411 protein-coding genes, 1 tRNA gene, 2 pseudogenes and 2 riboswitches (2 of these 416 cut by a window edge) are annotated in these 461,373 nt (G+C 70.2%); of the genes and pseudogenes, 182 read left to right on the top strand and 232 right to left on the bottom strand.

What is annotated here, in order from left to right:
- Positions 1-998, top strand: partial view of a ribosome small subunit-dependent GTPase A gene (gene rsgA / locus P8R59_RS10800; RefSeq protein ID WP_278101064.1) — the 3' portion only. It extends 64 nt beyond the left edge of the window; only the last 998 of its 1,062 coding nucleotides appear in the window; the start codon falls outside the window, past its left edge; it ends in the stop codon at positions 996-998.
- A complete protein-coding gene (gene bcp, locus P8R59_RS10795; RefSeq protein WP_278101063.1) occupies positions 995-1,468 on the top strand; it encodes a thioredoxin-dependent thiol peroxidase in 474 nt (157 codons plus the stop codon). Before rsgA ends, bcp begins: the two co-directional genes overlap by 4 nt.
- Positions 1,469-1,494: 26 nt before the next feature.
- Here the strand turns inward: bcp and P8R59_RS10790 are convergent, their stop codons facing one another.
- Positions 1,495-1,875, bottom strand: a complete 381-nt coding sequence (locus tag P8R59_RS10790) for a histidine kinase (RefSeq protein ID WP_278101062.1) — start codon at positions 1,873-1,875, stop codon at positions 1,495-1,497.
- A gap of 217 nt (positions 1,876-2,092) precedes the next feature.
- Here P8R59_RS10790 and P8R59_RS10785 point away from each other — a divergent pair, with 217 nt between their 5' ends.
- On the top strand, positions 2,093-2,341 hold the full coding sequence (locus P8R59_RS10785; RefSeq protein ID WP_013583608.1) for a WhiB family transcriptional regulator: 249 nt from the start codon (positions 2,093-2,095) through the stop codon (positions 2,339-2,341).
- Between the two features lie 169 nt (positions 2,342-2,510).
- On the opposite strand, the gene P8R59_RS10780 is transcribed toward P8R59_RS10785, so the two are convergent.
- The 3 genes from P8R59_RS10780 to P8R59_RS10770 form a co-directional block, all read right to left on the bottom strand.
- Positions 2,511-4,007 (bottom strand): sensor histidine kinase, encoded by a 1,497-nt coding sequence (locus tag P8R59_RS10780; RefSeq protein WP_077050400.1) that lies wholly within the window; start codon positions 4,005-4,007, stop codon positions 2,511-2,513.
- Between the two features lie 80 nt (positions 4,008-4,087).
- Complete coding sequence (locus P8R59_RS10775) at positions 4,088-4,516, bottom strand: hypothetical protein (RefSeq protein WP_278101061.1); 429 nt, start codon at positions 4,514-4,516, stop codon at positions 4,088-4,090.
- Positions 4,517-4,562: 46 nt separating this feature from the next.
- The gene (locus tag P8R59_RS10770) at positions 4,563-9,824 is read right to left on the bottom strand and encodes an ExeM/NucH family extracellular endonuclease (protein WP_278101060.1); all 5,262 of its coding nucleotides are present in this window, start codon (positions 9,822-9,824) and stop codon (positions 4,563-4,565) included.
- A gap of 446 nt (positions 9,825-10,270) precedes the next feature.
- Here P8R59_RS10770 and P8R59_RS10765 point away from each other — a divergent pair, with 446 nt between their 5' ends.
- Positions 10,271-10,702, top strand: a complete 432-nt coding sequence (locus tag P8R59_RS10765) for an Rv3235 family protein (RefSeq protein WP_278101059.1) — start codon at positions 10,271-10,273, stop codon at positions 10,700-10,702.
- A gap of 7 nt (positions 10,703-10,709) precedes the next feature.
- On the opposite strand, the gene P8R59_RS10760 is transcribed toward P8R59_RS10765, so the two are convergent.
- Both P8R59_RS10760 and secA read right to left on the bottom strand, forming a co-directional pair.
- Positions 10,710-11,936, bottom strand: coding sequence for a pyridoxal phosphate-dependent aminotransferase (locus P8R59_RS10760; protein ID WP_077050404.1), 1,227 nt, complete (start codon positions 11,934-11,936; stop codon positions 10,710-10,712).
- A 113-nt stretch (positions 11,937-12,049) separates the two neighbouring features.
- A complete protein-coding gene (gene secA, locus P8R59_RS10755) occupies positions 12,050-14,851 on the bottom strand; it encodes a preprotein translocase subunit SecA (protein WP_278101058.1) in 2,802 nt (933 codons plus the stop codon).
- A gap of 181 nt (positions 14,852-15,032) precedes the next feature.
- Between secA and P8R59_RS10750 the strand changes: the two genes are divergently transcribed.
- A complete protein-coding gene (locus P8R59_RS10750) occupies positions 15,033-16,343 on the top strand; it encodes a hypothetical protein (protein WP_278101057.1) in 1,311 nt (436 codons plus the stop codon).
- A 60-nt stretch (positions 16,344-16,403) separates the two neighbouring features.
- Here the strand turns inward: P8R59_RS10750 and hpf are convergent, their stop codons facing one another.
- From hpf to mtrA, 5 genes are all read right to left on the bottom strand, one after another.
- Positions 16,404-17,066, bottom strand: a complete 663-nt coding sequence (gene hpf, locus P8R59_RS10745) for a ribosome hibernation-promoting factor, HPF/YfiA family (protein WP_077050407.1) — start codon at positions 17,064-17,066, stop codon at positions 16,404-16,406.
- A 93-nt stretch (positions 17,067-17,159) separates the two neighbouring features.
- On the bottom strand, positions 17,160-17,843 hold the full coding sequence (locus P8R59_RS10740; protein ID WP_278101056.1) for a ComF family protein: 684 nt from the start codon (positions 17,841-17,843) through the stop codon (positions 17,160-17,162).
- Between the two features lie 92 nt (positions 17,844-17,935).
- On the bottom strand, positions 17,936-19,594 hold the full coding sequence (locus tag P8R59_RS10735; protein ID WP_278101055.1) for an LpqB family beta-propeller domain-containing protein: 1,659 nt from the start codon (positions 19,592-19,594) through the stop codon (positions 17,936-17,938).
- The gene (gene mtrB / locus P8R59_RS10730; protein WP_278101054.1) at positions 19,591-21,276 is read right to left on the bottom strand and encodes an MtrAB system histidine kinase MtrB; all 1,686 of its coding nucleotides are present in this window, start codon (positions 21,274-21,276) and stop codon (positions 19,591-19,593) included. Before mtrB ends, P8R59_RS10735 begins: the two co-directional genes overlap by 4 nt.
- A gap of 7 nt (positions 21,277-21,283) precedes the next feature.
- Positions 21,284-21,964, bottom strand: a complete 681-nt coding sequence (mtrA, locus tag P8R59_RS10725) for an MtrAB system response regulator MtrA (RefSeq protein ID WP_077050411.1) — start codon at positions 21,962-21,964, stop codon at positions 21,284-21,286.
- Positions 21,965-22,124: 160 nt separating this feature from the next.
- Between mtrA and P8R59_RS10720 the strand changes: the two genes are divergently transcribed.
- From P8R59_RS10720 to P8R59_RS10685, 8 genes are all read left to right on the top strand, one after another.
- A complete protein-coding gene (locus tag P8R59_RS10720) occupies positions 22,125-23,423 on the top strand; it encodes a glycerophosphoryl diester phosphodiesterase membrane domain-containing protein (protein ID WP_278101053.1) in 1,299 nt (432 codons plus the stop codon).
- The gene (locus P8R59_RS10715) at positions 23,420-24,091 is read left to right on the top strand and encodes a DUF4129 domain-containing protein (protein WP_278101052.1); all 672 of its coding nucleotides are present in this window, start codon (positions 23,420-23,422) and stop codon (positions 24,089-24,091) included. The genes P8R59_RS10720 and P8R59_RS10715 overlap by 4 nt, the downstream gene beginning before the upstream one ends.
- Positions 24,088-25,254, top strand: coding sequence for a DUF4350 domain-containing protein (locus P8R59_RS10710; protein WP_278101051.1), 1,167 nt, complete (start codon positions 24,088-24,090; stop codon positions 25,252-25,254). The genes P8R59_RS10715 and P8R59_RS10710 overlap by 4 nt, the downstream gene beginning before the upstream one ends.
- Positions 25,251-26,282: an AAA family ATPase gene (locus tag P8R59_RS10705; protein WP_431606854.1), complete on the top strand. Its 1,032-nt coding sequence runs from the start codon at positions 25,251-25,253 to the stop codon at positions 26,280-26,282. Before P8R59_RS10710 ends, P8R59_RS10705 begins: the two co-directional genes overlap by 4 nt.
- Positions 26,282-27,583 (top strand): DUF58 domain-containing protein, encoded by a 1,302-nt coding sequence (locus P8R59_RS10700; protein WP_278101050.1) that lies wholly within the window; start codon positions 26,282-26,284, stop codon positions 27,581-27,583. Before P8R59_RS10705 ends, P8R59_RS10700 begins: the two co-directional genes overlap by 1 nt.
- Positions 27,584-27,803: 220 nt before the next feature.
- Positions 27,804-28,826 (top strand): 3-oxoacyl-ACP synthase III, encoded by a 1,023-nt coding sequence (locus P8R59_RS10695; protein WP_278101049.1) that lies wholly within the window; start codon positions 27,804-27,806, stop codon positions 28,824-28,826.
- The gene (locus P8R59_RS10690) at positions 28,823-31,471 is read left to right on the top strand and encodes an alpha/beta fold hydrolase (RefSeq protein WP_278101048.1); all 2,649 of its coding nucleotides are present in this window, start codon (positions 28,823-28,825) and stop codon (positions 31,469-31,471) included. The genes P8R59_RS10695 and P8R59_RS10690 overlap by 4 nt, the downstream gene beginning before the upstream one ends.
- Positions 31,468-32,427: an NAD-dependent epimerase/dehydratase family protein gene (locus P8R59_RS10685; protein ID WP_278101047.1), complete on the top strand. Its 960-nt coding sequence runs from the start codon at positions 31,468-31,470 to the stop codon at positions 32,425-32,427. Before P8R59_RS10690 ends, P8R59_RS10685 begins: the two co-directional genes overlap by 4 nt.
- Before the next feature lie 242 nt (positions 32,428-32,669).
- Here the strand turns inward: P8R59_RS10685 and katG are convergent, their stop codons facing one another.
- The 3 genes from katG to P8R59_RS10670 form a co-directional block, all read right to left on the bottom strand.
- Positions 32,670-34,928, bottom strand: a complete 2,259-nt coding sequence (gene katG / locus P8R59_RS10680; protein ID WP_278101046.1) for a catalase/peroxidase HPI — start codon at positions 34,926-34,928, stop codon at positions 32,670-32,672.
- On the bottom strand, positions 34,925-35,386 hold the full coding sequence (locus P8R59_RS10675; RefSeq protein WP_278101045.1) for a Fur family transcriptional regulator: 462 nt from the start codon (positions 35,384-35,386) through the stop codon (positions 34,925-34,927). Before P8R59_RS10675 ends, katG begins: the two co-directional genes overlap by 4 nt.
- Positions 35,387-35,456: 70 nt before the next feature.
- Positions 35,457-36,452, bottom strand: a complete 996-nt coding sequence (locus tag P8R59_RS10670) for a stage II sporulation protein M (protein WP_278101044.1) — start codon at positions 36,450-36,452, stop codon at positions 35,457-35,459.
- A 16-nt stretch (positions 36,453-36,468) separates the two neighbouring features.
- On the opposite strand from P8R59_RS10670, the gene P8R59_RS10665 reads away from it, so the two are divergent.
- On the top strand, positions 36,469-37,302 hold the full coding sequence (locus P8R59_RS10665) for an RDD family protein (RefSeq protein WP_278101043.1): 834 nt from the start codon (positions 36,469-36,471) through the stop codon (positions 37,300-37,302).
- Positions 37,303-37,372: 70 nt separating this feature from the next.
- On the opposite strand, the gene P8R59_RS10660 is transcribed toward P8R59_RS10665, so the two are convergent.
- Positions 37,373-37,579: a DUF3499 family protein gene (locus tag P8R59_RS10660; RefSeq protein ID WP_022878762.1), complete on the bottom strand. Its 207-nt coding sequence runs from the start codon at positions 37,577-37,579 to the stop codon at positions 37,373-37,375.
- Between the two features lie 118 nt (positions 37,580-37,697).
- On the opposite strand from P8R59_RS10660, the gene P8R59_RS10655 reads away from it, so the two are divergent.
- The gene (locus P8R59_RS10655; protein ID WP_278101042.1) at positions 37,698-38,129 is read left to right on the top strand and encodes a hypothetical protein; all 432 of its coding nucleotides are present in this window, start codon (positions 37,698-37,700) and stop codon (positions 38,127-38,129) included.
- Between the two features lie 16 nt (positions 38,130-38,145).
- On the opposite strand, the gene P8R59_RS10650 is transcribed toward P8R59_RS10655, so the two are convergent.
- From P8R59_RS10650 to manA, 4 genes are all read right to left on the bottom strand, one after another.
- Positions 38,146-39,543 carry a DUF5719 family protein gene (locus tag P8R59_RS10650; RefSeq protein WP_278101041.1) on the bottom strand — a complete coding sequence of 466 codons (1,398 nt, stop codon included), beginning with the start codon at positions 39,541-39,543 and terminating at the stop codon, positions 38,146-38,148.
- Entirely contained in the window at positions 39,540-42,377 is a 2,838-nt protein-coding gene (locus P8R59_RS10645; RefSeq protein ID WP_278101040.1) for a glycosyltransferase, read from the bottom strand. Before P8R59_RS10645 ends, P8R59_RS10650 begins: the two co-directional genes overlap by 4 nt.
- A 93-nt stretch (positions 42,378-42,470) precedes the next feature.
- Positions 42,471-42,794, bottom strand: coding sequence for a WhiB family transcriptional regulator (locus P8R59_RS10640; protein ID WP_077050422.1), 324 nt, complete (start codon positions 42,792-42,794; stop codon positions 42,471-42,473).
- Between the two features lie 139 nt (positions 42,795-42,933).
- Positions 42,934-44,094, bottom strand: coding sequence for a mannose-6-phosphate isomerase, class I (gene manA, locus P8R59_RS10635; protein WP_278101039.1), 1,161 nt, complete (start codon positions 44,092-44,094; stop codon positions 42,934-42,936).
- Between the two features lie 63 nt (positions 44,095-44,157).
- Here manA and P8R59_RS10630 point away from each other — a divergent pair, with 63 nt between their 5' ends.
- The 4 genes from P8R59_RS10630 to P8R59_RS10615 are packed head-to-tail and all read left to right on the top strand — an operon-like array spanning position 44,158 to position 49,813.
- Positions 44,158-45,558 (top strand): O-antigen ligase family protein, encoded by a 1,401-nt coding sequence (locus P8R59_RS10630; RefSeq protein WP_278101038.1) that lies wholly within the window; start codon positions 44,158-44,160, stop codon positions 45,556-45,558.
- Entirely contained in the window at positions 45,555-46,886 is a 1,332-nt protein-coding gene (locus P8R59_RS10625; RefSeq protein WP_278101037.1) for an O-antigen ligase family protein, read from the top strand. Before P8R59_RS10630 ends, P8R59_RS10625 begins: the two co-directional genes overlap by 4 nt.
- 48 nt (positions 46,887-46,934) lie before the next feature.
- Positions 46,935-48,845, top strand: a complete 1,911-nt coding sequence (locus P8R59_RS10620; protein ID WP_278101036.1) for a glycosyltransferase — start codon at positions 46,935-46,937, stop codon at positions 48,843-48,845.
- 2 nt (positions 48,846-48,847) lie between these two features.
- Positions 48,848-49,813, top strand: a complete 966-nt coding sequence (locus P8R59_RS10615; RefSeq protein ID WP_278103809.1) for a glycosyltransferase family 2 protein — start codon at positions 48,848-48,850, stop codon at positions 49,811-49,813.
- Between the two features lie 39 nt (positions 49,814-49,852).
- On the opposite strand, the gene P8R59_RS10610 is transcribed toward P8R59_RS10615, so the two are convergent.
- From P8R59_RS10610 to glf, 6 genes are all read right to left on the bottom strand, one after another.
- The gene (locus tag P8R59_RS10610; protein WP_278101035.1) at positions 49,853-50,977 is read right to left on the bottom strand and encodes a glycosyltransferase; all 1,125 of its coding nucleotides are present in this window, start codon (positions 50,975-50,977) and stop codon (positions 49,853-49,855) included.
- 95 nt (positions 50,978-51,072) lie between these two features.
- Positions 51,073-52,047, bottom strand: a complete 975-nt coding sequence (locus P8R59_RS10605) for a glycosyltransferase domain-containing protein (protein ID WP_278101034.1) — start codon at positions 52,045-52,047, stop codon at positions 51,073-51,075.
- Positions 52,048-52,165: 118 nt separating this feature from the next.
- Positions 52,166-52,906: an ABC transporter ATP-binding protein gene (locus P8R59_RS10600; RefSeq protein WP_278101033.1), complete on the bottom strand. Its 741-nt coding sequence runs from the start codon at positions 52,904-52,906 to the stop codon at positions 52,166-52,168.
- Positions 52,906-53,697 (bottom strand): ABC transporter permease, encoded by a 792-nt coding sequence (locus P8R59_RS10595; RefSeq protein WP_278101032.1) that lies wholly within the window; start codon positions 53,695-53,697, stop codon positions 52,906-52,908. Before P8R59_RS10595 ends, P8R59_RS10600 begins: the two co-directional genes overlap by 1 nt.
- Positions 53,698-53,720: 23 nt before the next feature.
- Positions 53,721-55,421: an acyltransferase family protein gene (locus P8R59_RS10590; RefSeq protein WP_278101031.1), complete on the bottom strand. Its 1,701-nt coding sequence runs from the start codon at positions 55,419-55,421 to the stop codon at positions 53,721-53,723.
- A 340-nt stretch (positions 55,422-55,761) separates the two neighbouring features.
- Positions 55,762-56,898 carry a UDP-galactopyranose mutase gene (glf, locus tag P8R59_RS10585; RefSeq protein ID WP_278101030.1) on the bottom strand — a complete coding sequence of 379 codons (1,137 nt, stop codon included), beginning with the start codon at positions 56,896-56,898 and terminating at the stop codon, positions 55,762-55,764.
- 149 nt (positions 56,899-57,047) lie between these two features.
- Here glf and P8R59_RS10580 point away from each other — a divergent pair, with 149 nt between their 5' ends.
- From P8R59_RS10580 to P8R59_RS10555, 6 genes are all read left to right on the top strand, one after another.
- Entirely contained in the window at positions 57,048-58,973 is a 1,926-nt protein-coding gene (locus P8R59_RS10580; RefSeq protein WP_278101029.1) for a DUF6541 family protein, read from the top strand.
- Between the two features lie 2 nt (positions 58,974-58,975).
- The gene (locus P8R59_RS10575; RefSeq protein ID WP_278101028.1) at positions 58,976-60,175 is read left to right on the top strand and encodes a glycosyltransferase family 4 protein; all 1,200 of its coding nucleotides are present in this window, start codon (positions 58,976-58,978) and stop codon (positions 60,173-60,175) included.
- Entirely contained in the window at positions 60,172-61,371 is a 1,200-nt protein-coding gene (locus tag P8R59_RS10570; protein WP_278101027.1) for a glycosyltransferase family 2 protein, read from the top strand. Before P8R59_RS10575 ends, P8R59_RS10570 begins: the two co-directional genes overlap by 4 nt.
- Positions 61,372-61,493: 122 nt before the next feature.
- Positions 61,494-62,678, top strand: a complete 1,185-nt coding sequence (locus P8R59_RS10565) for a hypothetical protein (RefSeq protein WP_278101026.1) — start codon at positions 61,494-61,496, stop codon at positions 62,676-62,678.
- The gene (locus P8R59_RS10560) at positions 62,675-63,754 is read left to right on the top strand and encodes a glycosyltransferase family 4 protein (protein WP_278101025.1); all 1,080 of its coding nucleotides are present in this window, start codon (positions 62,675-62,677) and stop codon (positions 63,752-63,754) included. Before P8R59_RS10565 ends, P8R59_RS10560 begins: the two co-directional genes overlap by 4 nt.
- A gap of 8 nt (positions 63,755-63,762) precedes the next feature.
- Entirely contained in the window at positions 63,763-65,976 is a 2,214-nt protein-coding gene (locus P8R59_RS10555; RefSeq protein WP_278101024.1) for a glycosyltransferase family protein, read from the top strand.
- Between the two features lie 23 nt (positions 65,977-65,999).
- Here P8R59_RS10555 and P8R59_RS10550 read toward each other — a convergent pair whose 3' ends face one another.
- The 5 genes from P8R59_RS10550 to rfbA are packed head-to-tail and all read right to left on the bottom strand — an operon-like array spanning position 66,000 to position 72,919.
- Positions 66,000-67,208 (bottom strand): ABC transporter ATP-binding protein, encoded by a 1,209-nt coding sequence (locus tag P8R59_RS10550; RefSeq protein ID WP_278101023.1) that lies wholly within the window; start codon positions 67,206-67,208, stop codon positions 66,000-66,002.
- Between the two features lie 5 nt (positions 67,209-67,213).
- Positions 67,214-68,134, bottom strand: a complete 921-nt coding sequence (locus P8R59_RS10545) for an ABC transporter permease (protein WP_278101022.1) — start codon at positions 68,132-68,134, stop codon at positions 67,214-67,216.
- A 42-nt stretch (positions 68,135-68,176) separates the two neighbouring features.
- Positions 68,177-70,105 carry a rhamnan synthesis F family protein gene (locus P8R59_RS10540; RefSeq protein WP_278101021.1) on the bottom strand — a complete coding sequence of 643 codons (1,929 nt, stop codon included), beginning with the start codon at positions 70,103-70,105 and terminating at the stop codon, positions 68,177-68,179.
- On the bottom strand, positions 70,102-72,021 hold the full coding sequence (locus P8R59_RS10535; RefSeq protein WP_278101020.1) for a rhamnan synthesis F family protein: 1,920 nt from the start codon (positions 72,019-72,021) through the stop codon (positions 70,102-70,104). The genes P8R59_RS10540 and P8R59_RS10535 overlap by 4 nt, the downstream gene beginning before the upstream one ends.
- Before the next feature lie 22 nt (positions 72,022-72,043).
- Positions 72,044-72,919: a glucose-1-phosphate thymidylyltransferase RfbA gene (gene rfbA / locus P8R59_RS10530; RefSeq protein WP_278101019.1), complete on the bottom strand. Its 876-nt coding sequence runs from the start codon at positions 72,917-72,919 to the stop codon at positions 72,044-72,046.
- A gap of 79 nt (positions 72,920-72,998) precedes the next feature.
- Between rfbA and rfbB the strand changes: the two genes are divergently transcribed.
- From rfbB to P8R59_RS10510, 4 genes are read left to right on the top strand one after another with little or no spacing between them, the layout of a single operon-like run.
- Positions 72,999-73,997, top strand: a complete 999-nt coding sequence (gene rfbB, locus P8R59_RS10525) for a dTDP-glucose 4,6-dehydratase (protein ID WP_278101018.1) — start codon at positions 72,999-73,001, stop codon at positions 73,995-73,997.
- Positions 73,998-73,999: 2 nt separating this feature from the next.
- Positions 74,000-75,418, top strand: a complete 1,419-nt coding sequence (locus tag P8R59_RS10520; protein ID WP_278101017.1) for a bifunctional dTDP-4-dehydrorhamnose 3,5-epimerase family protein/NAD(P)-dependent oxidoreductase — start codon at positions 74,000-74,002, stop codon at positions 75,416-75,418.
- Entirely contained in the window at positions 75,415-76,746 is a 1,332-nt protein-coding gene (locus P8R59_RS10515; protein ID WP_278101016.1) for a hypothetical protein, read from the top strand. The genes P8R59_RS10520 and P8R59_RS10515 overlap by 4 nt, the downstream gene beginning before the upstream one ends.
- Positions 76,743-78,050 (top strand): hypothetical protein, encoded by a 1,308-nt coding sequence (locus P8R59_RS10510; RefSeq protein WP_278101015.1) that lies wholly within the window; start codon positions 76,743-76,745, stop codon positions 78,048-78,050. Before P8R59_RS10515 ends, P8R59_RS10510 begins: the two co-directional genes overlap by 4 nt.
- 25 nt (positions 78,051-78,075) lie before the next feature.
- On the opposite strand, the gene P8R59_RS10505 is transcribed toward P8R59_RS10510, so the two are convergent.
- The 9 genes from P8R59_RS10505 to P8R59_RS10465 form a co-directional block, all read right to left on the bottom strand.
- Entirely contained in the window at positions 78,076-80,196 is a 2,121-nt protein-coding gene (locus tag P8R59_RS10505; RefSeq protein WP_278101014.1) for a hypothetical protein, read from the bottom strand.
- Positions 80,193-80,645 carry a hypothetical protein gene (locus tag P8R59_RS10500; RefSeq protein ID WP_278101013.1) on the bottom strand — a complete coding sequence of 151 codons (453 nt, stop codon included), beginning with the start codon at positions 80,643-80,645 and terminating at the stop codon, positions 80,193-80,195. Before P8R59_RS10500 ends, P8R59_RS10505 begins: the two co-directional genes overlap by 4 nt.
- Before the next feature lie 114 nt (positions 80,646-80,759).
- Entirely contained in the window at positions 80,760-81,695 is a 936-nt protein-coding gene (locus tag P8R59_RS10495; protein ID WP_278101012.1) for a glycosyltransferase, read from the bottom strand.
- Between the two features lie 21 nt (positions 81,696-81,716).
- The gene (locus P8R59_RS10490) at positions 81,717-82,817 is read right to left on the bottom strand and encodes a glycosyltransferase (protein WP_278101011.1); all 1,101 of its coding nucleotides are present in this window, start codon (positions 82,815-82,817) and stop codon (positions 81,717-81,719) included.
- Positions 82,814-84,280: an LCP family protein gene (locus P8R59_RS10485; protein ID WP_278101010.1), complete on the bottom strand. Its 1,467-nt coding sequence runs from the start codon at positions 84,278-84,280 to the stop codon at positions 82,814-82,816. Before P8R59_RS10485 ends, P8R59_RS10490 begins: the two co-directional genes overlap by 4 nt.
- A complete protein-coding gene (gene purE, locus P8R59_RS10480; RefSeq protein WP_278103808.1) occupies positions 84,277-84,744 on the bottom strand; it encodes a 5-(carboxyamino)imidazole ribonucleotide mutase in 468 nt (155 codons plus the stop codon). The genes P8R59_RS10485 and purE overlap by 4 nt, the downstream gene beginning before the upstream one ends.
- 94 nt (positions 84,745-84,838) lie before the next feature.
- The gene (locus tag P8R59_RS10475; protein ID WP_278101009.1) at positions 84,839-85,972 is read right to left on the bottom strand and encodes a 5-(carboxyamino)imidazole ribonucleotide synthase; all 1,134 of its coding nucleotides are present in this window, start codon (positions 85,970-85,972) and stop codon (positions 84,839-84,841) included.
- Between the two features lie 176 nt (positions 85,973-86,148).
- On the bottom strand, positions 86,149-86,703 hold the full coding sequence (locus P8R59_RS10470) for a PH domain-containing protein (RefSeq protein WP_278101008.1): 555 nt from the start codon (positions 86,701-86,703) through the stop codon (positions 86,149-86,151).
- Between the two features lie 59 nt (positions 86,704-86,762).
- Positions 86,763-87,545 (bottom strand): biotin--[acetyl-CoA-carboxylase] ligase, encoded by a 783-nt coding sequence (locus tag P8R59_RS10465; RefSeq protein WP_278101007.1) that lies wholly within the window; start codon positions 87,543-87,545, stop codon positions 86,763-86,765.
- A gap of 157 nt (positions 87,546-87,702) precedes the next feature.
- Here P8R59_RS10465 and P8R59_RS10460 point away from each other — a divergent pair, with 157 nt between their 5' ends.
- Both P8R59_RS10460 and P8R59_RS10455 read left to right on the top strand, forming a co-directional pair.
- On the top strand, positions 87,703-89,292 hold the full coding sequence (locus P8R59_RS10460) for an acyl-CoA carboxylase subunit beta (RefSeq protein ID WP_431606853.1): 1,590 nt from the start codon (positions 87,703-87,705) through the stop codon (positions 89,290-89,292).
- Positions 89,289-89,519 carry an acyl-CoA carboxylase subunit epsilon gene (locus P8R59_RS10455; RefSeq protein WP_278101005.1) on the top strand — a complete coding sequence of 77 codons (231 nt, stop codon included), beginning with the start codon at positions 89,289-89,291 and terminating at the stop codon, positions 89,517-89,519. The genes P8R59_RS10460 and P8R59_RS10455 overlap by 4 nt, the downstream gene beginning before the upstream one ends.
- Positions 89,520-89,802: 283 nt before the next feature.
- On the opposite strand, the gene P8R59_RS10450 is transcribed toward P8R59_RS10455, so the two are convergent.
- From P8R59_RS10450 to P8R59_RS10435, 4 genes are all read right to left on the bottom strand, one after another.
- Complete coding sequence (locus P8R59_RS10450; RefSeq protein ID WP_278101004.1) at positions 89,803-90,843, bottom strand: hypothetical protein; 1,041 nt, start codon at positions 90,841-90,843, stop codon at positions 89,803-89,805.
- A complete protein-coding gene (locus P8R59_RS10445; protein WP_278101003.1) occupies positions 90,840-92,099 on the bottom strand; it encodes a sensor histidine kinase in 1,260 nt (419 codons plus the stop codon). Before P8R59_RS10445 ends, P8R59_RS10450 begins: the two co-directional genes overlap by 4 nt.
- A complete protein-coding gene (locus P8R59_RS10440) occupies positions 92,092-92,757 on the bottom strand; it encodes a response regulator transcription factor (protein WP_077050456.1) in 666 nt (221 codons plus the stop codon). Before P8R59_RS10440 ends, P8R59_RS10445 begins: the two co-directional genes overlap by 8 nt.
- Before the next feature lie 61 nt (positions 92,758-92,818).
- Positions 92,819-94,066, bottom strand: a complete 1,248-nt coding sequence (locus P8R59_RS10435; RefSeq protein ID WP_278101002.1) for a class I SAM-dependent RNA methyltransferase — start codon at positions 94,064-94,066, stop codon at positions 92,819-92,821.
- A 57-nt stretch (positions 94,067-94,123) separates the two neighbouring features.
- Between P8R59_RS10435 and P8R59_RS10430 the strand changes: the two genes are divergently transcribed.
- Positions 94,124-94,771 (top strand): Maf family protein, encoded by a 648-nt coding sequence (locus P8R59_RS10430; protein ID WP_278101001.1) that lies wholly within the window; start codon positions 94,124-94,126, stop codon positions 94,769-94,771.
- 77 nt (positions 94,772-94,848) lie between these two features.
- Positions 94,849-96,615: a biotin carboxylase N-terminal domain-containing protein gene (locus P8R59_RS10425; RefSeq protein WP_278101000.1), complete on the top strand. Its 1,767-nt coding sequence runs from the start codon at positions 94,849-94,851 to the stop codon at positions 96,613-96,615.
- A gap of 289 nt (positions 96,616-96,904) precedes the next feature.
- Here P8R59_RS10425 and P8R59_RS10420 read toward each other — a convergent pair whose 3' ends face one another.
- Complete coding sequence (locus tag P8R59_RS10420) at positions 96,905-98,365, bottom strand: NAD(P)H-quinone dehydrogenase (protein ID WP_278100999.1); 1,461 nt, start codon at positions 98,363-98,365, stop codon at positions 96,905-96,907.
- Positions 98,366-98,432: 67 nt separating this feature from the next.
- Between P8R59_RS10420 and P8R59_RS10415 the strand changes: the two genes are divergently transcribed.
- The 3 genes from P8R59_RS10415 to P8R59_RS10405 all read left to right on the top strand — a co-directional run bounded on the left by P8R59_RS10415 (position 98,433) and on the right by P8R59_RS10405 (position 102,090).
- Positions 98,433-99,266 (top strand): purine-nucleoside phosphorylase, encoded by an 834-nt coding sequence (locus tag P8R59_RS10415; RefSeq protein WP_260024071.1) that lies wholly within the window; start codon positions 98,433-98,435, stop codon positions 99,264-99,266.
- A complete protein-coding gene (locus P8R59_RS10410) occupies positions 99,263-100,921 on the top strand; it encodes a phospho-sugar mutase (RefSeq protein ID WP_278100998.1) in 1,659 nt (552 codons plus the stop codon). Before P8R59_RS10415 ends, P8R59_RS10410 begins: the two co-directional genes overlap by 4 nt.
- 203 nt (positions 100,922-101,124) lie before the next feature.
- Positions 101,125-102,090, top strand: a complete 966-nt coding sequence (locus tag P8R59_RS10405) for a type IV toxin-antitoxin system AbiEi family antitoxin domain-containing protein (RefSeq protein ID WP_278100997.1) — start codon at positions 101,125-101,127, stop codon at positions 102,088-102,090.
- 104 nt (positions 102,091-102,194) lie between these two features.
- Here the strand turns inward: P8R59_RS10405 and P8R59_RS10400 are convergent, their stop codons facing one another.
- Positions 102,195-104,168 (bottom strand): BglG family transcription antiterminator, encoded by a 1,974-nt coding sequence (locus tag P8R59_RS10400; RefSeq protein WP_278100996.1) that lies wholly within the window; start codon positions 104,166-104,168, stop codon positions 102,195-102,197.
- Between the two features lie 121 nt (positions 104,169-104,289).
- Between P8R59_RS10400 and P8R59_RS10395 the strand changes: the two genes are divergently transcribed.
- The 8 genes from P8R59_RS10395 (at position 104,290) to P8R59_RS10360 (ending at position 111,905) form a co-directional block, all read left to right on the top strand.
- Entirely contained in the window at positions 104,290-104,616 is a 327-nt protein-coding gene (locus P8R59_RS10395; protein ID WP_077050464.1) for a PTS sugar transporter subunit IIB, read from the top strand.
- Positions 104,617-104,639: 23 nt separating this feature from the next.
- Positions 104,640-104,915 (top strand): HPr family phosphocarrier protein, encoded by a 276-nt coding sequence (locus P8R59_RS10390; protein WP_077050465.1) that lies wholly within the window; start codon positions 104,640-104,642, stop codon positions 104,913-104,915.
- 15 nt (positions 104,916-104,930) lie between these two features.
- Positions 104,931-106,613: a phosphoenolpyruvate--protein phosphotransferase gene (gene ptsP, locus P8R59_RS10385; protein ID WP_278100995.1), complete on the top strand. Its 1,683-nt coding sequence runs from the start codon at positions 104,931-104,933 to the stop codon at positions 106,611-106,613.
- A 52-nt stretch (positions 106,614-106,665) separates the two neighbouring features.
- Positions 106,666-108,324, top strand: a complete 1,659-nt coding sequence (locus P8R59_RS10380) for a PTS mannitol transporter subunit IICB (protein WP_278100994.1) — start codon at positions 106,666-106,668, stop codon at positions 108,322-108,324.
- A gap of 102 nt (positions 108,325-108,426) precedes the next feature.
- A complete protein-coding gene (locus tag P8R59_RS10375) occupies positions 108,427-108,864 on the top strand; it encodes a PTS sugar transporter subunit IIA (protein ID WP_278100993.1) in 438 nt (145 codons plus the stop codon).
- Positions 108,861-110,012, top strand: a complete 1,152-nt coding sequence (locus tag P8R59_RS10370) for a mannitol-1-phosphate 5-dehydrogenase (protein WP_278100992.1) — start codon at positions 108,861-108,863, stop codon at positions 110,010-110,012. Before P8R59_RS10375 ends, P8R59_RS10370 begins: the two co-directional genes overlap by 4 nt.
- Before the next feature lies 1 nt (position 110,013).
- Complete coding sequence (locus tag P8R59_RS10365) at positions 110,014-110,793, top strand: alpha/beta hydrolase (RefSeq protein WP_278100991.1); 780 nt, start codon at positions 110,014-110,016, stop codon at positions 110,791-110,793.
- A gap of 263 nt (positions 110,794-111,056) precedes the next feature.
- Complete coding sequence (locus P8R59_RS10360; protein WP_278100990.1) at positions 111,057-111,905, top strand: type IV toxin-antitoxin system AbiEi family antitoxin domain-containing protein; 849 nt, start codon at positions 111,057-111,059, stop codon at positions 111,903-111,905.
- Between the two features lie 310 nt (positions 111,906-112,215).
- Here P8R59_RS10360 and P8R59_RS10355 read toward each other — a convergent pair whose 3' ends face one another.
- The 8 genes from P8R59_RS10355 to P8R59_RS10320 form a co-directional block, all read right to left on the bottom strand.
- Entirely contained in the window at positions 112,216-113,322 is a 1,107-nt protein-coding gene (locus tag P8R59_RS10355) for an adenosine deaminase (protein ID WP_278100989.1), read from the bottom strand.
- Between the two features lie 23 nt (positions 113,323-113,345).
- Positions 113,346-114,635: a thymidine phosphorylase gene (locus P8R59_RS10350; protein ID WP_278100988.1), complete on the bottom strand. Its 1,290-nt coding sequence runs from the start codon at positions 114,633-114,635 to the stop codon at positions 113,346-113,348.
- Complete coding sequence (locus P8R59_RS10345) at positions 114,632-115,033, bottom strand: cytidine deaminase (RefSeq protein ID WP_058595516.1); 402 nt, start codon at positions 115,031-115,033, stop codon at positions 114,632-114,634. Before P8R59_RS10345 ends, P8R59_RS10350 begins: the two co-directional genes overlap by 4 nt.
- A 43-nt stretch (positions 115,034-115,076) precedes the next feature.
- Positions 115,077-116,375: an ABC transporter permease gene (locus P8R59_RS10340; RefSeq protein WP_278100987.1), complete on the bottom strand. Its 1,299-nt coding sequence runs from the start codon at positions 116,373-116,375 to the stop codon at positions 115,077-115,079.
- Positions 116,372-117,736, bottom strand: a complete 1,365-nt coding sequence (locus P8R59_RS10335; RefSeq protein WP_431606852.1) for an ABC transporter permease — start codon at positions 117,734-117,736, stop codon at positions 116,372-116,374. The genes P8R59_RS10340 and P8R59_RS10335 overlap by 4 nt, the downstream gene beginning before the upstream one ends.
- On the bottom strand, positions 117,733-119,253 hold the full coding sequence (locus tag P8R59_RS10330) for an ABC transporter ATP-binding protein (RefSeq protein ID WP_278100986.1): 1,521 nt from the start codon (positions 119,251-119,253) through the stop codon (positions 117,733-117,735). The genes P8R59_RS10335 and P8R59_RS10330 overlap by 4 nt, the downstream gene beginning before the upstream one ends.
- A gap of 158 nt (positions 119,254-119,411) precedes the next feature.
- A complete protein-coding gene (locus P8R59_RS10325) occupies positions 119,412-120,512 on the bottom strand; it encodes a BMP family lipoprotein (protein ID WP_278100985.1) in 1,101 nt (366 codons plus the stop codon).
- Between the two features lie 195 nt (positions 120,513-120,707).
- On the bottom strand, positions 120,708-121,826 hold the full coding sequence (locus P8R59_RS10320; RefSeq protein WP_278100984.1) for a mannose-1-phosphate guanylyltransferase: 1,119 nt from the start codon (positions 121,824-121,826) through the stop codon (positions 120,708-120,710).
- 222 nt (positions 121,827-122,048) lie between these two features.
- Here P8R59_RS10320 and sdhC point away from each other — a divergent pair, with 222 nt between their 5' ends.
- The 16 genes from sdhC (at position 122,049) to P8R59_RS10240 (ending at position 138,318) form a co-directional block, all read left to right on the top strand.
- Positions 122,049-122,483, top strand: a complete 435-nt coding sequence (sdhC, locus tag P8R59_RS10315) for a succinate dehydrogenase, cytochrome b556 subunit (protein ID WP_077050476.1) — start codon at positions 122,049-122,051, stop codon at positions 122,481-122,483.
- Entirely contained in the window at positions 122,483-122,938 is a 456-nt protein-coding gene (locus tag P8R59_RS10310) for a succinate dehydrogenase hydrophobic membrane anchor subunit (RefSeq protein ID WP_077050477.1), read from the top strand. Before sdhC ends, P8R59_RS10310 begins: the two co-directional genes overlap by 1 nt.
- 47 nt (positions 122,939-122,985) lie before the next feature.
- The gene (gene sdhA, locus P8R59_RS10305) at positions 122,986-124,815 is read left to right on the top strand and encodes a succinate dehydrogenase flavoprotein subunit (RefSeq protein WP_077050478.1); all 1,830 of its coding nucleotides are present in this window, start codon (positions 122,986-122,988) and stop codon (positions 124,813-124,815) included.
- A 1-nt stretch (position 124,816) separates the two neighbouring features.
- Positions 124,817-125,599, top strand: a complete 783-nt coding sequence (locus P8R59_RS10300) for a succinate dehydrogenase iron-sulfur subunit (protein ID WP_278100983.1) — start codon at positions 124,817-124,819, stop codon at positions 125,597-125,599.
- A gap of 138 nt (positions 125,600-125,737) precedes the next feature.
- Entirely contained in the window at positions 125,738-126,937 is a 1,200-nt protein-coding gene (locus P8R59_RS10295) for a YihY/virulence factor BrkB family protein (RefSeq protein ID WP_278100982.1), read from the top strand.
- Between the two features lie 74 nt (positions 126,938-127,011).
- The gene (locus tag P8R59_RS10290; RefSeq protein ID WP_278100981.1) at positions 127,012-127,860 is read left to right on the top strand and encodes an exodeoxyribonuclease III; all 849 of its coding nucleotides are present in this window, start codon (positions 127,012-127,014) and stop codon (positions 127,858-127,860) included.
- 54 nt (positions 127,861-127,914) lie between these two features.
- Positions 127,915-128,919, top strand: a complete 1,005-nt coding sequence (gene trpS / locus P8R59_RS10285; protein ID WP_278100980.1) for a tryptophan--tRNA ligase — start codon at positions 127,915-127,917, stop codon at positions 128,917-128,919.
- Between the two features lie 34 nt (positions 128,920-128,953).
- Positions 128,954-129,517, top strand: coding sequence for a GNAT family N-acetyltransferase (locus P8R59_RS10280; protein ID WP_278100979.1), 564 nt, complete (start codon positions 128,954-128,956; stop codon positions 129,515-129,517).
- A gap of 143 nt (positions 129,518-129,660) precedes the next feature.
- On the top strand, positions 129,661-130,524 hold the full coding sequence (locus P8R59_RS10275; RefSeq protein WP_278100978.1) for an Fpg/Nei family DNA glycosylase: 864 nt from the start codon (positions 129,661-129,663) through the stop codon (positions 130,522-130,524).
- Between the two features lie 69 nt (positions 130,525-130,593).
- Positions 130,594-130,742: riboswitch (FMN riboswitch) on the top strand.
- 61 nt (positions 130,743-130,803) lie between these two features.
- Positions 130,804-131,835: a bifunctional diaminohydroxyphosphoribosylaminopyrimidine deaminase/5-amino-6-(5-phosphoribosylamino)uracil reductase RibD gene (gene ribD, locus P8R59_RS10270; protein WP_278100977.1), complete on the top strand. Its 1,032-nt coding sequence runs from the start codon at positions 130,804-130,806 to the stop codon at positions 131,833-131,835.
- Positions 131,835-132,491, top strand: a complete 657-nt coding sequence (locus P8R59_RS10265; RefSeq protein ID WP_278100976.1) for a riboflavin synthase — start codon at positions 131,835-131,837, stop codon at positions 132,489-132,491. The genes ribD and P8R59_RS10265 overlap by 1 nt, the downstream gene beginning before the upstream one ends.
- On the top strand, positions 132,488-133,756 hold the full coding sequence (ribA, locus tag P8R59_RS10260; RefSeq protein WP_278100975.1) for a GTP cyclohydrolase II: 1,269 nt from the start codon (positions 132,488-132,490) through the stop codon (positions 133,754-133,756). The genes P8R59_RS10265 and ribA overlap by 4 nt, the downstream gene beginning before the upstream one ends.
- The gene (gene ribH / locus P8R59_RS10255) at positions 133,756-134,229 is read left to right on the top strand and encodes a 6,7-dimethyl-8-ribityllumazine synthase (RefSeq protein ID WP_077050487.1); all 474 of its coding nucleotides are present in this window, start codon (positions 133,756-133,758) and stop codon (positions 134,227-134,229) included. The genes ribA and ribH overlap by 1 nt, the downstream gene beginning before the upstream one ends.
- An 83-nt stretch (positions 134,230-134,312) precedes the next feature.
- A complete protein-coding gene (locus P8R59_RS10250) occupies positions 134,313-134,666 on the top strand; it encodes a Fe-S protein (RefSeq protein ID WP_278100974.1) in 354 nt (117 codons plus the stop codon).
- 181 nt (positions 134,667-134,847) lie between these two features.
- Positions 134,848-136,299, top strand: coding sequence for an MFS transporter (locus P8R59_RS10245; protein WP_278100973.1), 1,452 nt, complete (start codon positions 134,848-134,850; stop codon positions 136,297-136,299).
- A gap of 138 nt (positions 136,300-136,437) precedes the next feature.
- On the top strand, positions 136,438-138,318 hold the full coding sequence (locus P8R59_RS10240; protein WP_278100972.1) for an ABC transporter ATP-binding protein: 1,881 nt from the start codon (positions 136,438-136,440) through the stop codon (positions 138,316-138,318).
- Positions 138,319-138,554: 236 nt separating this feature from the next.
- Here the strand turns inward: P8R59_RS10240 and P8R59_RS10235 are convergent, their stop codons facing one another.
- Positions 138,555-140,441 (bottom strand): phosphoenolpyruvate carboxykinase (GTP), encoded by a 1,887-nt coding sequence (locus P8R59_RS10235; protein ID WP_278100971.1) that lies wholly within the window; start codon positions 140,439-140,441, stop codon positions 138,555-138,557.
- A 118-nt stretch (positions 140,442-140,559) separates the two neighbouring features.
- Between P8R59_RS10235 and P8R59_RS10230 the strand changes: the two genes are divergently transcribed.
- A complete protein-coding gene (locus P8R59_RS10230; protein WP_278100970.1) occupies positions 140,560-142,008 on the top strand; it encodes an XRE family transcriptional regulator in 1,449 nt (482 codons plus the stop codon).
- 141 nt (positions 142,009-142,149) lie between these two features.
- Here the strand turns inward: P8R59_RS10230 and P8R59_RS10225 are convergent, their stop codons facing one another.
- The gene (locus tag P8R59_RS10225) at positions 142,150-143,622 is read right to left on the bottom strand and encodes an NAD-dependent succinate-semialdehyde dehydrogenase (protein WP_278100969.1); all 1,473 of its coding nucleotides are present in this window, start codon (positions 143,620-143,622) and stop codon (positions 142,150-142,152) included.
- A 213-nt stretch (positions 143,623-143,835) separates the two neighbouring features.
- Positions 143,836-145,812 (bottom strand): FAD-dependent monooxygenase, encoded by a 1,977-nt coding sequence (locus P8R59_RS10220; protein WP_278100968.1) that lies wholly within the window; start codon positions 145,810-145,812, stop codon positions 143,836-143,838.
- Between the two features lie 117 nt (positions 145,813-145,929).
- Here P8R59_RS10220 and P8R59_RS10215 point away from each other — a divergent pair, with 117 nt between their 5' ends.
- Positions 145,930-146,634: an IclR family transcriptional regulator gene (locus P8R59_RS10215; RefSeq protein ID WP_278100967.1), complete on the top strand. Its 705-nt coding sequence runs from the start codon at positions 145,930-145,932 to the stop codon at positions 146,632-146,634.
- 9 nt (positions 146,635-146,643) lie between these two features.
- On the opposite strand, the gene P8R59_RS10210 is transcribed toward P8R59_RS10215, so the two are convergent.
- Entirely contained in the window at positions 146,644-147,816 is a 1,173-nt protein-coding gene (locus P8R59_RS10210) for an ROK family transcriptional regulator (RefSeq protein WP_278100966.1), read from the bottom strand.
- Positions 147,817-148,008: 192 nt separating this feature from the next.
- On the opposite strand from P8R59_RS10210, the gene P8R59_RS10205 reads away from it, so the two are divergent.
- The 5 genes from P8R59_RS10205 to P8R59_RS10185 all read left to right on the top strand — a co-directional run bounded on the left by P8R59_RS10205 (position 148,009) and on the right by P8R59_RS10185 (position 153,639).
- The gene (locus P8R59_RS10205; protein ID WP_278100965.1) at positions 148,009-148,785 is read left to right on the top strand and encodes an ATP-binding cassette domain-containing protein; all 777 of its coding nucleotides are present in this window, start codon (positions 148,009-148,011) and stop codon (positions 148,783-148,785) included.
- 71 nt (positions 148,786-148,856) lie between these two features.
- Complete coding sequence (locus P8R59_RS10200) at positions 148,857-149,840, top strand: sugar ABC transporter substrate-binding protein (protein ID WP_278100964.1); 984 nt, start codon at positions 148,857-148,859, stop codon at positions 149,838-149,840.
- A gap of 55 nt (positions 149,841-149,895) precedes the next feature.
- Entirely contained in the window at positions 149,896-150,861 is a 966-nt protein-coding gene (locus P8R59_RS10195; RefSeq protein ID WP_278100963.1) for an ABC transporter permease, read from the top strand.
- Between the two features lie 34 nt (positions 150,862-150,895).
- On the top strand, positions 150,896-151,759 hold the full coding sequence (locus P8R59_RS10190; protein WP_278100962.1) for an SGNH/GDSL hydrolase family protein: 864 nt from the start codon (positions 150,896-150,898) through the stop codon (positions 151,757-151,759).
- A gap of 230 nt (positions 151,760-151,989) precedes the next feature.
- Complete coding sequence (locus P8R59_RS10185) at positions 151,990-153,639, top strand: thiamine pyrophosphate-binding protein (RefSeq protein ID WP_278100961.1); 1,650 nt, start codon at positions 151,990-151,992, stop codon at positions 153,637-153,639.
- A gap of 216 nt (positions 153,640-153,855) precedes the next feature.
- Here the strand turns inward: P8R59_RS10185 and P8R59_RS10180 are convergent, their stop codons facing one another.
- A complete protein-coding gene (locus P8R59_RS10180; protein WP_278100960.1) occupies positions 153,856-155,238 on the bottom strand; it encodes an MFS transporter in 1,383 nt (460 codons plus the stop codon).
- A gap of 117 nt (positions 155,239-155,355) precedes the next feature.
- Between P8R59_RS10180 and P8R59_RS10175 the strand changes: the two genes are divergently transcribed.
- From P8R59_RS10175 to P8R59_RS10150, 6 genes are all read left to right on the top strand, one after another.
- On the top strand, positions 155,356-156,903 hold the full coding sequence (locus P8R59_RS10175; protein ID WP_278100959.1) for a fumarylacetoacetate hydrolase family protein: 1,548 nt from the start codon (positions 155,356-155,358) through the stop codon (positions 156,901-156,903).
- Positions 156,903-157,622 (top strand): GntR family transcriptional regulator, encoded by a 720-nt coding sequence (locus P8R59_RS10170; RefSeq protein ID WP_278100958.1) that lies wholly within the window; start codon positions 156,903-156,905, stop codon positions 157,620-157,622. Before P8R59_RS10175 ends, P8R59_RS10170 begins: the two co-directional genes overlap by 1 nt.
- A 44-nt stretch (positions 157,623-157,666) precedes the next feature.
- The gene (gene hpaE / locus P8R59_RS10165; protein ID WP_278100957.1) at positions 157,667-159,163 is read left to right on the top strand and encodes a 5-carboxymethyl-2-hydroxymuconate semialdehyde dehydrogenase; all 1,497 of its coding nucleotides are present in this window, start codon (positions 157,667-157,669) and stop codon (positions 159,161-159,163) included.
- Between the two features lies 1 nt (position 159,164).
- Positions 159,165-160,325, top strand: a complete 1,161-nt coding sequence (gene hpaD, locus P8R59_RS10160) for a 3,4-dihydroxyphenylacetate 2,3-dioxygenase (RefSeq protein WP_278100956.1) — start codon at positions 159,165-159,167, stop codon at positions 160,323-160,325.
- 94 nt (positions 160,326-160,419) lie between these two features.
- On the top strand, positions 160,420-161,205 hold the full coding sequence (locus P8R59_RS10155; protein WP_278100955.1) for a 2-keto-4-pentenoate hydratase: 786 nt from the start codon (positions 160,420-160,422) through the stop codon (positions 161,203-161,205).
- On the top strand, positions 161,190-161,990 hold the full coding sequence (locus P8R59_RS10150; protein WP_278100954.1) for an HpcH/HpaI aldolase family protein: 801 nt from the start codon (positions 161,190-161,192) through the stop codon (positions 161,988-161,990). The genes P8R59_RS10155 and P8R59_RS10150 overlap by 16 nt, the downstream gene beginning before the upstream one ends.
- Before the next feature lie 50 nt (positions 161,991-162,040).
- On the opposite strand, the gene P8R59_RS10145 is transcribed toward P8R59_RS10150, so the two are convergent.
- The 3 genes from P8R59_RS10145 to glyA all read right to left on the bottom strand — a co-directional run bounded on the left by P8R59_RS10145 (position 162,041) and on the right by glyA (position 165,053).
- A complete protein-coding gene (locus P8R59_RS10145) occupies positions 162,041-162,529 on the bottom strand; it encodes a cytochrome C5 (protein WP_278100953.1) in 489 nt (162 codons plus the stop codon).
- 135 nt (positions 162,530-162,664) lie between these two features.
- Positions 162,665-163,549 carry a bifunctional methylenetetrahydrofolate dehydrogenase/methenyltetrahydrofolate cyclohydrolase gene (locus P8R59_RS10140; RefSeq protein WP_278100952.1) on the bottom strand — a complete coding sequence of 295 codons (885 nt, stop codon included), beginning with the start codon at positions 163,547-163,549 and terminating at the stop codon, positions 162,665-162,667.
- Positions 163,550-163,778: 229 nt separating this feature from the next.
- Positions 163,779-165,053 (bottom strand): serine hydroxymethyltransferase, encoded by a 1,275-nt coding sequence (gene glyA / locus P8R59_RS10135; protein ID WP_278100951.1) that lies wholly within the window; start codon positions 165,051-165,053, stop codon positions 163,779-163,781.
- Positions 165,054-165,111: 58 nt separating this feature from the next.
- Positions 165,112-165,197, bottom strand: a riboswitch (ZMP/ZTP riboswitch).
- A gap of 94 nt (positions 165,198-165,291) precedes the next feature.
- Between glyA and P8R59_RS10130 the strand changes: the two genes are divergently transcribed.
- The 3 genes from P8R59_RS10130 to P8R59_RS10120 all read left to right on the top strand — a co-directional run bounded on the left by P8R59_RS10130 (position 165,292) and on the right by P8R59_RS10120 (position 168,539).
- A complete protein-coding gene (locus tag P8R59_RS10130; RefSeq protein WP_278100950.1) occupies positions 165,292-165,678 on the top strand; it encodes a YrdB family protein in 387 nt (128 codons plus the stop codon).
- A complete protein-coding gene (locus P8R59_RS10125) occupies positions 165,675-167,039 on the top strand; it encodes an FAD-binding oxidoreductase (protein WP_278100949.1) in 1,365 nt (454 codons plus the stop codon). The genes P8R59_RS10130 and P8R59_RS10125 overlap by 4 nt, the downstream gene beginning before the upstream one ends.
- 99 nt (positions 167,040-167,138) lie before the next feature.
- The gene (locus P8R59_RS10120; protein WP_278100948.1) at positions 167,139-168,539 is read left to right on the top strand and encodes a L,D-transpeptidase family protein; all 1,401 of its coding nucleotides are present in this window, start codon (positions 167,139-167,141) and stop codon (positions 168,537-168,539) included.
- Positions 168,540-168,840: 301 nt separating this feature from the next.
- On the opposite strand, the gene P8R59_RS10115 is transcribed toward P8R59_RS10120, so the two are convergent.
- Positions 168,841-171,060, bottom strand: a complete 2,220-nt coding sequence (locus P8R59_RS10115) for an NADP-dependent isocitrate dehydrogenase (RefSeq protein ID WP_278100947.1) — start codon at positions 171,058-171,060, stop codon at positions 168,841-168,843.
- Between the two features lie 231 nt (positions 171,061-171,291).
- On the opposite strand from P8R59_RS10115, the gene P8R59_RS10110 reads away from it, so the two are divergent.
- Positions 171,292-171,744, top strand: a complete 453-nt coding sequence (locus P8R59_RS10110) for a GNAT family N-acetyltransferase (protein ID WP_278100946.1) — start codon at positions 171,292-171,294, stop codon at positions 171,742-171,744.
- Between the two features lie 328 nt (positions 171,745-172,072).
- Here the strand turns inward: P8R59_RS10110 and P8R59_RS10105 are convergent, their stop codons facing one another.
- The 5 genes from P8R59_RS10105 to P8R59_RS10085 form a co-directional block, all read right to left on the bottom strand.
- Complete coding sequence (locus P8R59_RS10105) at positions 172,073-173,890, bottom strand: ABC transporter ATP-binding protein (RefSeq protein WP_278100945.1); 1,818 nt, start codon at positions 173,888-173,890, stop codon at positions 172,073-172,075.
- Entirely contained in the window at positions 173,887-175,776 is a 1,890-nt protein-coding gene (locus tag P8R59_RS10100; protein ID WP_278100944.1) for an ABC transporter ATP-binding protein, read from the bottom strand. The genes P8R59_RS10105 and P8R59_RS10100 overlap by 4 nt, the downstream gene beginning before the upstream one ends.
- 418 nt (positions 175,777-176,194) lie before the next feature.
- A complete protein-coding gene (locus P8R59_RS10095) occupies positions 176,195-176,692 on the bottom strand; it encodes a methylated-DNA--[protein]-cysteine S-methyltransferase (protein WP_278100943.1) in 498 nt (165 codons plus the stop codon).
- Positions 176,689-178,206 carry a DNA-3-methyladenine glycosylase 2 family protein gene (locus P8R59_RS10090; RefSeq protein ID WP_278100942.1) on the bottom strand — a complete coding sequence of 506 codons (1,518 nt, stop codon included), beginning with the start codon at positions 178,204-178,206 and terminating at the stop codon, positions 176,689-176,691. The genes P8R59_RS10095 and P8R59_RS10090 overlap by 4 nt, the downstream gene beginning before the upstream one ends.
- Positions 178,207-178,402: 196 nt before the next feature.
- Complete coding sequence (locus P8R59_RS10085; RefSeq protein WP_278100941.1) at positions 178,403-179,635, bottom strand: MFS transporter; 1,233 nt, start codon at positions 179,633-179,635, stop codon at positions 178,403-178,405.
- Positions 179,636-179,716: 81 nt separating this feature from the next.
- On the opposite strand from P8R59_RS10085, the gene P8R59_RS10080 reads away from it, so the two are divergent.
- Positions 179,717-180,589 carry a LysR family transcriptional regulator gene (locus P8R59_RS10080; RefSeq protein ID WP_278100940.1) on the top strand — a complete coding sequence of 291 codons (873 nt, stop codon included), beginning with the start codon at positions 179,717-179,719 and terminating at the stop codon, positions 180,587-180,589.
- A 130-nt stretch (positions 180,590-180,719) separates the two neighbouring features.
- On the opposite strand, the gene P8R59_RS10075 is transcribed toward P8R59_RS10080, so the two are convergent.
- The 6 genes from P8R59_RS10075 to P8R59_RS10050 form a co-directional block, all read right to left on the bottom strand.
- Positions 180,720-182,732 carry a hypothetical protein gene (locus P8R59_RS10075; RefSeq protein ID WP_278100939.1) on the bottom strand — a complete coding sequence of 671 codons (2,013 nt, stop codon included), beginning with the start codon at positions 182,730-182,732 and terminating at the stop codon, positions 180,720-180,722.
- Between the two features lie 181 nt (positions 182,733-182,913).
- Entirely contained in the window at positions 182,914-183,981 is a 1,068-nt protein-coding gene (locus P8R59_RS10070; RefSeq protein WP_278100938.1) for a glycoside hydrolase family 130 protein, read from the bottom strand.
- Positions 183,982-183,983: 2 nt separating this feature from the next.
- Complete coding sequence (locus tag P8R59_RS10065; protein ID WP_278100937.1) at positions 183,984-184,811, bottom strand: carbohydrate ABC transporter permease; 828 nt, start codon at positions 184,809-184,811, stop codon at positions 183,984-183,986.
- The gene (locus P8R59_RS10060; RefSeq protein WP_278100936.1) at positions 184,808-185,782 is read right to left on the bottom strand and encodes a carbohydrate ABC transporter permease; all 975 of its coding nucleotides are present in this window, start codon (positions 185,780-185,782) and stop codon (positions 184,808-184,810) included. The genes P8R59_RS10065 and P8R59_RS10060 overlap by 4 nt, the downstream gene beginning before the upstream one ends.
- 1 nt (position 185,783) lies before the next feature.
- Entirely contained in the window at positions 185,784-187,067 is a 1,284-nt protein-coding gene (locus P8R59_RS10055) for an extracellular solute-binding protein (RefSeq protein ID WP_278100935.1), read from the bottom strand.
- A 38-nt stretch (positions 187,068-187,105) separates the two neighbouring features.
- Positions 187,106-188,131: a LacI family DNA-binding transcriptional regulator gene (locus P8R59_RS10050; RefSeq protein ID WP_278100934.1), complete on the bottom strand. Its 1,026-nt coding sequence runs from the start codon at positions 188,129-188,131 to the stop codon at positions 187,106-187,108.
- A 252-nt stretch (positions 188,132-188,383) separates the two neighbouring features.
- On the opposite strand from P8R59_RS10050, the gene P8R59_RS10045 reads away from it, so the two are divergent.
- The gene (locus tag P8R59_RS10045; protein WP_278100933.1) at positions 188,384-189,811 is read left to right on the top strand and encodes a dihydrolipoyl dehydrogenase family protein; all 1,428 of its coding nucleotides are present in this window, start codon (positions 188,384-188,386) and stop codon (positions 189,809-189,811) included.
- Between the two features lie 93 nt (positions 189,812-189,904).
- The gene (locus tag P8R59_RS10040) at positions 189,905-190,420 is read left to right on the top strand and encodes a DUF1697 domain-containing protein (RefSeq protein WP_278100932.1); all 516 of its coding nucleotides are present in this window, start codon (positions 189,905-189,907) and stop codon (positions 190,418-190,420) included.
- 479 nt (positions 190,421-190,899) lie between these two features.
- Here the strand turns inward: P8R59_RS10040 and purH are convergent, their stop codons facing one another.
- The 4 genes from purH to P8R59_RS10020 form a co-directional block, all read right to left on the bottom strand.
- A complete protein-coding gene (purH, locus tag P8R59_RS10035) occupies positions 190,900-192,510 on the bottom strand; it encodes a bifunctional phosphoribosylaminoimidazolecarboxamide formyltransferase/IMP cyclohydrolase (RefSeq protein ID WP_278100931.1) in 1,611 nt (536 codons plus the stop codon).
- Positions 192,511-192,566: 56 nt separating this feature from the next.
- Entirely contained in the window at positions 192,567-193,166 is a 600-nt protein-coding gene (gene purN, locus P8R59_RS10030; protein WP_278100930.1) for a phosphoribosylglycinamide formyltransferase, read from the bottom strand.
- A 5-nt stretch (positions 193,167-193,171) separates the two neighbouring features.
- Positions 193,172-194,662, bottom strand: coding sequence for a cell division protein PerM (locus tag P8R59_RS10025; RefSeq protein WP_278100929.1), 1,491 nt, complete (start codon positions 194,660-194,662; stop codon positions 193,172-193,174).
- A gap of 125 nt (positions 194,663-194,787) precedes the next feature.
- Positions 194,788-195,231 (bottom strand): nitroreductase family deazaflavin-dependent oxidoreductase, encoded by a 444-nt coding sequence (locus P8R59_RS10020; protein WP_278100928.1) that lies wholly within the window; start codon positions 195,229-195,231, stop codon positions 194,788-194,790.
- Positions 195,232-195,294: 63 nt separating this feature from the next.
- Here P8R59_RS10020 and P8R59_RS10015 point away from each other — a divergent pair, with 63 nt between their 5' ends.
- Positions 195,295-196,746 carry an NCS2 family permease gene (locus P8R59_RS10015; RefSeq protein ID WP_278100927.1) on the top strand — a complete coding sequence of 484 codons (1,452 nt, stop codon included), beginning with the start codon at positions 195,295-195,297 and terminating at the stop codon, positions 196,744-196,746.
- 428 nt (positions 196,747-197,174) lie between these two features.
- Positions 197,175-197,765, top strand: a complete 591-nt coding sequence (locus P8R59_RS10010) for a hypothetical protein (protein WP_278100926.1) — start codon at positions 197,175-197,177, stop codon at positions 197,763-197,765.
- A 143-nt stretch (positions 197,766-197,908) separates the two neighbouring features.
- Here the strand turns inward: P8R59_RS10010 and sucD are convergent, their stop codons facing one another.
- From sucD to P8R59_RS09955, 11 genes are all read right to left on the bottom strand, one after another.
- Positions 197,909-198,811 (bottom strand): succinate--CoA ligase subunit alpha, encoded by a 903-nt coding sequence (gene sucD, locus P8R59_RS10005; protein WP_278100925.1) that lies wholly within the window; start codon positions 198,809-198,811, stop codon positions 197,909-197,911.
- 17 nt (positions 198,812-198,828) lie between these two features.
- The gene (sucC, locus tag P8R59_RS10000) at positions 198,829-199,992 is read right to left on the bottom strand and encodes an ADP-forming succinate--CoA ligase subunit beta (RefSeq protein ID WP_077050528.1); all 1,164 of its coding nucleotides are present in this window, start codon (positions 199,990-199,992) and stop codon (positions 198,829-198,831) included.
- Between the two features lie 84 nt (positions 199,993-200,076).
- Positions 200,077-201,075, bottom strand: a complete 999-nt coding sequence (locus P8R59_RS09995; protein WP_278100924.1) for an endonuclease/exonuclease/phosphatase family protein — start codon at positions 201,073-201,075, stop codon at positions 200,077-200,079.
- Positions 201,072-201,437 (bottom strand): response regulator, encoded by a 366-nt coding sequence (locus P8R59_RS09990; protein WP_278100923.1) that lies wholly within the window; start codon positions 201,435-201,437, stop codon positions 201,072-201,074. Before P8R59_RS09990 ends, P8R59_RS09995 begins: the two co-directional genes overlap by 4 nt.
- Entirely contained in the window at positions 201,434-201,802 is a 369-nt protein-coding gene (locus P8R59_RS09985) for an STAS domain-containing protein (RefSeq protein ID WP_278100922.1), read from the bottom strand. The genes P8R59_RS09990 and P8R59_RS09985 overlap by 4 nt, the downstream gene beginning before the upstream one ends.
- Positions 201,789-202,220 (bottom strand): ATP-binding protein, encoded by a 432-nt coding sequence (locus P8R59_RS09980; RefSeq protein ID WP_278100921.1) that lies wholly within the window; start codon positions 202,218-202,220, stop codon positions 201,789-201,791. The genes P8R59_RS09985 and P8R59_RS09980 overlap by 14 nt, the downstream gene beginning before the upstream one ends.
- On the bottom strand, positions 202,217-203,596 hold the full coding sequence (locus P8R59_RS09975) for a PP2C family protein-serine/threonine phosphatase (RefSeq protein WP_278100920.1): 1,380 nt from the start codon (positions 203,594-203,596) through the stop codon (positions 202,217-202,219). The genes P8R59_RS09980 and P8R59_RS09975 overlap by 4 nt, the downstream gene beginning before the upstream one ends.
- Entirely contained in the window at positions 203,593-203,916 is a 324-nt protein-coding gene (locus tag P8R59_RS09970; RefSeq protein WP_077050534.1) for an STAS domain-containing protein, read from the bottom strand. Before P8R59_RS09970 ends, P8R59_RS09975 begins: the two co-directional genes overlap by 4 nt.
- Complete coding sequence (locus P8R59_RS09965; protein WP_278100919.1) at positions 203,913-204,749, bottom strand: dolichyl-phosphate beta-glucosyltransferase; 837 nt, start codon at positions 204,747-204,749, stop codon at positions 203,913-203,915. The genes P8R59_RS09970 and P8R59_RS09965 overlap by 4 nt, the downstream gene beginning before the upstream one ends.
- Positions 204,746-206,038: an oligosaccharide flippase family protein gene (locus P8R59_RS09960; RefSeq protein WP_278100918.1), complete on the bottom strand. Its 1,293-nt coding sequence runs from the start codon at positions 206,036-206,038 to the stop codon at positions 204,746-204,748. The genes P8R59_RS09965 and P8R59_RS09960 overlap by 4 nt, the downstream gene beginning before the upstream one ends.
- Entirely contained in the window at positions 206,035-207,231 is a 1,197-nt protein-coding gene (locus P8R59_RS09955) for a glycosyltransferase (protein WP_202400983.1), read from the bottom strand. The genes P8R59_RS09960 and P8R59_RS09955 overlap by 4 nt, the downstream gene beginning before the upstream one ends.
- 181 nt (positions 207,232-207,412) lie before the next feature.
- On the opposite strand from P8R59_RS09955, the gene P8R59_RS09950 reads away from it, so the two are divergent.
- From P8R59_RS09950 to P8R59_RS09940, 3 genes are read left to right on the top strand one after another with little or no spacing between them, the layout of a single operon-like run.
- Positions 207,413-209,998 carry an ATP-binding protein gene (locus tag P8R59_RS09950; RefSeq protein ID WP_278100917.1) on the top strand — a complete coding sequence of 862 codons (2,586 nt, stop codon included), beginning with the start codon at positions 207,413-207,415 and terminating at the stop codon, positions 209,996-209,998.
- The gene (locus tag P8R59_RS09945) at positions 209,979-213,320 is read left to right on the top strand and encodes a hypothetical protein (protein WP_278100916.1); all 3,342 of its coding nucleotides are present in this window, start codon (positions 209,979-209,981) and stop codon (positions 213,318-213,320) included. The genes P8R59_RS09950 and P8R59_RS09945 overlap by 20 nt, the downstream gene beginning before the upstream one ends.
- On the top strand, positions 213,317-214,468 hold the full coding sequence (locus tag P8R59_RS09940; RefSeq protein WP_278100915.1) for a polysaccharide pyruvyl transferase family protein: 1,152 nt from the start codon (positions 213,317-213,319) through the stop codon (positions 214,466-214,468). Before P8R59_RS09945 ends, P8R59_RS09940 begins: the two co-directional genes overlap by 4 nt.
- A gap of 87 nt (positions 214,469-214,555) precedes the next feature.
- Here the strand turns inward: P8R59_RS09940 and P8R59_RS09935 are convergent, their stop codons facing one another.
- The 4 genes from P8R59_RS09935 to P8R59_RS09920 are packed head-to-tail and all read right to left on the bottom strand — an operon-like array spanning position 214,556 to position 216,644.
- On the bottom strand, positions 214,556-215,407 hold the full coding sequence (locus P8R59_RS09935; protein ID WP_278100914.1) for a hypothetical protein: 852 nt from the start codon (positions 215,405-215,407) through the stop codon (positions 214,556-214,558).
- Positions 215,404-215,733 carry a putative quinol monooxygenase gene (locus P8R59_RS09930; protein ID WP_278100913.1) on the bottom strand — a complete coding sequence of 110 codons (330 nt, stop codon included), beginning with the start codon at positions 215,731-215,733 and terminating at the stop codon, positions 215,404-215,406. The genes P8R59_RS09935 and P8R59_RS09930 overlap by 4 nt, the downstream gene beginning before the upstream one ends.
- Positions 215,730-216,215, bottom strand: coding sequence for a nucleoside deaminase (locus P8R59_RS09925; protein ID WP_278100912.1), 486 nt, complete (start codon positions 216,213-216,215; stop codon positions 215,730-215,732). The genes P8R59_RS09930 and P8R59_RS09925 overlap by 4 nt, the downstream gene beginning before the upstream one ends.
- A 60-nt stretch (positions 216,216-216,275) precedes the next feature.
- Positions 216,276-216,644 (bottom strand): hypothetical protein, encoded by a 369-nt coding sequence (locus tag P8R59_RS09920; RefSeq protein WP_278100911.1) that lies wholly within the window; start codon positions 216,642-216,644, stop codon positions 216,276-216,278.
- A 184-nt stretch (positions 216,645-216,828) separates the two neighbouring features.
- On the opposite strand from P8R59_RS09920, the gene P8R59_RS09915 reads away from it, so the two are divergent.
- Complete coding sequence (locus tag P8R59_RS09915) at positions 216,829-217,545, top strand: alpha/beta hydrolase (RefSeq protein WP_278100910.1); 717 nt, start codon at positions 216,829-216,831, stop codon at positions 217,543-217,545.
- A 27-nt stretch (positions 217,546-217,572) separates the two neighbouring features.
- Positions 217,573-217,818, top strand: a complete 246-nt coding sequence (locus tag P8R59_RS09910; protein WP_278100909.1) for a hypothetical protein — start codon at positions 217,573-217,575, stop codon at positions 217,816-217,818.
- 80 nt (positions 217,819-217,898) lie between these two features.
- Here P8R59_RS09910 and P8R59_RS09905 read toward each other — a convergent pair whose 3' ends face one another.
- The 4 genes and pseudogenes from P8R59_RS09905 to P8R59_RS09890 all read right to left on the bottom strand — a co-directional run bounded on the left by P8R59_RS09905 (position 217,899) and on the right by P8R59_RS09890 (position 221,315).
- Positions 217,899-218,792, bottom strand: a complete 894-nt coding sequence (locus P8R59_RS09905) for an alpha/beta hydrolase (RefSeq protein ID WP_278100908.1) — start codon at positions 218,790-218,792, stop codon at positions 217,899-217,901.
- Between the two features lie 50 nt (positions 218,793-218,842).
- The gene (locus tag P8R59_RS09900) at positions 218,843-219,484 is read right to left on the bottom strand and encodes a GyrI-like domain-containing protein (RefSeq protein ID WP_278100907.1); all 642 of its coding nucleotides are present in this window, start codon (positions 219,482-219,484) and stop codon (positions 218,843-218,845) included.
- Positions 219,485-219,556: 72 nt separating this feature from the next.
- Positions 219,557-220,158: pseudogene (locus P8R59_RS09895) on the bottom strand (response regulator transcription factor).
- Positions 220,155-221,315: a sensor histidine kinase gene (locus P8R59_RS09890; RefSeq protein ID WP_278100906.1), complete on the bottom strand. Its 1,161-nt coding sequence runs from the start codon at positions 221,313-221,315 to the stop codon at positions 220,155-220,157. The pseudogene P8R59_RS09895 and the gene P8R59_RS09890 overlap by 4 nt, the downstream one beginning before the upstream one ends.
- A gap of 138 nt (positions 221,316-221,453) precedes the next feature.
- Between P8R59_RS09890 and P8R59_RS09885 the strand changes: the two genes are divergently transcribed.
- The 13 genes and pseudogenes from P8R59_RS09885 (at position 221,454) to P8R59_RS09825 (ending at position 237,033) form a co-directional block, all read left to right on the top strand.
- Positions 221,454-222,098: a hypothetical protein gene (locus P8R59_RS09885; protein ID WP_278100905.1), complete on the top strand. Its 645-nt coding sequence runs from the start codon at positions 221,454-221,456 to the stop codon at positions 222,096-222,098.
- A complete protein-coding gene (locus tag P8R59_RS09880; protein ID WP_278100904.1) occupies positions 222,095-222,757 on the top strand; it encodes a hypothetical protein in 663 nt (220 codons plus the stop codon). Before P8R59_RS09885 ends, P8R59_RS09880 begins: the two co-directional genes overlap by 4 nt.
- A gap of 145 nt (positions 222,758-222,902) precedes the next feature.
- Positions 222,903-223,403, top strand: coding sequence for a small multidrug efflux protein (locus P8R59_RS09875; RefSeq protein ID WP_278100903.1), 501 nt, complete (start codon positions 222,903-222,905; stop codon positions 223,401-223,403).
- 78 nt (positions 223,404-223,481) lie between these two features.
- On the top strand, positions 223,482-223,691 hold the full coding sequence (locus P8R59_RS09870; RefSeq protein WP_278100902.1) for a DUF1653 domain-containing protein: 210 nt from the start codon (positions 223,482-223,484) through the stop codon (positions 223,689-223,691).
- A 252-nt stretch (positions 223,692-223,943) separates the two neighbouring features.
- The gene (locus tag P8R59_RS09865) at positions 223,944-224,936 is read left to right on the top strand and encodes a restriction endonuclease (protein WP_431606851.1); all 993 of its coding nucleotides are present in this window, start codon (positions 223,944-223,946) and stop codon (positions 224,934-224,936) included.
- Between the two features lie 476 nt (positions 224,937-225,412).
- The gene (locus tag P8R59_RS09860) at positions 225,413-226,003 is read left to right on the top strand and encodes a DUF5663 domain-containing protein (RefSeq protein WP_278100901.1); all 591 of its coding nucleotides are present in this window, start codon (positions 225,413-225,415) and stop codon (positions 226,001-226,003) included.
- Positions 226,004-226,341: 338 nt separating this feature from the next.
- Positions 226,342-228,333, top strand: coding sequence for a hypothetical protein (locus tag P8R59_RS09855; protein ID WP_278100900.1), 1,992 nt, complete (start codon positions 226,342-226,344; stop codon positions 228,331-228,333).
- A gap of 808 nt (positions 228,334-229,141) precedes the next feature.
- On the top strand, positions 229,142-230,857 hold the full coding sequence (locus P8R59_RS09850) for a hypothetical protein (protein ID WP_431606890.1): 1,716 nt from the start codon (positions 229,142-229,144) through the stop codon (positions 230,855-230,857).
- A gap of 597 nt (positions 230,858-231,454) precedes the next feature.
- Positions 231,455-232,356 (top strand): annotated as a pseudogene (locus P8R59_RS09845) (MFS transporter); the annotation flags it as partial.
- A 323-nt stretch (positions 232,357-232,679) separates the two neighbouring features.
- Positions 232,680-233,348, top strand: a complete 669-nt coding sequence (locus P8R59_RS09840; protein WP_077050550.1) for a TetR/AcrR family transcriptional regulator — start codon at positions 232,680-232,682, stop codon at positions 233,346-233,348.
- Positions 233,349-233,475: 127 nt separating this feature from the next.
- Complete coding sequence (locus P8R59_RS09835) at positions 233,476-234,717, top strand: acyl-CoA dehydrogenase family protein (protein ID WP_278100898.1); 1,242 nt, start codon at positions 233,476-233,478, stop codon at positions 234,715-234,717.
- A 90-nt stretch (positions 234,718-234,807) separates the two neighbouring features.
- A complete protein-coding gene (locus P8R59_RS09830; protein ID WP_278100897.1) occupies positions 234,808-235,986 on the top strand; it encodes an AI-2E family transporter in 1,179 nt (392 codons plus the stop codon).
- A 3-nt stretch (positions 235,987-235,989) separates the two neighbouring features.
- Complete coding sequence (locus P8R59_RS09825; protein WP_278100896.1) at positions 235,990-237,033, top strand: ATP-dependent DNA ligase; 1,044 nt, start codon at positions 235,990-235,992, stop codon at positions 237,031-237,033.
- 172 nt (positions 237,034-237,205) lie between these two features.
- Here the strand turns inward: P8R59_RS09825 and ligD (P8R59_RS09820) are convergent, their stop codons facing one another.
- The 3 genes from ligD (P8R59_RS09820) to P8R59_RS09810 form a co-directional block, all read right to left on the bottom strand.
- Positions 237,206-238,231, bottom strand: coding sequence for a non-homologous end-joining DNA ligase (gene ligD / locus P8R59_RS09820; RefSeq protein WP_278100895.1), 1,026 nt, complete (start codon positions 238,229-238,231; stop codon positions 237,206-237,208).
- Between the two features lie 131 nt (positions 238,232-238,362).
- A complete protein-coding gene (locus P8R59_RS09815) occupies positions 238,363-240,237 on the bottom strand; it encodes an O-antigen ligase family protein (protein WP_278100894.1) in 1,875 nt (624 codons plus the stop codon).
- Positions 240,234-243,716 (bottom strand): carboxypeptidase regulatory-like domain-containing protein, encoded by a 3,483-nt coding sequence (locus tag P8R59_RS09810; RefSeq protein ID WP_278100893.1) that lies wholly within the window; start codon positions 243,714-243,716, stop codon positions 240,234-240,236. The genes P8R59_RS09815 and P8R59_RS09810 overlap by 4 nt, the downstream gene beginning before the upstream one ends.
- A 213-nt stretch (positions 243,717-243,929) precedes the next feature.
- Between P8R59_RS09810 and P8R59_RS09805 the strand changes: the two genes are divergently transcribed.
- Both P8R59_RS09805 and P8R59_RS09800 read left to right on the top strand, forming a co-directional pair.
- Positions 243,930-244,850, top strand: coding sequence for a D-alanyl-D-alanine carboxypeptidase family protein (locus P8R59_RS09805; RefSeq protein ID WP_278100892.1), 921 nt, complete (start codon positions 243,930-243,932; stop codon positions 244,848-244,850).
- An 18-nt stretch (positions 244,851-244,868) separates the two neighbouring features.
- Positions 244,869-245,495 carry a DUF1684 domain-containing protein gene (locus P8R59_RS09800; RefSeq protein WP_278100891.1) on the top strand — a complete coding sequence of 209 codons (627 nt, stop codon included), beginning with the start codon at positions 244,869-244,871 and terminating at the stop codon, positions 245,493-245,495.
- Between the two features lie 3 nt (positions 245,496-245,498).
- Here P8R59_RS09800 and P8R59_RS09795 read toward each other — a convergent pair whose 3' ends face one another.
- From P8R59_RS09795 to P8R59_RS09785, 3 genes are all read right to left on the bottom strand, one after another.
- Positions 245,499-246,563 (bottom strand): SseB family protein, encoded by a 1,065-nt coding sequence (locus tag P8R59_RS09795; protein ID WP_278100890.1) that lies wholly within the window; start codon positions 246,561-246,563, stop codon positions 245,499-245,501.
- Positions 246,564-246,613: 50 nt separating this feature from the next.
- On the bottom strand, positions 246,614-249,049 hold the full coding sequence (locus P8R59_RS09790) for an ATP-dependent helicase (protein WP_278100889.1): 2,436 nt from the start codon (positions 249,047-249,049) through the stop codon (positions 246,614-246,616).
- An 80-nt stretch (positions 249,050-249,129) separates the two neighbouring features.
- A complete protein-coding gene (locus tag P8R59_RS09785) occupies positions 249,130-252,459 on the bottom strand; it encodes a lamin tail domain-containing protein (protein WP_278100888.1) in 3,330 nt (1,109 codons plus the stop codon).
- Positions 252,460-252,605: 146 nt separating this feature from the next.
- Between P8R59_RS09785 and P8R59_RS09780 the strand changes: the two genes are divergently transcribed.
- Positions 252,606-253,013, top strand: coding sequence for a YccF domain-containing protein (locus tag P8R59_RS09780; protein WP_278100887.1), 408 nt, complete (start codon positions 252,606-252,608; stop codon positions 253,011-253,013).
- Positions 253,014-253,016: 3 nt separating this feature from the next.
- Here P8R59_RS09780 and P8R59_RS09775 read toward each other — a convergent pair whose 3' ends face one another.
- A complete protein-coding gene (locus P8R59_RS09775) occupies positions 253,017-253,967 on the bottom strand; it encodes a hypothetical protein (RefSeq protein ID WP_278100886.1) in 951 nt (316 codons plus the stop codon).
- A 138-nt stretch (positions 253,968-254,105) separates the two neighbouring features.
- On the opposite strand from P8R59_RS09775, the gene P8R59_RS09770 reads away from it, so the two are divergent.
- The 3 genes from P8R59_RS09770 to P8R59_RS09760 all read left to right on the top strand — a co-directional run bounded on the left by P8R59_RS09770 (position 254,106) and on the right by P8R59_RS09760 (position 255,839).
- A complete protein-coding gene (locus P8R59_RS09770; RefSeq protein WP_278103773.1) occupies positions 254,106-255,011 on the top strand; it encodes a DMT family transporter in 906 nt (301 codons plus the stop codon).
- 7 nt (positions 255,012-255,018) lie between these two features.
- Positions 255,019-255,693, top strand: a complete 675-nt coding sequence (locus P8R59_RS09765; protein ID WP_278103772.1) for a GntR family transcriptional regulator — start codon at positions 255,019-255,021, stop codon at positions 255,691-255,693.
- A 70-nt stretch (positions 255,694-255,763) separates the two neighbouring features.
- Positions 255,764-255,839 (top strand) — tRNA-Met (locus tag P8R59_RS09760).
- 55 nt (positions 255,840-255,894) lie between these two features.
- Here P8R59_RS09760 and P8R59_RS09755 read toward each other — a convergent pair.
- From P8R59_RS09755 to P8R59_RS09745, 3 genes are all read right to left on the bottom strand, one after another.
- A complete protein-coding gene (locus P8R59_RS09755) occupies positions 255,895-256,830 on the bottom strand; it encodes a hypothetical protein (protein WP_278103771.1) in 936 nt (311 codons plus the stop codon).
- Positions 256,831-256,963: 133 nt separating this feature from the next.
- Entirely contained in the window at positions 256,964-257,317 is a 354-nt protein-coding gene (locus tag P8R59_RS09750) for a hypothetical protein (RefSeq protein WP_278103770.1), read from the bottom strand.
- On the bottom strand, positions 257,314-258,294 hold the full coding sequence (locus P8R59_RS09745; protein WP_278103769.1) for a CotH kinase family protein: 981 nt from the start codon (positions 258,292-258,294) through the stop codon (positions 257,314-257,316). The genes P8R59_RS09750 and P8R59_RS09745 overlap by 4 nt, the downstream gene beginning before the upstream one ends.
- Before the next feature lie 64 nt (positions 258,295-258,358).
- Here P8R59_RS09745 and P8R59_RS09740 point away from each other — a divergent pair, with 64 nt between their 5' ends.
- The gene (locus P8R59_RS09740; RefSeq protein WP_278103768.1) at positions 258,359-258,874 is read left to right on the top strand and encodes a DUF1697 domain-containing protein; all 516 of its coding nucleotides are present in this window, start codon (positions 258,359-258,361) and stop codon (positions 258,872-258,874) included.
- A 61-nt stretch (positions 258,875-258,935) separates the two neighbouring features.
- On the opposite strand, the gene P8R59_RS09735 is transcribed toward P8R59_RS09740, so the two are convergent.
- From P8R59_RS09735 to ykgO, 3 genes are all read right to left on the bottom strand, one after another.
- Positions 258,936-259,232 (bottom strand): hypothetical protein, encoded by a 297-nt coding sequence (locus P8R59_RS09735; RefSeq protein ID WP_077050570.1) that lies wholly within the window; start codon positions 259,230-259,232, stop codon positions 258,936-258,938.
- A complete protein-coding gene (locus tag P8R59_RS09730) occupies positions 259,229-259,537 on the bottom strand; it encodes an ArsR/SmtB family transcription factor (RefSeq protein ID WP_160897490.1) in 309 nt (102 codons plus the stop codon). The genes P8R59_RS09735 and P8R59_RS09730 overlap by 4 nt, the downstream gene beginning before the upstream one ends.
- Positions 259,538-259,607: 70 nt before the next feature.
- Positions 259,608-259,730 carry a type B 50S ribosomal protein L36 gene (gene ykgO / locus P8R59_RS09725; protein WP_278103767.1) on the bottom strand — a complete coding sequence of 41 codons (123 nt, stop codon included), beginning with the start codon at positions 259,728-259,730 and terminating at the stop codon, positions 259,608-259,610.
- Positions 259,731-259,808: 78 nt separating this feature from the next.
- On the opposite strand from ykgO, the gene P8R59_RS09720 reads away from it, so the two are divergent.
- Together P8R59_RS09720 and P8R59_RS09715 are read left to right on the top strand one after the other, a co-directional pair.
- On the top strand, positions 259,809-260,801 hold the full coding sequence (locus tag P8R59_RS09720) for a GTP-binding protein (RefSeq protein WP_278103766.1): 993 nt from the start codon (positions 259,809-259,811) through the stop codon (positions 260,799-260,801).
- Between the two features lie 57 nt (positions 260,802-260,858).
- Positions 260,859-261,056: a hypothetical protein gene (locus P8R59_RS09715; RefSeq protein WP_278103765.1), complete on the top strand. Its 198-nt coding sequence runs from the start codon at positions 260,859-260,861 to the stop codon at positions 261,054-261,056.
- Between the two features lie 37 nt (positions 261,057-261,093).
- Here P8R59_RS09715 and P8R59_RS09710 read toward each other — a convergent pair whose 3' ends face one another.
- From P8R59_RS09710 to P8R59_RS09695, 4 genes are all read right to left on the bottom strand, one after another.
- Positions 261,094-262,173, bottom strand: coding sequence for an ABC transporter permease (locus P8R59_RS09710; protein ID WP_278103764.1), 1,080 nt, complete (start codon positions 262,171-262,173; stop codon positions 261,094-261,096).
- Complete coding sequence (locus tag P8R59_RS09705) at positions 262,170-263,135, bottom strand: ABC transporter ATP-binding protein (protein WP_278103763.1); 966 nt, start codon at positions 263,133-263,135, stop codon at positions 262,170-262,172. Before P8R59_RS09705 ends, P8R59_RS09710 begins: the two co-directional genes overlap by 4 nt.
- A 238-nt stretch (positions 263,136-263,373) precedes the next feature.
- On the bottom strand, positions 263,374-264,303 hold the full coding sequence (locus P8R59_RS09700) for an NAD(P)/FAD-dependent oxidoreductase (protein WP_278103762.1): 930 nt from the start codon (positions 264,301-264,303) through the stop codon (positions 263,374-263,376).
- A 46-nt stretch (positions 264,304-264,349) separates the two neighbouring features.
- A complete protein-coding gene (locus P8R59_RS09695; RefSeq protein ID WP_278103761.1) occupies positions 264,350-265,339 on the bottom strand; it encodes a glycerophosphodiester phosphodiesterase family protein in 990 nt (329 codons plus the stop codon).
- Between the two features lie 144 nt (positions 265,340-265,483).
- Here P8R59_RS09695 and P8R59_RS09690 point away from each other — a divergent pair, with 144 nt between their 5' ends.
- Positions 265,484-266,371: a Bax inhibitor-1/YccA family protein gene (locus P8R59_RS09690; protein WP_278103760.1), complete on the top strand. Its 888-nt coding sequence runs from the start codon at positions 265,484-265,486 to the stop codon at positions 266,369-266,371.
- A gap of 365 nt (positions 266,372-266,736) precedes the next feature.
- A complete protein-coding gene (gene ligD, locus P8R59_RS09685) occupies positions 266,737-267,960 on the top strand; it encodes a non-homologous end-joining DNA ligase (protein WP_278103759.1) in 1,224 nt (407 codons plus the stop codon).
- 96 nt (positions 267,961-268,056) lie between these two features.
- On the opposite strand, the gene P8R59_RS09680 is transcribed toward ligD (P8R59_RS09685), so the two are convergent.
- The 8 genes from P8R59_RS09680 to P8R59_RS09645 form a co-directional block, all read right to left on the bottom strand.
- Positions 268,057-269,409, bottom strand: a complete 1,353-nt coding sequence (locus P8R59_RS09680) for a glycosyltransferase (protein ID WP_278103758.1) — start codon at positions 269,407-269,409, stop codon at positions 268,057-268,059.
- Positions 269,406-269,858 (bottom strand): nitroreductase family deazaflavin-dependent oxidoreductase, encoded by a 453-nt coding sequence (locus tag P8R59_RS09675; RefSeq protein ID WP_278103757.1) that lies wholly within the window; start codon positions 269,856-269,858, stop codon positions 269,406-269,408. Before P8R59_RS09675 ends, P8R59_RS09680 begins: the two co-directional genes overlap by 4 nt.
- A 14-nt stretch (positions 269,859-269,872) precedes the next feature.
- The gene (locus P8R59_RS09670) at positions 269,873-271,099 is read right to left on the bottom strand and encodes an MFS transporter (protein WP_278103756.1); all 1,227 of its coding nucleotides are present in this window, start codon (positions 271,097-271,099) and stop codon (positions 269,873-269,875) included.
- 226 nt (positions 271,100-271,325) lie between these two features.
- Complete coding sequence (gene guaA, locus P8R59_RS09665; protein ID WP_278103755.1) at positions 271,326-272,906, bottom strand: glutamine-hydrolyzing GMP synthase; 1,581 nt, start codon at positions 272,904-272,906, stop codon at positions 271,326-271,328.
- Positions 272,903-273,424, bottom strand: coding sequence for a DUF3817 domain-containing protein (locus P8R59_RS09660; protein ID WP_160897493.1), 522 nt, complete (start codon positions 273,422-273,424; stop codon positions 272,903-272,905). The genes guaA and P8R59_RS09660 overlap by 4 nt, the downstream gene beginning before the upstream one ends.
- 10 nt (positions 273,425-273,434) lie before the next feature.
- Positions 273,435-274,238 (bottom strand): SURF1 family protein, encoded by an 804-nt coding sequence (locus P8R59_RS09655; RefSeq protein ID WP_431606889.1) that lies wholly within the window; start codon positions 274,236-274,238, stop codon positions 273,435-273,437.
- 79 nt (positions 274,239-274,317) lie between these two features.
- Positions 274,318-275,433 carry a GuaB3 family IMP dehydrogenase-related protein gene (locus P8R59_RS09650; RefSeq protein WP_278103806.1) on the bottom strand — a complete coding sequence of 372 codons (1,116 nt, stop codon included), beginning with the start codon at positions 275,431-275,433 and terminating at the stop codon, positions 274,318-274,320.
- Between the two features lie 46 nt (positions 275,434-275,479).
- Positions 275,480-276,094 (bottom strand): TetR/AcrR family transcriptional regulator, encoded by a 615-nt coding sequence (locus P8R59_RS09645; RefSeq protein WP_278103753.1) that lies wholly within the window; start codon positions 276,092-276,094, stop codon positions 275,480-275,482.
- A 72-nt stretch (positions 276,095-276,166) separates the two neighbouring features.
- On the opposite strand from P8R59_RS09645, the gene P8R59_RS09640 reads away from it, so the two are divergent.
- On the top strand, positions 276,167-277,597 hold the full coding sequence (locus tag P8R59_RS09640) for a DHA2 family efflux MFS transporter permease subunit (protein ID WP_278103752.1): 1,431 nt from the start codon (positions 276,167-276,169) through the stop codon (positions 277,595-277,597).
- A gap of 22 nt (positions 277,598-277,619) precedes the next feature.
- On the opposite strand, the gene P8R59_RS09635 is transcribed toward P8R59_RS09640, so the two are convergent.
- Both P8R59_RS09635 and guaB read right to left on the bottom strand, forming a co-directional pair.
- On the bottom strand, positions 277,620-278,303 hold the full coding sequence (locus tag P8R59_RS09635) for a TMEM175 family protein (protein ID WP_278103751.1): 684 nt from the start codon (positions 278,301-278,303) through the stop codon (positions 277,620-277,622).
- Positions 278,304-278,376: 73 nt separating this feature from the next.
- Positions 278,377-279,879, bottom strand: coding sequence for an IMP dehydrogenase (guaB, locus tag P8R59_RS09630; RefSeq protein WP_077050589.1), 1,503 nt, complete (start codon positions 279,877-279,879; stop codon positions 278,377-278,379).
- 252 nt (positions 279,880-280,131) lie between these two features.
- On the opposite strand from guaB, the gene P8R59_RS09625 reads away from it, so the two are divergent.
- From P8R59_RS09625 to P8R59_RS09605, 5 genes are read left to right on the top strand one after another with little or no spacing between them, the layout of a single operon-like run.
- Positions 280,132-281,481 (top strand): ABC transporter permease subunit, encoded by a 1,350-nt coding sequence (locus tag P8R59_RS09625; RefSeq protein WP_278103750.1) that lies wholly within the window; start codon positions 280,132-280,134, stop codon positions 281,479-281,481.
- Between the two features lie 11 nt (positions 281,482-281,492).
- Positions 281,493-282,473 carry a branched-chain amino acid ABC transporter permease gene (locus tag P8R59_RS09620; protein ID WP_278103749.1) on the top strand — a complete coding sequence of 327 codons (981 nt, stop codon included), beginning with the start codon at positions 281,493-281,495 and terminating at the stop codon, positions 282,471-282,473.
- Positions 282,466-283,398 (top strand): ABC transporter ATP-binding protein, encoded by a 933-nt coding sequence (locus tag P8R59_RS09615; protein ID WP_077050592.1) that lies wholly within the window; start codon positions 282,466-282,468, stop codon positions 283,396-283,398. The genes P8R59_RS09620 and P8R59_RS09615 overlap by 8 nt, the downstream gene beginning before the upstream one ends.
- Positions 283,398-284,180, top strand: a complete 783-nt coding sequence (locus P8R59_RS09610; RefSeq protein ID WP_278103748.1) for an ABC transporter ATP-binding protein — start codon at positions 283,398-283,400, stop codon at positions 284,178-284,180. The genes P8R59_RS09615 and P8R59_RS09610 overlap by 1 nt, the downstream gene beginning before the upstream one ends.
- A 35-nt stretch (positions 284,181-284,215) precedes the next feature.
- A complete protein-coding gene (locus P8R59_RS09605) occupies positions 284,216-285,022 on the top strand; it encodes a hypothetical protein (protein WP_278103747.1) in 807 nt (268 codons plus the stop codon).
- A gap of 138 nt (positions 285,023-285,160) precedes the next feature.
- Here P8R59_RS09605 and P8R59_RS09600 read toward each other — a convergent pair whose 3' ends face one another.
- The 3 genes from P8R59_RS09600 to groES form a co-directional block, all read right to left on the bottom strand.
- Entirely contained in the window at positions 285,161-286,441 is a 1,281-nt protein-coding gene (locus tag P8R59_RS09600; protein ID WP_278103746.1) for an ABC transporter substrate-binding protein, read from the bottom strand.
- Between the two features lie 138 nt (positions 286,442-286,579).
- Positions 286,580-287,518 carry an EamA family transporter RarD gene (rarD, locus tag P8R59_RS09595; protein WP_278103745.1) on the bottom strand — a complete coding sequence of 313 codons (939 nt, stop codon included), beginning with the start codon at positions 287,516-287,518 and terminating at the stop codon, positions 286,580-286,582.
- A 115-nt stretch (positions 287,519-287,633) separates the two neighbouring features.
- The gene (groES, locus tag P8R59_RS09590; RefSeq protein ID WP_076491199.1) at positions 287,634-287,930 is read right to left on the bottom strand and encodes a co-chaperone GroES; all 297 of its coding nucleotides are present in this window, start codon (positions 287,928-287,930) and stop codon (positions 287,634-287,636) included.
- A gap of 131 nt (positions 287,931-288,061) precedes the next feature.
- Here groES and P8R59_RS09585 point away from each other — a divergent pair, with 131 nt between their 5' ends.
- Complete coding sequence (locus tag P8R59_RS09585; RefSeq protein WP_278103744.1) at positions 288,062-289,252, top strand: class I SAM-dependent methyltransferase; 1,191 nt, start codon at positions 288,062-288,064, stop codon at positions 289,250-289,252.
- A 12-nt stretch (positions 289,253-289,264) separates the two neighbouring features.
- Here P8R59_RS09585 and P8R59_RS09580 read toward each other — a convergent pair whose 3' ends face one another.
- Genes P8R59_RS09580 through tsaB form a run of 4 tightly spaced genes read right to left on the bottom strand, consistent with a single transcriptional unit; the run spans position 289,265 to position 291,922 of the window.
- Complete coding sequence (locus P8R59_RS09580) at positions 289,265-289,687, bottom strand: hypothetical protein (protein ID WP_278103743.1); 423 nt, start codon at positions 289,685-289,687, stop codon at positions 289,265-289,267.
- Positions 289,684-290,787 carry a tRNA (adenosine(37)-N6)-threonylcarbamoyltransferase complex transferase subunit TsaD gene (gene tsaD / locus P8R59_RS09575; protein WP_077050660.1) on the bottom strand — a complete coding sequence of 368 codons (1,104 nt, stop codon included), beginning with the start codon at positions 290,785-290,787 and terminating at the stop codon, positions 289,684-289,686. The genes P8R59_RS09580 and tsaD overlap by 4 nt, the downstream gene beginning before the upstream one ends.
- Positions 290,787-291,248, bottom strand: a complete 462-nt coding sequence (rimI, locus tag P8R59_RS09570) for a ribosomal protein S18-alanine N-acetyltransferase (RefSeq protein WP_202401054.1) — start codon at positions 291,246-291,248, stop codon at positions 290,787-290,789. Before rimI ends, tsaD begins: the two co-directional genes overlap by 1 nt.
- A gap of 38 nt (positions 291,249-291,286) precedes the next feature.
- Positions 291,287-291,922 carry a tRNA (adenosine(37)-N6)-threonylcarbamoyltransferase complex dimerization subunit type 1 TsaB gene (gene tsaB, locus P8R59_RS09565; protein ID WP_278103805.1) on the bottom strand — a complete coding sequence of 212 codons (636 nt, stop codon included), beginning with the start codon at positions 291,920-291,922 and terminating at the stop codon, positions 291,287-291,289.
- A gap of 254 nt (positions 291,923-292,176) precedes the next feature.
- Here tsaB and P8R59_RS09560 point away from each other — a divergent pair, with 254 nt between their 5' ends.
- Positions 292,177-293,094, top strand: a complete 918-nt coding sequence (locus P8R59_RS09560) for an alpha/beta fold hydrolase (RefSeq protein ID WP_278103742.1) — start codon at positions 292,177-292,179, stop codon at positions 293,092-293,094.
- Positions 293,095-293,098: 4 nt separating this feature from the next.
- Here P8R59_RS09560 and tsaE read toward each other — a convergent pair whose 3' ends face one another.
- The 9 genes from tsaE to coaA all read right to left on the bottom strand — a co-directional run bounded on the left by tsaE (position 293,099) and on the right by coaA (position 302,244).
- Positions 293,099-293,602: a tRNA (adenosine(37)-N6)-threonylcarbamoyltransferase complex ATPase subunit type 1 TsaE gene (gene tsaE / locus P8R59_RS09555; RefSeq protein WP_278103741.1), complete on the bottom strand. Its 504-nt coding sequence runs from the start codon at positions 293,600-293,602 to the stop codon at positions 293,099-293,101.
- Positions 293,599-294,720: an alanine racemase gene (alr, locus tag P8R59_RS09550; protein WP_278103740.1), complete on the bottom strand. Its 1,122-nt coding sequence runs from the start codon at positions 294,718-294,720 to the stop codon at positions 293,599-293,601. Before alr ends, tsaE begins: the two co-directional genes overlap by 4 nt.
- On the bottom strand, positions 294,717-295,121 hold the full coding sequence (locus P8R59_RS09545) for a holo-ACP synthase (RefSeq protein ID WP_077050604.1): 405 nt from the start codon (positions 295,119-295,121) through the stop codon (positions 294,717-294,719). The genes alr and P8R59_RS09545 overlap by 4 nt, the downstream gene beginning before the upstream one ends.
- Before the next feature lie 75 nt (positions 295,122-295,196).
- Complete coding sequence (locus P8R59_RS09540; protein ID WP_278103739.1) at positions 295,197-295,724, bottom strand: hypothetical protein; 528 nt, start codon at positions 295,722-295,724, stop codon at positions 295,197-295,199.
- Between the two features lie 6 nt (positions 295,725-295,730).
- Complete coding sequence (locus P8R59_RS09535) at positions 295,731-296,261, bottom strand: hypothetical protein (protein ID WP_278103738.1); 531 nt, start codon at positions 296,259-296,261, stop codon at positions 295,731-295,733.
- 6 nt (positions 296,262-296,267) lie between these two features.
- A complete protein-coding gene (locus P8R59_RS09530; protein ID WP_278103737.1) occupies positions 296,268-296,753 on the bottom strand; it encodes a hypothetical protein in 486 nt (161 codons plus the stop codon).
- A gap of 55 nt (positions 296,754-296,808) precedes the next feature.
- Entirely contained in the window at positions 296,809-299,199 is a 2,391-nt protein-coding gene (locus tag P8R59_RS09525; protein ID WP_278103736.1) for a hypothetical protein, read from the bottom strand.
- Positions 299,200-299,385: 186 nt separating this feature from the next.
- The gene (glmS, locus tag P8R59_RS09520; protein ID WP_278103735.1) at positions 299,386-301,236 is read right to left on the bottom strand and encodes a glutamine--fructose-6-phosphate transaminase (isomerizing); all 1,851 of its coding nucleotides are present in this window, start codon (positions 301,234-301,236) and stop codon (positions 299,386-299,388) included.
- Positions 301,237-301,290: 54 nt separating this feature from the next.
- Positions 301,291-302,244 (bottom strand): type I pantothenate kinase, encoded by a 954-nt coding sequence (gene coaA, locus P8R59_RS09515; protein WP_278103734.1) that lies wholly within the window; start codon positions 302,242-302,244, stop codon positions 301,291-301,293.
- A 39-nt stretch (positions 302,245-302,283) separates the two neighbouring features.
- Here coaA and P8R59_RS09510 point away from each other — a divergent pair, with 39 nt between their 5' ends.
- Complete coding sequence (locus P8R59_RS09510; protein WP_278103733.1) at positions 302,284-303,213, top strand: Ppx/GppA phosphatase family protein; 930 nt, start codon at positions 302,284-302,286, stop codon at positions 303,211-303,213.
- A gap of 74 nt (positions 303,214-303,287) precedes the next feature.
- Here P8R59_RS09510 and glmM read toward each other — a convergent pair whose 3' ends face one another.
- The 4 genes from glmM to P8R59_RS09490 form a co-directional block, all read right to left on the bottom strand.
- Entirely contained in the window at positions 303,288-304,643 is a 1,356-nt protein-coding gene (glmM, locus tag P8R59_RS09505) for a phosphoglucosamine mutase (RefSeq protein WP_077049506.1), read from the bottom strand.
- Positions 304,644-304,657: 14 nt separating this feature from the next.
- On the bottom strand, positions 304,658-305,128 hold the full coding sequence (gene rpsI / locus P8R59_RS09500) for a 30S ribosomal protein S9 (RefSeq protein WP_077049507.1): 471 nt from the start codon (positions 305,126-305,128) through the stop codon (positions 304,658-304,660).
- 24 nt (positions 305,129-305,152) lie between these two features.
- A complete protein-coding gene (gene rplM, locus P8R59_RS09495; RefSeq protein WP_076491214.1) occupies positions 305,153-305,599 on the bottom strand; it encodes a 50S ribosomal protein L13 in 447 nt (148 codons plus the stop codon).
- Positions 305,600-305,905: 306 nt separating this feature from the next.
- Positions 305,906-306,742 carry an alpha/beta fold hydrolase gene (locus P8R59_RS09490; RefSeq protein ID WP_278103732.1) on the bottom strand — a complete coding sequence of 279 codons (837 nt, stop codon included), beginning with the start codon at positions 306,740-306,742 and terminating at the stop codon, positions 305,906-305,908.
- A 145-nt stretch (positions 306,743-306,887) separates the two neighbouring features.
- Between P8R59_RS09490 and P8R59_RS09485 the strand changes: the two genes are divergently transcribed.
- A complete protein-coding gene (locus P8R59_RS09485) occupies positions 306,888-307,376 on the top strand; it encodes a hypothetical protein (RefSeq protein WP_278103731.1) in 489 nt (162 codons plus the stop codon).
- Between the two features lie 11 nt (positions 307,377-307,387).
- On the opposite strand, the gene P8R59_RS09480 is transcribed toward P8R59_RS09485, so the two are convergent.
- Positions 307,388-307,525, bottom strand: coding sequence for a hypothetical protein (locus tag P8R59_RS09480; RefSeq protein WP_278103730.1), 138 nt, complete (start codon positions 307,523-307,525; stop codon positions 307,388-307,390).
- Positions 307,526-307,629: 104 nt separating this feature from the next.
- Here P8R59_RS09480 and P8R59_RS09475 point away from each other — a divergent pair, with 104 nt between their 5' ends.
- The 4 genes from P8R59_RS09475 (at position 307,630) to P8R59_RS09460 (ending at position 310,470) form a co-directional block, all read left to right on the top strand.
- The gene (locus tag P8R59_RS09475; protein WP_278103728.1) at positions 307,630-308,106 is read left to right on the top strand and encodes a MarR family winged helix-turn-helix transcriptional regulator; all 477 of its coding nucleotides are present in this window, start codon (positions 307,630-307,632) and stop codon (positions 308,104-308,106) included.
- A 78-nt stretch (positions 308,107-308,184) separates the two neighbouring features.
- On the top strand, positions 308,185-308,604 hold the full coding sequence (locus P8R59_RS09470; protein WP_076491217.1) for an organic hydroperoxide resistance protein: 420 nt from the start codon (positions 308,185-308,187) through the stop codon (positions 308,602-308,604).
- Between the two features lie 91 nt (positions 308,605-308,695).
- Positions 308,696-309,343 carry a response regulator gene (locus tag P8R59_RS09465; protein WP_278103727.1) on the top strand — a complete coding sequence of 216 codons (648 nt, stop codon included), beginning with the start codon at positions 308,696-308,698 and terminating at the stop codon, positions 309,341-309,343.
- The gene (locus P8R59_RS09460) at positions 309,340-310,470 is read left to right on the top strand and encodes a sensor histidine kinase (RefSeq protein ID WP_278103726.1); all 1,131 of its coding nucleotides are present in this window, start codon (positions 309,340-309,342) and stop codon (positions 310,468-310,470) included. The genes P8R59_RS09465 and P8R59_RS09460 overlap by 4 nt, the downstream gene beginning before the upstream one ends.
- A gap of 6 nt (positions 310,471-310,476) precedes the next feature.
- Here P8R59_RS09460 and P8R59_RS09455 read toward each other — a convergent pair whose 3' ends face one another.
- Positions 310,477-311,460 (bottom strand): PIG-L family deacetylase, encoded by a 984-nt coding sequence (locus P8R59_RS09455; protein ID WP_278103725.1) that lies wholly within the window; start codon positions 311,458-311,460, stop codon positions 310,477-310,479.
- 324 nt (positions 311,461-311,784) lie between these two features.
- On the opposite strand from P8R59_RS09455, the gene P8R59_RS09450 reads away from it, so the two are divergent.
- A complete protein-coding gene (locus P8R59_RS09450) occupies positions 311,785-312,072 on the top strand; it encodes a hypothetical protein (RefSeq protein ID WP_278103724.1) in 288 nt (95 codons plus the stop codon).
- 73 nt (positions 312,073-312,145) lie between these two features.
- A complete protein-coding gene (locus P8R59_RS09445) occupies positions 312,146-312,670 on the top strand; it encodes a YbhB/YbcL family Raf kinase inhibitor-like protein (RefSeq protein ID WP_278103723.1) in 525 nt (174 codons plus the stop codon).
- A 1-nt stretch (position 312,671) separates the two neighbouring features.
- Here P8R59_RS09445 and P8R59_RS09440 read toward each other — a convergent pair whose 3' ends face one another.
- Positions 312,672-313,757, bottom strand: coding sequence for a PIG-L family deacetylase (locus tag P8R59_RS09440; RefSeq protein ID WP_278103722.1), 1,086 nt, complete (start codon positions 313,755-313,757; stop codon positions 312,672-312,674).
- A 415-nt stretch (positions 313,758-314,172) separates the two neighbouring features.
- Here P8R59_RS09440 and P8R59_RS09435 point away from each other — a divergent pair, with 415 nt between their 5' ends.
- The 3 genes from P8R59_RS09435 to P8R59_RS09425 all read left to right on the top strand — a co-directional run bounded on the left by P8R59_RS09435 (position 314,173) and on the right by P8R59_RS09425 (position 318,184).
- A complete protein-coding gene (locus tag P8R59_RS09435) occupies positions 314,173-315,660 on the top strand; it encodes a sugar transferase (RefSeq protein WP_431606888.1) in 1,488 nt (495 codons plus the stop codon).
- A 73-nt stretch (positions 315,661-315,733) separates the two neighbouring features.
- Positions 315,734-317,059, top strand: coding sequence for a UDP-glucose dehydrogenase family protein (locus P8R59_RS09430; protein WP_278103720.1), 1,326 nt, complete (start codon positions 315,734-315,736; stop codon positions 317,057-317,059).
- A gap of 150 nt (positions 317,060-317,209) precedes the next feature.
- Complete coding sequence (locus P8R59_RS09425) at positions 317,210-318,184, top strand: LacI family DNA-binding transcriptional regulator (protein WP_278103719.1); 975 nt, start codon at positions 317,210-317,212, stop codon at positions 318,182-318,184.
- A 39-nt stretch (positions 318,185-318,223) separates the two neighbouring features.
- On the opposite strand, the gene P8R59_RS09420 is transcribed toward P8R59_RS09425, so the two are convergent.
- From P8R59_RS09420 to P8R59_RS09410, 3 genes are read right to left on the bottom strand one after another with little or no spacing between them, the layout of a single operon-like run.
- Complete coding sequence (locus tag P8R59_RS09420; protein ID WP_278103718.1) at positions 318,224-319,864, bottom strand: glycoside hydrolase family 32 protein; 1,641 nt, start codon at positions 319,862-319,864, stop codon at positions 318,224-318,226.
- Positions 319,861-320,997 (bottom strand): hypothetical protein, encoded by a 1,137-nt coding sequence (locus P8R59_RS09415; RefSeq protein WP_278103717.1) that lies wholly within the window; start codon positions 320,995-320,997, stop codon positions 319,861-319,863. The genes P8R59_RS09420 and P8R59_RS09415 overlap by 4 nt, the downstream gene beginning before the upstream one ends.
- A complete protein-coding gene (locus tag P8R59_RS09410) occupies positions 320,994-322,112 on the bottom strand; it encodes a choice-of-anchor L domain-containing protein (RefSeq protein WP_278103716.1) in 1,119 nt (372 codons plus the stop codon). The genes P8R59_RS09415 and P8R59_RS09410 overlap by 4 nt, the downstream gene beginning before the upstream one ends.
- Positions 322,113-322,379: 267 nt before the next feature.
- Between P8R59_RS09410 and P8R59_RS09405 the strand changes: the two genes are divergently transcribed.
- The 18 genes from P8R59_RS09405 (at position 322,380) to P8R59_RS09320 (ending at position 340,496) form a co-directional block, all read left to right on the top strand.
- A complete protein-coding gene (locus tag P8R59_RS09405; RefSeq protein ID WP_278103715.1) occupies positions 322,380-323,987 on the top strand; it encodes a glycoside hydrolase family 68 protein in 1,608 nt (535 codons plus the stop codon).
- A 122-nt stretch (positions 323,988-324,109) separates the two neighbouring features.
- On the top strand, positions 324,110-325,999 hold the full coding sequence (locus P8R59_RS09400) for a glucose PTS transporter subunit IIA (protein WP_278103714.1): 1,890 nt from the start codon (positions 324,110-324,112) through the stop codon (positions 325,997-325,999).
- A 101-nt stretch (positions 326,000-326,100) separates the two neighbouring features.
- Entirely contained in the window at positions 326,101-327,567 is a 1,467-nt protein-coding gene (locus tag P8R59_RS09395; protein ID WP_278103713.1) for a family 43 glycosylhydrolase, read from the top strand.
- A 49-nt stretch (positions 327,568-327,616) separates the two neighbouring features.
- Positions 327,617-328,954: an ABC transporter substrate-binding protein gene (locus P8R59_RS09390; protein WP_278103712.1), complete on the top strand. Its 1,338-nt coding sequence runs from the start codon at positions 327,617-327,619 to the stop codon at positions 328,952-328,954.
- Positions 328,955-329,030: 76 nt separating this feature from the next.
- Complete coding sequence (locus P8R59_RS09385; protein ID WP_077049603.1) at positions 329,031-329,909, top strand: carbohydrate ABC transporter permease; 879 nt, start codon at positions 329,031-329,033, stop codon at positions 329,907-329,909.
- Positions 329,909-330,820, top strand: coding sequence for a carbohydrate ABC transporter permease (locus P8R59_RS09380; RefSeq protein ID WP_278103711.1), 912 nt, complete (start codon positions 329,909-329,911; stop codon positions 330,818-330,820). The genes P8R59_RS09385 and P8R59_RS09380 overlap by 1 nt, the downstream gene beginning before the upstream one ends.
- Complete coding sequence (locus tag P8R59_RS09375) at positions 330,817-331,806, top strand: LacI family DNA-binding transcriptional regulator (RefSeq protein WP_278103710.1); 990 nt, start codon at positions 330,817-330,819, stop codon at positions 331,804-331,806. The genes P8R59_RS09380 and P8R59_RS09375 overlap by 4 nt, the downstream gene beginning before the upstream one ends.
- On the top strand, positions 331,803-333,182 hold the full coding sequence (locus tag P8R59_RS09370) for a glycoside hydrolase family 32 protein (protein ID WP_278103709.1): 1,380 nt from the start codon (positions 331,803-331,805) through the stop codon (positions 333,180-333,182). The genes P8R59_RS09375 and P8R59_RS09370 overlap by 4 nt, the downstream gene beginning before the upstream one ends.
- Positions 333,183-333,255: 73 nt before the next feature.
- A complete protein-coding gene (locus tag P8R59_RS09365) occupies positions 333,256-334,815 on the top strand; it encodes a glycoside hydrolase family 32 protein (RefSeq protein WP_278103708.1) in 1,560 nt (519 codons plus the stop codon).
- Between the two features lie 134 nt (positions 334,816-334,949).
- Entirely contained in the window at positions 334,950-335,423 is a 474-nt protein-coding gene (locus P8R59_RS09360; protein WP_278103707.1) for an Asp23/Gls24 family envelope stress response protein, read from the top strand.
- A complete protein-coding gene (locus P8R59_RS09355; protein ID WP_077049528.1) occupies positions 335,420-335,608 on the top strand; it encodes a DUF2273 domain-containing protein in 189 nt (62 codons plus the stop codon). The genes P8R59_RS09360 and P8R59_RS09355 overlap by 4 nt, the downstream gene beginning before the upstream one ends.
- Positions 335,605-335,994: a hypothetical protein gene (locus P8R59_RS09350; protein WP_083734909.1), complete on the top strand. Its 390-nt coding sequence runs from the start codon at positions 335,605-335,607 to the stop codon at positions 335,992-335,994. The genes P8R59_RS09355 and P8R59_RS09350 overlap by 4 nt, the downstream gene beginning before the upstream one ends.
- Positions 335,991-336,581, top strand: coding sequence for a DNA/RNA endonuclease G (locus tag P8R59_RS09345; RefSeq protein WP_278103706.1), 591 nt, complete (start codon positions 335,991-335,993; stop codon positions 336,579-336,581). Before P8R59_RS09350 ends, P8R59_RS09345 begins: the two co-directional genes overlap by 4 nt.
- Positions 336,578-337,165, top strand: coding sequence for a hypothetical protein (locus P8R59_RS09340; RefSeq protein WP_278103705.1), 588 nt, complete (start codon positions 336,578-336,580; stop codon positions 337,163-337,165). The genes P8R59_RS09345 and P8R59_RS09340 overlap by 4 nt, the downstream gene beginning before the upstream one ends.
- A gap of 11 nt (positions 337,166-337,176) precedes the next feature.
- Positions 337,177-337,389, top strand: coding sequence for a hypothetical protein (locus P8R59_RS09335; RefSeq protein ID WP_278103704.1), 213 nt, complete (start codon positions 337,177-337,179; stop codon positions 337,387-337,389).
- Positions 337,390-337,734: 345 nt separating this feature from the next.
- Positions 337,735-339,741 (top strand): ABC1 kinase family protein, encoded by a 2,007-nt coding sequence (locus P8R59_RS09330; protein WP_278103703.1) that lies wholly within the window; start codon positions 337,735-337,737, stop codon positions 339,739-339,741.
- A 109-nt stretch (positions 339,742-339,850) separates the two neighbouring features.
- Positions 339,851-340,018, top strand: a complete 168-nt coding sequence (locus tag P8R59_RS09325; RefSeq protein ID WP_278103702.1) for a hypothetical protein — start codon at positions 339,851-339,853, stop codon at positions 340,016-340,018.
- A 52-nt stretch (positions 340,019-340,070) separates the two neighbouring features.
- Positions 340,071-340,496 (top strand): VanZ family protein, encoded by a 426-nt coding sequence (locus tag P8R59_RS09320; RefSeq protein WP_278103701.1) that lies wholly within the window; start codon positions 340,071-340,073, stop codon positions 340,494-340,496.
- Here P8R59_RS09320 and P8R59_RS09315 read toward each other — a convergent pair.
- The 3 genes from P8R59_RS09315 to P8R59_RS09305 form a co-directional block, all read right to left on the bottom strand.
- Positions 340,471-341,178, bottom strand: coding sequence for a hypothetical protein (locus P8R59_RS09315; protein ID WP_278103700.1), 708 nt, complete (start codon positions 341,176-341,178; stop codon positions 340,471-340,473). The two genes, P8R59_RS09320 and P8R59_RS09315, sit on opposite strands and share 26 nt — an antisense overlap.
- A gap of 159 nt (positions 341,179-341,337) precedes the next feature.
- A complete protein-coding gene (locus P8R59_RS09310; RefSeq protein WP_278103699.1) occupies positions 341,338-341,670 on the bottom strand; it encodes a hypothetical protein in 333 nt (110 codons plus the stop codon).
- A gap of 91 nt (positions 341,671-341,761) precedes the next feature.
- Entirely contained in the window at positions 341,762-342,037 is a 276-nt protein-coding gene (locus tag P8R59_RS09305; RefSeq protein ID WP_278103698.1) for a helix-turn-helix domain-containing protein, read from the bottom strand.
- A gap of 340 nt (positions 342,038-342,377) precedes the next feature.
- Here P8R59_RS09305 and P8R59_RS09300 point away from each other — a divergent pair, with 340 nt between their 5' ends.
- Positions 342,378-343,850: a sugar transferase gene (locus P8R59_RS09300; protein ID WP_278103697.1), complete on the top strand. Its 1,473-nt coding sequence runs from the start codon at positions 342,378-342,380 to the stop codon at positions 343,848-343,850.
- A 66-nt stretch (positions 343,851-343,916) separates the two neighbouring features.
- On the opposite strand, the gene P8R59_RS09295 is transcribed toward P8R59_RS09300, so the two are convergent.
- Positions 343,917-345,566: a polysaccharide biosynthesis tyrosine autokinase gene (locus P8R59_RS09295; protein ID WP_278103804.1), complete on the bottom strand. Its 1,650-nt coding sequence runs from the start codon at positions 345,564-345,566 to the stop codon at positions 343,917-343,919.
- Between the two features lie 343 nt (positions 345,567-345,909).
- On the opposite strand from P8R59_RS09295, the gene P8R59_RS09290 reads away from it, so the two are divergent.
- Complete coding sequence (locus P8R59_RS09290) at positions 345,910-348,381, top strand: helix-turn-helix transcriptional regulator (RefSeq protein WP_278103696.1); 2,472 nt, start codon at positions 345,910-345,912, stop codon at positions 348,379-348,381.
- A 16-nt stretch (positions 348,382-348,397) separates the two neighbouring features.
- On the opposite strand, the gene P8R59_RS09285 is transcribed toward P8R59_RS09290, so the two are convergent.
- Together P8R59_RS09285 and P8R59_RS09280 are read right to left on the bottom strand one after the other, a co-directional pair.
- Positions 348,398-348,589, bottom strand: a complete 192-nt coding sequence (locus tag P8R59_RS09285) for a hypothetical protein (RefSeq protein WP_139340560.1) — start codon at positions 348,587-348,589, stop codon at positions 348,398-348,400.
- A complete protein-coding gene (locus P8R59_RS09280; protein ID WP_278103695.1) occupies positions 348,586-349,281 on the bottom strand; it encodes a DUF998 domain-containing protein in 696 nt (231 codons plus the stop codon). Before P8R59_RS09280 ends, P8R59_RS09285 begins: the two co-directional genes overlap by 4 nt.
- 350 nt (positions 349,282-349,631) lie before the next feature.
- Here P8R59_RS09280 and P8R59_RS09275 point away from each other — a divergent pair, with 350 nt between their 5' ends.
- The 3 genes from P8R59_RS09275 to P8R59_RS09265 are packed head-to-tail and all read left to right on the top strand — an operon-like array spanning position 349,632 to position 352,178.
- Positions 349,632-350,954 carry a cell division initiation protein gene (locus P8R59_RS09275; RefSeq protein WP_278103694.1) on the top strand — a complete coding sequence of 441 codons (1,323 nt, stop codon included), beginning with the start codon at positions 349,632-349,634 and terminating at the stop codon, positions 350,952-350,954.
- Positions 350,955-350,988: 34 nt separating this feature from the next.
- A complete protein-coding gene (locus P8R59_RS09270; protein ID WP_278103693.1) occupies positions 350,989-351,924 on the top strand; it encodes an aldo/keto reductase in 936 nt (311 codons plus the stop codon).
- A gap of 35 nt (positions 351,925-351,959) precedes the next feature.
- Entirely contained in the window at positions 351,960-352,178 is a 219-nt protein-coding gene (locus P8R59_RS09265) for a hypothetical protein (protein WP_278103692.1), read from the top strand.
- A 96-nt stretch (positions 352,179-352,274) separates the two neighbouring features.
- Here P8R59_RS09265 and P8R59_RS09260 read toward each other — a convergent pair whose 3' ends face one another.
- The gene (locus tag P8R59_RS09260; RefSeq protein ID WP_278103691.1) at positions 352,275-352,661 is read right to left on the bottom strand and encodes a hypothetical protein; all 387 of its coding nucleotides are present in this window, start codon (positions 352,659-352,661) and stop codon (positions 352,275-352,277) included.
- A gap of 94 nt (positions 352,662-352,755) precedes the next feature.
- Here P8R59_RS09260 and P8R59_RS09255 point away from each other — a divergent pair, with 94 nt between their 5' ends.
- Complete coding sequence (locus P8R59_RS09255) at positions 352,756-353,316, top strand: MarR family winged helix-turn-helix transcriptional regulator (RefSeq protein WP_278103690.1); 561 nt, start codon at positions 352,756-352,758, stop codon at positions 353,314-353,316.
- Positions 353,317-353,410: 94 nt separating this feature from the next.
- The gene (locus P8R59_RS09250; protein WP_278103689.1) at positions 353,411-355,261 is read left to right on the top strand and encodes a DUF2207 domain-containing protein; all 1,851 of its coding nucleotides are present in this window, start codon (positions 353,411-353,413) and stop codon (positions 355,259-355,261) included.
- A 15-nt stretch (positions 355,262-355,276) separates the two neighbouring features.
- Here the strand turns inward: P8R59_RS09250 and P8R59_RS09245 are convergent, their stop codons facing one another.
- Positions 355,277-356,059: an esterase/lipase family protein gene (locus tag P8R59_RS09245; protein WP_278103688.1), complete on the bottom strand. Its 783-nt coding sequence runs from the start codon at positions 356,057-356,059 to the stop codon at positions 355,277-355,279.
- 72 nt (positions 356,060-356,131) lie between these two features.
- Here P8R59_RS09245 and P8R59_RS09240 point away from each other — a divergent pair, with 72 nt between their 5' ends.
- Entirely contained in the window at positions 356,132-357,568 is a 1,437-nt protein-coding gene (locus P8R59_RS09240) for a glycosyltransferase (protein WP_278103687.1), read from the top strand.
- Between the two features lie 144 nt (positions 357,569-357,712).
- Here the strand turns inward: P8R59_RS09240 and P8R59_RS09235 are convergent, their stop codons facing one another.
- A complete protein-coding gene (locus P8R59_RS09235) occupies positions 357,713-357,898 on the bottom strand; it encodes a hypothetical protein (protein ID WP_278103686.1) in 186 nt (61 codons plus the stop codon).
- 279 nt (positions 357,899-358,177) lie between these two features.
- Here P8R59_RS09235 and P8R59_RS09230 point away from each other — a divergent pair, with 279 nt between their 5' ends.
- Together P8R59_RS09230 and P8R59_RS09225 are read left to right on the top strand one after the other, a co-directional pair.
- Positions 358,178-359,200: a TerC family protein gene (locus P8R59_RS09230; RefSeq protein WP_278103685.1), complete on the top strand. Its 1,023-nt coding sequence runs from the start codon at positions 358,178-358,180 to the stop codon at positions 359,198-359,200.
- Positions 359,201-359,310: 110 nt separating this feature from the next.
- Entirely contained in the window at positions 359,311-360,276 is a 966-nt protein-coding gene (locus tag P8R59_RS09225; RefSeq protein ID WP_278103684.1) for an LLM class F420-dependent oxidoreductase, read from the top strand.
- 34 nt (positions 360,277-360,310) lie between these two features.
- On the opposite strand, the gene P8R59_RS09220 is transcribed toward P8R59_RS09225, so the two are convergent.
- The 4 genes from P8R59_RS09220 to P8R59_RS09205 form a co-directional block, all read right to left on the bottom strand.
- Complete coding sequence (locus P8R59_RS09220) at positions 360,311-361,144, bottom strand: helix-turn-helix domain-containing protein (RefSeq protein WP_278103683.1); 834 nt, start codon at positions 361,142-361,144, stop codon at positions 360,311-360,313.
- Positions 361,141-363,270: a right-handed parallel beta-helix repeat-containing protein gene (locus P8R59_RS09215; protein ID WP_278103682.1), complete on the bottom strand. Its 2,130-nt coding sequence runs from the start codon at positions 363,268-363,270 to the stop codon at positions 361,141-361,143. Before P8R59_RS09215 ends, P8R59_RS09220 begins: the two co-directional genes overlap by 4 nt.
- The gene (locus tag P8R59_RS09210; protein ID WP_278103681.1) at positions 363,263-364,543 is read right to left on the bottom strand and encodes a glycosyltransferase; all 1,281 of its coding nucleotides are present in this window, start codon (positions 364,541-364,543) and stop codon (positions 363,263-363,265) included. The genes P8R59_RS09215 and P8R59_RS09210 overlap by 8 nt, the downstream gene beginning before the upstream one ends.
- 73 nt (positions 364,544-364,616) lie before the next feature.
- Complete coding sequence (locus tag P8R59_RS09205; RefSeq protein WP_278103680.1) at positions 364,617-365,597, bottom strand: right-handed parallel beta-helix repeat-containing protein; 981 nt, start codon at positions 365,595-365,597, stop codon at positions 364,617-364,619.
- A 40-nt stretch (positions 365,598-365,637) separates the two neighbouring features.
- On the opposite strand from P8R59_RS09205, the gene P8R59_RS09200 reads away from it, so the two are divergent.
- Positions 365,638-366,459: an endo alpha-1,4 polygalactosaminidase gene (locus P8R59_RS09200; RefSeq protein WP_278103679.1), complete on the top strand. Its 822-nt coding sequence runs from the start codon at positions 365,638-365,640 to the stop codon at positions 366,457-366,459.
- A 75-nt stretch (positions 366,460-366,534) separates the two neighbouring features.
- Here the strand turns inward: P8R59_RS09200 and P8R59_RS09195 are convergent, their stop codons facing one another.
- The 4 genes from P8R59_RS09195 to P8R59_RS09180 form a co-directional block, all read right to left on the bottom strand.
- Positions 366,535-367,023, bottom strand: a complete 489-nt coding sequence (locus P8R59_RS09195; protein WP_077049553.1) for an FBP domain-containing protein — start codon at positions 367,021-367,023, stop codon at positions 366,535-366,537.
- A gap of 260 nt (positions 367,024-367,283) precedes the next feature.
- Complete coding sequence (locus P8R59_RS09190) at positions 367,284-367,661, bottom strand: PPOX class F420-dependent oxidoreductase (protein ID WP_083734914.1); 378 nt, start codon at positions 367,659-367,661, stop codon at positions 367,284-367,286.
- A complete protein-coding gene (locus P8R59_RS09185) occupies positions 367,655-368,197 on the bottom strand; it encodes a 2'-5' RNA ligase family protein (protein WP_278103678.1) in 543 nt (180 codons plus the stop codon). Before P8R59_RS09185 ends, P8R59_RS09190 begins: the two co-directional genes overlap by 7 nt.
- 7 nt (positions 368,198-368,204) lie before the next feature.
- Positions 368,205-368,582, bottom strand: a complete 378-nt coding sequence (locus P8R59_RS09180) for a DoxX family protein (RefSeq protein WP_278103677.1) — start codon at positions 368,580-368,582, stop codon at positions 368,205-368,207.
- 171 nt (positions 368,583-368,753) lie between these two features.
- Here P8R59_RS09180 and P8R59_RS09175 point away from each other — a divergent pair, with 171 nt between their 5' ends.
- A complete protein-coding gene (locus tag P8R59_RS09175; RefSeq protein WP_077049556.1) occupies positions 368,754-369,047 on the top strand; it encodes a hypothetical protein in 294 nt (97 codons plus the stop codon).
- A 36-nt stretch (positions 369,048-369,083) separates the two neighbouring features.
- Here the strand turns inward: P8R59_RS09175 and P8R59_RS09170 are convergent, their stop codons facing one another.
- Positions 369,084-369,422 carry a hypothetical protein gene (locus P8R59_RS09170; RefSeq protein ID WP_278103676.1) on the bottom strand — a complete coding sequence of 113 codons (339 nt, stop codon included), beginning with the start codon at positions 369,420-369,422 and terminating at the stop codon, positions 369,084-369,086.
- Positions 369,423-369,623: 201 nt separating this feature from the next.
- On the opposite strand from P8R59_RS09170, the gene P8R59_RS09165 reads away from it, so the two are divergent.
- Positions 369,624-370,079: a MarR family winged helix-turn-helix transcriptional regulator gene (locus P8R59_RS09165; protein ID WP_077049558.1), complete on the top strand. Its 456-nt coding sequence runs from the start codon at positions 369,624-369,626 to the stop codon at positions 370,077-370,079.
- Between the two features lie 6 nt (positions 370,080-370,085).
- On the opposite strand, the gene P8R59_RS09160 is transcribed toward P8R59_RS09165, so the two are convergent.
- The gene (locus P8R59_RS09160) at positions 370,086-370,406 is read right to left on the bottom strand and encodes an ATP-dependent DNA ligase (protein WP_278103675.1); all 321 of its coding nucleotides are present in this window, start codon (positions 370,404-370,406) and stop codon (positions 370,086-370,088) included.
- 150 nt (positions 370,407-370,556) lie between these two features.
- Here P8R59_RS09160 and P8R59_RS09155 point away from each other — a divergent pair, with 150 nt between their 5' ends.
- Positions 370,557-371,579: a glycoside hydrolase family 6 protein gene (locus tag P8R59_RS09155; protein ID WP_278103674.1), complete on the top strand. Its 1,023-nt coding sequence runs from the start codon at positions 370,557-370,559 to the stop codon at positions 371,577-371,579.
- A gap of 136 nt (positions 371,580-371,715) precedes the next feature.
- Positions 371,716-372,699 (top strand): response regulator transcription factor, encoded by a 984-nt coding sequence (locus tag P8R59_RS09150; protein WP_278103673.1) that lies wholly within the window; start codon positions 371,716-371,718, stop codon positions 372,697-372,699.
- Positions 372,700-372,779: 80 nt separating this feature from the next.
- On the opposite strand, the gene P8R59_RS09145 is transcribed toward P8R59_RS09150, so the two are convergent.
- On the bottom strand, positions 372,780-374,255 hold the full coding sequence (locus tag P8R59_RS09145; RefSeq protein ID WP_077049560.1) for a glycosyltransferase family 2 protein: 1,476 nt from the start codon (positions 374,253-374,255) through the stop codon (positions 372,780-372,782).
- Between the two features lie 148 nt (positions 374,256-374,403).
- On the opposite strand from P8R59_RS09145, the gene P8R59_RS09140 reads away from it, so the two are divergent.
- Positions 374,404-375,483: a hypothetical protein gene (locus P8R59_RS09140; RefSeq protein WP_278103672.1), complete on the top strand. Its 1,080-nt coding sequence runs from the start codon at positions 374,404-374,406 to the stop codon at positions 375,481-375,483.
- A 19-nt stretch (positions 375,484-375,502) separates the two neighbouring features.
- Here the strand turns inward: P8R59_RS09140 and P8R59_RS09135 are convergent, their stop codons facing one another.
- The gene (locus tag P8R59_RS09135; RefSeq protein WP_278103671.1) at positions 375,503-376,312 is read right to left on the bottom strand and encodes a fructose 1,6-bisphosphatase; all 810 of its coding nucleotides are present in this window, start codon (positions 376,310-376,312) and stop codon (positions 375,503-375,505) included.
- Positions 376,313-376,489: 177 nt separating this feature from the next.
- On the opposite strand from P8R59_RS09135, the gene P8R59_RS09130 reads away from it, so the two are divergent.
- Both P8R59_RS09130 and P8R59_RS09125 read left to right on the top strand, forming a co-directional pair.
- Positions 376,490-378,157, top strand: a complete 1,668-nt coding sequence (locus tag P8R59_RS09130; RefSeq protein WP_278103670.1) for a sensor histidine kinase — start codon at positions 376,490-376,492, stop codon at positions 378,155-378,157.
- Positions 378,154-379,272: a hypothetical protein gene (locus P8R59_RS09125; protein WP_278103669.1), complete on the top strand. Its 1,119-nt coding sequence runs from the start codon at positions 378,154-378,156 to the stop codon at positions 379,270-379,272. The genes P8R59_RS09130 and P8R59_RS09125 overlap by 4 nt, the downstream gene beginning before the upstream one ends.
- Here the strand turns inward: P8R59_RS09125 and P8R59_RS09120 are convergent, their stop codons facing one another.
- Positions 379,273-379,911 (bottom strand): hypothetical protein, encoded by a 639-nt coding sequence (locus tag P8R59_RS09120; protein ID WP_278103668.1) that lies wholly within the window; start codon positions 379,909-379,911, stop codon positions 379,273-379,275.
- A gap of 275 nt (positions 379,912-380,186) precedes the next feature.
- Here P8R59_RS09120 and P8R59_RS09115 point away from each other — a divergent pair, with 275 nt between their 5' ends.
- Positions 380,187-380,441 (top strand): hypothetical protein, encoded by a 255-nt coding sequence (locus P8R59_RS09115; RefSeq protein ID WP_278103667.1) that lies wholly within the window; start codon positions 380,187-380,189, stop codon positions 380,439-380,441.
- Between the two features lie 38 nt (positions 380,442-380,479).
- On the opposite strand, the gene P8R59_RS09110 is transcribed toward P8R59_RS09115, so the two are convergent.
- The 37 genes from P8R59_RS09110 to P8R59_RS08930 form a co-directional block, all read right to left on the bottom strand.
- The gene (locus P8R59_RS09110) at positions 380,480-381,172 is read right to left on the bottom strand and encodes an endonuclease/exonuclease/phosphatase family protein (RefSeq protein ID WP_077049566.1); all 693 of its coding nucleotides are present in this window, start codon (positions 381,170-381,172) and stop codon (positions 380,480-380,482) included.
- 54 nt (positions 381,173-381,226) lie between these two features.
- Positions 381,227-382,084: a tRNA pseudouridine(38-40) synthase TruA gene (gene truA / locus P8R59_RS09105; RefSeq protein WP_278103666.1), complete on the bottom strand. Its 858-nt coding sequence runs from the start codon at positions 382,082-382,084 to the stop codon at positions 381,227-381,229.
- 78 nt (positions 382,085-382,162) lie between these two features.
- Positions 382,163-382,726: a 50S ribosomal protein L17 gene (gene rplQ / locus P8R59_RS09100; protein ID WP_278103665.1), complete on the bottom strand. Its 564-nt coding sequence runs from the start codon at positions 382,724-382,726 to the stop codon at positions 382,163-382,165.
- A gap of 42 nt (positions 382,727-382,768) precedes the next feature.
- On the bottom strand, positions 382,769-383,758 hold the full coding sequence (locus P8R59_RS09095) for a DNA-directed RNA polymerase subunit alpha (RefSeq protein WP_022879045.1): 990 nt from the start codon (positions 383,756-383,758) through the stop codon (positions 382,769-382,771).
- A 173-nt stretch (positions 383,759-383,931) separates the two neighbouring features.
- Complete coding sequence (gene rpsK / locus P8R59_RS09090) at positions 383,932-384,330, bottom strand: 30S ribosomal protein S11 (RefSeq protein ID WP_013583990.1); 399 nt, start codon at positions 384,328-384,330, stop codon at positions 383,932-383,934.
- 34 nt (positions 384,331-384,364) lie between these two features.
- Positions 384,365-384,739, bottom strand: a complete 375-nt coding sequence (rpsM, locus tag P8R59_RS09085; RefSeq protein WP_063256596.1) for a 30S ribosomal protein S13 — start codon at positions 384,737-384,739, stop codon at positions 384,365-384,367.
- Between the two features lie 157 nt (positions 384,740-384,896).
- Positions 384,897-385,013: a 50S ribosomal protein L36 gene (gene rpmJ / locus P8R59_RS09080; protein WP_005050492.1), complete on the bottom strand. Its 117-nt coding sequence runs from the start codon at positions 385,011-385,013 to the stop codon at positions 384,897-384,899.
- A 61-nt stretch (positions 385,014-385,074) separates the two neighbouring features.
- Positions 385,075-385,296: a translation initiation factor IF-1 gene (infA, locus tag P8R59_RS09075; protein WP_013583992.1), complete on the bottom strand. Its 222-nt coding sequence runs from the start codon at positions 385,294-385,296 to the stop codon at positions 385,075-385,077.
- Positions 385,297-385,434: 138 nt separating this feature from the next.
- Positions 385,435-386,136 carry a DsbA family protein gene (locus P8R59_RS09070; protein ID WP_175627533.1) on the bottom strand — a complete coding sequence of 234 codons (702 nt, stop codon included), beginning with the start codon at positions 386,134-386,136 and terminating at the stop codon, positions 385,435-385,437.
- The gene (map, locus tag P8R59_RS09065; RefSeq protein WP_278103664.1) at positions 386,136-386,975 is read right to left on the bottom strand and encodes a type I methionyl aminopeptidase; all 840 of its coding nucleotides are present in this window, start codon (positions 386,973-386,975) and stop codon (positions 386,136-386,138) included. The genes P8R59_RS09070 and map overlap by 1 nt, the downstream gene beginning before the upstream one ends.
- A gap of 1 nt (position 386,976) precedes the next feature.
- Complete coding sequence (locus tag P8R59_RS09060) at positions 386,977-387,567, bottom strand: adenylate kinase (protein WP_077049570.1); 591 nt, start codon at positions 387,565-387,567, stop codon at positions 386,977-386,979.
- The gene (secY, locus tag P8R59_RS09055; protein WP_077049571.1) at positions 387,564-388,886 is read right to left on the bottom strand and encodes a preprotein translocase subunit SecY; all 1,323 of its coding nucleotides are present in this window, start codon (positions 388,884-388,886) and stop codon (positions 387,564-387,566) included. The genes P8R59_RS09060 and secY overlap by 4 nt, the downstream gene beginning before the upstream one ends.
- 108 nt (positions 388,887-388,994) lie before the next feature.
- Complete coding sequence (rplO, locus tag P8R59_RS09050; RefSeq protein WP_278103663.1) at positions 388,995-389,531, bottom strand: 50S ribosomal protein L15; 537 nt, start codon at positions 389,529-389,531, stop codon at positions 388,995-388,997.
- Positions 389,531-389,716 (bottom strand): 50S ribosomal protein L30, encoded by a 186-nt coding sequence (gene rpmD, locus P8R59_RS09045; RefSeq protein WP_013583998.1) that lies wholly within the window; start codon positions 389,714-389,716, stop codon positions 389,531-389,533. The genes rplO and rpmD overlap by 1 nt, the downstream gene beginning before the upstream one ends.
- Positions 389,716-390,396: a 30S ribosomal protein S5 gene (rpsE, locus tag P8R59_RS09040; protein WP_022877829.1), complete on the bottom strand. Its 681-nt coding sequence runs from the start codon at positions 390,394-390,396 to the stop codon at positions 389,716-389,718. Before rpsE ends, rpmD begins: the two co-directional genes overlap by 1 nt.
- Entirely contained in the window at positions 390,393-390,752 is a 360-nt protein-coding gene (gene rplR, locus P8R59_RS09035; RefSeq protein ID WP_022877830.1) for a 50S ribosomal protein L18, read from the bottom strand. Before rplR ends, rpsE begins: the two co-directional genes overlap by 4 nt.
- 2 nt (positions 390,753-390,754) lie before the next feature.
- Positions 390,755-391,291 carry a 50S ribosomal protein L6 gene (rplF, locus tag P8R59_RS09030; RefSeq protein ID WP_077049573.1) on the bottom strand — a complete coding sequence of 179 codons (537 nt, stop codon included), beginning with the start codon at positions 391,289-391,291 and terminating at the stop codon, positions 390,755-390,757.
- Between the two features lie 6 nt (positions 391,292-391,297).
- Positions 391,298-391,696: a 30S ribosomal protein S8 gene (gene rpsH / locus P8R59_RS09025; protein ID WP_138174671.1), complete on the bottom strand. Its 399-nt coding sequence runs from the start codon at positions 391,694-391,696 to the stop codon at positions 391,298-391,300.
- A 91-nt stretch (positions 391,697-391,787) separates the two neighbouring features.
- A complete protein-coding gene (gene rplE, locus P8R59_RS09020; protein WP_077049575.1) occupies positions 391,788-392,378 on the bottom strand; it encodes a 50S ribosomal protein L5 in 591 nt (196 codons plus the stop codon).
- A gap of 2 nt (positions 392,379-392,380) precedes the next feature.
- Entirely contained in the window at positions 392,381-392,740 is a 360-nt protein-coding gene (gene rplX, locus P8R59_RS09015) for a 50S ribosomal protein L24 (protein ID WP_077049576.1), read from the bottom strand.
- 2 nt (positions 392,741-392,742) lie between these two features.
- A complete protein-coding gene (gene rplN / locus P8R59_RS09010) occupies positions 392,743-393,111 on the bottom strand; it encodes a 50S ribosomal protein L14 (protein WP_013584005.1) in 369 nt (122 codons plus the stop codon).
- Positions 393,112-393,146: 35 nt separating this feature from the next.
- Positions 393,147-393,479, bottom strand: coding sequence for a 30S ribosomal protein S17 (gene rpsQ / locus P8R59_RS09005; protein WP_278103661.1), 333 nt, complete (start codon positions 393,477-393,479; stop codon positions 393,147-393,149).
- Positions 393,479-393,790, bottom strand: coding sequence for a 50S ribosomal protein L29 (gene rpmC, locus P8R59_RS09000; protein WP_013584007.1), 312 nt, complete (start codon positions 393,788-393,790; stop codon positions 393,479-393,481). Before rpmC ends, rpsQ begins: the two co-directional genes overlap by 1 nt.
- Positions 393,790-394,209 carry a 50S ribosomal protein L16 gene (gene rplP, locus P8R59_RS08995; RefSeq protein ID WP_013584008.1) on the bottom strand — a complete coding sequence of 140 codons (420 nt, stop codon included), beginning with the start codon at positions 394,207-394,209 and terminating at the stop codon, positions 393,790-393,792. Before rplP ends, rpmC begins: the two co-directional genes overlap by 1 nt.
- Entirely contained in the window at positions 394,209-394,967 is a 759-nt protein-coding gene (gene rpsC / locus P8R59_RS08990; RefSeq protein ID WP_278103660.1) for a 30S ribosomal protein S3, read from the bottom strand. Before rpsC ends, rplP begins: the two co-directional genes overlap by 1 nt.
- A complete protein-coding gene (gene rplV / locus P8R59_RS08985) occupies positions 394,967-395,365 on the bottom strand; it encodes a 50S ribosomal protein L22 (protein ID WP_058623970.1) in 399 nt (132 codons plus the stop codon). Before rplV ends, rpsC begins: the two co-directional genes overlap by 1 nt.
- Before the next feature lie 22 nt (positions 395,366-395,387).
- Complete coding sequence (gene rpsS / locus P8R59_RS08980; RefSeq protein WP_013584011.1) at positions 395,388-395,669, bottom strand: 30S ribosomal protein S19; 282 nt, start codon at positions 395,667-395,669, stop codon at positions 395,388-395,390.
- Between the two features lie 12 nt (positions 395,670-395,681).
- Positions 395,682-396,521 carry a 50S ribosomal protein L2 gene (gene rplB / locus P8R59_RS08975; protein WP_076491316.1) on the bottom strand — a complete coding sequence of 280 codons (840 nt, stop codon included), beginning with the start codon at positions 396,519-396,521 and terminating at the stop codon, positions 395,682-395,684.
- A 24-nt stretch (positions 396,522-396,545) separates the two neighbouring features.
- Positions 396,546-396,845 carry a 50S ribosomal protein L23 gene (gene rplW / locus P8R59_RS08970; protein ID WP_022878259.1) on the bottom strand — a complete coding sequence of 100 codons (300 nt, stop codon included), beginning with the start codon at positions 396,843-396,845 and terminating at the stop codon, positions 396,546-396,548.
- A complete protein-coding gene (gene rplD, locus P8R59_RS08965; protein WP_077049579.1) occupies positions 396,842-397,504 on the bottom strand; it encodes a 50S ribosomal protein L4 in 663 nt (220 codons plus the stop codon). The genes rplW and rplD overlap by 4 nt, the downstream gene beginning before the upstream one ends.
- 4 nt (positions 397,505-397,508) lie before the next feature.
- The gene (gene rplC / locus P8R59_RS08960) at positions 397,509-398,168 is read right to left on the bottom strand and encodes a 50S ribosomal protein L3 (RefSeq protein WP_022878261.1); all 660 of its coding nucleotides are present in this window, start codon (positions 398,166-398,168) and stop codon (positions 397,509-397,511) included.
- 8 nt (positions 398,169-398,176) lie between these two features.
- On the bottom strand, positions 398,177-398,485 hold the full coding sequence (gene rpsJ / locus P8R59_RS08955; protein ID WP_013584016.1) for a 30S ribosomal protein S10: 309 nt from the start codon (positions 398,483-398,485) through the stop codon (positions 398,177-398,179).
- Between the two features lie 439 nt (positions 398,486-398,924).
- On the bottom strand, positions 398,925-399,140 hold the full coding sequence (locus P8R59_RS08950) for a hypothetical protein (protein WP_278103659.1): 216 nt from the start codon (positions 399,138-399,140) through the stop codon (positions 398,925-398,927).
- Positions 399,141-399,247: 107 nt separating this feature from the next.
- Positions 399,248-400,171, bottom strand: coding sequence for an NAD-dependent epimerase/dehydratase family protein (locus tag P8R59_RS08945; RefSeq protein ID WP_278103658.1), 924 nt, complete (start codon positions 400,169-400,171; stop codon positions 399,248-399,250).
- Complete coding sequence (locus tag P8R59_RS08940; protein WP_278103657.1) at positions 400,168-401,169, bottom strand: GDP-mannose 4,6-dehydratase; 1,002 nt, start codon at positions 401,167-401,169, stop codon at positions 400,168-400,170. The genes P8R59_RS08945 and P8R59_RS08940 overlap by 4 nt, the downstream gene beginning before the upstream one ends.
- 127 nt (positions 401,170-401,296) lie before the next feature.
- A complete protein-coding gene (locus P8R59_RS08935) occupies positions 401,297-402,193 on the bottom strand; it encodes a helix-turn-helix domain-containing protein (protein ID WP_278103656.1) in 897 nt (298 codons plus the stop codon).
- Positions 402,194-402,330: 137 nt separating this feature from the next.
- Positions 402,331-403,488, bottom strand: a complete 1,158-nt coding sequence (locus P8R59_RS08930) for a hypothetical protein (protein WP_278103655.1) — start codon at positions 403,486-403,488, stop codon at positions 402,331-402,333.
- Between the two features lie 102 nt (positions 403,489-403,590).
- Here P8R59_RS08930 and P8R59_RS08925 point away from each other — a divergent pair, with 102 nt between their 5' ends.
- Positions 403,591-405,063, top strand: a complete 1,473-nt coding sequence (locus P8R59_RS08925) for a polysaccharide biosynthesis tyrosine autokinase (protein WP_341210480.1) — start codon at positions 403,591-403,593, stop codon at positions 405,061-405,063.
- Between the two features lie 17 nt (positions 405,064-405,080).
- Positions 405,081-405,656, top strand: a complete 576-nt coding sequence (locus tag P8R59_RS08920) for a low molecular weight phosphatase family protein (protein ID WP_278103653.1) — start codon at positions 405,081-405,083, stop codon at positions 405,654-405,656.
- A 69-nt stretch (positions 405,657-405,725) separates the two neighbouring features.
- Here the strand turns inward: P8R59_RS08920 and P8R59_RS08915 are convergent, their stop codons facing one another.
- Together P8R59_RS08915 and P8R59_RS08910 are read right to left on the bottom strand one after the other, a co-directional pair.
- Positions 405,726-406,316: a hypothetical protein gene (locus tag P8R59_RS08915; protein WP_278103652.1), complete on the bottom strand. Its 591-nt coding sequence runs from the start codon at positions 406,314-406,316 to the stop codon at positions 405,726-405,728.
- A 191-nt stretch (positions 406,317-406,507) separates the two neighbouring features.
- Entirely contained in the window at positions 406,508-408,070 is a 1,563-nt protein-coding gene (locus P8R59_RS08910; protein ID WP_278103651.1) for a polysaccharide biosynthesis tyrosine autokinase, read from the bottom strand.
- A 173-nt stretch (positions 408,071-408,243) separates the two neighbouring features.
- Between P8R59_RS08910 and P8R59_RS08905 the strand changes: the two genes are divergently transcribed.
- Positions 408,244-411,930 carry a fibronectin type III domain-containing protein gene (locus tag P8R59_RS08905; RefSeq protein WP_278103650.1) on the top strand — a complete coding sequence of 1,229 codons (3,687 nt, stop codon included), beginning with the start codon at positions 408,244-408,246 and terminating at the stop codon, positions 411,928-411,930.
- A gap of 4 nt (positions 411,931-411,934) precedes the next feature.
- On the opposite strand, the gene P8R59_RS08900 is transcribed toward P8R59_RS08905, so the two are convergent.
- Positions 411,935-414,169 (bottom strand): acyltransferase family protein, encoded by a 2,235-nt coding sequence (locus tag P8R59_RS08900; RefSeq protein WP_278103649.1) that lies wholly within the window; start codon positions 414,167-414,169, stop codon positions 411,935-411,937.
- A 194-nt stretch (positions 414,170-414,363) separates the two neighbouring features.
- Here P8R59_RS08900 and P8R59_RS08895 point away from each other — a divergent pair, with 194 nt between their 5' ends.
- A complete protein-coding gene (locus P8R59_RS08895; RefSeq protein ID WP_278103648.1) occupies positions 414,364-416,451 on the top strand; it encodes an acyltransferase family protein in 2,088 nt (695 codons plus the stop codon).
- A 91-nt stretch (positions 416,452-416,542) separates the two neighbouring features.
- Here the strand turns inward: P8R59_RS08895 and P8R59_RS08890 are convergent, their stop codons facing one another.
- On the bottom strand, positions 416,543-417,055 hold the full coding sequence (locus P8R59_RS08890) for an acyltransferase (protein ID WP_278103647.1): 513 nt from the start codon (positions 417,053-417,055) through the stop codon (positions 416,543-416,545).
- A 210-nt stretch (positions 417,056-417,265) separates the two neighbouring features.
- Here P8R59_RS08890 and P8R59_RS08885 point away from each other — a divergent pair, with 210 nt between their 5' ends.
- From P8R59_RS08885 to P8R59_RS08860, 6 genes are read left to right on the top strand one after another with little or no spacing between them, the layout of a single operon-like run.
- Complete coding sequence (locus tag P8R59_RS08885; protein WP_278103646.1) at positions 417,266-418,219, top strand: NAD-dependent epimerase/dehydratase family protein; 954 nt, start codon at positions 417,266-417,268, stop codon at positions 418,217-418,219.
- A 17-nt stretch (positions 418,220-418,236) separates the two neighbouring features.
- On the top strand, positions 418,237-419,307 hold the full coding sequence (locus P8R59_RS08880; protein WP_278103645.1) for a glycosyltransferase: 1,071 nt from the start codon (positions 418,237-418,239) through the stop codon (positions 419,305-419,307).
- Positions 419,304-420,914, top strand: a complete 1,611-nt coding sequence (gene murJ / locus P8R59_RS08875; RefSeq protein WP_278103644.1) for a murein biosynthesis integral membrane protein MurJ — start codon at positions 419,304-419,306, stop codon at positions 420,912-420,914. The genes P8R59_RS08880 and murJ overlap by 4 nt, the downstream gene beginning before the upstream one ends.
- A gap of 15 nt (positions 420,915-420,929) precedes the next feature.
- Positions 420,930-422,033 (top strand): glycosyltransferase family 4 protein, encoded by a 1,104-nt coding sequence (locus tag P8R59_RS08870; RefSeq protein WP_278103643.1) that lies wholly within the window; start codon positions 420,930-420,932, stop codon positions 422,031-422,033.
- A gap of 8 nt (positions 422,034-422,041) precedes the next feature.
- Positions 422,042-423,097, top strand: a complete 1,056-nt coding sequence (locus P8R59_RS08865) for a polysaccharide pyruvyl transferase family protein (RefSeq protein WP_278103642.1) — start codon at positions 422,042-422,044, stop codon at positions 423,095-423,097.
- Entirely contained in the window at positions 423,094-424,047 is a 954-nt protein-coding gene (locus P8R59_RS08860; RefSeq protein WP_278103641.1) for a glycosyltransferase, read from the top strand. Before P8R59_RS08865 ends, P8R59_RS08860 begins: the two co-directional genes overlap by 4 nt.
- Before the next feature lie 45 nt (positions 424,048-424,092).
- Here P8R59_RS08860 and P8R59_RS08855 read toward each other — a convergent pair whose 3' ends face one another.
- Positions 424,093-425,388 carry an O-antigen ligase family protein gene (locus P8R59_RS08855; RefSeq protein WP_278103640.1) on the bottom strand — a complete coding sequence of 432 codons (1,296 nt, stop codon included), beginning with the start codon at positions 425,386-425,388 and terminating at the stop codon, positions 424,093-424,095.
- A gap of 167 nt (positions 425,389-425,555) precedes the next feature.
- Here P8R59_RS08855 and P8R59_RS08850 point away from each other — a divergent pair, with 167 nt between their 5' ends.
- Genes P8R59_RS08850 through P8R59_RS08835 form a run of 4 tightly spaced genes read left to right on the top strand, consistent with a single transcriptional unit; the run spans position 425,556 to position 428,607 of the window.
- The gene (locus P8R59_RS08850; protein ID WP_278103639.1) at positions 425,556-426,662 is read left to right on the top strand and encodes a hypothetical protein; all 1,107 of its coding nucleotides are present in this window, start codon (positions 425,556-425,558) and stop codon (positions 426,660-426,662) included.
- A complete protein-coding gene (gene lepB, locus P8R59_RS08845; protein ID WP_278103638.1) occupies positions 426,652-427,371 on the top strand; it encodes a signal peptidase I in 720 nt (239 codons plus the stop codon). Before P8R59_RS08850 ends, lepB begins: the two co-directional genes overlap by 11 nt.
- Before the next feature lie 11 nt (positions 427,372-427,382).
- Complete coding sequence (locus P8R59_RS08840) at positions 427,383-427,679, top strand: hypothetical protein (RefSeq protein ID WP_278103637.1); 297 nt, start codon at positions 427,383-427,385, stop codon at positions 427,677-427,679.
- Positions 427,672-428,607: a nucleotidyltransferase family protein gene (locus tag P8R59_RS08835; RefSeq protein WP_278103636.1), complete on the top strand. Its 936-nt coding sequence runs from the start codon at positions 427,672-427,674 to the stop codon at positions 428,605-428,607. The genes P8R59_RS08840 and P8R59_RS08835 overlap by 8 nt, the downstream gene beginning before the upstream one ends.
- 5 nt (positions 428,608-428,612) lie before the next feature.
- Here the strand turns inward: P8R59_RS08835 and P8R59_RS08830 are convergent, their stop codons facing one another.
- The 16 genes from P8R59_RS08830 to P8R59_RS08755 all read right to left on the bottom strand — a co-directional run bounded on the left by P8R59_RS08830 (position 428,613) and on the right by P8R59_RS08755 (position 452,445).
- Complete coding sequence (locus tag P8R59_RS08830) at positions 428,613-430,523, bottom strand: DUF4012 domain-containing protein (RefSeq protein WP_278103635.1); 1,911 nt, start codon at positions 430,521-430,523, stop codon at positions 428,613-428,615.
- A 72-nt stretch (positions 430,524-430,595) separates the two neighbouring features.
- Positions 430,596-430,880, bottom strand: a complete 285-nt coding sequence (locus P8R59_RS08825; RefSeq protein ID WP_077050667.1) for a hypothetical protein — start codon at positions 430,878-430,880, stop codon at positions 430,596-430,598.
- Between the two features lie 88 nt (positions 430,881-430,968).
- A complete protein-coding gene (tuf, locus tag P8R59_RS08820) occupies positions 430,969-432,162 on the bottom strand; it encodes an elongation factor Tu (protein WP_077050668.1) in 1,194 nt (397 codons plus the stop codon).
- A 160-nt stretch (positions 432,163-432,322) separates the two neighbouring features.
- Complete coding sequence (gene fusA / locus P8R59_RS08815) at positions 432,323-434,437, bottom strand: elongation factor G (RefSeq protein ID WP_077050669.1); 2,115 nt, start codon at positions 434,435-434,437, stop codon at positions 432,323-432,325.
- An 87-nt stretch (positions 434,438-434,524) separates the two neighbouring features.
- The gene (rpsG, locus tag P8R59_RS08810) at positions 434,525-434,995 is read right to left on the bottom strand and encodes a 30S ribosomal protein S7 (RefSeq protein ID WP_022878284.1); all 471 of its coding nucleotides are present in this window, start codon (positions 434,993-434,995) and stop codon (positions 434,525-434,527) included.
- 5 nt (positions 434,996-435,000) lie between these two features.
- The gene (gene rpsL / locus P8R59_RS08805; RefSeq protein ID WP_013584051.1) at positions 435,001-435,369 is read right to left on the bottom strand and encodes a 30S ribosomal protein S12; all 369 of its coding nucleotides are present in this window, start codon (positions 435,367-435,369) and stop codon (positions 435,001-435,003) included.
- Positions 435,370-435,664: 295 nt separating this feature from the next.
- The gene (locus P8R59_RS08800) at positions 435,665-436,504 is read right to left on the bottom strand and encodes a hypothetical protein (RefSeq protein ID WP_278103634.1); all 840 of its coding nucleotides are present in this window, start codon (positions 436,502-436,504) and stop codon (positions 435,665-435,667) included.
- Positions 436,501-438,075, bottom strand: a complete 1,575-nt coding sequence (locus tag P8R59_RS08795) for a DUF5684 domain-containing protein (protein WP_278103633.1) — start codon at positions 438,073-438,075, stop codon at positions 436,501-436,503. The genes P8R59_RS08800 and P8R59_RS08795 overlap by 4 nt, the downstream gene beginning before the upstream one ends.
- Positions 438,072-440,567: a transglutaminase domain-containing protein gene (locus P8R59_RS08790; protein ID WP_278103631.1), complete on the bottom strand. Its 2,496-nt coding sequence runs from the start codon at positions 440,565-440,567 to the stop codon at positions 438,072-438,074. Before P8R59_RS08790 ends, P8R59_RS08795 begins: the two co-directional genes overlap by 4 nt.
- Entirely contained in the window at positions 440,564-441,940 is a 1,377-nt protein-coding gene (locus P8R59_RS08785) for a DUF58 domain-containing protein (RefSeq protein ID WP_278103630.1), read from the bottom strand. The genes P8R59_RS08790 and P8R59_RS08785 overlap by 4 nt, the downstream gene beginning before the upstream one ends.
- A gap of 44 nt (positions 441,941-441,984) precedes the next feature.
- The gene (locus P8R59_RS08780) at positions 441,985-442,950 is read right to left on the bottom strand and encodes an AAA family ATPase (protein ID WP_077050673.1); all 966 of its coding nucleotides are present in this window, start codon (positions 442,948-442,950) and stop codon (positions 441,985-441,987) included.
- 35 nt (positions 442,951-442,985) lie between these two features.
- The gene (locus P8R59_RS08775) at positions 442,986-448,955 is read right to left on the bottom strand and encodes an Ig-like domain-containing protein (protein ID WP_278103629.1); all 5,970 of its coding nucleotides are present in this window, start codon (positions 448,953-448,955) and stop codon (positions 442,986-442,988) included.
- Positions 448,952-450,088: a serine/threonine-protein kinase gene (locus P8R59_RS08770; RefSeq protein WP_278103628.1), complete on the bottom strand. Its 1,137-nt coding sequence runs from the start codon at positions 450,086-450,088 to the stop codon at positions 448,952-448,954. The genes P8R59_RS08775 and P8R59_RS08770 overlap by 4 nt, the downstream gene beginning before the upstream one ends.
- A gap of 100 nt (positions 450,089-450,188) precedes the next feature.
- A complete protein-coding gene (locus P8R59_RS08765; protein ID WP_077050676.1) occupies positions 450,189-450,851 on the bottom strand; it encodes a spermidine/putrescine ABC transporter substrate-binding protein in 663 nt (220 codons plus the stop codon).
- A 53-nt stretch (positions 450,852-450,904) separates the two neighbouring features.
- Positions 450,905-451,390, bottom strand: a complete 486-nt coding sequence (locus P8R59_RS08760; protein ID WP_278103627.1) for a hypothetical protein — start codon at positions 451,388-451,390, stop codon at positions 450,905-450,907.
- An 11-nt stretch (positions 451,391-451,401) separates the two neighbouring features.
- Complete coding sequence (locus tag P8R59_RS08755; RefSeq protein WP_278103626.1) at positions 451,402-452,445, bottom strand: ABC transporter; 1,044 nt, start codon at positions 452,443-452,445, stop codon at positions 451,402-451,404.
- Between the two features lie 127 nt (positions 452,446-452,572).
- On the opposite strand from P8R59_RS08755, the gene P8R59_RS08750 reads away from it, so the two are divergent.
- Positions 452,573-453,169: a hypothetical protein gene (locus tag P8R59_RS08750; RefSeq protein ID WP_278103625.1), complete on the top strand. Its 597-nt coding sequence runs from the start codon at positions 452,573-452,575 to the stop codon at positions 453,167-453,169.
- Positions 453,170-453,350: 181 nt separating this feature from the next.
- On the opposite strand, the gene P8R59_RS08745 is transcribed toward P8R59_RS08750, so the two are convergent.
- The 3 genes from P8R59_RS08745 to rpoB all read right to left on the bottom strand — a co-directional run.
- On the bottom strand, positions 453,351-453,950 hold the full coding sequence (locus P8R59_RS08745; protein WP_278103624.1) for a hypothetical protein: 600 nt from the start codon (positions 453,948-453,950) through the stop codon (positions 453,351-453,353).
- A gap of 174 nt (positions 453,951-454,124) precedes the next feature.
- Positions 454,125-458,000 (bottom strand): DNA-directed RNA polymerase subunit beta', encoded by a 3,876-nt coding sequence (rpoC, locus tag P8R59_RS08740; protein ID WP_278103623.1) that lies wholly within the window; start codon positions 457,998-458,000, stop codon positions 454,125-454,127.
- Positions 458,001-458,041: 41 nt separating this feature from the next.
- Positions 458,042-461,373, bottom strand: partial view of a DNA-directed RNA polymerase subunit beta gene (gene rpoB, locus P8R59_RS08735; protein WP_278103622.1) — the 3' portion only. The gene runs 163 nt beyond the window's last position; 3,332 of the gene's 3,495 nt are visible here — the last part of the coding sequence; the start codon falls outside the window, past its right edge — the gene reads right to left on this strand; it ends in the stop codon at positions 458,042-458,044.

The following is a 461,373-nucleotide window of genomic DNA, read 5'->3' as shown; positions in this document are numbered from 1 at the left end:
TCCGCCCGAACCCCAAGGCGAACCGACCGCGGACCAAGCGTCGCCCCGCGCACGCCGACGCGCAGATCGCGCGCGTGCTGGGCGTGGACCGCGGACGCTACACGGTGCTCGTCGACGAGGACGGTCCCGACGAACGCCGCGTCCTCGCGACCCGCGCGCGCGAACTGCGCAAGCAGGCCATCGTCAACGGCGACCGCGCCCGGGTCGTCGGCGACCTCTCCGGCGACGACGGGACGCTCGCGCGCATCATCGGGATCGAGGAGCGCACGTCGCTGCTGCGCCGCAGCGCCGACGACACCGACCAGGTCGAACGCGTCATCGTGGCCAACGCCGACCAGATGCTCATCGTCGTCGCCGCCGCCGACCCCGAGCCGCGCGAACGCCTCGTCGACCGCTACCTCGTCGCGGCCCTGGATGCCGGCATCCGTCCGTTGCTCGTGGTGACCAAGACCGACCTGGCCGACCCGAGCGAGTTCCTCTCGCACTTCGACGGCGTCGACCTCCGCGTGTTCACCAGCGGGCAGGACGCCATGCCGCTCGAGCGCATCGGCGAGGCCCTCGTCGGGCACTCGACGGTGTTCGTCGGGCACTCCGGCGTCGGCAAGTCCACGCTCGTGAACGCGCTGACGGGCTCGGTGCGCGCGACGGGTCACGTCAACGAGGTGACGGGGCGGGGGCGCCATACCTCGTCGTCGACGGTCTCGCTGCGCTACCGCGGCCCGGCCGGGTCGGGGTGGGTCATCGACACCCCGGGCGTGCGCTCGTTCGGCCTGGGGCACGTCAACCCCGCGAACGTCCTCGCCGCCTTCACCGACCTCGCCGAAGTGGCCGAGGAGTGCCCGCGCGGCTGCACGCACCTGCCCGACGCCCCCGACTGCGCGATCATCGAGGCCGTGGCATCCGGTCGCCTGGGTCCGGGAGCGGCGGCACGACTGGACTCGCTGCAGCGGCTCCTCACGACGTTCCAGTCGATCGAGCGTTCTAGGCTGGAGGGGTGACGACCCTCGAAGCCGGCCAGGCCGCTCCCGATTTCACCCTGCTCGACCAGGACGAGCACCCCGTCTCGCTCAGCGACTTCCGCGGTCGCCGGGTGATCGTGTACTTCTATCCCGCGGCGCAGACGCCCGGGTGCACGACGCAGGCGTGCGACTTCCGCGACAGCCTCGCCTCGCTCCAGGGCGCGGGGTACACCGTCCTCGGCGTCTCTCGCGACACCCCCGAGAAGCTGCGGGCGTTCCGCGACAGCGACGGACTCACCTTCCCGCTGCTGAGCGACCCCGACCACGCGGTGCACGAGGCGTACGGTGCGTGGGGCGAGAAGCAGAACTACGGCAAGACCATCACCGGCGTGCTCCGCTCCACCTTCGTCGTCGACGAAGAGGGCCGCATCGTCGAGGCGCAGTACAACGTCAAGGCCACCGGCCACGTCGCGCGCCTGCGCAAGGCTCTCGGCCTCGCCACCGCCTGATCCGGTCCGCGCGCCCGCGACGGCGCTCAGTCGTCGTCGCGGCGACGCGGTGCGGCCGCGCGGACGGCGAGGACGAGCAGGATCAGCCCCACGACGGCCGGCGCCGCGATGAGGAGGGCGATCCCGGGGGCCGCCCACTCCCCCGTCACCGCGCCGATCGCCACCGACAGGATCAGCAGCTGGGTGACGATGCCACCCGATCGACCGGCGGAGACGTCCCGGGCGGTCGCGACGGCGAACGCTCCGATGATCGCCGCGCCGATCACGGTGAGCACGATGAGGGCGACCGAGCTGACGACCGAGTCGGTGTCTCCCCCGATGAGGGCGACGACCTGCCATCCGGCGAGCGCCAGCACTCCGATCGCCTCGAGCCCGACGACGAGCGCGGCCAGAAGACGAACCGGCATGACCCGCGATCCTTCCCGACGCATGTTTCCCCGGCGTTGCAACCTGGAAACCTGCCGGTTACCTCTTGATCGGCCGGAAGCGCTGTGGGAGCATGGAAAAAGCCGTGTGCTCCCACAGCGAAGTGGGGCGAGCAATCGCTCGCGTATCCCACCAGGGTACCGGACCCGAACCCCGGTGCCCGCCAACGTATATTTTTCTGCAACAAGGAGCACCCCTATGGATTGGCGCGACAAAGCAGCCTGCCTGACCGTCGACCCCGAACTGTTCTTCCCCGTGGGCAACACCGGCCCCGCGGTCGACCAGATCGAGAAGGCCAAGTCGGTCTGCGCACGTTGCACCGTCACCGAGGTCTGCCTGCAGTACGCCCTCGAGTCCGGCCAGGATTCGGGCGTGTGGGGCGGCCTCTCCGAGGATGAGCGCCGCGCCCTCAAGCGCCGCGCTGCGCGCGCCCGCCGCGCGTCCTGACGCTGCAGCGACGTCGAGGAGCCCACCCCTTCCGGGGGTGGGCTCCTTCCGTTTCCGGGCGCAGGCGCGCGCGCCCCGCGATCCGCGCCGGCTCAGTGATCCGCGTCGAATCAGCGCGCAGCCGCCGAGAATGGCTGAAGGTGCGCGGATCGCTGACGTTGCGCGGCGGTCAGGCGGTGACGCGGTCGATGTAGCGCAGCGGGATCTCGATCGTGACCTCGGTACCGCTGCCCATCAGGGTGTGCCAGTCGATGGTTCCGCCCAGTTCGCCCTGGATGAGCGTGCGCACGATCTGCGTGCCCAGGCCCCGGCCCACCTGTCCCTCGGGGAGGCCGACGCCGGTGTCGCGCACCCGCACCTCGAGCATCTCGTCGCCGCGTTCAGCGGCGATCTCCACGTCGCCCTCCTGACCCGCGAGGCCGTGCTCGACGGCGTTGGTGACGAGCTCGGTCAGCGCGAGCGCGAGGGGCGTGGCGTATTCGCTCGGAAGGGTGCCGAACCGCCCGGTGCTGCGGGTGCGCGCCCGGGTGTTGGGGGCGGCGGCGACCTCGGCGACGAGCTTCAGCACGCGCGCGAACACGTCGTCGAAGTCGACGTTCTGGGCCAGCCCCTCGGACAGCGTGTCGTGGACCACCGCGATCGCCGAGACGCGCCGCATGGCCTGGGTCAAGGCATCCCGGGCTTCGTCGGAGTGCGTGCGCCGCGCCTGGATGCGGAGGAGGGAGGCCACGGTCTGCAGGTTGTTCTTGACCCGGTGGTGGATCTCGCGGATCGTGGCGTCCTTGGTGATGAGCTCCTGCTCCTGGTGGCGGATCTCGGTGACGTCGCGGCTGAGCACGATCGCGCCGATGCGCGTCCCCCGGTCGCGGAGCGGGATGGTCCGCAGCGACACCTGCACACCGCGCGCCTCGATGTCGGCCCGCCACGGAGCGCGCCCCGTCACCACGATGGGCAGCGACTCGTCGACGTCCTGACGCTTGGCGGGGAGGATGCGCTCGGTGACCTCGGCGAGGGACTCCCCCTCGAGCTCGTCGTCGAAGCCCATGCGGTTGAAGGCCGACAGCGCGTTCGGGCTCGCGAAGGTCGTGATGCCGTCGACATCGAGACGGATGAGGCCGTCCGAAGCGCGCGGAGCGCCGCGGCGCGGGGAGGTCGGGGCCTTCAGGTCGGGGAATTCGCCCGAGGAGATCATGCCGAACAGATCGTCGGCGCAGTCGTTGAACGTGATCTGCTGACGCGAGGGCGTGCGCGTCTCGCCCAGGTTGGTGTGGCGGGTGAGCACGCCCACCGTCGTCACGGCGTGGCCGTCGCGCGAGAGCTCGCGGACGATGGGCACCGCGCGCACGCGCGTCGGCGTCTCCTCGAACCAGTCGGGGGATGCCGAGTCGACGATGCGTCCGCTCTGGAACGCCTCGCGCACCTGCGTGCGCCACTGGGGCCGCACACGGTCGCCGACGATGTCGCGGTAGAACAGGGTCGCCGCTCCCCCGGGACGCGTGTGCGCGACGGCGACGAACGAGTCGTCCGGGGTCGGCACCCAGATCACGATGTCGGCGAAGGCCAGGTCGGCGAGCAGCTGGCCGTCGCCGGCGAGCCGGTGCAGCCACTCGACGTCGGCCTCGCTGGAGCGGCCTTGGGCGTAGACGAGTTCGCTGAGTGTCGACACCCTCTCACCCTACGGGCACCGAGTCCGTCGGGAACGCTGTCGCCCCGGGTGCCTGCACCCGGGGCGACAGCGTTCGGATCTCAGGCCTGCGTCACGCCCACCACGTAACTGACCTGCGAGGAGCGGTACGCGACGGCGCCGGTGGTCGTGCCGAAGGCACGCACCAGCACGATCGCGTTGGCCACCCCGCCGATGATCGGCACGCTGGCGATCGTCGAGGTGACGAAGCCGTCCGCGTCGGGATCGAATTCGAGCACGGCGTTGTCGGTGAGGCTCACCGTGACGACCGTGCCGTCGGCCAGCGGCTTGCCTCCTTCCGCGACGTCGATCGACAGCGGGAAGGAGTCACCCGCTTCGACGTCGGAGATGTCGTAGGCACTGGCCGAGAGAGCTCCGGACGCGGATGCCGCGGGGGCGGCGACCGCGACCGCGATCACCGGAACGCTCCATGCGGCGGCCCTGGTGAACGAACGTCGCGTGACGCCGTGTGCAGGAGTGAGGTTGTCCATGATCAGCTGTTCCGTTCTGAGAGAGAGTCGATACCGGTGACGACGGTCATCGCGTCGCCGTGTAGGGCAGCTCGACGGTGTTCGCCCCCGAGGCGCCGGTGATCTCGACCGTCGCCGAACCCGCGGGGAGCGAGGTCAGCGCCGTCTTGAAGACGGCCTCGGTCGAGGCTCCGGGAGCCAGCGTCGCGACGGTCTTCGAGCCGTAGACGGTCTTGATCTTGATGGCGACGGTCTCGGTCGCGGTGTTCGTGACGCGGACCGTGAGGCGCGCCTTGCCGCTGACGATGCTCGTCGTGGCCGTACCGTCGATCGTCAGCGCGGGCGCCTTGGCCACCACCGTGATCGCGGGGAGCGACACCTTGGTGGCGAGCGGAGCACTGGCCGTGACCTTCACCGCACCCGCCGCCGAGGTCGTCACCGACGGTGCGGTAGCGAGTCCCAGTGCGTCGGAGACGACACGCACGCTCGTCTTGCCACCGGCGAAGGTGGCGGGACCCGAGACCTTGAACGTCACCGCGACCCCCGACAGTGCGGAACCGCTCGCATCCGCGACGGACACCGAGCCCGGCGCGACGGAGTCGCCCACGGTGACGGTGCGAGCCGTGCCGCGCGCGGTCAGGACCGGCGTCTGCGTGGTGTCGACCGACGCCAGCGACGTCGAAGCGACCGTCGAGACGTTGCCGGCCTTGTCGGTGGCGCGGGCCTCGACCGTGTGCGCCTTGTCGTCGAGCACCAGGGCGGCGGAGTAGGCCGTCCAGACACCCCCGTCCAGGCGGTATTCGACCGAGGCGACACCCGCACCGGCGTCGGTGGCCGAGACGGTGACGGTGCGGCCGCTCACCGAGAGGCTGACGCGGGGAGCGTCGTGATCGACCGCGACCGTCACCGGGATGCGCACGATCGTCCCGCTCGGCTGCGCCCGCACGACGATCTCGCTGGCGGCCACGGCATCCGTGGGCACCGTCAGGGAGAGGCTCGCCGAACCGCCCGACACCGTCACCGGCGCGAACGACGCCGAGCTGCCGGTCCACTCGACCGACGCCGTGGTGTTGGCGGGGCTGCCGAGCGACGTCAGGTCGAGACCCGAGACCGTGAGCGCGAGCGAGGAGGTGGCCGTGACGGGCGTCGACGGGACGCCCGTGACCTGGGCCGACCGTCGGGCGAAGTCGGGCGCGAGGCCCGGGTTCGCCTTGAGGTAGTCGATCCAGGCGTCGCGGTCGATCAGACCCGAGTCCTTCGTGCCCGTGCCCTGCGTGAAGACGCGGAAGTTGTCGCCGCCCTGCACGAGGAAGCTGAACGAACCGATCCGGTACGACGCGGTGGGGTTGATCGCGACGCCGTCGACCGTGATCGAGGTGATCCGGTCACCGGCCGCGCGGCTCGCGTCGAACGTGTACGCGACGTTCTTCGACAGGCCGAGCTTGAGGAACGGACGCGACGGCACGGTGCCGTCGGCGTTGGTCTGCCACTGCTGCTCGAGAAGCGTCTTGAACTGCGCGCCCGTGAGCGAGGTCGTCCAGAGGTTGTTCACGAAGGGCAGGACCGCGTTGGCCTCGGAGTAGGACACGACACCGTCGGGGGCGTAGAACAGCTCGGCGCGCAGACCGCCCGGGTTCACGACACCGATCTGCGCCCCACCGCGGTCCACTGCGCCGAGGCTGGTCACGAGCGAGTCCGCGACGAGGTTGCCGAGGGTCGACTCCTTCGAGCGGTCGTCGCGCGACCCACCGGTGTACACGCCGTTGGTGTAGGAGCCACCCGCGTACGCCGTGGTGATGTCCTTGGTCACCGATCCGACCGGCTGGTTGCCGATCTGAGCTGCGGCGGCCAGGGCGGCATCCGTGATGCTCTTGACCTGCGCGACGCGGGGGTAGGTGGCGACCAGGGTGTTCGTCGCGGTCTTGGTGCGCGCGACGTTGGCGCCCGTGTAGGACAGCACGTCACCGGTGGTGTCGGAGACCGTCAGGACGACGTTGCCGATGTTCTCGCCGTAGTTGCCCGTCTGGATGACGGGGCGCGTGCGGCCGTCGGTGGCGCCGGGGACGGGGGCGTCCCACGCGTAGGTCTTGTGCGTGTGACCGGTGAAGATCGCGTCGACCTTCGCCGAGGTCTGCGTCACGATCTTGGCGAACGGTCCGCCCGCGGCGATCTCCTGAGCGAGCGTCGCGCCGTCGGGAGTTCCGGCGCCCGCGCCCTCGTGGTAGGCCGCGACGATGACATCCGCTTCACCGTTGGCGGGGTCGCCGTCGGTGAGCTGGGCGGCCACGCGGTTGGTCGCCTCGACGGGGTCGCCGAAGTCCACGCCGCTCACACCGCCGGGCGAGACGAGCGCCGGGGTCTCCTGCGTGACGGTGCCGATGACGCCGACCCGCAGTCCCGCCACCGTGGTGATGGCGTACTCGGGCAGGGCGGGGGTCGTCGTGCCCTTGCGGTACACGTTGGCGCCGAGGTAGGCGAACTTCGCGTTGGGACCGGTGCCGACCACGCGGTTCACGAGGTCGTCGAAGCCCTTGTCGAGCTCGTGGTTTCCGATGGCCGACGCCTTCAGGTCGAGCGCGTTGAGCACGTCGATCGTGGGCTGGTCGTTCTGCGACGCCGACGCGAACGGCGAGGCGCCGATGTTGTCACCGCTGGAGAGGAACAGCGTGTTGGCCTCCCCGTACTGCGCGCGCAGCTGCTCGATCGTTCCCGCGAACTGCGGGGTGTTGGCGTCGATACGACCGTGGAAGTCGTTGATGTCGACCAGGTTCACCGTCGCCGTGGGGGTGAGGTCCAGGCCGACGAGCACGGGGTCGTGGTCGCTGGAGCGGAACGCCGAGGTGTCGTAGAAGTTCGTCGCGTTGTAGTTGTAGCGGCTGTACTCCAGGGCGATGGACTCGCCGGAGTTGATGTTCCAGATGTCGGCACCGCGCACGCGCTGGTCCGCGGCGGACGACGCGAAGACGTGGTCGAGCGAGCCGCTCTGACCGCTGAACGAGTACGAGTACTTGCCCGACTTGGAACCCTGGTCGATGTACCCCGCGTCGGTGAGGACCTTGATGGGGTCCTCCTTCGAGTAGGCGTTGAAGTCGCCCATGAGGAACACCCGGTCGGTTCCCCACTCGCTCTTCAGCCCATTGGCGAACGACACCAGGTCGCCGGCCTGGGCGACGCGCGACGCGTTCGAGGCGCCCTGCCCGTCACCCTGGTCGGCGTTGGCACCGGTGCCCGATCCCTTCGACTTGAAGTGGTTGGCGATCGCGATGAACGTGGAGTCGTCGCCCTTGCCCACGAGGCCGAACTTCTGAGCCAGCGGGCGGCGGGCGTTGTCGAAGGCCGAACCGGTCGTCAGGATGCGCGAGTCGCCCTCGGTGCGCACGGTCGCCTTCTTGTAGATGAAGGCGGTGCGGATGACGTCCTCGGACGCCGGCAGGGTCGACGGGGATGCCACGAAGGCCCACACGTCACTGCCGGCGGCGGTGTTCAGCGCAGCGGTGAGGGTGCTGAGCGCGGAGTCGCGGTTCTTGCCGAAGACGGCCGAGTTCTCGATCTCCTCGAGGCTCACCACGTCCGCGCCCAGGGTGGTGATCGCCGTGACGATCTTGTCCTGCTGACGCTGGAGGCTCGTGGCGTTGGCGGCTCCGCGGGCGTCGCAGCCGGTGTTGACCGTGATGGGGGTGCCGGCGCGGTCGGTGTAGAAGGAGCAGCCGGTGAGGGTGTCACCGGTCGTGGTGAAGTAGTTCAGGACGTTGAACGTCGCGACCTTGATGTCGCCGCCGACGGCGGCGGGCGCCGCCTGACGGACGTTCGAGAACGTGGCGGGCGCGACCTGTGCGTCGTTGTCCGCGGTCAGCTGCGCGGTGGGCTGGAGCTTCCACGTGTTGTTGCGGTAGTCCAGCACGACGGGGCGCGTGAAGGTGGCCGCGGCGCCGACGGAGACCGTGGTCTTGGTCAGGTACGGCAGCGGGATGGCCTTGTTGGTGGCGCTGCCGAGGAAGTTGATCGAGGCGCCGTCGTCGAGCGTGATCCCGCGCGCGGCGTTGTCGGCGACCGCGGCGGTGTACTCGGCCGTGCCGGGGCGCGCGATCTCGGTCGGGGTGATCAGCGGCGTGGTGCCGGTGGCCAGGCCGATCTCGGCGTACTGGTTGGTCGAGTAGGTGTTGCTGACCGTGTACGCACCCTGCGGGGCGACCAGCATGCCCTCGAGCGACTCGCGCTGGGCGGCGTCACGCGGAACCGCGACGGTCGCGGGGGTGATGCTGCCGGTCCCCACCTTCGTCACGCCGCCCGAGGCCACGGTGAGCTGGGTCAGGCCGAAGTACTCGCCGACGGTTCCGGTGACCTGGACGACGTCGCCGACGGCGACCTGGCCGACGGTGCTGGGCGAGTAGACGAACAGGCCGTCCGACGCGGTGTGGGAGGCGAAGTCGATCGCGCCGCCGGTGTTCTCGGTCTGCACGTAGTAGCCGGCGAAGCCCCCCGAGGGGTACGCGGCGGTGACCACACCGCGCGTGGTGGCGGTCTGGCCGTTCAGGGGCGACGCGTCGCCGGTTCCCTGGATCGCCGCGATGGCCGTGACGGATGCCGCGGGCGTCGTCGGCGACGGGCTCGGCGACGCCGTGGGCGAGTTGGTCGGCGAGGCCGTGGGCGACGGGGAGGGCGACGGCGACGACGACGCGGAGTTCTGCGGCGTGATGGAGGCCGGGTGCGTGAAGTCGGTGCGGTTGTCGTCGGTGTCGGAGAAGCCCGTCCGTGCCAGCGAGTTCGGGGTGTCGTTCGCCCCGGTGACCGGCACCACACGACCCTCGTAGGTGTTCGATGCGCCGTACCCGAGCAGGTCGGCGATGTTCTGGTTGCCCGTGACACTGCCGGTCGGCGAAGTGATCGCGCTCGTGGTCTTGGCGAGGATGAGCGTGCCCGTCGTGCCCGACGGCGTCACCTTGCCGGCGAGGTCGAGGTCGGGGGTGGGAAGCGCCGCGCCGGTCGAGCCGTTGCCGTTGAGCTGCACGAGGAAGTACGAGTGGGCCTTGATCGTCCCGCTGAGGGCGCCGACGCCGTTGGAGGCGCTCGTGCCGGTCGCCGACCGGTACTGCAGCGACCACGTGGACAGGTCGACGTCGGTGCCGCCCTGGTTGTAGAGCTCGACGAACTTCTTCGAGTACGGGGCGTTCGCGCTTCCGCCCTTCAGGTACGCCTCGTTGATGATCACGCCGGTGCCGGCGGTGTCGGCCTGGGCCGGTGCGACCGCCGCAAGAGGGATCAGGGCGCCGACGATCACGGCGGCGAGGGCGCTGGACAGCGCCGACATGGACAACGGGCGCGCAGACATACGGATCTCCTTGGTAGACATGAGGAATCACCTGGGAACGTACGCATCCCCCGCCACTTCCCGCGGAGCGCGAGGTTAGCGAGGGGGAAACGGAGCGGCTCACGTCGATGTCCTCGCCGGCGCGTCGTCCCCCTCGGGCGCGACCACGCGACGGGGGGGGGGTCTGCGGGTGAAGAAGGCGGGTGAACCGCCCACCCCGGCAACTCGGGGGACATGATGATCGCCCGCTCTGGGCACCGTCACCCCCTGACCGGTTCGTCCGCCGTCCTCCCCCGCACGGATGCCAGGGGGCGGCGGCACGGTCGTCGTGACGGGCAATGCGATGGACCCGCGTCTCACCCCCGCGACGCCCGGTCTCCGGGGCGACGCGCGGTTCGCTTCACCGCCTGTGCCGTCCTAGCGTCGTGCCACAGTCCCCCGGCACACACGAAACACGGAAGTCCCCCATGCCCGCTCCCCTCCTCCGCGGCTCGGAGCACGCCTCCGCCGCCGTCCGCACCGACGCGTTCTTCGCCCCGCAGCGCACCTCGACCGCGCACCTCCCCTCGGCGGAGGTCTTCACCCGCAACGTCGTCCGGGGTGTGCTCGAGGTCTTCGCGGGCGTTCGCGAGGCGGAGCAGCTCGCACGGTGGACGACGGAGGACGTCTACCGCGCCGTCGTCGTCCGCGCGGGCCTCGCCGCACGGGCCCGCAGCGCCCGACGCATGCCGGCACCGCGCGACGTGCACGAGATCCGGTCGGTGCACCTCTCCTCGCCCGCCGACGGCGTCGTCGAGGCCACGGTGATCGCCGCGGCGCGGACGCGCACGCGCGCCATCGCCCTCCGCATCGAGGGCCTCGACGGCCGGTGGCGCGTCACCGCCCTGGCGCTGCTGTGACGCCCTCTCAGGGTCGCCAGGACGCCAGGAAGTTGCCCAGCCGCTCCACGGCATCCGAGATCACCCGGGCCTCGGGGAGCGTCACGATGCGCACGTGGTCGGTGGCGGGCCAGTTGAAACCCGATCCCTGGACGATGAGCACGTGCTCGGCGATCAGGAAGTCGTGCACGAACTTGGCGTCGTCGGGGATCTCGTAGACCTCGGGGTCGAACCGCGGGAAGGCGTACAACGCACCGCGCGGCAGCACGCACGAGACCCCCGGGATCGCTTCGAGACCCTTCCACGCGGCATCCCGCTGCTCGTGGAGACGCCCCGTCGGCGCGACGAGCGCGTTGATGGACTGCACCCCCGACAACGCCGCCTGGACGGCGAACTGCGCCGGCACGTTCGGGCACAGGCGGGTGGATGCCAGCAGCGTGATGCCGTGCAGGAAGCCCTCGGCGTGATCCTTGGGCCCCGTGATCACGAGCCACCCCGACCGGTACCCCGCCACGCGATACGTCTTGGACAGGCCGTTGAACGTCAGCACGAGCAGATCGGGCGCGACCGTGGCCATCGGGATGTGCACCGCGTCGTCGAACAGGATGCGGTCGTAGATCTCGTCCGACAGCACGAGCAGCGAGTGCTCGCGGGCGATGTCGGCGATGCCCTCGAGCACCTCGCGCGAGTACACCGCGCCGGTCGGGTTGTTCGGGTTGATCACGACGATCGCCTTGGTGCGCGGCGTGATCTTCGCCCGGATGTCCTCGAGGTCGGGCTGCCACTCGCGCGACTCGTCGCAGAGGTAGTGCACCGGGGTGCCGCCCCCCAGGCTCGTCATCGCCGTCCACAGCGGGTAGTCCGGGGCCGGGATGAGGACCTCGTCGCCTTCGTCGAGCAGCGCCTGCATCGTCATGGTGATCAGCTCGGACACCCCGTTGCCGAGGTACACGTGGTCGGGGTCGACGTGCGGGAAGCCGGGCTCCTGCTCGTAGCGCGACACGACCGCGCGGCGGGCCGACAGGATGCCGCGACTGTCGCTGTACCCGTGCGCGTGGGGCACCGACGCGATCATGTCGCGGACGATCTGGTGCGGCGCCTCGAAGCCGAACGTCGCCGGGTTGCCCGTGTTGAGCTTGAGGATCGAGTGCCCCTCGGCCTCGAGTCGATCGGCCTCGACGAGGGCCTCCCCGCGGATCTCGTAGAGGACGTCCTTCAGCTTCGACGACTGATCGAGGGGGCGCAGCGGGCTCATCGCCTCAGGATATCCCCGGGCCGAACCGGCCAATCGACCACCCGTGGCCTGTCCCGACGCACGGATGCCGTGCTCCCGCGCATCTGCGGGGGCACGGCATCCGTGAGGCGGGGTTACTTCTTCTTGCCGGCGGCGCGACGATCGGCGCGGTTGTTCGCCGCGGGCTCGGGGGCCGCTGTCCGCTGCCCGAAGGCGCCGCGGGGGCCCGAGGGGGCGGCTTCGGCCGCGGGGGCCGTCGCCTGGCCCGCCTGGCGCAGACGGTTCGTCGCGGCCTGCTGCACCTGGCCCCGGTCGTTGCGCACCTCGACCTCGCCGGCGTCGTTCGCGGCGGAGTACTCCAGGCGCTGACCCTCGACGGCCGCGGGGGCGAGGCCCTTCGCCTCGACCTGAGCGCCCTCGTCGCCGTCGCCCTTACGGACCTCGACCTCGAGGTTGTAGAGGAAGCCGGCCGACTCCTCCTTGATCTGCCCCATCATCGACTGGAACATCTGGTAGCCCTCGCGCTGGTACTCGATCAGCGGGTCGCGCTGGGCCATCGCGCGCAGGCCGATGCCGTCCTTGAGGTAGTCCATCTCGTACAGGTGCTCGCGCCAGCGGCGATCGAGCACCTGCAGCACGACGCGACGCTCGAGTTCGCGCAGCGCCGGGGCACCGAGCGTCTGCTCGCGGTTCTCGTAAGCGATGCGGGCGTCGGAGATGATCTCGCGCTTCAGGCCCTCGGGGGTGATGCGACCCTTGTTCCCCCCGGCCTCGGCGACGACCTCGTCGATCGTGACGCTCACCGGGTAGAGGGTCTTCAGCTCGGTCCACAGCGCGTCGAAGTCCCACGACTCGGTGTGACCGCTGCCGGTGTGGTCGTCGATGATGGCCGTGATGGCATCCTCGATGAAATGCTGCACGCGGTCGGCGATGTCGTCGCCCTGGAGCATGTGCCGACGGTCGGCGTAGATCGCCTCGCGCTGGCGGTTGAGGACGTCGTCGTACTTGAGGACGTTCTTGCGCATCTCGGCGTTGCGGGCCTCGACCTGCGACTGCGCGCTCTTGATCGCGCGCGACACGAGGCCCGACTCGATCGCGACGTCGTCGGGGAAGTTCGTGCGGGCCAGGATCGCCTCGGCGGCCCCCGACTGGAACAGTCGCATGAGGTCGTCGGTGAGCGAGAGGTAGAAGCGGCTCTCGCCCGGGTCGCCCTGACGGCCGGAGCGACCGCGCAGCTGGTTGTCGATACGACGCGACTCGTGGCGCTCGGTGCCGAGCACGTACAGTCCGCCGGCCTCGGTGACCTTCGCCGCCTCTTCGGCGACCGTGTCGCGGACGGCCTGGTAGACCGAGTCCCACTCGGACTCGTAGGCGTCGGGCGTCTCGACGGGGTCGAGGCCCTTCGCCTTCATCTCGGACACGGCGAGGAACTCGGCGTTCCCGCCGAGCATGATGTCGGTACCGCGACCGGCCATGTTCGTGGCGACCGTGACAGCGCCCAGGCGACCCGCGCGGGCGACGATCTCGGCCTCGCGCGCGTGGTTCTTGGCGTTGAGGACCTCGTGGCGGACGCCCTTCTTCGACAGCAGCCGCGACAGGTACTCGCTCTTCTCGACGCTGGTCGTTCCGACGAGGACGGGCTGCCCCTTCTCGTGCCGCTCGGCGATGTCCTCCACGACCTGCGCGAACTTCGCCGTCTCGTTCTTGTACACGAGGTCGGGCTGGTCCTTGCGGATCATCGGCTTGTTCGTGGGGATGGGCACCACGCCGAGCTTGTAGGTCGACATGAACTCGGCCGCCTCGGTCTCGGCGGTACCGGTCATGCCCGAGAGCTTCTCGTACAGGCGGAAGTAGTTCTGCAGGGTGACCGTGGCGAGGGTCTGGTTCTCGGCCTTGACCGGGACCCCCTCCTTCGCCTCGATCGCCTGGTGGATGCCTTCGTTGTAGCGGCGTCCGACGAGGATGCGGCCGGTGTGCTCGTCGACGATCATGACCTCGTCGTTCATGACGACGTAGTCGGTGTCGCGCTTGAAGAGCGCGATCGCCTTGATCGAGTTGTTGAGGAACGAGATGAGCGGGGTGTTGGCCGACTCGTACAGGTTGTCGATGCCGAGGTAGTCCTCGACCTTCTCGATGCCGGGCTCGAGCACACCGATCGTGCGCTTCTTCTCGTCGACCTCGTAGTCGACGCCCGCCTCGAGGGTGCGCGCCAGCTTCGCGAACTCGGTGAACCAGCGGTTCGCCTCGCCCGAGGCGGGGCCCGAGATGATGAGCGGGGTGCGCGCCTCGTCGATGAGGATCGAGTCGACCTCGTCCACGATGGCGAAGAAGTGACCGCGCTGGACGAGGTCCTCCTTGCGCCAGGCCATGTTGTCGCGCAGGTAGTCGAAGCCGAACTCGTTGTTCGTGCCGTAGCTGATGTCGGCCTCGTACTGCTCGCGGCGCACCTCGGGCGTCTGGCCCGAGACGACGGTGCCCGTCGTCATGCCGAGCGCGCGGTACACGCGGCCCATGAGTTCGGACTGGTAGCTCGCGAGGAAGTCGTTGACCGTGATGACGTGGACGCCCTTGCCCGCGATCGCGTTGAGGTAGGCCGGGAGCGCCGCGGTCAGGGTCTTGCCCTCACCGGTCTTCATCTCGGCGATGTTGCCGAGGTGGAGGGCCGCGCCGCCCATGATCTGCACGTCGTACGGCCGCTGGCCGAGCGTGCGCTTGGCGGCCTCGCGGACGGCGGCGAAGGCCTCGGGCATGAGCTGGTCGAGGGTCTCGCCGGCTTCGTACCGCGCGCGCAGTTCGACGGTCTCGTTGCGCAGCTCTTCGTCGGTGAGCTGCTCGTAGTCCTCTTCGAGGGCACCGGTCGCCTTCACGACGCCCTGCAGTCGGCGGAGGATGCGCCCCTCTCCGGCGCGCAGCAGTTTCTCGAGCGGATTGGCCACGAAGCATCTCCATCTATCGGGTGCGGCGCCCTCGTGGACGCCGGCCTGCGTACAGGCATACACGGTCATGCTATCCGTGTTATCCGTTCGTGACCTGCGAGCCCGCTGGCTTTCGTGCTCACCGTGCGCGCCCGTAGCGAACACCCGGCCCGCTCCGAACAGCCCCGCTTAGGATCGAGCCATGGCCGGTTTCTGGGGTAAGAGGAAGCGCGAAGAGCAGGATGCCGCGGATGCCGATCTGGCGCGCCGCGCCGAACTCGCCATCGTCGCCGCCGACGAGCGCGTGCGGCTCACCTCCGACGAACTGGACTTCGCCCGCGCCGAGCTCGGCGACAAGGCCACGGAAGACCTCGCGGCCGCCCTGGACTCGGTGAAGGTGCACCTCGCCGAGGCGTTCCAGCTGCACCAGCTGAACCACGACGAGATCCCCGACACCAAAGAAGAGCTGCGGACGCGGAACGCGCGCATCATCCAACTCTCGAAGTGGGCCGAGGACCTCCTCGAGGAGCGCACGCTCGTCCTGCAGCCCAAGATCGACGCGGTGCGCCGGGCGCCCGAGACGCTGGCCCGCGTCCGCGCCGATCGCGACCGGCTGGCCGAAAGGGTCCCGCACGCCCGCGAGATCGTCGAGCGTCTCGCCCAGCGCTACAGCCCGTCGGCGCTCCAGCAGGTCTCGGGGAACCCCGACGAAATCCAGCAGCTCCTCGACTTCGCCGTCCACACCGCCGGGGTCTCCGAGCGCCGTCGCGAGGCCGGTCAGCGCGAGCAGGCGTCGGTGGCGCTGGAAGCGGCGACCGAGGCCGTGCGCCGCGCCGAATCGCTCCTGGATGCCGTCGACACCTTCGAGATCGAGGCCCTGCGCGCCGAATCGACCCTCGCGGCCGTCATCGACGACTCCCGCGGCGATCTGGTGGACGCACGGCGGGGCGCGCAGACACCGGCCGTGCTCCAGGCCATGGCGACGCTCGAGCGAGAGCTCCACGCGCTGCCCGCCGCGGGCGCCCGCACCGACCCGTTCAGCGCGCTCTCCTCGCTCCGTCAGGCCAACGCCGACCTGGATCTCGCTCGCGAGCGCGCGGCGCGGCCCGTGCCCTCGCAGGAACAGATCGAGCACGCCATCGACGACGCCGACCGTCAGCTCGCCGTCGCCCGCGGGCTCATCACGGGCCACCGCGGCTGGATCGGCGCCGACGCGCGCACGCGGTTCGTCGAGGCCGAGCGGCTGCGCGCCGGACTCCCCCTGGGCCCCATCGCGGAGGATCAGCGCGAGACGGCGCTCGCCACGGCACGACGCGCCGGCGGCCTGGCATCCGAGTCCCTCCAGCTGGCCCAGCGCGACATCGAGCAGTCGCGCCCCGACGACTGGGGCGGCAACGGCTACGGCCGCGGCGGTTACGGTCGCGGGGGCGGGATGGGCGGCGGGAACATGGTGGGCGGCATGCTCGGCGGCCTCGTCATCGGCTCACTGCTGGGCGACATCTTCGACGGCTGAGTCGTCGGCTAACGAAAGCGGGGCCCCGTCCGACGGACGGGGCCCCGCTTTCGTCGACGGTCAGGAAGCGACCGCGACCTCGGGCGAAGCCTGGGTGCCCAGGGCGATGACGCCGTAGTCCCAGCCCTTGCGGCGGTAGACGACACTCGGGTGGTCGGTGCGCGCGTCGATGAACAGGAAGAAGTCATGGCCGACCAGTTCCATCCGGTCGACGGCGTCTTCCACCGTCATCCACTCGGCGCCGAACTCCTTCTGCCGGATGACGACCGGGCAGTACTCCTCTTCTTCGGCGGCCTCCGCCTGCACGGGCACGGAACCCGTCGCCACCGCGCGGAGGACGTCCACCGAGGCGGGTTCGACGTCGATGCCGGCGAGCTCGCCGGTTCCCTTCTCGAACTTGGCACCGCGCGGGTGGTTGCGGGCGTCCACGCGCTTCTGCTTCGCGCGGCGCACCTGCTCCGAGATCTTGTCGACCGCCAGGTCGAGGGCGGCGAACTTGTCGGTGTCGGTCGCCTCCGCGCGGACCACGGGACCCTTCCCGTCGAGGGTGAGCTCGACCGTATCGTCCTCCATCCGGCCGTTGCGATAGGAGCGATGCGTAACCTTGACTTCGAGCGTGTTCGCGCGGGGCGCGAGGTGCTCGATCCGGCTGACCTTCTCTTCGACCACCGAGCGGAAACGGTCGGTGATACCGACTCCCACGCCCACGATGCTGGTGTCCATCCGTGACCTCCTTGTTCCGGGTTCCGCCGGTCTAAGGGCGGAACAGCCGTCGCCTTCAGTCCCCCTCACGGTAGTCGGGTGGACACCCCGATGTCACGTAATAATCACCTCCGATTCGCGTGTGGATCCGCCGCGTCTCGGCGTGTACGCGAGCGTGACGGCGACGATGCGGTCGACCCCCGCGTCCCGGAGCGCCGACACCGCATCCCGGAGGGTGGCGCCGGTGGTGACGACGTCGTCCACCACGACGACGGAGCCCGCGAGCGGGGCGCGCGCGGCGAAGAGACCCGCGACGTTGGCCCGGCGCGCGGCGCGGCCGAGACCACGCTGATCGGCGGAGGCGCGACGCATCCGCAGCAGCGGAACGCTCCGGGCCCCAGCCCGGCGCACGAGGAGGTCGACGGGACGGTAGCCGCGGCGCCGGTCGGCCGCGCGCGAGGCCGGGATGGTCGTGACGGTCGCCCCGGCCGGAGCGGCGGCGAGCGCCGCGGCGAGCGCCGGCCCCAGGGCGCCGGCGAGGCCCGTCCGGCCGTCGGACTTCATCGCGCGGATGACACGCGCGGCGACGCCGTCGAACTCGAGCGCGCTGATCACCTCGACATCGGGGAGCAGAGGGCGCCGGACGACCCGCGGAGTCAGGGCGGCGCGGCATCCCTCGCATACGTCGACGTCGAGCGCGCCGCACCCCGCGCACGCCACCGGGAACCAGAACGCCAGCGCGTCGACCACGGCCTCGCGGACGGCGCGCGTCCACACCGCCGGAAGAGGAGAACCCATGTCGGCAGGATGGCGCGGCACCGCGTGCCCCCGCGGGCGCGGCGACGCCTTCCGGGGAGGGATCCGTTCGGACCCCGCCCGGGGAGGACGGGTCAGGACGTGGTGCCCTGCTGCACCGCGAGGACGCGGATGTCACTGGCGACGAGGGTCCACGAGCTACCGCGGCGGCTGAAGAGGCGACCGGAGTCGTCGAGGATGCGCACGGTCGCACTGCCTCCGGCGATCGCCTTCGCGCTCTCGGGGACGGGCCCCACGGTGCCCCGTCCCCCGACGTTGAGTTCGTCGAGCCGCGCCGCGCCGTCGACCGACGTCAACACGCCGACGACGGTGTCGTCCAGCCACGCGAGATCGAACGCGCCCGGTTCCGAGAACGACAGCACGTGCGGCGGGCCGAGGCTGACCGCGTTCCCCTCGCGCACGATGCCCGCCAGCCACACCTCCCGGACCCCCGCGACGGTCACGATCGCCGCGATGCGCGTGCCGTCGCGCGAGATCTGGAAGGACACCACCTCGGAGGCATCCGGCCAGGCGTTGCCGATGTCGCGCGGAACCCCCTGCGGTGTGTACGCGCGCAGCTGCGAGGGAGCGGACCGCGGCACGCTCCAGATCTCGCCCGTCGCGTCGATGGACGGGGGCAGCAGGCCCGCGCGGTCGTCGAGGAGGAACGTGCCGCCGTCGGCGAGCGCGCTCGCGACCGCCCCCTGCTGCGTGAGCACGGCGGCGAGGCTCCGGTCGGCCTCGAGTTCGACGCTCGTCGGGGCGAGCGACTCCACCGCGTCGGAGAGGGTGGGGATCGTCTCGACCGTCTCGCCGCTGAGCACCCCGAACGTCCCGTCCGTGGTCAGCACGGCCGGCGACGGGTCGACCCGGGTGACCTTCACCGGCAGCTCGGTCGCGGCGATCGGCGTCCCGTCGACCGTCATCTGCACCTCGCTGATCCCGGCCGTCGCGAGACTGCGGGTCAACTGCGTCTGCATGCGGTCGAGGGTGGTGCGATCCAGACTCAACGCCGCCTGGGGCAGTTGCACCTGCGCGACGCCGCTCGAGGAGAGCGTCACCGAACGCCCCACCAGGGACAGCCCATCGGGGAAGGCGTTCTTCACGGCGCCCGAGAGCCAGGCGCTGGGCTGCCCGTCGACCAGGGCGGTCGTGACCCGGCTGGCCACGAGCGGGCGCGGGAACCACCGGACGTCGGGGACGATGAAACTCCACGTGGGGTCGAAGTACGCCACCGATGCCGCCTGATAGACGGTCGGGAAGACCTCCTCGTAGAGCACGACGCCGTCGGGAGCCGACGTGATCCGCCACTGGTCGTCGACACGCGCGAGGGTGAACGACAGGGTCTCGGTGGCCCCGCTCACCGCCGGAGAGTAGGCGCCGTCGGCATCCACGCCGGCGATCGCCGAGAGTTGCACGCCCACGGAGGTCCCGTCCGGAACGGCCGTCGCACGACGGTCGGCGAGGCGGTCGATCGTCACCCGGGCGCGCGGGTCCCACTGGGTGCCGGGCGCGAGGAAGAGCTTGGCCGTGGCCCAGTCGTCGGCGGGGCCGGACCCCGCGCGCAGGAAGCCCTCGACGATCTCGGCGGGCGAGGCGTCTTCGAGGGGGCCGTCCGGGACGAAGGCGAACTGCTGCGTCTGGTCGCCCTCCGGTCCGCGACCCGGGTTGACGTATCCCGTCGTGGGCAGGCCGGTGCAGGCGGAGAGGACCAGGACGAGCAGCAGGCTCAGGCCCGCGAATGCGCGCTTCATGAAGGCGTCCTCCCCGTCCGTCCGAGCGAGATCGGCTGCGTCAGTCCGAGCGCTTCGAGCGCGCCGCCCTGCTCGTCGTCCGGGACCAGGGGCAGCGGCGACCCCCCGAGCGGACGCCCGTCGCGCGGGAGTGTGAGCAGGAAGTTCGAGCCGTGGCCGAGTTCCGACCAGACCGACAGCGTGCCGCCGTGGAGCCGCGCGTCGCCCAGGGCGATGGAGAGCCCGAGACCCGTCCCGCCGATCGTCCGCACGCGCGAGGGGTCCGCGCGCCAGAAGCGGTCGAACACGCGTTCCACGTCGTCGGCCCGCATGCCGAGGCCGAAATCGCGGACGCTGAGGGCGACGGCATCCCGGTCGCTGTCGACGGAGACGACGATCGGACGCCCCTCCCCGTGCTCGATCGCGTTGCCGAGGAGGTTGCGCACGATCCTCCGCACCCGCCTTCCGTCCATGTCGATGGGGGTGTAGCCGCCGGGGGCGACCAGGCGGACGTCGCTGCCGTGCTGGTGGGCGAGCTGCTCCATCGACGCGATGACGTCCTCCGCCAGGTGGGCCATGCTCGTGGGCTCGAGTTCGAGCTGCACCGATCCGGCGTCGTAGCGACTGATCTCGAGGAGATCGGTCAGGAGCACCTCGAAGCGCTGCACCTGCGCGTGCAGCAGCTCGGCGGCACGGGCCGTGGTGGGCTCGAACTCCGCGCGCTGGTCGTTGATCATGTCGGCGGCGAGGCGGATCGTCGTCAGGGGCGTCCGCAGCTCGTGCGACACGTCCGAGACGAACCTCTGCTGCACGAGCGAGAGGTCGGCCAGCTCCTTGATCTGGGATTCGATGCTGTCGGCCATCGCGTTGAACGAGCGGTTCAGAGTGGCCAGCTCGTCCTCGCCGCGGACGGGCAGACGGACCCCCAGGTCGCCCGCCGCGAGCTTGGCGCTGGTCTCGGCGGCATCCGCGATCGGAGTCGTCACCGATCGGAGCACGACCCAGGCGATGGCCCCGATGAGCACGACGAGCACCAACCCGACCACCCACAGCAGCACCTGGACGAACGCGAGCGTCTGAGAGGCACTGGAGAGGTCGTACCCCATGTAGAGCTCGTAGTAGTCGACCCCGTCCTGGGCGGGGAAACGCAACTGGTGACCGACCAGGATGCCGGGCACCTCGCGCCCGGTGTCGGAGGGCAACGCCACCGACTGCCACCACTGCAGGTCGGGGTTGGACTGCACCTGGGTCCGCAGGGCGTCGGTGACGATCCCCGAGTCGAACGCCGGCGAGATGAACGGTTGCGGCGCCAGAGGAGAGGCGGGACCGATGCGGTACAGGGCGATCAGGTCGCTCGAGGACTGCTGCGACAAGCGCGTGGCGATGCCGTTCATCAGCGTCTGCGCCGCCGCCGGGTCGGTCGAGTCCACTGCGGCATCCAGCGTCGCCTGGGCCGCCGCCGTCGCGCGCTGGGCCTCGAGGAGCACCTGGTCCTTCCGGGCGGTGAAGAGCTCGTTCTGGATGACGAGCGCCATCGCCACGCAGGTGACGAGGATCGTCGCGGCCGTCAGCGCGACGGTGATGACGATCGTGCGGAACCGCAGCGATCGACGCCAGAGGGTCGCCAGACGGTCGCGGATGCCACGCCAGTCGATGGGCCGCCTCACCCGGGAGATCGGGATCGTGCGCACCGCGCCCGTCATGAGGGTCTCAAGCCACCGCGCCGGCGCGATAGCCCACCCCGCGCACGGTGGTCACGATGCGGGGGTTGTCGGGGTCGGCCTCGACCTTTGCGCGCAGGCGCTGGACGTGCACGTTGACCAGGCGCGTGTCGGCCTTGTAGTGGTATCCCCACACCTGTTCGAGCAGCATCTCGCGCGAGAAGACCTGCTGCGGTTTCTCGGCGAGGGCCACGAGGAGCTCGAACTCGAGCGGGGTCAGCGCGATCGGGCTCTCGCCGCGGCGGACCTCGTGCGCGGCGACGTCGACGACGAGGTCGCCGATCCGCAGGGTCTCGTCGACCGCCGCCGCGGCCGGACGCAGGCGCGTGCGGATGCGGGCGACGAGCTCTTTGGGGTTGAACGGCTTGACGATGTAGTCGTCGGCCCCGGATTCCAACCCCTTCACGACGTCGGCGGTGTCGGTGCGGGCGGTGAGCATGATGATCGGGATGCCGGACTCCGCGCGCACGCGGGTGCAGATCTCGATGCCGTCGACGCCGGGCAGCATGAGGTCGAGGAGGATCAGATCGGGACGCTCGGTGCGCCACGCGTCGACCGCCTGCGCGCCGTCCGCGCAGAACACGGTCTCGAATCCCTCGGTGCGCAGCACGATGCCGATCATCTCGGCGAGCGCGGTGTCGTCGTCGACAACCAGGATCCGTGAAGTCATCGGGTGTACGTCTTCCGTCTCGGCCCCGTTCGGGAACGGGTAACGCGCCGCGGGTGGGGCGCATCACCCCGAGCGTAGTCGACGTGTCCGGGATGAGGCCGAGCGTGTCCGGGGTGTGTGACACGATGAGGACACAGCCGACCGCCGAGGAGGCGTCATCGTGACCGCGTACCCCGCCTGGACGCCGGCCTCGCGCGCCGGGATCGTTCCGCTGCATCCGTACGGGTTCGGCACCATCCTCGGCCGCTCGTTCGTGGCGCTGCGCCACAATCCGCGCGTGCTGCTGGGCTTCGCCCTCGTCGTGCAGACCGTCGCGTACGTGATCGTCACGGCGGCCATCGCCGGGGTGGCGGTCGCGAGCTTCTCGCGCCTGGACACCCTCGTCGAGGGCAGCGACGCGTTCGATGCCGTCCTGACCGGGTCCATCGCCCTGACGGGCGTCGCCGCCCTGGTGCTCGGTGCTCTCGCCGGCGCTCTCGGCATCCTCGTCCAGGCCGTCGTCGTCACCGAGGTCGCCTCCGCGGTCGTCGCCGAGAAGCCGACGCTGCGCGAGGCGTGGGTGCGGGTGCGCCCCGTCTTCTTCCGCCTCCTCGGCTACGCCCTGCTGACCCTCCTGGCCTCGGTCATCGTCCTCGCGGTCCTCGGCGGGATCGCGGTCCTCGCGGGCTTGGCGGTCCTCCCGCTCGGGATCGTGCTGGGCGTCCTGTTCGCCCTCGGGCTCATCCCCCTCTACGCCTGGCTGTCGACCAAACTCTTCCTCGTCCCCTCCGCGATGATCCTCGAGGGCGTCGGCATCCGACGCGCCATCGCCCGGTCCTGGGTGCTGACGCGACGGCGCTTCTGGTCGACGTTCGGCGTGATCGTCGTCATCTCCCTCGCCTTCGGCTTCGTCGCACAGGTCATCTCGATCCCGCTGAGCCTGCTCTCGGGTGGGATCTCCGCGATCATCGCTCCGACCGAAGCCGAGAACCCCAGCGCGATCGTGGCGTTCGTGGTGATCCAGTTCGTCGGACAGATCGGCATCCTGCTGGTCCAGTGCATCGCGGTCGTGGTCCAGTCGACCTCGGCGGTCCTGGTGTACGTGGACGCGCGGATGCGCGTCGAGGGTCTCGACCACGACCTCTCCGTCTACGTCGAGGCGCGCGACGCGGGGGCGGCCGCACTGCCCGACCCCTACCGCGCCGGTATCGGCCGCACGATCGCGCCCGCTCCGGCGTGGGGGACGCCGCCTGCTCCGGGGTGGCCCGCGCCACCCGCCGGGTTCGGCGCGGCCTGGCCCGCACCGACCACGGCGACGGCGGCGCCGCCGAGCGCGCCGCCTGCACCGCCCGCGGCCGCACCCGCACCCCCCGCGGCCGCACCGCCCGCGGCCGCACCGCCGCAGCCGCCGCACCCGCCCCTTCCGCCGTCCGACCCGACCGCATGGGCGGCCCCCGGCGGTCCGCCCGCGGGTTCGTGATCGCGGCCCTCCGGGCGCTGGTGAGCGCCGTCCCGCTGCTCCCCGACCCGGACGAGGCCCGGGAGTGGGCCGAGCGCGAGCTCGCCGACCCGGTCTACCGTGCCGCCGAGCCGACGCCCTTCGACCGGGCGGCGCGGGCGGTCCTGGACTTCCTGGAGCGGCTGTTCACCGCCCCGGTGTCGGGCGACTGGGGTCCGTGGGCGTTCGTCGTGCTGGCCGTCCTCGTCATCGCCGCGATCATCGTGGCGCTGCTGATCTGGGGCCGGCCGCGCGTCACCGTCCGGGCCCGCCCGGCCGCGCGCGCCCTCTTCGACGAGGACGACGGACGTTCCGCCGACGAGCTGCGCGCCGACGCCGCGGCCGGGGCCCAGCGCGACGACTGGGACGCCGCGATCGTGCTCCGGTTCCGCGCGTTCGCACGCGGACTCACCGAGCGCGGCATCGTGGACCCGCCGCCCGGCGCCACGGCGCGCGCGTTCGCCCGGTCCGCCGGCGACGCGCTTCCCGCGCTCGGGTCATCCGGCCTCGCCGCGGCGTCGGTGTTCGACGACGTGCGGTATCTCGGACGCCCCGGCACGGCCGACGCCTACGCCCTCGTCCGTCGCCTCGACGAGACCGCCGTGGCATCCCGCGTCGGGATCCCGGATGCCGGGGCGGTCGCGCCGTGACGTCTGTCGCCGCAGCTCCGATCCGGCGTCGCCGAACGGCAATCGGGTGGATCGCGCTCGTCGCCGTCCTGGCCGCCGTCGGACTCTTCGGCACGACCCTGGTGTTCGGCGGGTGGATGCAGCGCGACGCGCTCGACCCCGAATCCCCGGCGCCCGACGGCACCCGCGCCGTCGTGCGCCTCCTCGAGCAGCAGGGCGTCTCGGTCACCGTCGTCCGCGACCTCGCCGCCGCCGAACGCGCGCTCGACGCCGCGCCGAGCACGCTCGTGATGCGCGATGCCCCGATGCTCAGCGACGCGGCATTGCGCCGCCTCACCACAGAAGCGGGCGACGTCGTGCTCGTCGAACCGCGCTCCCGCAGCCTGGACGTCCTGCTGAGCGGTTCCGCGCTCGGAGACGTCGTCGAGGATCGTTCGACCCCTCCGGCGTGCGACGTTCCCGCCGCCCAGGCCGCGGGCTCGGCGCACGTGGGCGAGCTGTATCTGCCCGGCGAGGGCGTGATCGGCTGCTACCCGATGGAGGGCGGGTTCGGCGTCCTCGTCCACGACGAGGGAGACAGGACGGTCACGGCGGTGGACGGACTGTCCGTCCTCACCAACCGGGCCCTCCCCCTCGACGGCGACGCCGCCCTCGCGCTCGGTCTCCTCGGGCGCGCGCCCGCGCTCGTCTGGTACGTGCCCTCCCTCGCCGACGCCGACACCGGCACCGCCGTCCCCACGATCGGCGAGCTCACCCCCGAGTGGGTGACGCCGGCGATGGTGCTGCTGCTGATCGCCGGGCTCACGGCCGCGGTGTGGCGCGGACGCCGGTTCGGGCCGCTCGTGACCGAGCGCCTGCCGGTGACCGTCCGGGCGAACGAGACGACCGAGGGACGAGCCCGGCTCTACGCCGCCTCCGGGGATGCCGCCCACGCCCTCGACGAACTGCGCCGTGCCGCCCGTCGCCGACTGGTGCGACTGCTCGGCCTGTCGGCCCGGACGCCCGCGGAACAACTCGCGGACGCGGTGGCCGAGCGGCTCGGGACCGACCGTGCGATCGTGCGCGGCATCCTGATCGACGACCTCCCCCGCACCGACCGCGAACTCGTCGCGGCCAGCGACCGACTGCGCGATCTCGAGACGAGCGTCCGCGCGACACTCCGAACGGAAAGGACCCCCCGATGACCGACAGTCCTCTCGGCTCCCCCGACCACGCCGCCGCCCCGGCACCCGCGTCGGACGCGCCGCGAACGGTGGCCGACGACGCGGCCCTGCGTCAGGCGATGCACCGCGTGCGCACCGAGGTCGGCAAGGCCGTCGTCGGCCAGGACGGCACGATCACCGGACTGCTCATCGCGCTCCTCTCGCGCGGCCACGTGCTCCTCGAGGGCGTGCCGGGCGTCGCCAAGACCCTGCTGGTGCGGTCCTTCAGCCGGGCGCTCGGCCTCGACACGCGACGCGTGCAGTTCACCCCCGACCTCATGCCCGGAGACGTCACCGGTTCGCTCGTCTACGACGCCCGCTCGGGGGAGTTCGAATTCCGCGCCGGACCCGTGTTCACGCACGTGCTCCTCGCCGACGAGATCAACCGCACGCCCCCGAAGACGCAGGCGGCCCTGCTGGAGGCGATGGAGGAACGCCAGGTCTCGTCCGACGGCGTCAGCCGTCCGCTTCCCGACCCGTTCCTGGTCGCCGCGACCCAGAACCCGGTCGAGCACGAGGGCACCTACACGCTCCCCGAGGCTCAACTCGACCGCTTCCTCCTCAAGCTCGTGGTCGATCTGCCGGATCGGGATGCCGAGGTCGACGTCCTCCGCCGCCACGCGGGCGGGTTCGATCCGCGGCGCCTGGGCGAGGCCGGAGTGGATGCCGTCGTCACGGCGCCGGAGATCCTCGCGGCGCAGCGCGCGGCGGCATCCGTCGCCGTCGCCGACGACGTGCTCGGTTACGTCGTCGACCTCGCCCGGGCCACGCGGCAGAGCCCGTCCGTGCTGCTCGGCGTGAGTCCGCGCGCGTCGACCGGACTCCTCGCCGCGGCGAAGGCGTGGGCGTGGCTCGGGGGCTACCCCGCCATCACGCCCGACCACGTGCAGACGATGCTCGTGCCCGTGTGGCGCCACCGGATCCGGCTGCGACCCGAAGCCGAGATCGAGGGCGTGTCGGTGGATGCCGTCCTCGCCTCGGTCCTGCAGCAGACGCGCGTTCCGCTCTGATGCACGTCACCGGTCGTCTGGCCCTGCTCGTCGCCCTCGGCGTCCTCCCACTGATCCTGCTCACCTCCGCGGGGGCCGGACCCTGGACCGTCGTCGGTGGCTGGCTCGCGCTGTGCGCGGGGTTGACGGCGGCCGACGTCCTGCTCGCCGCGAGCCCCCGCGCGATCGAGATCACCCGGCGGCTCCCCGAACGCGCTCTGCGGGATGAACCGGTCGCGGGAGAAGTGCGGGTCCGCAACCTGGGCCGCCGGATGCTGCGCGCCCGCGTGCGCGACGCGTGGCAGCCCACGGCAGGGGCCCCACCCGAGCGGCTGCGATTCGTCGTGCCGCCGGGCGAACGTCGAGGTGCCCCGCTGCCGCTCCTTCCCCGGCGTCGCGGCGAGCTACGGAGCGAGTTCGTCGTCGTGCGGTCGGACGGGCCGTTGCGCCTGGCCGGGCGGCAGGCGACGATCCCGGCACCGGCGAGGCTGCGCGTTCTCCCGCCCTTCACGTCGCGGCGGCATCTGCCCTCGCGTCTGGCGCGTCTGCGCGAGCTCGACGGCAACACGACCCTCCAGGTGCGCGGTGCCGGGACGGAGTTCGACAGCCTGCGCGAGTACGTCCGCGGCGACGACGTGCGCTCGATCGACTGGCGCGCCACGGCACGCGCGGGAACGACGATGCTGCGCACCTGGCGGCCGGAGCGCGACCGGCACGTCGTGATCGTCATCGACACCGGTCGGACGGCCGCGGCGCGGGTGGGCGACGGCACCCGGCTCGACGCCGCGATGGAGGCGGCACTGCTCCTCTCCGCCCTCGCGGTGCGGGCGGGCGACCACGTGCACCTGCTGATGTTCGACCGGGTGACCCGGGCCCGCGTCACCCGCGTGGACGGCTCGGGACTGCTCCCCGCACTCGTGGACGCGATGGCGCCCGTCGAACCGCAGCTCATCGACACCGACTGGGATGCCGCCTTCACCCAGGTGCGCGGTCTCACGCAGCGCCCGGCTCTCGTCGTGCTGGTGACCGCCGCCGACGATCCGGAGGCGGCGCGCGCGTTCCTCGCGTCCCTCCCCGCCGTGGCGGCGCGGTCGCGCCTGCTCGTGGCGACGGCCACCGACGGCCCCGGCGAGGCACCCGAGCTCGACGACGCCGCCGCCGTCTATGCCGCTGCGGCGGTGGAGCGTGCGCGGTCCGACGCCGATCGCGTGCGCGAGGCCGTCGTGAGGGCGGGCGGCGATGCCGTCTCGGCCTCGGCCGACGACCTGCCCCCGCTCGTGGCCGACCGGTATCTCGCACTCAAGGCGGCCGGGCGACTCTGACGACGCCGGTTCACCGCCGCGGGTCGAGCCGCGCTAAGCGCCGCGACACCATGACGGCACCGTCGGGACGGCGACGAACTCGGCATCCGCTGGCGTAGCACACACTCCCCATGCAGCCGGTCGCATACGTCGCGGCTTATCCTGGGGGGTACCCTTCCAGCCGCCGGCGTGTCCCTCCGCGCGCGGCTCGGCCGTCTACGCACAGGATGCGGGAGCTCTCTTGCCAGGAAACGCCACCACTCGCTTCGACGATGTGGCCCTCGTCTCGGTGGCCAGCGTGCTGCCCAGCCGCGTGACCACCTCCGACGACATCGAAGAGAGGCTGGCGCCGGCCCTGTCGCGACTGAAGCTCAAGCCCGGACTGCTGCGACGCGTCGCGGGAGTGGTGGAGCGGCGCAACTGGGCCGAGGGAGAGTCGTCCGACGAGGCGACGATCGCCGCGGGCAAGCAGGCGCTCGCCGAGGCGGGAGTCGATCCGAGCGAGATCGGCCTCATCATCAACACCTCGGTCACCCGCAAGCACCTCGAGCCGTCGGTGGCGGTGCGACTGCACCACGGGCTCGGGCTGCCGAGCTCGGCGATCAACTTCGACGTCGCCAACGCCTGCCTCGGATTCATCAACGGGATGAGCCTGGCCGCCGGGATGATCCAGTCCGGCCAGGTCAAGTACGCCCTCATCGTCAACGGCGAGGATGCCGACGAGATCCAGGTCAACACGATCAACCGCCTCGTGCGGGAGGACCTCGACCGGGATGCGTTCATGCAGGAGTTCGCGTCGTTGACGCTCGGCTCCGGCGCGGCCGCCGCGGTACTCGGCCGCGCGAGCGACCACCCCGAGGGCCACCGGATCGTCGGGGGCGTGACGCGCGCCGCGACCCAGTTCTACGACCTCTGCGTCGGCAGCGTCGACGGCATGTTCACCGACGCGAAGGCTCTGCTCAAGGGCGGTCTCGACCTCGTCGTCTCGGCATGGAAGGAAGCCCGGGGAGAGTTCTCCTGGACGGGCATGGACCGGTACATCACCCATCAGGTGTCGTCGGTGCACACCTCCGCGATCGTCCGGGCCGCCAAGCTCGACCGTGGCCGCGTCCCCGTCACCTACCCGCACCTGGGGAACGTGGGGCCCGCCTCCATCCCGATCACCCTGGCCGAGGAGCAGAAGACCCTGCGCCGCGGCGACCGCGTGCTGCTGATGGGAGTGGGCTCCGGGCTGAACACCGGGATGCTGGAGCTGGCCTGGTGACGGTCACCGGCCTGTCCGCGACCCTTCCCCCGGCCGGGCTCCCCGGCCTCGATCCCGCCCTGTCGCGCCTGGTCGAAGTGGAGGGCACCGCGGCCGACGCCGGCCACCGTCGTACGTGGCACATCCTCGACACCGGCGACGCGCTCGCCGATCGCGGGATCGTCGCCCAGGGAACGATCGTCGCGGTGCACGGCAACCCGACCTGGTCGTACCTGTGGCGCGCGCTCGTGAACGCGTCCCTCGCGCGGGCCGAGGCGGGGGCTCCCGCGTGGCGCGTCGTCGCCGTGGACCAGCTGGAGATGGGCTTCTCCGACCGGACCGACCTGCGTCGTACGCTCGCTCAGCGCATCGCCGACCTCTCCGGCCTGATCGAGGCCCTCGGCATCCCGGGTCCGATCGTGACCATCGGCCACGACTGGGGCGGGCCGGTGTCGCTCGGCTGGGCCGTGCGCAATCCCGCGCGCCTGGCCGCCGTCATCGCGCTCAACACCGCCGTGCACCACGCGGAGGACGCGCCGCTGCCGTTCCCGCTGCGCGTCGCGACCGCGCGCGGCGTGCTCGCTGCGGGCACGACGGGGACGACGGCGTTCCTCGACACGACGCTCGCGCTCGCCGACCTCGACCCCGCGGTGCGCGCGGCGTTCCGCGCACCGTACGCCACCGTGGCGCGCCGACGAGGCGTCGGGGGATTCGTCGCCGACATCCCGGCCACCGCGGACGACGAGAGCACCCCGGCGCTGCGGAGCCTCTCCGCAGGGCTGCGCGACCTCGACGTCCCCGCCCTTCTGCTCCGCGGCCCGAAGGACCCGGTGTTCCTCGAGGCTCACCTCGACGACCTCGTCGACCGTCTGCCGCACGCCGACGTCCACCGCTTCGAGGGCGCGGGGCACCTGCTGGCCGAGGAGCGTCCGTACGCCGACGCGGTGCTGGACTGGCTCGATCACCGCGTCTCGGCCGGCGCGGATGCCGCGTCCCCGACGCACGTCGACGACACCCCGGCGCCCGCGCCCCTGTGGGAGGCCCTCGAGGCGCGCCGCGCGGACGACGACGTCGCGGTCATCGACATGGCCAGCGGCTCCGCCGACGCCCCGCTGCGGGTGAGCTGGCGACAGCTCGCCGCCCGCGTGGACGAGCTCGCCGCGGGTCTCGACGTCCTCGGCGTCCGCGCGGGCGACCGCGTCTCGCTGCTCGTCCCCCCGGGCCCCACGCTCACCGCCGTGCTGTACGCGTGCCTGCGCATCGGCGCCGTCGTCGTCGTGGCCGACCGGGGTCTCGGCATCCGGGGGCTGTCCCGCGCCGTCCGCGGGGCCGTGCCCGACGTCGTCATCGGCGAGCTCGCGGGGCTCGCCGCCGCGCGCGCGCTCGGCTGGCCGGGACGCCGCATCGCGGCCGCGGCCCTCCCCGCCGCCGCGATGCGCGCCCTCGGGGTCGAGGCGAGTCTCGCCGAGATCGCCCGGGCGGGCCGCGGTCGGGCGCTCCCCGTCCCGCCGGACGCCGACGCGGATGCCGCGATCCTCTTCACGTCCGGGTCCACGGGACCCGCGAAGGGCGCCGTGTACACGCATCGCCAGCTCTCGTCGCTGCGGAACGCCCTCGCGGAGCACTTCGACGTCGGCCCCGACACCGGACTCGTGACGGGCTTCGCCCCCTTCGCGCTGTTGGGCCCGGCCCTCGGCACGCGTTCGGCGACCCCCGACATGGACGTGTCCGCGCCGCGCACGCTCACGGCATCCGCGGTCGCCGCCGCCGTCCGAGCCTCGGACGCGGGCATCGTCTTCCTCTCCCCCGCCGCCGTCCGCAACGTGGTTGCCAGCGCCGACGCGCTGGGGTCCGAGGAACGGGCGGCGCTCGAGCGCGTGCGCACGTTCCTGTCCACCGGGGCGCCCGTCGGGACCCCCCTGCTGCGCCAGGCGCAGCGCCTCATGCCGAACGCGACCGCCCACACGCCGTACGGGATGACGGAGTGCCTGCTCGTCGCGGACGTCACGCTGCCCGAGATCGAGGAGGCCGACGCCTCCGCCGATCGCGGCGTGTGCGTGGGGGCGCCCATCGGTCGGGGCCGCGTCCGCATCGCGGCGCTCGACGCCCGGGGGCGCGCCACCGGAACCCCCACGACCGACGCCGGGGTCACGGGCGAGGTCGTGATCAGCGCGCCGCACCTCAAGCGCGGCTACTTCCGGCTCCACCTCACCGACCGCGAGGCGACGCGCGATCTCGACGACCTCCGGGGCCGGTGGCATCGCACCGGCGACGTCGGCCACCTCGACACGGCCGGACGGCTCTGGATCGAGGGGCGGCTCCCCCACGTCATCACGACCTCCGAAGGCCCGGTCACGCCGGTCGGCATCGAGCAGGACGTCGAGGCGGCACCCGGTGTCGTCCGCGCCGCCGCCGTCGGGGTCGGTCCGGTCGGACGCCAGGTGATCGCCGTGGTGATCGAACGGGACCCGGCCGTGCGGCGCCCGGGCGTGGCATCCGCGGGTCTGACCGAGGTCGTGCGGGCCGCGACCGCGCTGCCGATCGCGGCCGTGCTCGTCGTGCCCGCGCTGCCGACGGACATCCGCCACAACTCCAAGATCGACCGCTCGCGCCTCGCGCGGTGGGCCGAGCGCGTGCTCGCCGGCGAGAAGCCGACGGCGCCGTGAGAGTCCTCGCCACCGGCGCGTCCGGCTTCCTCGGTCGCGCCGTCGTCCGCGCGCTGCAGGACGCCGGCCACGTGGTCCGGACACTGCAGCGGCGCCCGTCGGGGGTGCCCGGCGCCGAGGACCACCTCGGCTCGGTGACCGACCCGGATGCCACGGCCGCCGCCGTAGACGGGGTCGACGCCGTCGTCCACCTGGCCGCGAAGGTGTCTCTCGCGGGCGACCCGGGCGAGTTCCACGCCGTCAACGTCGAGGGGACGCGGACGCTCCTCGACGCCGCCGCAGCCGCCGGGGTCACGCGCATCGTGCACGTCTCGTCGCCGTCCGTCGCCCACGCCGGGCACGCGCTGGCCGGGGTGGGCGCCGAACCCGCCGACCCGCTCGGCGCCCGCGGCGAGTACGCCCGCACCAAGGCCCAGGCCGAGCTGCTCGCCCTCTCGCGCGCCGGCGACTCGGCATCCCTCGTCGCGATCCGCCCGCACCTCGTCTGGGGTCCCGGCGACACGCAGCTCATCGCGCGCGTCGTCGACCGCGCCCGTCGCGGTCGGCTGCCGCTGCTCAACGGCGGCACGGCCCTGATCGACTCCACCTACGTCGACAACGCCGCGTCCGGGATCGTCGCGGCCCTCGAGCACGTCGACGACGTCAGCGGACGCGCGTACGTGCTGACCAACGGCGAACCGCGGCCCGTGGGCGACCTGCTCGCCGGGATCTGTCTCGCCTCCGGCGTGCGGCCGCCGCGGTTCAGCATCCCCGCCGGGCTGGCGCGCGCGGCCGGCGGTCTCGTCGAGCGCGTGTGGGCCGTCCGCCCCGGCGCCGATGAACCGCCGATGACCCGTTTCCTCGCCGAGCAGCTCTCCACGGCGCACTGGTTCGATCAGACCGAGATCCGCCGCGACCTCCGGTGGAAGCCTGCCGTCTCGATCGACGAGGGCCTGCGCCGTCTCGCCCGCGCGTAGCCTCCCTGCGCGCCGCACTCTGCTGCGCGCCGCACCCCCCTCTCCCCGATAAACGCGATCCACGACGAGAAACGCCACGGCATCCCGTTTCTCGCCGCCAATCGCGTTTATCGCGCTGGTGCGGCGTCGCTCCGGCAACGGCAGCACCGGAACAGCGGCCGAGACAACGGCGGAAGGCCCGCCCCACGGGGGGACGGGCCTTCCGGCGGATGCCGCGGGCACAGGGCCGCGCGGCGCGGGACTCAGACCAGGTCGAACCGGTCGAGCTCGGTGACCTTGCGCCACGCGGCGACGAAGTCGTGCACGAACTTCACCTTCGCGTCGTCGGAGGCGTAGACCTCGGCGAGCGCACGGAGCTCCGAGTTCGAGCCGAACACGAGGTCGACGCGCGTGCCGATGCCGACCTTCTCGCCCGAGCCGTCCTTCGTGCCCTCGAACGCGTGCTTGCCGGAGTCCAGCGGCTTCCACGTCGTGCCGAGGTCGAGGAGGTTGACGAACACGTCGTTGGTCAGCGCGCCGGGGGTCGCGGTGAACACGCCCCAGTCCGAGCCGTCCCAGTTCGCGCCGATCGCGCGGAGGCCGCCGACGAGCACCGTCGTCTCGGGCGCCGTGAGCGTCAGCAGGTTCGCCTTGTCGAGCAGCAGGTACTCGGCGGGGAGCCGCGTCTCGCGCGAGGCGTAGTTGCGGAAGCCGTCGGCGATCGGCTCGAGCCAGCGGAACGAGTCGACGTCGGTCTGCTCCTGCGTCGCGTCGGTGCGGCCCGGGGTGAAGGGCACCTCGACCTCGACGCCACCGGCCCGCGCGGCCTGCTCGACGCCGGCGTTGCCGGCGAGCACGATCAGGTCGGCGATCGAGACCTTCTTACCGTCCGCCGCCTGCGCGTCGAACTCGGCCTTGACGTTCTCCAGGACCGAGAGCACGGATGCCAGCTGCTCGGGGTTGTTGACCGTCCAGCTCTTCTGCGGCTCGAGGCGGATGCGCGCGCCGTTGACGCCGCCGCGCTTGTCGCTGCCGCGGAAGGTCGAGGCCGCCGCCCACGTCGTGGTCACGAGCTGCGCCACCGACAGGCCGCTGTCGAGGATCCGCTGCTTCAGCGCCGCGGCGTCGGCCGCGTCGATGAGCGGGTGGTCGACCGCGGGCACGGGGTCCTGCCAGTCGAGCACCTCGGCCGGGACCTCGGACCCGAGGTACCGGGCGCGGGGTCCCATGTCGCGATGGGTCAGCTTGAACCACGCGCGGGCGAAGGCATCCTGGAACGCCGCCGGGTCCTCGGCGAAGCGACGCGAGATCTTCTCGTACGCCGGGTCGACGCGCAGCGCGAGGTCGCTCGTGAGCATGCGCGGCTCGCGGCGGCCCTCGGAGTGGGCCAGAGGAACGAGGCCCTCGCCCCCGCCGTTGACGGGACGCCACTGGTGCGCGCCGGCGGGGCTCTGGAAGAGCTCCCACTCGTAGGCGAACAGGATGTGGAAGAACTCGTTGTCCCAGCGGGTGGGGTGGTAGGTCCACGTGACCTCGAGTCCACTCGAGATCGTGTCGTCGCCCTTGCCGGAACCGAAGTCGCTCTTCCAGCCGAAGCCCTGGTCCTCGATGTCACCGGCCTCGGGGTTGGGGCCGACGTGGCTGTCGCTGGCCGCACCGTGCGTCTTGCCGAAGGTGTGACCGCCGGCGATGAGGGCGACCGTCTCCTCGTCGTTCATGGCCATGCGACCGAACGTCTCGCGGATGTCGTGCGCCGAGAGCTGCGGGTCGGGGGTGCCGTTGGGGCCCTCGGGGTTGACGTAGATGAGACCCATCTGCACCGCGGCGAGAGGCTTCTCGAGGTCGCGGTTCCCGGTGTAGCGCTCGTCGCCGAGCCAGGTGGTCTCGGGACCCCAGTACACGTCGTCGTCGGGCTCCCAGACGTCGGCGCGTCCGCCGGCGAAGCCGAAGGTCGGGAAGCCCATGTCCTCCAGCGCGACGTTGCCGGCGAGGATCATGAGGTCGGCCCACGAGATCGACTGCCCGTACTTCTTCTTGATGGGCCAGAGGAGGCGGCGGGCCTTGTCGAGGTTGACGTTGTCGGGCCAGCTGTTCAGCGGCGCGAACCGCTGCATGCCGGCACCGGCACCGCCGCGGCCGTCGGTGACGCGGTACGTGCCGGCGCTGTGCCACGCCATGCGGATGATGAGGGGGCCGTAGTGACCGAAGTCGGCGGGCCACCAGTCCTGCGACGTCGTGAGCGCCTGCTGGATGTCCTTCTTCACGGCATCCAGGTCAAGGGCTTCGAACGCGGCGGCGTAGTCGAAGTCGGCCCCCAGCGGGTCGCGCTTCTCGTTGTTCTTCGCGAGGATCTTCACGTTCAGGCTGTCGGGCCACCACACGCGGTTGGCCGACCCGCGGGTCGGGTGGGGCAGGGCGCCGGCCGGCTCGCTGTCGGCGGGGGCTTCGCCCACCGGCAGCCGGTTGTCGTCGGGGGCGGCACCGTCGGGGAAGACGGGGCACCCGTTCAGAGCGTCGCTCATCGGGATCCTCTCGGTTTTTCGGCTTCGTTCGATGCTCGACAGTCGGGACAGACGCCCCAGAACGTCACCTCGGCGGTCTCGATGAGGAAACCGCTCCCCTCCGGCACGTGCAGGCACGGTGCGGCGCCCACGACGCAGTCCACGTCGTCGACCCGGCCGCAGCCGGTGCACACGACGTGGTGGTGGTTGTCCCCGACCCGCAGCTCGAACATGCCGGGGTGTCCGGCGGGCTCGATGCGCCGCGCCAACCCCGCATCGGCGAAGTCGCCGAGGGCGTTGTAGACCGACTGCATGCTGGTTCCGGGCAGGGTCTCCCGGATGGTGTCGAAGACGTCGTCGGCGGTGGCGTGCGGGCGGGAGCGCAAAGCCCCCAGGACCGCGACGCGCGTCGCGGTGACCCGCAGCCCCGCGCCGCGCAGCAGCGCGTCCGCGGGGGTATCCGTCCGATCGTCGAGCATGGTTCCACCCTACGTAGTTTTGAGTGAATCAAAAATGACGCGCCGGGGAACGACGAGAATCGCGGATGCCTCAGCCCGACGTCAGCGTCGGTGTGCCGGCCTCGTACTCGGTGACGTCGCCCGTCTCGCCCGCACGGTGAGCCCGGCGCCCGAGCACGAGCATGTAGGCGAGGAACACGCCGAGCGCGGCGGCACCGATCGCGATCTTCACCTGCCACGGCAGCGTGGACGGCGTCACGAACCCCTCGACCAGCCCCGAGAGTCCGAGCGCGAACACGAGCCCCACCGCCACGGTCGCCAACGACCGGCCACCCGCGGCGAGCGCCGCGGATCGCGTCCGGCGACCCGGGGCGACCCAGGCCCAGAAGATGTGGAGACCCGCCGCGCCGGCGACGAAGATCGCCGTCAGCTCGAGCAGACCGTGCGGGAGGATGAACTGGAAGAACACGTCCGCCCGGTCGAAGGCGATCATGACGGCCGCCGACGACCCCACCCCGACGGCGTTCTGCATCAGCACCATCAACGGCCAGAACCCGGTCACCCCGAACAGCACGCACTGCGCCGCGATCCACGCGTTGTTCGTCCACACCGTGCCGGCGAAGATCGCGTTCGGATTCTCGCGGTAGTACTGCACGAACTGTTCGTCGGCGTAGTTCTGCAGCTCGCTGCGCGCGCCGAGGGCGGCGACCGCGCGGGGATCGGACGAGATCCACAACCCGATCAGCGTCGCCACCACCACGAAGGCCACCGCGACGGCGAGCGTCGTCCACCGGACGCGGTACAGCGCCGCGGGGAGCTGCAGGAGGAAGAACCGCGGCGCCTGTCGCAGCACGTTCTCGCGGACACCGGTGAGCCGCAGCCGGGTGCGGGCGAGCAGGATCGAGACGTAGTCGCCCTGCGGCGTGCGACCCGCGGACGTCTTGATGTCGGCGAGGTCCGCCGATGCCGCACGATAGCGGGTGACGAGCTCGTCCACCTCCGGGCCCGTCAGTCGCCGCGTGCGACCCAGTTCGTCGAGCCGAGCCCACTCCTCCCGTCGCGCGGCCGTGAGGGCGTCGAGGTCCATGTGGTCAACTGTACGCATGGCCTCCCCCGCGACCCCCTCCTCCCCCGGGGTCTCGCGCGCGCACATCGACGCGGACGAGACGCTGACCGGAGAAGCCGTCGCGTTGGACGTCCAGCCGCTCGGTTTCTTCCTGCGGGCGGTCGGATGCCTCATCGACATGGTCGCGGGGATCATCCTGCTGATCGCGGGGTCGGTGTTCCTGTCCGTGCTCGTCGCCGGCGGCACCATTCCCGACAGCGCCTTCCGCATCGGCCTGATCACGCTCCTCGTCGTCGTCATGGTCGTGATCCCGACGGCCGTCGAGACGCTTTCGCGGGGGCGGAGCCTCGGCCGGTGGGCGGTCGGTGGACGCATCGTGCGCGTCGACGGCGGTGCGGCCGGTTTCCGGCATGCCTTCATCCGCGCGTTGGTGGGCGTGCTCGAACTGTGGTTCACGCTCGGCGGGATCGCCGCGATCGTCGGCATGTTCACTCCGCGCGCCCAGCGCCTGGGCGACCTGCTGGCCGGGACCGCGTCCGAGCGGACCCGCACCCGTCCGCTCCCCGCGGCGGCACCCGGCGTCCCACCGGGGATGGAGGACTGGGCCGCGGTCGCCGACGTCTCGCGCCTGCCCGATCGTCTTGCAGCGCGCATGGCGCAGTTCGTCCGCGGCGCCGACGCCCTGGAGCCGGGCGCGCGGGCGCGCGTGGCCGCGGGACTCGCGGAGGCGGTGGCGCCCTACGTGGCGCCGATCCCGGCCGTCGACCCCGAGACCCTGGTGCGCGCGGCTGCGGCGGTGCGTCGCGAGCGCGAGTACCGCGCGTTGATGCTCGAGAACGAGCGCGCGGCCTCCCTCACCGAACGCGCGTGAGTCGCCGGGATGTGTCGCCTCGCTCCGGGATCAGGCGACAGATCGTGGCGACTCGCGCTTCTCGGCCGAGTCAGGCGCGCAGCGTCTCGTGGCGCACGACGACCCACCCGCGCGGAACCGACAGGCGGTCGGCGTGCAGCGCGCACAGATCGTGGGCGTGCGGGTCGCCCGCACGGCCGAGGGGTCCGAGGGCGGCCATCTGGTCGCCGTAGTCGTAGGTGAGGGTGCTCATCGCCTCGCGGGCGCATCCCACCTTCGAGCAGAGTCTGTCGCGCATCGCGGGTCAGCCTAGGCCGATGCCGGCGCCGGCCGGCGACGCCGCGCCGCGCGGCGCAGGGTGCGACGAGGGGATACCACGGCAGACCCGGCACGCGGGCCGAACGTAGGATGGGCGCATGCGTCGTCGAACCCGTGAGGCCCGTCCGGTCGCGCGCCCCTCGCGCCACGGCCGTCACGGCCGAGAGAACCGCAGTCCCGTGGTCCGACCGCCGCTCCCGCCGCTGGACACGCGCATCGAGCGCTTCGACATCGCGGTGAGCACCGCTGCGGAGTTCCTGCGCTCGGCCTGGAGCGATCTGCGCGACGTGTCGTTCGAGATCGGCATCATGCCGCCCGCGGCCACCGGCGCGATCCCCCGGTGGCAGGTGCTGCGGGAGCAGAAGCGCATCATCCTCTACCGCGTGCCCATCGAACGTCTCGGACACCCTCACGTCGACGACGACCTGCACCGCCGCATGATGATCGAAGGGGCCGTGTTCCGCGCGGCCGCCGAGTATCTCGACCGCGATCCGTGGGATCTCGGCCCCGAGCGCTTCCGGTTCCTCTGAGCCCCGGTCGCGCGACTCAGGGCAGGACCGTGATCGCTCCCGCGGCGGCATCGGCCGGCCACAGCGGGTAGCCGGCGAGCGCGCCCGGCGCCGAGTAGGAGACCGCGGCGGTGACGGGGCGGTCCGGGCTCAGCTCGTAGACACCCGCGTCGACCGGGACGGCCGCGGACCCGCCCGCCGGCACCGACACGGTCACCGGGTCGCCGCCGGCCTGCGGCGTCAGCGTCACCGCGGCGGGTTCTCCGTCGGCATCCGCCGCCACCACGAGGGTCGCCCCCGATCCGGGCGCGACCGCCACGAGACCGGATGCCGCGAAGGTCGGCGCGGGTGAATACCAGGCGAAGTCCGCGCCCTCGCCGAATCCGGTCGTCGACCACGCGCCCCCGACGACGGGTTGGGTGGCGGCGATCGAGACGGTGTAGGCCCCGGGCGTCAGGTTCGAAAGGTCGAGGGACGTGGGGGTTCCGGCGGGAAGCTCCAGGGTCCGCGGATCCTCCGCGGGCGTGCCGCTCCCCACCGCGGTGATGGTCACGGTCGCGGACGCGGTCGTCCCGGGCGCGAGCAGACGGAGGACCGTACCGGCATCCCCGCCCGATCCGGTGACGACCTGGATGCCGGGGATCACGAGCGACGTCGACGCTTGCGCGAGCGGCGCGGCCTGGTCGCTCCCGCCGGGCAGGAGCACGCGCGTGAGGCTCGCCTGCAGCGACGCCCGCACGGGAGCACCCGTGGCGACCACGCGGACCACCGGGCTCTCTTCGCCCAGGAGCAGTCCGGCGAGGGGGATGACGCGCTGGCCGCCGGCGGGGACGACGATGCCGGTGCCCGAGGCGGGCGTGACCACGCCCTGTGCGCCGTACACCGACAACTGCACGGTCGCGGCGACGTCGCCCGGGTTGCCGAGGACCACGAGGTCGTTCGCGCCGGTCGTGCTCGCGCCGGCCACGAGCCAGGACTCGGCGAGCGGCGGTCGGCAGGCCGAGGCGCTGAAGCCGATCAGGTCGGGCGACGCGGCGGTCGCCGACCCGGCGGCGGCGTACGGGGCGGCGGTGCGGTCGGCCGGTTGCGCGCGGAACACCGTGGCATCCCCCGATCCGTCGGTGGTCGCGCCGGAGAGCGTCGACGTCTCCGCCTCGGTGGAGTCCGGACCGGAAACGGTGGTCTGGGGGGCGGCGACGCTCAGCGCGCCGGCCGATTCGGCGGTGCGGCCGAGCGCGAAGACCGGCCCGTCGCACGCGAGCACGGTGTCGGAGGGCGCGGGCGTGACCTCCACGCGGACCGGCTCGGCGACGAGACTCGGCCACGGGGCGGCGATCCCGGCGACGGCGCCGACGACGACCGCCGCGGCCACGGCACCCCCCACGAGGACGCGGGCGCCGGTGGTGGCCACGCGGACCAGACGACGATCGCTCATCGGTTACCTCCCCGGACGAAGCCGACGGTGCGCGGGGTGCGCCGGGCGACGCGTCGCGACGCGGCCGTCGGGACGGCCAGGAGCAGCGCGATGACGAGCACCGCGATCCATGCGGCCGCCACGAGTTGCTGCAGGCGGGTCTGGTTGGCGTCCAGCGCCGCGCGGGGCTCGACGCCGGACGTGACGCGCCACAGGTCGCCGCGGGCGGTGGCCCCCACGGCGTCGAGCGAGTCGCGCTGGTCGAGCGACGTCGCCGCCGTCAGTCGGGCTCCGCGGATCACGTCGTCCTCTCCTCCGGGGCCGGGCTCCAGCAGGACGAAGCCGATGCCGCGCGCCGCGAGGGCGGCCACGGCATCCTCCGACGACGGCGTGACGAGGTCGGCGGCGAGGGCTGCCAGCTCCTGGTCGGCGGGTCGCGCCTGTGTTCGCGTGGCATCGAGGGTGCTCTGTCCGCCGAGCGTCGCACTCCCGCCCCACACGACGTCGACGCGGAGGCCGTCCGCGCGGGGGTCGAGCACGATCGTCCCGACGGAGGTCGAGCCCCGCCCCTCCGCGGCGACGAAGGCGGGAAGGGTCGACACGGGGCCGTTGGTGAGCTCGGCGCGCGAGGGGTCGGACGTCGTCGCGGTGAGCGAGGGGGCCACGGCGACCGCGAGGGCCGCGAGGGTCAGCACGGCGGCGATCGGGCGCAGCACGCGGACGCGCTCGACGATCCCGGAGTCCAGCGCGGTGACGGCCGCCCCGACCACACCGAGCCACGCCAGGCTCAGCCCGGCCCCGGGCCAGAGGGGCACGGGTGTCGCATGGTCGAACGAGACGGCGACGCCGACGGCCGCGAACGCCGTGGCCAGGCCCGTCGCGGCGATGAGGAGCAGCCCGGTCGCGGTGAGCCATCGCGGCGTGAGGACGGCGAGCAGCGCCAGGACCGCGAGCGGCGCAGCGAGCAGGGCGATCCACCACACCGGTCCCCCGGTGAGCGCCGCCCATCCCCCGGGGTCGGACGTGGGGAAGCCGGCCGCGAGGAGGGCGCGACCGAGCGGGTCGGCGGTGGCTTCGTCCCCCGCGAACGGGACGCCCGGGTCGGCCAGGAGTCCCCACGGATTGCCGAGTCTCACCTGCGTCCAGACAAGCGGTGCGAACACCACGATCGAGGGAACCAGGAGCCACACGACCCGGGCGATCCCCCGCGGCGCGACCAGTGCCACCACGACGAGCGCGGCCGACCACAGCACCACGACCGCCGGGGCGAGGGACGGGGCGCACGCGAGGACGGCGACGAGGAGGATGGATGCCGCCCCGGCGGGCGCCCATGACCGGTGCGCGACGCTCGCAGCGAAGAAGAGCCAGGGCAGCAGCAGATGCAGGAGGAGCGGCGCGGGACGCCCCTCGACGAGGGCGGCGAGGAAAGTGGGCGCCAGCGCCCAGGCGAGCGCCGCGGTGATGCGCAGCAGGGAGGACTCGGTCACGCGCGTCGCCGCGAACCACCCGCCCAGCACCGCGAGCGGCAGCGCCAGGATCCACAGCACGACGAGCGCGCGGGACGGTTCGGCCGGAGACAGCGAGCCGATGAGGGCGATCAGGGCCGAGAACGGGTCGGCGGGTCCCACGACGTCGAGACCGAGGGGACGGGCGCCCCACGCGGCGTCCTGCCACAGGCCCGCGACGGTCGCCCGCAGGGGCGCGAGGCCACCGCCTCCGAGCACCGGCCACGCGAGCAGCGGCGCGAACAGCAGCGCCGAGACCGCCAGCGCACCGAGGACCGCCCAGGCCCCGCCGCCGACGAAGAAGCGCAACTCCGACCGGACCGGGGCGTCGCTCTCGGCCGCGTCGCCCTCCCACCGCAGCCGCATCTCCGATCGGGAGACGCGCAGCGGCGCGATGCGGGACCATCCCACCGAGCGGACCGCCCGGATGCGGCGCCGCGCACGGGCGACCGCCGCCATCCGCGCCATCACCAGGAGGGTCGCGCCCCACTCGGGGGCGACCTTGTGCGGGACCTTCCCCACGAGGTGGACGATGGTGCGCCACAGCGCCAGCGGCAGGAACGAGAGCCAGTGCAGGACGACCGCGGCGGCCGGCGCGTACGCCAGACGGCGATGCAGCTGCGCGGTGCGCTCGGCGAAAGCGCGGCGCCGTGCGCGCTTGCGCCCGCGGGCCATGGCGGCCACGCCGTCGCCGGCGACGGCGACGCGGGCCGCGGGGACGAGCGACACGCGGTCGGCGGCGAGGCGGGCGCGGACGGCGAGGTCGAGCCCCTCGTCGGCACCCCCGAGCGCCGGGTCGAGGCCGCCGAGCGCCCGCCAGGAGTCCCGGTGGACGAGCATGCCGCGGACGTCGGCGCCCAGCACGTCCGCGTCCCCGTCTCGCTGACCCTGGTCCAGTTCGCCGGCGGCGAGCTCGACGGTGCGGCCGTACCGGGTCATGCTGACGCCGAGCGAGACGATCTCGGCCGGGTCGTCCCACGCGACGAGCTTGGGGGCCGCCACGGCGAGCGAGGACGAGAGTTCGAGCGCGCCGGCGAGACGCAGGAGGGCGTCGGGATCGGGAGCGGTGTCCTGCGCGAGGAGCCAGACCGCGTCTCCGGTCAGCCGGGGGGTCGCCAGGGCCGTGGCCGCGGCGAAGGTCGTGCCGGCGGAGGCCGTGATGACGCCCTCGGCACCGGATGCCGCGGCGATGCGCGTCAGTGCGGGGTCGTTCCCGCACAGCACGATCGTGAGCGCGTCCACGGGGCGCGTCTGAGCAGCCAACGCTTCGAGGGTGCGCGTGAGGTGGGGGGCGGCGGGGATGCGGCCCTCGGGGCGGACCACGAGGACGGCGTGTACACGGGCGGGCATGGCGTGGTCAGCCTAGGCGGGGCGCTCCGCGTTCGCGGACGCCGCGCCGATTCGCAGCGGATCCCTCAGGAAGCGGACCGCGGATGCCGGAGGTCAGGCGCGACGCTTGAGCTTGCGGCGCTCGCGCTCGCTGAGACCGCCCCAGATTCCGAAGCGCTCGTCGTTCTGCAGGGCGTACTCGAGGCACTCGGACTTCACGTCGCACGAGGTGCAGATGCGCTTGGCGTCGCGGGTCGAGCCGCCCTTCTCCGGGAAGAAGGCCTCGGGGTCCGTCTGGGAGCACAGAGCGTCGGTCTGCCAGGCGAGGGTGTTCTCTTCGACGGAGTCGATGTCGCGTCGGACACCCGGGACCCCCAGGTCGACCGGATCGACGAACCAGTTGTCCGGGACACCGGACCGGTACTGCGATGTCGCCATCTCGCCCTCCCCCTCGTTCGATCCCCTGACGCTGGCGCGTACCAGTAATTACACCCGTGTCATTCGGATTGGTCAAGTCGCGGATCGTAAACCCTCAACGGCGAGGTGAACCTTCACGACGCTCCGTCGGCGTGTCGCGTCACTCCCCGGGCATCGCGACGAAGACCTCGCCGTTCTCGACCGACAGGGGCGACTCGTCGGGCGTGATCACCGCAGCGTGTCCCGGGCTCAGAGTCACGCTCGCCCCGGAGGCACCGGTGACGACGGCCTCTCCCCCCACCGCGAGGGCGATCGAGACGCCCGCGAGGGACACCGTGCCCGACGTGTCGCCGGGCACGTGGGCGAGGGCGAAATCGGGGATGCCGGGGGCGAAGAGCTCCGTGCCCGCCTCGCCGGGGCGGGGAGCGAGCACGGGGGGAGCGGCGGGACGGAAGTCGACGAGCCCGAGGAGCTCCGGCACGTCGATGTGCTTGGGCGTCAGCCCCCCGCGCAGCACGTTGTCGCTGGCGGCCATGATCTCCACACCGAGGCCGGCGACGTACGCGTGCAGCACTCCCGCGGGGACGAAGATCGCCTCGCCGCGGCGCAGCTCGACGAGGTTCATCAGCAGGGCGACGACGATGCCCGGGTCCCCGGGGTAGGCGGCATCCAGCTCACGGACGAGGCGGAGCTCCCCCGCGAACTCCCCGGACTCCACGGAAGCCGCGGCCGAGACGATCTGCTCGATCGCCGCGGCGTCGGCCTCACCGAGCGCCCACGCGATCGCCGCGCGGAGGGCGGCGGCCGGGTCGTCGGCATCCAACAACCCGCCGAGGGTCCGCACACCGTCGCCCGTCCCGAGCGCGGCGACCAGACGTCGCGTCGCGTCGATGTCGCGCAGCCCCGCGAGCGCGGTGAACGTGTCGCTCAGGGCGACGATGACCTCGGGCTTGTGGTTGTCGTCCTTGTAGTTGCGGTGACCCGCATCGCGCGGCACGCCCGCTGCCTCTTCGCGGGCGAAGCCCTCGACGGCCTGGTCCTTCGACGGGTGCACCTGGATCGACAGCGGCGCCCCCGCCGCCAGGAGCTTCAGCAGATACGGCAGCCGCGCCGGCACGCCCGCGGCGCCCGCGTGGGCGCCCAGCCACGCATCGAGGGTCCGATCGGAGCCGTCGTGCACGAGCGCCGGCGACCCGGGGTGGTCGCCGAACCACACTTCGGCCTCCGGGGAGCCGGACGGCGCCCGCCCCTCGAGGCCGGCGATGAGCGTGGAGCTGCCCCAGGCGTAGTCGCGGGGGGTGTTCGAGATCTCGATCAGCACGGGCGTCAGCCTAGCGTCGGCACCCTGGGCGCCCGTATCCGCGGACGGTAGCCTGAGGGCACCATGGCGATGTACACCAGTCACCCGGTCTCGGCCCTGCCGACGGCTCCGCCGCGCGAGACCACCGGGCACCTCCTCCTCCGCGCCTGGTGCGTCTTCGTGCTCTTCCTCGCCCTCGGCGGAGTCGGCGTGATCAACGCCGTCGGCCCGACCGTGGCGGGCGTCGTCGTGGTCGCGTCGGCGCTGGTGTCGGCTGTCGTCTGGGGCGTCGTCCGTCCCCCGGTCGCCGTGCGGCGCCTGCCGTTCCTCGCGTTCGGGTACGTCGCGTGGGCCGGGCTCTCGATCCTGTGGAGCGCGTGGCCGGCGGCATCCGTGCTCACCTGGCTGCTGCTCGCCGTCACCACGTTCCAGGGCCTCTTCGTCGGCGCCGTCCTGACCTGGCGCGATGTGGTGGGGGCGGTGGCCTCGGCCGCCAAGTGGGTCGTGGGGCTCTCGCTGCTGTTCGAGCTGGCCGTGTCGATCTTCGTCCAGGGCCCGATGCTGCCCGGTTTCGTGCGGCCCGAAGGCCGGATGGACCCCATCGTCTACTGGTCGCGCGACAACCTCTTCGACGGCGGTCGCATCCAGGGCATCTTCGGCAACGCCAACCTGCTGGGCGCGGCGATGCTCCTCGCGATCATCGTCTTCGCCATCCGCTACGCCGCGCGGGCCCCCCGCCGGTCGCTGCTGTGGGGCTGGATCGCGATCGCCGCATTCCTGCTCGTCCGGGCCGGCTCCGCCACGACCGTCGTCGCCGCGGCGTTCGTCGTGCTGGTGCTCGCGACGGTCCTGGTCATGCGCACGGCACGCCGCCCCGGCGAGCGCACGCGGTGGTACGTGCTCTACGCGCTCGTGGGCGTCGGCGGCGGGGCGGCTCTGTGGTTCGGTCGCGACAGCGTGTTCGGCGCGCTCGGGCGGGATGCCGATCTCACCGGGCGTGAAGGGATCTGGGCCGACGTGCTGGCGCGGGCCGATCAGCATCCGTTCATCGGGTGGGGGTTCTCCACGCCCTGGATCTCGTCCGAACCGCTCATCGACGGGTGGATCGTGGATCACGGGCAGACCGTGGTCCAGGCGCACAGCATGTGGCTCGACGCGTACTTCCAACTGGGCGGGGTCGGCGTCGTGCTCCTGGCTCTGGTGTTCCTCGCCTATGTGTGGAGATCGTGGTTCTTCGCGATCGACCGCCCCCGCTGGGATCTGCGCGCCGACCGGCCCTACTCCCCCCTCACCCTGCTCCCGACGCTCGTCGGCGCCCTCCTGGTCGTCCAGGGCCTCACTGAGTCGACCCCGCTGCTGTTGTGGGGCTGGATGCTGGTGGTGCTCTTCGGGTCGAAGATCAAGCAGTCGCCCCTGCTGGGCGTCGGACCTGCCGAGCAGAGCATCGCGATCGAACGCGGCGAACCCCAGAGATCGGGGACGTGAGCGACGCACGGCCCGCGATGCGTCCGGACCCCCGGACCCTCCTGGCCTCGGCGGAGCTCGCACGGGCGTTCACCCTCACGGTGTTCGCCGCGACGTTCGGCGCCCCGGCGATCCGCGGCGCCGCGGGCGACGTCACGTACGCGACGATCCTCGCGGCCCTCTGTCTGCTGGGCGGCGCGATGCTCGTCACCCGACGCCGCGAGATCGAGGTGCTCCATCTGGCACCGACCACGCTCGTGCTCCTCGTCCTCTGGGCCGGCGCGAGCGTCCTGTGGAGCACCGACGCGCTCCGCAGCATCGCCGGCTGGGCAGCGCTCCTGGGCGTCTCGTTCCTCGGCGTCGTCGTGGGGCACGTGCGCGACGCGCACCAGAGCGTGCGGGCGCTGGGCGACGTGCTGCGCTGGCTGCTCGCGGCCTCCCTGGTGCTCGAGGTGCTCAGCGGCATCCTGTGGGACACCCCCATCCCGTTCCTCGGCATCCAGGGCGACATCGCCGAGCTCGGCCCCGTGCAGGGGCTCTTCGGCAGCCGCAACGATCTGGGCGTCGTGACCGTCGTGGCGCTGCTGACCTTCCTGGTGGAGTGGCGCACGCGTTCGGTCCGCCCCGCGACGGCGGTGTCCTCGGTGATCCTCGCGGCGCTGCTGGCCGTGTTGAGCGGCTCACCGACCGTCATCGTCGTCGCTGCGGCGACGGCGCTCGCCGCCGCGGCCCTCACGTCCGTCCGCGCGCTCCCCGCGCGCCGGCGCCGGGCGGTGCAGATCGGCCTCGGACTCGCACTCGTCGTCCTGTCCGCCCTCGCCTGGGCGCAGCGCTTCGCGATCGCCTCCGCGCTGAACGGCCGCGCCGATCTGTCCCTGCGCACCGACCTGTGGGGCGAGATCCTCCGCCTCTCCGACGATCGGCCCGTGGTGGGTTTCGGCTGGTTCGGCCCGTGGGACCCCGCCGACGCTCCCTTCAGCACCCTCAACTTCACCCTCGGCCAGCAGCACGCTTCGGCATTGAACGCCTTCCTCGACGTCCTCCTGCAGCTGGGGTGGGTCGGCCTCCTCGTCTTCCTCGTCCTGTGCGCCCTCGCTCTCGCGCGGAGCTGGCTCGTCGCCGGCGAGCGGCGCTCGGTGGTCCACACGTGGGCACCGCTGACCCTCGTGGTCCTGCTGACGGTGTCCGTGTTCGAGAGCTCGGTGCTCTCGGGCGCGGGGCTGCTGCTGCTCGTCCTGTGCGCCGTCCGCGCCGGTCAGTCGCGCTCGTGGCGCGAGCGTCTGGAGCGCGTCCCCGAACCCCCGGACGGCCCGGCCCGCACTCAGGGGGGCCGGGAGAGCGCCGGGTAGACTGCGGGCTGGCCGCGACGGCCTGCGCCTCCGACGAAAGATCCCTTCGTGACGTACACCCTGCAGAACGCGGTGCTTCCGCTCGACCGCGATCCCGATCTCCTCCCCCTGTACGTCGACCCCGAGACGTGGTCGACCATCGACGAGGAGCCGGTCCGGGTCACCAACGTCGCGCAGCTGAGCAACGTGCTCGACCGCCACCGCGCCCGCATCGTCGCGGGCCGACGCGTCTCGTTCGGCACCTACTTCAACGCCTTCCCCGCGTCGTACTGGCAGCACTGGACGGCCGTGCGCGATGTACGCCTGACCGTTCGCACGTCGGGGGATGCCACGATCCTGGTGTACCGCTCCAACGGAGCGGGCACGAAGCAGCGGATCGAGACCCGCGAGGTCCGCGGCGAGGCTGCGACGTCGTTCGATCTCGTGCTCGACCAGTACAGCGACGGCGGGTGGATCTGGTTCGACGTGGCAGCCGACCGCACGGACGCGATGTTCGAGGGCGCGGAGTGGACCACCGAGCAGGAGCCCGTCCGCGCGGGCAAGGCCAGCATCGGGATCACCACGTACAACAAGCCCGACTACTGCGTCACGACGCTCGCGGCCCTCGCCGACGCGCCGGACGTCCTCGACGTGGTCGATCGCGTCTTCCTGATCGACCAGGGCACCGACCTCGTCACCGACCAGGCCGCGTATCCCGAGGTCGCGGAGCGGCTGGGCGAGACCCTGCAGATCGTGCGGCAGCCCAACCTCGGCGGGTCCGGCGGATTCGCCCGCGCGATGGTCGAGACCCTCGCACGCCCCGAGAGCGATTTCGTCCAGCTCCTCGACGACGACGTGCGCATCGAGCCCGAGTCGATCCGCCGCTCGGTCGTGTTCGGTCGCTACGCGTCGGTCCCCACGATCGTTGGCGCGCACATGTTCGACCTGCTCGACCGCCCCAAGCTCCACGCGTGGGCCGAGGTCGTCGACGACGAGCCGTTCATGTGGCGCGCCCTGTTCCAGGAGCGCCTGCCCCACGACTTCAGCGTCGCGAACCTGCGGCAGTCGCCGACGCTCCACATGCGCCTGGACGCCGACTACAACGGCTGGTGGATGTGCCTCATCCCGACCAGCATCCTGCGCGAGATCGGCCTGTCGCTCCCGGCGTTCATCAAGTGGGACGACGCCGAGTTCTGCCTCCGGGCTCGGGATGCCGGCTACCCGACGATCTCCATGCCCGGTGTCGCCCTGTGGCACGTCTCGTGGGTCGGCAAGGACGACTCGATCGACTGGCAGGCCTACTTCCACGCCCGCAACCGCATCGTCGCGGCGCTCCTGCACTCGCGGTCCCCGCTCGGCGGCAGCCTGATCCGCCACAGTCGACGGGTCGACCTCAAGCACCTGATGATGATGCAGTACTACCCCGTCGAACTGCGCCACCGGGCGCTGCGCGACGTGCTGTCCGGCCCCGCCCACATGCGCGAGACCCTCGCCCGCGCCATGCCCGAAGCCCGGCTCATCGCCCAGAAGCACCCCGAGACGCGCATCCACAAGGATTCGGGCGTCCCGCTGCGCTCGCGCCGCGGACGCCAGGTCTTCAAACGGTTGAAGAAGAACCAGTTCGACAGCCCCACGGGCCTGGCCCTGCGCACCTTCACGCTGCGCACCCTCGTGTCGCACTGGTTCCACACCCCGCGTCCCGAGAACGTCGCGCAGCCCGAGGTGGAGTTCGGCAAGGGCGACGCCCACTGGTGGCGCGTCCCGCTGTACGACAGCGCCCTCGTCAGCGCCGCCGACGGCTCCGGCAAGAACATCTACACGCGCGACCGCGCGCAGTTCCGCCGCATGCTGGTGGACTCCGTGCGCCTGCACCGACGTCTCCAGCGGGAGTGGCCGCGCCTGTCGCGCCAGTACCGTGACGCGCTGCCCGATCTCGCGTCCGAGGCGCAGTGGCGCGCGACCTTCGAGGAGCGTGCGTGAGCGTGGCATCCTTCGATCCGGCGTCCGCGACCATCGTCGTCGTCACCTACAACCGCACCCCGCTGCTGACCCGACTGCTCGAGAGCATCGAGCGGATGTCCCCCGCACCGGGACACCTCGTCATCGTCGACAACGCCTCGACGGATGACACCACCGCGGTCGTCGAGTCGTTCCGCGACCGGCTCCCCACCGAGCTCGTGTATCGCCGGCTCGAGACGAACACCGGCGGCTCGGGCGGCTTCAGCGAGGGCATGCGCGTGGCGTACGAACTGGGTTCCGAGTGGATCTGGCTCATGGACGACGACGTGGAAGTGGTCTCCGACGGTCTTTCGCGCATGGGCCGCTGGGCCCCGCGGTTCCAGAGCATCCAGGGACGCCGCTACGACTACGACGGCAGCGAGTTCTACTGGCAATACCGCGTGGCCGAGTCGATGGCGATCCCGATCCCCTTCGCCCCGGCGAGCTTCGACGATTCCGGCTTCAAGCCGATGAACTCCGGATGCTTCGAGGGCATGTTCATCCACCGCGATGTCGTGGCGAAGATCGGCCTCCCCGATCCCCGGTTCTTCATCTATTGGGACGACCAGCTCTACGGGTGGCTCGCCTCGCGCGTGACGGACTCCGTCATCGTGAACGAGTTCGTCCTGCGCCGTACCCGCGAGATCAAGCAGTGGGACATGGGCATCCGGCATATGAACGCCTCCAGCGACGCCTACCGGTTCTACATCATGCGCAATCGGGCATATCTCGCGAAGTACTACCGCGAACTCGGCGTCTACCGCCCGCTGCCGTTCACCGCCGGTACCGCGTTGACGTTCGTGAAGGAGCTCATCCGCCTGGTCGTCGTCGAGCGGAAGCTGCGCGGCACGAGCCACCTGTTCCGTGGGCTGCGCGAAGGTCGGAAGATCTCGCGCGACGCGTCGTGGCGGCCCATGCCGCCGCTCGCGCCCGCTCAGCCCGTCGCGTAGCGCCGGGGCCGACCGGGGGTTGCCTGGTCGCGGGTGGGGTCAGGCGGCGAGTTCGTCTTCGAGGGTCTCGGGGAGGGGCATCTGCGCGAGGCGGGTGCGCTTGGGGGCGTAGACGACCAGCGCGTGGTACACGAACCGGACCACGAACGCCGCGATCAGCGTGAGGGCGGTGGCGATGACGACGTGCAGGTGCGCGGCGCTGACCAGCAGCCACAGCAGCGGGATGCGCACGAGCGCTTCGATGCCGTTGAAGGTGAACGACTTCAGGAACCGGTGGCGCATCAGCCCGGACTCGGCGCGCATGTCGGCGAACACGAGGTATTCCAGGGCGAGGAAGTTGCCGACGATGGTGAGCACGCTCGCGATGACGGACGCGATCAGGTACTGCACGCCCAGGCCCGTCAGCGCCCACGTGATGAGGAGGTTCGCGACCGCACCGATCCCGCCGACGACCGCGAACGCGGACATCCGCCCGAACCGTAGCATCGTGAGCTGGGTCAGGAACCGCAGGCCCTGACTGAACGACGCCTTCGACTCCCCCGCGAAGCGAGCCGCGAACGAGAACGGCACCTCGGCCACCCGCATCTGCTTACGGGCGAGGATCTCCAGCAGGATCTTGAACCCGCGCGGGCGCAGCCCCTCGACATCCAACGCGCGACGATCCACGAGGAAGAACCCCGTCATCGGGTCGGAGCAGTTGTGCAGCTTCCGCGGGAACATCGCCTTGGTCAGCATCGTCGATCCCCGCGAGACCAGCGTGCGCACCGCGTTGGCCAGCCCCTCGGACGTCCCACCCGCGATGTACCGGGACGCCACGACGACATCGGCGTCGCCGACCTCGGCACGGGCGAGGAGCTCGGCGATGACCTCCGGCGGGTGCTGCAGGTCACCATCCATCACGACACAGAAATCGGACTGCGCGGCCCGGATGCCATCGACCACCGCACCCCCGAGACCCCCCACGGGCTCGTCGCGGTGCAGCAACCGCACCGGAACCGAAGCCTCACCGGCCACGGCACGGATCACATCCGGGGTGTCATCGGTCGAATCGTCCACGAAGATGATCTCGACCGAACGACCCGGAACCGCAGCCGTCGTTCGACGGACAAGTTCGGCGACGTTCGGACCCTCATTGAAGGTCGGAACGATGACGGAAAGGTCCATGAATGCTCGCGTTCTGCAGGTGGATCGACACTCCATGGTAGGGGACCGCATCTGAACGAACGGCGAAAGGCCCGCGCAGGGGCGCGTTCGCGTCCTTACGACTCTCCCCCGCGTGCGGCACGCGAGATCGCCGCGGTGAGGCGGCGCACGCGTCCGCGTCGCGCTTCGAGGTGACGAACACGCTCGGATGCCACGACCGCCTCCCTCGTCTTGTGATCCAGTCGTTGCTCGAGGCGCACCCGCTCCCGGAAGCCGTCCTCGATCTGCGCGCGGAGATCCGCGATCTCGGCATGCAGCTCGGCGACCCGCTCGGGATCCAACGCTCGAACCTGCTCTTCGAGTTCCGCGATCGTCCGCTGCGACCGCTGCACCTCTGCCACCATCGGCCCGATCGGGAGGTTCGGCGCCTTCCCCTTCGCGATCCGGCGCCCGCTGATGGCGGGCCATTCGTGGAAGCGGGATTCGAAGTTGTCGACCTCGACCCCCGAGTACTCGACGCCGGCATCCAGCGCCAGCATGATCGAGAGCTGGTCGCGTCGCGAATATCGCAGGACGTGGTCCGCCCAGACGCGCATCGCGCGACGTACCGCGTCATTCGGTCTGCGGATGAGCATCGCCGTCCAGTGCGGACGGGCGGAGAGGACGTGCGGCGCCGTCTCGGCGTAATCGGCGAGTTGTTCGTAGACTCGCGCCCGGTCGTCGTAGTTGAGGCGGATCACCTCGTCGAACTCGTCGACGAGATGATCACGGTAGCTGTGGAGCGGCAACGCCATGTCGGCGCCCTCCGGGAGCCACTCGCTCACGAGGACTTCGGGTGTCTCCCGCAACAGGACCGAGGCGTCGATGTAGACGCTCACGTCGAACTCGAAATCGACGTGCGGCCCGAGGATCTTGTGGAGCCGTGCACTGCGGACGGAATCCGCGGCGAAAGCCGGTTCGACGACCCGGATCTCCCAGGTGTCGCTGGTGAGGTCGGGATCATCGGTGAAGCAGATGAATCGAGCATCGCTGCGGGCGGAGACGGGCTGGTCGAGGAGCGCGTCGTAGCGACCGAAGATCGCCGTGAACACGCAGAGCCGAGGAGCGGGATGAAGGCCGCGCGGGGCCCGGTCTGGATCGGGTTCCATTCAGCAAACGTATAGGAAACGCATGCGAAAGGCCCGGGGAGTCTCGTCGGCAGGCGGACTCTCAACCCGTCGCGTAGTCGGCGTTGTAGTGATCCAGGACCTGGGCGATCGGGGCGTCGAGTTTCAGCGCGCCCCCGTCGAGGTAGAGCCCGCGGGTGCAGAAGCGCCGAAGGTCCTTCTCGTTGTGGCTGACGAAGAAGAGCGTCCGACCGTCGGCGAGGAGTTCGTCGATCCGGCGGTAGCACTTCTCACGGAAGGAGCGATCGCCGACGGCGAGCACTTCGTCCACGAGGAGGATGGGCTCGTCCAGCTGCGACACGACCGAGAAGGCCAGACGCACCTTCATGCCGTTCGACAGGTGCTTGTACGGGGTGTCGACGAAGTCGCCGATCTCCGCGAAGTCGATCATGTCGTCGAATCGGCGTGTGACCTCGGCGCGCGGCATCCCGTGCAATCCCGCCGTCAGCCGGACGTTCTCGCGCACCGTGAGGTCGCCGACGAACCCGCCCGTGATCTCGATGAGCGGCGCGACGCCCCCGTCGACTGCGACCCGACCCTCGTCGGGCAGCAGCACGCCCGCGACGAGCTTGAGGAGCGTGGACTTGCCCTGACCGTTGCGTCCGACGACCCCGATCGCCTCCCCCGGCCGCACCGAGAAGGACACGCCCCGCAACGCCCAGAACTCGTCGGGCCGTGTCCGGCGGGCAGCGCCCCCGAAGAGGTCCTTGAGGGAGCGTCCGCCGCGGCGGTTGCGGCGGAACCGGACCCCGAGGTCGTCCACCTCGATCGCAGCGCGCTCCATCACAGCTCCTTCAGGACCGGACGCTCGAGCCGCGGGAACACCACGACGCCGATCACGAGGATGCCGACGCTCAGCACCGCCCCCACGAGGACCGTGAGCGCGTCCCACTGATCGGGGAAGAACCCCACCCGGTAGAGCGTGATGATGCCGGCGAGCGGGTTGAAAGCGGCGAGGTCCGCGAACACACCGGGGAGGTTGCCGACCCCGTAGATGATCGGCGAGGCGTAGAACAGGGCGCGCAGCACGAGGCGCGTGGTGCGCTCGAGGTCGCCGAACATCACGCACAGCGGCGCCACGATGAGCCCGAGGCCGACCAGCAGCGCGCTCTGCAGGAGGACGGCGACGGGGAACAGCAGCAGGCCCCAGGACACCTGCGCGCCCCCGAAGACCGCGAAGAGCACCAGCACGGGGACCGAGAAGAGGAACTCGATGCCTTTGCTCAGCACGATGCGCGTGACCCAGATGGTGCGCGGGATCGACGTCGATCGCACCAGGCGCGCATCCTTCTTGAACGCTCTCGTGAAGTCGGTCACGGCCGAGTTGAACCACACCCAGGGCAGGAGTGCCGTGATGAGGAACACGATGTACGGTTCCTCGCCGACCGAGCGGTGGAACACCTGCGTGAAGACGAACCAGTAGATGCCGCTCATCACCAGCGGATCGAGCACCGACCACAGGTATCCCAGCGCGCTCGTGGAGTACCGGACGCGCAGGTCGCGTGCCGACAGCAGCCACAGCGAGTGGAGGGAGCGCCGCACCGATCCGGGGGCGCCGACGGCGGCGGGGGTCACCGGAGAATCCTATGCGCCCGCCCTCAGCCGAGGCTGGGGGGCAGCTGCTCGGCGAGCGAGGGGGCGAGCGTCGTGGCGTAGGTGCGGGAGAGGTGGTTGTCGTCGCGGTAGACGGCGACGTTCCCGACGACACCGGGGCAGAAGTCCTCGGGGCAGATCCAGGGGGTGAGATCGACGAGGCGCACCCCCGGGCCGGCGAGTTCGCGCGCGGGGTTGACGTCGGCGAGGGAACTCGATCGCGGCACGGCGCAGTCGAGCGGGTTCTCGGTGTCCACGACGCACCCGAACATGTCGAACGCGAACCGCGGGTTGTCCCGCACGGCGATGACGTCCAGGTCGGCATCGGCCATGCGCTGGAGGAACCCCTCGATGCCGGGGCGCAGCGCCTCGTCGTCCTCGCCGGGATCGGAACGGGTGACGACCGTCATCACCGCCGCCGGCGCCAGACGCTCGGCGTGGGCGATCGCGGCCTCGCGCCACTCGGGGCAGGAGGGATCCATGCCGGGCTCCTCGAGCCCCATCGAGCAACCGCCCTTGATGAGGAACACGACGCCCCAGCCGTTCTGCGCGGCGACCGGCAGGAGTGCTCCGGTCATCTGCTGGGCGTGCGAGTCGCCGATCACGACGATGGTCTGGTCGGCCCGCGGGGTGCCGCGCGTCTCGGAGCACGTGCCCTGGAGGATCTCGACCGCAACGGCCCGGTCCCCCGAGCAGTCCTGGTCGAGGTACACCCACTCGTCCTCGAGCTGCGTGGGCAGCGGGAGGAGCACGGCATCCGCGGGAGGTTCGGGGAGCGCCGGATCACGGAGCACGGCCGCGCCGGGGTTGTCGAGCAGAGCCCGGGCCTCGAGCTCGCGGTCCTGGATGGCGCTGGACACCTGCCACCCGGCGAGCGGGGTGACGACGACGGCGGTGGCCACCACGAGCACCGCGACGGGAACGAGGGGCGAGGGGTCGGATCTCCGCCACGCGCGCACCGGTGCGTCCACCAGGGCCGTCAGACCCCGAGCCAGCACCAGAGAGGCGGCGATGACCAAGGCTCCCCCGACCAGGCCGGCATCCGATCGCCCGGTCACCACCAGCAGGGTGATCAGGATCGGCCAGTGCACGAGGTAGAGCGCGTAGGCGTCGCGCCCGAGTGCTCCCAGGGGCCGGGATGCCAGCAGCCGGGCGGGTCCGACCGGGCGCGGCCCCGAGCCGGAGACGACCACGGCGGCGGCGCAGAGGATCGGCCAGAGCGCCAGGAAGCCGGGGAAGCCGCCCTGGACGTCCACGAGCATGCCGAGCGCGAGAAGCCCCACCAGGCCCGCCCACCCGAGCAGGGCGCGCACCCTCTCCCCCGCACGGACGGAGGGCAGGACGACGACCAGGAGCGAGCCGGCGGCGAACTCCCACAGTCGCGCGCCCGTGTCGAAGTAGGCGGCCCGCTGGTCGGCGGCGGTGAGGATGACCGAGTACACGAAGGAGATCGCGAAGACCGCGCCGAACGCGACGCCCACGACACGGTCGGGAGACCAGCCGCGTCGGCGGACCAGGATCTGGCAGATCGCCAGGATCACCACCCACAGCAGGAACGCCTGCCCCTGAACCGAGAGGGACCAGAAGTGCTGCAGCGGGCTGGGCGTCTCCGTGCGCGCGTAGTAGTCGACGGCATCCGCGGCCAGGATCCGGTTCTGGACGTACAGCAGGGACGCCCACGTCTGCTCCCAGACCGAGTTCCACACACCGTCGGCGGATACACCGTGCGCACGAGCGCGAGCACGGCGACGAGGGTGATCGCCGCGGCCGGCAGGAGTCGGCGGAAGATGCCCAGCAGGTGCCGGAGCGGGCGCACCGGGTGCGGCCCCGGCATGCGCCGGACGAACCCGCGCGTCAGGAAGAACGCAGACAGCATGAGGAAGACGTCGACGCCGCCCGACACCCGCCCGAACCACACGTGGTACGTCACCACCAGCAGGACGGCGACGGCACGGAGCCCGTCGATGTCCGCCCGATACTCCCAGCGAGCCTCGTCCACCCCACCGGCGGAGGGCCGTGGGGTGCGGGACGCGGGGAGGGTCGCTCTCACGCCAGCTGGTTGTTCCACATGGACAGGGCAGAACCGATCGCCATGTGCATGTCGAGGTACTGGTAGGTCCCGAGACGCCCGCCGAAGAGGACGTCCTTCTCCCCCTTGGCCAGCTCGCGGTAGGCCAGCAGGCCCGCACGGTCATCCGCGGTGTTCACGGGGTAGTACGGCTCGTCCGCCCGGGTCGCGAACCGCGAGTACTCGCGCACGACGACGGTCTTGTCGGTCGGGTACCGGTCCGCCCGCTCGGGGTGGAAGTGCTTGAACTCGTGGATGCGCGTGTAGGGGACGTCGGCGTCGGCGTAGTTCATCACGCTGGTGCCCTGGAAGTCGCCGATCGGCAGGACCTCCTGCTCGAAGTCGAGCGTGCGCCAGGACAGCTCGCCCTCGGCGTAGTCGAAGTAGCGGTCGACAGGGCCGGTGTAGACGACCGGCACCTGTCCGACGGTCGACTTCCGGTTCAGCGGCTGCGACTCGTCGAAGTAGTCGGTCGACAGCTTCACCTCGATGTTCGGGTGGTCGGCCATACGCTCCAGCCACGCGGTGTACCCGTCGACGGGCAGACCCTCCCACGTGTCGTTGAAGTACCGGTTGTCGTAGGTGTAGCGGACGGGCAGGCGCGAGATGACCTCGGCGGGCAGATCCTTCGGGTCGGTCTGCCACTGCTTGGCGGTGTAGTCGCGGATGAACGCCTCGTAGAGGGGCCGCCCGATCAGGGCGATCCCCTTCTCCTCGAGATTCGCGGCATCCTTCGCGTCGAACTCGCCCGCGAGCTCGTGCACGAGCGCCTTCGCCTGGTCGGGCGTGTACGCCGCCTGGAAGAACTGGTTGATCGTGCCGAGGTTGATCGGCAGCGGGAAGACCACGCCCTTGTGCGTCGTGTAGACGCGGTGGACGTACGACGTGAAGTCGGTGAAGCGGTTGACGTACTCCCACACCGTCGGGTTGGAGGTGTGGAAGAGGTGCGCTCCGTACTGGTGCACCTCGATGCCCGTCTCGGGCTCGTTCGCGGAATACGCGTTGCCGCCGATGTGATGACGACGGTCGATGACCGTCACCTTCCGACCCGACGCAGCCGCGCGCTCCGCGATCGTGAGACCGAAGAAGCCCGAGCCGACGATGAGAAGATCCATGGAGAAGAAGCGTCTTTCGTGTCGACGGACGCACGGGCCTCGCCCCGCGCCCCACCAGTCTATGCGGGCACTCCGCCGCCGCCCTCAGGGGCGGATCAGGTGCGGTCCGTTAGCATGACTGACTGTCGTCGAGCGAGAAATGGGAGTGCATGAGCGATTCCTGGTCGGTGATCGTGATGCCTCTGATCGTCTCGATCCTCGCGTTGACCGTCCCCGGAATCGCCGTGATCGCAGCCGGGTGGGGCGTGCGGCGGCTGCAGCTGCTGGCGCTCGCTCCGGTGGTGTCGATCGCCGTCCTGGGCGTTTCCGCGACCCTCGCGCCGATGGTCGGGCTGGGATGGTCCCCTCTCCCGATCGCGATCGTCACCGTCCTGACCGCCGCCGCCGCCTTCGGCCTGCGCCGCTGGGTCGGACCCGAGCACGGGGATCGCACCCCGCGAGCGAACGCCCTCTGGGGCGCGCTCGCCCTGATCGTGGCCGCCGTGATCGTCGGGCTGCAGCTCGCCTTCGTCTTCGGCGGTCCCAGTCACATCTCGCAGACCTTCGACGCGATCGTGCATCTGAACACGGTGGCCTTCGCCGTCGACACGCACAACGCCTCGGCCTTCCACATCGGCGCCACCTCCGACATCGGGTTCTACCCGAACGGCTGGCACACGGTGGCCGCTCTGGCCGCGGAGGTCACCGGGGTGTCGGTCCCGGTCGCGGTGAACGCCGCGAACATCGCCCTCGGCGCCGTCGCGTGGCCCGTCTCGGTCGTCGCACTCAGCGCCGCTCTGCTGTCGGAGCGGAAGGCCGTCCTCGTCAGCGCTGCCGCGCTCTCGACGGGCTTCGGGGCGTTCCCGATCCTCCTGATGTACTTCGGCGTCCTGTGGCCCAATGCGATGGCGTACGCCGTGCTCCCGGGCGGGCTCGCGGTCGTCGTGCATCTCCTGCGGACGACCGGCGTGCGCGCCCGGCTCCGCGCCGTGTTCCTCCTCCTCGTCGCCTCCGCGGGGGTGGGCCTGGCGCACCCGAACGCGTTCCTCGCGATGGTGGCGATGGGTGCGGGCGTCACCGTCGTCGAACTCGTGTCCTCCGCGTGGCGCCGGGCCTCCCGGCGGTACTGGTATCTCGTCGCGGCGATCCTCGCCGCCCTCGCCATCGTCATCGTCGGGCTGTGGCGGTTCTCCCGCACCGGCGCGGGCATGTCGCAGTGGGCGCCCTGGCAGACGACGGCGCAGGCCATCGGCGAGGCGCTGCTGCTCTCTCCGCACGGCTACACCCTGACGGTGACGATCTCGGCCCTCATCCTCATCGGTCTGATCAGGGTCGTGCGGCAGCCGCGTTTCCTCGTGGTCGCGGCGCCGATGGCGGTGGCTTCTCTCCTGTTCGTCCTCGTGTCCGGAACGGCCGGGGGCAACATCGTCCGCGACATGTTCACCAACCCCTGGTACAACGACTCGTACCGCCTGGCGGCGCTCCTCCCCGCCGCCGGCATCCCGGTCGCCGTCCTCGGCGCGGTGACCGTCGTCGACCTCGCCACGCGCGGACTGCTGCGCATCGACGCCGCCCGCGGCTGGCGGATCGCGGTCGCCGTCGTCGGGGTCATCGCGATCTTCTCGGTGGGTGCGAGCCCGAACGTCCTGCGGGCCGTCTCCGAAGCGCGGGGGGCGTACGCGTTGGGGCCGACCTCCCCCCTCCTCACCAGCGACGAGGAGGCACTGCTGGAAAGACTCCCCGAGACGACCCCGGCGGATGCCGTCATCGCCGGCAGTGCGTGGACCGGAACCTCGCTCGCCTACGCGATCGGTGATCGCGAAGTGCTTCGCAAGCACGTGTTCGGCACCATCGGTCCGGATGAGGAGTACATCGGCAACCACCTGAAGGACATCGAGTCCGACCCGAAGGTCTGCCAGGCCGTGGACCGCCTCGGCGTCGACTACGTGCTCGACTTCGGCGCGCAGAACGTCTGGAACAACCCGGGCGTCGGTCTCGAACGCCAGGGGCTCTACGGTCTGACGCCGTCCGAGCACCTGGTCCTCGTGGACTCGCAGGGACCCGCCGCGCGCCTCTTCCGCATCGAAGGGTGCTGACCGTGGCCGCGCCGGCGACCGTGGCGGTCGCGTACGACTGCCTGTTCCCGTACTCCACCGGGGGCGGGGAGCGGCAGTACCGCGCGTTCGCCGACGAGATCGGGGCGCGGGGGCTCGACGTCGACTACCTCACGTCCGTCCAGTGGGACGGAGCGGTGCCGTCGGAGGAGAACTTCCGGATCGTCCCGGTCAGCGGACGCCTGTCGCTGTACTCCGCCGACGGAGTCCGCCGCATCCCCGCCGCCCTCGCCTACGCCGCCGGCCTGTTCCGGGCGTTGCTGCGCAGCCGCGGCCGGTACGACGCCCTCATCGTGAGCGGTCTTCCGATCTTCAACGTCTTCGCCGCGCGTCTCGCGCTCCTCGGCACTCGGACGCGCGTCGTGGTCGACTACCTCGAGGTCTGGCACCGCCGCCAGTGGGTGGAGTATTCCGGTGCGGTCACCGGCACGATCGCGTGGCTGCTGCAGCGGTGCGCGATCGCCGTCACCCCTCTCGCGACGTGCCATTCGCAGCTGAGCGCCACGCGCCTCCGCCGAGAAGGGCTGCGCCGCGCGCCGCTCGTGAGCCCCGGACTCATCGACGGTGCCGTGGATGCCGCCCCGACCTCATCGGCATCCCAGCCCCCGTACGTCCTCTACGCGGGGCGGCACATCCCCGACAAGCGCGTCGAGGCGCTCCCCGCCGCGGTCGCGGAGGCCCGCGCCTTCATCCCCGATCTGCGGCTGGTCGTGCTCGGTTCAGGTCCCAGCTCGGCTCGGATCCGCGGCGAGGTCGACCGGGTCGGCGGCAGGGACTGGACCGACTTCCCGGGTTTCGTCGACGACGACGAACTCGACTCCCTCATGCACGGCGCGCTGGCCCTGATCAACCCGTCCCGCCGCGAGGGCTACGGACTCGTCGTGGTCGAGGCGAACGCCCACGGCACGCCCGTCGTCCTCGTCGCCGACGAGGGCAACGCCGCCACCGAGCTGATCGACGAGGGCGTCAACGGCGTCGTCGCGCCCCGCACCTCCCCCACCGACCTCGCCCGGGCGATCCGGGCCGTCGCCGACGGCGGTGACGACCTGCGCCGCTCCGCGCGCGCCTGGTACGACACCGCCGTGGGCACCCGTACCATCCGACGCACCGTGGAGGGGATCCTGTCGGCGCTGCAGCTGCCGACAGCCCCCGCACCGCGGAACACGAAAGAAGACACGCCGTGACCTCTCCTTCCCCGAACGACGCCGTCGAACTGACGATCCTCATGCCCTGTCTCAACGAGGCGGAGACCCTCGAGGTGTGCATCCGCAAGGCGCAGGGCTTCCTCCAGCGCAGCGGCATCCGCGGTGAGGTCCTCATCTCCGACAACGGCAGCACCGACGGCTCGCAGGCGATCGCCGAGCGTCTCGGCGCCCGCGTCTCGCACGCCCCGCGCCGTGGCTACGGCGCCGCGCTCATCAACGGCATCGACCAGGCCCGCGGCGAGTACGTGATCATGGCGGATGCCGACGACAGCTACGACTTCGAGAACCTCGAGCCCTTCGTCGAGCGGCTCCGGGCCGGGGCCGACCTCGTCATGGGCAACCGCTTCAAGGGCGGGATCGCCCCCGGCGCCATGCCGCCGCTGCACAAGTACCTGGGCAACCCGGTGCTGTCCTTCATCGGAGAGCTGTTCTTCCGCCCCGGCATCCGCGACTTCCACTGCGGACTCCGCGGCTTCAACCGCGCCCGCATCCGCGAGCTCGACCTGCAGACGACGGGCATGGAGTTCGCCTCCGAGATGGTGGTGCGCGCCTCGCTCGCCCGCTACCGGATCGAAGAGGTCCCCACGACGCTCAAGAAGGACGGCCGCTCGCGCCCGCCGCACCTGCGCAGCTGGCACGACGGCTGGCGCCACCTGCGCTTCCTCCTGCTGTTCGCGCCCCGGTGGCTCTTCGTCTACCCCGGGCTCGTGGCGTTCTTCCTGGGGGCGATCACGGTGGGCGTCCTCGCCTTCGGCGGGGTCAACATCGGCGGCGTCGGCTTCGACGTCACCACGATGGTGTACGCCAGCGCCCTCTGCGTCATCGGCTTCCAATCGCTGCTCTTCTTCTGGCTGACCAAGCTCTACGCGACGCAGGAGGGCTTCCTCCCCACGAGCGAGAGATACCGGCGGATCGTGGCGAAGTGGTCGGCCGAACGCGGTCTGCTGATCGGTGTCGGGCTGTTCCTTCTCGGCGTCATCATCGGCATCGTGCAGGTCGCGATCTGGGGCAGCACCGACTTCGGCGCGCAGAACGCCGCCCAGGCGGTGCGCATCGCGGTCCCCAGCGCGCTGCTGATCATCCTGGGCTTCCAGACCGCCATGATGAGCTTCTTCTCGGGCGTGCTCACCACGCCCCGGCGCGAGCAGCGCCCCGAAGCCGTCATCGAGAGCTAGGACCGGCCATCGCCGAGTCCACGCCCGACAGCCGCGCCACGCGCCGGAGGCTCCTGGGCTTCACGGTCCTTCCCGCCCTGGCCGCCGTCTCGCCCCTCGTCGTCCTACCGTTCGTCTCGCGGGTGTCGGGGCCGAGCGGATGGTCGAGCGCGCTCGCGGGCGAGGCCGTCGGGACGTTCGCGGCGATCGCCCTGGCTTTCGGATGGACGACGGTGGGGCCCGCCCTGGTGTCGGTGGCATCCGAGGCCCGCCGGGGGCGGATCTATCGGGAAGCCCTCATCGTCCGCTCCCTCACCGCACTGATCGCCCTGCCAATCACGGCCGTGATCAGCGCCTCCCTCGCCTCCGAGGAGTATGTGCTGCTGGCGGTGCTGATGGGGCTGCAGGGCGCCCTCATCTCGCTGTCGTACACGTGGTTCGCCGTGGGTCTCGGCGATCCGTGGTCCATCGCCCTCTACGACGCGGTCCCCCGCGTGATCGCGGCCGTGTGCGTCGCCGCCGCGATCGGTCTCCTCGGCGCCCCGGTCGAGCTGTACCCGCTCTCCGGCATCGCCGTGACGGTGATCGGCACGACGCTCTACACCGTTCGGATCCTCCGGCGCTTCCCCGCGGCGTGGCCCGCGCGGCGGGAGGTTCCGGGACTGTTCCGCATCACCGCACCGGTCGCCGTGAACGAGGGCGCTCTCGGGCTGTACTCGTCCGTCCCCGTGCCGCTGGTGCAGGTCGCCGCGCCCGCCGAGGCGGCCGGGTACGCGTCGGGCGACAAGATGCTCAAGCTGGGGCAGTTCCTCCCGATCACGCTCGCCAACGCCCTCCAATACTGGACGGCCGAGGTGAGCGGCGAGGCGCGCGCGCGACGGCTGAGGCGGGCGCTCGGCCTGCACATCGCGATGGGTCTCCTCGGCTGGGCCGCCCTCGGATCCCTGGGGTCGTTCGTGAGCCTCGTGCTGTTCGGCGAGAGCACGGTCGCCCCGGTCGGCGTGGTGGTCGTGCTCGGTTTCGCGTTCGCGTGCTACTCGACGCGGATGTCGATGATCCGGCACTTCCTCTTCCCGGCGCACGCCGCCACGACGGTCATGGTCGCCACCCTCGTCGCCAGCGCCGTCGGCCTTCCGCTCATGATCGCCCTCACCTACGCCATCGGCCCCGTCGGCACCGCGATCGGCTACGGCGCGACCGAACTGATCGCGACCGTCTGGATGATCCGCCGCACCCGGCGCGCCTACCGCGAGCTCGTCGCGGCGCCGGCCGCGACGGACGTCCCGGCCCGAGGCTTCATCGACCCCGACGATAGGATCGTTCCGTGACCCGTGTACTCGTCGATCTGCTGTTCTTCACGGGCAAGCAGGGCGGCACCGAGACCGTGGCGCGTCAGGTCTACTCGCGGCTCGCGGAGCGACCCGGCTGGGAGTTCGTGGGCTATGCGAGCAGCGAACTCGTCGCCGCCGGTGCGGAGTGGTTCCCTGGTCGCCTCATCGACTCGGGACTCCAGTGCGACAAGCGACCGCAGTGGGCGTGGGGAGAAGTGTTCGGGGTGTCCCGGGCAGCACGGTCGGTCGGCGCCGACCTCATCCACTCCCCCGCGAACTTCGGTCCGCCGCGTCCCGGCGTGCCCCTCGTCCTCACCCTGCACGACATGCTGGCGTTCAAGCGCCCCGAGTTCCTGCCCAGCAAGGCTGGTGTGCTGCCGACGAAGCTCCTGATCTCCGGCGCCGCCCGCGCCGCATCCCACATCGTCACGGACTCCGAGGCCGCGCGGGCCGACATCCTCGAGATCACCGGCCGGGATGCCGCGGATGTCACCGTCGTCTTCCCCGGCGGATCGGGCGTCCGTCGCGACGTCGCCGAGCAGCCGCGTTCCGGGCTGTTCAGCCTCGGCAACCGCATGCCGCACAAGAACTTCCCCCGCCTTCTGGAGGCGCTCGCCCTCCTCCCCGAAGCGAGTCGTCCGGTCCTGACGATCTCCGGCAGCCACGGCGACGACCCGCTGCGCGCGGTCGCGGCCGACCTCGGTATCGAGAAGTGGGTGGATCTCCGCGGCTGGCTCACCCAAGACGAGGTCGAGAACCTCTACCGCACGTCCGCCGCGGTCGTGTTCCCCACGCTCTTCGAAGGCTTCGGGCTGCCCGTGCTGGAAGGCATGGAGCGCGGCTGCCCCGTCATCTGCTCGGACATCCCCGTGCTCCGCGAGGTCGGCGGCGACGCGGTGCGCTACTTCGACCCGCTCGATCCGGCCGACATCGCCCGCCAGATCGAGCGGACGCTCGCCGACCCCGCCGCTCGGGCGACCATGGTGGAAGACGGCCGCGAGCGCGCCGGGCTGTTCACCTGGGATGCCACGGCCGAGGGCATGCTCGAGGCGTTCGGGCGCGTCACGCGCTGAGGCGAGGCATGATCGGCACCCTGCGATCCCTGTGGCGGTCGGCGCGCGATCGGCCCGCGTTCCGCCCGCTCGTGGCGCGTCTGGACCGACTCTGGTGGGCCCGCGCGATCGCTCACGCCGACATCGTCGACCTCGACTACGTGCGCGCGCAGACGGGGCGCGCGCTGAGCGCGAACGCGGCGATCCGGCGCTACGTCTCGGGCGGCTACCGCGACGGGTTCCGACTGAACCCGCTCTTCGTCGATACGGCCGTGGGCGATCACCTCCCCGAGGCGTGGCGCGTCCCGGCGCTGTACGCCTACCTCGTCGCCAACCCCCGCGGACTCCAGGTGAGCCCGCTCTGGGACGCCGTCGCGTACGGCGAGCGGCATCCGCAGTCGTGGGACGAGGCGGGCGGCCCAGTGGCTCACGCCTGGCATCGACGCGGGGAGCATTCGCTTCCCTTCGGCCCGGACGCCCTGCCCTCGCCCGTGCCGTGGCCGGAGCTGTCGCGCGTGATCACGGATGCCGCGCACCGCGCGCGGGTCGGTGGTGAAGTGCCCGCGCAGCCGGGGGTCACCCCCCTCGCCCGCGAGCTGATCATCGCCCTCGGCCCGCAGGAGTGGGATTTCGACGAGTCCCTGGCCGAGGCCGTGGCCTTCGCCGCCGTTCCCGGCCAGGGCGCCGCGATCGCCGTGCTCGACGAGCGGTGCGAGGACTGGGTGCTGGCGCGCGTCGCCGCCGCCTCCACGGAGCGCATCCGGGTGGCGCGCCGACGACACGACGACGCCGCGGCCGCCCTGGAGGAGTTGCGCACGTCATCCGTCGCCGATGTCCTCGTCGTGCGGGGACCGAACCAGACCCTGAGCGCCGCGGATGCGACCGTCCTCGCCGGTCGCGTGGAGCGGATGACGCCCGGGGGGTTCCTCGCCCCCGTGTGGCTCGACGCCGATGGGACGATCGCCGCTGCCGGCGCCTCGTCGGAGGGCCGGTTCCTGGCCGGGCACCCCGTGGAGGACCTCACGGTGCTGGCGCGCGGCGAGGAGGCTCTGGAGGTCCCCGCCCTCGCCGGGTCGACTTTCGCCGCGCGGCGCCTCGACATCGTCACGCCGCTGGCCGGACCCGACGCCGCGGCGTCCGTGGCGAGGGGAGGGACCGCTGTCCTGGCCCTCGACGTCTTCACGCGCACACGCTCCGCCGTCGCCGCCGCACAGCTCCCCGCGCTCCCCTCCGACGCGGATGCGCTTCTTCGTCGCGCCGGATGGGAGCGCACCGCGGCGGGGCCCGCGCCGCGGTTGCGCCGACCGTCTCGCGAGACCGTGCTTGCCGACGGCACGCGTGCGCCGGTGCTGCGATGGGCCCTGCGGACCGCCATCCCCGTGGGGCCGCGCGCCGAAGGCTGGGGGGACACCCACTTCGCGCGCGCCCTGGCCGCCGCCCTCCGCCGTCTCGGGCAGGAGGTCGTCATCGATGCCTACGCCGCGCGCGATCGGGCCACGCGCCACCTCGACGACGTCACTGTCGCCCTCCGCGGACCCGAGCCGCTCGCGGCCTCCCCCTTCGGCGTATCGATCCTGTGGATCATCAGCCACCCCGATCAGATCGGCCCCGACGACGTCGAGGGCTTCGACGCCGTCTTCGCGGCGTCCGAACCCTGGGCGCGGCGCGCGACGCGCGAGCTCGGGGTGAGTATCCGTCCGCTCCTGCAATGCACCGACGTCACGCGGTTCCACCCGTCCGGGGCGACGCGAGGCGATGACATCCTCTTCGTCGGCACCGCTCGCGGCATCCTCCGCCCATCCGTCGTCGAACCCATCCGGGCGGGGATCCCGGTGACCGTCATCGGGCCGGACTGGCGCGGATGGATCCCCGCCGACCGCATCGCCGCGACGGGCGTGAGCAACGACGCCCTCCCGCACCTCTACGAAAGCGCTGGAGTGGTGCTCAACGACCACTGGCCGGCGATGCAGAAGCAGGGTTTCATCGGCAACCGGCTGTTCGACGTCATCGCCGCCGGAGGGCGCGCGATCAGCGACCGCGTCGAGGGGATCGATGAGCTGTTCGGCGGCGCGGTGCGCGTGTACGACGAGATCCCCGAGCTGATCGCCCTGCTCTCGGGCGACCTGGATGCCGCCTTCCCCGCCGCGGCGGAACTCGGGCGGATCGGCGAGGACGTGCGCACCGCCCATTCGTTCGATGCGCGAGCCCGATCGTTGCTGGACGCGGCCCTCCGCGCGAGATGACGCCGTCGGCCTCGAGGCCGACGTCAGTGGAAGCGGACCGCCGCGGGAACGGATCCGAGCGAGTCGCTTCGCCCGTGGATCGTGAACTCGGCGCCCTGCATGAGCGCGTGCGAGGTGGATTCGCTGATGCCGTGCAGGTTGGCGTTGACCCAGTAGCTGCCCGGATTGAAGCGCGCCCCGTCGACGTCGACCTCGACGGTCACGGTCTCGCCCGCGTGCAGCGGCGGCACCGACGCACCGAGCATGCTCGTGTTGGATGCCAGTGCGAGCACGCCCGATGACGTGTCGATGCTGAAGCCGAGCGCCCACTGATCGAGGGAGCGCAGACCCCGTACCGTGATGGCGACGCGGAAGGAGTCGCCGCTGTCGAAGTCGTTGGCGCGGTCCCCGTCGGCCCGGCGCATCTCGACGGACACGATCTCGGCGGCACGCGTGATCTGGTCGGGCCGCGCGGCGACCTTTCCCGACCCCTCCTCGAGCAGTTCGCGGAAGCGCTCCACCGCGGCGTCGGCCAGACCGTCGAAAGCCACACGGCCCTTGTCCATCAGGATGACGCGATCGCAGAGTTCCTCGATCTGATCCAGAGCGTGCGACACGATGATGATCGTGCGTCCTTCGCGCTGGAACTCCTTGATCTTGTTGAGGCACTTGCGCTGGAACTGCTCATCGCCGACGGCGAGCACCTCGTCCACGAGCAGGATGTCGGGATCGGTGTGCACCGCGATCGCGAACGCGAGACGCACGAACATCCCCGAGGAGTAGAACTTCACCTGCGTGTCGATGAAGTCGCCGACGCCCGAGAAGTCGAGGATGTCGTCGAAGCTCGCGCGCGTCTCCTCGCGGCTCAGACCGAGGACCGAGGCGTTGAGGTAGACGTTCTCACGACCGGTGAGGTCGGGATGGAATCCGGCCCCGAGCTCGATCAGCGCGGCGACACGGCCGCGCTGGCGCACGTCTCCGGAGGTCGGCTGGATGATGCCGCCGATGACCTTGAGCAGCGTGCTCTTCCCGGAGCCGTTGTGCCCGATGAGACCGATGGTGTTCCCCGCCCGGATGTCCAGGCTCACGTCGCTGAGCGCCCAGAAATCCTGACGGTGTCGACGCCCGGCCCGACCGAGCGTGACGAGGCGCTCCTTGATCGAGGTGTCCTTGCGCACCACGAAGCGCTTGGACACGTCGGTGAGCACGACGACCTCGGGGCGCGCCGAGACGGGAGCCACGTCAAACGACATATCGATCACAGTTCCTGGGCGAAGTTGCCCTGTAGACGCACGAAGACCCGGTGGCTGAGCACGAGGAGGACGAGTCCGATCAGCAGGGCGACAGCCATGCGGAGAACGAGATGCGCGGGCTGTTCGAGCCCGTCGCCGGCCAGCCAGAACGCCCGTTGGAATCCGAGGACGGCCAGGGTCAACGGGTTGTTCGTGTAGATCTCCAACAGCGTCGGGCTGGTGATGATCTCCTTCGCCAGATGCCAGGCGTACAGAACGGGCGAGAGCCACATGAGCAGCATCGTCATGACCTCGACGAGGTACTGCACGTCGCGGAGGTACACGTTGACCGCGGAGAAGAAGAGCGCGAACGCGACGCCGTAGACGAGGATCAGCAGAAGCGACGGGATGACGTAGACGATCTGCCAGTGCAGCGGGGGCTTGCCCGCGATGAGCGTCGCGACCAGGAGCACGCCCATCTGGATGAGGAAGTTGAACAGGGCGGACCCGGTGGCCGCGAGCGGGAAGATCTCGCGCGGCATGTACACCTTCTTCACCACACCGCCGTTGGCGATGATCGATCCGGTGCCGCCCACGGCGATCTCCTGGAACAGGCTCATCGCCGTCAGACCGGTGAAGATGAAGATCGCGAAATCCGGGATACCCCGCGCCGCGCCCAGGAACTGGCCGAGAACCACGAAGTAGATGGCCAGCAGGATGAGCGGCCGGATCAGCGCCCAGACGAAACCGAGGGCGGAGTCCTTGTACCTCGCCTTGATGTCGCGCTTGACGAGAAGGTCGAGCATCTCGCGCCGCGCGAAGATGTCGCGCAGCGTCGTCCACAGCGACGCCAGCCCGAGACCCGGGGTGACGCCGACCGAACGCATCGGCATCTCCGCGAGCCGTGCGAAGCGCGCGTTATCCCCGGAGGGTGAAGAGGTGGGCATGGCGTTCGATTCTAGTGGGGAGTTCCTGCGCGGCGTCTGTGCTCAACGCCGTCGCAGCCGCTGTCGCGCGCGCCAGAGGCGCCCGCGCGCCGTCTCGGTCCGGGAGAAGATCCGATCGATCCGTTCCCGGGCTTCCGGGCGGTGCAATCGCACCCACATGTCGACGAAGTCCCGGAACGTTCCCCAGCCGATGTACCCCGCGCGACGCAGGAACTCGATCTGATGCTGCGTGTCCTCGGGCATGGTCGCGGACATCTGGTCGAGGTTGTAATCGAAGGCCGTGTAGCTCTTCGCCAGATACTGCGGCGTGGCGATGGTCATGCTGTGGTAGCCGAGCTCGCCGGCCGCGTACACGGGCATCCGCTCGAGCACGTGCGCGAGCCCGCCGTCGACGTAGGCTTCGGCCCCGCCGAACTCCTCGTACGTCCACTCGCGTTCCACGAGCAGGCGCAGCGCCTGCGGCCGCGCGAAGAACATCGACCCGAAGGGCGCCAACGGCGAGATCTCGTCCAGGGGCACGCGGATGCCGAGCTCGCGGCACAACTCCGCGACCCCCGGCCGGTTCGCCCACCAGCCGTGACCCATCGTCGGATGGCCCAGATGCACGGTCGGCGGGAAGGCGAGGCCGAGACCGGGCTGCTTCTGGAAGAGCGCGACCACGTTCGCGGCCTCGTGGGGACCGCCGAGGAGGTTCTCGAACTGGTGCCGGCGGAAATGCCGGCCGACGTTCGCGCCGCCCTGCGGTGTCTTCTTGGAGTGCATCTTCACGACGAGGTCGTACTCGTCGGAGAGCAGGATGTCGCGGCATCCGATCAGGAAGGCGGCCTGATCGCGGCCGTTGTTCGACGCAACCACCCGCACCTCGGTGCGGCCCGCCGGCGCGCGCGCGGCGATGATCTCCTCGATGGCCCGTGCCCGGTCGGCATCCGGCGTCGTGACGATGATGTCGGTCGTCCCCGGAAGGTAGCCCGCCCGATCGAGGATCTCGTCGGTCATCTCCACGTAGAAGATGTGGGCGAAGACCGCGGTGCGCAGGGGCCTGGACGGATCGTAGTCGTCGCCGGTGGGCGAGAGCACCCGCAGGAGGGCGGCGTCGGCGTTGAGGACCCGGGGCTCGACGTTGCGCGCGAGGTCGTCGAAGATGAGCTCGACGGGATAGCCGTGACGCTCGACCGCCTCCAGGGTCCACTTGCCCACCACCGCGACGCGGTCCAGGAACACCGGCCATTGGAAGAACGGGCGACGCTTCAGCGTCGGACACCCCGCCTCGATCAGCTGCTCGGCGTAGAGCACCGCGTGGTTCTCGATCTTGTCGGTGAGCGTGGGGAAGGCCACCTCGCCGGAGAAACCCCGCTGAGTGAAGTGCTCGGTGAAGACGCCCTCGTGCTTCGTGACGGCATCCGAGTACGACGTCATCTGCGGGAGGTCGCGCCAGTACGCCTCCCACTCGGGCGAGAGGAACATCTGACGGCGCACCGCCACCCAGTACGACTGGAGGTGATACGGCAGGTAGCCCTCGTGGGTGAAGGGATGAGGTTCCACGCGCAGGTGATCGGTCATGCCCCAGAAGTGCAGGGGATGGGAGTTCATGCGCTCGAACAGGGGGGCGAAGGGCCGGATCGGACCGAACCAGGTGTCGTTGACCAGGAGCAGTTCGTCGAACTCGTCGAGGCGGTCCGCCATGGCATCCAGGCCGTGCTTGTACCCCCAGATGTCGAAGCCCTCGTTGGGGCGTTCGAGCACGAGATCCCCGAGCGCCTCCAGCCGCTCGCGACCGCCGGTCGTCAACGGACCGTTCGAGACGACGACGATGGTGTCGCAGAACTCGCGCATCCGTTCCAGCGCGTACACGACGAAATCGCCCACCTCGCCGCGACGGTCGAAGACGACGTAGACGAGCAGGCGCTTACCGTCCTCGGGGAAGGTGTCGGCCGGACGCGTCCAGTCGCCGATCAATTCAGCGGTCTTCACGATGACGCCTCCCGTGCTTTCTCGCCGCGTTCGCGGCGCAGGCGCGATGCGACGCGACCACCCACCGCCAGGACCCGATGCCCGCGCAGCGCCAGGCGGTACAGCGGACGGATCGCATCGACGACGCGCGGGTGGTTCACCCGCAGGTACATGCGGGCCAGGGCGACGGAGCCGCCGTACCCGGTGTATCCCGCACGGTGGAGGAAGCGGATCTGCTCGACCGGCCATCCCCGCGTGGTGGAGAACATCTGGTCCACCTTGTACTCCAGCGCCGTGTGACTGATCTCGGCGTGGGCGAAGTTCATCACCGTGCGGCAGGAGTACCCCGCCTGTCCCGCTCCCGCGCTGATCAGCCGTTCCTGCAGGTGCGCGAGGTGCCCGAATCGACGCTCGTACTTCTCGCCGTAGTCCGCGAACGTCCATCGCCTCTTCATCAGCGTCCGGAACGCCGCCGGACGCGCGATCCACATGCCCCCGTAGGGAGCGAGGGGGGAGATCACGTCGAGCGGCACGCGGATGCCGAGACGCCGGGCGAGACGCTCGGCGTGGGGCTCGAGGAGGGCCCAGCCGCGCCCCATCGTCGCGTATCCGATGTGGATCATCGGGGGGAACACGACGCCCAGCTCCGGCTCGCGCTCGAACAGGGCCAGCACGTTGCGCACGTACCCCGGGCTGCTGAGGAGGTTGTCGAGCTGATACCGGCGGAAGTAGCGCAGCCGGTTCATGGTCTTCCACGGCGCACGGCGCATGTGCAGCTTGACGACGAGGTCGTACGCGTCGGACTGGATGACGTCGCGGCATCCCACGAAGAAGTCGGCCATGTCGCGACCCGGGGTCTGGGGGGTCACGCGCAGCTCGTACGAGTGGTCGTTCGTCGCCGCCCACGCCTCGAGCAGGCGCTCGAGGCGCGCCGCCGTGACACCCTCGGTGGTCGTGACGAAGACGGAGGCACCCGGCGGCAGGAAGTGCAGGCGTCGCAGGATCTCGTCGATCTCGTCGACGTCGCCGACGTGCACCACCACCGCGATGGACAGGGATGACCCGCTGTCGGGATCGACCGCCTCCTCGGGGAGCACCGAGAGAAGGCCGAGGATGGAATTCAGCGCCTTCGGAGGGACGCAGGAGGAGAGGCTCGAGCGGAGCACGCCCAGGGGGTACCCCCGCTCCCCCATCATCTCGGCGATCTCGCTCCCGATGATGGCGAACCGGTCGAGGAACGGCGGGTAGCTCGTGAAGACCGCGCGGTCGACGAACGGCACCTCGAGATCGAGAAGATCCTCGGGGGCGAAGAGCGCGGGGTCGTGAGGGTGCAGGTGCGCGGTGTCGAACGCGCGGGCATGAGCGAAGCCGTTGCGCTCCGCCCACTCGACCACGCGCCGCTCGCGCTCACCCGGGGGCACGCTCTCCGCCCACCAGCGGGCCCAGGCGTCGCTGTCGAACAGCCGTCGGCGCACCGCGACGAAGAACCACGGCCGATCGACGATCGCGGGGAATCCCTCCTCGGGGAACGCCTCGCGCGGTGCGGCTGGAGGAACCACGTCCCAGATATCGGCGGAGCCGGCCCCCATCCGGTCCATCAGGCCGCCGAGATCGGCGACGGGCCCGAACCAGGAGTCACCGGTCAGCACGATCTCACGGACGTCGGCGCGCACGCGCCGCACCTCGTCGACCGCGCCCAGGTAGGACGCCGACGAGAACTGTTCGCCGTCCGTCTCCACGACCCGGTCGACGAGGCCGTCGACGGCGGCGCGCGATTCCGGGGAGAGGCTGCCCGGGTGGAGGAGGACGACCGTCTCGGCGATCTCCCGAAGCGCGCGCAGCGCGACCACGGACGTCTCCTCGAGGCGCCCCCGCGCCCGCACGCCGAACACCACGGCGCGGTCGCGACGCGCGACGGACTCCTGGGAGGAGCCCATGTCGCCCGTCGGCCGCCCCGCGTCAGCGGTCGCGGCCATTGTCCAGGGCGCTGAGGAGGTAACGGCCGTAACCGCTCTTGACGAGGGGTTCGGCGCGCTCGCGGAGTTCTTCGTCGGTGAGGAAGCCCATCCGCCAGGCCACCTCTTCGGGGCAGCCGATCGACAGGCCCTGCCGCTTCTCCACCGTCCGGATGAATTCCGTGGCTTCGCTCAGGGAGTCGAAGGTCCCCGTGTCCAGCCAGGCGGTGCCGCGGGGCAGCAACTCGACCCGGAGGCGACCCTGCTCGAGGTAGGTGCGGTTGACGTCGGTGATCTCGAGCTCACCGCGGGGCGAGGGTGTGAGGCCGCGGGCGATCTCGATCACGTCGTTGTCGTAGAAGTAGAGCCCGGGCACGGCGTAGCTGCTCTTGGGGCGCTCGGGCTTCTCCTCCAGGGACACCACCCGGCCGTCGGCGTCGAATTCGACCACGCCGTAGGCGGTGGGGTCGGCGACCTGGTAGCCGAACACGACTCCGCCGTCGAGGTCGGTGTACTGACGCAGGCGCGTGCCCATGCCCTGCCCGTAGAAGATGTTGTCTCCCAGGACGAGGGCGACGGACTCCTGCCCGATGTGCTCCTCGCCGAGGAGGAACGCCTGGGCCAGTCCGTCGGGCGAGGGCTGGACCTTGTAGGTCAGCGAGATGCCGAAGCGCGACCCGTCGCCGAGCAGGCGCTGGAACTGCTCGGAGTCCTGCGGGGTCGTGATGATGAGGATGTCGCGGATGCCGGCGAGGATCAGCGTGGACAGCGGGTAGTAGATCATCGGCTTGTCGTAGACGGGCACGAGCTGCTTCGAGATGCCCTGAGTGATGGGGTGCAATCGGGAGCCCGTGCCGCCCGCCAGAATGATTCCGCGCATGGCTCAAGTTTCCCTCATCCTGTGCCGGGCACCAATCCGGCTGCCCGCCGGGGTGACGGTGCCCCGGTAGCCTGGCGGTATGAGTCGTCTTCTCGTGACCGGTGGTGCCGGGTTCATCGGTTCGAATTTCGTCCACCACGTGATCGCGCACACGGATCACTCGGTGACGGTGCTGGACAAGCTCACGTACGCCGGCAACCGTGCGTCGTTGGCGGGGCTGCCGGAGGATCGTGTGCGACTGGTCGTGGGCGACATCGCCGACGCCGCTGTGGTCGACCCGCTCGTGGCCGAGGCCGACGCGGTCGTCCATTACGCCGCCGAATCGCACAACGACAACTCGCTGCACGACCCGCGGCCGTTCCTGGACACCAACATCATCGGCACGTACACGCTGCTCGAGGCCGCGCGGAAGCACGACGTGAGGTTCCACCACATCTCCACCGACGAGGTCTACGGCGACCTCGAGCTCGACGACCCGGCCCGATTCACCGAGTCCACCCCCTACAACCCCTCCTCGCCGTACTCCTCGACGAAGGCCGGATCCGACCTGCTCGTGCGCGCGTGGGTGCGCTCCTTCGGGGTGCGCGCGACGATCAGCAACTGCTCGAACAACTACGGCCCGTACCAGCACGTGGAGAAGTTCATCCCCCGTCAGATCACCAACGTGATCCGCGGCATCCGCCCCAAGCTCTACGGCACCGGCGAGAACGTGCGCGACTGGATCCACGCGGACGACCACTCCTCCGCCGTGCTGACGATCCTGGACAAGGGCGAGATCGGGCAGACCTACCTCATCGGCGCGGACGGCGAGAAGGACAACAAGACCGTGGTCGAGTTGATCCTGCAGACCATGGGAGAGCCCGCCGACGCCTACGACCTGGTCACCGACCGCCCCGGCCACGACCTGCGGTACGCGATCGATTCCACCAAGCTGCGCACCGAGCTCGGATGGACCCCCACGTACGGCGACTTCGAGTCGGGCCTCGCCGCGACCATCGACTGGTACCGGCGGAACGAGGCCTGGTGGGCACCGGCGAAGGACGGCGTCGAAGCGTTCTACGCCAGCAAGGGACAGTGACCATGGCGACGGAGTTCGGTAAGAACCTCACCGTCACGACCACCCCGATCCCCGGGCTGATCGTGCTGGACCTGCCCGTGCACGGCGACTCCCGTGGCTGGTTCAAGGAGAACTGGCAACGGCAGAAGATGACGGCCACGGGAATCGATCTCCCCGACTTCGGCCCGGTGCAGAACAACATCTCCTTCAACGACGCAGTCGGCACCACCCGCGGCATCCACGCCGAACCCTGGGACAAGTACGTCTCCGTCGCCACCGGACGCATCTTCGGCGCCTGGGTCGACCTCCGCGAAGGCGACACCTTCGGCGCCGTCTACACCACCGAGATCGACGCGTCCAAAGCGATCTTCGTCCCCCGCGGCGTCGGCAACTCCTACCAGACCCTCGAACCCGACACCGCCTACACCTACCTCGTCAACGACCACTGGTCCCCCGCCGCGACCTACACCTTCCTCAACCTCGCCGACGAGACCGCGGCCATCGACTGGCCCATCCCTCTGGACACCGTCGAGATCAGCGAGAAGGACAAGAACCACCCGCGCCTGGCCGACGTCACCCCCATGGCACCCCGGAAGATCCTCGTCACCGGCGCCAACGGGCAGCTCGGCCGCGCCCTGCGCGAAGAGTTCGGCGACCACCCCTGGATCGACTACACCACCCGCGACGACCTCGACCTGACCTCCCCCGACCTCCCGGCCGCCCGCCGCTGGCGCGACTACGGCACCATCATCAACGCCGCCGCATACACCAAGGTCGACACCGCCGAAACACCCGACGGCCGCACCGACGCCTGGGCCGCAAACGTCACCGCCGTCGCCGCCCTCGCCCGCATCGCCACCGAGAACGGCATCACCCTCGTCCACGTCTCCAGCGACTACGTCTTCGACGGCACCAAGGACGGCGCCTACACCCCGCGCGACGCCCTCGCCCCCCTCGGCGTGTACGGCCAGACCAAAGCCGCCGGCGACGCGATCGTCTCCGCCGTGCCCCACCACTACATCCTCCGCACCAGCTGGGTCATCGGCGACGGCAACAACTTCGTCCGCACCATGGCCTCCCTCGCCGAGCGCGGCATCGACCCCCAGGTCGTCGACGACCAGACCGGACGACTCACCTTCACCACCGACATCGCCACCACCATCCGCACCCTCCTCGACACCCACGCCCCCCACGGCACCTACAACGTCACCAGCGACGGAGAGCCGCAGACCTGGTACGACATCGCCCGCGACGTCTACCGCCTCACCGGACACGACCCCGACCGCGTCACCGGCGTCAGCACTGACGACTACTTCGCCAACGCCACCGGACCCGTCGCCCCCCGCCCCCGCAACAGCGTGCTCGACCTGACGGACGTCCGCGAAGCCGGCGCGACGCTGCGCGACGGAGCCGACGCGCTCGCGGAATACCTGCGCGCGTGACCGCAGCGTCGATCCGCGACGGCGATGCCCGGACGTGGGAGCCACCGCACCGGGGCGCGCGACGCGAGGTCGCGCTCGCCCTGGTCGTCGCGCTGACGGCCACGGCCCTCGCCTGGTTCCGGATGAGCAGCGTGGCCCGAGGCACCATGTGGGCCGAGGACGGCCCGGTGTTCTCCGCCCGGTCGCTGGACCCGTCGACGCAGACCGCCTGGATCTTCACGCCCTACGACGGGTACACCCACGCGCTGTCGCAACTGATCTCGGACCTCGTCTGGGCCGTCGTCCCCGTCGCCGATGTCGCCGCCGCCTTCGCTCTCGCGTCGTGCCTGGTGGCCGGGTGCGTGGCCGGGCTGGTCTTCGCCCTCACCGGGCCGTGGCGACTCCACATCGCGGGCCGGCTGATCCTCGCCGCCGTGACGGTGGCGGTGCCGAACGCCACCTTCGAAGTCCTCGGCAACCTCGCCAACCTGCACTGGTTCCTGCTGTGGCTGGCCCCGTTCCTCTTCGTGTTCCGGCCGCGCACCTGGACCGCCTCGGCCTTCACGGCCGTCGGCGTACTCCTGGTCGTCACGAGCGAGATCCAATCCCTGCTCTTCGCACCGCTGATCCTGCTGGGCATACGGGATCGACGGAAGATCCCGCCGGCCGCCGCGCTGGCCATCGGCGCCGTCGTCCAGCTCCTCGCCTTCTCGCAGGGGAGCCGAACCCGGGGAACGCCACCGGACTGGCTGGCCGTTATCGACGGCTACTTCCTGCACGCCCCGCTCACCGGCCTCACGGGTGTCGGGCAGGGCTCCTCCGCACTCGTCGCCTACGTCGGGTGGGACATCGCCTACGCAGCGATCCTGCCGTTCCTGGCGTGCGCCCTGTGGTACGCGTGGGGTTCGCGCCGCCGGGCCCTCACCGTGGCCGCCATCGGCGCGGCCTCGGTCATCCTGTGGGTGGCGGGCTTCGCGATCAACTACGACGTGAGCTTCGACTATCCCGACTTCACCGACGGCGATCTCACCCGGGGCGTCGCGCAGCTGCGCTACGCGATCGTCCCGACGATGCTCCTGTTCGCCTTCGTCGGTCTCGCGGTCGGTCGCGGAATGCTCCACCGCACCGCGCGGCGCGCCGCGATCGCCGTCACCGTGCTCTGCGCGGCGGTCCTTCTCGCCGGTTTCCACGTCGCGGACGGCGGGGTCCGCGGGAACGGCCCCGGATGGGCTGCCGGGATCGAATCGGCCCGCGCCGAGTGCCAGGGCGCCCCGGACGGGCAGGTGGACATCGCGTTGTCCCCGTCTCCGTGGAAGCTCACCGTCCCCTGCGAAAGGATCCTGGGATGACGACACCGACGATGCGACGCACGTTCCCCGTGATCGCTCGGACACCGGCGATCGCCGTCGGATTCTTCGTCGCCCTCTTCTTCCTGGCGTGGTTCCGCCTTTCGGGGGCGGAGCGGGGAACGATGTGGGCCGAGGACGCCTCGATCTTCTCCGCCCGCGCCCTCGATCCCTCGCAGCTGACCCTCGGCATCTTCACGCCCTACGCCGGCTACACCCACGCCGTGCCCCAGGCGATCGCGAGCTTCGTGTGGTGGGCCATCCCCACCTCGGACGTCGCGGTCGCCTTCACGGCGGCCTCCTGCGCCGTCGCGGCCGGGGTCGGAGTCCTGATCTACTTCCTGACGGGCCATTGGCGACTGCACCCCGCCGCTCGGGTGGCGCTGGGCTCGGTGAGCGTGCTGGCGCCGGGGCTGGCCTACGAGGTCTTGGGGAATCTCGCCAACATCCATTGGCTCCTGCTGTGGCTGACGCCGTTCCTGTTCCTCGCCCGCCCCCGCTCCTGGGTCTCGTCGGTGCTGCTCGGGATCGTGGCCTTCTTCACCGTCGCCACCGAGATCCAGAGCGCCGTGTTCTCTCCCCTGCTGATCTGGCGACTGCGCGATCGTCGGCGGTGGCCGATCATCGTCGGCGCCGCGGCGGGGGCGGCCTTCCAGGCTTCGGCCTACCTGCAGTCCACGGGCGGGCGCGGTGCGGGGCATCCGTCGTTGTCGACGCTCGTCGACGGCTACTTCCTCCAGGCGCCGTTGGTCGCTCTGACCGGTACGGGGCAGGGAGCCTCCGCACTCGTCGGCTACTCGGGATGGGACATCGCCTATCTGTCCATCGTCCCCTTCGTCATCGGCGCCGTCTGGTTCATCCTCAACCGACGTCGACCGGCCGCGCTCGTGGTCGTGGCGCTGTTCGGCGCCTCCGTCGCCATCTGGGCCGCCGGGTTCTGGCTGAACTTCTTCCCCCAGTTCGACTTCTCCACCATGGACCCCGGGACCCTCAAAGGCGGAGTCCCTCTTCTGCGGTACTCGATCGTGCCGATCATGCTCCTGTGGGCTCTGATCGCCCTGGGCGCGGGCTCGGCGCGCGATCGCCGACTGGGAGCCAAGGGCATCGCGACCCTGCTGCTGATGGCATCCGTCTTCGCGTTCTCCTACCGGGTCGACGACCACTCCGCCCGCGAGATGGGCCCCACCTGGAGCCCGGAGATCGGCCGCGCCGAGGTTCAGTGCGACATCGGGACGACGGAGGACGTCGTCATTCCGGTCGCTCCCGCGACGTGGTCGGTCGAGGTCCCCTGCGACGAAGTGGAGTGACGGCAGGACCGCACGGTGACGCGGCTCAGGGAGCCGTGGTCACCGTGCGGCAGCCGAGGGAGGTGTTCGCGCCTCCGGCGTCGTCGATCGCGTAGACGCACACGCTGTGGCGACCGGCGGAGACCGGAATCGTCGTGTCGAATCCACGGGACGCGCTGTAGGCCGGATACACCTGCTGGACGTCCGGGCGCGGGTTGCCCGCGTCGAGCACGTAGCCGACGCCGTCCACGTACGCGTGGACGGCGATCTTCCCGGCCACGTCGGGGTCGAGAGCCCACCCCGCGACGCGGAGGGAGCGCCCCGCATCCGCCGACGCGACGACGTCGAGGCTGCCCAGCGGCTGCCGTTCCAGCGCCGCGGGGGCGAGGGCCGCCTGCACCGAACGGCATCCGAGCTGGACGTTGTCACCCGCGGTGTTGATGGCGTACGCGCACACGGTCACGCCGTTGGACCGGAGCGGGACCGTCACGCTGAACCCGTGGGCTTTACCGTAGAGCGGATAGACCGCCGCGACATCGTCGCGCGGGCGGTTGGCCGTCGTCGCGGTTCCCTCCCCGGACACGTAGACGTGGACCGGGATCGGCTTCGCCGTGTCCGGATCGAGAGCCCAGCCGGCGGCGGTGACCTTCTGCCCCTCGACGGCGACCGTGTCCAGGCTCCCGATGGGCTGACGTCCCATGTCGGTGTCGCCCGGCACCATCACGGTCGAACAGGTCACGACCTGGTTGTCGCCCACGCCGACGTTGATCGCGTAGACGCACACCGAATGGTCGCCGGCCGTCAGGGGGATCGACACGGAGAAACCGTGGCCCGTGCCGTAGGCCGGGTAGTGCGGCGCCAGATCCGGCCGGTCGCGATCGGCCACGACCCGTCGCCCGACCCCGTCCACGTACACGTGCAGATCGACCGGCGCGGTGGTGTCGGGGTCGATGGTCCACCCCTGGAGCGTCATGGCCGACGTGGTGAGTTTCTGCGCGTCGATCTGGACGACGGGTGAGCCCGCCATCGAGGTGAGCGTGCGACAGCCGAGCAGCGTGTTGGAGCCGGCCCCGGAGTTGATGGCCCACACGCAGATCTGCGATTGACCCGTTTCCGTGGCGGGGAAGGTCTGATCGAACCCGTGCGCCGATCCCTGATCGGGGTAGGCGGCCCCGACGTCCGGACGCGAACGATCGGCGCGGACCGCCGTACCGACGCTTCCGACGTAGACGTGCACGTCGATCGGGGCGTTCGTGTCGGGGTCCACGGCCCATCCGGCGACCCGGAATCGACCGGGGGACGCCTCCGTGACGTCGATGCTCCCGAAGGGACGATGAGCGGCGTCCGACTTCGTCGACCCGAACCAGTCCGTGTAGATGCGCCAGAAGTTGCGGTTGCCGTACGCCGAGCAACTGTCACCCTCGCCGTAGAGATTGCGGAGCGCCGCCGCGTTCGGCACGTACGGCGTGTAGATGTACAGCCCCGCCGTGGCGGCGTTCTCGATGTAGACGCGTTGCGTGCCGCAGCTGGTCGTGGGGTTGTAGAGGATGTTGTTCCAGCGCCCCGCCTGGTAGCCCCACCACGTCGGGTTCAGCCGGTAGATCTCGAACTGTCGCGCGGCGTAGTAGACCTGATAGAAGAACCCGGCCGTGGACGCATCGCACGGCGCGGTGTCGGGGCATCCCTGGCCGGTGGCGGCCCGGTACTGGAAGTCCTCGGGCCACGTCGAGGAGACCAGCCGCTGCTCCTTCTCGAGCAGCACCAGCATCGCCTTCTGGCTGATCCCGCAGGAAAGGCCCACCTTGGCGATGATCGTCGCGGCGCTCTCATTCGCCGCGCCGGCGTATCCGTTGCAGTACTTGTCGGCCGGTCGGTCGTCGGTGTTCTGCCGGTAGTCCTTGAGGCAGGTGTACCCGCTCCGGCAGTTCGGCACCTGCTTCTGCAGGAAGGCCTGGATGTCCCCCGCGCTCAGCGCCGAGCCGTCGTAGAACAACGCGTCGTCGATGATGTTGCCGGGGTTCCAGTCGGCCGCATTCGCCGCGGACGCGGAGGCCACCGGCGCCACCGTGGCGGGGAGTGCCACCGGCAGCGCGACCAGGAGGGCTGCCGCGCACACCCAGGCGGCCAGGACGGCGAGGGCGGTGCGAGGACGGGACCGTGCGGTCACGGCGCCGGCTCGACCGTGGAGACGGCCGACTCGGCGCGCGTGGAGGGAGATTCGTACCGCACCCGGAACTGCGGTGCGGTCGACGAATCGTCGACGGGGATCGACATGACTCCGCAGTAGGTCACGTCCTTGCCCTCGGTGCCGGTCACCGAGACCGTGCGGTCGGTGCCCACGAGCTCGAGCGTGCAGGTGCCGTCGTCTTCCGAGACCTTCGGCACCATCGCCGTGACTTCGAGGTTGCCACCGACGATCTCGGAGGTGATGACGAGAACGTCTCCCGAGAACGGGGTGACGGAGGGCGTCGGCACCGCGGTCGGTGTCGACGAGGCGCTCGGCTCCGGCGTCGACGAGATGGATGCCGACGGGGTGGGCGTCCCGGTGGACACCGCGCCTCCGACGGGTGTCGCGCAGCCGGCGAGGGCGAGAAGCGCGGCGACGGCGACGGGCACGGCCCAGCGGCGACTCCTCTTCCCTGAGGGGGACGTCCGGGGGTGGTTCACGGGGATCACGCGATCATTGTGCGGGCTGCGCGCCGCGAACGGCGGCTGCCACGCCGCGGGCGGTCAGCCGCGGCCGACCCGGCGCCGGAGGCGTCGCAGGCGCGACCACAGCGGCTGATGCGCATCGATCTCGCGTCGCAGGTCGTCGCGGATCTCGGCGCGCAGCCGCTCCGACTGCCGCGTCGACAGCTCTTCGAGGTGGGCGATGAGCTGCTGCTGCTGGGCGGCGAGGTAGAGCGGCAGCCCGTCTCCCTCCCGTCGCGTCCACTGCTCGAGCGCCCGATCGCGCACCAGCGCATCGTCGCGAGCGTGCGCGTCGGCGAGCGCGAACATGCTGTTGGCGGCGATGCCCGTGGCATCCGGTCGCTGTGTCCAGTAGGCGAGGGGCTCGCCCGCGACGAAGCCGAATCCGGCCCGGGCGAGCACGCGGAGATAGAAGTCCCAGTCCTCCACGGCCTCCAGCGACTCGTCATACCAGCCCGCTTCTTCGTGGACCGCCGCCCGATAGAGGACGGAGATGGGCACCGCACGATTGACGCTGAGCATCTCGCCCAGCGAGATCCGCTGCATCCCCGCCCAGAACGGGGCGCGACCGACCTCGACCCACCGCCCCTCGCGCTCCTCTTCGTAGACGATCTCGGTGCTCACCGACACCGCGGCATCCCCGGAGTGCGTATCGAGCCACTCCACGGTGCGGGCGAGGAAGTCCGGATGCCACCGGTCGTCGTCGTCGTGGAGGACCACCAGCTCAGTCGCCGCCGCGCGCACGCCGGCGTTCGCGGCGATGCACCGCCCACCCTCCCCCGGCGGGATGTGCAGGACGTCGGCGGTGCCCCCCGCCTCTGCCACGACCGACTCGACCTCGGCCGGATCGCCCCCGTCGTTCACGACGACGACGCCCCGGTCGGAGTACGACTGGGCGGCGATGTCGGCCAGGGCCCGACGGAGGAAGTCGGGACGTCGTCGGGTGCGGACGACGATTCCGACGCGCGCGGTCATGGGTTCGAGCATAGGTCCCGCCTAGAGTTCGGCGTGCAGAGCCCAGACGCGGTCGGCGGACGCCGCCCACGCGAAGCCCTTCGCGCGATCACCGGCGAGCACGCGCAGACGCTCGGCATCCTCTCCGAGAGCGCGCGCGACGGCGGCGCCGAGTCCGCTCTCCGTGGCGAAGGCGGCCGCGTCGGCGAGTACTTCGCGGTGGACCGCGGTGTCGCGCGCGACGATCGGGACGGAGAGGGCGAGCGCGTCCACGGCCCGCCACGGCCAGTCGGTCCGGGTGCTCGCCGCGATGAACGCGACCGCGTGGGAGAGCACCGCGGCGCGGTCCCACTGGTCCAGAGCACCGCGCGCGTGGACGCGCGCCTCGGGCACCCCCGCGGCGGACGCGAGCTCGACGACGGCCGGCTCCTCCCCCTCCGGGACGTCCAGCACCACGACGTCGCCGTCCCACTCCGACGCCAGGGCCGCGAAGGCGTCCGCGAGGCCGTCCGAGGCGGCGGCGCCGCCGGCCAGGGCAACGAACGAGGAGGGCAGGTCGAGCGCGCGGAGACGGCCGACGGCATCAGAGGGCGCACGGAACCCGGCCGCCGGTGCCCCGCCGATCACGCGCACCTTCGCGACGAGCTTGGCCTTGGCCACCTCCGCCAGGCGCTCGGCCATGGCGTGCGAGGGCACGACGACGGCATCGGCGTGCTTGCCGATGCGCGACAGCAGCGCTCGGGTGCCGAGGACCTCGGCCCGGGGCAGCTCGTCCGGCGTCTCCCACGCGCGGAGGTCCCACAGCGTGACGACGATCTGGTGCGTCTCGTTGACACGGTCGTGCCGGACGAGCGGGGCGAGCGCGGTCGGCGAGTGGATGAGCCCGCGACCGATGCCGGGCGCCACCCCGAGCTGCCAGGATGCCGCCAGTTCGCGTCGACGCATCGACAGGCGCGTCTCGGCGCTCAGACCCGTGACGCCCGCGTCGTCGGGGAGACCCGGCGCGGGGGTGATGGCCGCGACGTCGCAGCCGCGCGGGGCGGTGTCGACGAGGGCCTGGGCGAGTGACGCCGAGGCTTCCGCGAGATCGCGGGAGGTCGGCGCGACGAGCTGGTCGAGGACGACGCGAAGGGTGACGGTCACGGCGCGGGGCTCTCCGTTTCGGTCGGGGGGTGGAGCTTGTCGCGCACGATCTGCTGCACCTGCGCGTAGTCCGGGTCGAACTCGTCGACGCCGCCCTCGGGGGTCAGTTCGATCGTCGTGACCGGCTGTCCCTTGGCCTTCAGCGCGAGGTCGACCAGCGTCGGGGCGATGAGACCCTGCGGAAGGTCGGTCTCGAGGATGTTCGTCCCCGCGGCGGCCACCTGCTGGAAGTGCTGGAGGACGTTCTGCGGGGTGAACTGCGCGAGGATCGCCTCCTGCAACTCGCGCTGGCGACGCATGCGGTCGAAATCGCTCGTGGTGTACCGCGAACGGGCGTACCACTGGGCGGTGTCTCCGTCCATGTGCTGCTGACCGGGCTCGATCCAGCCGAAGGCCCAGTCGTCCACCGGCTGGCCGTCGTACGCGGGCCCGCCCTTGGGCAGGCGCTCCTGGACGTTGATGTCGACGCCGCCGAGCGCGTCGACGACGTCGGCGAAGCCCTTCATGTCGATCAGCACGTAATACGGGATCTGGATGCCGAGGATGCCCTCGGCGGCATCCTTGGTCGCCTCGATGCCCGGTTCGGAGCCGTTGGCCTCGGCGTCGGGGTAGAGGGCGTTGCCGTCCTGGCACACCTCGACCTCGGTGCGGAGCTGGTTGATGCCACTGCCCCAGCCGCAGGTCGGGTCGTACTTGCCCTGGTGTCCGTCCGGGTACTTGTCCTGCATGGGCCCGGGGGCGAAGGGGAAGTTCGGCATGTCGCGCGGGATGCCGGTGATGGTCACCGCTCCCGTGGAGGCGTTGATCGAGACCACGGAGATGGAGTCGAACCGCATCGAGTCGCGTCCCTCACCCGAGTCGGCACCCAGGAGGAGGATGTTGTAATAGCCGTCGGACGGCGGGACGACGGGCGCCGATTCGGCGAAGATCGTCGCGAAGGCATCCCTCGTCGTCCCGGCGGCCTGGGCGGCCCACGCGGCACCCGAGCCGGTGAGGACGAGCAGCCCCACCGACACGACCGTCATGATCCACCGGGCCACGGGCCCCGTCCGCACGAGTCGCACCAGCCGCAGGGTGTCGATCGTGAGCACGATCCACAGGACGATGTAGCCGACGAGGACGACCTGCACCAGGGTGAGCGGAACCCACCGGAACCATGACAGGAAGTCGGGGATGAACGAGCCCGTCGCGAGGGCGAAGAGACCGCTCGGCCAGAGCAGCGCCGCCACCGCCGTGAGGACGAGGGCCGTCCAGAGGAAGAGCGTGGCGCCCAGGCCGAATCGGCCCAGGCGACGGTTGCCCGCGAGGATCTGCGCCGACCCGGGGATGAGCACGTTGAGCACGACGAGCCACCACCCGCGCCGCGTCATGACCTCGCGCGACGACGCGTCCGGGTGACGCAGGGGCCGGGACTCCGTCAGCGATGGGCGGGCGCGCGGCCGCGGCGGGGCGGCGACGCTCACAACGACTCCTTGAGGCGGCGGTTCTTCTCCTCCACCTGGGATTCGAGATCGGCGGCGTAGCCCTCGACGCGGTCGCCGAGGGCGACGTCGGCGGCACCGAGGATGCGCGCGGCGAGGAGCCCTGCGTTCTTCGCGCCGTTGATCGACACCGTCGCGACGGGGATCCCGGCGGGCATCTGCACGATGCTGAGCAGCGAGTCGAGACCGTCGAGCGTGGCCAGCTGGACGGGGACGCCGATGACCGGGAGCGCAGTGACGGAGGCGAGCATCCCCGGGAGGTGGGCGGCGCCACCCGCGCCGGCGATGATCGCGCGCAGCCCGCGCTCCCGCGCCTCGCGGCCGTAGCGGATGAGCTTGTCGGGCGTGCGGTGAGCCGAGACGACCTCCACCTCGTGGGGGATGCCGAATTCGGTGAGCACCTGCGAGGCGTCGCTCATCACGCGCCAGTCGGAGTCGGAGCCCATGACGACGCCGACCAGCGGCGTCTCGGAGGAATGCAGCGGCCGGGTCACCGGTCCAGGCTAGGGCGGGTCGCTGGAAGATCCCGGAACGGCACGCTCAGTCGAAGAATGCCGCCGCCGCGCGGCCCTCGTAGACGACGTCGTCCAGGTCGTCGCCGGCGACATTGACGTGCCCGACCTTGCGCCCCGGACGCGGGTCCTTGCCGTACGTGTGGATCTTCGCGGTCGTGTGCGCGGCCATCGCGGGTGCGAAGCGCTCGGTCAGCCCGCCCTCGGCGGGCCCGCCGAGGATGTTGACCATGACGGTCCACGGAGCCGTGGCATCCGTCGATCCGAGCGGAAGGTCGAGCACGGCGCGCAGATGCTGCTCGAACTGGCTGGTGACGGCACCGTCCTGCGTCCAGTGGCCGCTGTTGTGGGGCCGCATGGCGAGTTCGTTGATGAGGACGCGCTCGTCGGTGGTCTCGAACAGCTCGACGGCGAGCATGCCGGTCACCCCGAGCCCTTCGGCGACGGCGACGCCGATCGCGGCGGCCGCGCGCTCGAGCCGCTCCCCCGCACGCGGAGCGGGCGCGATCACCTCGGCGCACACGCCGTCGCGCTGCGTCGTCGCCACGAGGGGATACGCCCGCACCTCGCCCGACGGACGACGCGCGACCTGCTGCGCGAGTTCGCGCGTGAAGTCGACGAGCTCTTCGGCCAGGAGCGCCCCGCCGTGGGCGTCCTCGGCGAGCGCGGCGAACCAATCGTCGGCCTCGATCGCGGCCGAGACCACGCGCACGCCCTTGCCGTCGTACCCGCCGCGGGGGGTCTTCACGACGGCGCGTCCGCCGTGGGCGTCGAGGAAGTCCTGGAGCTGCGCGGCATCCGAGACGGCGGCCCAGTCGGGCTGCGGCATCCCGAGCTCGGCCATGCGCGCGCGCATGACGAGCTTGTCCTGCGCGACGGCCAGCGGGGCGGGGCCCGGGTGGACCGCGACGCCGGCGTCCACGAGGGCGGCCAGCACGTCCTGCGGCACGTGCTCGTGGTCGAAGGTGAGCACGTCCACCTCACGCGCGAAGCGGAGCACGGTCTCGGCGTCGCGGTAGTCGCCCACGGCGGTGGCGGCGAGCCCCGCCGACATGCCCTCGGTCTCGGCGAGGACACGGATGTCGATCCCGAGCTCCTCGGCCGGCGCGATCATCATCCGCGCCAGCTGTCCGCCACCGACCACTCCGACTCGCAGCGCCATGCCGCTCCTTCCGTCCCGTCCATTGTGCTCCACACCGCCGCCGCACCCCCTCCCCTCTCGCGATAAACGGCATCCGCGCGGAGAAACGGCGCGACAGCGCGTTTCCCGCCGTGGATGCCGTTCATCGACGGGGCGTGCGGCCCGGCAGAACCCGACGGGGCGTGAGCGGGTGGGCGTCAGAACTCGACGGCGCCGGAGCCGTGCGCCTGCGAGTCGCGATGCGCGAGGATCTGGTTCACCTCGACCTGGTCGACCAGCGTTTCGTGCACGAGGACCGCGTGGGGGACGTTCTTCAGACGCAGGGGAGGTTCCACGCCGTTGGACAGCGTGAGGGTCCCCGCTCCCCACAGTCGTTGGAGGATGCCGCGCCTCATCTGGATCGCGTACCCGCGCACGTGCGAGATCTCGCGGCTGCTCGACCCGAAGAAGCCCGAGCGCTCGATGACGCGGCGGGTGGTGATCGTCCACGACCGGGAGAGCCACACGAAGTACGGCACGACCACCAGCAGCACCAGCGCGGCACCGGCCGCGGTCACCAGCATCCAGTTCTCGAACGGAGCCGGGAGATTGTCGTAGTAGTACGCGGTCGCACCGGCCACGGCGATCAGCACGAGGGCCGACCAGAACAACCGCCGGGCGTGACCGCGCAGGCGCGCGATGCGGCGCTCGGGCGCAGCCGCGCCAGGGGCCGGCGTGCGGGGACGGCCTCCGTAGGTGTCGGGCGGGGTCACGTATTCATTCTGGGGGCGGGAGCCTCCGGCGTCGCCCGCACACGCGGGACGGGCGCGGGTCAGCGTACGTGGACGACGTCCCCGGCGGCGACCACCGTCTGGATCGTGCCCGATTCGACCACCAGGCGCCCCTCGGCGTCGAGCCGTTCCGCCCGACCCTGGACGGTGGTGCCGTCGGGGAGCGACACCGACACCTCGCGGCCCACGGTCGAACACAGCTTCTCGACATCGCGGTGCACGCGGGCGACATCGCCTTCCGAGAGCGCGGCGAGCAGCGCGGCGAGGGACTCGAGGTAGTCGGCGAGCAGGCGATCCTCGTCGACCTCGACGCCGAGGGCGGCGAACGAGGTGGCCGTCGACACCGGCAGATCCGCCCGGGTCATGCGCGTGTTGATCCCCGATCCGATCACGACCGTGTCGAGGGTGCCCGGAACGACCTCGGCGAGGATGCCGCAGATCTTCCCCCCGTCCACGAGCACGTCGTTCGGCCACTTCAGCTGCGCGCTCGGGCCGTGACCGGCCAGGCGCGAAGCGACGGCGCGCGTCATGGCCGCACCCGCGGCGAGGGGGATCCACCCGCGCATCCCCATCGGGATGCGCCCGGCGTCCACGACGACCGACACGGCGAGGGCGGTCCCGGCCGGGGCGGTCCACGTGCGGTCGAGTCGGCCCCGCCCGGCGCGCTGGTCGTCCGTGACGAGCAACGACAGATGCGGCCATCCGGCGGGGTCCGCGGCGACGGCGGCGACGACGTCGGCGTTGGTGGAGTCGGTGGTCTCGACGACCTGGAGGCGCGGGCTGAGCGCGGCGGTGAGCGGGTATCCGGCAGCGGGGATCGGCATGTGCACACCCTAGGCACGACCCGGGGGAATCGGCATCCCCGGGCCGTCGCCCGCCCCGCGCTCCCGTCCCCGGATGGATGGATGCCACAGCGTCCCGACGAGGTGCTTGTGCGCACCCTCCAACATCGGCGTCGAACCGGTCGATAGGGTGGAAAGCGTGACCGACCAGCCCGATCTCTTCACCACCGCCGGCAAGATCGCGGACCTGCGCGCCAGGTTCCAGGACGCGGTCGTTGACGCCGAAGCCGCCGCGCGCACGAAACAGCACGCGAAGGGCAAGCTCACCGCCCGCGAGCGCATCGAGATGCTGGTCGACCCCGGCTCGTTCGTCGAGCTCGACGAGTACGTCCGCCACCGCACCACGGCGTTCGGCATGGACAAATCGCGCCCCTACGGCGACTCCGTCGTCACGGGCACGGGCACGATCCACGGGCGCACGGTCGCCGTCTACGCGCAGGACTTCTCCACCTTCGGCGGCTCGCTCGGCGAGGTCGCCGGCGACAAGATCATCAAGGTCATGGAGCTGGCACTTCGCAGCGGCATCCCGATCATCGGCATGCTCGACTCGGGGGGCGCGCGCATCCAGGAGGGTGTCGTCGCGCTCGGAAAGTACGGCGAGATCTTCCGCCTGAACACCGCCGCCTCGGGGGTCATCCCGCAGATCTCGATCATCATGGGACCCGCCGCCGGCGGCGCCGTCTACTCGCCCGCGCTCACCGACTTCGTCATCATGGTCGACAAGACGAGCCAGATGTTCGTCACCGGCCCCGACGTCATCAAGACCGTCACCGGCGAGGACGTCGGCATGGAGGATCTCGGCGGCGCCCACACCCACAACACCCGGTCGGGCGTGGCGCACTACCTCGCCGAGGACGAGGATGACGCGCTCGACTACGCCCGCACGCTCGTCGGATTCCTCCCCGACAACAACCTCGCCGAGCTCCCGCTCTACGAGACGCCGTTCGAATTCGAGACGACGGATGCCGATCGGGCGCTCAACACCGTCATCCCCGACTCGCCGAACCAGCCCTACGACATCCACACCGTGATCGACGGCATCGTGGACGGGGCCGACTTCCTCGAGGTCCAGCCGCTGTTCGCCCCGAACATCGTCATCGGCTTCGGCCGTATCGAGGGCCGGACCGTCGGCATCATCGCCAACCAGCCCTCGCAGATGGCCGGCACGCTGAACATCGACGCGGGAGAGAAGGCCTCCCGCTTCGTACGGTTCTGCGACGCGTTCTCCGTGCCGATCGTGACGCTCGTCGACGTGCCCGGCTACCTGCCCGGCACCGACCAGGAGTGGACCGGTGTCATCCGTCGCGGCGCGAAGCTCCTCTACGCCTACGCCGAGGCCACCGTGCCGCTGGTGACGGTGATCCTGCGCAAGGCCTACGGCGGCGCCTACATCGTGATGGGGTCGAAGCAGCTCGGTGCCGACATCAACCTCGCCTGGCCGACCGCCGAGATCGCCGTGATGGGCGGTCAGGGCGCGGTGAACATCCTCTACCGCGGTGAGATCAAGCGCGCCGAGGAAGCGGGCGAGGACGTCGCGGCGGTGCGCACCCGCCTCGCGAACGAGTACACCTACAACGTGGCATCCCCGTTCCTCGCGGCCGAGCGCGGCGAGCTCGACGGCATCATCGAGCCCGCGCAGACGCGCGTGTCGATCGCGAAGGCGCTGCGGGCGCTGCGCAACAAGCGGGCGAGCCTGCCGGCGAAGAAGCACGGGAACATCCCGCTGTGAGCGAGACCGGTGGCGAATCGCCCGAGACCGTCGGACGCATCGTGCGCGGCACCCCCACGCCTGAGGAACTCGCCGCGGCGATCGTCGTCGTGAGCGAGGCGTACGCCCGGGAGTCCGCCGATGCCACGGCACCGGAGACGTCGGCGCGCTCGCGCTGGGAGTTGTCCGCTCGTGGACTGCGGGCCCCGCTCGATCGCGACGCCGGCTGGAACGGATTCACGGGCTGACTGTCCCCCGAAATACCTACAGACGCCGCGAGAACGTTCGCGAATACTGGAGGAGCTGGAACGCATCACGCGTTCGGTCGGGCCGCTCCATCGAGCCGGTTCCGGCCACCGCGGACGGTTTTCGGGTAGCCGTTCGCATGGGTGAGGGGCAGGCGACATCGCCGCCCCTCACCCCTCATTTTTCGCACTCTTCCCCGGATGCAGATACCCGTTCAGGCCCCCGTCGGCGTTCGCGCCACGGGGGCCATTCCTTCGCGTCAGCGCGGGCGGCGCATCCTTCGCGTCAGTGCGGGCGGCGGATCTCGCGCCAGAGATCGACGTCGTCGTCGTCGGCCCCGGCGCCCGCAGCCGCCGTGCGACCCACGACGGTGACCGCCACCTCGTGGTGGGGCGAGGTCCGGATGATCAGGCGCTCGGACGCGGCCTCCTCGACGATGCCCGCCAGCTCGGACCGAATGTCGCGCAACGCCGACGCCGGCAGGTCTTCCAGGCCCCCCTCGTCGAAGAGCATGACGATCGTTCCGCGACGACGCGCCGCATCGATCTGTGCGCGCACCGCCTCATCGAGGAGACGGGGACTGCGCAACTCGTCGCGCAGGCTCTGCTCGGCGAGGCGCGCCGCGTTCTTCTCGCTCGGACGCAGGTTCCCGCCCGTCTCGATCGTGCGACCGAGCACCGGACCGGCGACGTGGAGCGCCCGCTGCACGTGCAGCCGACGCTCGCGCTGACGCCCGCTCTGCGAGGCCTGCCAGGCGGATGCCGCCTGCTGCAGCTCCGACAGTTGCTCCGCATCGCGGGCGACCCGGTCCAGAGCGGTGGTGATGAGCTGGGCCACGGCCACCCAGACGAGCGAACCCACGAGCCCCAGGCTGAGCGCGGCGAGCGGGCCCAGCCAGGCCGCCGCCGACACGGCCAGGAGGCCCGTGCCGATCCAGGCGATGACGGGTCGCCGCCGCACCATGACGACGGTCATGAGGGCGCCGATTCCGCCGATGACCCACGTGACGAAGGGCTGCGACCGCCCGGCCTCGTTCACCGCAGCGAAAGCGGCGTTCGGGACGACCGCAGCGGCCACCAGCGCGAGGCCGACGGCCCATCGCGAAGGCGCGAGCCGCGTGTCCGTGTCCGCGTCGTCCGGAGCCGCGACGCGGCGACGCGTCGGCAGGAGGATCCAGAGCCAGGCGATCGGGAGGTACAGCACGAGCGCGGCGATCAGCAGCCAGCCGCGTTCGACCGTGTCGGGCAGCGTCCACAGGAGGCTGCGCGCCGAGAGGTAGGCCGTGAAAGCCAGGCCGATGCCCGAGAGGATGGAGCGGACGGTCACCAGCGGTCCCCGCTCTCCCACTCGAGGGTCACCGTCGTGCCCGCGGGCGAGGAGTCCAGGGTCGAGCGTCCACCGACGGCCGTGACGCGCGCGATGATGGAGCCCCGGATGCCGAGCCGATCGGCGGGGATCGCATTCACGTCGAAGCCGCGACCGGCATCCCGCACCCGGATCGTCACTCCCCCGGGCTCGGCGGAGCCGGTGACCTCGACGGTCAGGGCCCGCGCTTCGGCATGCTGCACCGCGTTGGCGACGGCCTGCATCGCGGCGAGCACGAGCGCCCGGGCCACCCGCCCCGGAACGCGGGGCGTGCCCTCCTGCACCCGTCGCGTCACGGCCAGTTCCACCCCGAAGTCGCGGGCCGAAGTCTCGATGTCGTCGGCGAGGGCCGCGGCATCCATCGGCTCGTCGCTGCCCTCGAGGGCGTCCTTCTCGGCGTTCGCCAGCCGCGTGAGGGCCTCGCGCGCCATGCTCACGGCGAGGGTGCGCTCCCGCGGGGTCGAGGCGCGTTCCGCCGCCAGCAGGGCGCCCAGGACGCTGTCGTGCATGAGGGCCGCGACGGCGACCCGCTCGTGCTCGGTCGCGGCGGTAGCCGCAGCCTGCGCGTAGCTGGCGACGGCCCGGGCGCGCGTCTCGTCGACGTTCGCCGCGATCGAGCGGTACATCCACGTGAGCGTCACCAGGACCGCGCCCAGCATCAGGGCGAACGAGACGTCGAGCGCGACGGGCAGCAGGAACTCCGACCGTCCGCCCGCCTGGATGAGACGGACCACACCGAACAGCAGCGGTGCGGCCACCGTCCAGGCGATCTGGAGAGACAGGGGGAAGGCCACGACCGTGGCCACCGTGGCCACGTTGATGAGGTAGAAGATCCAGGGGTTCTGGGTGGGCGACGGGGACTGTTCTCCGCCGACGGTGGCGATGGGCCAGAGGGCGAGGGCGACCATGAACAGCACCGCGAACAAGCCCGAGAACACCCGCGCGAACCGGTTGACGGCGCACGCCACAATCATCGCCACGAGCGGGACGAAGACACCGATGACGAGGGGCAGATGCCACCCCGGGGCTTCGTCGCTCGGCCCGAAGGCGGCGACGAAGGCCTGCACCCCGAGGACGAGACAGGCCGGCCCGACCAGCAGGGTGATGACGCGCTCGATGCGCTTCTGCGTGAACGAACCGGGGTCGTCGCTCGTCTCACGCGTGTGCGGGATCCGCCCCCACGCCTCGTCGAGGACCGACCGATCGACGTCAGGCATCTCGGGGCGTCTCGGGCGTCTCGTGGAGGATGCCGTCCTCCATCGCCCGTCGCAGCAGATCGACCTTGGTCGGGGCGGGGCGCCCCACCTCGACGTACTTCACGCGGACGCGCGTGATGTTCTCCTTGGCCGTGGAGTAGGCCACGCCGAGGCGCTCGGCGACGGCCTTGAGGGGGAGTCCGGCGGCGTACAGCCGCAGCACTTCGCGCTCGCGCGCGGACAGCTGCGCATCGGCGAACTCGCGGTCGCCCTCGACCGCGCTGGCCCACTCGACGTTGTCGAGCAGCTCACCGCGGGCGACGGTCCCGATGGCCGCGAGGACCTCGTGCGTGGGCGACGACTTGCTCACGATGCCCGCGGCCCCGGCGGCGAGCGCCTCGCGCACGGCGGCCGGACGGTCGGCGACGCTGTGAATGATGACGCTGGAGCCGTCCCGCACGACACGGTCGACGTTCTCGGAGACGGTGGTGCCGTCACCGAGCGTGAGGTCGAGGACCACGACATCGGCCGGGGCCTCGCCCGCGGTGCGGCGCCAATCGAGGTAGGCGGCGACGTTCGCGCCCGACAGGACCACCTGGAACGACTCGGTCTGCGCCAACGCCGCCTCGAGGCCGAGTCGGACCGATTCATGGTCATCGATGAGGGCGACGCGCGTCATCCCCATATCGTATCGGCGCGACCCCTCCCCCGCCGGGAGTGCACACCCGCCGATCGGCGGGTCATCGCCGGAGGGCGACGACCGCCTCGACGTGATGGGAGTGGGGGAAGAGGTCGAGACCGTGCACGCCGCCCTCGACGCGGTACCCGTGCACGGCGAACGTCGCCAGGTCTCGCGCGAGCGCGACGGGGTCGCAGGCCACGTAGATGACGACCCGGGGATCGAGCCCCGCGATCCCCTCCACGACCTCCCGTCCCGCGCCCGAGCGCGGAGGATCGAGGACGACGACGCCGCGGGACAGGCGCTCGCGCTCGCGCGCGGAGGCGTCCGCCCGCAGCCGCGCGACGTACCGGTCGACCCGCGCCGTCTCGGCGCGGGCACCGACCCATTCGGCGAGGTTCTCCCCCGCGTGCTCGGTCGCGCGGGCGTCGCTCTCGACGCTGACGACCCGGGTGGATGCGCCGCCGATGTCGGCCAGCGTCGCGGCGAAGAGGCCCACTCCTCCGTAGAGGTCGAGGTGGACGGCATCCGGGTCCAGGTCGCCCGCGGCCTCACGGACGAGATCGCCGACCGCCTCCGTCAGGGCTTCGGCCGCGAGGCGGTGCACCTGCCAGAAGCCGCCCGCGTCGACGCGGAACACGCGGTCGCCGACGCGTTCCTCGACGACTTCGGCCGTCCCGGTCGCGCGGGATCCGTCGGGACGCGGGAGGACGCGCACCCGCCCGTCGGCCGGCTGGACGAGGTCGATCCGGCCGGGAGCCGCGCCGCGCAGCTCCGCGGCCGCACGGGCGATCGCGTCCGTCGCGAGCGGGAGATCGGGGGTCTCGATCACGCGGTGCGAGCGCGGCGCGAACGGACCCACACGTCCGGCCTCGTCCACGTGCAGGCTCACGCGCGTCCGCCAGCGCGTGCCGTCCGGTGTCTCGTCGACCCCGGCCGGACCCACCGAAACGGGCAGTTCGAGACGTCCGACGCGCTCGAGCGACTCGCGGATCACCCGCTCCTTGAGCGCCCGCTGATGACCGAGCTCGATGTGACCGAACTCGGCTCCGCCCACGCGCTCGTCGGGCGAACGGTCGATCGAGGCCGAGGGCCACACGTGCGCGCGCCGCTCGGGCGCCGCTTCGAGGACCTCGACGGCTTCGGCGCGCCAGAACGCCTTCTTCCGCGTGTCGGTGAGCCGCACGCGCACGCGCTCCCCGGGGAGGGTGTCCGGGACGAAGACCACGCGGCCCTCGTGCCGCCCGACGAAGATGCCGCCGTGGGCGACTCCGGTGATGTCGAGATCGATGAGGTCGCCGTTCTGCATCCCCCGAGCCTGTCACACGGCGGTCCCGGCGGGTCGCGTCGTCGGTAGCGTGGACGCATGCGCGTGTGCCTGGCATCCACTTCCCCCGCTCGACTCATGCTGCTGCGGCAGGCCGGAATCGAGCCCGAGGCCCGGGCCCCCCGGGTCGACGAGGAGGCGGTGATCGCCGAGGTCGAGGCGGCGGAGGGGCGCACGCTGCCGGCGCCGGAGCACGTCCTCCTGCTCGCGCGGCGGAAGGCCGAAGACGTGGCGCTCCGCCTGGCCTCCGACGGGTCCGGGTTCGACGGATACGTGATCGGCGGCGACTCGATGTTCGCGCTCGGCGACGAGATCCTCGGCAAGCCCTACACCCCCGAGGCGGCGACCGCGCGCTGGCGCGACATGCGCGGGCGCACGGGCGTGCTGCACTCCGGGCACAGCGTCTTCCGGGTCGCCCCCGGCCACGAGCCCCGGGAGGCGTTCGCCGTGGCCGAGGCATCGGTGACCTTCGCCGCCGACGTCGCCGATGAGGAGATCGCGGCCTACGTCGCCAGCGGTGAACCGCTCCTGGTCGCGGGCGCGTTCACCGTCGATTCCCTGGGCGGCGCGTTCATCGAGCGCGTCGAGGGCGATCCCTCCACGGTGGTGGGGATGTCGCTGTCGACCGTGCGGCGCCTCGTCCGCGATCTCGGCGGATCGTGGACCGACCTGTGGAATCGTTCGTAGACTCCCCCACACGTTTTTCGGCGTTTCTTGTGGAGGAGGGTCAAAAGACCCGCACGACCCCTCGCTAGGCTGGGAGGATGCCGAAGATCGCCAAGGTACTCGTCGCCAACCGCGGCGAGATCGCCGTCCGTGTCATCCGCGCCGCACGCGATTCGGGCAAAGCCTCCGTCGCGGTCTACGCCGACCAGGACCGGGACGCCCTGCACACCCGCCTCGCCGACGAGGCGTACGCGCTCGACGGCGCCACCAGCGCCGACACCTACCTCTCGATCGAGAAGATCCTCTCGGTCGCCCGCCGTTCCGGCGCGGACGCCGTCCACCCCGGATACGGATTCCTCGCCGAGAACGCCGACTTCGCCCGCGCCGTCATCGACGCGGGCCTCGTCTGGATCGGCCCGTCGCCCGCGGCGATCGAAGCGCTCGGCGACAAGGTCACCGCGCGCCACGTCGCCGAGAAGGTCGGGGCCCCCCTCGCCCCCGGAACCCCCGGGCCGGTGGCCGGCGCCGACGAGGTCATCGCCTTCGCCGAGCATGTGGGCCTCCCCATCGCGATCAAGGCGGCGTACGGCGGCGGCGGACGCGGCCTCAAGGTCGCGCGCGAATTCGACGAGGTCGCCGAGATGTTCGAGTCGGCGACCCGCGAGGCCGTCGCAGCCTTCGGTCGCGGCGAGTGCTTCGTGGAGAAGTACCTCGACAAGCCCCGCCACGTCGAGACCCAGTGCCTGGCGGATGCCGCGGGCAACGTCGTCGTCGTCTCCACGCGCGACTGCTCTCTGCAGCGCCGTCACCAGAAGCTCGTCGAGGAGGCCCCCGCGCCGTTCCTCAGCGACGAGCAGAACGCGATCCTCTACTCGGCATCCAAGGCCATCCTCCGCGAGGTCGGCTACGTCGGTGCCGGGACGTGCGAATTCCTCATCGGCGCCGACGGCACGATCTCGTTCCTCGAGGTCAACACCCGCCTGCAGGTGGAGCACCCGGTGTCGGAAGAGGTCACCGGAATCGACCTGGTGCGCGAGCAGTTCCGCATCGCCGAGGGCGAGGAGCTCGGCTACGACGACCCCGCGCCCACCGGCCACTCGATCGAGTTCCGCATCAACGGCGAAGACCCCGGCCGGAACTTCCTCCCGCAGCCGGGCCCGATCCACGTCTTCAAGACTTTCGGCGGCCCGGGGCTGCGCCTCGACTCCGGCGTGACGGCGGGCGACAGCGTCTCCGGCGCCTTCGACTCGCTGCTGGCGAAGATCATCGTGACCGGGCGCGACCGCGCCGAGGCTCTGGAGCGTTCGCGCCGCGCGCTCGACGAGTTCGAGGTCGCCGGGCTCCCCACCGTTCTCCCGTTCCACCGCAAGGTCGTCCGCGACCCCGCGTTCACGGCCGAGGACGGCACGTTCGGCGTCTACACCCGCTGGATCGAGACCGAGTTCGTCAACGACATCCCCGCGTGGGACGGCGAGCTCGAGCCCCCCGTCGAGGCGCCCGGTCGACACACGGTCGTGGTCGAGGTCGGCGGCAAGCGACTCGAGGTGAGCCTCCCCGACCGCATCGCCGCCCCCGCAGCGAAGCCGGGCCGCCCGGCCGTCGCACCGCCGTCGCGTCGGTCGCACGCCGCATCGCCGACCGCCGGGGCCACCGGTGACGCGGTGAAGTCGCCGATGCAGGCCACGGTCGTCAAGATCGCCGTCGAGGAGGGCCAGCAGGTCGTCAAGGGCGACCTCGTCGTCGTGCTCGAGGCCATGAAGATGGAGCAGCCCATCCAGGCGCACAAGGACGGCACCGTCGCCGGCATCGACGCCAGCCCCGGCACCACCGTCTCGGCGGGTCACCAGCTGCTGCTGATCAGCTGAGGCATCCTCCGCGCATCCGACGCCGCGTCCCTCCGGGGGCGCGGCGTCGTCGCATTGCAGCGTTCCCGCCTTGCGCACTTGCGCGACGCGCAGTTGTGCGGCACGCAGCTGTGCGACGCGCAGTTGTGCGATAAACGGCATCCACGAGGGGAAACGCCACGACAAGGCGTTTCTCGCCGCGGATCGCGTTTATCGGCACGGTGTGCGACGCCGCCCTCCGCGGAGCGACGCTGCGCGTCCGAGGCGCCGGGCGTCGTGCGCACGGCGCGCGGTCGGCTCGGCCCGAAGCTCAGTCCTCGCCGGGATCGTCGCGGTCGACGATGTGCATCGCGCGCGCGGCATCCGTGATGCTCGACGTGAGCGACGGGTACACCGCGAACACGCGGGCGACCTGATCGACGGTGAGGCGGCGCTCGACGGCGATCGCGATCGGGTAGATGAGTTCCGAGGCGCGGGGAGCGACGATCACGCCACCCATGACGGTTCCACTGCCCTGACGGGCGATGAGCTTGACGAAGCCGTCGGTGATGCCCTGCATCTTGGCGCGCGGATTGGCCGACAGCGGCAGCTTCTTCACGACGCCGGCGATCTTGCCGTCCGTGATGTCCTGCTCGCTGAAACCGACGGTGGCGATCTCGGGCGCGGTGAAGATGTTCGCGGTGATCCGGCGGGTCTCCAGCGGGATCACGACGTCGCCCAGCGCGTGGAAGACGGCCTGACGGCCCTGCATGGATGCCACGGAAGCCAGCGGGAAGAAGTTCGTGCAGTCGCCTGCGGCGTAGATGTTCGGCACCGACGTGCGGGCGACGCGGTTCACGCGGATGTGGCCCGACGGCGTCATCTGCACGCCCGCCTGCTCCAGGCCGATCCCGGCCGTGTTGGGGATGGACCCCACCGCCATGAGGCAGTGGCTGCCCTCGATCGTGCGTCCGTCGGCGAGCGTCACCACGACGCCCTCTCCGGTGTTCACGACGGAGTCGGCGCGCGCCTTCGACAGCAGCGTCATCCCGCCGCGCTGGAAGACGCGCTCGAGGACGGCCGCGGCATCCTGGTCTTCGCCCGGGAGGACCTGGTCTCGGCTGGAGACCAGCGTGACCTTCGCGCCGAGGTTCATGTACGCCGAGGCGAACTCCGCGCCGGTGACACCCGAGCCGACGACGACGAGGTGCTGCGGCACGGACTTCATGTTGTACAGCTGCGTCCAGGTGAGGATGCGCTCGCCGTCGGGCTGCGCGGACGGCAGCTCCCGCGGCGACGCGCCGACGGAGACGACGAGCGTCTCGGCCTCGATGCGGTCGAAGTCGGTGCCGCCCGCCTCGGTCGAGACGACCACGGCGCCGGAACCGTCGAGGCGACCGTGGCCGGAGATGATGCGGACGCCCGCGTCGAGGAGCGACGAGCGCATGTCGTCGGACTGCTGCCGCGCGAGCGAGAGGAGCCGCTGATTCACCGCGGCGAGGTTGATCGCGACCTCGGGGGTCAGCGGCTTGCCGCGGTCGTCCTTGGCGAACAGCTGCACACCCAGCTCGCTGGCGCTGCGGATCGCCACGGCCGCGTCGGCGGTCGCGATGAGCGTCTTCGAGGGCACGACGTCGGTGATGACGGCCGAGCCGCCCACGCCCGCCCGCTCCACGAGCGTCACGTCGGCGCCCAGCTGGGCGGCGGAGAGAGCCGCTTCGTAGCCGCCGGGTCCACCGCCGACGATCGCGACGGACTGCTTGCGCTCGAAGCTCTGCACCATGGCATCCATTCTTCCCTAGTGCGACGCGCGGCCCGTGCGCCTGGCCCCGGATGCCGCGGCTTTCTAGAGTGGGTTCATGGCACACAGCAACTCTCACCCGCTCGACGACCCGGCGGCCGACCCGTTCGAGATCGCCGCGGCGGCGGCCTCCGACATCGCGCGCCTGTCCGGTGTCGAGCGTCACGACATCGCGGTCACCCTCGGCAGCGGCTGGGGCCGCGCCGCCGAGCTCATCGGCGAGGAGACCGCGTCATTCCCCGCGACCGAGGTCACCGGCTTCTCCAAGCCCGCCCTCGAGGGGCACGTCGGAACCCTTCGCAGCGTCCGCACCCCCGGCGGCAAGAACGTCCTCGTGATCGGCGCGCGCACGCACTACTACGAAGGCCACGGCGTCCGCCGGGTCGTGCACAGCGTCCGCACCGCCGCGGCCACCGGCGCGACCACGATGATCCTCACCAACGGCGCGGGCGGCATCCGCGAGACGTGGAAGCCCGGCCAGCCCGTCCTCATCAGCGACCACATCAACCTCACCGCCGACTCGCCCCTCGAGGGCGCGACCTTCATCGACCTCACCGACCTGTACTCGCAGCGCCTGCGCGACCTCGCCCGGTCGATCGATCCGACCCTCGATGAGGGCGTGTACACGCAGTTCCGCGGTCCGCACTACGAGACCCCGGCCGAGGTGCAGATGGCCAAGACCATCGGCGGCCACATCGTGGGCATGTCCACCGCGCTGGAGGCCATCGCCGCCCGGCAGGCCGGCATGGAGATCCTCGGCTTCTCGCTCATCACGAACCTGGCCGCCGGCATCCAGAAGACGCCGCTCAGCCACGCCGAGGTGCTCGAGGCCGGGCGCGAGGCCGAGCCGGTGATCTCCGCACTGCTGGCCCGTGTGATCGGCGCGCTGTGAGCGAGTACGTCGCCGCCGCGCGCGCCTGGCTCGCCCAGGACCCGGATGCCACGACCCGCGAAGAGCTCGCGTCGCTCATCGAACGCGTCGAGGACGGGGATGCCGAGGCGGCCGCCGACCTGGAAGACCGTTTCGCCACCCGTCTCGCCTTCGGTACCGCGGGGCTCCGCGGCACACTCGGGGCCGGGTCGAACCGCATGAACCGAGTGCTCGTGGCGCAGGCCGCGGCGGGTTTCGCCGCGTACCTGCGCGAGAAGCAGCCCGACGGGACGCCGACGGTGGTCGTCGGGTACGACGGACGTCGCAACTCCGACGTCTTCGCGCGCGACTCGGTCGAGATCTTCGCCGGGGCGGGGCTGCGCGCCATCCTGCTGCCGCGGATGCTGCCCACGCCCGTGCTCGCCTTCGCGGTGCGGCACCTCGGCGCCGACGCGGGCGTCATGGTCACCGCGAGCCACAACCCGCCGGACGACAACGGGTACAAGGTCTACCTCGGCGGCGCCGACGACGGCGCGCAGATCGTCTCGCCGGCGGATGCCGAGATCGCCGCGCACATCCAGCGCGTGGCCGACGCGGGTGACGTCACCGTCCTCCCCCGCTCCGTCGGGTTCGAGAACGCCCCCGAGGCGCTCGTCGAGGCGTACGTCGCCGCGACCGCCGCCGTGGCCCCCGCGCCTGCCTGCGCCGACGGGCTACGGTGGGTCTACACCGCGATGCACGGCGTCGGGTGGGAGACGGTGTCCCGCGTGCTCACCGAAGCCGGGTATCCCGCGCCGACGGTCGTCGAGGCGCAGATCCATCCGGACGGACGGTTCCCCACGGTGGCGTTCCCCAACCCGGAGGAGCCGGGGGCGATGGACCTCGCCTTCGAGACCGCCCGTTCCGCCGACGCCGAGCTCGTCATCGCCAACGATCCGGATGCCGACCGCCTCGCCGTCGCGATCCCCGACCCCGAGGTCGAGGGCGGCTGGCGTCGCCTGACCGGCAACGAGATCGGCCTGCTCCTCGGCTGGCGCGCCGCGCGCACGGCATCCGGGGGCTCCCTCGCCTGCTCACTGGTGTCGTCGCCCGGGCTGCAGGCCGTGGCCGAGCACTACGGCCTGGACTTCCACGCGACCCTCACGGGCTTCAAGTGGATCTCCCGCGCGCCGGGCATCGTCTACGGCTTCGAGGAGGCCTTGGGCTACCTCGTGAACCCCGAGACCGTGCGCGACAAGGACGGGATCTCCGCCGCCGTCGCGTTCCTCGGGCTCGCCACCGCCGCGCGCGCCGAGGGCCGCACCGTGGCCGACCTGCTGCAGGAGTTCCGCGACACCTTCGGCGCGTTCGCGAGCGACCAGATCTCGGTGCGCGTCACCGACCTGAGCGAGATCGGCGCCATCATGGCATCCCTCCGCGCCCAACCGCCGTCCGCGGTGGGCGAGGTCGCGGTGTCGAGGATCGACGATCTGCTCCAGGGCGTCGACGGGCTGCCCCCGGGCGACGTGCTCCGGATCTGGCTCGAGGACGGCTCGCGCCTCATCATTCGCCCGAGCGGCACCGAGCCGAAGCTGAAGCTGTACCTCGACGTGCGCGGCTCGTCGGCGAAGAAGGCGCGTCGCCGCCTCGAGGCGCTGCGCGCGGGCGCCGAGGAACTGCTCGCGACCGTGCGCTGACGCGGCGCCGGGGCGCCGGGGTTTGGGGCGGACTCTTCCGTTTGGGGCGTGGAATTCTCCGCCCCGACCGGAAGGGGCCGCCCCAAACCGTGGCTCGGTGCGTCGCTGGGTCCGCTCCTCCCCAGACCGAGGATCCGACCCGGACTCCACCGATCGGGCCAGACCCGCCACGGGGAGAGGGCGCTGCGCACCACAGTGAGGGGGTGGATGCCAGCCTGTCGATACCGCTCCGACGTCGAGGCGACCTCGCCGCCGACGGGGTCGATCGACATCGGCTGGACGCGCTCCTGCGCTCGGGACTTTTCCGGCGGATCCGTCCCGGGGTATATGCCGAGACCGCCGACACCACCGGCCTCTCCCTGGAGGGGTGGATTGTCGTCCGGGCGCGAGCGCTCGCGCTCGTCAGCGCGGAACCTCCCTTGTTCTCCCACCTGACGGCCGCGGCACTGCACGGCTGGCCGACCATCGCCGCGGATTCGGAGCGGGTACACGTCATCCTTGACGAGCGACGGCGCGGAGCCGTGGCATCCGCGGTCCGGCATCGCGGCGAAGTCCCCGCAGACGACATCGTGGAGCGACACGGCCTGCGGTGCACGAGCATCCCGCGGACGATGGCGGACGTCGCACGCACCTGCGCCTTCGATACCGCCGTCTGCGTTCTGGACGCTGCGCTGCGAGGTGTGGCGCATACACGTGTCGCGCCATACGACGCCGAGAGGGCTGAGGAGATGCGCGCCCGCGCGCTGACGATCGCTCTTCGTTCGGCACATGGTCGCTCTCGGGCGTACCGGGCTCTGGCCTTCGCCGATGGGAAGGCGCAGTTGCCGGGCGAAAGCATCAGCCGGATCCGGCTCGCGCAGCTGGGATTCGAGCCGCCCCGCCTTCAAGTCCCCGTCGCGGGGCCGTCCGGAACGAACTACTACGTCGACTTCGGGCTCGACGACGTGCAGGCATGGGGAGAGTTCGACGGGACGGGCAAGTACCTCGACGACGCCCTCCGGTCGGGGCGAACGACCGACGAAGTCGTTCTGCGAGAGAAGCAGAGGGAAGACTGGATCCGCGGGGTGACGCGGCGCCCCGTGGTGCGGTGGGGATGGTCGCATCTCCGCACCGCCGACACCCTCGGCCGGCGTCTCGCGGCGTTCCATCTCACCCCGCGCACCTCGTGATCTCCCGCGATCGGGGCGCAAAATGCCACTTGGGGCGGCGCATTCCGCGCCCCAAGCGGACGAATCCGCCCCAAAGCACGGGACGGGCGCCTGCCCACGGAGCCTCAGCCGTCGATCACCGCGACCAACTCATCGAGGAACGCCGCGAAGTCCGTGCCACGCCGGACGATGCGCTGCACGCTGTCGCGCTCGCTGAACACCTCGACGAACTGCTCGAACACGGTCTGGAACGCCTCGCGGTCGGTCTCGCTGAACGCCACGAGCGCCACCACCTGCACGCGCCCCTCGCCCCACGCGATCGAGGGATCGGCGATGCCGATCGCGATGCGGGTCTGCGTCGCGGTCATGCCCATCGCGTGCGGCACGGCGAGCGCGTCGGTGAACGCCGTGGACGAGATCGCCTCGCGCTCCACCGCGCGAACGACGTAGTCGTCGTCGATGACGCCCTCGGCCACCAGCAGCCCGCCGAGGCGCCGGATGACACCGGCCTCGCCGCCGTCGGCATCCAGCCCGCGTACGAACGCGTCGGGCGAGAAGTACGTCTCGAGTTCGGCGCGCAGCCGCGCGAGGCGCCGCCCGCGACGCACCCGCGACGCCGCGGCCTGAACGCGCTCGACGTCGGCGTCGGTCAGGAACGGCTGGATGCGGACGAACCGGTCGCCGGGACGCGGCGGGTCGATGGTGGTGAGCACGAGGTCGGTGTCGATCGAGTCCCACGCCGGATCGATGCGCGTCTCGACGCCGACGACCTCGATGGCTTGACCCAGGGACCGGTCGACGCTCGAGCGCAGGAGCTCGTGCAGCTCGTAGTACCCCGGGCACACGATCGTCGCGGTCAGCAGCTGGTCGGAGCGTCGGCTGCGCTCGAGCCGGCCGCCGACGTGCATCGCGATGTAGGCGATCTCGTCGTCGAGGATCGGGATGCCGAGGGCGTCCTGCAGACCGCTGGCGATGTACACGGCGACCTCGAAGATCATCGGGTACGTCGACTTGAGCGAGCGGGTCAGCGGGTTGCGGGACCACGCCTGCTCGCGCGAGCGATGCAGCAGGTTCTGCACGTGGAGGGCCAGGCGCAGGACGAAGTCGTCGTGCGCGATGTCCACCAGATACTGGGATGCCGCAGCCTCCACGACCGCGCGCACCGCCGCCTCGACCGCGGGGTCGAGGCGCGAGCGCACGTCGTCGGCTGCGGGCGCACCGGGGGCGACGATGCGGGTGAGGACGAGGGTGGCGAGGTGGCGGAGGTCGCCCGCACCCAACTGCACTCCGATGTGCTTGAGGGTCAGACGGTCCAGCAGCTCGGCGACGGCGTCCGCGGCCTCCGAGGACTCCCCCGCGGCAGCACCGAGGCCCCGGTCGCGCGTGACCCGGTCCGCGGCGATCGCGATGTGCATGACCACGTCGCCGATGCCGATCTCGTTGACGAAGTAGCCGAGCGCCCCGAGTTCGGCGACGAGCTCTGCCTTGAACGGTCCGAATGCGCGCGCCCCGACCGACCTCTCGCCGAGCGTGCGCCGGAGTGCGTCGAGGTCGAACATCCCGGCATCCATCTCGTCGTGCGCGAGCTTGGACAGCAGCCTCCGCTGAGCGACCTCGGTTCCGCGGAGGCGGGCGGTGGATGCCGAGCGCTCCAGGGTCAGTTCGGTCCCGCCGAGCAGCCCGCGCACGCGCGCGAGGTCGGCTTCGAGGGTCGCGGCGCTGACGTGCAGCGAGTCAGCGGTCTCGTAGACGTCGATGCCGTCGGCCGCGTCGAGGAGCCGCCGCACGAGCGTGTGCAGGCGATCGCGCGGGGTGCCGGTGTCGGCCGGCGAACCGGCGCGCAGCGCGAGGGCCGCGTCCGTGCCCGCGCGGTAGCCGAGCGGGCCGGACTCGATCGCCCCGCCGCCGGCGACGCGGGCGTTCACCGCAGTGACGTACGAACGCACGCTGCGGGGGGTCACGCCCAGCGCATCCGCCAGCGACGCGGCCGTGGACCACTCCGCGTCCCGCAGCAGCAGGGCCAGCAGGCGGTCTTGGCGAGCTTTCGTCGTCACGATCCGTCCTCCGCGCCGCCCCCGGAATGGCAGCGCTCCCTCCATCCAACCACGCGCTTCCGCCCACGGCGTCGGGGCGCGGCATCCGCGTTCCGGGGGGTGGGAAACGAACCTGGTTGTCCGCTGTGAACGCGGTGCCGAGAATCGAGGAGAAGGAGGCGGGTCGATGAGGATCCTCGTGGTGTGCGGCGCTGGTGCGTCCAGCACGTTCGTCGCACAGCGTGTTCAACGCGCCGCCCATGATCGCGGCCTCCCCTACTCCGCTTCGGCGGGGACCGCGAGGTCGCTCCCGATCGACCTCGATCAGGCCGACGTCGTGCTCGTCGGCCCGCACCTGGCCCCCGACCTGGAGCGGATCCGACAGGATGCCGCGACACGGGGAGTGCGAGTCGCGCTGCTGCCCGAGGACGTCTTCACCGACCTGACCGGAACCCGCACCCTCGCTCTCGTGGAAGAGGCGATGGGTGCGCGGGAATCCGCGGACACCGTCTGACCCGCCGCCGGAAAGGAACACCCATGCCCCAGATCACCCGGACGGTCCGTATCGGCTCGTCGCACGGCCTCCACGCCCGCCCCGCGAAGCTCTTCGCCCAGGCGGCGAAGGAGTCCGGCATCCCGGTCACCATCGCCAAGGACGCCGGCAGCCCGGTGAACGCCGCGAGCATCCTGGGGATCATCGCCCTCGGCCTGGAGCAGGGCGACTACGTCACCCTCACCGCCGACGGCGACAACGCCGAGGCGACGCTGGAGCGCCTCGCCGAGCTTCTGACCACCGACCACGACGCCGAGTAAAGGAATCACAGGAACATGACGGAACTTCGCGGAGTCGGAATCGGACTGGGCGTCGCCCAGGGACCCATCGCGCGCATGGCCGAGCCCCTGCCCGCTCCGAAGGACACGCCGAGCGACCGGTCGGTCGAGGACGAGACGGCCCGCGTGCGCGAGGCCGTATCGGCCGTCGCCCGCGAGCTCGAGGCGCGCGGGGCTCAGGCCGGCGGCGCCGCCCGCGACGTGCTCGAAGCCCAGGCGATGATCGCCGAGGACCCGACCCTCGAGGCCGAGGTGGACTCCCGCCTGGCCGCCGGCAAGAACGGCGAGTTCGCCGTCCACGACGCCTTCGCGTCGTTCCGCGAGCAGCTCGTCGCCCTCGGCGGCTACCTCGGCGAACGCGCCGCCGACCTCGACGACGTCGCCCAGCGTGTGATCGCGCGTCTCCGGGGCGTCGCCGCCCCCGGCATCCCCGACCCCGGTCACCCGTTCGTGCTGGTCGCGAAGGACCTCGCCCCCGCCGACACCGCGCTGCTCGACCTGGACAAGGTCCTCGCGCTGGTCACCACCGAGGGCGGCCCGACGTCGCACACCGCGATCCTCGCGCGGGAGAAGTCGATCGTCGCCGTCGTCGGCGCGAGCGGAGCGAAGGACCTCGTCGACGGTCAGACGGTGATCGTGGATGCCGCCGCCGGCGTCGTCACGGTCGACCCGAGCGACGACGACCTGGCGCGGGCTAAGAACCGCGCCGATGCGCGCGCGGCGGCCTCGTCCGCCCCCATCACCGACGGCGCCCTGTCGGACGGCACGAAGGTTCCGCTGCTGGCCAACCTCGGCAAGCCCGGCGGCGCCGCCGAGGCCGTCGAGCTCGGCGCCGAGGGCGTCGGCCTCTTCCGCACCGAGTTCCTCTTCCTCAGCTCCAGCTCCGCCCCCACGGTCGAGGAGCAGCGCGCCGCCTACATCGAGCTGCTCAGCGCCTTCCCCGGCAAGAAGGTCGTCGTGCGCGTGCTCGACGCCGGCGCCGACAAGCCGCTCCCCTTCCTCAACGACGCGCACGAGGAGAACCCCGCGCTGGGTCTCCGGGGCCTGCGTGCCCTTCGCGCGAGCGAGGACATCCTGCGCGAACAGCTCACGGCCCTCGCCGAGGCGGATGCCGCGACACGGAAGTCCGAAGCCGGCCCCGCCGATCTCTGGGTGATGGCACCCATGGTGTCGACCGTCGAGGAGACGCGGTACTTCACCGCCCTGGCCAAGGACTACGGACTGAAGACCACGGGCGTCATGGTGGAGGTGCCCTCCTCGGCACTCCTCGCCGATCGCATCCTGCAGATCGCGGACTTCGCGTCCATCGGGACGAACGACCTGACGCAGTACACGCTCGCCGCCGACCGGCTGCTCGGTTCGGTCGCGTCGTTCCAGGACCCGTGGCATCCGGCCGTCCTGCGCCTCATCCGCGAGGTCGGTGCGGCCGGCCGGGCGAACGGAAAGCCCGTCGGCATCTGCGGCGAGGCCGCCGCCGACCCGCTCCTCGCGATCGTCCTCGTCGGACTCGGCGCGACCACGCTGTCGATGGCGCCCACCGCACTCGCGGACGTCCGCGCCTCGCTCCTGACCCACTCTCTCGACGATGCCCGCCGCATCGCCGAGGCAGCCCTGGCCGCGGACGACGCGGCCTCCGCCCGAGAGGCCGCCCAGGCGGCCTCCGCCACCACCGCGGCCTGAGCCGCGCGACACCCCGCGGCCCCGGTCGCATCCACAACAAGGAGACACAGCAATGACGACGGCGTCTACAGCCAAGAAGCCGGGAGGTGCACGGGTCGCGGTCCAGCGGTTCGGCACATTCCTCTCCGGCATGATCATGCCCAACATCGCGGCGTTCATCGCGTGGGGCTTCATCACCATGCTCTTCATCCCCGCCGGCTTCTTCGGCGCGAAGAGCCCCTTCGGGTGGCACTGGGCCCCTGTGGCCGAAATCATCGGCGGCGGCGGCGACGCGGCCACGATCGGGTGGCCGGGGGCCGCGACGGCGCTCACCGCCAACGCGGACGGCAGCACCTACCAGGGCTACGTCGGTCTGGTCAGCGTCATGATCACCTACCTCCTGCCCCTCCTCATCGCCAACACCGGCGGCCGCATGGTCTACGGCGCGCGCGGTGGCGTGGTGGCGACCATCGCCGTGATGGGTGTCATCGTCGGCACCAACATCCCGATGTTCCTCGGTGCGATGATCATGGGTCCGCTCGCGGCCTGGATCACCAAGCAGATGGACCGCATCTGGGACGGCAAGATCCGCCCCGGCTTCGAGATGCTGGTCAACAACTTCTCCGCCGGCATCCTCGGCATGATCCTCGCGATCGTCGGCTTCTTCGCCTTCGGTCCCGTCTTCCTCGGCATCAGCGCGGTCCTCGGCAGCATCGTCGCGTTCCTCGTGCAGTTCAACCTGCTGCCGGTGCTGTCGATCATCGTCGAGCCGGCGAAGGTGCTGTTCCTCAACAACGCCATCAACCACGGCGTCTTCACCCCGCTCGGCATCGAGCAGGCTGCGGAATCGGGCAAGTCGATCCTGTTCCTCATCGAGGCCAACCCCGGCCCCGGCCTGGGTCTGCTCCTCGCCTTCACCTTCTTCGGTGTCGGCGCGGCGAAGGCCTCGGCGCCCGGCGCCATCGTCATCCAGTTCCTCGGTGGCATCCACGAGATCTACTTCCCGTACGCGCTCGCCAAGCCCATGACGATCCTCGCGCTCATCGCCGGTGGCGCCGCGGGCGTCACGACGAACATGATCTTCAGCGGCGGCCTGGTGTTCCCGGCGGCCCCCGGCAGCATCATCGCCGTCACCGCCGCCGCGATCGGCGCCGGCCCCGGCAACCTCCTGGTCGTGTACCTCTCGGTGGCCGTCGCCGCCGTGGTCACGTTCCTGATCGCCGGTGTGATCCTGCGTGCCTCGCGCAAGCGCGACCTCGCGGCCGAGGGCGGCGACGACGCGTTCGCCGCGGCGATCGACCAGACCGAGGCCAACAAGGGCAAGGAGTCCTCGGCCCTGGGCGGCCTGCGCTCGCGCACGTCGAGCGACGTGACCGCGTCCGCCGACCACGACGTCGAGGGTGCCCTCGGCGGCCTCGGGGGCGCCGTCGCCACGAAGCAGCTGAACAACATCGTGTTCGCCTGCGACGCCGGCATGGGCTCCTCGGCGATGGGCGCGAGCGTCCTGCGCAACAAGATCAAGAAGGCCGGCATCGAGGGGGTCACGGTCACCAACCAGGCGATCGCGAACCTCGACGGCACCGCCGACCTGGTCATCACGCAGAACCAGCTGACCGACCGCGCGAAGGCGCAGAACCCCGACGCGATCCACGTGTCGGTGGACAACTTCATGAACTCGCCGAAGTACGACGAGGTCGTGGAGATGGTCCGCAGCCAGCACGAGGCGAAGTAACCCCCGCACGCCAGGGGCTGGGGCACAACCCCGGCCCCTGGCGTCTTCCCGTTCGGCCCGCGTTTTGCAAGGCTGGACAGCACGACGAGAAAGGCGAGAACCATGTCGGACGTCCTCCGCATCGAATCCGTTCGCATCCACCCCGGAAGCGCCACCCGCGAGGAGGCGATGAAGGAAGCCGCCGATCTGCTCCAAGCCGCCGGCTCCGTCACCGGCGAGTACTTCGCCGCCATGCAGCAGCGCGAGGAGACCGTGTCCACCTACATGGGCAACGAGCTCGCCATCCCGCACGGCACCAACGAGACCAAGCAGGCCATCCTCACCTCCGGCCTGTCGGTCGTCCGCTACGACGGGGGCGTCGACTGGGGCGGGGAGCCCGTCACCTTCGTCATCGGCATCGCCGGCAAGGGCGATGAGCACCTCGAGATCCTGTCGCAGATCGCCATCCTCTTCTCCGAGGAGGACGACGTCGCCCGCCTGAAGGCCGCCTCCTCCCCCGAGGAGCTCTTCGAGGCCCTGTCGGGCTCCGTCAACGCATGAAGGCCGTCCATTTCGGCGCCGGCAACATCGGTCGCGGCTTCGTCGGTCTGCTGCTCCACGAGGGCGGCTACGAGCTCGTCTTCTCGGACGTGTCCGCTCCGCTCGTCGCGGCGATCAACGCGGCATCCGAGTACACCGTCCACGAGGTGGGCGAAGGCGGCGTCGACAAGACGGTGACCGGTTTCCGCGCCATCGACAGCTCGACGGATGCCGAGACCCTTGTCGACGAGATCGCGACCGCCGACGTGGTGACCACCGCCGTGGGCCCCACGATCCTGAAGTTCGTCGCGCCGCACATCGTCGCGGGCCTCGCGCTGCGCGACCCCTCGCTCGCGCCCCTGCAGATCATGGCGTGCGAGAACGCGATCGGAGCGACTGACCAACTGCGCGAGCACGTGGTCGACATCGCCGGCGATTCCTGGGACGCCCTCGAAGCGCGCGCCGTCTTCGCGAACACCGCCGTCGACCGGATCGTCCCGGCCCAGGCCGCCGGCGGCGTCGACGTCACGGTCGAACCGTTCTACGAGTGGGCGATCGAGCGGGGGCCGTTCGGCGACGCCCCGCCGCACATCCCGGGCGCGCACTTCGTCGACGACCTCGAGCCGTACATCGAGCGCAAACTCTTCACGGTCAACACCGGGCACGCCACCACGGCGTACTTCGGTGCGCAGGCCGGCATCGAGCGCATCTCCGACGCGCTGGCCGATCCGGCGATCGCGGCGAAGGTCGAGGCGGCGCTGCAGGAGACGAGCGCCCTCCTCGTGCAGAAGCACGAACTCGACGCCGAGGTGCAGGGTCAGTACCGCGAGACGATCCTGCGGCGCTTCCGCAACCCCGCGCTCCCCGACACCGTGTGGCGCGTCGGGCGCCAGCCGCTGCGCAAGCTCTCCCGTCACGAGCGCTTCGTCGGCCCCGCCGCCGAGGCGATCGAGCGGGGCCTGCCCGTCGACGCGCTCGTGGCCGCGATGGCCGCCGCCCTGGAGTTCCAGGATGCCGAGGACGCCCAGGCCGTGGAGTTGCAGCGGCTCCTCGGCGAACTGGATGCCACGGCCTTCACGGCGCAGGTGACCGGCCTCGAGCCGGAGCACCCGCTGTTCGCGCCGATCGTGGAGATCGTCTCCGCACGTCAGGCCGCATTACGCTCGTGAGGTGACCGACACCAGCCCGTCCGCCGACGGGGCGCCCCGTGCGCCCCGTCGGCGTTTTCGTGTCCTGCGCTGGATCCTCGCGGCCCTCGGCGCCCTCGTGCTGCTCCTCGTCGCCGGCATCCTGATCTACAGCCAGGTCGGGGTCATGGGTGCCGAACCCGACCCGCTCGCCGAGGCACGCGCGAATCCCGGGCTCACCATCACCGAGGACTCCACCGCCGTGATCCTGACGCCGGTCGCCGGTGACACCGGCCGCGGCCTGGTGTTCATCCCGGGCGCGAAGGTCGACGCCCTCGGCTACGTCGCGACGTTCGAAGACACCGTGGTCGACGACGGGGTGACGGTGGTGATCACCCGGCCGTGGCTGAACCTCGCGTTCTTCGACCCGCGCCCCCTCTCGACCTTCACCGACCTCGCACCGGATGTCTCGGCGTGGGCCGTCGGCGGACACTCGCTGGGCGGCGTCCGCGCCTGCCAGCTCGCCGGCGACGCCGACGCCCTCGTGCTGTTCGCGTCGTACTGCGCGAACGACCTCTCCGGGTCGGGGCTGCCGGTGCTGAGCCTGTCGGGCTCCGAGGACGGCCTGTCCACACCGCAGAAGATCGCCGACGCGGCGAAGGAGCTCCCCGCCGACGCGGTGTTCGTCGAGATCCCCGGCGCCTCGCACGCATCTTTCGGCGCCTACGGTCCGCAGGCCGGCGACGGCACCCCGACCGCCGATCCCGCCGAGGTCGACCGCGTCATCGCCGAGCAGCTCGCGGCGTTCCTGCCGACGCCCTGAGGGGGCAGCCGCCCGCGCCCGCCTACCGCCGGCCGGGTGGGGCCGTGTCCCGCGCGCGGCCGGGTTCGGTGTCCCCGCGGGCGAAACTCCTGAGAAACCGGCCTGATCTGCGTCGCCACTGCCGCAGATCGGTGATGCGGCGCCAGAATTCAGGAGTTTCGCCCACGGCGGTCCGGGAAGACCTCCCCCTGCCCTCCCGCCGTTATCCACAGCTCGGGTGCCCGTGACCACGCGACGCCCTGCGAAGCGGCCAGGGTGTGCCCATGGCATCCCCAGACCTTCGCCCCGACGACGACCACGAGGTGGTGTGGGCGACGCGCGACCTCCATGCGGCGGGGTGGTCGCGTCGTGCTCTCGCCCGCGCCGTTGCCGACGGTGCCCTCTTGCGCGTGCGCCAAGGCAGGTTCGTCGTAGCAGGCACACCCGGCGACATCGTCGCGGCGGCGCGTCTGGGCGGGCGGCTCGACTGCATCAGCCTTCTGGCGCTGTACGGCGTGTTCATCCACCACCACACGGACCGCCACGTGCAGCAGGATCCCCTGGCCAGCCGACGCCCACCGGCACCCCGCGGCATCGCGTACCACTGGAGACGGACCGCTGCACCGCGAGACCGATCCGTGGTCCACGTCGTTGAAGCCCTCGCGCAGGCGACCCGTTGCCAACCGCCGCGATCAGCTGTTGCGACGCTCGACAGCGCCTGGCACCTCGGCCTCGTGGACGAGGCCGACATCGGCGAGGTCTTCGCCCGCGTGCCGCGTCGCTTCCAGGTGCTGCGAGTGCTGCTGGATCCGCGTGCCGAGGCGGGGACCGAGACGCTCGTCCGACTCCTCCTGCGACATCTCGGCTGCCGGGTCGAAGTGCAGGTACGCATCGACGGCGTCGGGCGCGTCGATCTGCTGGTGAACGGCTGGCTCATCGTCGAGTGCGACAGTGCGCAGTTCCACGGCACCTGGCACGTCCACAAGAACGACCGGCGCCGTGACATGGCCGCTCTCGAGCGCGGGTACGCGACGCTCCGTCTGCTCGCCGAGGACATCCTCTACCGCCCCGACCGCGTCCGCGCCGCACTCCAGCGCGTCCTGGCGCACGGCGCACCCGGGCCGAACTCCTGAAATCCCGTTCCGCCGCGCCCGTCACGCCGACCCGCGCCGCCCTGAGGGCCGAGATCTCAGGAGTTTCGCACGCCCGTGCGCCCTCGCCGGCCCACCCGCCCGGGGGCGCCGCCGGTCGAGCGGCCACCGGCTGGACAGCAGGTCGGCAACGGCCCGGGCGTGAGGGCGGGCGAAACTCCTGAGGAACGGGGCGCGCGCGGCCGGAAACGGGGCCGCGCGGACGACTGGAGCACAGATCTCAGGAGTTTCGCACGCGCGGGGCGCGTCCCCTCGAGAGCGGAATCGTCGCCCCGCGCGCCCGTGCGGCGCGTCAGCGCTGGAAGCCCTCGGCGATGATCTCGATGAGCTCCTCGCGTTCCTCGACCGGCAGGAACGCACCGGCCGCGGCGTTGAGCTGGAAGGCCTCGAGGTCGTCGAGGTCGTAGTCGAACGCCTGCGCCAGCAGCCCGAGTTCGCGGGTCAGCGTCGTGCGACTCATGAGGCGGTTGTCGACGTTCACCGTGACGGAGAAGCCCAGCTGGTACAGCAGATCGAACGGGTGGGCGTCCATCGTGTCGCCCCAGGCCGTGACCGCGCCGCTCTGCAGGTTCGACGTCGGCGACAGCTCGAGCGTGATCTCGCGGTCGCGCACCCAGCGCGCCATGTCGCCGAAGGTGACGAGCACCTCCTCGCCCTCGCGCGACACGACGTCGAGGTCGTTCGCGATCCGCACGCCGTGACCGAGGCGCACGGCCCGGCCGTCGATGAGAGCGGAGCGGATGGATGCCAGCCCCGCGCCCTCACCGGCGTGCACCGTCGTGGGGAAGAACTGCTCGGCCAGGTAGTCGAACGCCGCGCGATGGTTCGACGGAGGGAAGCCGTCCTCGGGACCGGCCAGGTCGAATCCGACCACGCCGCGCCCGCGCCACGAGACGGCGAGCTCGGCGATCTCCCGGGAGCGCGACCCCTGGCGCATGGCCGTGAGCAGCTGCCCCACCCGGATGTCCTTGCCGCGGGCGTCCGCGGCATCCTCGCCCTCTTCGATGCCCTCCTGCACGGCATCCACGACGTCGTCCAGGCTCAGGCCGCGCGTGAGGTGCTGCTCGGGAGCCCACCGCACCTCGGCGTACACGACACCGTCGTCGGCGAGGTCCTCGACGAACTCCTTCGCCACGCGCAAGAGCCCCTCGCGCGTCTGCATCACGCCGATCGTCGCGTCGAACTTCTCGAGGTAGTCCTCGAGCGAGCCGCCGTCGATGTGGTCCGAGAACCACGCCTCGAGACTCTTCGCGTCATCGGCGGGCAGGTCGAGATCGATCTCGTCGGCCAGTTCCAGGACGGTCTGCGGACGGAGCCCGCCGTCGAGGTGGTCGTGCAACGACACCTTCGGCAGATTCTTCAGCTTCTTGCCCTGGATGCGGACGTCGTCGGTGGCCATGGTGCTCCTCGGGTCGGATGCCATCACGCGGTGATGCGCTCGCGCACGAGCGGGGTGCGCGCGGGAGCGCTGTCGCCGATCTCCCACGCACCCTCGACCGCGGCGAGGGCGCGATCGAAGCGCGTCTCATCATCGGCCGAGAGGGTGAACAGCGGCTGACCGGCCGCGACGGAGTCGCCGACGGTGACGTGCAGGTCGATTCCCGCGGCGTGCACCACGGCGTCCTCGGCACGAGCGCGTCCGGCGCCCAGGCGCCACGCCCCGATGCCGAAGGGCAGTGCCTCGACGCGGGTGACGTCGCCGGAGCGATCCGCGACGACCGTGTGGGTCTCGCGCGGGGTCGGGAGCGCGGCATCCGGGTCGCCGTCCTGCGCGCGGATCATGCGCTTCCATACGTCCATCGCACGGCCGTCGGCCAGGGCGGCCTCGACGTCGGCATCGGGGCGACCCGCGAGGGTGAGCATCTCGCGGGCGAGCGCGACGGTCAGCTCGACGACGTCGGCCGGGCCGCCGCCGGCGAGGACTTCGACGGACTCGCGCACCTCGTTGGCGTTGCCGATCGCGCGCCCGAGCGGGGTGTTCATGTCGGTCAGGAGCGCCGTGGTGTTCACGCCGGAGTCGGTGCCGAGGGCGACCATCGTCTCGGCGAGTTCACGCGCGCGGTCGATGTCCTGCATGAAGGCGCCGGAGCCGAACTTCACGTCGAGCACGAGCGAGTCGGTGCCCTCCGCGATCTTCTTCGACATGATGCTCGAGGCGATCAGCGGGATCGCCTCGACGGTGCCGGTGACGTCGCGGAGCGCGTAGAGCTTCTTGTCGGCCGGGGCCAGGCCCGTTCCCGCCGCGCAGATCACGGCGCCGACGTCGGCGAGCTGCGCGAGGATCTCGTCGTTGGACAGCGCGGCCCGCCACCCCGGGATCGACTCGAGCTTGTCCAGCGTGCCTCCGGTGTGCCCGAGACCGCGGCCGGAGAGCTGCGGAACGGCGACCCCGAATGCGGCGACCAGCGGCGCCAGTGGCAGCGTGATCTTGTCGCCCACCCCACCGGTGGAGTGCTTGTCGACGGTGGGCTTGTCGAGCGACGAGAAGTCCATGCGCTCGCCGGAGGCGATCATGGCGTCCGTCAGCACCCGGATCTGGTCGCGGCCGAGACCGTTCAGCAGGACCGCCATCGTGAACGCCGACATCTGCGCGTCCATCACGTAGCCGCGCGTGTAGGCGTCGACCAACCAGCGGATCTCGCCCTCGGAGATGGCCCGACCGTCTCGCTGCGCGCGGATGATGTCGACCGCGTCGTACTGCTCGGTGCTCACCGGGCCGCCTCCTCGAGGTCGCGCGGACCGAAGGCGTCCGGGAGGACCTCGTCGATCGTGCGGATGCCGCTGACGGTCTCGAGCAGCATGCCCGGGATCGCGTGCTCGAAGAGCAGCTGACGGCACCGGCCGCAGGGCATGAGCGTACGGCCCTCCCCGTCGACGCACACGAAGGCCACGAGCTGACCACCGCCGCTCATGTGGAGTTCCGAGACCAGCCCGCACTCGGCGCACAGCGTCACGCCGTAGGAGGCGTTCTCGACGTTGCACCCCGAGACGATGCGTCCGTCGGCGACGAGCGCCGCAGCGCCCACCTTGAAGCGGGAGTACGGGGCGTAGGCGCGATGCATGGCCTCGGTGGCGGCGGAACGGAGTTCGTCCCAGTCGATGTCGGTCATCGTGGAGCGGAGGGTCCTCTCGTGAAGGGGGAAACGGGCCGGGTCAGCCCTTGACGTACGGTTTGCCGGCGGCCGCGGGGCCGCGGACCTTCCCGACGAGACCGGCAACGGCGAAGATCGTCACGACGTACGGCAGCATGAGCATGAACTCGCTGGGCACGGGCGAGCCGATGACGCCGAGGGTGTTCTGCAGGTTCGAGGCGAAGCCGAACAGCAGGGCGGCGAGGGTCGCGCGGATCGGGTCCCACTGACCGAAGATGACCGCCGCGAGGGCGATGTATCCCGCGCCCGCCGTCATCTCCTTGTTGAAGGCGCCGACCGAACCCAGCGTGAAGAACGCACCACCCAGACCCGCGATCGCACCGCCCAGCGAGACGTTCCAGAACCGGGTGCGGGCGATGTTGATACCCACGGTGTCGGCCGCCTGCGGGTGCTCGCCGACGGCACGCAGCCGGAGGCCCCAGCGGGTGTGGAACAGGCCCAGGTAGACGGCGATCACCGTGACGTACATGAGGTAGACGATCACGGTCTGGTTGAACAGCATGGGCCCGATGATCGGGATGTCGGCCAGCACCGGGATCGGCAGACGCGGGAACCGCGGGGGCGAGTTCAGCGTGTCGGCGTGCGGCGAGAGGAGCTGCGAGAACAGGAAGCTCGTCAGGCCCACCACGAGCACGTTGAGGACGACGCCGACGATCACCTGGTCGACGAAGTACTTGATCGCGAAGGCGGCGAGGACGAAGGACACCAGGACACCGGCCACCGCGGCGGCGAGCAGACCGATGAAGGGGTTGCCCGTCACCGTCGCGACGATCGCCGAGGTGAACGCACCGGCCAGCAGCTGTCCCTCGATCGCGATGTTGACCACGCCGACGCGCTCGCTGAGGACGCCGCACATGGCGCCGAAGATCAGCGGCACCGAGAGGCTCAGTCCGCCCGCGAGGAGACCCGTGAGCGGGATGACCGAGGTCGTCGCGCCGGCGGCGGCCCAGGTGAGGAATCCGACCATGAACACGACGGCGAAGATCACGGCCAGCCAGATCGGGGGCCGGCGGTGCGCTCGCACCATCAGCACGCTCGCGACCGTGACGAGCGCCAGCAGGATCGTGCAGACCGCGCCGGTCACGGCGCCGCCCAGCACGACCTCGGGCAACTGGATGAATTCACCCGGGCTCGAGATGCCGAAGACGGCGTCGCCGTCCTGGCGTGCCACGACGAAGAGCACGGCGGCGAGCACCGTGATGACGCCGTAGACGATCGGGGCCTTCCAGCTCACGACGACGGCCTTGTCGAGGGCCTCGACGGCGGGCGCGGCCTCGGGGTGTGCGGCGGTGGTGCTCACCGGGCCGCCTCCTTCTTCTTGGCGGCGCGCACCTTGGGCTGGCGCGCTCCGGGGGTCGGCAGGCGGAAGATCGCGCGCACCAGGGGCGGGGCGGCGATGAACAGCACGATGAGCGACTGCACGACCAAGACGATGTCGATGGGCACGCCGTTGGCGGCCTGCATGGCGAAGCCGCCGGCCTTGAACGCGCCGAACAGGATGCCGGCCACCAGGACGCCCACGGGAGTGGAGCGGCCCAGGAGCGCGACGGTGATCGCGTCGAACCCGATGCCGGCGTCGATGCCGCTGGAGAAGCCGGTCGTCACGGTTCCGAGGACCTGGTCCACGCCGGCGAGACCGATGAGACCACCGGAGATGAGCATCGCGTAGACGTACATCGACTTGACGTTGATGCCCGCGACGCGGGCCGCGTTCGGGTTCAGACCGACCGCGCGGAAGCGGAAGCCGAGCGAGGACCGTTCGAGGATCCACCACACCAGCACCACCGCGAGGATGGACAGGACGAACCCGAAATGCAGGTTGTAGCCCGAGCCGAAGAGGTCGGGGAAGACCGCGGTGTCCTTCATCGGCGGGGTCGTCGGGTTGCTCGAGCCCGGCGCCTGGAGGAGCCCCGGGGTGCGCAGCATGTAGTACACGAGGTAGTACGCCACGTAGTTGAGCATGATCGTCACGATCACCTCGTGCGCACCGGTGCGAGCCTTCAGGACTCCCGCGATGCCGGCCCAGATCGCACCGGCGACGACGCCGGCGACCAGGGCGATGACCATGTGGACGCCCCACGGCAGGTCGAACGAGAAGGCGACCCAGCCCGCGGCCGCCGCGGCGACGAGCATCTGACCGCGACCGCCGATGTTGAACATGCCGACGCGGAACGCGAGGGCCACGCCGAGGCCGGCCGCGATCAGGGGTGTCGCGAACGTCAACGTCTCGGTGAGCGGCTTGATCCCCGTGGCGAACTCGGGGCGGCGGAAGTTGTAGATCGCCCCCTGGAAGAAGGAGGCGTACGCCCCCGAGACCGACTCCCAGATGGCGGCGAGCGTGTCGCCCGGCCGCGCGAAGAAGTACGCCGATGTCGCCTGGACGTTCTCATCGGTGGCGGCGATCATGATCGCGCCCACGAGCAGGGCGAGGATGACCGCGAGCACCGAGATGATGGCGTTGCCGGTGGCGATCTCGCGCAGGGCGCGGCTCCAGCGGTTCTCCTCGGGCGCGGGCGGCGGAGTCACGACGCGGGCTCCCGCCACGGTGTCGACCGCGACGCTCCCCTCGAGGGCGACGTCGGCGTCGGTCGCCGCGGCGACCTCGGCGGCGCGATCGGCGCGCGCGGCGGTCGGGTCGTGCGGGCTGTGCGAATCGCTCACGCGGCGACTCCTTCGTTCTGGGGCGCTTCGCCGGCCATCATCAGGCCGAGCACATCGCGCGAGGTGTCGCCCGGGACGATGCCGACGACGCGGCCCCGGTACATGACCATGATGCGGTCGGCGAGGGCGGTGACCTCGTCGAGCTCGGTGGAGACGACGATCACGGGCACGCCGCTGTCGCGGGTCTCGATGACGCGCTTGTGGATGAATTCGATCGAGCCGACGTCCACGCCACGGGTGGGCTGGGCGGCGACGAAGAGGCGGAGGTCGCGGCTGAGCTCGCGTGCGAGGACGACCTTCTGCTGGTTGCCGCCGGAGAGGCGCCCGACGGGTGTCTCGATCGAGGGCGTCCGCACGTCGAACTCGCTCACCTTCTCGCGCGCGAAATCGGCGAGCGTGGAGAGTTGGAGCGCGCCGCCCTTGACGAACGGGGCACCGTCGGCCCGGTCGAGCATGAGGTTCTCCGCGATCGAGAACTCCCCCACCAGACCGTCTTCCTTGCGGTCCTCGGGAACGAACCCGACGCCCGACTCGAGCACCGCGCGGACGCTCTGGCCGAGGAGCTCCGTGCCGTCCAGCACGATCGAGCCCTCGACGCGATCCTGCAGCCCCAGGAGGGCCTCGGTGAGCTCGGTCTGGCCGTTGCCCTGGACGCCGGCGATCGCGAGGACCTCGCCCCGGCGGACGTCGAAGCTGACGTCGTTGACGACGAGCTGGCCGATCGCGTCGACGACGGTGAGCCCGGATACGGAGAGCCCCACCTCGCCGAGCGTCGGCGCCTCCTTCTGAACCGTCAGCTCGACGGCGCGACCGACCATCAGCGACGCCAGTTCCGCGTTGGACGCGCGCGGGTCAGCCTCGCCGACCACCTTACCCAGGCGGATCACCGTGATCCGGTCGGCGACCTCGCGGACCTCGCGGAGCTTGTGGGTGATGAAGACGATCGAGGTGCCGGAGGACTTCAGCTGACGCATGATCGCCATCAGTTCGTCGGTCTCCTGCGGCGTGAGGACGGCCGTGGGCTCGTCGAACACGAGGACCTTGGCATCCCGGGAGAGGGCCTTGATGATCTCGACGCGCTGCTGCACCCCCACGGGCAGATCGTCGACGAGGGCGTCGGGGTCGACGTCGAAGCCGAAGCGGTCGGAGATCTCCGTGACCTTCGCACGCGCCGCGGCGAGGTCGAGCCGCCCGCCGAACTTCGTCGGCTCGTGGCCGAGCATGACGTTCTCGGCGACGGTGAAGACCGGGATGAGCATGAAGTGCTGATGCACCATGCCGATGCCGGCCCGCATCGCGTCGCCGGGTCCGGCGAAGTGCTGGACGTCGTCGTCCAGCAGGATCTCTCCCCCGTCGGCCTGGTAGAGACCGTAGAGGACGTTCATCAGGGTGGACTTGCCGGCACCGTTCTCGCCGAGCAGGCAGTGGATCTCTCCGGCCTCGACAGTGAGGTCGATGTGATCGTTCGCCACCAGGGATCCGAAGGTTTTCGTGATCCCGCGGAGTTCGAGCTTCATGTTCCCGATCCTAAGTTCTGTGGCGCCGCACACGGGGTGCGACGGGGAGGATCCGCCTCGTGAGCGGATCGGTTCCGATCGCCGGGGCCAAGGCCCGCGGCTCCCATAAGGGAGGGGAGGCCGGCACGGAGCCGACCTCCCCCAGGAGAGTGGATCTCTCAGCCGGCCAGGTAGGACTCGACCGTGATCTTGCCGCTGATGATGTCGGCCTTGAGCGCGTCCACCTTGCTGGTCAGGTCAGCGGGCACGCGGTCCGACCAGTCGTGGTACGGCGCGATTCCGACACCGTCGTTCTCGAGGGTGCCGACGAACGGCGTGGTGTCGAACTCGCCCTTTCCGGCGGACACGATCGCGTCCTTGGTTCCCACGTCGATGCCCTTGAGGATCGAGGTCAGGAGCAGGCTGCCGACCGAGGGGTCGGTCTCGAACACGTCGGCGTCGACGCCGACCATGGCGATCTCGCGGCCCGAGTCCTGGATGGCGACGGCGGCCGACTGGTAGATCGGGCCACCGACGGGCAGGAGCACGTCGACGTTCTGGTCGATGATCGCCTGCGCGGTCTGACGCGCGGTGTCGTTGGCCTCGAAGCCACCGGTGAACGAGCCGTCCTTGGCGGTGCGGTCCCAGCCGACGACGCGGACCGAGGTGCCGTTGTCGGTGTTGTACTTCTCGACGCCCTGGGCGAAACCGTCCATGAAGATCGTGACGGTCGGGATGTTCATGCCACCGAAGGTGCCGACGACGCCGGTCTTGGAGACACCCGCGGCGAGGTAGCCCGCGAGGTAGGCGGCCTGAGCGGTGTCGAAGATGATCGGCTTGATGTTCGGCGCGTCCGTCGTGCCGTCGAAGTTCTGGTCGACGGTGTCGTCGATCGAGACGTACTGCAGGTCGGGGTTGGCCGTGGCCGACTCGAGCGCGGCCGGCGCCAGAAGGAAGCCGACCGTGATGATCGTGTTGCAGCCCTGGTCGACGAGGCTGGAGAGGTTGGAGGCGAAGTCGGTCTCGGCCTGCGACTGGACCTCGATCGGCTTCTTCGAGCCGAGCTCCGCGGCGGCCTGGTCCAGGCCTTCCTTGCCCAGCTGGTTGAACGACTTGTCGTCGAACCCACCCGAGTCCGACACCATGCAGGGCAGGTAGTCGCTGGCACCGGCAGCGGCCGACGAGCCGGTGCTCTCGGGCGCGGCACCGCAACCGGCGAGCAGCACGGCCGCGCCGATCATCGCGAGGCCGCTGACGACGGCCTTCTTCGTGGTCTTCACGAATGGTCCTCCAAGACGGGGGCCCCCAACGGGTTCGGGGGACGATGGAGTCACGTTACCCACTGTGACGAATCGCTTGCGCGCCCGAACGGGCCCCGCGCGGCAATGGTTACAAAGACGCAATCTCGCGTGATGCGCGCGCCACACGGCGACGGCACCGACGAGACCGGATGCCGCGTGCTACGGCATCCGGTATCAGAGGACGTCGCCGCGACCGGTGAGCTTGAGCGCGTCCACGACGCCCTTGACGCGCTGGGCGTTCTCGCTCGTGGTCACCAGGAGCGCGTCGGGGGTGTCGACCACGACGATGTCGCGCACGCCGATGAGGCTGATGACGCGCTTCGTCTGGGACACGACGATCCCGCTGGAGGCATCGGACAGCACGCGCGCGTCCTCACCCAGGATCGCGAGCTCGTTGCGCCCGCCCGAGGAGTTCAACTTCGAGAGGCTGGCGAAGTCGCCCACGTCGTCCCAGTCGAAGTGACCCGGGATGACCGCGAGACGCCCCTTCTCGGCGGCCGGTTCGGCGACGGAGTAGTCGATCGCGATCTTCTTCAGGCCCGGCCAGATGCGGTCGACGGCGGGACCGCGGAGGGCGCGGTCGTCCCACGCCTCGGCCAGTTCGAGCAGGCCCGCGTGCAGCTCCGGCTCGTTGACGGCGAGCTCGGCGAGGAGCACGTCGGCGCGGGTGATGAACATGCCGGCGTTCCAGAGGTACGCCCGATCCAAGAAGTACGCCTTGGCGGTGTCGAGATCGGGCTTCTCGACGAACCGCTCCACGGTGTAGGCCTCGGGCGCCCCGTCGACGATGAGCTCGTCCGCCTGCTTGACGTACCCGAAGCCGACGGAGGGTTCGCTCGGCTGGATGCCGATCGTGCAGATGTATCCGGCACGGGCGACGGCCACCGCCTGTCGCACGGCGAAGTCGAACTGGCGCGTCTGGCGGATGACGTGGTCGGCGGCGAACGAACCGATGATGACGTCGGGCTCGCGCCGGACGAGGATCGCGGCGGCGAGACCGATGGCGGCGCTGGAGTCCCGCGGCTCGGACTCGAGGAAGACGTTGTGGTCCGGCACGCCCGGAAGCTCGCGCTCGACGGCGGCGCGGTGCGCACGGCCGGTGACGACCGCGATGCGATCCTCGCCGGACAGCGGCGCGAGACGGTCCCAGGTATCGCGCAGGAGCGTCTGACCGGACCCGGTGAGGTCGTGGAGGAACTTGGGTGCGTCCGCCCGGGACAGCGGCCACAGGCGGCTGCCGATCCCACCGGCGGGGATCACGGCGTAGAAGTCGTCGATAGCAGGTTCGGCCATGGCATCGACCCTAATGGGAAAGGCCTCGGCGGACCCGCGCGAGGCCAGTCGCCGCCCGGCGGGGAGCCATCCCCGGACCCCTCGATTTATCTCGACATCGAGAGAGTGTTAGGCGACCCTCATCCCCCCGATTCATAGCCCGGCCGTAGTATTCAGTGGCGCCCGTGTGACGCTCGGGGCCCACGCGGGCCCCCACACCGTGTTCGATCAGGGAGGACGACCGTGTCAGCACCAGCACGTGCCACGCCGTCGGTGAAAGAGACCACCTCGAAGAGGCCGCGCGGAACCCTCTACCGTGGCCGCGAAGGAATGTGGTCGTGGGTCCTGCACCGGATCACGGGCGTGGCGATCTTCTTCTTCCTTCTCGTCCACATCCTCGACACCGCCCTCATCCGCGTCTCCCCCGAGGCGTACGACGCTGTGATCGGCACCTACAAGAACCCGATCATGGGTCTGGGCGAAGTCGCCCTCGTCGGCGCCATCGCGTACCACGCCTACAACGGCCTGCGCATCATCGCCGTCGACTTCTGGCCGTGGGCGACCCGCCACCAGCGTCAGCTGTGGTGGGGAGTGCTGGGCCTCTGGGTCGTCACGATGCTCGGATTCACCCCGCGTCACCTCATCAACGTCTTCAGCGCCGTCACGGGGAGCCACTGATGTCCGTCGCCCAGGAAGCAAGCACGATCCCCGCCCCCCGCACGCCCGCCGTGCGGAAGAAGGGCTCCAACCTCGAGAAGTGGGGATGGATCTACATGCGCGCCTCCGGCGTGCTGCTGGTCGTCCTCATCTTCGGTCACCTCTTCGTCAACCTCATGACGGGCGAGGGCATCCACCAGATCGACTTCGCGTTCGTCGCCGGCAAGCTGGCCTCGCCGTTCTGGCAGTGGTGGGACGTCCTGATGCTGTGGCTGGCACTCATCCACGGTGCCAACGGCATGCGCACGATCGTGAACGACTACGTCACGACGCCCTCCGTGCGTCGCGTCCTGGTCTGGGCGATCGGGCTGTCGGCGGCCTTCCTGATCCTCCTCGGCACGCTCGTGGTCTTCACCTTCGACCCCTGCCTCGGCGTCACCGAGAGCAGCTCCCTGTGGGAGATCTGCCAGGCGTGAGCCGCGGCATCCTCCCTTTCGACTGAGACAGCAGAGGCATTGCACACGTGAGCACTCAGAACAGCGCGGACACGATCGTCAAGGACGGCGTGCACTACCACCAGTTCGACATCGTGATCGTCGGCGCCGGCGGCGCCGGCATGCGCGCAGCCATCGAGGCCGGCCCCGGCGCGAAGACCGCCGTCATCTCGAAGCTGTACCCCACCCGCTCCCACACCGGAGCGGCGCAGGGAGGCATGGCCGCGGCCCTCGCCAACGTCGAAGAGGACTCCTGGGAGTGGCACACCTTCGACACGATCAAGGGCGGCGACTACCTCGTCGACCAGGATGCCGCGGAGATCCTCGCCAAGGAGGCCATCGACGCCGTCATCGACCTCGAGAACATGGGTCTGCCGTTCAACCGCACCCCCGAGGGCAAGATCGACCAGCGTCGCTTCGGCGGGCACACCGCCGATCATGGCAAGACTCCGGTCCGCCGTGCGTGCTACGCGGCCGACCGCACGGGTCACATGATCCTGCAGACGCTGTTCCAGAACTGCGTGAAGCTCGGCATCAACTTCTTCAACGAGTTCTACGTACTCGACCTTGTCACCGTGAAGGACGACGCGGGGAACACGCAGGTCGCGGGCGTCGTCGCCTACGAACTCGCCACCGGCGACCTGCACGTCTTCCAGTCGAAGGCCGTCGTCTTCGCCACGGGCGGCTTCGGGAAGATCTTCAAGACCACCTCCAACGCCCACACCCTCACCGGTGACGGCGTCGGCATCGTCTGGCGCAAGGGCCTGCCGCTGGAGGACATGGAGTTCTTCCAGTTCCACCCGACCGGTCTCGCCGGTCTCGGCATCCTGCTGACCGAGGGCGCGCGAGGCGAGGGCGCGATCCTCCGCAACGCCAGCGGCGAACGGTTCATGGAACGCTACGCGCCGACCATCAAGGACCTGGCACCGCGCGACATCGTCGCCCGCTGCATGGTGCAGGAGGTCGCCGAGGGTCGCGGCGCCGGACCCCACCGCGACTACGTGCTCCTGGACTGCACCCACCTGGGTGCCGAGGTCCTCGAGACGAAGCTCCCCGACATCACCGAGTTCGCGCGCACCTACCTGGGCGTCGACCCCGTCGTCGAGCCCGTCCCGGTCATGCCGACCGCGCACTACGCGATGGGCGGCATCCCGACCAACATCAAGGCCGAGGTGCTGTCGGACAACGACACGGTGGTCCCCGGTCTCTACGCCGCCGGCGAGTGCGCGTGCGTCTCGGTGCACGGATCCAACCGCCTCGGCACCAACTCGCTGCTCGACATCAACGTCTTCGGCAAGCGCGCCGGCCGCAACGCCGTCGAGTACGTCCAGACCGCCGACTTCGTGCCCCTCCCCGAGGACCCGGCGAAGGAGGTCCGCGAGATGATCGAGGGCCTGCGCGCCAACTCGGGCACCGAGCGCATCGCGGTCCTGCGCAAGACGCTGCAGGACGAGATGGACAAGGGTGCCCAGGTGTTCCGCACCCACGACTCCCTCGCCGAGGTGCTCGACATCATCGCCGACCTGCGCGAGCGCTACAAGAACGTCCACGTCGACGACAAGGGCAAGCGGTACAACACCGACCTGCTCGAGGCCGTCGAGCTCGGGTTCCTGCTCGACCTCGCCGAGGTCGTCGTCTACTCCGCGCAGAACCGCGAGGAGAGCCGCGGCGGTCACATGCGCGACGACTTCCCGACGCGCGACGACGAGAACTACATGCAGCACACCATGGCGTACCTGACCGGCGACCCGCATTCGTCGCACCCCGCCGACCACATCGAACTCGGGTGGAAGCCCGTGGTCTTCACGAAGAACGATGCCGGCGAACTGCGCTACCCGCCCCTCGAGAGGAAGTACTGAGATGGCATCCACCGTCATCGAGACCGTCGACACCTCCGACGAGGTCGAGCAGACCCCCAAGGACACGGGGATCCAGTCGTTCATGGTCACGTTCAACATCCGCCGGTTCGACCCCGAGGTCGACGACGAGCCCCGCTGGGTCGACTACGACGTGGAGCTGTACTCCACCGATCGCGTGCTCGACGCCCTGCACAAGATCAAGTGGGAGGAGGACGGTTCGCTGTCGTTCCGCCGCTCGTGCGCGCACGGCATCTGCGGATCGGATGCCATGCGCATCAACGGCCGCAACCGCCTGGCCTGCAAGACGCTGATCAAGGATCTCGACATCTCGCAGCCGATCTACGTCGAGGCGATCAAGGGCCTGCCGCTCGAGAAGGACCTCATCGTCGACATGGAGCCGTTCTTCGCCTCCTACCGCGAGGTGCAGCCCTTCCTCATCGCGAACAGCACGCCGACCCCCGGCAAGGAGCGCATCCAGTCGATCGTCGACCGCGAGGTCTTCGACGACACGACGAAGTGCATCCTGTGCGCCGCGTGCACCTCGTCGTGCCCCGTGTTCTGGACCGACGGCCAGTACTTCGGACCGGCCGCGATCGTCAACGCGCACCGCTTCATCTTCGACTCGCGCGACGACGCCGGCGACGTGCGTCTCGACATCCTCAACGACAAGGAAGGCGTGTGGCGCTGCCGTACGACCTTCAACTGCACCGAGGCGTGCCCCCGCGGTATCGAGGTCACCAAGGCCATCGCCGAGGTCAAGCAGGCGGTCCTCCGCGGCCGCTGAGCCTCGCTCTTCGAACGGCGGGTGCGCTTCGGCGCCCCGCCGTTCGGCGTCTCGCGCGGGGGTCACGGCGTCACGGGGCGCAAACTGCTCGCCGGCCACGGCCGAGAGCGACCGGCATCCATTCACTAGGCTCGAACGGTGACCGACAGCCGCCACGACCCCCGACCGCTGCCCGGTGCGGCGTCGGAGGACACCTCGTTGCGCGACCGGTTCGATGCAGCCCAGGCGGCCGTGCGCGAGCGTCTGGATGAACCCCTCGCCCGCGCGGCGAAGATCGCGCAGCTGTTCCCGGTGCGGGTGTGGCGTCATTTCCTCCGGCACAACGGATTCCTGCTCGCGGCCGGCATGAGCTATCAGGGCTTGTTCGCGGTGTTCTCCGCGCTCTACCTCGCCTTCGCCAGCGTCGGCATCTGGCTGGGCGGAAGCAAGGAGGCGATCGACGGACTCATCCGCATCGTCAACAGCTACATTCCCGGGATCATCAGCGACACCGGCCTGATCAAGCCCGAGCAGGTCGAGGCCGTCGCGCAGGACAGCGGCAGGCTTCTCGGTGTCACCGGCGGCTTCGCCGGCGTGGTCGTCATCTGGACCACCATCGGGTTCGTCACCTTCACCCGGCGCGCGGTACGCGACACCTTCGGGCTGCCGTTCGACCTGCGGAACTACGTGCTGCTGAAGGCCCGGGATTTCGTCGCGTCGCTGTTGTTCGGCGTCTCCCTGCTCGTGGGTGCGCTTCTGGGTTCGATAACCACGGGTGCCGTCGACCTCGTCTTCGGGTGGATCGGGTGGACGCGCGAGACCGAGTGGTGGTCGCTCGGGGCGCGAGGGGTGTCGCTCGTGGTCGCCTTCGGCGTGAATACCCTCGCGCTCGGGTCGCTGTTCCGGTTCCTCACGGGCACCGTGCTGCCCTGGCGGCGGATCTGGCCGGGCGCCCTGGTGGGTTCGGCGGGGCTCGTGCTCCTTCAGGTGGGGGCGGGCTTCCTGTTCGTCTACACGCCCTCCAATCCGTTGCTCGCGACCTTCACGGTGCTGATCGGTTTCCTCCTGTGGTTCCGCCTCGTCGGGATCGTGATCCTCGTCGCCGCGGCGTGGATCGCCGTCGCCGCGCAGGATCGCGACGTACCGCTGCGCTCTCCCGAGGACCGTCGCGCCATGGAGCAGACCGCCCTGGTCATCGCCGCCCAGGTCGCGGTGCGAACGGCAGAGGAGACCGCAGCTCTCTCCCGGTGGCCCCGCCGATGGATCGCCCGGCGCCGGCTGCGCGCCGCCCGGGCGCACCTGGCACGGCTGGAGGCGGAGCTTCCCGCTCCGCGTCGGCAGACACTGCTGCTGGACTGAGCGTCCGGGTCGCCGCGGGCGGGCCCACGACCGCCGTCCGGTCCCGTGTCGGAGGCCCGGGCTACGCTCGACGGGTGGCTCGTTCCGTACGCATCGTCTCCGTCAACGTCAATGGCATCCGTGCCGCCGTCCGCAAAGGCATGATCGAGTGGCTCGACGCCTCGGGCGCCGACATCCTCGCTCTTCAGGAGGTGCGCGCGACGGCCGACCAGCTCGCCGAGGCCCTCCCGGGGTGGCAGATCGTGAACGACGAGGCGCTGCAGAAGGGCCGCGCCGGCGTCGCGATCGTCAGCCGGCTCCCCGGCGTCGAGACCCGCACCCACCTCGGACCCGAGCCGCTGGACGCCTCGGGACGCTGGATCGAGACCGACTTCGACATCGACGGCGAGACCCTGACCGTCGTGAGCGCGTACGTGCACAGCGGAGAGGTCGACACCCCGAAGCAGGAGGCGAAGTGGCTCTTCCTGGATGCCATGGAGGCGCGTCTCGCCGAACTCGCGGCCACGCAGCCGCTCGCCGTCGTCATGGGCGACTTGAACGTCGGACACCGCGAACTCGACATCAAGAACTGGCGGGGCAACCGCAAGAACGCCGGGTTCCTTCCCCGTGAGCGCGCCTACTTCGACCGGTTCTTCGGCCCCGCCGGCGAACAGGTCGAGGGCGCCGACGGCTCGACCGGTCCGGGCCTCGGATGGGTCGACGTCGGCCGTCGCCACGCCGGCGAGGTCGACGGACCGTACACGTGGTGGTCGATGCGCGGGAAGGCGTTCGACAACGACTCGGGCTGGCGGATCGACTACCACGTCGTGACCCCCGCCCTGGCGGAGCGCGTCACCGACTACCGCGTCGACCGCGCACCGTCGTACGACACCCGCTGGAGCGACCACTCCCCCGTCATCGCGGACTACACGCTTGGCCTCTGAGCGGCGCGGGTCGCCGGGCACGTTCCCGATGTCGCGGCGGCCTAGGATCGTACGGTGACCCAGCAGCGCCTCTACTCCGGAATGCAGCCCTCCGCAGACAGCCTCCAGATCGGCAACTACATCGGGGCGCTCCTCCAGTGGCGCGAGCTGCAGGACCAGTACGACGCGTTCTTCTCGGTCGTCGACCTGCACGCCCTCACGCAGCCCGGTGATCCGGCCGAGCGCCGCGAGAAGACCCGCCGCACCGCGGCGCAGTACATCGCCGCCGGGATCGAGCCGTCGCGCTCGACGCTGTACGTGCAGTCGCACGTGCCCGCGCACGCCGAGCTGCAGTGGGTGCTGTCTACCCTGACGGGCTTCGGCGAGGCCGGGCGCATGACGCAGTTCAAAGACAAGTCGGCCCGCTACGGGGCGGATGCCACGAACGTCGGCCTGTTCACCTACCCGGTGCTCATGGCCGCCGACATCCTGCTATACCAGACCGACGTGGTGCCGGTCGGCGACGACCAGAAGCAGCACATCGAGCTCACGCGCGATCTCGCCGAGCGCTTCAACAAGAACTTCGGTGAGACGTTCACGATGCCGAAGCCGATGATCCAGCGCGAGACCGCCCGCATCTACGACCTGCAGAACCCGACGGCGAAGATGTCGAAGTCGGCCGAGTCCGACGCGGGCGTGCTGTGGATGCTCGACGAGCCCAAGGTCAGCGCGAAGAAGATCATGCGCGCCGTCACCGACTCCGAGGGAGCCGTGCGCTTCGACCGCGAGGAGAAGCCGGGCGTCTCGAACCTGCTGGTGATCTACTCGGCCCTGACCGGCCGCGAGATCTCCTCCATCGAGGACGAGTACGCCGGACGCGGCTACGGCGACTTCAAGAAGGGGCTCGCCGAAGTGGTCGTCGCCGAGTTCGAGCCGGTGCGTGCGCGCGCCCTCGAGCTGCTCGACGACCCCGCCGAGCTCGACCGCGTGCTGGCCACGAACGCCGAGCGGGCGGCATCCGTCGCCGAGAAGACCCTCGCCGACGTCTACGACCGCATCGGCCTGCTCCGCCGCGGCTGACCCGGCGCGGGGAGCCGGCCAGTAGCGTGGGCGGATGGAACCCGACCACCTGCAGACCCCGCGGCTGGAACTCTCGGCCCCGACCACGGCCGACGTCGCGGCGATCCACGCCGCGTGCCAGGATGCCGACCTGCAGCGCTACACCACCGTGCCGTCGCCGTACCTCCTCGAGGACGCCGAGCGCTTCGTCGCGCTGACGGCCGAATGGTGGGCGGACGGCACGCAGCCGACGTGGGCGATCCGTCGCGACGGCCGCGTCGCCGGGATGATCGGGCTGGCGAAGCTCGACACCGGGGCACCCGAGATCGGCTACTGGATCGCCCGCGACGCGCGACGGCAGAACATCGCGGTCGAGGCGGGGACCGCGGTGATCGACTGGGCGTTCGCCGATGACCGGCCCGCTGTCGAGCGCATCGAGTGGCGCGCCGTGGTCGGCAACCTCGGCTCGGCCCGGATCGCGCGGCGCCTCGGCTTCCGGTACGAGGGTCTGCTGCGGCAAGCCCACGTCAACAGCCTCGGGCGCGCCGACCTCTGGATCGGCGGTCTGCTCCGACACGACGAGCGGACCCCGCAGGACTGGCCGCTCGACCTCGGTTAGCCCGCGGGGAGGTCGAGTGTCCAAGACACGCCGCGTCGCCCCGGTCGCATGCGGCGTGTCTTGGACACTCAGCCGGGCGGGGGTGGGGCGGGGGGCGCGGCAAGGGCCTGTCGGATGTCGGGGACGGATGCCACGATGGCTGCATGCCCGAGATGCCCGAGGTCGAAGGACTCGTCGAGTTCCTGCGCGGCCGCGTGACGGGGCTGACGTTCACGAAGGCGAGCGTGTCCGCCATCAGCGCGTTGAAGACCTACGACCCGCCCATCGACGCGCTCGTCGGCTCGGCCGTCACGGGGGTCGAACGTCACGGCAAGTTCGTCGACGTCGCCACCGACGGTGGCATCCATCTGGTGTTCCACCTCGCCAAGGCGGGTTGGCTGCGGTGGTACGACGCGCTCCCCTCGACCCTCATCAAGCCGGGGAAGACGCCGATCGCGCTGCGCGTGGGGTTCGACGACGGATCGGGCTTCGACCTGACCGAAGCGGGGACGAAGAAGTCGCTCGCCGTCTACGCCGTCCGCTCCCCCGCCGATGTGCCTGGCATCGCCCGACTCGGCCCCGACCCCCTCGACGACACGCTCGATCGGGACGCGTTCGCCGCGCTGCTCGCCGGGCGCCGCACGCAGATCAAGGGCGTCCTGCGCGACCAGTCGATCATCGCGGGCGTCGGCAACGCCTACTCCGACGAGATCCTGCACGCGGCGAAGATGTCGCCGTACGCGCTGGCCGCCAACCTCACGGATGCCGAGATCGACACGCTCTACGCCGCGATGATCAGCACCCTGACCGAGGCGATCGACACCGCGCGCGGCAAGCCTCCGGCCGACCTGAAGGATGCCAAGCGGCGGGGCATGCGCGTGCACGGCCGGCGCGGCGAGACGTGCCCGGTGTGCGGCGACGAGGTGCGGAGCGTCTTCTTCGCCGACAACTCCCTGGAGTACTGCCCGACCTGTCAGACCGGCGGCAAGATCCTCGCGGACCGACGTCTGTCGCGCCTGCTCAAGTAGCACGATTTCGCCCCGAGTCGGCGGGAATGAATCCGTGTCGGCGGTGTTGATTAGACTTCGACCAAGCAATACGTGCTCCGGGGTCGGTGCGAATCCGAACCGGCGGTGACAGTCCGCGAACCCCTCCGCTCCGGCGGTGGGGCCGATCCGGTGGAATTCCGGAACCGACGGTGATGAGGCGAGAGATCTCCTCTAGTCCGGATAGGAGGCAGCACGGTCGGCGCGCCGCGCCGTGCCACCCTGCGCTCCTGCCCCGCTCACGACGGGAAGGACAGGGAAATGGCATCCGCCGCCGAAACAGACGCCATGCGCCGCGCGCTGCGTCTCGCGCGGAACGGTCCCCGCGGCCTCAACCCGCAGGTCGGCGCCGTGATCCTCTCCCCCGCAGGTGACGTGCTCGCCGAGGGTTACCACCGCGGCGCGGGCACCGCTCACGCCGAGGTCGACGCGCTCTCGAAGCTCGCGCCCGGCGAAGCGCGCGGTGCGACCGCGGTCGTCACGCTCGAACCGTGCAACCACACCGGACGCACCGGGCCCTGCGCGGTCGCCCTGCTCGAGGCCGGGGTCGCCCGGGTCGTGTACGCCCTCGACGACCCGACGGATGCCGCGGCCGGCGGCGCCGAGCGGCTCCGGAACGGAGGCGTCGACGTCGAGTCCGGGCTGGAACGCGATGCCGCGGAGGAGCTCATCCGCGACTGGGTGCACCTGCAGCGCACCGGCCGCCCGCGGGTGACCGTGAAGTGGGCGCAGAGCCTCGACGGGCGCGCCGCCGCGGACGACGGATCGAGCCGGTGGATCACCGGCCGCGCGGCGCGCCGCGACGTCCACGCGCGCCGCGCGGCCGCCGACGCGATCCTCGCCGGCACCGGAACGGTGATCGCCGACGATCCCGCCCTCACCGCGCGGGACGCGGACGGCGCACCCCTCGAACGCCAGCCGATCCCGGTGGTCGTCGGCGAGACCGAGATCCCGGCGGATGCCGCCGTCCGCCGCCACCCGCGCGAGGCGCTGTTCTTCCCGACCCGCGACCTCGGCGCGATCCTCGACGACCTCGGCGGGCGTGGCATCCAGACCGTGTTCGTCGAGGGCGGTCCCACCCTCGAGAGTGCGCTGGTGCGCGAAGGACTGGCCGACGAGGTGCTCGTCTACCTCGCCCCCGTCCTTCTCGGCGGCTCGCGGCTCGCGCTCGGCGACCTCGGCGTCCCCGACATCGCCTCGGCCCGTCGGCTCGAGGTCGCCTCCATCGACATCCTCGGCGACGACATCCGCGTCGTCGCCCGTCCCGTCCACGACACCCAGGGAGATTCCTGATGTTCACCGGAATCGTCGAAGAGATCGGCGAGATCACCGCGGTCGAGCCCGCCGGCGACGGCGTGCGCGTGACCGTGAAGGCCCCGCTCTCCGTATCGGATGCCGGCCACGGCGACTCGATCTCGGTCAGCGGCGTGTGCCTCACCGTGGTCGACCAGGGCACCGACTGGTTCACCGCCGACGTCATGAAGCAGACGCTCGACATGTCGACGCTCGCGAACGTCGGCGCGGGGCGCCCCGTCAACCTCGAGCGCGCGACCGCCGCGCACGGCCGCCTCGGCGGCCACATCGTGCAGGGCCACATCGACGGCACGGGTGTCGTGCGCGAGGTGCGTCCGGGCGCGCAGTGGAGCGTGGTGCGCATCGGCATCCCGGCCCACCTCGCCCCGCTCGTGGTCGACAAGGGCTCCATCGCGATCGACGGCGTCTCGCTGACCGTCAGTGCGGTGAGCGAGGCCGGCGACCCCGAGCCCTGGCTCGAGGTGTCGCTGATCCCCGAGACCCTCGAGGCGACGACGCTCGGTCGCGCCGAGGCGGGCACTCCCGTGAACCTCGAGACCGACATCCTGGCCCGGCACGTGCAGCGCATGCTGGCCTTCCGCAGTACCGAGAACCCCGCGGCCCCCGCCGCAACGACCGAGAGGGGCTCCGCATGAGCCTGTCCACCATCCCCGAGGCCCTCGAGGCCCTCCGCGCCGGACGCCCGATCCTCGTCGCGGACGACGAGAACCGTGAGAACGAGGGCGACGTCATCATCTCGGCGCAGCTCGCGACGCCCGAGTGGCTGGCGTGGACCGTGCGCTGGTCCAGCGGCTACGTCTGCGCGCCCATGCCGGCCGACTGGGCCGACCGCCTCGACCTCCCCCCGATGGTCGAGGTCAACCAGGACGCGCGCGGCACCGCCTACACGGTGAGCGTCGACGCGGCGTCGGGCGTGACGACGGGCATCAGCGCCGCCGACCGCGCGCACACGCTCAACGTCCTCGCCGACCCCGAGTCCGTGCCGACGAGCCTCATCCGTCCCGGCCACGTGCTGCCCCTGCGCGCCGTCGACGGCGGCGTGCGCGAGCGCGCTGGCCACACCGAGGCGGCTGTGGACTTCATGCGTCTGGCCGGCCTCGAGCCGGTGGGCGCGATCGCCGAGGTGGTGGCCGAGGACGGCAGCATGATGCGTCTCCCCGGCCTCCTCGAGCTCGGCGAGCGCGACGGCATCCCGGTCGTGACGATCGAACAGCTCGTGGCCTACCTGAACGAGACCGAGCCGGTCGAGGCGACCCCGGTCCCGCGCCGCCGCGTGAGTCTGCGGGCCGAGGCGAACGTCCCGACCTCCCACGGGACGTTCCGCTTCCTCGCCTACAAGGACCGCATCACCGGCACCGACCACATCGCGGTCGTCTCGGGCGAGATCACCGACGAGGCCCCGCTGGTACGCGTGCACTCGGAGTGCCTGACGGGCGAGGCGTTCGGTTCGCTCAAGTGCGAGTGCGGTCCCCAGCTGGATGCCGCGCTGGACACGATCGACCGCCAGGGCGGCATCGTGATCTACATGCGCGGCCACGAGGGTCGCGGCATCGGTCTCATCAACAAGCTGCGCGCCTACAGCCTGCAGGAGCGGGGCCTGGACACGGTGGATGCCAATCTCGCCCTGGGCCTGCCCGCCGACGCGCGCGATTACGCCGCCGCCGCCGGCATCCTCACCGACCTCGGTGTCGAGCAGGTGCGCCTGCTCACCAACAACACCGACAAGGTGGCGCAGCTGCGCAGCTTCGGCCTCGACGTCGTCGAGCAGGTCCCCCTGCTCGTGGGCGTCGGCCCCAACAACCACCAGTACCTCGAGACGAAGCGCGACCGGATGGGTCACGTCATCGACGAGGACGACCTGCGCGATGCACTCGCGCACATGAAGGAAGGACTCGTCTGATGGCGGGAAGCGGAGCACCCGAGACCGGCGGCGTCGACGCGACGGGACTGAACGTCGTCGTCGTGGCCGGCACGTGGCACGAGGTCATCACCGACGGTCTGATCGCCGGAGCGAAGCGGGTCCTGGATGCCACGGGCGCGACGTACCGCGTCGTGCGCGTGCCGGGTTCGTTCGAGCTGCCGGTCGCCGCCGTCGCGGCGTTCGAGGGCGGCGCCGACGCGGTCGTCGCGCTCGGCGTGATCATCCGCGGGGGCACCCCGCACTTCGAGTACGTTTCGTCGGCCGCGACCGACGGTCTGACCCGGGTCGCGATCGACGCCGGGAAGCCCGTCGGCTTCGGGGTGCTGACCCTCGACGACGAGCAGCAGGGCCTCGACCGCGCCGGACTCGAGGGCTCCAAGGAGGACAAGGGCGCCGAGGCCGCCGATGCGGCCCTCCGCACCGCCCTGGTGCTGCGCGACCTCCGCGGCTGACCGCGGTCCCGCACGGCGCGCCTCCCCTCGCGGTGAGGCGCGCCTTGCTGGCGGCGGGGGCACGGCATCCCTACCCTGACCGTATGGAGATCCTGCGTCACGTCATCGTCCTGGTTCATCTGATCGGGTTCGCCACGTTGTTCGGCGCCTGGATCGTCGAAGCCGTCTCGCGTCGCGTGCGCGTCACGCCGCTGATGAACTACGGTCTCCTCATCTCGCTCCTCACGGGCCTGATCCTGGCCGCACCGTGGGGGCTCGAGCACGACCTCAACTACGCGAAGATCGGCGTCAAACTCGTCGTGCTCATCGTCATCGGCGCGCTGCTGGGCATCGGTTCGGCCCGGCAGAAGCGCACCGGCGCGGTGCCCCCGGTCCTGTTCTGGCTCGTCGGGCCCCTGACGGTGCTGAACGCCGCGCTCGCGGTCATCTGGCGCTGACCCGCCCGCTCGCCGAGTCCCTCTCGGCGAGCGCATAGACTGGAGGGTCTGGACCCACACCCGGGTCCATCCCGGTGCCCCCCGCCGCGCGCCCGGACACGCATACCTGCCGTGCCCGACTCCGCGCCACCGCCTGCGCCCCCACGACGGACGCGATCGCTCGATCTCTCGTCAGGCAGTCATGACCTCCTCCTCCCCCACCGTCCGCTCCTCGTCGGCCCCCGCCAATCCGCGCTCCCGTGTCATCACCGCGAGCCTCATCGGCACGACGATCGAGTTCTACGACTTCTACGCGTACGCCACCGCGGCGGTGCTCGTCTTCCCGATCCTGTTCTTCCCGACCGGCAACGAGACCACCTCGCTCCTTCTCTCCTTCAGCGTCTTCGGCGCCGCCATGGTCGCGCGCCCCCTCGGCGCCGTCGTCTTCGGCCATTTCGGCGACCGGTTCGGCCGCAAGGCCACCCTCGTGGCATCCCTGCTCACCATGGGCGTCGCGACCTTCCTCATCGGCTGCCTCCCGACTTACAACGACATCGGCGTGTGGGCGGCCGTCCTGCTGCTGATCATGCGCCTCGCGCAGGGCTTCGCGCTCGGCGGCGAATGGTCCGGCGCGGCGCTGGTGGCCACCGAGAACGCGCCGAAGGGCAAGCGCGCCTGGTACGGCACGTTCCCCCAGCTGGGTGCGCCGATCGGCTTCATCATCGCCAACGGCGTCTTCCTCTTCATCAACTTCGCCCTCCCCCACCCCGACGGCACCGCGCAGCGTTCGGCGGAGTTCCTCGCGTGGGGCTGGCGCGTGCCGTTCCTGTTCTCGGCCGTGATGGTGATCGTCGGCCTCTGGGTGCGTCTGAAGCTGGTCGAGAGCGAGTCGTTCGCGAAGGCCGAGAAGAGCGGGGCGATCCGCAAGTTCCCGCTCGGCGAGGTGATCCGCCGCAACTGGGTGCAGCTGATCCTCGGCACGTTCATCATGCTGGCCACCTACGTGCTCTTCTACCTGATGACGAGCTTCACGCTGTCGTACGGCACCAAGCCGACGCTCGAGGGCGCCGCCGCCGCGGCCGAGAAGGCGGGCACCGATTTCGATCCGTCCACGTTCGTGCCCGGCCTCGGCTTCGGATACACCGACTTCGTGATCATGCAGATCGTCGGCGTGGTCTTCTTCGGCATCTTCACGCTGCTGTCGGGCCCGCTCGCCGACCGGTTCGGACGCAAGCGTCTGCTCACCGTCGTGACGATCGCGATCATCCTGTTCGGCCTCACGTTCTCGTTCTTCCTGCTGCCGCAGGCCGACGCCGGCCTCACCCGCGCGTCCGTGCAGGCGTTCCTCATCATCGGGTTCCTGCTCATGGGCACGACGTTCGGACCGATGGGCGCGGTGCTGCCCGAGCTCTTCCCCACCAACACCCGCTACACCGGATCGGCGATCTCCTACAACGTGTCGTCGATCCTCGGCGCCGCCCTGGCGCCGATCGTCGCCGTCGCCCTGTGGGCGGCGGGCGGCGGCAACCCGTGGCTCGTCGGCGTCTACCTGTCGGTCATGGGCGTCCTCACGCTCATCGCGGTGGCCCTCTCGCCCGAGACCAAGGACGTCGACTACGACGCGAACATCGCGGCCGGGGCGAGCGCGCCGTAAGACGCGCACACGCGGATCGATGGATGCCACGGGGCCCCGGCCTCGTGGCATCCGTCGTTCCACCGACGAGCAGACGCGTCCGCCGATGTCGGCGCGGAGAGGTACGGTCGAAGAACCCGTTCTTCTGCTGAGGTGAGCATGTCTTCGTCCGCTCCCGCCCGAGGCCGCCGCGGCCGCCGCGCCCCCGAGGGACCCCGCGCGTCCTTCCGGCAGCTCTTCCCCTTCCTGCTCGAGCACAAGGGCACACTGGTCGTCGTCGGGGTGCTGAGCATCCTGGGCGCCGGCGCGACCCTCGTGCAGCCGCTGCTCGTCGGCCAGGTCATCACGCGCGTACAGCAGTCGGTCCCGCTCGGGGCGCTGGTCTGGCTGCTGGTCGGGTTCGTCGTGCTGTCATCGCTGATCTCCGGGTATCAGCACTACCTCCTGCAGCGCACCGGCACCGCCGTGGTGTACTCCTCGCGGCGACGACTGATCGCGCGCATCCTCCGTCTGCCGATCAGCGAGTTCGACGCGCGCCGCACCGGCGACCTCGTCTCGCGCGTGGGAACCGACACGACCCTGCTCTACGCCGTGCTCACCCAGGGGCTCGCGGATGCCGTCGGCAACGCGCTCATCCTCGTCGGGGCGATCATCGCCATGGCGTTCATCGATCCGCTGCTCCTCGGTCTCATCGTCCTCGTGCTCGGCGCCTCGATCGCGACGGTCGGGATCCTCAGCACGCGCATCCGCACCGCTTCGGCGGCACAGCAGGCGAAGGTCGGGGAGCTGGCATCCGGAGTCGAACGCGCCGTCGGATCGATCCGCACGATCCGCGCCGCGGGCGCCACCGAGCGGGAGGTGGCGACCGTGACGGGCGCCGCGACCGAGGCATACGACGCCGGCGTGCGGATCGCGAGGGTGTCGGCGCTCATCGTCCCCGTCGCCGGGATCGCCCTGCAGGTCTCGCTCCTGGTGGTCCTCGGCGTGGGCGGCTTTCGCGTGGCATCCGGGGCCATCGACGTCGCGTCCCTCGTGACGTTCGTGATCTTCCTGTTCCTCCTCGTGCAGCCCCTCGCATCGGCCATCGGCGCGATCACCTCCGTCAACCAGGCACTGGGCGCGCTCGGGCGCATCCAGGAGGTGCTCGACCTGCCCCTCGAGGAGGACGACGACCGCCCGGGTCCCACGGCAGGCCCGACGGATGCCGCGGCGATCGAGTTCCGCGACGTGCGCTTCCGCTACCCCGACCACGTCGTCAAGGCCCGCGAAGCCGCCGCGAAGGAAGCGCGCTCGGTGCTCGCGCAGGCGCACCTCGACCGCGCCGCGGACGAGACGACCGCGGAGGTGTCGGACGACGCGCACGAGGTGCTGCGCGGGGTGTCGTTCACCGTTCCCCGCGGGTCCCGCGTCGCGCTCGTCGGACCGTCCGGGGCCGGGAAGAGCACCGTCCTCTCGCTGATCGAGCGGTTCTACGACCCGACGGCCGGCGCCATCCTGGTCGACGGCGTCGACGCCCGACAGCTGCCCCGCGAGGCGCTGCGCGCCCGCTTCGGATACGTCGAGCAGGACGCCCCGACCCTGGCCGGGACGATCGCCGACAATCTCCGCCTGGCCTCACCCGACGCCACCGACGCCGACTGCGCGCGGGTGCTCCGCGCCGTCAACCTCGGCGACGTGCTCGAGCGCAGCCCGCTCGGAGTGGATGCGCCGGTCGGCGAAGACGGCGTGATGCTCTCGGGCGGCGAACGCCAGCGGCTCGCGATCGCCCGCGCGCTCCTGGCTGCTCCCCCGGTGCTGCTGCTGGACGAGTCGACCTCGTCCCTCGACGGCGTGAACGAGCAGCGCATGCGCGAGGCGATCGACGCCGTCGCCACCGGCCGCACGCTGCTGGTCATCGCGCACCGCCTGTCGACCGTCGTCGACAGCGACCTGATCGTGGTGCTGGAGCACGGCCGCGTCGCCGGTCAGGGCACGCACAGCGAGCTCGTGGCATCCGTCCCCCTCTACCGCGAGCTCGCGAAGCACCAGCTTCTGGTGTGACGCGGGCGCCGCGCGGCGGGCGCGGCGGGCGTGGGCGCGGCGTTGACTTCGGGGAAACGTAAACGCGACGTCGCCCCGCGCGTACTTTCGCCCCAAGTCAGCGGGGCGGGCGGCGGCGACCGCGTGACGGGGAGACACGACGACGCCCCTCCCGCGCGCCAAGAGCAGGGAGGGGCGTCGAGTTCGCGTCCGCCCCGCTCCGCGATACGGCGGGCGGGGTGGACGAGTCGGTGCGGCTACGCGCGCTGCAGGCGGTAGCGGAGAGCAGCAAGTTCGGCGCGGAGGGCGGCCGGAAGGTGGCTGCCGAACGTGTCGAAGAACTCCTCGGTGAGGTCGGCCTCGGCCAGCCACGACTGCGTGTCGATGGCGAACAGCTCGGCGAGGTCGGCCGCGGGAAGGTCGAGGCCGGACAGATCCAGGTCCTCGGCGTAGGGCAGACGGCCGATGGGGCTGTCCACGGCGTCGACCTGACCGTCGACCCGACGGATGATCCAGTCGATCACGCGGGCGTTGTCGCCGAAGCCGGGCCACAGGAACCGGCCGTCGTCGCCCTTGCGGAACCAGTTGACCTGGAAGATGCGCGGCGCGCGGTCGAAGCGGAGCTGCTCCCCGACCTTCAGCCAGTGGCCGAAGTAGTCGCCCATGTTGTAGCCGCAGAAAGGCAGCATCGCGAACGGGTCGCGACGCAGCTCGCCGACCGTGCCCTCCTGCGCGGCGGTCTTCTCGCTCGACACCGTCGAACCGAGGAAGACGCCGTGCGACCAGTCCGTCGCCTCGAGGACGAGAGGGACGTTCGTGGCGCGACGACCGCCGAAGAGGATGACATCCAGCGGGACGCCCTGCGGGGTCTCCCAGTCGTCCGCGATCTGCGGGCACTGCGCGGCCGCGACGGTGAAGCGGGAGTTGGGGTGCGCGGCCGGACGGCCCGAAGTCGGGGTCCAGTCCTTGCCCTCCCAGTCGACGAGCTGCGGCGGAGCCTCGTCGGTCAGCCCCTCCCACCAGACGTCGCCGTCGGGGCGGAGCGCCACGTTGGTGAAGATCGTGTTGCCCCACAGGGTCTCGACCGCGGTCACGTTCGTGGACTCACCGGTGCCGGGGGCGACGCCGAAGAAGCCGGCCTCGGGGTTGATGGCCCAGAGGCGTCCGTCCTCGCCGGGGCGGATCCAGGTGATGTCGTCACCGAGGGTCTCCACGCGCCACCCGGGGATCGTCGGACGCAGCATCGCGAGGTTGGTCTTGCCGCACGCCGACGGGAAGGCGGCGGCCACGTGGTACGCCTTGCCCTGCGGGTCGATCACGCGGATCAGCAGCATGTGCTCGGCCAGCCAGCCCTCGTCGCGACCGATGACCGAGGCGATCCGCAGCGCGAAGCACTTCTTCGCCAGGATCGCGTTGCCGCCGTAGCCCGATCCGAACGACCACACCTCGAGCGTGTCGGGGAAGTGCACGATGTACTTCTCGTCGTTGCACGGCCAGGCGACGTCCGCCTCGCCCGGGGCGAGCGGCGCGCCGACCGAGTGCACGGTCTTGACCCACGGGGCCCCCGCGGCGATCTGCTCGAGCACGGCGGTGCCGACGCGCGTCATGATCCCGATGGATGCCACGGCGTACGCGCTGTCCGTGATCTGCACGCCGATGTGGCTGAGCGGACCGCCGACCGTTCCCATCGAGAAGGGGACGACGTACATGGTGCGTCCGCGCATCGAACCCTCGAAGACACCGTTCAACGTCTCGCGGATCTCCTCCGGCGCGATCCAGTTGTTCGTGGGGCCGGCGTCCTCTTCGCTCTCCGAGGCGATGTAGGTCCGCGACTCGAGGCGCGCGACGTCGCTCGGGTGCGAGCGGGCCAGGTAGGAGCCGGGACGCCATTCGGGGTTCAGCTTGATGAGCTTGCCCTCGTCCACCATCTCGCGCAGGAGGGCGTCGTTCTCGGCCGCCGAACCGTCGACCCAGTGGATGCGGTCGGGCTGCGTGAGCGCGGCGACCTGGTCGACCCAGGCGGTGAGGGCGGCGAGTCCGGGGCCCTCGACGGAGGGACGGATGCCGCGGCCCGGGTGAGCCGGACGGGCGGCGGGCGTGGTGCGACCGGAGGGGCGTCCGGCGAAGATGTCGGCGAGTGCCATGGTCGATCTCCTCGATTGAGAGCGAATTCGGATGTCTTCCTCCACTTTGCGACCCTCGGGCTGGTCTTTCAGCAGATTTCCTCCACAAGAATCGAAGATCTTTCGCTATCGTCAAGGAATGGCCTCGTCGCTCGAACTGACCACGCTCGGACACCGCATCCGCCACCACCGCCTCGCCCGGGGGTACACCCTCGACGAGCTCGGAGCGCTGGTCGGGGTGGCCGGCAGCCAGCTGAGCCTGATCGAGAACGGCAAGCGCGAACCCAAGCTGTCGCTCCTGCAGGAGATCGCGCGCGCGACCGAGACCGAGGTCACCGAGCTGCTGTCGACCGAGCCGCCCAACCGTCGGGCGGCCCTGGAGATCGAGCTGGAGCGCGCGCAATCGAGCCCCTTCTTCAGGCAGCTGGGCATCCCGCCGATCAAGGTCAGCAAGGGCACGAGCGACGAGACCATCGAGGCGGTGCTGGGTCTGCACCGTGAACTGCAGCGCCGCGAGCGCGAGACCATCGCGAGCCCCGAAGAGGCACGCCGCGCGAACACCGAGCTGCGCCTGCGCATGCGCGGGCTCGACAACCATCTCCCCGACATCGAGAAGCTCGCCGAGAAGCAGCTCAAGGCGGCCGGGCATTCGTTCGGCGCCCTCACGCACCGCACCGTGAGCATCATGGCGGAGCAGCTGGGGTTCGAGCTCATCTACGTCGCCGACCTCCCCCACTCCGCACGGTCGGTCACCGACCTCGAGAACGGACGCATCTACCTGCCACCGGCATCCATCCCCGGCGGTCACGGCCTGCGCTCGATGGCCCTCCAAGCGATGGCGCACCGTCTTCTCGGGCACCGCCCGCCCACCGACTACGCCGACTTCCTGCAGCAGCGGCTGGAGATCAACTACTACGCCGCGTGCTGCCTCATGCCCGAGACCAACTCGGTCGCGTTCCTCGCGCAGGCGAAGAAGGACCGCAACCTCGCCGTGGAGGACTTCCGCGACGCGTTCGGCGTCACCCACGAGGCCGCCGCGATGCGCATGACGAACCTCATGACGGCGCATCTCGGCATCCGTCAGCACTTCCTCCGGGTCGACGGCGACGGGGCGATCTCCCGCATCTACGAGAACGACGACCTGCCCCTGCCGACCGACGTCACGGGGTCGGTCGAGGGTCAGATCGTCTGCAAGAAGTTCTCGGCCCGCGCCGCGTTCGACGAGCACAACCGCACCACCGAGCACTACCAGTACACCGACACCCCGGCCGGGACGTTCTGGTGCTCGACGCAGACGGGCACCACCGCGGAGGGCGATTTCTCCATCACCGTCGGCGTGCCCTTCGACGACGCCCGGTGGTTCCGCGGACGCGAGACCACCACCCGGGGGATCTCGCGCTGCCCCGACGAATCGTGCTGCCGCCGCCCCGACTCCGAGGCGGCGGAGCGCTGGTCGGGCAAGGCGTGGCCGAGCGCCCGCGTGCATCGGCACATGTTCTCGCCGCTCCCCCGCGGCATGTTCCCCGGCGTCGACGACGCCGAGGTCTTCGCCTTCCTCGACCGCCACGCGTCCTCGTCCGACGCGTAGGGGCGGCAGGGACGCGTGAGTCGCCAGGATTTGTCGCCTACATCACGCCAGAGGCGACAAATCCTGGCGACTCACGCATCAGGACGGCGGATGCCACGGCCCCGACGCTCCGAAGAGCGCGGGGCCGTGGCATCCGGTGGGTCAGGCGTAGGGGTTGGCCGTCAGCGTGTACTTGGTCTGCAGGTACTCGTGGATGCCCTCGTCGCCGCCCTCGCGACCGAGGCCCGACTGCTTCCAGCCGCCGAACGGGGCCGCGGCGTTGGAGACCACGCCGACGTTGAGGCCCATCATCCCGGTCTCGAGGCGCTCGATCATGCGCTGACCGCGCGAGAGCGACTCGGTGAAGACGTACGACACGAGACCGTACTCGGTGTCGTTGGCGATCCGCACGGCGTCATCCTCGGTGTCGAAGGGGACGATCGCGAGCACGGGTCCGAAGATCTCCTCGCGGAGGATGTCGCTGCCCGGCTGCACGTCCGACACGACGGTGGGCTCGAAGAACGTTCCGGGGCCGTCGACGGGCGAGCCACCGGTCGTGACCGTGGCGCCGCGCTCCACGGCATCCCCGACGAGGGTCTTCGCCTTGTCGACGGCGCGGTCGTCGATCAGGGGTCCGATCTGCACGCCCTCCTCGGTGCCGCGGCCGATCTTCATCCCCTGCACGCGCTCGGTGACGCGGCGCGTGAACTCCTCGACGACGGAGCGCTGCACGATGAAACGGTTCGCCGCGGTGCACGCCTGGCCGATGTTGCGGAACTTCGCCAGCATCGCACCGTCCACCGCCTTGTCGAGGTCGGCGTCTTCGAAGACGACGAACGGGGCGTTGCCGCCGAGCTCCATCGAGGTGCGGAGCACACCGGGTGCCGCCTGCTGCAGCAGCTTCACGCCCACCGGCGTGGAGCCCGTGAACGAGAGCTTCCGCAGACGCGGGTCGGAGATGATGCGCTCGGAGACCGGGCCGGTGTTCGTGGTGGTCACGACGTTGACGACACCGGCCGGGACGCCCGCGTCCTGCAGGATCTGTGCGAAGAACAGCGTCGTGAGCGGCGTGAGGGTCGCGGGCTTGATCACGACGGTGCAGCCTGCGGCGAGCGCGGGCGCGATCTTGCGCGTCGCCATGGCGAGCGGGAAGTTCCACGGGGTGATGAGGTAGCAGGGACCGACGGGGTGCTGCGTCACGATCATGCGGCCGGTGCCCTCGGGGTTCGCGCCGTAGCGGCCCTGGGTGTGCGCGGTGACCTCGCTGAACCAGCGCAGGAATTCGCCGCCGTAGCCGACCTCGCCGCGGGCCTCCGCGAGGGGCTTGCCCATCTCGAGGGTCATCAGAAGCGCGACGTCCTCCTTGCGCTCCTGGAGCAGATCGAACGCGCGGCGCAGGATCTCGGCCCGCTCACGGTCGGGGGTCGCCGCCCACGACGGGAACGCCTCGGCCGCGGCATCCATCGCCGCAACTCCATCGGCGACCGAGGCGTCGGCGATCTCGTGGATGACCTCGCCCGTCGCGGGATCGTTGACGGCGACGGTCTTGCCGCCCTCGGCCGCACGCCACTCGCCGTTGATCAGCAGGCCGGTCGGTACGGATGCCAGCAGCTCGCTCTCGCGCGAATCGGTCATGGGTCCTCCTGGGTCGGTGCGGGTCTCCCCGCTCATTCTGGTCAGCGCACGAACGAGCGCCGATATACGTGCTGTATAAGCGCAGCGCCGGGGTCGCCGCGGCGGCGAGGACGTGGCATCCGCTCGCTTCCCTCCGGTCGCTGCCCGGGAGCCGCGGCGCCCGGTGCCCACGCATAAACGCGATTTCCGCGCAGAAACGCGTCGCCAGCGCGTTTATGCGCGCGGATCGCGTTTATGCCTGACCGGCACCGGCACGGCACCGGCACCGGCACCGGCGGACGCAGCACCGGCGGACGCAGCACCGACGGACGCGGCGACGGCGGACGCGGCCCCGGCGGACGCGGCGACCCCGGCAGCGGAGGTCGCCGGGGAGCGCATCGCGCCGGACAGGAACCGCTCCAGCTCCTCGGGTGCGGTCAGCGGCAGCACGTGCGCGACGTACTGATCCGGCCGCACGACGACCACCGCGCCCGCGGCGCCGATGCCGCGCTCGGCGAAGATGTCGCCGCTCGTCCACGCCGACGGGGCCGCGGCGAACACCTTCTCGAGGTCGGTGAGTCCGAGCGGGCCCGACTGCGGCCGGAAGAGTGCCGGGACGTCGGTGACGTCCTCCCAGCGCCCGGGGTAGACGACCTTCGCGTCGAACACGGAGTCGAGGTCGGCGCCGGCGGGGGTGAACCGTTCGACGATTCCGCGCGCGGCGTCGGCCCATCCGCGCAGCGCCGCGCCGTCGGCATCCGCGAACGCGTAGAGACGCCACCGGCCGTCCGCGCGCGCGTGGTGTCCGAGATGGACGCGATTGCCGTCGCACACCCGCACGACTTCGACGCTCTGGAAGCGTCGGCCGACCGGGAAGCCGGATGCCAGCTCCTGGGCCGGCGCATCGGAGACCAGGGTCGAGGGCGCGTACCGCGTGCCGAACCCGGAGGGGAACTCCGCGGTCGCGAGGTAGTAGGTCGCCAGCTCGTCGGGGTCGGTGATCTCATCGGGCTTGCGGGCCATGAGCGAGGACCACTCGCGGTCGAAGTCGATGAGCTGTTGGGCGACCGGGCGACGCTCGGCGTCGTAGGTGCGCAGCAGATCGCGGGATGCCAGTCCCGTGAGGACGTGTCCGAGCTTCCAGCCCAGGTTGAATCCGTCCTGCATCGACACGTTCATGCCCTGACCGGCCTTGGCGCTGTGGGTGTGGCAGGCGTCGCCGGTGAGGAAGACGCGCGGGTTCTGCAGGTCGTCGACGAACTGATCGGTCACCCGGTGCCCGACCTCGTAGACGCTGTGCCACGCGACCTGCTTCACATCGATCGCGTAAGGGTGCAGGATCTCGTTCGCCTTCCGGATGATCTCCTCGATGGGCGTCTGCCGGACGCGGTGGTTGTCGCCCTCCGCGACCTCGCCGAGGTCGATGTACATGCGGCTGAGGTATCCGCCCTCGCGGGGGATGTGGAGGATGTTGCCGGCGGCGGCGTTGATCGCGCACTTGATGCGCCAATCGGGGAAATCCGTCTCGACGAGCACATCCATGACGCCCCACGCGTGCTGGGCGGCGGCACCCACGTGGGTGCGGCCGATCGCCTGTCGCACGCCGCTTCGGGCACCGTCGCAGCCGACGACGTATTTCGCGCGGACGGTGCGCTCGCCCTCGGCCGTCCGCACGCGCACCTCGACATCGTCGTCGCCGACCTCGAGCCCCAGGAACTCCACCCCGTAGTCGGGGACGATGCGCGCCGGCCCGTTCGCGGCCGCTTCGGCGAAGTAGTCCAGCACCCGCGCCTGGTTGACGATGAGGTGGGGGAATTCGCTGATCTTGAGGCCGTAGTCCTCGGTGCGGGTGGTCCGCACGATCCGGTCGGGGCTCTCGGGGTCGGGAGCCCAGAAGTTCATCCAGCCGATGTTGTAGGCCTCCGCGGTGATGCGGTCGGCGAAGCCGAAGGCCTGGAAGGTCTCGACGCTGCGGGGCTGGATGCCGTCGGCCTGGCCGAGGGCGAGACGCCCGTCGCGCTTCTCGATGAGGCGCGTCGTGAACTGCGGGAACTGCGACATCTGCGCCGCGAGCAGCATGCCCGCGGGCCCGGACCCGACGATGAGGACGTCGATCTGCGCGGGGAGCTCGGCGGGACGGGCGACACCCGCACCCACGGCGGGCTGGACGCGCGGATCGCCGGAGACGTAGCCGTGGTGGTGGAACTGCATTGTTCTCCTGACATCGATGTCGGGCTCACCGCGGCGGCGCGGTGCTTGCGTTGCCGAACGGCAGTGTTCTATATTCGAACGCACCGTTCTTCTATCGAACGAGAGGTTAGCTGTCCCATGGCTCCGCGGCAAGACACGACCCCCGCGTCGCAGACCCTGAGTCGTGGCATCCGCCTGCTGGAAGAGCTCGCCGACGCCCGCGGTCCGCTCACGATCGACGACCTGGCTGCACGCGTCGGACTGCATCGCTCGGTCGCGTACCGACTGCTGCGCACCCTCGAAGACCACGGACTGGTGACCCGGGATGCCACGGGTGCCGTGCGCCTCGGGACGGGGCTCGCCGCCCTGGCCGCCGGCGTCGCCGCCGACCTGCAGTCCGAGGCCCTGCCCGAACTGACCGCCGCCGCCAACGACCTCGGCATGACCTGCTTCCTCGTCGTGCTCGACCACGACGAATGCGTGACCCTCGCCAGCGTCGAGCCGCGCCACGCGGTGACCGCCGTCGCGCAGCGCCCGGGTACGCGGCATCCCGTCACCCGGGGCGCCCCCGGTCGCGCGATCCTCGCGCAGCTGCCGCCCCGGCGGTGGCCCGATGGCGTGGACGCGCGCCTCGCCGCCGAGGTGGCGGAGGCCGCGGAGCGCGGCTGGGCGACGAGCCACGACGAGGTCGTGCCGACGCTGCGCGCGGTGGCGGTGCCACTGAGCGTGCAGGGTCGCGGGCCCGCCGCCGTCGCGGCCGTCCACGTCAACGCCGAGGCCGACGACGCGGAAATCGCCGCGTGTCTGGAGGCCGCGGCGGAGGCGATCCGGTCGGGGCTGTAGCCGGTCGGATCAGCCGCCCGCAGCCAACCAGCCCGAAGCGGTGAGCGCCAGCGCCACGGCGCCCATCACGGTCGACCGCTCGGCGAGAGCCCCGCGGACGATCTCGGGCGGCGTCGCCGCCTCGGGGAGGAGTCCCCGCCGGAGGGCGCGGGCGAACGGCTCGAGCACGGCGTCTCCGGCGTCGGCCATCGCCCCGACGAGGATCACACGCTGCGGAGCGAAGAGCAGGCACGCGCGCGACGCCGCGTCTCCGACCAGTTCGGCGGCATCGCCGACGATGCGGGTCGTGCGCGCGTCCCCGGCCGCGGTGGCCCGCAGGACGTCGCGGAGTTCGACCTCGTTCCGCTCCACGGCCACCGCGGCGAGGAGAGCCGGAATGGAGGCGAAGGTGTCCAGGCATCCACGTTTCCCGCATCGACAGACCGCCCCCTCAGCGGCGACCGCGAAGTGACCGATCTCGCCCGAGCCCGCCCCGCCGATGAGACGGTCGCGCACGATGAGCCCCGCACCGATCCCGCTGTGGAACTTCACGGTGAGCGAGTCGGCCACATCCCGGCCCGCCCCGAACGTGTGCTCGCCGAGCGCGGCGAGGTTGGCGTCGTTCTCGATCACCGCGTCGACGCCGAACGCCGCCGTCAGCTCCGCGCCTGTGGTCTCGGCCCACCCCGGCAGCACGGAGGAGCCGATGACACGCTGCCCTCCGGAATCGATCGGCCCGGGCAGCGCGACTCCGACCGTGACGACCTCACCCTGACCCGCCGGAACCGCGGCGACGGCCTCGCGGTACAGCCGCGCCGCCACGCTCCGCCCCTCGTGACTGGAGTATCGCTCCGTCAGACGACTCTCTCGCGTCACGAGGACACGCGCGTGGAGATCGCAGATGGCCACACGGACCGTGCGGAAGCCGAAGTCGACACCGGCCACCGAGGCCAACGACGGGTCTACGACGAGGCCACGGCCGCGCGGGCCCGTACGCACCGCCTGCTCCGCGAGCTCTTCCGCCTCGCTGAGCACCCCTTCGGCGGCGAGCGCCTTGGTGACGGCCGTGATGGTCGAGGCGGCGAGGCCGGTCGTGCGTGCGAGATCGGCACGACTGAGAGGACCGTGGTCGCGGACGGCGGCGAGCACGCGGTATCTCGTGCTCGCCGCGTCGTCTCCGGCAACGTCGACGAAGGTTCTCATGCGGGAAAACGTAACGGCTCGAGCCCGCGAGCGCCACCGCTTTCATTCACGAAACGAAGGAACAGCACCAAAAGAGTCCGAATCTTTGCTTGACATGTTCCTCTGACGAAGTATTTACTGAGCCTCGCCCCGACGGAACACCCGTCTCGCCGGTGGCACACCGACGTGTCATCGATCATCCGGGAGGCCCGTATGACCACGCTTCCGCCCACCCTCGAGTTGCGGGCAATCACCAAGCGCTTCGGACATGTCGCCGCTCTGCGGGACGTCCACCTCTCGGCCTACGCCGGCCAGATCCTCGCCGTCGTCGGTGACAACGGCGCGGGCAAGTCCAGCCTCATCCGCACCATCAGCGGCGTCTACCGCCCCGACGAGGGCACCGTACGGGTGGAAGGCGAAGATCAGAACTTCGCCAACCCCGCCGCCGCGCGCGCCGCGGGCGTGGCTACCGTCTTCCAAGACCTGGCCCTGGTCGAGGTGCTCGACGTCGCCACGAACATGTTCATCGGGCAGTACCCCCGCCGGGGCCCGTTCGTCCGCCGGCGTGCGATGGAACGGCAGACGCGCGCCTTCCTCGACGAACTCGGCGTCTCGGTGGCCTCGGTGCGAACCGAGATCGGGATGCTCTCGGGCGGGCAGCGACAGATCGTCGCGATCGCCCGCGCCATGCGGACGGGCGGTCGCATCGTGCTGCTGGACGAGCCGACCGCTGCCCTCGGTGTTCGAGAGACCGCGCAGGCCGCGGACATGATCCGCACCCTGCGCGACCGCGGCAACACCGTCATCATCGTCAGCCACGACATGTCCCTCGTCTTCGATCTCGCCGATCGCATCCAGGTCATGAGGCTCGGACGCGTGGCCGGGGTCCGCGAACGAACCCGGACCACGCGCGACGAGATCATCGGCCTCATCACCGGCGCCGTCACGGGCGACGAGGCGCCCGCCGACGGGGCGAGCACCACACCCTGACCCACCCCCGCCCACCCGAACAGGCGGCGACTCCCCTCGCCGCCCCCGCCGAACGACAGAGAGGTCCTCGCATGTTCTCCACCCCCGCACGCCGCACCGCCGCCACGGTGTTGGCCGCTTCCACCCTGGTCGCCGCCCTCACCGGATGCGGCGCCCTGTCAGGCGGTTCCATCGCCGCCTCCCCCGACTCGTCCGGCGCACTGCGCGAGGTCAAGACGATCACGTACGTGAACCCCGCACCGTTCTACCCCGCGTTCGATGACGTGGGCCGCTGTTTCGAAGACGCCGCCAAGTCGAACGGCTGGACGCCCACGGAGGTCGGCACCTCGGGCAGTGCCGTCGACAACCAGGGCGCCATCGACCTCATCTCGCAGGCGATCGCCAACGGCACCGACGCGCTCGTGGTCTTCCCCACGATTCCCGAGCTCTTCACTCCCGTGATCCAGCAGGCGCGCAGCGCGGGGATCTACGTCGTCGCCCAGAACGCGGGCGACCCGAGCACCGGCCAGCAGACGCAGGTCGGAACGGATGCCAAGCAGCTCGGCGCCCTCATCGCGGAGGGTCTGGGCAAGACCGACCCTGCCGCGAAGGTCGGCATCCTGTCGGGCTCGGCGAGCACGACCCCGCACGTGCAGGAGATCGAGGGATTCACCGAGTACGCCAAGGAGAACTTCCCCGACATGACCGTCGTCGCCAGCGACTACACCAACGGCGACCCGACGAAGGCCCCTGAGCTGTTCAGCAACATGCTCACCGCCCACCCGGAGATCACTGCGCTGTTCCCGATCGAAGGCACCTCGGTGGCCGCGGCGATCACCGCGGTCAAGGAGCGCGGGCTGACCGGCACGGTCAACGTCGTGGCCAACGACCTCACCGCCGACCACCGCGCCTCCATCGAGGACGGCACGCTGCTCGGCGTCGGCGAACAGGGCTGGTGCGAGTCGGGCACGAAGGCGGTGCAGGCGGTCAAGGACCTGTCGGAGGGGAAGACCCTTCCCGACTTCATCGCCACCACCAGCACGTTCTACGACAAGTCCAACCTGCCCGCCCAGTGATCGGTCGCGGGGCCCGGCCCGGGTCGGGCCCCGCACGGAGAGAGCGAACCCACCCGTGAAGAACGTCCTTCGACGCATCGCCGGCGCCCCGCAGCTGGGCCTGATCGTCATCATCGTCCTGCTCGTCCTGATCGCACAGTCGGCGAACCCCCAGGCGCTCGCCCCGGCGAACATCGTGGAGATCCTGCGTTCCAGCGCGCTGTACTTCATCGGGGCGAGCGCGGCGACCCTCGTGCTCGTCGGCGGTGGTCTCGACCTGTCGATCGGTTCCCTCTTCGCCGTGGGCGGCGTGTCCGCCGGGATCGCGATGAACGCCGGGGTGCCCTGGCCCTTGGCCATCCTCCTCGCCCTGCTGGTGTGCGGTGTGCTGGGCCTGGTCAACGCCTCGCTCATCACCTGGGTGGGCGTCCCGCCGTTCATCGCCACTCTGGGCATGCTCTTCGCCGCGAGCGGCGTCGTCGTCGTCACCACCTGGGGCGTCCCCCGCTTCGGCTTCCCCACCGGCTTCACCGATCTCGCGCAGCTGAACCTCTTCGGCATCCCTCTGCTGGTGTTCTACGCGGTGGCGATCGGTGTGCTCGCGCACGTCGTCCTCCAGCACACGGTCTTCGGCTACAACATCCGCGCCTTCGGCGGCAGCGCAGCGGCGGCACGGGCGAACGGCATCCGGGCCTCGCAGATGAACATCTCGCTGTACGTCATCAGCGCGGTCGTCGCGGGGCTCTGCGGAGTGCTGCTCGCCTCCCGTGTCGCGACGGCCGACCCCGGGGCCGGGGGCACGGGATTCGCCTTCCAGGTGCTGGCGGCCGTCATCATCGGCGGCACGAGCCTGTTCGGCGGTGTGGGCACGATCACCGGCACCGCGCTGGGAGCGCTGCTGTTCGCGGTGATCAACAACTCCCTGGCGCTCACGAACACCAACCCGCAGTGGCAGAACGTCGCCACCGGCGTCATCCTCGTCACCGCCGTCGCCGTGGACCACCTGCGTCGCAAGCGCCGCTTCACCGTGCGCTCGGCCTGACCCCTCCCCTCGGCTCCCCCACGGAAGGACCGCCATGAGCGCGTCACCACCCCTGCGCACCTCCGCCGCCCTCGAGGAGTTCGCCGACCCACCCCGCGTGGTCGCCCGGTTCGTGCATCCGGGGCGTCAGCCATTCGTCCAGCGCGCGGGCGTGGATGCCCGCGCCGCGGCGCCGTTCGCCGCGCTGCTGGCGGGCATCGACGAACCGGCTCTGGCGGCGTACGAAGCCGGGTTCGCCGCCGATATCGACCGTTCCGCGGCGCTCATCGACCCCGTCCACGCGTCTCGACTTCCCTTCGTCGCCGGAGACCGGATCCTTGCGCTCGGGGACTCGATCACCGATGACTCCCTCTCGTGGGCGTTCCAGCTGCAGGCGTATCTCGCCCGTCACCGTGCGGCCGACGGCATCCACGTGATCAACGCCGGCATCACCGGGAACACCACGCAGGAGGCCCTCGCCCGCATCGATCGGATCGCCGCCGAGCGCCCGACATGGGTGATCCAGATGCTGGGGACGAACGACGCGCGCCGCCACGGACGCATCGGCGCGCGGATGCAGTCCCTCGAGGAGACCCGCCGCAATCTTCGCCTGCTCGCCGAGCTGATCGCGACGGAGACGGATGCCGAGCACGTCTGCCTGACCCCGCCGCCCGTGGTCGAAGCCGACGCCGACGCCTGGGCGCCGTTCCGCGACGAGCGGATCACGTGGCGCGAAGCCGACGTGGCCGAGATCGCCGACGCCGTCCGCGCACACCCGGGCCGAGTGGTCGACGTGCACGCGAGGCTCCGCGACGCTCCTGCCGGGTGGCTGCTGCCCGACGGCGTGCACCCGACTCTCGTGGGTCAGCGCCGCATCGCCGACATCGTGCTGGACGCACTGTCGGCACCGCCGCACTGAAGGCCACCCCACCGCGCACGCGAGTGCCGGATCCTGCCGCCTCACGCCTCTTCACGGCGACGAATCCCGGCGTACATACGGGACACGTCAGCGGGGAGGGCCGTGCCCCTATACTCGATCCCGTCAGGCGCACCGGGTCGTGCGTCGCTGCTCGAAAAAAGGGCACGTAGCGCAGAAGCGCGAGACACATACGGCATCCATTCCGTCCGTCTCGAAAGGCTTCCTTCGCCATGCCCACCGTCTCCGCGCACGTCGCGCACACCCTCGCCCGCCACATCGACACAGTCTTCGGCGTCATGGGCAACGGCAACGCCTACTTCCTCGACTCCCTCGGACGCGAAACGTCCTCGGGCTTCGTCGCCGTGCGGCACGAGGCCGCCGGGGTCGTCGCCGCCGACGCGCACTACCGCGCGAGCGGCCGGCTCGCCGCGGCCACCGCGACCTACGGCGCCGGGTTCACCAACACGCTGACGGCGCTCGCCGAGGCGGTCCAGGCCCGCACGCCCCTCGTCCTGATCGTCGGCGACGAACCGACCTCGGGCCCGCGACCGTGGGGAGTCGACCAGATCGCCCTCGCCGCCGGCGTCGGCGCCCGCACGTACACCGTCGGGCACCGCGACGCCGCCGCCACGGTCGTCATCGCGATCGAGCACGCCCTGACGTATCGCCTGCCGGTCGTGCTCGGCATCCCGTACGACGTGGTGACACGCGAGGCGGGCCCGGTTCCGGATGCCGCAGCTCCCCAGGTCACGCCCGAGCACCCTCCCGTGGGGCCGTACGCCGACGGCGTGATCGATCGCATCGTCGACGCCCTCGCGACGGCCGAACGCCCGCTGCTCCTCGGCGGGCGCGGAGCGTGGCTGGCCGGGGCCGGGTCGGTGCTGGGCGAGCTCGCGGCCCTGAGCGGCGCCCTCACCACCACCACGGCACTCGGCCGGGGGCTCTTCCCCGACGTCGCGCGCGATCTCGGCGTCGCGGGCGGGTTCGGTGCGCCCGGCGCCATGGAGATCGTGCGCGACGCGGACGTGGCCGTGGTGTTCGGAGCCGCCCTCAACCAGTTCACGATGCGCTTCGGCGAGCTCTTCGCCCCCGGGACGCGCGTGTTCCAGGTCGACCTCTCCCCCACAGCGACCCACCCGCACGTCGGCGGCTACGTCCGCGGCGACGCGGCCGACGTCGCCGGCGAGATCGTGCAGCGCCTGCGCGTCCGGGGCGGCTCCCCGTCGACGTGGGGCACCGGACTCGACCTCGAGGTCGCCCGCCGTCAGGCTGCGGGCACCGGCGTCGGACCCGACGGCCGACTCGACCCCCGTACCGCGGCCGCCCGGATCGCCGAGCTGCTGCCCGAGGACCGGGTCGTCGTGTCCGACGGCGGCCACTTCCTCGGCTGGTCGAACATGTACTGGCCCGTGGCCTCCCCCGACCGGATGATGATGGTCGGCACCGCGTACCAGTCGATCGGTCTCGGCTTCCCCAGCGTGCCCGGCGCCGCGGTCGCGCGCCCGGACTCCACCGTCGTGCTCACCACCGGCGACGGCGGCGGACTCATGGCGATCGCCGACCTCGAGACCGCGATCCGCGTCGCGCGAGGACGCGGAGTCGCCGTCGTGTGGAACGACGCGCAGTACGGCGCCGAGGTCCTCAACTACGGCAAGAAGGGGCTGCACCCCGACCCGATGCTGATCCCCGAGGTCGACTTCGCCGCCGTCGCGCGGGGGTTCGGCGCCGAGGGCGTGGTCGTCCGGGATGCCGCCGACCTCGACGCCCTGGCATCCTGGACGGCCCGCGATCCCGAGGACCGGCCGTTCCTCCTGCTGGATCTGCGGGTGAGCGCGGCCGTCGTGGCGCCGTACTGGGAGGAGATCGCCGCGCGCGGCTGAACCTGGGACCCTCGTCTCGCGTTGTGTTGCTGCCGCGGAGCCAAGGCTGCGACCCATGTCCCACTTGGTGCTGCTGCGGGGCCGCCAGAACCGCACCTTGTGGGACATGATCCGCCACAGGTGGGACATGATCCGCCGCAAGCGGGACGAGGGTCACACCGAACAACGGGAAGGCCCCGCCGCACGCGCAGTGCGACGGGGCCGGAGGACCCGGGCTCAGACGTTCGCGAACCCGCGGATCGGGCTCCGCTCCTGCTCGGCCTCGTGGTCGGGGCCGAGGGGGATGCCGCTGCGGTCGCGCAGCAGCAGCGTCGCGACGAGGCCGACCACCGTCATCCCGGCGAGGTACCACGTGACCGACATCGTGGTGCCCGTCGCCTTCACGAGCGCCTCCGCGATCGTGGGGGCGAAGGCACCGCCGAGGATCGCCCCGATGGCGTACGAGATCGAGACTCCCGAGAAGCGGATGGATGCCGGGAACAGCTCGGCGTACAGCGCCGCCTGCGGGCCGTAGGTGAGTCCGAGTCCGACGGTGAGGATCACGAGCGCGAGCGTCAACAGCCCGATGCTCCCGGTGTTCACGAGCGGGAAGAGCAGGAAGACGCCGACGAGCTGCGCGAGCCACCCCAGCACGTACGTGTTGCGGCGACCGATCTTGTCGCCGATCCACCCGCCGAGCCACGTGAACGCCAGCCACGACACCGCTGAGAGGGTCACGGCGCCCAGCACGTCGGCGGTGGCGAGACCGATCGGTCCGTCGGGGTTGGTCGCGTAGCGCTGGATGTACCCGCCCGTCGTCATGTAGCCGACGGCGTTGTTGCCGGCGAACACGAGCGCGGCGATGAGGACCAGCAACGCGTGCTTGCGGAACAGCTGCACGATCGGCATCCGCGTCTTCTCCTTGCGCTCGGCGAGCTCGAGGAACACCGGGCTCTCCTCGACCTTCTTGCGCACGTAGTAGCCCACGAGGATCAGCACGAACGACAGCAGGAACGGCACGCGCCAGCCCCACGCGAAGAACGCGTCACCGGGGGCGATCAGGGCCATGAGCGCGAGCATGCCGCTCGCCAGCAGCAGGCCCAGCGGCACGCCGAGCTGCGGGGAGGCGCCGAAGAGGCTCCGCTTGGTCTTGGGCGCGTGCTCGACCGCCATCAGCACCGCGCCGCCCCACTCTCCACCGGCCGAGATGCCCTGCAGCACCCGCAGGAGGATCAGCAGCACCGGGGCCGCGACGCCGATGACCTCGTAGGTGGGGAGCACGCCGATCAGGGTGGTCGAGGCTCCCATGAGGATGAGCGTCAGCATGAGCACGACGCGTCGGCCGTACTTGTCGCCCAGGTGACCGGCGAGGAACGCTCCCAGCGGGCGGAACAGGAAGCTCAGGCCCACCGTGAGGAACGACAGGATCTGGGCGATGCCGGGGCCGGCGGGCGCGAAGAAGAGCTGCCCGAACACCAGGCCGGCAGCCGAGGCGTAGAGGAAGAAGTCGTACCACTCGACGGTGGTGCCGACCACGGTGGCGAAGACCACCCGGCGGCGGTCCGTGGACGTGGAGATGGTGCCGGTGGGCGTGAAGCCCGGGGAAGAGGGGCGGGACATGGGACTCCTTCGTGACGTCGTCGTCGGCCCGCCGGTCTCGCCGTCGACGCCGACGGAGCGAGTTGCGGGAGCGTTTCTGGATCATATACGATTTCGAATACGACGCAAGGGAGCCTCATGACCACCACCGACCCCCGCTTCGCCGTCCTCGGCGCCCGGCCGGGAAAGATCGTCGCGGTCCATCTCTCGTACACCTCGCGGGCCGATCAGCGCGGCCGCCGGCCCGCCGCCCCCTCGTACTTCTTCAAGCCGTCGAGCTCCCTCGCCCCCTCGGGCGCGGCGATCGAGCGCCCCTCCGGCACCGAACTCCTCGCGTTCGAGGGCGAGATCGCGCTCATCATCGGCGAGCCCGCCCGATGGGTGACCCCGGATGCCGCCTGGAACCACGTGGCATCCCTCACCGCCGCGAACGACTTCGGACTCTACGATCTGCGCGCGAACGACAAGGGCTCGAACGTCCGCTCGAAGGGCGGCGACGGCTATACCCCCCTCGGTCCCGCTCTGATCGACGCCCGCTCCGTCGACCCGCACGCGCTGCGGCTGCGCACGTGGGTCAATGGCGACCTCGTGCAGGACGACTCCACCGCGGGCCTCCTGTTCCCCCTGGCGCAGATCGTCGCCGACCTGTCGCAGCACTTCACGCTCGAGACCGGCGACGTCATCCTCACCGGCACGCCCGCGGGATCGTCGGTGGTCGTGCCCGGCGACGTCGTCGAAGTGCAGGTGGACGCCGGCTCCCAGTCGACCGGCCGACTCCGCACTCCCGTGACCCAGGGCGCGCACTCTTTCGATGCCGCGGTCGGATCCCTCCCCGCCGTGGACGACACGCAGCGGCTCGAGGCGTGGGGTTCGGCCGAGGCTGCGGCCGCCGCTGTCACGAAAACAGGCGATGTCACCGGAACAGGCCAGAATCCGACGGATCGCCCTGTTCTTGACGCATCCCCTGTTCTCGTGACGGATGCGGAGACCCCGGCCCTCCCGCCCGAACTGCGCGCAAAGCTCGAACGCGTCCCGGTCGCCGGCCTCAGCGCGCAGCTGCGCAAGCGCGGCCTGAACGACGTGACGATCGACGGGGTGCACGCCCTCACCCCCGGCAGCCGGTTCGTCGGCACCGCGCGGACGCTCCGCTTCCTCCCCCACCGCGAAGACCTGTTCGCCGCGCGCGGCGGCGGCTACAACGCGCAGAAGCGCGCGTTCGACGCGGTCGACGCGGGCGAGGTCATCGTGATCGAGGCGCGCGGCGAGACCGGGTCCGGCACCCTCGGCGACATCCTCGCGCTCCGCGCACGCGCGCGGGGTGCGGCGGCGATCGTCACCGACGGCGGCGTCCGGGATGCCGAGGCGGTCGCCGCGGTCGGCATCCCGGTGTTCACCGCGGGTCCCCACCCCGCGGTGCTCGGCCGGAGGCACGTCCCGTGGGAGACCGACGTCGCCGTCGGCTGCGGCGGCACCACCGTCGAGCCGGGCGACATCCTCGTGGGCGACGGCGACGGCGTGATCGTGATCCCCCCGCACCTCGCCGAGGAGGTCGCCGACGCCGCCCTCGCGCAAGAGGCCGAGGACGCGTGGATCGCCCGCCAGGTGGCATCCGGTCATCCCGTCGACGGACTGTTCCCCCTGAACGCGCAGTGGCGCGCCCGCTACGAGGCCGAGAGGAACGCCTGATGGATGCCACGACCCCCGCCGCGACCCCGGCGAGCGCGCAGCCGGCGAGCGCGCAGAGCAAGTCGCAGCAGGCATACCACTGGATCAAGGAACGCATCGCGGCGCAGGAGTTCACCCCCGGCTACCGGCTGGTGCTCGGCACGATCGCGGGCGACCTCGACATGAGCGTCGTGCCGGTGCGCGAGGCGATCCGTCAGCTCGAGGCCGAGGGGCTCGTGACGTTCGAACGCAACGTCGGCGCGCGCGTGTCGATGGTCGACGACTCGCAGTACCGCTTCAGCATGCAGTCGCTGAGCATCCTCGAGGGCGCGGCCACCGCCCTGTCGGCGCGCGCCCTCACGACCGAGGACGTCTGCCGCGCGCGCCGCATCAACGAACTCATGGTCGAGACCCTCGACCACTTCGACCCGCGGGCCTTCACCGCGCTGAACCAGGAGTTCCACGCGACCCTGTTCGAGAAGTGCGCGAATCCCCGCATGCTCGACCTCGTCCGCGCGGAGTGGGCGCGCCTCGGGCACCTGCGCGACTCCACCTTCAGCTTCGTGCCCGGCCGCGCGGCCGAGTCGGTCCGCGAGCACGAGAACATCCTCGTCCTCATCGAGAACGGCGCCCCGCTCGCCGAGATCGAGAAGACCGCCCGCCGACACCGTTCGGCCACGCTCGACGCCTACCTCATCCACGAGCACCCGGACGAGTCGCTCGGGCTTCCCGCTTTCTGAACCGGATGCCACCGGCATCCCTCCCCTCCATCGAAGGAGCACCCATGACCCGCCGCACCCCGGCAGACCTGCCCGCGCGCATCCAGCACTACATCGGCGGCAGCTTCGTCGACTCGATCGACGGCGACGAGTTCGACGTGCTCGACCCGGTGACCAATGAGACGTACGTCCGCGCCGCCGCGGGCAAGAAGGCCGATGTCGACGCCGCCGTCGCCGCCGCCCGCGCGGCGTTCACCGAAGGCCCGTGGCCGCGCATGCTGCCCCGCGAGCGTTCGCGCGTGCTGCACCGCATCGCCGACCTCGTCGAGTCGCGCGACGCTCGCTTGGCGGAGCTGGAGTCCTTCGACTCGGGCCTGCCGATCACCCAGGCACTCGGGCAGGCGCGGCGCGCGGCCGAGAACTTCCGTTTCTTCGCCGACCTGATCGTCGCGCAGACCGACGACGCCTTCAAGGTTCCGGGCCGCCAGCTCAACTACGTCAACCGCAAGCCGATCGGTGTGGCCGGACTCATCACGCCGTGGAACACGCCGTTCATGCTCGAGTCGTGGAAGCTCGCTCCGGCGCTCGCCACGGGCAACACGGTGGTGCTCAAGCCCGCCGAGTTCACGCCGCTGTCGGCCTCGCTCTGGGCCGGGATCTTCGAAGAGGCAGGGCTCCCCGAGGGCGTGTTCAACCTCGTCAACGGCCTCGGCGAGGACGCCGGCGACGCGCTCGTGAAGCACCCCGACGTGCCGCTCATCTCGTTCACCGGCGAGAGCTCGACCGGGCAGCTGATCTTCGCCAACGCGGCACCCTTCCTGAAGGGCCTGTCGATGGAGCTCGGCGGCAAGAGCCCGGCGATCGTCTTCGCGGATGCCGACCTGGATGCCGCCATCGACGCGACGATCTTCGGCGTCTTCTCGCTCAACGGCGAGCGCTGCACCGCCGGCAGCCGCATCCTCGTCCAGCGGGACATCTACGACGAGTTCGTCGCGCGCTACGCCGCCCAGGCCGACCGGGTGAAGGTCGGCTTCCCCGACGACCCCGCGACGGAGGTCGGTGCGCTCGTGCACCCCGAGCACTACGCGAAGGTGATGTCGTACGTCGAACACGGCAAGACCGAGGGGCGCCTGGTCGCCGGCGGCGGCCGCCCCGACGAGTTCCCCGCGGGCAACTTCGTCCGGCCCACCGTGTTCGCCGACGTCGCTCCCGACGCCCGCATCTTCCAGGAGGAGATCTTCGGTCCGGTCGTCGCCATCACGCCGTTCGACACCGACGAAGAGGCCCTGGCGCTCGCGAACGACACGAAGTACGGCCTCGCCGCCTACGTCTGGACCAACGACCTGAAGCGCGCGCACCTGTTCGCGCAGAACGTCGAGGCCGGCATGGTGTGGCTGAATTCCAACAACGTCCGCGACCTCCGCACCCCGTTCGGCGGGGTGAAGGCCTCGGGCCTGGGACACGAGGGCGGCTACCGCTCGATCGACTTCTACACCGACCAGCAGGCCGTGCACATCACGCTCGGCCCCGCCCACAACCCCACCTTCGGCAAGGGAGCCTGAGATGACCGACCGCAGCCAGATGACCCGCACCTCGTCGGGATTCTTCGTGTCGCAGGAGGCGCCGATCCAGGCGGAGAACCCCGTCCCCACCCCCGCCTCTCCCGCGCCCGACATCCTCCGGTGCGCGTACATGGAGCTCGTCGTCACCGACCTCGCGGCATCCCGGGAGTTCTACGTCGACGTGCTCGGTCTGCACGTGACGGAGGAGGACGCGGACGCGATCTACCTCCGGTCGACGGAGGAGTTCATCCACCACAACCTCGTCCTGCGGCGGGGGCCGATCGCCGCGGTGGCGGCGTTCTCGTACCGCGTCCGGTCGGCGGAAGACCTCGACAAGGCCGTCGCGTTCTACGAAGAGCTCGGCTGCGACGTCCGCCGCGAGCCGAACGGCTTCACGAAGGGCATCGGCGACTCGGTGCGCGTGGTCGATCCGCTCGGATTCCCGTACGAGTTCTTCTTCGACACCGAGCACCAGGAGCGCCTGTCGTGGCGCTACGACCTGCACTCCCCCGGCGAGCTCGTGCGCCTGGACCACTTCAACCAGATCACCCCCGACGTCCCCCGCGCGGTGAACTTCATGCAGGCGTTGGGCTTCCGCGTCACCGAGGACATCCAGGACGAGGAGGGCACGGTGTACGCCGCGTGGATGCGGCGCAAGCCCACCGTGCACGACACCGCGATGACCGGCGGCGACGGCCCGCGCATGCACCACGTGTGCTTCGCGACGCACGAGAAGCACAACATCCTCGCCATCTGCGACAAGCTCGGCGCCCTCCGCCGATCGGATGCCATCGAACGCGGCCCCGGCCGCCACGGCGTCTCGAACGCGTTCTACCTGTACCTGCGCGACCCCGACGGCCACCGCGTCGAGGTGTACACGCAGGACTACTACACCGGAGACCCCGACAACCCCGTCATCACGTGGGACGTGCACGACAACCAGCGCCGCGACTGGTGGGGGAACCCCGTCGTCCCGTCGTGGTACACCGACGGTTCGCTGGTGCTCGACCTCGACGGCATCCCGCAGCCGGTCCGTGCGCGCACGGACTCGAGCGAGATGGCCGTGACGATCGGCGCCGACGGCTTCTCCTACACGCGCGCCCCCGACGCGTCGCCCTCTTCCCCCTCCCCCTCCGAGTTCAAACTCGGCAACCAGCTGTAACCCCCCTCGCGTGAGTCGCCAGTATTTGTCGCCTGAGCACCCCTCTAGGCGACGAATCTTGGCGACTCACGCGCCGCCACGACGGAGGAGACGCATGCTCAACGAGCAGCAGATCGACGACATCGCAGAAGAGCTCGCCGAAGCCGCGCGGACGCACGCGGTGATTCCGCGCATCACGGCACGGTACCCGGATGCCACGGTCGAGGACTCCTACGCCATCCAGGGCCGCTGGCGCGATACGCAAGTCGCCGCGGGCCGCACGCTCGTCGGGCGCAAGATCGGCCTCACCTCGAAGGCGATGCAGCAGGCGACGGGGATCACCGAGCCGGACTACGGCGTGATGTTCGACGACACCGTGTACCGCACGGGCGACGAGATCCCCGTGGATCACTTCTCGAACGTCCGCATCGAGGTCGAGCTCGCGTTCGCGCTGAAGACACCGCTCGAGGGGCCCGACTGCACGCTGGAGGATGCCCTCGCGGCGATCGACTACGCCGTTCCCGCGCTCGAGGTGCTCAACTCCCACATCGAGCTCGAGGGTCGCACGATCGTCGACACGATCAGCGACAACGCCGCCTACGGCGCGATGGTGCTCGGGGACGTGCGCAAGCGTCCCGACGAGATCGACCTGCGGTGGGTGCCGGGCGTCCTCAGCCGCAACGGTGAGATCGAGGAGACCGGGGTCGCCGCGGGAGTCCTCGGCCACCCCGCGACCGGTGTCGCGTGGCTGGCGAACAAGTTCCACCAGCACGGCGCGCGCCTGGAGGCGGGCGAGATCATCCTGGCAGGATCGTTCACGCGCCCGATGTGGGTGTCACGCGGCGACGACGTGCTGTGCGACTACGGACCGATGGGAACGATCACGTGCCGCTTCGTCTGACCCCCACCTTCCGCGCCGCCCTCGCGGCATCCGATCGCCCGCTCGCCGGCATGTGGGTGTGCGCCGGCAGCACGGTGGCGACCGAGATCGCCGCGGGCTCGGGCCTGGACTGGCTGCTGGTCGACATGGAGCACAGCGCGCTGTCGCTCGAGTCGGTGCTCGCGCAGCTGCAGACCGCGGCCGGATACCCCGTGACTCCCGTCGTGCGGGTGCCGTGGAACGATCCGGTGCTCATCAAGCAGGTGCTCGACATCGGCGCGCAGAACATCATCGTCCCGATGGTGTCGTCGGCAGGCGAAGCCCGCGCCGCCGTCGCGGCGACGCGGTACCCGCCGGCCGGGATCCGCGGCGTCGGCAGCGCCCTGGCCCGCAGCGCCCGGTGGAACCGCGTCGACGGCTACCTCGCCGGCGCCGCCGAACACGTCTCCGTGACGGTGCAGATCGAGACCGCAGCCGGCGTCGAGGCCGCGGCGGAGATCGCGGCCGTCGAGGGGGTGGATGCCGTCTTCGTCGGCCCCTCCGACCTGTCGGCGTCCATGGGGCTGCTGGGACAGCAGTCGCACCCCGACGTCGTCGCCGCGGTGCACCGGGTCTTCGCCGCGGCGCGCGCGGCCGGCACCCCGGTCGGGGTCAACGCGTTCGATCCCGCCGTCGCCGAGGCGTACCTCGACGCGGGCGCGGACTTCGTCGCGGTCGGCGCCGATGTGGCCCTGCTCGCCCGCGCGTCGGAGGCGTTGGCGGCCCGGTTCGTCGCCGCTCGCACGGAGTCCCGCGACAGCTACTGAGCGCACGCGAAGGGGGCCGGACGATTGCGTCCGGCCCCCTTCGTCACGAGTCAGTCCTCGTCGTCGTCCTCATCGTCCTCGTCGTCGTCGCTGACGATCTCGATGTCCTCGACCTCGAGCTCGGGCGTGAGCTGCACGTGCACGAGCGCGTCGGGGAACGACGTCGCCCCGGCGAAGACCACGATGATCGCGTCGGCGAAGACGCCGACGCCCACGGCCTCGAGGTCGGTGCGGAGGTCGATCTCACTGTCGACCTCGTCGTCCTCGAGCGCGTCCTCGATCTCGGTCACGATCTCGTCGACGATGGCGCGCCAGCGGTCCTCGCTCACCGAGAGGATGTCGGACAGCGACGTGAGGATCGCGTCGACGTCGGGGTCGTCGACGTCGTCGATCTCGGGGTCGAGGTCGACCTCGACCTCGACGCCCGCGGCATCCAGGTGGGCCAGACCCACGACGGTGTCCTCGTCGATGGTCGGCTCGTCGAGCAGGCCGCTCTCGGTGACGCGGCGGAGGAGGTCGTTCAGCACGGACTCAGTCATGAACAAACTCTGACACGTCTCACGGGTCACCGCCTCCCCGTTGCGCGTGGCGCTCCGTCTGTTCAGTCGGCGTGGGTGCGCGGTTCACCGTTCGCGCGCGTGCCGGGCTCCGGGGAGCGGGCGCGATTCTGCGGTTCAGAGACCGGCCGCGCGCTCCGCCGCCTCGACGACGTTGGTCATCAGCAGAGCCACGGTCATCGGCCCGACCCCGCCCGGGTTGGGCGAGACGAACCCGGCGACCTCGGCGACGTCCGGGTGCACGTCCCCGTAGACACGCGACTTCCCCGTCTCGGGGTCGGTCTCGCGCGTGACACCCACGTCGAGCACCGCGGCTCCCGGCTTGACGTCCTCGGCGCGCACGATGTGCTTCACGCCGGCGGCCGCGACGATGACGTCGGCTTCGCGCAGGTGCTTCGCGAGGTCGACGGTGCCGGTGTGCGTGAGGGTCACGGTGGCGTTGATCTCGCGACGGGTCAGCAGCAGACCGATGGAGCGGCCGATCGTGACACCGCGGCCGACGACGACGACCTCCTTGCCCTTCAGGTCGTAGTCGTTGCGCAGCAGCAGCTCGATGACCCCGCGCGGCGTGCACGGCAGCGGCGTCGTGATGGGGGCGTTGACGTTGAGCACCAGACGGCCGAGGTTCGTGGGGTGGAGGCCGTCGGCATCCTTCGCCGGATCGATGCGCTCGAGGATCGCATCGGTGTCGAGGTGCTTCGGCAGCGGGAGCTGCACGATGTAGCCGTGACAGGCCGGGTCGGCGTTGAGGCCGTCGATGACCGCCTCGACCTCGTCCTGCGTGGACTCGGCGGACAGCTCGATCTGGATCGAGTTCATGCCGATCGCCTCGGACTGCTTGTGCTTCATCCCGACGTACAGCTGCGACGCGGGGTCGGCGCCGACGAGCACGGTGGCGATGCCGGGCACGATCCCGCGCTCGCGCAGGGCTGCGACCCGCTCGGCGAGCTCGGTCTTGATCGCCGCCGCAGCGGCCTTGCCGTCGAGAATCGTCGCCGTCATGGCATCCCTCGTTTCGTGGTGTGTGTAGGGGTTGCGTGGCACCGATAAACGCTATCCACGGTGGGAAACAACGCGACGGGGCGTGTCTCGCCGCGGATCGCGTTTATCGCGGAGAGGGCGCCGACCCGGACCCCGCCCGCCGCGCAGCGCGGGCCGCACGGCACGGGGCGCACAGCGCGGGCCGGATGCCGGGGCGGGGCCGCCTGCGCGACACCCGCCCCGGCACGGCTCACTGCTGGAGGCCGGGGTACAGCGGGAAGGCCGCCGTCAGCGCGGCCACGCGGGTGCGCAGCGCCTCGACGTCGGCACCGGGGATCAGCGCGAGCGCGATGATGTCGGCGACCTCGGTGAACTCCGCGTCGCCGAAGCCCCGGGTGGCGAGAGCCGGGGTGCCGATGCGCAGACCCGACGTGACCATCGGCGGGCGCGGGTCGTTGGGGACCGCGTTCCGGTTGACCGTGATGTGGATCTCGTGCAGCAGGTCTTCGGCCTGCTTGCCGTCGATCTCGGCCTCGCGGAGGTCGACGAGCACGAGGTGCACGTCCGTGCCACCCGAACGGACCGCGATACCGGCGGCCTTCACGTCGTCCTGGGTGAGGCGGTCGGCGAGGATCGACGCACCGCGGAGGGTGCGCTCCTGGCGCTCCTTGAACTCGGGCGTCTGGGCGAGCTTGAACGCCGTCGCCTTGGCGGCGATGACGTGCATGAGCGGACCGCCCTGCTGGCCGGGGAAGACCGCGGTGTTGATCTTCTTGGCGAGGTCGGCGTCGTTGGTGAGGATGAGGCCCGAGCGGGGGCCGCCGATCGTCTTGTGCACCGTGGTGGAGACGACGTGCGCGTGCGGGATCGGGCTCGGGTGGACGCCCGCGGCGACGAGACCGGCGAAGTGCGCCATGTCGACCCACAGGTATGCCCCGACCTCGTCGGCGATCGCGCGGAAGGCTGCGAAGTCGAGCTGGCGCGGGTACGCCGACCAGCCCGCGATGATGACCTTCGGCTTGTGCTCGAGCGCGAGACGACGCACCTCGTCCATGTCGATGATCGAGGTCTCGGGGTCGACGCCGTACGCGACGATGTCGTACAGGCGGCCGGAGAAGTTGATCTTCATGCCGTGGGTCAGGTGACCGCCCTGGTCGAGGGCGAGGCCGAGCAGCGTGTCGCCGGGGCGGGCGATGGCGTGCAGCACCGCGGCGTTGGCGGACGCACCCGAGTGCGGCTGGACGTTGGCGAACCCGGCACCGAACAGCGCCTTCGCGCGCTCGATCGCGAGCTCCTCGGCGACATCGACCTCTTCGCAGCCGCCGTAGTAGCGGCGACCCGGGTAGCCCTCGGCGTACTTGTTGGTCAGCACGGATCCCTGCGACTGCAGCACCGAGACGGGGACGAAGTTCTCGGACGCGATCATCTCGAGATAGCCGCGCTGGCGGTCGAGCTCGCGCTCGAGGACCTGGGCGATCTCGGGGTCGACCTCCGAGAGCGGGGCGTTGAAGTACGGATCGGTCATGCGATCTCCTTGACGATGGTTCCGGATGCCGCAGGCTCGGGCGAGTCCGCGGTGATACCGCACCGACCCAGGCGTGCGGTCGGATACCGTCAAGCGGTCGCTCCCCGGTGGTTCCCCACCTCAACGCCAGTCGCGACGCCCTCACCCTACCCGGTTTCGCGCGCGACGCGCCCGGGCGGGTCGCTCGTCCGCGAGGTATCCCGGATGCCACGGTGCGGGGCCCGCGTAAAATGGCGGTGTGACCGACACTCCCCACGTCCGCGCGCAGGCGCCCCTGGCCCCCGGCATGCGTCCGCGTCCGACGGCCGTCGAGATCGGCAGCGTGCTGTGCGGGATCGCCACGTTCGTGACGCTCGCGATCTGGGGCTTCACGGCGTGGGCGTTCCCCTGGAACATCGTCGCCGGGATCGGCGCCCCGCTCCTGGCGGTCCTGGTGTGGGCGCTGTTCGTCTCGCCCCGTGCCGTGCTGGCGGTGCACCCGTTCGTCCGCGCGATCGTCGAGCTGTTCGTGTACGCGGCCGCCACGATCGCCTGGTGGAGCATGGGACAGGCGTGGATCGGACTCGTCTTCGCCGTCGTCGCCGTGACGTTCGGCGCGCTGAACGGCCGCCGGCGCCTGGCGTGACCGTCGACGTCGTCGCGTTGCTCCGGGCCGAGCTCGGTGATCGCGTCGACGTCTCTCCGGCGGCCCTGACCGCGGCGCGCGCCGACAAGTCCGGGCACGCCGCACCCGGCACTCCCCTGGCCGTCGTGCACGCCGCATCCGTCGCCGACGTCCAGGCGGTGATGCGCATCGCCACGGCGACCCGCACGCCCGTCGTGCCGCGGGGCGCCGGCACCGGACTCGCCGGAGGCGCCAACACCGGCGGCGGCGAGATCTCGTTGTCGGTGCGCGCGATGGACCGCGTGCTCGAGGTCCGCGCCGACGACCTCCTCGCGGTGGTGGAACCCGGCATCCTGAACGCCGATCTGAACGCACTGCTCGAACCTCACGGTGTGTGGTGGGCTCCCGACCCCGCGAGCCGCGCGATCTCGACGGTGGGCGGCAACATCGCGACGGGCGCCGGCGGACTGCTGTGCGCGAAGTACGGCGTCGTGCGGGATGCGGTCCTCGGCGTCGATCTGGTCCTGGCGGACGGGCGCCTCCTCCACCTCGGTCACCGCAGCGTCAAGGGCGTCACCGGACTCGACCTCACCTCGCTCGTCATCGGTTCCGAGGGGATCCTGGGCGTCGTGGTCGGCGCCACCCTGAAACTGAGGCGCTTGGTCGCCGGGGAACGCGTGACCCTGACGGCGCTGTTCGACGGTGTCCGGTCCGCGGCCGTGGCCTCGGCCGCGGTGACGGCGTCCGGCATCCAGCCGGCGGTCATGGAGCTGATGGATGCCACGAGCCTCGCGGCCGTGCATCGACTGCTGTCGCTCGCGGCTCCGCCGGAGGGGGCCGCGCAGCTCACGATCCAGACCGATGGGCCGGCCGCCGCGGACGAGGCCCGCGCGATCGCCGGGGTCCTGCGCGGAGCCGGCGGTCGTGTCGCCGTCGCCGCCGACGAGGTCGAAGGCGAGTCGCTGCTCGCGGTGCGCCGAGCCCTGCACCCCGCGATGGAGACCCTCGGGACCACGCTCATCGAAGACGTGTCGGTGCCGCGCAGCGCCCTCCCGGCGATGTTCGACGCGATCGCCGGGATCGAACGCCGGTACGGCCTGGTGATCCCGACGGTCGCCCACGCGGGCGACGGCAACCTGCACCCGAACTTCGTGTTCGAGGGATCCGAGGTGCCCGAGGTCGTCTGGTCCGCTGCCGAAGACCTGTTCCGCGCCGCTCTCGACCTGGGCGGCACCCTGACCGGCGAGCACGGCATCGGGGTGCTGAAGAGGCGCTGGCTCGCCGACGAGCTCGGTGACGACCAGTGGCGATTGCAACGCGACATCGCGCGCGTCTTCGACCCCCTCGGCATCCTGAATCCGGGCAAGGTCTTCGAGCTCTGACTCCCCCGCCCCGGTGTAACCAGAACGTGACAAACCTCACGGCTGGGACGAAGGGTACCCGCCTACCATGGAAAGACTGACTTTCTGGGGGGTTCACCTATGACCGACGGCGCGAACGGCACCGACGGCGTCACCTACGCCTGGGCTCCTCCCGAGCCCGCCAAGCGGAAGAACCGCTCGGGACTGTGGATCGGCATTCCCGCGGGCGCGACCGCGGTCGCCTTGATCGCGGCCTCGCTCGTGCTCATCGCCCCCGGCGCCTCGGTGGCCGGTGTGCAGATCGGCGGCCTCACCGCCGGAGCCGCGGCCCAGGCGATCTCGGCCCGTCTCGCGACGACCGAGGTGACCGTCGAGAGCCCCGCGGGCGAGGTGACCGTCACCGGCGCCGATCTCGGCGCCACCGTCGACGCCACGGCGATCGCCGAGAAGGCCTTCGCCGACAACCCGATGTGGAAGCCGGCGGCGTGGTTCCCCGCGGGCACCGGTGTCGAGGTCCAGGTCGACCCCGCCGCCGCCGCGTCGGTTCTGCGCGAGAAGGCCCCGGGCACCTACCGCGCGCCCGTCGACGCGGCCGTCGCCTTCGACACCGGCTCGCAGTCGTACGTCGCGACCCCGGCCGAGGCCGGCGAGGGCATCGACGTCGCGGCCGTCACGGCGGCGCTGCAGTCGGCATTCGACGCCGGTACGGCGGCGACGTCCGTCCAGGCGGGACTGGTGCCGGTCGACGCCGCGGTGAGCACGGAGAAGGCCGACGCCGCTGTGGCGGGGCTCAACGGCATCCTCGACAACATCGGCTTCTACATCGGCGACGAGCGCACGGTGCCCGTCGACCGGGCTACCGCCGCGTCGTGGCTCACCGTCACCTCCGACGGCAAGGGCGAGTTCCCCGTCGCCGCCGATCAGGCCGGCATCCAGAAGGTCGTCGATGGTCTCGCCGGTCAGGTCGACCGCGGCGCCGTGAACGCCGACGTCATCGTCGACACCGGCGGCGAGGTCATCAAGACGCTCACCGAGGGTCAGACGGGCCGATCGATCGGCGACACCTCGGGCATCGCCGCCGCCTTCGCCGCGCAGCTGGCCGAGGCCAACGGAAAGTTCGCCCTGACGGTCGCCGAGACGCCGTTCGAGACGACCAAGACCGAACGTCACATCGACGTCAACCTCAGCACGCAGACGACGACGCTGTACCAGAACGGGCAGGTGTACCGCACGTACACGATCTCGTCGGGCGCCGGCGATCACGCGACCCACACCGGCAACTTCCGCATCGGCTGGAAGACCGAGATGCAGGACATGGGCTGCGTGCCCGGCTACGACTACTGCACCAAGGACGTCCCGTGGGTGTCGTACTTCAACGGTGACGAGGGATTCCACGGCACCTACTGGCACAACAACTTCGGCACCCCGATGAGCCACGGCTGCATCAACATGACCATCCCGCAGGCCAAGGAACTGTTCGACTGGGCCTACCGCGGCACGGAGGTCTCGGTCCACTACTGAGCCACCCGCTGACAGGGGCCGGATGCCATGGCATCCGGCCCCTTCTTCGTTGATGGGCCGCCCAGGTTCTCTGGCCATCGCCCGCCGCTGGGCCTGCCGTTTCGACTCCTCGCCGGGCGACACACCGCAGGAGATCGGGCCGCACACCGCCCGTCTCGCGGCGAAATGCCGCCCCCGCTCCGGCAGAACTCCGACGTTCTGTCCCGCCGCGGCCGCCGCACGGGCGCGGGCGCGGGATCTGCCGGGCAGGAACGGCAGAGGGGCGGATGCCGATGGCATCCGCCCCTCCCGGGTCAGTCGATCACCGCAGGGCGTCGACGATCCCGTTCAGCGTCGCGGAGGGACGCATGACCTTCTCGACCAGCGCGGTGTCGGGGCGGTAGTAGCCGCCGATCTCGGCCGGGTGGCCCTGCACGGCGAGGAGTTCCTCGACGATGGTGGACTCGTTCGCCGCGAGGGCCTCGGCCACCGGCGCGAAGACCGTGGCGAGGTCGGCATCCGTCGTCTGCTTCGCCAGCTCCTGCGCCCAGTACAGGGCGAGGTAGAAGTGGCTGCCGCGGTTGTCGATCGTGCCGAGGGCGCGGCCGGGCGACTTGTCGTTCTCGAGGAACGTGCCCGTCGCGGCATCCAGGGTGTCCGCCAGGACCTGCGCGCGCGCGTTGCCGGTGAAGCCGGCGTAGTGCTCGAGCGAGGCGGCGAGGGCGAAGAACTCGCCCAGCGAGTCCCAGCGCAGGTAGTCCTCTTCGAGGAGCTGCTGCACGTGCTTCGGCGCGGAGCCGCCCGCACCGGTCTCGAACAGTCCGCCGCCGGCGAGCAGCGGCACGATCGAGAGCATCTTGGCGCTCGTGCCGACCTCGAGGATCGGGAACAGGTCGGTGAGGTAGTCGCGCAGCACGTTGCCGGTCACCGAGATGGTGTCGAGACCGTGACGCAGACGCGCGAGCGTGTAGCGCGTGGCCTCGGCCGGCGGCAGGATCAGCAGCTCGAGGCCGTGCGTGTCGATCGTGGCGAGCGCCTGGTAGACCTTCGCGATGATCTGCGCGTCGTGCGCGCGGTTGACGTCGAGCCAGAACACGGCCGGGACGCCCGTGGCGCGGGCGCGGCGCACGGCGAGGTTCACCCAGTCGACGATCGCGACGTACTTGGTCTGCGTGGCACGCCAGATGTCGCCGGGCTGCACGTCGTGCTCGATGACGACGTTGCCGTCGCCGTCGACGACCTCGACGCGGCCGGCGGCGGCGATCTCGAAGGTCTTGTCGTGCGAGCCGTACTCCTCGGCGGCCTGCGCCATGAGGCCGACGTTCGGGACGGTGCCGATGGTGGCCGGGTTGAGCGGACCGTTGGCGATGACGTCGTCGATCACGGCCTGGTACACACCGGCGTACGAGGAGTCGGGGATCACGGCGAGCGTGTCGTCCTCTCCCCCGTCGGCGCCCCACAGCTTGCCGCCGTTGCGGATGAGCGCGGGCATCGAGGCATCCACGATCACGTCGGAGGGGACGTGCAGGTTCGTGATGCCCTTGTCGGAGTTGACGTACGACACACGCGCGGCGGTGTCGACGGCCTTCTCGAACGCCGCGGCGATCTCGTCGCCGCCCTCGACCGAGCCGAGACCCGACAGGATGCCGCCGAGGCCGTTGTTCGGGTTCAGACCCGCCGCGGCGATCTTCTCGCCGTACTGGGCGAACACGTCGGCGAAGTACGCCTTCACGACGTGACCGAAGATGATGGGGTCGCTGACCTTCATCATGGTGGCCTTGAGGTGCACCGAGAAGAGCACGTCGTCGGCCTTGGCCTGGGCGACCGTCTCGGCGAGGAACGCGTCGAGGGCCGCGGCCGAGAGGAACGTGGCGTCGATGATCTCGCGCGGCAGAACCTTCAGGCTCTCCTTCAGCACCGTGACCGTGCCGTCTTCGGCGGTGTGACGGATGGTGAGCACGTCGTCGTGGGCGGCGACCCACGACTTCTCGTTGCTCTTGAAGTCGTCGTGGCCCATGGTCGCGACGCGGGTCTTCGAGCCCTCGACGAACGGCTTGTTGCGGTGCGGGTGCTTCTTCGCGTAGTTCTTCACCGCGAGCGGCGCACGGCGGTCGCTGTTGCCCTCGCGGAGCACCGGGTTCACGGCCGAGCCCTTGATGCGGTCGTACCGCGCCCGCACGTCCTTGTCTTCGACGCTCGTCGCGTCGTCGGGGTAGTCGGGGATGTCGTAACCCTGCGACTGCAGCTCGGCGATCGCGGCCTTGAGCTGCGGGATGGATGCCGAGATGTTGGGCAGCTTGATGATGTTCGCCTCGGGGAGCGTGGCGAGACCGCCGAGCTCGGCGAGGGCGTCGCCCACGTGCTGCTCGGGCGTGAGGCGCTGCGGGAAGGCGGCGAGGATGCGGCCGGCGAGCGAGATGTCGCGGGTCTCGACATCGATGCCCGCCTGGGTGGTGACGGCCTGCACGATGGGCAGGAACGACGCCGTAGCAAGCGCCGGCGCCTCGTCGGTGTACGTGTAGATGATGGTGGAATCGGGCACGTCGAATCTCTCCGTAGAGGCGGCCAGGGTTGCGCTTCAGCCTATCGCACCGGCGCAAAGTCTCTTGATGTCGAGATAGTTCGCGGGCGCCTCCCGTCTCGAGGAACGCGATCCGCGTCGGGAAACGGCGGTACGTCGCGTTCCTCGCCGCGCATCGCGTTTGTCGAGTGGATGCCGGGAGGTTGGCATCCGGAATGTTGCGCGGATCGGCGGGGCGGATAGCCTGGGCGCATGGCCGACCTTCGTCTCGTCGAACTCTCCGCCGCCACGATCGTGGCCGTGAACAACCTGTCGCTCAAGCCCGGGCAGGAGCAGTTCCTCGCGCCGGTCAGCTACGGCATCGCCGCCACGGTGATGGATCCGCAGACCTCCTGGCAGCGCGTCGTGCTCGACGGCGACGAGGTCGTCGGGTTCGTGAGCGCGAACTTCGACCCCGAGGCGCACGAGGAGCACTTCCGGTCGGTGCTGTGGCGCATCAACGTCGACGCCGACGACCAGGGGCGCGGTGTCGGTCGTTTCGCGCTGGGGCAGCTCCTCGAGGAGGCGCGCCGTCGCGGCATGGACCACGTCGACGTCATCTACGAACCCGGCGTCGGCGGCCCCGAGAGCTTCTTCCTGCGCGCGGGCTTCGAACCCGTCGGAGAGACGGAGTACGGCGAGACCGTCGCCCGCGTCCACATCTAGGGCGAGATCGCCCGGGGACGGGTGACACCCGGCACCGCTCCTCTCGCGGGACTGCGCTGCCCTCATCGGCGGGGTGGAGGGGAGGCGGCGCAGGCCTGTCATTACGGCTGGAACGTCGTTCGGCGAGTCCGCCTCCCCTCGGCGCGCGGCCCGAGCGCGCCGGACTGGCCGTCGGGTCGACCAGTCCGCCCAACGTATACATGTCGGCCCGGCGCTCCGCGTCGAATCACCCGCTGACGCCGCGTAGTCACCCGTCGGACTCCGAACCCCGAGCGGAGCGGCGGGAGGGATGCCACGACCCGGCGGCCGCGGCATCCCTCCCGATCCGTCAGACGAGCGACTCCCGCCACGACGCGTGCAGCTGCGCGAACTTGCCCGTTCCGGCGATGAGCGCCTCGGGGCTGTCGTCCTCGATGATGCGACCGTGCTCCATGACGAGCACGCGGTCGGCGATCGCGACCGTCGACAGGCGGTGCGCGATGATGATCGCCGTGCGGTCGGCCAGCAGCGTCTGCAGGGCGTCCTGGATGAGCCGCTCGCTGGGGATGTCGAGCGACGCGGTCGCCTCGTCGAGGATCAGGACCGCAGGATCGGCGAGGAACGCCCGCGCGAACGAGATCAGCTGCCGTTGTCCGGCCGACACGCGCCCGCCGCGCTTGTTCACGTCGGTGTCGTAGCCGTCGGGCAGCTTCTCGATGAAGCCGTCGGCGCCCACGGCCCGGGCGGCCGCGCGGATCTCCTCCATCGTCGCGTCGGGCTTCCCGAGGGCGATGTTGTCGGCCACCGTTCCGCTGAACAGGTACGCCTCCTGCGTCACCATGACGATCGCCCGACGCAGGTCCTTGGGGTGCAGGCGACGGAGGTCCACGTCATCGAGCGTCACCGCCCCCTTCGTGGGGTCGTAGAAGCGGGAGATGAGCTTGGCGAGCGTCGTCTTGCCGGCGCCGGTGGTGCCGACGAGGGCGATCGTCTGCCCCGCGGGGATGTCGAGCGAGAAGTGCGGCAGGATGACACGCCCCTCCGAGTACCCGAAGGTGACATCGTCGAAGCGCACGTGGCCGCGGGCGCTCCACAGGTCGACCGGGTCGACCGGATCGGGCACCGTCGGCTGCTCCTCCAGCACGCCGGACACCTTCTCGAGCGCCGCGGTGGCGGACTGGTACGAGTTGAGGAAGAACGCCACCTCCTGCAGCGGGGCGAAGAAGTTGCGCACGTACAGCACCGCCGCCGCGAGCACACCGATCTCGAGCGCGCCGCCGATGACACGACCACCGCCCCACAGCAGCACGAGCGCGACCGACACGGATGCCACGGCCATGAGGCCCGGCTCGAAGGTGCCGAACAGCCGGATCGAGCGCATGTTCACGTCGCGGTACTGGCCCGCGAGATCGCCGAACTCCTCGTCGTTCCGCGGCTCTTTGCGGAAGGCCTTCACGGCCCGGATGCCGGTCATGCTCTCGACGAACTTCACGATCACCTGGGCGCTGATCACCCGCGACTCGCGGTAGATCACCTGCGACCGGCCGTAGAACCACCGCATGAGCAGGTACAGCGGCAATCCCATGACCGCGAGCACCAGCCCGGACTGCCAGTCGATCAGGAACAGCGCCACGAGGGTGAACAACCCATACAGCACGCCGGAGACCAGCTCGTTCAGGCCGCCGTCGAGCAGTTCGCGGATGGTGTCGAGGTCGCTCGTCTGCCGCGAGATGATGCGGCCGGACGTGTACGACTCGTGGAACTCCAGACTCAAGCGCTGGGTGTGCAGGAAGATGCGCTTGCGCAGGTCGAGCATGACCGCCTGGGTGAGGCGGGCCGCCACCACGACGTACCACCCGATCAGCACCGCACCGCCGATGCCGGCCGTGAGGTAGATCGCGACGACCATGATCGTCGGCATCCAGTCGTTGTTCTGGATCACCGCGGGCAGGGCGTTGTCGATGCCGTAGGCGATCAGCGCGGGGCCCGCGACGCGCAGGGCCGTCGAGATCACGAGCACGGCGGCGGCGAGCACCAGCTGACCGCGCAGCGGCGAGACGAGCGAGCCGAGCAGGCGCAGCGAGCGCTGGCGGATCGCCCGGCTCTCGTCGCGGGTGTAGTCCGAGCGATCTTCGCCGCTGGTCCCGGTGACGGTGGTCGTGCTCATCGGGTCGCCTCCTTCGCGGGCAGGGGTTCGTCGGCGGATGCCGCGGTGTCGGGGCCGGTTCGGATCACGGGGATCGCGCCGGTCTGCGCCTCGCGTTCGGCCTCGGCCTCTTCGAGGCTGGAGATCACGTGCCGGTAGGCGTCGCTCCGGCGGAGCAGGTCGGAGTGCGTGCCGACCGCGGTGATACGGCCGTCCTGCAGCAGGGCCACCCGGTCGGCGAGCGTCACGGTCGAGGGACGGTGCGCGACGACGAGGGCGGTGGTCTCGCTCAGCACCTCGCGGAGCGCATCCTCCACGAGAGCTTCGGTGTCGACGTCGAGCGCCGACAGCGGGTCGTCGAGCACGAGCACGGCGGGCCGCGCGGCGACCGCGCGGGCGAGCGCGAGACGCTGACGCTGGCCGCCGGACAGGCTCAACCCCTCCTCGCCGATGACGGTGTCGAGCCCGTCGGGCAGGTCGTGGACGAAGTGCGCCTGCGCGACCTCGAGCGCTTCGGTGAGCACGGCCTCGGCCTCGGGCGAGCCCGGCTCGAGGTCTTCCCGGCCGAGCAGCACGTTCGCGCGCACGGTCTGCGAGAAGAGCGTGGCGTCCTCGAACGCCATGCCCACGTGCCGTCGCAGCTCCGACAGCCGCAGCTCCCGCACATCGATCCCGTCGAGCAGCACCCGGCCACCGGTGACGTCGTACAGACGGCCCGGGAGCGTGGTGAGCGTCGTCTTCCCGGAACCGGTCAGACCGACCAGCGCCATCGTCTCACCGGGCCGCAGGCTCAGGTCGACGCCGTCGAGGAGGTCCGGCTCGGTGTCGGCGGCATCCTGATACCGGAAATGCACGCCCTCGAGGACGAGCTCGCCGCGCGGCTCGGCGATCGTACGCGGTTCTTCGGGATCGACGATCGTGTTCTGCTCGTCGAACACCTCGAAGATGCGATCGGTCGCGGTGCGCGCGTCGAGCAGGAACGAGAACAGGAAGCCGATCGACTCCATCGGCCAGCGCAGCACGGTAGCCATCGCGAAGAACGCCACGAGCTCCGCCACCTGCAACTGCCCCAGCTGCGTGAGGACGATGCCCGCGCCCAGGCACACCGCGAAAGCGATGTCGGGCAGCAGCACCAGCCAGAACCAGATCCAGCCGATCGCCCGGGCCTTGCCGAGCTCGGTCTCGCGCAGCGACTCGGCCTGACGCGTGAACTTCTGCAGAGCGTGCTTCCCGCGGCCGAAGGCCTTCAGCACACGGATGCCGTGAACGCTCTCCTCCACCGAGGTGGCGAGGTCGCCCGCCTGGTCCTGACTCTGTCGCGCGAGGGCGCCGTAGCGCTTCTCGAAGCGGTAGCCGGCGTACCACAGCGGCGCGGAGGCGACGAGGAAGAGCGTCCCCAGCAGCCAGTGCCACCGGAACAGCAGCACCGCGCCGATGAGGATCGTCAGCACGTTGACGATCAGCAGGATGAGGCCGAACGCGAGCCAGCGGCGCAGCATGCTGATGTCCTGCATCATGCGCGAGAGCAGCTGCCCCGACTGCCAGCGGTCGTGGAACGCCACCGGCAGACGCTGCAGGCGCGAGTAGAACGACTGCCTCAGGTCGTACTCGACCTTCGTCGCGGGGGCGAGCACGAACCACCGGCGCAGCCACACCATGCCGGCTTCGGCCAGACCCAGCCCGAGGATGAGCACGGCACCCCACGCCAGCTGCCCGGGGTCGCCCGAGCTGATGGGGCCGGCGACCAGCTGCTCGAGGACGAGCGGGATCGCCAGGGCGAGCACGCTCGCACCGAGCGCGCTGACGGCGCCGAGGGCGAGGCGCGGGAGGACGGGGCGCGCGATGGGCAGGACCCGCGCGAGGGAACGGAGCGTCGACAGGTGAGGGCGGTTTTCTGCGGTGGTCATGATCCTCATGGGGTCGAAGCGACGCGCGGGAGTGGAGCGCGGGAGAAGGGATGCCAGGGGCGCCGGTGGAGACCCACCGGGACGTGCGACGCGGGAGCGGCCGAAGCGCTACGGGCGACGCGGGAGGCGGATGACGCGGATGCCGGGAAAGGAGGCGGCACGTACGACGGTGGCGTCGATCTGGTCCATGGCATCCTCCTCGATCGGTGCGCAGCCGCCGGGGGGCGCGGCAGCTTTTCAGGATATGCCTGAGAGTTCGCCGAGGGCAAGCGTGGATTCTGCGGCGGGCTGTCGCGGCACGGGCCGCGGGCACGCCGGGGTGCCCGGCTGCGGCACAACCTCAGCGATCCGCTCGACGTCAGCGGCATCCGGCTCCCTGCCGCTGAGGTTGAGCGAATCGCTGAGGTTGTGCGGCGCGTCAGCCCGCGGCTTCGCGCTCGAGCAGGCGTCGCTTGACGTCCACGCCCCACGCGAAACCGCCCATCGTGCCGTCGCCGCGCAGCACGCGATGGCAGGGCACGAAAAGCGCGGGCGCGTTCCGGGCGCAGATGGATGCCGCCGCCCGGACGGCCGTGGGCGAGCCCAGGGCGGTGGCGAACCCCGTGTACGTGAGCGGCGCTCCCGGCCGGATGGCCCGGAGGGCGGACCACCCTCGCTGCTGCAGCGGCGTTCCGAACTGCACGACCTCGACGCCGTCGATCGCCGCAAGATCGCCGTCGTAGTAGGCCGCGACGGCCGCGGCGGCGCGCGTCTCGCCCGGCACGACCTCGGCGGGGCGGTGGGTCGGGCGGAGCCGGTCGAGCACGGCATCCACCTCGTCGGTCCAGCCGGAGACGAGCACGCGGTCGGCGGCGTCGGCGAGGATCGCGAAGGGACCGTCGGGGGTGTCGACGAACTGGAGGGTCGCGGTGGTCACGGGGCGGGCTCGCTTTCGGTCGAAGGGGTCGGCGTGCGCCACGCCCGGGTCACGGGGGCGGCGTACCAGTAATGGGCCATTGCGTAGCTGCGCCACGGCGCCGCGCGCTCCGACCATCGCGTGAATCCCGCGGGGTCGGAGGGCAGCCCCAGCGCCGCCGCACCGGCGCGCGCGGCGACGTCACCGGGAAGCAGGACGTCGGGGTCGCCGATCACCCGCATGCGGACGTAGTCGGCGGTCCAGGGCCCGATCCCCCGCATCGAGAGGAGCCGCGCGCGCTGCTCGGCGCCGTCGTCACCCGGCCCGAGCGTCAGCGAGCCGTCGGCGAGCGCCACGGCGGCCTCGACGATCGCGCGGCGGCGCGCGGTCGGCCCGCGGAGCACGTCGAAACCCTGCTCGGCGATGACCGCGGGGTCGGGGAAGAGCGTCATCGCGGCTCCCCCGATCTCGGTCCGCTCGCCGAGCTCGGCCGACAGGCGCCCCTGCATCGTCCGCGCGGACGCCACGCTGATCTGCTGGCCGATCATCGCGCGCAGCAGCATCTCGGCGGCATCCATGGCCCCCGGCACGCGCACGCCCGGAACCGCGGCGACCGCGGGCGCGAGCTCGGGATGCCGGGCGAGCGCCTCGTCGATCGCGAGCGGATCGGCGTCGAGGTCGAACAGGCGCCGGACGCGCGCGATCAGGGTGCCGAGGTCGGCGAGGGCGGTCAGCCGCGCGCGCAGGCGCAGGCGGGAGTCGGCGTCGCGTCGCACCTCGAACCACGCCGGTCCCCCTGGCATCCGGATCACGCGTGCGAATGAGGCGTCGCCGCCGATCTCGACGCCGGGGATCGCGTGCGCCCGCATCCAGCCGAACAGGCCGACGGTGTCGATCGGGCCGCGGACGGGAAGGGCCAGGTCGATCTCACCGACCGGGACGGTGCCCGCGGCACGGGAGCGTCGGGCGCGGAGAGCGGTCGGCGACATGCCGAAGACCTCTCCGATCGTCTCGGTGAACTGCCGCACGCTCGAGAAGCCCGCCGAGAACGCGACATCGGATGCCGACAGGTCGGTGCCCACGAGCAGGGCCCGGGCGGTGTGGGCGCGCTGCGCCCGCGCCAGGGCGAGGGGCCCCGCGCCGAGCTCGGCGGTGAGCAGGCGGCCGAGGTGGCGGGAGGAGTACCCGAGACGCCGCGCGAGGCCGGGCACGCCCTCGCGATCGACGACGCCGTCGGCGATGAGGCGCATCGCGCGGGCGGCGACGTCGCCCCGGACGTCCCAGGCCGGGGATCCCGGTGCGGCCTCGGGCAGGCAGCGCTTGCACGCGCGGTACCCCGCCTCGTGCGCCGCGGCCGACGTGGCGTAGAACGTCACGTTCGCCTCCTTCGGCGTGCGCGCGGGGCAGCTCGGACGACAGTAGATGCCGGTGGAGCTCACGGCCGTGACGAACTGCCCGTCGAAGCGCCGGTCGCGCGACTGGATCACGCGGTAGCGCTCGTCGAAGCCCCGAATGTCGGCGGCGGTGGAGGTCATGGCATCCACCCTGCCACCGACCACCGACATGTACCGGCGGAAATCGGACACGAGGGTGGGGGCGACGTCGCGCTCGGACGTGATCCCTTGCTCTCCCCTTCGTTCAGTGTCCAAGACACGCGGACGGCACCGAGGTGCATCGGCGTGTCTTGGACACTGAGGCAAACGGGCGGGGGCCGGGCGACCCGCCCCGGCGTCAGGCGGTCGCCGCGGTCTCGCGCAGGATCACCAGGCCGCCCCAGATCGACAGGACCAGCACCAGCACGACGAAGCCGAGGAACACCGGCACCAGCGGGAGGGCGAGGAGCGCGATGCCGACGGCCAGCGGCGGCACGGTCATCCCGGCGAAGGCAAGGAGGAAGACACCCGAGGTGATCTCGCCGCGGGTGCGCGGGTCGGCGAGCGAACCCGCCGTGGCGAGGGCTCCGCGGAAGAGGAGGCCGACACCGGCGCCCGCGACGATGCCGCCGAGCACGAACAGGATGCCGGAGGTCAGCAGATCGGCGGCGCCGAGGCTCAGCAGCCCCGCGATCATGGCGACGAGCCCCAGCCGCAGCTGCGTGCGGGTCGAGCGGCCCGCGAACACGACCTGCGACACGGCTGCGGCACCGAAGACCGAGAACGACACGGCCCCGGCGACGAGGTGATCCGTGACGCCGAGCCGTCCCGCGAGGAACGTCGGGGCGACCGAACCGAAGAGACCCGTCACGGCGAAGGCGGCGAACGCTGCGGTGCCCGCCGCCCAGTAGGCGCGGCGTCCGTCCGCGGGGATGCGGACCCGCTGCGGACGGTAGCGGAAGGACCGGTCGATCTCGACGGTCTCGGGCACGAACGCGTACGCGAGGCCCAGCGCGAGGAAACCGACCAGGAACACGACGTACGGCAGCACGAGCGGCGCGGGGGTGAACTCCGCGAAGAGGCCGCCGATCAGCGGGCCGAGGGCCAAGCCGCCCATGTTCGCGACGCCCGCGACCGTGGCGGCGAATCCCGGGGATGCCGGGTGCGACACGCGCCGCAGGTCGGCGAGGTGCGCGGTGGCCGACGCCGTCAACAGGCCGATGCCGAGCCCGGCGACGAGGCGCGCGGCGATGACGCTCGCGGCGTCGGCGCGCAGCACGAACACCAGGGCCGCGGCGATCTGAAGCACCGTGGCCGCGAGGATGAGCGGGCGGCGACCGAGCCGGTCGCTCAGGTGCCCGGCGAGGTACAGCGACACCATGACGCCGATCGAGTACGCGGCGAACATCACCGTGATGAGGAACGTGGGCAAACCGTCGCGGGCTTGATACAGCGCGTAGAGCGGCGTCGGCACCGTGTTGAAGGCCATGAGCGCGAGGAACGTGGCGGCCGTGACCCAGAACCCGGTCCGGTGCGAGAGACGCGCGGCGGTCGCCCGAGCGGCCACCGGAAGGACGATGGAGGAAGTCATGGCTTCAGGATGCTCCGTCGCGAGCATCGAGGGAAACGAACGTTCTCGATCATGATGATCGAGTCCGTCTATGATCACCGCATGGAGACCCGCCTCCTCGAGTACTTCGTGACCGTCGCGGTCGAGCGCAACGTCACGGCCGCCGCCGCCCGCCTGTTCGCGGCGCAGTCCACGGTGTCCGCGGGCCTCGCGAGCCTCGAACGCGACCTGGGCGTCCGCCTGCTCGAGCGCTCCACGAAGTCGGTGCGACTGACGCCGGCGGGTGAGGCGCTCCTCCCCCTCGCGCGCACGCTGCTCGCCGACGTCGACGCGCTGCGCGGGGCGGCATCCGAGTCCGGAACCGGGGTTCGCGGACTCGTGCGCATCGGCACCTTCGCGGGATTGCGGGTCATCGACCTCCCCGAGATCCTCGGGCGCCTCCGCCGTTCGCACCCGCTCGTCGATGTACGCGTGACGGTCTCGGCCACGGGGTCGCGCGGGTTGTTCGTCGACCTCGACCGAGACCGTCTCGACCTCGCGCTGACGGCCCTGCCCCCGGCATCCGGTGCCGTGTCGAGACCGCTCGCCTCCTACCCCTACGTCGCCGTCCTGCCCGAGACGCATCCGCTCGCCCGGGGGGACGGCCCCATCTCGCTGGCCGAGCTCGCGGACGACGACTGGATCGACGTGCTGCCCGGCTTCGGCAATCGCGTGCAACTCGACGGCGAACTCGAGCGCCGCGGGGTGACGCGACACGTGGTGGCCGAGGTCGGCGAGCTCGCCGCCGTCCCCAAGTACGTCGCCGCCGGGCTCGGTGTCGCCGTGATCCCCGACGTCGTCCCGAAGGCGGGATGCCGCGTGCGTCCCGTCGCCGACGACCTCCCCCCGTGGACCGTCTCGCTGACGGTGGGCCCCTCCGCCGTCTCCCGCCGGCACGTGCGGGCGGTGGTGGAGGCGATCCACGCCTCGGGGTGAGGCATCCCGCGGTGCGGCATCCCGAGGTGAGCAGCCGGTTTGGGGCGCATCCTTCCGTTCGGGGCGCGATTATCACGCCCCGAACGGAGAATCACGCCCCAAACGCACGAAGAGGAAGGATGCCGCGGCCTCAGCGCTCGGCGACCGCGAACCCGCCGGAGGGCAGGAGCACCGTGATCTCGCGGTCGAACGCCGCCGTGCGCACGAGCGCGCCGCGGGAGTCGTAGACCCGGACCGTCCCGCCGCCCGAGACCGTGGTCCGTTGCACGGACGGGGCGCTGGAGTGCACGAGCTCGCTGCGACTGCCGCCGCCTTCGAGGACGAGGCGCGACACCCACGGCCGCACGATGAGCCCGTCGAGCACGAGATCGCCGCGCTGCGCGGTGACGGTGAGCTCGGTCCGGCGCTCCGGAACCGCGGTGGTCAGCGCGTGCGGCAGCAGCGCGCCGGGCGTCGGCGAGATGCCCTGGGCGGGACCGGTGACCTTCAGGACGCCGTTGCCGCGCCAGCGCGACAGCGACTGCTCCCCCGGCTGCGAGAACACGACCGGCTCGACCCACCGCCGCGAGTCGGCCGCGCCGATGTCCCACGTCGCGCTCTGCCGCGACTTCAGGGTGAGGGCGTCACCCGACCAGCTCGACTCCCCCGTCCACGACGCCGGCGTCGAGACCGTGCCGTCGGTGGACGTGGCATCCTCCGCCTGCACGAACGTCAGGCCGACGCGATCGGTGACGGAGGTGAGCGCGGTCGCCCGCGCGGCGATCGCCGGGTGCGCGTCGAGCGCGAGAGCGGTCAGGAGGCCGTGCATGGTCGACTCGGCCCCGCTGTTGCGGTTCACCGTGCCGTCGGGCTGCAGCCCGTCGAAGGTCACGCCCGTCGCGGGGTCGTACATCCGCGCGCCGGCGTGGTTGCCGCCGAAGAACCACGCGGCCTGGATGCCGGCGAGGTCGGCGAACGCGCTCGATCCGGTCGTGTCGGCGAGGGCGACGAGCGACTGCACACGGGAGTCGGCGCCGTACGCGATCTGCACGCGGTCGGTCGGGCTCGGGTACCAGCCGTTGTCCGGACCGCCCGCGGTGAGCAGCGTCGTCGTGAAGCCCGTGGCGTCGGCGATCGCGGGATCCGCCAGCGCCGGGTCGTCGAGGACGTCGGCCGCGACGGCGAGCGCCGCGGGCATCTGCGACCCCCACGCGTGCCACATCGCCGGCGACTGCGCCCACGGGAGCACCGCGCCGTACGGCCACTCGCGGGAGGTCCCGGATGCCATGGCGGCCACGCCCTCGGCGAGCTGACGCGCCGCGGTGGTCGAGGAGTCGTCCCCGGCCCGCACGGCGGCGGCGAGTCCGAGGACCGCCTCGGCCGAGGCATCCGCGCCGTCCACGATGAGCCACGCGGGGACCCTCTTGCCGTCGGCCTCGACGTATTGGCCGTACTTCGACAGGACGTCGCGCTCGATCGCTCCGCGCGACAGGGCGAGGCGGTCCTTCAGGAACGCGGCGAAGTCGGGGTCGTCGTCGGCGAAGGCCGCGTAGCCCTCGCCGAGCGCCCACACCGTGCGGGCGAGCCAGTAGCTCGGGCCGGAGTCGGACGGGTCGGGCAGCTCCACCGGCTCGGCGGAGGGATTCAGCTCGCCGTCCGGCTGCATCCACAGCACGACGTTCCCGGCGTCAGGACCGTCGGTGGTCTGGTGGTACGCGACCGTGCGGAGCAGTTCGTACGCCTTGTGGCGACTGTCGGCATCGCCGGTCTGCTGCCAATGGCGCAGGTAGACGACGGCGGCGCGGGTGGTGTCGTCGGCGTTGTAGGCGCCTTGACTCCAGTCGCCCGTCGCGGGGTCGAGGGCACCGCCGCCGATGCGCTCGAAGGTCCCGCCGTCGCGGGCGTCGGCGTAGGTCCAGGGCGCGAGGAGCGTCGGCTCCTCGGCGAGACGATAGGTGGTGTGACCTTCGACGCCCGCGGGCGTGGGCGAACCGAGGAGGAAGTCGAGGTGGTCGAGGTTCGTCAGCGGTGCGGCCGCGGCGGCTGCCGGGGCGGCCTCGGCGGTGGCGGGCGCCAGCGCCGACGCCGGCGCCGCGCTCAGCGGCACCGCCAGGGCGACCGCGCCCGCGAGGGCCAGGCCGCGCGCACTCCATCGTGCGTTCATGGGGGGATCCTTTCGATGGGGGTGGTTCGCGGCCCGGCGGGACACAACGAAGGAAATCTGCGGGACCCGACGGGACCGTCCGCGGAAGGCCGCGGTGGATGTCGGCTGCCCAGGCAAATCTCCTTCGTTGTGTCCCCGCCGCCGCCGCGGAGGGCCGCGCCTCTGGACGCGGCCCGAAGCGTCAGTCGGTGCGCTCGAGCAGGGCGACACCGATCTTCGAGTCGGCCATGCCGTAGAACACGAAGTGGCGGCCGTCGATCTCCTCGATCGCGGTCGGGAAGACGACGTTCGGCACGATGCCGCTGCGCTCGTCATCGGTCTCGGGGGCCAGCAGCGGCTCCGGCGTCCGCGCGATCACGCGGCTCGGGTCATCGGCATCCAGGATCAGGGCGCCCGCGGCGTAGTTCACCTTCTGCTGCTGCGAGAACGCGCTGTCGATCACGCCGGTCACACCGTGGTGAAGCACGAGCCAGCCCTCGGGGATCCGCAGCGGCGGCGGTCCCCCGCCGATCTTCACGGCCTCGAACGGGTACGCGGGGCCCGCGACGAACCGGTGCTGCTCCCACAGCGCGAGGTTCGCGAGGTCCTCCCGGACGGATGCCACGGGCACGTAGCTGATCCAGATGGACTGCCGCTCGTCCGAGACGCCGGCCGGCACCCGCACGCCCTGTCCGGGCTTGGTCTCGCCGAGGTCCCACATGGGTCGGTGCAGCACCGCGAACGCCTCGCTGCCGTCGGGGGCCGTGACCGTCTCCGGGAAGAACACGGTGTCCTTGTTGTGGAACAGGTTCAGGTCCATGTCGAGGTCGTCCTGGTAGCGGAACAGCACGGGTCCGAGACGCCGCCAGTCGCGCAGGTCCTCGGAGACGGCGACGGCGGTGCGGGGGCCCAGGGGTCCGTAGGCGACGTACGTCATGACGTGCAGCCCCAGAGCCTCCACCCAGGTCGTGCGCGGGTCTTCGGTCCCGGCGTTGTCGGCGCCGCGCTCCCACCCGCGATCGGGCTGGAGCACCACGCCCTCGCGTTCGACGGCGACGGGCACCCCGTCCTCGACGACCACGCGGGCGATGCCCACGCGCGAGACGTTGCCCTCGGCGACCAGGCGCGGCAGCAGGTACAGCTCGCCGTCGGGGCCGCGGCCCGAGGCCGGGTTGAGCACCCCCTCGGCTTCGTCTACGTTTCCGGGCTCGGGGGTCATCACCACACCCACACGTGTGAGGCGGTAGGGGACGGGGGAATCGGGGGTCATTGTCATCCTTTCACTCCGGATCCGAGGTCGTTGGAGGTGAAGTAGCGCTGGAAGATCAGGAACAGCGCCACCGCGGGAGCGGCGAGCACGACGGCGCCGGCCATCATCGCGCCGAAGGGGTTGGTGGTGGAGGCGGCGATCGTGGAGATGAAGTTCGCCAGCGACACGGCGAGCGGCTGCATCGCGGCATCCTTCGTGATGAGGAAGGGCCACAGGAACTCGTTCCACGGACCGATGAAGGTCAGCAGCACCGCCGTCAGCAGCGCGGGGCGCACGAGCGGCAGCGCGACGCTCCACAGCAATCGGAACTCGTTCGCCCCGTCGATGCGGGCGGCGTCGAACAGCTCCTTGGGGAGCTGCAGGAAGTACTGCCGGAAGATCACGACCGCCGTGGAGTTGATGAAGAACGGCAGGATCATGCCGAGGTAGCTGTCGCTCAGCCCGTAGTCGCGGGCGATCATCACGTACAGCGGGATCATCAGCAGCTGGAACGGGATCACCTGCACCAGGAGCACGAGCGCGAAGGTCGCCGACCGGCCGCGCCACTTCAGCACCGCCAGCGCGTACCCGGCGAGCACGCCGAACACGATGGTGCCGAGGATCACTCCCCCGGTGAAGATGCCCGAGTTGACGAGGCCCTTCAGCAGGTTGATGCGCCCGTCGATCGCCGCGTAGTTCTCCAGCGTCAGGTTCGACGGGTGCGGGAACGCGCCCGCGATCGTCGAGTCCGGGTTCGTCTGCAGCGAGCCGACGACCATGTAGTAGAAGGGGAACAGGAACGCCAGGGCGCCGAGCGTCAGCACGCCGTAGGTCACGACTCTGGTCTTCATGATTCCTCCCTCCCCACGAACCGGCGCTGGAGCGCCGCGATGATCAGCACGAAGATGATCAGCACCACCCCGATGGCCGCGGCCACGTCGGGGTTCTGCTGCTCGATGCCCTTCTGATAGATCAGCAGCACGGGCGACGTCGACGCGCCGTTGGGGCCGCCGCCGTTGGTGAGCAGGTACGGCTCGGTGAAGAGGTTCGCGCCGGTGATCGTGGCGAGCAGCACCACGAGGAACGTCGCCGGACGCACGCCCGGCACGGTCACCGAGAAGAACTGCCGGAGGCGTCCGCCGCCGTCGACCGCGACCGATTCGTACAGCTCGCGCTGCACGTTCTGGAGCGCCGCGAGGTACAGCAGGATGTAGAACCCGAGCCCCTTCCACGTCACGAACAGCGCGATGGTCGGCATCGCGAGCGCCGAGTTGACCAGCCATGACGGGTTCGGCGCCAGCGGGCCGAGGGCGTTGTTGATCAGCCCCGAGTTCGAGAACAGGAACAGCCACACCGCGACCACCGCGACGGATGCCGTGACGTAGGGCACGTAGAACGCGACGCGGAAGAACGCGCGGGCGCGCACCACCCGGTCCAGCGCCGTGGCCAGCACGATCGAGAGCACGACCGTCAGCGGGACGTTGATCAGCAGGAAGATCCCGACGTTGCCGAACGACCGCCAGACGGCCGGGTCGCTCAGCGCCGCGACGTAGTTGTCGAGGCCGACGAACGGCCGGTCGACGTTCGCGCCCGGGGCGGTGAAGAAGTAGTCGTGGAACGACATCCACACCGCGAACACGATCGGGTAGGCGAAGACGACCCCGATGAAGATCAGGTACGGAGCGGAGAACAGGATGCCGAGCGGCTGCGCCCCGAGGAGGCGGCGCCGCTTCTTCCCGGCATCCCCTGCTCCCCCCGCACGACCGGACCGGCCGGGGTCGCCCCCGGTCCGCCCGGACGTGCGGGTGAGATCGACGGTCATGTCACTTCCCCGCCGCGAGCTGGTCGATCTGGGTCTGGGCGTTGGAGAGGAAGGTGTTCACGTCCTCTTCGCCGAAGATGACCGCCTTGGAGTACTCGTCGCGGAACGCCTGCCAGATCTCGACCGAGCTGACGACGTTGGGCACCTCGACGGTGCGGGCGGCCTGGTCGCCGAACTGCTGGTAGGCCGGGTTGGCGCTGAAGTAGTCGGCGTAGGTCGTGGTCAGGTCGGTGCGGAGAGGCATCTGGCCGGTCTCCTCGAGCCATTTGCCGTCCTGCTCCTGGCTGGTGGCGAACTTCAGCACCTCCCACGCGGTGCCCTTGTTCTGGCACGCGGTGAAAAGGCCGACGTTCTTCGCGTCGCTGAAGGTCCAGGTCTGGTCGGCCGCGGTGCCCTTCTCGGTGGGGACGGGCACGGCGCCCCAGTTGACCTTGTCCTTGTAGACCGACACGGCCCAGGGTCCGACGATGGCCATCGCGGCTTTGCCGTCGGCGAACGCGTCGCCCTGGTACTGCTCGTTGCCGGCGAGCTCGTCGGCGTAGATCGTGCGCCAGAAGTTCGCGACGGCCTCACCGTCGGCGTCGTTGAAGGTCGCCTTGCCGTCCTCGACGAGCTGCTTCCCGCCGGTCTGCGCGGCGTAGAGCGGGTAGAAGTCGAACCACGACTGGAAGAATTCGCTCGTGGGCGCCGGGTTGATGGCGTAGTCCGAGACGCCGGCCGCCTTCAGCTTCTGCGAGGTCGCGAGGAACTCGTCGTACGTCGACAGCTGCGGCTTCTCCGGGTCGAGGCCGGCCTTGGCGAAGAGGTCCTTGTTGTAGAAGATCATCACCGGGTTGCTCTTCCACGGCAGCTGGTAGAAGCCGCCGTCGTCGGAGCGGTACTGGTCGGCGAGGTCGCCGCTGCGCTCGGTGATGTACTGCTCGCCGTCGGGGAAGTCCGACAGGTTCACGAGGCCCCCCTGGCGCTGGAAGCCGGGCACGGCCGCGGGCGAGGTATTGAACACCAGGCACGGGGCGTTGCCGGCGGTGATCGCCGCGCCGATGACCTCCTCGCTGGAGGACCCGGCGGGAATCTCCTGCGCCGTGATCTGCTCGTCGGGGTGGTCGGCGTTCCAGGCCTCGACCATCTGCTGGCCCCACGCGATCTCGGCGGCGTTGTTCGAGTACCAGATGGTGATGGGGCCCTTGGCATCCATTCCGGATGCTCCACCGCCGCCTCCGCTGCACGCGGAGAGGGCGAGGATGCCGGTGGCGGCTACTGCTGTGGCGAGAATGCGTCGTCGCATGTCTTCCTCCTTGTGGGGCGGGCGGGGGCCCGCGGGTGTCAGCTTCGAGTCGGCGGCGCGGTGGAGTCGCGCACCTGCAGGCCGGGGTCGGCGAGCGCGAGTGCCTCGGGCTCTCCTCCCGCGATCGCCTGCAGCAGAGCGCGAGCAGCGGCCGCCCCCCAGCCGCGCGCGTCGGTGGAGACGCTCGTGAGGGCGGGGAACAGGTGCCGGCCGAGTTCGGTGTCGTCGAACCCGGTGATCGAGAGGTCGCGGGGCACCGACAGGCCGCGGCGCTGCGCCGTGCCGAGCCCCGCGACAGCCATGTTGTCGTTGGAGTACACGATCGCCGTGGGCGGAACCTCGGCGTCGAGCAGGGCCGTGGTGGCCCGCGCCCCGTCGGCGGCGCTGAAGTCGGTCTCGACGACACGGGCCCGGATGCCGCGCGCCCGCGCCGCCGCCTCGAACGCGGCCGCGCGGTGGCGTCCGTGCAGCATCGCGGACGGACCCGCGACATGCGCGATGTCGGTGTGCCCGAGGTCGGCGAGGTGGTCGACGGCGAGGCGGATGCCGGCGCCGTCGTCGACCGAGACGGAGGTGAAGGGGCTGTCGACGTCGGGGACGCCGAGGGTCACGGCGGCGATGCCGAGGCTCGCGACGAGGTCGATGCGCGGATCGTCGGCGCGGAGGTCGGAGAGGATCACGCCATCGACGCGGCGGTCGGCCGCGAGTCCGCGGTAGGTCTCCTCTTCGTGGCGGCCCGGGGTGGCGGCCGCGAGCACGAGCACCTGGCCCGAAACGGAGAACTCGTCCTCGACGCCCGCGATGAACGACGGGAAGAAGGGGTCGGCGGCGATGACGTCCGGGCTGCGGCCGATCACGAGACCGCACGCGAAGGCCCGGCCGACGCTGAGCGACCGCGCCCGGAGGCTCGGGCTCCAGCCCATCTCGGCCGCGACCGACAGGATGCGGTCGCGGGTGTCGGGGGCGACGCCGGCGCGGCCGTTCAACGCGAACGACACCAGGCCCTTGCTGACACCCGCGCGGCGCGCGACATCGGCGATCGTGGGTCGCGTCTCATTCGTCATGCTGCACCTCGTCGTGGCATCCATCGGTCTAAACCGGTTCAGTGCCGTCGAGCCTAAACCGGTTCAGGGATGTGAGTCAACCCTCGACGGGTGCGGTCCGCGGGCGCGCCCCCCGGGTTTGGGGCGCATTTCTTCGTTTGGGGCGTGAAATTCGCGGCCCCAAACCGACAATCGCGCCCCAAACCCGCACCGCCCCGCGGGGGTACACCGCAACCCCTCCCCCGTGTCGGTGGGCGCCGATACCGTGGGTGTATGAGCGAACGCGAATTCGACCTGATCGTCATCGGCGCCGGCCCCGTGGGCGAGAACGTCGCCGACCGCGCCGTGCAGGCCGGTCTCACCGCCGTGATCGTCGAATCCGAGCTGGTCGGCGGCGAGTGCTCGTACTGGGCGTGCATGCCGTCGAAGGCGCTGCTGCGCAGCGGCGCCGCTCTGCGCGCCGCGCGCGACGTCGACGGCGCGAAGCAGGCCGTGACCGGCGACCTCGACATCGCCGCGGTCCTCCGCCGCCGCGACTCCATGACCAGCAACTGGAACGACGCCGGGCAGGTGTCGTGGCTCGAGGGCGCGGGTATCGAGCTCGTGCGCGGCCACGGCCGCCTCACCGGCGAGAAGACGGTGCGCGTCACCGCCGACGACGGGACGACGACCGACCTCGTCGCCCGCCACGCGGTCGCGGTGTGCACGGGTTCCGCGGCGCTGCTCCCCGGCATCCCGGGCCTTGCCGACATCGAGCCGTGGACGAGCCGCGAGGCGACGGCGGTGCAGAGCATCCCCGGGTCGCTCGCGATCCTCGGCGGCGGCGTCGTCGGCGCCGAGCTGGCGACGGCGTTCGCGAGCCTCGGCGCCGAGGTCACGATCATCGCGCGCTCGGGCCTCTTGGGCGGCACCGAGCCGTTCGCCGGCGAGCTGGTCGCCGATTCCCTCCGTGCCCGCGGCGTCACGGTGAAGACGGGCGTGGATGCCACGGCCGCCCGCCGCGACGACGACGGACGCCGCGTGCTCGAGCTGTCCGACGGCACCGCCGTGACCGCCGACGAGGTGCTCGTAGCGACCGGCCGCGTGCCGCGCACGACCGACCTGGGGCTCGACGCCGTCGGCCTCGAGGAGGGCTCGTGGCTCGACGTCGACGACACGCTCCTCGTGCGCGGCTACGACTGGCTGTACGCCGTCGGCGACGTGAACCACCGCGCGCTCCTCACCCACCAGGGCAAGTACCAGGCGCGCGCGGCGGGCGACGTCATCGCCGTTCGCGCGCAGGGCGGCGAGGTCGACGACAGCCCGTGGGGGGCCCACGTCGCGACCGCCGACCACGACGCCGTCCCGCAGGTCACGTTCACCGACCCCGAGGTCGCGTCCGTCGGTCTCACCGCCGCCGCCGCCGAGAAGCGCGGCCTGAACGTGAAGGTACTCGATTACGACCTCGCGCACGTCGCCGGGTCCAGCGAGCAGTCCGACGCGTACGCCGGCAAGGCCCGCGCGATCGTCGACCTCGACCGCGGCGTGCTGGTCGGCGCGACGTTCGTCGGCCCCGACATCGCCGAGCTGCTGCACTCCGCGACGGTCGCGATCGTCGGCGAGGTACCGGTGAAACGGCTGTGGCACGCGGTCCCGTCGTACCCCACGGTCAGCGAGGTCTGGCTGCGCCTGCTCGAGACGCTGGGCCGCGACTCGGCGTGATCCGCGGGTTCGCGTGAGTCGCCACAATGTGTCGCTTCACCGCCCGCCGAGGCGACGATTCCCGGCGACTCACGCGAAGAGAAGGGAATCAGGATGCCGAGAACGATCGCGCTGATCCGCGGTGTCGGCGGGCCAACGGCGATGAAGATGCCGCTGCTGCGCGAGGTGCTGGCATCCGCGGGTCTCGGTGAGGTCGTCACGTTGCAGGTAGCCGGGAACGTCGTGCTCGACGACGGCGGCCGCTCCCCCGACGAGATCGCCGGAACGATCCGGGATGCCGTGCGCGCGGCGTTCGGGCATGACCTGGCGGTGATCGTGCGCTCGCACGCCGAACTCGCCGATTCGCGGGGGCGGAACCCGTTCGCCGACGCCTCCGAGGGACGGTGGGTGCAGACGGTGTTCCTCGACGCGGCACCAGGCCTCGCGCTGAAGGTGCCCGACGGCATCCCGGAAGAGGCCGTGCTCGACGGCCGCGAGGTGTTCGTGCGCTACCCCGAGGGCATCGGCGGGTCGAAGCTGCAGGCCGGCTGGTTCGAGAAACGCCTGGGCGTCACGGGCACGGCGCGCAACGCCAACACGATCGCGAAACTTATCGCGCTGAGCGCCTGACGCCGCGCCCGCCGTCGACACGGCGGTCGCGGTGAGCGCTGGTGTGTGCACGCTCTGCCGCGGTTGCTGCCGTCCGCGCTGCGCCGCGGTTGCTGCTGCCCACACCGCGCGATAAACGGGATCCGCGACGATAAACGCGACGCCAGCGCGTTTCTGCGCGCGAATCGCGTTTATCGCACAATCGGCCGCACCCGGGCGGCTCGTTGCCCCACGGCATCCCATCCGAGACGCGTCCCACCGACGCGTACCGCGCGCGGTCGCCTGATTCCGCCGTGCGCGGCGCCGCGCGGCGTCCACCAACCGCGATAAATGCGATCCACGACCATAAACGCGACGTCAGCGCGTTTATGCGCGCGAATCGCGTTTATCGCGACATCGCCACACCACCCCGCCGCGCAAACACCGCCGCGCAAACCCCGCCGCCGCAAACACAGCCGCCCCCGCAACCGGAGTCGCGGGGGCGGCGAGAACAGCGCGCGTCAGTGGAAGAAGTGACGCTCGCCCGTGAAGAACATCGTGACGCCGGCGGCGCGCGCGGCGTCGACGACCTCGGCATCCCGCACCGAACCGCCGGGCTGAATGATCGCCGAGATCCCGGCGTCGATCAGCACCTGCGGGCCGTCGGCGAAGGGGAAGAACGCGTCGGATGCCGCGATCGACCCGGCCGCACGGTCGCCCGCGCGCTCGACCGCGAGGCGGCACGAGTCGACGCGGTTGACCTGGCCCATGCCGATGCCCACGGTCGCCGAACCCTTCGCGAGCACGATCGCGTTGGACTTCACGGCGCGGCACGCCTTCCAGGCGAAGATGAGGTTGGTCATCTCCTCGTCCGACGGGCGCTCGCCCGAGACGAGCTCCCAGTCCTTCGCGACCGACTCGATGTCGGCGGGGAAGCGGTCGGCATCCTGCAGCAGCAGGCCGCCCGAGACGAGACGCACGTCCATCGGCTCCTGGCGCCAGTCGGCGGGCAGCTGCAGCACGCGCAGGTTCTTCTTCAGCTTGAAGACCTCGAGGGCCTCCGGCTCGAAGTCGGGCGCGATGATGACCTCGGTGAAGATGTCGCGCAGGTTCTCCGCCATCTTCAGCGTGACCGTCCTGTTGGCGGCGATGACGCCGCCGAACGCCGAGACGGGGTCGCATTCGTGCGCGCGCAGGTGCGCCGAGGCGATCGGGTCGAGCGCGTTGGGAGCGGCGACCGCGATACCGCAGGGGTTCGCGTGCTTGATGATCGCGACAGCCGGCTTCACCATGTCGAACGCGGCGCGCAGCGCGGCGTCGGCGTCGACGTAGTTGTTGTACGACATCTCCTTGCCCTGCAGCTGCGTCGCCTGGGCGATGCCGTGGCCGCCCACGCGCGTGTAGATCGCGGCGCGCTGGTGCGAGTTCTCGCCGTACCGCAGGGTCGACAGGCGCTCGGCCTGGATCGTGAGGTGCGCCGGGAGGTCGATGTCGTCGCCGAGCGTCCCCTCCGCGAACCACGTCGACACCGCGGTGTCGTAGGCGGCGGTGTGCGAGAACGCGCGGGCGGCCAGCTCGCGGCGCTGCACGAGGTTCGTGCCGCCCTGCGTGCGCAGCGCGTCGATGATCGCGGGGTACGACTCGGGCGAAACGACGATCGCGACGTTGGCGTGGTTCTTCGCCGAGGCGCGCACCATGGCAGGGCCGCCGATGTCGATCTGCTCCACGACGTCATCGCCCTCGGCGCCGGATGCCACGGTCTCCACGAACGGGTACAGGTTCACGACGACGAGCTCGAACGGGAGGATGCCGAGGTCGTCGAGCTGCGCCTCGTGGCCGGCCAGGCGCAGGTCGGCGAGGAGCCCGGCGTGGACGTTCGGGTGCAGCGTCTTCACGCGTCCGTCGAGCGACTCGGGGAAGCCGGTGACGGCGGAGACGTCGGTCACCTCGAACCCGGCGTCGCGGAGCAGCGTCGCCGAGCCCCCGGTCGACACGATCTCGACGCCCGCGGACGCCAGCGCCTCACCGAGCTCGAGCAGGCCGGTCTTGTCGCTCACCGACACCAGTGCGCGGCGGATCGGGACGACGTCACGGGGACGGTAGTCGGCGGGGTCGTGGCGGGGTCCGGCCATGGCTGCGGCTCCTGTGTCTCGTGGGATGCGGAACGCGGGCGACCGCCCGCGGGGGTTCAGGGGTGGCGGGATGCCGTGGCATCCAGGTCGAGGTCTCCCTCGGCGATCCGCCGGACGACGTCGATCAGCAGACGGCGTTCGACGGGCTTGATGCGCTCGTGCAGGGTGTCCTCGGTGTCGTCGGGCAGCACGGGGATGCGCTCCTGAGCGAGGATCGGGCCGGTGTCGACTCCCGAGTCGACGACGATGACGCTCGCGCCGGTCTGGTCGGCGCCGGCGCGGAGGGCGTCGCGCACCCCGTGAGCTCCGGGGAACTCCGGCAGGTACGCGGGGTGGGTGTTGATGATGCGCGGTTCCCACTCGGCGACGAGGTCGGCGGGCAGCAGGCGCATGAGTCCGCTCAGCACGACGAGGTCGGGCTGCCAGACCCGCAGCTGCGCACCGAGTTCGGCGCCCCATTCCTCGCGCGAGGAGAACCCGTCGAACGGGACGAGGAAGGTCGGGATGCCGAAGTGCTCGGCGTGGGCGAAGCCGTCGGCTTCGCGATCGGCACCGACCGCGATCACCCGCGCGGGGAAGTCGGGGGCGGCAGCCGCCTCGAGCAGGGCGCGGAGGTTGGAGCCGGTGCCGGAGATGAGAACGGCGACCGTGAGCACGGAGGTCAGTCTACGGGGCGCGCGTCCCGGCCATCGGTCGCGTCGGTTCCGGGCCCGTCGCGCCACTCGGCGGGCAGCGGCTCCATGCGCGACCACGCCTCGCGGATGCGGGCCTGGACGTCGTCATCGGTGTCGAGGGCTGCCGGGCGCTCGTCGGTGTCGCCGGGAACGGGCTCCGGTGCCCACGGCGCCGGTACCGCGGCCGTGAGCACGGCCTCGGACGGACGGTCGCGGAACGCCCGCGCGGTCTCGGGTTCGCGATCGGGTGTCGCGGCATCCGGGTGCGCGCGGTGCGGGAGCGACGCCCGCGGGGCGAGGAGCAGGATCGCGAGGCCGACGAGCATCTCGAGCCCGAGGGCGAGCGCGAGGGGACCCGGCTGCGGTCCGGTCTCGGCCAGGCGCCCCGGTCCGATCGCGCCACTGGAGAAGACCGCGATCAGCGCGCCGACTCCCCCGGTGAGCGCGGCCACCGCCACCGCGACGACCAGCCGCGGGGCGACCGGTTCGTGATCCGAGCGCTCGGGCATCGACGAGCGCAGGATCCACCCCGTCAACGCTCCGACCGCGATCGGCAGGAGCGCCAGGAGCAGGAGCCACGACGTCGTCGACTCGGGGACGATCCCGAGTATCGGGATGCCGGGAACCGCACCGACCTGCGTGGCGGCGGGGGTGACGGCGGTGTCGGTGCCCAGCGAGAACCCGGGGCCGGCGGCGAACGCCACGGCCCACAGCACCAGCGTCGGCAGGTAGACGAGCTGGCCGAGGGCAAGGACCGTGGCCCCGATCCCGTCGACGTTGCTGGCTTGGAACAGCGTGATGATCTGCGTGCCGCGCGCGAGGAGACCGGCGACCACGACGACACCGCCCACGGCGACGAGACCCAGGGTCGTCAGGGCCACGCCGCGCAGGACGAGCCCGGGAACGGGCGCCCAGTCTCGCGGCATCCGCTCGATCCCTGCACGGAGGCGATCGACCGGCCCCTCGTCACCGACCCGCCAGGAGCCCACGACGGCGCCGACCAGCGACGGGACCGCGAAGATCAGCGACGGGAAGAGGATCGCCTGCCACGTCTCGAACGACACCAGGGGAGCCGCCGACGTGAGCGCGACCAGGGCGGCGACGGCGGCGAAGACGAGCGATCCGGAGAGCCACCCGGTCAGCGCGGCCCCCGATTCGGCGGCCCGGATGCCGGAGCGCGCGGCGAACAGGCCGGTGAACGCGGCGAAGGCTAGCGGCGCGAGCGAGAGGACGAAGGTCGCGAGGGAAGGGTCGACGCCGGTGGCCGCGAGGTAGGCATCGGGCAGGGTCACCGTGATCGGGACCAGGTGCCCCAGGTGCCACACCGCCGCCGCCGTCGGCCACAGAGCCGACCAGTCGGCGTCGCCGAGGGCGACGACCCACATCAGCGCGAGAGGTGCGAGCACGACGGCGATGCCGACCGCGGCGGCCAGGAGCGCGTCGAGGGCGGCGAGGAGAGCGACGAGGAGACGATGCATGAGCAGACCGACCCTACCCGCGCTTCCCTGGCCGCGTCCTCAGGCGCGGCGGGGTGCGCCGTCCCGTGCGCGAGTCGCCAGGATTTGTCGCCTCTGCGCGGTCCGAAGCGACAAATCGTGGCGACTCACGCGCCGGAGACCGGCTCCAGCACGAAGATCTCGATGCGGCGCTCGGTCTTCTTCTGGTACTCGTCGTAGTCGGGCCACACCGCCACGGCGCGCGCCCACCACTCGTCGCGCTCGGCGCCCTCGGCCTGGTGTGCCTGGTATTCGCGCTTGACGTCGCCGTCCTGCAGTTCCACCCGCGGGTTTTTCACGAGGTTGTGGAACCACGCCGGGTGCTCGGGAGCACCGCCCTTGGATGCCACAACGAGGTAGCGTCCGTCGTGCTCGACCCGCATGAGCGCGGTCTTGCGCAGGCCCCCCGTTTTTGCTCCGACGGTCGTGAGGACGATGATGGGAACGCCCCGCAGTTCCGCGGCCTCCTGACCCCCGCTGGCCTCGAAGGTCTCGGCCTGCGAACGGGCCCATTCGCTGGTGCTGGGCAGATACTCTCCTGAGAGTGGCATGTCCCCCACGATAGGCCCGCTCCCCCTCCCCGGCACCGACTCTCCCCCATTTCTGGAGCCCCCATGAGCACGCCCGCTCCCGAGACCACCGCCGCTCCCGCCCCGAAGAACGCGGTCGACCGGTTCTTCGAGATCACCGCCCGGGGTTCCTCGGTCGGCGCCGAGGTGCGCGGTGGCGTCGTCACGTTCGTGACGATGGCCTACATCGTCATCCTGAACCCGATCATCCTGTCGGGAACCCCCGACGTCGCCGGCAACGCGCTCGGCTTCCCCCAGGTCGCCGCGGTCACCGCGCTGACCGCCGGCGTCATGACGATGCTGTTCGGTCTCGTCACCCGCCTGCCGTTCGCCTTCGCCGCCGGCCTCGGGATCAACTCGTTCCTCGCCGTCGGAATCGTCGGCGGCGTCACCTGGCCCGAAGCGATGGGGCTCGTGGTCATCAACGGGCTCATCATCGTGCTGCTGGCGGTCACGGGTCTGCGCCGCATGATCTTCGAAGCCGTGCCGCTCGCGCTGAAGACGGCGATCACCGTCGGCATCGGTCTGTTCATCGCCTTCATCGGTTTCGTCGACAGCGGCCTCGTGACCGCGACGGGGCTGTCGTCGCCGCCCGTCGGACTCGGTGTGCAGGGGTCGATCGCCACGATCCCGACCGCCCTGTTCGTGCTCACGCTCCTCATCACCGCCGTGCTCATGGTGCGCAAGGTCAAGGCGGCGCTGCTCATCGGCCTGCTCAGCGGCACGGTCATCGCGGTGATCGTGGAGGCCATCGCCAAGCTCGGCCCCCGCTCGGCGGAGAACCCCGGCGGCTGGGGCCTCAGCGTCCCCACTGTTCCGACGCAGTGGGTCGGTCTCCCCGACCTGTCGCTCGTCGGCCAGGTCGACCTGGGCGGCGCCTTCGGCCGTATCGGCGTGCTTGCGGCGCTCATGCTGGTGTTCACGCTGGTGTTCACGAACTTCTTCGACGCGATGGGCACGATGACCGGCCTGTCCCGCGAGGCGGGTCTCGCGGCCCCCGACGGCACCTTCCCGCGCCTGCGCTCGGCCCTCATCATCGAAGGCATCGGCGCGGTCGCCGGTGGCGCGACGTCGTCGTCGTCGAACACGGTGTTCATCGAGTCGGGATCGGGTATCGGTGAAGGCGCGCGGACCGGACTCGCGAACGTCGTGACCGGGGCCCTGTTCCTGCTCGCGATGTTCTTCACGCCGCTGACGAGCATCGTCCCGACCGAGATCGCCGCCGCCGCCCTGGTGATCGTGGGCGCGCTCATGATGGGGCAGATCCGCCACGTCGACCTCAGCGACCTCTCGGTGCTGATCCCGGTGTTCCTCACGGTGACGGTGATGCCGCTGACCTACTCGATCGCCAACGGCATCGGCGCGGGCTTCGTCAGCTGGGTCGTGATCCAGGCGCTGTCGGGCCGTGCCCGCCGCATCAGTCCGCTGCTGTGGATCGTCGCCGCCGGCTTCGTCGTCTTCTTCGTCCGCGGCCCGGTCGAGGCCCTGCTCGGCTGAGCCCCGCGCTCGACAGGGGCCTGGATGCCACGGCATCCGGGCCCCTTCCCGTATGCGGGTGCGGCGGTGTTCCGGGCTCGAGCGTCCAGGACACGCCGCATGCCCCCGGCCCGACACGGCGTGTCTTGGACACTCGACGCCGGCACCGCCCGCCGCTCCGCCGCCGCTCTCGTCACGGGGCCCGCACAACGCGAGCGCACACGATCCGGACGAACGCACATGTTCGGAACGTCTCGATCGTATGCGCTCGACCCGATCGTGTGCCTTCGGCGGCGGCCAACAGCCCGCGGGCGACGAGGCCATGCGAGCCGCATCGTCGATGAGAAGAGAGTGAGACTTCTCTCATGTTGACGTGGACATGACTGTTTTGACCTACGTTCGTCACACGGACGCGACGACCGCGTCCGCCGCTTCGAAGGAGAAGAACCATGCAGATGACGAACGTCCTCCCCCGTCGTCGACGCGCCCTGATCGCCGCCGTTCTCGCGGGCGCAGCTCTGGTAGGCGGTAGCACCGCCCCCGCCCTCGCCGCCGACGGCGAGATCACCTACACGCTGCACACCGAGGCGAATCCGACCGCCGACCAGCAGGACGCTTACGACAAGATCACCGCCGCCGTCAACGCCGCCGTCACGCGCTACAACAACCTCTCCGACCTGACCAAAGAGCTGAACGTCTACTACGCTCCGGGCGTCCCCACCGCCGAAGGCAACGGCAACGGCGATCTGCGCTTCGGGGAGAACCGGTCGTACATGTCCGAGCGCACCGCGCTGCACGAGATCGCCCACACCCTCGGCGTGAATCAGAGCGGTGGGTGGTCGAGCAACTGCAGCACGGGCACCTGGACCGGCCCGAACGTCAACGCGCTGATCAAGAGCTGGGACGGCGACAGCGCGACCATCTCCTGCGGCGGAGGGCACTTCTGGCCCTACGGCCTGAACTACGACAACGAATGGTCGGAGCAGAACGCCGACCGGCACGTGCTGATCGTGGCCGCTATGAAGGCCGACGGCATGTAACTCCCTCTCCCTCCCGTCTCAGTGTCCCAGACACGCGGACGCGGCGCGGGGCCGTCCGCGTGTCTTGGACACTCGACCGAGCACCATCGGGGAACGCGAAAGGGCCCGGATGCCATGGCATCCGGGCCCTTTCGAGCGAAGCGTCAGAGCGCTTCGATGATCTCGCGCATCAGGGCGGCGGTCTCGGACGGCGTCTTGCCGACCTTCACGCCGGCGGCCTCGAGGGCCTCCTTCTTCGCCTGGGCGGTGCCGGCGGAGCCGGAGACGATGGCGCCGGCGTGGCCCATGGTCTTGCCCTCGGGGGCGGTGAAGCCCGCGACGTAGCCGACGACCGGCTTGGTGACGTTGGCCGCGATGAAAGCGGCCGCGCGCTCTTCGGCGTCGCCGCCGATCTCGCCGATCATGACGATCGCCTTGGTCTCGGGGTCGGCCTCGAACGCGGCGAGCGCGTCGATGTGCGTGGTTCCGATGATCGGGTCGCCGCCGATGCCGATGGCGGTCGAGAAGCCGAGGTCGCGCAGCTCGAACATCATCTGGTAGGTCAGGGTGCCCGACTTCGACACGAGGCCGATCGGGCCCTTGCCGGTGATGTTCGCGGGCGTGATGCCGACGAGCGCCTCACCGGGGGTGATGATGCCGGGGCAGTTCGGGCCGATGATGCGGGTCTTCTCGCCCTTCGACTTCGCGTACGCCCACGCCTCGGCGGTGTCGCCGACGGGCACGCCCTCGGTGATCACGACGAGCAATGGGATCTCGGCGTCGATGGCCTCGACCATCGCGTCCTTCGTGAACGCCGGGGGCACGAACGCGATCGACACGTCGGCGCCGGTCTCGCGGATGGCCTCTTCGACCGAGGCGAAGACGGGGAGCTCGACGTCGTTGCCGGCGGCGTCCTTGTGGGTGACGGTCGTGCCGGCCTTGCGGGCGTTGACGCCACCGACGACCTGCGTACCCGCCTTCAGCATGAGGGCGGTGTGCTTGGTGCCCTCGCCGCCGGTGATGCCCTGGACGATGACCTTGGAGTCCTTGTTGAGGTAGATCGACATGTTCCTGTCCCTATCCCTTACGCGTTGGCCAGTTCGGCGGCCTTGTCGGCGCCCTCGTCCATACCGGCGGCGAGGGTGACGAGCGGGTGGTTGGCGGCGGCGAGGATCTCGCGACCCTCTTCGACCTGGTTGCCGTCGAGACGGACCACGAGAGGCTTGGTGGCGGCGTCGCCGAGGATCTCGAGCGCCTTCACGATGCCCTCCGCGACGGCCACGCACGAGGTGATGCCGCCGAAGACGTTGACGAACACGCTCTTGACCTGCTCGTCGCCGAGGATGACGTCGAGGCCGGCGGCCATGACCGTCGCCGAGGCGCCGCCGCCGATGTCGAGGAAGTTGGCGGGCTTGACGCCGCCGTGGTTCTCACCGGCGTACGCGACGACGTCGAGGGTCGACATGACCAGGCCCGCGCCGTTGCCGATGATGCCGACCTGACCGTCCAGCTTGACGTAGTTGAGGTCGTGCTGCTTGGCCTTGGCCTCGAGGGGGTCGGCGGCATCCTTGTCTTCGAGCTCTTCGTGCTCGGGGTGACGGAAGCCGGCGTTCTCGTCGAGCGAGACCTTGCCGTCGAGGGCGATGATGTCGCCGTCCTCGGACTGGATGAGGGGGTTGACCTCGACGAGGGTGGCGTCCTCGCCCTTGTAGACGTTGAAGAGCTTGACGAAGACGTCGGCGACCTTGGGGGCCAGCTCGTCGTCGAACTTCGCGGCCTTGGCGATCTCGAGCGCCTTCTCGGGCGAGATGCCCTCGAGCGGGTCGACCTCGACGCGCGCGAGCGCCTCGGGACGCTCGACCGCGAGCTCTTCGATCTCCATGCCGCCCTCGACGCTGGACAGCGACAGGTAGGAGCGGTTGGCACGGTCCAGCAGCACCGAGAAGTAGAACTCCTTGGCGATGCGGGCGCCCGCGGCGACCATGACGCGCTTGACGACGTGGCCCTTGATGTCGAGGCCGAGGATGGCCTGCGCGGCCTCGAAGGCCTCGTCGGGGGTCTTGGCGACCTTGACGCCGCCGGCCTTGCCGCGGCCTCCGGTCTTGACCTGAGCCTTGACGACGACGACGCCGCCGAGCTTCTCCGCGGCCGCCTTCGCCTCCTCAGGGGTGTCGGCGATGATGCCGGCGAGCACCGGCACCTCGTACTTTTCGAACAGGTCTCGTGCCTGGTACTCGTAGAGATCCACGGATGATCCTTCGCTGGGCGATCGGTGGTGGGAGGAGGCGGAAGATCTCTCGATATCAAGAGATCTTGCCAAGCGACAACCCTACTAGACCGGGCTGAATGAGCCGGACGCGGATACGTCCGGACGGAGGGGTTCGGGGATGCCGAGCTCCGCGACGAGCCGCGCGTGGTCGCTGCCGGCGCCGGGCACGGCGCGCAGGGAATCGACCTCGATGTCGCCGCCCGTGAGGACGTGGTCGAGGCGGAGCAGCGGGGGCAGGAAACGGTGACCGATCGGCCAGGTCGCGCCGGACCCGCGACCGACCGCGTCGAAGGCGTCGCGCAGACGCCCGCGCATCAGGCGCCGGAAGGGGGCGTGATCGCCTGTCGCGTTGAAATCGCCGGCGACGATGACCGGGCTCGCGTCGGCGTCGGCGAACGCGCCGAGCCACGCCATCTGCCGTTCCCATCGGCGCACCTGCCCGAGGGTGAGGGGCGCCACGGTGTGCACGTTGACCACGCGCACCGGGCCGTGGGGTGTGGCGAGGTCGGTGCGGAGCATCGGGGATCCCGCCACGTCGAGCACCGCGTCGAAGACCACCGGGAGGCGCGAGAACGTCGCCGCCCCGTGGAACTCCGGTCGCGGTGCGACCCGCCGGTGCGGATAGGCGGACCACAGGCGCGACCGCCGCAGCACGGCGAGCACCTCGGGGGTGACCTCCTGGACCAGGACGACGTCGGCATCCTCGTCCGCGATCTCGTCGGCGAGCCGCGGGATGTCGGGGTTGCTGCAGAGCAGGTTGGCCGTCACCAGTCGGAGACGCAGGGAACCGTCCGCGATCGGGTGCGGACTCCGACCGCCCCGGCCGCGTACCGAGACGAACACGTGGAGGGCCACGAGGGCGCCGGCGACGACCGAGAGAGCCCGACGTCGAGCCAGGGCCGCGACGAGCGCGACCGGATACGCGGCGATCAGGAGGCGCCGTTCCACCCCCCGCACCCCGATCGCGAGCGGGATCCACCGCACGGGACGGACGCGGGCGCCGACGGCGGCCACGAGCGCGGCGACGACCATCCAGCCGACCCGCGCGGAGGCCGAGGTCACCCGGGGCCTTCGGCGAAGATGCGCCCGAGGACCTCCCGCAGCGCTTCGGAGCTGACCGGCTTGGTCAGCCGTGCCGACAGCCGCTGCGACGCCTCGACCGGGATGCCCGAGTACTCGATGATGCCGGTGAGCAGGACGAACCGGGTGGATGCCGCTCCCCCGAGCACGTCGAGCAGCTCGGTGCCCGTGCCCGAGGGGAGCTGGAAGTCCGAGATGACGAGGTCGTACGTGCGCTCGCGCAGCCGCGCAGCCGCCTCGGGCACGTCGGCCGCGGCATCCGTCGACCATCCCAGGGCTCGGAGCATGTGCGTGAGCACGAGGCGGGTGACGGGATCGTCGTCGACGATGAGGGCGTCGCTCACCGGTCGTCCACCTCGTCGGCGGAGTCGCGCATCACGAAGATCTGGTCGAACTGGGTCAACCGGAAGACCCGCATCGCGTCGTCCGATCGGGGGCGGATCAGCGTCACCGATCCGCCGGTCAGACCGCGGTCGCGGCGGGCGCGCGCGAGCACGGCGAGACCGGCGCTGTCGACGAACGTGACGTCGGTGAGGTCGATGGTCAGCCGCGCCGCGGCGGCCACCTGGGCCGAGTCGAAGATCTGCCGCGCTCTCGGCGCCTCCACGGCATCCAGGCGTCCGGACAGCGCGAGCAACGCGTACACCTCGTCGACGTAGACCACGTCGATCCTCAGAGCGCTCTCGCCCGCCGCCTCAGTGCTGTGCATCGTCGCCCTCGATCTCCATACGTAGTTCCAGTTCGTTGACCGCTCCGACCCGCCGGTAGGACACCTCGGTGACGAGGGAGCGGATGATCGTGAGGCCGTACCCGCGTTCGCGGAGCGGCTCGGCCGGCAGGACCGCCGCGGTCGACGGATCGAACGGCGCGCCGTGGTCGGTCAGGCGAACGACGAGCGCGGCCGGGCCGACTTCCAGCGCGAGACCGATCGTCGTGCCCTCGGGGAGCTCCCCGTGGTCGATGACGTTCATGCAGGCCTCGTGGACGGCGAGCTCGGCGCGCGGCAGGAGCACGGCCGCGGTCGCCGGATCGAGGTGCGCGAGGGATGCCGTGAGCCAGCCGCCGATCTCGCGGGTGGCCAGCGCCGTCGGTTCGAGCTCGAGGGTGGAGCGCACGGTGCCGGTCACGCGAGTGTCCTTCCGCGGCGGATGACCATCAGGGTGGCGTCGTCGGACGGTGCGGCACCGCGCGCGAAACCGTCGACGGCGCCGAACACGATCCGACCGAAGTCGGTCGAACTGAGCCCACGGGCCGAACGGCACAGTTCCGTGAAGCGGTCGTAGCCGAACTGCTCGCCGTCGGGGTCCGTCTGCTCGGCCAGACCGTCGGAGCCGATGACGAGCGTGTCGTCGACGCCCAGCACGGTGGTCCATACCCGGGGGACGCGACCGCGGATCACCCCGACCGGGGGGACGGATGCCTTGACGGCCTCGACCTCCGTGCCGCTGAACACCACCGGGGAGTGCCCGGCGTTCACGAGCGAGACCTCGCCGGTGTCCTCGCGGATCACGCCCACCGTCAGGGTGATGAACACGCCGACGTCGTCGAGATGGTCGAACAGCTCGTCCTCGATGCGCTGGAACACGTCGACCACGGAGTCGTCCGGGCGGGTGAGGAACGCGATCCGGCAGGCGGCGACGGCGCGCGTCATGAGCATCGCGGCCGGCAGACCCTTGCCGGCGACGTCACCGACGGCGAACCAGATCGCCCCGGTGGAGCGACCGAACACGTACAGGTCGCCGCCGGTGAGAGCCGCGGGCACCGTGCGCGCGTAGAGGTCCACGTCGGCGGACGGCGGCGGTTCGGTCGAGATCACGGATTGGGCGAGGACGGAGGCCAACTGGTGCTCGCGCTCCACGGCGGCGCGTTCGAACTCGTGGCGGTGCAGTTCCCGGAACGCGAGCATGATGCCGATCGCCGAGACGATCGCCTCGATGAGAGGCACGTCGATGGTGGAGAACGGGCGGTCAGCCGACCGGAAGAAGGCGATGTGCTGCTCCGTCGCACCGTCCGGGTCGAGGACGCCGATCACGGCGGTGTCGGATGCCACGGCGCGGACGGCGTCGTCGGGCGCATCCTCGAGCGCCGCGCGGACCAGACTCACGTGCGCGCCGAGATCGCCGTGGTCGCCGCGGACCAGGGCGACCTCGCGCCCCTCGAAGAACAGCACCTGCCGCGAGTCCGTGATCGACAGGGCGCGGTCCAGCAGCAGCGAGAGCGTGTCGTCGCCCGCCGCACCCCGCACGTTGATGCGCGCGAGCGCCTCGACGGCCAGTTGCCGGTCCTGGCTCGCGATGAGCGCCTCCGTGAGCGCCAGCTGCGTGGCCTGGAGCTCGGCCACGGCGTCGCGGACGACGCGCTCGGCGAGCGCCGCGCGGTCGTGGTCCTCGGCCGACGGGCTGCGCGTCGCCGCCGAGGCGAGCAGGTCGAGCGCGTTGTCCAGCGATCCGATCGCGGCAGGCGCGTTCCCCGCGGTGCGGGGGTCCGTCTCGTCGGTTCTCACGATGGGCCGTCCGCCGCCGACCGGATCGTGAACAGCTCGGCGAGGTCCGTGATCTCCAGGATCACGCGGACGGCGTCGGCGGGGTCCACGAGCACGACCTCTCCCCCGAACGCCCGGGCCTGCTTCTGCAGACGCACGAGCTCGGCGAGCGCCGTGGAGTCGAGGAAGGCCACCTGCGACAGGTCCATCAGGATGACGGGGTGCTCGGCGGTGACCAGCGGGTGCACGGCGGTGCGGAACCCGGGCGCCTCGTGGGCGTCGAAACGCCCGGCCAGGTACACCGTGCGGCGTGAGGGTTCGATCTCGGTCCTGACGATCATCGCGGGGTCCTTCCGTCGACTTCCGTGGGGGTGAGCGGTGTCGGGCGGCGCCGCTCTTCGCGGTACGCACCGCGCAGATCCAGGAATCGGATGCGGACGAGGTCGCGCAGAAACTGCAGCGTCACCTTCATGGCATCCACGGTCGAACCGGGGGCGTCGTACCAGTCCACCGGCTCCTCCGCCACACGGTAGCCGAGCTTGTGCGCGAGGTAGAGGACCTCGAGATCGAATGAGAACCCGTCGACGACCTGCGTCGAGAAGAGCTTCTGCGCGGCGGGCGCGGTGAACAGCTTGAACCCGCACTGCGTGTCGGCGACCTGGATGCCGAACACGCGCGAGACCAGGACGTGCAGCCCCCCGCTGAGGATGCGGCGTCCCAGGCTCTTGTTGCTCACCGCCGCCCCGGCAATGGCCCGCGAACCGACGACGACGTCGAAACCCTCGGCGACGCGTGCGGCCAGCCGGTCGAACTGCTCGATGGGGGTGGACTGGTCGGCGTCGGCGAACAGCACGAGACGCCCGCGGGCGGCGAGCATGCCCCGACGGACGGCGTCGCCCTTCCCGGCGTTGCGCGTCGTGGTCAGCAGCCGCAGGTTGGCGAAGCGCAGATCGCGGACGAGGGAGGCCGTGGCATCCGTCGATCCGTCGTCCGAGACGATCAGCTCCCACGGCTCGCCGCGCGCGCTCATGTGCGTGGCGATCGCGCCGATCGTCGGGAGGATGCGCCACTCCTCGTTGTACGCGGGGATGACGACGGTGACCGCCGGCTCCTCGGTCAGGGGCTCGGTGACCCACGCCTTGTACGCGCGGTACGCCGACATCGGTTCGCTCATGGGGTGCCTCCTGCCGTCGCCGCCCGTCGCGTCGCCGACGACGACACCAGCGCGTTCACCGCGAGCGCCACCAGCAGCACGGTCATCGCCACGCCCTGGGCGGCGATGAGGGATGCCATATCGCGGTGCCACACCAGCAGCAGGATCACCTGCAGCACCGCCGCGCCGACGAGGATCCACGACTGACGGGTCCGCGACCGGGACAGGTGGTAGCTGGCGACGAGGTTTCCGAGGGCGAACAGGGTCGTGGTGAGGGCGTACGCCGCGATCGGCACCGACAGGCCCGCGTAGGCGGGCCCCAGGACCACGCCGAGCACCGGTCCGCCCCAGAAGAAGCCGCCGACGGCGCAGACGAGGCCGATGGCCGTGACGATGACCATGCCGTTGCGAAGCACGTTCGAGGCATCCTGCCCCGCGGCGTGGCGGCGGACGGCGACGGGGAAGACCACCGTGGCGACCGACCACGCGAGGAAGAAGACGGCGCGGCCGACGAGGGCCACGGCGGCGTAGACGCCGGCGTCGGCCGGCGGGAATACCGCTTTGGAGATGAGGATGTCGCTGTTGTTGGCGATGATCTGGCCGATCAGCAGGATCGAGACCATCCCGGCGTAGGCCCGCACCTCGCGCGGGTCGATGGTCCCGCTGACCGCGCCACCGCTCGCGCGGGCGACCATGCTCACGACCACGCAGGTCACGACGAACGACACGCTCAGCGCGACCGTCGCCCCGATGACGCCGAAGCCGGCCCAGACCAGCACGACCCCGAGTCCGACGCGCGTGATCATCTCGATCACGAACGACAGCGCGAGGGCGGGGAACGCCAGCCGCGCCTGCAGCGTGCCGCGGCCGACGGCCTGCACGAGCCAGAACGGCACGCCCGCCGCCAGGACCACGAACGGCCACGGCGAGGCCGTTCGGAACAGGTCCGACCACAACGGGGAGCCGGCGGCGAGCGCGACGGCGGCGAGGACGCCGGACCACAGGGCGAGGCGGCGCAGCCGGCGCACGAGGGCATCGGAGTCACCGGGGTAACCGGACGCGTCCGCGCGGGCGACGAACCGGGCGGCGACCATCTGCAGGCACAGCGCGACGGAGGTCAGGGTGAACAGCAGCGTCACCATGAGGTTCGCGTCCGAGAACTCCGCCGGGGTCAGCACCCGGCCGAGGAACAGATTGAGCGCGTAGTTGCCCGCGTTGGCCACGAGCATCGCGCCCGCGAGCATCGACCCGCCCGCGACGAGCCGGCGTGCCCCCGCCGGCGCGGTGTCCGCGCGACGCTCCTCGGTCACACCCGCCTCCGGGCGCGCAGGCGGTCGATGTGCGCGATGTGCCACTGCACGACCTCCGACATCGGCACCCCGCTGGCGGCGGCGTAGTTGCGGCGCCCGAGCATCTCCCGCCGCTCGGGGTCGTCGAGGACCGCGGCGAGCGCGTCGGCGAGACTCTCGACGTCGCCGGGCTCGAAGTAGACGCCCTCGAACCCCTCTTCCTCGATCACGTCGACGAGGTCGCCGATGCGCGGGAGGACGGCGGCACGTCCGTACTCGCCGGCCTGGTGGAGCACGCCGGAACTGCCGGTCGTGGAGGTGTACGGGAAGGCGACCACCGTGGCGGAGCCGAAGAGCGGCGCGACGTCCTCTTCTGCGATGTACCCCGGCATCTCGATGTTCGGCACGTCGGCGTAGCGGGCGGCGGCATCGGCCATGTATCCGGGCGAGTTGGGGCTGTCGGTGCCGGCCAGGACGAGCTGCAGATCGTCGTAGCCGCGATCGAGCAGCAGGCGATAGGCGTCCACGAGGAGGTCGACCGTCTTGTACGTGCCCCACTTGCCGAAAGCCATGATCGTCCGGCGACCGGGAGGGATGCCGAACGACGGCTTGGCGATCTCCTCGAAGCTGCCGTGGGGCGCGAGCAGGGCGTTCGCGGCTCCGTAGCTGTCGCGGAGGAACTCGACGTAGCGGGGGATCGTCAGCGCGACGATGTCGGCGCGCAGCAGCGCCCGCGTGAGCAGGCGCCCGGCGAGCGTCATGAGCCGCGCGGTGAGCGCGGAGCGGGCGAAGCCGGCGTCGCGCATGTCGACGTTGTCGGCGAGGTTGTGCAGGACCACCAGGGTGGGCACCCGCCGCGCGCGCAGCACGGCCGGGAGCAGGAGGCCGAGCGCGCCGGGGATCCGCCGGTCACCGAAGGTCGCGAACTGCAGGTTCAGGATCACCGCGTCGGGGCGGGTGCGGGCGACGGCCCGCGCGACCCGGACCACCGTGCGCGGGTCGTTGAACGTCCAGCTCGGGACGAACGTCACCCCGTCGATCGGCGTCGGGGCCCCGGCATCCGTCTCGTCCGCATAGACGACGACATCGCTGACCTCTTCGAGCCGGCTCAGGTGCCGGACGAGGTGATAGCCGTATTCGTTCAGGCTGTTGCGGCCCGGGGGGAACGCCGTGACAACGCCGATGCGCAGGCGCGCCGAAGAGATCTGCGACACTTCCGACTGCTGGTCCACCATGGCTGCCCTCCACGTGTGAGGTCGACAGTACCTGCAACGGAACCTGCGTTGTCACCCCGCTATTCACCCCGCGCGGCGTTTCGGTTGACTTCTTGAGAGCGCTCCTGCACCGTTGAGCCATCGCGACCGCTCGGGAGTCGGCGCGCAGTCGGAGTGCGGTATGACGCGACAGAACCCCCTGGGTGTCGAGCGAGGCCAGGGTGCGGGGCTCTGGGCGGTGTTCGGCGTCGCCCTCGCCGTGGTCGTCGCCTACGGCGTGTCGCTGTGGATCCTGCCCGAGCAGGGGCCCGCGCTCGTGTGGTTCGTCGGTGCGCGCCTGGCCGTCGAGGCGGCGGCCTGTGCGCTGGTGGTCGTCCGTGTGGTCCGGGTTCCGCGGGAACGCGCCGCCTGGTCGGTCATGGCAGCGGCGCTCGGAGTCCTCGTCGTCGGAGACGCCGTGCAGTCGCTGGCACCGATCAGCGCGGACACCCTTCGCTGGCTCGCTCCGGTGGTCAACCTCCCGTTCTTCCTCGGTCTGATCGGATGCCTCGGACTGCTCGTCCGGGACCGGTTCGCCCGCCTGTCGCTCTCGATGCTGCTGGACGCGCTCATCAGCACCCTGGGCCTGTTGTGCGTGGTGTTCTTCCTCACCTCCCTGGTCGGCGTGGGCGAGCAGGCCACGCTGCTGAGCCTGGCGTACCTGATCCCGTCCCTCCTCTACGTCAGCGTGCTCGTCGCGCTGCTCTCGGGACTGAACCGACGCCCGTCGGCGGCGTGGTGGCTGAACCTGGGCGCGGCGCTCCTGCTGTTCCTGGGGAGCCTCGCCGTGGGACCGGCCCTCGCGCTCGGCCAGACGCGGACCCCCTCCCCCGTGGACGCCCTGTGGCCCGCGGCAGCCCTCCTGCTCGCCCTGGTCGCGTGGTGCGCTCCGACCAGTCGCACGGCCGCGAGCAACGGATTGCGCGTGGTCGTGTACGTCCCCGCGATCTTCTCGACCGGGGCCCTCGTCATCCTGGTGTTCAACGAACTCGATACCGGCGGCGGCGCGATCGAGTTCCTCGCCTTCGCGACACTGGCCACCGGGATCGCGCGGCTGCTGGTCTCGGTCATCGAGGCGGAGCGACTGCGTCAGCGCGAGCGCGAGTTGAGCGCCAGTCTCGAGCGGGCTCGGGATGCCGCACTGGCGGCGACCTCGGCGAAGAGCACGTTCCTCGCGACCATGAGCCACGAGATGCGCACGCCCCTGAACGCCATCCTCGGGATGAACGAGCTCCTCGCCGGCACCGACCTCGACCCCGTGCAGCGCGACTACGCCGACCGGGCATCCGCCAGCGGTTCGCTGCTGCTGGATGTCGTGACCGACATCCTGGACTTCTCGAAGATCGAAGCCGGCGCGATCGACCTGGTGCGCGCACCGTTCGATCTGCGACGCCTGGTGACCTCGACCGTGACGGTGCTGTCCTTCGCCGCGGAGAGCAAGGGGCTGATCGTCGTGGCGGACTACGCGCCCGACGTCCCCACCCACGTGTTGGGGGACTCCACGCGCCTGCGGCAAGTGCTGGTGAACCTGCTCGGCAACGCCGTGAAGTTCACCGCCCAGGGCGAGGTGCGGGTGACCGTACGCCGAGGCGCCGAGCCGGATGCCGTGCGCTTCGAGGTCACGGACACCGGGATCGGCATCCCCGCCGACGCCCTGCAGCGCATCTTCGAGCCCTTCACCCAGGCCGACGATTCCACGACGCGCACGCACGGCGGCACGGGCCTGGGCCTGTCGATCTGCGATGCGCTCGTGCGCATGATGGGCGGCCGTATCCAGGTGAGCAGCGACGTCGGCCGGGGCAGCACGTTCTCGTTCGAGATCGCACTCGAGGCCACCGACCCGCCGGCCCAGTCCCCGCGCGCCGTGGTGCGGGTGGGCCGTCACCCCTCCGCGGCGCCCGTGACGACCCCGACGGTCGCGCGGACGGCCTCGCCCGCGGCCGCCGTGCCCGCGCCGACCGAGCCCGCGGCATCCGTCGATCCGTCGGGCCAGGAGCCGCTGAACGTCCTGGTCGCCGAGGACAACCCCACGCTGCAGCTGCTGTCATCGCAGATCCTCGGGCGCCTCGGGCACCGGGCGACGGTGGTCTCCAACGGCGAGGAGGCTGTCGCCGCGGTCGGCCGCGACACGTACGACATCGTGCTCATGGACGTCCACATGCCCGTGACGGACGGGCTCGAGGCGACGCGTCGGATCCGCGCGGCGGGCGACACCGTCGCGCAGCCGTACATCATCGCCCTCACGGCGGGGGCGACGGAGCAGGACCGCGATGACTGCCTGCGCGCGGGGATGGACGGCTACGTCACGAAGCCGTTCACGATGAAGGACCTGCGCCGCGCCTTCGAGACCGCCGAGCTGCACGCGCCGCCGGAGGACCTCGCGCCCGCCGCCGCGAGCCCCCACCGTTTCACGCTGCTGAACGACCTGGGCCCCGAGGTGAAGGCCGATGTCCTGCGCACGTTCGTGCTCCGCAGCGCCGACGACGTCTCGGCCATCGAGGAGGCCGTCCACCACGGATCGGCCGACGACGCGCGCGCGCTCGCCCACCGCCTGCGCGGGGCGAGCCTCGCGCTGGGGGCGGCGCTCCTCGCCGAGGCGTGCGCGCGCATCGAGCGCGGCTCCGACGAACAGGCTCTCGACCCGCGTCGGGTCGCCGCCGTCCGCGACGCCGCGGCGATCGTCGTCGACGACGCCGAGAGGGAGCTCCGTGCTCTTTCGTCGGGCTGAGCGCGACGCGTCCGCCGACCCCGTTGCGGATACTCCGCCCCCGGCGGCTCCCCCCGCCGACGCTCCCGCGCACGCGCCCGAGGATCCTCGACCCCAGCGCGCACGCAGCCTCTCGACCCGGACGATCGCGCTGGTCGTCGGGGCGGTGTACCTCGTCGGGTCGCTGATCATCTTCCGCGACGTGCTGTTCGCGATCCCGTCGGTCCTCCGCGGCGATGCGGTGATCGCCGGCGACGAGCTCGTGCCCTTCTTCAACTGGCACAGTCAGCTGCTCGACCAGGCCGCGGGTCAGTTCAACGAGCTGGTCAACGGCTACGAGTTCCGCGTCCGCTACGCGTTCCTCACGACCTGGCTGCGCTACTACGCCGTCCTGCCGTTCGCGATCCTCATCGTCATCCCGGCGTTGTTCTGGTCGGCCTATCTGACGGTCGCGAAGTTCATGGACAAGGTGTTCACGTCGCTGTCGTCGCAGGCGATCTACCTCGCGACGTTCTTCCCCGTCTCGCTGATCTACCTGATCATGGTCTACGCCAAGATCACCCACTTCTACACGCTCGTCCTCGGGCTCGTCCTCATGACGATCTCGTCGTTGTGGATGCTGTACGCGCTGCTCTTCGCCGGCCGCAAGTGGAAGCGCTGGATGGTGATCGCCGCCGTCGCGACGCTGTTCAACCCCGCGATCCACTACCTGGTGCTGTTCACGCTCTTCTTCGCGCTGACGGTCGTCACGCTCCTCGTGGGCGAGGTCGGGAAGTGGATCCGCACGGGCGGCCCGCGCCGTCTGCATCGACTGCCCGGCCGCGTTCGCACCCTGGTCCTCCAGGGGGGACGGTGGAGACGCCTGCGGGCGTGGTCCGGCCGCTGGTCGCTCACGACGACCGGGCGCATCTTCTGGGCCCTCGTCATCTACGCCGTGATCACCCTGATCCCCTACGCGCTGTTCGTGAAGTACGTCGCGCTCGCGGGTGTCTCGAACCTCTCGGACACGGTGCCGGGCGACTTCTACTTCATCCAGGATGCCTCGGTCTCCTGGCTCCACGAATTGTCGTGGGACCTCGCGGGGATCACCGACAAGATCCTGTTCGGCGACTACCTCGCGAAGGTGCCGCGCTACCCCGACGCGGTCTACACGCTGCTGCTGTTCGTGCCGCTCGCGGTCCCCTGGGTGCGCCGGAGACTGTTCCGCACACGCCATCACCGACAGCTCCTCGGCGTGCTCATCGTCACGATCGTGTTCGCGATGTGGGCGACGATCGGCTACGGCGAGCCGCTGTGGTTCCCCACCTTCCACCGCACCCTCGCGGCCCTCGCGATCACCGCCAACGACAGTCATTCCGCGATCGGCAACCTCGTGGTGACGGCCGCCGGAACGGTCGTGCAGATCCTGCGTTTCCCGCATCGGTTCCAGCTCATCCTGTTCATGCTCGCGCCGCTGGTGATGTCGCTCACGCTGGCGCTGTTCATCGATGTCGTGAGCGGTCGGTGGCTCGCTCCGCGTCGGCGGCGGGCGCCCCGGGCGAAGGCGACCCCGGTTCCGAAGCAGGCGAAGCCGAAGAACCCCGCGCGGGTGCGCGCCAGGAGCGAACTCCTCGTCTCGCTCCTGGCGACGGCGTGCATCGGCGCGGTGTTCTTCACGCCCTTCTGGTCGAACGATCCCTACCGTTCGGTGTTCGGCTCCGGCAACATGGCCGGGTTCCTCGCGCCCTTCCCGTTGCACGACCTGCAGGAGCTCAAGCAGGAGTTGAACACGCTCCCCGAGGGCAAGACGGTCGTCCTCCCGCCCACCGAGACCGCGAAGCTCGTTCAGGATGCCAACGGCGTCGACCACAAGTTCATCGACAAGTTCTTCATCTACTACCTCGACAAACCGAGCTACTACTACGGCCTCACCGGGGACGTGAAGAACAAGTTCGACTTCTTCCTCATCCTGCGGGGGCTCTACTACCAGCAGGACTGGTGGATCAACGTCGCCCGAGACATCCAGATCAAATACGTCGTCGTCAACCGCAAGATCCACTCGAACAACGGCGTCGGCGCCGAATACCTCCCGAACGTCGAGAGCTACGTGGAGCCCGGGCTCCAGCGGTTGAAGGGAGACGTCGAGCTCCGGTTCGAGAACGACAGCTACGCGCTCTACGAGATCACCGATCAACCGCGGGCGAACCGCGAGACGATCCTGGTCGACTCCAGCTGGCAGACCTACTTGAACCTCGTCTTCAACCGACGGAACCTCAGCCGCTGCTACACGTTCGAATACACCCCGTACTACGACCCGACCGCGCTCCCCGCCGACGCGCCGATCCACCTGCTCACCGACGACGACGCCACCTCCGCGCTCGACCTCTGGCTGCTCGACCATCCCGACGCCATCGCCGGCCCCGACACGCGGATGTTCGCGTTCAACCCCGACGTCGTGGCATCCAATTACTACCTGTCGCCGATGTTCCGGTCGTTCCTGCTGTTCTCGAACACCAAGTGGAACCGCACCGGCATGATCACGCCCGGTGTCTTCGGGACGCTCCGGGGCTCGTTCATCGGGCTCCCCCGCGCGACCGAGATCAGCGTGCCGGTGACGGTGAAGGAACCCGGCAAGTACCGCGTGCTGATGCGCACGGCGAACACCGCGAACACGCTGCACATCACGTCGTCGTCGCTGTCGTACGACCAGTCGTTCGAGCTGCGGTCTCCACCGGAGAACGTCAAGCTCTTCCCCGTCGACGACGTCTACAAGCCCGGCCGCGTGGCCGCCGATACCTCCGCGATGTCCGTCGCCGATCTCGAACAGCAGATCCCCGACCAGCTCGTGCCGGTCAATTCGGGGTTCAGCTTCCAGGACCTCGGCGTGGTGGACGCCCCGGCCGGCAAGCACACGTTCGCGATCGACAAGACCGACACGAACCCGATGCTCTTCGAGGGCCTCATGCTCGTGCCCGAGGAGACGTACCAGTCGCTCTCCCTTCCCGCGAACGTCGAGAAGATCACCGACCCGAACGCCCTCGAATGCTCGGAGCGCACCGTGAGCGCCGGCGGCAAGGACGGCTACGTCGACCCCGCGGCCAACCCCGAGCACGCCAACCTCACCCAGGATCAGCTGCTGAACCTCGCCGCCGCCGACGTCACCGACCTCGAACCGCCCAGCGGCGGTGTCGTCGGGTCGAGCTGGGTCGGGGTGGGGCTGACGGTCCTGCTCATCGCGGGCAGCCTCGTGCTCGTGCGGTGGCGCGCCCGCTTGCATCCCGACGACGATGAGGACGAGGATCGCGACACCGACGACCTCGACGACGATCCGACCGACCCCCCACCCCAGGAGCCTCGATCATGACCGCACCCGCCCGCCGCATCGTGTTCCTCGGGACCCACGGGCAGTACAACATCGGCGACGAATTGCTGCTCGAGACGTTCCTCACGCAGCTCGGACCGCAGCACCGGTACCTCGTCAACAGCTACGACCCGGACTTCACCCGCTCGCAGCTGCGCCCGCGATTCGACGTCCGCGTGATCGACACGGGAGCGGACCGGCTGCAGCTGCTGCGCGCGCTGCGCGGTGCGGATCTCCTCGTCTTCGGCGGAGGCTCGATCATCAAGGAGCTGTACGCGTCGACGGGACGCAACCCCTACTCGACGCTCGCGATGATCCTCGGGGTGGTGACCTTCGCCCGGCGCATCGCACGCAAGCCCGTGGCCATGCTCAACATCGGCGTCGGTCCGCTGCGCACCCGGATGGGGTTGTGGCTCGCGCGGCGGATCCTCTCGCAGGTCGACCTCATCACCGTGCGGGATCAGAAGTCGTTCGACACCTGCCGCGAGATCGGGATCGACGCGACCCTCGTCCCGGATGCCGTGTTCTCCACCGACGAGGAGTTCCTGCTCCGGCCCGCCGACGACACCCCCGCTCCCCGGTCCGACGGCGCGCTCCGGGTCGCACTCAACCTGAACTTCGACATCGAGAACCCGGAGGCGTGGGAGCCGTTCCTCGACCGGCTCGCCGCCGCGCTCGAGAGCGTCCACGCCCGGCATCCACTCGAAGTGCACTCGCTTCCGATGCAGATCGGCTTCAAGGACCACGACGACGTCGAGGTGCTCGACGCCCTCGCCGGACGCCTGGCATCCGTCCCCTTCGTGCGTCACGAACCCCGGACCCACGTGGATGCCGCCCGCCTCATCCGCGACAGCGACGTGCTGGTGAGCGAGCGGCTGCACGCCATCGTGATGGCCTCCCTCCTCGGCGTGCCCTCGTTCGTGCTCGCGTACGACGTCAAGGTGCGCGAGCTCGCGAAGACCCTGGGACTCACCGAGTGGACGGTCGACATCAACGAGCCGTTCGACGCGTCCGCGCTGGCCGACGGTCTCGTCGACCTGATCGAACGACGGGATGCCGTGGGGGCCGCGGTCGGTGCCCGGAGCGCCGAGCTGCGCACCGCGGCCCGCGACAGCTTCGCGCGGGCGCAGGGGTGGGCGGAGAGCGCGTGAGCTCGTCGGGGCCCAGTCGTTTCCGCGCCAGGCCCTACCGCTCGGACACCGGCAGCTCAGCGGATCGCACCGTCCAGGTCGCCAGGCTCAGCGGGGCGGACGAGTGGCGTCCGGACGGCGGGTGTCGGGAATCTCCTCCGCCAGCCACTCCCGAATAACCGCGGCGCCGTGCTCGACATCCGGCGATGACGAATTCGACGCGTACAGGGTCTTTTCTCGCCCGCTCGAGAGAGCGACACTCACCGTGTAGAACTCAGTGGTCCTGTTCATGAGAGCGGCCATCCCCCACTCGGCCAGGCCTCGGATCTGAAAACTCCTGACGTTCTCGATGGCTCCACGGGGATAGCGACGCGTGAAGAAATACCCCCGGGCAATCAACATGGTCGGCGTCAGCTCCACCCCGCAGACACCGAGGCGAACGAGGAAGAGAGCGGCGACGGCGAAGCCGAAAGCGAACAGCGCCGTGATGATCAGACGGTTCCCGAGATCGGCCGTCCCCTCCGTCCAGACCTGGATGGGCATCACCGCAAGCAATCCGAGAAGGAGTCCGCCGAAGGGAACGGCCATGACGTTCCAGACGCGGAACCGCCGCCCGAGCGGCCACACCACTCCGGTGAGGCTCTTCTGCCCGTAGTACCGCGCAAGCACGGACGACGGAGGGCTGAGGAGGATGAGGGTGGCGCCCGCCCACCCGAGGAGGCCCACACCGGCGACGACGATGTCCGGTTCGAAGGTGTACTCGGGCTTCCCCGTGGAGATGAGGACCAGCCGGATGAGCAGCCACCCTCCGGCCGCGCAGCCGACCAGGGCAATGACCGGGGACCACGCGAAAACTGCCCTCCACAGGCGGGCCGACACCCAGTCCGCCGACTGCCGGTCTCGGTTACGGCGAGATCGGAGGGCGCGAGTCGTGTACCCGCCGACGTGCGCCCCCGTCACCGGCGGATCCTCAGGTCCTGTGCGATCACCGGCATCGACGAGATGAAGTGCCGCAGCGCGAGCGGCTGCCGCAGGAACCGCTCCTCGTCCGGGAATGTGACCGGCTGCGTGCGCCACTCGCTCCCCGCGTAGGCGACCAACGCCGCCTCATCCGCCCACTCGCTGACGTACTGAACGCGGCTCGGATCGACGAGGTCGACGAGCACGTCGTGGCGGAGCAATCCGTCGTACTGCTCGGGGAACGATGCGACCAGCTCGCGCAGCAGCGCGAGGAACTCATCGGCGAGGCCGTCCCGGACGTGCGCCTCCGACACCCGCACGATCATCGCCAGAACCCGCGGTGGGGCTCGGCGGCCTCGTCCTCGAGATGCGGACCCGAGACGACGGTCGGCTGACTCCCGCCGGCGAACACCTCGCGGGACGGGAGGTCCAGCTCCCGTCCGTCCTCGCCAGACTCGGCGAGCGCGATGAGCCCCCGCCCCGACAGGGCGTAGACCATGCGCCCGATGCCCGCCCAGAACATCGCCCCCGCGCACATCGCACAGGGTTCGCACGACGTGTACAGGGTGGATGCCGCCAGCTCGGTGGCATCCAGTTCTCTCCAGGCCAGGCGAACGAGGTTCGTTTCGGCGTGGCCGGTGATGTCGCGGTCGGTGACGACGGTGTTCTCGGCCTCGAGGATGCGTCCGTCGCCGGTGACGAGGATCGCACCGAAGGGGTGGTTGCCGTGGGCGCGAGCGTCGATCGACACCTGGATCGTCCGGCGGAGGTGCGCGGTCTCGGTCGGATCGAGGGTGTCGGTGGTCATGGCCACGATCCTAGGGACGCCGGGGCGATCGTGTTGATCGCGCGGCACCCGCACTGGTGGTCAGCTCGCCGACCCCGTGCCGCTGCTCGACCCGTCGGTCGTTCCCCCCGTCGACCCGTCGGAGCTTCCCGAGCCCCCCTGCGGCGGGGTTCCGTATCCGCCGTCGGGAGGCGTGCCGCCATCGGGGGGCGTGCCCATCTCGGGCCGCGTGCCGTTGCCGAAGCCGGGCCCGGTGTTCGAGGTGCTCGCGTTGGCCGCCGAGGCGTTGCCGATCGCGAAACCGGCCCCGCCCCCGACGAGCAGGCCGAGGGCGAGTGCGCCCGCGCTGATGCCGGCGACCAGCCGTCGCGTGAACGTGGGGCGGCGCCGTGCGGGCGCGGGGGACGAGCTCGTCGGCGGCGTCGCCGGAACGAAGGAGTGATCGGTCATGCCGCCGAGTGTGACGGCGCGACACAAACGCAGGACTGGCGGCGGCTGTGGGAACGCTATGAGGCGCTCCGCTCCTCGACGGAGGTCGCAACGGGTCTCGACATCCGTTCCTGGCCCGGTGCCGCCGGCGTTCTTAGCCTGACGCTGCGCGGCACCTCCGCCGTCTGTGAGAGGAGCACTCCCCATGTCTCAATCCCCCACCATCGTCCTCGTCCACGGCGCCTTCGCCGACGCTGCGAGCTGGGCGCCCGTCACGCGCACGCTGCTCGACCGGGGGTACACCGTCCGAGTCCCCGCCGTTCCGAACCGGAGCCTGCTCGGGGACGCGGCCTACATCCGCTCGGTCGTCGAGCACATCGACGGGCCCGTCCTGCTCGCCGGGCACTCGTACGGAGGTGCCGTCATCACCGTGGCCGGCGTCGCGGACAACGTCGTGGGCCTCGTCTACGTCTCGGGCTACGCGCTGGTAGAGGGCGAGAGCCTCGGCGAGCTGCAGGGCGGCTTCCCCGACTCCGACCTCGCCCAGCACCTCGTCTACACGCCGTTCCCCGTCGACGGCGGGGAGGACGGCACCGACGTGTCGGTGGAGATCGCCGCGTTCCCCGACGTCTTCGCCCACGGCGTGCCCCTCGAAACGGCGGAGGTGCTCGCGGTGTCGCAGCGCCCGCTCGCCGCTCTGGCCTTCGGCGAACCGGCACCGGTGGCCGCGTGGAAGACCAAGCCGGCCTGGGGCATCGTGTCCAGCGCGGACCACACCATCAACCCCGACGTCGAGCGCTTCGGGTACACGCGGGCCGGCCTGCGTTCGGTCGTCGAGATCGACGCGCCGCACCTCGTGATGCAGTCGCACCCCGCCGAGGTCGCCCGGGTCATCACCGACGCGATCGCCGAGATCGGCTGAGCCGAGCGCGACGCGGAGGACACGACCGTGGCGATGAGCGACCCGTTCCTGCCCGTGCACCGGGGAGCGCCCGATCGGGACGGACGCGAGATCGATATCGATCACGACGAGGACGTGATTCTCGAGGACGGCGACGACGGGGATGCCGTGAGGCTCCCGCCGTCGGCCGCGGCTCCTCCGTTCCGCACGCCGGTTCCGGGCGACCGTGTCACCGAGGGGCGGCTGGACGACGACCTCGGCGTGGCCGGTCCTCCGCGCTCGGGCGGTGAGTGAGGGGCGTCAGATGCGCCCTCGGGATCGACGGCATCCGGATGCCGCGAACCGGCGCCGCGTCCGACGCCGTCCTGCCCGCGTCACCGCGTGCGCAGTATCGCTTCGAGGTCGTTCACGGCGGCGGCGACGTCGTCCGCGAACAGCAGGGCGATGTCGGAGTGCGTCGCCGTCGGCAGTTCGCGGCAGAGCGACCCCGCGGGCAGAGCCGCGTCGTACATCCGGCGCAGGGCCGCACCCTGTTCACGGAGGTCGTCGTCGCTGCTGAACTGCGCCTGGAGCGGATCGACCGCGCCCGCCCGGAGGACGATCGTCGGGGCGGCGAAGGGTCCGGACCCGAGCTCGTCGAGGATCTCGATGAAGTTCGCCCCTTCTCGCGGCCCGGTCCGCAGGCCGTCGGCGGCGTGGCGAGCGCGCACGAGCTCGCGGACCTCGAGCGGCAGGTCGGTGGTGACCGACTCCCGCCATCGGCGACCGGCAGCGCGATGCTCATCGGTGACGACGACGGCCGTCGAGGCGTTGGCTTCGATGCGGAGATGCTCGGGCATCGCCTCGTTCCACGCGCCGTGGACGGGGTCGAGCAGGACCATGCCCGCGACGCGGTCGGGGAACAGCTGGGCGAACCGTTGCGCGTACGCGCCGCCGAGGGAATGCCCCACCAGGACGACGGCCCCCGTCACGCCCAGCGCACGCAGCAGGGAATCGAGCTCCTCCGCGACGGCGGCCGCCGTCCGCGGGAGCGCGACGGGAGAGCTCCAGCCTGTGCCCGCCCGGTCGTAGATGACACCGGCCCGAGAGCGGGTCACGCTCTCGTAGCTCTGCCACAGGTCGAGACCCATCTCGCCCGAGCCGGGGAGGAAGACCGCGCACGGGCCCGGTCCCTCCCGGGTGTCCACCCACAGCCGACGGCCGTCCACGTCGACGAATCGACCGATCGGCGGTGTCGTCTCGGTCAGGGTCTGAGCCTGCTGGTCCACGTCACCACCGTAGCGAGCGGCCAGAGGCGAGCCGTGGCTCGCGGATCGGACTAGTCCGGATGCCGCGCAGTCGCGGCCTCGATCACGGGTTGGCGGAGGATGGTGCGGAGCTTGTCGGGAGTGACACGGCGGACGTCGCTCAGGTAGATCTCGTGGTGCTTCCCGCTCAAGCCGAATCCCTGACCGGGGATGAATTCGTGGTGCATCTCGTCCAGCACGGCCGCTTCGTCGTCGAAGGAACCGAGGTGCAGTGTCTGCACGCACCGCCCCTCGGCGAGGGTCTCGATCCGGACGTCCGCGACCCGCCCCGCCGACCCGGCGGCTCTCACGATGTCGACGGCCGCCTCGACCATCGCGTCGTCGATCCACTCGGGAACGAGGAGCATCATCGTCCAGTTCCACCGCGACTTGTCTCTGGCCACGGTGAAGGCATCCATGTCATCCGCCCACCACAGGCCCTCCAACGGGGGCACCACGTAGTCGCGGTCGAGGTCGCGTCTGCTCGCGAACTTCAGCTTGTATGCGACGGGGTACAGCGCCTGCAGGGCCCCGGTGTAGGCCGGCGAGGTGTTGGGGTCGCCGTGCCCGTCGATCATCAGGTATCGCGTCTCGGGGATCTCGACGACCCTGAACTGCCCGGCCCTGGCCTGATAACCGTCGAGGGACTTCTTGAAGTCGATCTTGGCCGCCATGGTGCTCCTCTGCTCCCTCCGCCAGCCTGGCAGAGGCGGAGTCACCTCGCGCGGAGCAGGCGCGACGGACCGCTAGATCCAGCCGCGCTCGCGCGCGTGGATCGTCGCCTGCTGACGGCTCGCCAGCCCCAGCTTCCGAGCACCGACGAGACGTGGTTGCGCACGGTCCCTCCCGAGAGGTGGAGGGATGCCGCGATCTCGGCGACCGTCTCACCGCGGGCGCCCGCGCGGAGGACGTCGAGCTCCCGGTCGGTGAGCGGACTCCGCTCGTCGCTCAGCGCGTCGGCTGCGATCTCGGGGTCGACGTAGCGGCGGCCGGAGGCGACCTCGCGGATCACCGCGGCCACGTCATCCGCGGGTCGGGATTTCGGGAGGAAGCCGTTCACTCCCGCGCGGAGCGCGCGCCGCAGCACGCCGGGCCGCGCGTGGCGGGTGACGATGACGCAACGCGACGGCACGCGCCGCAGGATCCGTGCCGCGGTGTCGATGCCGTCCAGGCCGGGCATCTCGAGGTCGAGGAGGCAGACGTCGGGCCGCAGCCGTTCGGCCTCGGCGAGCGCCGTCTCGCCGTCGCGGCATTCGGCCACGACCTCGAGGTCGTCCTCCAGGCGCAGGAGCGCGGCGAGCGCCGTGCGGATCATGTCTTCGTCGTCGGCGATGAGTACGCGGATCACGCGGCGACCTCCTGGGGCACGCGGACGGTGAGGCGGAAACGATCGTCGAGGCGGGTGGCATCCATGTCGCCGCCCAGCGCTCCGACCCGCTCGGCGATTCCGGAGAGGCCGGCGCCGTCGCTCACCGGGGTCGTGGCGACCCGGGAGTCGTTCTCGACGACCAGCACCCATGCCCCCTCCTGTCGGACGAGCGAGAGGGATGCCGACACCCCGCCGCCGTGTTTGAGCACATTGGTCGTCGACTCGCGCACCACCGGTCCGAGCACGTCCGCCGGCGCACGGTCCGCGGTCGCGTCGACGTTCAGGTCGACGGTGAGGCCGGCGGCACGCAGAAGGTCGGCGGCGTTGGCGAGTTCGTCCGGGAGGGGCACGCCCCGGAAGCGGGCCGCGAGATCGCGGGTCCCGCGACGGGCGTCGTCGACGCTGGCGCGGGCGGCGCGCACCTGGTCTCCGGCGGCTTCGGGATCGCGCGCCATCATCTTCTCGCCCAGTTCGAGCTGCAGCGCGATCACCTGCAGATGGTGGCCCTGCAGGTCGTGGAGGTCGCCCGCGAGCCGCAGCCGCTCCTGGGCCGCGGCGAGGCGACCTTCGGCACGGCGCGCACGATCGAGTTCGCAGACGATGTCCCACCACCACAGCGAGGTCGCCGTCAGCGGGGGCAGGAGCGCCACGAAGAACGGCAGTGCGAAGACCTGGGCGTAGCCCTCGGGCTGCAGGCGCGTGACCTCGATCAGCCACACCGCCACGATCACCACGATCGACAGCACGGCCAGGCGCACCCGCACGCCCGCGCGCCACCGCACCAGGCACAGGGTCTGCGCGGCGAACCCCACGCCGAGCAGGAGCGACCCGGTCGACATCCCCATCGCCGCGGCTGCCACGATCCCCGACACGACGAGCGGCCACATCGGCCGTCGAGCGGTGACATCGGCGTCGTCGAGCGGCTCGCGGCGGTAGCGCACGAGCAGGAGCACCGCGGATGCCAGCGACCCGGCGACGCCGAGCAGATTCAGTACGAGGGCCGTCGGGGCTCCCTCGGCGAACACCCCGATCGTCCAGGTGACGGCCGCGAACGCGTGGAGGAAGAGGATCGACGACGCGGTGTACCACCACGTGACGCTCACGTCACGGGCGTAGGCGGCGGTCGGGGTGATCACCCGGGCCACTGTACGTGCGTGACATCCGTCATGGGTGGCGCCCCGGCCCCTCGGGCGCCGCCACCCCTGACCGATGTCATGCGGGGTCGTGACGCCGCGACACTGTCGCCGACCGGCAGAGGCGGATGCGATGGAAGCATGTCCTCCCCCACCACCCGAGCGCCGCGCTGGCGCCGCCCATTCGCACTGATCCGCGAGAACCGTCGTACCTACGCGATCATCACCGGCTCCACCTACGGGCTGTTCGCCATCGGTTTCGTGATCGGTCTGCTCTTCCCCGCGCTCCCCGCCGCGCGCGCCGCCACGCTCGCCACCGACGGGACGGGCGACCTCGTCGGCGCGGTCGCCGCGTCGGCTCCGCTGTTCGCCCTCGTGATCCTGGCCGTGAACGTGCTGCGGCTTAGCCTTCTGACGATCGTCGTCCCGTCGCTGATCGTGCCGTTCGCCGGGCTCGCGTTCTTCGCGTACTGGCTGGTCGAGACCGGCATCACGCTCGTGCCGTCGACCCCGCTCACGTGGGTGGCGATGATCCCCCACTCCCTCACCGTGCTCATCGAGCTCCAGGCGTACGCACTGGTGGCGCTCGGCGCGTTCCTCCTCGGACGCGCCTGGCTCCGCCCCGCGCAGGTCGGGGCGCCGACCCGCCGCGCCGGATACCTGCGGGGCCTCAAGAGTCTCGGCATCCTGTCGATCCCCGCGTTCGTCCTGCTGGTGATCGGGGCCGTGTGGGAGGCCTACTCCCTGCGCTACCTGGTCTTCCCGCTGAGCGAGGTGCTGCTGTGACGGCCCGTCGCCCCCGTTCCCTGCGGGCGCGGCTCGCCGAGCGACGGGCGCGCGCCGGCGACGGTCGGCCCCTCGCCCCGTTCCGCTGGTGGCAGGTGTTGAGCCGGTCGCAGCTCTCCCTGCGAATTCCGGATGCCACCGGCCGGACGATCGAGTACACGGTCGACGTGCATCAGCTCGGCGACCGCGACGACGGCGACGTGCGCGCACGCCTGTATCGCGACGGGGCGCTCGCCGCCGTATCGCGTCTGCCCGCCCGGTTCTCCGTGCCCGGCGGGCACATCGAGGTGGCGGTGGGAGGGTACGGCCTCCGCCGGTGCCATTTCGTCTCGGATGCCGGCGACGAGCGCCAGCTCGTCCCCCACCCCCGCTCCGCGGAGGGACGCCGGGCGGCGTTCGATCGGGATCACCGCGGGGCGAGTCGGCTCATCGGCATCCTGTCGACGGCGATCGTCGTCGCGGGCGCGTGCCTCGCGGTTCCGCAGCTGATCGACACCGTCTCGCACATCCCGCCGATCGCCGAGAGCATCGGCACCTTCACGTGGCCGCTGCATCTCCCGCCCGCGGTGAACCTGGCCGTCACGCTCATCGTCGTCGCCGCGAGCATCGAGCGGGCGTCCCGGTTCCGGGCGTCGTGGCTGGACGACCTGGCGAGCTGACCGTCACGTCCGTGACATTCGTCACGGGAGTCGGCCCGCATCCTCCCGAGCGGCAGTGACACCGCGGCACTGCCGCCGCCGGGCCCCGGCCCGTGGAATGGAATCACCGCGGAAATCCCGCGGACTCATCCCCCCAGGAGACCTCATGTCGAACCCCCTCACGGATCTCGTCCTCGGCTTCCAGGGCCTCGTCGCCGACGTGCCCACGCTCGTGCAACCGCTCATCGTCGCCGCCGCCGGAGCGGTGCCGTTCATCGAGGGCGAGGGTGCCGCCGCGATCGGCATCATCGGCGGCATCCACCCCCTCGTCGCCGTCCTCGCGGCCGCCATCGGCAACCTGCTGTGCGTGGCGATCGTGGTGCTCGTGACATCGCGCGTCCGCGCGGCCGTCACGACGCGTCGCGGCGCGCCCGCCAAGACGCAGACAGCGCGACGCGAGAAGTTCGAAAAGGCCTACCACCGGTACGGCACCCCCGGCGTGAGCCTGCTGGGTCCCCTGCTGCTGCCGACGCAGTTCACCGCCGCGGCGCTCACGTCCACGGGAGTGCCGCCCCTGCGCGTGATCGCCTGGCAGGCGGCCGCCATCGCCCTGTGGACGACGGGCGTCACGCTGATCGCGCTGGGGCTCATCCGCCTCGCGGCGTGAGGGGCGTGGGTGCGGGCAAGTACCGGCACCCACCTGTCAGACTCGACAGGTTCGGCAGTGAGCGAGGGAGAAGGCGCGATGGAGATCGAACCCGGCATCTACGAGCACTTCAAGGGCCAGCGGTACGAGGTGTTCGGAATCGCGCGGCACTCGGAGACCGAGGAGGTCTTCGTGTCGTACCGGAAGCTCTACGACGACTACTCGCACTGGGTGCGGCCGGTGGCGATGTTCCTGGGGAACGTCGAGCGGGACGGGTATTCGGGGCCGCGGTTCCGGCGGGTCGTGTAAGGGCGGGTCCGCCTCACCGGCTGATCGCGGAATTCGGAAAGCGCACGCCGAAACCGAACGCGCAATCGGCCTGAACTACCAGCGGAGCGCGTCCCACGCGATCTTGCTGTGATTCCGCTATGGTCACCACATATTCGTCACTGTGGGGGGGACCAATGGAGTTTCACGACCGCATCGCCGCGCTCGCGACAAAGGTAGGCGATCAAGCCTCGGCGATCGGCACGGAGGAAGCGACGAAGAACGCCTTCGTCCATGCCGTTCATCTCGACGATCCTGGGATACCACGGGTTCGACCCGCTCGAGGTCGTCCCGGAGTTCACCGCGGACGTCGGCATCAAGAAGGGCGAGAAGGTCAACTACGCCATTATGCGCGACGGCGAGGCCCAGATCCTCATCGCGTGCAAGGCCTCCACAGGCGCCCCCAAGACCGAGCACGCGTCCCAGCTCTTCCGCTATTTCTCGACAACGAACGCCCGGATCGCTGCACCCACCAACGGCGTTATCTGGCAGTTCTTCACCGACCTCGACGCACCGGTCAAGATGGATGCCAAGCCGCTCCTCGTTCTGGATCTGCTCGACGTTGACGACACGCTGATCCCCGAGGTCCAGAAGCCGAGTAGGGACAGCTTCGATCTCGAGTCGATCATCAGCGCCGCCGAAGAGCTGAAGTACGTGGGTGCGTTCAAGCGCGAGATCGCCGGCCAGTTCCGCGGGTCGAGCGACGAGTGGATCAAGTTCTTCACCCAGCGTGTGTACGAGGGCTCGCACGCAGCGCGAGTCCGCGAGCAGTTCACGGCAGTCGTCGGCAAGGCATCCCGCCAGTTCCTCACGGAGAGCGTGAACGACCGACTGAAGACCGCCTTGGGCGCCGGGGCGGGGATCGCCCTCCCGACCGCGGAGCCCGCCGCCGTCTCGAGCGAGCCGGTCGCGCAGGAGGATCTGAATCGCGACACCAAGATCGAGACGACGCTCGAAGAACTTGGGGGCTACCAGATCGTGAAGGCCATCGCCTGCGGCGAAACCAAGCCGCAGCGAATCACCCACCGCGACGCGAAGAGCTACTTCGCCGTGCTCCTCGACGACAACGACCGCAAGCCGTTCGCGCGCCTGCACTTCAACGGCCGCCAGAGGTACCTCCGGCTGCTCGACGAGCAGAAGAGCGAGACGCGGCACCCGATCGACGAACTTGACGAGATTCGCCAGTACGCGGATGCCATTCGCGAGGCGGTCGTTCGACACCAATGAAGCCAACGCCCTGATGCCCCCTCGCCCCAGAACGAGTGCAGCTTGTCGGTGAACGCTCCTACGGCAACGGGAATTTGGCCCGCAGTGAAGACCGGTGCCGACCGAATGGCGTACTGAGAGACCTATCGCAGCAACGCATGCAGCTTCTAGAGAACGTGCGGGCAAACCGACGATGTCGCATCACGACCTCAACCCGTCTCACCGACCGAGCCAAATCGGGATCCTAGCGCGAACAGCGACGCCAAGAGCAAGCAAGCCCGGCGTCCTCGGAGCGACGGACCGAAGCTGGAATCCGCACCAGGCGCCAGGCCGGCGGGGTGGCTTCACGGCGGGGCATGCTCGACCGAGATGGATGAAGGACTGTTTCGGCTTCCGTCGCAAGATCAGAACCCCGACAGTAGCTGTCGCCCACGAGCCGTAAGACGGCTGCGCCGACGGAAGCCGACGAAAAGTCGGAGTCCGTCGATCACGCTGCGATGCTGACACCTGCGCCGCTTCAACGCGTGCGCTCATACTGGACCGGGATACGGTACGGTGTTGCCTCGATCGCACAAACCGGGGGGTGGATGGTGTCGCAGGACCTGAGTCGGACGCCGAACTTTAATACTGAGTGGCTGGATACGCTCGGCTACTCCAGCCTAGATGCACCTCGTAAGCACGCGATCCTCCGAGCCGCCTACAACGCTTTTCAGGAGAAGGTGGGACGCGCTCTGGCAGGCAACCTGCCAGGAGAGTTGCTCGACGAATTCGACTCCATAATGAACTACCCAAGGGCCGAGATCGCCGACCGCCTCGCCGCAGAATTCCTGCAGATCCATCTTCCGAACTCCAGAGACGTGATATCCGACCTTCTAGGGCAACTCGAGTCCGAGCTCAGACAGATCCGTGCCGACTATGAGGGCGTTCGATCAACACTGCCACAAAACGCCTCGTCAGCCGATCCAGCGACCGAATACTCGAGCGAGCAGCTCACGCCATCGACAGATTTCGCCTCGGAGAGAATATCTTCGGCACCTGAGGACCAAACTTCGGGATCAAAGGAACAACAGGAGGGATCGGGCCTTTGACACAATTCAAATCTCACGAGGCGCTCGCTTCTCAGGTTCTCGACACAGTTGCCTATGTGGCGTCGCGATTCCCTAGTGACGTTGAGCATAAACGCGCAACGGAGGACTTTTCGCTCGCAATCGACAGGATCCGATCTGAAACGCACGTAGTATCCATCCTTGGAGACCGCGGCACAGGCAAGTCTACCCTGCTTGTGAGCGTTCTCGAACAGTTGCGAGAGAATAGGAAGTACATTGTTCTACCGCCGCTATCCCCCGAGCTCTTCGGCGAAACTGACACACTTCTGAATATAGTCCTCGCGGCACTGAATCAACATTGCCACAAGCTAGACGGACACGTGGACGACGTTCAGCGACTCGAGATCCTTCGACTATTACAGACGGCGAAGAGGCATTCGGCGATGAATGCTATACCTCACGAGCATCTCATGCGAGCCGCCTCATCAATCAGCGAGATAGCGAGAGAGATGCAGGATCTTGCTGGCGGCACCGACCAGATGTGGCAGGACGTACAGCGACTATTCACAACTCTTGTCTCACTTGATGGCGACGCGACTGCGATCATCATTCCTATCGACGACGCCGACATGATTAAGGCATCCGCCCAGCTGCGTTTGGTTCGACAGATTCGCCTACTCGGAGCATGCCGCAATGCCATCCCCATTGTTGCACTGAAAGACGGTGAAATCGCACGTCATTTGATCCGCGAAACTCGAAATGAGTACTATCCGGGCGCTGGATTCAAGGCCGACTTCGATGCGGGAGTGGAACGCGAAGTACACGACGCGGTAGCCCAACAATTACGGAAGACTTTTCCTCAGTGGGCAACTTATCGGATGCCCCAACCCTCCTGGCGCGAGAGCGTACATTATAGACCACGCGGGGACCACCGGGACTTTGTTGACCTGCTCGCCGCCGCGGAGCCACGCAATGCGGACAGAAGTCTGGTGGTATCGAACATGCTTCTTGATCCAACGGGGCCGCAATCGACCATTCTCGACACCGGCCAGGTGGCTCACCTGCTCCCGACGAATCTGCGCAAACTCGCACAACTATGGTCAGCCATACACCTGTCGACAGTTGAGCGGACCGGACAGCGAGAACTAGACGCATTGGCTCGTGTTCTCGAATCGCTTCAAAACGTCGTAGACCCGCCATTCGGGATCGAAACCCCACCGGTTGGCAAGTTCGAAGTATTCGAAGAACCTGGCCGAGACGAGAGGGTGCTTGCTTCCATCGATTACCGTGGGGTGTACGGCGCGGTGCGAGCAGGCGACTGGTTCGACCTCGACACCGATCGCGAAGACCCGATCGACTCCGCCAATCATGTCGTTTACGACTTTCGACCGTTTGCAGAACTGGTGCCAAGATGGAGAGTAAGCTCCTCGACCGTCAAGGACTACCTCGACACGCAAGGCGCGCTGAGCCTGCTACTTGCAATCCAAGGCGTCGTCACTAGCGATCCGCAGATTCGGGTAACCGATAACAGCCGCCTGACATACGGGGTTACATTCGACTCCATTCGATTCCTGCAAAGCATCAGGATCCAAAACCTTGCAACAGACGACGCATTTGTTAGTTTCCCGCAAAGCTTCTGCCTAATCTCTACAGTCAGGGTGATATCCAGTTGGACTCAGATCATTGATCGAGCCCGGCGCGAGCATCTAGCACTACGCGAGATACTTGCCCTCTCGATCCACGCCTCTGTTGCCATATTTGTCGACGATTCCGACGTAGATATAGAAGACCTAGCGACAGGGTACACAGAAGCGTTCGCGGCGGCGTCTGACCATGCGCACGGGATCCGCCTGCGCCGTGAATCGGGAATTCGCGTGACACTGCGAGAAAGACATTACTTGGCGTGGTTTCAGTACTGGCTACCCGCGCATTGGCACGAATCGATATTTGCACTCGAGGACATCGATGGGTTCGCTCGTCGAATCTTGTCCGTTTCCGGCGGCGAGAGCGCCGCAGAGGCGCCCGATCACATTTACATCAACCGAAGCCTGAGCACAAGATTGAAGACCCACTGCGAGGAAATTGGCACGACACAATCCGTCGAGAAGCAAGCCTGGATAGGCGGATACGAACGTATTGCCTCCGCACTCAACTTCAAGATGCCTCACGGTTGGGCCGAGCTCATTATTCCGGCATGGAGGCGAACTGTGAGTGCGCCGCGCGTGGGCGGCGCGGCGATCGCGCACAGCGTGGCACAGGCCGAACAGGCGAGCTCCCCACTCGCCCAGAATCGGGATTTTCTTGAGGAGGGTGACGCGGATCTACTAGTTGCCTACGTATCAGCGCGGCTACGAGACTGGGCACGACCTTGACTCAGCCGCTTCCTGACAGTTGTCAAACGTGACGGACGGTCCCGCCAGAGCTGGCGCGTACCTGCTATACCGGGCGTTCCATCCGCGATACCTCGGGCACGATTTGGGGGTACCCGAGGGCGAGTGGATGCGATTCAGTGACGCACCGCTCGGCTACTGGCGAGATCGAGCTCGCAAAGTCGGCGCTGTCAATGGCGACGGGATCGATCTCGCCATTGATGCGTTTATCATCGCAACTCCCGAACCTCTTCTGGGTCTGATCTCCCAGGATTACCGCCCCATACCGTCGGGACTTGAGCTGGGTGGTTTACGTAGCCTGGCTGTGGAGCTGTTTGGAAGGCGGCCGACCTATGATCAATTCGCCCCTCGTTTTGTTCAGATATCAGACAATCATCTTCACGGGGGACTTGCCTATGACAGGCGGTCGCTTCTGGCAGCGCTCGCAATGCGCAGGAAGAAAATCTCTTGGAACCGGGGAAACAGCATGCAGCGTGCCCCCCGAGAAGTGGTTCTCTCAAGCGCCATTCGATGGGCAATTTGGCTTCTCGAATGCCTGATTGAGCAAGGCTCCTGGAATTTACCGACGCTAGTTTCCGGAAATTCGGGGATGTCTGAGGCGTGGCATATGGTGATAACTGGGAAGTACTGGCCGCTAATAAATACCATGGCGAACGGAAAGGCGGTCGACGAATCATCTCTGCGAATCTTCGAGGAGCAGATATGGGAAGCAGATGCGGACCAGATCGCCGATCTAACACTCGATCGCGCGCTAGAGAAGTGGCAGAGCAGCGGGCAGCGTGCTCGCGAGATGGTCGGCGAACTCATCGACAGAATGTCGATTCTTGACTGCCGTATCGAAGCAGACGCCGAACCAGACGCCACAATACCATCGTGGCCGTACCCTTTCGCCATCAATCTCGTGCGAGCGGTCGTTGCACTCTTCGCTGAAATTCCGTCGTGGACCGGAGAGGGCTTCAACCGATTTCAATGGCACTGCGGTGCAGCATCAGTGTTGCGAAAGACCATCCTCGGCTCCGCAGAAGCACGCGGTTCAAACGAATTGGAGATCGAGGCACAGAGCGCGTCTCTCGAACACGCCCGACAGGGTTATCCACCCCCCTACGAGATGACCGGATTCGAATTAAGGAGAGAGGTAGATCCCGGTCTCGACATTCACTCCATCAGCCGCGACGTCTCCGAGGGGATAATGCGAAGGTGGGAAACTTACGAGCGTGTCGTTTCTCGAATAACCCCCGCGTCGCAATTGCGCATACCTAAAAGATTCTGCGCGCCGATATCTTTTCAGCGACCGCGAGAGGAATGGCGTGAAATCTACCCGCCGTATCCCGCGCTGACTGTCGAATCCGACACTCGCAGGTGGGGTCTTCCGTGGGAGCAGGTGCATTACGTTTCCAGCGTCATTCTTGCTCTCCAGATCGCACGCGCCGACTTCGGCGATGGGACCCTCTTCGACAGAGCCGTGGGCTCCATCGACGTCAGCGGAATCGAAATCGGCCATGCTACATGGCCCTACGTCTCGGGAATAAATTATCTGATCAGCGGCCGGATGGATTTGGCCTTCACAGCGCACGCTGGAGAGTCTTTCGAACGGAGCTCAACTGGCCTACGCACGGTGGGTCAGCTTTTCCTTGGGAGCCGCGCCCCGGATCGTATCGGGCACGCCTCCTCCCTCGATGCGCGGATGCGTCGAATGATCGTGAAGCAGCAGCTTCATACAGTGGGGAGCCCCGCCTCCTACCGTTTCGACGACTACCTCCAGGATCTTTGTTTCCTCTCTGTTGTTCATTCGTCCCTGAACGTCGGCGATCAGGGAGAACATGACTTGATTCGTCAACTGACTTCTTCCGCCGGCCTGGTCATCGAGCCGGCCGCTTGGGTGCTGGCCTTTGAGTGGATACATACAAAGGCGCCCCTCGAGTTCGCCGTGAACGCCTTGAGGAGTGGACTCCCTCTGCATGAGCGCGAATCTTCCGTGGCACTTTGGCGGAGCCTGAATATTGCTGGAAACCTCAGCGCAAAGTTGGCAGTTCAACAGTTCCTGTTCGGCGAAATTGTCGACAAGGACATGTCGGGCCGCACACCCACCGCCGCGATCAACGGCGTTCCTGCCGACCTCGAGAAGCGTCTAATCGAGTTTCTCGAAAGTTCCACCGATACGTTGGAGGAATGGGTGTTCTCTCAGATTCGCCTGCACGAGACATTGATCGAGTGCTGCCCGACATCAAACCTCGCCATCGCGGGAGTTCGAGAGTACGAGGATCATCCCGTCTGGCGATTTCTCAATATGGGCGTGAGAGTGAGCGTCAACTCAGACGACCCACTTGTCTTCGGTGGCTTCGCTGGCGAGGAGTTGGCTGCACTCAATGCCGGATACGGGTCTGACACTGGGCTTCTAGAAAATAAACTGCAACAACTTTCCACGGGCGATGGATATCACGCCGTGGTGCCGGATGTGGATAAGGATTTCCTTCACAGGATCAAAAACCTGCGTGAAGCGAGATAGATCGAACAGGTCCGGACGGCCTGTCGGACACTTCGGACGCCTCCTTCTCATCTCTGAATCTTGTCCTCGATTCAAGGGTTTGCGGGATTTCGCTTCATCCGCATGGTAGCTAATTGTTATGCGCGAGCCGACCCGACGTTAGCTAAGAATTCAAGCGCCTCAATCTGCTGCCGCCTCGACAGCGGCTGCTATGACTGCTTTGACTTGGGAAGGCGCCCGAACGGCAGCACGGTACAGCGCAGCGAGAATTTGCACACGCTTCGCCGCTTGTATTCCGACGTGAAACTTTGCCGCCGCCGTGCTTCTCGGCGACCTGCACGTTATCATGTAGCGCCCACGTAAACTCCCCCCTCCCCCGCTCCCGCCCCCGTTGAACACACCGTTACGCCGCCGCCGCACCTCACGCGGTCCCGCTTAACGCCTCCTTCCCATGCTGACGGCACACCTCGTCGTTGCGGGGCGCTGTACCTCCCTCACTGCCGGCCGGAGGACCCCCCGTGACCGGCGCAGAACCGCGCCCCGAAACCGCCACGCCGCCCGGCCTCAACGACCAACGCCGCAACTCCCGCGGTCTGAACCGGAGCAGCGTCCGCAGAACTCCGCCACCGCCCCGGCCGCTGGATCGACAACTGGAACCCCGAGAACGCCCAACAGTGGGCCGAAGAGGGCAAGGCCATCGCCGCCCGCAACCTGCGGTGGTCGGTCTTCGCCGAGTTCCACGGGTTCGTCGTTTGGCAGCTGTGGTCGGTCGGTCGTGGTCGTGTCGCTGCCCGCGGCCGGCTTTCAGCTGTCGGCGGGCGAGATCTTCTGGCTCATCTCCATGCCGAGCCTCGTCGGGGCGACGCTGCGGATCCCCTACACGTTCATGGTTCCGCGCTTCGGCGGCTGTAACTGGACCTTCGGCGGACTCCTCCTGATCGCCAATCTCTCCGACTTCGGCGGCGCCTAGGTCGCGAGCTCGATGGCGAACATCACGCTCTTCTACCCCGCCGCGCAAAAGGGTTACGCCCTCGGACTCAACGCCGCCGGCGGCAACCTCGGCGCCTCGGTCGCGCAGTTCCTCGTCCCGATCGCCATCACGGTCGGCGCCGCCGCGACCCTGAACTTGCCGCTCGCAGGCCTCATCTGGGTGCCGCTGATCCTCGTCGCCATGGCGGGCGCGTACTTCCGCATGGACAACTTCTGGGCCGCGAGGGCCGACATCGCGGCATCCCTCGCCGCTCTGAAAGAGCCACACCTGTGGATCCTCGCCGTCCTCCACATCGGCACCTTCGGCTCGTCATCGGCTTCGCGGGTGTCTTCCCGAAGCTGCTGGCCGAAACGTTCCCCGACTTCACGGGCTTCACCGTCGGCACGGCCACGGTGACCTCGCATTCCTCGGCGCCCTCGCCGGATCGCTCGCCCGCCCCTACGGCGACAAGCTCGCCGACCGTTTCGGCGGCACCCGCATCACGATCGGCGCGTTCACGGCGATGGGGCTCGCCATCCTGACCGTCATCCGGCACCATCACGGCTGCTTCACCTCACAGCTACTCGACCTGTCGAGAACGCCGTTCACCAGGACGACCCGGGCCGAACTCCTGAGCTTCTGATCGAAACCCGTCCGGTGGCGCCGCCCCCGCATCCGAACGTCGGATCCTCAGGAGTTTCGCTCATCCGCGGCCGACAACAGTCGGACACAACCGGCCAGGTATTCCGGGCTCCGTACCTATGCGGCTGCGGCCGGACTGAGGCACCGTTCCGATCGGACGTCGCGAGTACCTTCCGCAGCCCGGCACGCTCAGTCCACCCCGCACCCCGCCACCGCCGTAGGCTTCCCGTCATGACCGACGTCCCCGCCCCTCCCGGCCGCACCGCCGTGGTCGCCGCCGCGATCGCGCTCTTCGCCGAGCGCGGCTACGACCAGACCTCGGTCGAGCAGATCGCGCAGGCCGCGGGAGTGTCGCGGTCGACCTTCTTCCGGCAGTTCGGCGGCAAGGAAGACGTCGTGTTCGCCGACCACGAGGTGCTTCTCACCGAGACCCGTACTTTCCTCTCGCAGCCGCATCCTGACCCGTGGGCTGCCGTGTGCGACGCGTCGATGCGCGTGTTCCGCCACTTCGCCGCCGACCCCGAGCTCGCCCGCCGCCGCTACGCGATCGTGCGCGAGGTCCCGGTGCTGCGCGATCGCGAGATCGTGACGGTGTTCCGCTACGAGCGACTCTTCGACGAGTACCTCCGCGAAGCACTTCCCGGACTCGACCCCCTGGATGCCGTCGGCTTCGCCGCCCTGGTCACCGCCGTGCACAACCACGTGCTGCGCCGGCTCATGCGCGGCGCGCGGGTGCCGGCATCCACTCTCCGCCGCGCCCTGGACGACGTGCTCCGCCGGTACGGTGTCCACCCCGACGGCGACGTCGCCGCGGGCGACGACCTCATCGTCGCGGCGTTCCCTCGCCGCATGCCCGCCGCCGAGGTCACACGCCGCCTGCGCGCGAGCCTCCCGCACTAGGGCGTTCTGCCTTCGGTCGAGTGTCCAAGACACGCCGTTGCGCACCAACGCCATACGGCGTGTCTTGGACACTCGACTTGTAGAACCCCACATGACACCCAGTACCACCATGCGCGATACTGAGTACATGAGCACCGACGCCCAGCCCCGCACGCTCCCCGGCGAGCGCATCGCCTCGTACGACCTCCTCGGTCGCCGCGACACCGACTACTACGCGGTGTTCGCCGACATCCCCGACGCCGACCGCGACGCGTGGGACCGCGCGAAGACGTTCATCGACGAGGTCGGCACCCGTATGCAGGCCGAGTGGGATGCCGCGACCTACCCGATCGAGCTGCTCCGACGCATGGGTGAGCTGGAGCTGTTCACCGACGGCATCGAGCACCCCGACCTCCCGGCATCCTCTCCCCTCGCCGCCGGCCTGGTGAACATGGAGGTCTCACGAGGTGATGGCTCGCTCGCCACGGCCCTCGCGGTGCAGGGCGGACTCGCGCTGCGGACGCTGGCGATGTTCGGCTCCCCCGAGCAGCAGGCGCGCTGGCTGAAGCCGCTCGCCGACGGCACGGTGCTCGGCGCGTTCGCGCTGACCGAGCCCGATCACGGCTCCGACTCGGTCTCGCTCGAGACCACCGCGACCCGCACCGACGACGGCTGGTCGCTGTCGGGCAAAAAGAAGTGGATCGGCAACGGCGCGTCCGGCGGCATCACGTTCGTGTGGGCGCGCATGGATGCCGAGGGCGACGACGACCACGGCAAGGTCCGCTGCTTCCTCGTCGAGCAGGACACCCCGGGCTACACGGGCACCGTTATCACGGGCAAGGTGTCGCTGCGCGGCATCCATCAGGCCCACATCGCGCTCGACGACGTCCGTCTCCCCGCGGATGCCGTGCTGCCGGGCACCCACACCTTCAAAGACGCGTCGGCGGTGCTGTACGCCACGCGCTCGGGCGTCGCATGGTCGGCGCTGGGCCACGCGACCGCCTGCTACGAGGCCGCGCGGACATATGCCACCGAGCGCATGCAGTTCGGCAAGCCCCTCGCGAAGTTCCAGATGGTGCAGGAACGCCTCGCGCAGATGCTCGACGAGCTCACCGCGATGCAGCTGTTCTGCCGCCGCCTCGCCGACCTCGAGACCTCCGGCGGACTCCGCCCCACGCAGGCGTCGCTCGCGAAGTACCACAACACCCGCGCCGCGCGTCGGGTGGCGGCGATCGCACGCGACCTGCTCGGCGGCAACGGCATCCTGCTCGAGAACGGCGTCATGCAGCACATGGCCGACATCGAGGCGATCCACACGTACGAGGGCACCGAGAGCGTGCAGGCACTCCTCCTCGGCCGCGACATCACCGGGATGAGCGCTTTCGCCTGACCCCGGATGCCACGACCCCGGCGCCTAATCCGCGCCGGGGTCGCGCGCAAGCGGCGTGGCCATGTCGGGGGCGTTCGCTACCTTCTGAGCATGGGCCTGTTCTCTCGCCACCCCGCCGCTCGTGACGTCGCGACCACCGTCGCTCAGACGGTGCAGGCGCCACCTCGCAGCCTCTGGGCCGACGGTTTCGGTCGCCTCGCCATCCGCGCCGTGCAGATCATCGTCGTGGCGATCCTGGTCGCCGGTCTCATCTGGGGCATCCAGCAGCTCACGCTCGTGATCATCCCGCTGATCCTCGCGCTGATCTTCGCGTCGGCGTTCGGTCCCGTGACCATGTGGATGCGCCGCAAGGGCGTCCCGGCGGTGCTCGCCACCCTCCTCACTCTGCTCGCGGTGGTCGTCGTCCTGGGTGTCCTCGGCTGGCTCGTCGTCAGCGCCGTCATCGACCAGTGGGACACGCTCAGCTCGCAGGCCGTCGCCGGCTTCCAGCAGGCGCAGGACTGGTATCACACGCTCCCGTTCGCGATCTCGCAGGACCAGGTCAACCAGGCCGTCAGCGCCATCGGCGACTTCGTGACGAGCGCGCAGTTCGGCAACGGTGCGCTCGCGGGCGTCAGCGCGGTCGCCTCGTTCGTGACCGGGTTCGTGCTCATGGTCGTCATCCTGTTCTTCTTCCTCAAGGACGGCCCGCGCATGTGGGAATTCGTCCTGCGCCCGTTCCACGGCAGCGACTACGACCGCGCCCGCCGCATCGGCGACAAGACGGTCACGGTGCTCGGGTCGTACATCCGTGGAACGGCGTCGGTCGCCGCGGTGGACGCCGTGGGCATCGGCATCGGCCTCCTGATCCTTCAGGTGCCGCTCGCCCTGCCGCTCGCGGTGCTCGTCTTCCTCCTCGCCTTCATCCCCATCGTCGGGGCGGTGACCGCCGGCATCCTCGCAGCCCTCGTCGCCCTCGTGACCAACGGGTGGGTCGTCGCCCTGATCGTCGTCGGCATCGTCGTTCTCGTGAACCAGCTCGAGGGCAACTTCCTGCAGCCCGTCCTGATGGGCCGCTCCATGAAGCTGCACTCGTTCGTCGTCCTGGTCGTCCTCGCCGGCGGAACGGCGATCGGCGGCATCCTCGGCACTCTGCTCGCCGTCCCGCTCACCGCCGTGGCGTGGGGCATCATCACCGTCTGGAACGGTCCCGATCAGCCGGCCGAGTGGGCCCGACGCAAGAAGCGCCGGAACCCGGTGCCCCTCGCCGGGAACGAGAGCGAAGGCTGACCCATGCCGTACGACATCCCCGCGCCGATGCTCGCGAAGGCCGTGCCCGCCGTGCCTGAACCGGGCAAGGTCGCGGGCGGGCTGTCGTACGAGCCGAAATGGGACGGATTCCGCGCGCTCGTGTCGTGGGACGGCACCGACGTCGAGATCGGCAGCCGCGGCGCGAAGCCCCTCACCCGCTACTTCCCCGAACTCGTCGAGGCGTTCGCTCGACTGCTGCCCGAGCCGTGCCTCCTCGACGGCGAGGTCGTCGTGGCCCGCGGCGAGTCCGGCGCACAGCGCCTCGACTGGGAGGCGCTGTCGCAGCGGATCCATCCCGCCGCCTCACGCGTGAAGCTCCTGTCCGAGGAGACCCCGGCCATGTTCATCGCGTTCGACCTGCTCGCCCGCGGCGACCGCGACCTGCAGGACGCGCCGTTCGCCGAACGCCGGGCGCAGCTCGTCGACCTCCTCGGGTCGGTGCCGCACCCGGTGCACGTCACCCGCACCACCGACGATCCCGACCTCGCGCGCCGCTGGCTCGCCGAGTTCGAGGGCGCCGGACTCGACGGGGTCGTCGCGAAGCCGCTCGCGCAGCCGTACGCGCCGAACAAGCGCACGATGTTCAAGATCAAGCACGCCCGCACGGCCGACGTCGTCGCGCTCGGATACCGCATCCACAAGTCGGGTCAGGGCGTCGGGTCGCTGCTCGTCGGCCTTCATGACGAGACGGGCCGACTGCACGGGGTGGGCGGCGTCTCCGCGTGGACCGACAAGCGCCGCCTCGAACTCATCGACGAACTCGCGCCCCTCGTCGAGCGGGATGCCGAGGGAGAAGCGGTCGTGGGCGAGACCGACCGCTCGCGGTTCTCGGCATCCAAGGACGTGTCATTCGTCCGGCTGCGCCCGGAGCGCGTGCTCGAGGTGCGCTACGACCAGCTCGAGGGCATGCGCTTCCGCCACACCGTCCAGTTCGAGCGCTGGCGTCCCGACCGCGACGCGACATCGTGCACATTCGAGCAGCTCGAGACCGTCGGCGCCTACGACCTGGGCGACGTCCTGGACTGACGGCCAGCGGTTCCCGGAGCCACCGCGCCTGCCGGGCGCATCCAGAACAGGCGCCGCACCCAGAACAGGCCCGATTCCGCCACGATCAGCCTGTGGCCGCGACATCCCCTGTTCTCGGCACGCCCCGCCGCCCACGCCGCACCGCGGCGCTCCGACCCGGCAGCGCTGCGCCCTACTCCGCGGGAGCTTTCGCCCGCGAGGGCTGCACGCGCGGCGGCTCCCCCGGCATCTTCGGGAACTCCGGCGGGAACGGCAGCTCGCCGAGCCCGGCGTCGAGATCGCGCTGCCACCATTCGAGCAACGTGTCGATGCGGCCGGGCGCGGTGCCGAAGTCCTTCCACGGATCGCCGATGGATGCCAGCCGCTCCGGCACCGAGCGGACCGTGAAGGCCCCGGGGTCGACGGCATCCAGTTCGTCCCAGGTCACCGGCGTCGACACCGTCGCGGTGGGGAGCGCTCGCGGCGAATAGGCCCCCGCCATCGTCCGGTCGCGGTTGGCCTGGTTGAAGTCGACGAAGATCCGCTCGCCGCGCTCCTCCTTCCACCAGTTCGTGGTGACGGCATCCGGCATCCGTCGCTCCAACTCGCGAGCCGCGGCGATGACGGCGTGCCGCACGTCGAGGAACTCGTGCGTCGGCTCGATGGGGCAGAACACGTGCAGGCCGCGGTTGCCGCTCGTCTTCGCCCACGCCTCGAGTCCGGCCTCGCGCAGCACGGTCCGCAGCTCGTGCGCGGCGACGACCGCTTCGGCGAACCCTGTGCCGGGTTGGGGGTCGAGATCGATGCGGAGCTCCACGGGGTGGTCGGGGTCGCTCGCGAGCGACGCCCACGGGTGGAACACGATCGTGTTCATCTGCGCGGCCCACACCGCCGTCCCGATCTCGGTGAGGACGAGTTGCGGATGCCGCCGTCCGCTGTTGTACGTCACGGTCACGGCCTCGACGAACGACGGGGCCCCCTTCGGCGGATTCTTCGAGAAGAAGCTCTCGCCGCCGACGCCGTCCGGGAACCGCTCCAGCGACACCGGACGGTCGCCGTTCGCGGCCAGGAACGGCTCGGCGACGGCGATGAAGTACTCCGCAAGCTCGCGCTTGGTGATCCCCTCCTCCGGCCACAGCACGCGGTCGGGGTTGGACACCCCGATCTCGCGGTCGCCGTCGGGGCCGGGCACGGTGAGCGTGATGCGCGGGGATGCCATGCCCCGACGCTAACGGCCCGCGCGCGTCGTGTCTGCCCCGTTGCCGATCGCGTGAGTCGCCAGGATGTGTCGCTTCGAACGGCGCGGAAGCGACACATCCTGGCGACTCACGCTGGTGATCCGGGGCCGGATCAGCCGCAGTCGGCCGTGCCGAGCTGACGGCACGCCTCGGCCAGGGCCGCGCGCGACTCCGTGCGATCCGGCTGCAGCTCCAGCACCCGCTCGAACGCATCCCGCGCCGCCGAGGCATCGCCGGCCGCCAGTTCCGCCAGTCCGGACTCGTGCCAGATCCGCGGGTTCGCGGGCGACAGCACCCGCGCCTCGTGCAGGTGTTCTCGAGCGACGAGCAGTTCGCCCCGCTGCAGTGCGACCATGCCCGCAGCCTCGCGAGCAGCGGCCGAACGCGGCAGCCGTGCGGCCGCCTCCGCGCTCCACCGGCTCGCGCTGTCGCCGGCACCCGCCATCCCCTGCTGCAGCGCCCCGCCGGTGATCTGCGCGGCCGTCAGAGGGATGTCGGCATCCCACGATCGAAGTGCCGCGGCAGCGCCGAAGGCCGCGTCGGCCGCAACGGTATCGCCCCTCATCGCCGAGGAGACCCCGGTGAGGAGGAACCCGTCGGCCGCGGTCCACAGCGTCAGGGCGACGAGCCACGTCGCCACGGCGGCCGTCCCGAGCACTCGGAGGCCCCGCAATGAGCGCGACCACGGCTCGCGCGCGAGGACGACGCCCGCGACGACCGCAAGCGGGAGAAGGGTCTTGGGCGACGTGGGGCTCATCAACAGCGCGATCCCCGCGCCGGCGAGGACGGTCAGCGCCCCCAGCACCGCGTCCCGGCGAGGCCCCTCGGCTGCGCGCAGGGCGCGCACCCCCGCGATGGAGACGGCGATGCCGACGAGCAGCACGAGCGCCATCCCCGGTACCCCCGCGACCACTCCGGACTGCAGCAGGAGGTTGTGCGGGGAGTCCAGCACATGATCCGGCGTGACCGTCGAATACCAGGTGTCGTCGAAGTGGGCGGGGATGGCATCCATGTAGCCGTTCATGCCCACCCCCGTCCACGGATGCGCCTGCACCAGTTCGAGGGCGTCTCGCCAGATCACGAGCCGGTCTCCGACGGTCTTGCGAGCGAAGCCGTCGACCCCGAACACGCGTTCCCGTGTGAAGGGAAGCGCGACGACGAGCCCAGCCACCGCGGCGACGCCGACCGTCACCCACCCGAGCGCCACGGCCCGGCGGGGCGCGCTCCACACGCTTCGCACGGCGATCACGATCACCACCACCGCGAGACCCAGGAGTGCAGCGCGGGAGGCGGAGGTCACCACCGCGACGACGCCGGCGGCGCCGCCCACGACCGCCCACCACGACGTTCGACGCGTCCGCAACCACACCCCGAGGGCGTTGTGAAGAAGCCACGCGGCGAAGATCAGCCCGAGGATGCCCTGGTCGGTGGCATTCCCGGCGACGGAACCCGGCCGCTCGAGGTCGGTCTCGATCGGACGCCAGCCGATCGTCTCCAGGACGGCGACTCCGGCCAGCAGGCAGGAAGCGGTCGCCAGGGTGCGCACGGTCACGAGGTGAGAGGCCACCGGCGCACGTGGCCCGAGGAGACGGGCTCCCGCCCACACCGCCGCGACGAGGACCGCCGCCTCGACGAACCCCTCGTATCGCGGCGCGCGCCCCAGCAGCTGCGCCAGAGGCGCATCGCCGAACAGCGCCCGCACCGCCAGTGTGGCCGCGACGACGGCGGCCGCCACCGACCACCAGCCCGGCAGTCTCCCGGCCGGTCGGACCCAGACCGCGCACCCCCCGGCGACGACGGCGGCGAGGAGCGTCGGCCAGCCCCAGCGGTGGTAGACGCCGGGAAGCACGAGGATCGGCGCGGTCCAGAGCAGGATCAGCGCCGCCGCGGCCAGACGGCCGCGCGCCGCGTCCGACCCACTCAGAAGAGGGGCCGGCCGCGGCGCGGGACGGGGCGGGGCTTTTCGCCCCGCCCTCGTGGACGTCACGTGCGGCGTCGAGCCGGACGGCGCAGGAGCAGACCACCCCCGACGACGAACAGGATGCCGACGACCGCCAGCGCGGTCGGCACCGTGGTACCCGTGACCGCGAGCGCCCGCGGGGCCGGGGTGCTCACCGACGCGCCGCCCCCACCGGTGGAGGACGGGGATCCGACGGTGATCGGCGCCTGGGCCACCCGGCCGCTCTTCTCCCCGATCCCGAACACGGCATGGTCACCGGGAACCGTGCTCAGCGGCACCGTGGTGGGCAACCGGAAGTTCCCCTCGGCATCCGCCACGGCCGTGCCGAGCTGACTGACGACCGAGTGAAGCTCCACGCGCACCGTTTCGCCGGGCTCGTAGCCGGTTCCCGTCACGACGATCGCGCCACCGGGCAGAGCCGACGAGGAGTCGAGAGAGATGGATGCCGAGATCGTCCCGGCGTTCGCCTCCGCGCTGACGGAGGTGTAGCCGGGCTTGCTGCCGACGATCGTCACCGTCAGCTGACTGCCCACCTGGTCCGTCGTGGGCGTGTAGGTCGAATCCGTCGCACCCTCGATCGGCTGGCCGTCCACCGACCACTGGTAAGCGAACTCGACCGGTTCCGGTCCCCAGGCACCCGGGTCCACCGTGATCGGCACGCCGCTCAGCGCCGGTCCCGACAGCACCGGCGTGCCCGGCTGCACCACACCCGGAGCGATCGGACCGACCGGGTCGGACACCGCAGTGGCATCCGTGTACCCGGGGAGCGAAGCGGTCACCTCGACCTGGATCGTTGCACCGAGGAGGGCCGCGTCGGGCTGGAAGGTCTGCCCGGTCGCCCCCTCGATGAGCTTGCCGTCGCTGAGCCACTGGTAGCCGAGGGTGACGCCGGCGGGCGTCCAGCCGCCGCTCTGCGCGGTGAGCGTCGCGCCGACCTTCGGGTCGCCGACCACGGTCGCGGATCCCCCGGCGATCACGCCCGGCTCGACAGGTCCCGCCGTCGCGGTCGCGGTCGCGGGGTTGTAGCCGCTCTTGGAACCGCGCACGGTGACGGTGACGGTCTTCCCGACGGCATCGGGGCCGGGCGTGAACCGCGGGCCGTCCGCACCCGCGACGACGGTGTCGCCCACCGACCAGCTGTAGGTCAGGCTGACCGGCTGCGGGCCCCACGTGCCGGGGGATGCCGTCAGTTCCGTTCCGACACGGGGTTCACCGTCGATGCGAGGAGTTCCGACCTGGAGATCCAGAAGTGGGACCGCAACGATCGGGCCGACCGCGGGACTCGTGGCGGAGGCCGTCGTGTACCCCGGCTTGCTGCCGGTGACCTTCACCGCGACGAGCTTCCCCACTTCATCGTCGCCGGGGACGAAGGTGGAGCCCGTCGCGCCCGGCACGATCGCGCCGTCCGCGGTCCACTGGTAGGCGAGGGCCACGTCCGACGGCGTCCACGCGCCCGGATCGGCGGTGAGCTCCGACCCGGCGGTCGGAGTGCCCGATATCGACGGCGCCCCGGGGGTGATGAGAGCCGTGGCGACGACGGCCGACTCGGGGCTCACCACCGTGACGGTGTCGTATCCGGGGCGCGAGCCGGTCACCGCGACGGTGAGCTTCGTCCCTGCCTGAGCCGCGGTCGGCGTGAAGATGGTGTCGGTGGCGCCGTCGATGTCGACACCGTTCGCGCGCCACTGGTAGGCGAGCTGGATCGGCTGCGGACCCCATGTGCCGGGGTTCGCGGTGACCGGGATGCCGACACGGGGAGTCCCCTCGATGGTCGGCGCCCCGGGGCTGATGGCGTCCACCGCGCACCCCTCGGACTTCAGCCGCAGCGTGGCATCGATCCCGGGCGTGTTCCTTCCCGCGGCGACCTCGAAACGGTCTGCCTGTCCGAGGCTGGTCTTCGCATCCCAGTACTGCGGGCAGTAGGGATAGTCGACACCGTCGTCGCCGAAGGCGGCATCCGGGTCGGAGAAGCCGACGGTGTAGGTGCCTTCCGGCAGGCCGTAGCTGGCGTCACTCATCCGGAACCCCAGGCTGTAACGGCCCCACCCCGAGACCGCGAGCGTCTGGTCCCAGGTGGCGCCGTTCCACCGGTACGCCGTGATCAGCGTGTTCTTCAGCGGGGCCGTGCCACCTTCCGCCCCCACGTCGCCGGACGCCGTGCCGTGACCGCGTAGCGCGATGTCGATGCCGCGGACGTCGGCGCCCCGGACGGGGACGGGTGTCGCACCCGAGTAGGTCGGGGAGTCATCGTAGTAACCGTCGTAGTACACATCCATCCAGCTCGGATCGGCGTCGTTCCTGCCGTATGAGGTGGACGAGACCGTGTAGTCCCCGTCCGCGAGTCCGGTCGCGGTATAGCGCCCGTCCTTGTCGATCGTCGCGTAGCCCTGTCGCCACCACAACGTGACCGACCGCCCGTTCCACTCGATTGGAGCGGAGAGGAGATTGACCTGTGCCCAGGACCCCGGGGCACCCGTAACCACTCCCGTGATGCTGTGGCCCGCAGAAAGTGCGAAGTCGATCCCGGTGACGGCCTTCCCCGACTCGACGGTGATGACCTTGGCGTCACGCGGATCGAAGACGCCCGGATAGAGAGTGGGCGCCTCGGAGTCGCCGACAGGGGCGGCATCCAGGAAGTACGTGCCCGGAGCGACACGGTCGATCGTGAACGCGCCGCTGGCCTTTCGCCACGATCCGGCGTACTGGAGATCGTCGGTGCGCAGAAGGCGGAAATCGATGTCACCGCCGCCGGCCGACGTGACGTGTCCGCTCACGCTCCCGGGCTTCTGCAGCACGACCTCCGAGGTGGTGTTTCCCGTCACCTCCAGCGACGAGGAGACACCGGCGAGGTCACCACTGGACGGATAGACGCGGAATCCGTACGGACCTGCCACCACACTGGTGAGGGACGCGTTTCCGGACGCGTCGGTCTGGCCCCAGTAGTAGTGCGAGTCGCCCGCCAGTTCCACGTACGCGCCCTGCTGCGCGACGCCGCGTTCATCGGTGACATGCACCGTCACTGTGTAGGTGGCCTCCGCCGCTCCTGCCCTCAGAGTGGCCGCCCCAGCGGACGGTGCGACCTCCGGAGCGTCGTCTGCCGGGGAGGGGCTCGCCGTCGGTGCCGTCACCGGCGCGCCGGCCACGATGTCGATTCCCGTCACGGCGGCCGCCTCGGCGACCTCGACGGTCTGCGCGTCGCCCAGGGTCGTGGCATCCGGCCAGAACACGGGGTCGGATCCCTGCGCGGCGACGGAAACGTAGTAGGTGCCGGCGGGGAGATCGGGCACCGTATACCCGCCCTGCGAACCGGTCGTCGCGACGACCGTCGTGCCTCCGTCGGCATCCGTGACCGACACCTGGGCGCCGGCGAGCGCCGCCGCCGCGGGATCGGTGACCGTTCCCGAGATCGACCCGCTGCCCACCGACGTCGCCACGGGCGACGGGACGTCCGTCGCGGCAACGGCCGGAGCGCCCCCGAGCGCGAGCATTCCCACGAGCGCGCCCACGACCGCTACGCGTGCGCTTCGCGCGGTCGAGCGCTGTTTGACGTTGAACATCGTCCCCCCAGAGATGCGTCGCGAATCAAAGCTCGCGAAGTGCGTGGCAGACAGACGGCCCACCCGCTGAACCCGATTGTGTCGAAGGTCATCGCCCCGCACGATGGGGACAATGCCCCATCCCGCGCGGAGGTCACCGATCGATCCGCCTACGATGACGACGTGGATCGGGCTCGGGGGCGCATCGCGACGGGGCGTCGCTCACTAGGCATCGCCGCACTGACCCTCGGAGCGACCCTCGTGCTGGTGTGCGGGACGTGGGCGCTGCTCGCTCTGCGGCCGTCCGAGAACGGGGAACCTCGGATCGTCTGGCCGGAGACGGGAGCGGCGGCGGTGGGGGCGGGAGACCAGACCGCCCTCTCCCCCGGCGCCGAAACGGCCCGCCCCATCGCGAGCCTCACGAAGCTGATCGTGGCCCTGGTCGTGCTGGAGAGCGCCCCGCTGGATGCCGAGGATCCAGGGCCGACCTTCACGATGGATGCCGCGGATGTCGCCGCCTACGAGCAGGAGCGCGCCTCGGGCGGTCAGGCCCTTCCCGTGACGGGGGGCGAGGTGCTCACCGAGCACGACCTCCTCGAGCTCGTGCTGGTCGCCTCTTCGAACAACCACGCGCTGAGCCTGACCCGCCACGTCTTCGGTGACGACACCCGCTTCCTCAGCGCCGCACGATCGTGGCTGTCGGCGCGGGGGCTGGATTCCGTCACGCTCGCGGACGCCACGGGCCTGTCGCCCGAGAACCGCGCCTCCGCCGCCGACCTGCTCGATCTTGCTCGGATCGCGGAGGGTTCCCCCGTCGTACGCGCACTCGCCGCGCAGGATCGGACGAAGGCCCTTCCCGCACCGGACGGCGGAGCGCGGCGATCCTTCGCGGCCACGAACGACATGCTGAACGCGATGGGCATCGACGGTCTGAAGACGGGGCACACCGACGCCGCGGGCTTCACGGCGGTCATCACGGCGCCCCTCGAGCCGAACGACCCGGACGGGCCGCGGGTCACCGTGGTCATCCTGGGCGCTCCCTCAGCGGCGCAGCGCAGCCTCGACGTCGCGCGCCTCCTCGCCTCCGCCCGGGGTGCCGGGTAGCGCCATAGGCTCGATGGCATGACCTCCCGCGCCGCCCGCACCGCCCTCGACGTCGCCGACTGGCGGCGCCGCGTCTTCGCGCTCTACGCCGCCGTGCGGGAGGCGGACGACCCCGAAGACGCGCACGAGCTGTGGCGGATCGAGCGCGACGCCCTGTTCGCCGAGCACCCGGCCACTCCCCTGCTCCCCGAACAGCGGGACGGTTTCGAGGGGCTGCCGCTGGCGCCGTACGACGCCGCCTGGCGGTTCGAGGCCACTCTGCTCGAGGCCGACGGGGCGTCCTTCGTCGCGACGACCGGCACCGACGGCGACGTCGGATTCGAGCGCATCGGCCGCGTGGAGCTGCCGGACACGGGGTCGCTCGACGTGTGGCGCCTGACCTCGTACGGCGGCGGGCTGTTCGTCCCGGTGCGCGACGCATCGGCCGGACGCCCGGGCGGCACCTACGGCGGGGGCCGCTACCTGCTCGACACGATCAAGGGCGCCGATCTCGGCACGGGCGCCGCGCCCGACACCCTCGTGATCGACTTCAACTTCGCCTATAACCCGTCGTGCGCCTACGACCCCGCGTGGGCGTGCCCGCTCGCGCCGGTCGGCAATGTGCTGCCGGTGACCGTCCCGGTCGGTGAGCTCTACGGGGTGTGAGATCTACTCCGCGAGTGCCAGCACCCCGGCGAGGTCGTCGCGGTTCAGCCGGATCCACGGGCCGGCGGGGTCGACCAGCAGCCCGGTGAGACCGTCATCGCCCACGAGCGCCTTCGCCAGCTGCTCGGTCTGCAGCGGCACGGCCTGATCTCCGCGGCCGAGCGCGAGCAGTTCGAGCGGGTGCGAGAACACCTCGAGGAACCGCTCGCCGGTCGCCGTGCGCGACTCGGCCACACCCACCGGGCCGCCCTCTTCGGACTGCGCGACGGCGATCCACAGCGGCGCCCCCGCGAGGACCGCGTCGACGATCGTGGATGCCGTCGACTCGGTGCGCTTCTCGCTGAGCGCCGTCTTGATCCGCAGATCGGGGTCGGCCTCGGACACCATGCGTTCCAGGAGCGCCGTGGGCAGGACGGCGCGGGCGTCGCCCGAGCTGTGATCGAGGACGACACCGGCGTACGGGCCGCCGATGACGTGTCGCATGAGCGCCATGACCGGCTGCCCCATGGCCGAGGTGTCGCGGTCGCCGTCGGCCTCGACGCTCTGGGTCAGGGCCCGACCGCTGCTGTAGGCGAGCACGAGCTGCTCGTCGCCGCGCGTCGCGACGGCGAGCGGAAGGTCTTTGCCCTCGGCGAGGAGTGCGCGGGCGTCACCCTTGACGCGCAGGAAGACGTGCCCCTGCAGGAGTTGACGCGCGACGTTGAGGAGCTGCGCGGGTTCTGACTGTCCGGCGATCTCGGCGAGGGCGATCGCCAGCAGCGCGTTGTCGCGCAGGCCGGGGATCGACTCGAGCCCCTCGGGCGCCTCCATCGGGCCCGGCTGGCGCGCCGAGGGCCGCGCGGCGACCGGCGGCGTCGAATCGGTGACGGGCGCAGCATCGACCGGAGCGCCGACGCCGCGGAACGACGACGTCGAGATGTTCACCTGCGGGACCGGAGCCGCGGGGGCCTCCGACGCAGGAGCATCAGCGGGGTCGACGGGCTGCTCGCCCGGTTCGATCACGTCGTCGGGGCGGTCGGCCGACACGTCATCGGAATCGGACTTCTTGCGGCGCGAGAAAAGTGCCATTGCTCGAGCCTATCCGTGGGCGGGCATCGACCGGCGTGTCGCCGGACGCGTCAGAGCTTGGAGATCGGCGCGATCTTGACGAGGAGCTTCTTCGCGCCGACCGTGTCGAAGCGCACGTGCGCGACCCTCTTCGCGCCCTCGCCGGTGATGGCATCCACGCGTCCTTCTCCGAAGTCGTCGTGACGGATGCGATCGCCGGCGGCCAGTTCCATGTCGCCGTTGTCGCGGACCTTCGCGGGGATGCGGTTCGGGAACTTGCTCGGGTCTGCGGGCGCCCGCTTCGGCAGGGGCACGAGGTCGTCGCCGTAACGGTTACCGCCGCCGGTCTGGCCCGGTCGCCGCCCGCGCGCATTCAGCGCGCGCGACTGCATGCCCCCGCGGCCGTTGACGTCGCCGGGCGACTGGCGCCAGTCGATGAGATCGGCGGGGATCTCCTGCAGGAACCGGCTGGGCATCGCGACCGTGACCTCGCCGAACTGCGCGCGGGTCATTGCGAGCGAGACGTGCAGGCGCTTGCGGGCGCGGGTGATGCCCACGTAGAACAGGCGTCGCTCCTCCTGCGGTCCGCCCGGCTCGTTCGCCGAGATGCGGTGCGGGAGCAGGTCTTCCTCGACGCCCGTGAGGAAGACCGCGTCGTACTCGAGGCCCTTCGCGGTGTGCAGGGTCATGAGCGAGACCGAGCCGGATGCGTCGTCGAGGTCATCGGCATCCGCCACGAGCGTCACCTCGGTGAGGAAGTCGATGATCGTGCCCTCGGGGTTGTTGCGCGCGAACTCGCGGGTCACGGCGACGAGCTCGTCGAGGTTCTCGAGGCGGGCTTCGTCTTGCGGGTCTTTGCTGGCGCGCAGCGCGTCGAAGTATCCGCTCTTGTTGAGCAGCAGCGTGAGCCCCTCGGTCACGGAGGTGGAGGGCGCGAGCTCACCGGATGCCGGGAGCATCACGGCCGTGGCCTCGCTCAGCACCGCGTCGAGCTGATCGATCGCCTTCTGCAGCTTCGGACCGACACCGAGCTGGGCCGAGTTGGCGAGGGCGTCGCGGAACGTGATGTCGTGCTCGGCCGCGTAGCGGGCGATCGCCGTTTCGGTGACGTCGCCGATGCCGCGGCGCGGGCGGTTGAGGATGCGCCGCAGAGCCATCGAGTCGGCCGGGTTGGCGACCGCCACGAGGTAGGCCAGGGCGTCCTTGATCTCGGCGCGCTCGTAGAACTTCGTGCCGCCCATGATCTTGTAGGGCACCGCGGAGCGGATGAAGATCTCTTCCAGCGCACGGGACTGCGAGTTGGTGCGGTAGAACACCGCCATCTGGGAGTAGTCGACGCCCTTGCGGTGCAGCGACTCGATCTCGTCGGCCACGAACTGCGCCTCGTCGTGCTGCGAGTACCCGGTGAACCCGATGATCGGGTCGCCGGCTCCGACATCGGTCCACAGCTTCTTGTCTTTACGGTCGAAGTTGTTCGAGATGACCGCGTTGGCCGCCGAGAGGATGTTCTGCGTGGAGCGGTAGTTCTGCTCGAGCAGCACGACCTTGGCTCCGGGGTAGTCGCGCTCGAACTCGCTGATGTTGCGGATGTCGGCGCCGCGGAAGGCGTAGATCGACTGGTCGGAGTCGCCGACCACGGTGAGCGACGCACCGCTCTCCGCCTCCGGCTCGGCGTCGAAGATCATCATCCCGCCGCCGGCCGACATCGGTTCGGCGTCGCTCCCGGGCGGGCGGGTCAGCTCGTGGATGAGCGCGTACTGGGCGTGATTGGTGTCCTGGTACTCGTCGACCAGGATGTGCCGGAACCGCTTGCGATAGACGTCGGCCACCTGCGGGAACGCGCGGAAGAGATAGACGGTCTGGGCGATGAGATCGTCGAAGTCGAAGGCGTTGGCCCGCTGCAGCTCGCGCTGGTACGAGCCGAAGATCTCGACGAACACGCGCTCTGCCGGGTCGCTCATGTTGGCGGACCGCGCGTAGGACTCGGCATCCGCCAACTCGTTCTTCAGCTTCGAGATGCGGCTCTGCGTGCCGGCGGGCGTGAGACCGAACGCATCGCCCTCGTGCTCTTTGACGAGGCGTTTGATGAGCGCGCGGGAATCTCCCGAGTCGTAGATCGTGAACGCCTTCGTGAAGCCGAACTGCTGCGCCTCGCGCCGCAGGATGCGCACGCAGGCCGAGTGGAAGGTCGAGATCCACATGCCGTCGGCCCGCTGACCGATGAGGCTGTGCACGCGCTCGCGCATCTCGCCCGCGGCCTTGTTCGTGAAGGTGATCGCGAGGATCTGACTCGGGTACGCCTCGCGCGTCCGCAGCAGCGACGCGATGCGGCGCGTCAGCACGCTGGTCTTGCCCGACCCGGCTCCCGCCACGATGAGCAGCGCCTGCCCGCGGTAGGTGACGGCCTCGCGTTGCGGCCCGTTCAACCCTTCGAGCAGGTCGGCGTCGGGGCGGGCGTCCGCCGGGGCGGAGCCGCCGACGATGAGGGGGGTGGAGGCGTCGGTCATGTCGATGACAAGTCTAGGCGGGGGCTCCGACACCCCGCCCCGGTGCGGTGCCGCCACGAGGACGGCACCGCACCTGAGGGTCAGACGCCGGCGCGCCGACGACGCACGGCCATCAGGCCGATCCCGGCCGCCAGCAGGATGCCACCCGCCACGGCCGCCCAGACGGCCGTGACCGCGCCGGTCGACGCCAGCGCGTCCGCCTTCTGCCCGGTCGAGGCAGCGGGCGACGACGACGCCGAGGGAGCGGCCGACGACGTCTCCGACGGCTGCGCGGTCGCGGTCGTCTCCGGCGTCGGGGTGGAGTCCGGAGTCGGCTCGGGGGTCGGAGTGGGCTCGGGCGTCGGGTCCACGGGACCCGCGAGGGCGGGCAGCGAGCCCACGCGGAGCGCCCCCTGGGCGACCCCGTCGGTGAACCACCACGCCGACCGCGTGGATGCTTCACCGAGAGCCACCGGCAGCGTCGCGAAGCCCTCGTTGTTGGTGTCGGGCAGGCCCGCGGGGCGCGAGACGCGCACGAGACCCGGCGTGTCCGTGCCGTTGAGCGTCACCTGGACCCCGTCGCCGTGGCATCCGTCGTCGCACATCGCCCACAGCACCCCGAGAGCCGTGTCCCAGTCCAGGGCCATGACGGCCGGGAGACCGGGCACGATCTCGGCGACGAGCACGTGCGTGCCGTCGGCGTTCAACGCGAAGGCGTACACGTGGCCGTTGTCCTCCATCGCCGTGAAGAACAGCCCGTCGCCGTGTCCGGGGTAACGCGCGGGGTCGTAGAGCGCGCCGGTGTTCCGGTCGACGAGCGTGGTCTCCAGGTCGGCATCCGAGATCCACTCGACGGCCTCGAGCCCGACGTTGGCCGCCACCGCCGGGAGGGATGCCGTGAGGTCCCACTCCTGGCCGGCGACGACGTCGGGTCCGGGCGCGTTCGGGTCGACCTTCAGCACGGTGTTGCGGTTCACGCCCTTCGCGCTGTTGTCGCGCTCGGTCGCGAGGTACACGAAGCCGTCATCGGCGACCGTGATGCCCTCGGCATCCGGCCCCGCTGCGCCGGCGTTGCCGGCATCCTTCGGGAAGCGAGCACGCTTGCCGTTCTCCCATCCCGCGACGGGGGTGGCCGAGCCGTCCGCCGCGACGGCGAGCTTCCAGAAGGTCCCGGTGCCGTTGTCGACCGCCCAGAGGAACGTGCCGTCCGCCGTCACCTGGCTGTCCAGGCCCGAGCTGTCCGAGAGGAAGGTGGGGGCCGTGTCGACCACGCGCGTCTCGGGCGCACCGGGCCACTCGACCGCCGGGGCCTCGCAGACGTTGGCGGCGCCCTTGGTCACGGCGAACGTCACCGCGAAGACGCCCGTGGTGTCGGGGCAGCGGCCCCACGTGGTCGCGGCGTGCGCCGTCCAGGACGTGGAGTCGATGAGCGTGTCGCCCTCGAACAGGCGCACGGTGTCAGCCCCGCCGAGCCCGAAACCGAGGTCGGCCCGCTCCACCACGAGGTAGCCGTGGGCGGCCAGCGTGGAGCCCGCGGGGAGCGTGTAGATGTGCGTGTCGTCGTCGTCCTTCAGCACGAGGCCCGCGGCATCCACCGCCGAGCCGGTCGGGTTCACCAGCTCGATCCAGTCGTCGGACGATCCGCCGTCGGACTCGACCTCGTTGATGCGCACGGGGCTGCCGCAGGCGTTCGGGAATCCCTTGGTCGACAGGGCGACGTCGCGCAGTTCGCCCACGCCGTCGGGGCAGCGCGCGTAGACACCCTGTGCGTGAGCGGTCCACGAGTACTCGACGACGGTGAGGCCCGACGCGTTCCGGATCGTCGCCGTGTCGGCACCGCCGAGGCCGAACGAGAAGTGGATGCCACCGTCGAAGACGAAGCGTCCCCCCGGGGCGAGCACGGTGCCGGCGGGCACGGGGGTCGTGTCGGCCGCGTGTCCGACGGGGTCGTTGTCGACGAGGGTCCAGCCCGAGATGTCGACGGGAGCGGACTCGTTGTTGACGATCTCGACCCAGTCCGTCGCGTCGCCGTTGGACTCGACCTCGTTGATCACGACGTCGGGGAGGACGCACTCGTTCGCCGCGCCCGGAGTCGGACGCGCGAGCACGAACGCGCCCACGCCGTTGGGGCAGCGAGCGAGAGTCGCCGCGGCGGCGTCGCCGTCGATCGCGGCGTGGCCCTGCCAGGGCAGCGTGTCGTCGACGAGGGCGCCGGTCGGGTCGAAGAGCCGGATACGGTCGGCGCTGCCGATCCCGATCGGGTCGCGGAAGGCGGTGCGCACTCCCCCGACGAGGCCCTCGGTGGCCTCGTCGACGACGAGGAATCCGCCCGCGGAGAGCGCGGTCCCGGGGAGGAAGGTCCACCGGTGGTCGTCGGAGTTGTCGCGCAGTTCGTACCCCGTGAGGTCGAACGCGGTGGAGCCGGGGTTGTACAGCTCGACCCAGTCCGCCGGCTGCGAGTCGACCTCGTTGAGCCGGACGCTCGCGGGAACGGTCGGTGCGGCGCAGACGTTCGCCGATCCCAGCGTCACCTCGGTGGCCGGCGCCCAGGCACCGGTTCCGTCGGGGCAGCGGGCCCAGGTCGCCAGGGCGGCGGTGTTGGTGTAGGCGTACGAGTCGACGACGGTACCGGTCGCGTCGTAGAGCACGACCTCGTCGCCCTTGCCGAGGCCGAAGGGGAAGTCGGTCCCGTTGACCAGGACGAGGAAGGCCTTCGACGCCAGCACCGTACCCGCGGCGATCGTGCCGAACTCGCTGCGCTTGTCGTCGCTGACCTTCCATCCGCCGATGTCGACCGGGGAGGAGCTGGAGTTGTACAGCTCGATGCTGTCGGACGCCACACCCGAGACCGCGTCGTAGACGATCTCGTTGACGACGACGTCCGAGGTCGGCGCGGGGCCGGACGTCGGGGTCGGCGTCGGCGACGGGCTCGGGGCGGGCGTCGACGTTCCGAAGGTGTTCGCGGCGCCCTTGGTGGGCTCGGCCGTCTCGGTCCAGTCGGGCGAGCCACCCGGGTTGTAGCCGTAGGTGGTCGCCGCGTGCGCCGTCCACGAGCGCGAGTCGACGAGCGCGCCGCTCGCGTCGAACAGTCGAGCGGAGTCGTTGGCGCCGAGGCCGAAGTCGAAGTTGCCGACACCGCCCTTCTCGTCGATGACGTAGACGCCCCCGGCCGGAACCGACGCGTCGGCGCCGAAGACGAACGCGTGCGTGTCGTCGGAGTCCTTGAAGGTGTAGCCGGCGAGCGAGATCGGCGACGATGACGTGTTGATGAACTCCACCCAGTCGCCGGGGGTACCGCCGCTGGACTCGACTTCGTTGATGTGGATGCCACCGGGCTCGGCGGCGAGAGACGGCAGGGGCAGAGCGACGACGGTGGCGGCGCAGACGGCGCTCGCCGCCGCGGCCGCGAGGGCACGACGCAGGGTCGACATGACACTCCTCGGGGGATCGGGTCCTGTCACTGCACCACGCGCGGGTGGACCGGAACGTCCTAGACGGTGTGCAGGAGGTGAACAGTCGGTCCGACACCGATCATCGGCATCCGGAGATCCTCCGACGGGCACGAGAGAATGAGGGCATGCGCCTGATCCTCAACATCCTGTGGCTCGTCCTCTCGGGGTTCTGGCTGTTCCTCGGCTACCTCGCGGCGGGCATCGTGCTCTGCATCCTGATCCTCACGATCCCGTGGGGCATCGCGTCGTTCCGTATCGGCCTCTACGCCCTCTGGCCGTTCGGACGCGAGATCGTCGCCAAGCCCACCGCGGGCGTCGGATCCTTCCTCGGGAACGTCGTGTGGGTCATCCTCGCCGGGTGGTGGCTCGCCCTCGAGCACATCGTCACCGGACTTCTGCTGTGCATCACGATCATCGGCATCCCGCTCGGGATCGCGAACTTCAAGCTCGTGCCGGTGTCGCTGATGCCGCTCGGCAAAGAGGTCCGCGACATCCGTCGCGGCGGCCCGTTCGACCGGACGCTCGCGGGCTGACCCTCAGGACGACGAGACGCGCCGCCGCCGCTCCTCCGCCCGAAGGGGCAGAGCGAGGACGATACCGGCGATGGTCATGAGCGCCGCGAGGACCGCGGCGACGATGAGGGCCTCGGTGGGGAATCGCGTGTCGTACAGACCCGTCATCCGAGCGAGGTGCCACGGCAGCACCCCGATCTGACTGTTCCACCCGCGGAGAGCCTCGGTCGCACCGATCACCGCGGCGGTCGCCGTGGGCAACGCGAACACGGCCCCGACCCCCGCGAGGGCGACTCCCGCCGCGCGGCGCCGACCCAGCTGCGGCTCGAGCGACCATCCGGCGACGACGAACACCCAGCCGACGAGGCCGAGCACGATCGCGAGGTAGAGCACCCGGACGGCGCCGATGCTCCAGAGCACGGGCCACACGCCCTCCGGTCCCGAGAACGAGAGCGCGGCCAGGGTCACGATGCAGCGCAGCACGAGGGCGCCGCCGACCGCGGCGATGACCGGCCACGGCGAGCGCGTTCCCAGCAGCAGCCGGACGGCGAGGGCGAACACGAGCCACCCCGCGACGGCGAGCACGACACTGCCGACCCCGTCGCCGCGCGCCTGGGTGATGCGCGTCGCCACGAGCAGGACGCCCGGGATGAGGATCATGAACCAACGGTCGAGCGGAAGGACGCCCAGCGTCGACTCGCGGGCACGCCAGGGACGGGTCGACGCGATCCACGTCGCGCGGGCGGCGGCGGCTCCGGGCCGTCCGACCAGTCGCGTCCGAGCCGCGAGCATGCCGATCACGACCCACGCCACCGCGAGGATCAACAGCACGCGGGCGACCCACTCGGTCGCACCGTCGACCTCGATCGGCATCCGGGTGAACGGATCGACCAGCAGCGCCAGCACGACACCGATGATGAGGAGTACGGCGACGGTCCCCAGGGCCAGGATGCCTCGCCCCGCCGTCGTCGCCATGCACCCACGTTACCCGCCGTTGCGGGGCGCTTCCGCCGCCCGCGGCACCGGACCGTGCGGGCATCGGGCTGCCGGTCCCGGGCGTGAGGGCGGCACGGACGGAGTACGTCGCGTGACGGATTGTGTAACAATCCTTCCATGCTTCCCGCCCTCGCGGTCCTCGCCGCCGCACTCTGCTTCGCCACGACCGGCACGGCTCAGGCGCTCGCCGGCGTCGACGCCTCTCCCCTGGCCGTCGGCGCCGCGCGCATCGTGGTGGGCGGCGGCATCCTCGGGATCATCGCCCTGCTGCGGACACGCCCGCGCCCGAGCGCCCGCACGGCGAAGGGTCCGACGGCGGTGCTCATCGCCGTCGGTGCCGCGGGAGTTCTGGCCTACCAGCCGTTGTTCTTCCTCGGCACCCGCGAGAACGGCGTCGCGATCGGCACAGTCGTCGCCCTCGGCTCCGCCCCCATCGCGACGGGGATCGTGGATGCCGTCCGCTCGCGCCGCCTGCCGTCGGGCCGGTGGATGCTCGCCACCGCCGTCGCCCTCGCCGGGGTCGTCCTGGTGTCGGGGGTGACCGGCGGCGCTGTCGCCCTGGCCCCCGGCGGACTCCTCGCGTCGGCGGGCGCGGGAATGTCGTACGCCCTCTATACGGTGTGCGGAAAGGCGCTGATCGAGAGAGGGTGGGACTCCACGCGCGTCATGGGAACCGTCTTCGGCACCGCGGCCGTCGCGAGCGTGCCCGTGCTGCTCGCGGCCGGAACGTCGTGGCTGCTCACCCCGAACGGCCTCGCGCTCGCGCTCTGGCTCGGCGTCGTCACCACCGCCGTCGCCTACCTGCTGTTCGGGTGGGGTCTGGCGCGTCTGACCGCCGTGACCGTGTCGACCCTGACACTCGCCGAGCCCCTGGGGGCGACGATCCTCGGGCTCCTCGTGCTGCACGAGAACCTCACCGCCGTGAGCGCGATCGGCCTCGCGCTCATCGCGGTCGGGCTCGGCGTCGTGTCGGCTCCGTCCCGCCGACGTGAGAAGGTTCCGGATGCCACGGCCCCGGCGTGATCCCCCGATGCTCCCACCCTCACCGCCCCGCGGCGCGGACTCTCCCCCGCGCCGTGGCACCCCCGGCCCGCGCACGGCGGACGTCGTCGCGGACGCGCTGCGCGACGGCATCCTGTCGGGCGAGCTCGCGCCAGGCACACCGCTCCGCGAGGAGGAGCTGAGCGCGACCCACGGCGTTTCGCGGCACACCGCGCGGACGGCGCTCGCGACCCTCACCGCGGAGCGGCTGGTCACCGCGGAGCCGTACCGCGGCGTCCGGGTGTCGCTCCTCGACGACGCGGCCCTCGTCGCCCTGCAGCAGCTGCGGTGCGCGCTCGAGACCGAAGCCCTGCGGATCGTCCGCGACCGTGGCATCCGGCCACCGAACGTCGACGCCGCCCTCGACGCCCTGGCCGCCGCCGAGGCATCCGGGAACTGGCCCGCGACGCTCGACGCGCACGCGCGCGTGCACCGGGCCCTCGTGGATGCCGCCGACTCCCCCCGCATCGCCGAGGAGTACCGGCGTCTCGATTCCGAGATGCACCTGCTGCTCACGCACGTCCGCCCCGCGTACGGCGCCGGCGCGTTGACGACCGAGCACCGCGCCTACGTCGAGGCGGCGCTGGCCGACCCCGAGCACGCGGTCCGCGCGCATCTGGAGCACTCGACGCGGATGATCCTGGAGGGTCGGCGCGGTTCGTGACGACACATCCCGTCACGGGACGCAACGCCCGTTGGCGCTGCCGTGTGGCCGGGTTAGCGTGGGGGCACATCGCGGCGATCCGGGCGGTCCCGGGCCTCGGCTCATAACCGAAGGCGTGGCGGGTTCGACTCCCGCCGTCGCGTCCACTTCTCGATTCACCGGGCGCGAGCGGTGCCGATCACGGCGGCGCGGTGCGGCCCCCTATGTCGAGTCACCAGCCAGCCGCGCTCGACGATCCTCTTCACGCTTCGAGTACGCGGCCGCGCGGATCGCGTCGTCCGATTCCAATCCTGTTCCGAGCGCCCCGCCGATGGTCGCCACCGACGCGACGAACCAGGTGAGCACGAACAGATCGCCGTAGCCGAATGATGCGCCGAGCGAATCGCCCATGACCGCCGGGTCGAGGACGAACAGTGCCCAGGCCAAATTCACGACGTAAAGGCCGAAGTAGCAGATGACGACTCCGACGGTGAGAGTCAGCAGAGTCGAGGTGTTGTAGAGACGGGATCTTTCCCGAGCCTGCGCTGAATCGTCTTCGGGACGGTCCCAGAGTTCCCCGTCGATCACGATCCATGTGATCACGATCGCGATGGACACGATGGTCGCCACCGCGAGACGCCAACCCGACAGTGACGCGGCCAGCAGCCACACCGTCGGCTCGATCGTTGCGACCGCTCCGGTTGCCAATGCCGCAACGAGCGCGGACTTGAGCCCTGCTGCCAGCAGCCACGGACGGTTCGCCAGCACCATGCCCAGGAGCACCCGCCCCCGGGCGCTGACCCCGGGGAGGGGCAGACGCTGCTCTTCAGGCATCATCGGCTCCGCCATGCCACTGACGAGTCCTCGGACGGCATGGCGGGCACGCGTGCCCACCCGGAAGCCGCCGAGAGCGGGGAGGGAAAGCACCGCGGACTGACGCCGGGGATCGATCGCGGCCAGCAAGTAGCGGCCGTCCACGTCACGCAACGGCAGTTCGGTCACACCGATGACGAGGTCCCACGCCCTTTGCTCGGCATGTGCCCGCAGTCGCGCCAAGGCGACGTCGACGTCCTCAGACCCCAGGGTGAAGGGTTCGCTCATGATCTCGATATCCCAGACCTGCACGTCAGCTCCCGCCGGCGGGACGAGGTCGGTCATTCGGCGAGCGACCTCGGTGGGCGAGGCCGGATCCGCAACGAGACCCACACGGATCGGCTCCATCTCCGCAACGTACACCCGGCGTCGCCTGAGGGAGCGTCCGCTCATACCCCGACCGGCCAGGTAAAGCCCGCTACTCGTCGAAGTACTGCGCGACCGAGCTCGCCTCCGAGCTCACCACGTCCGACGAGACGAGATCCGACGCACCTTCCTCGAGCGTCTGCGTCCATGAGTCGAGCACGTTCTGCGCCAGCCCCGACGTGTAGAGCTCCTGCGTCAGCCGGTCGAGTTCGGATTGGTACAGCGCCGCGAAGGTCGCGTTCGCCAGGAACCGCTCGGAGAGCACGTTGCTCCCGCCTCCCCGACCGCCACCGCCTCCCCCCTGGGCCTGTCCTTGCGCCTGCCCCTGGCCTCGGCCCTGCCCCTGCCCGCCGCCGCCGGGTGACGCCCCGAAAGCGAGGTTGAGATCCCACGAGACCACCGTCATGAGGCCGGTGCTCGCGTCGTACGAGAGATAGGAGTTGTTCCGGGGCCATCGATGTCGTCGAAGTTGTCGACGAGTTCTTGGAAGGCGAGGTAGGTCGCGAACGAGGTGACGTCGAGGTGCTGTCCGAGTTCCGCCTCGAACGTCGCGTCGTCCGACTCGTTGATGAACTGGAGGAAGTCGATCAGAGGAGTCAGGTCGTCCTCTCCCGCCTCCTGGTCGAAGACGTCGGTGTAGGACTCGGGATCGTCACCGCGATAGGAGTAGTCGCCGCCGGTCTCGGCCTTGTACAGCGCGGTCGATCCGGTGAGGGCGCGCTCCACCCACGAATCGTCGGGATTCTCGACGACGAGGCGCAGCGCCTCGGTCCCGTTCACCTCCACCCGGCTCGCCACCGCCTGCTCGGACGCGAGGCCCGAGGCTTCCAGGAGATCCAGTGCGACCGCCTCATTGAGCGAGGTCTCGGAGCTGTTCCCACGGATGACGAATTCGACCGACCCCTCGTACTCCTGTCCATCCACGAACTTGTCGAGGTCGATGATCCAGGGCAGATCCTCGGGGTTCTCGGAACTGAGCTCCGCGTCCGCGTCGGTGGAGAGCCCCTTCAAGGACGAGTTGCCTTTCAGCTTCAGCCCGACGTTCTCGAGGGTGGCACCGTCGATGACGACGGTCGCCTCGATCCACTCCTTCTCCCCGGTGTCGATGTACGCCGCGATGAGCGCGTCGTAATCGTCTTGTTCGTACGAGATCGAGAGGGAATGCACGACGGATTGATCCCAGAACCCCTGTCCCGAGACGACCGCGCTCGTCGATGCCTCCGACGAGGCATCCGTCGGGACGCTCGTCGCCGCATCGGTCGAGACCGCGGAGCTGCAGCCCGCCACCAGGACCACCACGGCGACCGATCCCAGCGCGGCGGTCGCAATCCTCTTTCGTCGCATCATGCCGCCGATGACACCAGGGGCTTCTAAACCCCCCACGAAGCGCGCCTATGCGCCGTCGATGAGCCGAGCCCGCCACGTCGCCCCGCGCTACCCTCCCCCCATGCGCCACGTCGCCTTCGTCCGGAATCTCAACCAGGGTCAGCGCGGGCACGTCACGACCGCCGACCTCGTCGCAGCCTTCGTGGAAGCGGGATGCCACGACCCCGCGCCCTTCCAGAGCAACGGCACCGTGGTGTTCGCGGGCGACGCCGAGCGCGCTCAGGACGCCGCCCTCGTCCTGGCCGCGCGAGCGGGCGTGGAGCGCGAGATCTTCACTCTGACGCTGGACGAGGTGCGGGCCATCGTCACCGACCACGCGCCGGCCCCCGATGCCGCACGCCGCGAGCTGACCCTGCACGCGGGCGGTCCCATCACCCTCGGTCCGCGAGCGCAGGATGAGGCCGCCCGGCGCCGGTGCACGCTGCTCGAAAGCGCGGACGGCTGGACGGTGACGCTCAACGAACGCGAGCGCGAGTCGAACGCGACGCCCGTCATCGAACGCCTCAGCGGTGCGGCCGCAACGTCACGCGGGCTGCCGACTTTGGCGCGACTCATCGCACGACTCGGGCACACATGACGACGGTCCGCTCCTCCAATGGAGGCGCGGACCGTCGAAGTCTCGAGAGACGCGGCCAGTATCAGTGCTCGTCGTAGTGGTCGGCGTGCGCCGCGTGGCGGTGGCCGTCGTGGACGTAGTCCACGTGGTCGTCGTGCGCGACGGCCTCGTGGCCGCACGCGTCACCGTGGGCGTGGTCGTCGACGCCGTGCTCGGCCTTCGACTCGTGCTCGTCGTAGTGGTCACCGTGGAGCGCGTGGTGGTGCGTGCCGTGCACGTAGTCCACGTGGTCGCCGTGCTCGATCTTCTGGTGACCGCAGTCTTCGCCGTGGGCGTGCTCGTCGACGGAGTGCTCCGCGTGCGTTTCGGTGGTGCTCATTGCTCGTTCCCCTGCTCGTTCGGTTCTTGGACGTGGGCGATCGCATCGAGCACGACGTGGGCGACGTGCTGGTCGGCGAGGGCGTATCGGATTTCTTTGCCCTCACGCTCCGAGGTCACGAGCCCGGCCTGGCGCAGCGTGCGGAGGTGTTGCGACACCAACGGCTGCGACAGTCCGGCCCCGTCGGCGAGCGCGCCGACGGTGAGCGGTTCGCGGCTCAGCAACCACACCAGCGCGAGGCGGGATTCGTTGCCGAGGACCTTGAACAGCTCAGCGGCCTCGGAGAGCCCGGCGATCTTGTCCACGCCTCAAGAACATCAGACGCATAAACGAATTGCAATGTGTCTACACAATCGGGAACGGTTCTCGTTCGCGTTATCCCTGCCGGCCCTTCCACCGCGGGTTCAGCTTGTTGATCACGAACACGCGCCCGCGGCGACGGACCACCTGCGCGCCGGGCTGACTCTTCAGCGACTTGATCGAGTTGCGGACCTTCATGGCATCCTCCTGTTGATAATCGTTCTCAATAACAAGATAGGCTGTTCCCCGATTCCCGACAAACGAAGGGCGGATGCCGTGGAGACGACGATCGTGACGATGGGCGTGTGCGCGCCCGAACGGCGGTCCTACGCCGAACGCCTCGCCGTCGCACTGGACCGCCCGTTGCACGTGGCCACCCGGAGCTCTGCGCCCGCGCTCCCCCACCCGCGGCCCCGCGCCACCGACGCACACGTCGTGGTCGACCTCGGCACCGACGTCGATCTCCTCCACGCGGTCGCCGCGCGGGGCGGGGTCGCCGTCCAGGCGGTGTGCGTCGTCGATGCACGGCATATGATCGGCGACCTTCTCGACGAGGCTCCTCTCGTGGCATCCACGGCTCCGGGCGACTCGCGCGGCGACGTCGGCGCCCGCGCCCGCCAGGCGGCTCTGGCGCTGGAGATCGCGACCCGGATCGTCTGGGTCAACTGGGAGGCGGTGCCCACCGCCGCCCTCGCGGTGCAGATGGCGCTCGCGTCGCACCTCAACCCGGGTGCGACGCTCCGTCTCACCCGCGATCCGCTCGCCGATCTTTCGGCCGGCGTCCCGCGCGCGCACGAGACCGAGGTGCTCGAGCGGGCGGGGTGGGTCCGCGCGCTCAACGACGAGCACGACCCCTTCATGCGCGACAACCGCGTGAGCACGCTGCGCTACGACCAGGTGCGCCCCTTCCACCCCGCCCGCCTGCAGGCCGCGCTCGACCGGCTGGACGACGGTGCCGCGGGCCGGCTCGTCCGCTCGGCCGGGTTCTGTCGCGTGGCGTCGCGACCCGGCATCCTGGCCCGCTGGGAGCACGTGGGGTCGGCGATGTGGATCGAACCGATCGGCACCGACGACGGTCGCATGGGTCTCGGGCAAGAGATCGCGTTCACCGGGCTCGACCTCTCCGCGCCGCGGCTGCGGCACCTGCTCGACCGCGCCGCGCTCACCGACGACGAGCTCGCGGCCGGTCCCGACGCGTGGGTCGCGTTCGCCGACCCGCTCCCGGTCTGGCCGACGGTCGACCTGACGATCCCGGATGCCACGGAGTAGGACCCCCGTCGTGTCAAGCCGCTCGCCGGTCCCCCGCCGATGGGGCACCGTGGCGACATGAGCACACCTGATCTGCCCTCCCGTCACTCCGACGACGCCCGCGCCGACAGCGCCGCCCCCACGGATGCCGTTACCGACGACGTCCGCGAGGACGCCGCCCAGGCCGAGGAAGACGTCGACCTCGACGACCACACCGGAGACGCGCTCGGCGAGGCCGACGACCCGGGCTTCCCGGCCGCCGACGGACACGCCTGACGCGGTCGCCCCTCGGACGCGCCACCGCTGAGGCGACTCAGGCGATCCGCGTCCCCGGCGGCAGCCGACGCGCCGGTGTCCGCGTGCGGGCGATGCCCCACGCGAGCAGGCCGCCGGCGAGAACCAGCTGCAGGAACAGCCCGACGAACCAGCTCGGTACGGTTCCCGCGATCTGCTCCTCCGTCGACCGACCCTCGAGCGACCCGTTGGCGCAGTAGTCGTAGGACTGCGCCGTCTCGGGCGGGATCTGGGCCAGACGCACGCCGGTCGCGATCTGCGAGAACAGGTCGGACGGGTTGCCGTACTGGTCGTACGTCGGCGGCGTCGCGTCCGCGAGGATGACGAACGGGTTGGCCGCGAGCACGCCCCACACACGGTCGAACCGGGGCACCTCGGTCGTGTAGGTAGAGGTGGTGCACCCGATCTCGTCGGGTCGCGGACACTCGGTCGCGTCGTTCTCCGTGTACGGGTCGCACCCCGCGGGAACCGCGTTCCAGTCGAGGTCGCGCGTGGTGATCGTCTGCTCGGTCCGCAGCGCGGTCCCTCCGAGACCGAAAGCGATGAGCGTCCCCAGGGTCAGCGCCGCCACCAGCAGGTACGTCGTGGCGACCGAGAAGACCGGCCGCGCCACGATCGCGCTCACACCGACCCCGATCGCCGCCACGACGCCGACTTCGAGCACCAGGATGCCGAGCGACGAGGCGATCACGGCGGGGTTGAGCTCTCCGATGAACGTCGCGACCACGAGGAACGGCAGCGCGACGACGAGGAACGCGAGCCCCGAGATCCATGCCGCGAGGAACTTCCCGAGCACGATCTCCGTCGTCGTGACCAGCGTCACCTGCACGGGCGCGAGGGTCGCGGTATCCCGATCGCCGTTGACGGCGCTGCCGCTCAGCGTCGGCGACACCAGCAGCACGAGCAGCAGCACGAACATGATGACGAGCGAGTAGAACCAGCCGTTGCCGCCGGTGCTGAGCGAGAACGACGAGAACGACAGGGTGAGCAGCGCGAGCAGGATCACCGCGAAGATCCCGAGCAGCACGTACCAGCCCACCGACCGCACGCGCTGACGCAGGTCGATACCGATGACGGTTCCGAGGCGGCGGGCGTTCATTCGGAGCTCCCCTCGGCCGCAGCGCCTCTTCGCAGATCGAGGAAGGCGTGTTCGAGATCCCCCACCGCGGGGGCGTATTCGACGACCGGGATGCCGGCTCCCACGAGCGCCCGCAGACCCGCCACCGCCGCCGACTCGTCGGCGAACGACACGAGCAGGTCGCGGCGATCGACACCCACGTCGTCCGGCGTGCGCCCGAGGGCGGCCGCGACGGCGTCGCGGTCCGAGGCCGTGCTCCGAGACGCGTCGGCCGCCAACCGCACGCGCCACACCCGGAGGCGGGTGGTCGCCGCCGCCACGCGGTCGCGCCCGACGGTCCGCCCGTCGAGCAGGAACACCGCGTCGTCGACGACCTCCTCGAGCTCGGACAGCACGTGACTCGAGATCAGGATCGTGCGTCCCTCGTCGGAGAGTCGCCGGAGCAGCACGCGCAGGTCGATGCGCGCCTGCGGATCGAGTCCGGACGCCGGCTCGTCGAGCAGCAGCACCTGCGGTTCGTGGACGAGGGCGCGCGCCAGCGCCAACCGTTGCTTCTGACCGCGGGAGAGCACACGCGCGGCGGAACCGCTGAGAGGAACGAGGTCCACGAGCTCGAGCAGCCGGTCGGCCCGCACCCGCGCGTCGGTGCGAGACAGGTCGTAGAGCTGGGCCGTGGCGATCAGCACCTCACGCGCGGTCAGAGTGGGCCATGCGCCCAGCGAGTCCGGCATCCAGCCGAGCAGTCGGCGCGCGCCCGCCGGATCGGCCACGGGATCGACCCCGCCGATGCGCACCTCGCCGCCGTCCGGCCGGAGCAGCGACGCCAGCATGAGCAGCAGCGTCGTCTTGCCCGATCCGTTGGGTCCGACGAGCCCCGTCACCCGCCCCGGCTCGGCGGTGAAGGTCACGTCCGCCACCGCCGTCACGGCGCCGAACGCCCGTTTCACCTGCACTGCTTCGATGCCCGCGCCCCCTGCGTCCATCCCCCCACCCTACGGGCGCATGCCGACATGCCCCGTAGTTTCGGGGCGTCGACTCAGGATGCCGCGAGCGCGCGGCCGAGCACGTCGTTCCGGAGCGCGACGCGCCGAGCCGGTTGCGACGCACCGACCCGCCGTCCCACGCCACGCATAAACGCGATCCACGCCCATAAACGCGTTCGCAGCGCGTTTCTGCGTGCGAATCGCGTTTATGCCGCTGATGCGCCGGGGATCCCGGGCGTCAGGATGCCGCGAGCGCGCGGCCGAGCGCGTCGCCCGACGACCATGCCGTCCGGACGGCGGCCGACTCGCCCCACGCGTCGCCGCAGAGCGACAGCCCGGGCGAGCGGAAGAACGGCTCGCCGGTCGTCCGGGTGGGGCGCGCGAAGGTCCAGCGGTGGGCGACGGCCGAGACCGGCTCGACGTCGATGCCCAGCAGACGCCGCGTCGCCGTGGCGACCGGCGGAATCGCGGCATCCGGGTCGTCGAGGTACCGCCGCGCCGCGGCGCCCGTCGTGTGCACCACGAGTACCGGGGCGTCGTCCCCGCGACGGTCGCCGTCGTCCGCGAGGAACGCGACCTCGGGGTCGCCGTTGACGAACGCGCCGTGCAGGTCGGCGGGCCAGCGGCGCTTGTCCCACCGCAGCACGACCGCGATCACCGGCTCCCACTCCTGGGGCGCGACCGGGATGCCATCCGTCAGGCGCCGCGCCTGCGGTTCGGGCATCGCAAGCACCACCTCGCCGGCATCCACCCCGTCCACGCGGAAGGGCGCCGCGTGCGCGACCTCGCGGCCTGACTCGACGTCCGCGCCGTCGGCGAGATCGAGCACAAGTGCGCGCGAGCCGCCCAGCGCCGCCCATCGCAGAGGTCCGGTCTTGCGGGTGACCGAGCCGTCCGCGTCGATCGCCGAGAACGTGTCGGTCCACCCCCGCGCGACCCCGCGGGCCTCCCAGTCCGCCGCCACCCGCGCGAATCGCTCGTCGTCGCCGACGACGAAATACGACGCGCCGAGGTCGACCGCGCGTCCGTCGATCGTCCGGCTCGACAGCCGCCCGCCCGGCCGGCGCCCGCGGTCGATCACGCGGACCGAGCCCCCGGCATCCCGCACCGCCCGTGCGCACGCCAGCCCCGAGATCCCGCCACCCACCACTGTCACGTCCACCGTCATCCCGCCATCCTCACCGCCGGGGCGGAGTGCCGACCGGGGCTTGCGCCTACGCCCGGAAGAACGCCACGCCCAGGTCGGGGTGGTCGACGAAGATGCCGTCGAGCGCCGCCTCGCGCAGCACGGACCACTCCCGCTCGTAGTCGCCGAATGCGGCCGACCCGCCGCCGCGTCGGAAGCCCGGCAGCAGGAACTGGTTCTCCGGGCGGCACGTCCACGTGAACACCCGCAACCCGCGCCTCTGCGCATCCGCGACGAACGGCGCCGGGCCCCGCACCCTCCCCAGCCGGTCGGGGGCGAGGATCAGCCGCTTGTCGGGGCTGATGCCGTCGACCGCCTCGGCGAGCGCGTCCAGACCGGCCGGGGTGAGCATCGACGCGTACGACGCCGCTCGGGCACCATCGCGCTCCCTCAGGTCCCACGGTGCCCCGCTCGCCTCGATCAGTTGCACCAGCGGAGCCCGGATGCCACGCTCCCGCAGCCGCTGCAGGACGAGCGGCTCGAACGACTCGATGACCAGGGCGGGGTCGTCCCACCAGGCGGCATCCCGGAGCTCCCGTTCGACGAGCTCCGCCATGTCGGACCCGGCGCGGGCGAAGAAGGCCGCGTGCTTGATCTCCAGCACCACGCCGACGCCCCCCGCCCTCGCGAGATCGAGCACGTCGCGGAGGCTCAGCACCGGGTCGACGTCGTCGTGCTCCGCACTCCCAGGCCGCAGCGCGGGAATCCGCTCGCGGCAGCGGAGCGATTCGACCTCCGACCAGGTGAAGTCCTCGGTGAACCACCCCTCGAGCCGCTCGCCGTCGACGACGCCGGTCCGGCGGCGCGCGGCGAACTGGGCGCGCGTCGACACGTCGGTCGTGGAGCCGATCTCGTTCTCGTGGCGGACGACGAGCACCCCGTCCTTCGTGGGCACGACGTCGGGCTCGACGGCATCGACCCCCGCGACGATCGCCCGCTCGTACGACGAACGGGAGTGCTCGGGGAGATACCCCGGAGCACCTCGGTGACCGATGATCAGGGGGCGCTCGACTGGCACGGGCCCAGGCTATCCGGCGAGCCGACGGACGCCGCTCGCTCATAGCAGAATCCCAGTCCGTCCCGGGATTCTCGCGGCATCCTCGGCTAGTGTTGGTCTACAGCACGGTGCTGTGATCATCAGCAATTTGGAGTGTGAGTCCCTGTGGCCCTCAACAACCCGGCCTTCAACAACCCGGCGTTCCAGGACCCTCGTGGCGGAGCCCAGACCCGTTACAGCCCCCCGCCCGCCGAGTCGATGACCGCTGCCGCTGCAGCCGCCGAGACGGCGAACATCGAGGGCCTGTACTCGGCCCCGTCCGCGGGCGCGGTGCAGACCGACCGCATGACGGTCGAAGACACCGTCTTCAAGACCCTCGGCCTCTTCGCGATCCTCGTCGTCACCGCCGTCGTCGGCTGGATCTGGACGATGAGCAGCGTCACCGTCGCGAACCCCAGCCCGAACATCGCCCCGATGCTCATCGGTGGCCTCGTCGGCTTCGTCCTCGCGATGGTTGCGACGTTCAAGAAGAAGCCGTCGGTCCCGATCTTCATCGCGTACGCGGCGTTCGAGGGTCTGTTCATCGGTGGTATCTCGGCGTTCTTCGAGTTCATCTACCCCGGCATCGTCGTGCAGGCCACCCTCGCGACCCTGTCGGTCGTGGGTGTGACCCTGGCGCTGTTCGCCAGCGGCAAGATTCGCGCCTCCAAGCGCGCCACCAAGATCTTCATGATCGCGATGGTCGGCTACCTCGTCTTCAGCCTCATCAACGTCGGCCTGATGCTCTTCAACGTCCCGCTCGCCGGCGGCGCGTTCGGTCTGCTCAGCGACGTGAAGCTCTTCGGCATCCCGCTCGGTGTCATCATCGGCGTCTTCGTGGTCATCATGGCCGCGTACTCGCTGGTGCTCGACTTCGACCAGATCCAGCGCGGCGTCCGCAACGGCGCCCCGCGCGTCTACGGCTGGGTCGGCGCCTTCGGCATCATGGTCACCGTCGTGTGGCTGTACGTCGAGATCCTGCGCATCCTCGCGATCCTGCGCGGCAACAACTGACGCACCGTTTCGCACGAAGGGCCGTCCCGTTCGGGGCGGCCCTTCGTCGTTCCGCGGGCAGGGCGTCTCCATCGCCCCGGCCAACCGGTTCAGTGTCCCCGGCGCCGCCCTGCCCCGCCCTGCGCTGTCGTTCGGTGTCCAAGACACGCGGACGCATCGCCATGGCATCCGCGTGTCTTGGCCGCTGAAGTGGGAGCCGCACGGCGTGAGATCTCAGCCCACATTTCGGTGTCCAGAACACGCGGACGCACCGCTGTCGCACCCGCGTGTCTTGGACACTCAACGCCGGGACGGCCGCCGCACCCCGCATCTGCCGCGTCCGCAAGGGAGTCCCACCCCGGATGCCACGGGGCTACCCTCGCGGCATGAGCCCCGCGAAGACGCCCCCGACGGTCCTCGACGTCGACGGTCACGAGGTCCGGGTCACGAGCCCCGACCGCGTCGTGTTCCCCGAGCCGGGCCTGACCAAGCTCGACCTCGTCCGGTACTACCTCGCGGTCGCCGACGGTGCCCTGCGCGGCGCGGGCGGTCGGCCCATGGTGCTGAAGCGATTCGCGAAGGGTCTCGACCAAGAGCCCTTCTTCCAGAAACGCGTCCCCGAGAACCACCCCGACTTCATCGACACGGCGACCCTGCACTACGCCTCGGGGACGTCGGCCGAGGAGACGGTGATCCGTGACGCGGCGGGTCTCGCCTGGATCGTGAACCTCGGATGCCTCGACCTGAACCCTCACCCGGTGCGGGCCGAAGACCTCGACCATCCCGACGAGCTCCGCATCGACCTCGATCCCATGCCCGGGGTCGACTGGGCGCAGATCGTCGACGTCGCCTTCACCGCGCGGGACGTGCTCGAGGACCACGGCCTGGTGGGCTGGCCGAAGACCTCGGGCTCGCGAGGGCTGCACATCCTCGTGCGGATACTTCCGGAGTGGGAGTACCCCGATGTCCGCCGGGCCGCCGAGACGCTCGCCCGCGAGGTGGAGAACCGCGCACCCGGGCTCGCGACGGCACGCTGGTGGAAGGAGGAGCGCGGTGAGAGCGTGTTCGTCGACTTCAACCAGAACGCGAAGGACCGCACCGTGGCATCCGCCTACTCGATCCGCCCGCTTCCCGACGCACGGGTGTCGACGCCGCTCACCTGGGAGGAACTCCGCGAACGACGCCCCGAGGAGTTCACGGTGCTCACGGTGCCCGAGCGCTTCGCGGCGATCGGCGACCCGCACGAGGGCATCGACGCCGCCCCGGGTTCGCTCGACGGACTCCTCGCCCTGGCCGAGCAGATGGGGCCCGCCGAGAAGCCGCCGCGCGGATCGGACGGCTCGGGGCGCCGCGCCTCGACGATGCCCCTCATCGAGGTAGCCCGCACGAAGACCAAGCCCGAGGCGCTCGACGCCCTCGAGCAGTGGAAGGGCCGGCATCCCGAGACGGCGGCGGCGCTGCATCCCGCCGATGTGATGCTCGACGGCATGCGCGGCTCGAGTTCGCTCTGGTACCGCGTGCGCATCAACCTGCAGCACGTCCCGGATGCCACCCGCCCGCCGCAGGAGCCGTTGATCGCCGACTACGACCCCTGGGCCGGCCGCGGCTGACGCACCGTACCCCGGTCGAGTGTCCAAGACACGCCGTTCGGGTCGCCCGCCGACGGCGTGTCTTGGACACCGAACGTGGAGGGCGCTCGACCCGGCCTACCGCCGCGTCGGACGCGACAGTGCTTCGGCGGCCGCGGCGGCGAGCGTCTGCATCGCGCGCGCGGGACTCAGGGCCGCCGCGGACGCCCGAGCCTCGCGGGAGAGACGCCGACGCAACGCCGCATCGCCCAGCACCCGCACCAGGGCTGCGGCGAGCGCGTCCTCGTCGCCGTCGGGCACGAGGATGCCGCCCCCCTCGGCGAGCATGTCGCGCGGGCCGTAGCGGATGTCGTAGGCCACGACGGGGACGCCGTGCGCAAGGGCCTCGGCGAGGGCGAGCCCCTGTCCTTCGAACGCGGAGGTCGTGAGGTACACCGACGCGGAGTCGAGCACCGCGCCCGGGTCCAGGGTCAGCCCCGGCAGCGACACCGCGTCGCCAAGCCCGAGCTCGGCGACGAGCGTCTCGAGCGCATCGCGTCCGGGGCCCGCTCCCCACAGCTCCAACCGGGCGCCGGGCACCTCCTCAACCACCCGCGCGAACGCCCGGATCGCGTGGTCCAGCCGCTTCCCCGGCGCCAGCCGCCCGAGCACCACGACGGGTCCGTCCGCTGCGTAAGTGACCGCGTCGGGCGTCGGGATGCCGTGCGGCGCGACGACGTCGACCCGGCCGTCGCCGAAGCGCGCCCGCACGTCGTCGTGCTGCCATGCGGTCGGCCAGAGCACCGCGTCGAAGCGGGAAGCCGCCGCCAGCCACCTCTCCCAGAGCGCGTTGACCGGTGCGTCGGCGGTGAAGGGCGGCTCGAGGTGGATCGTGTGGACGGTGTGGAGGATCCGCACGTCGGGGTCGACCCAGTCGACGATCAGCTCACCGAGCTGTCGCGACTCGCAGACGAGCACGATGGGTCGGTCGACCTCCGCGCGCAGCCCCGAGACCACGTGCGCGAGCCAGGCGCGGTACAGCGCGCCGAACCCGTCGATGACCCCCGCCGCGGCGCCCGCGGCATCTCGCACGACGATCGGTGCGGTCGAGAGGTGCCAGTGCGGATCGACGACGTTCGGCAGATCGACCGCGCCGGCGGCGACGCTCCGATACTCCAGCGCCGGATCGGCCGCGCCGGGCCGAGCGGCCGCGCGCAACCAGTCGGCTGCTCCGCCTTCCGGGCTCACGGCCTCGTCGAACAGATTCCGGAAGACCTCGGATGCCGCTGCCGCGCCGCGCCGCACGAACTCCGCGCGATGTTCGGCGTGCGCCTCCCCCTCGCCCGGGTCGACCGTCAGCAGCAGCGCCGGGGCACCGGCATCCGCCATCTGCCGCGCGCGAGCGAGAGTCGAGATCGTGTACCCGCCGTCGAGGTCGGGGATCAATCGGCTCGAGAGGATCAGGTACCACGCGTCGGGGAAGCCGGTCATCGACGGCCTTCCGAGCGCAGCCGGAACACCGGGAACCCGGGCGCGATCTCCCGCAGCCGTTCCTCCGGCGAGTTCTTGTCGACGCCCTCGAAGAAGCGGCCGACCTCCCACGCCCACGCGACCAGGTACGCGCGCAGGATGGGCGGCTTCTCGGCATCCGGCACCTCCTCGGCCCGGAAGACCTCGACCGACCGCCCCGCGCGCAGCTGGCCGCCCCCGGCCGCGCGCAGGTTCCGCACCCACTGGGTCGTCCCGCGCGGAGCGACGAGGTAACGATCGCCGCCGACGCGGAGAGGGTTCACCGGCGTGGTGCGCCACTCGCCCGACGAACGACCCCGGACGGCGAGCACCCGGCTCCCCGCGAGGGGCAGCCCCGCACGGGTCAGCGCGGCCACCGCCGCGTTGAAGACGGTGTCGAGTCGGGTCGGCCGCACGAACCTGTCACTCATGCCCCCATCCTCCCCTACGACCCCACTCCCATCGAGCGGATGGATGCCGCCTTCGGTCGGGCCGACAGCAGTGCCTCGCCGGTCGCACCGAGCACGAGGGTCGCCGCACAGCTCACGGCCATCACGGTGAACCCGAGCACGGGGCCTGCGGCATCCAGCCCCACTCCCGCGAGGGTCGACCCCAGCGGAATGCCGGCCCCCAGGCCCAGCGACGGGTACGCGAGGAGTTCCGTGACACGGTCGCGGTCCGCCCGCGACTCCACGAGTGCGAACCCCGCGACGAGGACCGGCCCGATGAGAGCCCCGACCACCGCGGCGACCACCAGTGCCGCGAGGCTGTCGGCGACGAACGGCAGAGCGGACCCCGCGAGGGCGAGCAGAACACTGCTGCGGAGCCAGCGGGCGCGCAGGGAGCCCCGCTGCCGAAGAGCGCCGTAGACGAGCGCGCCGGCGGTGTTCCCGACGGCGAGGGAGGCCATCAGGAGCCCGGCCAACCACGGAGCACCGGCTCGGTCCGCCCAGGAGACGGCGGTGACGTCGAACGAGCCGAACATCGCTCCCACCCCGACCCAGGCGACGGTCACCGGAAGGATGCCGACCGGGGGCAGGAGGCGCGGACGCGGACCGGTGACGGCGACGCGGGGCGGTTGCGACCCGCGCAGCAGGCCGAGCCAGAGGAGCCCGATCGCGCCCACCATCACCACGACGGCGATCCCGACCTGCGGGGCGGCCGCTGCGGCGATCAGCGTGAGGACGGGCGGGGCGATGACGAAGACGCTCTCGTCGGCGATCGATTCGAGGGCGTAGGCGCTGTGCCGCCGCTCAGGAGGGACGAGGGCGCTCCACCGCGCGCGGACCGCGGGTCCGACGTCGACCGAGACGGCGCCGGCGACCACCGCCATCCCGAACCACGTCACGACCGGTGTCGCGGCGAGCACCGCCCACACGAGCATCACGACCGCGAGCGACAACGTCAGGGCGGCGAGGAGCAGCACGGGGCGCTGCCCGCGGCGATCCATGAGTCGGGACCACAGCGGGCCCGCGAACGCCGTGCCGACGACGAAGGCGGCGCCCACTCCGCCCGCGAGCGCGAAGCTCCCGGTCGCGGCCTGGACGAGCAGCACGATGCCGAGGTTGAGCGTTCCGCGCGGGAAGCGGGCGACCCACCCGGCGAGGGTGAACCAGGGGGCTCCGGTCACGCGCAGCACGTCGCGGTAGCCGGAGAAGTCGATACGGGTCACGGGAGACCTGTGCCGTTCTGGCCGGACGAACCCGGGAGATTCCCGAGGGCTGATCGCCGACGCCTCCAACGTATACCTTCGCCGCTGACGACAGAGCGCCCCGCCGCCGTCCGGTGGAGTGGTGTCGTCTTCCGGTCGATCGGGGTAGGGGCCCTGCTCTCGACCGGAAGACGACACCCCGGAGCCGGACGACGGCGGGGGCGCGGGAGCCGGTGTCAGACCCGGCTCACTCCCATTCGATCGTCCCCGGCGGCTTCGACGTCACATCGAGCACGACGCGGTTGACTTCCCGCACCTCGTTGGTGATGCGGTTCGAGATCTTCGACAGCACGTCGTAGGGCAGACGCGTCCAGTCGGCGGTCATCGCGTCCTCGCTGGAGACGGGGCGCAGCACGATCGGGTGACCGTAGGTGCGGCCGTCGCCCTGCACACCCACCGAGCGCACGTCGGCCAGCAGCACGACGGGGCACTGCCAGATCTCGGCATCCAGGCCGGCCTTCGTCAGCTCGGCGCGGGCGATGGCGTCGGCCTCACGCAGGATCTCGAGGCGGTCAGCGGTGACCTCGCCCACGATGCGGATGCCAAGACCGGGCCCCGGAAAGGGCTGCCGGCCGACGATCGCCTCGGGGAGGCCGAGCTCGCGACCGATCGCGCGGACCTCGTCCTTGAAGAGGGTGCGCAGCGGCTCGACGAGCTCGAACTGCAGGTCTTCGGGGAGGCCGCCGACGTTGTGGTGCGACTTGATGTTCGCGGTTCCCGCGCCGCCGCCGGACTCGACGACGTCGGGGTACAGCGTGCCCTGCACGAGGAAGCGGATCGGCTCGCCGTCGGCCTTCGCCTCGGCGACGAGGTCGGCCTGCACCTTCTCGAACGCGCGGATGAACTCGCGGCCGATGATCTTGCGCTTCTCTTCGGGGTCGCTGACGCCGGCGAGGGCGTTGAGGAACGTCTCGCGCGCGTCGACGGTGATGAGCCGCACGCCGGTGGAGGCGACGTAGTCGTTCTCGACCTGCTCGCGCTCGCCCTTGCGGAGGAGCCCGTGGTCGACGAACACGGCGACGAGCTGGTCGCCGACAGCTTCGTGCACGAGGGCGGTCGAGACGGCGGAGTCGACGCCGCCCGACAGCGCGGACAGCACACGGCCGGTGCCGACCTGCTCGCGGATGCGGGCGACCTGCTCGGCGATCACGTTGCCGCTGTTCCAGTCCGCCGGGAGCCCGGCCGCCTTGTGCAGGAAGTTCTCGATGACGCGCTGACCGTGGTCGGTGTGCTTCACCTCGGGGTGCCACTGCACGCCGTACATGCGGCGGGCGTCGTTGGCGAAGGCCGCGACGGGCGTGTGCGCGGTGCGCGCGAGGACCTCGAACCCCTCGGGGGCGCGCGAGACCTGATCGCCGTGGCTCATCCAGACGTTCTGCTCGGCGGGCTGTCCCTCGAGGAGCGTGCCTTCGGTGACGACCGTGGCATCCGTCGCGCCGTACTCGCGGAGACCGGTGTTCGCGACCTCGCCGCCCAGGGCCTGGGCCATCACCTGGAATCCGTAGCAGATGCCGAGCGTCGGCACATCGAGGTCGAACACGCCACCGTCGAGCCGCGGGGCACCCTCTTCGTACACCGACGAGGGGCCGCCGGAGAGGATGATGCCCACGGGGTTCTTCGCGGCGATCTCATCGGCCGTCGCGGTGTGCGGGACGATCTCGCTGTAGACACCGGCTTCGCGGACGCGGCGGGCGATCAGCTGCGCGTACTGGGCGCCGAAGTCGACGACGAGGACGGGACGCTGCGACGTTTCGGTCTGTTCGGTCACCGGGGTCCTTCCGGGGCGGGGACGGGAGCGGATGCCTCGGCGGCTTCGCGCTCGGCGAGGTAGGCGCGCACGCTGCGAGCGGTGCGCACCTCGAGGATGAAGGAGAGGAAGGGCACGACGCCGCCGAGCGCAAGGAACACGAAACGGCGGAACGGCCAGCGCATGAGACTCCACACGCGGAAGCAGGAGAAGAGGTACACGACGTAGAACCAGCCGTGGATCACGAGGATCGCGAGCGAGATGTTCACACCGTCGCCGGTCGAGAGGATCTCGCAGCCGCTGCCACCCGGCACGAACAGGGAGAACCACTGGCATCCGGGACCCGGGATGGCATCGGCGAACCACAGGAAGCCACCGGATCCGCCCAGGAAGAGTTCCTTGTGGATGGGCGTGTACTTCACGATCATCTCGGCGACCAGCAGGAGCAGGCCGGTACCGGTGATGATCGAGCAGATCTGGTAGAACTTCAGGGCTCCGCGGATCGCCGGGAACGAGGCGAGCTTGGGGGCGCGGGGCATGGATGCCAGTCTAGTCGCGGGATTCCGCGGAGCCCGCCGCGAGGGCCTCGGACTGTTCGTCCTCGAGATCTTCCACTTCCTTCTCCCACGCGTCGCGGGCCAGGCGGTACCAGAGGTACAGCGCGAAGCCGGCGAAGATGGCCCACTCCACGGCGTAGAAGATGTTCAGCCAGTTCACGCTGGAGCGCTCATCGGGAGCGGGCGAGTCGATGGCATCCAGGGGTCCGATCGCGGACTGCGACGCGAGATAGGGACGGTAGACGGCGACCCCGTCGACGTCGTGCCAGCGCCCCAGCAGCACGGCCGGAGACATCCGCGTCATGGTCTGCGGGTCGACCCCCGCCGGCGGGCGGCCCGGACCCTCGTCCGAGATGAGACGCCCGGTCACCGTGACGATGGCGTCGGGATCGGACTCGACCTGAGCCTGGAGGGCGTCGACGGCGTTCCGCGCGGAGGCCGCATCACTCGCCCAACCCACGGCGACCGCGACCGAGGTGGGCGTCGCCACCCCGTCGAGTCGCAGCTGACCGGTGACCCAGTACCCCTCGACACCGTCGTTGTACCGGGACGAGACGACGAGGAAGTCGTCGGAAATCCAGCGACCACTGGCCTCGACCCGCTGCCCGACGAGCGGCTCGGGCAGATAGGCGCCCGGCTGCGCGACGTCGGCGAGCGGTCGCACGATCTCTGTCTGTCCGGGCTCGGCGGGAGCCGTGTCGATCGCGCGGCCGAGCTGCCACTGCCCGAGCCACGCCAGGAGGCCGGCGACGACGAGCGAGAACGCCAGGAGCGCCAGCCAGCGCGGGCGCAGCATGACCTCGCGCAGGGTCGGCGGGAAGACCTGGCGGGGCTCCTGCTCGAGCGCGGTGGGAGAGGTCACGCGGTCTCCGGCATCAGTGTCCGTAGGGCGCGACGACGACCTCGACGCGCTGGAACTCCTTGAGGTCGGAGTACCCGGTCGTGGCCATCGACTTCCTGAGCGCTCCGATGAGGTTGGCGGTGCCGTCGGCCACGGGGGCCGGGCCGTACAGGATCTGCTCGAGCGGACCCACGCGGTCGACCGCGACGCGGTGGCCGCGCGGCAGCTTGGGGTGGTGCGCCTCGGGACCCCAGTGGAAACCGCGCCCCGGGGCGTCGGTGGCCCGCGCGAGCGCGACGCCCAGCATGACCGCGTCCGCACCCATGGCGAGCGCCTTGACGATGTCGCCCGAGGTTCCGACGCCGCCGTCGGCGATGACGTGCACGTAGCGGCCGCCCGACTCGTCGAGGTAATCGCGGCGGGCACCGGCGACATCGGCGACCGCGGTGGCCATCGGAGCGTGGAGGCCGAGGGTCACGCGGGTCGTGGAGGCGGCGCCGCCGCCGAAGCCGACCAGCACGCCCGCGGCGCCCGTGCGCATGAGGTGCAGGGCAGCGGTGTAGGTGGCGGCCCCGCCGACGATCACCGGAACGTCGAGGTCGTAGATGAACTTCTTGAGGTTCAGCGGCTCGGCCACGCTCGAGACGTGCTCGGCGGAGACGGTCGTCCCTCGGATGACGAAGAGGTCGACGCCCGCGGCGACGACGGTCTCGTACAGGTCGTGGGTGCGCTGGGGCGTCAACGCTCCGGCGACGGTGACCCCGGCGGCGCGGACCTCGGCGAGACGGTCGCGCACGAGCTCGGGCTTGATGGGCTCGGAGTAGAGCTCCTGCATGCGGCGGGTGGCTTCGGAGTCGGGGAGCCCCGCGATCTCGGCCAGCAGCGGCTCGGGGTCGTCGTAGCGCGTCCACAAGCCCTCGAGGTCGAGGACGCCGAGACCGCCGAGGCGGCCGAGCTCGATCGCGGTGCGGGGACTCACGACGGAGTCCATCGGGGCACCGAGCACCGGGATCTCGAACGGGAACGCGTCGATGGTCCACGCCGTCGACACGTCTTCCGGGTTGCGCGTGCGGCGCGACGGCACGACGGCGATGTCGTCGAAGGTGTAGGCGCGGCGGGCACGCTTGGCGCGGCCGAGGTCGATCTCCATGGTCACTCCCCCAGCCTACCCGCCCGCATTTTGCCGGTCCGCGTCCTCACCAGGGTTCGTCCGCCCGGGGCGCCATCGAGAGCACACGCACCTTGTCGGTCGGGAAGCAGGCATCGAAGAGCTCGTGCACCCGCGGGTCGGTGTCGTAGTCGTCGGCGAGGCGCAGGCCGAACATCGAGTTGATCATCATGCCCTGGGCCAGGAACGCCTGCGCGGAGGCGACGTCGAATCCGACGCCGCGCAAGAACTCCCACACGCGCGCGAAGCCGTCACGGGCACGCGGCCCGATGACCGGGTGGGCGCCCAGCAGGAACGCGTGCGACAGGGTCTGATGCAGACCCCGCACCTGCAGGAGGCCGATGTAGGCGTGACCGACGCGTTCCGGCAGCTCACCCGGGGTCGCACCCTCGGCGGCCACGGCGAAGGCGCTCAGCAGGCGACTCATCGCATCATCGAGTGCAGCGACGAAGAGGTTCTCCTTCGTACCGAACAGACGCACGACGTACGGCTGGGAGATGCCCGCCGCGCGGGCCACGTCGTCGGTCGTGGTGCCCACGTATCCCTTGGCGCCGAACACGGCGAGCGCGGCGGCCAGGATCTGCTCCCGCCGCTCCTCCGAGCTCATTCGGCGCGCGGGCGCGGAGTCTGTCGGTGACGGCATGTTGACAGGTTATCAGTCGATTACTACAGTGACCTCAGATTTGTTATCAGTCGATTACAACAAGGAGCTCTCGTGAACACTCCCCCTCGATCGCGCCCGTTCGTCTGGGTCGTGATCGCCGCGTCCCTGCCGATGTTCATGGCCACCCTCGACAACCTCGTCATGACCAACGCCCTCCCCGTCCTCCACAGCGAGCTCGGCGCGAGCATCGAGGAGCTGCAGTGGTTCGTCAACGCGTACACGCTCGCCTTCGCGAGCCTCATCCTCATCGCCTCCGCCCTCGGTGATCGCTTCGGACGGCGCACGGCGTTCGTCGTCGGCATCGTCGCCTTCGGGGTCGGGTCCGTGCTCGCGGCGCTGAGCGTCGACCCCGCTCAGCTGATCGCGGCACGGGCGGTCCAGGGACTCGGTGCGGCAGGCGTCATGCCGCTGTCCCTCGCCCTCCTCAGCGGCGCCGTCGCCCCGGAGCGTCGACCTCTCGCCATCGGCATCTGGGGAGGCATCTCCGGTCTCGGAGTCGCGGTCGGACCGCTCGTGGGCGGCGCGGTCATGGAGGGGTGGAACTGGCAGGCGATTTTCTGGCTCAACGTGCCCGTCGCCGTCCTGGCGATCCCGCTCGCCCTGTGGGCTCTCCCCAACGCGTTCGGCGACCGCGCGCGCATCGATGTCGTCGGAGCCGTCCTGGCCGGAAGCGGCGTCCTGGCCCTGGTGCACGCGATCGTCCGCGGCAACGACGACGGGTGGGGCTCGGCATCCGTCGTGGTCGAACTCGTGCTCGGCTCGCTCCTGGTGATCGCGTTCGTGGGCTGGCAGCTGCGGACCCGATCGCCCCTCGTGCCCCTGCGGCTGTTCCGCGACCGGTCCTTCTCGGTCACGAACGTGGTCGGCTTCGCCTTCAGCTTCGGGACGTTCGGAGCGGTGTTCCTCCTCATCCAGTTCCTGCAGGTGGTGCAGGGGTCGACCCCGTTCGAAGCGGCGCTGCAGACGACCCCCTGGACCCTCGCTCCGATGGTCGTCGCGCCGCTCGCCGGCATCTTCGCCCCGCGGGTCGGAACGCGTCCGCTCATGATCGCGGGGCTCCTGCTGCAGGCCATCGCCCTCGGTTGGATCGCGCTCACCATGTCGGCCGAGGTCGAGTACGCCACGCTCGTGCCGCCGTTCATCTTCGCGGGAGTGGGCATGGGACTCGTCTTCGCCCCGTCGGCGACGGCGTTGCTCGCCACACTCGACGTCGTCGACCACGCGAAGGCGTCCGGCGTCAACTCCACCGTGCGCGAGATCGGGCTGGCGCTCGGGACCGCCGTCATGACGGCCATCTTCGTCGGCGCCGGCGGGCAGCTGGTGCCGGATCTCTACGTGGATGCCGCCCGCCCCGCGATCTTTGTCGGCTCGGCGGTGCTGCTCGTCGCCGCCGGCCTGGCCCTGCTCCTGCCCGCCGGCCGGTCGCCGCGCGCGGTGGTCGACCCGCAGGCGGCACCCGCGGAACCGTCGCTGGCCCGCTGACGCCGAACCGCGCGCGGTCCCCTCAGTCCGTCCCGCTCGACGCCCCCGGTTCCGCCGGGGGCGTCGAGCGCGGGGCGGCAGGATCGGTCGGCGCGTCCGCCCCGCGCAGCCTCCGGGTCAGCGGCCCGTCCAGGAAGAACAGCAGGAACCCGGCGGACCCGACCAGAGGACTCACCGCGACCGCGAGCCCGCTGAGGATCACGGCGCTGAGCGCCGCACGTCCGAGGCGCTTCGCATCGTCGCGCGAGAGGTCGGGGATCGCGCCCGAGCGCAGCGCCCACGTCCACTGGAACCAGCCCACGAGGATCGCCAGGAAGAAGTTCACCGGCAGCAGCACACGGCCGAGCAGGAACTGGGAGTAGTCGGTGTCCAACGACGTCGTGAACGGGACCAGCACGATCAGCAGCAGCCGGAGGTTGTTGATCCACATGCCGGCGTTGTCGATCCGGACGATCCACTCGAACTGTCGCACGTGCGTCATCCACATGATGCAGAGCACCAGGAAGCTGATGACGAACGAGAAGACCGGATGCAGCAGGAGGGCCAGGGCGCCGGCGAGGTCGGCATCCGAGGCCACGTCGCCGAGCGACTGCGACGTGAGGTCCAGAACGAGCAGCGTCGCCGCGATCGCGAAGACGCCGTCCGTGTACGCCTCGGTGCGTCGGGCCGAGACGGTGACCGAGGGATGCCTCTCGCGTCGGATCATGCGCACAGCGTAGCCGCGCGCCCGCAACGCCGAAGGGCCGGGCGATCGCTCGCCCGGCCCTTCGGAATCCCGATCACTTCTTGTAGTTCGGAGCCTCGACGACGATCTGCACGTCGTGCGGGTGCGACTCCTTGAGTCCCGCCGAGGTGATGCGGACGAACTTGCCCTTGGTCTTCAGCTCCTCGACCGTGCGGGCACCGACGTAGAACATCGACTGCCGGAGGCCGCCGATGAGCTGGTACGCCACCGCGGCGACGGGTCCGCGGTACGGGACCTGACCCTCGATGCCCTCGGGGATCAGCTTGTCGTCGCTGGGCACGTCGGCCTGGAAGTACCGGTCCTTCGAGTACGAGGTCTTCTTGCCCCGGGTCTGCAGCGCACCCAGCGACCCCATGCCGCGGTACTGCTTGAACTGCTTGCCGCCCTGGAACACGATCTCGCCCGGAGACTCGTCCGTGCCGGCGAGCAGCGAACCGAGCATCACGGTGTCGGCACCGGCGACGAGCGCCTTGGCGATGTCGCCCGAGTACTGCAGGCCACCGTCGGCGATCACCGGCACACCCGCCGGGATCGCGGCCTGCGCGGCCTCGTAGATGGCGGTGACCTGCGGCACGCCGACACCCGCGACGACACGCGTGGTGCAGATCGAGCCCGGACCGACGCCGACCTTCACGGCGTCCACGCCGGCGTCGATGAGAGCCTGGGCGCCCTCGCGCGTAGCGACGTTGCCGCCGATGACGTCGACGTGCGCGAACGACTCGTCCGCCTTCAGTCGACGGACGATGTCGATGACACCGGCCGACTGCCCGTTGGCGGTGTCGACGACGAGCACATCGACACCGGCGTCGCGCAGGGCCTCGGCGCGCTGCCACGCGTCGCCGAAGAAGCCGATCGCCGCGCCGACGCGCAGGCGACCCTGCTCGTCCTTGGTCGCGAGGGGGTACTTCTCGCTCTTGTCGAAGTCCTTGATGGTGATGAGGCCCGCGAGCTTGCCGTCGTCGTCGACGAGCGGCAGCTTCTCGACGCGGTGCTTGGCGAAGGTGGCGATGACGTCGTTCGCGTGGATGCCGACGGGGCCGGTGATGAGGCCCTCCTTCGTCATCACGTCCTTGACCAGGGTCGTCTGGCGCTCGAAGCCCGAGACGAATCGCATGTCGCGGTTGGTGATGATGCCGACCAGGACGCCGTCCGGGTCGATGACCGGCAGACCCGAGATGCGGTACTGCGCGCACATCGCGTCGACCTCGGCCACGGTGGCATCCGGGGTCGTGGTGATCGGGTTCGAGACCATGCCGGACTCGCTGCGCTTGACCTGGTCGACGATCGCCGCCTGGTCCTCGATCGAGAGGTTGCGGTGCACGATGCCGATGCCGCCCTGGCGCGCGATCGCGATCGCCATGCGGGCCTCGGTCACGGTGTCCATCGCGGACGACAGCAGCGGGGTCGCGACGGTGATGCGACGGGTGAGCCGCGACGACGTGTCTGCCTCGCTCGGGATGACGTCCGTGTGCCCCGGCAGGAGCAGGACGTCGTCATACGTCAGTCCGATGAAACCGAAGGGGTCGTGCTGCTCCATGGATCCTCCTGCGCGCGCGGCGCCTGTTCGAAAAAGGACGACGTCGGCCGGTGCGCGCCTAGCGCTCCGCCATGAATTCTAAGCGCCGCGAGGGGCGGAATCATTCCCGAGTCGCCGCTCGCGCGGGCGGCTTCGCCACGACACGGTTCGCTAACGGCGACGAGCCGAAACACGAACGACACATTACGCTCGTAGCGTCGATCGTCGAAGCTGACGAAACGACATCGTCAGCGCTGCCGAACTGGAGACTCCGTGGGTCATTCCTCCCCCACCGCGACACGATCGCGCACCCTTGCCCGCCCAGCCCTCCTCATCGTGTCGCTTCTGGCGAGCGCGGTCGCGGCCCTGAGTCTGTTCCTGGCCGCACCGGCTCACGCGCAGACCACACCGGCTCCCACCCCGGCGTCGACGCCCGGTGCGGTCGACGTCGCGACCCAGTACACGATCGGCGGCATCATCCGCAGCGGAGACGAACCCGTCGAAGGGGTCGAGATCGCGGTCGAGGGCTCCGGCTTCTCAGAAGTCGGCACCACGGGTGCCGACGGCCGCTGGTCGGTCGCCGTCCCGGGCCCGGGCCAGTACACCGCGAAGCTCAACGTCGATTCGCTGCCCGACGGCGTCGCCCCGCGCGACCCCGAGAACATCACGCGCGACGTGACCGTCGGCACCACCAACACCGTGAACGTCCTCTTCCCCACCGGCGAGGGCACCGCGGCGACGGGGTCGATCTGGGAGACCCTCTTCTCGCGCTTCATCTACGGCCTGAACTTCGGGCTGCTGCTCGCCCTCGCCGCGATCGGCATCTCGCTCATCTTCGGCACGACCGGTGTGAACAACTTCGCGCACGGCGAGATGCTGACCTTCGGCGCGATCATCTTCTACGTGTTCACCTCGCTCGGCTGGAACCTCCTCCTGGCCGTGCTGCTCACGGTGGCGCTGTCCGCCGCCCTTGGCTGGACACAGGATGCCGTGCTGTTCAAACCTCTCCGCAAACGCGGGGTCGGGTTGGTCCAGGTACTCATCGTGACCATCGGCCTCTCGATCGTCCTGCGCTACCTGTACCTCTACTTCTTCGACGGCGGCACCCGGAACATCGACACCGGCATCACCGACAACGTCACGATCGGTCCGGTGACGATCACGCTCACGTCGCTGATCAGCATGGGCGTGAGTGTGGTCATGCTCGCCGCGGTCGCCTACTTCCTGACCCGCACCCGCATCGGCAAGGCGACCCGCGCGGTCAGCGACAACGCCTCGCTCGCGGCGGCATCCGGAATCAACGTCGACCGCGTCATCCGCATCGTCTGGGTCCTCGCGGGCGCACTCACCGGCCTCTCGGGCGTGCTCTACGGCCTGTACCGCGGTGTCACGTGGGACATGGGCTTCGCGATCCTCCTGCTGCTGTTCGCGGCGGTGACCCTCGGTGGTCTGGGCAGTGCCTTCGGCGCCCTCGTCGGCTCGCTCATCATCGGCATCATCACGGAAATGTCCACCATCGTCATCCCGCCGGACCTCCGGTACGCGGTGGCGTTGATCGTCCTCATCGGCGTGCTGCTGTTCCGGCCGCAAGGTGTGCTCGGTCGTAAAGAGCGGATCGGCTGAGGAAGAACGACATGGACTGGCTCTCAATCTTCAACAACGCCGCCGGCGAGCTCATCAGCCCGACGACGGCCGCCTACGCCCTCGCCGCGATCGGCCTCAGCGTCCACTTCGGCTACGCAGGTCTGCTGAACTTCGGTCAGGCCGGCTTCATGGCCGTCGGCGCCTACGCCTTCGCCATCGCCACGCTGTCGTTCTCGGCCCCCGTGTGGCTGGCGATCCTCGTCGCGATCGTCGCATCGGTGCTGTTCGCCTTCATCCTCGGCATCCCCACCCTGCGTCTGCGCGCCGACTACCTTGCCATCGTGACCATCGCGGCGGCAGAGATCGTCCGGTACGTGGTCTCGACGGTCGGGCTCACCGACATCACCGGCGGTTCGCAGGGCCTCAACGGGTACAACCGCGAATTCCAGAACATGAACCCGCTCCCCGGCGGCACCTACGGCATCGGGCCGTGGACCTACTCCGCCAACGACTGGTGGGTGCGCCTGTTCGGCTGGGGGCTCGTGATCCTCGCCACTCTCCTGGTGTGGCTCCTGATGCGCAGCCCGTGGGGCCGCGTCGTCAAGGGCATCCGCGAAGACGAGGATGCCGTGCGCAGCCTCGGCAAGAACGTCTACTCCTACAAGATGCAGGCGCTCGTGCTCGGCGGCGTGATGGGCGGTCTCGCCGGTGTGGTGTTCATCCTCCCGCGCGCTGTCCAGCCCGGTAACTACGGAACCGCGCTGACGTTCTTCATCTGGACCGCGCTGCTGCTCGGCGGCGCCGCGACCCTCCTCGGCCCCATCGTGGGCGCCGCGCTCTTCTGGGTGCTGCTGTCGCTGTCCAACGGCATCATCGTGGGGCTCCGCGATGTCGGCATCCTCGGCTTCATGAGCTCGACCCAGACCGGGCAGGTGCGCTTCATCATCGTCGGGATCGGGCTGATGCTCCTGGTCATCTTCCGGCCACAGGGCATCTTCGGCAACAAGAAGGAGCTGTCGTTCAATGTCTGACACGACCGTCACCCACCCCCTGGTGAAGGGCGAGGTCGGCCCCGGCTGCGAGAAGGTCGACCCGATCGTCGTCGCCGACGGAGTCACGCGGCAGTTCGGCGGGCTCAAGGCCGTCGACGTCGAGCACCTCGAGATCCCCCGCGGGCAGATCACGGCCCTCATCGGCCCGAACGGCGCCGGCAAGACCACGCTGTTCAACCTGCTCACCGGGTTCGACAAGCCCAACACCGGCCGCTGGAGCTTCGAGGGGTCCAACCTCGCCGGGGTGCCCGCATTCAAGGTGTCGCGCAAGGGCATGGTCCGCACGTTCCAGCTGACCAAGTCGCTCGGCCGCCTCTCCGTGCTGCAGAACATGCTTCTGGGAGCACGCGGGCAGAAGGGCGAGAACATCTTCCGGGCCATGATCCCCGGGATCTGGAGCTCGCAGGAGAAGTCGAACACCGAGCGCGCCGACGACCTGCTGCGCCGGTTCAAGCTGGACGCCAAGCGCGAGGACTTCGCCGCGTCGCTCTCCGGCGGCCAGCGCAAGCTCCTCGAGATGGCGCGCGCGCTCATGAGCGACCCGACGCTTGTCATGCTCGACGAGCCGATGGCCGGCGTGAACCCGGCTCTCACGCAGAGCCTGCTCGGCCACATCCTCGACCTGAAGAAGGAAGGCATGACGGTGCTCTTCGTCGAGCACGACATGCACATGGTCCGCCACATCTCGGACTGGGTCGTCGTCATGGCCGAGGGCCGCGTGGTCGCCGAGGGCCCGCCCGAGACGGTGATGAGCGACCAGGCGGTCATCGACGCCTACCTCGGCGCGCACCACGACACCGACCTGGGCGACATGACCACGTCGCAGATGGAGACCATCCAGGCCGAGGCCGCCGCCGAAGCCGAAGCCGACCTCGTCGCCGACGAGAAGGACGGGAAGCTCTGATGACCGACACCGCAACCGCAACCCGCACCGCGGTGCTGCGTACCGACGACCTCGTCGCCGGCTACCTGCCCGGTGTGAACATCCTCAACGGGTGCACCGTTGATGCCTACCAGGGCGACCTGATCGGCATCATCGGCCCGAACGGCGCCGGCAAGTCGACCCTGCTGAAGGCCATCTTCGGCCAGGTCAAGATCCGCGGCGGTGCCGTCCTGCTCAACGGCGAGGACATCACCGCGCTCAAGGCCGACAAGCTCGTCGGCAAGGGCGTCGGCATGGTCCCGCAGAACAACAACGTGTTCCCGAGCCTGTCGATCGAGGAGAACCTGCAGATGGGGCTCTTCCAGCGCCCCAAGGTCTTCGCCGAGCGCTTCGAGTTCGTCACGGGCCTGTTCCCCGAGCTCGCCAAGCGCCGCCGTCAGCGCGCCGGCTCGCTCTCGGGCGGTGAGCGGCAGATGGTCGCCATGGGTCGCGCGCTCATGATGGACCCGTCGGTGCTGCTCCTCGACGAGCCCTCGGCCGGCCTCTCCCCCGTTCGCCAGGACGAGACGTTCCTCCGGGTCGCGGAGATCAACCGCGCCGGCGTGACGATCATCATGGTCGAGCAGAACGCCCGCCGCTGCCTGCAGATCTGCCACCGGGCGTACGTGCTCGACCAGGGCAAGGACGCGTACACGGGCACCGGGCGCGAGCTGCTCACCGACCCCCGCGTCATCGAGCTCTACCTCGGCACGCTGGCCGCCGACGAGGACGCCAAGCGCGACGCACGGGAGACCGAAGCCTGATCCGCGCGCGTCCCGTGGGGGCGACGCTCACTCTGGTGGGCGTCGCCCTCGCGGGATGCTCCGCGGCTCCTCCGCCCGGCATCCCGACCGGCCTGACGGTCGCGGTCATCCAGCAACGCGGCGACATCGCGCCGGGACGGGTGCAGCTCCGGGTCGACAACGGTTCGGATGAGACGGTGACGATCGCAGCCGCGACACTGGCGGCGCCGGCGCTGGCTTCCCCCGCCGCGTGGGATGCCCGCCGCACGGAGACGCTCGCGCCCGGCCGCATCCTGGACCTTCCGGTGACCCTCCCCGCCCTGCGCTGCGGGTCGGGCGATGGGGCGGCCCGCGTGACCCTCGAGACGACGATCGGCGGCATCTCGGGGACGTCCGAAGTCGACGCCGACGATCCGCTCGGCATCCTCGCCCGCCTGAGCGCGACACAGTGCGACCGCGACGATCTCGCGGCCGTGGCGAAGGTCGCGGCCACGGCCGCGTCGTCGCGCGGGGACGGGACGGCCGACCTGACGATCTCGATCACGCCGACGGACGGAGACGGCGCGCCGATCGAGCTCGAGGCGCTCCGGGGCACCCCGCTGCTGCATTTCGCCGAGGGGGAGGAAGCGGTGCTCGACACGACCGTCTCCCCCGGCGACGCCCCCTCGACGCTGACGGTGGCCGTGACGCCGCGCCGGTGCGACCCGCACGCGATCGCGGAAGACAAGGTCGGAACGCTCTTCGACCTCGTCGCCCGTGTCGACGGCCGCGAGGTGGTGGTCTCGCTGCCACGCCCGCAGGCGGTGGCCGACGACCTGCTCGCCTTCACCGCCGCCGCCTGCGGCCTGACGCCCGCCTCCTGACGCGTGCGCGTGCCGCGTGAGGGGTCATTTCTGTCGCCTGAGAGCATTCGAAGCGACAGATATTGACCCCTCACGCGCGGGACACAGGCAGAAGGGCCCGGATGCCGTGGCATCCGGGCCCTTCCCGATCAGATCAGATCACTCGTTGAGCGAACCGAACTCCGTGTTCAGCAGGGTGTACTTGTTGTCGGCACCGTACTGGTAGATGCCGATGTACGCCTCGGTCGGGTCACCGTTCGCGTCGAACGTGATCGGGCCCGAGACACCGTCGTAGTCGATGTCCTTGCCGTCGTTGATCAGCGTCAGGCAGTCCGCGAACGTCGTGCACTTCTCGCCACCCTCGGTGACCGACTGCAGGTTGTCACGGATCGCCGTCCCCGAGTCGTCCTTGGCCTGCGCCGCAGCCAGGGCCGCGACGATGACCGCGTCGTACGACTCCGGCGCGTAGCTGAAGTCGGTGAGCGCCGGGTCGACCTCGAGGAGACGGCTCTGGAAGGCGGTGTCGGCCGGGTTGCCGGGCAGCGTGCCCTTGGCGCCCTGGAGCGTGCCGGGCTGGAACTCGTACGAGTTGGACAGGTTGCCGTCGACGAAGTAGACCTTCGACCCCGGGAAGCCCTGCGTGTTCACCAGCTGCGGGATGATCGAGGAGGTCTCCTCGAACGCGATGACCGCGATGGCGTCGGGCTTGGCGGCCAGGAGCTGGTCGACCTGCGACGTGAAGACCGTGTCGCCCGGGTTGTAGGGAACCGCGACCGAGACCTCGCCGCCGGCAGCCTCGATGGCCTTGGTGGCGTTGTCCTTCAGGCCGGTGCCGTACGGGTCGTTGATGTAGATGATGCCGACGTTGGCGGCACCGTCACCGGTCATGAGGTTACCGAGCACGCGACCCTGGAGGACGTCCGAGGGGGCGGTGCGCCAGTAGTACCCGTCGTCGGCGTACGTCGTGAAGTCGGGCGACGTGTTGGCCGGCGAGATCTGGACGATGCCCGCGTTGACCAGCTGGTCGACGAACGTGAACGACACACCCGAGGACGCGGCACCGATAACGACGTCGGCTCCGGCGCTGACGAGCTCCGTCGCCGACTGCGTGGCGATGTCGGTCGTCGTGTCACCCGAGTCGCGCTCGGTGAGCGTGGTCTTGAACGGGAACGCGTCGCCCGTGGCCTCGATGTCCTTGATCGCGAGCTTCACGCCGGCGACCTCGGGCGGGCCGAGGAAGGCGAGGTTACCGGTGGCGGGCAGGATCGTGCCGACGCTGAACGTGCCGTCGGCCGTGGACACGGCGCCTCCGCTGGACGATGCGCTGGGGGCGGCGGCGTCGCCGCCACCGGCGCAACCGGCGAGGACGAGCGCGCTGGCACCGACCAGAGCGAGACCGCCCAGGACCTTGCCGGCACGCGAACGCGTGAAGACGCTCATAGTGCTCCTTGCTGTGGATGAACGTTGGACGGCACAGGGGTGCCGTCTGGTGTCCTAAACCTAATCGTCTCCACGTTTTCGTCGTGTTGCCGTTCGTTAACGATGTGCGTCGCCGAGGTCACGGCGTCATAACGCCCTCTAGACGGGTTCGCCGACATCCGATATTGCGGTCCGGCGCCGGCGCGACGCCACGAGCGAGTCGACGCTGAGAATCGTCAGCGCGACCCAGACCAGCCCGAACCCGATCCACCGCTCGAGCGTCATCGGCTCGTGGAGCACCCACACGCCGATCCCGAACTGGATGATCGGCGCGACGAATTGGATGAGACCCATGACCGTCAGCGGCGCCCGGCGAGCCCCGGCCGCGAACAGCAGCAACGGAATCGCGGTGATCGCTCCCGCCGATGCCAACAGGGTGGTGTGCAGGGGGCCGTTCGCGCCCATGGTGAGCCCGCTCGTCAGGGCCACGAGGATCAGCTGCACGATCGCGACCGGGAGCAGCCAGAAGGATTCGAGGGTCAGACCGCTGACGGCATCCACGGACGGGCCGATCTGCTTCTTGACCAGTCCGTAGACGCCGAACGACAGCGCCAGCGTCAGGGCGATCCAGGGGAATGCCCCGTAACCCACGACGATCACCATCACCGCGGCCACCGACAGTCCGATCGCGATCCACTGGACCGGACGCAGCCGCTCGCGGAGCACCGTGACCCCGAGCAGCACCGTGACGATGGGGTTGATGAAGTAGCCGAGGCTCGTCTCGATCACCCGGTCGTTCAGGGCGCCGTAGACGTAGGTCTGCCAGTTGACGTAGATGAGGGCGCCGGCCAGCGCCGTCAGGCCGAGGAGGCGGGGCTGGCGCACGATCGCGAGGAAGGGGCGCCACGCGCGCAGGACCGTCAGCAGGATCAGGCAGAACACGAACGACAGCAGGATGCGCCACGCGACCAGCTCCCACGGACCGGTCGGCTCGAGCTGCAGGAAGTACAGCGGCAGCACGCCCCACAGCAGATAGGCGGCGAAGGCGAACAGGCCGCCGCGGACGGATCCCGAGGCGGGCGGCGAAGCGGGGGTCACTGCCTCAGCCTAGGCGCGGGCGCCGACGCGGATCTGCCGGAGACCGTGCATTCCGCGCCAAAAGCAGAACCCCGGATGCCGAGGCATCCGGGGTTCTACGGAAATCGCAGAGCGATCAGCGCACGACCACCGCGAGGACGTCGCGGGCCGAGAGCACGAGGTACTCGTCGGCGCCGAACTTGACCTCGGTCCCGCCGTACTTGCTGTAGAGCACGCGGTCGCCGACGGTGACGTCGAGGGGGACACGGTTGCCGTTGTCGTCGATACGGCCGGGTCCGACGGCGACGACCTCGCCCTCCTGCGGCTTCTCCTTGGCGGTGTCGGGGATGACGAGACCACTCGCGGTGGTCTGCTCAGCCTCGACCTGCTTGATGACGATGCGGTCCTCGAGCGGCTTGATGGAAACCGACACGGTCTACCTCTTCTTTCTCGTTACAGAAGACTTGTCAGCACTCACGCGGGGAGAGTGCTAATCCGAGTGTAGAGAAGCGTTGGCACTCACGCAACGCGAGTGCCAACAGAATCGACACCTAGGCTGGGCCGGTGGAGATCGCCGAGCTCACCGCCCTGCTCACCCCCGCGGGGCTGACCCTGCTCGACGAGCTGGGTCCGCTCACGACGACCGACGAAGCCGCGCGCGCGGTGTCGCGACTGCGGGCCGCCGGCCACTCCCCCGATCTCGTCGCCGCCGTCGTGGGCCAGGCCCGTCTGCGCGTGAAGGCCGCCGCGAAGTTCGGTCCGTTCGCCGACCGCATGCTCTTCACCCGGGCGGGACTGGAACAGGCGACGCGGCTGTCCATCGCCGCCCGCCATGCGGGGCGGTTCCGCGCGGCCGGTGTCTCGTCGGTGGCCGACCTCGGCTGCGGGATCGGTGGAGACGCCCTCGGCCTCGCGGGGCTCGGCATCCGCGTGGAAGCGGTCGACGCCGACGAGGTCACGGCCGCGATCGCCGCGTACAACCTCGCCCCCTTCGGCGAGGCCGTCACCGTGGCGCACGGGCGCGCGGAAGACGCCGACCTCGGCGGAGTGGATGCCGTGTGGCTCGACCCCGCGCGGCGCACCGCCGGGCACGGCGAGACGCGGCGCGTGTCGGCCGACCAGTGGTCGCCGTCACTGGACTGGGTGTTCGGGCTGCTGCAGGCGCGACCCGGCGGGGTGAAGCTCGGGCCGGCGTTCGACCGCGAACTGATCCCGGACGACGTCGAGGCGCAGTGGATCAGCGCCGACGGCTCGACGATCGAACTCGTCCTCTGGTCGGGACGTCTCGCTCGCGAGGGTGTGCGCCGCGCCGCGCTCGTCGTGCGGGGCGACGACGTGTGGGAGCTCACGGCTCCCGCCGACGCGACCGACGTCGAGCCGCGCGAACTCGGCGCCTTCGTGCACGAGCCCGACGGCGCCGTCATCCGCGCGCGACTGATCGGCGAGGTCGCCCGCTCCCTGGATGCCGGGATGCTGGCGCCGGGCATCGCCTACCTGACCTCCGACGCGGCGCTCACGAGCCCGTTCGTCTCGTCGTTCCGCGTCCGCGAGGAGCTCCCGGCGGACACGAAGAAGCTCGCGCGGGCGCTGCGGGAGCGCAACATCGGCACCCTCGAGATCAAGAAGCGCGGGGTCGACGTCGACCCCGCCGTGCTGCGGACCCGCCTGTCGCTGCGGGGCGACGAGTCGGCGACGCTGCTCATGACGCGCGTCGCGGGGCGCCGCGTCGCGCTCCTCGCCGACCGCGTGGGCTGATGGGCCCGGAGATCAGACCGTCGACAGCTGCGGCAGCGCCCAGATCAGCCAGCCGCCGCTGAAGATCACCGACAGCACGGCGAGCGCGAGCGCCCAGATCGCGACGCGGCGACTGTCGTGCGCGCGGCGCAGCGAGATGATCGACATGACGATCGCGACGACGCCGAGGGGCAGCAGGACGCCGGCGAACAGCGACGCGACGAGAGCGGCGATCGCGACGGCCAGGGCCCACGGCGCGACGGACGGTGGCGCGACCGGGGCCGGCGGGCTCCAGGGCACGACGTGCTCGCCGAACGCGGCGCGCTCGAGCTGCGCCGTGGGCAGCCGGTGGTCGTCGAAGGCGTCGCCCGCGGCGATCTGCTCGGCCGCGCTGGGGGCTCCCTCCGCCTCGGCCGCCTTGAGCGCGCGCCGGCTCGGCGGCTGCGTCTCGCTCACGAGGCCGCCCGTGCGGTCAGGGGCGCCGGGGCCGTGGCATCCGGATCCTCCGCCACCTGGATCTCGGTCACCGGAAGCGTCGAATCGGCCCCGAAGGCGAGGGTCGACGGGCGGCGCCCCGAGGTGATGAGTTCGGCGGCGAGCGCCGCGATCATGGCGCCGTTGTCGGTGCAGAGCCGCAACGGCGGGATGCGCACCGAGACGCCGGCGGCGGCGGCGCGCTCGAGGGCGACATCGCGCAGACGCTTGTTGGCGATCACTCCCCCGCCGAGGAGCAGGCGCGGCACCCCGTAGCGCTCGCACGCGTCGAGGGCCTTGGTGACGAGCACATCGACGACGGCCTCGCGGAACGACGCCGCGACGTCGGCGACCGGCACCGGCTGCCCCGCCGCTTCGTGCTGCTCGACCCACCGGGCCACGGCGGTCTTCAGGCCCGAGAACGAGAAGTCGTAGCGGTGGGATGCCATGTCGGAAGCGCGCGAGAGCCCGCGGGGGAAGCGGATCGCGGTCGGATCACCCGAAGCCGCGGCACGATCGATCTCGGGGCCGCCCGGGTACGGCAGCTTCAGCAGGCGCGCGACCTTGTCGAAGGCCTCGCCGGCCGCGTCATCCATCGTCTCGCCGAGCAGCTCGACGTCGCTGGTGAGATCGCGGACGAGGAGCAGGGACGTGTGCCCGCCGCTCACGAGCAGCGCGACGGTGGGGTACTCCAGCTCGCCGGCGTCGGCGTCGAGGATGTCGGCGGCGATGTGACCGACGAGGTGGTTGACGGCGTAAAGCGGCTTGTCGAGGGCGACCGCGAGGCCCTTGGCCGCACCGACGCCGACCATCAGGGCACCGGCGAGTCCGGGGCCGCTCGTGACGGCGACGGCGTCGATCTCGTCGAGCGTCACGCCCGCCTCGGCGAGCGCCGCGTCGATCGACGGCTGCAGGGCCTCGAGGTGCGCGCGGGCGGCGACCTCGGGCACGACACCGCCGTAGCGGGCGTGCTCGTCCATGCTCGAGGCGATCGTGTTGCTCAGCAGCTGCCGACCCCGGACGATGCCGATCCCGGTCTCATCGCAACTGGTCTCGATGCCGAGCACGAGGGGCGCGTCCATCAGCACCATCCCTTTCCGGTCGTCGCCGCATCGTCGGGCGTGCGGCGGGCCGCCCACGCGCGCAGGTCGAGCTGCATCACGATCGCGTCGACGTCGTCGGGCTGGTAGTACCGCGGGCGCCGCCCGACCTCGGCGAACCCTTCCGAGGCGTACAGGGTCTGGGCGACGGGGTTGTCGGCGCGCACCTCGAGGAACACGTCGTGCACGCCGCGCCGCTCGGCTTCTTCGAGGAGTTCGGCCAGCAGCGCACGCCCGCGGCCGCGGCCGCGCGCGGTCTCGGCGATCGTGATCGTCTGGATGTCGGCATCCTTCGCCCCGCGGACGGCGCGGAGCCCGGCGTAGCCGACGAGCCGACCGGCCTCCTCGACGACGACGTACCAGCCGTGCGGAGACGCAAGCTCTTCGCGCATCATCGCCGGGCTCCACGCGTCGGTCGGGAAGGACGCGTGCTCGAGCGCCATGATGGCGTCGAGATCGTCGAGCGCCGCCGCGCGCGTGCTCACGCGCTCACCCGCTTCGGGGCGTGGGCGGCGACGACATCGGGGCTGCGCAGATACAGCGGCTCGGGGCCGGCGAGGGCGCGGCCGGCGTCCAGCGCGCGCGCCCCGACGAGCGCGATCATCGCGGCCGAAACGCTCGTCGCGTCGTGACGCACGGCTCCGGCCTCGGCGAGGCGGGCGTCGAGGTCGTCGCGGGGGCTGAGCGTGGCATCCATGATCCGGATCGGGAGTCCGTCGTCGTCGATGCCGTCGTAGACGCTGTACGCGAACTCCTTGCGGCGAGCGTCGGTGACGACGGCGAAGCGGGGGGTGTCGGTGCCCGTGAGGGCGTCGGCGAGCAGGATGCCGAGGGCGAGGCCGTCGTGACTCGGCACGGGGACGACCGGGATGCCACGCCCCAGCGCGAACGCGCGCGCGGTCGCGATGCCGACGCGCAGCCCCGTGAACGGCCCCGGGCCCATGCCGATCGCGACGTGCGTGGGGGTCGGCACGGCCTGCGAGGCTCGACGCAGCAGGTCGCCGATGACTTCGGCATGCCCGAGAGCGTTGGCGCTCTGCTCGTCGGCGAGCACTTCCCCATCGCGCGCGATCGCCGCCACCGCGGTGCCGAGGGAGGTGTCGATGCCGATGATCACCGTTCCAGGGTATCCGGGCCGCCCGACACCGGTGCCGTCGGCGGGTCGGGGGACCTCGTCCCACTCATGGCGGCGCATGTCCCGATTCCTGCTGCCCCACCGCGCCGAAAACCGCCACAAGTGGGACACGGGCCGTCTGCTCACCTGGCACAACTCCGGCAGAACGCGCCATGCCGCGTACGGCGGCCGCAGATCGCAGGAATTGCCGGAGTTCTGCAGGCATCCGGCGAGGCGCTCGGCTCCGAACAAGAGACATGGAAAGACAGTTGCGCCGACTGGTGGTGCCGACGGCCGTGGGACCGGTCGTCGCTCACGCCGGTCGACGCTCCACCGGCACCGTCGCGACGGTGCTGCTGCACGGCGCCGCGGGTTCGTGGAGAACGTGGATACCGCTGCTCAGCGCGGCCGATCGGCTCGGCATCCCTCTCGACGACGTCATCGCGATCGACCTGCCCGGGTGGGGCGAGTCGCCCGGTCCGATGCCCGATCCCGCGGCCGCCGCGGAGGCGGTCGTCGCGGTGGCGCGCGCCCTCGGCTATCCGCGATGGCGCGTCGTCGGGCACTCCCTGGGCGCCGTGGTCGCCCTCGACGTCGCGGCGCGGTTCCCCGCGCAGACCGTCGCCGTCGGGCTCGTCTCCCCCACCGGCGCCGGGGTGCGCGCCGTGGTCCGGCGGCCCGCCACCGGATGGCTGACGCTCCCCGCATTCGGGGGCATGGTCGCGGCGATGGCGATCCTCCGGAGCCTCGGTCCCCTCGCGCGGCCGCTGCTGCACGGGCTGCGCCGCATCGGCGCACTGCGGGTGTTCGCCCGACCGCTGTTCCGGCATCCGGACCGCGTCGACCCGGCCGTCTCCGACGCGCTGGCCGACGAGATCCGCCCGGCCGCCTTCCTCGACGCGGCGCGGGCCGCCCGGACACACGACGACGCCGCCTGGAAGCGGATCACCGCGCCGGTGCGTGCCGTTCGCGGTCGCCACGACGTCTTCGCCGGGCACCACGACGCGCGTGACGCCCGCCGCCGCATCCCCGGCTACCGCGAGACCGTGCTCGACGACAGCGGCCACTTCGCCCACGTCGAGCAGGCGTACGAGACGCTGCGCGCCCTGCGCGACGTCTGGACCGCAGAGCCCGACCGCCGCTCGAGCGCGTCGCGCGACCGCCAGCCGACCTGAGCCGTCACGGCCTCCGCGACACCGTCACCGTCCGCGGAGCGTCCGCATCCAGGTCGAGGGTGTGCGGGGCGATCTCGCCGCACGCGTTGTCGACGCCGCGTCCGCCGGTCTGGCGGGATATCTCGATCTCCCACCAGTGGTCGGCGAGGTGGTCGGCGACGCCGCGGCCCCATTCCACGATCACGACGGAGTGCTCCACGTCGATGTCGAGGTCGTCGAGCTCGACGGCGGCGCCGAGCCGATAGGCATCCACGTGCACGAGAGGGGCACCACCGACGAGCGACGGATGCGTCCGCGCGATCACGAACGTCGGGCTCTGAACCGGACCCCGGATGCCGAGCCCCTCGCCGATCCCGCGGGTCAGGGTCGTTTTGCCGGCGCCGAGCGGACCGGTGAGCACGACCACGTCGCCGGGCTCGAGGGCCCGGCCGAGCGCGCGCCCGAGCTCCTCCATGTCGGCGGGGCCGGCGACCTCGCGCTCGCCTCGCAGCTCGTCGGGAACGCTCACGCCCCGACCTCCCGTCGCGGCACGCGCGCGCCGATGCGCGTCACGATCTCGTAGTCGATGGTGTCGGCGGCATCCGCCCAGTCTTTCGCCGACGGCACGCCGAGCGTCGGGTCGCCGAACAGCACCGCCTCGTCACCCACGGCGACGGGGTGGTCGCCGACGTCGACGACGAACTGGTCCATGGCGATGCGGCCCGCGACCGTGAAGCGCCGGCCGTTGATCGTCACGGGGCCCCGATCCGATGCCTGGCGCGGCACGCCGTCCGCGTACCCGAGGGGGACGAGCACCAGCGTGGTGTCGGTCTCGGTGCGGTACGCGTAGCCGTACGAGACGCCGGCGCCGGCGGGCACGCGGCGGACCGCGGCGACCGCACCGCGCAGCGTCATCGCGGGACGAAGGCCCAGGTCTGCCGAGGACCGGTCGTGGAATGGCGAGATGCCGTAGATGCCGATGCCGATGCGCACCGCGTTCAACCGCGCCGCGGGCAGGGCGATCGCGGCGTGCGTCGCCGCGATGTGCCGCAACGGCGGGTTCAGCCCGGCGGCCGCCGCGAGCACGACGCCCTCCTCGAACTTCGCCAGCGCGGCCAGGTCATCGGCCTCGCTCGTGTTCGACAGGTGAGAGAAGAGCCCGACGACGCGAAGGCGCCCGATGCGCTCGAGGCGCGCGGCCTCGGAGAACACCACGCGCCAATCCGCGGGCGCGATGCCGTTGCGCGACAGACCCGTCTCGATCTTCAGGTGGACGGCCGCGGGCCGATCGCCCTGCGCCGCGTCGCCCGCGCGCAGCAGCTGGTCTATGTCGGAGATGCCGAGCTCGATGTCCTCACGGACGGCCTCGGCGAAGGACGCTCCGGGGGCGTGCAGCCACGCGAAGAGCGGCGCGCGGATTCCTCGGCGCCGGAGGGCCAGCGCTTCGTCGATGTCGGAGACGCCGATACGCGTCGCGCCGCCGCGGAGCGCCGCGACGGCCGCGCGATGGGCACCGTGCCCGTACCCCTCGGCCTTGACGACCGCGATGACCTCGACGCCGGTCAGGCGACGCAGGTGCCGCACGTTCTCGGCGATCGCGTCGACGTCGATCAGCGCTTCGCGCAGGACTCCGGATGCCATCCTCATGCGACGCCCTCCCGGGTCGGTTCAGCGGGCCCGGCCTCGGACGCGGAGGGGCCCGCCTCGGCGATGACGTACGCGGTGGCGAGCGCCGCGTCGTGCGACATCGACAGGTGCAGCGCGGTGATTCCGCGCGCGGACACCGTCGCCGCGGTCTCGCCGGTCAGCGTGAACGTCGGGCGACCCGAGGGCTCGGGCGTCACCTCGATGTCGGTCCAGTACACCCCGTCGGACCCGCCGAGCGCTTTGATCAGCGCCTCCTTCGCGGCGTACCGGGCGGCCAAAGAGCGGGGCTTGAGCAGCCGCTCCGCCGGAGCGAAGAGTCGCTCGAGAAGGCGCGGGGTCCGCGCGAGCTGCTGCTCGAAGCGCGGCACGTCGACCAGGTCGACGCCGATTCCGACGATCATGCGCCCTCCCTCCCTGGCATCCTGTCCATTCTGCCGTGAGGACGGTCGTCGGGCCGCGCGGCGGGAGGGGCAGTCTCAGGATGCCGGCGTGGTCCGGTCGAAGCGGGTGATCGACGCCCACTCCCCGAACTCCGGCACCGGCTCCCAATGAGTGGACACGTCGATGTCGCGGTAATCCGCCTGCTCGGTCACGTTCGCGACCTTGTCCGTCCGGCGCCAGTGCATCGACCCATCCGGGCGATACCGGTAATTCGTGTTCGTCACGCATCCCGACCGGGTGTAATACGTCGACTCATCCGGGTAACGGAAAGCAAAGATCTCCGTTAGGAACATCATTCCATTTTCATGCTTCAGAAAAAGGAATTTGAAACGGATACGACAGAGCTGATCATGGAAGCTTACGCTGATGAAGTTCCGCCCCGGGTTGACTTCCATCGAATATTCGGGCGCCGCCCCATCGGGAACACCCTCTGCATATGCCGCAACCGCGAACCACTCCTCCTCGCCCCCTTCATCGAACCGGCGGCGCGCCTCACCCTCCGTTACGACACCACCCATCACCAGGAGCCGGCTGTTCCACGCCCTGCCGTACACGGTGCGCATCGCGCGTTACGCCCCCACCGGCTTAGTCCGGTCGAAGCGGGTGATCGACGCCCACTCCCCGAACTCCGGCACCGGCTCCCAATGAGTGGACACGTCGATGTCGCGGTAATCCGCCTGCTCGGTCACGTTCGCGACCTTGTCCGTCAGGCGCCAGTGCATAGAGCCATCCGGGCGATACCGGTAATTCGTGTTCGTCACGCACCCCGACCGGGTGTAGTACGTCGTCTCATCCGGGTAACGGAAATCGTAGATCTCCTCCAGGAACATCACGCCCGCATCCGTCTTCCCGAACAAAAACTCAAAACGCACCCGGCACAACTGATCGTAGAAACTCAAACTGATGAACCCACCCTGCGGGGTGACCTCCATCGTGTACTCCGGCGCCGCCCCATCCGGAACACCATCCGCATACGCCCCGACGCTGAACCAGTCATCCTTGCCCCCGCTGAGGTAACGCAGCCGTGCCTGCTCCTCGCCGATCACGCCGCCAATACGCAGACGCACTTGGTTCCACGCCCTGCCGTACACGGTGCGCATCCCCCGCTACGCCCCCACCGGCTTAGTCCGGTCGAAGCGGGTGATCGACGCCCACTCCCCGAACTCCGGCACCGGCTCCCAATGCGTCGACACATCGATGTCGCGGTAATCCGCCTCCTCGATCACACCCTTCACCGCATCATCGCGATACCAATGCATCGACCCATCCGGCCGATACCGATAATTCGTCGTCAACACACTCCCCGACCGCGTGTAGTACGTCGACTCATCCGGGTAACGGAAATCGTAAATCTCCTCCAGGAACATCACGCCCGCATCCGTCTTCCCGAACAAAAACTCAAAACGCACCCGGCACAACTGATCGTAGAAACTCACACTGATGAACCCACCCTGCGGGGTGACCTCCATCGTGTACTCCGGCGCCGCCCCATCCGGAACACCATCCGCATACGCCCCGACGCTAAACCAGTCATCCTTGCCACCTTCGAGGAAACGACGACGAGCCTCGTCCACCGTTACGACACCACCCATCACCAGGAGCCGACTGTTCCAAGCCCTCCCGTACACAGTCCTCAAGATCAAGCTCCTAGTCGTAGACATGGCCGCGCACATCCCTGATGTGCACTTCAGGGTCAAAGGTTCTGCAGTACTCGATCAGATAGCGAGGAATTTCGGCTCTCTGCACCGGCACTTCGAGGAATGGTTCACCGCGGAGGCGCCGCCCATCCGCGAGCACCGTACCCGGCGAATACTTCCGCTCGATCTCCGCGATGTACCGCTTCGCGGTCTCCTCCGATATCTCGCTTAGCTGGGTGTACTTCCGCGAGACGATCTCGCGACCGGAGACGTACGAGTCGAGTCGCTTCCCGTCAGCCGTGAGCACCTCGTTCTCAGGGTATCGGGGTCGCTGTTCGTAGTCGAAGGCGACACCGTTCCACCGCTGGCGTTCCCATGGCAGCAGGTCGTCGCGGTCGAGGATACGTTGCAGCCATTCGGGGGTGTGCTCGAACCGGGGATGCACGGCGGCATCCACGCCCTGGCCGGAATGTGCACCGTCTCCGGGGTCCGTCCCCGGCGGAACGTCGTCGCGCGGACCGTGACCCGAAAGGTCGTCCGGGGTTCCGCCGTGGAGATCGTCGCCGGGGCCCGCGCCGATCCCGTCGTCGCCATGGCCCCAACCTGCGCCGCTCCCGCCGTGGCCCCCACCACGCCCGCCGCCCGCGGCCTCGGCGATGTGCCCGTGGCCGCCGCCCGACTCGGCGCCGGCGCCCGTCTCGGACCGCGGAGGCGACTCGTCGACGATCGAGGCGACCGGCCCGGGTCCGGTCTCGCCACGGACGCCACCCGCGGCGACGAGCTCGGGCTCACGCACCGGGACAGCAGCATCCACCGCTCCGCCCCCGCGGGCCTCTGGCCACGCGCCCGGCGGCAGTTCGATGCGCCCCGCAGGGAGAGTGCTGGTCGGCGGGAACTCGTAGACGGGGATGCCAGCGTCGGTGCGCGCCACCACCGTGTTCATGTCGACGCCCGCGTCCTGCAGCGTCCGCATCGCCGTCTCGGCGTCCGGAAGCGTCAGAGGCGCCGCGACGTGGGACGACACGTCATCGGCCCACGAGGGGCGGAGACGGTCCACGGCCGCCTCGATGACACGCGACATCCCGGACGACAGCTTCCCGACCCCCGCGGCGAGATGCGAGGTCAGGTCGAAGAACTGCCCGGCGCGCGCGGTCCCTCGCACGATCGCCGACCCGACTTCGCCGGTGCGGGCGATCGCCGAGGTCGCGCCCGCCGCCGTCTTCACCCCCGAAACCGCCGCGCCGGCGGGAACGAGGATCGTGCCGACATTGAAGACGGACTCGCCCAGCGCGGTACCGGGATCGTCCTGCCACTTGTCCCATGCGATCAGGGCCTTGCCCGTGGTGAGCCACGCCTCGCCCGCGTTCGCGCGGAGCTGCTGCACCTCCGGGGGAAGGAACCGCGCCCCGAACATGCCTGCGACGTCGTCAGCCCACAGGATCGACCGATTCGGTTCCGACTGCAGAGCGAGGCCGACGCCGAGCTGCAGCATCCCACCCCAGGCGGCTCCGTACGCGTCCGGGGAGAAAAACGTCCACGTCGCAGGGTCGAACCCCACGGTCAACGTCAAGAGCCCGCCGATCGTGCCGCCGAGGCCGCCGACGATGATGCCCTCCCAGAGGAAGTCCTTCACCACGAACCGCACCGTGCCCTCCGCGCAGTCCTCGGTGCGCTCCACCTCAGCGCCCCACGGCACGTCGGTGCCCTCGGGGATTTCGGAGATGCCGTATCCGAGAGCGTCGTCCTCGGACGTGGCGGCGTGCAGCGGCTGGGCGCCGTACAGGGCGCGGATGCGGTTGGCGCAGGCGCGTTCGGCCTCCCACAGCTTCACCTGCTGCGCGTTGACCGCCGCGATCAGCTCGTTGTTGCGGTCGACGTGCTCCTGCGACTCGTGCCACTCCTTCGTGACCGTGCGGTACTGCTCCGGCGCCGCAGCGGTCGACGACCCCGTTGTCGACGAGCCCCACGAACCCTGATACGTCGGCATCGCGGTCGCTCCGCCGTACGACGACTGCGCGGCCGTCCACGCCGGGTTCACCTCCTGCACCCGCACGCCGCTCCGAATCGAGTCGACGAAGGCCTGCGCCTGCGCGCGCAGCGAGTCCAGCTCCGCCTTGATCGGACGCACATCCGCGGCGAACGCGACCAGCGCGGCCGACACCTCCGCCAGGTTGTCACCGACCTGGGTCGCCTGCGACGACACCGGCGCCATCAACCCCAGCAGCGTCGGCGATTCCGGAGCCTCGTACACCCCGGCCATGCCCTGCCACTTGAAGTGGACGTTCGAACCGTGCTCGGACACCTGACCCGAGATCGTCCCGATCGTGCGGGCGTTCTCCTCGACGACCTCCGGCTTGATCTCGTCCCCCGGGATCTCACCGACCTTGATCGCGTCCGGCATCACATCACCCCGTGCGGAAAGCTCATTACTCGGCCACCGTCCCGCGCCCACGGAACAGATGAGACTTACACCGTAGGCACATCACCGCCACTCCCCAAGGAAGATGAGAGAACTCTCCTCTTCGCCTCATCCGCAAAGGAAAAGGGGCCGGATGCCACTGGCATCCGGCCCCGAAAACGTCCGGTCCTATTCGACCGTCACCGACTTCGCGAGGTTGCGGGGCTGGTCGACGTCCAGGCCCTTGGCCTCGGCGAGGCCCATCGCGAAGATGTGCAGCGGCACCACGGCGAGGAGCGGCTCGAACATGGGGGCGGCGAGCGGGATGCGGAGCACCTCGTCGGCGGCGGGGAGCACGGCGACGTCGCCCTCTTCCGCGATCGCGATCACGCGGGCACCACGGGCGCGGATCTCCTCGATGTTCGACACGACCTTCTTGTGCATCTCGCCCGAACCGCGCGGCGACGGCACCACGACGAACACCGGCTGACCGGGCTCGATCAGGGCGATCGGTCCGTGCTTCAGCTCGCCGGCGGCGAAGCCCTCCGCGTGGATGTACGCCAGCTCCTTGAGCTTCAGCGCACCCTCGAGCGCGATCGGGTATCCGACGTTGCGGCCGAGGAACAGCACCGAGCGGGTGTCGGCCATCCAGTGCGCGAGCTGCTCGATGCGGGTCTGCTCGGTCTCGAGCACCCGAGCGATCTTGCCGGGGACGGCCTCGAGCTCGGTGACCGCCTCGACGGCGACCACGGGGTCGACCGCGCCACGTACACGACCCACGTGCAGGGCGAGCAGGTACAGCGCCGTGATCTGCGCGACGAAGGCCTTCGTCGAGGCGACGGCGACCTCGGGGCCGGCGTGCGTGTAGACGATGGCATCCGACTCGCGCGGGATGGTCGCGCCCTGCGTGTTGCAGATCGACAGCGTCTTCGCGCCGCGCGAGCGGGCGTACTTCACGGCCATCAGCGTGTCCATGGTCTCGCCGGACTGGCTGATCGACACGACGAGCGTGCGGGGCGAGAGCACCGGGTCGCGGTAGCGGAACTCGTGCGCGAGTTCCACGTCGACGGGGACCCGCGTCCACGTCTCGAGCGCGTACTTGCCGACCATGCCTGCGTACGCGGCGGTGCCGCAGGCGATGACGAGGATGCGGTCGATGTCGGCGAGGAACTCGTCCATGCCGTCGAGCTCGGGGATCTCGACACGGCCCTCGTGGATGCGACCGCGGAGGGTGTTGGCGACGGCCTCGGGCTCCTCCGAGACCTCCTTCGCCATGAACGACGACCAGCCGCCCTTCTCGGCGGCGGACGCGTCCCACGTGACCTCGAAGGCCTCGACCTCGACCGGCGCGCCGGAGAAGTCGGTGACCTCGACACCCTCGGGCGTGATCGCGACGATCTCGTCCTGGCCGATCGCGAGAGCGTTCCGCGTGTGCTCGACGAAGGCCGCGACGTCGGAGCCGAGGAAGTTCTCGCCCTCGCCCAGGCCGATCACCAGCGGAGAGTTGCGGCGGGCGCCGACGACGAGGCCCGGGTGGTCCTTGTGCATTGCGAGCAGCGTGTAGGCGCCCTCGAGGCGCGACACCACGGCGCGGAACGCCGCGACGAGGTCACCGGTGCGGGCGTACTCGCGGCCGATCATCGCGGCCGCGACCTCGGTGTCGGTCTCGCTGCGGAAGGTCACGCCCTCGCCCACGAGCTCGCTCTTGAGCTCGGCGAAGTTCTCGATGATCCCGTTGTGGATGACGGCGAGCTTGTCGTCATCGGCGAGGTGCGGATGCGCGTTGGCATCCGTCGGCCCGCCGTGCGTAGCCCAGCGCGTGTGCCCGATGCCCGTGGTGCCGTCGGCGAGGGGCGTGGATGCCAGATCGTCACGCAGCACGGCGAGCTTGCCGGCGCGCTTGCGCATGCCGAGGCCCCCGTCGCCGTCGATCACGGCGATGCCGGCGGAGTCGTAGCCCCGATACTCCAGCCGCGACAGACCCGCCAGCAGGATGTCCTGGCTCTGCCGAGGACCCACGTATCCGATGATTCCGCACATAGCTTCCGAGTCTACGGGGCCGTGCCTGAGCGAACCCCCGTCGGCTCGGGCCCGTCAGAGCTTGCGCAGCAGCACCGAATCGACGGTGTGGTCGGCGCCCTTCTGCAGCACGAGCTTGGCCCGGTGCCGCGTCGGCAGCACATTCTCCTCGAGGTTCGGCAGGTTGATCTCGCGCCAGAACCCGAGGGCGCGCGACACGGCCTCCTCATCGCTGATGTCGGCGAACACGCGGAAGAACGACGAGGGATTCGTGAACGCGTTGTCGCGCAACGCCAGGAAGCGGTCGACGTACCAGCGCTCGATGTGGGCTGCATCGGCATCCACGTAGATCGAGAAGTCGAACAGGTCGCTCACCGCGACGTCGTTCGGCGTGGGCGGGGGCTGCAGCACGTTGAGCCCCTCGACGATCACGACATCGGGGCGGTGCACCGTGACGTGCGCGTCGGGCATGATGTCGTACTGCACGTGGGAGTAGAACGGCGCCCGCACCTCTTCGGCGCCGGACTTCACTTCGCTGAGGAACTCCACCAGCGCCCGGCGGTCGTACGACTCGGGGAAGCCCTTGCGGTCCATGAGGCCGCGGCGCTCGAGCTCGGCGTTCGGGTAGAGGAAGCCGTCGGTGGTCACGAGCTCGACGCGCGGGGTGTCGGGCCAGCGGCTCATCAGCTCGCGCAGCAGGCGCGCGATCGTGGACTTCCCCACCGCGACGGAACCGGCGACCCCGATGACGAAGGGCGTCGTGGCATCCGGTTCGCCCAGGAACGCGCTCGTGTCGGCTCCGAGCCGACGGGTGGCGCGGGCGTAGAGGCTCAGCAGCCGGCTGAGCGGCAGGTACACCTCGGCGACCTCGCGCAGATCCAACCGGTCGCCGATGCCGCGCAACTGCACGACCTCGGTCTCGGTCAGGGGCTGTTCGATCCCACCGGCCAGGCGTGCCCACTCGGCGCGGTCGATCTGACGGTACGGGCTCAGCGACGGTGCGGGAGCGGCGGTCTCTGCGGCGGACACCCGCCCATGCTACCCGCGGGCTCCCACTACGCTCGGAGCGTGCGACTCGGGGTACTCGACATCGGTTCCAACACCGTCCACCTGCTCGTCGCGAACGCGCGCGCCGGGGGACGGCCCACCGCGACGACGTCGCACCGCTCGGTGCTGCGGCTCATGCGCTACCTCGAGCCCGACGGGTCGATCTCACCCGAGGGCGTCACGGGACTCGTGGGTGCCGTGACCCAGGCGTGCGAGACGGCGCGGGCCGAAGGGGTCGACGAGCTCCTCGCGACCGCCACCTCCGCCGTCCGTGAAGCGACCAACGGCGATGACGTCATCGCCCGCATCGAGGCCGTCCTGGGGCAGCCGCTCCAGGTGCTCGGCGGGGAGACCGAGGCCCGGTACACCTACCTGGCGGTGCGCCGCTGGTTCGGGTGGTCCGCCGGACAGATCCTGCTGTTCGACATCGGCGGCGGGTCGCTCGAGATCGCGGGCGGCGCCGACGAACTCCCCGAGCTGGCCGAGTCGGTGCCGCTGGGCGCCGGGCGGTCGACGGTGCAGTTCCTCCCCCACGACCCGCCGAGCGAGGACGAGATCGACGCGCTGCGTCAGCACGCGGCATCCGTCCTCGCCCCCGTCGCCGAGCGCTTCGCCGCCCTCCCCCGCCCGGACCACGTGATCGGCTCGTCGAAGGCGATCCGCTCTCTCGCGAAGCTCGCCGGGTACCCCGTGCCGGGCTGGTCGGGCATCGACCGGATGGTGCTGCCGCGGCGCGAGCTGAAGGATTGGATCCCGCGGCTCGCGCGGATTCCCGCCGACGCCCGCGAGGCGCTCCCCGGTATCACCGCCGACCGCACGTTCCAGATCGTCGCGGCCGCGGTCGTCGTGGAGCGCGCGATGAAGGCGATGGACGTCGACGAGCTCGAGGTCTCGCCCTGGGCGCTCCGCGAGGGCGTCCTGCTGCGCTACATCGAGTCGCTGGAGTACTGAACCGCGGGAGCGCGAGTCGCCAGGATTCGTCGCTTCCGAGTACCTGTGGGCGACGAATCCTGGCGACTCACGCGTCAGAGGGCGAGGCGCTCGCGCACGACCTCGGACAGGCGATCGGCGTGGGCACGGGCGACGTGCTCCGACGCGGCCTCGACCATGACGCGAACCAGCGGCTCGGTCCCCGACGCGCGCAGCAGCACGCGACCCGAGTCGCCCAACTCCGTCTCGGCGGCGCGCACGGCCTCCTGCACGACCTCGTCGGACACGCGGTCGCGGTCGACGCCGCGGACATTGACGAGCACCTGCGGGTAGACCGTCATGATCGCGGCCAGCTCGGCCATCGTCTTCTTCTGACGGGCCATCTCCGCGACGATGTGCAGACCCGTGAGCAGACCGTCGCCGGTCGTGGCGAAGTCGCTCATGATCACGTGGCCGGACTGCTCGCCCCCGAGGGAGTAGCCGCCCTCGTTCATGGCCTCGAGCACGTAACGGTCTCCGACGGCGGTCTGGAGGACCCGGATGCCGTGATCCGCCATCGCGCGATGAAGGCCCAGGTTGCTCATCACGGTCGCCACCAGGGTGTCGTCGACGAGCGCACCGCGCTCCTTCATCGCCACCGCGAGGATCGCCATGATCTGGTCGCCGTCGACGATGTTGCCGTCGGCATCGACGGCCAGGCAGCGGTCGGCGTCGCCGTCGTGCGCGATGCCGACGTCGGCCCCCAGGCGCACCACGGCCTCGGCGAGCACGTCGAGGTGGGTGGAGCCCACGCCGTCGTTGATGTTCAACCCGTCGGGGTCGGCGCCGATGACGGTCACCGTGGCACCCGCGTCGCGGAAGGTCTCGGGCGAGACGCCGGCAGCGGCACCGTGCGCGCAGTCGAGGACGACGTGGATGCCGTCGAGCCGGTGCGGAAGCGAGCCGAGCAGGTGGACGACGTAACGGTCTTCGGCGTCGGCGAAGCGACGGATGCGCCCGACACCCGCACCCGTGGGCTGCAGTCGCTCCCACTCCAGGGCGCGCTCGATGCGCTCCTCGACGATGTCGGGGAGCTTCGTACCGCCGCGGGCGAAGATCTTGATCCCGTTGTCGGGAGCGGGGTTGTGCGAAGCCGACACCATGACGCCGAAGTCGGCGTCACGATCCGCGATCAGGAAGGCGGTCGCCGGGGTCGGGATGACGCCCGCGTCGAGGACGTCCACGCCCGACGAGGCCAGGCCCGCGGCGACCGCGGCCGAGAGGAACTCTCCCGAGACCCGCGGATCGCGCGCGATGACGGCGGTGAGACGGCGACCTTCGGCCTTCCGCGCCTCCGCCGAACGGCCCTGGCCCAGGACGACGGCAGTCGCCTGGGCCAGGTGCAGCGCGAGTTCGGCGGTGAGGAGGCCGTTGGCCAGCCCCCGCACCCCGTCCGTGCCGAAAAGAGGCATCCGGAGCGTCGAACTCAGCGCTTGGAGTACTGAGGCGCCTTGCGGGCCTTCTTGAGACCGGCCTTCTTGCGCTCCTTGACGCGCGCGTCACGCGAGAGGAAGCCGGCCTTCTTCAGACCCGGGCGGTTGTTCTCGGCGTCGATCTCGTTCAGCGCACGGGCGATGCCCAGGCGCAGCGCACCGGCCTGGCCCGAGGGGCCGCCGCCGGAGATGCGGGCGATGACGTCGTAGGCGCCGGCAAGCTCGAGGACCGTGAACGGGTCGTTGATGAGCTGCTGGTGGAGCTTGTTCGGGAAGTAGTCCTCGATCGTGCGGCCGTTGACCGTGATCGTGCCGGAGCCGGGGACCAGGCGCACGCGGGCGATGGCCTGCTTGCGACGGCCGACGGCTGCGCCGGGGACCGAGAGAACGGGGCGCTCGGCCGCGACGACGGCCTGCTCGGCCGGCGTCTCGGTGCTGTAGTTGCTGGAGTCGATGTTCGACACTGTTTCGTCCTTATCCGGCGGCGCTTACTGGGCGACCTGGTCGAAGGTGTACGCGGTGGGCTGCTGGGCACCGTGCGGGTGCTCGGCGCCGCGGTAGACCTTCAGCTTCTTGAGCTGCGCCGCACCGAGGCTGTTCTTGGGGAGCATGCCGCGAACGGCCTTCTCGACGGCCCGCTCGGGGTTCTTCTCGAGGAGCTCGTTGTAGGTGACCGACTTGAGGCCGCCCGGGTAACCCGAGTGGCGGTAAGCCTTCTTCTTCTCGAGCTTCTGACCCGTGAGCGCGACCTTGTCAGCGTTGATCACGATGACGAAGTCGCCCGAGTCGATGTGGTTGGCGAAGGTCGCCTTGTGCTTGCCGCGGAGGAGGGCCGCCGCGTGCGAGGCCAGGCGGCCGAGGACGACGTCGGTGGCGTCGATAACGACCCACTCGCGCGTGACCTCAGCGGCCTTGGGGGTGAAAGTGCGCGTCACAGTAGTGCTGCTTTCTTGATCGAACGGAGGAGTTCGTGAATCCCGCTCCGGTGGTCGGTTCTCCGGTCGATGACTGGGCAACTGGGCCGGTGGAGGGCTCACGTTCGGGCGACCCGCTCGCAGTGAGGCGGGCACCAAAGGGTTAGCTTACGGCATCCGGATGCCACGACCAAACGAGACAGCCCTCTCCGCCACCGGTCGGGTGCTGCCTTCCGAGACATGACCGTGCCCCCGGCACCGGGTGGTGTCGGGGGCACGGAGCGCCCTCCGCGGGATCGCGGGCGAGATCGAGGGCGCGGTGACGGGTCAGCGCTGCAGGAAGTCCACCAGCGCGCGGTTGAATTCGTCGACGTGACTGACGTTGACGCCGTGCGGGGCGCCGGCCACGACGTGCAGCTCACTGCCGGGGATCGCCGCGTGGGTGCGCTTGCCGGAGCCCTCGAACGGAACGGTCGCGTCGCTGTCGCCGTGCAGGATCAGCGCGGGCACCGTGACGTTGCGCAGGTCGTCGCGGAAGTCGGTCGTGGCGAATGCCTCCATCGCCTTCAGCGCGGCGTGGTGGTCGGCCTGGTTCGCGAGACGCTCCGCCTCGGCCTGCTCGGCCGGGGGCACGGTGAGCTCCCCGTCCACCGAGAAGAAGTCGGTCGTGAACTGGTGGTAGAAGGCCTTCTCGTCGTCCTTGAGCCCCTTCTCCATCCCCGCGGCCGTGTCCGCGTCGAGCGGCCCCTCGGGGTTGTCGTCGGTCTGGGCCAGGTACGGCGGGACCGCGGCGGCGAAGACGACGCTGCGCACCCGGTCGGCGCCGTGGCGGGTCAGGTAGCGCGCCACCTCTCCCCCGCCCATGGAAAAGCCCACGAGCGTGGCGTCGCGAAGATCCAGGGCCTCGAGGACGGCGTGCAGATCGTCGGCGAAGGTGTCGTAGTCGTATCCCGTGCGCGGCTTGTCACTGCGCCCGAACCCGCGGCGGTCGTAGGTGACGACCCGGTAGCCGGCCTCTTCGAGGGCGGGCACCTGATGGGCCCACGATTCGCCCGAGAGGGGCCAGCCGTGGATCAGGACGACGGGGCGCCCTGCCCCGCCGGTGTCGTCGACGTGGAGGTCGATGTCGGTCAGAAGTCCGTGGTGTGCGGTGATCTCGCTCATGCCGGTCATGCTGGGACGCCGACCTGGGCGCGCGGCCGCCATTGACGCCGGGGGCGGGGCTTGATATCACGCCGCTCCCCTGGCATATCCCACGCGCCGCCGCAATGACCGGCGTCGGTTCGGATCCGGCCGTTAGCCTCGCGCCATGGCATCCCATCGCGCTCCGGCCGCGGGGCTCTCCGCCCTCGGTCTCGCTCTCGCACTGACCGCGTGCGCTCCTTTCGGCGGCCAGGCCGGCACCGGCGACGTGGGCTACGAAACGGTGATCGCCGCGGTCCTGCTGGCCGAGTCGGGTGCCGGGGGCCGGGCGTTCGAGGTGGAGATCGACGACGGGACCGCTCAGGTGCATGTGGCGGCGGGCGACCGGACCGTCGAGGTCGACATCGATCTCACCGGCCCGAGCGTGACCGACCGCCGGGACGCGGGCGAGGTCGAGGCCGAGGACCGGGAGGCGTTGACGAGGGCGTCCACGACGCTGGCGGACGGCATCCGCGTCGCCGCCTCCGCGCACGCCGGCGACGGGAGTGTCGCGGAGGTCGGGTTGGGCTCCGGTGCACAGCCGTCCTGGACGGTGGAGTTCACCGACGGCGGCGAGGTGGCGGTCGCGGTGACCGACGGGTCGATCGAACGCTGAACCGACGGCGATCAGGCCGGTTCGACGAGGCCCGCCATCCCCGGGAGGCCGAGCTCGAAGTGGTGCCCGTTGATGGCGAGGACATCGCGGTCCGCGTCGGGCGGGAAGCCCGACGCGGACATGGCGCCGACGTCGCTGCGGGGGATCATGCGACCCATGGTGCGGGTGCACGGCATCCCCTGGCAGGGGTTGACTTCCGCGGCTCGCTCCGATTCATGTTGTGCACAATTCAATTGTGTGCAACTCTTAGGTCATGCCCGCCGTCGACTCCCTCGTCTGCTTCGCGCTGTACGCGGCCAGCCGCACCACCACCCAGGCCTACCGCGTCCTCCTCGACCCGTGGGATCTCACCTACCCCCAGTACCTCGCGCTCGTGACGCTCTGGAACGACGGCGATCAGAGCGTCAGCGGGCTCGGCGACGCCCTGCAGCTCGATTCCGGCACGCTTTCGCCGATGCTCGCCCGCATGGAATCCGCCGGATACGTCACCCGCGAGCGCCGCGTCGACGACGAACGCGTCGTGACGGTGTCGCTCACCGCACGCGGGCGCGAGATGCGCGAAGAGCTGGCACACGTCCCGCGCTGCATCGCCGTGGGGTCCGGCATCCCCGACGCCGACAGCGCTCACGAGTTGATCCGCGCCCTCCAGCAGTTGACCGTCGCGATGCGCGACCTGCGCGACCACCCTCAGACCGTCCGCGACGTCGTCGACGGAGCATCCCGCGCCTGATCGCGAGACGCCGCGCGCGTCCCCTCCTCCTCTCATGCCGTCCGGCATCCGTTCGTCCTCCAGAAAGGAACCCCACACATGGACGTCCTCTACACCGCCGAAGCCCTCTCGACCGGAGAAGGCCGCAACGGCCACGTCGTCGCCGGCGACCAGCTCGACCTCGACGTCGCCGTCCCGAAGGAGATGGGCGGCTCGGGCAACGGGACGAACCCCGAGCAGCTCTTCGCGGCCGGCTACGCAGCGTGCTTCCACAGCGCGCTGCACGCCGTCGCCCGCGGTCACAAGGTGAAGCTGCAGGACTCCTCCGTCGGCGGCCGTGTCCAGATCGGACCCAACGGTCAGGGCGGCTACCAGCTCGCCGTTCTGCTCGAGGTCGTGCTCCCCGGCATCGAACACGACCAGGCCCAGCAGCTCGCCGACGAGGCGCACCAGGTGTGCCCGTACTCGAACGCGACGCGCGGCAACATCGAGGTGACGGTCACCGTCTCCGACGACTGACCCGTCAACGGAAGGGGATGCCGGTCGCCCGGCATCCCCTTCCGCGTTCCCGGGCGGGCGACTCGGCCCGCCCCGTCGTAGGGTGACAGACGTGATCCGCGTGGTAGTCGTCGACGACGAAGCCCTCGTCCGTTCGGGCTTCGAGCTCATCCTGGGCGCCGCCGACGACATCGAGGTCGTCGCGGCCGTCGACGGCGACCATGCCGTCGACGTCATCCGTCGCGAGCGTCCGGACGTGGTCCTCCTCGACATCCGGATGCCGGGACGCAGTGGCCTGGACGTGCTGGCCGACCTCCGGGACGACCCCGAGCGCCCCGTCGTCGGCATCCTGACGACCTTCGACACCGACGAGCACATCGCCCGGGCCCTGCAGGACGGCGCATCCGGGTTCCTCGTGAAGGACACGCCACCGCAGCACCTCGCGGCCATGGTGCGCTCGCTCGCCGCCGGAGGCGTGGTGCTCTCGCCCCAGGTCTCGCGGACGCTGGTCGAGGGCTACGTCGGCGCTCCGGACCCGGACGCCGTGGAACGCGTGGCGCTCCTGACCGAGCGCGAGCGCGACGTGCTCGAGCACCTGCCCACGGGCGAATCCAACGCCGAGATCGGCAAGCGCCTGCATCTCAGCGGCGCGACCGTGAAGGACCACGTGAGCGCCATCCTCGCCAAGCTGTCGGTCTCCACCCGACTCGAAGCCGCCCTCATCGCCGAGCGCGCCCGCCGGGGCGGCGACCGGCGGTGACCCTCCGCGCGCGCGACCGGTTGGCGGCCGTCACCCGCACGCGATGGTTCGCCGTCGTCACCGACCTCGCGCTGGCCGGAGCCGCGGTCGTGGACGTCGTCGTCCTCCTCCCGGAGTGGACCCCTTTCGAGGTCGCGCTCGCCGCCATCGCCGTCCTCGGGCTCCTCGTGCGCCGACGCCTGCCCTGGGTGGCGTTCGCGCTGGTCCTGCCGGGGCTCGTGGTGGATGCCATGACCATCGCCGCACCGATCGCGCTGTACTCGGTCGCCGTCCGCGAGCGGCGCCTCCCCCCGCTCGTCGCGGCCGGGGCCGTCACCTTCGCGTGCTTCCTCCTGCCCGACTGGCAACTGCCCGAGCTGGACTACCTGGCACCCTCGCTCCTCTACGCCCTGCTTTACGCCGCGACCCCGATCGCCCTCGGCGCGCTGGTGCGCACCCGGCGCGAGCTGAGCGACCGGGTCGCCGACCTCTCGGCGGCCAGGGAGGCCGAGCGGCGCCGCGACGAACAGGACGTCCTCCGACGGGAACGCGCCCGCCTCTCCCGCGAGATGCACGACGTCGTCTCCCACCAGGTGAGCCTGATCGCCGTGCAGGCCGGCGCGCTCCAGGTGTCCTCGCCCGATCCGGCGGCGCGGACAGCGGCCGGGGTCATCCGCTCCCTGGCGGTGCGCACCCTCGACGAACTCCGGCAGATGGTCGGGGTGCTGCGCGCCGAGGGCGCTCCGACCGGCGGCGACAAGCCGCAGCCGACCCTCGACGACCTCCCGAGGCTGGTCGCCGACAGCGGCCTCCCCGCGGAACTGATCACCGACGTCACGGACGACCTCGCACCGCCGCTGCAGCGAGCGGTCTACCGGACGATCCAGGAAGGACTGACGAACGCCCGCAAGCACGCTCCCGGAGCCGCCGTGCGGGTGAGCGTGCGCACCTCGACCGCGACCATCGACGTCGTCGTCGAGAACGACCCGCCCACCGGAGCCGCGCTGATCCTCCCCTCCGGCGGAGCCGGCCTCCGCGGACTGCGCGAGCGGGCCGAACTGCTCGGCGGCCGTCTCACCGCCGCGGGCGGACCGGACGGCGCCTTCCGACTCGCGGTGTCGCTCCCCCGGCGCACGCCCGAGAGCTGAACCCGGTCAGGACAGCTGGAGCTCGGCCTCGGTCTTGGGGTATGTCCGTCGGAGCCAGTCACCGAAGCCGGGCTGCGCGAGGCACGTGGACGCCTCCGCGCACCGGACCACCGGGTCGTCGGCGGCATAGGTGCGGTACACCTCGACCTTGGCATCCAGGGCATCGCCGGTGACGTTGACGGGTTGATCCTGGGACGGGTATCCGAGGAAATACGACATGGACTCCGCGGGGATGCCGACCGCGGGCGCGGACCTTCGCACCAGCGAGCCGACGCACGAGTGGTCGGGGTGGTCGCCGCGGGCGAAAGCGCTCTCGTGCGGGACGTTCGTGCTCACCCGTTCGGGCTGCGCCGCCGCCAGGAGCTCGGCGAGCGTCGCGGTCAGTCGCGGCAGGTCATAGGTCGGCGACCCGTCGATCGGGGCGAGTTCCGCGACGTCGCCGTTGACGAGCTGCGTGAGCCCGGCGTTTCCCGTGGCGGGGAAGCCCTTGCCGTTGAGCCCGCCGTCGGGGAGCCGGAGGACGGTGATGGACAGGCGTGGTTCGTCGGACGGCACGAAACGCGTCACGGTGGCACCGCTGAGGAGGGTGATGCGTCGTTCGCCCCACTCCGCGGTGGAGCCGCGCATGAGGTCGTAGGCGGCGCGGATCCCGGCCTCGCGTTCGTGGGCGTAGTCGAGCCCCTTCCCCGCGTCTCCCGCCGTGACGTACACCGCGCGCACGGTGGCGCCGCCGGTGATCGCGTCCGACAGCTCCGGGTTGGCGAAGATGATGTCGTCATCGGCGTGCGCCCACATCGTCACGCTCGTGTCGATGCCGGGCGCTTCGACCGCGGGCGAGAGCGCAGCCGGCGCCGTCGGCGCGGGGATCGCGCGCAGCGGCATCCACGCTCCGCGCGGCGGGCCGCCCCGGCGGAACTGCCGGGCGAGCAGGGCACCGCCGCCGAGTCCGACGACCGCGAGTCCGCCGATGAGGAGGCCGCGCCGAGTCACGCGGATGCGGCGCGCGTCGCGTGTTCCGTCTTCTCCGTCACCTTTCGCCCCAGAAAGGTCGTCGTCCTGCACCGTGGCTCCGTCCTGTGTCCCCCCGGCCGAGCGCGGCGACGGGTTCGGGTCGTCGGCGGTCGGCGTGACCCTCTGACGCTACCGCGCCGATGCGCCGGAACCGCAGAACACACACCACGGCCCCACCGACCGGCGGGGCGACAGACGCCGATCGGCGGGTGCCATCGACGGCGCGGCGGGAGTGCGGCGGCATCCACGGCGTTCATCGCGCTCCCTCAGCGGACACCTAGAGACGATGGGAACACTCGGGGCATGCAGACGTCCTCGCCGCCGCGGTCACTGTCTCCCCTCGCCCGACGCATCCGCGCCGTGCTGTGGGAGTGGGATCCGATCGGCGTGCGGGCGATCGGCGACGGGTGGCCGGAGGACGAGTACGACGACCTGCTCCTCCCGCTGATCGCGGCTCTCGCCCAGCGGCCCGGGGTCGCGGAGCTCGCCGACGACCTGCGCGCCGTCCTCGAGACGGACTACGGACTCCCCTCCCCCGGCGGCTGCACGGAGGCGGCCCGCGCCCTGCTCGCGCTGCGCGCGGAGGACTGATCGGCGTCTACCGAGCGACCGCGAAGGGCGCAAGCCCGGTCTGCGTGTCGGATCGGAGTCCTATCGTGCGGTCATGGTTGATCTGACGCGCCCCCAGACCCCCGATCCCTATCCGCTCCTGCCCGCTGTGCCGTCCTTCGACGTCGTCAGCGACGACGTGACCGACGGCCGGCCGCTGAAGGACGACCAGGTGGCCGCCCGCGGGAACACCTCTCCGCACCTGCGCTGGTCCAACGTGCCCGAGGGAACCGCGTCCTTCACCATCACCTGCTTCGATCCCGACGCCCCCACGCCCAGCGGGTTCTGGCACTGGGTGCTCGTCGATCTGCCGGGCGATGTGCGCGAGATCCCCGCCGGTTTCGCAGCGGGAGACCTGCCGGACGGCGCCTTCCACCTCCGCAACGACGGCGGGCAGGCAGGCTTCCTCGGTGCGGCACCCCCCGAGGGGGACCAGCCGCACCGCTACTTCTTCGTCGTGCACGCCGTCGGCGCCGAGAGCCTCGGGGTGGAGCACGACGCCACCCCGGCATCCGCGTCCTTCGCACTGGCATTCCAGACGCTCGGCCGCGCGATCGTCCACGGCACCTACCAGCACTGAATCAGGACATGCGGAGGTCGGCCTCGGTGAGGGGGTACGACCTCCGCAGCCACTCGCCGAACTTGCGGGTCTTCAGACACGCGTCACGGTCGGAGCACCGCACCACCGAGTCCTGCTGCGCGTAGATGCGGTACGTCTCGACCTTGGCATCCAGGACGGCACCGTCCAGGGTGCGGGGCAGGTCGATCGACGGGTAGCCGACGAAGTACAGGATGCCGGGGGCCGCCGCCGGGTCCTGTCCGATCGAGTCGCGCACGAGCGTGCCCACCGCGGAGTGGTCGGGATGGTCTCCCGGCGCGTAGGAACTGCCGCGCGGAACGTGCGTGAGCGTGCGCACCGGGTGCAGCGCGACGGCGATCTCGCTCAGTGCGGCGGAGAGCTGCGCGCGGTCCACCGCGGGGCCCCCGTCGATAGGCGCGAGCGTCGAGATGTCCCCGTCGATCAGCCTGCTCAGCGACGAATGCCCGGTGGCGTCGAATCCCCGGTCGGTGATGTTGCCGTCGGGAAGGCGCACGAACATCACCGACAGACGCGAATCGCCCTGTGGGGTCAGCCTCTCCAGCCGCAGCCCGGCGTCGAGGGTCACGACGGTGGAATCCCACAGCCCGTCGGCACCGCGCATGTGGTTGTACGCGCGGAGGATGCCGAGCTCGCGCGCGTGGGTGTAGTCCAGTCCCTTTCCGGCGTCGCCCGCCGTGAGGAACACGGTGCGTACGCACTGGCCCGCGGCGATGGCGTCGGAGATGGTGGGGTTGCCGAAGATGATGTCGTCGTCGGGGTGGGCCCACACGGTCAGAACCGTGTCGCCGTCGCAGGCCTGGACCGCGGGCGACGGGGGCACCGCCGGAGTGGGGCTCGCCGTCGCCGAAGGGGCGACGCGGGGAACCGGCGCGACCGTGGACGCGGGACTCGGCGTCCGGGTGGCCGCGGGTGCCGCCTGCGGGGTCGCCGCGCCCAGAGGCCAGACCCCCAGAGCGGTGGAGACGACGATCGAACCGCCGACGAGGAGAACGACGGCGAGCACGGCGATGAGGACGCCCGCTCCCCACCGAGGCGGCCGGGGAGTCGGCCGGTCTGCGCGTGTCATCAGCGATCCCCCCGGAGTCGCGACCAGGGGGATGGGAAGCCACCGGCCGCCGCCGAGTCTAGGCGACCCGAACCCGTGCACCAAAGGAGTGCGGGCACGGGTGTCCTTCGACGACGGGCGGACGATGCATCGGTCCGCGAATCCGCGGCCGCGACCGTGTCCCCCGATCGGCGGACATGGCCTTCATCTGGGGAAACTTCGGGTGACTGCTGCGCACGCTCAGGAAACAATCCGTTCATACAGGGGTGATTCACGGGGTGAGTTGAGGCTGTTATCGTTCCGAGGAGAACCACGATCCGGGGTCACCGGGGAAAGGGGCCTACGCACTGTGACGTCTGACCTCAAGGTCGGCGCGACATCGACGTCGCAGGGCGCCGTCGTCGGCATCGATGATGCGACGACGACGATGAAACCGATGGGCGGGTCCTTCCTGGACCGTCGCCCCCAGGCCCCCTCCTCGACGCACGACCGCTGGCGCCAGCGGTATCGCCGCAACCTGATCCTCACCGACCTCGCCGCACTCATCTGGGTGGTCTACGGCACGCAGCTGGCATGGTTCGGCACCGGGAACGCGGCCGTCGCCGCGAGCCGCGACAGCCGCATCACGGACCTCTCCTACTGGATCTTCTCGGCCGTCCTGGTCGTCGCCTGGATGTGGGCGCTGTCGTTCATCGACTCCCGCAGCGACCGCGTGCTGGGCACCGGGTCGCAGGAGTACATCCGCGTCGTCGACTCCAGCTTCCGGCTCTTCGGGACGATCGCGATCATCGCCTTCCTGACCCAGATCGACGTGGCCCGCGGGTATCTGCTGATCAGCCTGCCCGTCGGCGTCCTGGTCCTCATCTTCACCCGCTGGCTCTGGCGGCAGTGGCTGGTGGTGCAGCGCTCGCGCGGGAAGTATTCGGCCAACGTCCTGCTCGTGGGCTCGCTCCCCTCCGTCACCCAGCTCGCCCGCGAGTTCGCCCGCAACCCGAACGCCGGCTACCGCGTCGTGGGCGCGTGCGTCCCCAGCGGCAAGGTCGCCGACACCATCCCCGGAACCGACATCCCGGTCATGGGCCACGTGGGCGACATCTCGCGCGCCCTCCAGGTCACCGGCGCGGACACCGTCGCCGTAACGAGTGCAGACGAACTGCCCGCCGACAAGGTGAAGCAGATCTCGTGGAGCCTCGAGGCCGGGCGGCAGCACCTCGTGCTCGCACCGAGCATCATCGACATCGCGGGACCCCGCCTCCACACCCGCCCGGTCGCGGGACTCCCCCTCATCCACGTCGAGACGCCGCGGTTCTCCCGCGGGCAGGTTTTCCTCAAGCGCACCGTCGACCTGGTCGCGAGCATCGCCGGCGTGATCGTGCTGAGCCCGCTCCTGGCGTTCCTCGCGATGGCGGTCCGCCTCTCCAGCGAAGGCCCCGTGTTCTTCCGGCAGAAGCGCGTCGGATTCCGTGGCCGCGAATTCACGATGATCAAGTTCCGCTCCATGGTCGTCAACGCGGAGGATCTTCTCGAGCAGCTCGCGCGGCAGGAACGCGATGCCGGCAACGAAGTGCTCTTCAAGATGAAGAACGACCCGCGGGTCACGCCCATCGGCCGCATCATGCGCAAGTTCAGCCTCGACGAACTGCCGCAGCTGTTCAACGTGATCGGCGGGTCGATGTCGCTCGTCGGTCCGCGGCCCCCGCTGCCGTCGGAAGTGGCGCTCTACGCTGACCACGTGCATCGTCGATTCCTGGCCAAGCCCGGCATCACGGGCCTCTGGCAGGTCAGCGGACGTTCCTCCCTCTCGTGGGAGGAGTCGGTGCGCCTCGACCTCTCCTACGTGGAGAACTGGACGCTCGTGGGCGACTTCGTCATCCTCGGCAAGACCGCCCGTGCCGCACTGGCACCGGGCGAGACGGCCGCGTGAACTCCCCGCGCTCCCGCGCGGGTCGACGGCGCGACACTCGCGCGCCGTCTCTCAACAAAGCTGGAGGAGACCTGTGCGTCTTTCTGTGATTGGTTGCGGATACCTGGGAGCCGTGCACGCGGCCGCGATGGCCTCGATCGGACACGAGGTCGTCGGCATCGACGTCGACGAGCGGAAGGTGGCCTCGCTCTCGAAGGGGGAGGCCCCGTTCTTCGAGCCCGGACTCCAGGAGATCCTCACCGAGGGCATCGCCTCCGGCCGGCTGTCCTTCACGACCGACATGTCCGCCGCACAGGGTGCGAAGGTCCACTTCATCGGCGTGGGTACGCCGCAGCAGCCGGGCGGATACGCCGCGGACCTCACCTACGTCCACGCCGCCGTCGACGGCCTGCTGCCCTACCTCTCCGAGGGGGACATCGTCGCCGGCAAGTCGACCGTGCCGGTCGGAACGGCGGAGTCGCTCGCACCGCGGGTCTCCGAGCGCGGGGCGACCCTCGTCTGGAACCCCGAGTTCCTCCGCGAGGGCTGGGCCGTCCAGGACACCGTCGACCCCGACCGTCTCGTCGCCGGCGTGCCGAGCCTCGACGGCGCCCCCAGCGAGGAAGGCGCTCGTACCGCGGACGTCCTGCGCGAGGTCTACCACCCCTCCATCGCCAAGGGCACCCCGTTCATCGTGACGGACTACGCCACGGCCGAGCTGGTGAAGGTGTCGGCCAACGCCTTCCTCGCCACCAAGATCAGCTTCATCAACGCGATGGCCGAGATCGCCGAGGTCACGGGCGCCGACGTGACGACCCTCGCCGACGCCATCGGACACGATGCGCGCATCGGTCGCCGCTTCCTCGGCGCCGGCATCGGATTCGGCGGCGGCTGCCTGCCCAAGGACATCCGCGCCTTCTCGGCTCGCGCCGAAGAGCTGGGCCGCGGCGAGTCGGTGGCGTTCCTGCGCGAGATCGACGCGATCAACCTGCGCCGTCGCGACCGCGCCGTGGACCTCACGGTGCAGGCGCTGGGCGGGTCGGTCTTCGAGAAGAAGGTGACCGTCCTCGGCGCGGCCTTCAAGCCCCACAGCGACGACATCCGCGACTCCCCCGCGCTCGATGTGGCGGTGCGCCTGCACGGCCTCGGCGCCGATGTGACGCTCACCGACCCGGCGGCGATCGAGAACGCTCGTCGCATCCACCCGCAGCTGACCTACGTCGAGGACCGCGACGAGGCCCTGCGCGGCGCCGACGCCGTCATCGTCGTCACCGAGTGGGACGAGTACCGCCGCGAGCTCGATCCCGCCCACGCCGCCGAGCTCACCGCCGGTCACGTGGTGGTCGACGGACGCAACTGCCTGGATGCCGCCGCCTGGCGCTCCGCCGGCTGGACGTACTACGGCATGGGTCGCCCCTGACCCCGCACGACTCCCCGTCGGGCCCGCAGCATCCTGTCGCGGGCCCGACCTCGTTCGGCCGACGCCGAGAGGCCCGGTGTCCGCGGCCCGGTGGGATACCGTCGAGGGGGCACCCGCGCCCGTTTCCCGACACTGGAGCGTGAGCATCCGATGAGCCGACCCAAGCTGCAGGACGTCGCCGCGCACGCCGGCGTGTCGGTCACCACCGTCTCTCGCGTCCTCAACAACCGGGGCTATCTCAGCGACGACATCCGCCGCCGGGTCGATGACGCGGTCACGGCACTCGGCTATCGCCCCAATGAGATCGCCCGGTCGCTCATCGGCCAGCGCTCCACGCTCGTGGGGCTCATCGTCCCGACGGTCGCCGACCCGTTCTTCGGAGAACTCGCGACCCACGTCGAGGGCGCACTGGCCGAGAGCGGCTACAAGATGCTCCTCTGCGACTGCCACGACACCCCCGAACGCGAAGAGCGCTACCTGGACCTCCTGCAGGGGAACCGCGTCGACGGGATCATCAGCTCCACGCACAACCGGGACGTCGCCGGCTACGGACGCGCCGATCTGCCCATCGTCGCCATCGACCGACGACTCAGCGAGGGCATCCCGACCGTCCACAGCGACAACCGCACCGGTGGGCTCCTCGCCGCCGAACACCTGATCTCCCGCGGATCCCGTTCACCGGTGCACATCACCGCGACCGATCACCCCGGCAACGCGCGCGCCGCGGCCTACCGCGAGGTCATGGACCGCCACGGACTCGAGCCCCGCGTGATGGCCTACGGCTACGACACCCCGGTGGATCGTCGTCGCGCCGCCATCGAGACATGGCTCACCCTGAACCCCGCGGACGGGGTGTTCGCCAGCGACGATCTCACCGCGCTCATGGCGCTGGACTGGGCGCGCAAGACCGGACGACGCGTCCCGGACGACCTCCGGATCGTCGGCTACGACGGCGCCGCAGCGCTCCGGATGGCCGTGCCCGGACTCACCACCGTCCGTCAGCCGATCGAGCGAATGGCCGCCCGGGCCGTCGACCTGCTGCGGGCACGGATGGCGGATGCCACGCTGACCGAGGTCGAGGAAGAGCCTCTTCCGGTCGAGCTGCTGCAGGGCTGGACCTCCTGACGGTGCGGCTCCGCCGGATCCCGGCGGAGCCGCACTCCCTCAGGGAGCGCTCGGGTCGTTGACAGCGAGGGGGGACAGGGACACGTCGCGGATCTCCGCCTCGGCCCCGACGGACTCGACGGTGACGCCCCCCGCGAGATCGACGAACGCCGCAGAGGTGAGCGAGGCCTGCCCGTCTCCGGTGAAGACCTCGATCGAGGACGCGTCGACGATCACGTCGAAGACGACCATCCCCCCGGTTCCGACCGGGGCGACGCGCACCTCGCGATACGTGTCGGACAGGGCATCCGCCGCCTCATCGCGTCGACGGTCGAGGAAGACCTTCCCCGCCTCGGCGTCATAGCCCACCGTGACCTCCCCTCGCTCGGGCGAGCCCAGCCGGAGCCGCACCTCACCGCCGTCGGGAGCGGACACGGTCGCCCGCAGGCGATAGGCGGCCCCGGTGCTCTGCACCGGCAGCGCGGTGATGTTCCCAGGGGCCACCGTCACGGGGGCGACGGCGGAGCGGGCCCGACCCTCCTGGGCCGCGACCTCGGTGACCGGCTGCGAGAGCAGCGTGAGACGCCCGTCCACCTCGCGCAGCGTGATCTCCCGCGTGGTCGAGAGGGAGCCGCCCTGTGAGCTTCCCCCGGGCAGCTCCCGGGCGTACGCCCAGTTGTTGACCCACGCGAGGGCGAACCGGCGTTCCAGTCGGCCCCGGTCCCCGTCGCGGGGGTCGTCCCACGTCACCGCGGCGTAGAAGTCGGATCCTCCGTCGAGCCACTGCGGCTCGTCGGCATCGGCGGCGAAGCGCTCCCCGTCCCACGTCCCGGTCCAGTAGGCGAAGCCGGTCGTGCCGCCGGAGCGCGCGGCATCCGCGCTCGCTCCGAGCACCCAGGTGCGGCGCCCCGAGACCGGGTCGACCATCTCGAACAGGTCGGGGCACTCGAGGAGGCCGTAGCCGTCGCGCACGAAGTCCGAGACGTAGGTCCACTCGCGGAGGTTCGTGGAGGTGTAGAAGCCGAGGCGCTCGCCTTCCGCCAGCACCATCACCCACCGCTCGTGGGCGTCGTCCCAGACGACCTTGGGGTCGCGCCAGTCGGTGACGCCGGGGTTGTCCATGATCGGATTCCCTTCGTAGTTCTGGAACGTCCGGCCCCCGTCGGTCGAGGTGAACAGCGACTGCCGTTGCACTCCCTCGTCCTGCTGCGTCGTGAGCGCGACGATCGTGCCCGCGCCGAATCCCGCGGTGTCGCGTTCATCGACGACGGCGCTGCCGGTCAGGATGTCACCGAGCCCGTTGCGGTACTTCTCGATCGCGACACCGCGGTTCTTCCACGTCACCATGTCGGCCGAGGTCGCCAGGTGCCACTCGGTGCCGTTCCCCTCGGGGTAGTCGGCGTTGTACAGGTAGTAGAGGTGCCACTCGCCGTCGATGAGGACGGGGCGTTGCGGGTCGTTCATCCAGTGCTGCTCGGGGGTGAGGTGGAACGTGGGCCGGAACCTCTCCCAGCCCTCGGGCACGTCGAACGCGTCGGACGTCGCCGTGGGCGTCGGTTCGACGGGCGGCGAAGCGTCGCGCGGGAGCAGGAGGACCACGAGACCGATCGCCACCACGACGCCGCCGGCGATCAGCGACAGCAGGGTCGCCCGGCCCGGGCGCACGGATCGTTTCGCGCCGGGGTTCTCGACGCCCGTCATGCGCGCCCCCGGGCGCGGCGCGCGTGCAGGGCGAGAGCGGTCCACCCCGCGGCCAGCAGACCGACGGCGGCCGCGGCGAACGACACAGCCGATCCCTCCGACCCCGTCTCGGCCAAGCGTGCGGGCACGGGCGGCGCGGGCACCGGGGTCTCCGCTACCGGGGGCTCCGGCAGGGGCGGCTCCGGCAGGGGCGGCTCCGGCGTCGGCGGTGCGGTCGGCGGGACCGGGGGCTGCTCGACGAGGAGGGACTCCCAGCCGACCGCGCGTACCGGCTCACCCGGCTGGGTGCGGCGCGCCTCGAAGGTCGCCGCGTTGGTGATCTCGGTCGAGGGCGCATCCGGGAGCGTGTCGAGGGCGACCCCGACGATCTCGTCGCCCACGGGCTCGACGTGCACCGCCACTTCGGTCTCACTGCAGTCGACGCGCACGCGCTCCGCGGGCACGTCGACCGGGTCGACGAGCGCCCCGGTGTCCGGATGCGTCGCGACCGCGGATCGCACGCTCACCCCGGCCGCGCAGTCGACACGCTGGCCCGGCCCCACTCGATCGACGATGTCGAGGACGTCCCACGGCCCGCGCGGTGCTTCCACGACCCACCGCGCACGGGTCTCGTCCTCGTCGGCCCAGAAGCCGTACTTGTTGCCGCGCGTACGGTCGGGGATGCCGTAGAAGGGTCCGGGTCGTTCGCCGGGGCGCAGGGTCGCGTCGGCGGTGGACGAGGATGCCGTCACGATCGGGGGCCCGACCTCCTCGGTCGATCGCACGATCGCCTCCCCCGCGCGGTTGGCGGGGTCGGCGACGGCGTCGGTGAGCTCGATGACGAGCCTTCCGGTGGCATCGAGCCGCGCCGTACCGATCACGACGCCCGTGGAGGAGATCCAGTCGGCTCCCGCCGCACCGCCCGCGTGCTCCGGAAGGAGGAGCTCGACGGTGTCTCCGGGAGCGGCCTCCGCGGGGAGCACCCACCGCACGTCCGAGACGGTCGCGGGACCGTCCTGGACGACGGTGGTCTCCGCCACGAGCGGCAGCTCGGCGCGCGCGTGCGCGGGGGCCGCGAGGACCGCCGCCCCCGCGAGAGCGAGCACCGCGCCGGCCGCGGAACGGACGGGGAGGCGGGAGCCGACGCGGATCACGGCGCGCTCACCCCATCGCGGGCACGGCGGCGGCGGGCGATCACGAGAGCGGTCACGCCGGCGCCCACCGCGGCCGCGGCGATTCCAGCCCCGGCGGTCAGGGCTGCGCCGTCCACACCCGTGTTCGCCAGCGGGGAGCCGGGTCGTGCGGATCCGGATCCGGTGGACGACGCGTCGGAGGCGGGGACCGGGTCGGGGGATGCCGCGGCTCCGCCGTCATCGACGACCGGCGGGGTCGTCGGCTGCACGGGTCCGGGTACCGAGGAGATTCCCCCCGCGGCAAGGAGGAGCGTGGAGTCGAGCTGGCCGTCGCGCGTGTCGGCGACCGCGGCGACGACGGTGACCGGCTGACCGGGGGTGACCTCGGCGGTGCAGGTGAGCGGCACCGTGTATCCGTTCATCTCGGTCGCGCGATCGCCGGGTGCGCCGTCGGCGGTGAGGTTGGAGACGAAGAGCTCCGGACGCGTGTCCGCGTTGATGGTCTCGACGCCGACGGGGAGGTCGTCGACGGTGGAGCAGAGGCGTCCGTCGACGAAGACGCCGAACGCGTCGGTGTAGTCGCGCGCGGCCCAGTCCGCGTACTCCTCGCTACCGATCTGGTAAACGATTGTCAGAGTGTCGCCCTCGGGAACGACCTCCAGGTGGAGCTCCGCGGCGTCGTAGGTGGTCCGGCCGGACGAGGACTCCAGCACGGCGGAACCACCACCGCCGAGATCGCCCGTGGTGGTGAGCTTGCCGTTCGGGCCGAGCAGCGCCGAGGCGGTGAAGTCGACGTCGGACGAGGCCGAGGGATCAGCGGCGCGAAGCGAGCCCGTGCTCAGCGCGACACCGGAGACGGGGCCGCCCGGAAGACCGAGGTCGAGCTCTGCGAAGGAGGCGGCCTGCACGCCACGGCCGGATGCGAGCGTCGCCGACGCCAGCGAGACGTGGTCGCCGATCAGGCTTTTCGCGCCATTCGCGGCATCCTGGCCCTCGAAGGTGGACAGGGAACCGGCCGCGTGGGCGGGGGCGGCGGCCAGCAGGATCAGCGCCGCGGACGACGCCAGGGCGGCCGCGGTCGCGGCGGGGACACGCCGGGACCGCGCCCGGCGGGCGGTGGGGATGAGAGGGGTCATGACACTCCAGAGGGCTGGTGGCGGGCGCGACGAACGGGGGTCTGTTCGACCGGGTTCACGTCGTCGCGAAAGGGTGGCGATGCGGGCTCAGATGACCGCGAAGGAGGAGGGATGCCACGGAGCACACCGTTCGGCGGCTCGCGTCGAGAGTGCCAGAGATTCTCAGCGAACACAAATTATGTCAATCGTTTGACAGTCGGCGTCAGGTTTCGTACGCTGACCGCGAGGAGCAGGATCCACGTCACGCGAAGCAGAAAGCAGAACGACGTGACCACCACGCAGAACCGAGCGGGGCGTACGCGCATCCGGCTCGCGGCGATCGCCGCCGTGATCGCCACGACGGCGGCCCTGGCGGCCGGCGCCCCCGCGCAGGCGCAGAACGCGCCCGAAGCTGTACCGGGCTTCCCGGCGCCGACCGAGCACACCCAGAAGGCCTTCGACCCCGAGGACGACTTCACCGCCAAGTGGACCCGGGCCGACGCACGTCAGCTCAAGGCCATGAGCGATCCCGCCGCGCCGTCGCGGGAGAACTCGTTGCCCGAGGAGTACACGATGCCGACGGTGCCCCAGGACTTCCCCGACATGAGCAACGAGGAGGTGTGGGTCTGGGACAGCTGGACGCTCACCGACGGCACCTCCGCACAGCCCAGCTTCAAGGGCTGGGAGGTCGTGTTCTCCCTCGTCGCCGACCGCAAGCTCGGGTTCGACGACCGGCACACCTACGCCAAGCTCGGCTACTTCTTCCGCAAGGCCGACGTCGCCGAGCGGCCGGCCGACGGCGGATGGACCTACGGCGGCCTGGTGTTCCCCGACGGCGCATCCGGCGCGATCTTCGACGACCAGTCGTTCAGCCACCAGACCGAGTGGTCGGGTTCGACGCGCATCTTCGACGGCAACAAGCTCCGCATCTTCTACACGGCCGTGGCGTTCTACCGCAACGAGGACGGCTCCAACCGCAAGCCCTACGACCCGCGCATCGTCCAGAGCGAAGGGCGTCTCTTCGCCGATGAGAACGGCGTGTGGATGACGGGCTTCCGCGACCAGCACGACATGCTGCAGGCCGACGGCGAGTACTACCAGACCGGCGCGCAGAACGAGTTCTTCAACTTCCGCGACCCCTTCACCTTCGAAGACCCCGCCCACCCCGGCAAGACGTACATGGTCTTCGAGGGCAACTCCGCCTTCGCCCGCGGCGAGCGCGCGTGCACGGAGGACGACATGGGCTACGCGCCCGGTGACCCGTTCGCGGAGACCGCCGATCAGGCGATGGATCAGGGCGCGCACTTCCAGATGGCGAACGTCGGGCTCGCCGTGGCCGAGAACGCGGCGTCGACCGAGTGGCGGTTCCTGCCGCCGATCCTCTCGGCCAACTGCGTGAACGACCAGACCGAGCGTCCGCAGATCTACATCAAGGACGGCAAGTACTACCTCTTCACGATCACCCACCGCGGCACGTATGCGGCGGGCATCGACGGCCCCGAGGGCGTCTACGGCTTCGTCGGCGACGGCATCCGGAGCGACTTCCAGCCGGTGAACCGCGGTTCGGGACTGGCCCTCGGCAGCCCCTCCAACCTGAACTTCCCGGTCGGAACCCCCTTCGCTCCGCACCCCGACCAGCACCCGGGACAGTTCCAGGCGTACTCGCACTACGTGATGCCCGACGGTCTCGTGCAGTCGTTCATCGACACGATCGGCACCAGTGACGACTTCGTGCGCGGGGGGACCCTCGCCCCGACCGTCCGCGTCGACATCGCGGGTGACGCCGTGACCGTCGACCGTTCGTACGGCACGAACGGTCTCGGCGGGTGGGCCGACATCCCCGCGGGGTACGCGCACGACATCGACGCAGCGGCGGACGCGCGCCCGATCGGCTGACGCGCCCTCTCTCCCTCCCTCCCGAACGGGGCCCCGCGATGCGGGGCCCCGTTCCTGTTCCGCCGTGACCGCGTAGCCTGGACGGCACCACCCCGAGGGGGGTGCGAGGGGTCCGGGTGCCGATGGATGCCACGACGATGGCGGACGCCATCCTGGCCGCCCTCGGCGGCGCCGGGAACGTCCGCGGGGTCACGCACTGCGCGACGCGGGTGCGGGTGGATCCGGCCGAGTCCGCTCGCGTGGATGTCACAGCCCTCGCCCGGATCCCCGGCGTGCTCGCCGCGCAGGTGGTCGGCGATCGCGTGCAGATCGTCGTCGGGCCGGGGCGGGTGGAGGCCGTCAGCGGCGCCGTGCGTCGCGGAGCCGGATCGGCGACGGCTCCCGCACACCGAGGCCGTCTGTCCGCGCGAACCGTCGGCGTCCTGGTCGACGTGTTCACCCCGCTGCTCCCGGCCTTCGTCGCGGGGGGCCTGCTCACGGCGCTGCACAACGTGCTCGCGGGTCCCGGGGTGTTCGGCGACACGGCCGTCATCGACACCCTGACGTGGCTGCGCGGCCCCGTGGCCCTCGTGGGACTCGTCGGAGCCGCGGTGTTCGCGCTGCTTCCCGTCCTCCTCGGATTCTCCGCGGCCGGCCGCTTCGGCGGCAGTCCGTACCTGGGCGCCGCGATGGGGGCCGCCCTCGTCGCCGCCCCCGGCCTCACCGCCGACAGCGCCCTGCCGGCGATCCATCTCACGCCCGAGACGGGGTGGGTGATCGCCGGCGTGGACGTGCTGGCCATCGACTACCAGGGCACCGTCGTGCCCATCATCGCGATCTGCTTCGTTCTGGCCCGCCTCGAGCGGTTCTTCGCGCGGCGCACGAGCGGATCGGCGCGTCTGCTCCTGGTGCCGCTGCTCACCCTGCTCACCACGGGCCTGCTCGCCTTCCTGGTCCTGGGCCCGGCCCTGCGCTTCCTCGGAGATGCGGCCGCGCAGGGGATGGAATGGCTCTACACCGGCGCCGGCGTGCTCGGGGGCGCGCTCGTGGGCGCGGTGTACTCACCGCTGGTGGTGACGGGGCTGCACCAGGGACTCATCGCGATCGAGCTGGGTCTGCTGTCCACGGGGGGATCGTTCATCTTCCCGATCGCCGCGGCGGCGAACGTGGCCCAGGCCGCCGCGTCGCTCGCGGTCTGGCTCTGCGCACGGAGGGGGACGCGCCTGCGCGCTCTCGCGGCCACGGCGACCGCCCCCGCCGCCCTCGGAATCGCCGAGCCGGCGATGTTCGGCGTGACGCTCCGGCTGCGCGTCCCGTTCCTGATCGCCGTCGGCGCGACCGCGGTCTCGGCGGCGCTCCTGGCCGCGTGGCGGGTCGAGGCGGTGACGCTCGGCGCCGCCGGGCTCCTCGGGTTCGCCTCGATCGCCCCCGGGAGCGTCGGGCCGTTCCTGGCCTGTCTGGCGGTGTCGATGCTGCTCTCGTTCGGCGGCACGCTGGCCTGGGCGCGATGGCGGAGGCGACGGGGGCGCCCGATCGACGGTGAGGATCCCCGCCGGAGCGGCGACGAGACCGCGATCCTCTCCCCCGTGGCCGGCCGGCGCGTCGCGGTGGAGTCCCTCGCCGATCAGGCGTTCGCCGCGAGCGCGCTCGGACCCACGGCGGCGGTGGCGCCCGAGAGCGGACTGATCACCGCGCCCGTGGCGGGCACGGTCAGCGCCGTCGCGGCGACCGCGCACGCGTACGGCATCACGACCGACGGCGGGACCGAGGTCCTCGTCCACATCGGCATCGACACCGTGCGCCTGAATGGCGACGGGTTCCGTCCGCTCGTCCGCGCCGGCGACCGGGTGGCCGCGGGAGATCCGCTCGCCCGCGCGGATCTCGATGCGATCGTGGCGGCGGAGCTGGACCCGGTGGTGCTCACCATCGTCACGGAGGCCGGGGCGCGCACCTTCGCACCGATCGACGGGGAGACCCGGGTCGTCGCGGGTACACCCGTTCTGGGCCCGGTCGGTTCGCCAGAAAACATCTGATTAACCGCTTGACCAACCTCGCGAGGCGTTGCTACGTTCTGCGTAACCGATTAACCAGCCCCGGTTCATCGGCGACATCGTCTCGATGAGGAGTCATCCGAATGGACCAGCGAGGGTTCTTCCGACCGCCGAACGCCTGGGTCGGCGACGTCATCCCGTGGGAGGAGGACGGCCGGTTCCACCTCTTCTACCTGCACGAATCGCGGCAGGTCCCCAGAATCGGGATGCCGTGGCACCGCGTCGTCACCGATGACCTCGTCACGTTCGTCGAGACCGGTCCCGCGCTCCCCTCGGGAGGGCCGGATGCCGCGGACTTCAACGTCTACACCGGCAGCGTCGTCGTGGACGGCGGCATCCACCACGTCTTCTACACCGGGCAGAACCCCGAACGGATCGGTGCGGACGGCCTCCCGCTCCAGGTCGTCCTGCACGCCACCAGCGACGACGGGATGCGCACGTGGGTCCGCCACCCCGACGACACCTTCGGCGCGACCCCGGGATACGAGACCGCCGACTGGCGCGATCCCTTCGTCTTCCGCGACGACGAGGCCGGCGTGTGGCGCATGCTCGTCACCGCCCGTCACGCCGACGGCCCCGAGCGGCGACGCGGGGTGATCGCGCAGTGCGTCTCGCACGACCTCCGCACGTGGGAGGCCGCCGAGCCCTTCTGGGACCCGCGCCGCTACATCGCCCACGAATGCCCCGAGGTCTTCGAGTGGAACGGGTGGTGGTATCTCGTGTACTCCGAGTTCAGCGAGTCCTTCACCACGCGCTACCGCGTCTCGCGCAGCCTCCACGGGCCGTGGCAGGTGCCCGAGAACGACACGATCGACGGACGCGCCTACTACGCCGCGAAATCCGCCGCCCGCGACGGGCGCCGGTTCTTCTTCGGCTGGATCTCCTCCCGCGAGGGCGGTCGTGACGACGGCGCATGGCAGTGGGCGGGGACGCTCTCGGTCCTGGAGGCGGAGCAGAACGCCGACGGCTCGCTGCGCTTCCATCCGCCCCTGGAGCTCTCCGCGGGCTTCGGCGAGCGCCTCGACTCGGCGGCATCCGGAACGGTCCTGTCGGCCCCCGACGGCTACGCCGACCTCGTCCTCCCGACCGACCTCCCCGCCGCCTTCCGCGTGGACGCCGTCTTCGACATCGCCCCCGGGACGACGGAATGCGGCCTCCTGCTCCGGGCGAGCGCGGACGGCGACGAGGCCTACGTCCTGCGCCTCGAGCCACGACGGAACCGTCTGGTGTTCGACCGCTGGCCCCGCCGCCGGACGGGCGGCGAGCAGTGGCAGATCTCGGGGGACGTCCCCCACGTCATCGAGCTCGAGCGTCCGGTGACGCTCGCTCCGGGACCGCACCGGCTCGAGGTCGTCGTCGACGGCGATCTGTGCGTCGCCACAGTGGACGGTTCGGTGACCCTCAGCACGCGCCTCTACGACCGGACCGACGGTCGCGTCGGCGCCTTCGTCGGCGAGGGCACCGCGACGGTGCTCTCGCTGGAGATCACCGGCCCCTCCACTACCGCCGTCCCGGCCGCGTCGCTCGACGACGCCCTCGTCTCGTCCTGACCCGCACCACCTCACCCCTACCCGCACCACCACATCAATGGAGATTCACATGGTCCACCTCACCCGAGCGGCATCCTGGGTCGCCCTGACCGCCGCGACCGCGCTCGTCCTGTCCGGATGCGGCGCGACCGGCTCCGCCGGCGACCCGACCGACGTCAACCCCGAGGGCGAGATCAAGCCCCGCGAGATCTCGTGGCTGCTGTCGCGTCCGGCCGACGGCGGCGTGATCACCGCGATGCAGAAGATCGCCGACGAGTACGCCGCCGACCACCCCGGCTTCTCGCTGAACCTCATCACGACGCCCGATCGCCCCAGCTACATCCAGAAGTACGAGACCCTGGCCGCCGCCAACAAGCTGCCCGAGCTCTTCGACACGGATGCCACGCCCTTCGCGCAGAAGCTCGCTCAGCAGGGCCGCATGGTCGACGTCGACCTGCTGCTGAAGGACCTCGGCCTGTCCGACGAGTACCGCGACGTCGCCCTGACCTACCAGCGCTTCGACGACGGCTCGCTGTACATGGTGCCGTTCGAGTTCCAGCTGGAGTTCTTCTGGTACAACAAGGACCTGCTCGCGCAGGCCGGGGTGCCCATCCCCGCGACGCTCGACGACTTCGCCCCGATGTGCACGGCGCTCCGAGCCAAGGGCATCACGCCGATCGCCCTGGACGGTGCCGACGGCTGGCCGCTCGAGCGGTACATGGCCTACTACCCGTTCCGCCAGGCGGGCCCCGAGTACGTGCAGAAGCTGAAGACCGGCGAGGCGAAGTTCTCGGACGCTCCCGGACGCGCCGCCGCCGACTGGCTGTACGGGCTCGGACAGGCCGGCTGCTTCCAGGAGGGCTTCTCCGCCACGGGGTACGCCGACGCCCAGGCGCAGTTCACCTCCGGCAAGGCGGCGGTGTACAACATCGGCACGTGGGAGCTGGCGAACCTCGCCACCGACAAGCTCGACGCGGGCGTGCGCGACAGCGTCGACTACTTCACGCTCCCGACGATCTCCGGAGCCGTGACCGCCGACAACGAGTACGTGACGCCGTCCGGCATCGGCATGGCCGTCAACTCCGCCACGTACGACCCGCTCGTGCGCGACTTCCTGCGGTTCGCCCTCGAGCGCTACCCCGCCGAGGTCGCCGCCTCGGGCGCCCTCTCGCCGACCACGGGCGTGGAGACGACCATCCCCGCGAACGCGACCCCGCTGTACTCGCGGGCGATCGAGCAGGCCGGTGACGTGGGCCCGAAGATCGCGATGCCCTGGGACACCCAGCTCGACCCCGCCACGAACACCCGTCTGCAGCAGGAGCTGACCCTCCTGGTGCAGGGCGACATCACGCCCGACGAGTTCGTCAGCACGATGGACGCGGCTCTGACGGAGAACGTCGGTGGCTGACACCCTCGCACCGAGCCGGCCCCGGGTCACCGGGGCCGGCTCGCCCGCCCGGCGTCGGGCGCCGATGCGCACGTCGATGCTGCCGCGGCGCTCGGGCCTGGCCGTCGCCGTCTTCCTCGTGCCCCCGCTGCTGCTCTACGGCGCCGCGGTCCTCCTCCCCATCGTGCAGTCGCTCGTGCTGAGCCTGTTCTCGTGGGACGGCATCACCGACCTCGCGTTCGTGGGCCTGGACAACTACGTGAAGATGTTCACGCGCGACGACGTGTTCTGGACGGCCTTCGGCAACGCGCTCGGGTATCTCGCCATCTGCCTGGTCCTCCAGCTCGGGGGCGCCCTGGCGGTGGCGGGGCTCCTCACCGCCCTCCCCCGGGCCCGCGAACTGGTCAAGACGCTGTACCTGCTGCCGGCGGTCATCTCCACCGTGGCGATCGCGTTCCTCTTCGTCCGCATCTACTCGCTCGAGCCCGTGGGTCTGCTCAACCAGCTGCTGGCGTGGGTGGGACTCGACGGCCTCCAGACGGCCTGGCTCTCCAACGTGCAGACGGTGCTGGCGGCGGTGTCCATCCCCGAGGGGTGGCGCTTCACCGGTCTCTACATGCTCATCATCTACGCGGCGCTCATCGCGGTGCCCAAGGAGCTCGAGGAGGCCGCGCGCCTGGACGGCGCCTCCTGGTGGCAGACCTTCTGGCGGATCCGCTTCCCCTACATCCGTCCCGTCTGGATCACCACGACCGTGATGGCCACGACCTTCGCGCTGCGCGGCTTCGACATCCCGTACCTGCTGACCAACGGCGGACCGGGTCAGGCGTCGGAGCTGCTGACCACCTACATGTACAAGACGGCGTTCGTCCACACCGACTACGGCTACGCCAGTGCCATCTCGGTCTTCATCGTGGTCGAGTGCCTCGTCGCGGTGGGACTCATCTTCCTGCTGCTGCGTCGAAAGGACGCGTGATGAGCACGACTCTCGCCCCGCCCCCGGTGGCATCCGTCCCCCCGTCCGACGCCCCGGAACCGCGCGCCGTGCACCGCTCGCCGCGGGTGCGCGTGCAGCGGACTCTCCTGACGGTGACGGTGATCCTCATCGTCGTGGTGCAGGTGTACCCGCTGCTGTGGCTGTTCCTCACGAGCTTCCGCACCGCGTCGGATTTCGCCGGAGGAGATCCCTTCGCGCTGCCGTCGGAGTGGACGCTCGACAACTACGCCCGCGCCTTCGCGACCGGGAACCTGGCGCTGAACATCGCCAACAGCTTCATCGTCACCCTCGGCGCCAGCCTTCTGATCGTCGTGGCCGGCATGATGGCCGCGTACGCGCTGCAGGTCCTCGGCTTCCGGTTCAGCGGGTTCGTCCGGGCGCTGTTCCTGCTCGGCATCATCGTGCCCGTGCAGATCGCGCTCGTGCCGCTGTTCATCGATTACTCGCAGGTCGGGCTGCTCGACACGCACCTCTCGATGATCCTGCCGCTCGCGGCGTTCTCGCTGCCGATGGGGATCTACCTGTTCTCGTCGTTCTACGAGTACATCCCGCGGGAGCTGTACGAGGCCGCGTCCCTGGACGGCGCGGGCCCGTACCGGATCTTCCTGCAGATCACGGCGCCGCTGTCGGTGAACACGATCATCACGGTCGTCCTGGTCAACAGCATCTTCATCTGGAACGACTTCATCTTCGCGAACACGTTCGTTCTGTCCGATGGACTCAAGACCATCCCGCTGGGGCTGCAAAACTACATCGGAGCGATGGGCAACACCGACTGGACGGCGACGTTCGCCGCGGTGTGCGTCACGGTGACGCCACTGCTGCTGGTGTTCCTCGTGCTGAACAAGGCGATGATCGCCGGCCTGGAGAGCGGAGCCACCAAGGGATGAGCACGACGATGCGCGACGTGGCGCGGGCGGCCGGGGTGTCGGTGGCGACCGTGTCGCACGTGGTGAACGACAAGCCGGGCGCGCGCATCGGCGAAGACGCCCGACGCCGAGTCCACGAGGCGATCGAGGCGCTCGGCTACCGGCCCAACGCCCTCGCCAAGACGCTGTCCGAAGGCAACTCGCGCTTCATCGGCCTGGTGGCGGATGCCATCGCCACCACCCCCTTCGCCGGACAGATCATCCACGGGGCCCAGGACGAGGCGTGGCGTCACGGCTTCGTCCTGCTCGTCGCCAACACCGAGGGCAACGCCGCCGCCGAGAACGACGCGATCGCGATGATGCTCGAGCACCAGGTGCGCGGCATCCTGTACTCCACCTGGTACCACCGCGAGATCGACGTGCCGCCGCCGCTCCAGCACACCGACACGGTGCTGGTGAACTGCTTCGCCGCCGACGACGCGTTCCCCGCGGTCGTCCCCGACGAGGTGCAGGGCGGTCGGACGGCCACCGAGGAACTCCTTTCGGCCGGTCATCGTCGGATCGCCTTCGTGAACACCACGTCCCCCTCCCCCGCGAGGGACGGACGGCTCGCGGGCTACCGCGCCGCCCTGGAGGACGCCGGCGTCGCGAGCGAGGACTCCCTGATCTTCGAGGCGGCTCCCGAGCAGGAGGGCGGGTACGGCATCGCCGGAGCCGTCGTCGCCTCCGGAGCGACGGCGGTGTTCTGCCACAACGACCGCGTCGCGATGGGCCTGTACGACGGCCTCCGCGACCGCGGCCTGCGCATCCCCGACGACGTGGCGGTGATGGGCTTCGACAACCAGGACGTCATCGCGGCGCACCTGCGTCCGCCGCTGTCGACGGTCGCGCTGCCGCACTACGAGCTGGGCGCCGCCGGCGTGCGCACGCTCCTGGGACTGGAGGCGCCCGCGTCGGGTGCGCGCCAGCTCGTGGCCTGCCCACCGGTCCTCCGGGAGTCGATGTGAGCCTGCCCCGCCCGCGCTTCCACCTCGCGCCCGCGCGCAACTGGATGAACGACCCCAACGGCCTCGTGCACACCGGCGGCCGGTGGCACGCGTTCTTCCAGTACAACCCCGCGGGCAACGACTGGGGCAACATGAGCTGGGGCCACGCGTCCAGCCCCGACCTCCTGCACTGGGAGGAGCATCCCGTCGCCCTCGCCCATCGCCCCGGCGAGCAGATCTTCTCGGGATCGGTCGTGGCCGGCCCCGGCGACGCCCTGACGGCGTTCTACACGAGCGCCTACGCCCACGGCATCCAGGCCCAGTCTCGCGCGACCAGTCTCGACGGCGGCCTCACCTGGACCCCGGATGCCGCCAACCCGGTGCTCGACCGCGACAGCTCCGACTTCCGCGACCCGAAGGTCGTCGCGCTCCCGGGCGGCGGCTGGCTGATGCTCGCGGTCGAGGCGGTGGAACGGCGCGTCGTGTTCTACGCCTCCGACGACCTGGAATCGTGGCGCGAGACGGGGTCGTTCGGCCCGCTCGGCCCGACCGGGGTCGTGTGGGAATGCCCGGATCTCGTGCGGCTCCCGGTCGAGGGATCAGATGCCGCCGCCTGGGTGCTGCTGCTGAGCACGAACCCCGTGGGCGACGCGCCCGACCCGGCCGGGTCGGCGATGCACTACGTCGTCGGCGACCTCGTCGGCGACGTGTTCCGCGCCGACGAGGACGTCCTCCTCCCCGTCGACCACGGCCGGGACTTCTACGCCGGCGTCACCTTCCACGACGCCCCCGGCGGCGCGGCGGTGATGCTCGCCTGGATGAACAACTGGCGCTACGCGCACGCCGTGCCGACCGCTCCGTGGCGCGGCGCGATGTCGCTGCCGCGCACGTTGGGGCTGCGCCGCATCGCGGGCGCGCTACGGCTCGTGCAGCACCCGGTCCTCCCCGCAGCCCCGGACGCGACGCCCCTGCCGGAGGCCGGTATCGATCCCCACGCGCTCATCGAGATCCGTCGCGACCCCGCGGACACCGGCATCCTGCGCATCCGGCTCGACGGCGAAGCGGATGCCGCGGTCGAGATCGTGCACGACCCGACCGCTCGCACCCTCACCGTGTCGCGCACGGGCGAAGCCGCGCAGACGTTGCACCCGGACTTCGCCGGCGCGCGCGTCGCCCCGCTGCTCGAAGCGGGCGTGGCGGTGTTCACGATCGTGCTGGACGGCCCCCTCCTGGAGGTCTTCGCCGACCGGGGCGCCACCGTGCTCTCGCACCTGGTGACCCTCGGCGCGGGACACGTGGCCGTCCGCGCCACCTCCGAGGGGGCGGAGGCTCCCGCCGTGCGCATCGTCGGGCTCGACAACGCGCAGGAAGGTCGGGCAGTTCCGGCGGCCGCCTGACCCACCACAACCGAACCGCCGGACACCCGGCGGGTGCATCGTCGCGCCCGCCGATCACGAGGAAGTGAGCATCATGCCGTTCGAGATCTCCCGCCGCACCCTGCTGCAGGGCGCCGGAGCCGGGGCCTTCGGCCTCGCCCTGGCGTCCGCGGCTCCCGTGGCCGCCCGCGCCACCCCGCCGTCGCAACGCGCGATTTACCACATGACCCCGCCGACGGCCTGGCTGTGCGATCCGCAGCGCCCGATCGTCTCGGGCGGGCAGTACCAGCTGTACTACCTCCATTCCGACGTCAACAACGGTCCCGGCGGGTGGGATCACGCCACCACCGACGGCGTGAGCTTCGTCCACCACGGCACCGTCATGCCGCTGACGAACGGGGTCCCCGTGTGGTCGGGGTGCCTCGTGGTCGACGAGGCGAACACCGCGGGATTCGGCGCGGGAGCGGTCATCGCGCTCGCGACCCGTCCCACCGACGGCATCCGGAAATACCAGGAGCAGTATCTCTACTGGTCGACCGACGGCGGGTTCAGCTTCACGATGCTCCCCGACCCCGTCCTCGTCAACACGGATGGTCGCGCCGCCCAGACCCCGGCCGAGATCGACAACGCCGAGTGGTGCCGCGACCCGAAGGTGCACTGGGACGCGTCGCGCGGTGAATGGGTCATGGCTCTCGGCCGTGCCCGCTACGCGGGTTTCTACACCTCGTCGAACCTCCGGCAGTGGACGTGGCGCAGCAACTTCGACTACCCGAACCCGCAGCTCGGTGGGATCGAATGCCCCGATCTGTTCCAGATGACCGCCGACGACGGCACCCGGCACTGGGTGCTGGGGGCGAGCATGGATGCCTACACGGTCGGGCTCCCGATGACCTACGCGTACTGGATGGGAACGTGGAACGGCACGCACTTCGTCGCCGACGACCCGACCCCGCAGTGGCTGGACTGGGGCTGGGACTGGTACGGGGCGGTGACGTGGCCGAGCATCGAGGCGCCCGACACCCGACGGCTGGCGATCGGGTGGATGAACAACTGGAAGTACGCCGCGCGTGACGTCCCCACCGACGTCTCCGACGGCTACAACGGCCAGAACTCGATCGTGCGCGAGCTGCGCCTGGAGAAGCAGCCCGGCGGGTGGTACAGCCTGCTCAGCGCACCGATCTCCGCCCTGGCGGGTCGCGCGACCTCGACGGTGACCCTGCCGGACCGGACGGTGAACGGCAGTGCGGTGCTCCCCTGGACGGGGCGTGCCTACGAGCTCGAGGTGGACATCGCCTGGACCGATGCGGTCAACGTCGGCGTCTCGGTCGGCCGGTCGGCCGACGGGTCCCGCCACACGAACATCGGCAAGTACGGATCCGACCTCTACGTCGACCGGGGGCCGTCCGACCGTGCCGGATACGCTCTCGCGCCGTACACCCGCGCGGCCGCGCCCATCGACCCCGCGGCCAGGTCCGTGCACCTGCGCATCTTCGTCGATCGCCAGAGCGTGGAGGTCTTCGTCAACGCCGGGCACACCGTGCTCTCGCAGCGGGTGCATTTCCTCGACGGCGACACCGGGATCTCGCTGTACACCGACGGCGGTGCCGCGCAGTTCTCGGGCCTCACGATCCGGGAGTTCGCGACCCCCGTGTGACCGTGGCCGCACGCATCCGGAGAAAGTGGGGGCCGCGGCGTGACGAAACCCCTTCCGCATACGTCTCACCAGTAAGCGAACACAGCTGGCACGGGATGACCGCCCCGGCCAGGACGTACAGGAAGGACACTCCGATGGCTATCGAAGAAAAGCCCGCGGCCCCCACCGCCGCGCCCCAGGGCTCGCGCGTGGACCGCGCATCCGCCGGCTCCGCGAACCTCGCCGCCGACACCGCCGGCAAGACCACCATCGCCGACTCCGTCGTGGCCAAGGTCGCCGGCATCGCGGCGCGAGAGGTCACCGGCGTCTACGCCCTCGGCGGTGGCGGAGCGCGCGCCTTCGGCGCGATCCGCGACGCGATCAACGCCACCGACCTGACGCAGGGCGTCAAGGTCGAGGTGGGCGAGACCCAGGCGGCCGCCGACCTCACCATCGTGGTCGAGTACCCCGCTCCGATCCAGGAGGTGGCCGACCAGGTGCGCGCGCGCGTCGCCGGTGCCATCAGCCGTCTCGTCGGCCTCGAGGTCGTCGAGGTGAACGTCGACGTCAACGACATCCACATCCCGGGTGACGATGACGACGACTCGACCCCCTCGCGCGTGTCATGAACCCGACCATCACCGGTGCCCTCGTCGGCCTGATCTTGGCCGCCGCCGCACTCATCTTCGGGTTCTGGGGCTTCCTCCTGGTCGCCCTGTTCATGGCGATCGGCGCGGTCGTCGGTCGGATCGTCTCGGGCGAGATCGACATCCGCAGCATCGCCAACGCATTCTCGGGTCGGAGCACATCGTGACCACCGCGCTTCCCGGGGTGGCCACCGCCGCCCCGGGGGGCGGGGTCAGCGTGCAGACCCACGGCCGCGTGGACGTGGCCGACCGCGTCTTCCGCAAAGCGGCCGAGCAGGCCGCCGCCGAAGCCATCGGCGTCGACCGTGCGGACGTGTCGGTCGACATCGCCGCCTCGCGCGACACCGTCGTGGTCCGCGTCCAGGCTCCCTTCCCCGTCCCCCGCCTCGACGACACCGAGGCGGTGCGGGCCGCCACCCCCGTACTGGAAGCGGCTCGCGGCATCCAGCACGATCTCCACGACCGCCTCACCCGTCTGTTCGGGCGCAAGGTGTCGCGCGTGGACCTGACCATCGCCGGGGCGACCACCCCGAAGAGAAGGAGGGTGAGATGACCGACTCCGTTCTGCGTACCGTCGTGCGTCGCGAGACGCACTCGCCCCGCACCGGAGCGATGCTCGTCGTCGTGATCCTGCTCATCCTGGCCGCGGTGTACGCCGCTGTCGAGATCGGGCTGTCGCTCGCCGGCCGGCCGCCGCTGCTGGTGGCTCCCGGTGCCGCTTTCGACGCTCTCGCCGCGCTCCCCACGGCCGTCGTCCCCGCGGCGCTCATCGCCATCGGCGCGGCGATCGCCGTGATCGGGCTGATCGTGCTCGTGATCGCCGTGGCCCCGGGCCGGCTTTCCCGCCACGAGATGACCTGGGGAGAGCGCGCGGTCGTCGTCGACAACGGCGTGGTGGCCTCCTCGATCGCCCAGCACGTGAGCCTCGAGTCCGGGATCGCCCGCGAGAACGTGGTGGTGGGCGTCGCCCACCGCAGCGTGGACGTGACCGTGCGCCCGCCGCTCGGGATCCCGGTCGACATCGACGGTCTTCGAGCCATCGTCGACGAGGAGGTCGCGTCGTACCGTCTCACCCCGTCCGTGCGGACGCACGTCCGTGTCGAGCGCCCGCTCGACGCGGGGAAGGAGGATCTCCGATGAGGAACACCAATCGCGCACTCAACCGCATCCTGCTTCTCATCGTCGCGCTGGTCCTCCTGGCTCTGGGCGGTCTGCTGATCGTCGTGGCCGCCCTCCCGGGCGCCGCCGACGTGTGGACGCGGACCGCCGACGGTGTCCGCGGATGGACCGAGGGGATCGGTCAGCCGTCGCTGGACATCGGGGCGATCGCCGTGCTCGCCGTCGTCGTGATCGTGCTGGTGCTCGTCGCCGTGGGCGCCGTGCGCGGAAAGCACCGCGTGCCGCTGCAGTCCATCGGCTCCGAGAGCGAAGCGGGTCGCATCATCGTGACCGACGACTTCGCCTCGGCGGCTCTGAAGAACTCGCTCGACGAGCGCGACGAGATCCTCGCCTCGCGCATCTCCTCGAACGAGGTGCGCAAGGAGACGGTGCTGCACGTGAGCATCACGCCGCGCCAGAACACGTCGCCCCGTCAGATCGCCGAGGACGTCGACACCCTCGTGACGAATCTCGCGACCCTGACCGGTCAGCAGTTCCGCACGTTCATCTCGGTGCATTCGAGTCTCCGCGCGAAGCTCGCGCACGACCAGAAGCGCCTGAACTAGAAGGGGATGCCATGCGCAACCGGATCATCATCATCGGTGCCCTCGTCCTGATCGCCTACGTGATCGGGACGCGGACCGGCCGTGTCGAAGTCAAGAACCGCGAGTCGGTCGGCCATCAGATCGTGCGCCTGTGGGACGACCCGCGCGCACGCCGACGTCGACGCAAGGCCGCCGCCCGGGCCGAGAAGAAGGCCAAAAAGGCGCTGCGGGAATTCCGTCGCTGACGGACGGACCGCGCGGCCACGCGGAAGGGGGAGAGGACGCACGGCGTCCCTCCCCCTTCGTCGTCGCGGCCGGCCTCCTGTGGACGACCCTCCCGTGCCGGAGCATGCGCATGTAAAGATGTCCTCGACCGAAGGGCATCGATGTTCCCACCTCCCGCCGCACCCCCCGCCCCCTCTGCTCCTCAGACGCGGGCCGACGACGACGACACGGCCGTCGGGTTCCCTCCCCGGTGCCCCGGATGCCTGCACCGCATGGAGCCCGAGAGCCGAGGTTCCGCGGCCGTGTGGGTGTGCTCGGGTTGCGGGCTCGCCCGCATCTCCTGAGTCGACGGTTACGCTGACCCCGTGGTCGTCACCCTGCTCATCGCCATCGTCGCGATCGTCTGCGCGATCCTCGTGGGGTTCGTGGCCCGTCAGATCATCGGGACGGCGGTGGGGTGGCCGCGCAGCATCGCCGTCGGACTCCTGGTGTTCTTCCTCGGTGTTCCCGCCGCGGAATGGGTGCTGGAGCAGACGAACCTCCCCGCGGGCTCGACGCTCGCCGACAGCGGGAACGTCTGGCTGGCCCTCGGTCTCATCGCACTGTCCATCAGCTGGGTGTTCGCCCTCGGGGTCGCCACCCTCGTCGCCAGCGAGGCCATCTTCCCGACGCGACCCCTGCCCAATCCGATCGATGTGATCCGTGCCGGTCTCCGGCAGCGCAAGCGCACACGTCGCTACCTCCAGATCCTCGCCATCGCGTCGCGACACGGCGTCGGCTGGCTCTTCCACGGCGGCCATTCCCGTGTGGAGCAGCAGCTCAGCACCTCGGAGGAACGCGCCCGGGCCATCGTCGCCACGATCAACGACGCCGGGGTGAGCTTCGTCAAGCTCGGCCAGGTGCTCTCCACGCGCCGCGACCTCATCCCGGAGCCGTATCTGAGCGCCCTCGCCTCGCTGCAGACGAGCGCGACCACCCTCCCCTGGGAGACGGTGCGCGAGGTGATCGAGAGCGATCTCGGCCGCCCGATCGACGAGATCTACGCCGACGTCGACCCGAACCCCCTCGCGGCCGCCTCCGTGGCCCAGGTGCACCGGGCGACGCTTCACGACGGCCGTCGCGTCGTCGTCAAGGTCCAGCGCCCCGCCGCACGCGCCCAGGTGGAGGCGGATTCCGACATCATCGGCCGCCTCGCCCAGCGCGCGCAGGAGCGCACCCGCGTCGGGCGCGACCTGCACATCGAATCCGTCGCCCGCGGATTCACCACGACGCTCTTGGAGGAACTCGACTATCGCGTCGAGGCGCAGAACACGGAGATGATCCGCGCCACGATAGAGCGCATCGACGCCGCCGAGCCCGGACGCCGCGGGCTCGTCACCATCCCCGGGGCGTTCCCCGAGGCCTCGAGCACGCGCGTGCTCACCATGGAACTCGTCGACGGCACCGCGCTCAGCGACTCCGCGGACCGCCTGGCGGCGCTGACGGCCGAGGAGCGGGATCGGCTCGCCGAGGTGCTCATGTCGACGGTCATCGAGCAGATCCTGGTGTACGGCGTCTTCCACGCCGATCTCCACCCCGGCAACGTTCTCCTCACCGACACCGGGAGGCTGGGGCTGATCGACTTCGGCGCGGTCGGCATCATCGAGCGCAGCCGCCGTCAGCACATGACGGCCTTCCTCCTCGCGGCCCTCAGCGAGAACGACGTGGCCGCCACCGACGCGCTCCTGCTCATCGTCGACGCCCCCGACGACGTCGATCTGGATGCCTTCCGCCACGACGTCGGGATCGTCCTCACGGCGGAACACGTGCGCAGCGGCGGGCAGGGCTCCATCTTCACCCGCATCGTCGACGTGATCCGGCAGCACCGGATCGCCCTGCCCGGGGAGCTGGCATCCGCGTTGCGCAGTTTCGCCACTCTGGAGGGCTGTCTCCGCGTGATCGTCGATGACTTCGACATGGTCGGCCGAGCACTCCCCCTCATGCCCACCCTGCTCCGACGCTCGCTCTCGCTCAGCCGCGCGGCCACCGACCTCCAGGCCGGCGCGGTCATCTCGCTCGCACGTCTGCAGCGGATGCCGCAGCGCCTGGAAGCCCTGCTCACCGGCATCGAGCGCGGCTCCATCGGGATCACGCTGCGCTCCGACGACGGCACCGACACGAGTGGCATCCTGAGCCGGATCACCTCCGAGATCGCGACGACCCTGGTCTCGATCGCCGCGGTCGTGATCGCCGTCGTCCTGATCGTCGCCGGCGGCGGACCGGTGCTCGGCGGATCGGTCACGTTGTTCGCGATCCTCGGCGCAGTGATCGGCCTGTTCGGCTTCCTGGGACTGCTGAGGGTGGTCCGCCGGACGTTCACGCGTCGGGGCTGACATAGCGCATTCCGCCACGCGGCGGGAGTCTCTCTTTCCCGTGCGCGGGACCGCTACAGTGTCGATCAGCTACCCGTTGTGCACCACCGGACTCCAAAGGAGAAGTCCCATGGTCTTCGTCGTCACCGCCATCGTCGTCGGTATCGTCACTTGGATCGTTGCGGCCCTCGCCGCGGGCATCGGCCTCGGCCGCATCATCGCCCGCGCCGACAGCGAGGAGGGCCGCGCGCTCGACGCCCCGTCGGGGGCCGGGTTGAGCGGCGCGATCACCCTCTGATCCCCCTCGCTCGCGCGGCGGGCGACGCGTGCGCGGCTTCGTACGGTGAAGCATGCGCACCGCACCTCCGCGCGGCCGGGGCCGCACCCTCGCGGCCGTCTCGGCGTCGGTCTATCTCGTCGTCCTCGCGGCGGTTCTGTTCTGGCCGCAGCACATTGACTCGCAGGCCGGTCCGCTGTACGACGCCCTCCTGCGCGTCGTCCCCGTGGCCTTCCCGTTCGGGATCGACCCGACCCTGAACGTCGTGATGATGGTTCCGTTCGGGGTGATCCTCGCCACCGTTCTGCCCCGTCGACCTCTCGTCATCCTCGGCGTGGCCTGGGTCGTGCCGCTGATGGCCGAGATCGCCCAGGGGCTGTTCCTCCCCGGGCGGACGTCCAGCGCCGTCGACGTCGCGGCGAACACCCTCGGCGGCATCCTCGGTGCGGCAGGCCTCGCGACGCTGCGCCGCCTCACCCGCCGTCGACGCCCGGAGTGAGAGGTCGACCTCCGTCGAGGGAAGCATCGGAACTCCCGACGCGACGCGCGCGCTCTCGATGCTCCCGACGGGTCATCGGCGGACGGCCCGGGAGGCGGTCCGCCGCTGCCGCGGCGAGCGCCGGAGCCGTGTGCATCGTGATCGCCTCGACGGCGTCCGTCGCGGCGCGCTCGAACTCCCGCCAGACGGCCTCCGGCTGACCGACCGGGTCGACGAGGTCATCGTCGCCCGCGGGTGTCCGACGCGCCCGCGTCCGCCCTCGAGCGAGGCGGCGCACCAGCGACTCCCAATCCTCCGCGGCGGACGCGTCGCGCTCCTCCCGGAGCAGTCGGGCGAACTCGCGCACCGTGAACGTCGTGTCTAGAGCATCCGGACGCATGTCCAGGACCGCTCGCCGGTGAACGGCCGCCGCGCACAGGACGGTCGACGACTCGCGGAGCATGACCTCGTCGAGGGAGCGCGTGCGATGACCGGCGAGGTCGAGCCCATACTCCCGTCCGAGTTCGACCGCGTCCGGTTCCGCGGATCGGCCGGGCCGCGCGGCCGTCCCCTCGCTGGTGAGGACGGGACCGACGACACTCGCGTCGGCGAACCGGGCACGGAGCAGATGCTCGACGAACGGCGAGCGGATCGCGTTCGCCGTGCACACGATCAACACACGGGGGCGGGAGAGCTGGTTCACGGGTCTCTTTCGGGGCGGCGGCGGCGAGGTCGGGTCCTCGCGCGCGATGGCTGCTCCCTCGAGTAGAGCGTCCCCCGCTCCCGCTCCGTCCGCCCCGCCGGCCGATGCGTCGACCGCCGGGACGGGTGAACCGCCGCGGCGACCGCGTTCCCGATCACCTCAGGACGACAGCGCCTCTCGGATCTGCGGGTCCTCCGCGAGCACGCGACGGAGTTCGCGCGCACCGTCGATCGAGAGCGCGAGCCCCACGGATCCGAGCTCGATCGCGAGCCAGTTCTCGACGTCGCCCGGTCGACGGAGGATTCCGACCTCGACCTCGCTCTCCCGCCCCGCTCCCGACTCGTCCGAGCCCCGGACCCGCGCCGTGAATCCCGAGCCGGAGCTGCGGTGCGTCTCGTCGTCGGGGTGGACCGTGAGGCCGTGGCGGGTCGTGCACCACGCGTACGTGCAGCGCGCACCCGAGTGACGGGGATGGACATCGTTTTCGCTCATGCCGGACACCTCTCTTTCCGGGTCGTCCGCGAGGACTCCCCGATCATCGGTGGGCACGGAAGAAGTGAAGCACGAGCCTCCGACACCGCACTCAGCGACCGGGCGCGACGCCCTCCGGCGGCTGCGGCAGCAGGTCCGAGAGCGGGATCTCCAGGACCTCCGCCAGGCACACGATCGTGCGCAACCGCGGGTTCGCCGGCGTACCGGGGTTGGACTCGCCGTGCTCGAGCTTGCGGTACGTGAAGGTGGCGAGTCCGGCAGCATGCGCGACGTGTTCCTGCGAGAAACCCTTCTCCGCACGCGCCGCGAGCAGACGGGCGCCGAACTGCCGGGCGAACTCGTTCCAGGGATCGGGCACGTCGGTCATGCACCCAGCTTGTCCGTTCGGCTACGCGCACATGAACATGTGTACATGTCTCACCGGCGTCGGGTCCCTGCCCGGAGACGGGAAACCTGCCGAGGTGATCGGCGATCTTGCGGAGGTGAGCGCGGGGGCGAACCATCTGCGGATCGCGGGCACGGCGCCGGTCCTGCTGCCGCATCACTCTTCGGAGCCCTCCCCCTCGACACCCTTCACCCTCCCCGCACCGCTGACGTATCGGTCCCCCGTGGACGCCGTGGGTGGCACAGTGCCCGGACCCCGCGCCTCCCGTTCCAGCCCAGAGGCGCATCATCTCCGGCCACTGAGCCCGATCAGCGGAGTACCCATGGATCTCGCTACCTCGTCACTTGTTTCACCCGCCCCTACGAAAAGCTTCACCCCGACGCGCACGCAACGAAGGCGCACCTGGCAGTCCCGATACGCCCGGCTCCTCGTCGCCTCCGACGCGCTCGTGGTGGCAGCGGCCGTCTTCGGCACCCAGGCGCTCTGGCTCGGACCCGATCACGCGGGCGTCAGCGCGGTGCCGATCGACTACACCACCGTGTCGCTGCTCCTGTGCGTCGCGTGGCTCATCGCCCTGACCCTCTGGGGGACACGCCTCCCCCGGGTCGTCGGACACGGCGTCGCCGAGCATCGCCTGGTCATCGCGGCATCCTTCCAACTCTTCGGCCTCATCGCCATGGGCGCCTACCTCACCGGGGTCGACCTGTCCCGCGGGTACTTCCTGCTCAGCCTTCCCGTGGGGACCCTCACCCTCCTCGCCTCGCGCTCGGCTGCCCGCGCCTGGCTCGTCGCCCGCAGACGTCGGGGCGAGCTGTCCGCGCGGGTCGTCCTCGTCGGAAGTGCCGAGGAGAACGCCCGGGTGGCGGGCGAGATCGCCCGTCAGCCCGGCGTCGGCCTCACGATCGTGGGCGTGCACACCGTCGAGGGCGCCGGCGAGAACTCGTGGACGGACGCCCACGCGCGGCGCCTGGAGCGCCGACTCGATGAGCTGGACGCCGACAGCGTGCTCGTCACCGGCGGCGGACACATCGACGCCCACGACATCCGGCGGATCGGCTGGGGCCTCGAGCCCGGGCGGCAGCACCTGATCGTCGCCGTGAACCTGACGGACGTCGCCGGGCCACGGATCCACACGCGCCCGGTCGCGGGTCTCCCCCTCGTCCACGTCGAGACGCCGCAATACTCCACCCGTCAGCGGGTCCTGAAACGCGCGTTCGATTTCGTCGGGTCCCTGCTGCTGCTCGGGGCTCTCAGTCCGCTGCTGCTCGTCCTGGCCGTCCTCGTGCGACTGTCGGGACCCGGCCCGATCCTGTACCGGCAGGAACGTGTCGGTCAGGGCGGCGTCCGATTCGGGATGATCAAGTTTCGCTCCATGGTCGACGGCGCCGACGCCCGCCTGTCGGAACTCCTGACGAGCCAGGGACGCGACGGCGCTCCCCTGTTCAAGATCGACGACGACCCGCGCATCACGCCGATCGGCCGCATTCTGCGGAGGTACTCGCTCGACGAGATCCCCCAGCTGTTCAACGTGCTGGTCGGGCAGATGAGTCTCGTCGGGCCGCGTCCTCAGCGCGATGCGGAGGTGGCGTTCTACGACGACGACGCCCGGCGCCGCTTGATCGTCCGCCCCGGAATGAGCGGTCTCTGGCAGGTGAGCGGGCGATCGGCGCTGTCTTGGGAGGATGCCATCCGCCTCGACCTCTTCTACGTCGAGAACTGGTCGCTGATCGGCGACCTCGTCATCCTGTTCCGGACCGTGAAGGCCGTCTTCGCCCCCGGCGACACCGCGCACTGATCACACGAGGAGGGCGCCGATTCCCGGAGTGGAATCGGCGCCCTCCTCGTGTTCCGTGGCCGCGTCTCACCCCCGCCGTCGACGCCGCGACGTCCGCTCGTCCGTCACGACCGCGGCGGGCGGAGCGACGGCGACCGCGCCTTCACCAGTCGAATCACCCGACGCCGCCGCAGGGCTCCGCCGCGCGGACAGCGTCCGCAGGCCGCTGACGTTCGAGGGAGGCAGTTCCCCGGATCGTCGGCGCGGGCCCGGCGCCGACACACCGGCATCCCCCTCGTCGCCCGCCTGACGACGCCTCGGCCGACGCCACCATCGGCCTCGCTCTGCCCCGGAACCCGGTGCGCCGTATCCGTAGTATCCGCCGTACTGAGAGCCGTAGTAGTTCGAATCGGCACCGCGGAGCGGGACCCGGTTCAGGACGACGCCGAGGAGCCGTCCGCGCGTCTTGGCGATGTTGCCGACCGCGCGCTGGAGCATGTCGTCCGTCGTACGACCGGCTGTCACCACGAGGACGGCCCCGTCCGCCCAGCTGGCGATCACCGCGGCGTCGGCGACCGCGAGCGTCGGTGGCGAGTCGATGATGACGACCATGTCATCGGCCAGTGTGCGCGCCAGCTGCTGCATGCGCTGCGAGCCGACCATCTCACTGGGGTTCGGAGGCGTCCGCCCCGCCGCGACGACGAAGAGGCGCCCGTGCTCGTCGACCTGGTGGGCCACCTGCTCGATGCGGGCGCGGCCCGCGAGGACGTCCGAGAGGCCCACGTCGTCGGAGAAGCCGAACGTCGCCCCCAGCACGGGGCGGCGCAGATCGGCGTCGATGAGGATCACCGACTGCCCCGTCGCCGCGATGCTCACCGCGAGGTTCGCCGCCGTGGTGGACTTGCCGTCCCCCGGCAGGGGGCTGGTCACGACCATGACGCGCGGAGGCCGGTCCACGTCCACGTACTGCAGGTTGGTCCGGAGCTCCCGCATGGCCTCCTTGTGGGCGAAGGAGCCGCGTCCGTCCCGGATGTCGTCGAACGAGAAGACGGCGCGGCCGGCGGCGAGCTCCTTGTCGACGGGGAGGATGCCGACGACCGACACGTCGACGGAATCGGAGATGTCCTGAGTCGACCGCACCCGCCGGTCGAAGGTCCGGCGCACCAGCGCGAACAGAACCCCCGCCACCGCCCCGCCGAGCGCCCCGACGGCGATCGCCAGCTTCTCGTTGGGCGAGGACGGCGACGTCGGGAGACGCGCCGAGTCGCCGGCGACGAGTTTCACGGCGCTGTGCGCGCCGCTGGTGGACTCCAACTGATCCACCTGGACGGTCATCCCGTGGAGCCAGGCCTGCGCCAGATCGCGAGCCGCCTCGGGGGTCGGCCCCGTCGCGTCGACGCGCACGTTGACGGTGTCGACGGGGTTGGACACGTGGATGCGCTGCACCAGGGATTCCGGGCTGTCGGTGAGTCCGAGCTCGTCGCGGGCCGTTTCGGCGACCGACTTCCAGTAGCCCATGTCGATGAAGGACTTCACCCTGGCCAGGGCGAGGGTTCCTCCCGCGAGAGCCGAGCCCGTCGATCCGTCGGATGACACGCTGGCGACGTAGCCGCTCGCGTCGGCCGTGTAGACCCGTGGTTGCAGCGCGCTCCACCCGAACCCCGCGAGGCCTCCGGCCAGGGTGAGCGCCACGATCGCCTTCCAGTACGCGCGCAGGATCCGCGCGACGCGTTGCATGTCCACTCGTGTACCGCCTTCCGCTCGGGCCGATCGGGAACGCCGAGCCCGGGAAGCATAGGCATGGGCCGGAGGAGCACTCGCACCACCCCGGATCGCGCACGAGCGGGCGATACCCGGGGGGAATCGGCGGCGCCCGGCGATGGTGACAGAGGGGCGGAGAGTGTGATGCCAACAGGGTGAAGGAGGGATGACCACGGGGATGAAACCGCTCCCTCGACAGGTCATACGGGCGAACATCACCCCAATGATCGGGTGAAGCGCACCCCCGCCGTGCGCTCCTTTCGTCGCCCAGACCCGAACCCGGGCCGACGACTGCGCAGACCGAGAGTTGGAGAACACGATGCTGATCGACCTCGACACCCCTCCCGCCGCGGCCCGCGCCGCCCGGCGCTCCAGCCGCTTCTGGACACCACGCACCCTGACCGTCGCCAAGCTCCGCCAGGCGCTCGAGAGCGACGTCGTCCTTCTCCGGGGGCCCGCCGGAGTCGGCAAGAGCGCCCTGCTGCGGCAATTCGCTGCGGCCCTCGACGACGACCCCGAGACCGGCATCCAGCTCCTGGACTCCGCCCACGCCGACGCGGAGACCCTCGACCGCGTCGCGGCCGCTTTCGGCGAGGGTCCGCCGCAGCACGTGCTGCTCGTGGACAACCTCACCGACTCTCCGACGGTCGACTCCGCCGCGATCCTCGACCTGCTCCGCGCGGATCCGGCGCTGCGCGTAGTCGTGGCCACGCGGCACGTGACCCGGCTCGAGAGCCCGCTGATCGCTCTCGAATTCGACGTCCACGTCCTCACCCCGGCCGACCTGCTGATGACGCGCGAGGAGCTGGCTCTGGTCCTCGACCTGAACGGGATCGAGACCACCGACGCCGCCGTCGACGTGCTCATGCGCCGCACCCACGGATGGCCCGCGCTCGCGCAGCTCGCAAGCTCCCGGCTGCGTCTCGAGGGCCTGCCGCTGCGCACGCGTGACGAGGCGGATGCCATCGCGGATCATGCTGCTCGCGCGCTTACCGCGGACATGGAGGCGCACCTGAGCGTCCCGATCACCGACGAGGTCCGACTGCTCGCGGTGGCCCCGTACATCAACGTCGAACTGGCCGACGCCATCGGCATCGACTCGACCGCCGGAACCACGAGTGATCTGCTCGGCGAACTGCAGGACGCGGGCTTCGTCTGGCCCAGCACGACTCGGCTGGTGCTGGCCGAGCCCGTCCGCGCCCAATGGCTGCGCGAGATCACGGCCGGGGCTCCCGAACTGGTCGAGCACGCGCGCCTGCGCCTGCTCGATCACCTCGTCGCCGCGGGCGAGCCGCTGCGCGCCGCGCAGCTCGCCGCCGACGCGGCCCAGTGGCCCACGCTCGGTTCGATCCTGCGCTCGGCGGGCCCGGAGATCTGGGCACGCGACTCCGTCGCCTTCGCGACGCTCGTCGAGACCCTGCGCGCGCACGTGGGTTTCGACCCCGTGTCGGTCGACGCGCTCCTCTCGGTCGACCCCGACACCGCGGCGTCCGCGGAGACTCCCGCGCTCGTGGTCGGCGCGCTCGGGCGCCTCCCGGAGGCGAAGGCGGCAGCGCAGCACAACATCGAGGCGCTGATCATCCGCGTGAACCTGCTGCGCGCCGCGGGGCGGTTCGCCCTGGCCACCGAGTCGGCGACGCTCCTCGTGGACGCTCTTCGTCGTCGGCCGGCGCTCTCGGACGATGTCGTCGCCGAGGGGTGGTACCAAGTCGGGATGACCCACCTCGCGATGGGCAAGCTGCGCGATGCGACCCTCGCCCTCGGGCAGGTCGAGCGACTCGCTCCCCCGGCCCGCCGGCTCCGCGCCCGCGGGGTGCTCGCGGTCGTGGCGCTGCTGGAGGGCGACGTCCGGGCGGCGGGGGTGCTGTGCGACGCCGACCGCGAGGACGCGTGGGCCGGCTCGCCCTGGGGCGAGGGGACGCGGCTGGCCGATGCCTGGCTGAGTCTGGAACGCGGCGATGCCGCGGCCGCGCGCGAGCGCCTCGACACGATGACCGCGACCGGCGGCGCACGGGAGCTGTGGCCGTTCGCCGCGTCGGTCCAGGCCATCGCGTTCCTGCTCTCCGGAGCGGCCCCCGACGCGCTGGGGATGCTGCGGTCGTGGATGGGGCGGACGCGCAGCACGCCCCCCTCGCACTTCCAGTCGATCCAGCTGCTGACGGCCCGCGCGAAGGTGCTGATCGCCCTGCGCCAGGCGCGCAAGGCCCTGGCCCTGTTCGAGGGCCCGTTCGGGCTCTCCGCCGCGACCGCGCCCGCGATCGCCCTGTCGCAGCTCTACGCGGGACGCGCCCACGAGGCCTACGTGATGAGTGTGAAGTGGGGCATCCACCAGGACTCCTCACCGCGCGCCGCGCTGGAGAGCATGGTGGTCAGCATGGTCTCCGACGTCCGGCTCAACGGGACCGGGGCCCACCGTTCGACCGCCCAACGGGCTGAGGCGCTGAGTGCGCGTCACGACCTGTGGAGCCCGTGGAGCGCGGTCGCACCCGAGGACCGCGGCCTCGTCCTCCGGCTCCTGTCCCCCGCGGCACGCGATCGCGTGTCGGATCGCGTCTCGTTCTTCGCGTCATCCGTGAGTGTTCCGCACCTCACGAAGCGCGAGCAGGTGGTCCTGGCACAACTCACCCCGACGTCGACGATCGCCGACATCGCCCGCGCGCTGGTCGTCTCGCCGAACACCGTCAAGACGCAGTTGCAGAGCCTGTATCGCAAGCTCGAGGTGTCGGACCGCGCGAGCGCGATCCGCGCCGCGCACGCGTGGGGCCTGATCGAGGCGGACGGCGAGCTGTGAGGCCGGGCGCGCCGACTCAGCCCCGGTCGGCGCGCCGGCGGCGGGCGAACCCGAAGACCAGCCGCGCCACGATGAGGAGCACGACGAAGACGAGCACTCCCGGGAACGTCAGCGGCAGACCCGCGCCATGGAGGACCGTCAGCACGACGACGACACTCGCGATCGGGACGACGAGTCCGATCACACGGCGCAGTCGACGTCGGGTCATGGGTAAACGGTAGCCGGTGCGCCGGCGCGGGTGACGCGTTCGTCTGCGGCGACCTGGAGTCCGAAGACTCCGAACCACGCGATCGCGAGCGTCGCCGCGATGAACTCGAGGTTCCCTCCGAGGACCGTGTCGCCGCGGAAGAGCGCCAGCATGGCGCCGATGAACGACGTGAGACCGACGGCGACGAGCGTCGCGAGACTCGCAGCGCGCATCCACGGACGGCGACGCAGAACCGACACCTGCGCCATCGCGACGATCGCCAGGACGAACCCGAGCACCGCGGCGCTGATGTGGATGAGGTCCTGCGGCAGGGCCCCCGGGGTGAAGGGCACGGGGCACCCGGGCGAGCAGGTGACGACGGATGCCAGGGCGAAGCACGCCCCGCACACGACGAGGGTCGCGGCGATGGGCCAGCCGACGACGTAGACGTCGGGCCGGTGCAGGATCGCGCGGTCGACGAGCACGGCGGCGATGCCGAGCAGCAGGAGGGCGGAGTTGAAGACGGGCGCCGTGGGCATGCCGGTGGCACCCAACTGGCTCACGTAGTGAACGGTCGGATCCCAGAGGCGACTGAGCCAGATGAGGCCCGCGCTGAGGAAAGCGGCGCCCCCGCCGACGAGGGCGAGGAGCACGACACGACGGCTTCCCGAGCGGGGTGCGAGGCGGGGCGACCGAACGATCGTCTCGGTCATGGGCGTCTCCGGCGGCGTCGAGGGGCCTGGCCACATTACCGCGCCCGGTGCGCACGCGCGCCGCAGAGCGGGGCATCGGATGCCGACGCGGTCGGAATCCGTGCGCGACGCGGGCGATTCCCCGGGTGAGGTATGGACCTCTCCGGGAAGTGACGGCGGCCACGCGTGGCAGGGTCGTCCTCGAGTGATCTCGAGTGGTTCTCCCCCAAGTTCCTTACTCTTCAATCCGATCGCTCATCATGGATGCGCGGTCTCGTGGCCACGGCACCCGGTTCGAGACCGCGCATCCCCTCCGCACGAGCCTGCACCCCACTCGTCGGGCGCCCAGGCAGCCCACCGAGAGGAGTCCCGTGACGGACGACCAGACCGAGAAGTCGCCGGCGTCGACGGACGGAGCGGAGTCTTCGCCGCTCGACGAGTTGCTGCGACGGGACGACGCCGACGATGCGTCTCCGACGTTCCCCGCCGCCTTCCGCGGGTACGACCGCGAGGCCGTGGACGACGCCGTCCGTCATCTCGTCCAGCGCGCACGCGCGGCCTCGGACGAGGTGCATCGCGAGAAGCTCCGCGCCGAGGCGATGTACGCGCAGCAGCGCGCAGACCACGATGACGAGCTCGCGGAGGCGGCCCGGCGACACGTCGAGGAGACCGGCAGGCTGCAGGAGCAGGCGCGTGCGGCGGCCGCGCGCGCAGCCGAAGCCGAGACCCAGGTCGCCGCCCTCTCCGCCGGTCTCGTCGCGGGCTCCGACGGCGACGGCGAGGATCCCGCGCAGAGTCGTCAGCGGTTCGACGCGATCCTCCGCGTCGCCGAGGAGCAGGCGAACGTCCTCGTCCAGAATGCGGCGGCGCAGGCGGATCGACTCCTGGCCGGTGCCCGCGACGAGGCCGACGGCATCCGGGCGGACGCGGTCGCCGAACGCGACCGGATCCGCTCCGAGGCGCAGCACGACGCCGATCAGGCGCGTCTGCGGATCGAGACGGAGCTCACCGCGCATCACGCTCGCCTCGAGCGGGAGGCCGCCCACGCGGCCGAGAAGGTGGCCCAGGCCGAGCGCGAGGCCGTCGCGCTGCGCACGGAGGCCGAGAGAGGGGCGGCGGCGCTGCGCTCGCTCGTCTCGCGCGAGACCGGCGACCTCCGGGCCGCCGCCGAGCGCGACGTCCGAGAGATGACCGCCCGGGTCCTCGAGTTCGAGGAGTCTCTGACCCGGCGCCAGGACGAGGCGCAGCAGGAGTTCCTCGTCCTGCACAATCAGGCGGTCGCGCACGCCGAACGGATCACTTCGGACGCGAGCGAACAGGTGGAGGCGGCCCTCGACCACGCGCGACGGATCGCGGCACGGGCCGACGATCATGAGCGGCTGGCACGCGCCCAGGCCCAACAGATCGAGGCGCAGGCGAACGTCCACGCGCGGGAGGTCCTGGACGACGCGCGGGAGAAGGCCCAACGGATCGCGGACACGATCACGGCGCACGCGGCCACGGTGCTGCGGGACGCCGAGGACCGCACGCGCGATCTCCGCTGGCAGCAGCAACAGCTCGGCGGTTTCCTCTCCGAGATGAACGAGCTGCTGCGCGCGACACCGCGGGGGACGCCGCGACCGGGTGAGGACGATCAGGATGCCGAGCCCGCGGTGGCGAACGGCGGCGGAGAGGGCACGGCGCCCTCCGACTGAGACGCCGGGGCCCGGGCGGGGATAACGTGGAGCGATGCGATCCGTCCCCCTCGGCCCCTCGGGCCCCGCCGTCCCCGCCGTCGTCGCCGGAATGATGCGGATCGACGACAAGAGCGACGCGGAGGTCCGCGAGCTCTACGAGGCGGCACGCTCGGCGGGCATCGACTTCTTCGACCATGCCGACATCTACGCGCGCGAGCTCCATTCCGCCGAGCGGCGGTTCTCCGAGGCGCTCGCGCTCGGTTCGTCCGAGCGCGCCGAGATCCGGCTGCAGACGAAGGCGGGCATCGTCCGCGAGGGTCCGTACTTCGACTTCTCCTACGAGCACATCGTCGCCTCCGTGGACGAGTCCCTCCGCGCGCTGAAGACCGACTACGTCGACGTTCTGCTGCTGCACCGACCCGACGCGCTCGTCGAACCCGACGAAGTCGCGCGCGCGTTCGATGAGCTGGAGGCCGCCGGCAAGGTGCGCGCTTTCGGGGTGTCCAACCACACCCCGCGCCAGATCGACCTGCTGCGCACGGCGGTGCGCCAGCCCATCGTCGCGAACCAGGTGCAGCTCTCCGTCGCGCACGCGCCGATCGTCGCGCAGGGGCTCGCGATGAACATGGAGTCCACACCGCAGTCCGCCGTCCTCGACGGCGGCGGACTCGTCGACTACTGCCGCCTGGAAGGCATCACCCTCCAGGCATGGTCACCGCTGCAGGGGACGAAGGGGAACGGCGTGTTCCTCGGCGACCCGGCCTACGCCGAGCTGAACGCCGTGATCGACGACCTGGCCGCGCGCTACCGTGTCACCCCGATCGCGATCGCCGTGGCATGGATCACCCGGCATCCCGCCGGGATGCAGGTGGTGTTGGGGACCACGACGCCCGGTCGAGTGATCGACGCGGCGGCGGGAGCCGACGTCGTCTTGACCCGGGCGGAGTGGTACGCGCTGGTCCGTGCGGCGGGATACGTCGTCCCGTGACCGCGCCGGGCGGAAGTGAGCGTGAGACGGCATCGATGACGAGGCGCCCGTGGGGGGCGATCTCCGCCGGCCTCGCCGCCCTCGTGTTCGCGGCCCCGACGTCGGTGCTCCCGGCCGACGGTCCGGTCGCCCCGAAAGTCGTTTTCATCGTCGTCGGCGCCGTCCTGCTGGCCGTCGCGATCGTTCTCACGCGACGGGAGCCCGGCGCGTCGGGACGGGGCGACGCCGAGGACGCCGACGACGTCACACCGTGACGGTGGCGGCGAGGGCCGCGGGCGTGATGATCGTGAGCGGCTCGGTGGGCACGTCCCACGCGAGGGAGTGAGTCACGACCACCTGGTCTGCGGCGCTCATGCGGCGCGGACCAGGGAGCGCGGCGCCGCGGTGGACCGCGCCTGACCGGGCCGGGCGGAAGCCGGGCGCTCGGCGGCCGCGGCCGGGACGGTGTCGATGTCGAGATTCAGACCGCGCGAGGAGTTGGCGTCGTTCGCCATGCGCTTGAGCAGGTTCTGGTCGAGGGACTCCGGCTGCTCGGACTCGAAGACGAAGCGCAGCGGGATGGCGGGCTGCAGCCAGATCGTCGAGCGGCCGGCGGGCTCGTCCTCGCCGTGCGTCCACGACAGCGTGAAGCTCTCGCCGCGGCGCAGCTTGGTGGCGACGACCACCTTGACGTGGGCGAGCATCCGATCGTCGATCGTGATGGGCTCGGGGGTCGTCCCGTAGAACAGCTTCGCCATGATGTGTCCCTTCACTCTTTGCTTGTTTACGAACTTACTAGGTAGACTAGCGAATAAGCAACCGAGATATAAGGCGAAGATCGGAGGCGGCCCGATGACCACCGCATCCCCCGCTCCCTACTGGTACGGCGAGAGCGCCGACGGCCGACGCGGATCGCGCGTCATGCAGGCGCTCCGGGAGTACAGAACCGCGGAGATGGCGATGCGTCGGCGCACGCAGGACTCGATGGCGATGGGCGAGAACGAACTCCTCGTCCTGCGATTCCTCACCCGCAGTGCCGGAGCAAGAACCGACACGACACCCGCCGATCTCGCGCGCCACCTCGGGCTGTCGACGGCATCCATCACCGCGCTCCTGGATCGTCTCGAACGATCGGGGCACGTGCGACGCGAGCGGCATCCGACGGATCGACGGAAGATCCTCGTGCGCGGGACCACGCACACGGAGGACGAGATCCGCGACACCCTCGGGGGCATGCACGAGCGCATGATGCGCGTCACTTCCGGAATGAGCCGAGTCGAGGCGGATGCCGTGACGGCCTTCCTCGAACGCATGCGCTGCGCCGTCGACGGCTCGTGCACGAGGACGGGGGCGCCGTGCTGCCTGAGCGAGCATCCCGCCGAGCACCCCACGGCAGGACGCGCTGCCGGCTGACAGCCCGATACCGTGGCGCGCCGTCGACCCTCCGCGCACCGACCTCCCCCGCAGGACGGATCCCCCGCCGGGCGCATCTCGATACCGTCGGGATATGGACGCCCTCGCCTCTCGAGTCCGCTCGATCCGCTCCGCGCTGACGTCAGCGGTGCTCCTCGGCCTGCTCCTCCTGGCGGCGACGCCGCCCGCCCCCGCGCGCGCCGACGTGGACGACTTCCGGTTCGAGTCCTTCGACGCGCAGATGTCGCTGACGCGGTCCGCGGACGGGCACGCCGAGTCGACGGTCACGGAGACGCTCGTCGCGCAGTTCCCGGAAGACGACCAGAACCGCGGCATCGTCCGGGCCATCCCGGACGACTACGACGGCGTACCCCTGCAGACGCGCATCATCTCGGTCACGGGTGCCGACGGCGCAGCCATCCCCTACGAGATCGAGACGGACCGACGGGAGGTCCGGGTCCTCACCGGCGACGACGATTACGTGCACGGCAGGCAGACGTACGTGATCTCGTACACCCAGCGCGACACCATCCGCGCGTTCGACGACACCGACACCGACGAGTTCTACCGCGACGTCAACGGAACGGAGTGGGCGCAGCCCTTCGGTCGGGTGAGCGTCGAGGTGGCGGTGGATGCCGCTCTCGCGCCGACAGCACTCGACGGCGCCGCCGCCTGCTACCGGGGCGAACAAGGGTCGACCGACCGGTGCGACGTCGTCCGAGCGGATCGGGCGGACGGCGGCCTGACGTTCTCCGCCGCGGCGGACGACCTCGGACCGGGCGAGAACCTCACCATCTCCGTCGGCTTCGCGCGGGGCACGTTCGTCCCGGGCGAGGTGGTGCGGACCGCGGCCGAACAGTTCTCCGTGGATGCCGCGCCGGCGCTGTCCGCGATCTCGCTGGGCTCCCTCGGCGTCACCGCCGCCGCGATCGGGGCGGCGATCTTCTCGCGTCGCCGCAACCGCGACGCCGCGGGTCGGGGCATCATCGTCCCGGAGTACGCCCCGCCCGCCGACGTCGACGTGCTCGAGGGCGCGCACCTCGTCGGACGTTCGCGCGGCGCCCTCCCCGCCGCGGTCCTCGACACGGCGGTCGCCGGACACCTCCGCATCGTGGAAGACCCCTCCGCGGACGACGAGCTGGCCCTGGAGTACATCGACGGAACCGGAGCGACCCCCCTGCGGGCGGGGGTCCTCGCCGCCGTGTTCGGCGAGAGCCCGCGACCCGGCGAGCGCGTGGCACTGGACACACCGGGCAGCGACGCGGGCGAACGGCTGCGCGACCTCCTCACGGTGGCCGGCGCAGAGGTGCGCCGCCGCGGATGGATGCGTCCACCGCGGATGCGGGGGGCCGTGATCGCGGGGACGATCGCCGTGATCGCGTTCGGGGTCGCGGTCGCCGCCCTGATCATCACGTCGGTCGGAGCGGCACCGACCTGGTGGCAGATCGCAGCGATCCCGGCGACGGTGGCCGGCGGCATCCTGACGTTCGTCCTCCTCCGGTACTCGGATCGGGTGACGGATGCCGGGGCGCCCGCGCGCGACCATCTGCTCGGGCTGCGGGACTACCTGGCCCTGGCCGAAGCCGACCGTATGCGCGTGCTGCAGAGTCCGGAGGGAGCCGAGCGCCGGCCCGCCGGAGTCGATGACCCCGTGCAGGTGCTGCACCTGCACGAGAAGCTGCTGCCGTGGGCGGTCGTCTGGGGCGTCGAGCGGGAGTGGGCCGACGTGCTCGCCACCGGGGCCCGGGCGACCGGGACGGAACTCGGCTGGTACTCCGGACCGAACGGGTTCTCGAGCGCCCTGCTGGCGTCGTCGCTGTCGACGATGCACTCCGGGACCAGCCCGGCACCGCAGGTGAGCGGCTCGGGAAGCTTCTCGGGCGGCTCGTTCGGCGGTGGCTTCTCGGGCGGAGGGATGGGAGGCGGAGGCGGAGGCGGACGGTGACGGGCCCGGCGCGGCTCACTCCGCCGCGCGCACCACTTCGGCGATGACCCGCGGGTCGGCGAGCACGCGGAAGTGACCGCCGGCATCCAGGCGGATGTTCCGTGCGCCCCTGAGTTCGCTCCCCTCCGGGATGTGGGGGTCGAAGGCGCCGTAGACGGAGACGATGCGCGTGTTGACCTCGGCCGAGGCGGCGAGCGCCCGCATCGTCGCATCCCCCGAACGGAATGCGCGGAGCGACGGAGCGGGCATCAGGCTGCTGTACCGGGATCCTCCGAACGGGGTCGCCACGGCGACCATGGCCCGCACCCGCTCGCCGACCGGATCGAAGGCCATGACGTGCTTGCCGATCAGACCGCCCTTGCTGTGGGCGACGAGGACCAGGTCGTCCAGCTCGCGCTCCACGATCAGGTCGACGACGCGACCCGCCGACTCGATCACGGGGCGGCGATTGGCTCCGAGCCCCGCGACGACGTGGACCGGGTGCCCCCGTTCGTGGAGAGCTTCGGCGAGCGGCTCGAGGAATCGCCACGTCTCGTAGATCCCCGGCACGAGGACCAGGGGCCGCTTCGTTCCGGACACGAGGTCGTCGGGGCGCCCGGCGCCGATCGCGCGCAGCTGCGCCGCGACGGCGTAGACGTAGTCCCGGGCCCACCAGGAGAGGTCGCGGCCCCACGCCCGCCTCGCGAGCGATCCGGGCTCGGCATCCGTCGGCATGCCCTCATCTTCAGGCACGGTCCGGCAACCGGCCCCGGGGTTGCACGACGGCCGGGTCGGCACCCCCGCGTAGAGTCGCGTCATGCGCACCTCCCCCCGCGGCGCCCGTCTCCGCCGTCTCCGCCACCTCCGCACGTCCGCCCCCGGTCGCGCGCGGTGACGGCACTGCCTCCGGGGCGCCAGCTCGTCCTCACGTGGGGGATCCCCCGGGCGTACGGCGGGCTGACGGCGGCCCTGCTGCAGCGCTCGCGACTGTTCGACCGTCGCGGTGGCGCCCCCGTGGACGTCCTGACCTGCGATGATCGCGCCGACACGGTGTCCGCGGAGGCCGAACTGTCCGACCGCGCGGCCCTGTCGGCGGGCGTGCGGGTGCGGAACCTCTGGGACTGGCTGCGCGACAACGATCTGCGGGGTCGCCCGGTCGGACCGTCCGCGGGGTTCTCTCCCCTTCCGGACGGTTCCGTGGAGGACCGGGCCCACGGAACCGTCCTGCGCCGCGTCCGGACGGACGCCCGGGGGACAGTGCAGCAGGTCGACCACCTGCGCCCCGACGGGACCCTCGCCGCGAGCGACCGCCGCGACGTGCCCACGCCGGACGGCGGCGTCCGTCGCGTCGTCGTCACCTGCGATGCGGAGGGCTCCCCCCGGGCTGCCTGGCGCGGGGTTCGGAGCCTGTACGCCGCGTGGCTGGATCACCTCACCGGCGCGGAGCCGACGTTCCTCCTCGTGGACAGCAAGGCGATGGCTCGGTTCGCCGCCGGATACCGGCGCCCGCACGTCGTCGTCGTCCACGTGGTGCACGGCTCGCACCTGACCGACGACGGCGCGGCGCTGCGCCCGTCGCGGGCGGAGGTCTTCGCGCGGCTGGGAGCGTTCGATGCGGTCGTGTTCTGCACCGCCCGGCAGGCGCGCGACGTGCGACGGCGGGTCGGCCCCCTGCCGCTGCTCGCCGTCGTGCCGCACCCCGTGTCGCGGGTGGAGTCTCGACCGGGGCCCCGCGACGGGGCGGTCGTCCTCGCGCGGCTGGAGGGCATCAAGCGTGTCGAGGACGCCGTCGCGGCCGCGCGCGGGGCGGCGGAGACCGTCCCCGGACTCACGCTCGACGTCTACGGCGACGGACCCGAGCGCGAGCGGCTCGAGGCGCTCGCGGGCACGGATGGGTCTGTTCGTCTGCACGGCTTCGCTCCGACCGCGCGGGAGGCGCTGACCTCGGCATCCGTTCTGCTGCTCACCAGCCGCTCCGAGGCGTTCTCGCTGGTCGTGGCGGAGGCGATGGCGGCCGGATGCCTGCCGATCGCCTACGACGTGCCGTACGGTCCGCGCGAACTCATCCGGCACGGCCGCACGGGGTGGCTCGTGCCGGCCGGCGATGTCGCCCGTCTCACCGAGACGCTGGTGGCGGCCGTGACGACGGACGAGCGCGTGCTCACCCGGATGCGACGCGACGCCGTCGCCCGGGCTGCGGAGCTCGACAAGTCGGTCGTGCTGGAGCGGTGGAGCGCGACGCTGCGCCGGGCGGCTCGACGACACCGGATGCGCGAACGCACCTGGCTATTCCGAGAGATGGTGCGGCGGCGCCTTCGGATCGGCTGAGAGCGCGCCCCTCACCCCACGCGGGGGCGTACTGTCATCTCACCCAGCCCCGGCATTGCCGGCGCGGAGGCGCCTCTCACGGCGCACGACGTCCCCCGTCCGTCGAGCCATTCCCCCACCCCGGCTCCGGACGGGGTTCGTCGTTCAGCGGTCCTCGCCGTAGGCGCGGATGCTGCGGACGTCGTCGTTCAGATCGTCGTCGGCTGCGCCGTCGCTGACGGCCGCGTCGGCCGCCCGCTGCTGCTTCGCGCCGGCCTTCTTCTCCTCGGGCGCCGCCTCGGTGGCGCCGTCCATCACCGGGGCGTCCTGGGTGGGTTCGCGATCGTCCATGGGGTCCTCCTCGATCCGGGTCCTCTCGGCATCCTCTCGGCGGATCGGATGCCGGACCGGGGGGTTGCGTCCGGGACGCGGCCGTGCTGGTCGACTCTCAGAGGGCGCGCGGCCGCGTCCTGTCAAGCTCCGGTAGGATGGAGCCCGGCAAGGGGAGTATTCCCACGCGACGATCCCGTCAATACGGTCCACGCCATCGTGGACCCGGGGCGTCGGCTCGCTTCGCGAGTGGAAGAGACCTTGGTGTTTCGACGTACACCAAAACCCTTGGAGGCCCGCGTGGGTGTGACCCCGCTCATCTGGATCATCACGATCGCCGTGACGATCGCGTTCTTCGTGTTCGAGTTCTTCGCGCACGTCCGTAAGGCTCACGAGCCGACCATCGGCGAGTCGGCGCGGTGGTCGGCGTTCTACATCGGCCTGGCGCTGCTGTTCGGCGTCGGCATCGGCGTCGTCTCGGGCTGGACGTACGGCGGCGAGTACTTCGCCGGCTATCTGACCGAGAAGGCGCTGTCGATCGACAACCTCTTCGTCTTCCTCATCATCATGACCGGCTTCGCGGTGCCGAAGAAGTACCAGCAGAAGGTGCTGATGATCGGCATCGTGATCGCTCTGATCATGCGCGGCGCCTTCATCGCCGTCGGTGCGGCGCTGATCGAGAACTTCTCCTGGATCTTCTACATCTTCGGCGCGCTGCTCCTCTTCCTCGCGTACCGCCAGGCCTTCTCGCACGGCGAGAGCGACCCGGCCAACGGACGTTTCATGCGGTTCGTGCGGCGCGTCCTCCCCGTCAGCGAGGAGTACAACGGCGACAAGCTCACCGTGCAGAAGGACGGCAAGCGCTTCGTGACCCCGATGCTCCTCGTCATCGTCGCGATCGGCTTCATCGACCTCGTCTTCGCGATCGACTCGATTCCCGCGATCTACGGTCTGACGAACGAGGCGTACATCGTCTTCACCGCCAACGCGTTCGCCCTGATGGGTCTGCGCCAGCTGTACTTCCTCATCGGCGGCCTGCTCGAGCGCCTCGTCTACCTGTCGCAGGGACTGGCAGTCATCCTGGCGTTCATCGGTGTGAAGCTCGTCTTCCACGCGCTGCACGTCAACGAGCTCCCGTTCATCAACGGCGGTGAGCCGCTGCTCTGGGTGCCCGAGATCCCGATCTGGCTGTCGCTGCTGTTCATCGCCGCGACCGTCGCGGTGGCGACCATCGCGAGCCTCGCCAAGACGCGGAGGGATGACGAGAAGAAGCGCCGCGACCTGTTCGAGGGCGAAAAGGTCATCCACGCCCCCGAGGACTGACCCTCTCGACACCGGGCGGGCCCGCGGCGCATGCCGCGGGCCCGTTGCCGTATCCGCCCCCGGAGCGCAACCCCGCGGGCAGCGGCCCGCGGCCGACCTACCGTGACCGCATGACTCGTTTCGGATACACCCTCATGACCGAGCAGAGCGGACCCCGCGAGCTCGTGGACTACGCCGTCGGCGCCGAGCGCGCGGGGTACGACTTCCTCGTCTCCAGCGACCACTACTCCCCCTGGTTGACGTCGCAGGGTCATGCGCCCTACGCGTGGACCGTCCTGGGGGCCGTCGCGCACGCCACGACCGACGTCGAGCTGATGACCTACGTCACGTGCCCGACCATCCGGTACCACCCGGCCGTCGTGGCGCAGAAGGCAGCCACCCTGCAACTGCTGTCGGACGGGCGCTTCACCCTTGGTCTCGGATCGGGCGAGAACCTCAACGAGCACGTGGTCGGCGAGGGCTGGCCGGCCGTCCACGCGCGCCAGGACATGCTCGTCGAGGCGATCGAGATCATCCGCGCGTTGCACACCGGCGACCTCGTGACCTACGACGGGGAGTACTTCCGCGTCGACTCGGCCCGCGTGTGGGATGCCCCCGACGGAGGCGTGCCGATCGGCGTCGCCGTGTCCGGCGAGCATTCGATCGAGCGGTTCGCGCCGCTCGGCGACCACCTCATCACCACCGAGCCCGAAGCCGACCTCATCCGCGGGTGGGACGAGCACCACGACGGCGCCTCACGCAAGATCGGTCAGATCCCGATCAGCTGGGACCCGAACAAGGATGCCGCGATCGCTCGCGCCCACGACCAGTTCCGGTGGTTCGCCGGCGGTTGGGCCGTGAACTCCGACCTGCCCACTCCCGCGGGGTTCGCGGGAGCGTCGCAGTTCGTGCGCCCCGAGGACGTCGCGGACTCCATCGCCTGCGGCCCGGACCTCGACGAGCTCGCCGAGAGCGTGCGTCCCTTCATCGACGCCGGTTTCACCGACATCGCCATCGTGCAGGTCGGCGACGAGCACCAGCAGCGTTTCGTCGACGAGGTGGCCGCCCCGTTGCTGGAGAAGCTCCGCGCGCTCTGAGTTGCCGCCCGGTCGCGCGGTCGGGCCTATGGGCTCAGACCGCGTGGCCGGTCTCGCGCACCCACTGCTCGAGACGCCACGGGGGCACGCGGAACACGCGGGCGACGTCGGTGATCGCGTGATGGCCCTCGATCACGGATGCCACGGCGAACTCCTGCAACGAGCGGAAGGTCCGCCCGGCCAGCGGACCCACGCGCAGGTCGGCGAAGGTGCGGGGCGCGGTGGCGGCTCCCGCACCGGGCGCGACGAACACGTATGCCGACGCGCCCTGCATCCCCCTCTCGGCGGCGCGCTGGTGCACGCGCGGGGCGACCGACGGCACGTGCGGAGGCGGGACGGGTGCTCCGTACTCCGCGGGCGTCGGTGGCGGGCCGACATGGTGCGCCGCGGGGGGCGGGGAGGTCTGCCACGGAGCCGGCGGCAGCGCCGCAGTCCCGGGGGCGATGTGCGGCGAGAACCCCGCCGCGGGGAATCGTTCGGCCGGGGGCGGAGGTGCCGGCGCCGGCTCCTCCGTTCCGGACGTCATCCACGGCGCGGGCGGAAGCTCCCCACCCCAGATCACGGGGCTCGGCACCACGTGCGGGCTCGAACTGGGTGCGTCGATCGCGTCCGACACCGGGGTGCGGGAGACACCGTCGCCGAACAGATCCGACACACCGACTTCGAAGACGTCGGCGAGCGCCACGAGCACCGCCAGCGGCACCGCGGTGCGGCCCGCCTCGATCGATCTGATGCGCTGCTCCGACAGCGCGGCCTCGAACGACAACGCCGCGACGGACATGCCGCGCGCCAGGCGCATGGCCCGCACCCGCTCACCGAGCGTGTGCAGGACGGCGTTCAGGCGATCCTCCTCGTGCTCCTCGGTCATCGACGACTTCCTCCCACAGTCGGGTTACGCGCTGCCTCCTCGACCCACTGTTGCAGTCGCCACTGCGCGATGCGGAACAGACGCGCGATGGTCGGCACCGAATAGCCGCCTTCGAGGACGGCCGCGACGGCGAACTGCTGCAACGAGGCAAAGGTACGCCCCTCCAGCGGACCGGTACGCAGGTCCGCGAACGAGCGCGGTCGGTGGTGCGCCGGACGCGGGCCGAGCGTCGCGGACGGCGCGGTCGGGCGGGACTCGGCCCACGCCGCGGGGGCGGCCGGTGCCGGGGCGGGCCCGCGCCATCCGGTCCCGGGACGAGGCGCCGCCGGCGGCGGGGTCGGGACGGGCTCGCGCCGCACCTGATCCGGCGCCACCCCTCCCGAGGTCGGCTCGTCGGCGCGATATGCGGCCACCTGCTCCTCACCGTGGCGCAACAGCGCCTCGTGCAGCAGCCGCCGGAGCTTCTGATGCTCGCGACGGCGGCGCCAGAGCACCGGCAGGCCGATCGCCGGGACGAGGAGGACGAGCGCCCACATCCACATCATCGGATGCTCATTCATCCACCCGACCCACGCCCACTGGAACGTCCAATCGGTCTGGACGTTGCCCTGCTGCATCGTCCGGGATCCCGACCACGACGCCACGACGTCCTGGCCGACGCCGTGGAAGGTGTTCCCGGTGATGTCCGCGCGTGCATCCTCGGAGAGTTCGACAGCGAATCCGGATGCCACCCGCAGATCGTTGTCGCGGACGATCACGGCCGCTCCGGTCAGCTCGAGCGCGATGCGGCGGCCCGCGAGCCGGGAGTCGGACACCGTGGCATCCGTGATCCGCCCCGAGACGTCCAGACCCCGGAGGTCCGACGAGGACAGGTCGGCATCGGCCACGGTGAGCCCGGCGGACGGCCCCTCCACGAGGACGGCCGTGCGCGTCTCGGACACCTCGGTACCCCGGATCTCGGTCGCGTCGGTGGAGATGACGCGGACTCCGCCCTCGCCGCTGTCGCGCACGTGCGAACCGGTGAGCGTGAACCCGTCGGCGGGGCTCAGCCCGTACCCGCCCGAGGTCGGACCGGTGGCGAGCGCGGAGCCGTCGATGCGGATGCCCCAGCCCGCGGAACCGTCCACGGTGGATTCGGTGATCTTCGTGCCCGTCGACTGGCGCGACACGGAGACACCGTCGCCGCCGGAGCCCGTGATCGTCGTCCGCTCGATCGTCGTGTCGGAGGCGCCGTTCGTCACCTCCACGCCGGTGAGCGTCGAATCCTCGATTGTGGTGTCCTGCATGCCGGCCTGCGTGGTGTCCGAGAAGAACACCCCGTAATGCAGCCCGGTGATCTTCGTCGAGACGATTCCCGCGGACGCGCGGTCATCGCCCGTTCCCGTCACGGCGAGACCACCGGTCCGGCCGCTCCAGTAGCCGAGGTCGCGGATCTCGGCGTCCTTGGTAGCGAGCACGCCGTCTCGCGCTCGGATGTAGGCCCGTCCGTCCGTCTCGTCGAGGTCGGGCGCGGCGGCGGTCTCGTCCCACGAGGTGATGACGAAGGGGTCGTCCTCGGCACCGACGATGCCGAGGAAGCCGCCCCACGTGACGAGGCTCGTGGTCCCCGACGGTGAACTCGACATCCTCAGGGTGCCGCCCCCGAGGAGGTCGAGTTCCACTCCGCGGCGGATGACGACGTGGCGCAGGAGGGTGAAGGTCCGCTCGTCGTCGGCGCGCACGGCCCCCAGCGCCACCAGATCGGCGAGGTGATAGAGGGTGGCCTGCCCGTTCTGAGGGGCGAGCACGACGGTGTTCCACTGGTCGACGAGCGCCGGGTCCCCGGGCGCCAACCCCGCCACGGCCGTCAGTCGCTCGTCCTCGGCGGCGACGAGCTCGGCGGGGCTCTTCGGAGCGGCCGGGGCGTCGGTGGTGTCGGGCGAGGGGGACACCGCCACGACCGGCCCCGTCGGCGCCTCGGCACGAAACCACGGCAGGAACGTCCCGGTGTGGACGAAATTGCCCACGAGTACGACCGCGGCCACGAGAACGACCACCGCGACGACCATGATCACCCGAGCCACCCCGCGGATGGCCGGATGCGTGTCGCCGCGTTCCAGCGCGGTCAGCGCGCCGTCGTCATCCACGGGGGCCCTCCCCGTCGGGCGAGGACATCAACCCGACGCTCTGCGCCGACTGCCCCTCGCCGCCCAGGCTCGCCTCGGACTGTCCTTCGCCGCCCTGGCTGTCCGCGGACCGCGTCAGCCACCCCTGCTTGTTCATCGTGAACAGCGCGTACACCTTGATCGGCAGCGAGACGAAGATGATGACGACCGTCACCAGGGGCAGCAGCACGATGTCCTCGGGACGACGCCACAGATGCGACATTCCGCGGATGCCACGACCGACGAACATCCAGACGATCGCGAGGATGATGCCGAGCGTCGGATTGTCGGCCCGCACCGCGAGCACGATGTACGCCAGCGCGACGAACATGGTGAACGGCGTCAGCAGGATCTGCATCATCGTGATCTGCGAGATGAGCGGCACCTTGAACACCCACCCGTGGCGAATGGCGGTGAGGTAGCACCGGTAGGAGTTACGGCTCCAGCGCACCCGCTGCTTCACGAACGCCCGGAAAGTGCCGGGGAACATCGACAGCGCCCGCGCGCTGTCCTGGTGGGCGACACGAAACCCCTGCGACAGCACGAGCCACGTCATCCGACCGTCGTCTCCCGCAACGCACTCCCTGCCGAAGAACATCTCGTGCTCGAGGTCCTCCACGCGCGGATGGATCACGGACGTCCGGTAGGCGGCGGTGCGGCCGGACGCGCAGATCACCCCGCCGAAGCGGCCCATCGCCGGGGCGTAGTCGGTGCAGCGCAGGTCGATGATCCAGTCCGCGACGCGACGCCACACGCTCGACTTCGGCAGGTAGACGTTCTGCCGAGTGCTGACCGCACCGACGGCGGGGTCGATGAAGGGCATCTGGACGGCGTCGAGCATGCCGTCCTCCCACGCGGTGTCGGAGTCGACGAACACGATCAGTTCGGTGTCGACCATGCGGATGCCGACACCCAGCGCCGAGCGCTTCCCCCGGTGCCGGAACATCACGACGTCCACCGTCGGGATCTCCAGCGCCTCGATGCGCTGCTGGGCCTCCACGTCGGCGACGTCGAGGACGATGATGATCCGCGACGGCCCCTGCCGCACCCATGTCTGCAGACACCGCAGCAGCACGTCGGGATCCTCGTGGAAGGACGGCACCACGACCGTGGTCGTGGTGCGGTAGTCGTTGCGCACCGGGCGCGATGTCGCCGCGAGGAGCTTTCGGACGATCCAGAAGCCCCACGACACGATGCCCAGGTACCCGAACGGCAGCAGCCACATCAGCTGCTCACCGAATGACCCGTGGCCCACGTCTTCTCCCCTGCGTGCGGCGGATACGCCGAATGACGGCCCGGGGAGGACAGTGAAGGTTACCGCGTCCGTGTTACGTGCATGCGACGTCGCTCAAGGACACGCCCGTTCCGACCGTGTTCCCGCAGGCGACCGTGTTGCCCGCTTCCCGCGCGGCCCCCACGACGGCGACCCCCACACCCCCGGCACCCGGACGCAGGACGTTCGCCGCGACGACGTTGCCCGACCCCCACGGAGCCAGGATGACGTGGATGCTCACGGCATCCGCTCGACCCTCGATCGTGTTGCCCTCGATCCGCCAGTCCGAGCCCTTGAGGTCGACCGCGCTGTCGACCACGGCCCCGGCGCTCGTGGAGAGCGACGAGTCGCGCACGATCCCGCCGGTCGTGCCCTCCTTGACGTCGAGCGCCTCCGCGGTGGTGTCGCGCACGATGAGACCCGAGAACGAATTGCGATCGCTGCGGTCGGGATCGCACGCGGTGTAGCGGCACCAGTTCGACTCCGCGGAACCGACGTAGACGCCCTCGCCGAACTCCGGATCCGTCAGGCCGGTGCGCTCGATCGTGACCGAACGCACGCTGTTGTCGGCACTCCCGCTGCGCAGGTGCAATCCCTCCTGGCCCACATCCGAGATCGTCAGACCGCTGAGCGACGAGTGGGTCGTCGCGTCGAGCACGACGCCCTTCTGCCCGCCCCGCACCGCGAGGTCGCGGACGTCCCAGTACGCGGCGCCCTCCAACTGCAACGCGTACCCGCCGGCGACGTCGCCACCGTCGAGGACCGTGCCCGTCGTGCCGCACAGCACGATCGGGGCGTCGGCCGTCGCGACCGCCGTGGCGCGGAACCGTCCGTGGTAGACCGACGGCGCCAGTTGCAGCACGGCTCCCGGTGCGGCCGCGTCCAGGGCGGCCTGCAGGGCGTCCGCTCCCTCGCCCACCGCGACGGCTCCCGGGACGCACGGCGCCGAGGGCGCGACCGGCACCGCGGGAGCACACCCCGAGAGCATCACGGCGCACACGGCGACGGCGATCAGGGCGGTCCGGCTGCGGTTCATCGCGTCGAGTATCCCAGGCGGCGAACCGTAGGGTGGACGCATGCCGCGTGCCGTGCTCTTCGTCGCCGTCGCGGGGCTCGCGCTCCTCCTCGCCGCCTGCGGCTCGGGCGATGCCGTGCGCACGACCGACTCGCCGGCCTCCTTTCCGACCGACGTGCGGGTCGACTACCAGCTCGGGGCGCCCTATCCCCCGGCCGACGGCGTCACGGTCGTCGTCCGGGACCGCACCGCCGCCCCGGCGGACGGCCTGTACTCGGTCTGCTACGTCAACGCGTTCCAGACCCAACCCGGCGAAGGTGCCGGGTGGCCGGACGGGACGCTCCTCGAGCGCGATGGGGAGCCGGTGTTCGATCCCGACTGGCCGGACGAACGCCTCGTCGACACCTCGACCGAGGGCACGCGCGCGCGTGTGGTCGAGCACGTCGCCCCCTGGATCCGCGGGTGCGCGGCATCCGGGTTCCAGGCGGTGGAGTTCGACAACCTCGATACGTTCACGCGCACCGACGGTGCACTCTCCTTCGAGGACAACGCCGCCGTCGCCGCCGCGCTGGTCGCCGTGGCGCATGACGCCGGTCTCGCCGCCGGCCAGAAGAACGCCGCCGAATTCGCCGACCGGCTCCGGGATGCCGCGGGCTTCGACTTCGCCGTGGCCGAGGAGTGCGCGGCGTACGACGAGTGCGCCGCATACACGGACGTCTACGGCGCCCACGTGATCGACATCGAGTACACCGATCAGCTGCCCCGACCGTTCACGCAGATGTGCGCCGACGAGGCGACGCCCGCGGCGACCGTGCTGCGCGATCGGCGACTGTCGACCCCCGACGCGGCGGAGTACGCCTTCGAGACCTGCCCCGCGCGCTGACCGGACGCAGCGCAGGCGCGCCGCAGAACGGCTCATCGGGAAGTGCCCCGGACCGGAGGGTCCGGGGCACTCGGGTCACCCGGCCATCAGGTCGCGGAAGAATCCGTCGACGTGCGTGCGGAGCGACTCGATACGACGATCCCGCGCCGCCTCGGCGTCGTGGCCGAGGTAGGCGGGCGGGTCGAGACGACGCACGTTCGCGGAGCATTCGAAACGCGAGCACAGAAGCGTGCCGACGGTGTTGCCGGCCTTGCCGGCACCCCCGGCGCGCCGAGCCGAGAAGAACACGACGTCGTTGGGCAACGTCACGTCCGAGCACCACGAGCACTGCGGCCGGGACCGGGTGGGCTGCTCGGCCTGACGCAGCTGCAGGCCCACGGCGTTCCCGTCGATCTCGGCCACGATGAACCCCAGCAGCGGCGACTTGGGGTCGCGCCAGCCGAAGTAGTCGAGGCGGTCCCAGTCGCGTTCCGCGAGATCCGCGGGGAGGACGATCGCCTTGCGCTCGCGCAGCGAGACGTTGACGAAGCTGGATCGGACGGTGGATTCGGTGAGGGCGATCATGAGGGTCCCATCGATGGACCGGAGAGGCTCCGGTCGAAGGACGCCCGCGTCGTGCACGGGCGAGCGGAGGATGCCGCGCCGACGCACGTCGAACGCGGGTGTGGGCGCGCGACACCGAGGTCGCGCGACGTCGCCGCTCAGGCGGCGAGGGCCACGGCTCCGATCGCGCCTCTGCCGTCGGCGATGCGGACGCCGACGACCCCCTCACGCCCGAAGGGCATCGCGGAGGGAAGAGAAGACATGCTTCGAGCGTACGCCGCTCAGGCGCGGAACGGGGCGGATCCGAGCACCCGCTCCACGGTCAGCTCGAGCACCACCCGCTCGGGGTTCACACGGGGCTGACGATAGCGCGCCGCGTACAGGTCCACGGCACGGGCGACGGCCTCGGGATCGTCGCTCACGCGGGCGGGACCCTCGAAGCTGATCCACCGGCTCCCGTCGACCGAGCAGACCGACGCCCTCCCCGAACGCTCCGCGTTCACGAACTTCTGCGTCCCGCGCGAGCCGATGACCCGCACGACGCCCGCGTCGTAGGTGAAGCCCACCGGCACGGAGTGCACCCGACCCGAGCGACCCACGGTCGAGAGCGTCGCGAGGTGGTACTCGGCGAGAAAGGCCAGGGCGTCGTCGTTCAGCACGATTCCAGCGTGCCACGTCCGGCGAGGTGTGCGACCGTTCGGGTGGCGGCATCCCAGCGTCGGATGCCGATCGCGCGCGCACCGATCGGCTCGCCGCCCTCGCCGCCCAGCACGGCGAGCGCCTCGCCGACCCGGTCGAGGGGCACGCGGCGCGCGAGCGTCACGTGCGGCGTCCACTCCCCCGGCAACGTGTGCGGCGCGTCCTGGCCGGCACCGGCCAGAGCGTGCACGGCCGCATGAAGGCCGAGCAAGGCGGCGCTCGGAACCACCGAGCGTGCGATCACGCGGGTCCGACCGATGCCGAAGAGCACGGGGGCGCCGAGCGTGACGGGAAGAGGGAGCCGATCGGTCAGTCCGTCCGCGGTGAGGTCGGGAAGAGACGGGCGCACGAGCAGCGTCATGTGCGGGCGGTTGGTCGGACCGGTGTGCCGGGCCTGACTGGGCAGCCCCGCCGAGGCGAGGATCGCCCACTCGCGACGGATGGCGGCGTCGGCATCCGCGTCGAAGACGAACTCGAGGCTGACGACGTCGGTCATCGTCGGATCAGCGGGTCGACCACCACGCCGCGGCCACGAGCACGGGCTGGAAGAACAAGCGCGCGAAACGGCGGCGGTCGGTGTCGAGTCCGAACGCCGAGCGCTTCTTGCGCCACTGGTCGACGTTGCCGGGGAAGATCGCGACGTAGAACGCCGCGAGCGCCGCGCCGATGCGCCGCCGCTCCCGGGGCAGCGCGATCAGAGCCACCCCGAACGCGATCTCGACGACCCCGGATGCCACGACCACGGCATCACGATCGAGCGGCCCACGTTCCACGACCGCGTCGGGCACCTGCGCCTGGAAGTCGCGGCGGGCGAAGGTGAGGTGCGCCACTCCGGCGAAGGTCATTGCCAGGGCCAGGCCCCATCGGACGAACGATCTCATGGCGTCAGGCTAGAGGCGCCCCTGGGCGAGTCGGCCAGGCTTGACGAGGCCCCCGTCGGGAGTCGTCACGGATTGGCGGCGGGCGCTACGCGAAGCGCACCGGAAGCGCAACCCCCGGACGCCGAGCGCACGGGCCGATTGACTGAGCACACGTCGAGCAAGGAGGTGCCCATGACGCTCACGGAGAGCCCCGCCGCGGAGCTCGGCGGAATCGACCTGGACGCCCTCCTGGTGCGGGCGGCGACCGGCGACTGCGACGCTTTCGTCGACTTCTACGACGCCACGTCGCCCCGCGTGTATGCGGTGCTGCTCACGCTCACGCGCGACGCCGACACTGCGGCATCCCTCCTCGAGGGGATCTACGTCGAAGCGTGGGAACGCCTGCGCGGCCGCTCGGCACCGCCGTGTCCGGGGATGGAGTGGATGTCCGTCATCGCCCACCGGCACGCGTCGGGCCGACGGTGACATGACGGCGCCGACGACGCAGAGGATGTCCGCGCGTCAGGCGCTCCGGCGCGCGGCCTCGGCCTCCTCGGCGGGCGCGGCGACATCGAGGTCGATCGTCAGACCGCTCGACGAGTTCGCCGAATTGGCGTACGACTGCAGCAGCGCGGGATCGAGCATCTCGGGCTCGACCGAGCCGAAGACGAATCGGAGGGGGATCGAGGGCTGGATCCAGATCGTGCTGCGCCCACCCTCTTCGCCATCCGGGTGGCGCCAGGACATCGTGAAGCTCTCTCCACGGCGGAGCTTGGTCGCGATCACGACCTTCACGTGCGCGAGCACTCGGTCCGGGATCCGGATCGGGCGCTCGGACGACCCGTAGAACAGTAGGCCCATGAGCATCTCCTTCCGGAGTTTCGACATCCCATATTTTACTAGGTTGCCTAACTATTGCCTAATGAATCACGCAGGAATATCCGGCACGCGCCAAGTTTCTTTTCTGTTCACCAGGGGCTACGCCAGGTCTATCGCATCACTGAAATCTCGTTTGCCTAACTAGACTGTCGCATCGGGCGGCCGGACCCTTACAGGAGAGCCATGACGATCGTGACTGAAGACGACCCTTCGACAGTCGCCGCCCGCGCCGTCGAGAGACTGCGACTCGCCGAGGCGCGCCTGGCCCGACGGCGGCAGACGGACTGCGGACCCAGCGAGAACGCCCGTGCGGCGATGCGCCTGATCCTCGAGCGGGCCGACGAAGGCGCCACCGTGACCCCCACCGAGATCGCCCAGGCCCTCGCGGTCTCGACGGCATCGGTCACGGGCATGCTCGATCGGCTGGCCGCCGGCGGGCTCATCGGCTTCGTGGCGAACCCCGCGGACCGGCGCAGCAAGTTCGTCGTCCCCTTCGACCGCGATACGGATGCCGACTCGATCGACCCCGTCACGGCCCGGATCCGCGAATTCGCGCTGGACCTCCCGCCCGGAGCGGCCGACCAACTGGCGGACTTCCTCGATCGCGTCCGCGAGGTCGTCGACGCCGAGTGCCGCTGAGCGGGTTCAGACGCGCACGGGCTCCGCGGCATCCGGGTCGGGTTCCGCCACGACCGTGAGCCCGTTCGCCGAACTCGCCTCGTGCATGAGTTCGTCGACCCAGCGGCGGTTCACGTGCGGCGGACGACTGCCGTAGAAGTGGAAGACCAGCGGGATCGACGGGTGGATCCAGAGGGTGCGCGTGCCGCTTCCGTCTCCGAGCGGGAAGTGGAACATGAACGGCTCGCCGCGGCGGAGCTTGTTCATGAACACGAGGCGCAGGTGAGCCAGCGTGCGGTCCTCGATGTCGAAAGAGTGACCGAGCGCGTCGTAAACCAGTTTGCCCACCCCGACAGCGTATCCGCTCCACCGACCTAACCAATACGGCGGGGCCGCACGAGTGCGGGGAATTATCGGATCGGGTCCAGAATCCGCGCCCCACCGCACGATCGGTCGCACACGACCGCCGCCCCCCGACGCTCGACTAAAGTCCTCAGAGTGGGGAGAGCGCACCGCCCGGGCCGTCGGCGTCGGATACCGCGGCCGGTCCTGGTGACGGGGGCTGTCGTGCTCGTCGTCGCGCTCCTGATCGGTATCGCCGTCGTCGGTTCGCTGGTGACGAATCTCTTCCAGACCCTGTCGGCCCGGCCCCCCGCCGTGGACACGCGGATCGTGACCCCCGATGAATCGAAGGCCGCGAAAGCCGCGGCGCAAGAGCAGTCGGGCTCCCCCGAGGCGGACGCCGCCGCGTGGCTGGCCGCCCAGCCGACGACCTACTGGCTGACCCCCGAGATCGACCCGGTCGACGAGGTGTGGGATCGCATCGCACACCTGGCGGCCGAGGCGCGCGACCAGGATGCCACCGTCTCCATCGCCGTCTACGGGCTCCCCGACCGCGACTGCGGCAATCACTCCGCCGGCGGGCTGGATCCGGACGCCTACCGCGAATGGACGGCTCGGATCGGCGATGCGCTGCGCAACGCCTCCGACGTACGGAAGATCGTCGTCCTCGAACCCGACAGCATCGCCCTCGCTCCGTCCTGCGGGTCGCTCGAGGACCGGGCGGGATACCTGCGCACCGCCGTGGACAACATCCGTGGCGTCGACACGTGGATCTACCTGGACGGCGGCCACTCGGCATGGCATCCCGTGACCGAGATGGCCGACCTTCTGCGCTCCACCGGTCTCATGGGCGACGTGCGCGGAGTCGCCCTGAACGTCTCCAATTACCAGGACACCGCGAACGAGTTCGCCTACGCCCACCAGCTCTCCGACCTGCTCGGCGGAACGCACGCCATCATCGACACCTCCCGCAACGGCGCGGGTCCGGCCGGGTCGGAGTGGTGCAACCCCGCCGGTCGGCTCGTCGGAGCGGCCAGCGGCGCGTACGGCGACGGCGTGGTCGACACGACCCTGTGGATCAAGCCCCCCGGCGAGAGCGACGGCGAGTGCAACGGCGGCCCCGTCGCGGGAAAGTGGTGGCCGGATGCCGCCGTCGAGCTGACGCGTGAGAGTCGCTGATCTCACCCCTACGCGCCACGAGCTAACCCGTAAGCGCCACTAAGTATGTAAAGATGTGGCTCGGCCGCACTGCGGTCGCCGTGACTCGGGGGAGATCGCGGGCACGACATCCGTGCAAACCCGGAAGAGTGGTGGGATGAGCGACAGCACCGAGATGCTGAAGACGGCCGTGATCGTCGAGGACGACCCCGACATCCGCCACCTCCTCGTCGAGGTGCTCGAATCGGCCGGCTTCTCCACCGTGTCCGTCGGCAACGGGATCGACGGGGTGCGAGCCGTCATCGCCTACCAACCCCTCATCACCACGCTCGACGTGAACATGCCCGGGATCGACGGCTTCGAAGCCGCCCGACGCATCCGCCAGCAGAGCGACACCTACATCGTCATGCTCACCGGGCTCGAGGAGGAGGCCGACGTCGTCCTCGGCCTCGGCGCGGGTGCCGACGAGTACGTCGTGAAGCCGTTCCGTCCTCGCGAGCTGCGCGCGCGCATCGAGGCGCTCCTGCGCCGCCCGCGCGCCGGAGGCGCCGGCGTCCCGGGTCCGCGCCAGGACAGCGTGGGGCCGTCATTCCCGGCCGCGCGCCCGGCACCCGAACCCGTCCCGCACGTCGAACCGGCGCCGACCCCCGCCCCCGCCGCACCCCTGCCGGGCACACCGGTCGTCGTGCCGTCGTCGCAGGGCCCGGATCCGTGGTCCACGCCCCCGGGCAACGACCTGGCGACGCGGCCCGGCACCGACGTCGCGCCCCGCGCGCACGGAGAGCTGACCCCGACCGGCGGCCAGTGGATCGTCCACCGCGACCTCCAGCTCGACCCCGACAGCCGCATCGTCCGCGTCGACGGCCTCGAACTCGACCTGACCCGCACGGAGTTCGACCTCCTCGCGACGCTCATGGAGTCCAAGCGGCGCGTGCGCAGCAAGGCCGACCTCACGCTGGTGCTCCGCGGCGAGTCCTACGTCACCAGCTACTTCGTCGGCGAGGCCGACAAGCGCGCCATCGAAGCGCACATGACGAACCTCCGCCGCAAGCTCGGCGACAACCCCGCGAACCCCCGGTACATCGAGACCGTGCGCGGCGTGGGCTATCGCCTCACGTCGGAGCTGTTGGCGGCCCCCTGATCGACCCCGGACATCACGGATGCCTCGACCCTCCCCAGGGCCGAGGCATCCGTTTTTTCTCTGATGCGTTCGGGTCGCGATCAGACCTTGTATCCGTGGTGACGACGGACGAGCTTGGAGAACATGAGGAGGGTCTGCAGGACGGTGACGACACCGACGATGGGCCAGCCGATCCAGAGGATCGAGGACTGCACCATCGGGCCGACCAGCACCCAGATGACGGCGAGCGCGATCGCGACGGCGATGAGGACCACCATGGGCGCCCAGTGACCGAGTCCCCCACCGCGCTCCGCCTTGGCCTGCATCGCCCAGTTGTCGACCTTCTTCCGCGAGAGGAAGCGGGTCCACGAGCGGACGAAGTGGCTGATTCGGATCCACATGAAGATCTCGGCCGGGAAGAACAGCACCGCGAAGAGGACATCGGTGCGGTTGACCGCGGCCATCGTGCGCGCAATGCGCAGGTTCAGCAGCATCGCGACCACCGGTGGGATCAGCCACAGGGGCGAGAAGACGAAGGCGTTGATCGACAGCGACCCGGCGAGCAGGGTCAGGAACGCGACACGCACGAAGAGGTTCGTCAGCATGCCGAAGTTCTCGAACCACCGCAGACGCAGGTTGGGGTGGAACGGCTGACCCTTGGTGTCGCCACGCTGCCCCGGCCACATGAGCTCGATGGCGCCGTAGGTCCACTTGACCTGCTGCGCGTCGTACCCCGAGAGCGTCGTCATGCCGCCCACGTTGGCGCGGGCGTACGGGCTGATCTTCGTCAGGTAGCCGGCGCTCTTGATCTGCAGCGACAGCAGGGAGTCCTCGACCTCGGAGTCCTTCACCCAGGGCGTGACCTGGTGGTTCTGCTTCATCGCCTCACGAAGGGCGTTGGTGGAGAAGATCGAGAACTGGCCGCCCAGGACCGCCATGTTGCGACCGCGAAGCAGGTTCTGCAGGTTGAACGCGGCGAACTGGGTGCGCTGACCCGCTGTCAGGAAGCGTGCCACGAGACCCTTGATCGGCTTGTCGTCGATCGTGTAGATCGCCGAGATGCCGCCGATGCGGGAGTCGGACACGGCCTCGGTCTCGAGGTACTCCACGGCCTTGCTGTCGGCGATGGTGTCACCGTCGACGCCGAGCAGGTAGTCGTACCCCTCGACGAGCGAGTAGCCGTAGTTCAGGGCGCCGACCTTCTTGTCGGGGTTCTTGCCGATGTCGTGGACGAACACCTCGGTGAACTGCTCACCGAGTTCGGTGGTGATCTCGTGCGGGCCGCTGTACTCGGAGGCGATCTTGACCGTCGCGTCGGAGGTGTTGTTGACGACGACGTGGATGACGTCGGGCACGCGGGTCTGGCCGAGCAGGGCCTCGATGACCTCCGCGATCGACTCCTCCTCGTTGTACGCCGGGATGACGCATCCGATCGTCGAGCGGTGCACCGTGGAGTGCTCCAGGACCGAGGCGAAGTCGTCCGGGAACGCGTGCTCCTCGACGACGGGACTCGCCGTGCCGCCCACGGGGTAGGTCAGCGCCCGGGTCTGGGGAGCGAAGCTGCGCGCATCGGTCATGGCGGTGTCTTCCTGTCGGAGGGGCGGCGGTTCAGCCGTGTCCCACTCTGATAGGTTCACCGCAAGGCAACAGCCGAACATGACCATCGTCCCCGCAAGGTTTCCTCAAGATTCCCCCGGGGCCCCGGCACAGGGAGAGTTCCGACCGATGGTCGTCCTCGACCTCCTCGCCGCCATCGCCGCGGCCTCCGTCGCGGGTGCCGCGCTGTTCCTGGCGCACGGCCGCCACGGAGACGACCGCGGCGGCCCGCGCGCCGAGCTCGTGCGGTACATGGGCGTCGCCGCCATCTCGGCGCTGGCCTGCTCCCTCGCGAACGTCGCGGAGGTCGCCGGCGGCGGAACGTTCGCCGCAGCGGTGGGGAACGCGACCAACGTGGTGACGGTCGGGCTGGCCTGGGCGGGCGCCCGGCGCCTCAACGCGCGCCGCGGCATCGGGGCGGCCACGACGGGAGCCGTCGGCATCCTGATGCTGGCCGTCACCTTCGTCGTTCCGCTGGACGAGGCCACCCTGATCAAGACCGCGGGACTCGTGATCTTCGCCGCGCTCGCCTCCGTCGAGTTCGCGCGCCGGCCGCTGAGCGACCTCTCCGGAACCCGCGTCCTCGTCGCGACCCTGGTCGTGTTCGGGACGTTCAACTTCTACCGGCTGGTCGTGGGCACCGTCGCCGGGATGTCGTCGGCGCTCTGGCAGCACACGACGTCGACGCAGATCACCACCATCCTCAGCGCCCTGGCCATCGTCGGGATGGGGTTCGGATCGGTGCGCCTGGGGCGGCAGCTCGACGACGACCCCTCACCGGGGACCCGCGCGCACGACCGCCGGAGCCTCCGCCAGGCCGCGGACGATCTCCTGCACGCCCACGGGCGCGTCCACGTCGCCGTCGTCCGCATCCCGGAGATCGATCTGATCCGCGCGGCGCACAGCTCGGGTCGCGCCGAGGAGATGATCACGGTCCTCGTGGATGCCGCCCACGAAGCGCTGCCCGGATCCGCGGCCGGCGTCCCCGCGCGCGACACCGTCTTCGTGCTGCACGCCGGGTCGACGCCCCGCACCGAGGTGGAGGCCGGCGTACGGAGGACGTTCGCGCGGCAGATGCCGTTGATCGACTACACCGACACACCCGACCTGACCTTCGAGCACCACGCCGTGGCGGACGTGCACGACCTCTCCCTGTTGATGGAGAGCCGTCGGCTGCGTCCCGGTTCGGGCGCGGTCCCCCACGCCTGAACCGGGGCTCGCCGGGCACTCAGCCCTGGTCGGTGGTCTGACCCCATCCGGGTGCCCGGCCGGTGCTGGTGCTGGAGTCGGTGGCCTGACCGGCGGCGGTGGCGCTGTCGGACTCGAAGATGGCGATGGGCAGGTACTGGTAGACCGTCTGCTGGGTGAACGACGTGTCGGAGTTCGCGGAGCCTTCGACGGCGATGTTCAGGGCGAACTCGAGCGTGATGCCGTACGTGTCGTTGGGCAGCTGGCGGATCGAGGTCGTGGGCACGAGCAGACCGCCCTGGAAGCTGTTCAGGAGCAGGGCACGGTCCGAGCGCAGGGTGTCCGTGGGGACGAGCGTGCGCGGGTCCGCGCTGAACTGGAACGGGTTCGACACCTGGCCGCCCGTCTGGGCGGTCTGAGAGGTGATGGACACCGAGGAGATGTAGACGCGACGCTTCTCGGTGAGAACCGCCTTCTCGTCGACACGGTGGTCGTGCACGTTGAGCGCGAAGCCGAACTGCTTCTCGTTCGTCGTCGTCCACTCCATCGTGCGCTTGGGGTCGACGGCCCAGACGTCCAGGCGCAGCTCGAGACCGTCGGCGACCTCGGACGACAGCGACACCGACCCGTCATAGGTGAATCGGGAGTCGAACGGCATCGCGGACGCCGTCGACTGCGGTGCGGGGGTGGCGACGACGACCGACTGCCCGCCACCGGAGGTCTGGGCCTGGATGGCGTTGAAGGCGTCCACGACCTGCGTGCACCCGGAGAGGGTGATCGGGCCGCCCAGCGCGACGACGGCGGCGAGCGCGAGGGCTCGCACGGTACGACGGTGAGTGGAGCTGCTCACAGGTATCTCCCGGGTCTGAGGGCGCGGGCGCGCAGAGGTCGACGAGACGACCATCACGCTGCGGGATGCAGGCCTCAGGGGGAGTCTGACCGGACGACGCGACGGGTAGGACGCGAAGGGCGAGCAGAGACAGGATGGCGCGCAGAAGACTACACCATCGTCTATACACTCGATCACATGGCAGCCGTGAGGAGCGTTCCGCCGGCGTCGTCGCCGGTCGCTTCCGAGTCCGACGACGCGAGCGGACCCAGCAGCCGGACACGCTCGGTCTGGCTCCTGCAGCTGGTCCTCGGCGCGAGCGTGGTCATCACCGTCCTGCTCGTCCAAGCGCTCGAACCGTCCCTCTTCGCGGTATGGACGTTCTCCACCGGAGTGGGCGTCGTCATCGCGCTGACCGCGGTCGCGATCATGGTGCCCTGGCACCGACTGCCGCGGAATGCGGTCGCCCTCATCCCGTTCGGCGACATCGTCGGCATCGGGCTGTTGAGCTTCGGGACGGACCTGCGGTTCGGATTCTTCTGGGTGTTCCCGATCACGTGGATCGCCACCCACTTCGTCCTCAGCATGATGATCGCCTCACTGGCCGCGGTCGGCGTCATCATCGTCGCGGACGCCTCGGTCAACGGCGCCGGACCCGCCACGGCACTGCGCCTGATCGTGGTGCTCCTGTCCCTGACGTTCATCGCCATCACGGCGTATCTGTCGTCGCGCCAGACGCGCGCGTTCAAACAACTCCTCCGGCGCCAGGCCAGCAGGCTGCAGGGCACTCTGCAACGCGTCACCGGACAGGAACGTCGTGTGTCGCAGATGCTGAACGGTCTCGACACGGGCATCGCCCGGCTGTCGGTCGACGGCGAAGTGCTCGCCCTCAACGACACGTACGTGAACCTCTACGGCATCGAGCGCGACGAACCGTCGCGGCCCGGCGGAGCCGTCGAGTACGCCACCCTGCGGGGCGAACCGCTGCCCGACTCGGAGCGCCCGTTCGCGCGCGCGGCGCGGGGCGAGCAGTTCGAGGACGAACGGGTGTGGCTGTTCGACGCGCAGGGCGACTGGCACGCCCTGTCCGCGTCCACCCGGCGCCTGGTCTCGTCCGACGAGCCCGAGAGCACGCTCCTCATCGTCCACGACGTCACCGCCCTCATCGAGGCGGAGCGGGCGCGCGAGCGTCTCGCTGCGACCGTGTCGCACGAACTGCGCAACCCCCTCACGGCCATCATCGGCCACGCCGACCTGGCACTCGACGCCCCGGATCTGACGCCCAAGGTGCGCGAGCAGCTCGAGGTCATCGCGGGCGCCGGGGAACGCATGCAAACACTGATCTCCGAGATCTTGGCGAACTCCCGCGGGGTGTTCCGCGAAGAGAAGTCGGCCGCGACGGCGGACGCCAGTCGCATCATCGCCTCGTCGCTCGAGTCCTTCCGCCCGGCCGCCGCCGCGCGCCGCGTGAGCGTGACCGACGACCTCCCCCTCTCGGCCGAGGTCGTGGGCGACGGGTTCCGCCTGCGCCAGGCGTTCGACAACATCCTCAGCAACGCCATCAAGTACACCCCCGGCGGAGGGAGCGTCCACATCACGGGGCACGTCTTCGACGACCACGTCGAGCTCACGTTCGCCGACACCGGCATCGGCATCCACCCCGACGAACTGCCCAGGATCTTCGACCCGTACTTCCGCGCCCGGGCGGCACGCGAGAGCCCGACCCCCGGCACGGGCCTGGGCATGGGGATCGTTCGCAGCATCGTCGAAGAGCAGGGGGGATCGCTCGAGCTCGAGAGCGAGGTCGGGACGGGGACCACCGTGACGGTGCGTCTGCCTTCGCGGTCGGGGGCGACCGAGGCATGACCGCCCAGGAGACGCTCGCCAATCTCGGGCTCGCCCAGGCGACCGTCGCCACCCTGGCCACCGTGATGGTGATCGGGCTCGGCTTCCTGCACCGACCGTCCCGTGCCGCGCTCCTGTGGTCGCTGGCGTTCGTGCTGGCGATGTCGAGCACGTGGATCTCCGTCGCCGGTTCCGTGGTCGGCGACGAGGCCGTCCGTCGCGCGGGACTCGGTCTGATGCTCGGGGCTCCCGCGCTCATCTGGTCGGGATTCCGCGCTCGGCGGCACGTTCCGGCCCTGCCCTGGATCGCCGCGCTGCAGTCGATCGCGACCGCCGTCGCCTTCGTGCTCGCGGTCGACCTCCAGGTGTACGGGATGACGTTCCGCGTGGCGTTCCTGGGCGCGGCGATCTTCGCCGGGCTCACGATCGTCGAGGTCCGACGTGCCGCCGATCGATTCGAGCGACTCGCCCTGCCGCTCACGATCGTGTCCGCCGGTTTCGTCGCCCTCGCCGGCGCGATCGTCGTGGCGGGTCTGGCGCTGCCCTCGAGCGCGCAGGATCTCACGCTCCCCCGCATCCTCAACGGCCTCGCGATGCTGATCTACCTCGTGTGCGCGACGGTGAGCGTCCTGTACTTCACCTCGGTCTCGCCCGTCGGGACACGTGCGGCGCGCTCGTGGCCGCAGTTCTCCGTGACCGCGGAGGAGCGGCTCACCCGCGCGCGCCGGGCACAGGAGAGTTCCTGGAACGTGCTCGCGATCCGCCTCGACGACCCCGACCAGATCCGCAGCACGATCGGCGAGAACGGGTGGAACCGCATCACCTCGGCCTTCGAGGCCCTCGTGGCCGCAACCCTCCCCGCGGAGGCCGACATCGGGCGTCCGGCGCGCGGTCGCCTGGTGGTGGTGGTCTGTCGCCCCGGGCCCGTGCTCCGCGAGCACGTGCGCACTCTCCTGCGACGGGTGACAGAGATGGATGCCGACGACTGGGCCGACCTGCAGCTCTCGGCCAGCATCGGGTGGGTGCCGGCGGAGTCGGCCTGGTACGACCTCGACGAACTCGTGGGCCGGGCGGAGGACGCCGCGATGACGGCGACGCGACTCGGCGGCGACCGGTGGGAGCGCGTTCGCGCGTGATCAGCCCGCGGGCGTGGCGTCGCGGGCGATGGCGACCGTGAGGGTGTCGCTGGCGGTCTGCTTGGCGAAGTCGCTCGAGGTCGGCGTCGTCTGCAGGAGGAACTCGTACGTGAACTGGAGCGTCACGAACGTCGCCTCGGCGGGGACCTCCCCCACGTTGAACGTCTGCGAGTAGCTGTACGGCGACAGGACCACGTAGCCGGGCGGGTTGCTCTGATCGACCTGCGGAGTCAGCGGCGCGAACGATTGCGTGGCATTGCCCGGCACGGCCGTCATCGTCGCCCTCTGCAGATAGACCTGCTGCCCGTCGTTGGGCGTAACGGTGGTGTCCATCGAGATGCTCACCGGCTTCAACGCCGTCGCCGTCCAGCGGTCCATCGACAGGGTGGACCAGTACTTCACCGTCGCGGCGATGGCGCCGGCGGTCACCTTCTTCTCGGTGGAACCGCTGGAAAGGTCGTTCGGCACCGGCGTGGGAACCGGAGTGGTGGAGGCCGAAACCGTCGGCGAGGAGGAGGGCGTCGTCTGCCCACCGCCCTGCGCCCACGGCGGGGCGCCGCACCCGACCAGCGCGAGCAGCATCGCCCCCGCGCCGATCGCACCCAGCGCGGCTCGGCCGCGGCGCACCCGGTCCCCCATGAATCCTCCTGTGGTCTTCCGTCGAGTCTAGGCGGCGACGGGTCGCGAGGGCTCAGGGAACCACGCCCAGCCTCGGGCGACGACGCCCGCGGCTGGGCGACGGGTGGCGCAGACGACGCCGATCCTTTACGCAATCGAAACGCCGATCGGTGGCGCGCCGTGTACGGATGGGGGATAGTCGAAGAGGCGGATCCGCATCGCGCTGGGGGCGATCACCGCCGGCCCGTTGCACGCGACGTGCGCGGTCTCCCGTCCTCGACGCTTGTGGGTGCCGCATGAAGAACACGCTGGTCCGCTCCCTGGCCGCTGCCGCTCTGGCCACCGGAGCCGTCCTGGCCCTCCCGTCCATCGCCCACGCGGCGGCGGACGGCTCCCCCGATGACACGACGACCCACGCCTCCGCCAGCGTCCCCGGCGGGGGCGCACCCGCGCTGGGGTTCTGGATCGGGGGCGGCGCTCTCGCGCTCGCGGGCGGTGCGATCGCCGTGGGCGCCACCGTCCGACGTCACCGTCACGATCTCGACGTCTGAGTCGCCGACGCCCGACGAGGTACCGGTCTCCGGTCGGCTCAGGAGGCTACCGCGGGGCGGCTGCCCTCGACCTCCGCGGTGATCAGGATCGGCAGGTGATCGCTCAGCCCCTGCGGGAGGGTGCGGATGTGCGCGATGTCGAAACCGATCGACGTCGCAAAGTCGTAGTGCCCTCGGAAGAAGCGGTAGCGCGTGTAGGTACGCGAGTCGCTGAGGGTGAGTTCGTATCCCTGGTCGCGCACCGCCTGCCCGAGGTTCTCCTTGAACACCGGGTAGTTGTAGTCGCCGACCATGAGAGCGGGCAACCCGGGACCGAGGTTCTGCAACTCCGCCAGCGCGGTGCGGATCTGGTGGCGGCGCAGGGAGTTGAGGGCCGTGAGAGGTGCCGCGTGGAAGGAGGCGACGATGATCTCGTGGCCGTCGTCGATGTCGCGCAGGCGGACACCCAGCATGCGCTCCTCCGCCGGCTTCAGGACGTAGTCGTGCAGGGACTTCTTGAGGGCGATCGAGCGCACCTCGACCGCACGGAACGTGTTCTCGCGGTAGTACACGGCGAGTCCGAGCCGGTTGCGCTGCGTGGCCTCCGCGAGACGCAACCCGGAGATCTCCGCGGGGATGTCGCGGGTGTCGCATTCCTGCAGACATAGGACGTCGACCGCGTGCGCGTCGACGAGGGCGGCGAGCTCGCCCGCCGCGCGATGCTTGCGCAAGTTGTACGAAATGACCTTCATGGCCCCGCCAGCCTAGAAGGCGCAGCCCTCAGCTTGCTGAGGGTTGCGCAACGTTCACGAACCGATGTCGTCGGCGTCGCGCCGATTCCGCGTCTGTTCGGCCCGGGATGCCAGCAGCTCGTCCGCCGGATACCCCACCTCGGCCAGCACGAGCCCGCGTGCGGCGAGGACCTTCGTGTCCGGCAGACGCGCTCCCGCGTCACGGATCGCCACGACGCGTTCAGGGTCGATCCGGCCCTCGCCGACGGCCACGCAGGCGCCCACCAGTGCACGCACCATGCTGTGGCAGAAGGCATCGGCTCGCACATGGGCGAGGAGTGCGCCCGCGGGGTCACGGTGCCAATCGAACTCCAGCAGCGTGCGGATCGTTGTGGCTTCCTCGCGTGCTTTGCAGTAGGCGGCGAAGTCGTGGAGACCGATGAGGCTCCGGGCTGCGGCATCCATGGCCGCGACGTCCAGGTGCGCCTTGACGGTGGTGGTCCGCGCGCGATCGAGCGGGTCGTACCCGGTTCCGAGATCGGCGATGCGGTACACGTAGCGACGCCAGACGGCGGAGAAGCGGGCATCGAACCCCGCCGGGGCCGCCACCGTGTGATGGACCGTGACGTCGGGATAGGCGCCCAGGACGCCCCGGATCCGACCCGCGAGTGCCGTGACGCCGTCCGGCTCGTCCCCCTGGCGACGCCGGCGCGGAAGGCGTGCGACCTGCGCCTCATCGAGGTCGACGTGAGCGACCTGCCCCGAGGCGTGCACCCCGGCATCCGTGCGTCCGGCGACGACCAATCGCGGTTCTCCGCCGACGATGCGGCTCAGGGCGTCTTCGAGCGTTCCCTGGACGGTGCGCAGGCCCGGCTGCCGCGCCCACCCGCGGAAATGTGTGCCGTCATAGGCGATGTCGAGACGGATGCGCACTCGTTCAGCCTACGTGCCCCGGGATGACGAACGAGGCCCCCTCCCAGCGGGAGAGGGCCTCGTTCAGGAAGCAGAGGATTACGCCTTGGCGTCGTCCTCGACCGCGTCGGTGGCGGCGGCCTCGGCGGCCGCGCCCTCCTCCTGCGACTCGGCGCCGGCGTCGGCGGCCTCGTCGGTGGCGGGGGTCTCCTCGGTCGAGGTCTCCTCGGCGGGGGTCTCCTCGGCAGCGGGCGCGGCAGCCGCAGCGGGTGCCGCGGACTTCGACGCCGACGGCTTCTTGGTGACGGGCTCGAGGACGAGCTCGATCACGGCCATGGGCGCGTTGTCGCCCTTGCGGTTGCCGACCTTGGTGATGCGGGTGTAGCCGCCGTCACGGTCCGCGACCAGCGGAGCGATCTCGGTGAAGAGGGTGTGCACGACCTCCTTGTCACCGATCACCGAGAGGACGCGGCGGCGGGCGTGGAGGTCACCCCGCTTCGCGAACGTGATCAGTCGCTCGGCGAGCGGACGCAGGCGCTTGGCCTTCGTCTCGGTCGTCTTGATCGACTTGTGGGTGTACAGGGCCGCCGCGAGGTTCGCGAGAAGCAGGCGCTCGTGGGCCGGGCCGCCGCCGAGACGGGGACCCTTCGTGGGCTTGGGCATGTCGTGTTACTCCAGTAGGAAGGTTCGGTCGGGTCCGACGGGTCAGACGGTCTCGTCGTCGTAGCCGCCGAAGAACTGTGCACCGTCGAAACCGGGCACCGAGTCCTTGAGCGACAGGCCGAGGGAGGTGAGCTTGTCGCGCACCTCGTCGACCGACTTCTGACCGAAGTTGCGGATGTTCATCAGCTGGGTCTCGGAGAGGGCGACCAGCTCCGAAACGGTGTTGATGCCCTCGCGCTTGAGGCAGTTGTACGAGCGCACCGAGAGGTCGAGGTCTTCGATCGGCATCGACAGCTCGTTGGAGAGAACGGTCTCGACCGGCGCGGGGCCGATCTCGATGCCCTCGGCCTCGACGTTCAGCTCGCGGGCGAGACCGAACAGCTCGGTGAGCGTACGACCGGCCGACGCCACGGCGTCGCGCGGGGCGATCGACGGCTTCGACTCGACGTCCAGGACGAGCTTGTCGAAGTCGGTGCGCTCACCGGCACGGGTCGCGTCGACGCGGTAGCTGACCTTGAGCACCGGCGAGTAGATCGAGTCGATCGGGATCTGACCCGCCTCGGCGTACTCGTTGCGGTTCTGGGTCGCCGAGACGTAGCCGCGGCCGCGCTCGATGGTGAGCTCGAGCTCGAACTTCGCGGTGTCGTTGAGCGTCGCGATGACCAGCTCGGGGTTGTGCACCTCGACGCCCGCGGGTGCGGAGATGTCCGCCGCCGTGACCTCGCCGGCACCCGTCTTGCGCAGGTAGGCCGTGATGGGCTCGTCGCGCTCGCTCGAGACGACGAGCTGCTTGATGTTCAGGATGATCTCGGTGACGTCTTCCTTCACGCCCGGGATGGTGCTGAACTCGTGCAGGACGCCATCGATGCGGATGCTCGTGACGGCCGCGCCGGGGATCGACGACAGGAGGCTGCGACGCAGCGCGTTGCCGATCGTGTAACCGAAGCCGGGCTCGAGCGGCTCGATGACGAAACGGCTGCGGAACTCCCCGATCTTCTCCTCGGTCAGAGTGGGACGCTGTGCGATGAGCACTATGTGTTCCTTTCGATCACGTGCCCGCTATATGACACGTGTAATGGGGTGAGGTGTTGAGTTGTACTCGCCGGATGCAGACGGCCCGACGGCCGCCGGCATCCGGATGTCCTGGGATGCGCGGGAGCGCGAACGTTCCCGGGGAGTGACGAGCACTCCCCGGGAACGATGCGTCAGACGCGGCGGCGCTTCGGCGGACGGCAGCCGTTGTGCGCCTGCGGCGTCACGTCCTGGATGGAGCCGACCTCGAGGCCGGCGGCCGTCAGCGAACGGATCGCGGTCTCGCGACCCGAGCCGGGGCCCTTCACGAAGACGTCGACCTTCTTCACGCCGTGCTCCTGCGCCTGGCGGGCGGCGGACTCCGCGGCCATGCCTGCGGCGTAGGGCGTCGACTTGCGCGAGCCCTTGAAGCCGACGCCGCCGGACGATGCCCAGCTGATGACGGCCCCGGAGGGGTCGGTGATCGAAACGATGGTGTTGTTGAACGTCGACTTGATGTGGGCCTGACCCACGGCGATGTTCTTCTTCTCCTTGCGGCGCGGCTTGCGCGCGGCGGACTTGGCCTGTGCCATGTGCGGTTCTCCTGAATCCTGCGCCGGCGGAGGCCTAGCGCGCCTTCTTCTTGCCGGCGACCGTGCGCTTGGGGCCCTTGCGGGTACGCGCGTTCGTCTTCGTGCGCTGACCGCGCACAGGGAGGCCGCGGCGGTGGCGCAGGCCCTCGTAGGAACCGATCTCGACCTTGCGGCGGATGTCGGCGGCCACCTCGCGACGGAGGTCACCCTCCACCTTGTAGGTGCCCTCGATGTGGTCGCGCAGGGCGACCAGCTGGTCGTCGGTGAGGTCCTTGACGCGGACGTCCGGGCTGATGCCGGTCGCGGTGAGGATCTCGGTGGAGCGGGTACGGCCCACGCCGTAGATGTAGGTAAGTGCGATCACCACGCGCTTGTCGCGCGGGATGTCGACGCCGGCGAGACGTGCCATGCGGCTCTCCTCAGAGTGTCGTGGAGGTGTGGAGCAGGATCGGTGCCCGGGCCTCCGCCCCGAGGTGTCCCCCGCATCGCGGGTTCTGATCCTGCCGTTGTGTATTCAGTTGGAAGTCTGTCGTCGAGTCGGGCCGGACCTGGAGTCCGGTCCGCACTCAGCCCTGGCGCTGCTTGTGACGCGGGTTGCTCTTGCAGATCACCATGACGCGCCCGTGGCGACGGATCACCTTGCAGTGGTCGCAGATGGGCTTGACGGAGGGGTTGACCTTCATGGGGGTGTTCCTGTTCGCTGTCTTCGATCCGCGCGAGCGGTTCGTTACTTCTCGGCCGGGCTCAGCGGTAGCGGTAGACGATACGACCGCGCGTGAGGTCGTACGGGCTCAGTTCGACGACGACGCGGTCCTCGGGGATGATGCGGATGTAGTTCTGCCGCATCTTGCCCGAGATGGTGGCGAGCACCTTGTGACCGTTGGTCAGTTCGACACGGAACATCGCATTGGGCAGTGCCTCGGACACCGTGCCCTCGATCTCGATGACACCGTCTTTCTTCGCCATAAACTCGCTCACGCTCATTGCAGACCGGCCGGTCTGCGGTGGATGGGGATTCGGTGCTACGACACGCCAATAAAGGCGCAACGCACCAAAGATCAAGCATACGTGGTAGAGCGCGATGCGGCAACTCGCCGCATCGGCTCAGCCGTTGAGGCGATCGACGATGTCCTTCTGGGGGTCGCCGGTCAGATCGGTCTGGTTGACCAGAACCGTGCCGTTGATGGCGATCGTCGGCGTCGCGATCCCGGACCCCGTCTGCGACGGCGTCTTCTTGGTGATCGCCGTCACGAACTTCGTGTACGTCCCGTCCGTGATGCAGGAGCTCACGGCATCCGAGGCTCCCGCGTTCTTCGCGATGGTCGCGAGCGTCGCGTCGTCGAGGCCGGAGGTGCCCTCCGTGGGCTGCTGGGCGTACATCGCCGTGACGAAAGCGGACACGTTCGCCGGGTCGTCGACCGCGACGCAGTAGGCGGCGTTCGCGGCGCGCGTCGAGTACTGCGTGCCCTGCGACTGCGCGTCGAGGATCGAGATCGGGTGGATGTTGAGGGTGATCGTGCCGTCGTCGACGAGCTGCTGGAGCGTCGAGCCGTAGGCCTGCTCGAACGAGTTGCAGATCGGGCACATGAAGTCGATGTACGTGTCGACCGTCTGGCTGCCGGAACCCACGGCGATCGCGCCCGTGTCGGCGTTCACCGCCGAGGACTGCGGCACCGTCCCCGGCGACGTCGCCTGGTTGTTGGCGAACCACACCACTCCGCCGATCACGAGGACGACGACCACTGCGGCCGCCGTCACCCCGATCGCGAACCAGTTCGTGGACTTGCGAGCCGCGGCCATCATCATCAGTCGATCTCCTTCGGCACCACACCGAAGGGTGCCAGCTTCTCCGCACCGCCGTCGGACGCGGTGAGGACCCAGATTCCTCCATCGTGCACGGCGACGCTATGTTCCCAATGGGAGCCGGCTGTGCCGTCGATGGTCGAGACCGTCCACCCGTCGTCTTCGACCCGGGTCTCCTGGTCGCCGATGACCACCATGGGCTCGATCGCGACCGCGAGTCCGGGCCGCACCTCGGCGCCACGATCCGGCACCCGGTAGTTGAAGACGCTCGGCGACTCGTGCATCTTGCGGCCGATGCCGTGGCCGACGTAGTCGCGCAGGATCCCGTACCCCCCGTCGGGCGCGTTGTCCTCGATGTACCCCTCGATGGCGGCACTCACCTCGCCGAGGTGCGTGGCACGACTGAGCGCGGCGATGCCGGCCCACAACGAACCCTCGGTCACCTCGGACAGGCGTCGCCGAGGAGCCACGATCTCGTCCGGAGCGTCGCCGGGGACGACCACGGTGAACGCCGAGTCGCCGTTCCAGCCTCGGAACTCGGCCCCGGCATCGATGGAGAGCAGATCGCCCGCCTGGAGGGGACGATCGTTCGGGATGCCGTGCACCACCTGCTCGTTGACCGATGCGCAGATCGTGTGACGGTATCCCCGCACCATCTGGAAGTTCGACTTCGCGCCGCGCCCGGTGATGACGGCGGAGGCAGCGGCATCCAGGTCGAGGGTCGTGACGCCGGGGGCGATCAGCTCGCGCACGGCATCGAGCGCCGCGGCGGTGATCAGACCGGGCTCGATCATCGCCCGCAGCTGAGCGGGCTTCTTGTAGATCGAGGAGCGCAGGACCACGTCAGCGCGCCGGTCGCAGACCGCGCGCCTCGAGCGCCGCGAAGATGCGCGCGGTGATCTCGTCGAGGTCGCCGACGCCGTCGATCTCATCGACGATGCCGCGGGTGCCGTACACGTCGAGGATCGGAGCGGTCTCGCGCTCGTAGATCCCGAGTCGCGTGGCGATCGCCGCCTCGGTGTCGTCGGCACGGCCCTGCTCGGCCGCACGGGACGTGAGCCGGGCCAGCGATTCCTCCCGCGGGACGACGAGGGCGATCACGGCGTCCAGCTTCTCGTCGCGTCCCTCGAGGAACTCATCGAGGTGCAGGACCTGCGCGAGGTTGCGCGGGTAGCCGTCGAGGAGGAAACCCTCGGCCGCGTCGGCCTGCGACAGCCGGTCGCGGACGACGGCGCTGGTCAGCTCGTCGGGGACGAGGTCTCCCCCATCGATGATCGACTTCACCTGGAGCCCCAGCTCGGTGCCCTGCGAGACGTTGGCGCGGAACACGTCGCCGGTGGAGACGACCGGGACACCCAGCGCCTCGCCGACACGGACGCCCTGCGTCCCCTTGCCCGAGCCCTGGGGTCCGACGATCAGAAGACGTGCGGTCATCGCAGAAGCCCCTCGTAGTGACGCTGCTGGAGTTGAGCGTCGATCTGCTTCACCGTCTCGAGGCCGACGCCGACGATGATCAGGATCGACGCGCCGCCGAACGGGAAGTTCTGGTTGGCACCGACCGTCGCCAGCGCCACGAGCGGCAGTAGAGCGATGAGGCCGAGGTAGATGGATCCCGGGAGCGTGATGCGCGTCAGGACGTAGTCGAGGTACTCGGCGGTCGGACGACCCGCGCGGATGCCGGGGATGAAGCCGCCGTACTTCTTCATGTTGTCGGCGACATCAACCGGGTTGAACGTGATGGCGACGTAGAAGTACGTGAAGCCGACGATCAGCAGGAAGTACACGAGCATGTACAGCGGGTGGTCGCCGCGCGTGAGGTACTGCGAGATCCACGTCACCCACGCGGCCGGCTCCTGACCCGCCTGCGGCTGGTTGAACTGGGCGATGAGTGCCGGGATGTACAGCAGTGACGACGCGAAGATCACGGGCACGACGCCGGCCATGTTGACCTTGATCGGGATGTAGGTGTTCGTACCGCCGTAGGTGCGGCGTCCCACCATTCGCTTCGCGTACTGGACCGGGATGCGGCGCTGGGACTGTTCGACGAACACCACCAGCGCGACGACCACGATGCCCACCGCGAGCACGAGGAGGAAGATCTCGACGCCGCGCGTGTTCAGGATCGACAGCATGGCGGCCGGGAAGGTCGCGGCGACGGAGGTGAAGATGAGGATCGACATGCCGTTGCCGACGCCGCGCTCGGTCACGAGCTCGGCGAACCACATGACCAGGCCCGTACCGGCGGTCATCGTGATGATCATGAGCAGCTGCGCCCACCAGATGTCGTTGGTGAGGAGCTGCTGGCACTCCGGGGCGCCGCCGGTGCCGAAGAGCTGCCCGGAGCGCGCGACGGTGACCAGAGTCGTGGACTGCAGCAGCGCGAGCGCGATGGTCAGGTAGCGCGTGTACTGCGTGAGCTTGGCCTGACCGGCCTGGCCCTCTTTGTACAGCGTCTCGAAGTGCGGGATGACCACGCGCAGCAGCTGCACGATGATCGTGGCCGTGATGTACGGCATGACACCCAGGGCGAAGATCGACAGCTGGAGGAGCGCTCCACCCGAGAAGAGGTTCACCAGGGAGAGCAGGCCCTCGGTGCTCCCGGACGCCGCCAGACAGCGCTGGACGTTCGGGAAGTCGACGAAGGGCGTCGGCACGTGGGCACCCAGCCGGTAGATGGCGATGATGCCCAGCGTGAAGGCGATCTTCCGCCTCAGGTCGGGCGTGCGAAAAACCCGCGCGATGGCGCTGAACAAGGGGATTCCTCCAGAACGATCTCGGCGCGCGACCAGGCGCACACGGAATCAGACTAACCCAGAAGGGGCCGACGGCCACACGGCCGCCGGCCCCTTCGGGGTGTGACGTCAGTTGATGGAGCCGCCTGCGGCGACGATCTTCTGCTCCGCGGAGCCGGAGACCTTGTCGACCGACACGTTGAGCGCGACCGAGATGTCGCCGGTGCCGAGCACCTTGACCTTCTCGTTCTTGCGCACGGCACCCTTGGCCACCAGGTCGACGATGGTCACATCGCCGCCCTGCGGGTAGAGCTCGGCCAGCTTGTCGAGGTTGACGACCTGGTACTCGACCCGGAACGGGTTCTTGAAGCCACGGAGCTTCGGGGTGCGCATGTGCAGCGGCATCTGCCCACCCTCGAAGCCGACCTTGACCTGGTAACGGGCCTTCGTTCCCTTGGTACCGCGACCGGCGGTCTTACCCTTCGAGCCCTCACCGCGACCGACACGGGTCTTCGCGGTGCGAGCGCCGGGGACGGGACGCAGGTGGTGGACCTTCAGCACGCCGGGGCGTGCCGCGGGTGCGGCATCCTTCTTCGCGGCCGTCTTGCGGGCCGGAGCCTTCTTCGGGGCGTCGACCGTGGTGGTCTCGTCCTTCTTGTCAGCCATTAGTCGATCTCCTCAACCTTGACGAGGTGGGCGACGGTCTTGACGTAGCCGCGCGTCTGCGCGTCGTCGGGACGGACGACGGAGTCGCCGATCCGCTTGAGACCGAGCGAGCGCAGCGTGTCACGCTGGTTCTGCTTCTCGCTCACCTTGGACTTGATCTGCGTGACCTTCAGACGCTCGGCCATCAGGCACCTACCTTCTGAGCGGCGGCCTCGGCGCGCACGAGGCGGGCCGGGGCGACCTGGTCGAACTCCAGACCGCGGCGGGCGGCCACGGCACGGGGCTCCTCGAGCGACTTCAGAGCCTCGACGGTCGCGTGCACGATGTTGATCGTGTTCGACGAACCGAGCGACTTCGAGAGGACGTCGTGGATGCCGGCGCACTCGAGGACGGCGCGGACGGGACCACCGGCGATAACACCGGTACCGGCAGCGGCGGGGCGCAGGAGCACCACACCGGCGGCAGCCTCACCCTGGACGGGGTGGGGAATGGTCGAGCCCGAGCGCGGCACGCGGAAGAAGTTGCGCTTGGCCTCTTCAACACCCTTCGAGATGGCGAGGGGCACTTCGCGCGCCTTGCCGTAGCCGACGCCCACGACGCCGTTGCCATCGCCCACGACGACCAGCGCCGTGAAGCTGAAGCGACGACCGCCCTTGACGACCTTCGAGACGCGGTTGATCGTCACGACGCGCTCGAGGAACTGGCTCTCGTTGCGGTCGCGCGAACCACGGTCACGCTGGTTGGCGTTGCGCTCGCGACCGCCGCGGCGGGGCTCGCGCTCACGCTCGGCGGGTGCCTGGGACCCAGCCGCACCCTCAGTCGGTGCAGTCTGCTCGGTCACTTCGGTCTCCTTGTTGTCACTCACAGGTTCAGCCCTCCTTCGCGGGCGCCTTCGGCGATCGCGGCGACACGACCGGCGTAACGGTTGCCGCCGCGGTCGAACACGACGTCCGAGAAGCCGGCGGCCTTCGCGCGCTCGGCGACGAGCTCGCCGACCTTGCGGGCCTTGGCGGTCTTGTCACCGTCGAACGAACGCAGGTCGACCTCGAGCGTCGAGGCCGAGGCCACGGTGTGGCCCTTGCTGTCGTCGACCAGCTGGACGAAGACGTGGCGGGCCGAACGCGTCACGACGAGACGGGGACGGAGCTCCGTACCCACGACCTTCTTGCGCAGGCGAGCGTGGCGACGCGCGCGGGCGGCGGACTTTGTCTTGATAGCCATGGCTACTTACCACTCTTTCCGGCCTTGCGGCGCACAACCTCGCCCGCGTACCGCACACCCTTGCCCTTGTAGGGCTCGGGCTTGCGGATCTTGCGGATGTTGGCGGCGGCCTCGCCGACGGCCTGCTTGTCGATGCCGCTCACGGTCAGCTTGTTGTTGCCTTCGACCGTGAGGGTGATGCCCGCGGGCGGGTCGATCAGGACGGGGTGCGAGAAGCCGAGGGCGAACTCGACCGAGCTGCCCTTCTGCGCCACGCGGTAACCCGTGCCGACGACCTCGAGGCCCTTGGTGTAGCCCTGGGTGACACCGATGATGTTGTTGTTGATGAGCGTGCGGGTCAGGCCGTGGAGCGACCGCGACTCGCGCTCGTCGTCGGGGCGGGTGACGAGAACCTGGTTCTCCTCGACCGAAACCTCGAGGGGCTGCGCGATGGTGAGCGCGAGCTCGCCCTTCGGGCCCTTGACGTGGACCTCCCGGCCGTTCACCGAGACGGTGACACCGGCGGGGATGTCGATGGGAAGACGTCCAATACGCGACATGTCAGATCACCACACGTAGGCGAGGACTTCCCCGCCGACGCCCTTCTGCTCGGCCTGACGGTCCGTGAGGAGACCGGAGGAGGTGGACAGGATGGCGACGCCCAGGCCGCCGAGGACCGTGGGGACCTCGGTGGACTTCGCGTACACGCGAAGGCCGGGCTTCGACACGCGCTTGATGCCGGCGATCGACCGCTCGCGGTTCGGGCCGTACTTCAGCGTCATGGTGAGGGTCTGGCCGACACGGGCGTCCGAAACGGACCAGTCGGCGATGTAACCCTCCTGCTTGAGGATGGCGGCGATGTGCGTCTTGAGCTTCGAGCTCGGCAGCGACACGGAGTCGTGGTGCGCCGAGTTCGCGTTGCGCAGACGGGTCAGCATGTCTGCGACCGGGTCTGTCATCGTCATGTGTTGCTTCTTTCGATCATGAGGTTTCGACTGCCGTTACACGACAGGCGACCTTCGATGAGAGGCCCCCGGGATCCCGGGGGCCCGGGGCTCAGGCCTGAGCGTCCGCCGACTGGAACGGGAAGCCGAGCTGGCGAAGCAGCGAGCGGCCCTCGTCATCGGTCTTCGCGGTGGTGACGATCGTGATGTCGAAACCACGCACGCGGTCGATGCGGTCCTGATCGATCTCGTGGAACACGGACTGCTCCTGGAGACCGAAGGTGTAGTTGCCGTTGCCGTCGAACTGCTTGGCCGAGAGACCGCGGAAGTCGCGGATACGGGGCAGGGCGAGGTTGACGAGACGGTCGACGAATTCCCACGCACGGTCACCACGGAGGGTGACGTGCGCACCGATGGCCTGTCCTTCGCGCAGCTTGAACTGCGCGATGGACTTGCGGGCCTTGGTGACGATGGGCTTCTGACCGGTGATCTTGGTGAGGTCCTCGACCGCGCCATCGATCACCTTGCTGTCGCGAGCAGCCTCGCCGACACCGGTGTTCACGACGACCTTGACCAGACCGGGGATCTGCATGACGTTCGCGTAACCGAACTCTTCCTGCAGCGCCTTCTTGATCTCGGTGTTGTACTTCTGCTTCAGGCGGGGCTGGATCTTGCCAGCCACCGCGGCAGTGTCGGTGCTCATATTCAGAGGTCCTTGCCTGACTTCTTCGCGAAGCGCACGCGGACGGTGCGCTTGACGCCGTCCTTCACCTGCTCCTCGACGCGGTGACCGACGCGGGTCGGCTTCTTGGTCGAGGGGTCGACGATCGCGACGTTGGAGATGTGGATCGGGGCCTCGAACGTCTCGATGCCACCGGTCTTGGTGCCGCGCTGGGACTGGCCGACGCGGTTGTGCTTCGTGACGTAGTTCACGCCCTCGACGATGACGCGGTTCTGCTCGGTGAGGACCTCGAGGACCTTGCCCTGCTTGCCGCGGTCGCCGCCCTTGTCCTGCTTCTTGCCAGAGATGACCTGTACCAGGTCACCCTTCTTGATTTTCGCCATGATCAGATGACCTCCGGGGCGAGCGAGACGATCTTCATGAACTTCTTGTCGCGAAGCTCACGGCCGACCGGTCCGAAGATGCGGGTGCCGCGGGGCTCCCCGTCGTTCTTCAGGATCACGGCGGCGTTCTCGTCGAACTTGATGTACGAGCCGTCGGGACGACGGGTCTGCTTGACCACGCGGACGACGACGGCCTTGACCACGTCGCCCTTCTTGACGTTTCCACCGGGGATCGCGTCCTTGACCGTGGCGACGATGACGTCGCCCAGGCCCGCGTACCGACGGTTGGAGCCGCCCAGCACACGGATGGTCAGCAGCTCCTTGGCGCCGGTGTTGTCGGCGACCTTCAGCCGGGATTCGTTCTGAATCACTTGTTACTCCTTGGGTTCCAAGCAAGCCGCGAGGCTTACTTGGCCTTCTCGAGGATCTCGACCAGGCGCCAGCGCTTGGTGGCGCTGAGCGGACGGGTCTCGTTGATGACGACCAGGTCGCCGATGCCGGCCGAGTTCGTCTCGTCGTGGGCCTTGACCTTCGACGTGCGACGGATGACCTTGCCGTAGAGCGGGTGCTTCACGCGGTCCTCGACCTCGACGACGATCGTCTTGTCCATCTTGTCGCTGACGACGTAGCCACGACGCGTCTTGCGGTAACCGCGGGCGCTCTCGTCGCGGACGTCGTTCGCCGCGTGCTCGTGGCCGACGACCTGCGCCTCGGCTTCTGCCTTCTTCGCGGTAGCCATTACTCCGCCTCTTCCTTCGCGGCGTCGTCAGCGGCATCCGCCTTCTTCGCCTTGCTCTTCTTCGCCTTCGTCGCCTCGACCGGGGCCGGCGTGGCGCGGATGCCGAGCTCGCGCTCACGGATCACCGTGTACAGACGCGCGATGTCGCGCTTGACTGCACGGATGCGGCCGTGGCTCTCGAGCTGGCCGGTGGCCGACTGGAAGCGCAGGTTGAACAGCTCTTCCTTGGCCTTGCGCAGCTCCTCGACGAGGCGCTGGTCTTCGAACGTGTCGAGCTCGCTCGGGGCGAGCTGCTTGGTGCCGATCGCCATTACGCGTCGCCCTCCTCGCGCTTGATGATGCGTGCCTTCAGCGGCAGCTTGTGGATGGCACGGGTCAGTGCTTCACGAGCGAGTTCCTCGTTGACACCGGCGACCTCGAAGAGGACGCGACCCGGCTTGACGTTCGCAACCCACCACTCGGGCGAACCCTTACCGGAACCCATGCGGGTTTCGGCCGGCTTCTTGGTGAGCGGGCGGTCGGGGTAGATGTTGATCCACACCTTTCCACCACGCTTGATGTGACGCGTCATGGCGATACGAGCGGACTCGATCTGACGGTTGGTCACGTAAGCGGGGGTCAGAGCCTGGATGCCGAACTCACCGAACGACACCGTGGTGCCACCGGTGGCCTGACCCGAGCGACCGGGGTGGTGCTGCTTCCGGTACTTGACCTTACGGGGGATGAGCATTACGCCGACGCTCCTTCTGCCACGGGGGCCTCGTTGCGCGGGCCACGACGACGGTCGCCGCCACGGTCGTCACGACCGCGCGACTTGGGCGCGTTGGCCTGCTCGCGGGCGAGCTCCTTGTTGGTGAGGTCGCCCTTGTAGATCCAGACCTTCACGCCGATGCGGCCGAAGGTCGTCTTGGCCTCGTAGAAGCCGTAGTCGATGTTCGCGCGGAGGGTGTGCAGGGGCACACGGCCTTCGCGGTAGAACTCGGAGCGGCTCATCTCGGCGCCGCCGAGACGACCCGACACCTGGATGCGGACACCCTTGGCGCCGGCACGCTGTGCGCCCTGCAGGCCCTTGCGCATCGCGCGGCGGAACGCCACACGACCGGTGAGCTGCTCGGCCACACCCTGCGCGACCAGCTGAGCGTCGGCCTCGGGGTTCTTGACCTCGAGGATGTTCAGCTGGATCTGCTTGCCGGTGAGCTTCTCGAGGTCGGCGCGGATGCGCTCGGCCTCGGCGCCGCGGCGACCGATCACGATGCCCGGGCGGGCGGTGTGGATGTCGACGCGGACGCGGTCACGCGTGCGCTCGATCTCGATGTTGCTGACGCCCGCGCGGTCGAGCGAGGTGGTCAGCAGGCGACGGATCTTGATGTCCTCGGCGAGGTAGTCGGCGTAGCGCTGTCCGGGCTTCGTCGAGTCGGAGAACCACCGCGACACGTGGTCGGTGGTGATGCCGAGGCGGAAGCCGTACGGGTTGACCTTCTGTCCCATTACTTGCTCGCCTTCTTGTTGGCGCGAGCCGGGGCCGCAGCAGCGTCTTCCGGCGTCGCGAGCACGACCGTGATGTGGCTCGTGCGCTTCTTGATCTGGAAGGCGCGACCCTGTGCGCGGGGCTGGAAACGCTTGAGCGTCGTGCCCTCGTCGACGTACGCGTTCTTCACGTACAGGTCGGCGTCATCCAGGTACTCGTTCGTCTTGTCGGCGGTGACGCGAGCGTTCGCGATCGCCGAGGCGACGAGCTTGTAGATCGGCTCGCTCGCGCCCTGCGGCGCGAACTTCAGGATGGCGAGGGCCTCTTCGGCCTGCTTCCCCTTGATGAGAGCGACGACACGACGAGCCTTCTGAGGGGTCACGCGGATGTGTCGCACGCGTGCGATGGACTCCACCATTTCTCTCTCCTCCTCGGTCGCCTTAGCGGCGACGGCCCTTCTTGTCGTCCTTCACGTGGCCGCGGAAGGTGCGGGTGGGCGAGAACTCGCCCAGCTTGTGGCCGACCATGGTCTCGGTCACGAACACGGGGATGTGCTTGCGTCCGTCGTGCACGGCGATGGTGTGTCCCAGCATGGCGGGGATGATCATCGAACGGCGCGACCAGGTCTTGATGACGTTCTTCGAACCGGCTTCGTTCTGCGAGACGACCTTGCGAAGCAGGTGCTCGTCGACGAAGGGGCCCTTCTTAAGGCTGCGAGGCATCTTCCTCTACTCCTACTTACGCTTCTTGCCGGCGGTGCGACGGCGGACGATCAGCTTGTCGCTTTCCTTGTTCGCGTGGCGGGTACGGCCTTCGGCCTTACCCCACGGCGAAACGGGGTGACGACCACCGGACGTCTTGCCCTCACCACCACCGTGCGGGTGGTCGACCGGGTTCATGGCGACACCACGGACGGTGGGACGGACACCCTTCCAGCGCTTGCGGCCGGCCTTGCCCCAGTTGATGTTCGACTGCTCGGCGTTGCCGACCTCGCCGATCGTGGCGCGGCAGCGCACGTCGACGTTGCGGATCTCGCCGGAAGGCAGACGCAGCTGAGCGTAGGGGCCGTCCTTGGCGACCAGACGCACGGAGGCGCCGGCCGAACGGGCCATCTTCGCTCCTCCCCCGGGACGGAGCTCAATCGCGTGGATCACCGTACCGGTGGGGATGTTGCGCAGCGGCAGGTTGTTGCCGGGCTTGATGTCGGCGCCGGCACCGGACTCGATGATGTCGCCCTGCTGCAGCTTGTTGGGGGCGAGGATGTACCGCTTCTCGCCGTCCTTGTAGTGCAGGAGCGCGATGCGCGCGGTGCGGTTGGGGTCGTACTCGATGTGAGCGACCTTGGCGTCGATGCCGTCCTTGTCGTTGCGACGGAAGTCGATCAGACGGTACTGGCGCTTGTGACCGCCACCGATGTGACGCGTCGTGATGCGGCCCTGGTTGTTGCGGCCACCGGTCTTCGACAGCGGGCGCAGCAGCGACTTCTCAGGCGTCGATCGGGTGATCTCGGCGAAGTCGGCCACCGACGAGCCGCGGCGACCGGGCGTCGTGGGCTTGTACTTGCGAATAGCCATTGTTCTTGTCCTCTATCCCGACCGTCAGCCGACTGCCGTGAAGATGTCGATGGTGCCCGACTTGAGGCTGACGATCGCGCGCTTGGTGTCCTTGCGCTTGCCGATGCCGAAGCGGGTGCGGCGGGCCTTGCCCACGCGGTTGATCGTGTTGACCGAAGCCACCTTGACGCCGAAGATCTTCTCGATCGCGAGCTTGATCTCGGTCTTCGAGGCGCGGGGGTCCACGAGGAACGTGTACTTGCCCTCGTCGATGAGCGAGTAGCTCTTCTCGGAGACGACCGGCTTCAGGATGATGTCGCGCGGGTCCTTGTTGACGGCGGTCATGCCGAGACCTCCTCGGTGGCGCCGGACTTCGACGTGACGAACGCGTCGTAGGCGGCCTTGGTGAAGACGATGTCGTCGGAGACGAGCACGTCGTAGGCGTTCAGCTGGCCGTAGGTCAGCACGTGGACGTACGCGAGGTTGCGCACGCTCTTGACCGTCAGCTCGTCGTCGCGGTCGATGACCACGAGGACGTTCTTGACGGCGCCGAAAGCGGTCAGGACCGCGGCAGCGGCCTTGGTCGACGGAGCACCCTCAATGCCGAAGGACTCCACGACGTGGAGGCGCTCGCCACGAGCACGGTCGCTCAGCGCGCCCAGCAGGGCTGCGGCGATCATCTTCTTGGGGGTGCGCTGGCCGTAGTCACGGGGCTTCGGGCCGTGGACGATGCCGCCACCGGTCATGTGCGGCGCGCGGATCGAGCCCTGACGGGCGTTACCCGTGCCCTTCTGCTTGAAGGGCTTGCGACCGGCACCGGAGACCTCGCCACGACGCTTGGTCGAGTGCGTGCCCTGACGGGCGGCGGCGCGCTGGGCGACGACGACCTGGTGGATCAGCGGGATGTTCGTCTTGACGTCGAAGATCGCGGCGGGCAGCTCCACGGAGCCGGCCTTCTTGCCGTCGGACTTGCGAACGTCGAGCGCGAGAGTCGAGTCAGCCATGAGATCAGGCACCCTTCACTGCGTTGCGGACGTAGACGATGCGGCCACGGGCACCGGGGACGGCGCCCTTGACGAGCAGCAGACCCTTCTCGGCGTCGACGGCGTGCACCGTGAGGTTGAGGACGGTCACGCGCTCGCCACCCATACGGCCGGCCATGCGCATGCCCTTGAAGACGCGGCTCGGGGTCGACGAGGCGCCGATCGAGCCGGGCTTGCGGTGGTTGCGGTGCGCACCGTGCGAAGCGGAGACACCCTTGAAGTTGTGACGCTTCATGACACCGGCGGTGCCCTTGCCCTTGCTGGTGCCGACGACGTCGACCAGCTGGCCGGCCTCGAACAGGCCGTCCACGGTGAGCTCCTGACCGAGCGAGTAGTCAGCGGCATCCGCGGTGCGAACCTCGGTGAGGTGACGACGCGGGGTGACGCCCGCGGCCTCGAAGTGGGCCGTCAGGGGCTTGTTCACCTTGCGGGGGTCGATCTGGCCGTAGCCGATCTGAACGGCGTTGTAGCCGTCCTTCTCGACCGAGCGGAGCTGGGTCACGACGTTCGGGGCGACCTCGATGACGGTGACGGGAACGAGCTTGCCGTTCTCGTCCCACACCTGGGTCATGCCGAGCTTGGTGCCGAGGAGGCCCTTGGAGATCTTGGAGTTGATGTCAGCCATGTCGAACCTCAGAGCTTGATCTCGATGTTGACATCGGCCGGGAGGTCGAGGCGCATCAGCGAGTCGACGGCCTTGGGCGTCGGGTCGATGATGTCGATGAGGCGCTTGTGGGTGCGCATCTCGAAGTGCTCGCGGCTGTCCTTGTACTTGTGGGGCGACCGGATGACGCACACGACGTTCTTCTCGGTCGGCAGGGGGACCGGGCCCACCACGGTGGCACCGGCACGGGTCACGGTGTCGACGATCTTGCGCGCGGACGAGTCCAGTCCGGCGTGGTCGTACGACTTCAGGCGAATGCGGATCTTCTGTCCCGCCATTGTCTGCTCACTCTCTTTCTCGCGTCTTACCCGACCAAGGGCATCGGACGCACGGTGGCGCTTTCGCGCCCTGGCACTTCCCCTCGCTCGCGCGAGAGATGCTGCACCGCTGTTCAGCTGTCAAACCGGATGCCATGGCATCCGGCCCGCCCCCCGCACGCAGGCGTGCGGATCCCGGGAAGGATGAGGGGTTCGGTGTGCGTTCTGCTGCCCGCGGCCCAGGACCCTGCGCTTCCGCGCCGCCTGTGCACTGCCCTGGCAGTGATCCTGGCGCGCGCCGAGCGCACGCCGGAATGTGGAACCTGGTTAGTCTACGGGGCTCCCGGGCGTGTCGCAAACCCGGGCGTGTCGCGTGCGGCATATCCTCAGCCCCCCGGCTGGCAACGCGACGGCGCCGCCCCCCATTCCCGGGAGCGGCGCCGCGCAGAGCAGGGTGCGGTCAGGCGTTGCCGATGTTCTTGTCGACGTTCGCGCGCACCTCGTCGACCTTGGCGTGCTGCTCAGCGGGGACGACCTTCTTGATGGCGTCCGCGGCCCCGTCGAGGAGCTTGTCGCTGACCTCTTCGGCCTTATCGCTCTTGAGCGCCTCCTCGATCTTCTCGCGGTTCTCCTCGAACAGCTGCTTGCCCTTGTTGATGATGTCGTCGACGCCCATGGCGGCTCCCCTCGTTCGGGCGGACCTGATTCTCCGCTGGTGGGCCCATTGTGCCGACTGAGCGAGAGGGAGGGAAGCCTTCCGTCGCGTGAGGTCGCAGGAGGGGTTCAGGCCAGGACGGACGACACGCTCTCAACGATCATCTGCTCGAACGAAACCTGCGGCGCCCACCCGGTCTGCTCGCGCAACCGTCCGGCGTCGCCGGTGATGGACGCGGGATCGTTCGGCCGCAGCAGTCCAGGATCGAGCCGGGTCTCGGGTACGGGACGTCCGAGAGCGGCGCAGACAGCGGCCAGGATCTCGCTCCCTGAACGGGGGGTGCCGGACGCGACGTTGTAGACGTCGTGATCCAGCCTGGGCGCCGTGATCAACGCCAGATAGGCACGCGCCACATCGCGGACATCGGTGTAGTCGCGACGCGTGCTCAGCGAACCCGTGGTCAACACCTCATCCGCGGACGTCTGCGCGAGACGGCGGATGAGATCGGGAATGATGAACCCCACACCCTGACCCGGCCCGGAATGGTTGAAAGGCCGCGCCACCACGGTGTCCAGACCGCGGCCGCGGTAGTACGACAGCTGGTTCTCGACGAGGACCTTGCTGACGGCGTATGGGGACGAGAATCCCACGGGCGATGCCTCGTCGATGAACGAGTCGCCGGGACCGGCCGCGTAGACCGCGCCTGAGCTGACCCCTACCACGCGTCCCCCGCCGGAGCCCCGCATCAAAGCCTCACAGAGGTGGGTGACCATCGCACTGTTCGACGACAGGTAGAGCTGCGGATCGCGGAACGATCCGCCGACCGCCGCGAGGCCCGCGAGGTGCACCACGTCCGCGTCCGTGGGCACCTGCGACGGCCACTCCTCGGTCAGGTCGACACCGACATACTCGTCGACGAACCCGTCCAGCGAATCGGGGCGTTTCGCCTCCCGACCGACGGCGAAAACCGAGAAGCCGGCGTCCGCCGCGATCCGGCAGAGATGGGCACCGACGAATCCGCCGGCGCCCGTGACGACGAGCGTCCGCGTCATCGGTTCTGCAAGCGGCCCTGTTCGGCCAGGTCGTGGGCGACCATGAGCTTCACCAGTCCGGGGAAGTCGACTTCGCGACGCCACCCGAGCTCGTTCTCCGCCTTCGAGGGGTCGCCGAGCAGGATGTCGACCTCGGCGGGACGCAGGAAGGCCGGGTTCTGCACCACGTACGGGCGCCAGTCGTCGATGCCGATCTCGGCGAACGCCAGGGTGAGGAACTCCTCGATGGAGTGGGTCTCACCGGTCGCGAGGACGAAATCGTCGGGGGTGGAGTGCTGCAGCATCCGCCACATGCCCTCGACGTAGTCGCCGGCGTAGCCCCAGTCGCGCTTGGGCCACAGGTCGCCGAGCTCGATGTTCGGCTGCAGGCCGAGCTTGATGCGGGCCACGGCGTGGGTGATCTTCCGCGTCACGAACTCGACGCCGCGACGCTCGCCCTCGTGGTTGAACAGGATGCCGCAGGACACGAACATCCCGTAGCTCTCGCGGTAGTTCTTCGCGATCCAGTGGCCGTACAGCTTCGCGACACCGTAGGGGCTGCGCGGGTGGAACAGCGAGTTCTCGTTGTATCCGGCGCCGGGACGGTTGTAGTCGAGCCCGCCGAACATCTCGGAAGTCGACGCCTGGTAGACCTTGGTGCGCTCGGCGCGACCGGTGATGCGGACGGCTTCGAGGACGTTGAGGACCCCCTTGGCGGTCACGTCGGCCGTCAGCGTCGGGTTCTTGAACGAATATCCGACGTGGCTGATCGCGGCCAGGTTGTACACCTCGTCCGCGTCGCTCACCTCCACCGCGCGCACCAGCGAGGTGGGGTCGATCAGGTCACCCTCGATGAGCGTCACGTAGGGGAACTCGGCGACGGTCGCCTCCTTGCGCGGGTTGTTCTGCCCACGGATCAGGCCGAAGACTTCGTACCCCTTCGCGTGCAAGAGCTCAGCCAGGTGCCCTCCGTCTTGGCCGGTGACACCGGTGATGAGTGCTCTCTTACTCGCAGCCATCGCTTCTTCCTCTTCTCGACGGGATCCGAGACGTCAGACAGACGTCGACGCTCAGCGTACCTCGGCCCCTTGGCCCCTCCCCGGGCGCAGGCGGGTGAACTGGAGGGGCCGGCAACACGGTTCGATCTCAGCGCTCGGTGTGCAAAGACGGCTGCCCAGCGCCCATGGACGGGGTCGCGACGTCAGTCTTGAGCCGCTTCTTTCGGGCCACGGAAGGGCTGGGATGCCCTTCGGCGGCGAAGGCGCGCGCCAGGCTGGATCCACCGGACAGCCCGACCGATTGCGCGACGCGGTCGACGCTCAGCGCGTCGTAGACCGGATCGTCGAGCATCGTCAAAGCCTGCTGAACCCGCGCTCGACGAATCTCGCGTTCGACCGTGGAATCCCGCTGCGCGAACATGCGCTGCAGCGTGCGCAGCGAGACGTTGAGTTCCGACGCGACGCCCACCGGAGTGAGATCCGGGTCGCCTGCGCGCGCATTCACGACCGAGATCGCCGCGGCGTACAGCCCGACCCTGGCCGGTTCCGTACGGCCGAGAGAGGCGACGGCGATACCGAGCACCATCTCCTGCAGGACGCGCTCCAGGTAGTAGGCCGTGAGGCCACTCGTACGCTCGTAGCTGAGAGCTGCTTCCCACGCGAACGCGACGAACGGCCAGAAGAGGGCGTTCGAGGTGTCCAGCGTCAAAACCGGGGCGTCACCGAGACCGACCTCGCGAAGCAGAGACCCCGGAAGCAGGACCGTGAGCTGACACCGGGCCAGGGGAAGGACGGCCGGGTCGAGGGATTCGGACGTCGCGATGAGCGCTCCGGCACTTCCGACCGCGTGGAGACGATGACCCGATCCCGGCGGCGCTCCCAGCACCACGGCCAGTACCAGAGCCCCTTCCACCCCCTCCGGGATGGCGAACGGGCGCGCCGAAGGCATGGTCCGCGCGATGATGGAGACACCGCCGAACGTGGCGGTGTCCGTTCGCGCAGATCGTCCGTCCAACGACGGCGTTCCGGAGAACACCGCGGTCATGGGCACCTGCCGGGCTCGCGAGCGGCGTCGGGTCGCCACTACAGGCCCTGATGCTAGAGAATTCACCCGGCCAGGCGCGGTGCGCCACCTTCAATTCACCCCTGGCTTCACCCCTCGATGTGATCGTCGGGCCGCGCCTATCCGAGACCGAGAGTGGGAGTCGGCGCCGGAGCCGGGTCGGTCGGCGTGTCGGACGGTGGGTCGGAGGGCGGGGTGACGGGTTCGGACGAGGTCGGCTCCGAGGGCGCCGGCTCGGGAGTGGCCGATGACGTGGGGAGCACGGTCCGGGGTGAGGTCGTCCGCGGGGTCGTCGACTCCTCGAAGACACTCTGCGTCTCCGAGCGCAGCTCATCCACGGCGACGGCGTACGCATTCAGCGGCGCGAACAGGTCAGCGCCCGTCGTCTGCCCGACGACGCTCGCCGCAGCGGTGACCTTCGCCCGGGCCTCATCGGTAGCCGCATCGTTCTGTTCCAGTTCCTGCGTCACGTCGGCTGCGACCCGCTGGCCCACGGCGTCCAGACGGGCGATGAACTCGCTGACGGCCTGCACGACCTCACTACGCTCCGACCGCACCGCACTCAGACGGTCCGGGATGTCCACGCGCTGCGCCCGCACCTTGTCCGTGGCGCTCGCGATGGCCGCCACCGAGGTCGCGTCCATCGCACCGCGCTCGTAAACCGGCACCTCGAAGTCGGCGCGCGGGGTGACGGCGACGGCGAGGGAATCGCGCGCGGCGACCGCGGCCGACAAGACGCCCTGTTCCACCTTCCCGTCGAGCGAGGGCAGCGTCTGGTTCGCAGCCGCGACCAGGGAGTCCGCCTGATCCGCCGTCTGCGTGTAGAGATCCACCGCGGTGGCCAAGCCCTGCAGATCGTTCTGCACCTCGGACTCCGCCTCGACGAGACTCGCCATGGCCGCATCCACCGGGTCGGCTGTCAGCTGCCGATAGATGCCCAGCGCGACGGCGGCCACGACGCAGAGGATGGCGAGGACGGCCACGACGATGCTGAGCAGGCTGATCCGTCCCGACGAGCCCATGAGGTTCAGGGGTCGATTTCCCGCGACCGCGGCCTCCGGCGCCGACCACCCCGCGGGGCGCGTGTGGTCGATCGCGCCCGGTGCACCGATTTTGGACACCAGGGCTTCGACGTCCCGGAAGACCCGGCGTTCGCCGGACGACGGGCCCTGCGGGCCCACCAGGCGGACGAGGTCGTCAGCGGCGTCGGTGCGGGCCGCGACGGGCGGCCGATCGGCCGAGGAATCGTCGTCGAACAGTGCGTCAAGGTCGTTCATCGTGTTCTCTCTTCGCTCACGAGGTACCGATTGGCAATGACGTAGGGTGGAGAGCAGAGCGGACGTCAGTAAGGGATAGCCCCAGATTACCCGCCCCGACTCATGCGGCCTCCGCCGCGCGGTGAGAATCGTCGAATGGAGCAACGAGTGGAACTGCGGGACTATCTGCGAATCTTGCACCGAAATTGGGTTCTCCTACTCTCCCTCACAGTGCTCGGCGGTGCCGCCGCATTCGGCTGGTCGCTGCTCCAGACCCCGAAATACGAGGCCACCACCCAGCTGTACGTGTCCGTGCGATCGGACTCTTCCGGCGTCACGGAGCTCGCACAAGGCACGAACTTCGCCCGCCAGGCTGTCGTGAGTTTTGTTGATGTGGTCGACAGTGCGGTCGTGCTCGACCGGGTTATCGACGAATTGAATCTGAACACCACGCCGCAAGAACTCGCGAAATCCATCGAGGCCACCTCGCCCACGAACTCCGTCGTTATTTCGGTATCCACGTCGAATTCCGACCCTGCTCTCGCGGCCGCTATCGCGAACTCCGTCGGCACCAATTTCGCCGACGTCGTCGTCAACCAGCTCGAGAAGCCGTCGGGGTCTGCTCCCAGTCTGGTGCGGATCGAAACCATCGAGCCCGCCCTCGTGCCCACTGCGCCGTCCTCACCCCGCATCCCGCTGAATGTCCTCATCGGAGTCCTCGGTGGCTTGGTGCTCGCCCTGGGGATCGCTGCTCTGCGCGCTGTTCTGGACACGCGCATCCATTCCTCGCACGATGTCGAGTCCGCTACGGACAAGCCCGTGCTCGGCGGAATCACCCTCGACCCGGAGGCGAAGAAGCGTCCGCTCATCGTCCACGCCGATCCACGGAACCCGCGAGCCGAGTCGTTCCGAAGCCTTCGAACGAATCTGCAGTTCATCGACGTCGACGGCGACTCGCGCACGTTCGTCATCTCCAGCGCCGGTCCCGGCGAAGGCAAGTCCACCACCACGGCCAATCTCGCCATCGCGCTCGCGGAGACGGGGGCACGCGTGGCACTGGTGGATGGAGACCTGCGGTTGCCCCGCGTGGCCGAGTACATGGGCATCGAGGGATCCGTCGGCCTGACCGATGTCCTCATCGGTCGCGTGGACCTCGCGGACGCACTTCAGCAGTGGGGCAACGAGCGACTCTTCATCCTCCCGTCGGGCCAGACCCCGCCGAACCCGTCGGAGCTGCTGGGCAGCCAGGCGATGCAGCGAACTCTCGAGGCGATGGCCGGCGCATTCGACTACGTGCTCATCGACTCACCGCCACTGCTCCTGGTGACCGACGCGGCCGTGGTTTCTCGCTTCGCCAGCGGAGTCCTCCTCGTGGCAGCATCGGGGATCACCCGCAAGCCGCACTTGAGTGCGGCCGTGGAACGGCTCGAGGGAATCGGCAGCCGCCTCTTCGGGGTGATCGTCACGATGCTGCCCACTCGCGGACCCGACAGCTACGCCTACGGCTCTTACTCGTACGCGGGAGCCACCGACACCCGCGCCGGCGCGCCCGGGAAGTCCGGCGAGGCCGCCTCACGCCCGGTGGAAAACGCGTGACATTCACAGTCCTGACGGTGTGCACCGGCAACATCTGCCGGTCTCCCCTCGCCGAACTGATCCTGGCGGAGAGCCTGTCGGGCATCCGCGACGTGCGGGTGGAGAGCGCAGGAACGGGCGCGCTCGTCGGTCACGGCATGCCCGATCCGGCGCTGCGCCTGGCTCGCGAGGACGGCTTCGCCGGGGAGAGCCATCGCGCACGACAGATCAGCGAGAAGCTAATCGGCGACGCCGGATTGATACTGGCACTTTCGCGCGAGCATCGTCGTGCCGTCGTCAGCCTGGTTCCCAGCGCCGTTCGCCGCACCTTCACTCTCCGGGAACTGGCGAACATCGTGCCCGCCGCACAGTCGTCCGCATCGGACAGTACGCAGCGATCGACCAGCGATTCGGCCGAGGCGCTGAAGGATGCCGTGGCTCTGGCGGCCCGGCTACGCGGGACCGTCCCGCCGCCGGAGGATCCCGCCGACTTCGACGTGATCGACCCCTTCCGGCGGTCCGAGGCGACCTATCAGCTGTCGTATACGCAGTTGAAGCCCGCCGCCGTGGCCGTGGGGCTCTATCTGCGACGGAGCGCGGAGGCCTCGTCATAGGCTGACCCCCAAGCACGTATGACGGTGGCCCCGATCCTCTGGATCGGGGCCACCGTCATACGGTCGTGCTTACGGTGCGATCGTGTACGAGCCCGACGCGCCGATGTACTGCGACTGCTGCTGAACGGTGACGTAGGTCGCCGTGAGCGCGCCGTTCGGCGAGGGGTAGAGCCGGACGACGGGCAGCGGGATGCGGTTGGCATCGCCGTTCAGGAGACCGGTGTAGGTGTACTCGATCTGCCCCGAGGTACCCGTCCCGGGCAGGCTACCGGTGCGCACCCAGCCGTTGAGGTTGGTTTCCTGGACCGAGTAGGGCTGAGGATCGGTGACCCCACCACCCGCACCCCACGTGATGCGAACGGTCGCGGGGCCGGAGGTGTACTTGCCGGCGGGTTCGGGATCGCCGTTCTCGTCCTCCACCTCGAAGCCGAGCGATGCGCTCTGGTTGATGCGGATGTACTGGTTGCCGGTGGTCACGACCTTGTTGATCGAGGTGCCGCCATCCCAGTAGGAACGCGTGGACGGTGCCGGCGCCGGCGGGGTGCTCGCACTGGCGAGCGGGGTGGCGACGGCCACGGCGACGACGGGCGCAGACCACGCAGCGGCCTTGATGACGGTGCGGCGGCTGACGCCTGCCGGGCGAACTTCTTCGATGCTCACGGATCCCCCAAGTGGATTGTTCGGATATGCGCCCTCGTCGGGAGGGAACGGGTCCAATGTGCTCGCCATCGGGCGAGTGGGGGCCACATACTCGAGATCCTGGCGCGCTCGGTATGCGGGATGGCGCTACAGGATGGGGTGAACAGGTACTGCCCGCGGCATACGCCGCGGGCAGTAATCACTGTCTCGTGTCAGCCGACGCGACGCCGACTGCGGCGCAGCGGCGCGAGTTCATCCTGCGGATCACCCGTCGCGGACGCCTGCGTCTCGGCGACGGGGCCTGGGATCTCGTCATCATTGCCGGGCGGGGTTTGGTCTGCGTCGTCGGCCACGGGCGGGGTGTGGTCTGCGTCGTCGTCCACGGCCTGGTCAGCTTGGTAGTAGTCGCCGGTGTAGCGGTAGTCGTAGTAGCCGCCACCCGAGCGAGGGACACGGTTGAGCACCACGCCGAGGGCTCGTCCGCCGGCTCGGTCGAGGTTGTTCATCGCCTTCTTGAGGACGTCGATCGTGGTCCGCCCCGCGCCGACCACGACGATCGCACCATCGGCGGAGTGAGTGAGCACGGCTGCATCCGTCACCGGAAGCAGAGGAGGTGCGTCGACGATGACCGTGGCCTCGCGGGAGAGCTCACGAAGGAGGTCCTTCATGCGCTCAGATCCCAGCACCTCGCTCGGGTTGGGCGGAGTGCGTCCCGCTGCGACGATGCGCAGTGTGTCCAGGTGACCGAACGTCTGGGCAACATCGTCGACCTCTGCCCGGCCGGCCAAGACGTCGGTGATGCCCGCACCTTCGACAAGACCGAAGATGGCGGCGATCATCGGACGACGGAGGTCGCCGTCGATGAGGACCACCTGCTGCCCCGACGCAGCCACCGCCAACGCGAGGTTCGCGCTCATCGTCGACTTGCCGTCTCCGGGAAGCGGGCTCGTCACCACGACGACGCGAGGAGGATGGTCCACGTCCATGAATTGGATGTTCGTCCGAAGTTCGCGAAGCGCCTCGGACACCGCGAACAGGCGCTCGTCGCGCTGGTCACCGACCGGGATGAGGCGATTCGCCGTCGTGAACGATTTCTCCACCGGGACGGTGCCGACCACCGCCACACCCGTTTCGCGTTCGACGAGTTCGGCGCTGCGAATGCGCCGGTCGAGAGTGAACCGGAGGAGCGCGATCATGATCCCGACGACGAGACCCGCGACTCCCCCGATCGCGAGCGCGAGTCGCACGTTCGGGGAGCTCGGCGCGGTCGGAAGCCGCGCGGTGTCGGCCGGCACCAGTCGGACCGCCGCCTGCACCTTTCCGCCGTCCGACTCGAGCCCCTCGATTTCCGTCGCCATCCCCTGGATCCACGCCTCGGCGAGATCGCGCGCAGCCTCCGGGGTCGACGCGGACGCCTGCACCTTGATCGTGACCGTACCGGTCGCGTTCGTGACATCGACCCGCCGCACCAGGGCTTCCGGACTCGAATCGAGGTTGAGCTTCTCGATGGCGTACTCGGCGACGGACCGCCAGGATCCGATGTCCACGTACGAGACGACCTTCGACAGCGCGAGGTTGTTCGCCAGCAGAGCGCCGCTGGAGTCGCTGGACCCACTGGAGCCATTCGTGCCGGCAACGTACCCGCTCGCGTCCGCGGTGTAGACGCGCGGCTGGATGTAGGACCAGCCCGCCGCCGCGCCCACTCCCACCAGTGTCGCGAGAACGATGGTCACCCAGTGCGCGCGGAAGATTCGCAGCGCAGTTCGCAGATCCAAGCAAGGCTCCCCGCTGTTTACCGATTAGTCGACACTCTAACTTGACGCAAGTCCTTTCACCTCGCCACTCACCCCACCTAAGGTGGGTGTAACCCGATTGACCTTGTAATCAATCAGCAAGCGCGGAGAAATTCGGCTTCAGCAACCGAGCTGCTCCGCACGGAGGTTCTCGGGTGCGCACATCCACGACAGCGCTGGCAGTCTCTCTCGCGCTGATTCTCAGCTTCCTCACCTCTTCCTCCGCCCGTGCGGAGGTGGCCGCGGTCGGGGCGGGGACCTACGAGAACGACTCCCCCGCGGTCACCCTCTCCGGAGACTGGGCGTTGAAGACCTCCACCCAGGACTCCGCCGGATCCTTCGCCCAACTCGGCGGCACCGGCTACGCCCAGATCTCCTTCACGACCTCCGGCATCAAATGGATCGCCCGCAAGTCCTCCTCCTCCGGACAAGCCGACGTCTACCTCGACGGCGTGAAAGTCCAAACCGTCGACCTCTACGCCTCCGCCACCCAATACCAACAAACGGTCTACGAGGTCAGCGGACTCCCCGAAACCACCCACACCCTCCGCATCGTCCGCACCGGCACCAAGAACACCAACTCCATCGGCTCCAGCATCACCCTGGACGCCTTCATCGCCCCCGACATCTACCCCCCATCCACCCCCACCGGCCTCACCGCCACCCCCGACAGCACCGGCATCCGCCTCACCTGGACCGCCAACACCGAACCCGACCTCGCCGGCTACCGCCTCTACCGCGCCAACGGCAGCAGCTGGGACAACGTCGCCGACAAGATCACCGACACCACCTACCTCAACGCCGACCTGCAACCAGGCACCGCTTACAGCTACCGACTGGTCGCCCTCGACAACGCCGGCAACGAATCCCCCCGCACCGCCACCGTCACCTCCACCACCGCCGTCGCCGCGGTCGGGGCGGGGACCTACGAGAACGACTCCCCCGCGGTCACCCTCTCCGGAGACTGGGCGTTGAAGACCTCCACCCAGGACTCCGCCGGATCCTTCGCCCAACTCGGCGGCACCGGCTACGCCCAGATCTCCTTCACGACCTCCGGCATCAAATGGATCGCCCGCAAGTCCTCCTCCTCCGGACAAGCCGACGTCTACCTCGACGGCGTGAAAGTCCAAACCGTCGACCTCTACGCCTCCGCCACCCAATACCAACAAACGGTCTACGAAGTCAGCGGACTCCCCGAAACCACCCACACCCTCCGCATCGTCCGCACCGGCACCAAGAACACCAACTCCATCGGCTCCAGCATCACCCTGGACGCCTTCATCGCCCCCGACATCTACCCCCCATCCACCCCCACCGGCCTCACCGCCACCCCCGACAGCACCGGCATCCGCCTCACCTGGACCGCCAACACCGAACCCGACCTCGCCGGCTACCGCCTCTACCGCGCCAACGGCAGCAGCTGGGACAACGTCGCCGACAAGATCACCGACACCACCTACCTCAACGCCGACCTGCAACCAGGCACCGCTTACAGCTACCGACTGGTCGCCCTCGACAACGCCGGCAACGAATCCCCCCGCACCGCCACCGTCACCTCCACCACCGCCGTCGCCGCGGTCGGGGCGGGGACCTACGAGAACGACTCCCCCGCGGTCACCCTCTCCGGAGACTGGGCGTTGAAGACCTCCACCCAGGACTCCGCCGGATCCTTCGCCCAACTCGGCGGCACCGGCTACGCCCAGATCTCCTTCACGACCTCCGGCATCAAATGGATCGCCCGCAAGTCCTCCTCCTCCGGACAAGCCGACGTCTACCTCGACGGCGTGAAAGTCCAAACCGTCGACCTCTACGCCTCCGCCACCCAATACCAACAAACGGTCTACGAAGTCAGCGGACTCCCCGAAACCACCCACACCCTCCGCATCGTCCGCACCGGCACCAAGAACACCAACTCCATCGGCTCCAGCATCACCCTGGACGCCTTCATCGCCCCCGACATCTACCCCCCATCCACCCCCACCGGCCTCACCGCCACCCCCGACAGCACCGGCATCCGCCTCACCTGGACCGCCAACACCGAACCCGACCTCGCCGGCTACCGCCTCTACCGCGCCAACGGCAGCAGCTGGGACAACGTCGCCGACAAGATCACCGACACCACCTACCTCAACGCCGACCTGCAACCAGGCACCGCTTACAGCTACCGACTGGTCGCCCTCGACAACGCCGGCAACGAATCCCCCCGCACCGCCACCGTCACCTCCACCACCGCCGTCGCCGCGGTCGGGGCGGGGACCTACGAGAACGACTCCCCCGCGGTCACCCTCTCCGGAGACTGGGCGTTGAAGACCTCCACCCAGGACTCCGCCGGATCCTTCGCCCAACTCGGCGGCACCGGCTACGCCCAGATCTCCTTCACGACCTCCGGCATCAAATGGATCGCCCGCAAGTCCTCCTCCTCCGGACAAGCCGACGTCTACCTCGACGGCGTGAAAGTCCAAACCGTCGACCTCTACGCCTCCGCCACCCAATACCAACAAACGGTCTACGAAGTCAGCGGACTCCCCGAAACCACCCACACCCTCCGCATCGTCCGCACCGGCACCAAGAACACCAACTCCATCGGCTCCAGCATCACCCTGGACGCCTTCATCGCCCCCGACATCTACCCCCCATCCACCCCCACCGGCCTCACCGCCACCCCCGACAGCACCGGCATCCGCCTCACCTGGACCGCCAACACCGAACCCGACCTCGCCGGCTACCGCCTCTACCGCAGCCCGCAGGGCGCGGGCACCTGGGTGGTGGTGCAGAATGCGATGGTCACCGGGAACACGCTGCTGGATTTCGGTCTTCCCCCATCGACGAGCTACGACTACCGGCTCGCCGCGATCGACACGAGCGACAACTACTCGGCTCGGGCCACGACGTCGGGCACCTCCGCGGCGCTCCCCTCCATTCCACAGCCGAAGCTGGCCGACTGCCCGGCCGCGACGACCTCACCGCAGACCGAATCCCAGCTCCGCGGAGCACTGGCCAATGCGAATCCCGGCGACGTCATCCGACTGGCCGCGAACACGACGTACAACTTCGCGTGGTTCACGATGACTCGATCAGGCACGGCCGCCGCGCCCATCTGGATCTGCGGGCCGAAGTCCGCAGTCATCGACGGCCAGGGGACGTCCGATGGACGCGGACTGCGTTTGGACGGCGTCAGCTATGTCAATGTCATCGGGTTCACGATGCGCAACGGATCCAAAGGAATCCAAGTGAAGAACAGCTCTCACGTCATCGTGTCCAATCTGACGCTGAAGCACATCGGCGACGAGGCGATCCATCTGCTCGCGAACACGACCGACAGCTACGTCGTGGGCAACATCGTCGACGGCACGGGCGTCGAGCCCGGTCGCGCGTTCTACGGCGAGGGTGTCTATATCGGAACCGCACGCGAGAACAGGTGCCAGTACAGCGACTGTCAGCCCGACCGGTCGGACCGCAACGTGATCGCCTTCAACCAGATCTCCAACACCACCTCCGAGACCGTCGAGGTCAAGGCGGGCGCGAGCGACGGCTGGATATTCGGCAACACCCTGGACGGCGCATCGATGACATCCGACCGCCCCTCCCCGATCGTCATCATGGGCAATCGATGGGTGATCGCAGAAAACGTCATCTCCCACCCCAATGAGGATGCCATCCAGGTCTGGACCGCGGACTACGAGCAGCAATTCGGCCTGGAGAACCAGATCTTCCGCAACACGCTCGGCACGTCGGTGACCGGGTACACGGCAAGGATCGGAACGCTGTCGGCCGGCACGATGGTGGGTTGCGACAATGATGCCGGACAGTTGGGCGTGACCAACATCGCGTGCCAGAAGTGACGGCCTAGGACGCCGGCGCGGGGAGGACCTCCGATGAGACGAGGATCTCTGAGACCACCGGCGCCAACGAGGACGCGAAGGCCGCGCTGAGGTGATTGGCGTCGCGGCGGACGGGAAGTGTCCCGAGGAACTCCGGACACTTCCCTTCGTCGCACAAGAAGTCCGCAGGATCGATCGACACACCACCGATCTTCGCTGCGAGGCTGCTTTCGCCTGAGACGCGCGTCTGACGCGTCTTGGACACTTCCGTGGCGCAGTCGGCGGGCGAGGACACCGGCGTGTAGCACTCGGCCGGATCCGGTCCCCCCGGGGGCGAGGCGAGGAACACGACGTGCGGCGTCTTCCCGACGAGCGGCTGCACGGCGGACTCCAAGCCACCCAACCACTCCTCGTCCGTCGCCGACTTGCCGGTCGACACGAGATCGCCGCCGTAGTTGTTCGTCACGATCACTGCGGTGGGAGCCGCTTCGGAGATGAATGCCTGTGCCGCCGCGATGCGGTCGGCACACGCGGACACGATCTGCTTGTTGGCATTGTCGTAGAGGTTCGAGCTGAATCGACAGCCGTTCATCGCCCACATCGTGATCCGGACGTCCGGGCGCAGTTGCACGAGCGAGGCGAACGTGGGCAAGTAAGCCGACGAGGTCGAATCGCCCACCAGAACGAGGTGGATCGGTGCCTGCGGATCGCCCCAGGAACATTGATCGACGGACGGACGATTGACCCCGTCGCAGGAGGACTCGATCTCGCCCGGATTCGAGGCGAGGACGTCGTCGATGCTCGGGCTGAGTTCCGGCCAGCTCTGCGCGGCAAGTGCCTCCTGCGCCTGCTGCCGGAAGGTATCGGTGAGGTCAGCGCTCGACGCAGCGGAATCGACGCTTGCTGTAGGGCTCGGCCGGACAGCTGCCCCGGCTCCGGCGGTGACCGGGGGCGGCGCGACGGACTGCAGGGACATCACGGTGAGGACCACGACGATCGCCGCGACGGCGGCGAGACCGAGACCGCCGGCGAGCGTCTCCGACTCGCGCAGCGCCCGCAGCCATCGCGGGCCCCGGCGCGAGCGCTTGCGTCGGGCGGTTCGCGGTTCGAACAGGGACGATCGACGTACCGGATCCTCGACCAAGTGATACGAGCTGATCGAGAGGATGAGTGTGAGCGCGAGCACGACGACGAAGTAGAGGGGCTCTTCACGCGGCAGGACCACCGCGGTGAAGACGATGATCGGCCAGTGCCAGAGATACAACGAGTAGGAGATGTCGCCGATGTAGTTGGACACCGGATTCGAGATGGGCCAGACGAACCGGGCCGGAGCGCCGATGCCCGAGATCACGACGGCCGCGGTCGCGAGCACCGGAAGGGAGGCCCACGGAGCAGGAAACCCACCCGCCTCCGAACTGACGATGAAGACCGAAACCGCGATACCGATGAGCCCCAGCCAGGCGAGGGGTGTGCGAGCCCACCCCGGCAGGCGCCCGAGCGTCGGAGCGAGAACCGCGATGACTGCTCCGACACCCAGTTCCCAGGCCCGGGCGAAGGTCGAGAAATAGGCCCAAGCCGGGTTGGTGGCACTCTCCCACAGTGACCACGCGAAGGACGCCGCCGTCAGGACCAGGATCGTTCCGAGCACGATGGCGCGGGCGTGGGCACGACCCCCGCGTGCGCGCGCGACGAGAACGTAGATCAGAAGCATCAGCCAGGGCCAGACGAAGTAGAACTGCTCTTCGACCGCGAGCGACCAATAGTGCTGCAAAGGGGACACGGCGCTCGTGGCGCCGAAGTAGTCAGTCCCGGCGAAGGCGAAGTTCCAGTTCGCGCCGAAGAAGATCGCCCACACCCCGTCCTCGACGGTGTGGAGGAAGCGAGCCTTGTTGAAGAGGAAGTAAGCCGCCACAAGCGTGGCTGTCACCACCAGTAGCGCCGCGGGCATGATGCGCTTGACACGACGACGGTAGAAGCTCGTGAACGATATCGACCCGGTCTTGTCGTGCTCCCTGATCAGGAGACCGGTGATGAGGAACCCCGACAGGACGAAGAACACGTCAACGCCGACGAACCCGCCACTGGGCCAATGGAAGAGATGATCAGCGATGACCGCGAGCACCGCGATCATTCGCAGCCCTTGGATGTCAGGGCGCAGGGGGCGCTTCGCCGCCTTCGCGGGACCGTGCGACGACCGCTCCTTCGTCCGAGCCGGTCGAGGATCCGTTTCCTGTGTTCGTGGCTCAGCAACGATCCGCATGAAGTCCCCCATTACTCACGACCCGGGCCCCAGCCCACGCCGGTGTCCCGTTCCAGCAGCCGTGCCGCGAAAGTTTCCTCGGCGCCACGATCATGCCAAGTCTGTCGCGAAGTACGAAACCACAACCACGTCAAGCCCTTGCGCGACTCCCAAATGTCACGTGCGCGAAAACCTGCCGCCATAGAGTGGTCCGCATGGGGAGCGAATCAACCACCATGCGCGCAGAGCGCGAAGCGAACGTGGCACCGGAAGGGGCGAAGAAAACCGCCTTCCGGCCGGACATCCAGGGGCTTCGAGCCGTCGCCGTCGTCGTCGTCATCCTCGATCACCTCCTCGCTTGGCCGCGCGGAGGGTTCATCGGCGTCGACCTCTTCTTCGTGATCAGCGGATACTTGATCACCGGTCTGCTTCTGCGCGAATTCGACAAGACCGGCGGGATCAGCTTCTCCGGCTTCTACATCCGACGCTTCAAGCGCATCTTCCCGGCCGCGACGCTGGTGTTGATCAGCACCGTGGCAGCAGCATGGTTCCTGACGCCCGGAGACCGATTCGAGCGCACCGTCGGCGACGCGATATGGGCGACGTTCTTCGCCGCCAACTGGAACATGGGCCTCCAAGGCACGGACTACTTCCAGGCGGACATGCTGCCCTCCCCGCTGCAGCATTACTGGTCGCTGTCCGTGGAGGAGCAGTTCTACTTCGTCTGGCCATGGGTCATCCTCCTGGTTCTTCTGGTGATGGTGCGCGTACGGCGATCCACGTTCGGGCAGACTCGGGCCGCTCTCGCCGTCGCCATCGGCGTGCTCTCGTTGGCATCCTTCGCGTACGGGTACTTCCTGACGCAGACCGACCCCGCCTGGGCATACTTCTCCTCCTTCACTCGCGCGTGGGAGCTCGGGTTCGGCGCGCTGGTGGCCATCATCAGCCCCTGGCTGACGATGCCGCGTGCTGCCCGCATCGCCCTGAGTCTCGTCGGCTTGATCGGAATCGGGGTGTCGCTCTTCGTCATCACGCCGGCTTCGGGGTTCCCGGTTCCCGGCGCGGCTCTGCCCGTCGTGTGCATCGCCGCCGTTCTCGTCGCAGGCGAGAAGGGATCTCACGGCCACCTATTCGTACTCAGCAATCCGGTCAGCGGCTATCTGGGCAATATCTCGTACTCTTTGTACCTTTGGCATTTCCCGCTGATGATCATGATGTTGGCCCTTCTGCCGAAGGACCTCACGTTCTATCTGATCTACGGCGTCGCAGTCGTGCTCATCAGCGCGGCGAGCTATCACTTCGTCGAGGACCCCATCCGGCGCTGGAAGCCCGCACGCTCGCGCCGCAGGCGTCGCAATCGGAGCGCGACGTTCGGAACCCGCCAGATCGCGATCCTGACTGTCGGAGTGCTCGCCCTGGGCGGACTGGCGACCGCGGCCCTGCTGAAGGATGCGTCGTACCGGATCGACCCGCAGAGCGTGGTCGCGGCCACCGCCGCACCGACTGCGTCATCCGCCGCCACCCCGGAGCCGTGCTTCGGCGCGGCCGCGCTCGACCCGACATACCAGTGCGCATCCATCTCCCCGGGGTCCGGCATGGCACCCGCTGCCGCGCAAGCCTCGAAGGACCGCGACGACGCGTGCTGGATGGACGAGCATGAGACGCTGGCGAGCTGTCACTACGGCTCCGAGGACCCCGGCGCGCTGCGCATCGCCCTGGTCGGCGACAGCCATGCGCATCACTTCATTCCGGGGCTGGCGCTCGCCGCTCAGGAACGCGGGTGGAGTCTGGACACCTACACCGGCGTCTCCTGCCTCCTGACCACCACAGTGCGCGACGCGTGCGATGGAGCACAGACGGCCATCATCGATGCGCTGACGGCCCAGCCCTATGACGTCGTGCTCACGTCCGCGGCGCGCACGAAGTCGGAAGACCCGGCGAATTACGCATCGATGTTCAGCCGCCTGGAGGGCCTCGGCTCCCGTGTGATCGTTCTGGCTGACGTGCCGCCGACCTCCGACGAAGGTGTGCTGTGCTATCAGCGAGTCGGATTCTCCCCGTCGGACACCTCATGCGGAGCCCCGCTGTCCCAGGAGCCCGCAGACAGCCTGGTCACGGCAGCGGCATCCGTTCCCGGCTCGAAGGTCGTCGACCTGAGCGATATGTTCTGCAAGGACGACTGGTGCCCTGCTGTCGTCGGCAATGTCATCGTCTACCGCGATTCCAAAGCCCACATCACCGCGACTTTCTCCCGCACTCTCGCCCCCTACCTCGGGCAGCGGATAGCGGACGCACTCGCCTGATCACGACCGGGCGCGGATAGCGCAGGGAAAGGGCGGGATCGGAATCGATCCCGCCCTTTCCCTGCGCTCGCGGGGCGAACGCCGCGATGTGTCAGGGAGCGACGATCGAGTCGACTCGATCGCGGTAGCTGCTGCCCTTCTTGTCGGACTCCGTGGGCCAGTCACGGACCTTGGCCACGAACTGATCGAAGGAACCGATCGGACGAGCGGGAACACCGGCCGCGACTGTGTCGGAGGGGATATCACGGGTGACGACGGAGCCGGCACCGACGACGACGCGATCACCGATGCGCACGCCGGGAAGGATCGTCACGCCGGCGCCGATGAACACCTCGGACCCGATCGAGATGGGGGCGTAACGGTAGCGTCGCCCTCGCTCGTCGGAAACGAGCCATCCGGACCCGTCGTGGGTGATGAGGCGGACGTCGCTGCTGATGGTCACGCGGTCACCGATTGTGATCAGCCACGGCTCGGTGGTGACGACGTCGGACAGGATGCGGCACCCTTCACCGATCGTGACGCCCCGCTTGCGCGCGTAGGCCTCCTTGCCCGAGCGGAGCAGGTCCCATCGGTCGAGAACACGCTGAACAACTGACTTGGCCATGCATCGGATGGTATGCCGAAAATGTTTCCAGCATCGAACGATCAACCCAATTCTTGGCCCCTGAAACCCCCGAGGCGACCGCCTCGAGAGATTTGACGCGCCCAAGTGGGATACGGTTCGATATGAGTCGCGCGGTCGGAATGCGCACGTTCTCAACCCTTGGTCCAATGACGCCTGAGGGCGTCTTGGATACGTCGTTTGGGAGGAACAATGCGGGCAGTCGTCACCGGTGCAGCCGGCTTCGTGGGCAGCACACTGAGTCGTCGTCTGCGACGCGACGGGTGGGACGTGGTCGGCATCGACGCGTTCACCGACTACTACGAGGTCGATCGCAAGCGGCGGAATGCGGCCGCTGTAACGGCGGCCGGCGCCGAGATCATCGAAGCGGACCTCGTCGATATGGACCTCGGCCCCGTTCTCGACGGCGTCGATGTCGTCTTCCACCAGGCAGGACAGCCCGGTGTCCGCGCATCGTGGGGCGACGGCTTCGCTCCCTACGTCCAGCGGAACGTTCTGGCCACCCAGCGCCTCCTCGAGGCACTCCGGGACCACCCCACTCTCCAGCGCTTCGTCTACGCCTCTTCCTCGTCGATCTACGGTGACGCGGAGTCGTTCCCCACGACGGAGGACACACTCCCCGCGCCGGTCAGCCCCTACGGCGTGACCAAACTGGCCGCCGAGCACCTCACGACGCTGTTCGGGACCAACTTCGGAGTCCCGACCACGTCGCTGCGGTACTTCACGGTCTACGGACCGTCGCAGCGCCCCGACATGGCCTTCACGCGTTTCGTCACCGCGGCGGTGCAGAAGACCCCGATCGAGATCTACGGGACGGGCGAGCAGATCCGCGACTTCACATTCGTCGACGACGTCGTCGAGGCCAACGTGCTGGCCGGCACCACTGCGACAGCACCCGGATCGGTGTACAACGTCGCGGGCGGTACGAATGCATCGGTGAACGAGGTCCTGCAGATCCTCCGAGACCTCTCCCACGGCGAATTGGACGTCAGCTACACCGAGCGTGCGATCGGTGATGTGTTCCGCACCGGGGGTGACACCACTCGGATCGCGTCGGAGCTCGGATGGAAGCCCACCGTGACGCTGCAGGAGGGTCTCGCGCGCCACCTGGCGTGGGCGCGTGACACTTTCGGCACGTCGTCCTGAGCGAGATGGATCGCCGCGTGAAGATCCTCTTCCTGGTTCCGAAATTCAGCGGTGGTGGAGCCGAGTTCGTCGCCCGCCAGTGGATGGAGTACCTCTCCGCCCAGGGCGAGGAGGTCATCGTTGCGACGACGAACCTCAAGAAGGACGACCCGCGGCCCGATGACATCCGTGTCGAGAGCGTCGCCGGTTCGGCTGTGACTTCTGTCCGGCGCCTTCGGGCGTTGATCGCCCGCGAACGTCCCGACGTGGTCATGGCACTCATGCCCTATTGGAACCTGCTCGCGGTCACCGCCACCCGCGGACTGCGTCCGCGTCCGCGCGTGATCATCAGCGGGCGGAACATGGCCACGCACCTCCGTGGGTCTTTCGGGCTCTCGTACCGCATCAAGCAGACGCTGGCTCGGTGGACGTACCGCTGGGCGGACGAGTTCGTCGCCATCTCGCATCCCGTCGCCGGCGAAGCGATCGCACTGTATCGGCTGGCCCCGGAGAAGGTGTCGGTCGTCTTGAATCCCTCTTTGAAGGCCGATACCGATCAGATCGCGCGTGTCGTGGACGACGAGAAACCCCTCGCGTTGGTCGCCCCGGCGCGACTCGTCCATCAGAAGCGCCCGCACCTCCTCATCGAGACCGCTGCGGCCTGCCGGGACCGGCACGGCATGGAGGTCGAAGCCCACTTCTTCGGGGTCGGTCCACTCTCGGACCAGATCGCCGAGCTCGCGGCTGAGCGCGGTGTCACGGCCCATCTGCACGGCTGGACCGCCAACTGGTCGGAGTCTCTTCCGCCGAACGCGATCGTCGTGCTGCCCTCTCTCTCCGAGGGTTTCGGCAACGTGCTCGTCGAGGCCGCGCGGGTGGGCGTGCCCAGCGTGGTGACCTCGCGCGCCCTGGGCGTCGCGGATGCGATCGTCCCGGGAGTCACGGGGGTCCTCGTCGCGGGGGACTCTCCGGCGGAGTTCGCAGATGGTGTGCTCGAGGCGGCATCCATCGCCCCGACCTCCTACCAGGGATGGCTCGACACCTTTACGAAGGAACGCAGCGGTGAGGCGTTGCGGCGCCGGATTCACTCGCTGGTGAACGCCGGATGAGCGGAGGAACGGGCCGTACCGTCCTCAGCGCATCGACCGCGACCCTGATCTCCAGAATCATCGGATTCGTCCGCAACCTGAGTCTCGCGGCGGCGCTCGGCACCGGCATCGTGTCGGATTCCTACAACCTGGCCAACCAGGTGCCGAACCAGATCTTCCTCCTGCTAGGCGGGGGCACCATCGCCGCGGTGTTCCTGCCGCAGATCACGCGCCTGGCGACCCGGTCCCGCGAGGACGCGGATCGCTACGGCACGGTCCTTCTGTTGGGCTCGGCGGCTTTCGGCCTCGTCATCAGCGGCGTTGCGCTCGCGTTCGCACCGCAGGTGGTCAGTGCGCTGGGCGGCAGTGCCTGGGGAACCTCCCAGCGAGAGCTGACGATCGCTCTTTTCCTGTGGTGCACACCGCAGATCGCCGCGTACGCAGTTTTCAGCGTTGCGTCTCAGTTGATGAACGCCCGCGGCAAGTTCACGCTGGTGAGCTGGCTTCCCGCGGTGTCGAGCCTGAGTGTCATCGCGGGTAGCGCGATCGTGATCGTCAACGGCACGGTCAACGGCAACGATCCCACCAGCGTCTCCCCGGAGCTGATCACCGTGCTGGGTGCCACCACGCTCGGCGGAACAATCGTTCAGTTGACCGCGCTCCTCATCCTGCTGCGGAGGGTCGGATTCCGTGCTCGTCTGCGGGGCGGCATCCGAGGCCTGGGACTACGCATCGCCGTGCGCACGGGCGTGCTGAGCGTGGCATCCGCCATGTGCTACCAAGCAACGAACCTCCTGACTGCCGCATGGACGGCACAGGCTGGCACCACGGCCTCAGAACAGGGCTTCGAGGGCTTCGGTTATTCCGCATTCTTCTTCGCCATGGCGCTCATCTCCGTGGTCCAGGGAATCGCCGGATCCAGTCTGTCGTCGATCCTGCTCCAGCGGATGGCGAAGCACTTCGGCACCGGTGACGTCCGAGCCGCCCACGGCGAGTTGGACGACGCCCTCCTGCGTCTGTCGTCCTTCATCATCCCCGTCGCCAGCATCATGATCGCCTGCGGACCCGCGATCGGCGAGATCCTGTTCGCGCGCGGCCAGACCTCTCCGTCGGCGGCACGCATGATCGGTGTCACTGTGGCGATCCTCGCCACCGGCCTGCTCCCCTACTCCCTCCATGCCCTGCTGATCCGGCCTTTCTACGCCAACCACGACGGGCTGCGCCCGTTGCTCAGCAGCATCACGGTCAACGCGATCTGGGCCATCGGCGCGGTTCTGGCCTTCTTCCTCCTCCCCGCGCCGCTCGTGCTCTTCGGGATGGCCCTGACATTCGCGATCTCCTACTGGGCGGACCTGCCGATCAAGATGATCTGGCTTCGCCGCCGCCTCGACTACCGGGTGGAGGATGCGCGCCGCGGAGCGATGCTGCGTGGCGTCATCGTGGGCGCGATCCTGACCGTCGTCATCGGAGCCCCCGGCTGGTACGCGCTTTTCGTCTTCGACCTGCCGACCTGGGCCGCCCTCATCGTCGCTGCGGTCCAAGCGACGCTCCTCATCGCCGTCTACACGCTCGCCGTCCGCCGTTCGCTCGTCTCACCCATCGCCCTGCTGCGATGGCTCCGCAAGTAAAGGCCAGGAGATCACATGCCCACTCGCCTCCTCATCGAACAGTTCGACCCGGTACGACCCAAGCCGGGCGGGATCGACACCTGCATCCGCGGACTCGTGAAATTCGCCCCCGAGGACGAGATCATCCGCATCGCCGGAGTGGATGCCATCGGCGACAAGCCGCTCGGAAAGTGGCAGGAGTACGAGATCGGGGGGCGGACGTTCCAGTTCATGGCTCTGACCCGGCTCGATCATGCCAACCTCACCCGTCGCATTCCCCACTCGGTCCGGCTGGCCCAGGGACTGCGGAAGTATCTCCCCAAAGCCGATGCGGACATCGTTCAGACGCACCGCGTCAACGTCGGTGATGTGGCGCTGCGCCACTTCCGCGGCGTCCCGCATGTGCAGTTCATGCACAGTAGCGGCGATGCGAACCTGAAGCTGGGAAGCGTCTCGTTCTTCCGGCGGGCGCGGGGCTTCTACCGCTTCCTCGAGCGACGCGTCGTCAAGCATTCGCGTGCCGTGGTCATCTTCAGCCGTGACGGCGCCGAGCGTCTGCAGGCGTTCTCGGACAACGTCCACTTCTCGCCCACCTGGTACGACCCCACCGAATTCTTCCCGGCCGAGCGCGAGAGCGACATCAAGCGTCGGGTGCTGTGGGCGTGCCGGATCGAACCGGCGAAGAATCCCGAACTGGCGCTCGACGCATTCGCCCGGACCCCGGAAGACTTCCACCTCACCGTCGCCGGTAGCGGCACGCTCGAGGCTCGCATGCGCGAGCGGGCAGCTGAGCTCGGTCTCACCGACCGCGTCGACTTCCGCGGCGCCGTTCCCAAGGGGAGTGTCGGGAACCTCATGCGCGAGCACGATCTGCTCTTGATGAGCTCTCGCTTCGAGGGATTCTCCCGCTCGATCGTCGAGGCTCTGGGCACTGGGCTCCCCGTGGCGACGACCCCCGGCGGGGAGCCGAACGGACTCGTCGTCGAGGGATCCAACGGCGCGCGCGCCGCCGAGGCCGAGAACCCGGCGCAACTCGCCGACGCCATCGTCCGCGCCGCCGAGCTCTCCGCAGCGGATGCCGCGACGTCGGTGCGCGACCTGTCGGCCGCCATCATCGTGCCCAACCTGCTGTCGAAGTGAGCCACGCGATGAAGATCTTCGTTCCGCTCGTGGGTCAGCACGAGAACATCGGCGATATCGTCCTGCGTCGCGAGCTCGTCGAATGGCTCTCTCCCGAGGGCGAACTGCACGTGTACGTCGGAGCCTCCACGGACGCGTACGACCGGTCGCTGGAGCTCCCGTCGGACGCCGTCGTCTATCGGAGCGTCAAGGCGTGGGGAGCGGCTCTCGCCTCGGCACTCCGCGGAAGTCGCGACGTGGCCTACGTCTACAAGCCCGGCGAGATCCAGCTGACGATCGCCGGCCTCAAAGAGCACGTCGGGCTCCTGCCCCTGGTTGTGGCGACCCGCGCCCGCGGCGGTGTGGTGGTGCGGGTCGGCGCCGGGTCACGCAACTTCGACACGTTCCCCACCGCGGTACTGCGCTCGACCCTCGGGCTTGCCCACTACACCGCGTGGCGCGACACCCGCACCGCCCGCATCATGCGCCGCGGCGAGGTCATGCCCGACCTCGGCTTCGGCCAGATCGGGCGCGCCGATGGCGACAAGCGGGAGCGCACGCGTCTCACCGTCACGATGCGCGGCGACCGAGACGCCCCGTCATCGACGTGGCGAGAGGCTGTCCGTGCCACGGCCGACGACCTCGGCCTGGCCCTCACCGTGGTGACGCAGGTGGAGCGGGACGAGCCCCTGGGCGCGGAGCTGGCCGCCGAGTGGGATGCCGATTACATCGCCTGGACCGGCCGCGATCACGCGGAACAGGAGGACGCGGTGCGCCGCGTTTTCGATGAGTCGGCGCTCGTCGTCAGCGACCGGTTGCACGCGTTGATCGTCGCTCTGACCGAAGGCGCCGCGGTCAGCACCGTGGCGGACGGCCCGACCGACAAGATCCAACGGCACTTCGACGCGGCGGGCGTTCCCATCATCGCCGTCGACTCCGCTCAGGCGACGCCCGATGAGATCCGACGCCGACTGGCGGATGCCGCCGGCTCGCGGGAGTCTCAGCAGGAAGCGCTCGGCCGCGCCGTGGAGAAGCTGCGCGAGGTCCGCGACACAGTCCGCACGACACTGAGGAGACGACGGTGATCGACATCTCGACGGCTTTCGCCAAGCCCCGCCCGCGTCTGCTCCTCGTGGCCTCGAACGGCGGGCACCTCGAACAGTTGCACCGGCTCTCGGAGGGCTCGGACATCGCCCCCGACTCACAATGGGTGACGTTCGACACACCGCAGGCGCACGGTCTCCTCGACTCGAGTCGAACGCACTACGTTCCCCCGGTCGAGCAGCGAGACGCTCTCGGCGCGATCCGAGCTGTACCGCGCCTGCGTCGCATCCTGGCATCCGGTCGGTTCGACGGTGTCGTCAGCACGGGGGCCGCGATCGCCGCTCCCGCGTTCGTCGCCGCCCGTACGAGGGGCCTGCCGACGCTCTACATCGAGAGCGTCTCCCGCGTCGAGGGCCCCTCGGTGACGGGGAGACTGGTCTACCGGTCACGCCTCGCGTCGACCGTCTGGACGCAGCACGAGGCCTGGCGCACGGGTCGGTGGGAGTACCACGGCTCCGTTCTCGACCGGTTCGAGTCCGTTCCCGCCGAAGCGACCGAGTCGAAGCCGAGCCTCTTCGTCACGCTCGGCACCCTGCGTCGATACCCCTTCCCCCGACCAGTGGAGCGCCTGGTGGAGATCGGCGCGGTCGACGAACGCACGATCTGGCAGCTCGGTGTCACCCCGGCACCGGACCGTCTCCCCGGTGAGGTCAACGACTTCTTCTCCAGCGCCCGCTTCGATGCAGCCGCGCTCTCGGCCGGAGTCGTGGTGAGCCACGCCGGGGTCGGGAGCGTGCTGCGCCTCATCGAGATGGGCGTGTATCCCATCCTCGTGGTCCGGCGCTCCGCCCACGGCGAGCACATCGACGATCACCAGGCGCAGATCGCTCGACTCCTCGAGCAACGCAACCTCGCCATCGTGCGGGAAGCGGACGAGATCACCCTCGACGATCTCCATGCCGCTTCGGCACGTAAGATCCGCCCGCTCTAGACGGCACGGTCCAGCGCGGAATCCACCGCCGGCTGGGGCTGAAGCTCAGTAGAGCCCCAGCCGGGCGGCAGGTTTCGGCTGGGCGAGGGCGATTTCGGACGCCCGCTTGTCGACGCCGCTGAGCACCTGTCCCGCCCGGTAGAGCAGAGGCGACAGAAGCACCAGCATGGCCGGGTTGACGTCGATCGCGCTGAACCCCACGAGGCTGACCGCGAACGCGAGCAAGCCGGCGGCCAGGGTCGCCTCGCCGCGGAGCGCGAGGCGTGCGACCAGGATCGCGACGGCCAGCAACGCCATCGACGCAAGCGGCACACCCAGCGACAGGAACAGTTGCAGCGCAGAGTTCTCGAGCGGGCCGTCGTACACCGCGGCGAACTGTGTGGGCGCCGTTCCCGGACCGGTGCCGATGAACCAGTTCTTGGCGATCATCGACAGCGCGACCCCGGTGGACTCCTCGCGATACATGCTGGACGCGACGCCACCGGTCGACTCGTTGCGCTCGGCGAGGAGGGGCGAGTTCGTCACGACGAGCAGGAATCCGACGCCGGCGATCAAGAGCAGGAAACCAGGCAACCGCCGCGACTTCCCCGACTCGGCGCTCGGACCGAACAGAAGCACGAGGCACCCGACGGCGACACCGAGGGCGACCGCGAGGACACTGGTCCGGGAGACGGCGAGCACGAGCGCGACGCCACCGCCGATGAGACCCGCGACCCGCAGAACACGCGGGATGCGCTGTCCGAACAGGGCGACCATGGTGCACACGCTGGCGACGGTGGCCGTGACCAACGGGTGACCGAGGCTCGTCCTCGTGCGGAACACCGACCAGACCTTCTCGTTGACGTCGTAGGAGAACAGCGACGTCCACGGGTTGATACCGAAGAAGTAGTCGCTGGCAGCCAACGCGCCCAGGAACACGGCGATGAGCACGTAGACGATCTGCGAACCGCGCCAGACGCCTTCGGCTCGGCTGCGGCCGAGGTAGTACGGGAGGATCGCGGCGACCACCACGGTGGCGATCCAGCTCAGGGAGAGCGTCGCATTCGAGCTCGCGATGGTGGATATCGCGAGAAGCCCGAGGACGGGCAGCCACAGGACACCGGCCGCCGACGGTCGACCGGGGATGCGCTCCTCCTTCTTGGCGAAGATGAGGCGCAATGCCCAGACGAGGATGATGATCAACGCCGGGGTGTAGTAGCGGCCGATGGTCCGCGACAGGTCCATGTACCCGACCGGCACCAGGACGAGCACGATGAGCGCGAGCGGAGGGAGAACACGGCGCGGAAGGATGAATATCAGGATGAGACCGGCAACCGCCGCGACGATCAGCAGTAGCGTCATGACATCTCCCCATCGGCCGTGGGCGCCGTATCCTCTCATGCTGTCACGTCCCAGGCAGGATCGGAATTCGCCCTCGCCGCGGAGTCGGCCAGTATGGTCAGGAAGCACGGTGGAACGGGCGTTCGGAACACCGAACGGCGAGGATCGGCGGGATATTGATCGAATCGATGAGCAACGGGACACGCCACGTGAATGACGCCCACGGTCCGAACAAGGACACGCGCCGTCTGATCGTGGACGCCCTGGGAACGCGCATCGTCGTCCGCTTCGCGCCCACCGTCTCCGACGAGATCGTGACCGCAGCAGAGCTCGCGTGGTCCGACGCCGTCGCGGAGCGCACCATCGCGACCGACGCGCCCGTGGTGGACGTGACCGGAGGCTCCGTCGAGACGGCGCTGTCGGACTTGTCGACCCGCGTCACCCTGGCCGCCCTCGACGATGTGAAGGGGACGGCGCTCCTCTTCCACGCCTGCGGACTCGCTCTGCCCGACGGTCGTGTCGTCGCCTTCGTCGGACCGTCCGGGCGCGGCAAGACCACGGCCGCGCGTCGGCTCGGGGAGACCTACGGGTACGTGAGTGACGAGAGCATCGCGGTCCGAGCGGACGGCGAGGTGCTGCCCTACCGCAAGCCGCTGTCGATCATCGAACCCGGCCTGCCCACGAAACGGCAGATCCCTCCGTCCGCGGCGGGCCTACTCGATCTGCCAGAACGGACCCTCACCCTGTCCGCTCTGGTCCTGCTCGAGCGGCGCGCCGACGCCGATGGCGTTCTGGTCTCGGAAATCTCCCTGCTCGATGCCATGCTGGCGCTGATCCCTCAGATGAGCTATCTGGCCTCGCTCGAACGCCCGCTGCAGACCCTCGCCCAGGCGATCGCCCGCGTCGGCGGAGTGGCGCAGGTCTCGTACGCGGAAGCCGAGAACCTCCGTGACACGATCGAGCACCTCGCCCGACGAAGGGGCATCGCGCCGTCCTGGCGGGCGTGCACGGACCATCCGTCAGCCGTACCTGTCGGCCGTGTCGGCCGCGCAGAGGTGTCCGATGCCATCGAACTCGACGACGGCAGCATCATCGTGATGTCGGACAGCACGATACGGGTCCTCGACGGAATCGCCCCCGTTCTGTGGCTCACGGCGATCCGACCGCAGACCCGCGAGGAACTGCGGGATGCCGTCGTGGCGGTGCATGGCGCACCCGAGAACGCCGACCCCGCGCCCCTCGTCGATCGTGCGATCGACGATCTCGTCGAGGCGGGGCTTCTTCGTGCCCCGTGACACCGGGACGCCCTCGGGAGTGCGGCCCCGGTGGCGCCGGGCCGTCGCCTCGCCGTGGTTCCATCTGCTCCTCGCGCTGATCGTCCTCGCACTGATCCAGGCCTTCGTCGTCAAGGTGTATCGCATCCCCAGCGCCTCGATGGAGCCCACGCTCGATGTCGGAGATCGCATCCTGGTGGCCCGGCTCGCCTACGTCGGAGCCGCCCCCGAGGACGGCGACGTCGTCGTGTTCACTGCGAGCGCGCAGTGGGATGCCGCTGAAGGTCGCACCTCGACGCCCAGCTTCCTCGGCTGGATCGGAGACGTCATCGGTTTCGGCCCCTCGAACGCCCACACGCTGGTCAAGCGAGTCGTGGCGACCGAAGGAGAGACCGTCCGCTGTTGCGACACCGAAGGTCGCATCCTGGTGGACGACGAGCCGGTGCCCGCTCCCTACCCGGACGAGGACTACCCCTTCGAGCCAGGTGTTCAGGACTGCACCACCCGGCCGGTCTCCGCTCGCTGCTTCCCTTCGATCACGGTACCGTCGCGAAGTCTTCTGGTGCTGGGCGACAACCGCTCGGACTCGGCGGACTCCGTGATCGCGTGCAGGAACAGACCGGACGCGCGGGGCGACGAGTGCGCGAGGTTCGTCGACCTCGATGATGTCGTCGGCCCCGCGTTCCTCCGCCTGTGGCCGCTCGATCGTGTGGGGCCGGTTTCGGGATGACGGGGCGGTGGGTGCGAGGGCTCGTGGCGGAGGTACGGGGAGACCTGCGGACGACCGTTCTCCCGCTGCGCGAGCCGCTCGGTCAGCCCATCGTGCTGGAGGACGCGGCCGGCCTGATCTGGAACTCGGTCATCCGAGCCGGAGACGACGGGATCGACGTGGACGATCTCGCGCGCGCCATCGCGACGGATGCCGAATGCTCGTGGGAGCAGGCCGTGGAGATCGCGGGTTCGCTCGTCCCCTTCCTGGATGATCTCACCGCGCGCGGAGTGCTCCGCCGCACCGACGGAGGGGACGGTCATGGCTGAGCACCGATCGTTCCCCCTCGCGACGAGCATCGAGCTCGCCCACGCCTGGACGTCGTGGCTGCTCGAGCAGGAAGGCATCCGGGCCCTGTTCGTCAAAGGACCCGGCCTCGCCCATCACGGTCTTCGCCAGCCCCGGGTCTCTTCCGACGTGGATGTCCTCGTCTCGCCGGCCGAGGTGAACCGATTCGTCGAAGCTCTGCGTCGCAACGGATGGACCGAACGACAGGAACGCAGCGAACGCGCGATCTACGTCGCGCACTCGGTCACGCTCGTCCACGAGAGCTGGCCGTGCGACATCGACGTGCACCGCATGTTCCCCGGCTTCCTCGCCGACCCCCAAGAGACTTTCGACACCCTCTGGGCCAGACGTGTCGAGCTCACCCTCGCCCACCGGGAGGTCCCCGTTCCCGACCGGCTGGGCAGTCTGCTGATCGCGAGCCTCCACGCGTTGCGCAGCCGGAGCACCGACCCCCGACACAGTCGCGAGCTGGACTATCTCCTCACCCGCGTCTCGCTCAGCGAGGACGAGCGCCTCGACCTCTCCTCGTTGGCGATCTCGACGGGATGCGACCGCACCCTGCGAACCGTGTTGACCGCGCTCGATGTCCCTGGACCCGCCGACCCGGCGGACTCGCGTGGTGACGCGGCGGCGCTTCGAGAGTGGGAGCTCCGCGTGGCGGCGGGAGCGAGCACGGGCTACATGTGGCTGACGATGTTGCGCCGTCAGCACGGGCTCTCCGTCCTACGCACGGCACGCTCGGCGATCTGGCCGAGCCGTGCGGAACTGTTGCGGATGCGCCCCGATGCGGTGGACTCGGTTCTCGGACGCCTTCGGGCCCGCACGGATCGGTTGGTCATGGGGTTGCCCGGCGCCGTCTCAGCCGCCCGCCTGTGGTTGTCCACACGCCGTTCCGAGCCGGGCGACTGAGACCCTCATCCGGCGGCGGGGAACAGCGCGTCGCACGATGCGTCGATCGTGACCGGCGTGTCCGACGCGGTGGGCGTGTGCCGCAGCTGCAGGGGTCCGAGGGGACCGTCCGGAAGGTGCACGGTCGAGGAGACCGTTCGGGACTGGCCCTGAGGAAGGATGATCAATCGGCTCAGGGCGCTGTTGCCGTCCTGCGAACCCGAACGGTCGAAGCCGGACAACTCGCTCGTCCCGGGGTCTGTCGAGACGATCTGACCGCCGGGGGGAGCGAAGAAGACCACATCCATCAGCATCGACGTACGCGGCAGCCCGAGGTTCCGGTTGCGCCCGCCGAGCACATATGACGTCGTGACGCTGTTCGGGATCGAATTCGTCAACGTGGTGGTCGTCGTGATCGTCCGCGCGGATGCGTCGCATGTCGCGGAGACGGACTGCGCGAGGTGGTACTCGAGCTTCCCGACGGAGTAGTCGTTCAGGTACGTGCCCACCTGGGTCGCCGTCGTGTTGTCGGCGTGCAGCGCGCCGTCCAGGCCCAACTCGGTCGAGAGTCGCTGTGCGGCCTCGTCCGTGAACGACAGGTACAGGCGCTGCTCGTCGGCGGACTGCGTCAGCGCATCCAGCATCTTCGCCGGGTCCCATTTGCCCGACGTCAGGTGCGAGAACACCGCGCGCGAAACCTCGGAGAAGAACCTGTCCGAGTCCGTCCCGTTCGGGAATCGTTCGTAGGCGTCGCTCAGGAGCAGCTTCACGGCGTTGTCGCTCGAGATCTGCTCCCCCGCGACGTCGACCGGGCCGGCGACCGCCAGCATGTGCGACAGGACGACGGGGTCGATGGAGATGACGCCGTCGAACCTCTCGCCGTTGGTGCGCGTCCACAGGTCCTGGAACAGCTGCACGGTCGTCGGGAAGTCCGGCGTCATCGTGTAGTCCTGCGAGTAGCGCGCGAAGGTCGCCGGGTACAGCGCGAGCGCGTCGCCGGGGATGTCGCTGAACTGCTGACCCGCCGTGCCCTCCTGGTAGAAGGTCGCGGAGCTGGCCTGATCGAGCAGCTCGAACTTGCCCTGGTCGACCTTCATGATGATGCTCGCCGCCGGGTTGCCGCCGGTCGCGCGGATCTCCGCGTTGTTCTGGAAGATGATGAGGTAGGTCTTGCTCCCCTCGCCACCGGCCATGCTGAGCAGCGTCGGCAGGTACCGGTTCACGACGTCGAGGGTGGGCGCCGTGCGGTCGATGACATCCCGGATCTCTCCCACGGGTCCGGCGACGGCATCCAGGAGCTGGTCGGACTGGATGCCGTCGGTCTCGGCCTTGGCCGCGGTGAACGCCTGCGACACCACGGGGATCGACGCCTGCGCCTGCTGGAACGGCTGCAGATCGAAGCCCCCGCCCTCGAGCGCGAGCTTCTTGATGTCGAGGTCGGAGATCATCTGGATGCCCGGGGGGAGGGCGTCGCGCACGAGGATGTCCACCGCGCGCGTGACGCGCGAGACGGCGTCGATGTTGGCCCCCACGACGGGGATCTCGGATGCCTTCTGCCACAACGGACTCTGGACCGTCTGAGCCGCCCGGGCCGTCCGGACGCTCACATCGTCGGCGGCGGCCTGGAGACCGGCCTCATCCTTCGCCTCGACCAGCGAGCCGAGTCGCCCGAGCGTCGCCTTGGCCGCCAGGAGATCGTCGCGGACCTCGACGGCCTGCACGGCCAGCGTCGCGCCGAGGATGCCGGCTACGGCGGCCGCTCCCCCGATCAGGCCGAACGCACAGCCCAGCACCCAGGGCCAGACGCGACCGCGACGAGGTGCGGTCTCGCCGGGCTCGGTCACAGGGGCTGCGTCGGACTCCGCGATCGCGGCATCCTCGGCGCCTGTCCCGCTCGTAGCTCGGCTTCGGTTGTGGCGGCGCAGGTTGTCACCCATGGGGAAATCCTAGGTCAGACCGTCTGAGCGCCCCCTGCCAGCATCGTCGGCCGACGGCCGGGGGCGCGGACCTCAGACGAAGAGCGGGGCCACCGCGAAACCCGCGGCGACGAGGATGGAGCTGAGACCGCCCATGATGGGCAGCGCGGTCGCACCGACGCGGCGACCCGTGACGTATCCGACGACCGCGAACAGGACGCCCGCCGCAGCGACGGCGAGTCCGATGACCGCGGCACGTTCGATGAGACCGGATGAATCGTTCCGCAGCAGGAGCAGCGCTCCGAGCGCCGGAACCCCCACCGCCACGATGGCGAGCAGAAGGGAGACGACGCCGAGGACACGCGAGAGCGGCTTCACCCCAGCGACTCTACCGGGGGGAGCCCGGGAGGAACGACGAAGGGCCGGGCCCGAAGGCCCGGCCCTTGCCGGTCAGTCCGTGAAGGACTTACTTGAGGATCTTGGTGACGGTACCGGCACCGACGGTGCGGCCACCCTCACGGATCGCGTAGCCGAGGCCCTCTTCCATGGCGATCGGCTGGATGAGCTCGACCGACATCTCGGTGGTGTCACCGGGCATGACCATCTCGGTGCCCTCGGGCAGCGTGATGACGCCGGTCACGTCCGTGGTGCGGAAGTAGAACTGCGGGCGGTAGTTCGTGAAGAACGGGTTGTGACGGCCGCCCTCCTCCTTGGACAGGATGTACGCCGTGCCCTCGAAGTTGGTGTGCGGGGTGACCGAACCGGGCTTCACGACGACCTGGCCGCGCTCGACGTCGTCACGCTTGGTGCCGCGAAGGAGCAGACCACAGTTCTCGCCGGCCCAGGCCTCGTCGAGCTGCTTGTGGAACATCTCGATACCCGTGACCGTGGTCTTCTGCGTCGGGCGGATGCCGACGATCTCGACCTCGGAGTTGATCGCGAGGGTACCGCGCTCGGCGCGACCCGTGACGACCGTTCCACGACCGGTGATGGTGAAGACGTCCTCGATGGGCATGAGGAACGGCTTGTCCTTGTCACGCACCGGGTCGGGGATGGACTCGTCGACGGCCTCCATGAGCTCGACGATCGAGTTGACCCACTGCTCGTCACCCTCGAGAGCCTTGAGGCCCGAGACGCGCACGACGGGGGCGTTGTCGCCGTCGAAGTCCTGCGAGGAGAGGAGCTCGCGAACCTCGAGCTCGACGAGCTCCAGGATCTCCTCGTCGTCGACCATGTCGGCCTTGTTCAGCGCGACGAGCAGGTAGGGGACGCCGACCTGCTTGGCGAGCAGCACGTGCTCACGCGTCTGGGCCATCGGGCCGTCGGTCGCCGCGACCACGAGGATCGCGCCGTCCATCTGAGCGGCACCGGTGATCATGTTCTTGATGTAGTCGGCGTGACCGGGCGCGTCGACGTGAGCGTAGTGACGCTTCGGGGTCTCGTACTCGACGTGCGAGATGTTGATGGTGATACCGCGCTGACGCTCTTCCGGCGCCGAGTCGATCGACGCGAAGTCACGCTGGACGTTGGTGGCCGACGGGAACTTGTCGGCGAGCACCTTCGAGATGGCAGCGGTGAGCGTGGTCTTGCCGTGGTCGACGTGACCGATCGTTCCGATGTTCACGTGCGGCTTGGTCCGCTCGAACTTGGCCTTAGCCACTGGGTCCTCCTCAGGACGTTCAATGCAGAGTGACGGGCGCTGGATTGCGACCGGTTCTCTACGGGGATGGTTCTCAGGTTACTAGAGAGTCGGTATTGAGTTTGAGCGGATGCCGGGAACCCGGCCGGGGCGCGGACCCCCGGCATCCACGAGGGCGGTGTTACTCGCCCTTGTTCTTCTGGACGATCTCGTCGGCGACGGCCTTCGGCACGTCGGCGTAGCTGTCGAACTCCATCGAGTAGACGGCGCGACCCGAGGTCTTCGAGCGCAGGTCACCGATGTAGCCGAACATCTCCGACAGCGGGACGTTGGCCCGCACGACCTTGACGCCGGCGGCGTCCTCCATGGACTGGATCTGGCCACGACGCGAGTTCAGGTCGCCGATGACGTCGCCCATGTACTCCTCGGGGGTACGCACCTCGACGGCCATGATCGGCTCGAGGATGGTGGGGTTCGCCTTGCGGACCGCCTCCTTGAAGCCCATGGAGCCGGCGATCTTGAACGCCATTTCCGACGAGTCGACGTCGTGCGAGGCACCGTCGAGCAGGATCGCCTTGACGCCCACCATGGGGTAGCCGGCGAGCACGCCGACGTTCATGGCGTCCTGGAAGCCCTGGTCGGTCGGCGCGATGTACTCGCGCGGGATACGACCACCGGTGACCTTGTTCTCGAACTCGTAGGTCTTGTCGGCCGTGACCTCGAGCGGCTCCAGCGCGAACTGGATCTTCGCGAACTGACCCGAACCACCGGTCTGCTTCTTGTGGGTGTAGTCGTGACGGTCGACCGCCTTGCGGATGGTCTCGCGGTACGCCACCTGGGGCTTTCCGACGTTGGCCTCGACCTTGAACTCGCGCTTCATGCGGTCCACGAGGATGTCGAGGTGCAGCTCGCCCATGCCCTTGATGACCGTCTGACCGGTCTCCGAGTTCTGCTCGACGCGGAACGTCGGGTCTTCCTCGGCGAGCTTCTGGATGGCGACACCCAGCTTCTCCTGGTCGGCCTTGGTCTTGGGCTCGATCGCGACCTCGATGACCGGCTCCGGGAACGTCATCGACTCGAGGACGACCTGGTTCGACGGGTCGCTCAGGGTGTCACCGGTCGTGGTGTCCTTCAGACCGATGACGGCGTAGATGTGACCGGCGGTCACGGAGTCGACGGGCATCTCCTTGTTGGCGTGCATCTGGAAGATCTTCCCGATGCGCTCCTTCTTGCCCTTGGTGGCGTTGACGACCTGCGCACCCGAGTCGAGGTGACCCGAGTAGACGCGGATGTAGGTCAGACGGCCGAAGAACGGGTGCGTCACGATCTTGAACGCCAGGGCCGCGAACGGCTCCTCGCGGTCGGCGTGGCGCTCGATGACGACCTCTTCGTCCTTGGGGTCGTGGGCCTCGATGGCCGGCACGTCCAGGGGCGAGGGGAGGTAGTCGACGACCGCGTCGAGCATCGGCTGGACACCGCGGTTCTTGAACGCCGAACCGCAGAGCACGGGGTAGAGCTCGGAAGCGATCGTCAGCTTGCGGATCGCGCCCTTGATCTCGGCGACCGTGAGCTCCTCGCCACCGAAGTACTTCTCGAGGAGCACGTCGTCGGACTCGGCGACGGTCTCGAGCAGCTTGTGACGGTACTCGGCGGCCTTGTCGGCGAGGTCGGCCGGGATCTCCTGGATCTCGTACTTCGCACCCATGGTCACGTCACCCTTGGCGTCGCCGGGCCACACCAGGGCACGCATCTCGACGAGGTCGATGACGCCGACGAAGTCGTTCTCGGCACCGATGGGGAGCTGGATGACGAGCGGCTTGGCCTTCAGGCGGTTGACGATCGTGTCGACCGTGAAGTAGAAGTCGGCGCCCAGCTTGTCCATCTTGTTGACGAAGCAGATACGGGGGACGTCGTACTTGTCGGCCTGGCGCCACACCGTCTCGGACTGGGGCTCGACGCCCTCCTTGCCGTCGAAGACGGCGACGGCACCGTCGAGCACGCGCAGCGAACGCTCGACCTCGACCGTGAAGTCGACGTGCCCGGGGGTGTCGATGATGTTGATCTGGTTCTTGTCCCAGAAGCAGGTGACGGCGGCGGAGGTGATCGTGATGCCACGCTCCTGCTCCTGCTCCATCCAGTCGGTGGTGGCGGCACCGTCGTGCGTCTCACCGATCTTGTGGTTGACGCCCGTGTAGAACAGGATGCGCTCGGTCGTCGTCGTCTTGCCGGCATCGATGTGCGCCATGATGCCGATGTTGCGGACCTTGTGGAGGTCGGTGAGCACGTCTTGTGCCACGGGTGTCTTCCTTACCTGTTGGGAGGTTGATGCCGGGCCCATCGGAGGGTCCGCGACCGGGGTTCGGTCGCGGACCCTCCGCGGGTGTTACCAGCGGTAGTGCGCGAAGGCGCGGTTCGACTCGGCCATCTTGTGGGTGTCCTCGCGGCGCTTGACCGCGGCACCGAGGCCGTTCGAGGCGTCGAGGATCTCGTTCTGCAGACGCTCGGTCATCGTCTTCTCACGACGACCCTTCGCGTAGCTCACGAGCCAGCGCAGCGCGAGGGTGTTCGCGCGGTGCGGCTTGACTTCGACCGGAACCTGGTAGGTCGAGCCACCGACGCGGCGGCTCTTGACCTCGAGGGTGGGGCGCACGTTGTCGAGCGCCTTCTTGAGGGTGGCGACGGCATCCTGGCTGTTCTTCGCCTCGACGCCACGGAGGGCGTCGTAGACGATCGACTCGGCCAGCGACTTCTTGCCGTCGACGAGGATCTTGTTGACGAGCTGGGTGACGACGGGAGCGCCGTACACCGGGTCGTTGACGACGGGACGCTTCGGGGCGGGACCCTTACGAGGCATGGTTCTCAGCCCTTCTTCGCGCCGTAGCGGCTGCGAGCCTGCTTACGGTTCTTGACAGCCTGGGTGTCGAGCGCACCGCGGACGATCTTGTAACGGACACCGGGGAGGTCCTTCACACGACCACCACGGACGAGCACGAGCGAGTGCTCCTGCAGGTTGTGGCCCTCACCGGGGATGTAGGCCGTGACCTCGGTGCCGTTGCGCAGCTTCACGCGGGCGACCTTGCGCATCGCCGAGTTCGGCTTCTTGGGGGTCGTCGTGTACACGCGGGTGCACACGCCGGCCTGCTGGGGGTTCGACTTCAGCGCGGGAGCCTTGGTCTTCGAGACCTTCGGCGAGCGGCCCTTGCGAACCAACTGCTGAATGGTTGGCACGTTCTCTCCTTGTTTGTGCTGCACGGTGACAGCGTCGTGTCTCCCCCGACTCGGTGCGGATCTTGCGATTCGTGACGTGTCGGGCTCACGTGTGATCCACCGCGCGCCAGAATGATCGGACGCGATTGTGGTGGATATGCCGTGGGGGTGACCTGTTCGCAGGCCCTTCCCTGAGATGGTGCGAGCGTTGTTCCGTGCCGCAGACCCGGAGGCATGACGCACGGCGCGCGTGAACGCACACCCGCTCAATGATACGCGCCCGGAAGGGTGCGGGCAAACGTGTGCGGTCCGACGCTCAGCCCATCAGCAGGAACAGGATGATCGCTGCGGCGACGACGACCGCCGCGACCGTCACCGCGAGCACCAGACCGCGGATCCGAGCGCGCCGGCGCGTGCGCGGCCGTACCTCGGCGGCATCCGGCGCGTCGGTCGGGCGTGCGGGCGGGACGGCGCGGGTCACGCGGATCGCCTCGTCCGCACGGGGGCGGTACAGATCGTGATCGCCGACGGGGACACGCGCCGCGCGGGGCACAGGAGCGGGGTCCCCCGACGGGATCTCGGGAGTCTCGGCACGGTCACGCGATCTGCTGCGGCGCGTGCCCGTCGCGGTGTCCTCGTCGACCGTGGATGCCTCGTCCGCGGTGCTCGCGGGAGTGGGCTGCGCGGGCCCGGTGGCACGCCGCCGACCGGGAGCGGTGGTCTCGTCGACGGCCGGCTCGTCCGAAGGATCGGGAGCACGCCGTTCGCGCGCCACGCGGACCGTCTCGTCGGCGGGGACGTCCGACGGGACGGACTCCGGCTCGGGCGCCGGACGGACCTGCCGCACCTGGACCGTGTCCTCCGCCGGCGCATCACGCGTCACGCGGACGGTGTCGTCCACCGGCGCGTCACGCACGACACGGACCGTGTCCTCCGCCGGAGCATCACGAACGACACGGACCGTGTCCTCCGCCGGCGCGTCACGAGCCACGCGGACGGTGTCCTCCCCCGAGGCGAGCCGAGCGGAAAGTGCGGTGTCCTCGTCGATCTCGTCCGCGTCGACCGGGGCGGAGGGGCGAGTCGGCCAGGCGCGCAGGCGGCCCGCCCACAGGGTGACCTCGTCCGGATCGTCGGGGACGTCGTAGGGGCCGCTCACGGTTCCCTCCTCGTCAGTCGCACCTCCGCGTCACCGAGGAAGAACCGCTCGCCCGCCTCGATCTCCTCACCGGGAGGGGCCTCCACCTCGGTGCCCATGAGCGTCGCGAACAGCACGCCGTTCGTGGAGTCCAGGTCGGTGACGAACCAGGTCTCGCCGCGCAGCTGCAGTCGGGCGTGGGTCTTCGAGACGGTGCGGGTCTCGTCGGCGATCGGCACGAGCTGGGCGTCGGGGTGCGCGGCATCCGGAGTCGGCCGGCGTCCGAGGATCACCACGTCGGACGTCAGGTCGACGGGCACGCCGTTCGGCGGCACGAGAGCCCACGGGATCCGACGGCGCCGGGTGACCACCGTGCGGTCGAGGGCATCGAAGTCGGCGTCATCGGGCTCGGCGGGGAACTCCGGCTGCGTGTAGAGCGCCGACACCGACGTGCGCGCCGATCGCGGCGCACCCGCGTGCGGGGCATCGGCGACGGCGGACACCGCCTCCGAGAGCTCGGGGAAATCCTCGTCCGGCCCCTCGTCCGCGGGCGCGGGCACGGGGGTGCCGCCCGGCGCCGGACGCGTGAGCGGTTCGTCGATCGCCGCATCCTTCTCGGCAGAGGGGGGCGACGGCGCGCGCCACTGCTCAGCGTCGTCCGGTGCGCCCACGGGGACATCGGGCTCGCGCTCGGAAGGGGCGACGGCTCCGGCCGACGCGGCGGGGCGGGCGCGCGACGGAACGGCCGGGGTGAGGGGGGCCGCGCTCCACGGGGCATCCGCTTCGGCAACGGGCGACGAGGCGGGGGGTTCCTCGCGGGCGCCCGCGGGCGGGTCGGCCGGTGCCCGCAGGGCCGCGAGCGCCTCGGACACGGAGGTGCGGGCGTCCTCGGGCGGCGAAGTCTGCGAGCGATCCGACTCGTCGACCCGCGCATCGGAGGGGGGCGGCGCGGACACCGGCGCGCCCGGAAGCGTGGGCGGTGCCCAGTCCGTGGGCGGCGGTGGCGCATCCGCGAGCGACGGGGACACCGCCGAGAAGGGCAGGGCGATCGGCTCCGACACCGGCGGCGGAGCCGGTGCGTCCTCGCGCCCGGCGTCGTGCGGTGTCGCCGGGAGCTCGGGCGTCCACCCACCGATGAGGGGGACGTAAGGACCCGCGAAGTCCTGGCCGCGTCGCACCGGCGCGGAGTTCTCGTCGATGCCGCCGGAGCGGCGGACGCCCGGGGTCTCCCCCACCCAGCGCGCGGCGCCGAATCCCAGGATGCTCGCCCACACGACGCCCAGAAGCGCCCCGAGGACGGTCATGCCTGCGCCACGATCGAACCCGCGGTTGACGCGGTGCACCGCGACGATGAAGACGACGGCGAAGGCCAGGGCGCCGAACAAGGGGATGAAAATCAGCAGGATGAGCCACGGCGAGAACCCGCCGATCTTCAGGATCGTCCCGAGGTTGACGAACGGGACCCATGCCTTCCAGGTCGACTCCCCCGTCTTCGCGAACACGGCGGCGAGCGCCAGCGCGTACCAGACGTACACGATCACGAAGAGGAGCAGCGTCAGCGCTCCCAGGAGTACACCCGTGGAATCGTTCATGTCGTCTCGCGCCGCCCGGCGGGCGGGCGCTTCCCCCTCTCGTCGCGGTGCGGCGGCCGTCGGCGCATGGGGCTCGGGGCGAAGAACCGCAGGAACGATCTCAACGATACGGCCGCGCGGACGCGGCGCCACCAGCCGCGCTGACGCGTCAGCACGCGGCGCTCGTCCTCCACGATGCGCCAGAACTCCGCCGCCTCGTCGGCCGTCACGGTACGAGACGAGAAGACGGCCCGGTCCGCATCCTCGGCGAGTCGCCTCCCCGACGGGGTGTCGAAGGACTCCGCCACCTCGCGCCGGGTCGAGGAGGGCCGCGGGTCGCGGCCGGCATCCACCCCGGCATCCACGTACTCGTCCCACCCGCCGGCGATCGAGACGCGCGGATCCGGGTCACGGCGACGACCGCGACGACGGACGGCCTTGGCCACCACGACGGCGAGGAACGGACCGAACACGATCAGCGCGACCAGCAGCGCGATACCGCTGATCCGCAGGATCGGCCAGAGCCACGCGAGATCGAGCCCGTCGTCGTTCCTGTCGTCGTCGGTGAGCGCGTTGTCCTCCTGCACCGGGTCGGGCGGAACGACCTCGTCGACGGTGTCCGGGCGCACCTCGGTGACGTTCTCGGGGTCGCGCTGCTGCGTCACTTCGAGGCTGGGCGAGAGCTCCCACTGCGGGGTCGCATCGATCGCGGCCCACCGCCCATCGACGTCGCGCACCTCGGTCCACGCGCTCAGATCCCGCGCGCGGCATTCGCCCGCCTCGCACGTCGCCACACCGGCGTCGCTCGAGGTGAGGCGCGTGCCGACGACGACGCGCGCGGGGAAACCGAGCTCCTCGGCGACGAGCGCGGCGGCGACGGCGAACTGCTCGTCGTCGCCGACGGCGGCGACGTAGTTGCCGGTCGACTGCGCGCGCGGGTCGTCCTCGCGTTCGAGCAACCGCTGGAACATCGTCTCGATGCGCGCCAACGAGTGGCCCGACGCGCTCGGCTGCAGCTGGTAGCCGACGAGGTCCGTCGTCCACTTCGGTGCCGGCGCACCGGCGGCCGGGGCGAGTCCGTGGCTCAGGTAGCCGCGATCGCGCAGGAGACGGATCAGCGCGACCAGATCCGCACCAGAGCTCCCGGTAGCGTGCTCGTCGACCCACCGACGAAGGTTCTCCCCGCCCGCCACGCCACCGTCGACACCGGATGCCGTGAAGGTCGCCGGGTCGACATCGGTCGGCTCCACCGCGGAGATCGTGTACGCGTCGCCGGGGATCAGTCCGCCGTCCGCGATCTCGACGCCGGCCTGGGCATCCGCGCTGTAGTAGAAGCGGTCGGCGAGGACGTTCCGGCGGTCGCCCTCGAACGTCGCCGACACGAGTCCGGCGGCCGTCGGCATCCAGATCCCGCCCAGGTCGCCGATCCGGATGTCGGCCTCCACCGCGCGGCCGGAGCCGGCCGGCAGGCTCGAGGGCACCCGGACGAACGCTCCCTGCCTCGAGCCGGAGGAACGGTAGACCTCACCGTCGTACACGTCCAGGGTCGCCACACGGATGCGCTCGGGCGCGGTGCCGGTGCTGTCGACACGGAACAGCACGTCCTCGTCGCGGGCGTCGGAGAACATCGCCCGGTACTCGGAGAGCGGGCTCACCGCCTCGGCGATCTGACGCTCGGGACCCGCGGCGGATCGCAGCACGCGGCGATCGGCATCCTGCGCGGCCCACGGCACGACCGCCACGGCGGCGACGACGGCCACCACGACCATCGCCGCCCCCAGCGCCGCACGGCGCCGATCGGTGCGCGAGCGCCGCCGCGGCTGGGCGACAGCGCCGCTCTCGCTCGCCCGACGGAGCGCGCGCGTGCGTTCGTCGCGCGTGCGCCACGCGAGCCACAGCACCGCCGAGAGGACGGCCGCGACCCCGATACCGGTCTCGACGGGGGCCGCGAGCCACAGCGGGCCGACCGTCAGTGGCGCGCTCGTCGAGGTGCGACCGAAGAAGAGTCCGAACCCGCTCATCGCGAGCCCGCTCACGACGGCGAACGGGGCGAGTCGATCGGAGCGGAGGGCGAGCCCGAGGGTCGCCGCCGTCCCGACCAGGAACACCAGGAGCGCCGGCACGAGGAGATTGCGGTAATCGCCGACGGGGAGCTCGACCGTCACCAGGTCTTTCCACGCGAGCACCACGCCGGCGAACGCCTCGCCAAGACCGCGCAGGATCTCCACCGGACCGCCTAGACGCGACGGCACGGCGAGCGGCACGGCCAGCACCGCGAACGCGCCGGCGAGGAGGGCGGCGGTGGCCCAGCCGCCCCAGCGGCGCCACGCACTCACCCCGACGAGCCCCGCCGAAACGGGCACCGCGACGGCCACGAGGACGAGGAATGTCGGCGACGCGTACACCGGCCACGCCGCGACGGTGGCCAGGAGAACGGACACGCCGGTGAACGCCCCCGCCGCGACGACGCGGGCACGTCGGGCCGGATCCGTCCGACGCGCGGAACCGCTCACGAGGTCGCCCCCCGCACGAGGAGGCCCGCGAGATCGTCGAGCGTGCCGATCGTCAGGACCGTGAGGCCCGCGACGCTCCGCATGCGCGGGTGGGCCCGTTCGTCGCACACGACCGCCGCGACGGCGGTGTCGGAGGGGAAGGCCAGCGCAGCCTGACGCAGCCGCCCGATCGACACGGCGGAGCCGACGACCACGAACGCGATCGACAGCCTCTCGTTCGCCTCGGATGCCAGGCGGCAGACGTCCTCGACCGGCATCGTGTTCTCGTGATGGGCGATCGCACTGAAGCCGTCCAGCATGGCGCGCGGCGTCGCCGTCGGGACGTGCCGGATCGCGCGGAGCCGGCCCTTGACGACCCGCGGGATCTCGGTCCCGGTCACCACGTCGATGTCGCGCGCGTCGCGGACGGCACGGAGCCCCAGCGACGCGGCGGCCGACACCGCGAGCTCGTACTCGTCGGCATCCGCGTACTCCTGGGTCGCCGCGGCCAGCACCACGGCCATCCGCGACCGTCGCGACTCCTCGTACTGCCGCACCATCAGCCGCCCGGTCTTTGCGGTCGACTTCCAGTGCACCTGCCGTCGGGAATCCCCCGGGACGTACTCGCGGATCGCGTGGAAGGACATGTCGGCGTCCACCAGCCGCCGGGTGGCGCTGCCCTCGAGGTCGCGGATCAGACCGGCACTCGTGGACGGGAGTCCCACCGTGCGCGGGTGGACGTACAGGTCGTGGATGTCGTCGAACGCGTGCTCACGGCGCAGCAGACCGACCGGGTCGCTGCGGACCGTCGTCACGGGTCCGATGCGCACGACCCCGCGGGGCAGGGGCGGGATCTCCAGGGGCTCGGTGACACCGTGGCCCGGCCGCAGCAGCGGGACGGCGAACTCCACCAGACCCCGGCCGACGGGGATGTCCAGGCGCCCCGGGAGCGCGGGGCGACCGCTGGAATTGCGCACGCCGATCTCACCCGTGACCCCGTGCCCGGCGACGACCCGCTCGTGGGTGAGCGACAGATCGACGTCGTACGCGCGTGCCCCGAAGAGGAACGGGACGCTCATCATCAGCAGCAGCAGCGCGACCGATCCGGCCACCATCCACTCCACCCAGCCGAAGATGAGGCCGAGGACCAGCCCCGCCGTGGCCGCGACCGCCACGACCGCGCCCGCCGGTCGGACCGTGCGACCCGCCCACCGCGCCGCCGCCTCTCCGGCATCCACCATCGTCTGCCACACCTCGGCGGCGCGCACGGCGGCGCGCACCAGCCGACGGGTGCGACGGGTCGACGTGGACGTGATCGAGGTGCGCGAACCGGTCCCGACCGTGCCGGCGGAGGTGCGCGTCAGCCGCGACTCGGTGAGGCTCACGTCGGGCACGACGTCACCCCCCTGTGGCGGAGGATCGGGCGGGCGTGCACGGCTCAGGCGCTCTCGCGCTGCGTGGGAGGCACGGTGTCCAGGAGCACCTGCCCGACGACGGCCTCCTGAGTGACACCGTCGAACTCCGCCTCCGGGTGCAGGATCAGACGGTGCGAGAGCACTGCGACGGCCAGCGCCTTGACGTCGTCGGGGGTCGCGTAGGTGCGCCCCTGCGCCGCGGCGCGCGCCCGCGTCGCCCGCGTCAGAGCGAGCGCGCCGCGGATGCTGACCCCGAGCCGGACCTCGTCGGCCGAGCGGGTGGCATCCACGATCCGGGCGATGTAGTCGAGGACCAACGCGTCGACGTAGACGCTCGCGGCGAGGTCGGCCATGCCGACGAGCGCCTGCGGCGTGATGATCGGACGCAGATCCGCGGTGGCGACCGGAGCGCCGTCCAGGATGCGGACGGTGGCGGCGTGGTCGGGGTATCCGAGCGAGGTGCGCAGCAGGAACCGGTCGAGCTGCGCCTCGGGCAGCCGGTACGTTCCCGCCTGCTCGACCGGGTTCTGCGTCGCCAGGACGAGGAACGGCACGCCGACCTCGCGCGAGACGCCGTCGATGGTGACCCGCGCCTCCTCCATGACCTCGAGCAGGGCGGACTGCGTCTTCGGGCTCGCGCGGTTGATCTCGTCGGCCAGGACGATGTTGGCGAAGATCGGGCCGGCGTGGAACTCGAAGGTGCCGGTCTTCTGGTCGTACACCGTGATGCCGGTGATGTCGCCCGGCAGCAGGTCGGGGGTGAACTGGATGCGGGTGTTCGTCCCCTGCACCGACTGCGCGATCGCGCGCGCGAGCGAGGTCTTGCCCGTTCCCGGGACATCCTCGAGGAGCACGTGCCCGTCACTGAGCATGGCCGTCAGCACGAGCTCGACGACGTGCCGCTTACCGAGCACGGCGCGCTCGACGTTGTCGGCGATCTGCGCGAAGGTCTGGGCGTACCAGGTCGCCTGTTCCTGGGTGATCGTCATGGCGGTGCGTCTCTCTGTCGGGGGGATCGGGAGGGTCAGGGGGTGGTGGGGGCGGACGGATCGTCCGAGGCGGTACCCGGCTGGCACGTGCCGCTCGTCTCGAGGACCGCTTTGTCGAGGCCCCAGCCGCGGGCGGACCAGTCGACGGTGACCAGGACGTTGGTGACCGTCGTCGCGCCCTTGGGGACCAGGTCCGACCCCTCGGGCGGGGTGAGGACCTTGCCGTTCTTGTCGGTGTAACGGGCGGCCGCGCGGTCGAGGCTCACCGCGGCCTGGTCGTTGCTCGAGTCCGATGACACCTGGAGGCGTTCGCCGGCGACACAGGATGCCACCCGGGTACTCGCCTGCACCTGGTACGGCGCACTCCCCGACGCGGGCGCGACCCGACCGGTCTCGGACTCCGTGCCCCAGAGCTGGTGCCGGAAGTAGACGCCGATGTTCGGGTCGGATCCGAACACGCTCGAGGTTCCGTCGGAGAAGTTCCTGTACTTCACGTCGTTGAGCCGCGGAGGCTTGCTGCCCTCGACGATGCCGGAGATGCGCCACCGCGCGACGGATCCGTTCTCCGCGTAGACGGGCCGTGCCCCCACCTCGAACGTGTATCCGCGCGGTGCCGCGGTGTCCTGGGCCACGCGGTACTCCTGCGTCACGCTCTGCGACCCGTACGAGGTGCCGTCGTAGCTGGACTCGACGCAGAAGGTGAAGGTGTACGCGACACCGTCGAGCTTGCCGGGGAAGTCGCGCCGCGGACCGTCGTCGCCGACGCGGCAGAAGCCGCCCTCGACGATGCCGTACCGGAGCTTCGAGTCGGTACCGTTCTGCCGCGCGGTTCCCTCGACCGTCACGGTGGAGACCCCGTCGCCGGTCGAGCGCGAGGTGATCGTCATGTTGGGCTCGAGCGGCGCGCCCACACCGTGCGCCGAGAACGTGAGCGCCCCGCCCTGCGCCGAACCGCCGAGTCCCGCCGGGACCTGGAAACGCGACGTCGGGGTGACCGTGATCTGCGTGCTCGAGTTGCTGCCGACCTGGAACCCGTCGACCCGCACATCGTCCTGGTTGCGCCCCACGCTGACGGTGCGCGTCTCACCGGCCGCGCTGCGGATCTCGAGCTGCCCGGTCTCGGCGGACTCGACGCCGCGGATGACGAGGTCGGCGACGTTGCCCTCGCCACCGCGCGTGACGACGGGGGTGAACTCCCCGGATCGGGGCTGCGCGGGCGGATCGTACGCCCACCCGTTCGTGCGCACCGAACCGCTCGACTCGCCCACCGCGTTCACCGCGGTGACGACGTACTCGCGCTGTTCCCCGTTGGGTGCGCTGATCGAAGGGCACGAACCGTCGGGTCCGCACTCCGCGACGACCTGCCCACCGAAGCGCACGCGGAACCCGGTCAGCGCGGGATACGCCCGTCGGGCCTCTCCGGGGTCGATCCGCAAGGTGAGCGATCCGTCCGCGTAAGCCGTCTGGCGGACGCTCGCAGGCGCGCGGGGGAAGCCCTGGAGATCCAGCACCACGCGGGCGTCGCGCGTCCCGGCGGTCGAGCGCCCCTGGGCGTCCTTGAGCGTGACCGTGGCCGCGCACGTGGCTCCCGGCGCGTCGGCCGTCCACGAGGCCCGCACGCTCGCCGACGAAGCGACGTCGAATCCGACCCCGGCGCACGCGCTCGTGGGACGCACGCTCACGACCTCGAGCGGGGTGCGCGGCAGCGGATTCACCTCGCCCGGCAGCCCCACCGCGTCGATGGTGCAGCTCGAGCCGGATGCCTGCGAACACTGCAGCGTCGTCGTCCCGCCCTGCGGAAGGGTCGACGGGGCGGCGCCGACGCGCAGCAGAAGACGTGCGGGCGCGACCGCCTTGTGGCTCGTCACCGACACGATCGCGGCGTTCTCGCTGCCCGGGACGGCGCGGTCGGCGCCGGTGACGGTCACGATCGAGCCGTCCAGCGTCACGGACGAGAACGCGGACCCCGAGTATTCGAGCGCGTACCGGATGCCGGCCCAGTCCTCGCGACCCAGCTGCCAGCCGGTCATGTTGCGCAGGTCGAACGTCGCCGTCTCGCCCGGTCCCACCGTGAGCGAGCCGGGACGCAGCTCCGGCTGGGGCTCGCGCGCCACGACGCCGATCGGCACGGACAGCACCGTCCACTCCTCCGTGCCCGCGACGCGCACCGGCACCTGGCACGCGTCGGTCCACGGCGAACCGCTCCCCGCGTCGTAGCGGACGACGGTGCCGGTGACGCTGCAGCGTCCGTCGGGGCGCACGCCGGTCGTCGTGACGGCGGGACCGACTTCCAGGGTCGCCCTCCGCGGGACGGCGACGAGAGCCGCCATGTCGAACTCCACGGATGCCAGCTCGTCGACGCGCTGCGCGGACCCGGGCCGCAGTGCCAGAGTGAGGTCGTCGTCGCCGGGGACCCGCACGAAGGCGTACGTCGTGACCTCCTGGCCGCCGACGGTACCGGTCACGGCGAACGGGATGACGCGCCGCGTGGCGGGAAGCTCTCCCGAGACCCGTCGGCCGTCGACGCGGACACCGGTCGGCTCGCCCCAGAGCGACACGCGCAGGTCGCCCACATCGCCCCCCGACCAGGTCGCGCGGCCGTCGATCACGTCGACGCCCGAGACGAACTGGTCGCGGTCCTCGAGCGTGAGGACGGTGTCGGACACCACGGGATAGTCGGGCACGCTCTCGCGCACGACCTTGACCACGACCAGGCCGCGCCCGGTGTTCCCCGAATCCGACTCCACGTCGTAGAGGAACGACATCGTCGCGGAGGCCTCGCCGGCGCGGATCACGACCCCCGTCTCGGAGACGTTCTCGACCATCGCGTCCAGCCGCGTGTACTCGGGATTGTCGCTTCCGTCCACGAAGGTCTTCGGCAGATCCGGTCGCACGCCCGTCAGCTTCAGGCGACCCTGCGTGGGGTCGATGTCGTTCGCGAGCGGGCTCACGCGGATGCGGCTGTCCGCGCCGGCCTGCACCTGGACGTAGTCGGTGAACGTGATGGGACTCGGGTTGGCCTCGGCATCCAGGACTCCGATGCGGACCGTTCCCTCGCCCGTCGCGCCGGAGGGGTCGGACACGCGGTAGCGGAACGAGACCTGCCCCCGGTCGCCGGCGACGGAGGAGTACACGATGGAGGAGCCGTCGGCGGAGATCGAGGCGGTCCCCCGATCGGGCTGCGTCACGATGCGGTCGAGCACCACCGCGTCGCCGTCGGGGTCGGCGCCGAAGCTGCGGAACGGCACGGTCGTCGTGCCGCCGCTGAGGACCCGACCCTGCAGCGTGTCGGGAACGGGGGCGCGGTTGGCCTCGGGACCGAGGACGGTGATGCGCACGGTCGCCTCGTCCCACAGCGACGGCGTTCCCGTCGTGTAGACGCGGTAGGTCACCTCGTAGGATCCCGGCGTCGTCGGCGCGAGGTAGCGCAGCACACCGCCGGAGGCGAACGCGAGCCCGTCCACGGACGGAGTGGCCTGGACGGATGCCGGGTCGAGGGTGGGACGCCCGCCGGCCGGGGACACGTCGTTGTCGAGCACCGGGATGTCGGCCTGGGTACCGGCGCGCACGGTGACGGTGTCGTCGACGGCGATCGGGGCGATCTCGGGAGCGGGAGGGAGCAGGTAGACCGTGGCCTCGCCGCCGACGCGCGAACCCTCGTCGTCGGTGCCGTCGCTGACGGTGTAGGCGACGGTCCCGAGCAGACCCGGGCCGCCTTCGGCGGTGGATCCCGAGACCCGGAGGTCGTTCTGGCCGACCGTGTCGACCGTGAGGGACGCGCCGTCCTCCGCGGACGCGACGACGTCGCTCAGCAGGAGCACGCGTCCGGTCGGGTTGGACACCGCGGCGAACACGTCGAGCGTGGCGTCCTCCTGCGGCCGGACGAAGGCGACGACGGGGGCGGTCGACAGCTGGGCGGGGGCGTCACCGGGCAGCAGCGTGATCCGCGCGGTGCCGGTGGCGTCGCGTCCGGCCCCGGTGACGGTGAAGTCGACGCGGTAGACGCCCGGCTGCGACGCCGAGAAGTCGAACGTCGTCGTGCCGCCGACGACGGTCGCGGTGGCCTGCGCGTCGTCGAGGACGCGGACCGAACCGATGGTCACGTCGCCCGCCGTGCCGGTCACGTGGGGGCCGACGTCGACCGTGAGGGCCGAGCCGGCCGTGTCGACGACCGCGAAGGACTGCACCGCGAGCGCCGGGTCGGGTGCCACGCGGATGAGCAGCGGCTTCGTCGTCGTCGCGCCGCGGGTGTCGGCCACGGTCACGTCGAGCTGGACGGTCTGCTCTCCCCCGGACCCGTCGTCGGAGTGCTGGTAGACGACCTCGCCGGCCGGAGTGGATGCCACGCTCCCGATGCCGCTCGGGTTGTCGACCGACAGCAGCAGCAGCGGGTCGCCGTCCGGATCGACCCAGCCGGGGAGGACGGGGACGGTGATGGTGCCGCCGCGCGCGACCTCGGGCGTGGGCCAGGCCTGGAGGCACTTCTCGACACCGCACCAGACCGGGGCGGCATTGGAATCGTCGGGGGCCACCGCCAGGGTCACCGTCGTCGACGCGGAGGTGAGACCGTCGGCGGTGGTGCCGTCGGTCACCGCGTACGAGAACGTCGCCGAGCCGGTGGCATCCGGGGCGACCCGGACCGCGAGCCGCTGACCGTCGTCGGTGACGGAGAGACCGCCGAACCCGGGGTCGAGGCCCGTCACGCTCTCGGCCACGATGCTCAGGACGTCCTCGTTGGGATCGTGGTCGTTCAGCAGCACCGGCAGGGTGATCAGCCGCCCGGCGCGCACGCCGAAGCTGTCGGGCTCGGCGATCGGGGGCTTCGGGTCGAGCACGACGCTCAGCTGCTCCTCGCTCTGGACCGCGGCCTCTTCGGTGCGGTCGTCGAGCGTCCAGCTCTGGCTCGACGCGAGGAGCGTGCCGTCCGGAACGGTCCACACCCACCCGGTGCGGGTCTCGTTGAGGATCACGGCGTGGTCGGTCGCGACGAACACGGGCCTGCGCTGATCGGGCATGGTCGCCCCGCCGTAGGAGAGGTCGGTCTCGCCGGCATCCGATCGCCACAGGGTTCCGCGGGCGTCGCCGGGCAGGAGCCACGCGGCGTACGCCACTCCGTCGTGCTGCACGGGCTTGGCCGGCTGCCCGAGCACGTTGCCGCCCGCGCCGACCTCGCGCCGCGTTTCGCCACCGTCGACGGGGATGCTCCACAGCGACTGGTCGTCGGCGAGGTAGACGGAGCTGCCGCGCGGATCGGGGTCGCCCACGATGAGCTGCTCGGTGGTGTCGAGGTCGACCGGGTCGTGGCCGCGCACCCACACGCGGCCCGCGTCGGCGTCGACCAGCACCCACTGATCCCCCGCGGCGGTGATCACCGGGGAGGCGACATCGACCTCGAGGGCGTCGCGCCCCTTCAGCTCGTCGGCCTCGATGTCGTACCGGATCACCGAACCGTCCACGGACGAGTAGGCGAACAGCATGCCGCGGGCATCGACGGTCACGGCATCCGCGGTGTACGTGCGCGCGTCCTCGTCGCCCGCGGTCCCGAACGGGTCGAGCTCGGTGACCGACTGTCCGGCCCGGCTGAGTCGGCTCGCGTACAGGGCGCCACTGTCGGTGCGGTAGACGACGAAGTCGCCCGCCGTCACGACCGAGGTCGTCCCCGGCGGGGTGTCGGGAGCGGAATCGAGCTGTTCCTCCTGCAGGTCGACCGGCTGAGCCTCGTCGATGCGGGCGATCTTGCTGTAGCCGTCGGTGAAGAGGTAGGCGCCCTCCGGACCCTGCGCGACCTGGCTGGGGTTGCCGGCGGTGCGCACGGTGTCGAGTTCGCCGACCGTGGTGTTCACCCGGGCGTAGCGCTGCCCCTCGCCGGTCTGGAGGGCCCAGACCGCGGTGTCGACCTCGGGCGTCTCCTGCGCGTCGAGACCGGGCCAGACGATGCTGGCGGTGACGACGAGCGCCGCCGCGACGAGGGTCGAGGTGAGCCCCGCGATGGTCCGACGCTTCATCGGAGGACCCCGGTGGCCAGCAGTGCCACGACGACGACCGCGGCGGAGGCGACCAGGGTGGCCGCGGCGAGCACCCATGGCAGGACGCGGTGGGCCGAACGCGTGGGCGCGGAGATGTCGGTGTCCTCGTCACGGGCGAGGCCTGCGACCCCGGACGGATCGCGGAGCTTGCGGACGCTCTCACGCTCGACCCGGGAGCGTGCGGGGCCGCGCAGCGCACCGTCGGCGAAGTCGACCGCGCGCGCCGCGGGCGCCCATTCGGCCGCCGGCACCTCGAGGGGCGAGGCGGGGAGCCCGAGCTCGGACTGCACCTTCTGCAGAGCCTCCCCCACCTCGCGGGCGCTGGCGAAGCGGTCCGCGGGGCTGCGCGACATCGCCCGTGCCAGGACCGCCTGCAGCGCGGGCGGGACATCGGTGCGGGCGATCTCGGTGTAGGACGCGCGGGCGATGCGGCGGCGCAACTGCTCGCGGGAGTTCTGCCCGCGCTCGCGTCGCTCGAACGGGCTGTGGCCGGCCAGCAGCGAGTACACGGTCGCGCCCAGACTCCAGACCTCGCTCGACACCGTGCCGGCGGTCTGCTCGGCGATGACCTCGGGTGCGCTCCACGGGACGCTCATCGCGAGCATCTCGTCGGCCCCCTGCCGCACCAGCGACGACGAGATGCCGAAGTCGGCCAGCACCGGCGCCCCGAACGTCGTCACGAGGATGTTGCTGGGCTTCACGTCGCGATGGACGAGGCCGGCGTGGTGCGCCGACTCGAGGGCGCCCGCCATGCGGACCCCGATCGAGAGCACCTCGGCCACCGGCATCCGTTCCACCCGGTACCTCTGCGCGAGCGAGCCGGGGCAGTACTCCATGACGATGTAGGGCCGCCCGTCGGCCGAGATCCCGGCCTGGTAGACCGTGACGATCGAAGGGTGCGCCGAGAGGTGGGCGAGGACGTCGGCCTCGGCGTTGAACATGCGCAGGAGGTCGGGGTCGCGGACGTCGCTCGGCAGCACCTTCACCGCGACGTCGCGACGGGGCATGTCCTGCCCGTAGAGGAAGACGTCGGCGAAACCACCGGAACCGAGGGGACGGATGTAGGCGAGCCCCGGCAGGATCGGGGGTGACGAGGGCAGGCGCTGCGGCATTGTGCCCCCTCCCCGGAACTCGCGTCCGCCACACCTCGCGCGGACAACCCGGCAACTCTAACAAAGCCCCCTGATCCGGTCGGGGGCTTGTGGAGAGGGCTCAGGATGCCAGGGGACCGGGGTCGCGAGGATCGAACGGGGCGTCGAGCGAGCGCGAGAGATCGTCGAGCATCGCCGCGACCTGCGGCTCGACGTACTCCGCCACGGCCGCCTGGATGCGCAGCCGATGGTGCAGCAGCACCGCGCACACCTCCCGCCCGATCATGTTGGCGTAGTCGTCGGCGAGGCCGACCTCCTGCCGCAGCGCCGCCTTCGCGGCATCCGACAGCGGCGGGAGCGCGGGGATCGCGGCGTCCTCTTCCGCGGCCAGACCCGTCAGCGTGAAGAGGAACGGCGCACCGGGCTCGGGCTCCGGGTCCAGCGGCATCCCCTCGAACTCGGGCTCGAGGCCCTCGGCGGGACGGTACGAGCGACGGCGGTTGCGCGCCGCCTGCTGGTCGAGCTCGGTCTGCAGCATCGGGAGGTTCCGCGACGTGTACTCGGCGACGGCGTGGTCGACGATCGACTTCACACGCGTCGAGAGGCCGTGCTGCACGCCGTGCGGCACATCGGACCCGAGGCCGGCCGCCGACAGCACCGGCGAACCGAAGCACCGACGGCACGGGGCGACTCGCCCGCGATGATTCGCCGGCTCCCACCGGGGCAGCCACGCGAGCCAGGCGTCCACCGCCTGGCCGACCTGGGTCTCGAGCGACCGCTCCACGCTCCTACGCTAGTGCGACAGACCCCCGAGCGGCGGATGCCACGGCCCCCGGATCAGCGATCTTCGTCGTCTTCGCGCTCCCAGCGCCAGTGCGGGCGTTCCCCGCCGCTGCGGACGAGCAGGACTCCGAACGCACCGGCGACGAGGGCCGAGACCGCGACGACCGCACCCGGCCACCCGAGGGCCACCGCCCCCGCGGCGGCGAGCCCGCGCGCCGCATCACCCCCGGTGACCGCAGCGCCGATGGCGATCCCCACGGTCTCCCCCACGTACGCGCCGAGCGCGCACGGCACCGCCGTCAGATAACCGGGTGGGACGGCTCGCAGGCCCCACAGCAGCACGCCGGCGAACACCGACAGGGCCAGGAGCATGCCCGCTACGCCGGGCAGCGGCCCGAGCCCGCGCACCGGGATCACATCGGCGTCGAGGGCAAGGCTCGCCACGCCCAGACCGGCGATGGCCAGCGCGAGGAAGACGGCCGTCGCGAAAACGACGGCGACCGGCGGGGTCACCCCCGCCGGTCGCGGCGCGTCTGTCATGGCATCCGGTCTCAGCGGGCCAGCAGGGGCCCGGCTTCGAGGGTGCGCTCGTACTCGCGCTGCGCCTCGTCGTTCAGTTCCGTCACGCGGCGTCCGCGGCGGGCGACCCACGCCCCGAACCAGATGGTGAGCTCGCGGCCGAGGACGAACGCGACGATGGCGAGCGGCGCGAGGACGCTCTCCTGCAGGAGGTCGACGCCCTGGCGGTTCGTGAGCATCCAGAACGGCGCGGCGAAGAGGGCTCCCAGGAGGTAGCCGCCCCAGCTGATGACGCCGACCAGGAGGCCCCACACCACCCAGTGGCCCCATCCGCCGCGGTTGATGATCGCGCCGAGGAACCAGAAGCCCACGAAGAAGGCCACCGTGGGCACCCACAGGCTCCACGTGGTGAGGGCCGCCAGCGCGGCGTCCGCCAGGTCGGACGTCTGGATCGTGCCGAGCAGCAGCCCGAGGCCCAGGGTCGCGGCGAGGTACAGGACGGCGAAGACGAGGGTCGCGAGGAGACCGATCGCACCGGCCGCACCGCGGTTGCCCCGGGGACGCGGAGCCTCGGGGGCCTGGACGAAGATCGGCTGCGCGGCACCGACGGGCCGCGTCTCGTCCGCGTAGGCGGGAGCGACGGCGGTCGCCGCCGCGGCACCCGCGGCCGCGGCACCCGCGGCGGGGGCGGCGTCGGCACGGTGCTCTTCGCACACGGGCTCGGCGGTGGCGGTGTGCGAAGCGCCGGCTTCCGGCTCAGCCGACGCGGCGTAGGCCGCCCACCGGGCGTCCTCGTCCTCGAGATCGACGGAACGGTGCGCGGCGGGAGCCGAGACGGGGGTCTGGCTGCGCGGCTCGACGGGCGAGGCGTCGTGCACGGTGGTCGTGGCGGCGGGGGCCGCCGAGTCGTGACCGCCCTCGCGCTCGTTCCAGGCCGCGGCCGCTTCCTCCGGGTCGACCGCGTCGCGGCGGGCGGCCTCGGCGTCGGCGAGCCCCTCGTGGGCACGGCCGACGACGTCGTGCGCCTCTTCCTTGGGCTCGTCGACGGGGTCGCCGTACGACTGGGGGTCGCTCATCGGGGTCTCCTCACGCGCGCAGATATGGTGCGGCGCCAGGCTAACCCGCGCCACGGTCTGCGCGGCGGAGGCGTGCCGTCGTGTGTCGGTCTCGACCGTGTCGGCGGGTCCGCCTAGGGTGGGCGACATGACCGGTCGACCCCCCGCTGCGGCCCTCGCCGCGGTGCTCGCGCTGACCGCCGCGCTCGCGCTGAGCGCGTGCGCTCCCGAGCAGGGCACCGCGGAGCCCGCGCCCACCGCCGCCTCCCCGAGTGCGTCCGGCACCCCGGGTGGCACACCGATCCCCACGATCACCCCCACCGTCGCCCCGGCGGCGATCCCCACCGACTGCCGCGCGATCCTCACGCCCGACGTGCTGTCGCAACTCGGGTCGATCCCCTTGAACGATCCGGCACTCGGCCCCTCGGGGGTCCAGGCCGACGGATCCCTCATCTGCATCTGGCGCGATCCCGCCGCCGACACCACGGGCCTGGTGACCAAGATCACGCGCATCGACCGCGGCCCCGCCCTCGACATGCTCAACGACCTCGTCAACACCCAGGGGTTCAGCTGCTACACGCCCGACGACGGCACCCGCTGCGAGAAGACCTGGATCAACACCACGTACGCCGTCAACGACGGTCGCACGCTGTTCTGGCGCGACGACGTCCTCATCGACACCCAGTACTCCAACCTCGCCCCCACGGGCTACACGGCGAGCATCATCGCCGCGATCTACGGCTGACCCGTCGGCGCGCCCGGCCGGGCGCGCTCCGGCGCGGAGCGGGTGCGCGCGCGCCAGGTGCGCGGTACGGCCGCGGAGCCGGGCGTCGCCACAGGCATAAACGCGATTCGCACACATAAACGCGTGCTCCCCGCGTTTGTACGAGCGGATCGCGTTTATGCGTGTCGGGCACGGGCGCGGACTACTCGCCGAAGGCGCGGGATGCCACGATCGCGACGTACCCGTCCGGCATCCATCCGTCGAAGGTCGACGACACCCACCGGTCGCCGCGGACGTCGTGCACCTCCACGACGTCTCCGGCCGTGCGCTCGCAATGCTCGGTGTCCCCCGCGGTCGTGCACGCGAAGCCCTGACCGGTCAGCGTCGCCACCACGGCGGCAGCCCCCTCCGACGAGACCGTGGCGACGCTCGTCTCCAGCCACCGTCCCGACTCGCCGCGCCAGTGGCAGGTGATGACGGGCGTGCCGGCGGCCGCCGCGACCGCCTCGGGTGTCGACGAGGCTGCGGAGTGCCGCTGCGTCAGCAGCGCCTCGGGCGACCACACCAACTCCGACCACATCGGCTGCGTGTACAGGTCACGGCAGGTGGTGGCCGGCCCGGGGACGCGCGGGGCGTCCGTCCACGGCGCCGTCGTCGAGCCGGCCCGCAGCGTATCGCCGACGAAGGTCACCGCTCCGGGTACCCCCGGCGCAGCGAGGACCGCGAGGACCGCGACCACGGCCGCGCACAGCACGCCGACCGGCCATGCGATCCAGACGCTGCGTCCCGCGACTCGAGCCATCCGTTCCTCCCCGTCCACGGTAGGCGACCGACCCCGGCGCGTCGGCGCGGCGACACGCCGCGCGCCCAGACACGTCATCCGTCGGAAACGCGCCGGGCACGACGAAGGCCCCCGGCGTGAGCCGGGGGCCTTCGGGGATCAGGATGCCGCGCCGAGGCGTGGCATCCGTCTCACTCAGTTATACGTACCGGGCGTGAAGTCGTCCGTCGAGAAGCTGTCGAAATCGACGTAGCTCAGGTCGGCGTCGCTGTAGGCGCCGTCCGAGGCGAAGATGCGGTTGGGGTACCGCTCGCTCTTGGCCTCCTCCGTCGCCTCGACCGTGACGTTGCGGTACTTCGCAAGACCGGTTCCGGCGGGGATGAGCTTTCCGATGATGACGTTCTCCTTGAGGCCGACGAGCGGGTCGCTCTTGCCCTCCATGGCCGCCTGCGTCAGGACGCGGGTGGTCTCCTGGAACGATGCCGCCGACAGCCACGACTCGGTCGCGAGCGACGCCTTCGTGATACCCATCAGCTCGGGACGACCCGACGCGGGACGCTTGCCCTCGCCGACCGTCTCGCGGTTGATGGTCTGGTAGCGCTTGAAGTCCACCAGCTCGCCGGGCAGCAGGTCGGTGTCGCCGTGGTCGACGACGGTGACCTTGCGCAGCATCTGGCGCACGATGACCTCGATGTGCTTGTCGTGGATCGGCACACCCTGCGAGCGGTACACGCCCTGGACGCCGTTCACGAGGTACTTCTGCACCTCGCGGGCACCCTGCACGCGCATGACCTCCTTGGGGTCGAGCGTTCCGACCTGGAGGGGCTCGCCGACCTTGACGTGCTGGCCGTCCTCTACGAGGAGGGTCGCACGCTTCAGGACCGGGTAGACCACGGGCTCGTCGCCGTTATCGGGCGTGAGGATGACCTTCTTGGCCTTGTCGGTCTCGTCGATCGTGATGCGGCCGTCGGCCTCGGCGATCGGCGACGCACCCTTGGGGGTACGGGCCTCGAACAGCTCCTGCACGCGGGGCAGACCCTGCGTGATGTCGTCGGCCGACGCGGAACCACCGGTGTGGAAGGTACGCATCGTCAGCTGGGTACCGGGCTCACCGATCGACTGGGCCGCGATGATGCCGACGGCCTCGCCGATGTCGACGATCTTTCCGGTGGCGAGCGAACGGCCGTAGCACTTCGCGCAGACACCAACGGCCGACTCGCACGTGAGGACCGAGCGGACCTTGATCGACTCGACACCGCCCTCGACCAGCTTGTTGATGAGCACGTCGCCCACGTCGTCGCCGGCCTCGGCCAGCACCGTGCCCTGGGCATCGACGACGGCCGCGGCCAGGGTACGAGCGAAGACCGAGTTCTCGACGTTGGCGTCCTTGATGAGAGCGCCGGTCGAGTCGACCGCGGCGATCGGGAGCTCGAGGCCCTTCGACGTACCGCAGTCCTCCTCGCGGATGATGACGTCCTGCGAGACGTCCACCAGACGACGCGTGAGGTAACCCGAGTCGGCCGTACGGAGAGCCGTGTCGGCCAGACCCTTACGGGCACCGTGCGTCGCGATGAAGTACTCGGCGACCGACAGACCCTCGCGGTACGAGGAGATGATCGGACGCGGGATGATCTCACCCTTCGGGTTGTTCACCAGACCACGCATACCCGCGATGTTGCGGATCTGCAGCCAGTTACCACGGGCGCCCGACGAGACCATGCGGTTGATGGTGTTGTCGGCCGGGAAGTTGTCGCGCATCGCCTTCTGGACGGCATCCGTGGCCTCGGTCCAGATCTTGATGAGCTCCTGGCGACGCTCGGCGTCGGTGGTGAGACCCTTCTCGTACTGCGCCTGGACCTTCGCGGCCTGCTTCTCGTAGCCCGCGACGATCTCGCCCTTGTTCGGGGGCGTGAGGATGTCGCTCAGCGCGACCGTCACACCCGAACGCGTGGCCCAGTAGAAACCGGCGTCCTTGATCCGGTCGAGCGATGCCGCGACCTCGACCTTGGGGTACTCCTCGGCCAGCTTGTTCACGATCTGCGACAGCTTGCCCTTGTCGGCCTGCTCGCGGACGAACGGGTAGCCCTTGGGGAGCGTGTCGTTGAAGATCGCCTGACCGAGCGAGGCATCCACGAGACCGTGCTTCTCGTAGCCCTCGGGCGCCTGGCCCTCGAGGAACGTGAGGCCGGGGATGCGGATGCGCGCCTTGGCCTGCAGGTCGAGGGTGCCCTCGTCCTTGGCCAGGATCGCCTCGCCCACCGAACCGAACGCACGGCCCTCGCCCACGGCACCCTCCTTGAGGGTGGTGAGGTGGTGGAGGCCGATGATCATGTCCTGCGAGGGCAGGGTCACCGGACGGCCGTCGGACGGCTTCAGGATGTTGTTCGACGCGAGCATGAGCACGCGCGCCTCGGCCTGGGCCTCGACGGACAGCGGCAGGTGGACGGCCATCTGGTCACCGTCGAAGTCGGCGTTGAACGCCGCGCAGACGAGCGGGTGCAGCTGGATCGCCTTGCCCTCGACGAGCTGGGGCTCGAACGCCTGGATGCCGAGACGGTGCAGGGTGGGTGCACGGTTCAGCAGCACGGGACGCTCGCGGATGATCTCTTCCAGCACGTCCCAGACCTCGGGACGGTAGCGCTCGACGGCGCGCTTGGCGGCCTTGATGTTCTGCGAGTGACCGAGGTCGATCAGGCGCTTGATCACGAACGGCTTGAAGAGCTCGAGCGCCATCTGCTTGGGCAGACCGCACTGGTGGAGCTTCAGCTGGGGTCCGACGATGATGACCGAACGACCCGAGTAGTCCACGCGCTTGCCGAGCAGGTTCTGGCGGAAACGACCCTGCTTTCCCTTGAGCATGTCGCTCAGGGACTTCAGGGCGCGGTTGCCGGTACCCGTGACGGGGCGACCGCGGCGGCCGTTGTCGAACAGCGCGTCGACGGCCTCCTGCAGCATGCGCTTCTCGTTGTTGACGATGATCTCGGGGGCACCGAGGTCGATCAGGCGACGGAGGCGGTTGTTGCGGTTGATCACGCGACGGTAGAGGTCGTTCAGGTCGGAGGTGGCGAAACGGCCACCGTCGAGCTGGACCATCGGGCGCAGCTCCGGCGGGATCACCGGAACGACGTCGAGCACCATCGAGGCCGGCGACATGCCGGTCTGCAGGAACGAGTTGACGACCTTCAGACGCTTGATCGCGCGGATCTTGCGCTGGCCCTTGCCCTCGGAGATCTGCAGGTGCAGGCTCTCCGACTCGGCGGCCAGGTCGAAGGTCTCCAGGCGACGCTTGATCGACTCCGCACCCATGTGGGCCTCGAAGTACTGACCGAACCGGTCCTGGAGCTCGTGGAAGACGTCATCCTCGGGCTTCAGGGCGCCGACCTCGAGCGTGCGGAAGTCCTCCCACACGCGCTCGAGCTTGGCGATCTGCTCGTCCGCGTTCTTGCGGATCGAGGTCATGTCCTTCTCGGCGGCGTCCTTGACCTTCTTCTTCTGGTCCGCCTTGGCACCCTCGGCCTCGAGGGCCGCGAGCTCCTCCTCCAGCTTCGCAAGGCGAGCGGCGATGCGCGAGTCGCGACGGTCGCCGAGCGTCTTCAGCTCGAGACGGATGTTGTTCTCCTGCGTCGCCAGGTCGCGGTGACGAGCATCCTCGTCGACCGAGATGACCATGTAGGCGGCGAAGTAGATGACCTTCTCGAGGTCCTTCGGAGCCATGTCCAGCAGGTACCCGAGGCGCGAGGGCACGCCCTTGAAGTACCAGATGTGGGTGACGGGCGCGGCGAGCTCGATGTGGCCCATGCGCTCGCGACGGACCGAGGACTTGGTGACCTCGACGCCGCAGCGCTCGCAGACGATGCCCTTGAAGCGGACGCGCTTGTACTTGCCGCACGCGCACTCCCAGTCGCGCGAGGGTCCGAAGATCTGCTCGCCGAACAGACCGTCCTTCTCGGGCTTCAGGGTGCGGTAGTTGATGGTTTCGGGCTTCTTGACCTCACCGAAAGACCAACGACGGATGTCGTCGGCGGTGGCCAGGCCGATACGAAGCTGATCGAAAGTGGTTGATTCGAGCACTGGTTCTCCTGTGTCGGAATTCTGTTCGTTGCCTGGCCGGGTCAGATCTCGTCGATGGACGAGGACTCGAAGCGGCTGGAGATGTTGATGCCGAGCTCTTCGGCGGCGCGGAAGGCGTCGTCGTCGGTGTCACGGAGGTTGACCGCCGTGCCGTCGGCCGAGAGGACCTCGACGTTCAGGCAGAGCGACTGCATCTCCTTCATGAGCACCTTGAAGGACTCGGGGATGCCGGGCTCCTGGATGTTCTCGCCCTTGACGATCGCCTCGTACACCTTGACGCGGCCGAGGATGTCGTCGGACTTGATCGTGAGGAGCTCCTGCAGCGCGTACGCGGCGCCGTAGGCCTCGAGCGCCCACACCTCCATCTCACCGAAGCGCTGGCCACCGAACTGGGCCTTACCGCCGAGCGGCTGCTGGGTGATCATCGAGTAGGGGCCCGTCGAGCGAGCGTGGATCTTGTCGTCGACGAGGTGGTGCAGCTTCAGGATGTACATGTAGCCGACCGAGATGGGCGCCGGGAACGGCTCTCCGTGACGACCGTCGAACAGGATGGTCTTTCCGGTGGAGTCGATCAGTCGCTCGCCGTCGCGGTTCGGGATCGTCGAGTCGAGCAGACCCGCGATCTCGTCCTCGAAGGCGCCGTCGAACACGGGGGTCGCGACCTTGGTGCCGGGAGCGGCCTCGCGGGCCACCTCGGGCAGGTGCGCCGCCCAATCCGGGGTGCCCTCGACCTTCCAGCCCTGCTGGGCGATCCAGCCGAGGTGGAGCTCGAGGACCTGACCGAAGTTCATTCGACCGGGGATACCGAGCGGGTTGAGCACGACGTCGACCGGCGTGCCGTCGGCGAGGAAGGGCATGTCCTCGATCGGGAGGATCTTGGCGATGACACCCTTGTTGCCGTGGCGGCCGGCGAGCTTGTCACCCTCGGTGATCTTGCGCTTCTGGGCGATGTAGACCACGACGCGACGGTTGACGCCCGAGCCGAGCTCGTCGTCGCCGTCCTCGGCGTTGAACTCCTTGACGGCGATGATCGTGCCCTGCTCGCCGTGGGGCACCTTCAGCGAGGTGTCACGGACTTCGCGGCTCTTCTCGTTGAAGATCGCGCGGAGCAGGCGCTCCTCGGCCGACAGCTCGGTCTCGCCCTTGGGCGTGACCTTGCCGACGAGGATGTCGCCGGGACGCACCTCGGCGCCGATGCGGACGATGCCGCGCTCGTCGAGGTCCTTCAGCAGGTCGGGGCTGACGTTGGGGAGGTCACGGGTGATCTCCTCCTTGCCGAGCTTGGTGTCGCGCGCGTCGACCTCGTACTCCTCGATGTGGATCGACGAGAGCGTGTCGTCCTTCACGAGGTCCTGGCTGAGGATGATCGCGTCCTCGAAGTTGTGACCTTCCCACGTCATGAACGCCACGAGGAGGTTCTTGCCGAGGGCGAGCTCGCCGTTCTCGGTCGCGGGACCGTCGGCGATGACCTCGCCGGCCTCGATGCGCTCGCCGGCCGAGACGACCACGCGCTGGTTGTAGGACGTGCCCTGGTTCGAGCGGTCGAACTTGCGGAGGAAGTAGTCCTGCGTGCCGCCCTCGTCGAGCTGGATGGTCACGACGTCGGCCGAGACCTCCAGGACGACGCCCGACTTCTCGGCGGTGACGACGTCACCGGCGTCGATCGCGGCGAAGCCCTCCATACCGGTACCCACGACGGGCGACTCGCTGCGCACGAGCGGGACCGCCTGGCGCTGCATGTTCGCACCCATGAGGGCGCGGTTGGCGTCGTCGTGCTCGAGGAACGGGATGAGCGAGGTCGCCACCGACACCATCTGGCGCGGCGAGACGTCCATGTAGCCGATCTCGTCGACGGGGAACAGGTCGACCTCGCCACCCTGGCCGCGGCGGGCCAGGATGCGGTCCTCGACGAAGTGGCCGTCGGCCTTGAGGGCGACACCGGCCTGAGCGACGATGTGGTCGCTCTCCTCGCTCGCGGTGAGGTAGTCGATCTGGTCGGTCACGCGACCGTCGACGACGCGACGGTACGGGGTCTCGATGAAGCCGAACGCGTTGATGCGCGCGAACGATGCCAGCGAACCGATCAGACCGATGTTCGGGCCTTCCGGCGTCTCGATCGGGCACATGCGGCCGTAGTGCGAGGGGTGGACGTCACGGACCTCGACGCCGGCACGCTCACGGGACAGACCACCGGGGCCCAGCGCCGAGAGGCGACGCTTGTGGGTCAGACCCGCGAGCGGGTTGTTCTGGTCCATGAACTGCGACAGCTGCGACGTGCCGAAGAACTCCTTGATCGCGGCCACGACGGGGCGCACGTTGATCAGGGTCTGCGGCGTGATCGCCTCGATGTCCTGCGTGGTCATGCGCTCGCGGACGACGCGCTCCATACGCGACAGACCGGTGCGGACCTGGTTCTGGATGAGCTCGCCGACGGCGCGGATGCGACGGTTGCCGAAGTTGTCGATGTCGTCGACGTCGAGGCGGATCTCGGCGGCCTGGCCGTGACGCACGCCGTCGAAGGCGGTGTCACCGCGGTGCAGGCGCACGAGGTACTTGATCGTGGCGACGATGTCGTCGACGGTCAGCACCGAGTCCGACAGCGGCTTGTCGAGACCGAGCTTCTGGTTGATCTTGTAGCGACCCACCTTGGCCAGGTCGTAGCGCTTCGGGTTGAAGTAGAAGTTGTCCAGCAGCGCGCGGGCGGCCTCGGCGGCGACCTGCTCGCCCGGACGGAGCTTGCGGTAGATGTCGCGGAGCGCGTCTTCCTTCGTGAGGATCGTGTCCTTCGACAGCGTCTCCTCGATGGAGTCGAAGCCGGCGAACTCGGCGAGGATGTCCTCGCTGGTGAGGCCGAGGGCCTTGAGGAAGACGGTGACGGACTGCTTGCGCTTGCGGTCGATGCGCACGCCGACCTGGTCGCGCTTGTCGATCTCGAACTCGAGCCAGGCACCGCGCGAGGGGATCACGCGCGCCGAGACGATGTCCTTGTCGGAGGTCTTGTCGGGCGTCTTGTCGAAGTAGACACCGGGCGAACGCACGAGCTGCGACACGACGACACGCTCGGTGCCGTTGATGATGAACGTGCCCTTGTCGGTCTGGAGCGGGAAGTCGCCCATGAAGACCGTCTGGGTCTTGATCTCACCGGTCTGGTGGTTCATGAACTCGGCCTCGACGTACAGCGGGGCGGCGTAGGTCTTGCCGCGCTCCTTGCACTCTTCGATCGAGTACTTCTCGGGCTCGAGGTACGGGTTCGTGAACGAGAGCTGCATGGTCTCGCTCAGGTCTTCGATGGGCGAGATCTCCTCGAAGATCTCCTCGAGACCGCTGATCTCGGGCACATCGGTGCGCCCGGTCGCCTGGGCTTCGGCGACGC

Source organism: Microbacterium proteolyticum, from assembly GCF_029639405.1.
In the GTDB taxonomy this organism is placed as follows: Bacteria; Actinomycetota; Actinomycetes; order Actinomycetales; family Microbacteriaceae; genus Microbacterium.
Note: the sequence above shows the minus strand (reverse complement) of the source record. Positions and strands in the feature narration are given on the sequence as shown.

What these genes read in the sequence shown, in the direction of transcription:
- P8R59_RS10790 (WP_278101062.1), bottom strand. Translation starts at nt 1,875, where the DNA reads ATGCCGGTTCGTCTTCTGGCCGCGCTCGTCGTCGGGCTCGAGGCGATC.
- P8R59_RS10785 (WP_013583608.1), top strand. Translation starts at nt 2,093, where the DNA reads ATGGATTGGCGCGACAAAGCAGCCTGCCTGACCGTCGACCCCGAACTG.
- P8R59_RS10775 (WP_278101061.1), bottom strand. Translation starts at nt 4,516, where the DNA reads ATGGACAACCTCACTCCTGCACACGGCGTCACGCGACGTTCGTTCACC.
- P8R59_RS10770 (WP_278101060.1), bottom strand. Translation starts at nt 9,824, where the DNA reads ATGTCTGCGCGCCCGTTGTCCATGTCGGCGCTGTCCAGCGCCCTCGCC.
- P8R59_RS10765 (WP_278101059.1), top strand. Translation starts at nt 10,271, where the DNA reads ATGCCCGCTCCCCTCCTCCGCGGCTCGGAGCACGCCTCCGCCGCCGTC.
- P8R59_RS10760 (WP_077050404.1), bottom strand. Translation starts at nt 11,936, where the DNA reads ATGAGCCCGCTGCGCCCCCTCGATCAGTCGTCGAAGCTGAAGGACGTC.
- P8R59_RS10750 (WP_278101057.1), top strand. Translation starts at nt 15,033, where the DNA reads ATGGCCGGTTTCTGGGGTAAGAGGAAGCGCGAAGAGCAGGATGCCGCG.
- hpf (WP_077050407.1), bottom strand. Translation starts at nt 17,066, where the DNA reads ATGGACACCAGCATCGTGGGCGTGGGAGTCGGTATCACCGACCGTTTC.
- P8R59_RS10740 (WP_278101056.1), bottom strand. Translation starts at nt 17,843, where the DNA reads ATGGGTTCTCCTCTTCCGGCGGTGTGGACGCGCGCCGTCCGCGAGGCC.
- P8R59_RS10735 (WP_278101055.1), bottom strand. Translation starts at nt 19,594, where the DNA reads ATGAAGCGCGCATTCGCGGGCCTGAGCCTGCTGCTCGTCCTGGTCCTC.
- mtrB (WP_278101054.1), bottom strand. Translation starts at nt 21,276, where the DNA reads ATGACGGGCGCGGTGCGCACGATCCCGATCTCCCGGGTGAGGCGGCCC.
- mtrA (WP_077050411.1), bottom strand. Translation starts at nt 21,964, where the DNA reads ATGACTTCACGGATCCTGGTTGTCGACGACGACACCGCGCTCGCCGAG.
- P8R59_RS10705 (WP_431606854.1), top strand. Translation starts at nt 25,251, where the DNA reads ATGACCGACAGTCCTCTCGGCTCCCCCGACCACGCCGCCGCCCCGGCA.
- P8R59_RS10700 (WP_278101050.1), top strand. Translation starts at nt 26,282, where the DNA reads ATGCACGTCACCGGTCGTCTGGCCCTGCTCGTCGCCCTCGGCGTCCTC.
- katG (WP_278101046.1), bottom strand. Translation starts at nt 34,928, where the DNA reads ATGAGCGACGCTCTGAACGGGTGCCCCGTCTTCCCCGACGGTGCCGCC.
- P8R59_RS10675 (WP_278101045.1), bottom strand. Translation starts at nt 35,386, where the DNA reads ATGCTCGACGATCGGACGGATACCCCCGCGGACGCGCTGCTGCGCGGC.
- P8R59_RS10670 (WP_278101044.1), bottom strand. Translation starts at nt 36,452, where the DNA reads ATGGACCTCGACGCCCTCACGGCCGCGCGACGGGAGGAGTGGGCTCGG.
- P8R59_RS10665 (WP_278101043.1), top strand. Translation starts at nt 36,469, where the DNA reads ATGGCCTCCCCCGCGACCCCCTCCTCCCCCGGGGTCTCGCGCGCGCAC.
- P8R59_RS10660 (WP_022878762.1), bottom strand. Translation starts at nt 37,579, where the DNA reads ATGCGCGACAGACTCTGCTCGAAGGTGGGATGCGCCCGCGAGGCGATG.
- P8R59_RS10655 (WP_278101042.1), top strand. Translation starts at nt 37,698, where the DNA reads ATGCGTCGTCGAACCCGTGAGGCCCGTCCGGTCGCGCGCCCCTCGCGC.
- P8R59_RS10650 (WP_278101041.1), bottom strand. Translation starts at nt 39,543, where the DNA reads ATGAGCGATCGTCGTCTGGTCCGCGTGGCCACCACCGGCGCCCGCGTC.
- P8R59_RS10645 (WP_278101040.1), bottom strand. Translation starts at nt 42,377, where the DNA reads ATGCCCGCCCGTGTACACGCCGTCCTCGTGGTCCGCCCCGAGGGCCGC.
- P8R59_RS10640 (WP_077050422.1), bottom strand. Translation starts at nt 42,794, where the DNA reads ATGGCGACATCGCAGTACCGGTCCGGTGTCCCGGACAACTGGTTCGTC.
- P8R59_RS10630 (WP_278101038.1), top strand. Translation starts at nt 44,158, where the DNA reads ATGGCGATGTACACCAGTCACCCGGTCTCGGCCCTGCCGACGGCTCCG.
- P8R59_RS10610 (WP_278101035.1), bottom strand. Translation starts at nt 50,977, where the DNA reads ATGGACCTTTCCGTCATCGTTCCGACCTTCAATGAGGGTCCGAACGTC.
- P8R59_RS10600 (WP_278101033.1), bottom strand. Translation starts at nt 52,906, where the DNA reads ATGGAGCGCGCTGCGATCGAGGTGGACGACCTCGGGGTCCGGTTCCGC.
- glf (WP_278101030.1), bottom strand. Translation starts at nt 56,898, where the DNA reads ATGGATCTTCTCATCGTCGGCTCGGGCTTCTTCGGTCTCACGATCGCG.
- P8R59_RS10580 (WP_278101029.1), top strand. Translation starts at nt 57,048, where the DNA reads ATGAGCGATTCCTGGTCGGTGATCGTGATGCCTCTGATCGTCTCGATC.
- P8R59_RS10555 (WP_278101024.1), top strand. Translation starts at nt 63,763, where the DNA reads ATGATCGGCACCCTGCGATCCCTGTGGCGGTCGGCGCGCGATCGGCCC.
- P8R59_RS10550 (WP_278101023.1), bottom strand. Translation starts at nt 67,208, where the DNA reads ATGTCGTTTGACGTGGCTCCCGTCTCGGCGCGCCCCGAGGTCGTCGTG.
- P8R59_RS10545 (WP_278101022.1), bottom strand. Translation starts at nt 68,134, where the DNA reads ATGCCCACCTCTTCACCCTCCGGGGATAACGCGCGCTTCGCACGGCTC.
- P8R59_RS10535 (WP_278101020.1), bottom strand. Translation starts at nt 72,021, where the DNA reads ATGGGCTCCTCCCAGGAGTCCGTCGCGCGTCGCGACCGCGCCGTGGTG.
- rfbA (WP_278101019.1), bottom strand. Translation starts at nt 72,919, where the DNA reads ATGCGCGGAATCATTCTGGCGGGCGGCACGGGCTCCCGATTGCACCCC.
- rfbB (WP_278101018.1), top strand. Translation starts at nt 72,999, where the DNA reads ATGAGTCGTCTTCTCGTGACCGGTGGTGCCGGGTTCATCGGTTCGAAT.
- P8R59_RS10520 (WP_278101017.1), top strand. Translation starts at nt 74,000, where the DNA reads ATGGCGACGGAGTTCGGTAAGAACCTCACCGTCACGACCACCCCGATC.
- P8R59_RS10510 (WP_278101015.1), top strand. Translation starts at nt 76,743, where the DNA reads ATGACGACACCGACGATGCGACGCACGTTCCCCGTGATCGCTCGGACA.
- P8R59_RS10495 (WP_278101012.1), bottom strand. Translation starts at nt 81,695, where the DNA reads ATGACCGCGCGCGTCGGAATCGTCGTCCGCACCCGACGACGTCCCGAC.
- purE (WP_278103808.1), bottom strand. Translation starts at nt 84,744, where the DNA reads ATGGGCTCCGACTCCGACTGGCGCGTGATGAGCGACGCCTCGCAGGTG.
- P8R59_RS10475 (WP_278101009.1), bottom strand. Translation starts at nt 85,972, where the DNA reads ATGGCGCTGCGAGTCGGAGTGGTCGGTGGCGGACAGCTGGCGCGGATG.
- P8R59_RS10465 (WP_278101007.1), bottom strand. Translation starts at nt 87,545, where the DNA reads ATGCCGATCCCCGCTGCCGGATACCCGCTCACCGCCGCGCTCAGCCCG.
- P8R59_RS10445 (WP_278101003.1), bottom strand. Translation starts at nt 92,099, where the DNA reads ATGCCTGACGTCGATCGGTCGGTCCTCGACGAGGCGTGGGGGCGGATC.
- P8R59_RS10440 (WP_077050456.1), bottom strand. Translation starts at nt 92,757, where the DNA reads ATGACGCGCGTCGCCCTCATCGATGACCATGAATCGGTCCGACTCGGC.
- P8R59_RS10435 (WP_278101002.1), bottom strand. Translation starts at nt 94,066, where the DNA reads ATGCAGAACGGCGACCTCATCGATCTCGACATCACCGGAGTCGCCCAC.
- P8R59_RS10430 (WP_278101001.1), top strand. Translation starts at nt 94,124, where the DNA reads ATGCGCGTGTGCCTGGCATCCACTTCCCCCGCTCGACTCATGCTGCTG.
- P8R59_RS10425 (WP_278101000.1), top strand. Translation starts at nt 94,849, where the DNA reads ATGCCGAAGATCGCCAAGGTACTCGTCGCCAACCGCGGCGAGATCGCC.
- P8R59_RS10420 (WP_278100999.1), bottom strand. Translation starts at nt 98,365, where the DNA reads ATGGATGCCATGGTGCAGAGCTTCGAGCGCAAGCAGTCCGTCGCGATC.
- P8R59_RS10415 (WP_260024071.1), top strand. Translation starts at nt 98,433, where the DNA reads ATGGCACACAGCAACTCTCACCCGCTCGACGACCCGGCGGCCGACCCG.
- P8R59_RS10400 (WP_278100996.1), bottom strand. Translation starts at nt 104,168, where the DNA reads ATGGAGGGAGCGCTGCCATTCCGGGGGCGGCGCGGAGGACGGATCGTG.
- P8R59_RS10395 (WP_077050464.1), top strand. Translation starts at nt 104,290, where the DNA reads ATGAGGATCCTCGTGGTGTGCGGCGCTGGTGCGTCCAGCACGTTCGTC.
- P8R59_RS10390 (WP_077050465.1), top strand. Translation starts at nt 104,640, where the DNA reads ATGCCCCAGATCACCCGGACGGTCCGTATCGGCTCGTCGCACGGCCTC.
- ptsP (WP_278100995.1), top strand. Translation starts at nt 104,931, where the DNA reads ATGACGGAACTTCGCGGAGTCGGAATCGGACTGGGCGTCGCCCAGGGA.
- P8R59_RS10380 (WP_278100994.1), top strand. Translation starts at nt 106,666, where the DNA reads ATGACGACGGCGTCTACAGCCAAGAAGCCGGGAGGTGCACGGGTCGCG.
- P8R59_RS10375 (WP_278100993.1), top strand. Translation starts at nt 108,427, where the DNA reads ATGTCGGACGTCCTCCGCATCGAATCCGTTCGCATCCACCCCGGAAGC.
- P8R59_RS10370 (WP_278100992.1), top strand. Translation starts at nt 108,861, where the DNA reads ATGAAGGCCGTCCATTTCGGCGCCGGCAACATCGGTCGCGGCTTCGTC.
- P8R59_RS10360 (WP_278100990.1), top strand. Translation starts at nt 111,057, where the DNA reads ATGGCATCCCCAGACCTTCGCCCCGACGACGACCACGAGGTGGTGTGG.
- P8R59_RS10355 (WP_278100989.1), bottom strand. Translation starts at nt 113,322, where the DNA reads ATGGCCACCGACGACGTCCGCATCCAGGGCAAGAAGCTGAAGAATCTG.
- P8R59_RS10345 (WP_058595516.1), bottom strand. Translation starts at nt 115,033, where the DNA reads ATGACCGACATCGACTGGGACGAACTCCGTTCCGCCGCCACCGAGGCC.
- P8R59_RS10330 (WP_278100986.1), bottom strand. Translation starts at nt 119,253, where the DNA reads ATGAAGCTCGAACTCCGCGGGATCACGAAAACCTTCGGATCCCTGGTG.
- P8R59_RS10320 (WP_278100984.1), bottom strand. Translation starts at nt 121,826, where the DNA reads ATGGCCGAACCTGCTATCGACGACTTCTACGCCGTGATCCCCGCCGGT.
- P8R59_RS10310 (WP_077050477.1), top strand. Translation starts at nt 122,483, where the DNA reads ATGTCCGTCGCCCAGGAAGCAAGCACGATCCCCGCCCCCCGCACGCCC.
- P8R59_RS10300 (WP_278100983.1), top strand. Translation starts at nt 124,817, where the DNA reads ATGGCATCCACCGTCATCGAGACCGTCGACACCTCCGACGAGGTCGAG.
- P8R59_RS10280 (WP_278100979.1), top strand. Translation starts at nt 128,954, where the DNA reads ATGGAACCCGACCACCTGCAGACCCCGCGGCTGGAACTCTCGGCCCCG.
- P8R59_RS10275 (WP_278100978.1), top strand. Translation starts at nt 129,661, where the DNA reads ATGCCCGAGATGCCCGAGGTCGAAGGACTCGTCGAGTTCCTGCGCGGC.
- ribD (WP_278100977.1), top strand. Translation starts at nt 130,804, where the DNA reads ATGGCATCCGCCGCCGAAACAGACGCCATGCGCCGCGCGCTGCGTCTC.
- P8R59_RS10265 (WP_278100976.1), top strand. Translation starts at nt 131,835, where the DNA reads ATGTTCACCGGAATCGTCGAAGAGATCGGCGAGATCACCGCGGTCGAG.
- ribA (WP_278100975.1), top strand. Translation starts at nt 132,488, where the DNA reads ATGAGCCTGTCCACCATCCCCGAGGCCCTCGAGGCCCTCCGCGCCGGA.
- ribH (WP_077050487.1), top strand. Translation starts at nt 133,756, where the DNA reads ATGGCGGGAAGCGGAGCACCCGAGACCGGCGGCGTCGACGCGACGGGA.
- P8R59_RS10250 (WP_278100974.1), top strand. Translation starts at nt 134,313, where the DNA reads ATGGAGATCCTGCGTCACGTCATCGTCCTGGTTCATCTGATCGGGTTC.
- P8R59_RS10245 (WP_278100973.1), top strand. Translation starts at nt 134,848, where the DNA reads ATGACCTCCTCCTCCCCCACCGTCCGCTCCTCGTCGGCCCCCGCCAAT.
- P8R59_RS10240 (WP_278100972.1), top strand. Translation starts at nt 136,438, where the DNA reads ATGTCTTCGTCCGCTCCCGCCCGAGGCCGCCGCGGCCGCCGCGCCCCC.
- P8R59_RS10235 (WP_278100971.1), bottom strand. Translation starts at nt 140,441, where the DNA reads ATGGCACTCGCCGACATCTTCGCCGGACGCCCCTCCGGTCGCACCACG.
- P8R59_RS10230 (WP_278100970.1), top strand. Translation starts at nt 140,560, where the DNA reads ATGGCCTCGTCGCTCGAACTGACCACGCTCGGACACCGCATCCGCCAC.
- P8R59_RS10225 (WP_278100969.1), bottom strand. Translation starts at nt 143,622, where the DNA reads ATGACCGATTCGCGCGAGAGCGAGCTGCTGGCATCCGTACCGACCGGC.
- P8R59_RS10220 (WP_278100968.1), bottom strand. Translation starts at nt 145,812, where the DNA reads ATGCAGTTCCACCACCACGGCTACGTCTCCGGCGATCCGCGCGTCCAG.
- P8R59_RS10215 (WP_278100967.1), top strand. Translation starts at nt 145,930, where the DNA reads ATGGCTCCGCGGCAAGACACGACCCCCGCGTCGCAGACCCTGAGTCGT.
- P8R59_RS10210 (WP_278100966.1), bottom strand. Translation starts at nt 147,816, where the DNA reads ATGAGAACCTTCGTCGACGTTGCCGGAGACGACGCGGCGAGCACGAGA.
- P8R59_RS10205 (WP_278100965.1), top strand. Translation starts at nt 148,009, where the DNA reads ATGACCACGCTTCCGCCCACCCTCGAGTTGCGGGCAATCACCAAGCGC.
- P8R59_RS10200 (WP_278100964.1), top strand. Translation starts at nt 148,857, where the DNA reads ATGTTCTCCACCCCCGCACGCCGCACCGCCGCCACGGTGTTGGCCGCT.
- P8R59_RS10190 (WP_278100962.1), top strand. Translation starts at nt 150,896, where the DNA reads ATGAGCGCGTCACCACCCCTGCGCACCTCCGCCGCCCTCGAGGAGTTC.
- P8R59_RS10185 (WP_278100961.1), top strand. Translation starts at nt 151,990, where the DNA reads ATGCCCACCGTCTCCGCGCACGTCGCGCACACCCTCGCCCGCCACATC.
- P8R59_RS10180 (WP_278100960.1), bottom strand. Translation starts at nt 155,238, where the DNA reads ATGTCCCGCCCCTCTTCCCCGGGCTTCACGCCCACCGGCACCATCTCC.
- P8R59_RS10175 (WP_278100959.1), top strand. Translation starts at nt 155,356, where the DNA reads ATGACCACCACCGACCCCCGCTTCGCCGTCCTCGGCGCCCGGCCGGGA.
- P8R59_RS10170 (WP_278100958.1), top strand. Translation starts at nt 156,903, where the DNA reads ATGGATGCCACGACCCCCGCCGCGACCCCGGCGAGCGCGCAGCCGGCG.
- hpaE (WP_278100957.1), top strand. Translation starts at nt 157,667, where the DNA reads ATGACCCGCCGCACCCCGGCAGACCTGCCCGCGCGCATCCAGCACTAC.
- hpaD (WP_278100956.1), top strand. Translation starts at nt 159,165, where the DNA reads ATGACCGACCGCAGCCAGATGACCCGCACCTCGTCGGGATTCTTCGTG.
- P8R59_RS10155 (WP_278100955.1), top strand. Translation starts at nt 160,420, where the DNA reads ATGCTCAACGAGCAGCAGATCGACGACATCGCAGAAGAGCTCGCCGAA.
- P8R59_RS10145 (WP_278100953.1), bottom strand. Translation starts at nt 162,529, where the DNA reads ATGACTGAGTCCGTGCTGAACGACCTCCTCCGCCGCGTCACCGAGAGC.
- P8R59_RS10140 (WP_278100952.1), bottom strand. Translation starts at nt 163,549, where the DNA reads ATGACGGCGACGATTCTCGACGGCAAGGCCGCTGCGGCGGCGATCAAG.
- glyA (WP_278100951.1), bottom strand. Translation starts at nt 165,053, where the DNA reads ATGACCGATCCGTACTTCAACGCCCCGCTCTCGGAGGTCGACCCCGAG.
- P8R59_RS10120 (WP_278100948.1), top strand. Translation starts at nt 167,139, where the DNA reads ATGACCGACGGCGCGAACGGCACCGACGGCGTCACCTACGCCTGGGCT.
- P8R59_RS10110 (WP_278100946.1), top strand. Translation starts at nt 171,292, where the DNA reads ATGGCCGACCTTCGTCTCGTCGAACTCTCCGCCGCCACGATCGTGGCC.
- P8R59_RS10105 (WP_278100945.1), bottom strand. Translation starts at nt 173,890, where the DNA reads ATGAGCACGACCACCGTCACCGGGACCAGCGGCGAAGATCGCTCGGAC.
- P8R59_RS10100 (WP_278100944.1), bottom strand. Translation starts at nt 175,776, where the DNA reads ATGACCACCGCAGAAAACCGCCCTCACCTGTCGACGCTCCGTTCCCTC.
- P8R59_RS10090 (WP_278100942.1), bottom strand. Translation starts at nt 178,206, where the DNA reads ATGACCTCCACCGCCGCCGACATTCGGGGCTTCGACGAGCGCTACCGC.
- P8R59_RS10085 (WP_278100941.1), bottom strand. Translation starts at nt 179,635, where the DNA reads ATGACTTCCTCCATCGTCCTTCCGGTGGCCGCTCGGGCGACCGCCGCG.
- P8R59_RS10080 (WP_278100940.1), top strand. Translation starts at nt 179,717, where the DNA reads ATGGAGACCCGCCTCCTCGAGTACTTCGTGACCGTCGCGGTCGAGCGC.
- P8R59_RS10075 (WP_278100939.1), bottom strand. Translation starts at nt 182,732, where the DNA reads ATGAACGCACGATGGAGTGCGCGCGGCCTGGCCCTCGCGGGCGCGGTC.
- P8R59_RS10070 (WP_278100938.1), bottom strand. Translation starts at nt 183,981, where the DNA reads ATGACCCCCGATTCCCCCGTCCCCTACCGCCTCACACGTGTGGGTGTG.
- P8R59_RS10065 (WP_278100937.1), bottom strand. Translation starts at nt 184,811, where the DNA reads ATGAAGACCAGAGTCGTGACCTACGGCGTGCTGACGCTCGGCGCCCTG.
- P8R59_RS10060 (WP_278100936.1), bottom strand. Translation starts at nt 185,782, where the DNA reads ATGACCGTCGATCTCACCCGCACGTCCGGGCGGACCGGGGGCGACCCC.
- P8R59_RS10055 (WP_278100935.1), bottom strand. Translation starts at nt 187,067, where the DNA reads ATGCGACGACGCATTCTCGCCACAGCAGTAGCCGCCACCGGCATCCTC.
- P8R59_RS10050 (WP_278100934.1), bottom strand. Translation starts at nt 188,131, where the DNA reads ATGACGAATGAGACGCGACCCACGATCGCCGATGTCGCGCGCCGCGCG.
- P8R59_RS10045 (WP_278100933.1), top strand. Translation starts at nt 188,384, where the DNA reads ATGAGCGAACGCGAATTCGACCTGATCGTCATCGGCGCCGGCCCCGTG.
- P8R59_RS10040 (WP_278100932.1), top strand. Translation starts at nt 189,905, where the DNA reads ATGCCGAGAACGATCGCGCTGATCCGCGGTGTCGGCGGGCCAACGGCG.
- purH (WP_278100931.1), bottom strand. Translation starts at nt 192,510, where the DNA reads ATGGCCGGACCCCGCCACGACCCCGCCGACTACCGTCCCCGTGACGTC.
- P8R59_RS10025 (WP_278100929.1), bottom strand. Translation starts at nt 194,662, where the DNA reads ATGCATCGTCTCCTCGTCGCTCTCCTCGCCGCCCTCGACGCGCTCCTG.
- P8R59_RS10020 (WP_278100928.1), bottom strand. Translation starts at nt 195,231, where the DNA reads ATGCCACTCTCAGGAGAGTATCTGCCCAGCACCAGCGAATGGGCCCGT.
- P8R59_RS10015 (WP_278100927.1), top strand. Translation starts at nt 195,295, where the DNA reads ATGAGCACGCCCGCTCCCGAGACCACCGCCGCTCCCGCCCCGAAGAAC.
- P8R59_RS10010 (WP_278100926.1), top strand. Translation starts at nt 197,175, where the DNA reads ATGCAGATGACGAACGTCCTCCCCCGTCGTCGACGCGCCCTGATCGCC.
- sucD (WP_278100925.1), bottom strand. Translation starts at nt 198,811, where the DNA reads ATGTCGATCTACCTCAACAAGGACTCCAAGGTCATCGTCCAGGGCATC.
- P8R59_RS09985 (WP_278100922.1), bottom strand. Translation starts at nt 201,802, where the DNA reads ATGCACAGCACTGAGGCGGCGGGCGAGAGCGCTCTGAGGATCGACGTG.
- P8R59_RS09970 (WP_077050534.1), bottom strand. Translation starts at nt 203,916, where the DNA reads ATGATCGTCAGGACCGAGATCGAACCCTCACGCCGCACGGTGTACCTG.
- P8R59_RS09965 (WP_278100919.1), bottom strand. Translation starts at nt 204,749, where the DNA reads ATGAGCGAACCGATGTCGGCGTACCGCGCGTACAAGGCGTGGGTCACC.
- P8R59_RS09950 (WP_278100917.1), top strand. Translation starts at nt 207,413, where the DNA reads ATGACGCGACAGAACCCCCTGGGTGTCGAGCGAGGCCAGGGTGCGGGG.
- P8R59_RS09940 (WP_278100915.1), top strand. Translation starts at nt 213,317, where the DNA reads ATGACCGCACCCGCCCGCCGCATCGTGTTCCTCGGGACCCACGGGCAG.
- P8R59_RS09930 (WP_278100913.1), bottom strand. Translation starts at nt 215,733, where the DNA reads ATGATCGTGCGGGTGTCGGAGGCGCACGTCCGGGACGGCCTCGCCGAT.
- P8R59_RS09925 (WP_278100912.1), bottom strand. Translation starts at nt 216,215, where the DNA reads ATGACCACCGACACCCTCGATCCGACCGAGACCGCGCACCTCCGCCGG.
- P8R59_RS09920 (WP_278100911.1), bottom strand. Translation starts at nt 216,644, where the DNA reads ATGACCGATCACTCCTTCGTTCCGGCGACGCCGCCGACGAGCTCGTCC.
- P8R59_RS09915 (WP_278100910.1), top strand. Translation starts at nt 216,829, where the DNA reads ATGTCTCAATCCCCCACCATCGTCCTCGTCCACGGCGCCTTCGCCGAC.
- P8R59_RS09900 (WP_278100907.1), bottom strand. Translation starts at nt 219,484, where the DNA reads ATGGCGGCCAAGATCGACTTCAAGAAGTCCCTCGACGGTTATCAGGCC.
- P8R59_RS09885 (WP_278100905.1), top strand. Translation starts at nt 221,454, where the DNA reads ATGTCCTCCCCCACCACCCGAGCGCCGCGCTGGCGCCGCCCATTCGCA.
- P8R59_RS09875 (WP_278100903.1), top strand. Translation starts at nt 222,903, where the DNA reads ATGTCGAACCCCCTCACGGATCTCGTCCTCGGCTTCCAGGGCCTCGTC.
- P8R59_RS09870 (WP_278100902.1), top strand. Translation starts at nt 223,482, where the DNA reads ATGGAGATCGAACCCGGCATCTACGAGCACTTCAAGGGCCAGCGGTAC.
- P8R59_RS09865 (WP_431606851.1), top strand. Translation starts at nt 223,944, where the DNA reads ATGCCGTTCATCTCGACGATCCTGGGATACCACGGGTTCGACCCGCTC.
- P8R59_RS09860 (WP_278100901.1), top strand. Translation starts at nt 225,413, where the DNA reads ATGCTGACACCTGCGCCGCTTCAACGCGTGCGCTCATACTGGACCGGG.
- P8R59_RS09850 (WP_431606890.1), top strand. Translation starts at nt 229,142, where the DNA reads ATGGTCGGCGAACTCATCGACAGAATGTCGATTCTTGACTGCCGTATC.
- P8R59_RS09840 (WP_077050550.1), top strand. Translation starts at nt 232,680, where the DNA reads ATGACCGACGTCCCCGCCCCTCCCGGCCGCACCGCCGTGGTCGCCGCC.
- P8R59_RS09835 (WP_278100898.1), top strand. Translation starts at nt 233,476, where the DNA reads ATGAGCACCGACGCCCAGCCCCGCACGCTCCCCGGCGAGCGCATCGCC.
- P8R59_RS09830 (WP_278100897.1), top strand. Translation starts at nt 234,808, where the DNA reads ATGGGCCTGTTCTCTCGCCACCCCGCCGCTCGTGACGTCGCGACCACC.
- P8R59_RS09825 (WP_278100896.1), top strand. Translation starts at nt 235,990, where the DNA reads ATGCCGTACGACATCCCCGCGCCGATGCTCGCGAAGGCCGTGCCCGCC.
- ligD (WP_278100895.1), bottom strand. Translation starts at nt 238,231, where the DNA reads ATGGCATCCCCGCGCATCACGCTCACCGTGCCCGGCCCCGACGGCGAC.
- P8R59_RS09800 (WP_278100891.1), top strand. Translation starts at nt 244,869, where the DNA reads ATGACCTCCCGCGCCGCCCGCACCGCCCTCGACGTCGCCGACTGGCGG.
- P8R59_RS09795 (WP_278100890.1), bottom strand. Translation starts at nt 246,563, where the DNA reads ATGGCACTTTTCTCGCGCCGCAAGAAGTCCGATTCCGATGACGTGTCG.
- P8R59_RS09790 (WP_278100889.1), bottom strand. Translation starts at nt 249,049, where the DNA reads ATGACCGACGCCTCCACCCCCCTCATCGTCGGCGGCTCCGCCCCGGCG.
- P8R59_RS09785 (WP_278100888.1), bottom strand. Translation starts at nt 252,459, where the DNA reads ATGTCGACCCTGCGTCGTGCCCTCGCGGCCGCGGCGGCGAGCGCCGTC.
- P8R59_RS09780 (WP_278100887.1), top strand. Translation starts at nt 252,606, where the DNA reads ATGCGCCTGATCCTCAACATCCTGTGGCTCGTCCTCTCGGGGTTCTGG.
- P8R59_RS09775 (WP_278100886.1), bottom strand. Translation starts at nt 253,967, where the DNA reads ATGGCGACGACGGCGGGGCGAGGCATCCTGGCCCTGGGGACCGTCGCC.
- P8R59_RS09770 (WP_278103773.1), top strand. Translation starts at nt 254,106, where the DNA reads ATGCTTCCCGCCCTCGCGGTCCTCGCCGCCGCACTCTGCTTCGCCACG.
- P8R59_RS09765 (WP_278103772.1), top strand. Translation starts at nt 255,019, where the DNA reads ATGCTCCCACCCTCACCGCCCCGCGGCGCGGACTCTCCCCCGCGCCGT.
- P8R59_RS09755 (WP_278103771.1), bottom strand. Translation starts at nt 256,830, where the DNA reads ATGACCGACCTCGTCCCGCCGGCGGGAGCTGACGTGCAGGTCTGGGAT.
- P8R59_RS09750 (WP_278103770.1), bottom strand. Translation starts at nt 257,317, where the DNA reads ATGACGGTGGTCTCGTGGGATCTCAACCTCGCTTTCGGGGCGTCACCC.
- P8R59_RS09740 (WP_278103768.1), top strand. Translation starts at nt 258,359, where the DNA reads ATGCGCCACGTCGCCTTCGTCCGGAATCTCAACCAGGGTCAGCGCGGG.
- P8R59_RS09735 (WP_077050570.1), bottom strand. Translation starts at nt 259,232, where the DNA reads ATGAGCACCACCGAAACGCACGCGGAGCACTCCGTCGACGAGCACGCC.
- ykgO (WP_278103767.1), bottom strand. Translation starts at nt 259,730, where the DNA reads ATGAAGGTCCGCAACTCGATCAAGTCGCTGAAGAGTCAGCCCGGCGCG.
- P8R59_RS09715 (WP_278103765.1), top strand. Translation starts at nt 260,859, where the DNA reads ATGAGCACACCTGATCTGCCCTCCCGTCACTCCGACGACGCCCGCGCC.
- P8R59_RS09710 (WP_278103764.1), bottom strand. Translation starts at nt 262,173, where the DNA reads ATGAACGCCCGCCGCCTCGGAACCGTCATCGGTATCGACCTGCGTCAG.
- P8R59_RS09705 (WP_278103763.1), bottom strand. Translation starts at nt 263,135, where the DNA reads ATGGACGCAGGGGGCGCGGGCATCGAAGCAGTGCAGGTGAAACGGGCG.
- P8R59_RS09700 (WP_278103762.1), bottom strand. Translation starts at nt 264,303, where the DNA reads ATGACGGTGGACGTGACAGTGGTGGGTGGCGGGATCTCGGGGCTGGCG.
- ligD (WP_278103759.1), top strand. Translation starts at nt 266,737, where the DNA reads ATGAGCCCCGCGAAGACGCCCCCGACGGTCCTCGACGTCGACGGTCAC.
- P8R59_RS09680 (WP_278103758.1), bottom strand. Translation starts at nt 269,409, where the DNA reads ATGACCGGCTTCCCCGACGCGTGGTACCTGATCCTCTCGAGCCGATTG.
- P8R59_RS09675 (WP_278103757.1), bottom strand. Translation starts at nt 269,858, where the DNA reads ATGAGTGACAGGTTCGTGCGGCCGACCCGACTCGACACCGTCTTCAAC.
- P8R59_RS09660 (WP_160897493.1), bottom strand. Translation starts at nt 273,424, where the DNA reads ATGCCCCGCGCCCCCAAGCTCGCCTCGTTCCCGGCGATCCGCGGAGCC.
- P8R59_RS09655 (WP_431606889.1), bottom strand. Translation starts at nt 274,238, where the DNA reads ATGCTGCGCCCGCGCTGGCTGGCGCTCCTGGCGTTCTCGCTCGTCGTC.
- P8R59_RS09650 (WP_278103806.1), bottom strand. Translation starts at nt 275,433, where the DNA reads ATGGAGATCGACCTCGGCCGCGCCAAGCGTGCCCGCCGCGCCTACACC.
- P8R59_RS09645 (WP_278103753.1), bottom strand. Translation starts at nt 276,094, where the DNA reads ATGCCGTCACCGACAGACTCCGCGCCCGCGCGCCGAATGAGCTCGGAG.
- P8R59_RS09635 (WP_278103751.1), bottom strand. Translation starts at nt 278,303, where the DNA reads ATGATCCGACGCGAGAGGCATCCCTCGGTCACCGTCTCGGCCCGACGC.
- guaB (WP_077050589.1), bottom strand. Translation starts at nt 279,879, where the DNA reads ATGGAGCAGCACGACCCCTTCGGTTTCATCGGACTGACGTATGACGAC.
- P8R59_RS09620 (WP_278103749.1), top strand. Translation starts at nt 281,493, where the DNA reads ATGGACTGGCTCTCAATCTTCAACAACGCCGCCGGCGAGCTCATCAGC.
- P8R59_RS09615 (WP_077050592.1), top strand. Translation starts at nt 282,466, where the DNA reads ATGTCTGACACGACCGTCACCCACCCCCTGGTGAAGGGCGAGGTCGGC.
- P8R59_RS09610 (WP_278103748.1), top strand. Translation starts at nt 283,398, where the DNA reads ATGACCGACACCGCAACCGCAACCCGCACCGCGGTGCTGCGTACCGAC.
- P8R59_RS09600 (WP_278103746.1), bottom strand. Translation starts at nt 286,441, where the DNA reads ATGAGCGTCTTCACGCGTTCGCGTGCCGGCAAGGTCCTGGGCGGTCTC.
- tsaD (WP_077050660.1), bottom strand. Translation starts at nt 290,787, where the DNA reads ATGGACGCGCCCCTCGTGCTCGGCATCGAGACCAGTTGCGATGAGACC.
- rimI (WP_202401054.1), bottom strand. Translation starts at nt 291,248, where the DNA reads ATGGCGCTCGAGCACGCGTCCTTCCCGACCGACGCGTGGAGCCCGGCG.
- P8R59_RS09560 (WP_278103742.1), top strand. Translation starts at nt 292,177, where the DNA reads ATGGAAAGACAGTTGCGCCGACTGGTGGTGCCGACGGCCGTGGGACCG.
- alr (WP_278103740.1), bottom strand. Translation starts at nt 294,720, where the DNA reads ATGAGGATGGCATCCGGAGTCCTGCGCGAAGCGCTGATCGACGTCGAC.
- P8R59_RS09545 (WP_077050604.1), bottom strand. Translation starts at nt 295,121, where the DNA reads ATGATCGTCGGAATCGGCGTCGACCTGGTCGACGTGCCGCGCTTCGAG.
- P8R59_RS09540 (WP_278103739.1), bottom strand. Translation starts at nt 295,724, where the DNA reads ATGCGCACCGTGTACGGCAGGGCGTGGAACAGCCGGCTCCTGGTGATG.
- P8R59_RS09535 (WP_278103738.1), bottom strand. Translation starts at nt 296,261, where the DNA reads ATGCGCACCGTGTACGGCAGGGCGTGGAACCAAGTGCGTCTGCGTATT.
- P8R59_RS09530 (WP_278103737.1), bottom strand. Translation starts at nt 296,753, where the DNA reads ATGGGTGGTGTCGTAACGGTGGACGAGGCTCGTCGTCGTTTCCTCGAA.
- P8R59_RS09525 (WP_278103736.1), bottom strand. Translation starts at nt 299,199, where the DNA reads ATGCCGGACGCGATCAAGGTCGGTGAGATCCCGGGGGACGAGATCAAG.
- glmS (WP_278103735.1), bottom strand. Translation starts at nt 301,236, where the DNA reads ATGTGCGGAATCATCGGATACGTGGGTCCTCGGCAGAGCCAGGACATC.
- glmM (WP_077049506.1), bottom strand. Translation starts at nt 304,643, where the DNA reads ATGCCTCTTTTCGGCACGGACGGGGTGCGGGGGCTGGCCAACGGCCTC.
- P8R59_RS09490 (WP_278103732.1), bottom strand. Translation starts at nt 306,742, where the DNA reads ATGAGCGAGATCACCGCACACCACGGACTTCTGACCGACATCGACCTC.
- P8R59_RS09485 (WP_278103731.1), top strand. Translation starts at nt 306,888, where the DNA reads ATGGCATCCCATCGCGCTCCGGCCGCGGGGCTCTCCGCCCTCGGTCTC.
- P8R59_RS09480 (WP_278103730.1), bottom strand. Translation starts at nt 307,525, where the DNA reads ATGATCCCCCGCAGCGACGTCGGCGCCATGTCCGCGTCGGGCTTCCCG.
- P8R59_RS09475 (WP_278103728.1), top strand. Translation starts at nt 307,630, where the DNA reads ATGCCCGCCGTCGACTCCCTCGTCTGCTTCGCGCTGTACGCGGCCAGC.
- P8R59_RS09470 (WP_076491217.1), top strand. Translation starts at nt 308,185, where the DNA reads ATGGACGTCCTCTACACCGCCGAAGCCCTCTCGACCGGAGAAGGCCGC.
- P8R59_RS09450 (WP_278103724.1), top strand. Translation starts at nt 311,785, where the DNA reads ATGCAGACGTCCTCGCCGCCGCGGTCACTGTCTCCCCTCGCCCGACGC.
- P8R59_RS09445 (WP_278103723.1), top strand. Translation starts at nt 312,146, where the DNA reads ATGGTTGATCTGACGCGCCCCCAGACCCCCGATCCCTATCCGCTCCTG.
- P8R59_RS09440 (WP_278103722.1), bottom strand. Translation starts at nt 313,757, where the DNA reads ATGACACGCGCAGACCGGCCGACTCCCCGGCCGCCTCGGTGGGGAGCG.
- P8R59_RS09435 (WP_431606888.1), top strand. Translation starts at nt 314,173, where the DNA reads ATGGGCGGGTCCTTCCTGGACCGTCGCCCCCAGGCCCCCTCCTCGACG.
- P8R59_RS09425 (WP_278103719.1), top strand. Translation starts at nt 317,210, where the DNA reads ATGAGCCGACCCAAGCTGCAGGACGTCGCCGCGCACGCCGGCGTGTCG.
- P8R59_RS09420 (WP_278103718.1), bottom strand. Translation starts at nt 319,864, where the DNA reads ATGACGGGCGTCGAGAACCCCGGCGCGAAACGATCCGTGCGCCCGGGC.
- P8R59_RS09410 (WP_278103716.1), bottom strand. Translation starts at nt 322,112, where the DNA reads ATGACCCCTCTCATCCCCACCGCCCGCCGGGCGCGGTCCCGGCGTGTC.
- P8R59_RS09400 (WP_278103714.1), top strand. Translation starts at nt 324,110, where the DNA reads ATGGATGCCACGACGATGGCGGACGCCATCCTGGCCGCCCTCGGCGGC.
- P8R59_RS09395 (WP_278103713.1), top strand. Translation starts at nt 326,101, where the DNA reads ATGGACCAGCGAGGGTTCTTCCGACCGCCGAACGCCTGGGTCGGCGAC.
- P8R59_RS09390 (WP_278103712.1), top strand. Translation starts at nt 327,617, where the DNA reads ATGGTCCACCTCACCCGAGCGGCATCCTGGGTCGCCCTGACCGCCGCG.
- P8R59_RS09385 (WP_077049603.1), top strand. Translation starts at nt 329,031, where the DNA reads ATGCTGCCGCGGCGCTCGGGCCTGGCCGTCGCCGTCTTCCTCGTGCCC.
- P8R59_RS09380 (WP_278103711.1), top strand. Translation starts at nt 329,909, where the DNA reads ATGAGCACGACTCTCGCCCCGCCCCCGGTGGCATCCGTCCCCCCGTCC.
- P8R59_RS09375 (WP_278103710.1), top strand. Translation starts at nt 330,817, where the DNA reads ATGAGCACGACGATGCGCGACGTGGCGCGGGCGGCCGGGGTGTCGGTG.
- P8R59_RS09365 (WP_278103708.1), top strand. Translation starts at nt 333,256, where the DNA reads ATGCCGTTCGAGATCTCCCGCCGCACCCTGCTGCAGGGCGCCGGAGCC.
- P8R59_RS09360 (WP_278103707.1), top strand. Translation starts at nt 334,950, where the DNA reads ATGGCTATCGAAGAAAAGCCCGCGGCCCCCACCGCCGCGCCCCAGGGC.
- P8R59_RS09355 (WP_077049528.1), top strand. Translation starts at nt 335,420, where the DNA reads ATGAACCCGACCATCACCGGTGCCCTCGTCGGCCTGATCTTGGCCGCC.
- P8R59_RS09345 (WP_278103706.1), top strand. Translation starts at nt 335,991, where the DNA reads ATGACCGACTCCGTTCTGCGTACCGTCGTGCGTCGCGAGACGCACTCG.
- P8R59_RS09340 (WP_278103705.1), top strand. Translation starts at nt 336,578, where the DNA reads ATGAGGAACACCAATCGCGCACTCAACCGCATCCTGCTTCTCATCGTC.
- P8R59_RS09335 (WP_278103704.1), top strand. Translation starts at nt 337,177, where the DNA reads ATGCGCAACCGGATCATCATCATCGGTGCCCTCGTCCTGATCGCCTAC.
- P8R59_RS09325 (WP_278103702.1), top strand. Translation starts at nt 339,851, where the DNA reads ATGGTCTTCGTCGTCACCGCCATCGTCGTCGGTATCGTCACTTGGATC.
- P8R59_RS09320 (WP_278103701.1), top strand. Translation starts at nt 340,071, where the DNA reads ATGCGCACCGCACCTCCGCGCGGCCGGGGCCGCACCCTCGCGGCCGTC.
- P8R59_RS09310 (WP_278103699.1), bottom strand. Translation starts at nt 341,670, where the DNA reads ATGAGCGAAAACGATGTCCATCCCCGTCACTCGGGTGCGCGCTGCACG.
- P8R59_RS09305 (WP_278103698.1), bottom strand. Translation starts at nt 342,037, where the DNA reads ATGACCGACGTGCCCGATCCCTGGAACGAGTTCGCCCGGCAGTTCGGC.
- P8R59_RS09300 (WP_278103697.1), top strand. Translation starts at nt 342,378, where the DNA reads ATGGATCTCGCTACCTCGTCACTTGTTTCACCCGCCCCTACGAAAAGC.
- P8R59_RS09295 (WP_278103804.1), bottom strand. Translation starts at nt 345,566, where the DNA reads ATGCAACGCGTCGCGCGGATCCTGCGCGCGTACTGGAAGGCGATCGTG.
- P8R59_RS09290 (WP_278103696.1), top strand. Translation starts at nt 345,910, where the DNA reads ATGCTGATCGACCTCGACACCCCTCCCGCCGCGGCCCGCGCCGCCCGG.
- P8R59_RS09285 (WP_139340560.1), bottom strand. Translation starts at nt 348,589, where the DNA reads ATGACCCGACGTCGACTGCGCCGTGTGATCGGACTCGTCGTCCCGATC.
- P8R59_RS09280 (WP_278103695.1), bottom strand. Translation starts at nt 349,281, where the DNA reads ATGACCGAGACGATCGTTCGGTCGCCCCGCCTCGCACCCCGCTCGGGA.
- P8R59_RS09270 (WP_278103693.1), top strand. Translation starts at nt 350,989, where the DNA reads ATGCGATCCGTCCCCCTCGGCCCCTCGGGCCCCGCCGTCCCCGCCGTC.
- P8R59_RS09265 (WP_278103692.1), top strand. Translation starts at nt 351,960, where the DNA reads ATGACGAGGCGCCCGTGGGGGGCGATCTCCGCCGGCCTCGCCGCCCTC.
- P8R59_RS09260 (WP_278103691.1), bottom strand. Translation starts at nt 352,661, where the DNA reads ATGGCGAAGCTGTTCTACGGGACGACCCCCGAGCCCATCACGATCGAC.
- P8R59_RS09255 (WP_278103690.1), top strand. Translation starts at nt 352,756, where the DNA reads ATGACCACCGCATCCCCCGCTCCCTACTGGTACGGCGAGAGCGCCGAC.
- P8R59_RS09250 (WP_278103689.1), top strand. Translation starts at nt 353,411, where the DNA reads ATGGACGCCCTCGCCTCTCGAGTCCGCTCGATCCGCTCCGCGCTGACG.
- P8R59_RS09245 (WP_278103688.1), bottom strand. Translation starts at nt 356,059, where the DNA reads ATGACGCGACTCTACGCGGGGGTGCCGACCCGGCCGTCGTGCAACCCC.
- P8R59_RS09235 (WP_278103686.1), bottom strand. Translation starts at nt 357,898, where the DNA reads ATGGACGATCGCGAACCCACCCAGGACGCCCCGGTGATGGACGGCGCC.
- P8R59_RS09225 (WP_278103684.1), top strand. Translation starts at nt 359,311, where the DNA reads ATGACTCGTTTCGGATACACCCTCATGACCGAGCAGAGCGGACCCCGC.
- P8R59_RS09220 (WP_278103683.1), bottom strand. Translation starts at nt 361,144, where the DNA reads ATGACCGAGGAGCACGAGGAGGATCGCCTGAACGCCGTCCTGCACACG.
- P8R59_RS09205 (WP_278103680.1), bottom strand. Translation starts at nt 365,597, where the DNA reads ATGAACCGCAGCCGGACCGCCCTGATCGCCGTCGCCGTGTGCGCCGTG.
- P8R59_RS09200 (WP_278103679.1), top strand. Translation starts at nt 365,638, where the DNA reads ATGCCGCGTGCCGTGCTCTTCGTCGCCGTCGCGGGGCTCGCGCTCCTC.
- P8R59_RS09195 (WP_077049553.1), bottom strand. Translation starts at nt 367,023, where the DNA reads ATGATCGCCCTCACCGAATCCACCGTCCGATCCAGCTTCGTCAACGTC.
- P8R59_RS09185 (WP_278103678.1), bottom strand. Translation starts at nt 368,197, where the DNA reads ATGACCGACGTCGTCAGCCTCGAGTTCGTCTTCGACGCGGATGCCGAC.
- P8R59_RS09180 (WP_278103677.1), bottom strand. Translation starts at nt 368,582, where the DNA reads ATGAGATCGTTCGTCCGATGGGGCCTGGCCCTGGCAATGACCTTCGCC.
- P8R59_RS09175 (WP_077049556.1), top strand. Translation starts at nt 368,754, where the DNA reads ATGACGCTCACGGAGAGCCCCGCCGCGGAGCTCGGCGGAATCGACCTG.
- P8R59_RS09170 (WP_278103676.1), bottom strand. Translation starts at nt 369,422, where the DNA reads ATGGGCCTACTGTTCTACGGGTCGTCCGAGCGCCCGATCCGGATCCCG.
- P8R59_RS09165 (WP_077049558.1), top strand. Translation starts at nt 369,624, where the DNA reads ATGACGATCGTGACTGAAGACGACCCTTCGACAGTCGCCGCCCGCGCC.
- P8R59_RS09150 (WP_278103673.1), top strand. Translation starts at nt 371,716, where the DNA reads ATGAGCGACAGCACCGAGATGCTGAAGACGGCCGTGATCGTCGAGGAC.
- P8R59_RS09145 (WP_077049560.1), bottom strand. Translation starts at nt 374,255, where the DNA reads ATGACCGATGCGCGCAGCTTCGCTCCCCAGACCCGGGCGCTGACCTAC.
- P8R59_RS09140 (WP_278103672.1), top strand. Translation starts at nt 374,404, where the DNA reads ATGGTCGTCCTCGACCTCCTCGCCGCCATCGCCGCGGCCTCCGTCGCG.
- P8R59_RS09130 (WP_278103670.1), top strand. Translation starts at nt 376,490, where the DNA reads ATGGCAGCCGTGAGGAGCGTTCCGCCGGCGTCGTCGCCGGTCGCTTCC.
- P8R59_RS09125 (WP_278103669.1), top strand. Translation starts at nt 378,154, where the DNA reads ATGACCGCCCAGGAGACGCTCGCCAATCTCGGGCTCGCCCAGGCGACC.
- P8R59_RS09120 (WP_278103668.1), bottom strand. Translation starts at nt 379,911, where the DNA reads ATGGGGGACCGGGTGCGCCGCGGCCGAGCCGCGCTGGGTGCGATCGGC.
- P8R59_RS09115 (WP_278103667.1), top strand. Translation starts at nt 380,187, where the DNA reads ATGAAGAACACGCTGGTCCGCTCCCTGGCCGCTGCCGCTCTGGCCACC.
- P8R59_RS09110 (WP_077049566.1), bottom strand. Translation starts at nt 381,172, where the DNA reads ATGAAGGTCATTTCGTACAACTTGCGCAAGCATCGCGCGGCGGGCGAG.
- rplQ (WP_278103665.1), bottom strand. Translation starts at nt 382,726, where the DNA reads ATGCCCAAGCCCACGAAGGGTCCCCGTCTCGGCGGCGGCCCGGCCCAC.
- rpsK (WP_013583990.1), bottom strand. Translation starts at nt 384,330, where the DNA reads ATGGCACAGGCCAAGTCCGCCGCGCGCAAGCCGCGCCGCAAGGAGAAG.
- rpsM (WP_063256596.1), bottom strand. Translation starts at nt 384,739, where the DNA reads ATGGCACGTCTCGCCGGCGTCGACATCCCGCGCGACAAGCGCGTGGTG.
- rpmJ (WP_005050492.1), bottom strand. Translation starts at nt 385,013, where the DNA reads ATGAAGGTCAACCCCTCCGTCAAGCCCATCTGCGACCACTGCAAGGTG.
- infA (WP_013583992.1), bottom strand. Translation starts at nt 385,296, where the DNA reads ATGGCGAAGAAAGACGGTGTCATCGAGATCGAGGGCACGGTGTCCGAG.
- P8R59_RS09070 (WP_175627533.1), bottom strand. Translation starts at nt 386,136, where the DNA reads ATGATGATGGCCGCGGCTCGCAAGTCCACGAACTGGTTCGCGATCGGG.
- P8R59_RS09060 (WP_077049570.1), bottom strand. Translation starts at nt 387,567, where the DNA reads ATGACCGCACGTCTTCTGATCGTCGGACCCCAGGGCTCGGGCAAGGGG.
- rplO (WP_278103663.1), bottom strand. Translation starts at nt 389,531, where the DNA reads ATGGCTGACAAGAAGGACGAGACCACCACGGTCGACGCCCCGAAGAAG.
- rpmD (WP_013583998.1), bottom strand. Translation starts at nt 389,716, where the DNA reads ATGGCCGAGCGTCTGAAGGTCACGCAGATCAAGTCCAAGGTGAGCGAG.
- rplR (WP_022877830.1), bottom strand. Translation starts at nt 390,752, where the DNA reads ATGGCTATCAAGACAAAGTCCGCCGCCCGCGCGCGTCGCCACGCTCGC.
- rplF (WP_077049573.1), bottom strand. Translation starts at nt 391,291, where the DNA reads ATGTCGCGTATTGGACGTCTTCCCATCGACATCCCCGCCGGTGTCACC.
- rpsH (WP_138174671.1), bottom strand. Translation starts at nt 391,696, where the DNA reads ATGACGATGACAGACCCGGTCGCAGACATGCTGACCCGTCTGCGCAAC.
- rplE (WP_077049575.1), bottom strand. Translation starts at nt 392,378, where the DNA reads ATGAGCACCGACACTGCCGCGGTGGCTGGCAAGATCCAGCCCCGCCTG.
- rplX (WP_077049576.1), bottom strand. Translation starts at nt 392,740, where the DNA reads ATGGCGAAAATCAAGAAGGGTGACCTGGTACAGGTCATCTCTGGCAAG.
- rpsQ (WP_278103661.1), bottom strand. Translation starts at nt 393,479, where the DNA reads ATGGCTACCGCGAAGAAGGCAGAAGCCGAGGCGCAGGTCGTCGGCCAC.
- rpmC (WP_013584007.1), bottom strand. Translation starts at nt 393,790, where the DNA reads ATGGCGATCGGCACCAAGCAGCTCGCCCCGAGCGAGCTCGACACGTTC.
- rplP (WP_013584008.1), bottom strand. Translation starts at nt 394,209, where the DNA reads ATGCTCATCCCCCGTAAGGTCAAGTACCGGAAGCAGCACCACCCCGGT.
- rpsC (WP_278103660.1), bottom strand. Translation starts at nt 394,967, where the DNA reads ATGGGACAGAAGGTCAACCCGTACGGCTTCCGCCTCGGCATCACCACC.
- rplV (WP_058623970.1), bottom strand. Translation starts at nt 395,365, where the DNA reads ATGGTGGAGTCCATCGCACGCGTGCGACACATCCGCGTGACCCCTCAG.
- rpsS (WP_013584011.1), bottom strand. Translation starts at nt 395,669, where the DNA reads ATGCCTCGCAGCCTTAAGAAGGGCCCCTTCGTCGACGAGCACCTGCTT.
- rplB (WP_076491316.1), bottom strand. Translation starts at nt 396,521, where the DNA reads ATGGCTATTCGCAAGTACAAGCCCACGACGCCCGGTCGCCGCGGCTCG.
- rplW (WP_022878259.1), bottom strand. Translation starts at nt 396,845, where the DNA reads ATGACCGCCGTCAACAAGGACCCGCGCGACATCATCCTGAAGCCGGTC.
- rplD (WP_077049579.1), bottom strand. Translation starts at nt 397,504, where the DNA reads ATGGCTGACTCGACTCTCGCGCTCGACGTTCGCAAGTCCGACGGCAAG.
- rplC (WP_022878261.1), bottom strand. Translation starts at nt 398,168, where the DNA reads ATGGCTGACATCAACTCCAAGATCTCCAAGGGCCTCCTCGGCACCAAG.
- rpsJ (WP_013584016.1), bottom strand. Translation starts at nt 398,485, where the DNA reads ATGGCGGGACAGAAGATCCGCATTCGCCTGAAGTCGTACGACCACGCC.
- P8R59_RS08950 (WP_278103659.1), bottom strand. Translation starts at nt 399,140, where the DNA reads ATGGGCGTCGACGACATCATCAACAAGGGCAAGCAGCTGTTCGAGGAG.
- P8R59_RS08945 (WP_278103658.1), bottom strand. Translation starts at nt 400,171, where the DNA reads ATGACGCGGACGCTCGTCGTCACGGGCGCCGGCGGATTCGTCGGTGCC.
- P8R59_RS08940 (WP_278103657.1), bottom strand. Translation starts at nt 401,169, where the DNA reads ATGGCTGCGAGTAAGAGAGCACTCATCACCGGTGTCACCGGCCAAGAC.
- P8R59_RS08935 (WP_278103656.1), bottom strand. Translation starts at nt 402,193, where the DNA reads ATGACCGCGGTGTTCTCCGGAACGCCGTCGTTGGACGGACGATCTGCG.
- P8R59_RS08930 (WP_278103655.1), bottom strand. Translation starts at nt 403,488, where the DNA reads ATGAACGACCTTGACGCACTGTTCGACGACGATTCCTCGGCCGATCGG.
- P8R59_RS08925 (WP_341210480.1), top strand. Translation starts at nt 403,591, where the DNA reads ATGCGGCCTCCGCCGCGCGGTGAGAATCGTCGAATGGAGCAACGAGTG.
- P8R59_RS08900 (WP_278103649.1), bottom strand. Translation starts at nt 414,169, where the DNA reads ATGCGGATCGTTGCTGAGCCACGAACACAGGAAACGGATCCTCGACCG.
- P8R59_RS08895 (WP_278103648.1), top strand. Translation starts at nt 414,364, where the DNA reads ATGGGGAGCGAATCAACCACCATGCGCGCAGAGCGCGAAGCGAACGTG.
- P8R59_RS08890 (WP_278103647.1), bottom strand. Translation starts at nt 417,055, where the DNA reads ATGGCCAAGTCAGTTGTTCAGCGTGTTCTCGACCGATGGGACCTGCTC.
- P8R59_RS08885 (WP_278103646.1), top strand. Translation starts at nt 417,266, where the DNA reads ATGCGGGCAGTCGTCACCGGTGCAGCCGGCTTCGTGGGCAGCACACTG.
- murJ (WP_278103644.1), top strand. Translation starts at nt 419,304, where the DNA reads ATGAGCGGAGGAACGGGCCGTACCGTCCTCAGCGCATCGACCGCGACC.
- P8R59_RS08870 (WP_278103643.1), top strand. Translation starts at nt 420,930, where the DNA reads ATGCCCACTCGCCTCCTCATCGAACAGTTCGACCCGGTACGACCCAAG.
- P8R59_RS08865 (WP_278103642.1), top strand. Translation starts at nt 422,042, where the DNA reads ATGAAGATCTTCGTTCCGCTCGTGGGTCAGCACGAGAACATCGGCGAT.
- P8R59_RS08855 (WP_278103640.1), bottom strand. Translation starts at nt 425,388, where the DNA reads ATGACGCTACTGCTGATCGTCGCGGCGGTTGCCGGTCTCATCCTGATA.
- P8R59_RS08850 (WP_278103639.1), top strand. Translation starts at nt 425,556, where the DNA reads ATGAGCAACGGGACACGCCACGTGAATGACGCCCACGGTCCGAACAAG.
- P8R59_RS08835 (WP_278103636.1), top strand. Translation starts at nt 427,672, where the DNA reads ATGGCTGAGCACCGATCGTTCCCCCTCGCGACGAGCATCGAGCTCGCC.
- P8R59_RS08830 (WP_278103635.1), bottom strand. Translation starts at nt 430,523, where the DNA reads ATGGGTGACAACCTGCGCCGCCACAACCGAAGCCGAGCTACGAGCGGG.
- rpsG (WP_022878284.1), bottom strand. Translation starts at nt 434,995, where the DNA reads ATGCCTCGTAAGGGTCCCGCCCCGAAGCGTCCCGTCGTCAACGACCCG.
- P8R59_RS08795 (WP_278103633.1), bottom strand. Translation starts at nt 438,075, where the DNA reads ATGAACGATTCCACGGGTGTACTCCTGGGAGCGCTGACGCTGCTCCTC.
- P8R59_RS08780 (WP_077050673.1), bottom strand. Translation starts at nt 442,950, where the DNA reads ATGACGATCACCCAGGAACAGGCGACCTGGTACGCCCAGACCTTCGCG.
- P8R59_RS08775 (WP_278103629.1), bottom strand. Translation starts at nt 448,955, where the DNA reads ATGAAGCGTCGGACCATCGCGGGGCTCACCTCGACCCTCGTCGCGGCG.
- P8R59_RS08770 (WP_278103628.1), bottom strand. Translation starts at nt 450,088, where the DNA reads ATGCCGCAGCGCCTGCCCTCGTCACCCCCGATCCTGCCGGGGCTCGCC.
- P8R59_RS08760 (WP_278103627.1), bottom strand. Translation starts at nt 451,390, where the DNA reads ATGACAGACGCGCCGCGACCGGCGGGGGTGACCCCGCCGGTCGCCGTC.
- P8R59_RS08755 (WP_278103626.1), bottom strand. Translation starts at nt 452,445, where the DNA reads ATGAGCGACCCCCAGTCGTACGGCGACCCCGTCGACGAGCCCAAGGAA.
- P8R59_RS08750 (WP_278103625.1), top strand. Translation starts at nt 452,573, where the DNA reads ATGACCGGTCGACCCCCCGCTGCGGCCCTCGCCGCGGTGCTCGCGCTG.
- P8R59_RS08745 (WP_278103624.1), bottom strand. Translation starts at nt 453,950, where the DNA reads ATGGCTCGAGTCGCGGGACGCAGCGTCTGGATCGCATGGCCGGTCGGC.